The organism is Exiguobacterium sp. s57 (assembly GCF_018617685.1).
GTDB lineage: Bacteria > Bacillota > Bacilli > Exiguobacteriales > Exiguobacteriaceae > Exiguobacterium > Exiguobacterium marinum.
This window is the reverse complement of sequence record NZ_JACSKR010000001.1, coordinates 518,017-979,389: the sequence shown is the minus strand read 5'-3', so window position 1 is coordinate 979,389 and position 461,373 is coordinate 518,017. Positions and strand designations below refer to the sequence as shown.

The window sequence follows — 461,373 nt, the reverse complement described above, 5'->3', positions numbered from 1 at the left end:
CAGTATGAGCCATAAAATGACACCTCTTTTCCAAATCTTTTACTCTAATATACTATATAAAGGATATTAGGAAGCGAGATGCACTGAAATTGTAGGTGAAAATATACAAAAAGGACGAAAACCAACTAAGGTCTTCGTCCTTTATTTCTGATACACCCGGAGAGATTCGAACTCCCGACACCTGGCACCGGAAACCAGTGCTCTATCCCCTGAGCTACGGGTGCATATGTGTGACACGAATTCATTATACATTTGTTTTATTGAAAAAGCAATCCTGTTCATTTACCTTTTTTGAGCGCGAGTGGAGCGGGTTCGTTACAATAGAGAAGAGGGGGGAGAACGATGCAACGACAAGAACAAAAACAAGTGCAACAGCAACAGATGACGCAAGACCTCGTGCAACGGCTACCGGTGCTCGAGGCGGATCGTCTGGCGCTCATATTTCGTCTTGCACGGCTAGCCCGACATAACGCGAACATCCATTTCGGAAGCGGGGGTGTCGAATGGATCGAGGATGTGGCGAGCGCATTTGAAGAGAAGCTGTTCACCCAGATTCGAGAAGGGGGCGGTAGTGAGGCGGATAAAGAGCTTAGACGAAAGCTCGTCCTCTTGCTCGACCATCGGGGATTATTGCCGGACACGAATGAAGTGTTGGCGGAGCGTCTTCAAGTCGATGTCGCTCAAATCGAACAAGCGAGACAGGCGCTCTTGTTTCTTGAACCGACGGGGATCGGGGCGAGAACAGAAAGAGAGTGTCAATATCGACATGCGATCGAACATGATGACCCTCGTGTCGTCGATGTGTTCGACGCAATCGAGAATGGTGTGAGTCATCAACAGATGGCAATCGTACTTGCCGTCTCAGAGGAAGAGCTTGCCGGTCTAGAACGTATTGTGGCGACGCTTCCGAAACGTCCTAATTTATATGAAGAAACTAGTCAAATTTTTCCGGAAGTCGAGGTGAGCTATGAAGACGAAAAACTCGTCACGACATGGCTCAGCCCTGAGCTCGACTCGACACGAGTCGGCAATGATCGTGAGGCGAGATGGTGGATGACATCCCTTGCGATGCGGAATGAGACGTTGCGTGAGATTTGGGGCGTCATCGAATCACGTCAGACGGAATGGCTCAAGGGAAAACTTGTCCTCAATCCGTTGACCCGTCGGACGGTCGCGCACTTGATCGGAAAACATGAATCGACGGTCGGGCGTGCCATCCAAGGGAAATTTGCCAAGACTGAGAACGGGATTATGGAGTGGAGACACTTTTTTGTCCGGTCGACGAGTCATGGTCACTCACCGTTTATGATCAAACGTACGCTCGCTGAACTGATTCAACAAGAGACAGCACCACAAAGTGACCAAACGCTCGCACATGAGCTGGCTCGATACGGTTATCAAGTGACACGTCGGACGGTGACGAACTACCGGGAAGAACTAGGGTTCGGTAACTCGCGGGAGCGTGAGCGACAGGTATGGAAAGGGTGACTCAGATGAAATTGACATTATATAAACGTGAGAATTGCTCGCTTTGTGACGAGGCGGTCGTCATGCTCGAATGGCTTCAAGAAGACTATCCGATTGAAATCGAACAAATTGATATCACAGGGGACGAGGTACTCGAAGAAAAGTATCTCTTCGAAATCCCCGTTCTTATACACGAGGGAGAGACCATCAGTCAAGGGCGATATGATGACAACAAAGTTGAAGATTTTGTTAAGTATACGCTTACATTGAAAAAAAACGTTTGAAGGGGTTGTCAGACGGAAAAGTGATTGATAAGATGAACTCGTAGCGGTGGGACGCAAATAAAAAAGTGGGACGAAAATTGTCCACACTTAAAGTCGAGGGGGTATGAGCATGATCCAGCAACTGATTCACGTTCAGAAGCAAATTGTCCCTGACCTGCTCGATACGCTCCGACATCGTTACGATATCTTACATTACGTCCGCTTGATGCAGCCAATTGGCCGCAGGACACTCGCAACGAGTTTGGGATTGACCGAACGAGTACTCAGGCGAGAGGTTGACTTTTTGAAAGATCAAGGTCTCCTTTACGTCGCTACTCAAGGAATTTCCCTCAGTGAGACGGGACGAAACGTCTTGCGAGACTTGCATGAGATTATGGGAGAACTTCTTGGAATCTCAGAAGTGGCAAGAGAGCTTGAAGAGAAGTTAGGGGTTCGCCAAGTCGTCATCGTGCCGGGTGATTCAGATGAAACATTCTGGGTCCAACGCGATATCGGACGGGCGGCGGTCACGCAATTAAAAGCGCGGCTCGCACCGGATGATAACGTGATCGCGGTAACGGGTGGAACGACGATGGCATCGGTTGCGGCCATGATGTCGCCCGATAAAAAAGAACGCCCGATGCATTTTGTGCCGGCACGTGGAGGTCTGGGAGAAACGCTTGAACTTCAAGCAAACACCGTCTGTTCACGCATGGCGGACCGGGCCCACGCAGACTATCATCTTCTACATATTCCGGATGAAGTATCACAAGAAACGTTCGACCGGATGGTGGAGGAACCTAGCATAAAAAATGTGCTGGAAATGATTAGAGCGGCGCAAATAGTGGTACATGGAATTGGTGAGGCAGAAACGATGGCAAAACGTCGTCACGCATCGCCGGAGCATTTGCGGATGATTGAACGGCATGATGCCGTCGCCGAGGCATTCGGATATTATTTCAATGCTGAAGGTGAGATCGTCCATCGCGTCAAGACGGTTGGGATTCAACTCGAAGAGCTGGATGACATGGATACCGTCATTGCGGTTGCTGGAGGAAAGTCGAAGGCGCAGGCGATCGCCGCTTATGCGAAACACACGTCGAACATCATCCTCGTCACAGACGAAGGTGCGGCGAAAGAATTATTAACTTGTTATTAAAGAGTTGACCCCGTTGGCTCTTCAATAAATAGCTTCTACCCTAAGGAGGAAATTAACATGGCAGTAAAAGTTGGTATTAACGGATTTGGACGTATCGGTCGTTTGGCATTCCGCGAGATCATCAAAAACGAAGGAATCGAAGTTGTTGCAATCAACGACTTGACAGACACGAAGATGCTTGCACACCTTCTCAAATATGACACGACTCAAGGTCGTTTCGACGGAGAAGTTGAAGTACACGACGATCACTTCCTCGTAAACGGAGAGAAAGTTATCACGCTCGCTAACCGTAACCCTGAAGAACTTCCATGGGGAGACCTCGGTGTAGACATCGTTCTCGAATGTACTGGATTCTTCACTTCAAAAGAAAAAGCTGAGCTTCACTTGAAAGCTGGCGCGAAGAAAGTTGTTATCTCGGCTCCTGCTACAGGTGACATGAAAACTGTTGTTTACAACACAAACCACGAAATCCTTGATGGTTCTGAAACAGTCATCTCAGGTGCTTCTTGTACAACAAACTGCTTGGCACCAATGGCTAAAGTTCTTCAAGATCAGTTCGGAATCGTTGAAGGTCTCATGACTACGATTCACGCTTACACTGGTGACCAAAACACGCTTGACGCTCCACACCCTAAAGGTGACTTCCGTCGTGCACGTGCAGCTGCAGCGAACATCGTTCCTAACACAACAGGTGCTGCTAAAGCAATCGGTCTTGTAATTCCTGAACTTCAAGGAAAACTTGACGGTGCTGCACAACGTGTACCAGTTGCTACAGGTTCACTCACTGAGCTCGTAACTGTACTCGACAAGCAAGTATCTGTTGACGAAGTAAACGCAGCAATGAAAGCAGCAGCGAACGAGTCATTCGGTTACACTGAAGACCAAATCGTTTCTTCTGACGTCGTTGGTATCGCATACGGTTCACTCTTCGATGCGACTCAAACTAAAGTGATGACAGTTGGCGACAAGCAACTCGTTAAGACGGTTTCTTGGTACGACAACGAAATGTCTTACACTGCACAATTGGTTCGCACAGTTAAGCACTTCGCTAACATCGCGAAGTAAGTTCGTGAACTAAATAGAATCAAATAGGAGCGGAAACAAGAGATTGTTCTCCGCTCTATTTATGAAATAACACGCACGACATATGGAGGCGAAAGTTATGAACAAACAGTCTATTCGTGACATCGATGTAAAAGGGAAACGCGTCTTTTGCCGCGTTGACTTCAACGTTCCACTCAAAGATGGCGTCATCCAAGATGAAACTCGGATCCAAGCCGCACTTCCAACGATCAAGCACTTGCTTGACGGTGGTGCGAAACTCGTCCTTGCGAGCCACCTCGGCCGTCCAAAAGGCGAGAAGAATCCTGAGTTCTCACTTGCTCCGGTAGCAAAGCGTCTCGCTGAGCTCCTCGGAAAAGATGTACCGCTCGTCGAAGAAGCATACGGCCCTGTTGCAGAAGAAGCGGTCGCTAAACTCTCTGAAGGCGATGTCGTCGTTTTAGAGAATGTTCGTTTCTACCCAGGAGAAACGAAAAACGATCCTGAACTTGCAAAAGGATTTGCAGCACTTGCTGACGTATACGTCAACGACGCATTCGGTGCGGCTCACCGTGCGCACGCTTCAACTGAAGGGGTTGCACACCACGTGGATACAGCCGTTTCGGGTCTCTTGATGGAAAAAGAACTTGAAGTTCTCGGTAAAGCTCTTTCTAACCCGGATCGTCCGTTCACGGCGATTATCGGCGGATCGAAAGTAGCTGACAAGATTGGGGTCATCGACCACCTTCTTGACATCGTTGACACACTCATCATCGGTGGTGGACTCTCGTACACGTTCTCGAAAGCACTCGGGCACGAAGTTGGGAATTCACTCCTTGAAGAGGATAAGCTTGACCTCGCTCGTCAATTCATGAAGAAAGCAGAAGACAAAGGCGTGAAATTCTTGATGCCTGTCGACTGCGTCATCGCGAAAGAATTCGGCGAAGAAACGTATGTCGGCCCAGTCGATATCGACTCGATCCCAGCGGATCACATGGGTCTCGATATCGGACCGAAGACAGTCGAACTTTACGCGGACGCGATTCGCGAATCGAAACTTGTCGTATGGAACGGACCGATGGGCGTATTCGAACTCGATAAATACGCAAACGGAACGAAAGGTGTCGCTCAAGCACTTGCGGACAGCGATGCATACTCAATCATCGGTGGTGGCGACTCAGCCGCTGCGGCAGCCAAGTTTGGTCTTGCTGACAAGATGAGTCACATCTCAACTGGTGGCGGCGCGTCACTCGAATTCATGGAAGGCAAAAAACTTCCAGGTGTCGAGGCGTTGAACGACAAGTAATTTAGAGGAGGGTTATCGATGCGTAAACCGATTATTGCAGGTAACTGGAAAATGAACAAAACACTCTCGGAAGCTGTCGCTTTCGTAGAAGAAGTAAAAAACAACATCCCATCTACTGACAAAGTAGATGCAGCGATTGGTGCTCCGGCACTTTTCCTCGCACCGATGGTAGAAGCAGCTAAAGGGTCAAACTTAATGCTCGGTGCACAAAACATGTACGACAAAGATAGCGGTGCCTACACTGGCGAAATTAGCCCAGTGATGGTCGCTGACCTTGGTGTGACATACGTCATCCTCGGTCATTCAGAACGTCGCGAGTACTTCGGCGAATCAGATGCGTTCATCAACAGCAAAACGAAAAAAGCGTTTGAACACGGTCTTACGCCAATCGTTTGTGTCGGTGAAACACTCGAGGAGCGCGAAGGCGACAAGTTCGAAGAAGTCATCAAAACACAAGTCGAAGGCGGTCTAGCTGACCTCTCTGCTGACCAAGTCAAACAACTCGTCATTGCGTACGAGCCAGTTTGGGCAATCGGTACAGGTAAATCAGCGGACGAAGCTGACGCACAAAGCTCTTGTAAGTATGTTCGTGACGTTGTGAAAGGTCTTTACGGCGAAGACGTAGCGGCTGCAGTACGCATCCAATACGGTGGATCTGTCAAACCTGAGAACATCAAAGAGTACATGGCACAAGAAGACATCGACGGCGCACTCGTCGGCGGTGCTTCACTTGAAGCCGCTTCGTTCCTCAAATTGTTGGAGGCGATTTAAATGGCTAGACCAGTCGCACTCATCATCTTAGATGGTTTCGGGATGCGTGACGAATCGTTCGGTAACGCGGTCATGGCCGCGGACAAACCGAACTTCGACCGCTACTGGGAGCAGTATCCACATACGCTCTTAAACGCAAAAGGCGAGTACGTCGGTCTTCCAGAAGGACAGATGGGGAACTCAGAAGTCGGTCACTTGAACATCGGTGCCGGCCGGGTCGTCTATCAGTCACTCTCACGCGTCAACAACGCAATCAAAGACCGTTCGTTATTCGATCGTCAAGCGATGAACCATTTGGCAGGACATGTGAAAAAACATGACTCGAGCCTCCACATCATGGGCCTCGTGTCAGATGGCGGGATTCACTCGCACATCAACCACATGTTTGCCATCGTTGAGTTCGCAAAACTACACGGCATCGAAAAAGTGTACATTCACGCGTTCACGGACGGCCGTGACTGTGATCCGAAGTCAGGAGCTGGTTTCCTCAAAGAAACAGAAGAGAAGCTTGCTGAACTCGGTGTCGGTCAAGTCGCTAGCGTGTCTGGTCGCTACTATGCCATGGACCGCGACAACCGTTGGGAGCGCGTCGAGAAAGTATACGACGTTCTTGTAAACGGCAAAGGCGAAGTCGGCACGGACCCAGTCGAGGTTCTCAAGAAGTCTTACGAGAACGATTTGACGGATGAGTTCGTCTTACCGACCGTCATCGAAAAAGATGGCAAACCGGTTGCGACAATCCAAGACAACGATGCCATCATGTTCTTCAACTTCCGTCCGGACCGGGCGATTCAGTTGTCGAAAGTGTTCAAAGAGAAAGCCGGATTCGAAGGCTTCAAACTCTCTGAAAATCATCCTGAGAACCTTCTCCTCGTTTCGATGACGAAGTACTCGGATGTGATTGACACAGATATCGTCTTCCCACCAGAAGATTTGAAGAACACACTCGGGGAAACACTCTCTGCGCAAGGATACAAGCAACTCCGCGCCGCAGAAACAGAGAAGTACCCACACGTCACGTTCTTCTTGAACGGACAACAAGAGAAGCCGTTCGAAGGTGAGGATCGTCTCCTCGTACCTTCACCGAAAGTCGCGACGTACGATCTTCAACCAGAAATGAGCGCATATGAACTCACAGACGGTTTGCTCGAACGTATCGAGTCGGATGAGTATGATGCATACATCATCAACTTCGCGAACCCGGATATGGTCGGACACTCAGGTAAGCTTGAGCCGACGAAGAAAGCGATCGAAGTGGTCGACGAATGCCTCGGTAAAGTAGTGGACGCATTACTTGCTAAAGGTGGCGCGGCCATCATCACAGCGGACCACGGGAATGCGGACATCGTCACGAACCCAGATGGTTCACCGATGACGGCGCACACGACGGAACCTGTTCCATGTATCGTCACAAAAGAGGGAGTCGAACTGAAACCAGTTCTCGAAGGCGCACTTTGCGACCTCGCCCCAACGCTTCTCGACCTTCTCGGTGGAGAGCAGCCAGCTGAAATGACTGGTTCATCAATCGTTACAAAATAAAACAACTATTTTTCAAACGAAAAGGAGCGATTTTTCATGTCAATGATTACAGAAATTTACGCACGCGAAATTTTAGATTCACGCGGTAACCCATCAGTAGAAGTAGAAGTCTTCACAGAAGACGGCGGTTTCGGCCGTGCCCTCGTCCCATCAGGCGCATCAACAGGTGAGCACGAAGCAGTTGAGCTTCGCGATGGCGACAAGTCACGTTACCTCGGTAAAGGTGTCTTGAAAGCAGTTGCGAACGTGAACGACACGATCGCACCAGAACTCATCGGCTACGATGTATTCGACCAAAACGCACTCGATGCGAAAATGATTGAGCTTGACGGTACGAAAAACAAAGGTAAACTCGGCGCGAACGCGATCCTCGGTGTCTCAATGGCAGCAGCACACGCAGCAGCAGACGAGCTTGGCCTTCCACTTTACACATACCTCGGTGGATTCAACGCGAAGACGCTTCCGACTCCAATGATGAACATCATCAACGGTGGTTCACACGCTGACAACAACGTTGACTTCCAAGAGTTCATGATCATGCCTGTTGGCGCGCCAACGTTCCGTGAAGCGCTCCGCATGGGTGCAGAAGTATTCCACGCTCTCAAATCAGTTCTTTCTGGTATGGGTCTCAACACGGCTGTTGGTGACGAAGGTGGTTTCGCACCAAACTTGAAGTCAAACGAAGAAGCGATCACAGTTATCCTTGAAGCGATCGAAAAAGCTGGTTACAAAGCTGGAGAAGACATCTACCTCGCAATGGACGTTGCGTCTTCAGAATTCTATGACAAGTCAACTGGCAAGTACGAACTCGCTGGTGAAGGCAAAACGATGACAACTGCTGAGCTTGTAGACTTCTACGCTGAGCTCGTCGACAAGTACCCAATCATCTCAATCGAAGACGGTTGCGACGAAAACGACTGGGACGGCTTCAAATTGCTTACTGACAAAATCGGTAACAAAGTTCAGCTCGTTGGGGATGACCTCTTCGTAACGAACACTGAGAAACTTGCTGAAGGTATCGAAAAAGGAATCTCAAACTCGATCCTCATCAAAGTTAACCAAATCGGTACGCTCACAGAAACATTCGACGCAATCGAAATGGCTAAAAAAGCTGGCTACACAGCAGTGATCTCACACCGTTCTGGTGAAACAGAAGATGCGACAATCGCGGACATCGCTGTTGCGACAAACGCTGGTCAAATCAAAACTGGTTCACTCTCACGTACTGACCGTATCGCGAAGTACAACCAACTTCTCCGCATCGAAGACATGCTCGGCGATGTAGCGAAATACGACGGCATCAAGTCGTTCTATAACCTCAAAAAATAATTGATTGTTTTCAGGCTCGCTTCGTGCGGGCCTGTTTTTTTGTGTGGAATATCCGTTCAATCGACGGGCGCGAACGCTCTGTGTTGGAACTCCTCATCATCGATATCCCGTGTTGCTGTATACTGAACGTGACTGATGAAGAGTAGGGAGGGATTGGATGGACCAATCGAATGAACAAGAAGAACGATTAAGCGGGGGAAACGTATCAATCGTTCATCGAAACGGGGGCTATGTCTATCGTTCACAAAAAGAGGGAAATGAACGCATTCATCGCTTCTTGAAGCATTTGGAAGCAAAGCGACTTTCCGGAGTGCCACGCTTTGTTGGAATCGATGAATCTGGAAGAGAGGTGCTCACTTACATCGAAGGGGAAACGGCAGACTATCCTCTCAAATCATATATGTGGTCCGATGAGGCGATTCAAGACGCTGCACGACTGTTGAGACGTCTGCATGATGCGTCGATCGATTTTGAATGGTCATCGGAATGGGCGCCGATCGATCATACGCCACAACCGTTCGAGGTCATCTGTCATAACGACTTCGCCGTCTACAATACGATTTTTCACGAGGGGAAAGTTGCGGGAGTCATCGATTTTGATTTGGCCGCACCGGGAACGCGGGCTTGGGATATCGTCTATGCACTTTATACGTTCGTTCCGCTCAGTCGTCGCCATCAAGCGGGAACAGGGGAAGTTATCTATTATGATGCCAATCGAAACGATGCGATCTATAACAAGCGGGTATCCTTGTTTCTCGAAGCCTATGGTTGGGAGCAAGCGGAGGTCGACTTATTCGACATGTTGCAACGACGCATTGAAGCGCTCTGTCTCTTGATGAAACGAAAAGCTGCTGAAGGAGATGTCGCCTTCCAAAAGATGATAGACGACGGGCACTATGAGCATTATCAAGAGGAATTTCGCTTCATTCGAACGCATGGACGGAAGTGGTTCTGAAACGATGTATGCCGGGAATAAAATGAGTGTAGAATGAATGGGGAGGCATTTCTCATGAGGATGATCGGACTTCTTCTTGTCATGAGTGTGATTGGATTCGGCATTTGGTACGTTCTAAAATCGAAGCGCGTTGACGATTGGTCATGACAACATTGTCACGACCTCTATTTTGTGTCAGAACACACAAAATTTGGGTATACTCTCTACATAACGAGTAAAGGAGCCACTGCTTATGACACGAGTACGAAAAGCCATCATTCCAGCCGCCGGTCTCGGCACCCGCTTCCTTCCTGCCACGAAAGCCATGCCAAAAGAAATGTTGCCGATCGTCAATAAGCCAACAATCCAGTTCATCGTCGAGGAGGCCGTCGCCTCAGGGATTGAGGACATCATCATCGTCACAGGTAAGAATAAACGGGCGATTGAAGACCACTTCGACCGTGCGCTCGAATTGGAGCAGAACCTCGAATCGAAAGGAAAGACCCGCTTGCTCGAATCGGTCCGTCACTCCTCGAACTTGGCGAACATTCACTACATACGCCAACAGGAGCCAAAAGGTCTCGGTCACGCGATTTGGTGCGCCCGAAAGTTTATCGGGGATGAGCCGTTCGCTGTCTTACTCGGAGACGATATCATCGAATCCGACGTACCGGCTACGAAGCAATTGATTGATCAATATGAGGAGCATGAACGTTCCATCATCGGGGTACAGCGTGTCCCGTATGAAATGACGAACCGATATGGTATAATTGACCCGCTTGCCGTCGAAGGGAAGCTCATCCCGGTGCGGACGTTCGTCGAGAAGCCGCCCGTCGATGAGGCCCCGTCTAACTTCGCCATCCTCGGTCGATACATCTTGAAACCGGACGTCTTCGAGGCGCTATCGGGGCAAGAAGCGGGTGCCGGAGGCGAGATACAATTGACGGATGCGATTGCACGCTTGAATGAGGCAGAAACGGTCTTCGCTTATGAATTTGATGGTCGACGCTATGACGTCGGAGAGCCAATCGGGTTCGTCGAAACGACGATTTGCCATGCACTCAGCGATCCTGATTTAAAAGATGACGTCCACGCCTTATTGAAACGGCTCGTGGACGAACTTGATCAACAGTAAGGTGTGTTATTTTTGAAAACAATGCTCATGGTGTGCCAAAACTATTATCCGGAAATCGGCAGTGCCGGTAACCGGATGCAAAACATTACGCATTTGATGAAACAGCGCGGGTATGAAGTCGAGGTCGTTACCGCCTCCCCTTCGTACCCGAACTTTGATATGTATCAGGACGACCGTTTCTGGAACGACCGCGAGCTGAACGACCAACCGTTCATCAAACGACTCGTCACGAAGAAACGGAAACATACGTCCAATATGGTCAGCCGTCTCTTTTTATTCCTCGAACAAATGGTAAAAGGGATTGGAGCTGTCCGCCAGTTAAAATTGAAGCCTGACGTCGTGTTTGCGACGACCCCTTCTTTTTTTATGGCGTTTGTCGGAGTATATGCGAAACGAAAGTATCGCGTCCCACTGATTTTAGACGTTCGCGACCTTTGGCCGGAATCGGTAAAAGGGGTCGGGGTATTCAAACATGACTGGGTGCTCGCGCCAGCGTTTTGGCTCGAGAAGCGATTGTATCGTTCCGCAGATGAAGTGATCATCAACTCGGAAGGATTCCGCAGCTATCTTCGTCAGCGCGGTGTCCCGAATGAGATAATCCACTATATGCCGAACTCGATTCGGGAAGCGGAGCGCACGCTCGAGCGGACGATTCCACCGGACGACCGGATGGAGATTTTATACGCCGGAAATATGGGTCTTGCCCAGGACGTGTCTCTGTTGCTCGAACTTGCCGAACGGTTCCGGGACGAGCCACGGGTTCATTTCAAATTGATTGGCTACGGATATCGGAAAGAAGAGTTGAAGCAGACGATTAAAGATCGCGGCTTCCAAAACTTCTTGTTCCTCGAGGCGATGCCAAGGACGGAGGCGTTCCAGGCGATTAAAAATGCAGATGTCGCGTTCGTCAGCCTGATCGAGCAAGAAGTGTTCGATACTGTCATCCCTGGGAAACTGATCGACTATATGGCGGTCGGCAAACCGATTGTCGCAGCAGTGTCAGGCCATGCGGCGAATGTCATTGAAGCGGCGGAAGTCGGCTACGTGTCACGGAAGCGTGACATCGATGAGATCGAACGGATTCTACGGAAGCTCCTCGACCGACCAGACCTACGGGAGGCACTCGGGGCAAACGGGATTCGTTACGTCAAAGAGAATTTATGTTGGGAAGAGAATATCGACGTGCTAGATCAAGTCGTACAACAGTTAGTGATGGAGGAAAGACAATGAAGTCAGTATGTATGTTTGTATGGAACCATTTTACGAATGATGCGCGCGTCCTTCGTGAGTGCTCAGCACTTGCCGAGGCAGGTTATGAAGTCGATTTGATTGCGCTTCAAGATCCTAAAAATAAAGAGCTTTCAAAAGAAGAGATGCGTCCGGAAGGCTTCCGTGTCATCCGCGTGAAGCGACAACCCTCGATTCTCGTCAATGCGCTCAAATTCGCGAAGAAGACATACCAATGGGTGAGCGAGAAGCGGACCCGCCAGATTGGTGCTGGGCTCGTCGGTGCCGGGTTGGTCTTACTCGCGCCGTTCACGATGCTCGCGCTCGGTGCAGCCGTCGGAACGGTCTTGTTACCACAAGTACGTAAGCAAATCGTCAACGCGAGTGCGATGCTCGAGATGGTGTTCGCTTCGACGAAAAAATCGTATGACTTTTACCATGCGAATGATTTGAACACACTCCCGCAGGCACTCCTCGCTGGAAAAGTGTTCAACAAAGGCAGAATCGTCTATGATTCGCACGAAGTACAGACGGACCGTACCGGCTACGGCTACATTCAAAGTAACCTCGAAGGATGGCTCTTGCCGTTCGTCGATACGATGATGGTCGAGAACCATACACGTGCGGCACATAACGAAGAGTTGTACGGGTTCTATCCGTATGTGCTCCACAACTATCCGTTTTATCGTCCGCTCGACTTCTCGCTCCGTAAGGATTTGCATGCACTCCTCGATTTGCCGAAAGACGAGAAGATCCTCTTATACCAAGGTGGGGTTCAAGCCGGACGCGGCCTCGAACAGCTCGTGCTCGCGGCGAAAGACTTCAAAGAAGGTACGCTCGTCATGATCGGGGACGGGAAGCTCAAACCGACGATTCAACAGTTGATTGAGACGGAAGGGGTCGGCGACCGCGTCAAGATGATTGACAAAGTACCGGTCGAAGCGTTACCTTACTATACGATGAACGCCTACTTAGGCTTCCAAGTATTGAACAACGTCTGCTTCAACCATTACTCGGCCTCATCTAATAAATTGTTTGAGTATTTGATGGCTGAAGTACCGGTCGTCTCATGTGACTTCCCTGAAATCGAACGGGTCGTTGCGGGAAATGACGTCGGGGTGCTCGTCGATTCGCATGATCCACAATCGATTGCGGACGGCGTCAACCGATTGATTGAAGATCAAGCACTCTACGCGCGTGTCAAAGAGAACACGAAGACCGCGCGTGAGAAATATAACTGGGATTTGGAAAAAGAGGCACTCTTGAACGTCTACGCAAATGCAGCGGAGCGCAAGTTGCCGATTATGAAAGACGGTGCGCCAAAGCCAGTACAATCTTAAGACTGCGGCTTTTGCCGCGGTCTTTTTTATGTGGAAGGAGGACATGTATGAAACGTCAACAGCAACATCTATTGCGCCAACAAGTATGGCGCAAGCTACAAACCATCTCGGTGAAGGACATCGCCTGGATCATCGCGGGCTCATTCATTCTCTCGTTCGGGGTCAACTACTTCACCGTACCGAACGATTTCTCGGAAGGTGGCCTGCTCGGGGTCACGATCATCCTGTACTACGTGTTCGGCTGGGACCTCGGGCTCACGTCGATCATCGGGAACGGGATTCTCTTTATCATCGGCTATAAGCTGCTTGACCGCCGGACAATGGTCTATTCGGTCATCGCGGTCGTCGCGACATCGTTCTTTCTCAGTCTGACGCATAACTGGGGCAGCCCGGCTGAGGACAAACTGCTCGCGGCCGTCTATGCCGGGATCATGATCGGGGTCGGGATCGGCATGGTGCTCCGTGTCGGCGGTACGACCGGCGGGGGTGTCATCATCGCCCGTCTCATGGAGCGCTATCTCCATTTGAGCGTCGCCGTCTCGATGTTCATCATCGACGCGATCGTCGTCGCGACATCCGGCTTCTTCTTAGGGGAGCAGGTCGTCCTGTATACGCTCATCGCCATCATCATCGGCTCATGGGTCATCGACCTCGTCGCGGAAGGACTCAACATCCGCAAGGCCGTCACGATCATCAGTGACAAACATGAAGAGCTCGCCGTCGTCTTGACGGAAACGCTTGGCCGCTCGGCAACGATTATCCATGGACATGGCTACTATACGAAGCAAGATAAGAACATGTTGTATATGATCGTCGACAAACGTCAGATCGCGCCGCTCAAAAAAATCGTCCAAGTGACGGACGACCGGGCCTTCGTCGTCATCCACCAAGTGAAGGAAGTCATCGGGGAAGGATTCAGTTACCCGTCCCGATAATTTGAATGCTGGTGTTTTATTGATAACTTCTATATAATAAAAGGCGTGTAAATAGAAGGAGGAACTGACTACTATGCAAACGATCGCTACAATCAGCCTACTTGTCGTGGCTGTCTTATTGATTGTCGTCGTACTGCTCATGTCAGGTCGGTCGCAAGGTCTTGGAGCGATTGCAGGTGGCGCGGAGCAGTTGTTCGGACGCCAGAAAGCACGCGGCTTCGATGCTGTTTTGAACCGAACTGCAGCTGTACTAGGCACTTTGTTTTTCATTTTAGGATTACTAGTCGCATCATTATGATGATAAGGCTGATCGTTCTCGATTTTCACGTGAGGCGGTCAGCCTTTGTTTTTTCGATTTATTTTTGGGGAATAATGTAGATACGAGGAGATGACGTACGAAATGAAAGTAACAGCACCAAAACCGTTCTTCTTCGAGGGCGGAAAACGTGCCGTGTTGATGTTACATGGCTTCACTGGATCGAGCGCGGATGTCCGCATGCTCGGTCGCTTCCTTCAAAAAGAAGGATACACATGTATGGGACCGATCTATCGTGGTCATGCCGTCCCACCGGAAGAATTACTCCAATATGGACCGAAAGACTGGTGGGAAGACGTCTTGAACGCTTACCAGACACTCGTCGACAAAGGCCATGAGGAGATCGTCGTCTGCGGACTCTCGCTAGGTGGCGTGATGTCGCTCCGTCTCGCCGAGGAGAAAGACGTCAAGGCGGTCATCCCGATGTGCGCGCCGACGGGAATCGATGCCGAGGACCGCTTGTATAAAGGAGTCCAGGCATATGCGCGAGAATATAAGGGAAGAGAAGAAAAGTCGCCGGAACAGATCGAGCAGGAGATGGCAGAGTTCAAACCGATGCCGACGCTAAAAGACCTCCGTGCCTTCGTCCGCGACACGGCGTCGAAGCTCGAGGACATCTTCGTCCCGACACTCGTCGTCCAAGGCGCCAAAGACAACATGATCGACCCGGAATCGGCGAATCAGATTTACGAGGCGGTCAACACGTTCCAAAAAGAGTTGCTCATCTATGAGGACTCGGGACATGTGATCACGCTCGACAAAGAAAAAGAGAAACTGCACCAGGACGTGCTCGATTTTCTCGAAACGTTAGACTGGTCAGTCTAAGAAGGAGGTGTCACGTTGAATTTACGTGACCAATTACTAGAGATTTTACAGGCGAGCGAGAAACCGCTCTCTGTCGATCAACTGACCGAGCGACTACAGCTCGCGTCGACGGATGACTTCAAAGAGCTCATCCGCACATTGAATGCCCTCGAGGAAGAGGGTGCCATCGGCCGGACGCGGACGAACCGTTACGGGACGCTCGCCGTACTCGGCCAAGTCGCGGGGATCATCTCGATCCACCAGCGCGGCTTCGGCTTCTTGTCGGTCGAAGGGGAAGCGGAAGACGTGTTCTTGCCGCCCGACCAACTGAAGGACGTCTATCATGGCGATACGATCCTCGTCAAAAAGCGCGAGGACAATCGTGGCAAGACAGAAGGAATTTTATTAAAAGTATTGAAGCGCGGACTTTCCGAGTTCGTCGGGACGTACACACTCCCGAGCGGTCGACTCGACCAGTTCGCCTTCATCGAGCCGGATGACAAACGCATCAACTTCTGGCCGGTCGTCAACCCGGACAAGTCACTCGGTGCCGTCGACGGGCATAAAGTCGTCGTGCGCATCACGAAGTATCCGGACGGACGCTTCGCCGGTGCCTGTGACGTCGTCCGTATCATCGGGCATAAGAACGATCCCGGCGTCGACATCTTGTCGATCGTCTATAAGCATGGCATTCCGACGGAGTTCCCGGAGGACGTCATCGCTCAGGCGAACGCCGTACCGGACGATGCGGACGAGAAAGACTTCATCGGACGCGTCGACCTTCGTGACGAGACGATCTTCACGATTGACGGCGAAGATGCGAAAGACTTGGACGATGCCGTCCACGTCAAAAAACTCGATAACGGCAACTACGAGCTCGGTGTCCATATCGCCGACGTCTCGCATTACGTGAAAGAGGGCTCACCGCTCGACGTCGAGGCGTTCGAGCGCGGGACGAGTGTCTATCTCGTCGACCGTGTCATTCCGATGATTCCGCACCGACTCTCGAACGGGATCTGTTCCCTCAACCCGCACGTCAACCGCTTGACGCTCAGCTGCGTCATGGAGATCTCCCCGCAAAACGGGAAGGTCGTTCGCCATGACTTGTTCCCGAGTGTCATCAAGACGACGGAGCGGATGACGTATACGAATGTCCGTGAGATCATCGAGCGCGATGACGAAGAGACGTTGAAAAAGTACGAACCGTTCATCGGTGAGTTCGACCTCATGGCCGAGCTCGCGGAAGTGCTTCGGAAACGCCGTAACTCGCGCGGTGCCATCAACTTCGATTTCGCCGAGGCGAAAGTCGTCGTCAACGAGGAAGGGAAGCCGGCAGATATCGTGCTTCGTCCACGTTCGGTCGCCGAGAAGTTGATCGAGGAGTTCATGCTCGCAGCCAACGAGACGGTTGCGGAACACTTTCACAAGATGGACGTGCCGTTCATCTATCGTGTCCACGACAATCCAAAACCGGACAAGCTCGACTTCTTCTTCGACTTCGTCGCAAACTTTGGTGTTCACATCGAACGCATCAAAGGGCAGACGGTCGAACCGAAGACGCTTCAAAAGATTTTGAAGGCAATCGACGGGGAACCGGAAGAGCCGGTCATCAGCACGATCATGCTTCGCTCGATGCAACAGGCGAAATATGATGACGTCTCGCTCGGTCACTTCGGACTCGCGACAGACTTCTATACGCACTTCACGTCACCGATCCGTCGTTATCCGGACTTGATTGTCCACCGTCTCATGCGCACGTACGTCTTCAACAACGATTTGTCGGAGAAGACGATTGCGAAGTACGAGGACCGTCTCGGGGCGATCGCTGAACAGGCATCGAAACGGGAACGTCGCTCGGTCGACGCAGAGCGCGAGACACAGGCACTCAAAAAAGCCGAATACATGGAAGCCCATCTCGGTGAAGAGTTCGATGGTGTCGTCGCCGGCGTCACGAATTTCGGGATGTTCATCGAGCTTCCGAATACGATTGAAGGGCTTGTCCGTCTCCAGTCGATGGATGACTACTATCACTTCGATGAGTCACAGCTCATGCTCCTCGGGGAGCGGACGAAACGTCAGTTCCGTATCGGGGACGCCGTCCGTGTCAAAGTCGACGCCGTCAACTTAGACGAGCGGACGATCGATTTCACGGTCGTCGGCATGCCGAAACGAGAACCGTCGACGCGTCGCCAACCGACGACGATCAAAGCGAAAGGCGGTCGTCCGAAGAAGGACGAGAAAGACCGTCGTGGCGGTCGCGGTCGGGACGACAAGAAGAAGCGCGGCAAACCAGGAAGACCCGGCAAGCCGGGTAAACCAGGCGAGAAACCGAAGCGAGACGGGGAGAAGTCATCCCAAGGCCGTTCGGCACTCGACCTGAAGAATAAAGACAAGCACAAACGAAAAGGCGACGCTAAACGAGGTGCGAAGAAGCGTCGCTGACGGGGAAGGGCTCGTCCCTTCCTCCGTATCTTGTAGATAAAGGACTGAATGTGTATGGCCAAGAAGAAAGATTCGAACGCACTCGCCCAAAACCGCAAGGCGTCCTTCGATTACGCGATCGAAGATACGATTGAGGCAGGTATGGTGCTCACAGGGACGGAGATCAAGTCGGTCCGTCAATCGAAGATCAACATCGCGGATGCGTACGTCCGATTCGACGGGGGCGAGGCGACACTTCACAACTGTCATATCAGCCCGTTCGAACAAGGGAACCGCTTCAACCATGACCCACTCCGCGTCCGGAAGCTATTGTTGCATAAGAAGCAGATCAATCAGCTCATTGGAGCATCAGGGCGTGACGGCTACACGATCATCCCGCTCAAAGTGTATATCAAGAATGGGGTTGCGAAGTGCCTGCTCGGTGTCGGAAAAGGGAAGAAGAAGTACGACAAACGTGAGGACTTGAAGAAGAAAGACGCGAAGCGTGACGTCGACCGTGCGATGCGCGATCGGCAAAAATACTGACAACGAATCCTAATTGTGGTATATTAAATAGAGTACCAATTACCACCCCGGGGACGTTATGGATTCGACGGGGGTAGGTCGGTCGTATGTTGCGTGTCGAGGGGTCGGCCTCGTTAAAACGCAAACGCCTATAACTGGCAAAACTAACACACAACTCGCAGCAGCCTAAGTGCCCTGCGGATCCTGACATCCATCGCTTGTGTGGATGACTTTCAGGGTCTCAAACTAAGCAAGCTACGCTTCAACCTCGCCGTCTGAGGGCGCGAAGAAGAGATGAAACAGACTGGATGCGACAACGCCTGTTTATCGGCAGTGTCACATCGAGATTCAATAGATAAACTACACACGTAGAAGCATACGTTACGATGCCTTCGGACGCGGGTTCGACTCCCGCCGTCTCCATTTTGAAGCAGTCTGTAACGACTGCGATTCAATGATTTTCATGTAAGACCTTCTAATTTCATTGAGATTAGAAGGTCTTTGCTTTTGATTGAAGCTAGAAAGAAAGGAAGGTGAAACGCATGGGGAAATATCAATTAGACACAAGAAGCAAAGTAGCTGCGGCGAAGTACCAGGACGGCAAAAAGCCGACTGTCTCGAACAAGAAAGAACGATTGAACCAGCTTCGTGAAGCGTATTTGCAGAAGCAACAAGAGAAGAAGTGATCTGACGAAGGATTTTTGAGTGACTGCTCATTAGTCCTTTTCTTATGGATAGCGGACACCGGTCATTAGGTTTTTGATGGGAATCAAGGGATTGAGCATTGTTTTGTTGAATAGAAACCACGAGTTGTTTTTTGAAAAAACGTCAAATAAACATACATACCATAGGAGGAGTTCACATGTCTAAAAAATCGACGGAATTGATTGTGAATGGGGTCAAAAAATATGGTCCGACAGTAGGCAAACTTGCATTAAAACATAACAAAGAAATCATTGGGGCTTTAGGGTCAATCAATTTAAAGAAACGATTTAATAAGTCCGATGATCCCGATCAAAGCCCTAAAAAAGCCAAAGCCAAGAACATGCATCCGCGAAAGCAACGATACCAATACTATTTAACTGAAGTGACCCCTACGTTAGATACTCGAAATCGCGATGAGTTACTTGAATACAAATTGGAAGTAGAGCAATGCATTCGACAAACCAAAATGGAGCAAGCACAAGACATCGTCATCAAAAAACAGATTCATGAGGGGCGGATTAAAGAGTGGGAGACCATTCTCACTCACATCGTGAGTCAAATGACCATCAAGGACTATATGGAATATTTGAGGCTCTTCAACAATCCAGAGTATCAAAGTGAATATTTCGCAGGCTTTGCAACGGATGTGGAGAAATTCAAAAAACTCAATACGGTCGAACAGTATGATGCGCTCGTTCAGTATGTTCACGAAAAAACAATGATCGACATCGAACAAATTAAAAGAGAGTTTTCTGCTCCTGTTTGATGGACCGAGATCCACTTCCATAAGTCCTCATATTAATAATTTGAAAGTTAAAGGTGGCGGAGTTAATTTAACAAGTCACCTTAACCAAAAACAAGTCGAATCTCGTTAAACAAACTAACCCCTGAATGAAAGACACTTAATAATAAGTGCTCATTCAGGGGTTAGTTTGTGACTTAGGATACTTAATTCAGAATGGGTTCATTCACTTCAACCTCATCACTATCGAAAGGCAAGCTTGAAGTAGGTATGATTCCCACTTCATCCATTTCGATACTTCTAAAGTATTCGTGTGCAACCATTGTTGTCTTAAATTCAGCAGTTGGATCGATTGTTTCAACTAAAGTTTGTAATTCTTTAACCGTTGTCACAAAAAACTCTTTACGTAAGTTCACTTTATTTAAGCGCTTATCACTTAATTCTTGATGGAGTTGATATTCTAAGCCCACTGCATCATCTGAGAAAATCATTGCGTGTACATCGAATTTAAAAGGCACAGATGCGTCCCCAAGTTCATCAACTCGATCTTGTGGGTTCATTCGTCTTGTCATTCCAACTTTGAATACTTGTTTACCGAAGGAACCTAGATTTGAGATAGCATAAACATAACCAGCTTTACCATTCGCTCGTTTAAAAATTTCTTCTTTCTGCTCTACAACATTGTTTTGTTGTTGCTCAAGTTCTGAAATACGTGACTGTAATTGAGCAATTATATCTGGATTAGTTTCGCTGATTAGAAGCTCATTCGTACGTTGTAATTCTACCTCGAATTTGGCCTCTTCTGCCTCTAATTTTTTCTTTTGTGCTTCTAACTCTTTACGTTCCGCAGCTTCTTGACGCATTTGCTCTCGAATTAAACGTTGTTCTTCTTTTTCTTGTTCACGCTTAATGTAATACTGATACTCAACCTCAATCGCTTCAATGAACAACGGTTCAAGTTCTGCTAAAAATTTTGAAATAGTTGGTGAAATTGAAGCATTACCGTTTGTTGAAATAGCTAAATATTTTCGAATCAAAGCTTTTGCATTGTCAATAGCTTCTTCATGTTTTGCGTATGAAAGGGTATAAAGAATATTCTGCAATTCAGCTTGTAAGCCTATTACCATTAGTTGATAGATTGCTTGGTTTGCCTTTGTTTTGTAGCGATCTTTATACTTATCTAACAATGTTGCAATTTCTTTTTTGATTTTATTAATTTGTTTTCGTAATTCTTTTGAATTCATTGCATGATAATCTAGTTCTACCAGGCTTTTCATAATACTTTCTTCATCATAATTTGCTAATAATAGTTCTAACTCATTCGGAAGATTATCTTCGTTGAATAATTGTGGAAATAAATCGATTAAATTGCGAATACCATTGAACTCTGTTTTCAGTTTTGAAAGTTTAGTACTTTGTGATTTTATATTTTTGCTCAATTTTTCATTTTCAATTGATAACTCATCACGCTCTTCTGCAAACTTTTGAAGTTCAGCTATTTTCTTTTGATTGTTCAATATGATTTCATCAATAATTCGTTTTCCTTCCGACTCGTATTCAGCTCGTATTTGTTCTATATAGCTTGCTTTGTTTTCTTCAAAAATATTTAGAGAATTTGAGATATTTACTTGAATCTGGTTATGTTCGATTTCTAGATTATTTAGTTCCGTTTTCAAAGAAGTGATTTCTTCTTGCAAATTTTTAACTTCAGAGACCTGTAGTTTTAATTTTTCTGACTTCATATAATAGAAACGACCAAACAGTAAAATAAAACCTATAATTGAAGTCAATCCAACCGTTATAATTCCTGCCAAAATTAATGTCAGTATTGTCCACCAACTAAAATACCAAGGTGTTTTTATTTTCACTTTTTCAATCTTATCTGCGCTCATAAACCTCAACCTTTCTCTTATGTAGATACTTACTAATATTATTTTACTGAAGAAATTACAATAAAACATTATAATTAGTTAAAAATGTAAAATAATTTTGTGGAAGGATTTATTCAATTTAGATATTTTTATATTTAGATGATAGATGCTTTAGATAGATTCAATCTGACTGCTGTTTTTTATTTAGAGAAACTAGAAAGATTTTAGTGTATAAATTGATAACTTTTATAGTGATGGATGTAGAATCAGTAGAGATATACAAAATATCCTGACGCTTCATCGGGAACCGAAAGCTGATGACGAAGAACGCGTTCGGACATGGATGTCTGCGTTACAAGAGAACGACATCTTGCAGCGAGCCGAAATTCGTGTCGACTATACCGCTAAAAACGGAGAACTTCTAGATGATGGTACTGGTTTAGATTTATCGTTTTAACAATAATCCCACTCTCCAATCGGAAAGTGGGATTTGTTCAGTCAAACACTCGACTGATCCAGCGTTTGAAAAAGGGTTGGTCTGATTGTGTCACGCTATGATTGTCGAGCTCCACCTCTTCGATCGCCTCATTCGGAGACCTCAATTGAATCGTCATCTCGTCACCGAGTCCGGTCGTGACACCGCTCTCAAATTGAAGATTTCGCGTCACATAAGCGTTTGCGTATAAGAAGCCGCCTTTTTCCTCCACTTGTACATCCTGAATCGTATAGTGAAATTGCTCGACCCAATCCCGCTGACCGAGGAGAAGCCGGACGACGTCATCTTCGTGTGACAGTTTCGTTCGCTCGATATCCTCGAGAGGAGTATACGTTTCAATCGCTGTTTGCTGCGCTTCTAAGATGTCTTTGAAGTGATGTGTCGCAACTTCCGTCGTCCATGCAGCGGAACCCGTCTTCGACTCGGTCGCATAATGGAAAAGAGCAAATCCAATCAAGGAGAATAACGCCACGGCACTTACTCGTTTGAACTGTTTCATCGTCGAGCTTCCTCCATATCAATTATAGATTGAAGACGTTAAAAAGATTGTCAATGATTCTCGCTATTACTCTAGTGACTTATCGACCGGTGATTTGATCAAACCAATTCGCGACCAAGTCCGCACTGCCATCTTGGAACATAAATATGGATACTCCGACCATCACAAGCCCAACTAAAATCAACCCACCTTGCTTCGCGCGACTTGCAATCCCTCGCACGATGAGGATAATTCCCAATCCAAGCAAAAGAAAGTACCAAAATCCCATGAATATCCCTCCTTTTTCTAATTATTCTCATTTTAGTATGAATCGGTCGAGCAGGCTCTACATACTTAGACTGATTTATCTTTTAAAAAAGAAGGGTACATTACCTCTATGCGAATAATTAGGGGAGTGACCATTATGCGGAAAACAATTGTCATTGCGGGGGCGAGCGGCTATATCGGCTCGAACGTGATGGAACAGCTAAAAGAAGAATACGACATCATCGCGTTGTCGCGATCGACGAAGAATAAAGAAGATGAAGCCCATATCACGTGGCGTGCCTGTGATTTGTTCTCATATGAGGCAACAAAAGAAGCATGTGAGGGAGCGGACTACGCGATGTTCCTCGTCCACTCGATGATTCCGGACGGGGGATTGACGCAGGCGACGTTCGAAGACATGGACGCGCTCATCGCGGATAATTTCGCCCGGGCAGTGAGCGCGAAAGATATCGAACAGATCGTCTATTTGAGCGGTATCATCCCAGAAGAGTCGAAGACGTTGTCGCGTCATTTGAAGAGTCGACTCGAAGTCGAACGCATCCTCGGCGGACAAGGCGTGCCGGTGACGACGATTCGGGCGGGGCTCATCATCGGTCCAGAAGGTTCGTCGTTCCCTATTTTAGCGAAGCTCGTCAAACGATTGCCTTCGATGATCCTGCCACGCTGGACGAAGACGGAGACACATCCGATCGACATTCGGGAAGCCGTTCAGGCACTCATCTCGGTCGTCGGTGCCGAGTCGCTTTATGACCGTCATATCGACATCGGAGGCCCCGAAGTGATGACGTATCGGAAGATGATCGAGCAGACGGCCGAAGTCATAGACAAGCGTCGTGTCTTGATCGACTTCCCGTTCCCGACAATCAAACTGTCGCGGCTGTGGGTCATGGCCGTCACGGGTGAACCGAAGGCGACCGTCTATCCGCTCGTCGAGAGCATGGGGCACGCGATGGTGGCAAAAGATACCGTCGAAGGCATCGGCCAGGGAGAAATTCCATTCAAACAGGCTGTCGAACATGCGCTTGAGGAAGAAGAGAAGCAGTCCTCGGGCGAGAAGAAGAAAAAGCAACCGAAATCGTATACGGTCCGTTCGATTCAGCGGTTCGGTCTGCCGGAAGAAAAATCGGCACTTTGGATGGCGGACACGTACTTCGAATGGCTCGGTCGTTTTATGTATCCGCTCATCCAGACGACAAAAGAAGACGATGATTGGGAGATCGCGCTACTCGATCCATCGTTCGTCGCGCTTCATCTATCCCTCGAACGAGAAGCGACAGACGATATGGCGTCCTTTGCGATTGACGGGGGCAAGTTTGTCAAGTTAAGTGAAGAGGATAAGACGGGGCGTCTCGAATTCCGGCGATTACCAGAGTCGGATGAAGGACTCGTCGCCATCCATGAGTTCGTACCGGCCCTCCCGTGGTGGTTCTATACGAAGACGCAGGCGAAAGCCCATCTCGTCGTCATGTGGCTGTTCGGTCGTCATGTGAAGTTGCTGGGGAAAGACGCGGAAGATGGCGATCAAGTCGTAGAAGCTCCGACGAATTGAAGGGAGGCGCATCGAAAGGTGCGTCTTTTTCTTTTGTACATTCTGTTAACGTTTTTCTCAACCCGTTTACAAGCCCTCTTTCCAGGCGTACACTAAACTCGTTTTTGAACTGATTGGAAAGAAGGAATGTATGATGCAAGAATCACTCTCCACACGTGAGATGTGGCAAAAGGACATCTCGGCCGGAATCACGGTCGGTGTCGTCGCCATACCACTCGCCATGGCATTCGCCATCGCTTCAGGCGTCCCGCCGGTATATGGGCTCTACACGTCCATCTTCGCTGGAATCCTCGTCAGTCTGTTCGGGGGTTCGACGTTTCAAATCGCCGGGCCGACGGGAGCGTTCATCCCGATCGTCTCGGGTGTCGTCCTCGCTTACGGATATGAGGGGTTACTCGTCACGACCGTTCTTGCGGGAATCTTACTGCTCCTCATGAGCGTGCTCCGGGTCGGACGGCTCATCCGCTTTATGCCTCGTGCTGTCACGATTGGCTTCACGGCCGGGATTGCCGTCGTCATCTTCGTCGACCAACTCGATGAGTTGTTCGGGGTCACGTTTGAGAAGGCGCCGCATTTTCACGAGAACTTGCTTCGCCTCGGTCAGGCGTTGCCCGAAGCATCGATGTGGCCGATTGTCATTGCCGGGATCGGCTTCTTGACGCTTTGGCTCGTGCCGAAGCTACCGTTCCGTTTACCGCTCTTACTCATGGCGATGCTCGTCCCGACGTTCGTCAGTCTCCTCATCCCGGGTGAGGTCGCGACCATCGGAAGTGCATACGGTGGCATCCCGAGCGGAATACCGGAATTCAACTGGCTTGCGATCGACCTCGACCTGATTACGACGCTCCTCCCATCCGCGTTCGCCATCGCCTTCCTTGGCGCACTTGAGTCACTTCTTTCGGGAACGGTCGCCGACGGGATGGCGGGGACGAAGATGAAACCGGACAAGGAACTGTTCGGACAAGGCCTTGCGAACGTGATCACACCGTTCTTTGGTGGGATTCCGTCGACAGGTGCCATCGCTCGGACGGCGACAAACATTCAGGCGGGGGCGGTCAGTCGACGTGCCGGCGTCATTCACGGGATCACGGTGCTCGTTGCGGTACTCGTCCTCGCCCCATTCGCGAGTTACGTGCCGCTCGCCGCACTCGCCCCGATCTTGATGCGGGTCGCCTGGAACATGTCCGAACGCCATCACGTGATGGCGATGTTGCGTCATCGTTCCTCCGAGTCGCTCGTCTTACTTGTCACGCTACTATTGACAGTATTCGTCGACTTGGTCGTCGCCGTCGAGGTCGGCGTCATCTGTGCGCTCGCGCTCTTTGCGAAACGGATGGCCGATACGATTGATGTGCGCGAACGGACAGAACGGTACGTCACGCGAGACGGCCAAATCGTCTTCAGTGTCGAAGGTCCCCTCTTCTTCGGTGCGGTCGAGTTGTTCGAGCACGTCCTCCATCACATCCATCGGGAGCCGGACGTATTCATCTTCAACTTCCACCGCTGCCCGGTCATCGATGTGACCGCAGTCGAGGAGTTGCGTCGTGTCGTCACCGAACTGAAAGCGGCCGACCGTCACGTCATCTTCGCGCACCTGTCTCCCTCGGTCCGCGCGACGCTTGCTCACTATGGTCTGCTCGACGGAATCGAGACGTTCGAGACGACCCAGGAAGCGATCGAGGCGTCTTAACGAACGGACAAGATATCGGTGAACGGGACGCGGCGCACCTCGCCGTCGAACAGTTCGACCTCGCGCTCGGCGTAATAGATGGCATGGACATAGCCGCGCATGCTTGTCGTCAAGCCGTCCACGAACAAGGTCACTTCGACCTGATCGCCTTCACGGATGGCCCGTTCGAGCTCGGTCTGCCAGAGATAGAGGAGCTGTTCATCCAAATCGGGCAGTTCGATCTTTTGGATTTGTGCATAATAACGTTTCAGTAGGGCGACGTGCTCGGGCATGAGAAATGGGATCCATTTCAACTCACCCCGGTCACGATAGCGGGTCTTGCTCATGAGGAATCGCCTCCTTGTTTATGTCCGCCGATTAAACGTTGGCGCGTCCGGAGCGGACTGTCTTTTAGTAGGCTCGATGCCGGTCGGATCGTGCCGCGACCGAACCGGACGTTCAAGCCGTCAATCAAATCGAGGAAGTCGAGCCGTTTCGCCTTCGCCCATTCGTCTTCGAAGAACGATAACTGGACGTGGTCGCTCCGCGGCTCGAGCTTGCCGAGAGCGACCGAGACGTAACGGACGGCCTCCGTCTCTTCCCAGCCGTCTAAAAATAGCTGCACTAAGATGGGGAGAAACTCTTGCTCGTCCGCTGTGAAGCGGGGGAGCTTCTTTTGTTTACTGAAGCCACCCCGGTCGCTCGTTCGCGTATAGCGCACCCCGAGGTGGAGCGTCCCCCCGACGAGTCCCGCTTGCCGTGTCCGCATGCCGACCTCGACCGCGATCGCCTGTAAGGCGAGCCGGATTGCGGAATACGTCGTGTAGTCTTTCATGAGGGTGATGCCGTGTCCGATCGACTTCGGTCGCGTCCGTTTCGCCCCGAACAAGGAGCTCGCTGGCAGGATGGTCGGCGACTCGTCGATGCCCCAGGCGTGATGCCAAAGTTCTGCACCGATCACACCGAACTTTTCATGAAGGGATTCGAGCGGATAGCGGGTCAAATCCCCAATCGTGAAAATGCCGAGTCGCTGCAGATGGACCGCCATCTTCGTCCCGACGCCCCACATCTTCTCAATCGGGGCAGGGTGAATCAGTCGCTCGACGTCTTGGAGAAGGCACGTGGCGACACCCTTCTTTTTCGCATGCAAATCGAGGACGAGCTTGGCGAGGACGTTGTTCGGTCCGATGCCGATGGTGACGGGAATCCCTGTATAGCGAAAAATCGTCGCACGCATGAGGTGGGCGACGTGCTCGTCACTTCCGAACAGTCGCTCCGTCCCGGTCATGTCGACGAGCGTCTCGTCAATCGAATAGACGCGAATCGCCTCGGGCGGGGCGAACTGATGAAGGATGTGGATGATTTGGATGGAAACGTTCAAATAATGACTCATCCGCGCCTCGGCATAGAGGACGTCTTGCCGTTCGTGCCACGGGAGGCGGTCGATGTGGAAGCGACGTGACCCGGTCTTGATGCCGAGCTGTTTCATCTTCGGGGTCGTAGCGAGGACGAGCGCCCCGCTGTCCCGGAGGTTCGAGAGGACGACGAGCTTCGTGTGATAAGGATTTTTGTTGCGCGCGGCACACTCACAACTGGCATAGAACGAGACGCTGTCGATACAAAAGATTCGTCTGCGCATCGTCACCACTCCTTTTTACGAACAAATGTTCTGTTTTTTTCATCGTAACACGGTCTCACGTCATCTCAAATAGTGAATTGAAAATATTTTTACAAAGATTTTTTGAAAATTACCCAAAATTTATAGGTTTTCACGTGTCTAAAAACCAACTTTTAGGAAGTTTTCGTAAAAAAGTATCCGAATTGGTTCGATTTTCGTTATAATAGACGAGTATGTAAGTGATGAATTGATAGAAAGATGGAGGCTATTAGTGTGATCCAATTTGTAAAACAGTTAACGAATGATCAAAGCCGGCGTTTGAAAGCGTATGAACGACGGGTCGCGCGTATTAATGGATTAGAGACAACGATGAAAGCCCTCTCGGATGACGAGATGCGTACATATACGGAGACGCTCAAAGCACGTCTCTTGGATGGAAAGAAAGTGGATGACATCGCGGAAGAAGGGTTCGCTCTCGTCCGAGAAGCGTCGGTTCGTGTGCTCGGCATGCGTCACTATGACGTCCAGCTCATCGGTGGATTTGCCCTCCTCGAAGGGAACATCTCGGAGATGCCGACCGGGGAAGGGAAGACGCTCGTCGCCGCCTTACCGAGTTACGTCAAAGCACTCGAAGGAAAAGGCGTCCATGTCATCACGGTGAACGATTATTTGGCGAGACGTGACGCTGAACAGATCGGGAAGATTCATGACTTCCTCGGGTTGACGGTCGGCTTGAACGTACCAGACATCGAGGCGGACGAGAAGCGTTCTGCGTATCAGGCAGACATCACGTATGGGGTCGGGACGGAGTTCGGATTCGACTACTTGCGTGACAACCTTGTCCATAAGCCGGAAGAACGGGTCCAACGCCCGTTCCATTTCGCAATCGTCGATGAAGTCGACAGCATCTTGATCGATGAGGCGAAGACACCGCTCATCATCGCGCAAAAGGACCGATCGCACATTCGGTTGAAACAATTGGCGCAACAGATCATTTCCGAGTTCGGTGAGACCGATTACGAGGTCGACCTCGAGTCGAGATCTGCGACGTTCACGGAAGAAGGAATCGTCAAGATTGAAGAGCTGTTCGCCATCGACAATCTGTTCAGCGCCTCACATCAGGTGCTCTATCACTATCTCGTCCAGGCGCTCCGGGCGAACGTCTTGTTCGAGCTCGACGTCGACTATATCGTCCGTGAAGACAAGATTGAACTGATCGATTTGTTTACGGGACGCATCATGGAAGGGCGGAGCTTGTCGGAAGGGTTGCATCAGGCGCTCGAGGCGAAAGAAGGCGTCACGATCACCGAGGAGAACAAGACGACGGCGGAAATTACGATCCAGCACTATTTCCGCATGTATCCGCTCGTCGGTGGGATGACGGGGACGGCCCAGACGTCACGCCAAGAGTTTTTGAAGACGTACAACATGGACGTCGTCCAAGTGCCGACGAACCGCGAGCGTCAGCGTGTTGACCATCCGGACCGCATCTTCATGACGACCGAGCAAAAGTATGCGGCGGTCACTGAAAAAGTGGCGGAACTTCATGCGATGGGACGTCCGGTGTTGATCGGGACGACCTCGATCGCACAGTCAGAAGCGATCAGCAAGCACTTGAAGAAGAAGCGGATCGAGCATGACGTGTTGAACGCGAAGACGGTCGCACAGGAAGCGGACATCATCGCAGACGCCGGTCAATTCGGCAAAGTGACGATCGCAACGAACATGGCCGGACGCGGGACGGACATCACGCTCGACGCAAAAGCGAAGGAAGCGAGCGGTCTCTTCGTCATCGGGACGGAGCGCCACGAGTCAAAACGTGTCGACAACCAGCTCCGCGGTCGTTCGGGACGTCAAGGCGACCCGGGTGCGACCGAGTTCTTCGTCTCGCTCGAAGATGAGATCGTGAAACGCTATGCGGCGCAAAAGTTAGAACGCGTGGAGAAGAAGTTGAAGCCGAGCGCGACAGGTGAGGTCTCAACGAAAGATGCGATCGAGATCATCGAATATGCGCAGACGACGATTGAAGGACTCGGCGTCTCGATTCGGGACTACTTGTTCAAACTCGATGACGTCTTGAACGAGCAGCGGAATATCATCTATACGATTCGTAACCAGGCCGTCAACGCCGATGCGGATGCCATTACGAAAAACGTCCTCGGCATGATGCGTCTCGCCCTCGAGAACAGCATCGACATGCATGTGTCGGATGAACTCGTGCCTGAGGAATGGCCGATCGATGAGTTGAAAGAAGACTTGCGCTACTTGACGATGCAGGAGCCGACATGGGCAAATGACATCGCGGATACGCGTGAACTGAAGGATGCCTTAAACGACTGGATGGAGACAATCATCACTACGACGGCGTCACGCCTCGAACAGGACGACATCGTCCTCTTCGCGAAAGAGTCGCTTCTCCGCGCCGTCGACATGAAGTGGACGGATCATTTGACGACGATGAGCGGATTGAAAGAAGGGATCGGTCTTCGTAGCTACGGTCAGGAAGACCCGAGCCGTCAGTTCGGAAAAGAAGGACTTGAAATCTTCGAACAGACGTATATCAATATCGCACGGGATGTCACGACGGAACTATGCCAGCTCGACCGCTACTTTGCAGAGATGGCAGAGGAGGAAGTATAATGTTAGGATTTCGTAAACGTAAACAAATCGAGACAGGAAATAAAGAGGAAGGACGCCAATTGACGCTCGTCATCGACGATGCGATGGGGATTCCGAAAGAGGATGAGTACGTCTTCCGTTACCACGCGAAACGACTTCCCGCACTTCTCGACAACCAGCTCTCGATCGAGTTGTTGAATGCCGAGTCGCTCGGACATGACTTGTCAATCGTGGCGTTGTTCCGCAATACGCTTCCGAGCTCGTTCGAGATCAACGAGTTGCCGGTCCTCTTGTTGGACGCGAATAACGTCCCGATCGGACGGAAGGTACTAGGGCGTTCTGAACTGCCGAGCTTTGAAGCGTGGACGAGCAAGCCGGTCTACTTGGACTTCTTCTTGGATGAGATGTTCGGCGAGGTGGAGTCGTACGACTCGCTCCGACTCGTCTTCCAAATGAACCCGATTGACCCGCTACAACTCGTATCACCGGAAGAAGAAGCGACATTCTCGAAACGAGCATGGCAACAGCTCATGCGGACGAATATCTCGACGCCACCGGTCGGGGAGAACGAGTTCAATTTGATGCTCGTCTCGGTAGAGAAAGAAGAGACGAACGTCACGGCGACGATTCTCCTCCGCAACGGGTACGACCGCCACTTGAACGTCGAGAAACTCCCGCTTGAACTCGTAAGTGGCGAGGACGTAATCGGCTTCACGATGATTCGTCTTGAAGAGCCAGTCCATGGTAAACATGCGTACCCGGTATCGGTCACGTTTGAAGAAATTGAGGGCGATGGACCGTTCAGCGTTCGTATTAAACAATGATAGGAGAATAGACCTGATTTCTGTAAAGGAAATTAGGTCTATTTTTATACAAAAATGTAATAGGAGGGAAAGACGGCTGGTGTTATATTGAATATGGTTAGACAATTATCAGCCAAAAAAAGGGGACAATCACATGAAAACCGCATTGAAATGGTCGATCGCGACCGCGCTCGTGTTACCAACCGTTTTGCCGCTACAGGCACCGAACGTCTTGGCAGAAGTGGACGAGGATATCGTCAAGCTCCGTTTCTTAGAGACGACAGACTTACATACGAACATCACGAACTACGACTACTTCCAAGACAAGGTCGACAACACGATCGGGTTGACGAAAGTCGCGACACTCATCAATGAACATCGTACAGCCGCTGGGGAAACGAACACGTTCTTGTTCGATAACGGGGATACGATTCAGGGGACACCGTTTGGCGATTACGTCCGTGAGAGCCAAGCCGGAAAAAATGAAGTGTTTGAACATCCGATGTACAAGGCGATGGCCGCATTGAACTACGATGCCGTCACACTCGGGAACCATGAATTCAACTTTGGTCTCGACTTCCTATACAACGCGATGGAAGGGTCAAAAGGGAAACTTCGCTTCGTCAACTCGAACGTCAACGATCTAGAAGGCAACCCGATCGTCTCGAAGTTCAACGTGGATGGACAAGAGGTCCAAATCATCGAACGAACGGTTACAGACATGGATGGGGAAACACATACGATCAAAGTCGGTGTATTTGGAGTCGTCCCTCCGAAAATCATGTCATGGGATTCGGGGAACCTTCAAGGTCGTGTGACGACAGAGGATATCATCCCTTCGGCACGTGAAGCGGTACAAAAATTGAAAGACCAGGGAGCGGACGTCGTCGTCGCCCTCGCGCATTCAGGTATCGGTGAAAGTGCAGCCCTCGCAGACGAGCAACTCGACAGCGAGGAGAACGTCGGTTACGCGCTCACGAAGATTGACGGACTCGACATGGTCATGACAGGGCATCAACACGGTCGCTTCCCAGATGCGAAAGGTATGTTCGCCTCGTTCCCGAACGTCGACATGACGAAAGGGACAATCAATGGCAAACCGGTCGTCATGGCGAATAACCAAGGGAAAGACCTCGGCGTCATCGACTTCGAGCTCGAACTCGTAGATGGGAAATGGCAAATCATCGATGCATCAGCAACGCTCGACACGGTGACGGCTGATACGGCGGTCGACCCGACGATTCAAGCGTTGATTGAAGACGACCACTTGGCGACAATCGACTATATCAACCAACCGGTCGGTGAGATTCAAGACGACATCCAAAGTTACTTCGCACTCGTCCGTGATGATGCATCAGTCCAGTTCGTGACGAATGCACAGAAATGGTATGTCGAGAAAGAACTCGAGACGAACCCGGAACTTTCAGCGTATAAAGAGTTGCCACTGTTGTCAGCGGGCGCACCGTTCAAAGCCGGTGGCCGTGAATTGACGGATGCGAGCTACTACACGAACATCCCGAAAGGGCAAATCGCTTTGAAAAACGTCGCGGACCTTTATGTGTATCCGAACACGCTCGAAGTCGTCAAAGTGACAGGAAAAGATGTCATGGACTGGCTCGAGATGTCAGCGGGTGCGTTTGACCAAATCGAAGAAGATGGCGAAAACTTACTCAACCTTCAATTCCGTAGCTACAACTTCGACATTCTCGACGGCTTGACGTATGAGATTGATGTCACGGGTCCTGCGAAGTTCGATGTCGGCGGGAAGCTCGTCAACGAGAATGCGAACCGCGTGAAAAATGTCGAATATAACGGACAACCGATCAAGATGGACCAGGAGTTCTTGGTCGCGACGAACAACTATCGCGCCGGTTCTTCATCGTTCCCAGGCCTCGGTGGCGGGAAGAACATCGTCTATCGCTCAGCGTACGAGACACGTAACGTCATCTCGGACTACATTATCGAAAGTAAAGACAAGTTAGACTACAAAGCCGACGACAACTGGAAGATCGTCGCGGACGCGAAACGTTCGGTGACATTTGAAACAGCGGATGCAGGTAAGCAGTACTTGAACCTTTACGAAGGAATCGAAGCGACAGACGCGACGCGTGAAGATGCGGCAGGTCGTCTCTTCCGCACCTATACGACTGAGCTCGAAGCGGCACCCGTTGACTTGGTACTCTCGGTCGATGTGATCAAGCCGGGTGCAAAAGTCGTTACCGGGAAGACGGCTCCATCTGCGAACGTGACGTTGAAAGATGGCAAGACGGTCCTCGCGACGACGAAAGCCGATGCACAGGGCATGTACCGTTTGACGGTCAAACCGCTCAAACTCCGTCAGTCGTTGACGATTGAAAGTGAATTGAATGGCAAGACGATGACAGAAACGAAAGTCGTCGGTGCAGGATTCGTCGGAGCGCCAGCGATTTCGAAGCGCTTGACATACACGAACACAAACGTTTTGACAGGAACGACTTCACCGGGTGCTAAAATGGTATTGAAACGTGATGGGAAACGAATCGCCTATGCGACGGCTGACACAGCAGGTAAATTTGAGTTCACAAAACGAATTGGTTTCGTTGCGGCAAGCTATGAAATCGAAGCGAAAGATGTCACAGGTAAAGTAGTGGAAACTAAATCGTTTGTTCTCGAAGAACCTAAAGTGGTGACGCCGAAAAACACGAAAGGTGTGAAAATCGGTACTCGTGCATTGATTGGAAAAACGACACCGGGTGCGAAGGTCGTCTTGAAAGACGCCAAAGGTAAGCAAGTGGCGAAAGTGAAAGCGAGCTGGGCGGGAACGTATACGTTCACATTCAAAAAAGGTCTTGCGAAAGGAACGTATAAAGTCATCGCGAGTGACTATGATGGTTCTGGTGCAAAACAAGCTACATTCAAACTAAAATAAGAGTTGAACGACGTCCGATTCGGGCGTCGTTTTTTGTCGGATAAAAGTGTCTAAAATGTGAATGAAAGCCCTTACGTTATCGTTATATATTATGTATAATCAATCGTGTAATCGGTTACATGACACATGTAAACTTAAGAGCTGACGGGGATCGGCTACATACGTACGGAAAAGGGGACTGACAGATGATTACATTCTTCGTCGCACTCGCACTACTTTTGGTCGGGTATTTGGTATACGGTCGTTACGTCGAGAAGACGTTCGGCATCAAGGAGGAGCGGACGACGCCCGCCTACGCTTCCCAGGACGGCATCGACTACGTGCCGATGGGCAAGAAGCGCAACTCGATGATCCAGCTGCTCAACATCGCCGGAGTCGGACCGATCTTCGGACCGATCATGGGGGCGCTCTATGGACCGGTCGCCTTTCTTTGGATCGTGTTCGGGTCGATTTTTGCCGGAGCGGTTCATGACTATTTGACCGGGATGATTTCCCTGCGGAACAATGGGGCACACTTGCCACAACTAGCGGAAAAGTTCCTCGGACGTTCGCTTCGCCATATCGTCAACGGGTTTGCACTCTTACTTTTACTTCTTGTCGGAACGGTATTCGTCACGTCTCCGAGTAACATGATCAACAACTTGTTCGACGGGGACGCCTCGACGCTCATGTTCGTCATCTTCGCCGTATTCGCTTACTACATCTTGGCGACGCTTCTCCCGGTCGATAAGATCATCGGACGCATCTACCCGTTCTTCGGGGCATTACTTGTCATCAGTGCCATCGGGATCGCGGTCAGCTTGTTCGCCCAAGGATACAAGATTCCAGAGATGACATTGACGAACATGCATCCGGACGGCCTGCCGGTCTGGCCGCTCCTGTTCTTCACGATCTCATGTGGGGCGCTCTCCGGTTTCCATGCGACACAGTCGCCGATCATCTCGCGGACGACGATGAAAGAAAGCAACGGTCGAGAAATCTTCTACGGCATGATGATCGCTGAGGCGGTCATCGCGATGGTATGGGCCGGGGCGGCGATGGCCATCTTCGAGCCGGGCGAATTGCTCGGGCTCATCAACTCAGGGACGCCGGCGCTCGTCGTCCAGGAGGTGGCGACGCTCATGCTCGGCAGCATCGGCGGGACGCTCGCAATCCTTGGTGTCATCGTCTTGCCGATCACGTCAGGCGACACGGCGTTCCGTAGCGCTCGGATGATCATCGCCGACTACTTATCGATCGCACAGAAGAAGTTCTCGTCACGCCTCTGGATCGCGCTCCCACTCTTCGCGATCTCATACGTGCTCACGAACATGGACTTCCAGATGCTCTGGCAGTACTTCAACTGGGCGAACCAGACGACGGCGGTCATCGCGCTCTTCGTCGGGGCGATGTATCTCTATATCAAAGGACGCAACCACTACATCGCGCTCCTTCCGGGGACGTTCATGTTGTATGCGGTCTGGTTCTACATCTTGACGGCGCCGATCGGCTTCAAGCTCGATGGGGTCCTGCCGTACGTCATCTCGACACTCGGGACGCTGACGCTGCTCGTCCTGTTCCATAAGCGGGCACGCGCGATGCGGGCGGCACAGATGGAGTGTGACATTCCAGTGAAAGAAGTCGCATAATTTTAACACGGGCCAATCTGTGGTCCGTGTTTTTGATTGCTTTCAAATCGGGAACTGTCCATACTAGAGGGAACAGTTAAGGAAGGTGGGAGCATATGGAACAAAAGCAACTAAAAGAGATGCTCCATGCCGACACGCTCGGGGAAGAGATTGCGAGCGCGATCACGCACGGCTTAGGAGTCATCTTCAGCATCGTCGCCCTCGTCTTGCTCGTCATGAGTGCGACGGAAAGCGGGAGCACGTGGAACGTCACCGCGGTCAGCGTGTTCGGGGTATCGATGATTTTACTCTACCTCTTCTCGACACTCATGCACGCCATCCCGCATCCACGGGCGAAACGGGTGCTACAAGTGTTCGACCACGCGGGCATCTACTTACTCATCGCCGGAAGCTACACACCGTTCGCCCTTGTGACCCTTCACGGGACGCTCGGTTGGATTCTTTTTGGGATTGTGTGGGGTGTGGCGATTCTCGGGATCGTCTGGAAGCTATTTTCGACCGGGAAGTACATGTGGGTATCGAATGTGACATATCTCGCACTCGGCTGGATCTGTATTATCGCCATCCGCCCATTGTACGAATCACTCGGTCATCAAGGATTCATGCTTCTCCTCGCGGGAGGGATCGCCTATTCGGTCGGAATCGTGTTTTATGTGTGGCAAAAATTGCCGTTCAATCATGCGATTTGGCACTTGTTCGTGTTAGCGGGAAGTGTGCTCATCTTCCTGAGTATTCTGCTCTATGTCGCACCTTCGACAAGCCTATAAGACAGCCGTCCTACGGGGCGTCTGTCTTTTTTGAAAGCGAAGGAAGAAAGTGTTGAAAACGGTTACAAAAATACAGACGAATTGACGTTTGTGTGTCATAATAATTTCAGACATCATCATAGAGATAGATGGGTGTAAAAGTAAGGGGGACAATCAGATGGAAAAAGTGTTGCGCGATGGATTTATCTACATGTCACAAAACAAAACACTCAACAGTTTGGCAAAGAAATATGGCCTACGATTTGGTGCATCACGCTTTGTAGCAGGGGAAGACTTTAAGGCGTCTGTTCCGACGATTCGCGAACTAAACGCGAAGGGCTTGTCGGTCACAGTCGATCATCTCGGGGAATTTATTCAGACAGTCGAAGAAGCAAATACGAATCGCGATGAAATTATTCGTGCGGTTGAAATTATGGCAGAAGAGCAATTAGATGCCTATATGTCACTCAAACTGACGTCACTCGGATTCGATATATCGGACGAGTTGATCGAAGACAACATGCGTCACATTTTGACGGTCGCACAAGAAGTAGGGGTCTTTGTGGCCATCGATATGGAAGATGAGCAGCGTTGTGAGAAGACGCTCGAGTTGTTCAAAAAGCTGAAAGCGGAATTTGATGGCCTCGGGACGGTCATCCAATCGTACTTGTACCGCTCAGAAGATGATATTAATCATCTCGCGCCGCTCAAGCCGAACCTCCGCATCGTCAAAGGGGCATATAAAGAGCCAGCGACGGTCGCGTTCCCAGAAAAAGAGGACGTCGACCACAATTACTTGAAACTCGTCAAACTCCACCTGGCGAACGGAAACTACGCATCCATCGCGACACACGATGACCATATGATTGACGACGTGATCGAACACGTCAAAGAAAACAACATCCCGCTCGACCAGTTCGAGTTCCAGATGTTATACGGGATCCGCGTCGAGCGTCAACTCGAGCTCGTGCGCCAAGGATACAAAGTCCGTGTCTACGTGCCATACGGCCGTGACTGGTACGGCTACTTTATGCGCCGCCTCGCGGAACGCCCGGCGAACGTGGCGTTCGTGTTAAAAGGAATGGTGAAGAAATGAGAAAAGCACGAACGTCCGTCGAGGGTGTTCGTGCTTTTTTGATGTGTTTTCTATTATTTAATGACATCGATTCGTTCGGCCCTCGCTATAGTGGAGGTGTTGTCAGTTGTGGATTCGTCTAACCAAACGTTGACCTCTAGCGGACTGTGCACTCGTTCCATCTCGTCATTCAAATCGGACATATCTACCCAAACTTGTCCGTCGGATTGATCGTCAACTAACACCATTCTCTTCTCAACATTCACTTCTAAAATGGTCCCTTGAAAATCGACCTCGCTATAATCTTTGTCTTGAATGGAAGAACAGCCTGCGATTAAACCGAAAAGAGTGGGGCTACAAGGAGCAAACTGATTCGTCCTTTGAAGAAAATCTGATCGTGGTTCATGAATGAACTCTCCTCCTTAACCGACAGTCATTCATTTGGTGAGACAGACAAATGGTCTTCGAGTATCCGATTGATTTCATGCTGCTCATCTTCACTAATTCCCTGTTTTGCTTTTGGGATGATGATTGCCTCGTCTTCTTCATAATACAAGAAGCGATATGTCTCGTCCTCGTTCACTTTTTTGATGGATGCCCAAGGAACTTGAGTCGTTCGATGAATGTTTGAACTAACAGAATGAACTTCGACGTGAGTCTCATACAATTGAAGAGTGGTCTCTTTTGGCCATGTCTGACTCTTTTGCAAGAAACGACGATTTAGTCGCAACATATAGGGTTCGTACAGGTCATTTAAAAGTGGTGTTAGCAAAAGCGCGAACAAGAATCCGACGATGACGGCAATCAATACATGTAATGCGGTCGATTCAGGTCGATACGGGAAAAAGAGTGTCCCTAAATATCCGATGGCAATCAGAATGGCGCGCATATATTTCATCCATACTTTACGTCTTCTTTCATGTTCTTCAGTGTGATGGATCAATTCTTGTTGAAAAGATACGGCATCTTCTACTGTCATTTGATACGTGAACGTCAATTCGTTCACTCCTTTCAAACTTCTTTGTCAATCAGCATATTGATTTGATTACTTTTTGATATTTAGACGGTCTTGTAACCATCGATTGATTTCAGTTTGGTCGATTTCACTGATTCCGTGATTCCGCTTTGGGATGATAAACACTTCATTTGTTTGGAAATATAAATAGCGGTTTGTTTCATCTTCACTCATTTTTTGAATCGCTTCCCATGCCACGTGTATATGTTTGGTTACATTATGGTGGGTTGAATGAAATTCAATACCGCTTTCACTCAAGTGTAAGGTGACTTTTCTTGGCCACTTCGTATCCGTTTTTAAAATGATTCGATTTTGTCGGAGAACGATTTTTTGATAGAGTTTCGTGATGAATGGCAAAAGCAACAACCCGATGATCAAACCTCCGACAAGTGGATATAACGCATTATGTTGAGGAAATACATTAACCAATAATAAAATCCCATAAAAAATGGCGAGTATTTCTACTAAAACAGTAAAGGCGATGCGTCTTTTTTTATGAAATGTTAATTGGTGAAAGGAATTTTTTTGAAGAGCGAAAAAATCGTGTTCCGTCAAGTGATAGTGAGTGGTCAATATGTTTCCTCCATTCTATAGAAAGTGGTAATCTCTTCCTAATTAAAACATAGGTAGGATTGATAAGAAAACGAAAGGGATTAACAAAAAAGACTCAGCAATCGCCGAGTCTCACCTATTATCCATTAATCACGGTACCACCGTTGACGTGAATGACTTGACCACTGACGTATGTCGAATCATCGCTTGCGAGATAGACGTATGCTGGTGCGAGCTCGGCCGGTTGTCCCGGTCGCTGCATACCGGACGAGTCTCCGAACGATTTGACTTTCTCCGCGTCGAAAGTTGACGGAATGAGCGGCGTCCAAATCGGTCCCGGGGCGACCCCGTTGACGCGAATCTTTTTGCCCGCCAAGTTTTTGGCGAGGGAGCGGGTGAAAGCCGTGATGGCGCCTTTCGTCGACGCATAGTCGATCAGTTGGTCGTTTCCTTCATAAGCCGTGATGGAGGTCGTATTGATGATGCTCGCCCCTTCTTTTAAATAAGGGAGAGCCGCTTTCGTTAAGTAAAACATGCTGAAGATGTTCGTGCGGAACGTCTTCTCGAGTTGTTCGTCCGAGATGTCGAGGAGCGATTCCTGTGGATGCTGCTCGGCGGCGTTGTTGACGAGAATATCGATGTGTCCGAACGTTTCGAGCGTCTCTTCGACAACTTGCTGGCAGAATGAAGATTCTCCGAGATCCCCTTGAAGGAGCAGACAGGCTTGACCTAAGTCCTCGATCCGTTCTTTCGTCGCTTCCGCGTCCTCAAGTTCATTTTGGTCTTTGTAGACGATGACGGAGTTCGCGCCTTCATGGGCGAAGAAAATGGCGACCGACTTCCCAATCCCGGAATCTCCACCGGTGATGATGGCAACCTTGTCTTTTAACTTGTCACTTCCTTTATAATCTTCTCGTTCATAGATGGGGAAAGGTTCCATCTTCGAATCGATCCCTGGTTGATGCGCCTGTTCTTGGGCACTCTTTTGGAACGACTCAAAATCCTTTCGATTGCCGGTAGTATTTAGACGATTATCACGCATTCATACATTCCCCTTTCTGATATTTGACTCTTTTTGTTTATACCACACCCGTTGAAAACTAATCGTTCAATCAAAAAATGGAATGAAATTGAAAAATGAACGCTTGCGAATGAATGTTCATTCATTTATGATAGAAGAGTAAACACGATGGTGATTGCGATTTTTTTTACGCGTGAAATGAATCACTATTCATTCTCATTTTAGGGGGGAACACTATGACGAGTCACATCGAACAATCAACCGACCTCCGTTTGACGAACTCAATTCGTTTTGCGGTCGTCATCGGTTCAGGAGTAATGGGGGCGGGGATTGCGGCTCACTTGGCGAACGCGGGGATTCGTTCGCTCATGCTCGACATCGTACCACGTGAATTGACAGCCAAAGAGGAAGCGAAAGGATTGACGCTCGAGTCACCTGAAGTACGGAATCGTATCGCCTCAGAAAACCGGCAAAAGCTATTGAAACAAAATCCAGCACCACTCGCGACAGCCGACCACCTCAACTTCATCGAAGTCGGGAACTTAGAGGATGACTTGGAGCGCTTGAAAGAGGCGGACTGGATCATCGAAGTCGTCGTCGAACGTCTCGACGTGAAGCAACAGCTCTTCGAGAAGATTGCACCTTACATCCGTGAAGATGCGATCCTCAGCTCGAACACGTCAGGGATTTCAATCGAAGTGATGGCAAGTGCCCTTCCGGAAGGATTGAAATCACGCTTCCTCGGCACGCACTTCTTCAACCCACCGCGTTACTTGAAGTTGCTCGAACTCATCCCGACGGAGCAGACAGCCCGTCCGGTCATCGACTTCATGTCACGTTTCGCGGAAGACCGTCTCGGAAAAGGTGTCGTCGAAGCAAAAGACACACCAAACTTCATCGGGAACCGCATCGGGACGTACGGTCTTCTCGTCACGTTCGAAGAGATGCTCAAGCAAAACGCCTCAATCGGAGAAATGGATTCAATCACGGGTCCACTCATCGGTCGTCCGAAATCTGCGACGTTCCGCACACTCGACGTCGTCGGAATCGACACATTCGTCCACGTGGCGGGTAACGTCTATGAGACACTCGAATCAGGGGAAGAGAAGGACACCTTCGACGTTCCCGCAGAAATGAAGCAACTCGTCGAAAAAGGCTGGATTGGACAAAAGGCCGGTCAAGGCTTCTATAAGAAAGAAGGCAAGGTCATTCAGGAATTGAACCTTCAGACGTTCGAATACGAACAATTGAAAGCGGTTACAGGTCCTGAACTCGATCAAATCAAGTCACTTCCTGGCTCAAAAGCGAAATTGAAAGGTGCTATCTTGAACAAAGGTCGCATCGGACAACTGCTCTGGCCAATCACGGCGAAGACGATCGCTTACTCGGCGCGTCTCACTGGAGAAATCGCCGATACGATCGTCGCTATCGATGACGCGATGAAGTGGGGCTTCGGTTGGAAGTTTGGACCGTTCGAAATGTGGGATGCCCTCGGTGTTGAAAAATCAGTCGAGCGCATGAAAGCGGAAGGTTATGACATCCCGGCATGGATCGATGAGATGCTTGCTGCAGGTAATACGTCATTCTACAAGGGAGAGCAGTATTACGATAAAGCGTCGAAGGCGTATGTCGAGAAGACCGTCAACCCGAAAGAATTGAAACTCAAACCGCTCGCAAAATCAAACGGTATCATCTTAGAGAACGGTGGGGCACGCCTCGTCGATATCGGCGATGACGTCGTCGCACTTGAATTCACCTCACCAAACAACGCAATCGGAGTCGACATCATGCAGATGATTGAACAATCGATCGACCGTGTCGAGCAAGACTTCAAAGGGATGGTCCTCGCCAACGATGGCAAGAACTTCTGTGTCGGCGCGAACCTTGCGATGATGCTTATGGAAGCAGAAGACGAGAACTGGTTCGAACTCGATTGGATCATCAACAAGTTCCAACAAGCCGTTCAAAAGATTCGCTATTCAAGTCGCCCGGTCGTCGCCGCACCATACGGCATGACGCTAGGTGGTGGGACGGAAATCAGCTTGCCGGCAGCGCGTATGCAAGCCGCGCTTGAGACATACATGGGTCTCGTCGAAGTCGGGGTCGGACTCATCCCAGGTGGGGGCGGAAACGTCAACACGTATCGTCGTCTCCTCGAGCAGACGCCAAAATCGATGCAAAACATTGAGAAGGCTGCACAGCAGACGTTCGAGAACATCGCGATGGCGAAAGTATCGAAGTCGGCATTTGATGCGAAGACGCTCGGTTACCACCGTGCGGTCGACGGAATCTCAATGAACCGTGACCACTTAACGTTCGATGCGAAACAGACGGTCCTTGAACTGGCTGACGGGTACACGGCACCCGTTCGCGAGAAGTTACCGGTCGTCGGTCAAACGGGTAAAGCGACGCTCGAACTCGCGGCGTATGAAATGTTCTATGGTGGTTATATTTCAGAGCACGATTTGAAGATTGCGAAGAAACTCGCACACGTCATCAGCGGTGGCGATTTGGCATACGGTACGCTCGTCGACGAGCAGTACTTCCTCGACATCGAGCGTGAAGCCTTCTTGAGCCTCATCGGGGAGCCGAAGTCACAACAACGGATGCAACATATGCTCGTGAAAGGCAAACCACTACGGAACTGATAAAGGGGGACAAAACAGATGAGGGAAGCAGTCATCGTAGCCGGCGCACGGACGCCGGTCGGAAAAGCAAAGCGCGGTTCGTTCCGTAACGTTCGTTCGGACGAGCTCGCGGGATATGCCATCAAGGCAACGCTTGAGCGTTCAGGATATAAAGGCCCGATTGATGACGTCATCATGGGTTGTGCGATGCCAGAAGCGGAGCAAGGGATGAACATCGCTCGCTATGCGGCGGTCCGGGGGGGACTGTCGCACGAAGTACCAGCGATTACCATCAACCGCTACTGCTCGTCAGGCCTTCAAGCTATTGCGGATGCAGCGGCAAAAATCATGATCGGTCAAGCGACGGCAATCATCGCCGGCGGTATGGAATCGATGAGCCAAGTCCCGATGGGTGGTCACGTCATCCGTCCAAACCCACACATCATGGAGACGGCACCAGAGTACTACATGAGCATGGGTCATACGGCAGAACGTGTCGCGGCTGAATATAATATCTCGCGTGAGGACCAAGATGCATTCGCCATCAACAGTCACCAAAAAGCGGCGGCAGCCATCGCAGGTGGCAAGTTCCAAGAAGAGATTGCCCCTGTGACGGTCATCGAGCACGTACTCGGTGAAGACGGAAAAGTCGCTGAAGTGGAGAAGGTCGTGAAGCATGACGAAGGTGTCCGTGCCGACTCGACGGTTGAAGCGCTAGGCAAACTCCGTCCTGCGTTCAAAATCAAAGGTTCGGTCACAGCAGGTAACGCCTCACAAGTTTCAGACGGAGCGGCAGCTGTCCTCGTCATGGACCGTGAAGAAGCAGAACGCCAAGGGTTACAACCGATGGCGAAGTTCCTCTCGTTCGCGGTCGGCGGTGTCCGCCCGGAAGTGATGGGAATCGGTCCGATCGTCGCCATTCCAAAAGCACTCGAGATGGCTGGTGTGAAGTTAGAAGAGGTCGGATTGTTCGAGTTGAACGAAGCGTTCGCGAGTCAGTCACTCGGTGTCATCCGGGAACTCGGAATTGATCCGTCGAAAGTAAACGTGAACGGAGGCGCTATCGCCCTCGGCCACCCGCTTGGATGTACAGGAGCAAAACTTTCGGTCTCGATCTTGCATGAGATGAAACGACGCAATGAGAAGTATGGGGTTGTCACGATGTGTATCGGCGGCGGTATGGGCGCGGCTGGTGTCTTCGAATTACTTTAAGGGGGAATCGGATATGGAACGTACAGAACATGAATTGATTAAAGGCGGTAGCTTCGTCATTGACGAACTCGACGCAGCGCGTCTCTTCACTCCAGAGGATTTTTCAGATGAGCATAAGATGATCGGGGACACGACAGCAGGATTTGTTGATGACCGTGTCATGCCAGTCCTCGGACGCATCGAGAAACATGAGTTCGACCTCTCTGTCGAATTGTTGAAAGAAGCAGGAGAGCTCGGACTCCTCGGAGCAGACGTTCCAGAAGAGTACGGTGGCTACCAGCTCGATAAAATCTCATCTTCCATCATTACGGAGCGCTTCGCGAAAGCGCGTTCGTTTGCACTCAGCTACGGCGCACACGTTGGGATTGGGACGCTCCCGATCGTCTTCTTCGGATCAGAAGAGCAAAAACACAAGTACTTGCCAAAACTTGCGACAGGCGAATGGATTGCAGCTTACGCACTCACTGAGCCGGGCTCAGGATCTGACGCCCTCGGTGCGAAGTCAACAGCTGTCTTGAACGAGGCGGGCACGCACTACGTCTTGAACGGTGAGAAGCAATGGATTACAAACGCTGGTTTCGCAAACGTCTTCGTCGTCTACGCGAAAATCGATGGCGACAAGTTCAGTGCCTTCATCGTCGAGCGTGACTTCAAAGGAGTTTCAACAGGCGCAGAAGAGCAGAAGATGGGAATCAAGGGATCGTCGACACGTACGCTCATCCTTGAAGATGTTGAAGTACCAGTCGACAATCTTCTCGGTGAAGTCGGAAAAGGCCACGTCATCGCCTTCAACATCTTGAACGTCGGTCGTTACAAACTCGCAGTCGGAGCAGTCGGGTCTTCAAAACGTGCATTCGACCTCTCGGTACAATACGCGAACGAGCGCAAGCAGTTCAAGACACCGATCAGTCAATTCCCGCTTATCCAAGAAAAACTCGCAACGATGGCAGCGAATATCTATGCGATGGAAAGTTCGGTCTACCGTACAGGTGGCTTGTTCCAAGACAGCCTCGACGCACTCGGTGACGAGAATATGCGTGATGGATCGAAAGTTGCACAAGCGATCGCGGAATACGCGATTGAATGCTCACTCAACAAAGTGTTCGCTTCTGAAACATTCGACTATGTCGTCGATGAAGCGGTTCAAATCCACGGTGGATACGGATTCATGGCAGAATATGAAGTCGAGAACCTCTACCGTGACTCACGCATCAACCGAATCTTCGAAGGAACGAACGAAATCAACCGTTTAATCGTACCAGGTACGCTTCTCAAGAAAGCGATGAAAGGTGAATTGCCTCTTCTCGCAGAAGCACAAAAACTTCAAAAAGAGCTCATGAGCTACATGCCACAAGAATTGGACGGCTCACCGCTCGCACGTGAGAAGATGCTCCTTGCGAACATGAAGAAAATTCACTTGATGGTCGCTGGTACAGCGGTACAGAAGTATCAACAAGACCTTCAAAACGAACAAGAAATCTTGGCGAAGATCGCAGACATGATCAGTGCCATCTACGCGCTTGAAGCAGCCATCGCTCGTACAGACAAAGCGATCGCACGTACAGGCGAAGAGAAGAACACGCTCAAAGTCCGCTACACAGAAATTTTTGCGGAGCAAGTATTCAAACAAGTCGAACTCATGGCGAAAGAAGTGTTGTACGCAGCGGCGTCTGGTGACGAGCAGCGTATGCTTCTCTCGGCGATGAAGAAGTTCAGCCGCTACCAGCCAATCAATGTGATCGGTACGAAGCGTGAAGTCGCAGCGAGCCTCATCAAAGCGAATAAGTTTATCGTCTAATCAAATTGACAGAAAGGGTGGACCGGACGCGGTCGGCCCTTTCTTTTTTTGAGCTCTGCCACGTACAATAGAGACGAGGGGGAGAGACGATGAAAAGACGAGATGTATTACTCGACCGGATGGAGCGAATTGGACGGTCCGTTGCCGAACATGACGGCACGCTCATGTTGCTTGCATTAGGATCGATTGGACAAGAGACAGAACGGCTAGATGATTATTCCGACCTCGATTTCTTTTTGATTGTCGAGGACGGGCATAAGGCACGCTTTATTGACCGACTTGACTGGCTCGAAGTCGAACCGCTTCACTATCAGTTCCAAAATACGAAAGACGGGCATAAAATCATGTATCACGATGGTATTTATGGGGAATTTGCCGTCTTTGAAGTGCACGAACTCGCGACAATCGCTTACACGCCGGGGCGCGTCGTTTGGAGACGTGATGAGGCGCTAGATGTGTTCGCGACACCGGACCTCGCTATCGAGCGTCATGCATCCTCTTATTACTACGAAGAAGCATTGACGAATCTATATGTGGGCTTGTTACGCGAACGTCGAGGGGAGACGCTTGCCGGATTCGAGCTCATCCAAGTCGCAGCCGTTCAAAATGTCTTGAAAGCAATCGGTGAACAAGGCGACGCCTTCAACCCGACACGTCGGGTCGAGTCGAGACATCCGCAGATGATTTCTTTCCTGTTGGGCGGGGTATTAGGATATGGCAGATCAGGCGTCGCGGCGTCGGCCATCTTACGTTTTATCGAAGAGCGACATGTTGTCAACACGACGATGAAGCGAGAGATTGAGCGGTTGCTTGAGACGTGAATTGATTTCTCAGAATATGCTACATTGATGATAGAGGTGATGAACAGATGGTGACACTATACGGCTATCCACCATGCAGTACGTGCAAAAAAGCAGAAAAATGGTTGAAAGAGCAAGGCATCGATTATACATACGTCCATATCGTCGAATCGACGCCGACGAAAGAAGAACTCGCTGATTTATGGAAGCAATCGGATTTACAGCTCAAGAAATTCTTCAACACGAGCGGGCAAGTTTACCGGAATGAAGGAATTAAAGACAAGTTGCCACATTTATCAGAAGACGAACAACTCGAGTTATTAACGAGCAATGGTATGCTTTTGAAGCGACCAATCGTCACAAATGGTGAAAAAACGACCGTCGGATTTTCAGAAAAGTCCTTTACGGACGTTTGGGGCTAAGTGCTATAATACAGATGTGAGTCTAATTTATTTGAGGGGGAAGTTAGGATGAGCAAAGTACCAGCAAATTTACGTTATTCAAAAGAACATGAATGGGTAGAAGTCAACGGAACGAAAGCCCGCATCGGCATCACGGATTTCGCACAGAGCGAGCTAGGGGATATCGTGTTTGTCGAACTCCCAGAAGTCGATGGTACAATTTTGCTCGACGAGCCATTCGGTTCGGTCGAATCAGTGAAGACGGTCTCTGAGTTGTATGCGCCGGTATCAGGACGCATCACAGCAGTGAACGAGGACCTCGCGGATGCTCCAGAACTCGTCAACGAGTCACCGTTTGAAAACGCATGGATGGTCGAAGTCGAATTGACGGAAGAGTCAGACCTCGACAAACTCATGTCTGCGGAAGAATACGAAGCGATGATTCAAGGATAATCAAAAACGGCCTCTCCCGAATCGGAGAAGCCGTTTTTTTGTTTATTCGAAGTCGAGGCGGTAGTGATTGGATTTGATGAGCGTCGCCCGTTCGAAGATGCGATAGAAGAAAATCCCAAGCGCGACCGGGATGAGACCGAACAGGACGATGACGAGAAATACGTTGAATAGGGCAAACCCGCCCGGCATGAGATGAAGTGCGTTCACGGGACCGATGAGTCCGGAGACGCCGAAGCCGGCACTGATGGGCGTTCCTTCAATTTTTAAAATACCTGAGAGGGCGCCTAGAATGGCTGCATTCGCTAAAATCGGAAGCATCATCATGGGACGACGGACGAAGTTCGCCATTTGAATCTTCGGTGACCCGAGGAAGTGGGCAATCGACGTCCCGGTCGCGTTTGCCTGCCAACCTGCGATCGCAAGACCGAATCCGGCTGCAACGACACCGAGGTTCGCCGCACCGGCCGCAACCCCGGAGAGGCTAATGGCCGTCGCGATTCCGACGGTCGAAATCGGTGAGACGATGATGAGAGAGAAGGCCATCGCAATCAAGACTCCCATAAGGACCGGTTGTAGCTCGGTCATCGTCATGATGAGTAAGCCGATATACGTCGTGATTTGTGAGATGTATGTAAGTAAAAAGGCACCAATCCCGCCTGCGACGACAATGATGGTCATCGGCATGACGATGACCGTATACGTCTTCAGACGGGGAGCGAGTTTCATGACGAGAAACGTGGCGATCGCAGCGGTCACACCGGCTGTGATCACGTCCCCTATGCCGGCCATCACAAACGCACCGCCGTCAATTCGAACGGCACCACTACCGACATGGGTTGCAATCGCGATCGTTCCTGCCTCTAAAGTCGATCGTCCGAATTGCATGGCGACAGCTAGTCCGATAATAGCCGGAAGAAGTCGCATCGCAATCGACGTCGCATCCAATATGAATTGAAGAGATGGGAGATAAGGGAGCAGGGCTTTTGTTAATTCGCCGAGCAACGCGCTCGGGATGAGGGCGATCAAAATCGCCAGACTGAGACCATTCAAGACGTTCATCGTGAAATGCTTCATCGTACTTGTTGCTTGTTCCGTCATCATTCATTCACCTATCCTTCTTCTTTGCTGTTATGTACAAAAGTGCTAAAGTTAAAGCCCATATTATTCCTCTCTTCAGAAAGAGTCAAGTGAATCATTGAAAAATTCTGAAATTTCACCAAAGCACGATTTTTGAATGGGAATCCATCGACCCTTATAATGACAAGAGAGGTGAGAAGAATGATTACAGACGGATTCTTATATATATACGCCCCGATGTGTGGTACATGCGCTGTGGCGGAGAAAATGTTGACGGTCGTCGAAGCGGTCGACCCTGAAATTAAAATTGAAAAGCGGGATGCGAACTATATTCCGAAAGAGCTCGAAGCGTATCAGGTGATGAGTGTTCCTGCACTATTGAAGCTTGAAAACGGCAAGGTGCGGGATCGTCTTTACGCGTTTCACAATGTGCAACATGTCCTCTCTTTCGTAAAGTAAGAGAGGAACATTAGAATAATCTGAAAATTTTAAATAATCAGTTGACACAGAAAGTTCACGAATGGTATATTCGTTACAACATCTTACTTGAACACAAAATAGGACGCGATATTCCCGACATCAAGACGTTTTGGCGAAGCCGCTGCTACACTTTACACGAATACACGTCAGTCTTCCCTTCGATTGTCCCCCAAAAAAATCAAGCGAAGAGAGACGTTTCGTATAATCGCACGGTCCAAGCTAAGATTGAGTGGTGATTGGTGAATCTCCCCCATGTAAGGGTGGAAATCTTGAACGGGCAAAAGATTCTCATCTATGGGCTGTCCTTCCGTGACTCAAGGTGCTACGTTCTGTGTCGTCCTCGGACGGCACCTTTTTTTATTTTTTTGAAAAAAGGATTTGACAGCAGAAAAAGCTGTCGCTATGATAAAGCTAATCGAATATACAACACTCTTATCAAGAGAGGCTGAGGGACTGGCCCTATGACGCCCAGCAACCGCGGAGTAATCCGAAATGGTGCTAATTCCAGCAAGGTGAAAACCTTGAAAGATGAGAGCAATCGTTGTCCGTACGATAAAGTGCGCACGTTTGCTCAAACGTGTGCGCTTTTTTTGTTGTCAGGAGGGAAATATATTGATTCAATTACGAAACGTCGCCAAATGGTTCGATACGAAAAATGGTCGTGTCCAGGCGGTTGATGATGTATCACTAACGATTGATCACGGTGAAATTTTTGGAATAATCGGATATTCGGGGGCAGGGAAGTCAACGCTCATCCGATTGCTCAATCGTCTCGAATCACCATCAAGCGGTGAAATCGAAGTTGCCGGGAGCGAGCTGACGAAACTCAGCCCGAAAGAATTACGAGGTGTCCGTAAAAACGTCTCGATGGTCTTCCAACACTTTAACCTTCTATGGTCGCGTACGGTCGCAGAAAATATCAGTTTTCCGCTCGAGCTGATTGGGGTTCCGGCAAATGAGCGGAAACGTCGGGTTCAAGAACTCGTCGAACTCGTTGGATTGGCCGGTCGCGAGGACAGCTATCCGTCACAATTATCGGGCGGTCAAAAGCAGCGAGTCGGGATCGCACGCGCCCTCGCCACAAATCCAGAGGTGCTCCTCTGTGACGAAGCAACGAGTGCACTCGACCCGAAGACGACGGATTCGATTCTCGAGCTGCTCGTCAGCATCAATAAGAAACTCGGATTGACGATCGTCCTCATCACGCATGAGATGCACGTGATTCAAAAGATCTGTCACCGAGTCGCCGTGATGGAAGCAGGAAAAGTCGTCGAGACGGGTCAAGTCTCTGATGTGTTCCAACATCCGAAACAACCGATCACGAAAGAGTTCGTCAAACAAATCGGAGCAGTCGACGATTTGTCGCTCACGTTCGAACATTTGAAGGAACGGTACCCGAGCGGTCAAGTCGTCAAATTGAAATTCTTGAACGAGACGGCAGAGCACCCGATTTTGTCTGACGTTCTTAAAACACATGACATCGGATTCAACATCATCGGCGGGAACGTGACACAATCACAAGTCGGTGCGCTCGGTACGCTATTCATCCAACTGATTGGGGAAGCAAGTGAAATCGAACGCGCCATCGCATCGATTCGTTCGCAATCCGTAGAAGTGGAGGTGGAAAGCGATGTTTCCTAACGTAGACTGGCAAATCATGATGGAACAGACATGGGAGACGTTGTATATGACGCTCGTCGCAGGCGTCGCGACATTTTTGATCGGACTCGCTTTAGGTTTGCTTCTCTATATTACAAACGAATCGCTATTATTGAAGAATCGTCCGATTTACGTCTTTGTCAGCGCGATCGTCAACGTGTTCCGTTCGATCCCGTTCATCATTTTGATTATCTTACTCATCCCGTTCACGCTGTTCTTACTCGATACGATGCTCGGTTCGACGGCGGCGCTTCCGGCGCTCATCATCGGCGCGGCACCGTTCTATGCTCGAATGGTCGAACTTGCGCTTCGCGAAGTGGACCGAGGGGTCATCGAGGCGGCAGAGTCGATGGGAGCGACGAAATGGCAGATTATCTATAAAGTGTTAATTCCTGAAGCACTCCCGGCGCTCGTTTCCGGGATTACAGTGACCATCGTTGCAATCGTCGGCTATACGGCGATGGCCGGAGTCGTCGGAGGCGGCGGTCTCGGGAACTTGGCCTATTTGGAAGGGTTCCAGCGTTCACAAAACGACGTCACGTTCGTGGCGACGGTGCTCATCTTGTTGATCGTGTTCGTCATCCAGTTCATCGGTGACCGACTCGTCACAAAAATTGATAAACGTTCAGCTTAATCACACATACATTTGGAGGGATTCATTATGAAAACTTGGAAAACAGTACTTGGATTGACAGCTTTATCAGCATTCACGGTTCTCGCGGCTTGCGGCGGAGAAGAGGCAGACTCGGGGTCTGGCGATGAAAAAACATTGATCGTCGGTGCATCGAACGTACCGCACGCTGAGATTTTAGAGCACGTTCAAGAAGAATATGAGGCAAAAGGGTACAAGCTTGAAATCAAGAAGTTCCAAGACTACGTACTTCCGAACAAGACGCTCGCGAGCGGGGAGCTCGATGCGAACTACTTCCAACATGAGCCGTACCTCAAGTCACAAATGACTGAAAACAAAGATTACAAATTTGCCTCAGCGGGTGGCGTCCACATCGAGCCGATCGGGGTCTACTCACAAACTTACAAATCGCTCGATGAACTTCCGGAAGGGGCAGAAATCATCATGAGTTCATCGGTCGCTGACCACGGACGAATTCTTACGATGCTCCAATCAGAAGGACTCATCACACTCGCAGAAGGCAAAACAGTCGATGCGACAGTATCTGATATCGTTGACAATCCGAAAGACTTAGAGTTCAAGACGGACGTAGAAGCGACTTTACTCACAACGGCATTTAAAAATGGAGAAGGCGATGCGGTCCTTATCAATACGAACTATGCGATTGACGCAGGTCTCAACCCGCTTGAAGATGCCATCGCACTTGAAGGGGAAGATTCACCATACGTCAACTTAATCGTCACACGTGAAGGGGACGAAGAAGATGAGCGCGTCAAGGCACTCCTCGAAGTGTTGACGTCTGAAGAGACACAGCAATGGATCTTAGACGAATACAAAGGTGCGGTCGTACCGGTACAACAATAAATCAGCTCGACTCAGGGGTCATCCCCTGAGTCTTTTTTTTGTCTAGTGTTCTTTCATAAAGAGAAGTACACTACATATATGAAAGAAAAGGGGGGATTTGGATGAAGTTCAGACAGATTCATCCACTGACGTGGGGCGTCTTGTTCGGGACGTTTTTTGCACGACTGGCGACGTTTTTCGTCATGCCATTTTTTGCGATCTATTTGGCCACGCTTGGCTTTTCAGCGAGTGTGATTGGAACGATCTTTGCCGTGACGGCACTTTCGGGCCTGTTCATGAGTTTCTTTGGAGGGACGCTATCTGACCGCTATGGACGAAAACAGCTCATGCTCATCGGGATCGTGCTCAATGCCGTCACGTTCGCAGGACTTGCGCTCGCGACAGAGCTATTTTGGTTTTACATGCTATCGATTTTGATGGGGATGTCACGCTCTTTTCTAGAACCGGCTTCACGTGCACTCATCAGTGACACGACCCAGGCAGAAGAGCGAGTCATCGTCTATAACGTCCGTTACTTTATGATCAACATCGCCGCAGCCATCGGACCACTGTTAGCAGTCGTGTTGTCATTAACTGGTGTGAAGACCGCCTTTTTTGTCGTGACCGCCGTCTACATCATATACGGCATGCTCATCTCATTCTTATTCTATAAATATCCGTTTGAAGAAGGGGATGGAGTAAAGGTACGTCCGCGCCTGACGGAGACATTCCGCGTCTTACGGGACGATCGGACGTTTCGGGCGGTCATCATCGGTATGATTTTTGCAATCATCGGCTACAGTCAGTTCAATTCGACACTTCCTCAATTCATTGCGCTGAGTGATGGGTTAGAAGACGGCTCAAGATTATTTGCTTACTTATTGACGACGAACGCCATCACGGTCCTCATCGTCCAGTATCCGATTATGCGTTTCGGGATTCGTGTGTCCCCGATCAAATCGCTCTTTTTCGGCATCTCGACACTGTCGTTCGGGCTGTTGTTGATTGGATTTGCTACAGTGGAATGGGTCCTCTTTGTCGCAATGGTCATTTTCACGGTCGGTGAAGTGTTGATGTTCACGATGACGGACGTCTTAACGGATGAACTTGCGCCGGAACATTTGCGGGGAACTTATTTTGGAGCGATGGGATTGACGTCGCTCGGACAGACGATTGGGCCGATTATCGGGGGCGTGTTACTCGATACGTTTGGTCAATCTTCGCTTCCGGTATTCGGCAGTTTGGCGATATTGACAGGATGCGGTTCCTTCTTCTTCGCCGCTGCTGTACGAGAACGAAAAGCAGTTCTCGCACTCATGGAGGAGACTGCCGGCTAATGTCTTGATTTCCTACTATTAGCATTCTCAACTTTTATCATTCTATTGAGAATGAATCGTAAGGTGAGTCGCTTGAAATAAAAAATCGACTAGTCTAAGATTAGAATATATCTAATCTACGCCAAACAATTTGGCGAGAAAATACGGAAGGGGTATCCGAATGTCTAACGTACCACAAATGAAAATTGATGACCTCCGCGTCTCAATCGAAGGAAAAGAGATTGTCAAAGGTCTTAACCTAGAAATTAAAGGTGGCGAAATTCATGCCATCATGGGTCCGAACGGGACTGGTAAATCAACACTCGCATCAGCACTCATGGGCCATCCACTTTATGAGGTCACTGGGGGAAGCGTCGAATTAAACGGCGAAGATGTCCTCGAGATGGAAGTCGACGAGCGCGCACAAGCAGGGATGTTCCTTGCGATGCAGTACCCGGCTGAAATTAGCGGTGTCACAAACGCGGACTTCTTGCGTTCAGCAATCAACTCACGTCGTGAAGAAGGTCAAGAAATCTCGCTCATGAAGTTCATCCGTGAACTCGATACGAAGATGGGGCTTCTCGAAATCCCTTCTGAAATGGCACACCGTTACTTAAACGAAGGATTCTCAGGCGGTGAGAAGAAACGTAACGAAATTCTTCAAATGATGATGATTCAACCGAACATCGCCATCTTGGATGAAATCGACTCTGGACTTGATATCGATGCTCTGAAAGTTGTCGCAAAAGGTGTAAACGAAATGCGCTCAGAAGAGTTTGGTTGCTTGATCATCACGCACTACCAACGTCTCCTCAACTATATTGAGCCAGATTTTGTACACATCATGATGGACGGGAAAATCGTCTTGTCTGGTGGTAAAGAGCTCGCACAACGACTCGAGGCAGAAGGTTACGACTGGGTGAAGCAAGAACTTGGAATGACAGTAGACACAGAAGCGTAAGGAGGCTGTACGATGACCGTACAATTTGAATTGGATGCACAAGCGTTGTCGGCACGTGCAGAAGCGCTCGGCGGACCAGCATGGATGGTCAACCGTCGTAAAGAGGCAGCAGAACTTGCGCCGACACTTGCTTTGCCAAAAGTTGAAAAGATTAAGATCGATAAGTGGGACTTCACAGCGGGAGATGTCGAACTCGAAACGAAAGACGGTTTGACAGCAGATATCGAATCACTTCTCGGAGACCACCGGACAAACGTGCTCGTTGAACGCAACGGTCATATCGTCTATAACGAATTATCGATGCCAGAAGGCGTCTTGTTCATGGGAATCAAAGAAGCGATGGAGCAACATCCTGAGCTCGTTGAGAAATATTTCATGACAGAAGGCGTACGTGTCGATGAAGAGCGTCTTTCGGCGTTAAACGCTGCCCTCACAAATGGTGGTGCGTTTATCTATGTACCGAAAAACACGCAATTAAAAGATCCGCTCCAAGCGATTTTCACGATGGAACAGGCGAACGGCGCCCTCTATCACCACACAATCCTCGTCGCGGACGAAGGCAGTGAAGTGACATACATCGAAAACTTCCTTTCTGGTACGAACGAACCGCACACGGTCAACGTCGTGACGGAAGTATTCGCTGGAGAGAACGCGAAAGTCGTCTTCGGTGGTGTCGATCAGCTCGCTGAATCAGCACTCACGTTCATGAACCGTCGCGGTGTCGTCTATGCGAACGGTCGCCTCGATTGGGCGCTCGGTCATATGAACGACGGGAACTCGGTCGTTGAGACGAAGACGCACCTCGTCGGTGACAACACGTATTCGGATACAAAAGCTGTGACGATCGGTCGCGGTGCACAAAAACAAAACTTCAACATCCGTACCGACCACTTCGGGAAAGCATCTGAAGGGTTCATCATGATTCACGGTGTTCAAAAAGACGCAGCGACTGCGATTTTCAGCGGGACATCGATGATTCACCACGGTGCGTCAAAATCGAACGGTGTACAAACAGAGCGCGTCTTGATGCTCTCTGAAAAAGCACGAGGTGATGCCAACCCGATTCTTCTCATCGATGAAGATGACGTAATGGCAGGTCACGCAGCATCGGTCGGTCGTGTCGATGATGTTCAATTGTACTACTTGATGAGCCGTGGATTGTCTCGCCAAGAGGCAGAGCGTTTAATCATTCACGGATTCTTGACGCCTGTCGTCGAAGAACTCGCAATCGATTCGGTCAAAGACCGTCTCCGCGAAGTCATCGAAGGGAAAGTACGTTAAGATGTTGAACGCCTCGATTCGTGAACAGTTTCCGATTTTAGATCAGGAAATCAATGGACACCCGCTCGTTTATCTTGATAGCGCGGCGAGCTCACAAAAGCCGCTCGCTGTCATCGAGGCGATCGAGGACTATTATCGTCGCAACCATTCGAACGTGCATCGTGGCGTCCATACGCTCGGGACGCAAGCGACGGATGCATATGAAGGAGCACGCGAACGCGTCCGCTCGTTCATCCATGCGGCGGTTCCTGAAGAAATCATTTTCACTCGTGGAACGACGACGGCGATCAACTTGGTCGCGTCGAGCTACGGGGATGCGAATGTCGGTGCAGGCGACGAAATCGTCCTCACTCCGATGGAACACCATGCGAACTTAATCCCGTGGCAACAACTCGCCAAGCGAAAAGGCGCGACGCTTCGATATGTCGAACTCACGCCGGATGGACGTGTCACACTCGATGCCGTTCAAGCCGTCTTATCGGATCGTACAAAAATCGTCGCGATGAGTCACGTCTCGAACGTGCTCGGTACAATCAACCCAATCGCTGACGTCGCTCGACTCGCGCATGAGTTGGGTGCTGTCATGGTCGTCGATGCCGCACAGAGTGCACCGCATCGTAAACTTGATGTCCAAGCGCTCGATTGTGACTTCCTCGCCTTTTCTGGGCATAAGATGCTCGGACCGACTGGAATCGGTGTCTTATACGGGAAGAAACAGCTTCTCAAAAACATGGAGCCGGTCGAGTTCGGTGGCGAGATGATTGACTATGTCGATTTATATGAATCGACGTGGAAGGACATCCCGTATCGCTTCGAAGCGGGTACACCGATTATCGCCGGGGCGGTCGGACTTGCGGCAGCCATCGATTTCTTAGAAGAAATCGGTCTTGAGAATGTCGAAGCACACGAACGTGAACTCGCAACTTATGCGATCGAGCAGATGAAAACGATTGATGGGATTGAGATATACGGTCCTGAAGATCGCGTCGGCCTCGTCACGTTCAACTTGAAGGACGTGCACGCGCACGACCTCGCGACCGTTCTCGATATGCAAGGCATCGCGGTTCGTGCCGGTCACCACTGTGCACAACCACTCATGCGTCTTTTGAAGCAATCATCGACGGCACGGGCGAGCTTCTATTTGTACAATACAAAAGAAGAAGTCGACCGCTTCATCGAAGGATTACGTCAAACGAAGGAGTATTTCAATTATGAGTTTTAATAATCTCGACATGTTGTACCGCCAGGTCATCATGGATCACTATAAAAACCCAAGAAACCGTGGCGTCATCGAAGATGGCGTGACGGTGGACTTGAACAACCCGACGTGTGGGGACTCACTTCGACTTCAACTACAAGTCGAAGACGACATCGTCAAAGATGCGAAGTTTGAAGGGGAAGGCTGCTCCATCAGTCTCGCCTCGGCATCGATGATGACCCAAATCGTTAAAGGAAAAACAGTAGAAGAGGCGCTTCAACTCGCCAACATCTTCTCTGAAATGGTTCAAGGCAAAGAGTACGACACGGATACGTTTGACCTCGGTGATATCGAGGCGCTCTCAGGTGTATCGAAATTCCCGGCTCGAATCAAGTGTGCCACGCTCGCGTGGAAAGCGCTTGAAAAAGGAGTAGACGAGGACGCGTAAGGAGAAGGAGGAGACCGATATGGCAAAGAATATGCCGGAAATTGGCGATTATAAATACGGCTTCCATGATCGGGACGTTTCGATTTTCCGTTCAGGCCGCGGCTTGACGACAGAAATCGTAGAGACGATCTCGCGCATGAAAGAAGAGCCACAATGGATGCTCGACTTCCGTTTGAAGTCGTTGGATCACTTCAACAAGATGGCGATGCCGACATGGGGTGGAGACCTCTCGGCACTTGATTTTGACGAAATCACTTACTATGTCAAACCATCTGAGAAGACAGAACGCTCATGGGACGAGGTACCGGAAGAAATCAAACGTACGTTTGACAAGCTCGGTATCCCAGAAGCAGAGCAAAAATACTTGGCCGGTGTCTCGGCTCAGTATGAGTCTGAGGTTGTTTACCACAGCATGCAAGAAGACTTCGAAGAAAGAGGTGTCATCTTCAAAGATACAGACACAGCACTCAAAGAAGACGAAGAGATCTTCAAAGAGTACTTCGGGAAGTTGATCCCGCCGACGGACAACAAGTTTTCGGCCCTCAACTCAGCTGTTTGGTCGGGTGGCTCGTTCATCTACGTACCAAAAGGCGTGAAACTCGAGCAACCGCTCCAAGCCTACTTCCGTATCAACTCGGAAAACATGGGTCAGTTCGAGCGTACGCTTATCATCGTCGACGAAGGCGCATCGGTTCATTACGTCGAAGGATGTACGGCACCGGTTTACACAACGAACTCGCTTCACTCAGCGGTCGTTGAGATCTTCGTCAACAAAGACGCTTACTGCCGTTACACGACAATCCAAAACTGGGCGAACAACGTCTACAACTTGGTAACGAAGCGTGCCGTCTGTGAAGCGGGTGGATCGATGGAGTGGATTGATGGAAACATCGGATCGAAACTCACGATGAAATACCCGGCTGTCATCTTGAAAGGGGAAGGCGCACGTGGGATGACACTCTCGATCGCCCTTGCTGGTAAAGGACAGCACCAAGACGCTGGCGCGAAAATGATTCACCTCGCACCGAACACGTCGTCGTCAATCGTCTCGAAATCGATTTCGAAACAAGGCGGAAAAGTATCATACCGTGGAATCGTCCACTTCGGCCGTAAGGCGAAGGGCGCGCGCTCGAACATCGAGTGTGACACGCTCATCATGGACAACGAGTCGACGTCAGATACAATTCCGTACAACGAGATCTTGAACGACCAAGTCTCACTCGAGCACGAAGCGAAAGTCTCAAAAGTGTCAGAAGAGCAACTCTTCTACCTCATGAGCCGTGGAATCTCGGAAGAAGAAGCGACAGAAATGATCGTCATGGGCTTCATCGAGCCATTCACAAAAGAATTGCCAATGGAATATGCGGTCGAAATGAACCGTCTCATCAAGTTCGAGATGGAAGGTTCGATTGGATAAATCGTTTAAAGGACGGACTCCTTAAAAAAAGGGGTCCGTTTTTTGTTATGTCTATCCCGTATGTAGGGTATGCTAAACAAGAGAATGATTCATGGAAAGGAAGGATTTATATGTCACATATTCTGGATAAAGATCATATTGACCCAAAAGACATCACCCGTATCGCCGTCATCGGTGCCGGTTGGGTTGGGGTCAGTTTTGCCTATCAATTATCGACGGCTGCCCTTTGTGAAGAGCTCGTCTTAATCGACTCGAATCACGCCAAGGCGGAAGGGGAGGCGATGGACCTCAATCACGGCATCTCCTTCGCCCCGACACCGGTCCGGATTTGGGCAGGTGATTACTCGGATTGTAAAGACGCAGACATTGTCGTTATCACGGCAGGGGCAGCACAAAAGCCGGGTCAGACGCGGATGGACCTCGTCGACCAAAACGCCAAGGTCGTCCGCACCGTGACAGAAGACTTGATGAAGAGCGGATTCGACGGCATCTTAGTCGTCGCTACGAACCCGGTCGATGTGGTGGCGCACGTCGCCTGGAAAGCATCGGGCTTACCGAAAGAACGTGTTATCGGTTCAGGCACCGTGCTGGATACGGCACGACTCCGCTACAAACTTGGAGACTATTTCGAATTGTCATCACGGAACTGTCATGCCTACTACATGGGCGAACATGGCGATACCGGTTTTGTCGCATGGCATAACGCCCGCATCTATGGGAAGAGTATCGATGAACTGCTAGCTGAAAACGAAAAGTATCAGTTTGAACACTTGGAAGCCATCTATACAGAGGTACGAAACGCCGCCTATCAAATCATTGAGCATAAGAACGCTGCCTACTATGCGATTGGGGTCGGTTTGCTTCGCATCATTCGAGCCATCGTGCGAAATGAAAACTCTGTCGTGACGATCGGCGCCCACTTAGACGGCGAATACGGGGCGAGTGACGTGCATATCGGCGTACCGGCCTTGATTGACCGGAGCGGCATTCGCAAAATCATCGAGATTGAATTGACGGACGAAGAACAACAGAAGTTTGATGCGTCGGTACAAGCCATCAAGGCGGGAATCGAGAAGGTCGAACCCGCATCCTAAAAAATCCGACTGCGCGAGCAGTCGGATTGTTGGTTAAGAAGCCTTTTCTTCGGCGATATCTTTTTTATAATACTTCTCTGACGTAAAGAACTCGTTCGTCAATCGTTTTACTTCACTGCTTAAAAGTAGGACGGCAATCATGTTCGGGATGAGAATCATCGCGAGCATCAAGTCGAGGAAGTTCCAAATCATCTGCGCTCCACCGATCGAACCGATGACGATGGAGACGATATAGACCGCCTTCATGACCTTACCTGCCGTCAACCCGAACAAGTACTCGGCCTGACGTGAGCCGTAAAAGATGATGACGATGATCGTCGAGAGAACGAAGAAGATGAGTGAGATCGTGACGAGTAAACTTCCTGTGTAACCGAAGTATTCGCGGAAAGCGATTGTCGTCAAGGCAGCAGGGTCTTCCATCGCACCGTCAGCAGTCCAGACACCTGAAGAGAGAACGACGAATGCGGTCGTGCTACAGATGATGAGCGTGTCGATGACGATACCGATGACCGCCCAGAACCCTTGTCGTACCGGATGGTCAGTCTGTGCGGCGGCATGGGCGATTGGTGCCGTCCCAAGACCTGCTTCATTCGAATAGAGTCCGCGGGCGAAGCCCCAACGAATCGTCTCGGCGACTGCGGCCCCAGCGAATCCGCCGAACGCTGCCATTGGCTCGAACGCATAAGAGAAGATGAGCCTGAGCACGTCTGGGATTTCAGACAGGTTCATCAAGACGATCACGAGTCCGGCCCCGACATAGACGAGTGCCATACCGGGTACGACGATCTCGGTCACTTTAGCGATGCGCTTCAGTCCTCCGAAGACGATGATGCCGACGAGACAAGCGATGAGAATACCGGTGATGAGCGTATTCCCATTGAATGTTTCACGGACTGCGGAGCTAACAGCGTTTCCTTGAACCATGATACTCGGAATGAGTTCGATCATAAGCGCGAAAGCGAACCAAGTTGCGAGCCATTTCCACCGAAGTCCTTTTGCTATGTAATAGACCGGTCCTCCGACGAATTCGCCGGCATCATTTTTTTCGCGATAGTGGACGGCCAACACGCTCTCTGAGAATTTGATGGCCATGCCGATGATGGCGATGACCCACATCCAAAAGATGGCACCCGGTCCCCCGAACATAATCGCTGCAGGTACACCGATGATGTTCGCGGCCCCGACTGTTGAAGAGAGGGCTGATGTTAATGCTTGTCTCGGGCTGATGTCGCCTTCACCTTTTGGTTTTTTGAAGATGCTGCCAAACGTTTGCTTGAATATGTAGACGGGATAACGAAACTGAAAAAAGCCGAGCTTGATCGTGAGGAAGACACCGGATAAGACGAGTAACGAGATGATAGGCACGCCCCAAAGCCAGTCCGAAATCGTTGTCACGAAATTAATAAAGTCATTCATAAAACCACTCCAATTCCATTATTTTACTTAAATACTATTTCCTAAAGTAAGGACGTCTAAACATCTTTGACAAAATAAAGGAGGAAAATAGAATGAGAGTCGTCGCTAAACATTTGATTGTATCTGGACGTGTCCAAGGAGTCGGGTTTCGGTATTTTTCACAAGAGACCGCACAACAATACGGAATCAAAGGTTGGGTTCGAAATCAAAGTGATGGGACAGTCGAACTTCATGTAGAAGGACCAGAAAAAGACATTGAAGCCTTTAAAAAAGCTTTGAAAGACGGTAATCGTTTCGTCGGGGTCGAAAAGATTGAGAAGAAGGAAACAGAAAATCAAGCTTTCCGTTCGTTCGATATTAAGTATTAAGCGCTTAAGACTTCCTTGTAGATTTCAGGGGAGTTTTTTTATGAAATCCACCTTTTTAAAAATTAAACCTCTAATTTTGTAGATGGGGTGGTCAAACAGTAGGAAGTGTGTATAATGAAATAGACCAAGCGATATATTGTCAGAAAATTTAGTTATTATTTTTTTGTTAAGTCGTTCGGAATATCAAGTGTATGGAGGTAGTTGTATGAAAAAATCGACATTGTTCCCGTTAGCGTTTACGATTTTTGCTTTATTCTTTGGGGCCGGGAACTTGCTGTTCCCACCAGAACTCGGCGCCTTGGCGGGAGAGAATCTCGTACCGGCGATGATCGGGTTCGTCATTACGGGTGTCGGTTTACCGCTTCTTGCTTTGTTCGCAGTCGCTCGGGTCGGCGGTGGAACAGATCAAATTGCTCGTTATATTCCTAAACGTCTCGCACTCATCTTGACGGGATTAATGTATGTGGCCATCGGACCATTCTTCGGAATCCCGCGTACGGCCGCTGTCACGTATGAAATGGGACTCGTTCCGTTTCTCGATTCACCTTCTACTTTGACACTTGCGATGAGTTCGACCGTCTTCTTCGGGTTGACGTTCTTCTTGACGCTCCGTGCTCAAAAGTTGATTGAAGTCATCGGACGCATCATCACACCAATCCTCTTGTTCTTGCTCGCGTCGATTGGGCTCACGAACCTCATCGCACCGCTCGGAGAGCCAGGAGCTCCGGCGGCAGGATTTGAGACGTGGGTCGGTGCGCTCGGTCAAGGTTTCCAGCAAGGCTATTTGACGATGGATGTATTCGGGGCCCTCGTCTTTGGGGCAATCGTCCTCGTCACGTTGAAAGCCAATGGATTGAGTGATCAAAAAGAAGCATCATCTCTTCTTCGCTCTGCAGGTATGCTTGCCGTAACCTGTTTGATGCTCGTTTACATCTCGCTCGGATCAATCGGAGCAAACATGGCGGTCGCTGAAGGGACGACGAGTGGTGCAAGCCTTCTTCAAGCGTTTGCTGGTACGTCTTACGGACAAGTCGGAATGCTTGCTCTCGGACTAGCGGTCTTCCTTGCTTGTTTGACGACAGCGGTCGGGCTCATTTCAGAGTTCTCACGCTTTATCAGTAATCAATTTGATTCACTCAAGTATCACCATGTCGTCGTTGCGACTACATTGTTCGGTTATTTAATTTCACTCGTCGGATTGGGTACGTTGATTCAAATCGCGATCCCACTTCTCACGCTTCTCTATCCGGTCATGATCGCCCTTGTGCTCGTATCGGTGACGGAACGTCTTCAACGCAACCCTGGTGTGGCGATGAAAGTGACGATCTATACAGCCCTCGTTTTTTCAATCTTCGAAACGTGGAACGGCATCCAACCTTCTGCGGCAACAGCTTGGATCACTAGCTTGCCAATGGCGGACATTGGTCTTGCTTGGGCAGTTCCGACGATGATTGTTTACGTGATCACGCTTCTTCTTCCGAAGAGTGGAACCCAAGAATCGCTTGCACAATCACGCATCTCTTAAATTTTGCCCATCCTTTGGTCAAGGATGGGCTTTTTTCTGTCTTATTGTTTGCCCATACCCGAGCACAAACAGTAAAATGAAGAGATGAAAAGGGAGTGACATGCATTGACGACAAAACAAAAAAAACAATTGGCGATCCTCATGTTGAACATGTTTATCGCCGTCGCTGGATTCGGGATCATCATACCGATTATTCCGGACTACTTAAAGATGATCGACGAAGGGGGAACGGCCGCCGGACTCATGATTTCCGTATTTGCGGGTGCCCAACTTGTCATGTCACCGATTGCCGGAAAATGGGCAGATGTTTATGGACGTCGATTGATGATTATTTTGGGACTGATTGGATTCACGATCTCAATGGGTGTCTTTTATCTATCCGATAACTTGACGGTCCTTCTCGTGTCTCGTGCCATCGGGGGTGTCGGTGCTGCGCTATTGATTCCAGCCATTTTTGCCTATGTGGCGGATATCACGACACTGGAGCAACGAGCTCGAGGGAACAGTTATATTTCCGCGGCAATGTCGCTTGGAATCGTGGTCGGGCCAGGGATTGGTGGGTTTTTTGCCGAGTTCGGATTGAAGGCACCGTTGCTCGTTTCAGCCATTGTATCCTTTATTGCCGTCATTTCTTCGATACTTCTCCTGAAAGAACCTGACCGTGCTCCATACAAGGCGCCGACGGTAAAAGAGTCGTTGCCGACACAACTGGTCATGTCGACGCGAAAGCCTTATTTTTTCGTGTTGGTCATCAACTTAGTCATGGCGTTCGGTCTAATGGCGTATGAATCGGTGCTCGGACTATATGTCAGCGAGATGTTCGATGCGACACCACAAGAGATTGCTATCATGGTGACCGGGACAGGAATTGTTAGCGTCATCGTTCAATTATTTGCAGTAGATCGTCTCGTTGAACTCTTGGGAGAGGTCAAGGTCGTGCTCGCCTTCATCGCGCTTGCTTCCTTTGGCTTTTTGTTGTCTTTATTCGCAGGGACATACATGTTGTTCTTCGCTGTAACGCTCGTCATCTTCTTATCGACCTCGATTTTACGACCGGTGTTGAATACGCTTGTTTCGAAACTGGCAGGAAATGAGCAGGGGCTCGCGATGGGGATGAACAATGCGTATATGAGTATCGGAAACATTTTAGGGCCGACTTTGGCAGGTATTGCCTTTGATATCGATATGCGCTATCCGTTCATCATGGGTCTTGTCTTATTGTTGATCACATATACAGGGACATGGAACTGGTCGAAGCGAAAGGCAGCCGCTATTTCAGAATCGTAAAGGAGGACGCTATGATTTACATTGGTGTGACGGGTTGGGGGGACCATGATCTGTTATATACAACTCCAGAAGAACGAAAACAAAAACTTTCAACGTACGCGGGTCATTTTCCGAGCGTTGAAGTTGATTCGACATTTTATGCAATACAACCTGTGAAAAATTTCGAGAAGTGGGATGCTGAGACACCGGACCACTTCCAATTCATCGTGAAAGTTTCCAGGGAAATGAGCGGACACGACCGTGAACCAAAAGTGCCTTTGTCCGAACTGTTTGAACGCTACCGGGTCTCCGTCGAACCGCTGAAGCAAGCCGGGAAGTTGAAGGCTGTTCTCGTTCAACTACCGCCTTGGTTCGATGTCTCAAAACCGCATCTCGATTATTTACGAACAATACGTGCCGAGCTTTCCGACTATGAGATTGCCGTCGAGTTTCGAAATCCTTCTTGGTTCTCCGAAGCGTTCCGAGACCGTACGCTTCAATTTTTAGCTGAACAACGCTTCATCAACACGATTTGCGATGAGCCCCAGACGAAAGAGAGTAGCATCCCCTTCGTACCGGTCGTGACAAATCCTGACGTCGCGGTCGTTCGATTGCATGGACGAAACACATCCGGATGGCTTAAAAAGCCGGGTATGACGAGTCAAGAATGGCGGCATGTTCGTTGTCTGTATCGGTATAGCGAGGAGGAACTTCAGGAATTGGCTGTTTCACTTCGCGAGATTGACCGTGAGGCGAAAGACGTGTATGTATACTTTAACAACAACTCGGCCGGGGATGCAGCGCCGAATGCGAAGCGTCTAATTGAAATTCTTGGGCTCGAATATGAGCTTGCACCGAGACAAATCAGTTTGTTTTAGAAAGAAGGGATGGCCGTGACGATACTTACTATTTTTCACTACAATGATCTTCACTCAAAGTTCGACCAATGGCCGAAACTTGTTTCATTTTTAGAAGAACATCGCACTGACGACACGCTGTACTTTGATTTAGGAGATCATGCCGATCGCACACATCCGGCGACTGAAGTGACGCGTGGGAAGTTGAACGTTCGATTACTTGAGCGGCTCCAACCGACGGCTGTCACCATCGGGAACAACGAAGGGATTACGTTCCCTCATGATTGGCTAGCCGAGCTGTATGACGAAGCGACATTTCCTGTTTTACTTGGAAATGTGTATGAGGGTGACGGTTCACGACCGGATTGGGTCGAGGAGACGCTCGTTCTCGAGCAAGATGATTTAAAAATCGGGTTGTTTGGTGTGACTGCTCCATATGAAGAGTTGTATCCAGAGCTCGGATGGCAAATTGAGTCGCCATTGGACGCGACGAAGCGAGCGTTGAAGCAGTTGGCGCATTGTGACGTCATCATCGCGCTCAGTCACCTCGGATTTTTTGGGGATGAGCGATTAGCTGAGATGTTTCCTGAAATCGACGTCATTCTCGGTGCACACACACATCACGTCTTAGATGAAGGTGTAACGACGAACGGTGTGTTGATCGCACAGGCAGGGAAGTATGGCAAGTATGTCGGGGAAGTCACGCTGACGATTGACGGGACGAAAGTTGTGGCAAAAGAAGCACGTCTGCACGAACTAGCACATCAATCTGATAGTCCGGATACATTGAGTTTGTTGCATACGGAAAGGGCAGAGGCCGAACGACTTCTTGACATTACAATTGCTGAAACGGACGGGTACACGTCAGATTGGTTTGGACACTCCCCTCTCAGCGATTTGCTTGTAGAAGGAATGGTCGACTGGTGTGAGGCAGACGTCGGGATTATCCCTTCCGGTGTTGTGCTAGAAGGACTTGCTCCCGGGAAAGTGACGTTGAATATGTTGCACCACATTTGTCCGCATCCAATCAACCCTTGTGTTCTGACATTAGACGGCAAAACGTTGGCACGTTTTTTACATGATGTAAACGAAGAAACGTTCACGAATATGCATGTGAGAGGTCTAGGATTCAGAGGTACCGTTCTCGGAGAACCGAGCCTCTATCAAATCGAGCAACGCGATGGACAAGTTTATGTGATGGGACAGCTCTTGGATCTGAACCGGTCATACCGCGTCGCGACGGTCGATATGTTGACATTCGGTCCGCTTCTCCCATATTTGGCAGACCAACCGAAACGATATTTCATGCCTGAGTTATTGCGGGACGTATTACGGGAAACCATTGTCGCCCGTCATGAAGTGATTCGAAAAGGATAGAGCGCATCGATGGTGACATGCTATGATAACAGAGTGGAGGTGGGAGCGATGATTCGAGTGAATCGCCACGGTTATACCGTCTTAGAAGAAAAACGAGACGGCTTCGATGAAGAAGCGTTTATCGCACGATATAGTGACGTGCTTGATAAATACGACTATATAGTAGGTGATTGGGGACATGGTCAATTGCGGTTGAAAGGATTCTATGAACCGAAATCCAAATTGGCGACGTACGAGAACCGGATTGATCACGTGATGGACTACGTATACGAATATTGTAATTTTGGTTGTCCATATTTCGTTTTGAAGAAAGAAACGGAAATCAATGAAGAAGAGAGTGGACCTGTCTTTGGTGGAACGAAGCAAAAACTGAAGTTGAAGCGGAAATTCAACAAGACAGAAGAATCAAATGCGTGAAGTGCTGAGACGTCAGCACTTTTTTTATTACAATTGATTTCCAAATATTTCGTTTAGGTAAAAAGTCGTGACTTCGAGTTTTGAGGTTGGAAAAATGTGATAAATTGTCATTAAGGATAACTACGTAGTTTTGGTTTTTAGAGTGAGGTGATTGGATGCAACATGTACAAACGACCGTCGGGGATCGGGATGACGTCCATAATCGAATTCATAACTTCGGACTCGGGATATTGGCCATGCTCTTCTTTGGTTTCCATATCATGATGACCTTCTATTTTACGGCGGCAGTCATTCTGTTTGAACTCTTTCATGTGTTGATCATCCGTCGCTTTGAATACGGCCATTCGTTCTTACGAAGCCGTGTCTTTAAAGTCGCATCACATCTCATGTTATCACTCGGGGTGTTGCTATTGATCTTATCCATGTCTCAGTTCTTTTTAGGTAACGTGATGATTCGCTAGTCGGAAAGGGAAATTCCTTTCCCTTTTTTTATGATTTTTTGAAACGTACTTCAACCTTTTCACGTACACTATAGAAAGACTATGAAAAAGGATGGGTTACTATGAGATCTGAATGGAAACAACATGCACGGCAAGCATTGAAAGGGAAATGGTGGTTGATGGCCGGGTTGGCGCTCTTATTCCTCATCATCAATGGGATTCCGCAATGGTTTGCTCCCGAGATGGACGTCAATTCACCAGAACCGTTCACGTCGGCGGACCTCACGTTAAGTTTCGTGTCGAATGTCTTGCAAATCTTGATCGCACCACTTGCCATCGGTTGGTCATGGCTCGCGCTCAACGTATCACGTGGGAACGGAGCCTCTCTCTCGACGATGTTCAAGCCGTTTCAGATGCGTTATGTGAAACATGTCATTACATCGTTTGTGATGGGTGTCTTCCTCGTGTTGTGGACGTTATTGCTCGTCGTACCGGGAATCATCAAAGGATTCTCGTACTCGCTCACACCATACATTTTGCGCGACCAGCCTGAACTGTCGGCACTTGAATCCATCACAGAATCACGTCGTCTCATGGACGGTCACAAGATGGAAGCATTCATGCTCTTCTTGTCCTTCTTCGGCTGGTTCCTCGTCGGGCTCTTGACACTTGGAATCGGGTTCTTCTTCATCGGACCATACTTCTCGACAACGTATGCGACATTTTATGACTCGATTCGTGACAACCATATAACTGGTGCAGACGAGCCGGTGCATGGAACAGAACAAGGATTTTAATCAAACAAACGCCTCGCTCCATTGAGCAAGGCGTTTTTGTTTAAGCGTTGACTTCAGCTTTTTGTAAGTAGGGCTTCAATGATAAATAATGCTCGGCCACGACTTTTCGGATTGTACGTGTCTTCGAGCGCATGACGAGCGATGTCGTTTCAACGATATCATCCGTCAAGAACTTGACGCCATCGAGCAACTCACCAGACGTGACACCTGTTGCAGCAAAGATGCAGTCATCACTTTTGACGAGGTCGTCGAGCGTGAGGAGTTGGAGCGGATCTTTTAATCCCATCGAAATGACGCGGGCAGACTCTTCTTCATTCATCGGATGAAGACGGGCCTGCATGTCGCCACCGAGTGCCTTGACGGCAGCGGCCGTGATGACGCCTTCCGGGGCACCACCCGTGCTAATGAAGATATCGATCGGGTTCGTTTTGACGGCAGCCGCGATTCCGGCTGATACGTCGCCATCCTCGAACAACTTGACACGTGCCCCGACATTCATGACGGCTTGACGAAGATGTTCGTGGCGATCGCGGTCTTGCATGATCACGGTCACTTCTTCAATGCGTTTGTTGTTATACTTTGCTGCCTTTTCAATAATAGATTCGAGTGGTTCGTCGAGTGAGACTTTCCCTTTCAAATTCGGTCCGACGACGAGCTTATCCATATACATATCTGGTGCGTGGAGGAGGGCACCTTCATCCGCGACAGCGATGACGACCATCGCATCACCGAGTCCTTTCGCAACGATCGATGTCCCTTCGAGTGGGTCGACGGCGATGTCTACTTTGGGACCGAACGTGGTACCGAGTCGTTCTCCGATGTATAGCATCGGTGCTTCATCGAGTTCACCTTCTCCGATGACGACTGTCGCATCCATGTTGACCGTGCCAAGGACCTCTCGCATAGCAGAAGTTGCAGCGTCGTCGGCTTCATTTTTTTGCCCACGACCAATCCATTTCGAAGAAGCGAGTGCTGCCGCTTCTGTTGCCCGTACGATTTCTAATGCTAATTCACGTTCCATAGTGTTGTACCCTCCACGTTATATCTATTTAATGTGTTATACTTTTTGAGGCTCAAATCCGTTAATTAGTGTATCACATTTTTATAAATGATGTAAATAGGACAGATTCTTTTCTCCTGAGCGAAAAAAGATTAGTATTAACAGCAGGGGGGATCATCATGTATTTTGTGAATAGAGAGAAGATTAATCAGACACTGGAACAAATCGAGACGATGTTGGCACATACCGATCAATTGAGCGGAGATGCGTTTACGGTGGAGCTCGCGAAACAACGCATGGCCGTACTACTCATGGAAGGGATTATCGACGTAGGGAACTCGATGATTGACGGATTCATCATGAGAGACCCAGGTAGCTATGAAGACATTGTCGAGATTCTACTCGATGAACGCGTACTCGATGAAAAGACGGCACATGCGACAAAAGCACTCGTCGGATTGCGGACTTACTATGTACGTGAGTTTGTCGATGCAGATGCATCGCGGTTCGATGAGTGGCTGAAGACGTCAAAACAAGAATTTACCGCGTTCTCCGAGCAAGTTCGTCGCTACTTAGAAGTCGAACTTGGACCAGTGTCCGCATTTTTACCAGAAAGCGAGTGATTGGATGGAACCGATTAAAGGATATTTGTTTGATTTAGACGGTACGATGTATGCCGGTACGGAACCGATTCAAGCGGCAGTCGATTTCGTGAATGAATTGGAGGCGACAGGCGTTCCGTATTTGTTCGTCACGAATAACGCATCAATGACGCAACAGCAGATCGCCGATAAGTTGATTTCGATGGGAGCGAATGTGAAGGCGGAAAACGTCTTGACGAGTGCGATGGCGACGGCATTTTATATCGAGAAGATGTCTCCTGGGGCAACCGTCTATATGATTGGGGAAGATGGGCTTCGTCTCGCGCTTGAATCTCGTGGGTTTCACGTCACTGATGAACCGAAAGCGGATTATGTGGTCATTGGCCTCGATCGTCATATCACATATGAAAAATTGGCACGAGGAGCAATCGCTATCCGTTCGGGGGCTCGATTCATTTCGACGAACGGTGACATCGCCATTCCGACTGAACGTGGTTTGTTACCTGGGAACGGGTCACTCACGTCTGTTTTAACGGTGACGACAGAAAAAGAACCATTCTTTATCGGGAAGCCGGAACCCGTCATGATTGAGATTGCACTGGACATGATTGGGTTGACGAAAGAGAGTGTCGTGATGGTCGGGGACAACTATCATACGGATATTTTGTTCGGAATTGATGGTGGCATTCGCACGCTTCATGTCAATTCAGGTGTACATGGGCCGGCATTTATTCAGGAACAAGAAAAACTCCCAACCTATATGGTCGAGAGTTTAGATGAATGGAAGCACGAAAAAAAGGGATGACGAAAGTCTCCCTTTTTGCTTAGAATACTTGCTCTACTTCGACGATGCCTGGTACTTCTTCGATGAGCGCACGCTCAATACCAGCTTTTAACGTGATTGTTGAAGACGGGCAGCTGCCGCAAGCACCCATCAAACGGAGCTTGACGATGCCTTCTTCGACATCAACGAGTTCGACGTCTCCGCCGTCACGAAGCAAGAACGGACGCAATTTATCGAGCACTTCTTGGACTTGATCAAACATTTCCATGGTATCTACCCCTTTCTCGTTCTACTTTATTCTAGCAAGTTTGAGATTGTTTCTCAATCATTTACGCTGAGCGTTTCCTCATCGGGAGTGGGCAAGATTTTTGTATAATGGTTTCGAGGGGGAATGAAGATGAAAATTACAGTGTATGGGGCAGAAGTTCAATGTGCGAGTTGTGTCGGTGCACCGAGTTCGACCGAGACGTATGAGTGGTTGCAAAGTGCGCTCGGACGCAAGTATCCGGAGCAGTCCTTTTCTTTCGAGTATATTGATTTCGAACAGAGTGAGGACGAGTTTGCGCAGGCGCTCAAAGATGATGAATGGTTCTATCCGCTTGTCTTACTCGACGGGGAAGTGATTGACGAAGGGGTCGTTCAATTACGAAAAGTGTACGCGGCGATAGAAGCGACTCAAAAATAAAATATGACAGATGAGGCGGTTTCATGTGTGATGAAATCGTCTTTTTTGTCTACGAAAACACCTTATTTTTGAATGAAGGGAATAACTTCATCTTTTTGTATCCTATTTATTGTAGGAGGCGATGGCGATGTTTCGGAAAAAGAAAGACGTACAGATAAAATTGGATAAAGTGATCGAAATTGATAAAGTCAACATTGATCTTTCACCAGAATTAAATCAACAACGACAGTTGATTCAACTGACATTAGAAGACTTAGCATATTTGAGAAGCTATCGATATGAGATTCAAGAAGTATTGCCTCAACTTGTTCAACTGTTTTATAGTCACTTAGAAGAAATAGAAGAGATGAATCATATCATCAATCAACACTCATCTTCGGACCGACTCAAAGTGACATTAACTACCCATATTGGTGAAATGTTTGAAGGAATCATTGACTCAGCTTACATTGAAAAACGATATCGGATTGCGAAGCGCCATCATATGATTGGTCTTAAAGGGAAATGGTATATGGCGGCCTTCCAAAAAATATTCGATTATATTTTAGAGAAAATCGAAGCGGAATCGTTCGACTCATTTTCAAAAATGAAACTCATCTCAGCGGTGGCAAAGATTTTCAACTTTGAACAGCAAATCGTTCTAGAAATGTTTGATGAAGAAGCAGCTAAAATGAAAAATCAGATTGACTATCGTGAACAAATAAGTAAGGCAGTTCAATCGACCACAGAAGGTCTAGTTTCGATGACACAAGAGATGACGGCTAATTTTAGTTTGATGAACGGTATGGTCGGAGAGATGCGTTCTATGAGCGAAGATGCTAAGGAGACGCTCGGCGACATGCGTGAGTCATCACAGGTTGGGAAAGAGGCGCTAATGAATGAGACGAACCAGTTGACGATTATCTCAGAAGAGCTATCGAACTCCGCTCACCAAATGGGTGAACTCAATCAATTGATGTCTGAAATCTCTTCAATCACTATCGGAGTCAAACGAATCGCAGACCAAACGAATATGCTTAGTTTGAACGCGGCGATCGAGGCTGCACGTGCTGGGGAACAAGGAAAAGGTTTTCAGGTCGTTGCTTCTGAAGTGAGACAACTCGCTAATCAATCAAAAACATCAGCCGAACAAGTTGAACACTTAACAGAGCGTTTAAATCGACGAATTGAAGAAACAACTGAACGTGTGATGATCACAGAGCGAGACATGAGAGATTCGATGAATCGTATGCATCATGTAACGGATCTGTTCGTCAAAATCGCGACAGACTCGACGATGACTGATGGTAAGATGAATCATTTGTTTGATGAGATTCAAGAAGTGACAAATGCTATTCTGGAGTTGCAACACGCAACGAGACAAATTGCGACGTCGTCCGAAGATTTGTTAGTCTCAACAGAGAAGCTTTGAACTGCCCGCTATGAATCGGGAGACGGAGTTTCGATATAAAGGAAAGAGTGGCAGTCCGGCGACTGCCACTCTTTCCTGTTTATTTGATGACTTTATGTTTCCAAAGAATGCCGGACTTCAATAGACGGGCAACTTTACCGGTAAGTGATTGTTTCCCCATAAACACCCCAAAGCCAGCCTTCTTCCCGAGGGAGCCGAGCGTCCCTTTCAGTTTGATGTCTGGTAACTCCGGATAGGCAACGCCTTTCCATTTACAGAGAAGGATTTGAACGATTTGTTCTGCCTGGGCTTCCGCGAGTTGTCCGGACGGTGCGTAAGGCAAACTTGCATTGTCACCAACGATGAAGACGTCCGGCAAACCGGGAACAAAGTGGTGTTCCGTCAATTTGACACGCCCGCCCCCATCGAGCTCCCAACCTTGATTACGTACCACAGCGACCGGTTGAATCCCGGCCGTCCATACGGTCAAGTCAGACGGGAACAAGTCTTCATGGTTCCATAAGCCATCGGCATCGACGCGTGTGATGTTCGCATTGTTGACGACTTCAACGCCATGTTCTTCAAACCAAGACTGGACATACATCGAGACCCGATTCGATAAGAACGATAGCACTGATGGACCTCGGTCGAACAAACGGACCGTCAAATCAGGTCGGCTCTCACGAAGTTCGCTGGCGAGTTCGACACCGGACAGTCCTGCCCCAACGACAGAGACGACCGAGCCAGGTCGCAAGCCGTTGATTGCTTGTTGCGTTTTACGTGACTCTTCAAGTGTTTGAATGCTATACGTGAACTCCGCTGCCCCTTGAACGTTGTGATACTTGTCCTCACAACCTAATCCGATGACGAGGTCATCATACGGCACTTTTTCTCCACTTGCGAGCAGAACCATTTTGTCTTCGGTATCGATGTCCGTGACTTGTCCGTATATGTAGTCAATTTCTTCTGGAAAGTCGATACGAATATCTCGATCTGAGACCGTTCCTGCGGCTAGCGCATAATACTCTGTTTTCAATCCATGATAAGGTAAGCGGTCGACGAGCGTGACCGAGATGTCTTGTAATTGATGCCCAAGAACTCTTTCGATGACACGCATTCCCCCGTAACCGCCACCTAAGACGACTAATTTGCGCATAATAATCCCCCTTTGTTACTCTTCAACTGTATCATGTTATAATCTGCCGTAGAAGAACCATTTTCCGATAATTCACGTAAAGAAAGACGGTGACATATATGATGAATCCAATCATCGAGTTTTGTGCCTCGAATTTAGCGATGGGCTCACAAGTGGCACGTGCAAAATTGGAATCCGACCCTGATCTTGATGTGGTTGAATACGGCTGCACAGGCTACTGTGGTGTCTGTTCGCTTGATTTATTCTGCCTTGTCGACGGAGAAGTCGTGACTGGTGGGACACCGGACGAGTTGGTATCGAAGGTGTATGAAAAAATAGAAGAGATGGCATGGTAAAAAGTTTGGGGGAATGGCCTCAAACTTTTTTATTTCACCCGTTGCATTTTAAAAAGAGGGATGGTATATTCTAAGAGGTTCGAATGTAGGTTGTCTGACGTTTAACAACGGTAAAAAGAAAGCGTTTCAAACGGTAGGGCACATCTCTTTTCGGGTATGACACATATAATCGCTTTGTTTAATATGAAAGGAGCACAACATTAATGAAAATCATGAGTGTGGTTGGTATTTTGGCACTAATTGCAATCGCTTACATCTTCTCTACCAACCGTAAAGCCATCAAATGGCGTACTGTCCTTGCTGCATTTGCAGTCCAGTTCACTTTCGCTTTCCTCGTATTGTATACAGCTTGGGGGCGTGCGGCACTTGCTTGGATCTCTGGAGGAGTTCAAGCGGTATTGAATACAGCAAACGAAGGGATTAGCTTCGTCTTCGGTACAGCTGTAGGGGAAGGGAACTTTGTATTCGCTTTCCAAGTCTTGACAATCATCGTGTTCATGTCATCATTAATCGCATTGCTTTACTACCTTGGCGTCATGCAATGGGTCATCCGTATTCTTGGTACGGCACTTTCGAAAGCACTCGGGACATCACGTAAAGAGTCACTTTCAGCAACGGCGAACATCTTCGTCGGTCAAACGGAAGCACCGCTTGTCATCAAGCCTTATCTTCCAACAATGACACAGTCTGAGCTCTTCGCGGTCATGGTCGGTGGTCTTGCATCGGTTGCCGGATCTGTTCTTGCTGGTTACGCAGCGCTTGGTGTACCTCTTGAGTACTTGCTAGCAGCGAGTTTCATGGCAGCGCCAGCCGGTCTATTGTTTGCTAAAATCATCGTTCCTGAGTCTGAGGAAGCCGATGATGACATCGAAATCGTTGAAGACGAAGAGAATAAAGCAGCAAACTTTGTCGATGCGGCTGCACGAGGGGCATCTGATGGTCTCTTCCTTGCATTGAACGTTGGTGCGATGCTTCTTGCATTCGTCTCATTGATTGCACTCGTTAACTTGATCCTCGGATCAGTTGGTGGTCTTTTCGGATTTGACGGATTGTCATTACAGTTGATTCTCGGTTATGTCTTTGCGCCACTTGCTTTCGTCATCGGTGTACCGTGGGCAGATGCTGTACAATTCGGTAGCTTCCTTGGCCAAAAATTAGTCTTGAACGAATTTGTCGCATTCTCTGAATTTGCACCAATCATCGGTTCAGGTGATTTGTCAGCTCGTACAGAAGCGATGATCGCATTCGCACTTTGTGGTTTCGCAAACATCTCATCACTCGCAATCCTTCTCGGTGGTCTTGGTGGTATGGCACCAAACCGTCGTGGAGATATCGCACGCATGGGTGTTCTCGCGATTCTCGCAGGTACGCTTGCAAACTTGATGTCAGCTACTTTGGCTGGACTTCTTCTCTAATCGGTATAAGAAAAAAGCGATCACTTCGGTGGTCGCTTTTTAGTATACAGATGATTGGAGAAGTGTGATGTTCGGCCATTGGGTGCGCCAGTTTTTTTGTTTTAGTCGCTTCAAATAGATTGGATGGTTTGAAGAGTTTGCTTCAAAGAACGGTGTTGGCTTCACTTGTAGACTGAGCAAATCTTGAATCCCATATGGCGCGGCAAGGATGAGCTCGTCATTTGAATTGAGTCTCACCCCGACTGCTGTCACGGTCTCGAGGAAGTGTGCGAGTGCATCGGTCGATGAAGTGTACGGCGGGAGATGGTTCACATGATGCATTCTTGCTTGGTTTTTGACTGACCAAGGTACGCTTGGGTTCAGTTGATAGAACGTCCGCTCTAAGTTTTTTTCGATGGATTCTTCCGGATGAATCGGGTCGAAATAAATCACATCCACGTCATCCGTCTCTGTCGGTGTATCGTATCCGTGAAGATGGTCCCACACTTTCGCGCGAATATAACCCGCGCAAATCAACCAATCCGGTAGATTGAGGGTGGCGACAGTATGGAGATGCTGCATGAGTTCTGAATCTTGCTGAAAAAAATGAATCAAATTCTGTTCGTCAGTCATCATGGAGTGCCCTCCCTAAATTTCGGTTAAAAAAGCACCTAGGCAAAGCCTAGATGCTCGTATATCGATTATGCTTGAAGTTGGACGCGTTGACGTTCGATCCACGGCTTCAATTTCATGAAAAGAGGGACGAAGAGCGCGCTGATTAAGATCGCTTTAATCAAGTTGAACGGTAAAATACCGTAAAGGACAAGGTCCGTTTTCACAGCCGGGTCTGCCATGTCTGCCATTCCGAAGAAGAACGCATAGGCGGGCAAGATGACAAGATAGTTTAAAATGGCGAGGCTAAGTGCCATCGTAATTGTTCCGGCGAGTAAGCCAGAAGCGAGTGCTTTGTTCGTCTTACGTTTGTGGTAGAACCAAGCAACTGGGTACATGAAGGCCACACCTGCGAAGAAGTTTGCGACTTCTCCGACTGGTACACCGCCACCGTTAAAGACATAGTACAAGACGTTTTTCAATCCGACGACCACGACACCTGCGAGTGGGGAAAAGACGATTCCGGCAATGAGTGCGGGAATGTCACTAAAGTCCACTTTGAGGAATGGCGGTAAGAATGGGAGCGGGAAGTTGAATAGCATGAGTACGAACGAAATCGTCCCGAGCATCGCCAACGTCACCATTGTAGTCAGTCGTTTATTGCGCGTAGTTTTCATCAGAATCTCTCCTTTAGGTCGCTCCTCGATGAATGGCACCCGTCGCATATAAAAACCCGATTGCACTAGAGACAATCGGGAGAGTTTACGCGCATACGAAATAGATGTTTTCCGAGGTGGAAGAGTCCACGTCAAAGAAAACATCCGGATATCGGTCGGATGCCGCCATCTTCTCCCATCCAGACTATACTGTCGGCTTTCGAATCTCACGAAATCAGCAAGCAACGCCTTGCTCGCTCACGGGCTGAGAAGAATCAATTCTTCAATACCGCCGGTCGGGAATTTCACCCTGCCCCGAAGATGGAACGATTTAATTTTTTTTGTTACAGTTTAGTTATACAAGAAAATGCACAAAACTACAAGTCAATTGACTTGAAATGAAGATATATAAGGAGGAGTTCAAATGATTCATTTAACAGAGTCAGCCGCACTTCAAGTGCAAGAGATGATGAAACAGGCCGAACGCCCGGAAGCGCAATACTTGCGAGTAAAAGTACAAGGTGGTGGATGTACGGGACTATCTTACGGGATGGGCTTTGACGAGGAAAAAACGGACAAAGATGTTCAATTCGATCATCACGGCGTCCGCGTCATCGTCGCTGAAGCAGACCATGGAGTCGTCGACGGACTCGAGATTGACTACAAGCAGTCGATGCTCGGTGGGGGCTTCACGATTAAAAACCCGAATGCCATCGCAACATGTGGCTGCGGTTCGAGTTTCCGGACGGCGACGAATGCCGGGACACCAGGAGATTGCTAACTAGTTTAGACTATGGAACGCCATAGTCTTTTTTTTGTGCGATTCGAGCAGTTACGGAACGGCAGGGAAAGGGAATGTAGGAAAGAGAATCGTATCAAAGGGGGCTAGAGTGATGAGGAAAGTATTGATTTTTGGAGGATCACGCTATTTCGGGAAACGGCTCGCGCTGCGACTTGCTGAAGCGGGGGACGATGTGACGATTGTGACAAGGGGCCAACTGCAAGTACCAGAAGCCGAAGGGATTCGGTCCGTCAAAGGAGATCGTCAATCGGTGGCGACATTGAAAGACTTAGCACGTGAACGGTACGATCTCGTCTACGACAATATTTGTTTTACACCGTATCAGGCGAAGATTGCATCAGATGCGTTCATGGGAAAGGTCGGGAAATACGTACTGACGTCAACGATGTCGGTGTATGCACCGGGGCCTGATTTAAATGAGAGTGATTTTAATCCACTTCATTATGAATATCACTTAGACGCGGAACACGATTATGGACAAGGGAAACGAGAAGCTGAATCGTTTCTCTTCCATCGCGCCTCGTTCCCGGTGGTGACGGTACGCCTACCCATCGTTTTAGGTCCGGATGACTATACGGATCGACTCAAATTTTATGTAGATGCGATCCGAAATGAAGAACCGGTCGTTCTGCATCACCCGGAAGCGAGGATGGGATTCATCTCGAGCGCGGAAGCAGCAGGCTTTTTGGAATGGGTAGGACGTGCAAACGTCACTGGTCCATTCAATGCAGCGAGTGATGGCCTTATTTCCATAGGAGCGTTGATGGAACGAATTGGTCAACACGTCGGAAAAACCGTTCAAATTATAAAAGACGGAGAGTCTTCCCCGTATGATTCGGATGTCGACTACTATATGTCGATTGCCGAAGCGAAGAAGGCGGGCTATGTGTTCACACAACTCGATGATTGGATCGACCGAGTCATTCTCCAGACAATGCGGAAATGAAAAAAATCCTCTGTGGGCATATCCACAGAGGATTTAACATTATTTCCCGGCAAATACAGACGTCGAGTGTTGTGGATGACGAGCGGTCGGGTCCACAAGTTGCTTCACTTGGTTGATGGCAATTGGAGCTTCACCGAAACCGGTCGCGATCAATTTCACTTTTCCTTCGTATGTGGCGATATCACCGCAAGCGAAGATGCCGGCTACGGTCGTCTCCATGCGCGAGTCGACACGGATCGTGTTTTTTTCGAACTCCATTCCCCAGTTCTTGATTGGACCTAGCGATGAAACGAATCCGTAGTTACAAATCAAATCATCGATTTCAATGATTTTTGACTCGCCGTTCTTATCCGTCAATTCGACAGATTCGATGTGCGTATCACCTGACAATGACTCGATGTTGTATGGTGTGAGGACGTTAATCGTCGAAGCTTTCATCTGTTCGACCGTATGCTCGTGGGCGCGGAAGCGATCACGGCGGTGAACGATGTGTACTTCTTTCGCGATGCCTTCGAGCATGAGTGCCCAGTCAACAGCTGAGTCACCACCACCGGCAATCATGACACGACGGTCACGGAATTTTTCCATATTGTCGACGAAGTAATGAAGGTTGGCGTAATCTTCACAGCCATCGAGACCGAGTGGACGAGCGGAGAAAGCACCGTTTCCGGCTGTGATGATGATAGCTTTTGTATGATACTCTTCTTTATTTGTCGTCAAAATGAATGTCCCGTCCTCGAGACGCTCCACCGTTTCAACGGTTTCACCGAGGCGGTAATCTTGTTCGAATTGGTCAGCTTGTGCTTTCAATTGATCGATTAAGTCCTGTGCTTTCACTTTTGGAAAACCAGCAATATCATAAATATATTTTTCAGGATAGAGCGTTGACAATTGGCCCCCGAGTTGCGGTAAGCTTTCAATCAACGTCGTATCGAGTTGGCGCATGCCTGCATAAAATGCGGTGAACAGTCCGATCGGACCACCACCGATGATGATTACATCTTTTGTCGTCTTCATCGAATTCCTCCTCAAAGCGTATACAATTATTATAGAGAGTTTATTGAATTAAATCCATTCAGTACAAACATGCAACATTTTCAAAAAAAATTCAAGAAGGGGAGCTTTTTCATTGAGAATTCAAATTAAAGAGCGTACAATGAAGCAGAAGCAATTGTGAACAGACGTTGAACAAGAATAGGCTTTATTGTGAACATCTATGTGAAGAAACACACAACATGGTTGTTCGAAAAAACAAAACTTTTAAACAAGGTGGAAATGAACATGAAACGACCTAACATTGTTATTCTTGGTGCAGGATTTGGCGGACTCATTACAGCCGTCAACCTTCAAAAGACACTCGCTGCAGGGGATGCGAACATTACGCTAATCAACAAACATGATTATCACTACCAAACGACTTGGCTTCACGAACCAGCAGCTGGAACGATGAACCCAGACCAAGCGCGCGTCTACATTAATGATATCGTGAACCCATCACGTGTGAAATTTGTCAAAGGGATCGTCGATCGCGTCGATACTGCTGGAAAACAAGTGATGCTTGAAGACGGTTCGGTCGTCGAATATGACTACGTTGTCTTTGGTCTTGGTGGTGTGCCTGAGACATTCGGTATCCCAGGTCTTAAAGAACATGCGATGACTATCAGTTCATTGAATAGTGTTCGTAAAATTAAAGAACATATCGAGTACTCATTCGCTCAATATAAAACAAACGGTTCTTCTGACAATTCGTTCGTCACAATCGTTGTTGGTGGTGCTGGCTTCACAGGAATCGAATTCCTTGGTGAAATCGTCAACCGTATTCCTGAACTCTGCAAGCAATATGACGTACCACGCGAAGCGGTCCGCATTGTCAACATTGAAGCAGCACCGACGGTTCTTCCAGGATTCGACCCTGAACTCACGACATATGCGCAGAAATGGTTGGAGCGTAACGGTGTCGAGATGAAACTCGGTAACGGAATCAAAGGCGTTGAGCCAGGCATCGTCACATTCGGCCCGCTTAAAGGTGAGACGACAGAAACGATTAAGGCTAACACAATCATCTGGACAGGTGGTGTAAGCGGTAGCCCAATCATCGAAAAATCAGGATTTGAAGCAGTCCGTAATCGTGTCATGGTCGAAGCGGATAACCGTGCACCAGGTCACGATAACGTCTTTATCATCGGTGACTGCTCGGCGGTCATGGACCCGGCATCAAACCGTCCATATCCACCGACGGCGCAAATTGCGACACAACAAGCTCACAACGTTGCGAAAAACATCGCGGCACTCATCAATGGCAAATCGACATCGAAATTCACTTACGAGAGTAAAGGAACAGTTGCTTCGCTCGGACACAACGATGGTATCGGGATCGTGATGGGCAAAAAGATTTTCGGTCGCAACGCGTCATTCATGAAGAAAGTCATCGACAACAAACACTTCATCGAATTGAAAAAATACGGACTCGTCCTAAAAAAAGGGAAGTTCTAATCCTAAATGATGTATGGCTCGTTCTGAAAGTGGAACGAGCCGTTTTCTTTAGAAATCTTCACATGAAGTTCTTTGACCACATGAGTTGAAATTTTGTATAATGAAGAGCGGACAAGGGGGAACAACAGATGCATATAATTCAGGCGGTCATTGGGGCCGTTTTGTATATGACGATTTTTTTCAGTATCGGCTTCATCTTGAATATGTTACTCAAAAAAACATGGACACTTGTGTTCATTTATCCAATTTTCGTCATCATGATGATTGATAATGTCAAACTTTCAAGTTACGTGACCGAGACATCTACCGCGCTTACGAGTGTCTATCAGGGACTCGTCGGGTTGCAACTTCTCGATTTGTTCATGCTTGGCTTTGGATTGCTCGGTGCAATCTTGGCTGGTGTGACGATTCGTTTCTTACGAAAGAGCGGTTATTCAATGTTTTAATTGGCGACAGAAATGTTCGCCTTTTTTGTTTTGTCCCTACTTTTTTAGGGCATGAACCGATATACTAGATAGCGAAACGATTTTTAGTAAGGGATGCGATGCGAATGACATTACCGATGTATACGATCAAAAAAGTGTTGAATAATAGCGTTGTCATTTGTCAACATGATACGGATCCGGAAGTCATTTTGCTCGGGAAGGGGATTGGCTTTGGTAAAAAACCTGGCGACGTCGTCGACCCGGCCAGCGTCCCGGAGAAAGTGTATCAGTTGACGGACAAGGAAGAACAGTCGCAATATCAAGAACTTGTTAAACATGTCGATGAGGACTTTATTGCGTTCATGCAAGAAATTGTCGGATTTATTGAAACGAGCACGGGCAAGAAAGTGGATGAGCATATTCATATCGGCTTGACCGACCACTTATTCTTTACGATGAAGCGAATCGAGCAAGGGATGGAAGTGACGAACCCGTTTTTACTTGAAACGGAATCTCTTTACCCAAATGAGTATGCGCTCGCGGAGCGAATCGTCGATATGTTCCACGAACGATTGAATGTATTATTGCCTGATGCGGAAACTGGATTTATCGCGCTGCATATCCATTCAGCGACGACATTTAAAAACGTCCTGGAAGTCAACCGACACAACCAAATTATCGGACAAATCGTAAAGACAATTGAGAGTCGTTTGAACGTGAAAATGGACCGTTCCTCACTCGATTATAAGCGCTTACTTCGGCACTTAAGGTACGCCGTTGAGCGGGTTGCGACCGGTGAGATGGTCGAAGCCCCACAAAAAATTGAAAAGGTGTTGCGCGATGAATATCCGCTATGCTATAGTACTGCTTGGGAGCTGATGGGCATCATGGAACGCGAATTAAAGCGTCCCGTCCCACGAGGTGAAGCGACATATTTGACGATGCATCTCCAGCGCCTAACAAGTAGATAAATGATACCACGTGTCTTACGTGTTACTGATTCGATCAGGCATGAGTAAGGAGTGGAACGTTATGTGATTTCTCCATTGGGGGAGGTCTACGTTCTATCCTTATTCATGCCTTTTCTATTTTTATAAACGTGATTTATGAAAACGTTTAGATACGTCGGTTGTCTGACATCTGCATCGCTATCATTTGTTTATATGTACTTACAAAAAGGAGGAAATGTTGATGTTTAAGCAGATCTTTGGTGTTCTTCAAAAAGTCGGTAAAGCACTTATGCTTCCTGTTGCGATCTTGCCGGCTGCCGGTCTTCTTCTCGCATTCGGTAACGCAATGCAAAACCCGCAACTTACGACACGTGCCGAGTGGTTAACAAACGATGGTATCGTGAAATTCGCTCAATTGATGGAGCAAGCAGGTGGAGTCATCTTCTCGAACTTGGCACTCTTGTTCGCAGTCGGTGTCGCCATCGGTTTAGCAGGTGACGGGGTTGCCGGACTTGCAGCAATCGTTGGATTCTTGATCATGAACAAAGTCATGGGTGTTTGGCTCGAACTCACACCTGAAGTGTTAGCTCAAGGTGACCCATCGTACGCGAACGTACTCGGTATCCCGACACTTCAAACAGGGGTATTCGGAGGAATCATCATGGGTCTCATCGCCGCATGGGCCTATAACAAGTACTTCAATATCGAATTGCCACAATTCCTTGGTTTCTTCGCTGGTAAACGTTTCGTTCCAATCGTAACGGCAGTTGCAGCAGTTGTCGCTGGTTTCGTTATGCTCTTGATCTGGCCACCAGTACAAAACGGATTGAACACATTCTCGAACTTCATGTTAACTGAGAACCGCACATTCGCGGCGTTCATCTTCGGTTTGATCGAACGTTCATTGATTCCGTTCGGTCTTCACCACATCTTCTACTCACCGTTCTGGTTTGAATTCGGTTCATACACGGATGCGGCGGGTAACATCGTACGTGGTGACCAAGCGATCTTCTTCGCACAAATTCGTGACGGTGCTGAATTGACAGCAGGTACGTTCATGACTGGTAAATTCCCGTTCATGATGTTCGGTCTTCCTGCAGCAGCACTCGCAATGTACCATGAAGCACGTCCTGAGCGTAAAGCGGTTGTCGGTGGTCTCTTGGCTTCTGCTGCCCTTACATCGTTCTTGACTGGTATCACAGAACCAATCGAGTTCTCATTCTTGTTCGTAGCACCACTTCTCTTCGCAGTACACGCAGTATTCGCAGGGCTTTCGTTCATGACGATGCACCTCTTGAACGTTAAGATCGGGATGACGTTCTCAGGTGGTTTGATTGACTTCTTGCTCTTCGGTGTTCTTCCAGGTCGTACGGCTTGGTGGCTCGTCATTCCAGTCGGTCTCGTGTTCGCGGTTGTTTACTACTTCGGATTCCGTTTCGTTATCCGTAAGTTCAACCTTAAAACACCTGGTCGTGAAGATGAGGTTGTTGAACAATCAACAGCTACTGGTTCGGAACTTGCACAAGATATCCTTTTAGGTCTTGGTGGCTCACAAAACATCAAGCACCTCGATGCATGCATCACACGTCTTCGTGTCGAAGTAAAAGATAAAGAACAAGTTAACAAAGATGAGTTGAAACGTCTTGGCGCATCTGGTGTCCTTGAAGTGGGTAACAATATTCAAGCAATCTTCGGACCACGTTCGGATGCATTGAAATCAGAGATCCAAGCGGTCATCGCTTCAGGTAACGAAAAGAAAGCTAACTAATCGTTTACCGAGACCAATCCTACGGGGTTGGTCTTTTACTTTTTTATGAAACGGTTTCATCCAAAGGTCAGAGGGAAAAAGTAAGTATTCTGACAAAGGAGGGAACCATGATGTGGAAGAAAGTGTTTGGTGTCTTACAACGAGTCGGGAAAGCACTCATGCTTCCGGTTGCAATCTTACCGGCAGCCGGTCTTCTCTTGGCGTTTGGTACCGCATTCCAAAACCCGGACCTCGTTGAATTACTCCCGTTTCTGGCAAATGATTCGCTTGTCCTGATTTGGCAAGTCATGACAGATGCCGGGGACATCGTCTTCGCGAACTTAGGGTTACTGTTTGCCGTCGGGGTCGCAATCGGTCTTGCGAACGGGGACGGGGTTGCTGGCCTAGCAGCGATTGTCGGTTATCTGATTATGAACAAGGTTATTAGCACGTGGAACGGTATTACCGCGGAAATCGCCCAAGGCGACCCGCAGTACGCGTCTGTTCTGGGTATCCCGACACTCCAAATGGGGGTATTCGGGGGTATTATCGCAGGTCTTGTCGCAGCTTACGCTTACAACAAATATTTCAACATCAAGTTGCCGGATTTCTTAGGATTCTTTGCTGGGAAGCGGTTCGTTCCGATTGCGACAGCTGCATTCAGTTTGATTATCGGGATCGCGCTTGCGTATATATGGCCACCGATTGGGAATGCGATTAACAACTTCTCAAGCACGGTCATCGAGGCAAACGTTGCCTTATCAGCATTCATCTTTGGATTAGTAGAACGTTCCTTGATTCCGTTCGGTCTTCACCACATCTGGTATTCTCCGTTTTGGTTCCAATTTGGAGAATATACGAATCAGGCAGGCGATCTCGTACAAGGGGACCAACGGATCTTCTTCGCGCAACTGCGCGACGGGGTCGAGTTCACAGCCGGTACGTACATGACCGGGAAGTTTCCGTTCATGATGTTCGGCTTACCTGCTGCCTGTCTCGCCATGTTCCATACGGTTCCGAAAGAACGTCGGAAAGACGTAGAAGGACTCTACTTCTCAGCTGCCCTCACGTCATTCTTGACAGGGATCACAGAACCGGTCGAGTTCTCATTCGTCTTCGTCGCACCACTTCTCTTCGGAATTCACGCTGTCTTTGCAGGACTTTCCTTTATGACGATGCATCTACTGAACGTCAAAATTGGGATGACCTTCTCGGGCGGACTCATTGACTATCTTCTCTTTGGTGTCTTGCCGAACCGGACGGCCTGGTGGCTCGTCATTCCGGTCGGTCTCGTCTTTGCGGTCATCTATTACTTCGGATTCCGTTTCGCCATTACGAAGTTTGACCTGAAAATCCCTGGACGTGATGTTCAGACCGGCGCGAAAGGGGACAAAGCAGGCATTGGGGATGACTTGCCGTATGAAGTACTCGTCGGACTCGGAGGACCTGAAAACATCAAACACTTGGATGCTTGTATCACACGACTTCGGGTCACCGTAAACGACGTGAAACAAGTCGACAAAGACCTCCTGAAAACTCTCGGTGCTGCCGGTGTGCTTGAGGTAGGAGATAACATTCAAGCCATCTTTGGACCGAAGTCGGATACGCTCAAATCACAAATCGCAACCATCATCGAAGGTGGCGAATATAAACCGAAAGAGAAAGTGGAAAAAGCGGTCATCACGCCGGAAGCGGCCGAACAGGCAGACCATCGCTTCTTAGCTCCGATGTCGGGTGTGTTGCTCTCACTCGATGATGTGCCGGACCAAGTCTTCTCCGGTCGCATGATGGGAGAAGGGTTTGCGATTGAACCAAGCTCAGGGCAGGTCGTTTCGCCGGTGACAGGTCAAATCACGACATTCTTCCCGACGAAACATGCGATTGGCATCTTGGCTGACGATGGGCGTGAACTATTGATTCATGTCGGTCTCGATACGGTCAATCTGAAAGGGGAAGGATTCACTGCGAAAGTGGAAGAAGGTGCACGAGTTGAAGCGGGAGACGTGCTTCTCGAAGTCGATCTTGGTGCGATTCGAGATAAAGTGCCGTCACTCATCACACCGATCATTTGGACGAACGGAGACGGTAAAGTCGTTGTGGTTCCGTTCGGTGAGACCGTCGTCGCTGGTGAAGCGCTCGATTTTAGAGCCGACGACAAAGGACCAGAATAACGCATCATTCGAGCCACTCCAGAGAGAAATGGAGTGGCTTTTTTGAGTAGTTACCTCAATGTGCCTTATTCCAGAGAATGAGAGTCTCCATTATAGTAAAGGAGAATTCTCACGAAAGAAGGGGGACAGATGGAGCAAATGATTCAACTTAATCACGGACAAAAAGCGATTCCGGCCATTGGGCTCGGCGTATTCAAAGTAGAAGATGGAGGCGCGGTCATCGATGCAGTCGTCGAGGCGATTCGCCAAGGATACCGACATATCGATACGGCAGCTGTATATAGAAATGAAGAAGGAGTCGGTGTCGGCCTTCGTAAAGGGATTGAAATCGCAAATATTTCCCGGGATGATTTGTTCATCACATCGAAACTATGGAACGCCGATCAAGGGTATGACTCAGCCATCGCCGCGTATGAAGCTTCACTCGAACGTCTTGGATTAGAAAGACTTGATTTATATTTGATTCATTGGCCGGTCGAAGACAAAATGATCGAGAGCTGGCGTGCCCTTGAGACATTATATCGAGAGGGACGTGTCGGAGCAGTCGGAGTGAGTAACTTCCAGATCCACCACCTCGAGACATTGGCGGCGAACAGTGATCTCGTTCCAGCTGTGAACCAAGTCGAGCGGCATCCGTTGCTTCGTCAATCCGAATTGGCAACGTACATGAATGAACATGGAATCGTACCGGTCGCTTGGGCGCCGCTTATGCAAGGTGGATTGTTCGAAGAGCCGACTTTACTGGAAGTCGCGAAAGAAGTGGAGCGTTCTGTCGCTCAAATGATTTTACGCTGGCATCTACAGACGGGATGGGTCATCATTCCGAAATCGATTAAACCGCATCGAATCGAAGAAAACTTCAGCTTGTATGACTTTGAGCTGAGCGAAGAGCAAATGAATCGTATCGATGCGCTCGATCGACATAAGCGTGTCGGTCCGGATCCGGACGATTTTGATTTCTAAATAAGTATGTAAAAAGTCCTTCTCTCGCGCTTGAGAGAAGGACTTTTGACGTTATTTTTTGATGTCAAACTTTTCGCTAAGGAAGTTCACGACTTCTTCAGCTGTGTCCATATTGAGGACTTCGTTGACGATTGATTCTGTTTCTGTCTTCGTCAAGCGCTTCACGAGGCTACGTGCACGAAGGACGCTTGAAGCTGACATTGAGAATTCATCGAGTCCAAGACCGAGAAGGATTGGAATCGCGAGTTCTTCTCCAGCCATCTCGCCACACATTCCGACCCATTTGCCGGCTTTATGTGCTTCCGTGATGACGTTGTGGAGGAGGTTCAAGATGGCAGGGTTGAACGGTTGGTACAAGTAAGAAACTTTTTCGTTCATGCGGTCAGCCGCCATCGTGTATTGAATCAAGTCGTTCGTACCGACTGAGAAGAAGTCGACTTCTTTTGCGAATTGCTTCGCCATGACAGCCGTCGATGGGATCTCGACCATCATTCCTGTTTCATATTGACCGACTTCGATTCCTTCTTCTTTCAACTTCGCTTCTTCTTCAAGGAGAAGGGCTTTCGCTGCGCGGAACTCTTCGAGTGTCGCAATCATCGGGAACATGATGGCGAGGTTACCGTGAGCCGATGCGCGGAGAAGGGCGCGAAGTTGCGTCCGGAACAAGTCTGTTTCCTCAAGGCAAAGGCGAATCGCACGATAGCCGAGGAATGGGTTCATCTCTTTTGGTAGGTCAAGGTATGACAACTCTTTATCTCCACCGATGTCGAGTGTACGGATGACGACCTGCTTGCCTTCCATCCCTTCAATAACCGTTTTATATGCCGTGTACTGTTCTTCTTCTGTCGGGAACGTTTCAGAGTCCATATATAAGAACTCGGTACGGTAAAGCCCGATTGCGTCCGAACCGTTTTTCAAGACGCCCTCTAAGTCGTTCGGTGTTCCGATATTCGCTGCAAGCTTCACTTTATGGCCATCCGCTGTAATAGACTCTTCGTTGACGAGTTGTTTCAACTCTTCTTTGTAAGCCTCGAAGTCAGCACGTTTGCCTTCATACTCTTTGACGAGGTCTTCTGAAGGGTTGACGAACACGTCACCTTCCGTCCCGTCGATGATGACGAGGTCACCATTTTTGATTTCTTCAAGGGCCACTTTCGTCCCAACGACTGCTGGAATTTCGAGTGAACGTGACATGATGGCAGAGTGAGATGTGCGTCCACCGATGTTTGTCGCAAATCCTCTGACGTACTTACGGTTAAGTTGTGCCGTATCTGAAGGCGTCAAGTCTTCGGCGATGATGATGACTTCCTCTGAAATCGAAGCAGGTGTCACGAATGTAACCCCAAGAATATGAGCCATGACACGTTTTGTCACGTCACGAACGTCAGCTGCACGTTCGCGCATGTACTCATTATCCATCGATTCGAAAATCATGATCATCGTTTGTGCGACTTCGTCAAGCGCTTTCGCAGCGTTCATGTTTTCGCTTTCAATTTTCTCGTTCACTTGCGATACGATTTCTGGGTCCTCAACAATTAAAAGGTGAGCTGAGAAAATCTCGGCTTTGTCTGGACCAAGTTCACGAAGCGTATGTTCGCGGATTTGTTCAAGCTCAGTTTTAGACTGTGCGATTGCATCTTGGAAACGAGCCTTTTCAGCAGCGACATCTTCAATCTTGTGTGATGGGATATCGAATGAAGGTGTCTCCATGACGAATGCTTTTGCAACTGCAATCCCTGCAGATGCACCAATACCTTTAATGTGTGACATAAGCGTAGTCCCTCTTTTCAAAGAAATAGTGTACTTTCCTGTCTCGTTACTTCATACCCGAAAAGAAAAAAGAACTAACGAGAACATAGAAAGTTAAAGTAGCAACGGTCTACGACTAGGGGAAGCCTCGACCAGTCAAATTGGCCTCACTTCAGGATGAAGAGAAGCCCGATTGCGTACTTTCTTATCCTATCATAAAATAAAACAACGTCACAACGAGGAGATAGCCCATGAATTCGAAGATTTCTTGACTCTTGCGCATACTATTTCATTATTTTGGAGAAGTTCGTTATGCTTACCATATATTATAGAAGGGAAGTGGCAACATGTATCAAATTGCCCAATTAAATTGGACAGATTCATATGAGACGATGGTCGTCGGAATCGGCGCGGCTGATTCAATCGATGAAGGACTCGACACATTGTTCGGGGGACGCGTCAAAGCGCTTATCCAATCAGGAGACCTATCAACGAAAACAGGAGAAGTGACGCTATTGCCGACATTCGCTGGCGAAACGGCACGAGTCTTGTTTGTCGGACTTGGTCAGCGGAACGACATGACGACTGAGAACGTTCGGAACTGGTTTGGGAAAGTGGCGAAAGTCATAAAGGGTCGTGGGTTTAAAAACGTTGCGGTAGCACTCGAAACGTTTACAGATGGTGCGGCACGTATGTTCACAGAAGCATATGAAATGGCGACGTATGAACATCCTACATACAAATCTGAGCCGAAACAAACGGTTGAAGAGCCGACGATCACACTCCTTGGTGACGTGGATCAAAAGGACATCGATGCCGGTGTCGCCTATGGAAAAGGGGTCAACGTTGCACGCGAGTTAACGATGATGCCAGCCAATATTTTGACAGCGGAGACACTGGCAGATTACGCGATCGAGTTAGCGAAACGACATGATTTCAAATACCGCATCCTTGAAAAAGAAGAGATGGAATCCCTCGGCATGGGCGCATTGCTCGCAGTCAACCAAGGTTCGACGATTCCACCGAAATTGATTGTAATCGAGTATCGCGGTGCGGATGAAGAAGCTCCGATCGCCGTTGTCGGGAAGGGTGTCACGTTTGATACGGGCGGCTATTCAATCAAGCCGAAGGATGGCATCGTCGGGATGAAGGGGGACATGGGTGGTGCAGCTACCGTCCTCGGATTATTCGAGACCCTTGGATTGACGCGACCAAAACGTAACGTGATCGGAGTTATCGGTGCGACGGACAACATGATTTCAGGTGATGCGTTCAAACCGGATGATGTGATTACAGCGATGAACGGAAAGACGATCGAAGTATTGAACACCGATGCAGAAGGACGTCTCGTCTTAGCGGATGCTGTCACATTTGCCAAAACGTACGAACCGACGGCCATCATCGATGTGGCTACGTTGACAGGCGGTGTCCTTGTCGCACTCGGTACGGACGTGACGGGCTGTCTGACGAATGATGATACACTTTATCGCTCACTTGAAACAGCTAGCCGTGAGACGAATGAACTCGTGTGGCAGATGCCGTACTTTGATGTTTTCATCGACAAGGTGAGAAAATCGGAAGTTGCCGATTTGAACAACTCACCAGGTCGTTTCGGACATATGATTTTTGGTGGCGCGTTTGTCGGTGAGTTTGTCGGAGATACACCGTGGCTACATCTCGATATTGCGGGAACGAGCGAACGTGCGGCAGCGAATGACCTCGGTCCGAAGGGGCCGACTGGTGTCATGGTTCGGACACTCGCACGGATGATTGAATCGTGGGAGCGGTAAGAGCAGGTATATTAATCGGTTTGGCGATTCTGTGTGGCTTTTGCTACACGGTCTGGCCGAACCGTATTTGGTTAGGGAGCACAGTGTTTCTCGCCGTATTTGGCGTGTTGATGATGTTACAGGAGGTACGACATGGTAGGAGTAGGGATTGATGGTGCACGTGGCGGCTGGGTACGGATCACATACGACAGCATCTCACTTTGTTTAACGATTTCGGAGACGATAGAGGAACTACTGATTGACGGTGCCATGCATTTTGTGGATATGCCGAAAGATCTAGGGACGGTCGACCATCCAAGTCGCGAATGCGATGCGTGGATGCGGAGCCGACTCAGTCAACGAAAGTCGTCCGTCTTCACCCCGCCGATTCAAGAGGTGTTGCATGAAGCGACGTATGAGGAAGCAAACGAAAGAAAGCGGGCGTTGGTTGGCAAAGGGATTAGTAAACAAGCTTGGCATCTCGTTCCGCGTATCCGTGAGTTTCAACGCGTGGAAGCAGAGAACGTCTACGAGTCGCATCCGGAAGTCTGTTTTTCGGTCATGATGGGACAAGAGGCGGCACATCGGAAAAAGACGAGCGAGGGTCAGGAAGAGAGAATCGAGTTGCTTCGGAAGTATTCCAAAAGCTCTCCTTGGAAATGGAAGATGTCGAACGTGCAAGTGGATGATATTATCGATGCCTGCATTCTAGCAGTAGCGGCGTACGAAGCCGGGACAAGCGGTCTTTTGCTACATCCAGGTAAAACACATGAGCCCAATGTGGCTGTACCTCAAATGAAAAAAGAGCGATGAAATCAACATTTCATCGCTCTTTTGCTGTCGTCGTAGGCGGTCCAACGATGAACCGCCACATATAATGAAACACTTTGGCGTTGTATAGCGCCTTTAAGAGAACGGCAAGCACGGGTCCGACGATGAAACCTAATACACCAAATAGCTTCAAACCGACAAAAATCGAGATGAGTGCGGCCAGTGGGTTCAAGCCAATATGGGAGCCGACAATCTTCGGTTCAGCCAAGTTGCGTTGGACGATAACGACGATATACAACACAATCAACCCGATTGAAACAAACCAGTCCCCTGACACAGCGGCATAGGCTGCCCATGGAATAAGCAACGTCCCGACCCCTAAATATGGTAACAGGTCAAAGAACCCTGCAAGTAGAGCGAAGGAAAGGGGGTTGTCGATACGAAGGATGAACATGCCGACAAGTACGATTCCGAACGTGATAGAAATAAGAGTGAATTGAGCTCGTACATAGCCAAAAAGGGCGGATTTAAGATTGATCATCACTTCCTCAAATTCTTTAAAACCTTTACGCTTATTCCAACGATTGAGGGAATGAACGTAAGATGGCCAATCTTTTGTGATGAAGAACCAGGCGAGAACAATGACGACAACGAGTAGTAAGACGAGCGGGAGGGCAGCTAACATGCTCTGTAGGACACTTGCGACTCCTCGTGAGAGAACGCCGATCGCAGCAGCGAGTTGGACGCCGAGTTCCGTGATTCCGCCTTCTAAAGATGTCGTCTGCCCGGGGTTTAGCTGTTGATAGCTCTCGTACGCATCATTGACGAGCGGCGCTATTTTCTCATTGAATACCCGTTGGATGAATTCGGTGAACGTCTCGATTTGTTCAGGGAGTCTTTCTGCAGCAATTGTTGCGTAGTGAATCAATTGAATGATAACAATGGTAATGATACCGACGACGATGCTGAGCACGATGACTAAGGAAATGAGTGTACCGAGTGCGCGTGGCATATTTGTTTTTCGTTCAAAAAAATTGACGAGCGGAACGGTCATCAAGGATAAGAGAAGGGCAAATACGAAAGGATACGTATATTCAAAAAGTATGTTCAATACCCAGGTGAACATAAATAAACCAATCACAACGAGTACGAATCGAAGCAATTGCCAAAGTCTTGCCGATGACATATAAAACCCATCCTTTCCGGACAACTGAATTGAGCATAGTATATCATGTAAGCGGTAAATAAAGCAGAAAGATAGGTGAATGAACGTGAGAGAGGTTCAACAAAAAATTGATGAGATGATTCTTCATTTAGGTGGCTATTGGAGACCTTTATCCGGTCTGGCAAGATTGTTAGAAGAAGTGGGAGAAGTAGGAGGAGCATTGCGAAGAGGTGCGATGGATGAATTAAAAGAAGAGTTGCTCGATGTCCTTGTCATCTCGACGTGTCTGGCGAATCAATATGCGATTCAACTCCGACAACCGGAAGCGAACACTGAAGGAGAGACGCAAGAACAGCTTTATTTTCAAATCGTTGAAGAAGCGGGCGAAGTGGCTCGAATTTTGAACGCTTATGAAGGAGATAAAAAGCTGAAACCGAACCGGCATGGACAGTCGCTTCAACGCCATATCGAGCAATTGCAATGTGCCGTTTTATCAATCGGTACATTGAGTAACCTCCATTTGTTCGATTCACTGTTCGACCTGATTGAAGAAAAATCGAATCGTGACTTTGGTCGCTTCGATCATACACCTGACCCCATCACGGAAGCATCCGTTCGTACTTATATGAGGCACCAATCAGGTCGCTACTGGGGTGGAATTCCGGTTCAATCATTTGAACGGTTCGACCGATATATAGAACGAGAACATCATATAGAGCGTTTCTATCGAATCGCTTCAATTGAAGGATTAGATGGATTTGTGATTCATCAAAAACGAGATGGACTTATTCGAGTCGAGGATTTTCTTGTTACAGACGGGTTCATGATAACAGTAGAAGACTATGAATCGGAGCAGTTTTTAGTCATTCGGCCGATTCAATAAAAACATTTACCTTTTTATCAAAAACATTCATCTTTTTTTCAAATATTTACTTTTTTTAAAAAAGCATTATGCTAATATGTAATTGTTGTTAGTAGGAAATGCCGCAATGAGAAAGGAATATTTTGGATGAAAATGAAACTATTGAAAGTTGCCCTCATCTTAACGGTTCTATTGTTCGGGATGCAACTTCCGTCTGTCGAAGCTGCTACTTACGATGGAGAAACGACTGTCAATTTGAACATTCGTACGAAACCTAGTCTAAGTGGAACGGTAGTGAAAACCTTACCGAGAGGCACGAAAGTAGAGTATGGTACGTATAATCAATCTTGGCATAAAGTGTATGTAAACAATCGTACATATTACGCCTCGGCCCAGTACATTCGTAAACTTTCATCCACCTCAAATTCGTTGACGACCCAGTCGACAACGTCTACCGGTGTGACTACTGCGAACTTAAACATCCGCGTCACGTCCCATCGATCAGCGACGATTGTGACCACGCTTAAGAAAGGGACGGAAGTGAAGTACGCTGTTCACAATTCGTCTTGGGCAAAGGTTTATTTAAATGGTAAGACGTACTATGCCGCAAAAGCCTATATCGCACCAAAGCTCACAGAGTCGAATGTCGAACGGGTGGACGGCTATACAAATCGTGATTTGAAGTTATTCTCTGAACGAAACCAGCGTTCGAAAGTGCAGAAAGTCCTTCCGAAAAACACGGCTGTCGTCTCGAGCAAATATAACTCGAGCTGGTCGATTGTCTATTTTGGAAATGAAACGTATTACACACCGACTTGGGGAATCACACCAGGCGAATTGGATACAGGTGTGGAGAAGAAAGAGGGATATGCGAATCGTGATTTGAAATTATTCTCTGAACGAAACCAACGTTCGAAAGTTCAGAAAGTCCTTCCATTAAACACGGCTGTCGTCTCGAGCAAATATAATTCGAGCTGGTCGATCGTCTATCTTGGAAATGAAACGTATTACACACCGACTGCTTGGATCTCTACATCGAAAACGCCAACGGAACCACCGACGTCAACGGAACCGAATGACGGACTCACACAAGGGTATGCGAACCGAACGGTCAACTTGTTCGGAAAAACGCACCAGAGTTCACCTATCCAGCTCGTTCTTCCAAAGTATACGGCCGTCTCCTATAAGGCGTACAACTCGAGTTGGTCGACGGTTCATATCGGCTCGAAAGTATATTACACAGCGAGTTCGTGGTTGACGAAAGGGAAAGCCCCTGCAGCACCGGAAGCTGCACCGAAAGGGACGATATACATCAACACACCGGGCGATGTATTGAATGTGCGCTCGAAAGCAAGTCTTGATTCGAACGTGGTTGGTCAGCTCAAGCACACTACAGCTGTTTCTCACTATGGAACAGTGAACGGGTTCCATAAAATCAAATATAACGGACAAGATGCCTATATTTCTTCAGCTTTCGTTATGACAACAAAACCAAGTACATCTACTGGGACTGTGATCATTCTTGATCCTGGACATGGTGGGAAAGACCCTGGAGCACTAAATGGTTCTTTGTATGAAAAAACGATTGTTCTTGATGTCACAAAGCGTGTCGAGGCATATCTTCGTTCGAAATACGATTACAATGTGCGACTCACACGCTCAACAGATGTCTATTTGACACTTGGTGAACGCGTAGCTGCAGCTAAATCATTACGCGGTGACTTATTCGTCAGCATGCACGTCAACGCAGCGGGTTCTTCTGCCGCCAAAGGTTTAGAGACGTTCTATTCTTCACAGTCTGCGCATAGTTCTCGGAGTCGTGTACTTGCATCAAACATTCAAAGTAACTTGGCAAGTAAGATGAGCGGAATGTCTAACCGAGGGGTAAAGACGGCGAACTATTACGTGATTACGTATAATACGATGCCATCTGCACTCGTCGAATTAGGATTCATCTCTTCGCCGACAGACTTAACTTACCTTCGCAGTAATACTTCTCGTCAGCGTATGGCAGAAGGTGTGGCTGAAGGAATTGCTAAATATGTTCAAACATACTATTGACTTAACGGCCTCAGACTTTAACGTCTGGGGCTTTTTTGTTCACGCTCGGATGTTGCACTAAATCATGACGTCAAAAAACCGAACCTCCGGAAGGTTCGGTTCGCTTTTTATAGGTCATCAAAACCGTTCGCATCGGTCACTTTCGCATAAGAACGTGACTTCTGTTCGAAGAAGTCAGATTTTGTCGCATTGAGCGAGTCGTCTGAATAGGCACGGATCCATGGCATGACATCTTCGTCAAATCCTTCATACAAGTCGTTTAGGCCGATGACGCGTAAGCGCTTGTTCGCCAAGTATTTGACGTAATCACGCATTTCACTGACGTCGAGTCCGTCGAGGTCGCGGAGAACATATTCACACCATTCGATCTCGAGGTCGACCGCTTCTGCCATCGTGTCGTATACGAATTGACTGAACTGTCCGTCTGCATCAATCTTAGGATTTTCTGTCAATACGGCACGTAAGAGCTGACTGATGAAGTATGAATGTTGCATCTCGTCACGTTGGATGTAACTGATCATCGTCGATGTACCGACCATCTTTTGGTGACGAGCGAGATTATAGAAATAAGCGAAGCCTGAGTAGAAGTTGATTCCTTCTAGGATGACGGATGCGACGAGTGATTTCGCGAAGTTCTCTGCATTAGGCGTTTCACGGAAATCTTCGTATAGGTCCAAAATAAATTGGTTTCGTTTCATGACCATTTCGTCATCTTTAGCGATGTCGAAGATGCGATTTTGTTCAGCTAGTGGCACGAGACTTGATAAGACATAGCTATACGATTGGTTGTGTACGACTTCTTGTTGCGCAATGACCGCAAGCACTGCGTGAACCGAAGAGTCGGATGAGAACATCGAAGACTCGAGGATATAACGTGTCTGGACCGAGTCGAGAATCGATAACAGTCCGATGATTCGTTTGAATGCATCCTGTTCACGTTCGGTCAGCTGCGACCATTGTTGCATGTCTTTCGACATCGAGATCTCATCGGGAATCCAAAAGTTGGATAGCAACTGTTTGTAAATCGTATAGAACTGAGGATACGCGATGTCGTTCCAGTTGACGATTGAGCTCGTTTCACCACCGATGATGGCAGTTGCCCGGTTAGGATGTTTGGGCGACAATAATTTGATTTTCTGAATCGACATGATGCATTACTCCTTCTTCTACATGGTGAGCCATTCGTTCTGCCCAATGTTGGACGTTGTATGGTTGGTTACGTGGTGACTGCTCGATTTTGAGTAGTTCACCGGCAAGCGGAATTCCGTATTTCGAAAGGTGGTACGCCATCTCATCGACCGCACGACAGAAGTGAACAAACATCTTGTCACCCGTTCCGAATACCGCTGCTTGCCGAATCGGCACATTTAAATCTTTCAACACGAGACGGAACGTGTCTTTCATTTCCTCTGGTAAGACGCCATCTGCCCATGTATAAGAACCAAAATAGACGAGATCGAATGTAGCGAGGGACTGAGCTTCACGATAACCGACTCGATCGGCATCATAGCGGACGACCGAGTCGCCACGGTGATGATGTGTCGCTTCGATGAGCGTTGCCACTTCTTCCGTGTTTCCACTCATCGAGTGACAAATGATTGCGATGTTCATATGGTGGACCACCTTTCATAAAAACGGACTAACTTCGTGATAATGAGACTAGTTATGATGCACAAGACTCACATTCATCCACTTCAACGGTTGTTGAGCGCGTATAGTAAATCGATTTCATGCCGAGCGACCAGGCTTCGAGATGCATCGCGAGAAGTTCTGTCGCCTTTACATCGTTCTTGACGTACAAGTTAAAGCTGATGGCTTGGTCGATGTGGCGTTGACGCGATGCGTTCTGGCGAATGCTCCATAATTGATCGACTTCGAACGCTGATTTATAGAACCAGTTCGTCTCCGGCGTCAAATCCGGTACCGTGACGGGGATCTTATAATTTTTCTTTTCTTCCGAGTAGACTTTCTTATAAACCGGGTCAATCGATGCAGTACTACCGGCGATGATTGCAGTAGATGAGTTCGGTGCGATGGCCATCATATAGGCATTACGGACACCGTTTTGATGAACCGCTTCTGCAAGCCCGTCCCAATCGAGGTCATCGTGTGAACGATAGTTCCGACGCTTGAAGTACTCACCCGTGTGCCACTCTGAACCTTCAAAGACACCGAATGCACCTTTTTCCTTGGCAAGTTCCATCGATGCCTGAATCGTGAGATACGCAATTTTTTCATACAGTTTTTCTGCATATTGTACGGAATCGACCGACTCCCAACGGATTCCTTCGAGTGCGAGTAAGTGATGCCAACCGAATGTACCAAGACCGACCGCACGGTATTTTTGGTTCGTGATCATCGCCTGTGGAACTTCGATCGTATTCAAGTCGATCACGTTATCGAGCATACGCATTTGAATTGGGATGAGACGTTCGAGTACGTCTGCTTTCACAGCCCGGGCGAGCGCGATTGAACTCAGGTTACAGACGACGAAATCACCAGGAGTCTTCGTGATGACGATTTTTCCGTCTTGCGTGTACTCCTCTTCAATCGTCGTAGCCGACATGTTTTGCGCGATTTCGGAACAGAGGTTTGAACTATAAATCATCCCTGCATGTTTGTTTGGGTTCGCGCGGTTCACGGCGTCGCGGAAGAACATGTACGGTGTGCCTGTCTCTAGCTGTGAACGCATATAACGTTTCACAAGGTCGATGGCAGGAACCGTCACGCGAGACAATTCTGGCGTATTGACACATTCCATATATTTCTCTGTGAAGCTCCCACCGTTCTCAGTTTCGTCGAAGTAGTCCTCGAGGCTGTAGCCCATTACCGTACGAATTTCATGTGGGTCGAACAAGTGCCAATCCCCACGTTCTTCGACGGTACGCATGAAGAGATCTGGTAAGCAGACACCAGTAAACAAGTCATGTGTCCGAAGGCGTTCGTCTCCGTTATTCAATTTCGCATCGAGGAATTCGAAGATATCCTTATGCCAAATATCTAAATAGACGGCGATTGAGCCTTGGCGCATGCCGAGCTGGTCGACGGAGACAGCCGTGTTATTCAATTGTTTCATCCACGGAAGGGCACCGCTTGAGACGCCTTTGAATCCTTTAATGTCACTTCCACGTGAACGGATTTTCCCGAGATACACGCCGATGCCGCCGCCCCCTTTCGAGAGTGTCGCCACGTCTGTATTTGAATCGTAAATCCCCCGAAGTGAGTCGTCGACCGTGTCGATGAAGCAAGAGCTGAGCTGTCCGTATGATTTGCCGGCATTTGACAAGGTCGGTGTCGCTACCGTCATGTAAAGGTTTGAAAGAGCCCAGTACGCTTCTTCGACGAGTTTCAAACGAGTCGTCTCATCTTCCTTTTGCATAAGGGTCATCGCGATAACCATGAAGCGTTCCTGTGGAAGTTCATAAAGATTCTTCACGTGGTCGCGTCCGAGGTAGCGGTCCGACAACGTCCGGAGTCCGATATATGTGAAGAGACGGTCACGGGATGGATCGATTAACGATTCAAGATGATCCATATCTTCTTTAGAGTACGTATTTAAAAGTGCTGGAGTAAAGATGCGTTTTGACGTCAACGTCTCGACTAAGTGATAGAAGTTGCCATAGCGCATTGAAGCCTCGTAGCCTCGGTTGCGTGCCGCTTCGAGATAGAGACGGTTCAAATACATCTCTGTCGCAACGAACGTCCAGTCAGGTTCTTCGGCTTTCAACATGTCGAGCGCATGCATCGTCAATAAGTCATACACTACATCTTGTGTCAGCGTCTTCGTTTCGAGCGCCCGAATCGCCCGTTCTTCATAGCGCTCCACACTTAATTGAGGATACCGCGTCTGGATAGATTGAATAAGAGAGGCGACGTCAGCGAGCGTTGGGGCCGCCGGTAGCATCGTCTCGTGATGGATAGGGGATGTCAAAATCGATCACTCCTTTAATAAATGTAGACGTTATGAAAGTATAATAAGAACTTCCTAACCTGCCACAATATTGTGTTAACGACCAAAATACCTGTTAACTATATATTGACACTTTTATCTCTTTTTAATCATAAAACATCTATATTTAGTTTTGCAATGCTTGACATTCTTGGATGTATCGACCGACCTTTTGCTTTTGCTCAAAAAGGGCTTCATGAGCCGATTTGAGACAGAGAACTGAGATGAAAAAAAATTATGTAATATGATTGCTTGTTTTTTCACAAAAAACGAATCCGATTTCATCATCATCACTACATTGAACATTACGTCACTTTCGGACAGAATAGATAGTGTTTGACGTTTTGTTTAAACAATTATCCCTATTCATTCCATACTAGATATAGTGTTGTGTCAAAGTGTGACAGAGGAATCCATTTGTCAAGGCTGGTATCCTAATGAAAAGTAAGGTAGATTGATGAGGTAGGACATTGATTTCAACGAAAAGAAGGGTTTAACAAGTGCGTACAGAAGACTTATTATTGACATGGGACCCACTCGGTTATGGGACAGGTTCATACGGGCCAGAGTTCGATGAGGTGATGATGGCATTGATTGACGTCAATTCTCCTGAACAGTTAACCGAAATCATTCGGCGCACACTTCTTGACGCGTTCGATGAGTGTCCACCAGAATCAGAAATCATCGAGATGGCACAGCGACTCTTCGCATCGTCATCTTGCCAATTATAAGGAGGAATAAATATGTTACGAATTGATCCAACACCTAACCCGAATGCAATGAAAGTGACACTTCCAGAAAACGTGTTCGGTGCGAAAAGTCAGAGTGTGAAAGCAGGCGAAGCGACAGATCAACCGCTCCTCGCAAAACTTGTCGAGATTGAAGGCGTAGAAAGTGTGTTTGCATATGGTGACTTTGTGACCGTTTCGAAAGAGAACGGTGTGAGTTGGGAAGCAATCCTCCCACAAGTTGAGACGGCATATCGCGGATGAATCCGACTGTTACGATTGTCATTCCGGCTTATAAACGCGAGACGGAACTGACAGAACTGCTTGAAAGTTTAACGGTCCAAACGTTTCAACAGTTCGAAGTCTTGATTATGAATAATGAGGGGCCGCCAAAACAACATCTTTTGGCGCCTTTTTTGAATCAATTGGATGTACGTGTCATAGAAGTCGGCGAAAATCATCACGTCCGTGCCCGAAATCGTGGTGTTCTTGAAGCGAAAGGCGATGTCATCCTGTTGTTAGACGATGATGACCTCCTTATGCCGACTCATCTCGAGGACAGCTTACGCGATCTTCAACAGGCTGACCTTGTCTATACGGACGCCGAATTGTTTCGGTTTGAATGGAAGCATGGACGTCGTGTCGTGACCGAATGGGAACCTTTTGCATACGAGTTCGATCAAGAGCGGATACGTCAAGATTCAACATTTATCCCGTCTGGTACAATGTATCGAAAGTCGATTCATGACACGATTGGTCTGTTCGACGAAGACGTCTATAACTACTGGGATTGGGATTTCTTATTAAGGGTCGTGGAACAATTTAGTGTGTCGCATCCTGCCCGCGCGACAGTACTTTACGCATTCAACGGGACCGATAACTTGTCGGCAAAACAAGACGAAACGAGACGTCGTTACTTTGAGCGCTTCTGTCAAAAACATGGACTGACAGACATGGAAATGAAGAACTTCCATATTGTTCAGGAAGAACGACGTTCATATGTGAGACAGACAGAGAGAACGTTTACCGGCGTGCTACCTGGTCGGACAGAAGGGGATTAAGTATGTATTCATCAAAAGAACTAGAATTGTTAGAGTTGTTAGAAGAGAAAGGCTATCTCGAAACGAAGATGTTAGCTGATTTGTTGGCACTCGATGAAGAGACGATTGAATCGATGCTTGAGAAGTTCAAACAAGACGGAATCTTACTTGGTTTTCGGGCAATGGTCAACTGGCAAAAAATAAATCGGCATGATGTCACGGCATTCATCGATGTCAAAGTCACCCCAAAACGGGGACGAGGGTTTGATGATGTGGCCGAGCGCATTTATCGCTTCCCGGAAGTGACGGCGCTTTATTTGATGTCAGGCGCATACGACCTCCAAGTCGTCATTCGTGCGAACTCACTGCAAGACGTCGCTTCATTCGTTTCGGATAAGTTGTCACCGCTAGATTCAGTATTGTCGACGACGACTCACTTCAAATTGAAGACGTACAAGCATGACGGCATTTTGTTCACCCCACAAACTGAAGACAAGCGGTTAAACATCACACCATGAAGTCTTTATCAAATCAAGTCGTCTCGATGAAGCCATCGGGCATTCGCCGTTTCTTCGATTTGGCACAGACGATGGAAAATGTTGTCTCTCTCGGGGTGGGAGAGCCGGATTTCATCACGCCATGGAACGTGCGAGAAGCGAGCTACGCTGCTCTTGAAGAAGGATATACAGCATATAGTGCCAACGCAGGACTCATCGAATTGCGAGAAGAGATTGCTAATTATATGAAGAAGCGATTTTCAGTTGAATACAATCCGACTTCGGAAGTCATCGTTACTACAGGGGCTTCACAAGCACTCGATATTGCATTTCGTTCCCTCCTCAATCCGGGAGAGGAGGTTATCGTGGTCGAACCGGCATTCGTATCGTACGGTCCCCTCATCGAGATGGCGGGCGGAAAAGTGGTCCCGGTAGCATGCCGACCGGAAAATGGTTTTCGTCTCGATCGAGATGACGTTGAACGTGTCATCACCGAACGAACGAAAGCGATTTTACTTTGCTTCCCATCCAATCCGACAGGTGCCACGATGAATGGTGAGGAACTCGCACAAATTGCTGAACTCGCAACCAAGCATGACCTATGGGTCGTCAGTGACGAGATTTATGCAGAACTTTGTTACGATGAACCGTTCGTCAGCTTTGCGACGCTCCACGACATGAGAGACCGAACGATTGTCGTGAACGGCTTCTCGAAAGCGTTCGCGATGACAGGATGGCGCCTCGGCTTCACTTGCGCACCAGAAGTCGTGACGCGGGAGATGTTGAAAGTCCATCAATATGGCATGATGTGTGCGCCGACGCTCGTTCAATTTGGTGGTCTTGAAGCACTGCGCTCTCGCCATCAACATGTGCCGAACATGGTGAAGAGCTATCGTCAACGCCGGAACTACTTTATTCAGGCGCTGAACAAGGCAGGTTTGCCGACGCATGTACCAGGTGGTGCTTTCTATGCGTTTCCTTCGATTCGGCATACCGGATTGACGAGTGAAGAATTTGCGGAACGACTCTTGATTGAAGAGCGGGTCGCCGTTGTTCCTGGTAATGCCTTCGGAGAGAGTGGAGAAGGGTTCGTTCGAGCAAGTTATGCGACATCGCTCGAACAATTGCAAGAAGCGATTCGTCGAATCGAACGTTTCATGAAGCAATTTGAAATGAAGACTATCGAACAAGACTCTCAACGATGAGGGTCTTGTTCTGTTCTACAAGAATCGAATGTGTAAAAACAAGAGGTGAGGTGAAAATATGGAACGTTACGATTACATAGCAGTTGGGTGTGGTCCGTATAATCTTAGTCTCATGGCTCTTGCAGAAAAGACAGCACTACAAGGAATCTGTTTTGAGCAGCGGACGGAAATGATGTGGCATGAGGGTATGTTGATTGAAGGGATGACGATGCAGACACATTATTTACAAGATCTCGTCACGTTAGCGGACCCGACCCATCCGTCGAGTTTTCTGAACTATTTGAGTGATACAGGTCGTCTCCAAACATTTATCACGCAAGAACAAGGTAAGATTCCTCGAACGGAGTACAATCGTTACTTGCGCTGGGTTGTAAATCAACTGTCGACGATTCGCTTCGACCATTATGTATCTGACGTTCAAGCGGAAGAAGAGGGGTTCGTCGTGACAGTCGAATCAGATGGTCAATCAATACAAGTTCATACAAGACATCTCGTCCTAGGAACGGGTGCAGCACCATTCGTGCCAGATGGATTTGAACAAGTCATTCATACGAGCGATTATTTGACCTATCGGGACGTCCTCAGAGACCGATATCGTGTCGCGGTCGTTGGGAGTGGGCAGAGTGCGGCGGAAGTCTTCCTAGACTTGTTGCGTGACGCGACGGACGAGCAACGGGTCGACTGGATCACAGGCTCCGATCACTTTGAGTCACTGGAGGCAGGAAAGCTAGGAGACGAAATCTTTAGTGTGGATTATGTCGATTATTTTCATGGGCTGCCGTATGACGCTCGTCAAGAACTACTCGGGTCATTCGAACGTTTCCGTCATGGCGTCAACCCTGAGACGATGACCTCGATTTATGAGACCTTGTATCACCGAACGGCAGAAGGGGAAGAGACGCTAGCTGACATGATGACACAGGTCGAAGTGGAATCGATCTCTTATGATTGGTTAACACATCGTTTGAAAGGGACGCGACGATATACGGGAGAAGTGATTGAAAAAGAGTACGATCTCGTTGTCGTGGCGACAGGGTATCGACCGGTCATGCCGAGCTGGATTGAGCGATTCCCGATTGTGTGGGAAGCAGAGGGAGAATGGGCTGTCCGGGAAACGTATGAGGTGGTCATGAGCGAGTCGTTAAAGGGAAAATTGTTCACGCATACGAATATAGAACATTCGCATGGTCCGGCCGCGACGAATCTCGGGATGGCCGTCTATCGAAATGCAATGATGTTGAACGAAATGGCAGGGGAAACCGTCTATCCAATCCGTCATCAGAAGCCTTTTACGACGTTTTGAACAAAAAAAGGGCTAGGCGAGTCGCCTAGCGGAATCAGGGGGGAATACTTGAAGTCTTGCTTGATTTGTATTTACCCCGACCTTCGACTTTAAAACATTTCAACGAGGTGAAATAATCTTTTTTACTAATTTCTACACTTTATCGAAAAAAGTATGTTATAGTAAGTTGATGAATTTAGCATAGGAGTTGTTTGTAATGGCAAAATACGAAAAAGATCAAGTTTTAAAAGGTAAAGTAACAGGAATTCAACCATTCGGTGCTTTCGTAGCACTTGACGACGAGACTCAAGGTCTTGTCCACATTTCAGAAATCTCACACGACTACGTAAAAGACGTAAACGATTACGTTCAAGTTGGTCAAGAAGTTGAAGTGAAAATCCTTGAAGTGGATGAAGCTTCTAAAAAAATCAAGCTTTCAATGAAAGCGACTCAAGAAGCTCCAAAACGTGAGAAGTCTGCGAAGACAGCTCGTCGTGCACCACGTCGCAACGAAGCATCTTCTAACTTCAAGCAAGAAGAAGCTCCAGGATTCACAGTCCTCAAAGATAAACTTGAAGACTGGATCAAAAACACGAACTTCAAGAAGTAAGTATTTAAAGGTGGCCCGTTCTAAACGGGTCACCTTTTTTGTGTTTTACAGGAATCGGCGGACCGTATGACGAAACTGTAAACCGAATAGGAGGAGATCATATGAAGATTGGCATCATCGGAACGGGCGGGATTGCCACAAGCGCCCACATTCCAAATTATGTCAAAGCAGGGGTTGATGTGGTAGCCGTCATGAATCGAACACGGGCCAACGGGGACCGTGTCGCGCAGCAATTTGGCATCCCGAACGTTTATGAGACGGTCGAAGAGATGCTTTCGTGCGAACAGCTCGATGCCGTCAGCATTTGTACACCGAACGCCTTGCATAAAGACCAAGTGATTCTAGCTCTTGAAGCAGGGTGTCACGTCCTTTGTGAGAAGCCGCCAGGGATATCGGAGAACGACGCAGTTGAGATGTTAGAAGCGGCAAAACGGGCAGGCAAAACGCTCCATTATGGTTTCCATTACCGGCATCGCGCCGATACGGTTCTGTTGAAGCGGTTGATTGATGCGGGTGAACTCGGAGACATCTATGCGGCCACGGCACTTGCGCTTCGACGACGCGGGATTCCGGGATGGGGTGTGTTTACAAACAAGGAACTTCAAGGCGGGGGCGCATTGCTCGATATCGGTGTCCATATGTTGGACCTCGCGCTTTATTTGATGGATTATCCCGAGCCGAGCAAGGTCGTCGGCCACGTCGGTCAGTATTTAGGGAATCGACCGGGTGTCGGTTTGTTAGGAGAGTGGGACGCAAGTTCACTCTCGGTCGAAGATACGGCGAGGGCGATGGTCACGTTTGAAACAGGGGCATCTTTGCTGCTTGACGTCAGCTACATGGCCAATATCGAAGAGAAGGATACGATGCGTGTGGAATGTCGCGGAACGAAAGCTGGGGCCAGCTTATTTCCACTCACCCTTCATACCGAAAAATATGGAGCGCTCTTTGACGAGCAGCCTGCTTATTTGACTGAACACGATCCGTACGAACGGCAAATCCAGCTCTTCCTTGAAGCCTGTCGACAGGAGCCGAATTATCGTCAAGCGGAGGAAGCGGTCATCCTGCATCGGATCATCGACCGCATCTATCAGTAAGCACGATACTTTTCATTCCGTAAAAACAGGGTATATAGTGTAGGTGTTACATATTTCTATGAGGAGGATGACTTATGCACAACTTTGAATACAAAAACCCGACGAAGCTCATTTTTGGAACACATCAGGTCGAAAAATTAGCTGGAGAACTCGAAGCGCTCGACGCGAAGAAAGTGATGCTCGTCTATGGTGGCGGAAGCATCAAAAAGAACGGGACGTACGATGAAGTCGTGGACGAACTTGAAAAAGCCGGTATCTCATACGTAGACTTCTCAGGTGTTGAACCGAACCCTCGTATCGAGACGGTACGTCGTGCTGTGAAATTTGCCCGTGAAGAGAACGTAGATGCCTTACTCGCAGTCGGCGGAGGTTCCGTCATCGACTGTACGAAACTGATCTCAGCGGCAATCCCTTATGAAGGGGACGCGTGGGACATTGTCCTCCGTGAGCATATCCCGACAGAGGCGGTGCCATTCGGGACGGTCCTCACCCTCGCAGCGACAGGGTCAGAGATGAACTCTGGGTCGGTCATCACGAACTGGGAGACACAAGAGAAGTTCGGTTGGGGCCATCCGCTCGTATTCCCGACGTTCTCCATCCTTGATCCACGTTACACGGTGTCGGTTCCGAAAGACCAGACGATTTACGGCATCGTCGACATGATGAGCCATTGCTTCGAACAATATTTCCACCCGAACCATGCACCGGTACAGGAACGCATGACAGAAGGTGTTTTGAAAGCGGTCGTGGAGTCGGCTCCGAAACTCGTGAACGATTTAGAAAACGTCGACCTTCGTGCCATCATCTTGTTCTCGGGTACGATGGCATTGAACGGTGTGCTTCAGATGGGTGCTGCGGGAGACTGGGCATCTCATAACATCGAACATGCGGTATCGGCTGTTCACGACATCCCGCACGCAGGCGGTCTCGCCATCCTCTTCCCACGATGGATGGAACACGTATTGGATGAAGACAACGCAGCACGTTTTGCACGACTTGGTGTCGAAGTGTTCGATGTCGAGCCGGGTGAAGATGACTTGGAGACAGGGAAACGGACAATCCAAGCTGTTCGTGCATTCTTCGACCAACTCGGTGCGCCAAACTCGCTCCGTGACTACGAAATTGATGAGTCGACATTCGAGGCGATTCTCGATTCGGCAATGAAGCGTGGTGCATTCGGTCGTTTCCGTACACTTGAACGGGAAGATGTCTCAAAAATCTTAGAACTTAGTAAATAAGGCGAATTCTTGCCTATTTCGCAATAATGATTGAACGAATCCGACGTTTCCGTTTATGATGGGTCATGTATAGCTCTTTTACGAGCGATTTAAAGGAGGAAATGACATGTCAACTGTACGTTTCGATTATTCAAACGCGCTCTCATTCGTAGGGAAGCACGAAATCGACCAAATGCAAGAAACGGTAAAAACCCTTCACTCTGTGATTCACGAGCGAAGCGGAGCCGGAAGTGATTTTCTTGGGTGGGTCGATCTTCCGACCGAATACGATCAAGATGAGTTCGCACGAATCAAAGCTGCGGCGGAACGAATTCGCGAGAATTCAGACGTTCTCGTCGTCGTCGGAATCGGAGGATCTTACCTCGGTGCCCGTGCAGCGATCGAAATGCTTCAACATTCGTTCTTCAACGTATTATCAAAAGAAGAGCGCAAGGCTCCACAAGTATTCTATGCGGGCCACAATATCTCATCGACGTATATGAGAGAATTGCTTCAAGTGCTCGAAGGAAAAGACGTCTCGGTTAACGTCATCTCGAAATCAGGGACGACGACAGAACCTGCGATTGCTTTCCGTGTCCTTAAACAGTTCATGGAAGAAAAGTACGGACAAGACGGGGCGCGTGAGCGCATCTACGCAACGACAGATCGGGCTCGCGGTGCACTCAAGACCCTCGCGGACGCGGAAGGATACGAATCGTTCGTTATTCCGGATGATGTCGGTGGACGCTTCTCTGTCCTCACACCAGTCGGTCTTCTTCCGATTGCCGCTGCCGGAATCGATATCGATGCCTTGATGGAAGGGGCACGTGACGCACAAAACGCTTACAGCTCTCCTGAATTGGCAGAGAATGAAGCATATCAATATGCGGTTGTACGAAACGCCCTTTACGCAAAAGGAAAGTCGATTGAGATGCTCGTCAACTACGAACCGGCTCTTCACTACGTGTCAGAGTGGTGGAAGCAGCTTTACGGTGAATCAGAGGGGAAAGACAATAAAGGTATTTTCCCTGCGGCTGTCGATTTCTCGACGGATCTTCACTCGATGGGGCAATACATCCAAGAAGGTCGTCGCGACTTGTTCGAGACAGTCATCCGTGTAAAAGAAGTTCGTCATTCGATGAACGTTCCAGAAGACGCACAGGACTTGGATGGCTTGAACTTCCTTGCCGGTGAAACGATTCAATTTGTGAATGACAAGGCGACAGAAGGAACACTTCTCGCACACACAGACGGCGATGTACCGAACTTAGTCGTCGAATTGCCGGAGATGACCCCGTATCACCTTGGTTACTTGTTCTATTTCTTTGAGAAAGCATGCGCGATGAGCGGTTACATCCTCGGAGTAAACCCGTTCAACCAGCCAGGCGTCGAAGCTTACAAAGCAAACATGTTCGCTTTGCTCGGTAAACCGGGATATGAAGAACAAAAAGCAGAACTCGAAAAACGCTTGAATCAATAAGAAAACGAATCGGTCCGCAAGTCGGGCCGATTTTTTTGTTTGAAACTGGGTGAAGACAAGGTAAAGTGAGAGTAGACAGGGGAAAGAAAGGGATGGACTATGAAGACATTCAAGGATTACTATCATAATCAAGTTGAGCTAAGCTTCACCCATTATCCATTCTCAGACACGCCGCTCCACGTCTGGGTCGTCGCCCGTTACGAGGATAAGTGGGTATTGACGAAGCATAAACAAAGAGGACTCGAGTTTCCGGGCGGAAAAGTCGAGCCGGGCGAGCATGAGGACGCCGCCGCAATCCGAGAAGTTTATGAAGAGACCGGTGGAATCGTGCAGACACTACGTTACTTGGGACAGTATCGAGTGCTCGGTCGAGGTGATACGGTCGTCAAAAATATTTACTTTGCAGAGATTGAGCGATTTGAAGATCATCCTGCCGTCGACGAGACGGATGGGGCCGTCTTGATTGATGCATTGCCGGGTAATTTGTTACGCAATCAACGTTATAGTTTTATGATGAAAGACCGAGTCTTACCGGAGACGATGAGGGTTCTACATGAACAACAGTTGGTTTGACCGAGTTGATGTGTTACCACCGTACGCAGGTTATCGGGTGACAAGAGGGTGGTACACGACAAATGATGGAGAAGAGGTCGTAGCGTATTCAATCGAACCAAAACGACCGAATGGGCACGTGTTGATGTACTTACGGGGAGGGACGGCACGAATCGGGGACGTCCGTTTACCGCGGCTCATGCAATTCGCATCACGCGGCTTTCATGTCGTCGCTCCCGTCTATCGTGGCAACCATGGTGGGACTGGAAAAGAGGATTTTGGTGGGGATGACTTGGAAGATGTGCTCTCGCTATACGATCGCGTTCAAACGAGCGGACGACCGGTTCACGTGCTCGGCTTTTCGCGAGGGGGCATGATGGCACTATCGCTCGCATCCGAACGACCGGTCACCACGGTCACATCCTGGGCAGGCGTGACGAACCTAGAATGGACATATGAGGAACAGCGTTCGATGCGGAAGATGTTACGTCGCATGACAGGTGGGGACCCCGAATCAGCAGAATCTGCCTATGTTGATCGTTCCCCCCTCTATAAAGAATGGATTGCCCCGACGCTCATCATCCATGGTACCGACGATGAGCAGGTTCGCTTGCGTCATGCGACAGCTGTCGCTGAGAAGTTAGGGGAGCAGGCTGAATTTTGGGTGGTCCCATTCGGACACCAACTCCCATTTTGGGATAAATGGGAGACGACAGAGCAGGCGATGGACTGGATGATACAGCAAGAAAAAAACACCGACTCATGATTGAGTCGGTGTTTTGATGTAGTTAGATGACGAGCGGACCGGCTGCGATGATTGATTCACTTGCTTTCGTGAAACGCTTGAAGTTCTCTTTAAATTTCATGGCAAGTGCTTTTGCCTCCATGTCGTAACGGGTTGAATCGTTCCATGTATCTCGTGGATTGAGAACAGTACTCGGTACACCTTCGATGGCTACTGGAATCTCGACATTGAAAATGTCATGTTTCATCGTTTCGACATCACGAAGCTGTCCATTGATTGCCGCGTTGACCATCGCGCGCGTATAAGCGAGTTTCATACGTGAACCTTCACCGTATGCACCACCTGTCCAACCTGTGTTGACGAGATAGACATCGACATCATGTTTTTCAATCAATTGACCGAGCATATCCGCGTAACGCTCTGGTGCGAGCGGGAGGAACGGTGAACCGAAGCAAGTCGAAAACGTCGCTTGTGGTTCTGTGACACCGCGCTCCGTGCCGGCAAGTTTTGACGTATAGCCAGACAAGAAGTGATACATCGCTTGCTCTTTCGTCAATTTGCTGATCGGTGGCAAGACGCCGTACGCATCTGCCGTCAAGAAAACAATTGTATTCGGATGACCTGCGCGTGATGGGAGCATCGCATTGTCGATGAACTCAATCGGATATGCCGCACGCGTGTTTTCCGTTAAAGAAATGTTTTTGTAGTCTGGTGTTCGATCATCGTTTAGCACAACGTTTTCAATCAATGAACCGAATCGAATCGCATCATAAATTTGTGGTTCGTTCTCACGTGATAAATTGATTGTCTTCGCGTAGCAACCGCCTTCAATGTTAAAGATGCCGTCTGGTGACCATCCGTGTTCATCGTCACCGATCAAGTGACGCTCAAGGTCAGCCGAAAGTGTCGTCTTCCCAGTTCCCGACAACCCGAAAAAGAGAGCCGTTTCGTTCGCATCATTGACATTTGCCGAACAGTGCATCGATAACACGTTTTGTTCAGGCAACAAGAAGTTCATGACGGAGAAGATTGATTTTTTGATTTCACCACCGTATTCTGTTCCCCCGATCAGAATTGTACGTTTGGCGAATGAAACGAGAATGAACGTCTCTGAGTTTGTCCCATCGACCGCAGGGTCTGCTTTATAACTCGGTGCATAAATGACCGTAAACGGGTCGAACGCACCTTTCGTCGGCCATTCACGTAAGAAGAGTTGTTTAGCGAATAGACTGTGCCACGCATACTCTGTGATGGCACGAACGGGTAAGGTGTAGTGTTCATCCGCGCCAGCCGCAGCTTCAAGATAGTAGAGCTTATCTTTCTTCTCTAAGTGATTGAGTACTTTTTCAAGAAGTGCTGAAAACTTCTCTTCAGCGATTGGTTGGTTGACCTTCCCCCAATCGACAAGGTTGTTGCTGACTTCATCTTGTACGACGAATTTGTCTTTCGGTGACCGTCCGGTAAAAGCACCGGTGCTGACAGATAATGCCCCGTCTTTTGTCAGTACACCTTCACCATTTTGAATGGCTTCTTCTACCAGCTCTGGAACCGTCAAGTTCCGTAACATGTCGGTACCATTAATTAATTCTTCGATTTTCAGGAGCGTTGTCGCCATCCTGAATCCCACCTTTCCCCTAAATAGATGTGGATGAAATCCGCATACTTCCGCAATCAAGATTAATTAGTATGACATTTTTAATTATATGTGACACACTAATTAAAAACAAGCATTTCTTCTCTATTAAGTAAGCGCTTTCTTACAAGGATAGTTTAACACATTCTCTTATCACAAGGTGTTAAAAAAAGAAACGAAATAAAAAAATGGTTGACGATTCACAAACAGAAATGTTTAGCAAGTCTGTGAAAAAAATACGAATTCGTTCAATTCCCTTGACATAATCGGATGTCATTTATATGATGGTTTTCGTAACGGATACTCTTATTCTGAGCGGTGGAGGGAACAAGGCCCTACGAAGCCCAGCAACCGTCCGACATGAAGTCTTGTGCGGAAAAGGTGCTATCCTGAAGCGAAGCCATTAGCTTCGAACGATAAGAGGGTAAGGAAGAACGATTCAACCTTTCCCCATGTATGTCATCGGGGGAGGTTTTTTTCATTACCGTCCCAAAGCAACGCGTAAGGGGAACGAGTACCGTCCACATATCACCCTTATTATAGGAGGTTTTTTGAATGTCAAATTTGAACCGTCGACTTTTTACTTCAGAGTCGGTTACTGAAGGACATCCAGACAAAATTTGTGATCAGATTTCTGACTCGATTTTGGATGCCATTTTAGCGGAAGACCCGAATGCCCGTGTTGCGGCAGAAACGTCTGTCACAACAGGTCTTGTACTCGTAGCTGGTGAAATCACAACGTCAACTTACGTGGATATCCCGAAAGTTGTCCGTGAAACGATCCGTGAAATCGGATACACACGTGCGAAATATGGTTTCGATGCTGAAACATGTGCAGTCTTGACATCGATTGACGAACAATCGGTCGATATCGCGCAAGGTGTAGACCAAGCCCTTGAAGCTCGTGAAGGTCAAATGACTGAAGAGGAGCTTGATGCAATCGGGGCAGGAGACCAAGGTCTCATGTTCGGATACGCAACAAACGAGACACCTGAACTCATGCCCCTCCCAATCTCGTTGGCACACAAGTTGTCACGTCGTCTTGCGGAAGTACGTAAGAACGGTACGCTTGAGTACCTCCGTCCGGATGGGAAAACACAAGTAACGGTTGAGTACGATGAGAATAACAACCCTGTTCGTATCGATACAATCGTTATCTCGACGCAGCATGCAGAAGAGATTACACTCGAGCAAATTCAAGAAGACTTGAAAAAATATGTCATCGAAGCAGTCATTCCGGCTGAACTTATCGATGCTGAAACGAAATACTTCATCAACCCGACTGGTCGCTTCGTAATCGGTGGACCACAAGGGGATGCAGGTTTGACAGGACGTAAAATCATCGTCGATACGTACGGTGGATACGCTCGTCACGGCGGTGGTGCATTCTCTGGTAAAGATCCGACAAAAGTTGACCGTTCAGCGGCATACGCAGCCCGCTATGTAGCGAAAAACATCGTTGCAGCAGGACTTGCGGATAAAGCGGAAGTACAACTCGCGTATGCGATCGGGGTTGCACACCCTGTATCAATCGCTGTCGATACATTCGGCACTGGAAAATTGAGCGAAACAGAACTCGTTGAACTCGTTCGTGAGAACTTTGACCTCCGTCCGGCAGGTATTATCAAAATGCTCGACCTTCGTCGCCCGATCTACAAACAGACAGCAGCTTACGGTCACTTCGGTCGTACAGATGTGGAACTCCCTTGGGAGCAAACAGATAAAGCAGCAGTTCTTGAAGAAGGCGCGAAGCGTTTCGCGTAATCAAAAACGACCTTTCCGCGGAAAGGTCGTTTTTTTTGGTTCATGTAGTTGGTGGTGTCTGTTTATTTTCGTCTGACTCAGAATCGTTGGAAGTTGTTTCTTGTCCGAGAGCTGTATCTTTCGCTTCGACGACCTTCTCACCGATATCTTGTAAATCAGACTTGGCTTCTTGTGCCGTATCAACGATTTTATTGACATCTTCTTTAACTGTATCTACTTCTCCGACGACTTTTTCATATACGTTCTGAACGTCTGTAGATACTTCCTGAATTTTGCCGGAAGCCGTCTTCACTTGTTCAATAACCTGTGAGGCTTTACCAGCAGGGTCTTGTTTCATTTCATTGACAATGCCGCCGACCGAAGATTTTGCGCTCGAGAGGGATTGTTTCGTATGATCTCGATTCGAGGAGCTAAGTAATGCGAGGAGACCACCGACAAGTGCACCGAGTAACATGCCGGTCACGACGTTGATTTTCGGACTTCCCGCGTTCATTTGGTCAAATTGACGATTTGGGTTCTCTGTTTGTTCGACTTTCGGGTCATGCTCTAATTTTGGTTCCATGTTGTTCCACTCCTTCATTTGATTGGCATTGCTAGTTTTATACCCAAGTCGAATGCTGAGATAACGTTTTACAATGAATCGTCATGAAAAAGAAATGTAGTGCAGGATAAAAACACTATGATAGGGAATGATACAAATAGATTGGCCTAAAGGGGGAAGCGATCATGAATATGCGAGAAGCAGTTCCAGAAGATGCGGCGTTAATTCGAACGATTGCACTTGCAACGATTTCAAAGAATGATTCCAATCGGACGAGAGCGATGGAGCGCGCCTATCGACAAGAAGAGATTGTACGAGCAATCAGTTCAAGTGAAGAAGCACGAGAACAATATTTTATCGTTGGCGAGTATGAAGACCATGTCATCGGATTTTGTCATGCCATCGATCGCGGTGACATGTGGGAGATGCTTCGTCTCTATCTTCATCCCGATCACCATCGGAACGGGTACGGTGCAGATTTTTTAAGGCACCTTCAATCGAAAAAAACACAACCGGTGGAAGTGTACGTTGAAAATTCGAATGACCAGGCGATTGCTTTCCTCTTGCATCAATCATTTAAAGAAGTGAATCGAATTCAAGAAGAGGTCTACGACCAACCGATGGAACTCATTCATCTAAGATATGTCCCGAGCTAAGACTCCAGACGGATTTTGCTTAAACATCAGTTGCGGCTGATGTTTTTTTGATACAATGAATATAGTCTATAAATGAGGTGACGGCAGCATGACATATGAAGAAACACAAAAAGGGGTCATCGTCATCGTTTATCCGCTACAGTTCACATCTCGGATCAGCGAGAATTTTATTCGACGACTTCAAGACGAGTACGAAGTAATTGTCGTCCGCGACCAATCGATGGGCTTGACGGCAGAAAATCATAAACAATTGATCAAACGGGCGTTACGTGAGGCCGGCGAGTATAAATTACCGATTCATGTCGTGGCGTTCAGCCTCGGGGCGCTCTTTACGAACCGACTTCTTCAGGAGTATGATGTGCCGCTCGGGAGCCTGACTTATATCTCTCCATTGTTTGATTGGCATGCGACTCGTCAAATCGGTGGATTGAAACAAGTCGTCGCGAGTGCAGTCGATCGTTTTCGCCCAGACTTACCACTTGGAATGATGACATTCACCGGTGGCGGCGACGAATCGTCCCGATTTGGTGAAATCACATATGCCCAATATCGGGAAATCGAAGAAGAAATCGTAGAGCATCAAGAAGAAAAGAAACATTTGCCACGTCTCCCGCTCGCTTGTTTCTACGCACCTGATGATCAATTTGCAGACGTGAAGTTGACGTTGAACGTCTGCCGTAAGATTGGTGGAGATCAAGTGTATATCCGTCGATTAGAAGGATTCCCGCATTTTGGGTATGAGCGGTTGAACACCAAATTTGCAGAAACGCTCATGACGTTTTATGAATTGATTCAAGAATAAAAGAAGGCGACTCACAGGAGCCGCCTTCTTTTATTTTGAACGTTTTTCAATCGCCACGATGAATGGAGGGTGGTTGATCTGGTTGATGAAGCCGTAACGCAGTACACCCGCCTGCTTTTGGTCAAGCGACTCCACATAGCGAAGCACATCATCCCGTTCGACCTTCCCGCTCTCATGGCCGTGGTAGATGACGATGACGATGACACCACCGATAGCCATGACCTCTAATAATTGAGACAATGCGGCAATGGTCGTATTCCCTTGTGTCGTGACGGATTTGTCACTTCCTGGTAAATAACCCAAATTGAAGACGGCTGCGGTGATTGGTCGTGTCTCATTCGCGACGACCGTATGAACCGTATCGTGACTATCATGAATGACGGTCACCCGTTCATCGACACCTGCTTCCTGTATACGTGCACGGGTTGAAGCAACCGCTTCTGTTTGGATGTCAAATGCGTATACGTGTCCCGTTTCGCCTACGGCGTTCGCCAAGAACAACGTGTCGTGCCCGTTCCCGGCAGTCATATCGATAGCGACATGTCCTACTTCGAGGTGGTCATGTAGTAATTGTTTTGCAAATGGTAGTACTCTCATTAATCCCATCAATCTCATCCTTCTTTTTTCCTTGGAAGGAATCACGTCGCTCCAATTCCTCACGAATCTTGTTTAGCACCTGCATCTTGTGACGGCTCCATAATGGACCAATCAATAAGTCAGGCGGGCCGTCTCCCGTCAATCGATGGACGATCACCTCGGGTGGTATCCGTTCGAGTTGATCACAAACGAGGGAGATGTATGTGTCTTCCTCCATCAAGTCGAGCAAGCCTTTCTCGTATTGACGGGCAAGTGGTGTATGTTTCAAGACGTGGAGCAAATGGATTTTGATTCCTTGTATGTCCATTTTAGCAACTTCTCGGGCTGTGTCGAGCATCATCTCTGGTGTTTCACCGGGTAGGCCATTGATGATGTGCACGCATACGCGAATGTTGTGACGACGCAGTTTTTCAAGACCGTTCAAAAATGTTTGATAATCGTGTCCGCGATTGATTTTTTTTGCGGTCGTATCATGTACGGTCTGTAAACCGAGTTCCACCCATAAAGAAGTCCGCTCATTCAGTTCGGCTAAATAGTCGACAACGTCATCAGGCAAGCAATCTGGGCGTGTCGCAATCGAGAGACCGACGACACCTTCTTGCTGAAGCGCTGGTTCGAATAATTCGCGTAATCTTTCGACTGGCGCATAGGTATTACTGTACGCCTGAAAATAGGCGATGTAGTCGGCGTTCTTCCACTTTCGATGAAGTCGCGTTTTTACTTCTTCGAATTGAACGGGAATCGGGTCACAGGCATTACCCGCAAAATCGCCACTTCCATCATCTGAACAGAATGTACATCCGCCTTTGGAGACGCGGCCATCACGGTTCGGACATGTGAAGCCACCATCGAGCGGCACTTTAAACACCTTGTTCCCGTATTCCCGACGATATGCCTCATTCAATGTATGATAGCGGTTTTGACCAAATGGATTCATGGTTATCTCTCCTTCCTTGCTCATCCTATCACAAATGAAAAATGACAAAACTTCATAATGAGTAATTTTTCTTGACACTTCTTTGGCATTCGTTTAGGTTTGATAAGGAAATCTTGTCGATTCGGCCTTTTGTGCCGATTTTTTTAATGTGAAGAGGGATGAAAGGAGGACTTGGTGTGAACAATAAAATGCCGATCTCGGTATGGATTCTAGTCATTGCGATGGCGCTCAATACAACGGCGGCGTCTTTTTTATGGCCATTTAACACCCTGTATATTCATGATTTTTTAGGTGAGTCGATGACGCTTGCCGGAGTGGCGCTTCTTGTGAACTCCGCACTCGCAATCGTCGGTAACTACATTGGAGGGACGCTATTCGACCGAATCGGAGGAAAAGCGACGCTCGTCATCTCCGTCGGCTTGTTGCTTGCGAGTTCGCTTGGATTTTTACTGTTCCACGCCACGTTCTTCGGCTATTTGGTGTGGCTCGGTTTAATCGGGTTCTCAGGGGGACTCGTCTTTCCGACCGTTTATGCGTTTGCGGGACTCATTTGGCCAGAAGGGGGACGTCGTTCCTTCAACGCGATTTATGTCGCGCAAAATGTTGGGGTCGCCTTCGGTACAGCGATGAGCGGTCAAATCGCGCGATTGAACATCGAGTGGATTTTTTACGCAAACTTCTTCTTGTCGGTCCTATTTGTTGTGGTTCTTTTATTTGGACTTCGCTATTTGAAGAACCCGACACGTCCTGTCGTGCAATCCCAGCTAGAAGCAGCGGCCACGACGTTCTCGAGCGCGACGATGAAGTCGATGTGGTATGTCGCTATCGGTTATGCGGTGCTTTGGTTCGTCTACGTTCAGTGGCAAGGAACGATCGCGGTTCACTCGAAAGACCTCGGTGTCACAATCAGCCAATACTCACTCCTTTGGACAGTGAATGGGGCAATGATTGTTTTTGCACAACCATTACTCAATCGGGTGTTGCGACAGTTTGAGGATGATTTGAAACGTCAATTGATCATCGGGGCATCGATTTTCCTCGGTGCTTTCTTGATCGTGCCGTTCGCTGGTGGCTTCGGTATGTTCATGGTAGGGATGGTCGTCATGACAATCGGCGAAATGTTCGTTTGGCCAGCGGTTCCAACGATTGCGGCGAAACTTGCCCCGCCTGGGAAGGCAGGTCAATATCAAGGGCTCGTCAATATTGCGGCTTCCGTCGGTCGGATGATTGGCCCAACGTTATCTGGGTTTATCTACGATGTGTTCGGGATTACGGCAGTCTTTGGTATGCTGCTCCTACTCGCCACGTTTGCCCTCAGTCTATTCGTATTCATGAAAGACATTCGCGTTACTGAAAAATCAAGTTGACGTTGAATTTCAGAATGGGCTAAAATAGACTACGATGAATAGCAAGCGATGAAGAGGATTAGTAACGAACGTTCCGTTTCAAAGAGAGTCGATGGGTGGTGTGAATCGATAAGCGGATGTTGTGAACTCGCCTTGGAGCTGTTTTCCTGAAACGAGTAAGGAAAACCGGGGTTACGCCTCGTTACCGGCGTCTCAAGTGGCAGTAATGCAACATGGGTGGTACCGCGGAGAGCTTTTAAGCCTTTCGTCCCATTTTCGGGGACGGAAGGCTTTTTATTTATGCAGAGGAGGAAGAATGTTGAGCTATTTTAAACATCAAGAAATCGAGCCGAAATGGCAAAAACGCTGGGAAGAAAAAGAAGCGTTCAAAACGACAGAAGACCCGGAGAAGGATTGTTTTTACGTCCTTGATATGTTCCCCTACCCATCAGGTGCCGGCCTTCACGTCGGTCACCCGGAAGGTTATACGGCAACGGATATCATTGCCCGGATGAAACGGATGCAAGGATATAACGTCCTTCACCCAATCGGATGGGATGCATTCGGTCTTCCTGCCGAGCAATACGCACTCGATACGGGGAACGACCCACGCGAGTTCACAGCGCGTAACATCGAGACGTTCCGTCGTCAATTGAAGGATCTTGGATTCTCATATGATTGGGACCGTGAAATCAGCACGACGGATCCGAAGTATTATAAATGGACGCAGTGGATTTTTACTCAACTTTTCGAACGTGGACTCGCCTACGTCGATGAAGTCGCGGTCAACTGGTGCCCAGCGCTCGGTACGGTCCTTGCGAACGAGGAAGTCATCGATGGCTTGTCAGAGCGGGGGAACCACCCGGTCTATCGCGTGCCGATGAAGCAATGGGTGCTTCGCATCACCGAATACGCGGAGCGTTTACTTGAAGATTTGGAAGGTCTTGACTGGCCGGAGAGCGTGAAAGAGATGCAACGCAACTGGATCGGCAAATCGGTCGGTGCCGAGGTCGACTTCAAGGTCGATGGTCACGATAAGATCGTCACCGTCTTCACGACACGTCCAGATACGCTTCACGGGGCGACTTACGTGACACTCGCACCAGAGCATCCGTTCACGAAAGTGATCACGACGTCTGAACAATCGACAGCAGTCGAAGCATACATTGAAGAAGTCTCGAAGAAAACAGACCTTGAACGTACGGATCTCGCCAAAGAGAAGACGGGTGTCTTCACGGGCGCATATGCGATCAACCCGGTGAACGGCGAGAAGCTTCCGATTTGGACAGCGGACTATGTCCTCTCGACATACGGGACAGGTGCGGTCATGGCCGTCCCTGGGCACGATGAACGCGATTATGAGTTTGCGAAAACGTTCGACCTTCCAATCCGTGAAGTCGTCAAAGGTGGGAACGTGGAAGAAGCGGCTTACGTCGAAGATGGAGAGCACGTCAACTCAGGTAGCTTGAACGGACTCAATAAAGCCGATGCCATCAAGACGATCATTGAAGAACTTGAAGCTAGTGGCACAGGTCGTGCGAAGACGACATACCGTCTTCGTGACTGGTTGTTCAGCCGTCAACGTTACTGGGGCGAGCCGATTCCGGTCGTTCATATGGAAGACGGTACGATGAAGACGGTACCGGTCGAAGAGCTTCCGCTCGAACTTCCGATCATCGATGAAATCAAACCATCGGGTACGGGCGAATCACCACTTGCGAACGCAGAAGAGTGGTTGACGTACACAGACCCTGTCACTGGGGAGAAGGGTCGTCGTGAGACAAATACGATGCCACAATGGGCCGGCAGCTGCTGGTACTACATCCGTTACATCGATCCGGATAACGAGGAGATGATTGCGGACCCTGAGAAACTCAAACGTTGGCTTCCGGTCGACTTATACATCGGTGGTACGGAGCATGCCGTCCTTCACTTGCTCTATGCACGTTTCTGGCACAAAGTCCTCTTCGATATCGGCGTTGTCCCGACGAACGAACCGTTCCAAAAACTCTATAACCAAGGGATGATCCTCGGTGAGAACAACGAGAAGATGTCGAAATCTCGTGGGAATGTCGTCAACCCGGATGATATCGTGAAGTCACACGGTGCGGATACGCTTCGTCTTTACGAGATGTTCATGGGACCACTTGATGCAGCGATCGCATGGTCGACGAATGGGCTTGACGGGGCACGTCGCTTCCTCGACCGCGTATGGCGTTTGTTCGATCAAACGAACTTCGCGGACGTGGCACCGACTGCCGACTTTGAACGCACGTATCATCAGACCGTGAAAAAAGTGACGGAAGACTACGAGGCACTTCGCTTCAACACGGCCATCTCGCAATTGATGGTCTTCGTCAATGAAGCGAACAAACAAGAGACGTTGCCGAAGTCACAAATGATCGACTTCATCAAAATGCTCTCACCGGTCGCTCCTCACTTGTCTGAAGAGTTGTGGGAGAAGATGGGCATGACTGAAGCATTGACGTATGCGGCATGGCCGACTTACGATGAGTCAAAACTTGTGAGTGACACGATTGAAGTCGTCATTCAGGTGAATGGGAAACTTCGTGCGAAAATGCACGTTTCGCGTGACGCGTCGAAAGAAGCACTCGAAGCGGAAGCACTCGGTAACGAGCGTGTCCAAGAGTTCACAGAAGGCAAGACGGTTCGTAAAGTCATTGTCGTTCCAGGGAAACTCGTCAATATTGTAGTCGGGTAACATGAAGAATGTGTGACATTGTCGCACATTCTTTTCTTTTTAGTGGGGTCATTTTCTTTTATTGGCGGTTTTGATACACTAAAGGGCGATACTGAAGTAGAAGGGGACGACATGTCCATGAAACGTTCTTATGTGCTCTATACGACACTTTGTGCTGTCGTAGTCGGCGCGGTACTTTGCTATATCTTCGTCTTTTCAGATGAAGAGATTCAGCGACAGGTCGCTTCGACATTTGAAAAAATTGATATTCAAACAAGTCATCAAACGGCTTCACTCCCACCCGTAGAGGCGGCCCAAGATGATGACGATATTGACACGACCGATGCACTCGAACAGATTAACCAAATCGATGAAGTGTATTACAGTGACACGATTGGGGCCTATCTCGTCATAACCGAGCAGGCTGAATTCTTTGAAGTGAGTGGAAACGGAACACGTGTCAACTCAGTACTCCAACTTGAAAATTCAGGGAAAGCCAGCCTCGATGACTTCATCGGTATGCGAATGATCAAAGAGGATTTAGTTTATGCGGTTACTGCGAACGGGACGCTTGTCACCATTGAACGGGAAGAGGGGCGCTGGGTCGAGCGGCCACGTAAACAAATCAAAGGTCTCGTGTCGGAAGACCGGATTTTTGGTCTTGGCTATGACCGTGAATCGAATCGATTGTTCATGATGAATCGGTTGGCGGACACGCCGGACCTTGAGCTCCTCTATATTGAAGAGCGGGAGATTGAACTAGAGACGCCAGTGGATGACAAGTCACAAGAAGAGTCAACTGAAGCTGACACGAGTAATGAAAATACAGAAGATCCATCAGAAGATACAGCGACAGAGAACGTCTCGACGAATGACAACGACTCGACCGAAACGGCTGCTTCTGAAGACGCACCTGACAATGGGCGAAACGTTCAAGAAGAGGATGAGAAAAAAGAACCCGAGACCGAATGGATGCTTGATTCGCGACAAGCGTTATCCGCCGACGGCATGAGTGCTTCCATCCAACAAAAATTCGAACGGTTCGAAGGCGTCGGGCTTGTCGAGAGGCAAGGACGTATCTATGTGCTCGATTCAGAAGAACTCGTCCTCTACACGGTCAACCCGGAAGAAGGGACGATCAACGGTCAGATGGTGACACCTCGTGTGTATGACTCGACCGGTATGTTTTTACAAGACAATGAAATCTTTGCAATCGTCCACCCGGAAGTATTCGATTTGGATGCCTTCGTCTCGGTGGACTGACAATGGGGGAACTATAGATGAGTAAACGTTATTTTTTTGAAGAAGTGAAGCAATTCCACGAAACATTCGGACATCCGGGAGCGGAATCTCCGCAACCGTTGACGCTTGATCGCGCGACGAAACGGTCGGTGTGGACGGCAGAGGAAGCGGTCGTCGAGTTTTTGCATCAATCGTCGCAATCGGAAGAGGAGTTCTTACAAGCCATCGAGCAATTCCAAGTAGGATTCCAAAAGGCCGTTCAAAAATCGTTACAAGACGCACGACCGTCAGATGATGTGGAACGTCTCGTCGGTCAAGGGGATGCATTAACGGACGCGTTGTATTTTGTCATGGGAAGTTTCGTTGAACTCGGGCTTGATCCCGTCCCATTGTTTGAAATCGTCCAGCGCGCCAATATGGCGAAACTTGGACCGGACGGGAAGCCGATTTTACGCGAGTCGGACAATAAAGTCATGAAACCTGAAGGGTGGATGCCGCCGGAACCAGAGCTCGAAAAAGAAGTGCGTCGTCAACTCGCAGGGAAAGAATAATCACAAACGGCTTGAGTCCTCATTAGAAAGGGTTCAAGTCGTTTTGTTGTGATTGAAGATGTGAAAGTCCTAGCGACATCATGATATTGGAACGTATAAAAATGGTGATTAGAGTAATTTGTGGTATAATTTAACATAAGTAAATGATTGAGAGAATTGATTATTGAGATGGAGGTCATTCAACTGAAAAAGTTGTTCGGTATTCTATGTTGTAGTTTAGCACTTCTATTAACAGCATGTAGTGATGATGAAAAGTCGCTAGAATCTAAACGGTCAGAGCCTGACGTTTCAATGGAAACGATAAAAATCAATGACGAGAACGAATTGACAATCGTGCCACTTTACACCCAGTACCAGCAATATTTGAACGCATCCCTTGAATCAACCGATTCGGAGGAGAGCAAACAAAACTTCAAAAAATACGTACTCGATTACATAGGGGAAGTCGGGGAGGAAGAAAAAATCGATACATCCATTTTAAAAACTGATTTTAATCTAAAGCCGACTCCTCATAAGCAACAATTGCTGAAGCAGTTAGACAAATTAATCGAGCAGCATGACGAGATTAAAGAGATTATTACATCTACTTACGCAGATTCAAATCAAATCCTTCCTAAAGAGAAGAGTACGGTGTTTATTGCCCCGTATAATCCTGAATTCTTCTATGATATTGAACCGATGAAAGGTGTAGGCGCAGCAGCATACAAAGACGCCTTCATCTTGTTTCTCGATACAGATTTTGACAAAGATGTTCTAGCCTATTCGACGGCTCACGAGTATCATCATCTAATTCTTCGTGATCAAAACGAATACAATCTTAGTTCGATTCTTGAGTCTATCATCATCGAAGGGAAAGCGGACGCATTTGCTGATCGGATTGTCAAAGGGGTTTCTCCCCCATGGCATGTGCAATTAGATGATGCGACCATGGAACACATCGCGAGTCAAGTGAATGATTATGAAACATCCTTTATTGATTTTGTAGTAGGTAATAGTCAAAAAGACATTCCGCGTTGGAGTAACTATATTCTAGGGAAGGATGTGCTCCATGACTATTTGACGTCGCACCCAGAGCTATCGATTCCCGAATGGACATTCAAAGAAGGTCATGAAATTCTAGAAGAGTACAAGTATCGAGATGTGATGAAATTGGAAAATTAAGTTGAAAAGAATATCAAAAGGCTTGACCCTGTCTCGTTCAGGGATCAAGCCTTTTGGTTGTTTTTAAGGGGGCTCGTCACGCAACGAACTTATACCCTTATCGCTGTGTAGCCAGTTCGGCTGCGTGCGATCCGGCGCAATGACCTGTCGTGAAAGCGGCCGTGATATTGTAGCCACCCGTATATCCATGGATGTCGAGTACTTCTCCTGCGAAGAAGAGACCCGGTGCTTTCTTCGACATCATCGTCTGTGGCGCAACTTCTTTGACCGATACGCCACCACCTGTGACAAACGCCTTATCAAAGTCAAGCGTACCGATGGCATGCATCTCGAACAGTTTCAAACGCGATGCGAAGTCGATGACGGATTGCTTCTTCAACTGACTCGCGTCTTCTTCGCCAAATGTGAGCTCTTCTAGCAACAAGTCAAGTAGTCGCTCGGGGATGTAGCCTTTCCACACGTTTTTAACGGCACGCTTCGGTTGGTTCTGAACTTGATTCCATAGCTCGTGGACGAGCTCATCTCGCGACGTGTCAGGGAAGAAGTCAAGTGAAAGGAGAACGACTTGTTCTTTGCTACGCTTTCGTTCTTTGATCGTGTATTGGCTACAACGGAGAGCGATTGGACCTGAAATTCCAAAATGGGTAAAAATCATGTCGCCCTGGTGCGTCGTGATGGCCTTCCCTTTTTTACCGTGTACCGTCAGCGCGACATCACGTAACGATAGCCCTTGAAGTTGTTTCGTTCCGATGAACGAATCGTTCAATTTGATTGGCACCTCTGTCGGGAAAAGTTCGGTGATTGTATGACCGGCCTTTTGTGCCCATGGATAACCGTCCCCGGTCGAACCGGTGTGTGGGACGGACTGTCCGCCGACCGCGACGACACATGCTTTTGCTTCAAGCATCTCGCCATCCATCAATTCGACAGCGTAAAACTCATTTTCTTCATTAAAATGCAGTGTTTTGACTTCGGCTTTTTTTCGAATCTCGACACCGAGGTCTTCAATCGCCCGAAGTAACGTGTTGACGACATCCTGTGCTTTATCCGTCACAGGGAACATGCGCCCATTGTCTTCCTCTTTCAGCGGAATGCCGAATCCTGTGAACAGGTCGATGATGGATTGATTGTCGAACTGGGCGAGGGCGCTATATAAAAAGCGACCATTCCCTGGAATGAATTGAATCAATTCATCGATTGGTTTTCGGTTCGTGACGTTACAGCGTCCTCCACCTGATATGGCCAATTTTCGACCGAGCTTGGATCCTTTATCGATCAACAAGGTCGAAGCACCACTTTTCGCCGCTGCATACGTTGCCATGAGACCGCTCGGGCCTCCACCGATGACGATGACATCTTTCATAGGTAATCTCCTCATTTCTTCATCTATATGATTAGTAAAATTATCGTAACTTTATTATCCGTAACAGTAAGAGTATAATGAGAAGCGGTTGTTTTGTAAAACTGAACTCATTTGAATAGTTGATTTTATAGATGGAGGTGCCTCATGTCATCAAGCGCCAAACAAGATTCCGGAAGAGCCTCCTTCGTCAAAGGAACGCTTCTTTTATCGGCGGGAAACTTGACTTCCCGAATGCTAGGACTGTTGTACACATTCCCGTTCCAAGCGATGGTCGGGATAGCCGGAGTGACGTTATATCAAGCGGCATATACGTATTACGCAATCATGATCTCGATATCGACGGCAGGTATTCCCGTTGCTGTCTCAAAATTTATCGCCAAATATAATGCGCTAGGAGAGTACGGGACAAGTCAACGATTGTTCCGTCAAGGAATGAAGCTGATGCTTGCGACCGGTGTCGTCGCTTTTTTATTACTCTTTTTTGCGGCACCATGGTTATCCGAGCTGATGGTTCGAAATTCAGAAAACAATCAGCAGTACATTGAGTCGCTCACACTCGTGACGCGAAGCGTCAGTTTTGCGTTACTGCTCATCCCGGCAATGAGTATGGTGCGTGGTTATTTCCAGGGTCATCAAGACATGGCGCCGACGGCAATTTCACAAGTCGTTGAACAAATCGTGCGCATCTTGTTCCTACTTAGTGGAACGATGCTCGTCTTATTCGTCTTTGCAGACTCTGAATTCATTCGTCCGATTGCCAATGCTCTCGGTGGGACGCAGTCGGTCGAAACGACTGAACTGAACGGATTAAAAGTCATTGCGGTCACGATTGCGACATTCAGTGCGTTCATCGGGGCAATTGGTAGTTTTGCCGTGCTCATCATGTATTGGAAACGGCGAAAAGACATTCATCGCCAGACAGAGAATCCGGCGGGCACACCCGTCCGTTCGATGAAGTCGTTGTTGCTCGAATTGCTCAGCTACTCCATTCCAATCGTGATGGTCGGGATATCGACCCCTCTCTATCAATTGATTGATCAGCTGACGATGGTCAATACGTTACTCAGCTCAGGTGCGACGGTTTCGGAAGCGACGTCGGCTTATGGATTCTTGACCGGAAACGCGCATAAAATTGTCTTGATTCCTGTATCTGTGGCAGCGAGTGTCTCGATGGCGACGATTCCACTCGTGACCCGCTCATTCACGACAGGGGACATGCAAAAGGTGCGGAATCAAGTGAACCACATTTTCCAAGTCTCGTTCTTCGTGACGATTCCTGCTGTCATCGGTCTCGTCGCCCTTGCGGAGCCATTGTTTGGTACGTTGTTCCCGGGTGACCGTGAAGGATGGGTGTATTTGTTCCACTATGCACCGAGTGCTTTCTTCTTGGCCTATTATTCGGTCGCGGCTGCGATTTTGCAAGGAATCAATCGTCAATACTTCACCATTTTTGCTACTTCAATGGGTCTGTTGGCAAAACTTGCTCTGAACGTGCCGTTCGTCTATTGGCTTGGTGGCATCGGTGCAGGTTATGCGACGATTGCTGGATACATTGTGGCAATCGTGCTCATGGTATGGATGATTCAGCGCTCTCTTCACTTCCCGTATAAGCAATTGCTCCGTCGGACCATCTTGATGTTCTTGATGGGGGCGGCGATGTTTGCGGCTGTGTATCTGTCACTTCTTATCACCTTGAATGAAGAAGCGAGTTGGGGGAACGACATCTTTGCGACTGTCGTTGGAGTGACCATCGGGATTCTCGTATACGGTTACCTCGGTTGGCGGAGCCACCTTGCAGGAAAATTATTAGGGAAACGCTTTGAATATCGGAGGAAAAAGTAATGCGAATTGATAAGTTGTTAGCGAACATGGGATACGGTTCACGAAAAGATGTAAAGATTCTATTGAAACAAGGTGCGGTAAGAGTAGATGATGCACCTGTGAAAGATGCCAAACGGCACGTCGACCCAACATCTGAGAAAGTCACGGTGCTTGGGGAAGTGGTCGAATATCGTCCATATATCTATTTCATGATGAACAAGTCGGAAGGAGTCGTCAGCGCAACGGAAGATCGAGTCGAGACGACAGTCATCGACTTGATTGATCCGGAGTATGCCCATTATGACCTCTTCCCGGTCGGACGTCTCGATAAAGATACGACAGGGCTTCTCCTCATCACAAACGATGGTGCATTCAATCATGCGCTCATGTCACCTCGCAAGCACGTCGACAAGGTGTATATCGCTGAAGTCGATGGAGAGATGACGGCAGAGGACATCAAGACGTTTGCGAACGGCGTTGAGTTAGAGGATGGGTATACGACAAAGCCGGCTCGTCTCGAGATTCTGAGCCGGAGCGAACGTCGCTCTGTCATCCGTCTTACATTGTCTGAGGGGAAATATCACCAAGTGAAACGAATGGTCGCGGCGGTAGGCAAACATGTCGAGCGATTGGAGCGTGTTCAAATCGGCGCGCTAGAACTCGATGAATCGCTTGAACTCGGGGCATATCGTGAGTTGACGGAAGAAGAAGTTCAACTGTTTCTTCAATAATAAATAATTAAAGAGGTGAGAGAGAATCTGTCCGATGGGACGGATTCTCTTTTTCATAAAAAAGAGACCTTGATGCCAGGTCTCTTGAATCTACATATACTTTTTCAATTTGCCGTCTTGAGTGTACGTTTAGACGACGTCCACGTGCCCCGGCTAGGACTCTTCACAAGGTTATTGTACTCAAGCACGTTCAAATCACGTTGCACCGTACGGGACGTGATGCCGAACTCTTCTACTAGTTCTGAAGTGGTAACGGATTCCCTTTCATTGATGAACAAATAAATGGACTTGATGCGTGTTAACATCCGATCTGTTGAGCCTTTCATTGGATAACCTCCCAATGTGTAGAATAATGTTAAACCATACCTACAGACGACAAAATGAAATATAAAATTGTTATTTTCTAAAATTACACCTTTAGTATACCGCTCTCGTGGGAAAATGCAAGTAGAAAGAACGAACAATTTGATTGTAAATATTTGATTATGAACGTAAATGGCGAATGAATAATGTTATTTTAGATTAAAAATAAGGTTAAACACGAACGAAAAAAACTTTTCTAAATGAATGTTCGTCTTTCATACATTTGGATATACTAGTAAGGGAGAGAACATTCGCAAAAGGGGAGATGAACATGAATTGGAGACAAGAAGTCGACAATCGTAAAGATGCATTTTTGGAAGATTTAAAAGGATTATTACAAATCCCTAGTGTGCTCGATGAATCGAAAGCCGCACCGAACATGCCGTTTGGACCAGAGGTTCGAAAGGCACTCGATTACATGTTTGATATGGGTGAGCGTGACGGATTCAGAACGAAGGATGTCGGCGGTTTCGCAGGACATTTAGAGTATGGAGATGGCGAGGAAATCGTCGGGATCTTGTGTCATCTTGATGTGGTTCCTGCAGGTGAAGGATGGACGTATGGTGCATTCAATCCGACGATCACAGACGGAAAAATTGTTGCCCGTGGAAGCAATGATGATAAAGGGCCATCGATGGCCGCTTATTACGGTTTACGCATCGTCAAAGAACTCGGTTTACCGCTCTCTAAGCGAGTCCGCTTAATTGCAGGTTGTGATGAGGAAAGTGAGTGGCGCTGCGTTCGTGAATACTTCAAGCAAGAACAGATGCCAACGTACGGTTTCGCACCAGATGCTGACTTCCCGATTATCAATGCGGAGAAAGGATTGTATGACGGCGTATTGACGCAACTTCCGATTCAGCGCGTATCAGAATCTGCATATCATCTTATTTCGTTCTCAAGTGGGGAGCGGCCGAATATGGTCCCGGACTTTGCGAAAGCTGAATTGAAGACAGACGAGGTACTTGAAGAGAAATTCGAAGCTTATTTAGCGAAGTATGAAGCAGATGGGACGTGTATCTACGACCGTGGAACCTATACGTTCACGATGAAGGGGAAAGCAGCGCATGCGATGGAGCCGGATAACGGGATCAATGCCGCTTACGTCCTTGCCGGATTTTTATTGCACCTTCCGCTCGACATTCAAGGGGAGCGCTACATCGAACTCGTTCGTCATGTATTCGCAGACTCGCGCGGCATTTCTCTCGGGATTGAAGCGAGCGATGAGACGGGCGATTTGACAATCAACGGAGGCGTGTTCCGCTACAGTGAAGAAGAACGCACAGCAACGGTCAACATTCGCTATCCATATACAGCGAAATTCGAAGAACGTTTACAAAACCTTCGCGAAATCGCCTTGTCTCTTGGGTTCGAGTTGAAGACGCGACAACATATGCCACCGCATCATGTCGCAGAAGATCATCCACTCGTGAAGACATTGGCAGGCGTGTACGAGCGTCAAACGGGTGAGCATGCAAATTTGATGGCAATCGGAGGCGGAACGTACGCCCGTTCACTCGAAGCCGGGGTCGCGTTCGGAGCATTATTCCCAGGCGCTAAAGATGTGGCACATCAGGTCGATGAATATATGGAGATAGAAGATTTATTACGTGCTGCAGCCATCTACGCTGAAGCCATTTACGAGCTCGCTAAATAAGAAACAAGGAGAGCTGGCTGGTATAGTCGGCTCTCTGTCCTTAAGGAAGGAAGTTATCATTGGATTCGCAAAAAAGATTGTTTCAGTCAGTGTACGTCGCGATTTTCTTCGCACAAGGGGCGTTAATCCCTTACATGACCTTGTATTTTTCGCAAACTAAATTTGGACTGACACCGAGTCAGGTCGGAATCATCGTCGCTATCTTACCGATTCTCTCGATCGGGGTACAACCGCTTTGGGGCATGTTGACCGATCGTACAGGTCGGGTTCGGGCTTGGCTCATTCTCGCGATGGTAAGTGCCGCCCTTATTTCGTTCACCTTTTTAGTTGCGACCTCATACGTTTGGATTATCGTGCTCATGGTGATTTGGTCGGTGTTCCAATGTGCCCATATTCCACTCGTGGACATGATGACGCTCGATTATACGACGCGCTCAAAAGTCGATTATGGTGCGATTCGTCTATATGGGTCGGCCGGTTTCGCTATCGCTGTATTTGCTATGGGTCGAATTTCTGACACGACATGGGGACTAGCTAGTACGTTCGTCTTAAGTGCGATTCTTCTCCTCATCGGAAGTGTGTTCGTCCGAATGATTCCGGAGAAACGCTCGGTTCGTGACGTGACCTTGGCCCCCGTCTCATGGACGGCCGTGTGGAACAAGTATTTTGTGTTTTTCTTACTTGGTGGGATGCTCGTTTTCGGACCAATTTATGCGAACAACTATTACTTTGGGCTGTATGTGACAAGTAGTGGGGGTTCGACGACGTTAGTCGGAACATTATTCCTCGTTGCGGTGCTGTTTGAGATCCCGTTCATGAAAGTGGCTTCTCAGCTTATGGAACGTTACGGAAGTGTCAGTGTGTTGGTTGGTGCAGCCATCATCTCGGCTGTGCGGAACGGGATACTCGCTTTAGAACCACCGATTTGGGTCGTATGGCTCCTCGCCATCGCGCAAGGTCTCGTCGTCGGGCTTTTAATTCCGGTCGCGCTTCAGTTCGTTCGGACGCTCGTCGACCGGCAAGTTTCCTCGACGGCAATCGGAGTATACATGGCATTGACATCAGGACTTGCCACGGCAGGATTTAATATGTTGAGTGGTAAAATTATTGAACTCGATGACATTTTAGGAGTGTTTTGGATGTATACGATCGTTACGGCACTCGGGGCATTGATTTGGATTGGGATGTCACGTCGCGCTACGAAAGGATGATCAAGATGAGTACGCATTATTTTATTGCGATTCCCTTTGAGGCGACCGAACTAATTAATGTACAGCGTGCTATTTTGCCTTATTATTCGTATCGGCGTATTTATCGACCGGACGAATTTCATATGACGATTCAATTTTTAGGATACGTAGACGGAGAAGAACTGGATGCAGTGAAAGAAATCACACGTAGAATCTGTGAAGATACGCTACCGTTCACGTTGACGTTTCATTCCATCGATCATTTTGGTAGACCAGATCGTCCACGCGTTCTGACAATCGTGCCGGATGATTCGGAGCCCCTTCAGCGGTTGGCGCACGCACTCCGTCAGGAACTTGTCGACGTGATCCCAAGATTGGATCGAAAGGCGTTTGTCCCTCATGTGACGCTCGCAAAAAAATGGGATGCCGGGGAACGCGTTCCCTACGTATCACCCGATTTTCAAGTGACTGAATCTGTAGAAGAAGTGATTCTGTATGAAGTACAGCCGCATCATACACCTGCCTATCGGGCAATAGAAGTATTTCCGTTAAGACGGCCAGAGGAGGACATATGGCAATCCCGGTTAAAGTTTTTGACGTAATTTCAAAATATGAACGTGATGTATTAGACCAATATAATCGCTATCTGGAGTATGTGGACTCCGATACGGCACGTCTACAGCGCCTTCACGAGAACAATCGCCTAAGCCCGGTCGAAGTGCTCGAAATCGACCGACCATGGTGGAAGTTTTGGGCGAAGACAGAGCGAATCGAATTGGAGCCAAAATCGCTCTCTGAATCACAATATCAAAAGATGTTACGGGAACGACGACACATTCAAAAACTTCAATTTGCCTGTGAAGGTGTACTCGAAGCTGATTTGCCGCATTTGGCATTTACTCGAGACTTTGCCTATCGGATGATGCGCTCCGAGTGGAATGAACGACACTTCTTCTTGTATCGCCCAGTCATCGAATGGAGCGGTGCGAGCGTAGAATTAAGTCATATCATCGTTGGCCCAACGCATCTCTATGTCGTGGAATGGCTCGAAGGAGACCGAAGTATCTATCACATATCAAAAGAGAAGACATGGGTTCATCAACCGTTGAAAGGGGAAAATACTCGTGTAGTGAACCCGCTCATCGCATTGACAAGAACGGAAGAACTTGTTCGACAGATTTTACCGAACTATGCGGGGGTATTGCACAAAGTCGTCGTTGCGACAGATGGGTACTTCGATAACGTTCCAAACGTTCGATCGACACATTATGTGGGACGGAATGAGTATACAGAATGGATGAAACAAGTGAACGGGCGCGCGCCGATTGTTAAAGCGCAGCAAATTCGGGATGTCGCTACCTTATTAGAGGTGACAGCCGAGATGCCGTTTCGCCAATTTATGGATCAGTGATTGAGAGGAAGGGAAGCATATGCATCATACACCAGATCAAAAGACCGCCTCGCATGTAAGCATCGAGAGTGCGTCTTTCGTATCATTTGAGACAATACAACTTGAGATTTTGCGCGAATATGAATCCGTTCCAGTACAAATTGAGCAAAATGGACGCCCCATCGATTACTTAGTCGAGCACCAACATGTGACGGAGTCGGGGAGGGTCGAACAAATTCTTCGTCTAAATGAACCAATAGCTCTAGATATGATGTATACAGTGTTTCATCCGGGACAAAAAACGATGGTCATTATTCCTCGAGAAGTCGTTCGTTCGGAAGAATTCGAACGTCGATTTTCATATGACGGTCCTCTCGGTGTGTCGTTTGCGCCGAATGGGATAGAAGTGGTGGTGTGGTCGCCTGTCGCCCTCTCTATGTGGATTACAATCCATGACGACACAAACCATCGTGAAATGGAACGGTTTCGTATGAATCGCGGCTCCCGTGGCGAGTGGAATGGGGAAGTGCCGAAAGAATTCGAAGGAATGCTGTATCGTTTAGAAGTGAAGACACCGGTCGATACAAGGCAAGTCGTTGATCCTTATGCAAGAGCTGTCAGTTTGAACGGAGAGTATGGGGTGTTGTCGGACGTGGCCCAATTCGTCCGTGAACAAGTCGAACGTGTATCCCGTCCACCGTTATGGAAAGCGACGGATGCGGTCATTTATGAATTGCATATCCGAGATTTCACTAGCCATCCTTCATCGAAGAGTCAACTAAAAGGTCTATATGGAGGGGTTACGGAACAAGGAGTTCGGACGAAAGGGGATCATAGTGCCGGACTCGACTATCTGAAAGAACTCGGGGTGACCCATGTTCAGTTGTTACCCGTCCATGATTTTGGAAGCGTCGATGAAGCGACGCGTATGCCGTACAATTGGGGATACGACCCGATTCATTGGTTCAGTTTAGAAGGAAGTTACGCTTCGAGACCGGATGTACCGATGGGTCGTGTATTCGAGTATGCGACACTCGTCTCTGACCTCCATCAAGTGGGTCTACGTGTCGTCACAGACGTCGTGATGAATCACATATACATTCGTGAACAGTCCCCGCTAGAAGCGCTCGTTCCGTATTATTATTTTAGATACGAGCATGATGGCACAGTTGCAAATGGGACCGGCGTCGGAAATGACACGGCCTCGGAACGCTATATGATGCGACGGATGATTGTGGACTTCGTGACCTATTTCGCGACAACGTATCAAGTCGATGGATTCCGCTTTGACTTGATGGGTATTCATGATGTGGAGACGATGAATCAGGTGCGGGCAGCTCTCGATAAAATCGATCCATCCATCCTTGTTTATGGAGAAGGATGGGACTTGGCCACACCGCTCGGTCAGTCATTAAAGGCAACATCACAAAATGCCGCTCAGATGCCCCGAGTTGGACATTTTAATGACATGATTCGAGATGCGCTGAAAGGTTCGACTTTCAATGACCGGGAACGTGGATTTATTTCTGGAAATGAGTGGAGGGAGTGGGAGCTACGCGAATGTCTCACCGGTGCCGTCCATATTCCGAACGTGACGGTCGGACGCTTTCCGAGCCCGACATACTCCATCAATTATGCCGAAGCCCATGATAATTACACGATTTTTGATAAATTGAAATTGTCATGCGAAGAAATCGATGAAGCGACTCGCCTCGCCATGCAACGTTTGGCTAATGCGGTGGTCATCACGTCTCAAGGGATTCCGTTTATTCACGCTGGTCAAGAATTCGGACGTACGAAGCAAGGTGTAGAAAATAGCTATAACTCACCGGACCATATCAATCACTTTGATTGGGATTTACGTGATACGCGAGTCAACGAAATCGAGTATGTGAAGACGCTCCTGAAGCTGCGGCGACTCCATACGTGTTTCCGCTATGATTCGCGTCAAGAAGTAATCGATCACTTTACGTTTCTTCCTTCACCGCCTGGTGTCATCATTTATGAGTTGACGGCCGGTCATTCGTATGATGCGTGGCAACGGGTACGGGTATATGTAAATGGGACGTTTGAAAATCTATCATTCACGAGCGATGCAAAATGGAATGTCTATGTTCAAGGTGAAACGGCCAGTCTCGTCCCGCTCGTACGAAACCCTGAAAACATTCAAGTCAAGTCGTTGTCAATGACGATTCTCGCATGTTAAGATGTTGATTGTATCTCTTTAATTTCAAGTAAGATTTGAGCGTGATGAATATGTATTCAGATATAGTCGGTGCGCTCGGTAAAGAGTGGACAGTCGCTTCAGCCGGAGGAATTACCGGAGAAGCGTATGTAGCGACGACGCGCCAACAGAAGATTTTTGTGAAACGGAATTCTTCTCCGTTCTTGGCGATTCTTTCAGCAGAAGGAATTGTTCCAAAACTTCTTTGGACAAAACGAATGTTTAACGGGGATGTGTTAAGTGCCCAACAGTTTATTGAAGGTCGTGAACTTTCGCCAGACGATATGAAGCGACCAGATGTCGCGGCACAGCTCGGAAAGATTCATGATTCGAAAGAGCTATTATTCATGTTACAACAATTAAATCACACACCAGTGACGCCGCACTTATTGCTCCGTCAGTGTGAAGCATATGAACAAGATGAGACGGACCCGACGATTGGAGAGGCTGTACAATGGTTAAAGCACCATTTGCCAAAAGTCGATGAGCAAGAGTTCGTCGTGTGTCATTCCGACTTAAACCATAATAATTGGATTGAAGATGAGAGCGGTCTTCTCTACCTAACAGATTGGGATGATGCCATCATCGCGGACCGCGCGTTTGATTTGGCGATGGTTGTCTACAGTTATGTCGATGAAACGGAATGGGAGCGTTGGTTTTCGCATTATGGAGTATGTGTCTCGAACAAGCTTCATAATCGTATGCATTGGTATGCGATCGCCCAAACGATTTTGACGATTTATGGGGAAGAGAACGATTCTGCGCGAACAGAAGGCTTTCATGTGTTACGTGAGTTGATGGACGAGGCGTATGAGCGAATTAACTAAAAGGGATGGCTGAGCGCCACCCCTTTTTGAATGTGTTAAATGTCGTCTGGATTCATGAAGAAAGCCCAAACGAACGTTGCGATGACACCAGCGAAAAACGTGAGTGGAGCTGCGTAAAAAATTAGGAATTGATCTAATGTACTCATCTTATATAACCTCCTTGTGAAGGATGATTCACGTTCATTAAACTATGATTTCGTGTATAATCGCAAGAGGACTGCTCGTTCGAAACGTGCATCCCCCCATTAAACTTGAACATTTGATGAACGAAAGGTAGGATTTTCATGCGTTTACGACATAAGCCTTGGGCAAAAGAATATATGGAAGCCCAAGAACACGTATTTATTCAACACCCTGATCAGCTGAAAGGAAAGTGGGAAACCGAGTTCGGGAATGACCACCCTCTCTTTATTGAAGTTGGTTCAGGCAAAGGGCAATTCATTTTAGGGATGGCAAACCAACATCCGGATGTGAACTTCATCGCAATTGAATTATTTGAGAGTGTAGCCGTCTCAATCGTTCAAAAATTAGTCGAATCACCGATGCCGAACGTGAGAGTTTTGACGGTCGATGCGAAGCATCTCACCGACTATTTTGAAGCGGGCGAAGTCGATCGCGTATACTTAAACTTCTCGGATCCATGGCCAAAAACGCGCCATGCGAAACGTCGCTTAACGTATAAGACGTTTTTAGCGACATATGAGGCGATTCTTCCGAAAGCAGGAGAGATTCATTTTAAGACGGACAACCGTGGACTCTTTGAATATTCGCTTCAAAGCATGAGCCAATACGGAATGTTCTTCACAGATATTTCACTTGATTTACACGTGAGTGAACCAGAAGATAATATTCGAACAGAGTATGAAGAGCGTTTCAGTGCGCTCGGTCAACCTATCTATCGTATGGAAGCCGTCTTTCGTCCGAAAAATTGACACGCTTTTTTCTTATTTTAATAGTATTTTCTTCACACTTTTTTCTTTCTTCTTGGTACAATAAGAATGACGCTAAACTGGAATAAGAGAAGGGGGAACATGGGGATGTTGAAAAAAGCATGGGCAAGCCTGCTTGCAGTAATCTTCATTCTAACAATCGCACCAATGAATACCTCAGCGAATGAAGCGTTCTTGGACGCACTCGAAGAGGATTTGAAAGCGACGCATTACGACTATAAAGAAGGAACGGCTGAAATCATCAAAGAAGAGACACTTCGCCATTCAAATGGGAATGAAGTGATTGCGGCTGTCGTAGAACTCGATACGATTCGTGATGGCATCTTCATCACTCGTAAAACGGAGTATCATTACTTTGATGCGACAGACAACAAAATCCTTTCATCAGCAGACCTCGTAGAAGTTGAAGGAGCAGCTGAATTCGCAGATACGAACATCGACATGCTCGGTCAACAAATTGTCTACTGGTTGCCAGTATTGGTATTGCTTCTATTGATTGCGATTCCAGCACTTATTTTGTTCTTGGTCGTACCACGTTTCTATTCAACTAGTCCATATATGAATCCTGTATATGAAAAGAATGACAACCCACGTTAACACATAAAAGCACCCCGTTCTCATGAACGGGGTGCTTTTATGTTTACTGTTGTTTCAATTGTTCTACGATGTCAGACAATGACATGTCGTTTCCTGAGGAGACGGATGCGATGAAGGCGCTCTCGACAATGGGACCGTCGAAAAATGCGACTTCTTTGTCTCCTTCGTACATGTCGATTGCGAGTTCAGCATTCATCGTAGCCGAGCCGATATCACTGAGGAGAAGTGCTTCTCCTTTGACATCGTTCAGTGCTGTCAAAATGCGGTTGACGTCCGTTCCGATTGCCCCGTCTTCGAGACCTCCGGCTAAATGAATAGGGACAACCGGCGCCATCTCCTTCATGAGATCTTGAATACCTTCCGCAATTTTAGAGCTGTGTGAGACGATAATCAGTTCAACGATGTCAATCGACCTCCTTCATGATGGCGGCTAACAGGATTGAACTTGAGAGGGCGCCAGGGTCGACCGTCCCCCGTGAGTTTTCGCCAAAATATGAGGCTCTGCCTTTTGTTGCCACCATATCTTCTGTTTTTTGTACGAGTTCGTCTAATTGCTGTTTGTAGTCGTTCCCTTGCTTTACATGCTCAAGGAATGGATCCCAAACATCAACCATCGTTTTTTGACCGACCTCAGACTTTCCTCGTGCTTTAATTGAATTCGAACCTTCTTGGAGTGCTTCTATGAGCAAGTTGAAATCAGCTTCAGTCGCATCTCCGAACTTGGTAGCCATCTTCACAAAAGCGGAACCATACAGCGGTCCGGCAGCGCCACCTACTTTCGACATAAGCGTCATACCAACTTTTTTACTTATCGCTCCGAGAGAGTCATAATCTTCGTCTAGAATGGAAGAGACAGCATCGAACCCACGAGACATATTGATCCCATGATCGCCGTCACCGATAGCCCGGTCTAAATCTGTCAACGTGTCTTTTTGTTCTTCGATTCCAATCTGTGCGTCGCGTAACGCCTGCTTCATCCGTTCAATCGTCAACATAAACCAAACACCCCATTCATCAAATTTTAAATCCAAGTGCCGCAGATGGGGCATCTAAATAGGACGTCATCTCATCATCGAGCGGTAATAATGTAATCGAGAACCCATGCATCTCAAGTGACGTCATATAGTTGCCGACGTATTTTCGTTTCAAAGTATATCCAGCGGCTTCAAGTTTTTCTGCAACGAAGTGATACGTCACGTATAACTCAGATAGTGGAGTTCCGCCCATCCCGTTCACCATGACAGCGACTTCGCCAGGTTCGACTTCTTTTTTCAAATGACTGAGTAAATCATCGACGATTTGGTCGACATCGCTCGTCGGTTTACGTTCGACACCACGCTCCCCGTGAATTCCAATCCCAATCTCCATCTCTTCCTCGTTCAAGTCGAAACCGGGCTTGGCGCTAACTGGCATATAACAAGGTTCTACAGCCATTCCCATCGAACGGACATGAGAGGCTACTTTTTCAGCAATTGCTTTGACTTCTTCGAGTGATTTCCCGCTTGCTGCAGCAGCGCCCGCGATTTTATGAACGAAGACAGTCCCGGCAACGCCTCGACGATCTTCTTTATTCGAAATGGCGACATCATCCGCGACAACGACGTGGTCGACTTTGATGCCGTCCCCTTCGGCCAGTTCCGCGGCAAGTTCGAAGTTCATTACATCCCCCGAATAGTTTTTCACAATTAACAGGACGCCGTTTCCGCCATCGGCCGCTTTGATTCCTTCGAGCACCATGTCCGGAGTAGGGGATGTAAATACTTCCCCGCAAACTGCGGCATCGAGCATACCGTCCCCGACATATCCGGCGTGTGCCGGCTCGTGACCACTACCGCCACCAGAGACGAGTCCTACTTTTCCAGACTTAGCTCCACTGGCCCGACAGATGACATTGACATCGTCGACACGACCATACAATTCAGGATGGGCATGGACCATACCTTCTACCATTTGTGTTACGAGTTCACTTGCTTCACCGATTAGCTTTTTCACGCGAGATCACTCCTTTTTTAAATTGAAAACTACCATTTTCAATTTTCCACTCTTTCACTAGAACTAAACAAAAAACCGACGAATGATTCGTCGGTTTTTTTGTCATGCATATTCGAGTAAAGCGCCAGTCTCAGAGTCGACTGTGAACTCGTACGTTTTTTCTTCGTCGTTCTCAAGAACCGAGATTCCACCTTTGTAGACGTCGTATTCACGACCATCATATGTGTAAATCTCAGGTGATGCAGAAATCCATGCCCCTTGGACATGACCTTTAGCTGAGAAAGCACGTTTTGTGTACTCTAACGCGTTTTCTGCAGATAAGCTACGTTCATCTAAAGCTTTTTTCGTCATAAGTGCGGCAATGACGGCCACCCCGATTCCAATAAACCAATACCTTTTTTTCATATGACTACCTCCCCTTGAACTATGGCTATCATGTACATCGTACCAAAACCTGTACCCGAATGGAATGAAAAGCATTCGCATCCTATCAAAACTTTTGTATATAATGAGACAAGAACGGTTAGGAAAGGATGATGAAAAATGGATCAAAAGACGAGAGATTTATTTAAGACGTTAACAGAATTACCAGGTGCACCGGGGTTTGAGTCAGAAGTCCGTCAGTTCGTACGTGAACGGATCGAACCACATTCGGATGAAATTGTAACGGATGGCATCGGGTCGATTTTTGGGAAGCGTGTTGGAGACGAGACAGGCCCGAAAGTCATGGTAGCGGGTCACATGGATGAGGTTGCCTTCATGGTGACGCGCATCACTGAAAACGGAATGCTTTACATACAACCGCTCGGTGGATGGTGGAGTCAAGTGCTTATGGCACAACGGTTTGATATCATCACATCGAACGGTAAAATTCCGGGTGTCGTCGCTTCGACACCGCCTCATTTATTAGGTCCAGATGCGATGAGTAAGCCGATGGAAATCAAGCAGATGTTTATCGATATCGGGGCAGATTCAAAAGAGGAAGCAGAGTCTTGGGGAGTGCGTCCGGGTGTTCCTGCGGTGCCGACGAGCGCGTTCACACCACTTCATCACCCTAAAAAAATTATGGCGAAAGCATGGGATAACCGTTATGGTGTTGGTCTTGCTGTCGAACTATTAGAAGAAACGACAAAAGTCGATCATCCAAACATTCTGTTCTCTGGGGCCACGGTACAGGAAGAAGTGGGATTGCGTGGAGCGCAAACGGCATCTGAATTGATTCAGCCGGATGTGGCACTCGTTCTTGACGCATCACCGGCGAACGATGCATCGGGAAGCAAGACGGAGTTTGGGCAGCTCGGTGAGGGTGCCTTGATTCGAATCTTAGATCGGGTCATGGTCATGTCACCCGAAATGCGTGACTTCTTGCTCGATACTGCCTCAGACGAAAACATCAAGACACAGTATTTTGTCTCTCCAGGTGGTACCGATGCGGGTCGTGTGCACATGAGCGGTGAAGGTGTACCGACAGCCGTGATTGGTGTCGCATCACGCTATATTCATACACATGCCTCTATTCTTCATACAGATGACTACGATGCGGCGAAAGCGTTACTGAAAGCGTTGGTCAAACGACTTGACCGTTCGACGCTCGAAACGCTCCGTCCGTCTCGCTAAGTGCACGTGCCGTTCACTCAAGATTTTGAGTGAACGGTTTTTTTATACGGCTGTTCTTGCTATTTCAGGTAAAAACTTTATACTGATAGAGGTGTTTATACATTATTTTTACTTATGACAAGACACCTGTAAAAGTGTAAGGAGGATGTCCCGTGTTAAAGAAAAAAGGAATTTCACTCAGCCCGTCTCTCTATTTTGTGACGGCACTAAGTTATATGGCACTTGGTTTATTCAGTACGTTGATTATCGGTCTGATCATGAAGACGATCGGGGGTCAACTCGATGGTACTGCACTCGCAGGAGTGAGCGGCACATTTATACAAATAGGTGAGGTGGCTATGAGTCTGACAGGTCCGGCCATCGGGATTGCGATTGCGTATGCTCTTGAGGCACCACCGCTTATTCTATTTTCAGCTCTCGTCGTTGGAGCGTTCGGATATGAATTTGGACCTGCGGGTAGTTACGTTGCCACAATTCTAGCCGTCGAATCTTCAAAACTCGTTTCAAAATCAACGAAGTTGGATATTTTAGTGACGCCGTTTACGACAATTGCAGTCGGATTCTTCACCGCGACGTACATTGGGAAATATGTCGGAATGTTCATGACACAGCTCGGAAGTTGGATTGAATGGGGAACGGAGCAGCAACCGTTATTCATGGGTATCGTTGTAGCAACATTGATGGGGGTGGCCTTGACCGCCCCGATTTCAAGTGCAGCCATCGCACTGATGCTCGGTTTAAATGGCGTTGCAGCGGGTGCTGCGACAGTTGGCTGTGCCGCTCAAATGATTGGATTTGCCATCACGAGTTATCGAGATAATGGAGTTGGTGGAGCACTTGCTCAAGGGATTGGAACCTCGATGCTTCAAGTTGGGAACATCGTGAAAAACCCTTGGATTCTTCTTCCCCCAACATTAGCCGGGGCTGTACTGGCACCCATCGCGATTCTGTTATTTGAATTGGAAAGTGTAGCTGCAGGGGCAGGCATGGGAACAAGTGGACTCGTAGGTCCGCTCGTCATGCTCGAAACGATGGGGTTTAGTTGGTACACGTTGATTGTCGTTCTTGGTTTCTTAATTGTCGGACCAGCCTTGTTGAGTTACGCGATCTATGTAGTATTGCGGAGGACCGGAAGAATTCAACCGAATGATTTAAAGATTGATTATTAAAAAAGAGCATCGTTTCAACGAAACGATGCTCTTTTTTCATCCAATCCCGAACCACATTTTAACCGACTCTACCGTTTCCCGAGGGACACGAAAGCTAATAAGGAATAGCGTGAGGACAATCACGTAGATTGGAAGTAGAAAACGTTTTCGTACGATTGGCAAACGTCGGACCAGTTGTTTTAACCATTTTTCGAGAACATAAATGATGGCGAATCCGACAACGAGCCAAATTAAAATTTCCAATCTCGTTTTATCGGTGTCAATAAATAAATATCCGTATCGCAAAATGGCAAGCATTCCGAAAACACCAATCATTTGTTCAAGGGGGTGTTTCATTTCAGGATTTAATTTTGTACGCGTTAACTTCATTTGATTTCACCTGTTTCAACTAGTTTCGGTTTTGATTATAACAAACAGGAGAGCAGAATGTGCGACTTGACTTATGCTATTATAAGTGAGGAAAACACGGACAGGAGTGGTCAATTATGAAACAATTATCAACAACGACAGAATATATGGAAGCAAAAGAATCGAAAAGCATTTTCATGTTCTCAGCAAAATGGTGTGGGGATTGCCGATTCCTCGACCCATTCATGCCAGACATCGAGAAAAAATTCGAGACATGGACGTTTTATTATGTAGACCGTGACGAGTTTATGGAACTTGCGCAAGAACTTGATATTTTCGGGATCCCAAGCTTTGTTGCGTTTGAGAACGGCAAAGAAATCGATCGATATGTCGGTCGAGAACGAAAGACACCCGAACAGGTCGAAGATTTCTTGAACGGGTTAGGGTGAGGATATATGGAACGGAATGAGTTGAGACGTTATTTAGAATCAAACTTCAAAGCGGATTATCGTACTTCTTATGACCGTGAGAATGAAGTGTTGCGCGTCGAAAGAAGGTCAGATCGCTTCGGTGTGAATATTCGTCTCGCACCAATTGTGGCAAAAGCAAAAACTCGTGGAAAAGTGGCGGTCGATGAGGTAATCGAATATATCGAATCGGCGATGAAGGCAGATGATCAAATCTCACTCTCAGGAAATATGGATGTTATTTATCCAGTTATTCGTTCGAACTCGTTCGCGAAAACCACAAAAAATGGAGAGTCTCTTGTGTTCACTCCGCATACGGCAGAAACTGCTATCTTCTATGCGTTGGATCGAGGGAACGGCTATCGATTGATTGAAGAAAGGCACCTTTCGGAAGATTTGGACGCCTCATTAATTGAACGAACAGCTCGAGAGAATATTAAAAAATTGCCGACTGAGATGAAGCAAGATGAGGTCGCAGGTAATCCATTCTACTTTCTTTCTACCCGAGATGGGTACGAAGCGTCTCGTATTTTAAATGATGACTTTCTTCGGATGATGGAGCGTCGGATCGAAGGGGATATGCTCGTTGGTGTTCCGCACCAAGATGTGATGATCATAGCGGATATACGAAATGATCAAGGATATGATGCGATGCAACAACTGATGTTTGATTTCTTCACAAATGGTCGTATCCCAGTGACTGCACTTGCCTTTCACTATGAAGCAGGGCAACTTGAACCGATTTTTATTGTCGGAAAAAAGACCCCGCCATCGAACACATAATCTGATAAAATAAGTGAGATGAGTTTGAAAGAAGGGACGTATGAACGTATGCAAATGAATGTGTTTTATAACCGAGAAGGAATCGGCGATGTACTCATGGTGTTGTTAAAAGAAGGAGAACGGCACCATCAATCTGTCGAGCGGGTGAGAGATGTCGCCATTATCAAATCCGTAGACGGAGAAGTAAATGGGTATAATCTATTCGAAGCAAGTCAACATTTTGACGTCTCGGAGTGGAATGGTCCGGTTGATTTGACAGCCGAATTGGTTGAACAATTGCGTGCCGTCTTGAGCGATAATGGCATCGAGGAGGACTTCTCTTGGGCAGATGTGACTCCTAAGTTCGTCATAGGCTATATCGAAAGCGCGGAAAAGCATCCGGATGCCGACAAATTATCGGTATGCCAAGTACAAATCGATCAGGGCACTGTGCAAATCGTGTGTGGTGCACCGAATGTAGCGACAGGACAGAAAGTGGTCGTAGCGAAACCTGGTGCAGTTATGCCGACAGGGTTAATTATCCGACCATCCGCACTCCGTGGAGAGAGTTCGCACGGGATGATTTGTTCTGCCCGTGAATTAAACCTTCCGAATGCTCCACAGGAAAAAGGGATTTTAGTGTTAGATGACGAATATGAAGTAGGTACAGCATTTGAAATCGGTCGCTAAACTCGACCGATTTTTTGTTAAATATGGATTGAGCGAAAAAGCGAGGAATCAAGTATGGATGCATATGAACGTTCAATGAAACGACAAGCAGAACGAATTAAAAGAGAGCTATCGAAAGAAGGACAGACAGTATCTCATCCACCTAAGGTAGAGGTCACCGATGAACTTGTCCCCACAGACGTCCCATCGCCAATTTACGGGTACGCGCGCCCAAAGCCGAAGATAGTACTTCCAGCCGAACATTCTCCTGAGACGAGAGAGGCGATTGAGACGATTGAGACGATTATGGAATCCGAGCCATCACAATCAGCAGATTCGACCCGGGATGTAACGTGTGAGTCTAAAGTTGAGCATCATTTAAGTGAAGAACAGACCGAATCGATTTCCGAGGAAATGATTGTTGAAGAAAAATCAATACTTGGTGAAGTCTCTATAACGGATAACGGTTTTTCTTCAGTCTTTATGCAATCAACAGATTTATCCCATTCGAATAAAGAAACAATCGTGGAAGCTTTACATGATGTTGCAACACATGACAATTTAAATATCGATGGCTCTGCAGAGAAGGTCGGACCATCAATTGAACAGATTGCAGAGAGATTACAAACACCATCTGAGCAACAAGAACTACCAACGAATACAGATTTGACACCTGCAGTTCAAGTATCGTTCAAAGCTGATCAACCCCCTGTAAATGTAATGATGACGCCAAAAGATCGCATGGCCATGTATCGTAACCGACGACTTGCACAAAAAAACAATAATCTGTAATAGCATGACTTCATGAGTTTTGCTATAATGACAAAGGTTTGTCGCATTTTGACGAGCCGCAATGAATTAGGGGGGCTATTTACAGATGAACCGTTATCACTTCGTCGGAATTAAAGGAACGGGCATGAGTCCTTTAGCTCAAATTTTATTTGATATGAACAATGAAGTCCGTGGATCGGACGTTGAAAAAGCATTTTTTACTGAAGAAGCATTGAAACGAAAAGGGATTGAAATTTTGCCATTCGATCCTGAAAATATTTCTGAAGACCAAATCATCGTACAAGGAAATGCGTTCAGTGATGATCACCCAGAAATCGTCCGAGCACGCGAACTTGGCTTGACGATTTATAAGTATTATGAATTTTTAGGTGAACTCGCCGACCATTATACAAGTGTTGCGATTACAGGATCGCACGGTAAAACGTCAACAACCGGTTTACTCGCACACGTAATGCGTGGCATCGAGCCGACATCATTTTTAATCGGTGACGGAACGGGCGAAGGTGTTGCAGGTTCAAAGAATTTTGTATTCGAAGCTTGTGAATATAAGCGTCATTTCTTATACTATCGTCCAGACTATGCCATTATGACAAATATCGACTTTGATCATTCGGACTATTTTTCTGGTCTAAACGATGTCATCGATGCGTTCCAAGAAATGGCGAAGCAAGTGAAGAAAGGAATCATTGCCTGTGGTGATGACGAGAATCTTCAACAAATTCAAGCAAACGTTCCACTCGTCTATTATGGATTTGGGGATCATAACGATTTTCGTGTAGAAAATGTTGATTCGACTGAAAACGGAACAACATTTGATGTCTTCTTACGCGATGATTTTTATGGGACGTTCCGCATTCCTGGATACGGAAATCATAGTGTGCTGAATGCACTTGCAGTCATTGCGACATGTGACTATGAGAACTTATCGAAAGAGTTAGTGAAAGAGCGCCTTGAAACATTCAACGGTGTGAAACGTCGGTTTAGTGAATCGGTGTTAAATGATCAAGTGCTCGTCGATGACTATGCGCATCATCCGCGTGAAATTAGTGCGACGATTGAAGCAGCACGCAAAAAGTATGGGGAACGAGAAGTCGTGGCGATTTTCCAACCGCATACGTACACGCGCTTAAAATCATTCATGGATGATTTTGCAACGGCATTGGCTGAAGCAGATACAGTATATCTTTGTGATATTTTCGGTTCAGCACGTGAACAAGAAGGAACCGTCACAATCGAGGACCTTCAGTCACGAATCGAGGGTGCACATATTTTAAAGCGTGGCGGTACGAGCGTCTTACGTGATCATAATGAAGCAGTGCTACTATTCATGGGTGCGGGCGACATTCAAACGTATCAACGTGAATATGAAGAAGTTGTGAAACTTGAAGCATGAGATTGAGGGGGAGACGAATGTTTCTCCTTTTTTTATGTTTAGCTATTCAAAATCTCGGTAATAGTAGTATCGATTGAATTTTGCAAAGGAGATGTTTTGAATGGCTAGTCAAGGTGCACTCAATACGTTAAACAAAGAAGTGGCGAACTATGGACTGTTATTTGTGAAGCTCCATAATTATCATTGGTATATCAATGGTCCTCACTTCTTTACGTATCATGAGAAACTAGAAGAGCTCTACAACCTAGTGGCAGAGCTTTACGATGACGTAGCAGAGCGACTTCTCATGAACGACGGGGAACCGTTTGCGACGATGAAAGAGTATTTAGAACACTCAACGCTAAAAGAGGGCGATCGTCACGCTGAAACAGAACAGATGATCAAAGACATCATCAACGACTTCAAACAAATCCGTCAAGAGATGCAGGATTCGATGGAGAAATTTGAAGATGGAGATGAAGCGATTGAAGATACATTCGTTTCTCATATCGAACGACTCGAAAAAGAGATTTGGATGATGTCTGCCGCACTCGGCAAAAAAACGAAGCTGTAACATAAAAATGGTGCGCCTACGTTAGGCACACCATTTTTTTATTTTAAGTTTTCTGGATTCAGTGGAAGTAAAGCATCGATGACGAAGCGACCGTCTTTCCGAATGAGTTGATTGTCGAACCAAATTTCACCGCCGCCATAATCTGGGCGCTGGATGTTGACAAGGTCCCAGTGGACGGACGAGTTGTTGCCGTTATAGGCATCATCGTACGCTTGACCTGGGGTGAAGTGGAAGCTTCCGTCAATTTTCTCATCGAATAGAATATCTTTCATCGGGTGCTGGATGTATGGGTTCACACCGATTGCGAACTCACCGACATAACGAGCGCCTTCATCTGTGTTGAACACTTCGTTGATACGTTCTGTGTTATTGGCTGTCGCATCCACAATCTTACCATCTTTGAATGTCAGTTTCACATTTTCAAACGTGAATCCTTGATATGGAGATGGTGTGTTATAAGTAATGACCCCGTTAACCGAATCTTTTACCGGAGCCGTGAATACTTCACCGTCAGGGATGTTCATTTGGCCAGAACACTTGATGGCGGGGATGTCTTGGATTGAGAATGAAAGGTCTGTACCAGGTCCAATTAACGTGACGCGGTCTGTCTTGTTCATCAATTCGACCAATGCATCCATCGCTCGGTCCATTTTTCCGTAATCTAATGTACACACATTAAAATAAAAGTCCTCGAACGCTTCCGTCGATTTTCCTGCAAGTTGTGCCATTGATGGGGATGGATAGCGTAACACGACCCATTTTGTTCCTTTGACGCGGTCTTCCGTATGCATTTTGCCAAGTGTGGCACCGACGAGTTTTTGTTGCTCACTCGGGACGTCTGAAAGCTCGTTGATGTTATCACCGGCACGTAATCCGATGTAAGCGTCCATCGCCTGCATTTGTTTCCGTTCGATGTCGGCCATAAGTTCAAGTTGCTCACGACTGGCACCAGTATATAACTTACGTAAGATACGACTTTCTTTCAACAAGACGAACGGATGTCCTCCTGCTTCATAAGCTTTTTCGACGAGCGCCTCGACAAGCGACTCCTCCACTCCGAAATTCTCAATCAGTACCTTTTCACCCTGCTGAAGCTGGACAGAATAATTGATTAAACCGTCCGCTAATTGTGTAATTCTTGGATCTCTCACACGATCACCCCTAATTATTTTTATGAATTTCTATTTTAGTGTAATCGAAAACATAAAAACGGGTAAAGGAATAATCAGACCGAATGGCGAAAACGGTTGTAGCAAATCTTTTTAGTCATAATGGTGCTATAATGAAACAAGAAACGATTGAATAGGAGGAATGAATTGAATGGAAATCACATTAGGAGGCATTGCTGGCCTAATTGCGGCACTCGCATTTGTCGTACTCGTTATTTTCTTGGCGCGTGTTTTATCAAATGTAAACCGTACCCTTGGAAGCGTCGCCAATACGACCGAAAATTTAGAACGCCAGCTCGATGGAATCACGATGGAAGTGACGGCGCTCTTACATAAGACGAACCGTCTCGTGGATAATGTGGAAGAGAAGACTGAATTGCTCGCTCCTGTTGCCCACGCTCTTGACGAACTAGGGACATCACTGAACGAGGTAACTGAGTCAGTTCGTACCGTGTCGACTTCTGTTCACTCGGCAGCTGACGAAAATAAGGAGCAGATTGCCCAAGCCGTTCGATGGGGATCGGTTGCGGTCGAACTATTTAAAAAGAATAAACCGGAATCGTCAACTTCAAAAGAACGTCCACGACGTCGTACACGTCGTGAAAAGAAAGAAGAAACACCTGTATCACCTGATATGATTAATACAGATGATACGATTAAATAAACATCAGGGAGGAACTCACACATGATAGACCAAAAGCAACCAACAGAACAGAATCATTCAAGCGGTGGATTTTTGACGGGTGTCATTCTCGGAGGGATTGTCGGGGCTGCAGTCGCTTTATTGACTTCACCGAAAAGCGGGCGGGAAGTAAGAACGTACCTTGACGAAAAGACGTCGACATCACGCGAAAGGTTGACTGTCAAATCGAAAGAGATGCGTGAAAAAGCAGAGCCGGTCGTTGGGGAATGGATCAAAGTAGCTAGCGACAAGGCGGCACCAGTCCTTAATATCGTAAAAGATAAGGCACGTGAAGCAGCCGAACTAAAGCAACAGATGAATGAGGAAGACCTTTCGATTGAAGAGGCGATGGAAAAAGCGGATCAACTCGTCGCAGAAGCGGAATCAGAAGTGAAAGAACAGATGGACCGCGCGACCGAGGAAGAGACGACGAACACATCAGATCAGTCTGCATCAGACGATTCGCTTGAAGCGCCGGTCAGGGAGTTGCTTGACGATGAGTCAAAAGAAGAACTTGCTGACTTGAAGAAAGACCTCAAAAAAGAAGAGTGACACGTAAGGGCCGAATGCGTTCGGTCCTTTTTTGGTGATTTTGTGACGTAAAACGTTTCCTTATGACAAAGCGCACAAAGTTCGATATAATTAGGAATCTGGAAAGAACGGCTTAGGAATGAGAGGGAAAATATGAGTCCACAAGATCAGTTGAATCGATTACGTCGAGAAATGGATGAATTGAACCATGAAATGCTCGACTTGCTTAGTCGGCGTGGTGCACTTGCCGTAGAAATCGGGAAAATTAAACGTCTTCAAGGCGTTGAACGATATGATCCGGTCCGGGAACGTGAGATGCTTGATTTCATTGCTTCTTCCAACCAAGGACCGTTTGAAACGTCACGTCTCCAACATATTTTTAAAGAAGTATTCAAAGCGTCTGCTGAATTACAAGGTGAAGACCGTGACAAAACGTTACTCGTTTCTCGTAAACGTCAACCGGAAGATACGTTGGTCCATTTGAAGGACGTGACCATTGGGAACGGGCGTCCACAGTTAATTGCGGGGCCTTGTGCTGTTGAATCGTTTGAACAAGTGAATGCGGTCGCTGAGAAGCTCGCGTTGTCCGGAGTGAAGGTGATGCGGGGTGGTGCTTATAAACCTCGAACTTCACCGTACGACTTCCAAGGATTGGGTTTTGAAGGGTTGAAATTGTTGAAGACAGCGGCTGACCGACATGATTTACGAGTGATCACAGAAATTATGACACCAGGTGCGGTTGAATCAGCATTGCCCTATGTCGACATCATTCAAGTCGGCGCGCGGAACATGCAAAATTTCGATTTGCTAAAAGAAGTCGGGAAGACGGACAAACCAGTCTTGTTGAAGCGTGGATTATCCGCTACAATCGAAGAGTTCATTTACGCGGCAGAGTACATTATGTCTAGTGGAAACAGTCAGGTCATCTTGTGCGAGCGGGGCATTCGAACGTATGAGCGCGCTACTCGCAATACGTTAGACATTACAGCGGTACCGATTTTGAAACAAGAGACGCATTTACCTGTCATGGTAGATGTGACGCATTCAACAGGTCGTCGTGATTTGTTGTTGCCGGCTGCAAAAGCAGCACTTGCCATCGGGGCAGATGGTGTGATGGTAGAGGTACACCCAAATCCTGCGATTGCGTTATCGGATGCGCAACAACAATTGGACTTCGATCAATTTGATCAATTTGTGGAAGGACTGACTGTCCAGTTTCCTCAACTTGATTTGGTGAAAAAGTAAGCTTTCCAAATGGAAACGTTTTATATCGCATGAAGACAGGGTAAATGGATGACAGATACCTGTCTTCCTTTTTTAAGATGTTTTATGAAAACTTTTTGAAAATCAGGACTTGTAGGAGGAGTAATTTATGAATAGTAATAACGTAACAATTTATGATGTTGCACGAGAAGCCGGGGTGTCGATGGCCACCGTCTCACGTGTCGTCAACGGAAACCCGAATGTCAAACCAACGACACGCAAGAAGGTACAAGATGCAATCGATCGTCTCGGATATCGTCCGAATGCTGTCGCGCGTGGACTTGCGAGTAAGAAAACCACAACGGTCGGTGTCATCGTACCGGACATTTCGAATATTTTCTTTGCCGATTTGGCACGAGGGATTGAAGATGTTGCAACGATGTATAAATACAACATCATCCTTGGTAACTCGGATTCAAGTCGTGACAAGGAAATCCATTTACTGAACACGTTGTTAGGGAAGCAAGTCGACGGCATCATCTTCATGGGTGGGCGTTTGCACGAGGACCTCGTTGAAGAGTTCAAAAAATCACCGGTCCCAATTGTTCTCGCAGCGACGTTAAATCAAGGATATGACCTTCCTGCGGTCAACATCGATTATGAGCAGGCCGCATATGATGCAACCCAAATGTTAATTAACCACGGACATGATCGTGTCGGATTCATTACGGGACCGCTTGAGCAACAAATCAATGGCGAAAAGAAATTTGCCGGGTACCGTCGTGCGCTTGAAGATGAGGGTCTTCCATTCCATGAGAATGATATGATTCTTGGGAATTACACATACGCATCAGGACTTGAAGCGATGCAAAAAATGTTGCAGCGCGATGATTGCCCGAAGGCGATTTTTGCCGGGACAGACGAGATGGCTCTTGGAGTCATCCATGCGATTCAAGATGCCGGCTACTCGGTTCCGAACGACTTTGAAGTCGTTGGTCACGATAACACGCGCCTTGCGACCATGATTCGTCCGAAGTTGACGACAGTCGTACAACCGATGTATGATATCGGAGCTGTAGCGATGCGTCTCTTGACGAAAATTTTAAATGCGGAAGAGATTGAGGAGAAAAACGTCGTTCTCCCTCACCGAATCGAACGCCGTGACTCGCTTCGACAAGACTAACAAAGAGCCTCCCCAATCATCACGTGATGATTGGGGAGGCTCTTTTCATAAATAAATAGATTTGCGGTCATTCGAAATGAATGGCCAAAACGCACGTTTTGTGACTTCCCAATTTTTCTCTTCGATTTGTTGCCGTCTCGGGATATGGTCGAACGCGTAAAGTGAATCGTCCCATCGCGAGGGCAAGGGTTGACCGGCAACACCGGACCAATGTTCAATCCATTCATCAGGAAGTTCTCCAGTATATGTTGCCTCTCTCGTCAATCCGGCCCATACTTGAGCCCAGGCGCGCGGTACGGCACGATACCAGTCGTATCCGCCACCACCGAGCGCGACGAGGCGCCCATCTGTATATTCGTCTGCCATACGAGAAGCGATTTGTGGAATTTGTTCGAACGTCCGAATTGTTGATGCCAAATGCGTAAGAGGGTCAAAGGCATGAGCATCCGCGCCATTTTGGGTCAGAATGATATCCGGTTTGAACCATTCGCATGCCTCTCGTAAGACGGTCTCATAGCATTTTAAAAATGAGTCGTCTTCTGTGAATGCATCGACCGGTACGTTCCAACTATAGCCGTACCCTTTCCCGTTCCCTCGTTCCGTCACAGTTCCGGTACCTGGAAAGAGGTAGCGCCCCGTCTCATGAATGGATAACGTCATCACATCATCATCGTCATAAAAGAGCCACTGGACCCCGTCTCCATGATGCGCATCCGTATCAACATAGAGAACGCGTGACCCATATTGTTTCCTGACATGCGCAATGGCGACAGCGGCGTCGTTATAGACGCAAAACCCGGAAGCTTTACGCCGCATACCGTGATGTAATCCGCCTCCGACATGAAAGGCGCGCTCTCTTTTTCCGCTCGCCACGAGGTCGAGTGCATGAATCGTCCCTCCGACTAGACGAGCGGCCCCTTCATGAATCGTTGGGAAGATTGGTGTATCTTCCGTTCCGAGACCAAACTTATTCGCTTTCAAGGATGAAAGTTCCCCGGCTGCTGCTGTTTGAACAGCTTCAATGTAGTCTAAATCATGAACAAGTTCTAACTCTTCGACCGAAGCGATTGGGGGATTGACACACTCTGATTTTGAGAGCTTCCCAGAAGCAAGCAGAAGAGATGTTGTCAATTCAAGTCGTAATGGATTGAACGGATGATCCTCGTGAAAACGATAGGATGTTTCGTCTTCTCCGAATATGTAAATCGGTCTCATCGCGACATCTCCGGTCCGAGTACTTCATAACCTTCTCGTTTCAAGCGTTCAATAATGCGTAATGGATTCATCGTCTGGATGCGGAAAGAGACAATCCGTTTATAGGGATCACTCGTGGGGTGGACGAAAACGTTAATGATGTTGACGTTTGTCTTGGCGAGTAGTCGGGTCACTTTTTCGAGCGTGCCGGTCGTGTTCTCAACCAAGATTTCGATTTGTGAGCTCGGTTCGAGTGCACCAGTCAATTGTACGAAATAACGTAATAAATCTGTCTCGGTCAGCACTCCGACGAGTTTTCCTTGTTCGACAATCGGAAGACAAGTTAGTCGATTTTCATAAAATAAGGCAGCGGCATCTTCAAAAAAATCGAAGGGATGCGCTGTAGGAACCTCGGAGCGCATGATGCTCGATATCGGATTTTGAAAGTCAGCATTTTCACTTTCTGGATGAAATACACTCGTCGCCCCGCTCATCTCGAATTGTCCAACAATTCCGACTACTTGTCTTGCCGGATTTGTCACAATCAAATGTCTGACACGATGTTCCCGCATCAGTTTAGCGGCGTGAGCAATTGTATTAGTCGGTTGAATCGTCACGACATGTCGATTCATCATCTGTTCGATTAACATGAAATCCCCTCCTTAGTCGTACATGAATCGTCGGCGTAGCCGAAGCGAATCAAAATGATCGATTGATTCTTGTCTCACGTTCTTCCCGATTCGTGCCATTAAGCAGTTGGCAGGGTGAGAGGCGATTTCAGGGTCGTCTGTAGGGAAGAATACGAGTCCGCCATGGTTCATCATTTTCTCCATGACTTTTCGATAATCCCAAATCGAAAGTCCACTGCCCTTTAGATCCCAATGCCAATAATATTCAGTCGTTAAAATTAAGAAATCATCCATATGCGGGTCCATCATAGATACTTCAAGTAATTGCTTGCCAATCCGTTGACCACGAAAGCGTGGGCTCACCTCAATCGCACCGAGTTCAAGGATATACGGGTCGTTTCCTTCACTCCAACGCTCGTACGGGTCAGGATAGAGAAATGTCACGTAGCCGATGACGAGGTCATTTTGTCGAGCGACAATGATGCGTCCCTCTTTTAAGTCAGCAATACCGACAAGCGCTTCGTGCTGATCTTCCGGTTCGCGAAAAGCTGTTAATCCTTCATCGAGACGATACGTCTGCAACACATCAGCTGCCACCGGACCGTCAATCGTCACTTCGCCTTGTGAGGTCTGCCACAGTTTTGAGTGATATTGTTTTTCCATTGGGTCACCACCTTTTCCACCTTATATTATAGCGCTTTCATTGCGTATGAATCACCCGTTTTGATGAATTTGGAAATTCGTTGATTTGTCATAATTTTAACACTATACTGAAAGTGGTTATACCAATCTTTACAGGGGAGGCGAATCTTTAACGATGGAAAAATTGAAAGCGTTAACAGGGGAGCATCAATTAGCGTCGTATGAAGAGGCTTGTCAGTCGTTTGAATGGACACAAGCAGAAACATTATTTTCTTGGAATTTGACGGGGAAAGTCAATTTGGCATACGAAGCAATCGATCGCCATGCAGAGAGTGAATTGGCGACAAAAGTGGCATTGCTTTATTTCGATGGGGGTCGGGAAGAGCGCTACACGTATGCGGATATGAAGAGAGAGAGTAATCGTTCTGGTAATGTTCTGAAGTCGATTGGTGTGGAGAAAGGCGACCGCGTCTTTATCTTTATGCCACGTCAGCCAGAACTTTATTTTATTTTACTCGGAGCAATCAAACTCGGAGCCATCGTAGGGCCACTGTTTGAGGCATTCATGGAACAAGCGGTTCACGACCGGTTACTCGACTCGGAAGCGAAAGTGATTGTGACGACGAAAGAACTATTGCCACGTGTCCCAGTCGACCAATTGCCACATCTTGAGACGATTTTACTCGTCGGTGACGATGTTGAGGAATCGGAAAAAGCACTCGATTACCGTAAACTCGCGAACGATGCGACAACAGATTTAGAGTTGACGTGGGTCGATCGTGAGGATGGTTTAATTTTACACTATACCTCTGGTTCGACTGGGAAGCCGAAAGGTGTTCTCCACGTCCACAACGCCATGATCCAACATATGATGACAGGCAAATGGGTACTCGACCTTCAACCTGACGATGTTTACTGGTGTACAGCTGACCCGGGGTGGGTGACTGGGACGAGTTATGGGATTTTTGCACCGTTTTTGAATGGCGCGACGAACGTCATCGTCGGCGGACGCTTCAATCCAGAGTTTTGGTACTCGGTTATTGAACGATTCGGCGTGACAGTGTGGTATAGTGCACCGACAGCGTTCCGAATGCTCATGGGTGCCGGGAACGAAGCGTTTGAGAAATATGACCTGTCTTCCTTACGACACATTTTATCGGTTGGTGAGCCGTTGAACCCTGAAGTGATTCGTTGGGGTTACGAGGCGTTTGACCTTCGAATCCATGACACGTGGTGGATGACAGAAACGGGTGGGATGATGATTTGTAACTACCCGACAATGGATATCAAACCAGGGTCGATGGGGAAACCGATTCCTGGATGCGAAGCGGCCATTTTGGACGATCGTGGCAAACCGCTCCCGCCGCATCGAATGGGGAACTTGGCACTCAAGACACCTTGGCCATCGATGATGCGGAAGATTTGGAAGAACGATGCGAAGTATGAGAGCTATTTCTGGGGAGATTGGTACGTATCTGGTGACTCGGCTTACATGGATGAAGACGGATACTTCTGGTTCCAAGGACGTGTCGACGATGTCATCATGACAGCGGGAGAACGAGTAGGACCGTTTGAAGTCGAAAGCCGACTCGTCGAACATCCGGCTGTCGCTGAGGCGGGCGTCATCGGAAAACCAGATCCAATTCGAGGTGAAATCATCAAAGCGTTCATCGCGCTTCGGAAAGGCTATGAGCCGTCGGATGAGTTAAAGCAAGAAATTCAGCAATTCGTCAAAGAAGGATTGGCTGCTCACGCGGCACCACGCGAAATAGAATTCAAAGACAAGCTGCCAAAAACGCGGAGTGGTAAGATTATGCGTCGCGTCTTGAAAGCTTGGGAGTTGAATCTCGAGGCCGGTGACTTATCGACGATGGAAGACTGAAGCAAAAAAGGCCGACACGAAATGTGTCGACCTTTTTTCATTCACCATCCGAATCGGCGTTATCTTCAGCTGGTTGATCGGCTTCTTGTTGGGCCTCTTCTTCAGCTTGAGCCTCTTCCTCAGCTTTTTTCTTCGCTTCTTCTTCCGCTTTTTTCTTGGCAGAAGCATCAGCTTCAGCTTTTCGTTTAGCTTCTTCTTCGGCTTTTTTCTTCGCTGCAGCATCGTCAGCAGCTTCTTGTTTCTTCTCTTCAGCTTCTTTCTTAGCTTCCTCAGCCTTTTTCTTGGCTTCTTCTTCTTTTTTCTTCTCTTCCTCTTCTTTTTCTTTCTCTTCTACTTTCTTCTTCTCAGAGAATGAACCAGAATCTGTGAAGTCTTTTGCAGAGACGCTTGAAGGCTGCGAGAAGCGTGCGCTGACGTTTAGTGCTTTAGGGTTATCTGCATATACACGATTCATCGTTTGTGACCAAATGCGTTGTGTCCGCTGATAGTAACGCCCATATTCCCAGCTGTCTAGCATCGAGGCAAGTTGTGAATCATAACCAGACCAGACAGCGAGTGTGACGTTCGGGTTCGATCCAACTAAATAAGAATCGCGTTGAGCGTTTGTTGTACCGGTTTTACCCATCCAGTCGCCAGGGACGTTGAGTAAGGATTGTGCGTATGTCGCAGTACCTGACGTGTAAACATCACGCAACATATCGAGCACGAGATAAGAGGTACGTTCCGTGAAAATACGAGTTTTCTTCGGTTTCGCTTCGTAAATCACTTCACCTTGATATTCGATTTCTTGGATGAAATAAGGCTCCACATGCTCACCGTAGTTAGCGAGCATCGCATACGACGCTGCCAAATCGATTGGCTTTACTTCTCCTGTACCGAGGGCCATTGCTGATGCGTAACGATTTCCTTCGGATACAGGAATCCCCATATCCACTAGCTTCTGTGTATCGGCAGGTTTTTGATTACGTTCCTCATAAATTTTAACGGCCGGAACGTTCAATGAAAGCTTGAGTGCATCGCGCACTGTGACGACTCCGCGATACGTCTTCCCTTCGTTTTGAACTTGTTTTTTCGGTTGTCCCGGACCAGTGAATTGATAGTAATATTCTTCGTCAATAATTTGAGTGGCTGGCGTGATCATGCCAGCTTCGATTGCGTTTGAATAGACGAGAATTGGTTTTGCAGTCGATCCGATTTGACGTTCCGCCCAGAAAGCACGGTTCAAGTCATCCGTCTTACCGTTGATATATCGACCTCCGACGAATCCAAGTACTTTCCCAGTTTTGTTTTCAATCATAACCGAAGAGGTTTGTTCAGGAAGTGTACGGTCCTCTTCTTCGACATATTGATTCGGACCAAAGTTTCCGGCATTTTTAGCCGGTTGTTGCATCGCTTCGTGCACTTCTTTATCGAGTGTCAAACGGATGTTGAAACCACCTTGACGCAACATGTTATGCGCACGCTTGGCATAAGTGGATTGAACAGAGTCTTTTTCTTCAGAACTCAATTCATCAATTTCAATTCCATCTTGCTCCAATAAATAATCTGTCACAATCTGACGTGCTTGTAGTTCCGCTTCATCAACAACATACGGATATTTGTCACGGGGCTTCGTCTGTGTCTGCATGAAGTCTTGCGTAATGTCATAGTTGTAAGCTGCATCATACTCTTCTTGCGTAATCTTCCCGGCGACGTACATCCGGTTCAATACCGTTTTCATTCGGTTGACTGCACCCGATACGTCTTCTTTAATGACACCACCTTGATAGTAGGGTGTATAGAAGAACGGGTTTTTCGGAATCCCGGCAAGAAAGGCGGCTTGAGGGAGCGTTAACTTCTCTGCCGAAGTATTGAACACACCACGAGAAGCTGCTTCAATTCCGGAGATATTGCGTCCCATCGAGTTACGACCGAAAGAGACGACGTTCAAGTAGGCATTTAAAATTTCATCCTTATCCATCGCTTTTTCAAGTCGTAGGGCAAGTAAAATTTCTTTTGCTTTTCGTTCGAACGAAACTTCATTCGTCAACATTTGGTTTTTGATCAATTGCTGGGTGAGGGTTGAACCACCCGTACGATCTTCTGATCCGGTTGCTTCTTGTAAAATCGCGCGTAATGTTGCTTTCGGAACGACTCCGTCGTGCTCGTAGAACTCGACATCCTCTGTCGCGAGAAGCGCGTCGACGACGTAAGGGGATACTTTTTCTACCGGAATCGGGATTCGGACTTCATCGGTCGTATAGTTCCCGATGCGTTCCCCGCTCCCGAAGAAAATATTTGAGGTCGATGTGTACGTATTGATTTGTGACGTCATCGTCTTGTATGCAGGGGTAGGCATATCTTTGACAAGGGATGCGAAATATCCGACACCGATTCCAGCACCTAAAAACCCGATTAACATAACAGAAATGATGGTCAGAAGCAGAACGTTCCACGACACATCATACATAACATTTGCATAGCGACGTACTTTCAATGACGTCGGATTATTCCATAAGTCTCGAATCTTCTGCAGCATGACAGCCTCCTTAAATATGGTGTAAAACTATTTTAGACAGTAATATATTCGATTATAGCACAATTCAACCTACACCTTACCGTGAAACCGATGTCGCGTGCAAGTTTCGATATGGGAGTTGACAAGTCGAAATCGATGCTTATAAAATGAATAGCATAGTCAACAATATCATGACGCCTTGAAGAAAGCGAAGTAGTCGGTCGGCCTCTTGTCCAGAAAGCTAGTGGTTGCTGTGAACTAGCCAACGCCAAACGATGAATTACACTTTCAGAGCGTGCCATTAGGCCGGTTCGAGACCGTTATCTCTCGCTCAAAGCGGTCGCATCATATTGCGACAAGTAGGGTGGTACCGCGGAATCTCCGTCCCTTCTCAATATGAGAAGGGACGTTTTTTTATGTCAATTGAAGGAGTGGAACAAATGGAACTATTAAAAGATTTAGAGTTTAGAGGGCTTGTCAACCAAATGACAGACGAAGAAGGATTGAAGGAACAACTCAAGGGTCCGACGACGTTGTACACGGGATTTGACCCGACAGCGGATTCGCTTCATATCGGACACTTACTGCCGATTTTGACGTTAAAACGTTTCCAACAGGCAGGTCATCAGGTCATCGCGCTTGTCGGTGGGGCGACAGGTATGATTGGAGATCCGTCCGGGCGTTCAGACGAGCGTTCTCTTAACACATTGGATACGGTCAAACTCTTTTCGGATCGTATCAAAGACCAGTTAAGTCGATTCCTCCCGCTTGAAGGAGAGAATCCGATCACAATCCGTAACAACTACGAATGGACAGAAGAGATGTCGATTATCGACTTCCTTCGCGATATCGGTAAACATTTCCCGATCAGTTACATGTTAGCGAAAGATTCGGTGGACTCGCGCATGGAGAACGGGATCTCTTACACTGAATTTTCATACATGTTGCTGCAATCATACGATTTCTTGAAATTATATGAGACTGAAAAATGTCGTCTTCAAGTCGGAGGCAGTGACCAGTGGGGAAACATCACAGCAGGTCTTGAATTGATCCGTCGCTTCGGCCATTCGGAAAAAGCGTTCGGACTCACGGTGCCGCTCGTCACGAAGTCGGATGGTCAGAAATTTGGGAAGACGGCCGGCGGTGCAGTTTGGTTGGATGCTGACAAGACTTCACCGTACGAGTTCTACCAGTTTTGGATTAACGTCGACGATGCCGATGTCATCAAGTTCATCAAATACTTCACGTTCATGTCTCATGAAGAAATCGAAGCACTTGCAGCTGAAGTGACGGAAGCACCTGAGAAACGTGTGGCACAGCGACGTCTCGCAGAAGAGATGACGAAGCTCGTCCACAGTGAAGCAGGGCTTGAGCAAGCTGAACGCATCACGAGAGCATTCTTCAGTGGTGATTTGACATCACTTCAACCGGAAGACATGGAGGACGCATTCAAAGGAATGCCGCAATTTGAACTTGACGGGGAACGTAACCTTGTCGACCTCCTCGTCGAAGCGAAGATTTCACCATCGAAACGTCAGGCACGAGAAGACGTGACGAACGGGGCGATTTACTTGAACGGCGAGCGTGAACAGGCACTTGATAAAGTCATCACGCGTGCTGACACACTCGGCGAATTTACAATCATTCGTCGTGGTAAGAAAAAATACTTTGTGATTCGTCACGTATAATCATCATGTCCGTCCGTTCCTTTTTTGTTGAGGAATGGACTTTTTTAACCCTTTTTCAGCTATGGTGATTTGATAAAATGATGAGGTAGGAGGGATGATAATGGAAATAGAAGAGTTTTTCGGTGATCAGTTCCATCAATGGCGCGAACATTTTCGATACTATGAGATGGCCATCACAGAACTTGAGAGCGATCTCGGGATCATCGACTTGGATTGGCAGACGCGACTCGGGTATTCACCGATTGAACATGTGAAGACGAGGATGAAGACGTTGCCGTCCATCGTACGCAAGATGAGGCGCAAAGAATTGCCGTTAGAAATCGAGGCGCTTTGGGAACATGTGCATGATGTAGCGGGAATACGGATTGTTACGAGCTTCCGAGATGATATATATGCGATTTTACGTCATTTAGAGGCGCGGGATGATTTGGAGATTATCGAAGTCAAAGATTATATCGAGCATCCGAAGCCAAGCGGGTATCGCAGCTTACATCTCATTGTGAAGACAAAAGTCTATTTGGCCGAACGAATTATCTGGGTGCCGGCCGAGATTCAGATTCGGACGCTCGCCATGGATTTTTGGGCAGCGACGGAACATAAGCTTCAATACAAATATCAGCATGCGATACCGGAATCGTCCAAAGAAGAGCTTATTGAGGCTTCTTTTATGGCCGATGCCCTCGACACACAGATGGGACGTATTCGACAAGAAATCTTAAAGAAATAAAAAAATCCCCTTCGCGAAGAAGGGGATTAAAAGCATTAACGTGAGTAGTACTCAACGATGAGTTGCTCTTTGATTTGGTCGTTAAGTTCAGCGCGTTCTGGGAGACGTACGAATGTACCTTCGAGTTTCTCAGCGTCAAACGATACGAAGTCTTTTGTAGCTGGTGCTACTTCAAGAGCTTCAGCGATTGCTTTAACGTTTTTCGATTTTTCGCGAACTGCAATAACTTGACCAGGTTTTACGCGGTAAGACGCGATGTCTACGCGTGATCCGTCAACTGTGATATGACCGTGGTTGACGAGTTGGCGTGCTCCACGACGTGTGCGAGCGAGACCGAAACGGTAAACGAGGTTGTCAAGGCGTGATTCGAGCAAGAACATGAAGTTCTCACCGTGGATGCCTGGCATTTTACCAGCATCGTTGAAGATGCGGTTGAATTGCTTCTCGTTCACTCCGTACATGTGACGAAGTGCTTGCTTCGCTTGAAGTTGAAGACCGTATTCTGAGATTTTCTTACGACCATTTCCGTGTTGACCTGGTGCGTAAGGACGTTTTACTAATTCTTTACCCGTTTCGCTAAGCGAGATGCCTAAGCGACGCGAGAGTTTCCAAGCTGGACCTGTGTAACGAGCCATGTTTGGACTCCTCCTTGTTGTTCATGTATTTTGCACAAAAGAACAACGGTGTCAAAGACGAGTAACGCCCCTTTCAAGGTGCAAGCACCTTCACTTGATAGCGAAGCTACGAGATGCCCCTCCGACTAAGTCGAGGCCCGAAAGGTGGATACGTTTGTCAGTGACTGCTATCGTCATTTCATGCACAAAGATGAGTATACGATGAAACGTGATGCTTGTCAATCAAATATAGTGAAGTAATGTCTCACAAAAATGTTCGAGTCCTTGACGATCGATTTCGGAGAATCGATTAAATTCAGGGCTGTCGATATCGAGGACGCCGATTGTTTTACCGTCGCGCACGAGAGGGACAACGATTTCCGAGTTTGAAGCTGCATCACAAGCGATATGTCCTGGGAATTGATGGACATCGGCCACAAGCTGAGTTTTTTGTGTAGACGCTGCCGTTCCACAAACGCCTTTTCCAAATGCGATGTGCACACAGGCCGGTAGCCCTTGGAAAGGTCCTAAGATGAGACTATCCTCAGAATTTGTCACATAAAATCCAACCCAGTTGATGCGATCTAAAAATTGATTCAGTAAAGCACTCGCATTAGCTAGGTTAGCCACTTCATTTGTCTCACCTTCTAATAGTGCAGCGAGTTGCTTATTTAATAGTTCATAACCTGCAGCTAAATCACCTGAATACGATGTCGTTTGGAACATAGCAAATCCCCTCCGTCTTTCATGTTTTTAGAATTTAGCATTATGGTACACGCAAATTAGTGATTTGTCTTGCGGAAAAGTTCTGAAAAAATGAACAATCTCCATTGAAACCATTGGAAAACCTATGCAAATCATTGGTTCTATAATATGATTAAGTATATCTATTCTTATAAAATACTTCTTTTTAATATAAGGTACATAAGTCCACGAAAGCGGCTTGGAGGTTGTGACAAAGATGGATTACGGAATTTATGGATTGATCATTGGAATCATCGTCGTCGTATTAGGCGGTATGTTGGGCAGTATGCTCATTCGAAGGAACTTTTATCAAAAAATTGATGACTTGGATATGAGGAAACAAAGTGTGCTCAGTGCGAGCGTACCTGTTGAACTCCAAAAGTTCAAACAATGGCCGATGGAAGGGGAAACAAAGGAAAAGTTTGATCGTTGGCATCAGTCTTGGGATGAGCTGGTCAGTGTGCATACAGGTCAAATTGATGAAGCGTTATATGGAGCTGAAGAAGATCTTGATAAATATCGCTTTATGAAAGTGAAGACCGACTTAAATGCAACAGAGCAACTCATCGAAGAACTCGAGGCGATGGTACACGCCATGCTCGATGAGATGGATGAGTTTACAACACACCACACTTCGCTAATGGATATTGTGAAGCAAGATGAGAAAGAACTGTATCAGTTCCGCAAAACATTGAACTCTCAAAACCATGCATTCGGACCGACCTATGCTCTTGTCGAACAAGAGATTGCAACCGCTGAGGCGAAGCGAAGTGAGATGATCAACTTAAAGCAAGTCGGTCAAGTATCTGAAGCATTTGAAACCGGACAAGCACTTTCGGACAAAGTCGGACATATCCGTGAGTTGATTCGAATCATTCCTCAATTTGTACGAACGGTTCAAGTTGAGTTAAAACAACAACTTCAACAGTTGCGGGCTGGACATAAAGAAATGCAAATGGACGGATATGCGCTCGAACCGCTCGGGCTGATGGATGAAATCGACCAAGCGGAAGAACGTCGTGAGGAACTGATGACTCGAATCGAGCGATTGGAATTCGATCATTTCGAAGAGGACATGCAACAATTGAGTTCGGATATCGACCAACTATTTGAAGCATTCCGAACGGAAGTCGATGCTCGTCAATACGTGAAAAAAGAATTTGCAGCGATTCAGGAACGAGAACGTCAATCCACTGAAATCATGAACAACCTACAAACTGAAATGTCTCGACTCGTCAGTAATTATGAAATCAATGCCCGCGTCGGTGAAGAGTTTGAACAACTAGAACGTGAACTGACGGAGCTTACGGCCAACGTTCTTGACATCGAACAAGCTCTTGTCGCTCAAATGTTGCCGTTTAGCATGATTAAATCTAAAGTGCAGGAAGCGAAACGATCACTCGACCAATTCAATGCGATGCACGAACGGTTCATTGAAGACACGAATTCATTAAGAAAAGAAGAACTTGAAGTACGACACAAGTTAGAGACGTGGAAGAAAGAATTGTCTGGCCACCGACGACTCTTGGCAAAAAGTGCGATGCCGGTTGTACCAAGCGACTTGTCGAACGACTTACGTCAACTTCAAAAAGGTGTCCAGTCGTTAGATGAACAGTTCGATAAGGCGCCGTTCAATATGACATACATCGTAGGGCTCAGTCATGACGTGGAAGAAATGATGGACCATTTCCGTGACCGTGTACATGCCCTCATTCGCCAAGTGACGTATGCCGAACAGTTATTACAGTATGCGAACCGTTTCCGTCGTCGTGACAACGAAGTGCACATTGCTCTGACGCTTGCAGAAAATAAATTTTTGCATGGTGAGTACGGTACTGCCGTTGAAATCGGTGAGCGGGTGCTTGGGCGATTTGAAGAAAACGGGGCGCATGAAATTCGTCAACGTGTGGATAAAGGGTTAGAGCAACAAGAGTTACTAAAAAAATAATCGATGCATAAAGATTGACGGAAACGGGAAAAACGTAGACGTCAATCTTTTTTCAATCAAGGAGGAATCGTCAGATGGGTACGTTATGGGTCAATGGGAACATCTATACGTTAAATAAACCAGGTGAGATGATGCGAGCCATGTTTGTAGAGCATGGTCGGGTCTTGAAAATGGGAGAAGAAGGGCATCTCCGTCGTACATACGCCGGTCGGATTGAAGAGATTGTGAACTTGGAAGGGAAAAGTGTATATCCAGCCTTCACTGACTCACATATCCATCTCGTCGGCTACGGAGAAGCATTGGATCGTGTCGATGCAAGCGAAGCGACCAACCTTCGAGAATTACTTGAGACGATGAAACAACAAGGGTCTGGGGACGAATGGATTGTAGCCGAAGGGTTTGATGATCGTTTGCTTGGCGAAATGCCGACGCGAGACATGATTGATGAAGTCATCTCGGATCGTCCTGTCGTCTTGAAGCGTGTCTGTCGTCATGTGGCGGTTGTGAACTCGAAAGGACTTGAACGCCTCGGTTTGATTCATCATACGGTCATCGAAGGTGGGAAACTCGGCCGAGACGAGGAAGGAAAGTTGAACGGCGTCTTATATGATGCTGCCTTAGACCTTCTTTATAAAGAACTGAGTGGGAATCGAAAGAAAAATGCTACCTCGCTCCGTCGCGCAATCGATTCATTATTCTCGCATGGCATCGTGGGTGCTCACACCGAAGACTTATTTTATCATGGAGACCCACTTGAGACGATTCAAGCGTACGAGGATGTTTTAGAAGACCTCCCGTTTCAGGCGCATCTTCTCGTTCATGAGCAGGCGGTGGACCGTATTATTCAACAGGATGCGATGACAAAGCGAAAACGGTTTGATTTTGGGGCGATGAAGTTGTTTGTGGACGGTTCGTTCGGTGGACGCACCGCTCTTTTATCCGTTCCTTATGCGGATGATCAAAGTCAGCGCGGAATCGAAGTGCATCGACCGGACCATCTCGAAGCGCTCGTGAAAAAAGCGCGGACATATGGAATGAATGTGGCGGCACATGTGATCGGGGATGCGGCGGTCGAACAGTTTGTCGGTTTACTCGAAAAATATCCTGCTAAAAAAGGAACGAGAGATCGAATTATTCACGCTTCGCTATTAAATGATTCACTCATCAACCGCATCAAATCGCTACCCGTGTTGATTGACGCACAACCTGTATTTTTATCGGATGATTTAGATATGTTATTCGAACGGTTAGGGAATGAACGCGTTCATGATGTGTATCGGTTCAAATCATTACTAGATACGGGGGCCCTCTTATTAGGAGGAAGTGATGCTCCGATTTCATCCGTCGATGTTCGAAAGGGGTTGTTCGGTGCAGTGACGAGACAGTCGTTCAAAGGGTCGAGCACGCTAAATCCAAACGAACGCCTATCGATGTATGAAGCACTCCGTAGCTTCACTTATTCACCTCATGTTGCAACCGGTACACATGGTAGGAATGGGCTGTTGATTCAAAGTTACAATGCCAATTTCACAGTATGGGATGAGGATTTCTTTAAATTAAGCGGAGAAGACATTCTTCATAATCGTCTCGTCATGACGGTCGTCGAAGGAAAGCCGGTATACGAGGCAGAAGTCATCACATCGTAAACTATTAAAGAGGAGTCGATTCATCCAGGTCGGATGAATCGACTCCTCTTGTTTATTAGAAGAATGAACGTTGTACTTTGTGCCAGAACGAGTTGGTCCGGAGTTTGACGGTCTTGATGACTTGGTCTGAAAGCTCGATATCAATTCGGTCTGTATATTTTAAACTAAGTGCCTCGTTATCCATACCGATGATCGGATAGTCATTTCCGTCTTCGACGATACGAAGCGATAGCTTACGTGAGTCGTGGACGATGAAAGAAGAGCCAAGCGTACGGTATCGATTATTGTTGACCGATGCGATTTCACTCACTTGCATGCAAGGGATGAGTGGATCGACGACCGCACCGCTCAATGATTTGTTATAGGCAGTCGAACCGGTCGGAGTCGAGACCACCATTCCGTCCCCACGGAATGTTTCGAAATGTAAGTCGTCGATATATACCTCGATGGCGAGTGATTTGATGATACTAGATTTAATCGAAGCTTCATTTAAACAGAGAAGCGGTGTCGATTCGTTGATTGATGAAGAGAGAAGCGGATACTTCCGTACTTCGATGCCTTCTTCGATCCGTGTCGAGTTGTCTGAGAAGAGTCGGTCAACTTCATCGAGTTTATGTATATCAAAATCACAATAAAACTCGTTCAATCCGCGTCCGAATCCGACATAAATGGCATCTTGACGGAAACCGGTGTAACGAACAGCCTGCAAGAATGCGCCGTCCCCGCCGACTGCTGCGATAATGTTCGCGTCCTCAGGTTGATTCACGATGTTAAATCCGTGTTTTTCCCCAATTTCTTTTAACTTTTTCACTTCTTTAGTGAATTCGTTGACGTTACGATGGTACAAATAGACGTTGTTTCTCATCTGAGTCATCCCCTTTGTCAATGGTGTCTCCTTTATTATAACGTGTTTCTTCTGACCAATATAGGGAAAACTGAAACAGAGCCAAAAGCAGGAAGTTTGTCAAAGGCTCGAATTCATCGATATGATGAACAAGTAACTACAACAAAGGGGATGAGTTTATGCCAACATTTAAAGGGAACAACGTGACATTACAAGGGAATCCAGTGAAAGTGGGAGACGAAGCTCCTGATTTCCGTGTTTTAACGACCGCTTTAGAAGAAGTGACATTAGCAAGTTACCCGGGTAAAAAACTGATCAGCGTCATTCCTTCGATTGATACAGGCGTATGTGACGCACAAACGCGTGAATTCAATGAGAAAGCTTCTTCACTTGGCGGAACGGTCTTGACCGTGTCGAACGACTTACCATTCGCACAGCGCCGTTGGTGTTCAGCATCTGGTCTAGATAACGTGGTCACACTCTCCGACCACCGCGATCTTTCATTCGCGAAAGCGTACGGAGTCTTAATTGAAGAAATGCGTCTTCTCGCACGTTCTGTGTTCGTCGTCGATTCAAATGGAACTGTGAAGTATGTTCAATATATGGATGAAATGACAGATGAAGTCGATTTTGAAGCGGCATTACAAGCGTTCGAACAAGCGAATTGATTCGTTTGGCGAAATTGATTAAAATAGCTTACACTAGTATGTGAACCGACCGGTCCTCTTATGGGGGCCGGTTTTGTATGGAAAGGATGAACGAAAAATGGAACGTTTTGAACAACTGTATCGTGATTGGAAAACAGAAGCGAAAAAGCTCGTCAACGACTTAGATGTATTACCGATTGAGGCGCTTGTACAAGTGTTTGACCACGTCGAAATTGAAAAAGAAAAAATGGATGATGTGCGCAAAGCCATCAGCTTGCTCGTGCTTGAAGAAACGACACAACTTCCGCTGAACAATCAACCGACACCAGATGCGGTCAGTTTGTTCATAGGCTACTTGGCAACAAAGCTACTTAAGGACGAGGCGACAATCCTTGATCTTGGTAGCGGAACGGGTACACTATCGCATGCCGTCCTTTCCCAGTTGAAAGATGCGACAGCGCAAGCAGTCGAAGTCGATGAATTGTTACTCCGCCTTTCCTATTCTATAAGTAACTTATTAGGGGAGCCGGTATCGTACTTCCATCAAGACGCCCTCGCTCCTCTATTTGTCGAGCCGAGCGATCTTTCGATTGCCGACTTACCGATCGGGTATTATCCGAACGATGAAGTCGCCGCCGAATATGATATGGAGCGAGAAGAAGGTCATTCGTACTCTCATTTTCTTATGATGGAACAAGCGATTCGTCATACGAAACCGGGTGGTCATGGATTGTTTGTCATTCCGAACAATTTGTTTGAACAGGATGATGAAGGGAAATTAAAACAATGGATGGACCGCGAGGCCGTCGTCAAAGGGGTCATCCAGCTCCCGACGACGATGTTTAAAGATGAACGTTATGCGAAAAGTTTGTTGCTCCTTCAAAAAGTAGGGGAAGGCGTCACGCGTCCGAAACAAGCACTATTTGTTGAACTTCCATCGTTCACAGATGTAAGAGCAGTTGCCAATGTGGTGAAACAGATTGACGAATGGTTCAAAACAACACAAAAATAATGGACAAAATACTTGAAAAAGGTATGCAAAATCAAGTATCTTCATTATGATACAGTTATCAGTTTTAAATTGAACAGATAAATAAAAGCGTTTAAAACGAAAGTTAAGAGGTGTATGACATGACGAAAATTATGGCAGTCAATGCTGGTAGTTCATCGCTCAAGTTCCAGTTACTCGAGATGCCTTCTGAAGAGTTGCTCGCAGTCGGACTTGTTGAGCGTGTAGGGAAAGAAGATGCAATTTTTACAATCAAGTATGGTGAAGGACAGAAGTTCAACGTGGTCACGCCACTTCACACACATAAAGACGCGGTTGAATTGGCGTTGGAGAAATTAATCGAACTCGATATCATCCAATCGTTCGACGAGATTTCTGGCGTAGGTCACCGTGTGTTACACGGAAAAGAGTTGTATGCTGATTCGGTCGTCATCGACGAAGAAGTGATGAAGAATATCGAGTCTTTCACAGAGCTCGGACCACTTCACATCCCGCCGAACTTGACTGGGATTCGTGCTTTCCAAACAATCTTGCCAAATGTTTCACAAGTTGCAGTGTTCGATACGGCATTCCACCAGTCGATGCCAGAAGAGAACTTCTTGTACAGTCTTCCGTATGAATACTACACAGAACACGGTGTTCGAAAGTATGGTTTCCACGGTACTAGCCACAAGTATGTCACACAACGTGCGGCAGAACTTCTCGGCCGTCCGCTCGAAGATTTACGTTTAATCTCATGTCACTTAGGTAGCGGTGCATCAATCGCAGCCGTCGCAGGTGGTCGCTCAATCGATACAACAATGGGCTTCACACCACTAGAAGGAATTACAATGGGAACTCGTTCAGGTTCATTGGACCCTGCGCTCATTCCCTTCTTGATGCAAAAAACAGGGAAGTCTGCTGAAGATGTGTTGAATGTCATGAATAAAGAGTCCGGTGTTTATGGTCTTTCTGGTATTTCAAGTGACTTGCGTGACATCGAGCAAGCTGCTGCAGAAGGTAACCATCGTGCAGAAGTTTCATTGAAAATCTTCTCGAACCGCATTCATGGTTATATCGGACAATATGCCGCTGAAATGAATGGTGTCGACGCCATTATCTTCACAGCAGGTGTCGGTGAGAACTCTGACGTCATCCGTGAGCGTATCCTCCGTGGTCTTGAATTTATGGGAGTGTACTGGGATCCTTCACTTAACAGCGGTGCACGTGGTAAAGAATTGTTCATCAACTATCCACACTCACCAGTTAAGGTCATCATCATCCCGACAAACGAAGAATTGGTTATCGCACGGGACACGGTTCGCATCGCGAACCTCGTCGAAGAACACGCATAAAATAAATCTGCCCCACGTTACTTCAAGTAATGTGGGGATTTTTTTTAGGTCTTTTTTTCTAATTAAACGAAGCGTGAATAGGAAAAAAGATTTTTTGTATGTAACATAAGGCGTATTATTTTGATTGTTTTGTAATGTTTGAGTCATGAAAGAACCATTTATTGGATGTTAATTATATAAAAATCTCTCTTTCGTTACAGACGGTCGATTCAACGTAACAAATCGTTCGTTTTGACATCAATTTGTAATGTTCGTGTCACTCAAATGAACAGGAAGTGTAACGGCACTAACGGATATTTCATCATATAGTTATTTGGACGAAATATTCATTAGAACATAAAGTTCATCTGTCATATAAGTGATGATATCGAATCTTAAACAAATTGACGAAGAGAGGACGAAAAACGTATGTTGAAAAAAATCATGACGCTATTACTTCTCGCCATCGCCGTGTTTGCATTTGCCTTACCAACTTCACCAGTGGAAGCAGCTACAAAAAAAGTATATGTTGCAACGAAATCAGGATCGAAATTGGTATATGCAGAGGGGAAATCGAATGCACGAGTGATTGGGAAGATTAAGGCGAGTGATCGTCTTCAACGAACGGGCTCTCGAGGTGCTTGGATTCGCGTGAACTATAATGGGAAGGCCGGATGGATCTCGACAAAAAACTTACGTACGGTGAGTGCTCCAAAACCAATCAAACCAGCAAGCGTTAAAACATATACGATGAAAGCATCGGCATATACTCCGTATTGCAGGGGATGTTCTGGTAAAACGGCACTCGGTTGGAATGTCCGCACTCAAAAGCGTAACGTTATCGCAGTGGACCCTCGTGTCATTCCACTCGGTACTAAAGTTCAAGTATACGTGGGAAGTAAGTTGTTAGGCACATATACAGCGGCTGACACAGGCGGCGCGATTAAAGGGAATAAAATCGATATCTTAATGTACTCACACAGTGCTGCGATTCAATTTGGTCGCAAAACGGTTACCGTTAAGGTGCTATAATTCCACATCAAAAGGGTCTTGCGATTGCGCAAGACCCTTTTTAAAATAAATGAACAGTTATTGGCGGACGATGAGAACGTCACACTTCGCATAACGGACGATGCTCTCAGATACGCTTCCGATAAAGAATCGTTCGACCGCGTTCAAACCGGTCGCGCCACAAATAATAAGGTCAATATCATGGTTAGGCGCAATCTTTTTAGAGATAGTTACTTTAGGGGAACCATATTCTATTACGGTTTCAACTTCTTTTACACCACGTTCTTTAGCTCGATTCACATAGTCTTCAAGCAATTCTCTGGCATATGTCTCAGCACGTTCAGTGATTGTCCGATCGTATGCTTCGACAGTCGCAAACGTTCGTGTATCAATGACGTGACCGACGTACAGTTTTCCTTCGTTACGAAGCGCGACATCGATTGCTGTCTCAAATGCGCGTTCCGCCTCTTTAGAGCCGTCAACGGCAGATAAAATGTGTTTGTATACAATTGCCATGTGAATCCCAACCTTTCGCTCGAAATATACGTTCGGCTTACATATATAGTATACCACTTCTTTCAGTTTTCACGCTTTTTCGTTATGAAAATGAGTGAATTTTTTCATGATGTCGTTCACGACATGTCCAAGTTTGGAATTCGTGTGTTAGAACGGGTAAAATAAGGCGGAGGAGGTAAGGTGATGAAACATGTGATGATTACATCTGGTGCGAAAGGAATCGGTCGCGTCGTGACAGAACGTCTTATACAAGATGGTTGGTACATCAGCATCTTGCAACGAAACCCAATCGACTGGGAGCACGAACATATACATATGATCGAGGCGGGATTGACGGACCGCGAACAACTGCTCTCGGCCTATGAGGAAGCGGTCGAACGCTTTGGTGAACCGGACGCCTTGATTTTAAATGCAGGTCCATACATCTTTGAGCGCAAGCCGCTCGTTGAGTTGACGGATGAAGAGTGGGACGAAGTGCTCACCGGCAACCTATCTGCCTCATTTTGGTTGATGCGACGTGCGATTCCTTCAATGCGAACGAATCGGTTCGGACGCATCATCTCTTATGGTTTTCCGGAGAGTGGGTCGGCACCTGGTTGGATTCATCGTTCTGCGTTCGCTGCTGCAAAGACGGCGCTCGTCAGCTTGACGAAATCGGTCGCGTTAGAAGAGGCCCCGTTCGGAATTACGGCGAACATGGTCAACCCGGGAAATATCGTCGGGTCTCAAAAAGAGATGCGAATCGAGGAAGCTGAAGTGGATGAAGGAACGCCAGTAGGCCGGCACGGTACGGGAGAAGATATCGCCCGTCTGATTTCCTTCTTGTTACAAGAAGAATCGGATATGATCACTGGTGCCGTCATCGATGTGACAGGCGGGGTCAACGTCGTGCATCAGTATCGGAAGTGAGGGGTAGAAGGATGAAGATTGGGATTGTGACGGATGTTCACGGAAATCTAGAAGCGTTACAGGCGGTGCTTCACGCAATGGATGCACAACGAGTTGACGTCGTTTGGTCACTTGGTGATATGATTGCGATGGGACCGGACTCCAATGCGGTCATGGAGCGATTGCTGGATCGGGGAGCGCATATGATTTCTGGAAATCATGACGAAGCAGTCATCTCGCTTTTGGCTGGACACGGTCACCCAGACAGTTACGCCCATACGCGTCCTCATCATGAGTGGGTCGCGCGTCACCTTGATACGAACTATGTGGATGTATTGGAGTCGCTACCTCGAACGATCACTACCGAGTTAGCTGGACAAACGGCATTCGGTATCCACTATCACATCCCTAATGAGAAGTGGGAAGCCACGATCGTCGAAGAACCATTTCACGATATTCTTGAACCAACACTTGAAAATATGCAACGACTATACGGTGAATACGCTGGAGATGTCATCTTATTCGGACATCACCATCCCGTTCATTTGTTTGAAGATGATACGAAATGCTATGTCAATCCCGGTGCGCTCGGTGTTGCGCGGGATGAACTTGCTCGCTTTGCTATATTGTCAGAGGGAGAGACCGGAATCCGACTTGATTTAAAAGCAGTCCCCTACGATAAACGTACATTTTTAGAAAAGATGGAACGCCATGAGGTTCCTCAACGAGATGTCATGATGCGCTTATTCTATTAAAAGAAGTCATGTAAAAAAGTGCGATCCTTGAATGGACCGCACTTTTTTGTCATTCAATCTCTTGCAGTGTTTTGGGATAGCTCGTCAATGTGATCGGACCGCTCTCGGTCATAACGAGGTCATCTTCGATGCGGACCCCGCCGACTCCTGGTAAATAGATCCCTGGTTCGACTGTGAAAGTCATACCGACTTGGGCGGTCGTGTCATTGTTCGCTGCCATCGATGGGTGTTCATGCACTTCGATTCCGATTCCGTGGCCAATTCGATGGGTGAAGTATTCGCCATACCCGGCGGATGTAATGACTTGACGGGCTGCAATATCGATTGCACCGAGTGTCGTTCCGACATTCGCCATCTCGATTGCTGCTTCTTCAGCTTGTAGAACCGTTTCATAAAGTTCACGTTGTTTCTTACTCGCTTCGCCGAAAACGACTGTACGTGTGATATCGGAGCAATATCCTTGCCAGACGACACCGAGGTCAAACAATGCGAAATCTCCTTTTTTCAAACGGTTATTGCCTGGGACCCCATGAGGGTCAGCGCTATTCTCGCCGAACAATACGAGCGTATCGAATGACATTTCACGAACCCCTTGCTGTTTCATGGCGTACTCGATGTCGGCGATGACTTCGAGCTCAGTCACGCCTTCGCGCAGGGAGCGAATCCCAGCTTCGATTGCCATATCTGCTAGCTCGGCGGCCCGTTTCATAACGCGAACTTCATCTGGTGATTTGATCATACGTAACGCTTGAAGTTCGTTAGTCAAATCAATGATAGACAAGCCGGCAAAACCGGCGCGGAGTTGTTCGACTCGATTGAATGTCAAATGCTCCCCTTCGATACCGATTCGTTCAGGAACGATTTGGTTGTCGAGGAATAACTTGACGATTTTGTCCCATGGATTCTCATGATCCATATACGTCACGATCTCACCTGACCAGTCACTCGCTTCGACGATCCCTTTTTCAAGAGCAGGGCAGATAATGGCAGTTGTCCCGTTCTTTAAGACCAAGACGGCGATTAATCGTTCATGGGCTTCCGCATATACTCCCGAGAAATAAAATACGGACGCTTTCGATGTAATAAATGCCGCATCTAAGCCTTTTGTTGCTAGAGATTGTGCAATTTGATTGGTGCGTTGATTCAAGATGAATCCCTTCCCTTCTACCTCTTACGTTGACTTCTCGTCTATTATAGCTGTTTCGAAAACAGAAAGGAAATGTTCCAATTTTATTGGTACAGTTTGAACATGTTTGACTGATACAGTATAATGAACATAGTAGAAAATGTATTGAGAGAAGGGACTCCGCGTATGACCACAAAACATGAACAGATCATAGCACATATCGAATCACTCGATGTTGGGTCAAAAATATCGGTCCGTCAAATTGCAAAAGAATTGGCTGTGTCTGAAGGTACGGCTTACCGGGCCATCAAAGAAGCTGAGAACCTGGGCTTCGTTTCTACCATTGAACGTGTGGGGACGATTCGAATCAAGCGTAAACAAAAAGAGAATATCGAGAAACTCACATTTGCTGAAGTCGTTAATATCGTGGATGGACAAGTGTTAGGTGGACGGAACGGATTGCACAAGACGCTATCAAAATTTGTTATCGGTGCTATGAAGCTTGAGGCGATGATGCGATATATCGACATCGACTCGCTTGTCATCATCGGGAACCGAGAAAAAGCGCATGAACTTGTCTTACAATCAGGCGGGGCTGTGTTGATCACGGGTGGGTTTGATACGACGGACGAAGTGAAGCGAATGGCAGATAAGTACGACATGCCTGTGATTTCTACATCGTATGACAGTTTTACCGTCGCTACGATGATCAACCGCGCCATTTACGACCGACTGATCAAGAAAGAGATTTTACTTGTTTCGGACATTGTCATCCCACTCCATGACACGTTTTATTTGAAGGCTGATGACACTTTGAAACGTTGGCATGAATTGAACGAACGGACGAAGCATAATCGTTATCCGGTCATCGATGAACAGATGAAAGTGGTCGGTGTGATTACTGCGAAGGATGTGATTGACAAATCACATGATCATGATATCGAGAAGGTCATGACAAAAAGTCCGATTACGGTCGGGGTGCAGACTAGTGTGACCAATGCGGCGCACCAGATGGTTTGGGAAGGGATTGAGATGCTTCCTGTCGTCGATAACTATGGGCGCCTCCTTGGCATCATCAGTCGTCAGGATGTACTGAAGGCGTTGCAGCTGGCGAACCGTCAACCGCAAGTCGGCGAAACGTTCGATAATATGATCACGAATCAACTAAAGGAAGACCCTGCATCGAACGGAACCGCATTTACCGTTGAAGTCGCACCACAAATGACGAGTCATATGGGAACCGCCTCTTCCGGGGTGTTGACGACCTTGTTGGTAGAAGGGGCGACGCGTAGTCTGCGTCATATGAAAAAAGGGGACCTGGTGGTGGAGAACATCACAGTTTATTTCATGAAACCAATTCAGATTGAAAGTCAGATTCGGGTGTCTGCGAACGTCTTCGACCTTGGGCGAAAGTTCGGGAAAGTCGACGTAGAAATGACACAAGGTACACAACTTGTTGCTAAGGCACTCGTCACGGCACAATTGATTGATCGTTAACGAAAAGAGCACCTGCTACATTTTGTAGCGGTGCTCTTTTTATGAAGGTGTATTCGTAGGTTCTTCCGCGGCGTGCGGATAGATTTTTCGGTAACGTATAAATCCGACAATCGCATTACCCAAGCCAACGACCAACATGACGATACTGACAATCCAACCGACAGTCGAATTCAGTCCGAATCCACCAACCATTTGGTTCGCAGCGAATAACGCAAGGAATAAACTTAACCAGATTAAAGCTTGTGTGTTGAACAAAGCTTTACGGTTTGGCGTCTTTGTCAAAAAAGCACGGCGCTTGAAGACAAGGTACGCTCCGAGCGCGAACAAAATGAGTCCAATCATGACAAGTTGCAAGTGAAGGAACCCCTTTCTATCTCATAATCTGTTATCATCATACCATAATAGTGTGTAGGAAAGTGAGGAATCATCATGACGCAATGGCACGAAGCGGATACAATCAAATCCGAAATAGAGAAGGCAAGCACCATTTTCATTCACCGCCACGTCCGACCGGATCCTGATGCATTAGGGAGTCAGCTTGGGTTACAGCGTATTTTAAAATCGGTTCATTCGGAAAAACAAATTTATGCGGTCGGTGGTATGGTTCCTGACCTCGAGTTTTTAGGGAAGATGGAGCACGTCGAGGAAGAGATGTACCGGGACGCGCTCGTCCTCATTTTGGATACGGCAAATCAAGAGCGAATTGATGGACCTTTTGCGTTGAATGGTAAGTCGATCATCAAAATAGACCACCACCCTGATGAAGACCCATATGCGATGACACAAATTGTAGACACATCGGTCAGCTCAACGTCTGAAATGATTGTGGAGCTTGCCAATCTTTGGGGTTATCCAATCGATCAAGAAGCGGCATTTTTACTTTATGCTGGAATCGTTGGCGACACGGGACGCTTCCAGTTCCGAAATGCAACGGCGCGAACGTTTGAAATTGCTTCGTCGCTCATTGCAAAAGACATCGACACAAACAAGTTGTATCGCCAAATGTATAAGACCAACTTAGCGACTCTTCAATTACAAGGTTACGTGCTACAGCATGTCAACGTCACTGATGAAGGTGTCGGTTATGTGAAGATTGACAAGGATGTACTAAGGGCGTTTCACGCTTCCCCAGAAGCGGCGTCTCAACTCGTCAATAGTTTTTCGGGTCTTGAAGGATTGAAATGTTGGGTCATGTTCGTAGAGAACAAAGAAGAGATTCGTGTTCGGATTCGTTCTAAAGGCCCTGTCATCAACGAAGTGGCCAAACGATACCGTGGAGGTGGCCATCCGATGGCGGCTGGAGCTACGGTTGATACGTGGGAAGAGATGGATGACGTCATTGCTGCTCTGAATGAAGTAGCTGACGGATTCACGTTTGAAGAAAATGAAGAGAGCTGACCGCGGTCAGCTCTCTTCATTTGTCTCCATTTTCTTTTGGAATGAACCATGTGCCGCGGTCGGTCACGTCTTCGACGACATCGAGTTGATACTCTGTAATATACTTTCGAAGCCGGTCGATGATTTCCGGACTGTCCGCAAAAACGGTTTGGCCGTTCTGTAATTTCTCTAACTTATCGCGTGCAATCTGTCCCCGATTGATAATCATACGCTTTTACCCCCTTTTGTCGTGAGTTTTGTCTATAATTATTGTATCAGAGAAGTGATGAATTGAGTTTGACAATTCAATTAATATAGAAAGGAGGACAACGATGATTCATCTGAATGTCAGAACTGCTTATAGCTTACTACAAAGTACAATTCGACTAGAACAATACGTCTTGCAGATGACCGAGCGTGGAAGTCGTTCAGTTGCGATTGCAGATGATGCCTTTTATGGTGTCCCGACATTTTTATCCTATTGTAAACGATATGGGGTGAAACCGCTCATTGGACTGAGGACAATCCTCCGTTTAGACGGACTAGATGTTTCGGTGCTTGCATATGCGTCGAACGAAGCAGAGCTTCAGGAACAATATCGAATCATCAAAACGGGAGGAATTGAAGACCGAACGACGATGCCGCTCATTATCCTTCCTGAAAATTGGAAGGCGAATGATCCGGTTCATCGGCGTCGCCTTTATCATCAACTGCTCTCCTATGTAGATGAAGATAAGCTCTGGCTCGGACTCCCAGCACCTCAGACGACTGAGCAAGTGCAAGTGTTGAAGCAACTTCGTCTCATGCGCGAAGAGCTTGCTGTTCAATTGATTCCTGCCCCTGAAACAAGGTATATGCGACCAGAGGATATAGAAGGGTTTCGAGCCGTCTCTGCCATTCGTGAGGGGGATGTGATGTCGAATGAAGACGTGCGACAAAAAGGGTTACATGTCCGTCTTCCGAGCGAGATGAACGACTGGTTCACAACAGAAGAGTTAGCGGAACTCAATCGATTTGAATCACGTATTCAACTCGATCAACTTCCTCATGCGGAAGGGGCGATTCCAGAACTGCCTGATGCTGACCAAAACTTGAAACGACTCGTGGGTGAACGCCTGAAATCGATGGAACTCTTAAAGGAACCTTATATCGAGCGAGCAAAGTTCGAACTGGATGTCATTGCAAAGACCGGATTTTCTTCCTATTTTTTGATTGTCGAAGACATCATTCGATTCGCCCGAGAATCTGGTATTGAAGTGGGACCGGGTCGGGGATCGGCGGCAGGTTCACTCGTTAGTTTTGCCCTCCATATTACAGAAGTCGACCCGGTTCATTACGGATTGTTATTTGAACGATTTTTAAATCCTGAACGCGTGTCGATGCCAGATATTGATTTAGACTTTGAAGATGAGCGTCGAGAAGAAGTCGTATCGTACGTGTTGTCAAAATACGGGGAAACGCATGCGGCACAAATCGGGACGCTCGCGACGTTTGGAGCAAAGGCAGCGATTCGAGACGTCGCCAGAGCGCTCGGCATGACATTAGAAGAAGGACAGGCTGCAAGTAAACAAGTGAAATCGGGTGGGTTAGACGAATTGATGTCGAACCCGAAACAGATGAAATGGTTCGTTGGTAGTCAAAAGCGGCAGCAATTGTTACAAATTGCGAAGCAGTTAGAAGGTTTGCCTCGCCAATCATCGGTTCACGCGGCCGGTATCGTTCTTAGTCGCCAACCGATTGAAGAAGTGACGCCGCTCCAACCTGGAATAGAAGAGTATGTAACACAATATAATATGAAGGATTTGGAAGAGGTCGGGCTGCTGAAAATCGATTTACTCGGGTTGCGGAACTTGAGTCGCTTACGAAAGATGGAAGATTTGATTCGAGAAAGTGATGCCCTGTTCTCACTGAAAACCATTCCGTTACACGATGCCCGGACATATCGTTTGTTAGCTAGAGGAGAGACAAATGGCATCTTCCAGTTCGAGTCGACTGGGATGAAACAAGCGCTTCGGCAAGTGAAGCCAACTGAGTTTGAAGATATCGTTGTGACGATGTCACTCTATCGCCCGGGACCAATGCAGTTCATCGAAACGTATGCCAAACGAAAGCATGGTTTGCCTTACCAACAAATTCATCCAGCCGTAGAAGACGTCATGAAACCTACGTACGGGGTACTCGTTTATCAAGAACAGGTCATGAGACTACTTCGAAAGCTTGGAGGTTATTCATACGCTGAGGCGGATTTGGTCAGACGAGCGATTGCTAAAAAAGATATTGGCACGATTGAGCGAGAACGGGAACGATTTTTAAAACAGGCAGAAAAGAATAACCGGGATGTGTTGACGCAAATCTTTTCTTGGATTGAAAAGTTCGGGGGATATGGATTCAACCGATCCCACGCTGTCGCCTACAGTTTGATCAGCTACCGGTTGGCTTATGTCAAAGCACATTTCCCTCGTGTCTTTCATGTGGTGACATCGGAAAAGACGAGTGAACTCGTCAGATTGTTGCGAAAAGATCAAATTCCGGTGTATCCACCAGACGTCTTACACGGTCACGCCGAGGCGACGCTTGAAGGACCTGGCGTCCGACTCGGGTTAAAAGCAATCCAAGGCTTGACCAAACGTGATGTCGAACGTTTGATTGAGCTGAATGGGCAATTGAAAGATGTCAGAACTCTTCAAGAAGCTATGGAGTGGAAGAATAAAGACCAGTTTAAATTACGTCGTTTACTTGGTGCGGGCGCGCTCGACCGGATGTATCACGGCGACCGGACAAGTGCTTTTGAAGCAGTCGAACGTTTGCGAGAAGAGGCAGGAACGCATTTTTTGCCCGACGAACTGTCATCGCTTGGACTCAAACAGAAGAAAGTAAAAGAACCAAATTGGTCTGAAGAAGAGAGAGAAGCGCTCGGAACATGGGTGGTGCACTCTCCACTGACCGCCATTTCGAATGTTGGGATTGAACCGTCTACAATTGACAACATCATAAACGGGACGAATGGTTACCTTATCGTTTACGTAGATGACGTGCGTACATTTCTAACGAAAAAGCAGGAACGAATGGGAATCATCATGGTTGACGATGGTATGACACAAGAAGAAGTCGTCGTATTTCCACGAACATTTAGTCAATTCGGACGCTCCCTTTATGTCGGTAATATTTTATTACTTGAGGTTCATACGAATGAACGAGATGGACGAAAACAACTGATTGTCGAACGGATACGTCCGTTGCATGGGCAGGCATTGTTTGTAAGGCTTACATTAGATCGATTCCCCGAACTCGAAGATTGGATACAACGTGCTCAGGGAGATGTCCCGGTTGTCTGTCGATTCACGGATTCAAAGGAAGTGAAACAGTTGGCGTCAGCTTACTCAATCAACCCGAATGAGGAGTACGTGACTGAGGCGAAGAAAAAATTCGGCGAAGAAAATGTTGTGTTAAAACGAATCGATACGAAAATGGATGGTCCGAAAACTAGTACCAAGTCCTAAAAAGTGATATAATCGTACTAATTGGTCTGACCACTTGAGTGTGATAAGTGATTCAAAAAGGGAGTTGAACGGTCAGATGCATGAAAAATACGCATCCTCATTTCACGAAAATATTTCAAAAATACGAATGTTAATCGTTCAATCGTCTTTAGTTCCAGGTGATCGGCTTCCGTCCGAACGTGAACTCGCCGAAACACTGTCGATTAGCCGTGCTTCTGTTCGCGAAGCGTTACGAGCATTGAGCTTTTTAGGCATCGTGGAGACGAGACGTGGTGGTGGCACATTTTTATGTGAACAAGACCGACACCGTTACATTGAGATTTTATCAGAGTTCATTGTGACCAAACAGACGAAAGAGTCCGATATTATCGAGATGCTTCGCTTGTTAGAACGAATGGCGTTTTCAGAAGTTGAACCGACAATGGAACGGCTGACTCAATTAGAAGCCTTGATTGATAATGATCGATCGTTTCGTCAGCAAATCATCTTTCAATTAAAGAATGAATTGTTTATTCGAATTTGGAGCGAACTCAATCGATTTTTTGACGGACTAGACGCTGGAGATCTATATACCCTCGAGGAACGAAAACGATTTCTCGAGATGTGGCGTGGAATGGGGATGCCGGAATGAACGAGGGGGAAGCGATGACTGCTTTTTTCAAGAAACCAAAACGATACATGCCATTGCGTCAAAGAGAGCCAAAGATTGACGCACCACAGGGATTAATGACGAAATGTCCATCTTGTAAATATATGCACTATACAAAACAGTTAAATGAAAATCATAAAGTATGTGACTGTGGTTATCATTTTCCGCTTCATGCACAAGAACGGATTGATATGCTTGTCGACAAAGGGTCGTTTGAACGTTTTGCAGGACCTTCTGTCAAAACGAATCCGCTCAATTTTCCTGACTATGAAGAAAAGTTGGATAAAGACCGGGAACGGACCGGAATTGAGGAGGCAGTCATTTGTGGAAGGGCGACAATTGATGGACTACCGCTTGTCATCTGCGTAATGGATGCCAGATTCAGAATGGGGTCAATGGGGGCTTACGTGGGAGAAGCTATCGCTTCCGCTGTCCGTACAGCAACATCTCTCGGTCTACCGGTTGTCTTATTCACGGCGTCAGGCGGAGCTAGGATGCAAGAAGGAATGGTCAGCTTGATGCAAATGGCGAATACATCCATTGCATTAAAAGAACATGATGAGGCCGGGCTTCTATATATCGCGTATTTGACACATCCGACGACAGGCGGCGTCTCAGCAAGTTTCGCGATGCTCGGCGATTTGAACGTCGCAGAACCAGGAGCGCTGATCGGGTTTGCAGGACGCCGAATCATCGAACAGACGATTCGGGAAAAACTCCCGGAGAACTTCCAGACAGCAGAATTTCTACTCGAGTCGGGGCAACTAGATGCGGTTATTCATCGCGAACAGATGCGTTCGTTCTTGCTGAAAATGATTGGATTACACGATGGGGGTGTTCGTCATGTTTGACCCAATCAAAGAAGTGACTGAACAATTAAATAAACTACGTGAAACGGCCGAAACAAAAGGTATCGATCTGTCCCGTGAGATTCGCCATCTCGAGTTAAAGCTCGACCGATTAGAAAAAGATATTTATGGGAATATGAAACCGTGGGACCGCGTTCAACTGGCTCGAAACCCGAAACGACCGACAACGCTCGATTATATTCAGCATCTGTTCCCTGATTTTTTGGAACTCCATGGAGACCGACATGGGTATGACGATGCAGCGATTGTTTCGGGACTTGCGACATTTGAAGGGGTGCCGGTTACGGTCATCGGTCACCAGCGTGGTCGGAATACGAAAGAGAACATGAGGCGGAACTTTGGGATGCCACATCCGGAAGGATACCGAAAAGCATTGCGTTTCATGAAGCAAGCTGAGAAGTTCAATCGCCCGATTTTAACATTTATCGATACGAAAGGGGCTTACCCCGGAAAAGCCGCTGAAGAACGCGGGCAAAGCGAAGCAATTGCTCGAAACTTGTTTGAGATGGCGACGCTGAAAGTGCCGATCGTGTCCGTCGTCATTGGAGAAGGTGGTTCTGGAGGCGCACTTGGAATTGGCGTTTGCGATCGTTTATTGATGCTTGAGAATAGTACGTATTCGGTCATCTCGCCAGAAGGTGCAGCGGCACTTCTATGGAAAGATGCGAAGCAAGCGGAACGTGCGGCAGAAACGATGAAAATTACAGCGCAAGATTTGCTCAACTTAGGGATTGTAGATGAGGTTGTGGGAGAAGTGTATGGGGGTGCACATGTTGATGTGTCATTACAGTCATCTCTCTTAAAGACTGTATTATTACAGCATATGAATGAGTTGCTCGGTCAGTCGACTTCTCAACTGATTCAAGGGCGGGCGACCAAATATCATCAAATTGGCACAATTAGTGAGTGAAAACGGTATCAATGGCTTTGAATATGGCTTTATTCATTCATGAAGTGACTGATTTATAACATACCCTATGCATTTTTTTCACATACTTGTGTTGTAAAACAAAGGTCAGACATGGTATTTTATTTTCAGATTTCGTTAAAACACATAAGAGGTGAGTGACGTGAATTTAAAACGTATTGCGGTATTAACAAGCGGAGGAGACGCTCCTGGAATGAACGCAGCTGTCCGTGCAGTGACTCGAAAAGCGATTTTCGAAGGTCTTGAAGTATATGGTGTATATAACGGCTATCAAGGATTAATCGAAGGTGATCTAGTCGAGTTAAACCTTGGATCAGTCGGCGACATCATTCAACGTGGAGGTACGTTCCTTCGCTCTGCACGCTGTCCTGAGTTCAGAACAGAAGAAGGTCGAGCAAAAGCAGTTGAACAGTTGAAGAAATTCAACATCGATGCTCTCGTGGTCATCGGTGGAGATGGCTCTTATCGTGGAGCTCAAAAATTAACAGATCTTGGATTCCCAACAATCGGCCTTCCGGGTACAATCGATAACGATATCCCGGGAACGGATGCGACAATCGGTTTTGATACAGCGCTCAACACAGCGCTTGATGCGATTGACAAAATTCGTGACACGGCTTCATCTCATGAACGTACGTATGTCATTGAAGTGATGGGTCGCGATGCTGGTGATATCGCACTCTATTCTGGTCTTGCTGGTGGTGCAGAGTCGATTCTCGTTCCAGAACGTCCAGAAGATTTGAGCGCAATTGTGGAACGAATTAACCACGGAATTGCACGCGGTAAGAAGCACTCAATCGTCATCGTTGCTGAAGGTGCGGGAAGTGCGGAAGAAATCGGTAAATTGATTGCCGAGAAGACGAACTCAGAAACACGCGTCACGATTCTTGGACACATTCAACGTGGTGGTTCCCCAACTGCTGCTGACCGTGTACTTGCAAGTCGAATGGGCGCATACGCTGTTGAGATTTTACTTGAAGGAAAAGCGGGCCGGGTCGTCGGAATCCGTAACAACAAGATGATGGATCTTGACATCGATGAGGCGCTCGACAACAACAAGCACACGATTGATATGCAATTGATCGACCTTGTCAATCAGTTGTCGATTTAAACGATTCACCATGTAGGGAGACGGGAACCGGTCAAAGGCTCCCCGTTTTCCATATGTAAGTTGCACCATATCCCCTAGGAGGTTTTTATATTATGCGTAGAACGAAAATTGTATGTACGATTGGACCCGCTTCAGAGAAGCGTCTTCCTGAAATGATTGAAGCTGGAATGAACGTTGCCCGTCTCAACTTCTCACACGGTGACTACGAAGAGCACGGCGCACGTATCCGTGACATCCGTGAAGCTGCAAAAACGGCTGGTAAAGTGGTAACAGTCCTTCTTGATACAAAAGGTCCAGAAATCCGTACTCATACGTTTGAAGACGGAAAAGCCCTTCTCGAAAAAGGAAAAGAAGTCACAATCGTCTCAACTGAAGAAATCGTCGGAACGAAAGATCGTTTCTCTGTGACGTATGAAGGACTTTACGATGATGTAGAAATCGGTTCGCACATCATGCTCGACGACGGTCTCATCGGACTCCGTGTCGTTGAAAAGCTTGAAAACCGTGACCTCCGCTGCGTCATCGAAAACGAAGGAATCATCAAGACGAAGAAAGGTGTAAACTTGCCAAACGTCAAGGTAAACCTTCCTGCCCTTACAGATAAAGATATCGCGGACATCGAGTTCGGGATCTCACAAGATATCGACGTCATCGCAGCATCGTTCGTACGTCGTGCATCAGACGTGGTAGAAATCCGTCAACTTCTTGAAAAACATAATGCATCACACATCAAGATTTACCCGAAAATCGAGAACCAAGAAGGTGTTGACAACATCGACGAAATCTTGGCAATCTCTGACGGTTTGATGGTTGCCCGTGGTGACCTCGGAATCGAGATCCCGACGGAAGAAGTAACACCGGTTCAAAAAGAACTCATCAAGAAGTGTAACGACCTTGGTAAACCTGTTATCACAGCGACACAAATGCTCGATTCGATGCAACGTAACCCGCGTCCAACGCGTGCGGAAGCATCAGACGTAGCAAACGCAATCTTGGATGGTACAGATGCGGTCATGCTTTCTGGTGAGACAGCAGCAGGTGACTACCCAATCGAGTCAGTTCAAATGCAAGCGGCCATCGCTGAGCGTACAGAACGCATGCTCGACTACAAAAACTTGTTGAAAGATCGTCAGAAACGCAGTGAGCACACGGTGACGGATGCAATCTCACAAGCGGTTGCCCACACAGCAATCAACTTGAACGCAAAAGCAATCTTGACGCCGACACAATCAGGCTACACGGCTGCTCGTACGGCGAAGTATCGTCCTGAAGCGAACATCATTGCGGTAACTGAATCTGAGCGCGTAGCACGTCAATTGAACCTCGTATGGGGCGTATACCCAATCGTGGCTGAGACGATGCCAAACAACACGGATGAAATGTTGGTTCAAGCATCTGAAGCAGCTCGTCACGAAGGATTTGTTACTGACGGTGACCTCGTTGTCATCTCAGCCGGAATTCCTGCGGCAACAGCTGGTACGACGAACATGATGAAAGTCCACATCGTTGGTCATGCTCTTGCTGACGGACGTGGTATTGGCGAGCGCGGTGTGGTCGGTGAAGTCGTGGTCGCGAATAATGCGGATGAAGCAAACGCAAAAGCGAAAGACGGAATGATTCTCGTCGCACCATTCACAGATAAAGAAATGATGCCTGCAATCGAAAAAGCGGCTGGAATCATCACAGAAGACGGTGGATTGACGAGCCATGCAGGTATCGTTGGACCATCACTCCGTAAACCGGTCATCGTAGGTGTAGAGGCAGCAACATCTTCACTTCGTGACGGTCAAATGATTTCAATCGACCCACTTACAGGTAAAATCTACAACGCATAATTGAACGACAATCGAACCGGCCTTCTTCAAAGGTCGGTTTTTTTTCCGTTCAAAGAAAGGAAACATAATGAGTGCTTATCTTTTTTTATTGATGCTCGTATTAATCGGTGTCATTTCAAATAATCAATCGGTTATTATCGCAAGTAGTGTTTTGCTAATTATTAAAGCGATCGGTTTCGGAGATCAATTATTCCCCACACTCGCATCCAAAGGAATCAGTTGGGGCGTGACCATCATAACGATTGCTGTCCTTGTTCCGATTGCAACCGGAGACATCGGGTTTAAAGAATTGTGGAATAGTATTAAAGGGCCGGTCGGAATCGTGGCATTTGCTTCAGGAATGTTCGTCGCCATTGCAGCGGGACAAGGTGTGCAGTTGATGCGTGTCGACCCTGTCGTTACGACAGCCCTCCTCGCAGGTACGATTCTAGCGGTTGGATTCATGAAAGGGATACCGGTCGGACCGCTTGTCGGAGCTGGGATTGCAGCATTGATTTTAGGTGGATATCAAATCATTGAAAAATGGTTTTGATATTTTCTGACAACTGAAGCCGCTTACATTTCTTTTTTGCAATAAATTGTTTATACTATATAAAGGACAGGGTAAACGGAGACTGGGCGAATGAAGGGGAAAGGCCCATCCCGTATCCTTATTCCCTACAAACAGACTGTTTTTACGGTCGATCACTTTTAAACAAGACTGAGGGGGAGTTATGAATGTCAACGACAAAAGGGTTAGAAGGTATTGTGGCAGCAGCCTCAAAAGTCAGCTCAATTATTGACGGTCAATTGACTTATGGAGGATACACCATTGATGATTTAGCGGACCACGCCACATTTGAAGAAGTAGTTTTCTTATTGTGGAACGACCGCTTACCAAATGCAGAGGAATTGACAGCGCTATCAGAATCGCTTGTAAAAGAAGCGACATTACCTGAAGAGGTGATTGATACGTTAAAACGTGCACCGAAATCAGCCAATGCGATGGCGACGATTCGTACAGCACTCTCACAACTCGCTCTATATGATGAAGAATCTGAAGACATGAGTGACGAGGCGAACATGCGTAAAGCGATTCGTCTGCAAGCTCAAGTTGCGACAATCGTGACAGCTTTCGCTCGTCTTCGTAAAGGGGAACAACCGGTTGCCCCCAAACAAGGTCTTTCTTATGCGGGTAACTTCTTGTATATGCTAAACGGGGAAGAGCCGAACAAAGTAGCAGAAAAAACGATTGATAAGGCACTCATTTTACATGCAGACCATGAATTGAACGCCTCGACATTCACAGCACGCGTTTGTGTGGCGACACTATCAGACATGTACTCTGGCGTCACGGCGGCGATGGGAGCACTCAAAGGACCACTTCACGGTGGGGCAAACGAAGCAGTTATGAAAATGCTTCACGAGATTGACTCGGTTGATCGAGTTGAAGAATATGTTCGTGGTAAATTCGAGCGCAAAGAAAAAATCATGGGCTTCGGTCACCGTGTTTATAAGGACGGCGACCCGCGCGCGAAGCATTTGAAAGAAATGAGTCGCCAATTGACTGCTCAAATCGGCGAACCGAAATGGTATGAAATGTCTGAGAAAATCGATCATCTCGTCGAAACAGAAAAAGGATTGAAGCCGAATGTCGATTTCTATTCAGCTTCGACGTATTATGCGCTCGGTCTTGAAGAAGATTTATTCACACCAATCTTCGCTGTATCTCGTATGTCTGGATGGATCGCACATATCCTTGAGCAATACGCGGACAACCGTTTGATTCGTCCACGTGCGGAATATGTCGGTGAAACGAGCCGTAAATATGTTCCTGTGAACGAACGTTAATTCGGGACACATTTTAGACAAAAGTTTGGTAAACTAACAAGTGACGTAGGTCGGCGCACGCGTCGACCTACAGTAATGTACTTAGGGGGATTCATTATGTTGACACAAGGACAAAAGATTACAGTTGAAAACGGTGTATTAAACGTACCGAACGTACCGACCGTACCATTTATTATCGGTGACGGCACGGGCCCTGACATTTGGAATGCGGCTGTTCGTGTATTTGACGCTGCAGTTGAAAAAGCATACGGCGGCGACAAGAAAATCGAATGGATGGAAGTATACGCTGGTGAGAAAGCATATAACGAAAAAGGCGAATGGCTTCCGACAGAGACACTCGATCAAATCCGCGAGTACTTGATTGCGATCAAAGGACCACTCACGACACCAGTCGGTGGTGGGATTCGGTCATTGAACGTTGCGCTTCGTCAAGAACTTGACTTGTATACTTGCCTTCGTCCAGTTCGTTACTTCACAGGTGTTCCATCACCAGTAAAACGTCCTGAAGATACAGACATGGTCATCTTCCGTGAGAACACAGAAGATATTTATGCGGGAATCGAATACGCTTCAGGAAGCGATGAAGTGAAAAAGCTCATCAACTTCTTGCAAGATGAGATGAACGTCAATAAAATTCGTTTCCCAGAGACATCAGGGATTGGCATCAAGCCGGTTTCTTCTGAAGGAACAGAACGTTTAGTCCGTGCTGCAATCGAGTATGCGATTGCGAACGACCGTAAATCCGTTACACTCGTTCACAAAGGGAACATCATGAAGTTCACAGAAGGCGCATTTAAAAACTGGGGCTATGCTCTTGCTGAAGCGGAGTACGGCGACAAAGTCTTCACATGGGCACAATACGACCGCATTAAAGAAGAGTCTGGTGAAGCGGCTGCGAACGAAGCACAATCAAAAGCAGAAGCTGAAGGGAAAATCATCGTCAAAGATTCAATCGCTGATATCTTCCTTCAACAAATCTTGACACGACCACGTGAGTTCGATGTCGTTGCGACGATGAACTTGAATGGTGACTACATTTCAGATGCCCTTGCTGCACAAGTGGGTGGAATCGGGATTGCACCTGGTGCGAATATCAACTACATCACAGGACATGCAATCTTCGAAGCGACACATGGTACGGCTCCGAAATATGCAGGTCTTGATAAAGTAAACCCATCGTCAGTCATCCTTTCTGGTGAGATGATGCTCCGTCACATGAACTGGAACGAGGCGGCTGATCTCATCACCCGTTCGATGGAGAAAACAATTGCTTCGAAAGTCGTCACGTATGATTTTGCTCGTCTCATGGACGGAGCGACAGAAGTGAAGTGTTCTGAGTTCGCTGATGAATTAATCAAAAACATGTAAGTCATTCGAAAGAGTCAATTGAGGGGGAGAGCTCATGATTCGTCGTAACAAAATTTCTGTAATTGGAAGTGGCTTCACCGGTGCTACTACTGCACTGTACTTGGCTCAGCGCGAGCTAGGGAATGTCGTTCTGCTCGATATGGAAGAAAAAGTTGGACCGACGAAAGGAAAAGCGCTCGACATGCAAGAAACGGCTCCGATTCAAGGGTTTGATGCTTGGGTCACAGGGACATCAGATTACGCCGATACGGCCGATTCAGACGTGGTCGTGATTACTGCAGGGATTGCCCGCAAACCAGGGATGAGCCGGGACGACCTCGTCGCAACGAACGCAAACGTCATGCGCTCGGTTGTGAAAGAGATTGCCATCCATTCTCCAGAAGCCATTCTGATTGTTCTGACCAATCCCGTCGATGCGATGACGTATGCTGCGTTTAAAGAGTCGGGGTTCCCGAAAGAACGTGTCATCGGACAATCTGGGGTTCTGGATACGGCTCGTTTCCGTACATTTGTAGCACAAGAGTTAAACGTATCCGTCAAAGATGTGTCCGGGTTCGTTCTCGGAGGACATGGGGACGATATGGTTCCTCTTGTACGCTACTCATACGCTGGGGGAATCCCGCTCGAAAAACTCATCTCAGATGAACGAATCGAGCAAATTGTGGAGCGAACGCGCAAAGGCGGTGGCGAGATCGTCCAACTATTGGGGGATGGCTCGGCGTATTATGCGCCAGCTGCTGCTATCGTGGAGATGGTCGAAGCGATTGTGAAAGATCAGCGTCGGATTTTACCTGCCATAGCATACCTTGAAGGGGAGTACGGATTCAATGACTTGTATCTTGGTGTCCCGACGATTCTTGGTAAACATGGAATTGAGCAAGTGCTTGAGCTCGACTTGACAGATGAAGAAAAAGCAGCACTTTCGAAGTCTGCTGACTCTGTCCGCTCGGTATTAGGCGTCTTATAAGAGGAAGATGCTTCCTGCAAATATGCAGGAAGCATCTTTTTTTGCGTTTTGTATCTTGTAGGGCATGCTACACTGAAAGTGGATTTGTTTTGTTTTTGTAAAGATTTGCTTTGAGGTTGGTCGTATCAAGGTTTGATTTGTAAAATAGAGAGTGACATTTGATGGATCAAGAGGAGGAAGAAGTGTGGCTGATAAAGTAATTGTTGTCGACGATGAAGTATCAATCGCGACGTTATTAAAATTTAATTTAGAACAAGCTGGCTTTGAAGTAGAAACGGCACATGATGGAAAAACCGGGTTGGAACTGGCTGAAAAAAAGGACGCCGTGCTCATTGTGCTCGATTTGATGCTCCCAGAAATGGACGGACTTGAAGTTTGCAAGCGACTTCGACAACAAAAAGTCAATACACCGATTTTGATGCTGACGGCAAAGGACGATGAATTTGATAAAGTCCTCGGTCTTGAGCTTGGCGCAGACGATTATTTAACAAAACCGTTTAGCCCACGTGAAGTGGTCGCCCGTGTCAAAGCGATTTTACGACGTTCAGGCCCACAAGAGGCGGTTGTTGAAGAGGATGTCATCCAAATCGGTGACGTTAAAATCGTAGCTTCAAACTACGAAGTGTTCAAACAAGGAGAACGGCTCGAATTGACGCCGAAAGAGTTTGAACTGTTAGCCTATCTGGCAAAAAACAAGGGTCGTGTGCTGACACGGGATCAATTACTATCGGCCATTTGGAATTATGACTTTGTCGGTGACACGCGGATCGTCGACGTCCATATTAGTCACCTTCGTGAAAAAATTGAACCGGTGACCAAAAAACCAACCTACATTAAAACGATTCGCGGACTCGGGTATAAGATGGAGGAGCCGATTTCGGAATGAAGACGTATCGTTCTAGATTCATGACGACACTTATTCTGCTCGTCACGGGCGTCCTTCTTATGCTCGGCATCGTGCTCGGACAACTGTTCAAAGACTTCTATTTAGATTCCGAACGAGACCGATTGAAAGAGGACGCTCAGCTAGCAGCCCTTTATCTAGAAGACGGAGAACTGGATGAAATACGTGAGTATGTCGGTCAAATCGATGATGGGAGTAGTTTTGATATTTTACTCCTTAACAGCAGGATGGAAGTAATTGCAGGAACACCGTTTCGTGTCGGTACAATCGATTATCAAATTGATCCGAATTTAGTACCGGATGACGGAACATTTGGTGAGGCGGATGAAGATGCATTGATTCAATTCACGAAACCGATCGATCTCGCTACAGGTGATACCGTATACCTGACATTTATCCGTTATGTGTCTGACCTAGAAGGGGTATATGATCGGATTTGGTTGACGATTGCGCTCGCGCTCGTCTTCTCGTTCTTCATCATCTTGTTCGTCCTACAGCATTTGACGAACCAATTCATTCGACCGATTGACGAGGCGACCATCGTCTTACGAGAGTTAGCGGATGGGAATTATCGCGCTCGTGTGTATGAACTGCGAAATGATGAGGAGACTGGCAGTCTGGCAGGTTCCATTAACGTCCTTGCCCGAAGTTTAGAGTCTATCTCCCTTGGAGAATCGGTTCAACGGGCGAGACTTGAGTCGCTCATCGAATATATGGGAGCGGGGCTTCTTCTAGTTGACGAACGCGGCATCGTCACATTAGTCAACCGATCGTATCGGGAGATGTTCCAATACGATGATTTATCAATTGGACAATTTTATCATGGGATATTGCCGAGTCCTGATGTCGAATCGCTCATTGAGGATGTCTATCTGACAGAAGAGGTTAACCGTCGTCAATTGTCGATTCGAACAGGTTTCAATCAGAAAACGTATATGGTGTCCGCTGCACCGATATTCAGTGACACAGGGATGCTTCGCGGGACAACGTTACTATTCAACGACATCACAGAGCTAAAGCGGCTCGAGAAGATGCGGAAAGATTTTGTGGCGAACGTCAGTCATGAACTGAAGACACCCCTTACGTCCATTCGTGGATTTAGCGAAACGCTTCTTGACGGGGCTAAAGAAGTACCTGAACTTCGTGACCAGTTCTTAGACATCATTCAAAAAGAAGCGACGCGAATGCAGATGCTTGTCGAAGATCTCCTTGAACTTTCGAGATTGGAGCGAGATGATTTCCAAATGGAGCTGGTGTCCGTCGATTTGAATCAACTCGTCGACGAAGTATGTCTCCTACTCAGTCAAAAGGCGAACAAGAAGTCGATTCATCTAGAGACACAACACAATGGAGAAGTTGTATTGCAGGCTGATTTGAACCGAATGAAACAAGTGATCATGAATTTGGTCGCCAACGCGATCAACTATTCACCGGAAGGAAGTCGCGTTGAGATTTCTGTAGAGGCGAATCCGGATTCATACAAACTTCGAGTGCGAGACAACGGAATCGGAATTGCCGAAAAAGAAGTGAGTCGAATCTTTGAGCGCTTCTATCGTGTCGATAAGGCGAGAAGTCGCAACTCCGGTGGAACCGGGCTCGGGCTTGCCATCGTGAAGCACATCATCGATTTGCATCATGCGACCATCGATGTCGATAGCGTTGAGGGCAAAGGAACGACGTTCACCATCACGTTTCCGCGGGTTTAACGATTCCTTTATCGTTCATTCATATTTACTTTACAAAACCTTGCTATTCTATGAGTGAGACCTCTTCATCATCTCGTGACTCGATCGGTGCTCATCTCCACATGGTCGAGAATTTGGCCCTTTTCTATTCGTAGAAAAGGGCCTTTTTTTTCGAACGCATGTACCCGTATGGTATGATGGACGAAGAGAAGAATGGAGGTCGATTGAATGAATAAACTACTAATCCTGGATGGGAATTCCTTAACATATCGTGCATTTTTTGCACTGCCTCCGATGTCGGACGCGTCGGGTCGGAATACGAATGCGGTGTATGGCTTTACGATGATGTTGTTAAAATTGATGGAGGACGAACAACCTACGCATTTCGCTGTTGCGTTCGATGCGTCGAAAAAGACGTTTCGTCATGATACGTTTGCTGAGTATAAAGGTGGACGTCAAAAAACTCCTGGAGAATTACGAGAACAGTTCCCGCTCGTACGTGACGTCTGTCGCGCGTTCGGCATCTCTGTCCTTGAGCTTGAACAATATGAGGCGGATGATATCATCGGGACACTCTCGAAAGATACATCATTTGATCAAGTGACGATTGTGACGGGAGATAAAGATTTACTACAGCTCATCAATGAGCGAGTGACCGTTTATTTGACGAAGCGGGGCATCACGGATGTCGAGAAAATGAACGAGGCGGCTTTCCAAGAACGATATGAAGGTCTACAGCCGATTCAGATGATTGACTTGAAAGGATTAATGGGCGATAAGTCCGATAATATTCCCGGTATTCCAGGTGTAGGGGAGAAGACGGCGTTGAAGTTGATTTCAACGTATGGCACGGTCGAAGCCCTTTACGAACATACGGATGAGCTAAAAGGGAAACAAAAAGAAAAAGTTGAGGCGAACGAGCGAGAAGCAAAAATGTCAAAACAGTTGGCAACGATTTATACGGACGTTCCATTGAATGTGTCTGTAGACGATCTCGTCTTTAAATCGTATGACGCTTCCGTCGTGAAGCCTTTATTCATGGAACTCCAATTCAAATCGTTAATCGGAAAACTGTCGGACAGCGCTACAGAAGAAACGGTCGAAAAAGAAGCGCGGCCGACAATCGACCTTTCTGAACAAGATTTGTCTCGAGCGGTCCTGTTTCTTGAGCAACTGCACGATGATTATTTCGAAGAAGAAATTGTCGGGGTGGCGATTGCATCAGAACGTGGGGTGACGATTGGTGACGTGACTTTGTTACAAGAAGAGCCGGTCAAGGAATGGATTGAAGATGAATCTAGGGCGACGGTTTGTCTCGATTCCAAACAGACAATCATTCAGTTGAAACGTCAACAGCTATCGCTTCAAGGGTACGAGGATTTACTCGTTGCCGGATACTTACTAAATCTATCTGGTGGAACGTCACTTAGTTCGATCGCTTCTCATTTCGCCTATCATCTTGAAGAAGATGAAATGGTTTATGGGAAAGGTGCAAAAATTAAAGTTCCTGAGGAAGACGCGTTCCATTCACATCTCGCTGAGAAAGCACATGCGATTTATACGTTATTTGAACGTGTCCTCTCCGAGTTGAAGGATAATGAACAGACAGAACTGTATGAGGCACTCGAAAAACCGCTCGTGTCTGTTTTAGCAGAAATGGAATGGGCAGGCATACATGTTAATATCGAAACGCTTCAACATATGGAGGCGGACCTTCGAGAACGTCTTAGTACGCTTGAGGTGACGATTCATGAGTTGGCCGGAGAACCATTCAACATCAATTCACCAAAGCAACTAGGGGTCATCTTGTTCGAAAAAATAGCGCTTCCTCCCGTGAAAAAAACGAAGACGGGATACTCGACAGCGGCTGATGTGCTTGAAAAGTTAGCGCCGCTCCACCCGATCATCGAGAAAATCATGCATTATCGAGAACTTGGTAAATTGCAGTCGACCTATGTCGAGGGATTACAGAAAGTCGTGAAGGAAGACGGCAAGATCCACACCCGATACACACAGACGTTGACGCAAACTGGACGACTCTCATCGGTCAACCCGAATCTTCAAAACATCCCGATTCGATTAGAAGAAGGACGACGCATCCGCAAGGCGTTCACTGCAAGTGAACCAGACTGGGTACTCTATGCGGTCGATTATTCGCAAATCGAACTTCGCATCATGGCGCACATGTCGCAAGATGAAAAAATGATTGCGGCATTCTTACACGACGAGGACATCCATACATCGACGGCGGCGAACGTCTTTAAAGTCTCGAAAGAAGAAGTGACTTCGCTTATGCGTCGTCAGGCGAAAGCAGTTAACTTTGGAATCATCTATGGAATCAGTGATTATGGACTTTCGCAAAATCTTGGAATTACACGTAAAGAAGCACAAACGTTTATTGATACGTATTTCGAACAGTTCCCTGGTGTAAAGACATTCATGGATGCGGCTATTGAACGTGCTCGAGAACACGGATTTGTTGAAACGATGTTAAAACGCCGTCGAAACATACCGGATATTCACTCTCGTAATTTCAACTTGCGTGGATTTGCTGAACGTATTGCCATCAATACCCCGATTCAAGGAACGGCAGCCGATATTATCAAAAAAGCGATGATTGATGTCAATCATGCCCTCAAAACGTCGCACCTTCAGTCAAAACTATTGTTACAAGTACACGATGAATTGATTTTTGAGGGTCCTGCTGAAGAGATGGAAGCATTAGAAAAACTGGTGACCGAAGCGATGGAACATACGGTTACACTCGATGTACCATTACGCGCTGACGGTGCAGTAGGAGCCACTTGGTTCGATACGAAATAAGAGGATAGGAAGGTAGTAAGTATGCCAGAATTACCAGAGGTTGAAACAGTCTGTCGTCGACTGCGACCTGTCGTTTCAGGAAAGACGATTCAGGCTGTCGATGTGCTCGACTCTAAAATTATTCGTGGACTCGATGCAGAAGAGTGGGTTCACCACTTGGTTGGAGAGACCATTATGGATGTAGAAAGGCGAGGGAAATTCATCTTGTTTAAATTAACGAACGGGTACCTCGTCTCACATCTACGCATGGAGGGGAAATTCTTTCCGTACGAGACATTCACAGAACCGGTGAAACATACACATATCGTCATCACATTCACTGACCAATCTACCCTGCATTATAATGATGTACGTAAGTTTGGTACGATGGAGTTGCGGACAAACGAAACGATTCATACGACACCGCCACTTTCATTGCTTGCTTATGAACCGTTTGACGAGCGTGTGACCGGAGAGGCACTACATCAGCGTTTAGAGCGGATGAAGTCCCGTGCCATCAAGACCGCCCTCCTCGATCAATCGATTTTTGTTGGATTGGGTAATATTTATGTAGACGAAACGCTATTTCGTGCTGGTATTCATCCGATACGAACGGCCGCGAGTCTATCAGGTGAAGAAGTAGAGCGTGTACGGGTAGAAGCGGTCGCCGTCCTAACAGAGGCAATCGAGCGTGGGGGAAGTACGATACGTAGTTATACGAACCCCGACGGTGTGACTGGAACGTTCCAAGAGAGGCTGTATGTATACGGGCGAGCCGGTGAGCCGTGTCGTCGTTGTGGTCATGAAATTGAAAAGATGAAACTAGGCGGGCGTGGTACGCATTTTTGTCCGAACTGTCAACAACGTTAAGGGGTGGGCGAATATGTTGAAAATTGGATTAACGGGTGGGATTGCAACCGGAAAGTCCACAGTGTCTCGACTGTTTCGAGAGCGAGGGATTCCGATTATCGATGCTGATTTGATTGCGAGAAAGGTCATTGAGCCTGAGGGAAAGGCAATCGAAGGTGTAAAGGCGGCATTCCCGAAATGTTTTGATGGTGATCTATTGAATCGCCCTGCATTAGGACGTGAAATCTTTCATGATGAAACGAAGCGTCAGCAATTAAACCAACTAATGCATCCTGCGATTCGCGAAGAGATGAAAGAACAGATGCGAACATACGAGACAGCCGGTGAACCGGTCGTCATTTTTGACATTCCCCTTTTATTCGAAGGAACAATGCTTGACCTCGTCGACTATTCGGTTGTCGTCTATTGTCGCGAAGAAATTCAATTGATGCGTCTCATGGAACGGAATGGGTTGACAAAAGAAGAGGCGCTCGCACGCATCCGTTCTCAAATCCCGATTGAAGATAAAAAGCATCAGGCTGATTATCTTGTGAATAACAACGGGGCATTGGGGGAGTTACCTTCTCAAATTGACCGCTTAGTCGAACAATTTAAATCCATACAAAAAAAGGCGAATGATTGAAGGCGCTGAAAAATTTTAAATGATTCTGAACAGAGGAGCGTCGTCCCAATCAGGGATGACGCTCCTCTGTATTCCTTGCTTTTTCTCTGTTCCTGTAAGGCAAGAGCAGAGGTTTTTCAGTGCCATCGAATGATCGCCTTCTTTTTAATTCAAAGGGTCGGATTCAGGCGATCCTTTTTTCCATGTATCATAAATCGCTCGGCCGTCACTTGGGTGACCACTTGAATAATAAATTGGATAGAGAGAGAAAAAGATATAGTAGAACGAGAAATAGGCGAATTGATACGTGTAAAGAGTAGGCTCGATTTCTTGTTGAAGAATAAATCCGTTTAAAATGAGAATGCTCGCCAAGTTGAAAATTGCGCCCCCACCGTAAACGAGAGAGCGAGTAACTTTATTGCTCCACTTCAAATCTGAAAACTGACACCATGCATCATAAAAGTAGACACGATTCACTTGTAGATGCCCTATTTTGAACAATTTTTTTCCGGTCCCGATTTGCATATCGAGAGTGCCTCCGAATAATCTTGCGAAGAAATAATGTCCTAACTCGTGAACCAACGTCACAATCGGTAAAATGATGAAGAACGATATGAAAAATTTATCGATATCTCCCCAATCAAACATCACAACGCCTCCTTTCTCTTTTGCTTTACGACAAGAAATTTCCCTCATTTTCAAAAAATAAACAAAGAAAAGTGAAAAAAATGTGACGATTCATAGTGAAAACGCTTACAAGTATCCGTTATAATGAAACCGTAATGTAGAAAAAGGGGGATCTAGTATGGGGACAAAAGTGGCGATTAATGGATTTGGTCGAATTGGGAGAATGGTATTTCGGAAATTGATGATCGAGGGGCGTCATGAAGTGGTGGCGATTAACGCAAGTTATCCGGCGGAAACACTCGCGCATCTCATCAAACATGATTCTATACATGGACCATTTGAATTGACCGTTCGCGCGCATGGGGATACGCTCGAAGTCGATGGGAAACGAATTGAACTGATTTCAGAACGCGATCCGTCATGTTTGCCTTGGGCGGACCTTGAAATCGATATCGTGGTTGAAGCGACAGGGAAGTTCAACTCTGATGTCGGAGCTAGACTTCATCTGGACGCAGGGGCAAAAAAAGTGATTTTGACTGCGCCGGGTAAAGGAGATTTGCGTACGATCGTGATGGGGGTCAATGATCGTGATTATCGTCCTGAAGAAGACCATATTATTTCAAACGCATCGTGTACGACGAACTGTCTCGGACCGGTCGTGAAAGTCTTGCATTCGACGTTCGGTATTGAGACGGGACTAATCACGACCGTACACGCCTATACGAATGACCAAAACAATATTGATAACCCGCATAAAGACTTACGGCGGGCGCGTGCTTGTGGTAATTCGATTATCCCGACATCGACGGGAGCGGCGAAAGCGATTGGGCTCGTATTGCCCGAACTTCAAGGGAAATTGAACGGAATGGCGCTCCGTGTTCCGACACCTAACGTGTCACTCGTCGACCTAGTCGTGGAACTCCACCGAGATGTAACAATCGATGAAGTCAATAAAGCGTTCGAACGGGCAGCGTTCGGAGAAATGACAGGCATTTTAGGCATTTCCCAAGAACCGCTCGTGTCGATTGATTTTAACGGGGACGATCGTTCTTCGATTATCGATATGGATTCGACAATGGTCCTCGGAGGAAACCATGTTAAAGTGCTCGCTTGGTATGATAATGAGTGGGGGTATTCATGCCGTGTCGTGGACTTATTAGATATGGTGGCTAGCTATCTACAAATTGGACAACGAGAAACACACGTATAAAAAATATTACGAAGAAAAAAATATTTCTGATTTTTTTAATCAAATGTCTTGTAACGACGTCCTAAACACGTTACACTCAGTTTCGTGAACTTCAATTGGTCTGACAAACGCAACTTAAAGGGTTAGGACCTCTTAGGACTAACTTTCCCCCGTGGTTGTGGGCGATTCAGGCACAAAGTGAGTGATCATCAACTACTTTGAGACCATTGATGTAAAGGGGGATCCACTAATATGGATACTATGGGACGTCACATTATTACAGAACTTTGGGAGTGCAATCCCGACAAATTAAATGATATCGACTACATCGAGCGTTTGTTCGTCGATGCTGCTCTTCGTTCGGGCGCTGAAGTCCGCGAAGTCGCATTCCACAAATTTGCGCCGCACGGCGTGAGTGGAGTCGTCATCATTTCAGAATCACACTTAACGATTCACAGTTTCCCTGAACATGGGTACGCGTCAGTTGACGTATTCACATGTGGAGATCGAATCGATCCGGCTACGGCATCGCAGTATATCGCCGAAGGCTTGGATGCAAAAGTACGTGAAGATGTTAAACTTGAACGTGGAATGGGACCAATTCGTGTTCCTGAAGCACAAGTTGCATTAACTAAATAATTCTGAAGAACCTTTTGAGGCTGGCCGTTTAACGGTCAGCCCTTTTAAATGTTTTGTTGTCGCCTTAATTTTGATATGCTTAACGTATATAACTCAAGCGTTGAGGTGAATTATGGGACTGTTAGATAAGTTACAAACACATATTGAAACGAAAGACACTCATAAAAACGAGTCATTACAGACACGCTACTATGCGGCATCTCCGAATGCCATCATACAGTGGCTAGAAGAACTCATTCAATCAAAAGATCAGTCGGTACGTCGAATCGATACGAACCGTGGAGAACTTTCATTCATCGGAGAAGGATGGGATGGACTCGTCACAATCGTACAAGTTGACGGGGGGCGTACAGCGGTTGACTTCACACTGAATCGTGAACAGCGCCTCGGTGTAGACCTTGCACAAATTGTATCTCACTACTACGAGGCACTCTCACAGCAATTCCCGCTACGTGCTATAGGAAATAAAACTGTCGAACGATAAGGAGGCTTGAGCATGCGTTGTCCGAAATGTGATCACAATGGAACGAGAGTGCTCGATTCCCGACCGGTGCAAGACCATTATTCGATTCGACGTCGTCGTGAATGTGAAAAGTGCGGTTATCGGTTTACGACATTTGAGACAGTCGAACAGACACCTCTCATTATTGTAAAGAAAGATGGAAATCGTGAAGAGTTCAGTCGTGAAAAAGTACTCCGCGGCATCATTCGGGCGTGTGAAAAACGACCGGTTACCTTAGAGCAACTTGAAGGAGTTGTGACAAAAGTAGAACAGCAACTTCGAGCCCTCGCGCAGTCGGAGATTCCGAGTGAGCAAGTGGGGGAGCTGGTGATGAATGAACTGGCGCGTGTAGATGAAGTCGCATATGTTCGATTTGCCTCAGTTTATCGCCAATTCAAAGACATCACGGTGTTCTTTAAAGAACTTGAAGATTTAATGAAGCAAGAAAATTCGACCAACTAAAGGGCGGCCTGCTGGTCGCCCTTTTTCAAGGGAGAGAGCCATGGAGAAAGAACGTACAATTTTTGGGACAGACGAACTATTGATTATGAGTACAGGTCTTGTCGACCGTGAATCGTATCAGTCCCTCTATCACCTATATCAACCGGTTATCGGGGTGAAGGCGCTCGCGCTTTATCAGACGCTATGGAGCGAATTGAAGCCCGGTAAAATGAAATCGAACTATATGTCACACAGTGCATTGTGTGAGATGTTAGAGTACTCAATCAATGAATTGACCGATAGTTTATTCCGGCTAGAAGCAATCGGATTAGTACGTACCTACAAAACGAAAGATGCCCGATTAACTCAATACGTTTATCAGTTGCGAGTTCCGCTCGCACCGCACACGTTTTTAAATGATGGGCTGTTATCAAGCTTCCTTTTTTATAAAGTTGGAGAAGTGCGTTTTAAGCAACTGCAAGGACGTTTTACAATCGACCCATTGCCGGCCGGTATCGTCGAAGTAACGAAAGACTTCAATGAAGTGTTCGACGTCAAAGGAGTCAATCACCGGGCGTTCACTCAAAAGAATTACGAAAAACCGGATCGTGCGAAGATTGAAATTAACTATTCGTTCGATATGGGCATTGTGAAAAAACTGACGAATTTCCCAGTTGGCTTTTTTACAAAAAAATTAGATGAAACAATTACGAAACTTGCGTATGTTTCTCAACTCGATGAAGAGACGATGGCCGAGATGTTGAAAGAATATTTTGTCCACGAAGCATATCTTCCGCTCAGTGAACAAGAAAAACGGGACGGCTGTCGTCAAATGGTATTGCAGCTGAAGAAGAAACAGACCCGTCACCGAAAAGAGAAAACGGTGGAACTTGAGGAGACGAAGCTTGGGGATCTTCATGACCCAGAGGTGATGGAGTCCGCGCACCCTCATCAATACGTGTCTACTTTACGAAAGACGCCACAACTCTCTAAAAGTGATGAGCAGTTAGTCATCGAACTTGTTGATACACTCGGTCTCGCTCCGGGTGTCATCAACGCGCTCTTCTATTATTGCATTGAAGTGAAGAAGCAGACTCGTCTGAACGAGAACTACGTCCTTCGCATTGCGACAAGCTGGAAGACAGCAGGCTATACGAATGCGAAAGAAGCGTTAGAGCGTGAAGAGACACAAGATGCACTGATTGAGAAGAAACAGCAAAAACGAGAAAATGGGCAACGAACGACTGTTGGGTCACGTCGTAAGAACCAACAAGGAGACATGCCGAAGTGGCTCGAGGATGAAGCGAAACAACAACGTTCTTACGATCAGGCAAGGAAGAAGGAACTCGAATCGTCCGTCCCAGATGATGCGGAGCTTGTGAAACTATTGAATGAATTGAAAGAGAAGGGGTGAGGGGATGGAACGAATCAACCAATCGCTGTCTCAGTTGATGAATCGAAAAGAAGTGCGTGAGGCGTATGAGTCGATTCGCAAACGAACTTTAAATCACCCGGGTGTGATTGCCTTTTTAAACGCTCATCCTGAGTTAGAGGAGAAAGCGATTGAAATCGGATTCACGAAACTGAGTGAGTATGCTGAACAGATGGATGGCAAAACGTTCATCGACGAACAGGCTGTCATCCCGGGTCATCAACCTGTGCTTTATGTTGATTTAGGGCAGATCGCGATTCGTTACGAAGAAACGGTCGCCCATCGGCAAGCAAGACGACAAAAGGAGATGGACCGGAAGTTTAAGAGTTTATTTTTGCCGGAGGAAGTGCGCGAGGCGAGCTTCGAATCATTTGATTGGGCGGATGATGCACGTAAAATCGCACTTCGTGAAGCTATGCGCTTCGTAACGGGAATGAAGTCGGGACAAAAAGTGAACGGCCTCTATCTACATGGTAGCTTCGGCGTAGGAAAAACGTATCTACTCGCAGCAATCGCCAACGAGTTGAAAGTGGCGGATGTCGAGACGATTTTGGTCCACGCCCCTGGCTTTGTATCAGAAGCAAAACGGAAAATCCGCACAGACTCGTTCGATTCGTTTTTAACATCGTTTCAACATGTTCCTGTTTTGTTAATTGATGATATCGGGGCTGAGGCGATTAGTCCATGGGTACGTGATGAGCTGTTTGGGATCATTCTTCAATATCGAATGATGCATCGCTTACCGACGCTCTATAGTTCAAACTTTAGTGGAGAAGAACTTGAAACACATTTTTCAATCGATGGGTCCGCACAAAATAAAATGAAGGCGCAGCGTCTCATGCAGCGGATTTCAACGACGACGACCCAAATTGAGCTAAAGGGTGAAAATCGCCGTCGGTAAAGGGATTGTATTTATTGGTCGAGTTGACTATACTAAGAACCATATAAGTGATGCATAGAAGAGGATATGAATCATTGAGACGAGTTTTAGCGAGGGAAGGGCGGTGCAAGCTTCCTAACGACGACGATGTATTTACTCCCTCCGAGCACCGTACGGGCTAATCGTGCGGCGATTCACACTCGTTATCGTGTGTTCGAGCCAAGCATATTGCTTGGGAACGAGGGTGGTACCACGAGAATCAAAGCTCGTCCCTTTTTGAGGGATGGGCTTTTTTTATATTCTTTTTTTGAGAGGGGACAAGATGTACATGATTCAATTAGCATTTCCAGATGGCGCCGTAAAGGAGTTTGAGGCCGGCATCACAGCAGAAGACGTCGCAGGCTCAATCAGCCCGGGACTTCGTAAAAAAGCAATCGCAGCAAAGATTGACGGGAAACTCATCGATTACCGTCGCCCGATTGAACATGACGGAAAAATCGAACTCGTCATGCCAGATTCAGAAGATGGCCTCGATTTGATGCGTCACTCTTCAGCACACTTGATGGCACAGGCAATTAAGCGTCTGTATGGAGAAGACAACAATATCTATTTTGGAATCGGTCCAACAATTGAGAACGGATTCTATTACGATATCGAAATGGACCGTCGAATCAACGAGGAAGACCTTCCTGAGATTGAAAAAATGATGAAACGCATCGTCGATGAAAACTTAGAGATTACACGTGAAGTTGTCTCTCGCGATGAGGCGCTCGCTCGTTATAAAGAGCTCGGAGATCCACTTAAGATCGAATTGATTGAAGACATTCCAGCTGAGGAGACACTCACAATTTATCATCAAGGTGAATTCTTCGACCTTTGCCGAGGGCCACACGTCCCATCGACTTCGAAGTTGAAAATCTTTAAATTGATGAGCGTGGCCGGTGCATACTGGCGTGGTGACTCTGACAACAAGATGCTACAGCGTATTTATGGAACGGCTTGGGCGACGAAAGAACAACTCGCAGAACACTTGCGTCTTCTTGAAGAAGCGAAAGAGCGCGATCATCGTAAACTCGGAAAGGAACTCGACCTTTTCTTCGTCTCACAAGAAGTAGGTCAAGGTCTTCCAATGTGGCTTCCGAAAGGAGCAGCGATTCGCCGTACGGTTGAACGCTATATCGTCGATAAAGAACTTGAACTCGGATATCAACACGTGTACACACCGGTTCTCGGTTCGGTAGACTTGTATAAGACTTCTGGGCACTGGGACCACTACCAAGATGACATGTTCCCGAAAATGGAGATGGACAACGAAGAACTCGTCCTTCGTCCGATGAACTGCCCGCATCATATGACGATCTACAAACACGAGCCACGTTCGTACCGTGAACTCCCACTCCGTATCGCTGAGCTCGGGGGAATGCACCGTTATGAGATGTCTGGAGCACTCACAGGATTACAACGTGTCCGTTACATGGTCTTGAATGATGGGCATACGTTTGTCACACCAGAACAGATGAAACAGGAGTTTAAAGACATCGTTTATTTGATTCAAGAAGTATATGCTGATTTCGGTATTAAAGATTATCGTTTCCGTCTCTCGTATCGCGATCCCGCCGATAAAGAGAAGTACTTCGATAACGATGCGATTTGGGAGATGGCGCAGAGCCAATTGAAAGAGACGATGGACGAGCTTGAGCTTCCGTACTTCGAGGCAGAAGGAGAAGCGGCATTCTACGGACCGAAACTTGATGTACAAGTACGTACGGCGCTCGGGAAGGAAGAGACACTCTCGACTGTCCAACTCGACTTCTTACTTCCAGAACGTTTTGATTTAACGTACACTGGTCCGGACGGGAAAGACCACCGTCCGATCGTATTGCACCGGGGTGTCGTCTCGACGATGGAACGTTTTGTTGCATACTTGATTGAAGAATACAAAGGTGCATTCCCAACGTGGCTCGCACCGGTTCAAGTGAAATTGATTCCTGTCTCGCATGTTCACGACGAATACGTCGCTGAAGTGAAGGCAGAACTCGTCAAACGTGGTGTCCGTGTCGAAACGGATCTCCGTGACGAAAAACTCGGCTATAAGATTCGCGAAGCACAAATGAAGAAGATTCCGATGACGCTCGTTCTTGGAGACAAAGAGCGTGATGAACGTGCGGTCAACATTCGCCGCTACGGTCAGCAGGAACAAGTTTCTGCGTCACTTGATGAATTCATCGCATCGCTCACAGAAGAGATTGCGAATCGTTCACGCTAAGTGAGGGACCACCTTTCCAACTAGAAAGGTGGTTTTTTTCGGTCTATAGACGGATGTGTATTTGGTCATCTACACGTATCGTAAACATAAGGAGTGATAATTGATGAATTATATGAAGCCGGTATTGGCACTTACCATCGGGACCATCGTCTTTACGGGTGCGCTTCCGAAAGTCGGGGCGGAAGCGATCGTCAACGACACGATTGTGACGCTTGGTGAATCTTTATCTTCAGAACAAGAAAAATGGGTACTTGAGCGCATGGAAGCACCAGAAGGAATCGAACCGATTATCGCGACTGCCGCGGATGAAGAGAAATATTTAGGAGACTCCGTCCCACAGGCGCAACGTGGGGGCGGCATGTATTCTTCGGCCCGAATCAAATTGACAGATGGGACCGGCCTCGATATTCAAACGGAGAATGTGACGTGGGTCACGAAAGATATGTATGCGAACGCCCTTGTCACAGCTGGTGTAACGGATGCGGATATCTATATCACGTCGCCAATTAACGTGACGGGTACGTCCGCATTGACAGGAATCATGAAGGCGTATGACCAAACTGCGGCCGAAACGGGGATCAAATTGTCTGATGAACGAAAAGAGCTCGCGCAAGAAGAACTTGCGGTCACGTCTGAAATCGGTAAGACGGTCGGTCAAGAGGATGTGGCTGGTCTCATGAATGACATTAAGGCTGAAATCGCGAACCAAATGCCGGAGACCAATGTTGAGATTCGTGACATCGTCATTCAAGTATTGAATCAAAATAACGTTCAGCTATCTGAAGGGCAGCTCGATCAATTGACAACCCTGTTCGAGAATATGCAACAAGCAAATTTAGATTGGTCATCAATCAGTAATGGATTGAAAGATGCGGGACAAGACGTTCAGGCTTTCCTCGAGCAAGAAGAAGTAAAAGGATTCTTTGCTCGTTTGTTTGAGGCAATCAGTAACTTCTTCAAATCGCTCACGAACTAAAAGGTATTAAAAAAAGGGCGTTGCCCTTTTTTAATACCACCGTTTATGAATATAATTTTGTGCCGACTCGTGATCATCGACGATTTTCAATGTGATACGATTCATTTCTTCTAATAAGTCCGTTAATACAGCTTGCAATTTTTCGTCCTCTAAGCCGTGTGCTTGCATCGTTTTACTGACAATCTGCTGAACTTGCTCGTGATAGTCATGTTCTCGTGAGACGTCTTTTCGCCAATTCATGTAAATCCCTCCTTTGATATTTGATTATTCCCTTTGAAAAGGTATTGCGAAACGAGAGAATGACTGGTATCATCATAAAAGTGTGAGCTACCAATTATTCATGCGCGACATCTTGACATCTTTTCCTGCTAGTGCTAAGATGACATAGTGATTAAAAACAACAAAGTAGAAGCACCCGCTTTTCACCTCGTCTGAGAGTCATCAGGCAGGTCCATCAAGTTCTTGGTTCATTCGGCGTCGTGTGCCGTTTTATGACCTCAACTGATGTGTGGGTGGGAAACTGCCGACGCTTTTTTTATTGCCATGTTGTCTTGTCAATCTAAATCTCGTGCAATTGCACGATGGAGGTGCTAACCATTAGCAAAGAGCTCTTTATCAACGAAAACATTCGTGCCCGTGAAGTACGTCTCATTGGCGCAGACGGTGCACAACTCGGTGTACAATCACGTAACGATGCGTTACGTTTAGCTGAAGAAGCGGAACTAGACTTGGTCTTAGTCGCGGATAAAGCAAATCCACCGGTCGCTAAAATTATGGATTACGGGAAGTACCGTTTCGAACTCCAGAAAAAGGAGAAAGAAGCGCGTAAAAACCAAAAAGTTATCCAAATGAAAGAAGTACGTCTCAGTCCAACAATCGAGGACAACGATTTCCAAACAAAGTTGCGTAACGCACGCAAGTTCCTTGAAAAAGGAAATAAAGTGAAGGCTTCGATTCGTTTCCGCGGACGTGCCATCACACACTCGGAAATCGGGAAACGTGTTTTGGACAAAATGGCAGTGGAATGTGCCGATTTGGCAACAGTTGAACAAAAGCCGAAGATGGAAGGACGCAGCATGTTCTTAGTGCTGGCTCCGAACAAAGAAGATTAATCATCGATTCTCAGTGGGGAGGAAATACTCATGCCGAAAATGAAATCGCACCGCGGTGCTTCAAAACGTTTCAAACGTACAGCATCAGGTAAACTCAAGCGTTCACACGCTTACACTAGTCACTTGTTCGCGAACAAATCGACTAAAGCGAAACGTAAGCTCCGTAAAGGCGCTATCGTATCAGCTGGAGACTTCAAACGCATTCGCAACATGATCGCGAAGTAATACAGAAACAATTTAGGAGGGAATCCATATGCCACGCGTAAAAGGCGGTTATACGACTCGTCAACGTCGTAAAAAGCAAATTAAACTTGCCAAAGGATACTTTGGTTCGAAACACATTCTATTTAAAGTAGCAAAACAACAGGTCATGAAATCACTCATGTACGCTTACCGTGACCGTCGTCAAAAGAAACGTGATTTCCGTCGTCTTTGGATCACACGTATCAATGCGGCAGCACGTACAAACGGTCTCTCATACAGCCGTATGATGCACGGCCTCAAGCTTGCAGGAATCGACATCAACCGTAAGATGCTTGCTGAGCTTGCTGTGACAGATGCACAGGCATTCGCGTCACTCGCTGAAACAGCTAAATCAAAATTGAACGCGTAATCGTTCAATCGACAGCGCCGAGACACTCTCTCGGCGCTTTCTTTTTTCTTAAAATTTTTTTAGAATGAAGAGAAGGAGGAACGTTTATGAATCAATCGATTGTGGCAATCGTTGCAATTGCGCTCATCGTCTTGAACATATACACCTATATCCAAGCCAAACGGTATACGCACGGCAATGGCGATTTCAACGTACTATACGCTTATGCGGGAGGAGCCATTGGTGCCTTGTTCGGTCTTCATTTGACTCGCAAAAAGACTGTTCATGCCCCAAAATTGCTCCAATTACAAGTATTGATTTTAGCGGTGGGCTGGTCTTTAATGATTTTAGTACTGCTATAAGTTGAAATAGAGGAGGAACATCCGGTGAACTGGACAACATTGTTTGATCGACAGCGCGAATTAGACGAGCGGATCAAAGAACAACATGGATTAACCGGTAATCAATTCGATGAACGGTTACTGGCGCTGCTTGTCGAGCTCGGTGAACTGGCTAACGAAACACGTAGCTTTAAGTTTTGGTCGAAGAAAGGACCGTCGCCTCAAGATGTGATCTTAGAAGAATATGTGGACGGTATTCATTTCTTATTATCACTTGGACTTGCGCTTGGATATGAACGAGACGTCTTTCCTGCAGGAAGCTCATATCTTGATGCGACTGATGCTTTTTTAGATATTTATCGAAAAGTGACGAACTTTGGTCTTTCGAAAACAGAAGCCATGTACGAGACGCTGATGGCAGCTTATCTTGAACTTGGTTATACACTCGGTTTTAATGAGCAACTCATATTAATGGCGTACATGAATAAAAACGAAGTAAACCATGAGCGACAAAATCAAGGATATTAATATAAAGGAGCGGATGGGTATGAATGAATCGTTACATATGTTAAAGCGTTTGACGGATGCGACGGGAGTCCCGGGAAATGAGGGGGAAGTCCGTCAATTGATGCGTGAATACCTCGAGCCGCATGTCGAGTTGTTTGAACAGGATGGGCTCGGCAGTCTGTTTGGACAAGTGACAGGAGACGCTGAAGGTCCGCGTGTCATGATTGCGGGTCATATGGATGAAGTCGGCTTTATGGTGACGCGTGTGGAAGAAGGCGGTTTCCTTCGTTTCCAGGCGCTCGGTGGCTGGTGGAACCAAGTTCTCTTAGCACAGCGCATGAATGTCGTGACACGTGCTGGTGAAAAAATTCCAGGAGTGATCGGTGCGAAACCACCGCATGTGCTTCCGCCTGAAGCACGTAAAAAACCGGTTGAAATCAAAGATATGTTCTTAGACATCGGAGCAACGTCTAAAGACGAAGTAGCTGAATGGGGAATTCGTCCGGGTGACACAGTCGTTCCACATTGTGAATTCACAGTCATGAAAAATGAAAACTTCTTGATGGCAAAAGCATGGGATAACCGCATTGGATGCGCGATTGCCATTGAAGCTGCGAAACGGTTGAAAGAAGAATCGTTCCCGGGTGTCGTCTATACAGGGGCAACCGTACAAGAAGAAGTCGGATTACGTGGAGCCGTAACGGCGGCTAACTTGATTCAACCAGATGTAGCAATCGCAGTCGATACGGGCATTCCAAGTGATACGCCGGGAATGACTCCGGCAGAAGGACTGTCAAAGCTTGGTGACGGAGTTCAAGTCATCTTCTTTGATGCGACGACGGTTACGAACCCACGCCTTGTCGATCTCATCGTTGACGTGGCCAAAGAGCAAGACATCAAGTATCAATTGGACTTAACGCCAGGTGGCGGAACGGATGCTGGGCGATTCCACCTTTCTGGAATCGGGATGCCAGCCATCGCATTGACAGTGCCGGTCCGCTATTTACACACGAACGTGTCAATCATCCATCAAGATGATTACGAGGCAGCCGTACAACTCGTCGTCGCATTGACGAAACGTTTAGACCACGAGACGGTCCAATGGTTGAAAGAGGGATAATATGACGAAGATTACGTCTACGAAGAGCGAGACGATTAAACGATTAAAACGACTCATGACAAAAAAGGGTCGTCAAGAAACGGGTCAATTCCTTGTAGAAGGAGAACATTTAGTAGATGAGGCCATTCGTGCCGGTCGACTCGTTCAACTCATCATGGCTGAGTCGTATGCACCAAAAGGAACGTGGCGACTAGAAGATATGCCGGTTCTCGAGTTATCCGATCACGTCGCCGACCTTCTTTCAGAAACGGAGAAGACACAAGGTGTGTTTGCCGTTGTCAAGATGACACCGGTTGAACGGAAGATGAAGAAAGTACTCGTATTAGACCGAGTACAAGACCCGGGTAATCTCGGTACGATGATTCGGACGGCAGATGCTGCCGGGTTCGATACGGTGTTACTCGGGAAAGGGACGGTCGATCCGTTCAACGCTAAAGTTGTACGCGCCACACAAGGGTCCTTGTTTCACGTGAACGTGACCTCGGTCGACTTGCTTGAAAAATTGCCCGAGCTGAAAGAGGATGGATTCCACGTATATGGGACAGCCCTCTCAAAAGCGACATCGTATGAACAAGTTGCATTCGAAGACAAGGTGGCCCTAGTCATCGGGAACGAGGCGCAAGGTGTGCACAATGATGTGTTGTCACTCTGTGACACCCGTGTGCATATTCCGGTTCTCGGTGACGCAGAATCGCTCAATGCAGCGGTCGCTGCCGGTATTTTAATGTATCGCATCGCGTTACAATAATCTTGTCAGCGCGTGAAAAACGTGATAGGTTAAACACATCGATGAATAGGATATGACGTTGAAAGAACATAGTAAGCGAATGACCGATTCCGTTCAGGGAGCAATGGCCGTGACTGAGAGCCTTTGCCGGATTCGTCGCTGAATTCACTCTGGAGTCGTGTTGGAGACAACACCGGTTTGGCATCACGATATCGATGCTGTTCAAGTGGGCCATGAATTGGCCAAGTAGGGTGGTACCGCGATGATTCGTCCCTTCAGTCAACGACTGAAGGGACTTTTTTATGTAGAGGAGGAAGCAAACACATGAAAGAACAATTAGAACAGTTACAGGTGGAAGCGTTAGAAGAAATCAAACAGGCATCCACACAAAAATCATTAAATGATGTCCGTATCAAGTATTTAGGTAAAAAAGGACCGATGACTGAGGTACTTCGTGGTATGGGCAAGTTATCTGCTGAGGAACGTCCTGTCATCGGTGAGTTGGCCAATACAGTTCGCACAGCGATTCAAAGCACACTCGATGCTCGAATCGAAGAAGTGAAGGCGATTGAACTCGAAGAAAAACTAAAAGCGGAAACGCTTGACGTAACACTTCCAGGGCGTACATCGACTCCTGGACAAAGTCATCTCTTACAACAAATCATCGACGAAATGGAAGACTTGTTCGTTGGACTCGGGTATACAATCGCAGAAGGTCCTGAAGTCGAGACAGATCTTTACAATTTTGAAATGCTCAATTTACCAAAAGACCACCCGGCACGAGACATGCAAGACTCGTTCTACATCACCGAAGAGACGTTGCTCCGTACCCATACGTCACCTGTGCAGGCTCGGACGATGTTAGAGGCGAACGGGAAGCCAATTCGTATCATTTGCCCAGGCAAAGTGTATCGTCGTGATGAGGACGATGCGACGCATTCGCATCAGTTCATGCAAATCGAAGGACTCGTTGTCGATGAATCCATCTCGATGGCAGATTTAAAAGGGACGCTTGAAGTATTCGTGAAGCAGTTATTCGGTGAAGCGCGCGAGATTCGTCTCCGTCCGAGCTTCTTCCCGTTCACGGAACCATCGGTCGAAGTGGATATCTCTTGCTTCAAATGTGGTGGAAAAGGCTGTAACGTCTGTAAAGGAACCGGATGGATTGAAATTCTTGGAGGCGGGATGGTCCACCCACATGTACTAGAGATGGCCGGCTATGACTCATCAATTGTGTCAGGATTCGCATTCGGAATCGGGGTTGAGCGTATGGCGATGCTCAAACACGGTGTCGATGACATCCGCCATTTCTACACAAATGACTTACGTTTTATCGAGCAATTCTAAGGAGGAAGACAGATGTTACTTTCAAAAAAATGGTTGAATCAATATATTGATGTATCCGATTTAAGCGGAGAAGCGCTCGGTGACTTGATCACGAAGAACGGGATTGAAGTCGAAAGTGTGACGAATCGCGGAGAGGGACTTTCTGGTATCGTCGTCGGTCGTGTCCTTTCATGTGAGAAACATCCAGAAGCAGATAAATTAAATGTGACGAAAGTAGACATCGGGGAATGTGACCCTGTTCAAATCGTCTGTGGTGCACCGAACGTACGCGAAGAGCAATATGTGATCGTGGCCAAAATTGGCGCGCGCTTACCAGGACTTAAAATAAAAAAAGCCAAACTTCGTGGTGTCGAGTCACAAGGGATGATTTGTTCACTCGAGGAGCTTGGATTCGAGAAGAAACAAATTCGGGAAGACGAGCAGGACGGGATCCACACATTCCGTGAGTCTGTACAAGTCGGTGCGGATGTACTCGATTTACTAGACTTGAACGATGAGGTCATCGAACTCGGTTTGACTCCGAACCGTTCAGATTGCTTGAGCCTGTATGGAATCATTCATGAGGTTGCGGCCATCTTGGAACGTCCATACACGTTGCCGACAGCAGATGTCACATCGTCATCACCATCTGATGTGTCCATCGAACTCGCTACACCGAACTGTCCGTACTATGCAGCTCGTGAAGTGAAAGGAGTAACGATTTCAGAATCGCCACAATGGCTAAAAAACATCTTGATTGCAGAAGGTGTCCGTCCAATCAACAACATTGTCGATGCGACGAACTATGTGATGCTTGAAATCGGGCAGCCGCTTCACGCATTCGATGCGAAAAAACTCGGCAACTCGATTGTGGTCCGTCAAGCTGAAAATGGAGAAGAGATAATCACACTTGACGATGTGACACGCACGCTTGATTCATCGATGATCGTCATCACGGACGGGCAAACCCCGGTCGCAGTCGCAGGCGTCATGGGTGGTGCCAACACAGAAGTGGATGCCAAAACGACAGATATCGTCCTAGAGTCAGCATACTTTGATCCGGCATCCGTTCGTAAGACAAGCCGTACGCTCGGTCTTCGTTCAGATTCAAGTGCTCGCTTCGAAAAAGGGATAGACCCAGAACGTGTCATGCTCGCGCTTGACCGCGCTGCGCAATTGATTGTGGAACTCAGTGGAGGGACCATTCAAGATGCGGTACGTTCGGGTGAAGCAGAATCACGTGCCCGCCAAATCGAAGTGTCGATTGACTATATCAATAAGCGCTTAGGAATGTCACTCGATCGTCAGACGATTGTTCAAATCCTTGAGCGTCTCGGTCTCACGACAGAAGGGGATGACGTGTTGACGGTTCACATTCCTTCACGTCGTCCGGACTTAGAACTTCCGGCTGACATTACAGAAGAAGTGGCGCGTCTATACGGATATGATAGTCTCCCGTCGACGTTACCTGCCTCTCAATCGAAAGGCTACTTGCCAGCAATCAACGGATTGCGCAGACAGACACGTCGCTTGTTGCAAGGTGTCGGCTTATCACAAGCCATCACTTACTCGTTAACGAGTGAGGCACATGCGACACGCTTCGGAGGAGAAGCCAGTCAGCTTGTTCGTCTGGCGATGCCGATGAGTGAAGAACGCTCTGTCCTTCGTACGTCGCTCGTTCCTGGGTTGTTGGAGACGGCACGTTATAACACGGCGCGTCAACAATCGAACGTCGCACTGTACGAGACGGGACGCGTCTACACGGAGCATGGCGATACGTTACCGCGTGAAAAAGAAAGAGTGGCTGGCGTTGTCACAGGTCTTTGGATGGACCATCGTTCGCAAGGAACACGGGTCCCGGTTGACTATTTCGTCGCAAAAGGGATTGTCGATACGTTAGTCCAAACGCTTCGCCTTGATGTCACGTATGAGGCCGTATCGATGCCCGATATGCACCCAGGCCGTACGGCGAACATCTTGATGAACGGAGAGGTCATCGGATATGTTGGACAAGTACATCCAGGAACTTCGAAAGACGTCTACGGTATGAAAGAAGTGTATGTATTCGAACTCGACCTGTTAGCACTTCGCGGGGACGAAACGCTTCTTTATCAAGACGTACCACGGTATCCATCGATTTCACGAGACTTGGCACTCGTCTTACCACGTGCGATTTCGGCTGGGACAGTGGAACAAACGATCCGCCAAGCGGCTGGGTCACTCTTGATTGACCTCGTCTTGTTTGACGTTTATACAGGTGAGAATGTTGGAGAGGATGAGAAGTCGATTGCCTTCTCACTCAAGTTCCAAGACCCGTCAAGAACGTTACAAGACGAAGAAGTAACGGCAACATATGAAACGATCGTTGAGGCAGTACGTGCTGAGCACGGGGCTGAACTACGAGCATAAAAAATAAGGAGCATTGTCCATATGTGGCAACGCTCCTTATTTTATTGGATTTTGAGTGCGAGGTTGCCGAACTTCGTCCATATTAGCTCATTTTTAACGAGAGTGCTTGAATCTGATCATCGATAAAGTTCATCGACAATGTATTGAATTGATCGGGCTGATCTACGTTTACGACATGTCCAGAATCTGTGACAATCTCAACATTTGCCGTAGGCTGATGTTTTGCCGTTCGTTCGACAGCTTCGAGGAACATATAATCCTCGTCCCCCATAATATACAGAATCGGTACGTTCGTTTGTATCGATGTGAACTGATTCAATAATGGGTTGATATTTTCCGTCATCTTGAACCAACGGATAAATTCACGCTGACACAAGTTCGCTGCGTCGCGAACGAACATCATCCGTGATTTTTTATGACGTTTTTTAGGAAGTAAAATCCACGCAAATAACTTGTATAACCACATATAAGGGACGAAATTTTGGACGAGACTGCCGAGACGGATGAGCATCGTGGAGCGGACATTGAATTTGACGATCGCTCCTCCGAGGATGACTGATGCGATGCGATCCGGAAAATGTTCGAACATCGCTTGAATCACAATCGTCCCTAAAGAGAGACCGACCATGTGACCTTTCTCGATATCTAAGTGGTCCATGACTTCGATTACATCTTTTGCAACGACATCAAATGTATAGGCGTTCAAGGATTGATTAAGCGATTGTTCCTCATCATAAGAACCACCATGACCACGCAAATCGACGAGTAACACATTATATTTTTTACGGAATGGGCGAAGTTGACGATACCAATGTGACAAACTTCCACCGGCGCCGTGTATGAAGATGACCCAAGGATGGTCATCACTAATCGTATAGGTTTTATAATGCAACATGAACGCTATCCTCCAAAAATTTTAAGTTCATTTAACCGTAAAATGAGTATATCATATTTGATGCTGTACCTCTACAAGCGACGTTCGTTCAAGTTGATTGCTTTTTTTGTATTTGCAAAATGGACTTTGGCAATCTTTTGTAAATAGTCTTGACCATGACGATGGATGATTTTTGCGGCAACTTGATCGACTTTGGCGCCTGCTCCTTTTGGGAGAGTGACACCGACTTGTTGACTTAACTTGTCCATCTCTTTTAAGAAGAATGCACGAGCTAAAATCGAAGCGGCTGCGACCGATACATGAAGACCTTCAGCTTTCGTTGAAAAGTAAACATCATCGCGAACGACATCGTGTTCTGATCGCAGGTGTTGATAGTAAACGTTTTTTTCAGCAAACTGGTCGATTAAAATGGCATCAGGTTTTTGTTCGAGTTTTTCAATCAATGTATGAAGCGCAGCATTATGGGCAATTGCGGTTATCTTCCCTTGCGTCATTGTCCGTTGCATCTTGTTGTAGGTTGAATTATGAAGCGTAGCTTTCTGATAAGGAATCGTGGCGTGCAAATCTCTAGCGATGCGGACAATTTCCGGGTCAGATAACTGTTTCGAGTCTTTGACACCGAGTTCTTTGACGAGAGCGATTTGATCGCGTGAGACAAATGCTGACACGACGACGAGCGGTCCGAAATAATCTCCTTTTCCGACTTCATCGCTTCCGATGACTGACCAATCTGAAAATCCTTCAGGCAATATCGTGTTTGGTGCGGATGCTTTTTTCTTCTTGGCTGGCGTCCCCCATTTGACTGCCTCGGTCTCAGCATCTTTTCCTTGGAACATCACTTTACCCGATTGGTAAATCGTCACGACAAATCCGGGTGTCTTTGCACTGAATGTCGCATATGGTGGTGGCGTGACAGCATACTTATGATACAAATTTTTTAATTTTTCTTGTGATGCGGTTGATAGTTTAATGACTTGGTTGCCCAAAATGAGCACTTCCTTTCTTCCTGGCAAATTCATTTTACATTTTTTTATGTTTTTTTGAAACCGAAGATGAAGTTTTAACGTATATGAAAGTGATTAGAGAAAAGTGAGGTGAGGTGGACGTGTGGTGGCGCGATGACACGCATCAAGATGAGGTAGAGGAATTATACAAGCACATTCTCGAACTCGAGGCGAGGATTGCTAAATTAGTGGCTCATCAAGTGAGAGTGCGTCGGCTACTGATGCAAGATTCTTCTGACGACGTGACGGAACAAGTTATTCAAGTTCAAAAAGAAGTTGAATATTTTTTAAACATGATGCGACTTGAACGTCAAGAACTTGTCGACCTTTACAATCGACGACGTATTGAACGGTCCATCGGTCGGGCTCGGGAAGCGAACGACTTATCCACGTCACCGCTTTCAGAATGGGATGTGATTGAAGATAAGCTCGCACTAGAAGTCGAACAACTTCGGCGTGTGTTGATGATGGAACGAAGACGTCGACAGGAGGAGTGGTAATGGAAGCAATCGATCAACTGTATTGGTGGGTGTTGATCATCGCTGGTTTTGGAACCTTTATTTACATGTTGTTCTCCGATGCGTTCGATATGTTTGAGGGATGGTTTAACCCTGCGGTTATCTTATCTTTCTTGGCGCTTGGAGCAGGAATCGGACTTATTTTAAATGCTTTGGCGCATGTCTCTCCGATGATTGGACTCGCTGTCGCGTTAGTTGGATCTTTCGCATTGACAACGCTGCTTTACTTGTTCGTCCTGTTACCACTATCAAATGCTGAAGAATCAATCGGTTTGACGGATGAGGCATTAATTGGACGAGTCGGTCGACTGACTGTCCCTATTCCTGAAGGGGGATACGGCGAAGTCATGATTGAGACGGTGACTGGATCTCTTTTGAAGACAGCCCAAAGTATGGACGGGACAACGATTTCGACTGATCATCGAGTAGTCATCATTGAAGTGAAAGGCAATATTGCAATCGTCATGATATATGACGAACCTACGATTCGAGAGGAGAAATAACACATGAATACGGCTATTTTAGTCAGCATCATCGTCGGGGTCATCATCCTCGCACTCGTGTTTGTATTCGTATTGAAATATCGCACAGTCGGACCTGATGAAGCTTTGATTGTAACAGGTAGTTATTTAGGCAAAAAAAATGTACATAGTGACGCATCCGGAAATCGTGTCAAAATTATTCGCGGTGGCGGGACTTTCGTCCTTCCGGTATTCCAACAAGCAGAACCACTCAGCTTGCTCTCGAGCAAATTAGAAGTCACGACACCTGAAGTATATACAGAACAAGGTGTACCGGTCATGGCGGATGGGACAGCCATCATTAAAATCGGCGGTTCAATCAGTGAAATTGCGACAGCGGCTGAACAGTTCCTCGGTAAACCTAAAATTGAACGTGAGAACGAAGCACGAGAAGTACTTGAAGGACATTTACGTTCGATTTTAGGGTCAATGACGGTCGAAGAGATTTATAAAAATCGTGACAAGTTCTCTCAAGAAGTGCAACGCGTTGCATCACAAGATTTGGCGAAGATGGGATTAATCATCGTATCGTTTACCATCAAAGATGTTCGAGATAAGAACGGTTATTTAGAATCACTCGGGAAGCCTCGTATTGCACAAGTAAAGCGTGATGCCGATATCGCGACAGCGGAAGCGGACAAAGAGACGCGTATCAAACAGGCGGAAGCCATGAAAGATGCGAAGAAGGCAGAGCTCGAGCGCGCATCTGAAATTGCTGAGGCAGAAAAAGAAAACCAGCTCCGGATTGCGGCTTACCGTCGTGAACAAGACGTCGCCAAAGCTCGGGCCGACCAGGCGTATGAGCTTGAAGAAGCACGTGCGAAACAAGAAGTTACTGAACAACAGATGCAAGTTCAAATCATCGAGCGTCAAAAACAAATCGAGCTCGAAGAGAAGGAAATTATGCGTCGTGAGAAGCAATACGATTCAGAAGTGAAGAAAAAAGCGGATGCGGACCGTTACTCGATCGAACAATCAGCAGCTGCGGATAAAGCGCGTCAAATCGCAGGCGCCGATGCAGAAAAATATCGCATTGAAGCCCAAGCGAAAGCGGACGCTGAACGTGTTCGGTTGGCTGGTCTTGCTGAAGCCGATTCGGAACGTGCGAAAGGTGAAGCGGAAGCTGAAATTATTCGCTTGACCGGTCTTGCTGAAGCGGAAGCGAAAGAGAAAATTGCCGAAGCCTTCTCTCAATACGGACAAGCTGCAATCCTCGATATGGTCGTCAAGATGCTTCCTGACTATGCGAAGGAGATTGCTGCGCCACTTGGTAACATCGATCAAATCACAGTCGTCGATACAGGCGGTGGTCAGAATGGTGGTGCTGGGAAAGTGACAGGATATGCTACCGATCTTATGGCATCGCTACAACAAACATTAAAAGCATCATCGGGCATCGATATGAAAGACTTGCTCGAAAACTTTGCCGGAAAAGGGAACGTTGCGAAGACACCAGTATCTGAGCAAGGGTTAGTCGATTCAACAGTCGCTGCATCAAAAGAATAAACAACATGAGTCATGGACAATGTCTATGGCTCATTTTTATTCCCACAACTTTAAAAAAAAAGCATGGAGAACAAAGCCCTCTCGGTCGATATAAGAGTTGTCAGACCAATAGAGAGGGAGAATTGAATACATGAAGAAAAACATAATGTTTAGTACGATCATGGCGAGTGCACTCTGGTTATCCGGCTGTCAGTCGGTAATTGACGACCCGAATGCCACTGTAGAGGAACGTCAGTCGATGGGTGTCGTCTTATCTGATGTGGGTCTCGGGGACCAATCATTCAGTGATGCTGCGATGCGTGGTATGGGCGAGTTACGTGAAACGGGCGGTTGGTTCGTTGATTATCGTGAACTATCAGAGACAGAGACGTATCAAGTCGGGTTCGAAGAGCTGGTAAAAGAAGGACATGATGTGATCGTCGGTCTTGGCTTTGCTTGTCAAGAAGAGCTAGAAACGGTAGCGGCAGAGCATCCGAATCAACAATTTGCTCTCATCGATGGCGTGTCAGCACTTCCGAACGTCTTGAACATCACATTTGAAGAAGGTGAAGGCAGTACGCTTGCCGGCGCAGTTGCTGGTCTTGAGACAGAGTCTGAGACAATTGGTTTTATCGGTGGGATGGATATTGAACTCATTCAGAAATTTGAAGCAGGATTTGAACGTGGGGCGAAATCTGTGAACGAGGACGTTGAGATACTCGTTGATTTCTCAAATGATTTTGCTTCACCAGAACTCGGTCGTGAACTTGCCGAGAAACAGATTGAAGAAGGAGCAGACGTGCTCTATGCTGCGGCGGGGCTGACAGGTGTTGGCGTACTCGAGACAGCTGAAAAATATGGGGTTAAAGCAATCGGGGTTGATAGTGACCAATCCATGATTGCCCCCGATGCGGTCGTCACTTCGATGTTAAAGCAAGTCGATTTGGCGATTGTAGAAATCGCTGGTCGTGTTACCGAAAAACCATTTAATGACCATATCATTCTTGGGATTGAAGAAGGCGGCGTCGGTTTAGCCCCACTTCGCCGCATTCAGTGGGATGAGAAAGAAGCATCCGAGTATGAATCGGTAGAACGTCAGTTGAAGGAGGGGACACTGTAATGAGTTTGCGTAAACGATTTATCTTCTCAACCATGTTCACTGTCGTCTTGATCGTACTTATGATGACTTATGTCTTGTCGACCTTGAACCGTTTACAGACTTACAATGAACAGTATGGAAGTCAAATGATTGAATTGTCCCAGCTAGAGACGTCGCTCTTACAGGAACAGTCGCTCTGGACGTCACTCGGCGAGCAATTGAATCAATCTACACTTACACAACTTGAACGCATCCGTGTGACGAACGCGGAGACGTTTGAAGACTTGAAACAATCTTACTTGATTCCGGCATTTTCGAATCATTTAGACCGTGCAACCATGAAGTATGAGAAAGCGAACGAAGATGTCGAATCTGCCCTTGAAGGGGGCATCGCTGCCCGAATTCAGGCAGCAAAATTGGAAGGCTTATTAAATGATGTGAATACGTTGATCGCGAAGAACGGTTCATTTTATGAAGCACTTCAAGTTGAAGCAGCAGATGAGACTGAACGTCTATTGTTGATTTCTGTTCTCCTGACAATCCTTGTCATCTTAACGCTCGGGATTTATAACTTCTTCTTTGCTCGTTCGATCACTCGACCGCTCAAGCGTAACGTGAAAGTGGCGGAAGCCATCGCAGCGGGACGTCTCGTCACGTTGCCGGAGTCTACTCGCAATGATGAAATTGGACGTCTAGAGCGTGCGATGCGCGACATGACGGCGTCACTTCAAACGGTAATCGGCTCAATTCGTGTCACGTCTATGAAAGTGAATGGGATGACAGAAACAGCAGCTTCTGAAAATGAAGCGGTCGTCAGTACGACCTCGAACATTACAAACGCGGTTGATGAAATGGCACACGGTGCGCAATCCATCGCCAATGAATTGCAGGAAACGCTCAGTTCAGTTCACACGATGGCGACTTCGTTTGAGACAAGTTTGAATCAAACGAAACAGACGACTGAAGAAACGTCAGAAATGACACGTGAAGTAGCGACGGGGATTGATACATTAACCGATCAAGAACAGATCTTAGACCGTTCAAGTGAACGAAATGAAGTGCTTGTCACGCGTATGGATCACTTTGCAAGACAAACAGCAGAGATTGAAGCGATGGCGAAGCTTGTCGAAGATGTCGCGGCTCAGACGAACTTACTTGCCCTCAACGCGGCAATTGAAGCGGCCCGTGCAGGTGAAGCGGGACGAGGGTTTGCTGTTGTAGCAAGTGAAGTGAAGAAGTTGGCGGAAGAGAGTAATAAGGCGACCCGTTCGATTTTCCATGTCGTTGAGACAATCCAACAAGAAGTTGTTCGTTTGACAGAGACGGTGAATGAGTCGAAGCGTGAGCAGGAAGCGCAACTCGAAGCGTTTGGATTGACGAAAGAAGCGTTCAATCGCATCCATGAACGTACAGATCATGTCGCTTCATTTGTCCGTACGATTGAACAAGAGATGCTCACATCAAGTAACGAAGTAAACAATGTCTTACGTCGTGTCGAAGAAGTATCTGGCGTGACGGAAGAATTGGCGGCTGGTAACGAAGAAGTGGCAGCCTCGATGAAAGAGCAACAAGCGAGCTTCGATCAAATCTTTACGTTAATGCAAGAGTTAGAAGGACAAGCAGCAGCACTCGCTGACCAGGTTCAGCATTTCGAAGAAGAATAATCATCCGTATGCAGAAGGACCGAAGACCACTCATTGGTTTTCGGTTTTTTGTTGTCTCGAATGTTTCGGGGCCCTTAATTTATTGTAGTAAGAAAATGGATGATTATCTTTCAGATTGTATGAAGGTCGGGTACATAGCAGGCAGTCAAACGACTTTGTTGAGAATAGATTAATATCGAGAACGGGAAAAGTGTAGTCACTCTGGATTCGGCATACTAGATTCAATAGTCGAAACAGGGGGAGAATCGTCTTGGAAAAGTGGAAGCAGGTCATCATCGGTGTTGTCGTCGTCCTGTTTTTAGGTGTTGGTTATTTATTTTATAATAAAGAATCAGAAGAACGTGTCGTCGATGAATTCGTTGTAGAATCAGAAGAAGTGGTTCCGTCTGAGACAGTAGAGCGATTAGAAATCGTCGTCTATGTCACAGGCGCGGTCGAGTCTCCGAACGTCTATACCGTGCCAGAAGGCGCAAGAGTCGGGGATGTTCTCTCATTGGCAGTATTAACAGATGAAGCTGACCCGGAACAGTTAAACTTGGCGCAACTACTCGTGGACGGGGTGAAAATCATCGTACCGAAAAAAGGGGATGCCCCTGTTGCGCAAGAGGTACCAAGCACAGAGCTGGAACCAAATGGGGTACACGTGAATAGTGCCACGAAAGACGAGTTAATGTCGGTCCCTGGAATTGGTCCTGCTAAAGCAGACGCGATTCTGAACCACCTGAAAGAGAATGGTCCATTTAAATCATACGAGGACTTAGGTAATGTGAAAGGATTTGGAGAGAAGACATTAGAAAGTATGAAACCTTACTTATTGGTACCATGAGATGCCGTTATTTCCACTATTTGCGGTATTGATGGTGATCGGATTGACTGAAGGAGTCTACATCGTCACAATCGTCTCCGGTGTGTTATACGTTGCGTCACGAGGCGGACAACATCTGTACGCGAAACTCGGTGTTATTCTCTTCGTCCTGATTGCATGGTTGCACGCCGATACAGCGGAATGGACACCGACAGACAAAGTGGTGTTTTCGATTGAAAGTCGTAAAGAGAACGGGAAAACGACCCGATTATATGGGAACGTGGCAACTCATCAAGGTGTGTTGCGGGGGAGAGATCTCTCTATTGGTAGACCTGGTGAGACTTGTCTCGTAGAAATTGAACACGAACCGTTTCAGCCGCTACGGAACATCGGAGGATTTGACGAACAGAAATGGGCGGCAAGCGCGAACTTATCCTTTAAAGGAAAGATCAAGCGAATCGACGAGTGCCGTCCGACAGCAGGGATGGACGGTTGGATGCTGAGGTGGAAAGAAAGACGTCTCCAACAGATTGAACAACAATATCGCGGTGATGTCGCGCTATACATAGAGGCCTTATTGTTCGGTGAGAGTCGGATGCTTGATGAACAAACCTCTTTTTCATATCGAGTGACGGGTCTCCTGCATCTTCTCGTCATTTCAGGTTCACACATTGCCCTGCTGATTGTTGCCCTTCAAACAATGTTTCGACCAATCCCGATTCGACGAGAGACGAAGACGATGTTGATTCTATTGACGATTACGGCGTTCGGATGGCTGACAGGCTTCTCACCACCGGTCGCAAGAGCTGTCCTCGTGGCAGATGTGTTGCTAATCCTTTCTTTATTTGGTGTATCGGTAAGGGACCCAATCCGCCTGCTAAGTTGGTGCGCGACCGCCATGCTTGCCTTTCAACCACACCTTCTCTCAAACTTAGGGTTTCAATTAACGGTAGGCATGACTTTTTTCTTATTAGTCACGAGAAAAATCTGGACTGGGTTGTTGGAATTGTCTGTATTCGCGCAGTTGTTTGGTTTATTGGTCCTCTGGCAAGTTCAACCGATTTTATCTATCGTTGCACCGTTATTAAATATCGTGATGGCTTTTTGTATATCATGGGTAATGATACCTCTGGCTCTCGTCAGCTGGTTGGTTCCGAAGACCGCCCCGTTGTTCATGAGTGTTTTGGATGCGATAAACGGGATTTTCTCAATCCACAATGCTGGTCGACTGTGGACGCCGTTGCACGAACTCACATTCCCGTACCAAGTCGTTTTATGGGTTGGGATATGGATAAGCTTCATTATCATCGAACAAAAACGATGCATTGGATGGATAGTGGCGATTATGACGTGTGGATTAGTCGCTGGATGGTCCGACTGGTCAGAGTCTCCACGGGTGACATTTTTAGATGTCGGTCAAGGCGATGCGATTGTTGTAGAATCAGGGGAAACAATCGGTGTAATTGATGTCGGTGGAGTATTCCAAGACCCGAATGAGCAAAAGCGAACGGTATATGACCCAGGGGCAGACGTTGTAGCTCCTTATATATGGAAGCGAGGAGAGCGGTCACTCGATTTCGTCATGCTTACCCATGCAGACCATGACCACATCGGTGGTTTAGAAGGGTTATTAAAGTTCGTCCATGTTAAGGAAATATGGTTATCGAAAGAAGTGGTGAATACAGAGAAACGTGAAGAGATTCTTCGGTTAGCGGCAAACTATGGATCGTCCATCCGCTATCTCGAGGCAGGAGATCGACCAATGTCTTGGATGTGGATTGTTGCACCGGATAAACCACATGAAGACGAAAACAGTCATTCGATCAGCCTTTATATGAACGTAGGAGGCATGAAATATCTATTGACAGGTGATTTGCCGATTGAGGAAGAGGAAGCACTACCAAAACTCGACGTCGATGTATTTAAGTTAGGGCATCATGGGTCGAATACGTCTTCAGGCGACGCGTTGCTTGCACGCACCAATCCGGAATGGGTAATCGCGAGCGTCGGAGCAAAGAATCGCTATGGCCATCCACATGAGGAGACGTTACAAAGGCTCGCGGGACGACGTTTATTACGAACTGACACAAATGGGATGATCGTCTGTGAAAAAAAGATGTGTCGTGGGATCATCGAGTAGCATGTGATTAAATGTGATACACTAAAAAACGATTGCTCCCCCGGGGCAATCGTTTGAAAACTTATAGGCTTAAGAATTTGATGATGACACCGATGAAGAAAATCGTAAAGAAAAAGCCAAACGGGACGATGAAGCCGATCGCAGAGTCGATGGCGTCGTTACGTTTGCATTGAACGTCATTTTCAAACGGGTTTTCACTCGGTGGGCGAACTGAGTTAATTTGCATATTAGGTCCCTCCTTATCATACTTCCTTTATAAGTATAGCGAATCATGGGAAGATAATCTATGTTTAGATGAGAATAAATTGTGAAAGTGGTGTGTGTTTTGAATGAACCGTGGTTACATAATGGAAAACTGGCGAGCGTCTATGTTCTCCATGGCACCGAAAAATATTTGTTAGAGACGTGGGAACGTGAAATCGTGAAGGCAGCCAACCCATCCGGTGATCAATTTGATGTCATGCAATTAGATCTTCAAGAGACGTCACTCGATACGGCACTTGATGAAGCGGAGACGGTCCCTTTCTTTAGTGAATATCGCACGGTTATCGTGAAAAATGCCCAGTTCTTGACGGGTACGAAAGAGAAGCAAAAGCAAAATGTTGATCGGCTGGCGGAATATGTTGTGCAACCGGCGACCTACTCAGTTCTTGTCTTGATCATCGAGTCGGAAAAACTCGATGAACGGAAGAAAATCGTGAAGCGTCTGAAAGAACGTGCCATCGTATTAGAAGCGAAAAAGCCGAGCCAAGCTGAATTGATGCGATACGTGAACGATGCTTTGAGTCGTGAACAACAAAAAATGGAGCGCGCGACAATGGAGCGACTTTTATTTTTATGTCAGGATGACTGGGGAAAATTAGTCCGAGAATTAGAGAAGCTACAATTGTATGCAGGGCCAGGAGCCATGATTCCGATTGATATCGTGAATGATTTGGTGCCAAGAACGCTAGAGGATAACGTGTTTCAGTTATCGGAGCTTCTCGTCAAACGTCGTGCCGATGCAGCACTTCGGTTAGTACGTGACTTAGAGAAGCAAGGGCAAGAGTTGATTGGACTTCTTGGTTTGTTGGCAAGACAATATCGAAACATGTACTTGGCGAAGCAGTTGACGGAAGCGGGGTACGGAGAGAAACAGATCGCATCAAAAATCGGTGCTCACCCGTACACCATCAAACTGGCGACACAAGCGAGCCGCGGCTTTTCTGAAGCGCAACTCGCCCAAGCCTTGACCTTGATCGCAGATGCGGACGAAGCGATGAAGACGGGTCGCGGCGACAAGCAAATCGTGTTCGATACGCTTGTTTGTAAGTTGGCTTTATTGTGAGGTGAGAAGATGGGATTCAAACAAGTAGCCATTGAGGATGTGATTCCGCTTCGGCATGTTGTGCTCAGACCAGGTAAAGGGATTGAGGCTTGTTATTTTGAAGGGGATGAAGCTTCGACGACTCGACATTTTGCTTGGGTGGTCGAAGGGCATGTACAGTCTGTTGCGACTGTCATGACGTCACCGAGACAAATTGATGGCGAATCGGTGCCGCTCCAGCTTCGCGGAATGGCGACAGATCCGTGTCTGGCAGGGCAAGGCATTGGCTCTCGTTTTTTACACGCTTTGCATGAAGAGTTAGATGACACATGGTGGTGTAACGCCCGTGAAGTGGCCGTTCGTTTCTATGAGCGGAACGGTCTTGTGCGAATCGGAGAGGCGTTCGACATCCCTGGAATCGGTACACATTACGTCATGGTGTACAAAAAAACAGCCGGCTCCGGATAGGAGGCGGCTGTTTCGTGTGGTCTCTAATTAGAGAGCAGCGATACGAGCTGCGAGGCGTGATTTATCACGACCTGCTTTGTTTTTGTGGATAAGGCCTTTTGATGCAGCCTTGTCGAGCTTCTTCGTAGCGAGGACGAAAGCTTCTTGAGCAGCTTCTTTGTTTCCTTCGAGTACGAGAGCATCAACACGTTTTACTGCTGTACGCATTGCCGCTTTCTCATGTGAGTTTGCAACACGACGCTTTTCAGAAGTTTTTGCACGTTTGATTGCTGATTTGATGTTTGCCATTGTTTGTCACCTCCTGAAACAAGAAAGTGTATGTTCTTATTACTTCAAGTAATCATTCAACAGAACAAGCACAATTGTAGCAAACGGTTATACGAAAAGCAACCACTTGATGATTATTCTGAAAACTATCTGTGGTATTGTTGTAGTAGGTCGTACACATTACTTTAGGATTTTGATATAATGACACGGTATGTATGAGAAGGATAGGTGAACCCATATATGAACAAACAAGAATTAGAGAATCGTCAGAAGAAGATTCGTAACTTTTCCATCATCGCGCACATCGATCATGGAAAGTCGACACTCGCTGACCGTATTCTTGAGAAAACTGGTGCACTCACAGCTCGTGAGATGAAAGAGCAGACACTCGACGCAATGGATTTAGAGCGCGAGCGAGGTATTACGATTAAACTGAACGCCGTCAAATTGAACTATACCGCAAAAGATGGAGAAGAGTATATCCTTCATTTGATTGACACGCCAGGACACGTCGACTTCACGTATGAAGTGTCACGTTCGCTTGCGGCATGTGAAGGTGCGATTCTCGTCGTCGATGCTGCACAAGGTATTGAAGCACAAACACTTGCGAACGTTTACCTAGCACTCGATAACGACCTTGAAATCATTCCGGTCATCAATAAAATCGACTTGCCATCAGCGGATGTGGAGCGCGTTCGTCAAGAAATTGAAGATGTTATCGGACTTGACGCGAGTGATGCCGTCCCGACTTCTGCAAAAGCAGGAATCGGAATCGAAGAAATCCTTGAACAAATCGTCGAACTTGTTCCACCTCCAACGGGTGACCCGTCAGAACCGTTACAAGCATTGATCTTCGACTCATACTATGATGCCTACCGTGGTGTTGTCGCTTCGATTCGAATCGTCAACGGCTCAGTCAAAGTAGGAGATAAAGTTCAAATGATGGCGACAGGGAAAACGTTCGAAGTGACTGACCTCGGTGTGTCGACGCCTAAGCCGGTCTCGGTCAAAGAATTGAATGTCGGTGATGTTGGTACGCTCTCTGCATCCATCAAAACGGTCGGGGATGTTCGGGTCGGAGATACGATTACACTGGCGAAGAACCCGTCAACCGAACAACTTCCTGGTTACCGTAAGATGAATCCGATGGTGTACTGCGGATTGTATCCGATTGATGCAGCCAACTACAATGACCTACGTGAGGCGCTCGAAAAGCTTCAACTTTCCGATGCGGCCCTCGAGTTTGAGCCTGAGACGTCACAAGCGCTCGGATTCGGTTTCCGTTGTGGGTTCCTCGGAATGCTCCACATGGAAATCATTCAGGAACGGATTGAACGTGAATTTGGAATTGACTTGATTACGACGGCACCATCGGTTATCTATCACGTGACGACGACTTCAGACGAAGTCATCCATGTCGATAACCCATCAAAAATGCCGGAACAACAAAAAGTTGAATCGATTGAAGAACCATACGTCAAGGCAGCGGTCATGACACCGAATGACTATGTTGGTGCCATCATGGAGCTTTGTCAGAAGAAACGCGGGACGTTCATCGATATGCAATACATCGATACGACACGTGTTAAAATCACTTATGAGATTCCACTTAGTGAAATCGTTTATGACTTCTTCGATCAGTTGAAATCTAGCACGAAAGGCTATGCGTCTCTCGATTATGAATTGATCGGCTATCGTCAATCGCGTCTCGTGAAGATGGACATCTTGCTCAATAACGAAGTTGTCGATGCCCTCAGCTTCATCGTTCACCGCGACTTCGCTTATGAGCGCGGGAAGGTCATCGTTGAGAAGCTCAAGGCACTTATCCCGCGGATGCAGTTCGAAGTTCCGGTTCAAGCTGCCGTCGGTACAAAAATCGTGGCCCGTTCTACGATTAAAGCCCTTCGTAAAAACGTTTTGGCTAAATGTTACGGAGGAGATATCTCGCGTAAGCGGAAACTCCTCGAGAAGCAAAAAGAAGGTAAGAAACGCATGAAGATGGTCGGGTCGGTCGAAGTCCCACAAGAAGCGTTCATGTCTGTACTTTCCATGGACGAAGAATGATTATAGCCAGTCGCCTTGATCTCCGGATCAGGGCGTTTTTTTGTTTTAGGCAGGAAATAGCACTTCATTTAAGGAAGGTTACACCCTTAGACAGTCTATAGAGGAGGTAACACTGTGTCGACGTATACATATTCCGCGGGCCCGGGCATGCTACCAAAAGAAGTGATGCAAGAGGTGCAACAACATCTACTGACGTTTGAGCACGAAGGAATTTCGATTATTGAAACGAGTCATCGCTCCGAGTCATTTCAACAAATAGTCGACTCGCTTGAAGAGAGACTCAGAAGAGTCATGAAAATTCCTGAGAATTATGCGGTCTTATGGCTTCAAGGTGGGGCGACCCTTCAGTTTTCAATGATTCCGATGAACTTGCGGAAGCGAAATCGATTTGCCTATGTCGATACAGGCATCTGGTCTAAAAAAGCGATTAAAGATGCTCGACTCTTCGGACAGGTCGATCTCCTCTATCCACGTATAGACGAAACGGGTGAGATGTCATTTGACCTAAGTCTGGTTCAAGAGGTGGATTATCTTCATGTGACACTCAATAATACGATTGAAGGAACCCGGTTCACCGACATTCCGGAAACGAACGTCCCGCTCATCGCAGATGCGTCATCCAATATTCTCGCCGAACAGATCGACGTCGAACGTTTTGGCATCATATATGCCGGAGCCCAGAAGAATATCGGACCTGCAGGACTGACGGTCGTTATTATACGTCGAGATTTGATTCAATCCGCTGAATTACCAAGCTATCTTCATTATGCGTCACATGTCGATACGTTATTTAATACACCGTCGACGTTCAGTATGTATGTGGCCGAACGTGTGTTGAAGTGGATAGAGGACTGTGGAGGCGTTGAAGCGATGGAACGATTGAACCGTAAAAAAAGCGAGACGCTCTACACGTTCCTTGAGCAATCGAATCTGTTTTCTTCTCTTGTGTCGGGGAAGCGTCGTTCGTTGACGAACGTCCCGTTCACGACAAGTGACAGTGAAAGTGATCGGCGTTTCGAGCAATTTGCACGGGAACGTGGATTGCATGAACTGGGGGGGCATCGTTCCGTCGGTGGACTGCGCGCGAGTTTATATAACGCGATGCCAATCGAAGGTGTAGATCGCCTTGTCGAAGTCATGAAAGCTTTTGAGGAGGAGACGTATGTATCACATCAAAACATTTAACCAAATCGCTGCTGCCGGTCTGAAGCGTTTTGGGTCGAGTGAGTATGTCATCAACGCATCAGATCAAGCAGATGCCTGGGTGTTGAGAAGTCATAATGTACACGATGAAACCATTCCACCTCACTTGCTTGCCATCGCAAGGGCCGGGGCAGGTGTGAACAATCTTCCACTCGACCGACTCGCAAAACAAGGCATCGTCGCTTTTCATACACCAGGAGCGAATGCGAATGCCGTGAAGGAACTCGTCCTTGCTAGCATGGTTCTCTCAGTACGTCCCATTCTTAAGGGATTTACTTGGGTGAACGAACAAGTATCAGAGTCGCAATCTCAATTAGAGGAAGCGATGGAACGACAAAAGCGACAGTTCCTCGGAGCAGAGTTGAGAGGGAAAAAAGTAGGCATCATCGGTCTCGGAGCTATCGGTGCGTCACTTGCCAACGATCTTCTCAAACTTGGGGTCGATGTCATCGGATATGATCCCCATCTCTCGGTCGATGCCGCTTGGAATATCTCAAAACATGTAACACGTGCCAAACATTTGAGTGAGGTGCTCGGAGCGGTCGACTTGTTATCGATTCATATGCCATTGACAGAGGAGACGCGGTACAGCATTGATTTAAGTTGGTTTGAACGGATGAAACCAGGCATGACCGTCTTAAACTTTGCGCGTGGTGAGCTCGTGAAAGATGATGATCTACTAAAGGCGTTTCATCACCATGTCGGATTGTATGTGACCGACTTCCCGCGTCATGCACTCATCGGTCATCCGCAAGTGATGGCACTGCCTCATCTTGGCGCATCGACAAGGGAATCAGAAGTTAACTGTGCAATTCAAGCCGCCGAAACGCTAAAATTGTATCTTGAGACAGGGAACATTCGATCATCTGCCAATTTCCCGAACGTTGAACTTCCGTATACTGGAAAACGTCGCCTTGGGATTTTACACCGGAATGTCCCGAATATGGTCGGTCAAATCACAGGTGAGCTCGCATCACACGGAGTGAATATTGATAATATGGTCAATCGCAGCCGTGGGGAAATGGCATATACGTTAATCGATTTAGACAACTTCGAACATGAACCGTTATCGATTCATGCACTTTACGAAATCAAGGGCGTCATTCGCGTCCGAGAATTTTAAGGAGGAAACTATGGTCGTATTTAAACCGTTCAGCCCGTACATGCCAAAACATCCAGAAAATGTCGCCGCAGACCCGTATGATGTCGTATCGGTGGAAGAGGCACAAGCAATCCTTTCAAAAAACCGTGACTCATTTTTAGCTGTCGATAAGCCGGAAGCACTCCAGTCAGACCTTCCACTTGATGAATGGGGAAAACTTGCACGAGAAGAGTTAGAACGCTTGTATGAACACGAATTAACAGATCACCCAAACGGATTTTATGTGTATCGGCTGACATCAGAGCAGCATCAACAGACCGGGTTGGTCGCCACGTTTTCAGTGATGGACTACGAAGCGGGTCGAATCAAGATTCATGAACATACCCGTGAGACGAAGGAGCGGGAACGAATCGAGCATGTCCAGACGACAAAAGCACACACTGGACCAATTTTACTCAGCCATCCCTCTCATGCGAGCCTGAAACAGATTTTACATGGTGCGACAGAGGGTCCCCCGCTCTTTTCATTTACGGATGAACGTGGTGTAAAACACGAAGGCTTCATGATTCCGAACCGCGAACTTGCGCGAGTCATGATGATTGGAGCGACGATTCCGTCCGTCTATATTGCAGATGGACATCATCGTGCGAAAGCAGCGGCAGTCGTGGCGGGGATAAATAAAGACGATGCGCAAAAAAACGAGCGGTCGCATTTCTTGGGTGTGCTGTTTCCAAGCGATGAGTTAATGATTTTGCCTTATCATCGACTGTTGTCGCATATTGCCCCAGAAGAAGTAGAGCATATGCTAGAAGGACTGTCATTTTCTTACGAGGTGAAGCCCGAGGATAGCCTTGTCCTTCCAAAGGAACACGGAGTATTTGGAGCTGCATATCGAGGGAAATTTTACAGGATAACGAAACGAAAAGAGGATGCGGCTCTCGATGTCGCAATCTTACAGCGTGATATCCTCACTCCATATTTCAACGTCGCAGATATTCGTACTGATGCCAGAGTCGACTTCGTTGGGGGGAACCGATCGATAACAGAGCTGGAGCAATTGGTGAAGTCACCAGATCGCTTACTCCTTACGTGTCATGAAACGACGATGTCTCAGCTGATGCGTGTGGCTGATGACGGGGGACAGATGCCTCCAAAATCGACTTGGTTCGAACCGAAATTGAAGAGCGGTCTGTTCATTCACCGATTCGATTGATGGTGCAGGCTGGAAAGAATGAACGAAAAGCGTTATAAATGGAATGAGAAGAAAGGGGTGGCCGTATTGGCTAAAGCCGTATATCTTCACATTCCATTTTGTGAACATATTTGTTATTACTGTGATTTCAACAAGGTGTTTTTGAAAAACCAACCTGTTGAGGAATATTTAGATGCATTAGAACGAGAAATGATGTTAACACTTGAAGCGTTTCCGACAGAGCGAATCGATACGATTTTCATCGGAGGCGGGACACCGACCGCACTTAACGAAGCGCAGATGGTCCGGCTCATGGACATGGTCCGTCGACACCTGCTACCGCTCGCGTCGGATGACCTTGAATATTCGGTGGAAGCGAACCCGAATTTCGTAAGCGCGGAAAAACTTGATGCGATGAAAGCCGGGGGAGTCAATCGGCTTAGCTTCGGGGTGCAAACATTCGATGATGGTGGACTAGAACGAATCGGTCGAACACATCGGGCGGAAGATGTGTTTGAAACCGTGAACGAGGCGGCGAAACGCTTTGAGAATATCTCGATTGACCTCATGTTCGGCTTACCTGAACAGACGCTCGAGCAGATTGACCGCGATTTGACGTTAGCCCTTCAACTGCCGATTCAACATGTATCCTCTTATTCTTTGATTCTCGAGCCACATACCGTGTTTGCGATACAAGACCGAAAAGGCAAGCTCCGTTTACCGGGGGAAGACGTCGAAGTAGAGATGTATCTAAAGGTGATGGAGACGCTTGAGCGTCATGGGCTCAAGCAGTATGAGATTTCGAATTATAGTCTGCCTGATCGGGAGAGCCGTCACAACCAGGTCTATTGGCGAAACGAAGAGTACTACGGATTCGGTGCAGGCGCGCACAGCTACTTGAACGGGACGCGGCGTGCCAATATTGCCCCGATCCCTCACTATATTAAAGCAGAGGGAATCCCGGTGAAGCGGGCGAATGAGCTTGAAGAAGTGGAAAAAATGGAAGAAGAACTATTCCTTGGACTACGCATGCGCTCTGGAGTCTCGCTTCAGACGTTCGCCGAGAAATATGGTCGAACACTCGATGATGTGTTTGGTCACGTAATCGATGATTTAGTGAATAAAGCACTGATTGAGCGTACGGATTCACACATCCGTTTGACGGCGTCTGGTCTCCCGCTCGCCAATGAGGCATTCGCTGCCTTTATCGGGGAAGCGAAACTCGATCACGCCACTTCATAAAAAATGGACAAGTCCCTTATTTAAGAGGAACTTGTCCATTTTATTGTAGAATTATAAGACAAGGTCGCGATAGAGCGGTGTGAGTCGACCGAACGTATCTTCGACCAACGCAAGAAATGCATCCTCATTTTGAAGAATCGATGCATCGGCCGGTAGTTGTCGCCCGATTAAGAAATCAGCCTTTTTGACGTTTCCGAATCGTTCTAGTAATGCTTGAACGTCTTCATTTGACGTATCTTCAACGAGGAACGCCTCTTTTTTCATATGGTCTCCCGCGATATGGAAATCGGGGAAAGTTGATTTAATATCAACCTGCTGTAATCGCTTCGCAATCGCGTTTTTATTCGGCATCTCATAGATAAACGCGAGCCAGATGAACACACGATCGTCGAAGAGGCCGACTTGTAGGTGAGGATGTTTCTTGTAGCCGCGCTTGTCATGGCAGATTGCCATCCATGTATCTTTCGGTGGATTCACAGTCCTGCGCGCATGTTTTGCGACATGCAAATAAAGAGGGATACCGATATCCGCCTCAAGCTCTGGCCCGACCTCGTCATAAATCCTGTGGAAAAGCGGTTGAATATCAGAACGAATTCCTGACATCCTCGAATCGAGTCCTTCACGCTTAAATACTTCAAATTGTTTTGTTGTAAACATTTTATCACCTCATATTCTATCATAACGAAACGGTTCTTCTTTTTCAGGTTTGCAGTCCGGAAAAAAGTGAAAAAATCGGAGTGTATGAATTGACAAATAGTGAGAACATGATAATATTTGAAGTGTGATTAGCACTCGTTAAATATGAGTGCTAATAAATCGAGGTAACTTTTATCAGAGAGGAGTGATGTTGTGCTGACAGATCGCCAATTGCTCATTCTTCGAGCAATTATTGACGATTACATTCAGACGGCTCAACCAGTCGGTTCACGTACCTTGTCGAAACGAGACGACTTAACGTTTAGCTCAGCGACGATTCGGAACGATATGGCCGATTTGGAAGACATGGGGTTGATTGAAAAACCGCATACTTCTGCAGGTCGTATCCCGTCTGAAGTCGGATATCGATATTATGTGGACCATCTTGTTGAGAAGCGGATTATCGACGAGCGGGAGACTGGTCGTTTAGAAGAACGTTTAAAACAATCTTCAAAAGAGTCTGAGATTCTGATTCGCCAAGCTGCAGACCTCCTTTCTGATTTGACCAGTTACACAACGGTCGCCCTCGGTCCAAATAGCCAAATGGAGAGGTTGGCACGTGTGGACTTTATGCCATTAGATGAGCGACGAGGTGTCGTTCTCATTGTCACGGACCAAGGCCATGTCGAACATCGAACGGTCATATTTGAATCACGTGTAGCTCCTGAAGTCATCGAGGAAACGATTCGATTATTAAATGATCGTCTCGTCGGAACGTCGATTGGACAATTGAAAGTCCGAATCGGGGAAGAAGTTGCGAAATTGCAACTCGCTCAGCGACAACAATACGAAAATATGATGCAACTGATTCAATCAACCGTCGGTAGTCAAACGCCGTCCTCGCTTTATCTCGGAGGCAAAAAGAATATCTTTAACCAGCCTGAATTCCAAACCATTGACACGTTACGACCGTTTCTGGAATGGATAGATGAGCAGGAACGGCTGACCCACTGGCTCGAATCGTTGCCAAATCGCGAGATTTATGTGAGCATTGGGAGCGAGAATGGAATTGTCGCCCTTCAGAATTGCAGTGTCATCACTTCGGATTACACACTCGACGGAAAAACATTCGGAACGATTGCTATGATCGGTCCGACTCGAATGGATTATCGTCATGGGGTCCAAATGATGGGGCAAATCATCGAAGCGTTGCGACGAACGAAACTAGATGAGTGACGGAAAGGAGTTTTACTATGACAGCAGATCATCAAAACGGGCGCGAGCAAGAAGACGTGCTTGAAGAAAAATCTGTAGACCCGACACAAACAGAAGAGAACGGGTCAACTGAATCAACGGAAGACGAGGTTTTAAATGCTGAGATTGTGGAAGAAAGTTCTGAGGGGACGGACTTACAAAAAGAAATCGAAGCGTTGAAAGCGAGCGAGCTCCGAATTCGCGCCGACTTTGACAACTTCCGTCGTCGGACGAACGAAGAGAACGCCAAGCGCGTCAAATTTGCTTCACAGTCTGTCATTGAAAAATTGATTCCGCTTATTGATAACTTTGAGCGAGCGCTTCAAGTAGAGGCAACTTCAGAAGATGCGAAGCAACTTCAAGCGGGCGTTGACATGGTTCATCGTCAATTACTCGACGTCTTGAACGTTGAGCAAGTCGAAGCAATCGAGGCGGTCGGACAGCCGTTCGACCCAAACTACCATCAAGCAGTCATGCAAGAGCCTAGTGATAAGTACGAATCAGGCATCGTGACGATGGAGCTTCAAAAAGGATACACGATGCACGGTCGAGTTATTCGTCCGAGTATGGTAAAAGTTGCAGAATAACATTACTTAACGAGATGGAGGAATGAACGATGGGTAAAATTATCGGTATTGACTTAGGGACTACAAACTCATGTGTGGCAGTAATGGAAGGTGGCGAAGCGGTCGTCATCTCAAACGCAGAAGGGAACCGTACGACGCCTTCTGTTGTCGCGTTCAAAGGTGAAGAGCGCCAGGTAGGTGAGGTCGCAAAACGTCAGGCCATCACAAACCCGAACACGATCCAATCAATCAAGCGTCATATGGGGACATCACACACGGTTGACGTAGACGATAAGAAATTCACACCACAAGAAATCTCAGCAATTATCTTGCAAAAGTTGAAGAAAGATGCTGAAGACTATCTCGGTGAAACGGTAACGGAAGCAGTCATCACAGTTCCTGCATACTTCAATGATGCAGAACGCCAAGCGACAAAAGATGCAGGTAAAATCGCTGGTCTCGATGTAAAACGTATTATCAACGAACCGACAGCGGCTGCGCTCGCATACGGTTTAGACAAAGGTGAAGATCACACGATTTTGATTTATGACCTCGGTGGCGGTACGTTCGACGTGTCAATTCTTGAACTTGGTGACGGTGTATTCGAAGTTGTCGCAACAGCAGGTGACAATCGTCTCGGTGGAGATGACTTCGACCAAAAAATCATCGACTACCTCGTTGCAGAATTCAAAAAAGAGAACGGAATCGACCTCGGAAAAGATAAGATGGCGCTTCAGCGTTTGAAAGATGCGGCTGAAAAGGCGAAGAAAGACCTTTCAGGTGTCACAAGTGCGCACATCAGTCTTCCGTTCATCACAGCTGGTGAAGCAGGTCCCCTCCACTTGGAGATGACACTCACGCGTGCGAAGTTTGAAGAGTTGACGGCCGATCTTGTCGAACGCACGATGGAACCGACTCGCCGTGCTTTGAAGGACTCAGGACTCACACCATCTGATCTTGACAAGATCATTCTTGTCGGCGGTTCGACACGTATTCCTGCCGTTCAAAAAGCAATCCACGACTTTACGAAGAAAGAACCGTTCAAAGGGGTTAACCCGGATGAAGTTGTTGCACTCGGTGCAGCCATCCAAGGTGGGGTTCTTGCAGGTGACGTGAAAGATGTCGTTCTTCTTGATGTGACGCCACTCTCACTCGGTATTGAAACAATGGGCGGCGTGATGACGAAATTGATTGATCGTAACACGACAATCCCAACATCAAAATCACAAGTCTTCTCGACTGCAGCGGATAACCAACCAGCTGTTGATATCCACGTCCTTCAAGGGGAACGTCCGATGGCGCCTGATAACAAGACGCTCGGTCGCTTCCAATTGACGGACATCCCGCCGGCACCACGCGGTGTGCCGCAAGTCGAAGTTAAATTCGACATCGATGCTAACGGAATTGTTCACGTATCGGCAAAAGACCTTGGTACGAACAAAGAACAATCGATTACGATTCAATCCTCTTCAGGTATCGATGAAGCGGAAATCGAGCGCATGGTGAAAGAAGCGGAAGCGAACGCGGAAGCTGATAACCAACGTAAAGAAGAAGCTGAGCTCCGCAACGAAGCAGACCAACTCGTCTTTGCGACTGACAAGGCAATCAAAGACCTTGGCGAGCAAGTCGAAGAGGCAGATAAAGAAAAAGCGGAAGCTGCGAAAGAAAAAACGAAAACGGCTCTCGAAGGTTCAGACCTTGAGGAAATCCGGACAGCCAAAGACGAATTATCAGCTGTCGTTCAAGAGTTGACACAAAAAGTATATGCTAAAATGGCTGAACAGCAAGGTGCTGAAGGCGCAGAACCACAAACAGAAGCGAAACAGGACGATGATGTCGTGGACGCAGAGTTTGAGGATCTCGACGACCGTAAATAACCAGCCGTTGTAAAGGAGAGCGCCAAAGCAGGTTTCTGCTTTGGCTCTTTCCATGTTAAGGTAGAATCGGTAAAATCGATACGAAGTTAGTGAGGATAGGAGCGAGAAAAGTGGCGAAACGAGATTATTATGAAGTGCTAGGGCTCGACAAGTCGGCCTCAGCACAAGAAATCAAGCGGGCATACCGTAAGTTGGCCCGTCAATATCATCCAGACATCAACCAAGAGGCAGATGCTGCTGAAAAGTTCAAAGAAATCGGTGAAGCGTATGAGGTGCTTTCTGATGAACAGAAACGGGCTCAATATGACCGATTCGGTTTTGAAGGAGCTAATCAATTCGGAGGCGGTGGCGATTTCCAAGGCGGATTCGGAGATATTTTTGATATGTTCTTCGGAGGCGGCGGACGCCGTCAAGACCCAAACGCACCTCGACGAGGAGAAGACTATCAGTACGTGGTCGATCTTGATTTCATGGAGAGTGTGACCGGGAAGACTGAGACGATTGAACTCGAAATCGAAGTCGAATGTGATACGTGTATGGGAAGTGGGGCAAAACCCGGAACAAAACCAGAAACGTGTAACCGATGTGGCGGCAGTGGAGTCGAAACAGTCGAACAAAATACGGTTCTTGGTCGTATGGTCAATCAACGTCCTTGTAGTCAATGTCATGGTACAGGTAAGACGATTAAAGAAAAATGTTCGACTTGCCATGGTTCAGGTCATGTGAAGAAGAAGCAATCGGTTGAAGTTAAAATTCCTGCTGGTATCGATAACGGTCAGCAGATTCGTTTATCTGGAAAAGGCGGCCCGGGTGTGAATGGTGGACCAGCGGGAGACTTATACGTTGTTATTCGTGTAAGAGCCCACGAAATTTTTGACCGTGTCGACCAACACATTTCAATGGAAATGCCGGTCACGTTCGCCCAGGCGGCTCTCGGTGCAGAAATCGAAGTCCCGACTGTTCATGGGAACGTGAGTTTGAAAGTACCTGCGGGAACACAAACCGGTTCAAAATTCCGTTTACGTGGAAAAGGGATGCCGAGCCTACGTGGAGGCGCAAACGGCGACCAATTTGTCAGTGTCATCGTGATGACACCGAAACATATGACAGATCGTCAAAAAGAATTGCTTCGCGAATTTGAAGAAATTAGCGGTGAGTCTGGGGTAGAAGAGGAACATGGTATGTTCCAAAAAATGAAAAAGTTCTTTAGTCACTAAAAAAGGAGTGTGCAATCGATGAAATGGTCTGAAATTTGTGTCCACACGACACAACTTGCGGTAGAAGCCGTATCAAATTTACTACACGAAGTGGGGGCACAAGGTGTCGTCATCGAGGACGTCGAAGATTTTGACCGAATGATGGCCGAAGACCATTTCGGAGAGATTTGGGACGTTTCAGATCGTGAAACATATCCTACTTCTGGTGTACACGTCAAAGCATATGTGCCAGCTTCAAGTGATTTTCAAGATGTGCTTTCGAACTTGAGAAAAGAAATCGAACGACTTCGCAGTATGCTTGATATTGGTTCAGGTGAAGTCACGGTCGCTGAAATCGACGAAGAGGACTGGGCGCACTCTTGGAAACAATACTATAAGCCAGTCAAGATTTCACAACAGTTGACGATCGTCCCTCTATGGGAAGAGTATACACCGCAACCGGAAGAGAACGTGATTCTCCTCGATCCGGGAATGGCATTTGGAACTGGAACACATCCGACGACAATGCTCTGCATCCAGGCAATCGAGAACTATATCCAAGAGGGTGACCATGTCATCGATGTTGGTACAGGTTCAGGAGTATTGTCGATTGCGGCTGCTAAACTTGGAGCAACGAGTGTAAAGGCGCTCGACTTAGATTCAGTCGCAGTAGAAGCGGCTCGTCAAAATGTAGAGACGAACGGTGCCGAACAGCTCGTTCAAGTGACGACGGGAGATCTATTAAAAGGTGTAGAAGGAGAGTACGATTTGGTCGTTGCGAATATTCTCGCCGACGTCATCCTTCTCTTCATCGAAGATGCTTACGCACGTACGAAATCTGGTGGGCACTTCATCACTTCTGGAATTATCGGAGAGAAACGAGCTGAAGTAACGAACGCCTTGGTCGCTGCAGGCTTTGAGATTGAAGAGACACGCGTGATGGAAGATTGGGTCGCGATTATCGCTAAGAAGGGGTAAATCATGCAACGTTACTTTTTGACACGAGAATCATTTGCAGGTGAAACGGTGAGGCTTCCTCCAGATGTGGTTCATCATATCGGTACAGTCCTAAGGCAAGGTCCCGGATATGAGATGGTCCTTTTGGACGGTGCGGGAAATGAATATGCGTGTGTCGTGACATCGCTTGAGGGGAAATCTGGAGAAGCGAAGGTTCTATCGACACGACAGGCGACGACTGAGTTACCAATTGAGGTTACGCTCGCCTACGCGCTTCCTAAAGGTGATAAGGTCGAACTTGTCGCTCAAAAAGCGACCGAACTTGGCGTCCACCATCTTCTGTTGTTCGAATCGACCCGTTCTGTCGCCAAGTGGGACGGGAAAAAAGCTCCGAAAAAAGTGGAACGGATTCAAAAGATTATGCAAGAGGCGGCTGAACAATCATATCGTGCCGTGGTACCGACTTGCGCGTACATCTCTCCTAAAGAGCTTAATCAGAAAATCGATGGCTATGATGTCGTCATCATCGCGTATGAAGAGTCGGCAAAAGAAGGTGAACAGTCTGCGTTCGCGCAATTATTAAATCAACTGAAACCGAAACAACGCCTTCTCGTCATCACGGGACCTGAAGGTGGATTCGATGTGTCAGAAATCAAGCAATTGATTGATGCGGGAGCGACAGCCTGTGCTTTCGGTCCACGCATTCTTCGGTCTGAAACGGCGCCACTCTATGCATTGTCTGCAATCTCTTTCGCGCTTGAACTAAACAAATGACACCAAAACGGATGACCCGATTGAGGTCATCCGTTTTTTGGTGTCGCTTATTTTTTGTTGATCGTAATCACTTTCTTCGTGACGTTCCCACCAAGGTCGGTCACTTCAAATGTGAAGGTATTTGTTCCTTTTGTTGTCACAGGGAGTGTGATTGTTCCAGTTCGTGAGGAAGCTCTCATCGCATATGGTTCTTTCATGGATTGGCTCCATTGCAAGTCACCATTGACACGAAGTTTAATTTCATCAAAATTGTCAGTCACTTTGACTTTGACTTTTACAGAGTTCTGCTTAGCCGAAACGTTCTTCGGCACGTTTGTCACGGATAATTTTGCTTTCGTCGAATCGACAAAGATTGGACGGACGAAGTTTGTCATGTTTCCTGCAGTATCTTCTGCGATGAAGCGAACTTTATGGAATCCATCTTTATATGTTCGAGTCGTATTGAACGTGTATTGTTCTGATGTCGCATCATATTTGAGTGGCACTTCGACTCCGTCTACTTTAAACGAGGCGATTTCAGAGGCATCCTTGATTTGACCGATTAACGGTACAATCGATGTACCATATGGAGACAAGGCGAGTGGTGCATCGACAAAGACTCCAGGTTTGACCGCATCATTTTCTGTAGAAACATTTCGAGTGATCACATTTCCAGCATTATCCGATACACGAACAGCGAGTTGGTCTGTTGATTCGATTGGAGTATCGAGTGTGAAGGTAGCTGTATCGTCCGCTTCTTTCTCAACGACTTCACCGTTAAGAAGGAATTCAATCCCATTGATTCCCGCAAAGTCATCCGATGCTTTGACGCTTGCTACGTTATCGTCCCAACGAAGGGTGAAGCGTGGGTCTGTGTAATCCACTTTGACAGGGATGCGCAATGTTTGAGCCTGTTTCTTCATGTAATCAATGCTTGCTTCAATCTCATAGTAATATGTGCCTTTTGGCGCCATCTTTCCATTCAATTTTCCATCCCAAGCGTTATCCGCTGCGTAATAGTAATAATCGCCACTTCCACCGTCGAAGTAATTCTTTCTCAATTCGTCTTCCATCTTGAGGGTGCGAAGGACGTTCCCTTTCTCATCTACGACCCGATATTTGATGTCTTTCGCATTACGTAATAGCGAGAAGACTGGAGTCGCAGTGTCTTTCGATCCGTCTCCATCTGGTGAGATGGCAACCGCTTCACCAGCCACAGATTCATCTAGCTTTTCACCTAAGTAGTTTCCTTCTGCATCGGCCAATCCAGAGACGCCGTAGAATGCGCCTTCTCCATAAATTGTCTCGTCAAAGATCGGTGCTTTTCCCCAGTCTCCTTCGAATCCAACGAACGGAACGACGAGTGATGGATGACCGTCTGTCCCACGTGGGTCTGTCAAACGAAGGAATCCATCAACGAAATAGCCGTTCTCAAAGACGGATTTAGCAGATACGGCTCCGTCCAATGTTTCAGGGTTGAGTACTTTTGCTTTCGATACATCGATTGAGACTGTAATCTCTTTCTTCTGTTTTGCTTTCAACGTGACTTTACTCGTGTTGGCACCGTTGATTTTAATGATCGCTTGTTGAAGAGCCTGGGCTTCCATTGCATTTTGGATGACCCCGTCTTTGTTTTTGACAGCGAGATCAGTTTGCAGAGATGCTGCCACATCATACGTCAATGATTCGTTTGACATATTCTCAACGACGATTTTGAATGAGGCTTTACTCTTCGATAATTCTTTTAAAGCAACTTTTGCTTCTTTCGTCTTCTTCTCATACGCGACAGCTGGGGACGTGACGGCCGCATGAAGTTGCATGAGACCGGCTCCGGCACGACGTGGTGAGTACGGAAGAGACTGTTTCAATTCCTGGTTATATGGTCCGATATCCGTGACAGGCTTTGATGTGTTGAGTAACAAGTTCTTTGCCATCGTGACACGATTTTTTCCACTCAACTTGAAGTCGCGGTCCACACGCTCAAGAACGAGGGCTGCCCCTCCGGCAACGTGCGGTGCTGCCATTGATGTTCCACTCATCAACCCATATTGGTTGTCGTTGAACGTAGAGAAAATTTGACCGCCTGGTGCAGAAAGTTCTGGCTTGAAGTCAAGGTTTGGTGTGACACCCCATGAGGTGAAATCAGACATCGCACCGGCTGAACGGTTGTTGACACTGATCCGGTCACCGGCAAACGTCACTTGAAGTGGGCCTTCGGCTAATTTGTCTTTAAGTTCATTCCCATCCTGAATGCTGAGTGAAGCCATTGGGATTTGAGGTTGATCGAGTGCCATCGATACATAATCACCATGTGAGACAGCGCCTCGAACGATGACACCTGCTGCGCCTTGTTCCTCAGCAGTTTTTTGAATCTTCGAATAGAAGTATCCGCCGTCACGCACGGCGAGGACGAGTTTTCCTTTTACGTCTTTCCCTTCATAATTTTCCGATTGTCCGTCTCCGACATATACGATGTCATATGTACCTTCCTTGAAAGCAGGACCGTCTTGCTTCTTCCATCCGATTTTTTCATTCCCGACGCGAAATGCATCCAATTGAATTTGATCGTTCTCAAGAGACGCAACCGATGTTGACGCTTGACTGACACTTGGTGCCCCAACGACGCCCGTATCTGGGTTTGAAGCGGTCGGCAAGTCGAATCCGTGACCGAAGTATGCGGAGTTCCCTGCGGAAATCGACATGAAGATTCCGTTGTCGACGGCGCGTTGAACGGCTTGTTGCTCTGGAGAATCAGCATTCACAAATCCAGCGGTAGAACCAAGACTCATGTTGATGACGTCCGCTCCGAGCTTGATTGCATCATCAATCGCTTTAATATAAATATCACCATATGTAGATGCGTAATTTGGATCGTTACTGAATACTTTCAAACCTAAGATTTGTGCTTCTGGAGCGACACCTTTGATGCCTCCATTTTCCAAGTCACCATTCGCGGCAACCGTTCCTGAGACGTGTTGACCGTGCATCGATGCGCCTGGAGAATCATCCTTAATATCATCGTTCTCATCGTAATAGTTATAAGCGTATGGAACTTTCTCGTTCACAAAAGCTCCAGGTAAATCGAATGATGCAATTGCCTGATTGACTTCTGATTTCGTCAATTCTGCCGTTTTTGCGTCTGTGATTCGGTAGTCACGATGATCAGCGTCAATTCCTGAGTCGATGACAGCGACGACTGTCCCTTCGCCTGCAAATCCATAATCGCCCCATGTTTGCTCGGCTTGGACCATCCCGTTACTCGTGATCATATCTGGCTTCACTTCTGGACGCTCATATTCGTTGACGATGTGAACGGTCGCGACTTCAGGTAACGCTTCGACTTTAGCAATTTCACTTGTTGACAGGAACGTTGAGAAGCCGTTAAAGACAGTTGTGAACTCTTCAATCGGAGAAGCGGTCACCCCTTGTTTCTTGAGAGCAGACTTGGCCCGTTTTTGTTCGGACTCCACAGATTCTTGAGCCTTGTTTTGTTCCGATTTTGTTAATTCATTAAATTTTTTTCCTTTTTGAGCAGCTTCTGCAATCGCTGGGTCTCCTACGAGTTCAACCACGACCCTTACTTTTTTCTGCTTCTTTTCGAGCACAAGTTTTGGTTTTACGGATGCTTCTGCTGAAACAGATGATGTACCAGCTTGAATCAGTGCTGGTGATAATGCGATACATGTGGCGAGTGATGCGTTCAGATAGATTTTTTTACGTGACAACGTGTTAGCCCCCTGTGATTTGTTATTATCTGTAAAAAAAGCGATTCCTAACATTGAAGACTATCATAACGCTATTTGACATAATAGCAGTGGGTTTTTTTGTAAAATAGGGGAGTGTTTTTGCACAAATTTTAATGTTCTGACAATTACTAAAGACCTAACACATAAGACCTATATCCTTTATAGATAGAATAAAAAATCTAGCTAATGACTTGAAACGAGTAAAAAAACCTGGTAATCTAGCGTTAATGTTAAATGCCGATAATACATATCAAATTAGTAAGAATAAAGATTGGGGTGGCGCTATGAACTTACCATTCATGGACATCTTTAAAGATTGGGCAAAAGATTACGATACGGCTGTCGAAGGTCATGACGAGCAATATCATGAGGTGTTTGTTGAGTATGAACAAATGTTGGATGAAGTTGCGCTACACGTTGAAGGAACGGTGCTTGAGTTCGGTGTAGGGACGGGTAACCTGAGTAGTCGCATTCTAAAAGGACATCCGTTGATCGCGATTGAACCGTCTCCGGAGATGCGGCAGATTGCGATTGACAAATTAGGTATTGAAGTTCAGGAAGGCGATTTTCTCCGATATCCAGACTTTTCACAAGTCGATACGGTCGTGTCGTCGTATGCTTTTCATCATTTGAAGGATTCTGAAAAGGAGACGGCGATTCGTCAATATGTCGGAGAATGGGGACATCCGAAGTTCGTGTTGCTCGACACGATGTTTGAATCTCCGGCATCCCGTCAGGACATCATCGATTGGGCGAAGGCTAACAGTTACTCAGACCTAGTTGAAGACTTGAATCGTGAATACTATCCATATACGACAACGATTCGTTCTATGTTAGAAGCGAATGGTTATAACGTGATGATGACGCAAAAAAATAAGTTCGTATGGCTCGTAGTAGCCACTAAGTATCGAGGAGGAATTACACATGAAAACATATAACGTTGAAAGTTTTAACTTAGATCATACGAAAGTTCAGGCTCCGTATGTTCGTCTGGCTGGCGTGAAAGAGGGGTCAGCTGACACGATCTATAAATATGATATTCGTTTCATTCAACCGAACGAAGGCCTCATGCCAATGCGTGCGGTTCACTCACTCGAACATTTGATTGCGGAAAACAGTCGTAATCATTCAAATGATATCGTTGATGTTTCACCTATGGGATGCCAGACAGGATTCTATTGGACGATGTTGAATGACGGGGATTATGACCGAATGCTCGATTTGGTGGAAGCCACTTTACGCGATGCGATGAACGCAGAGGAATTGCCGGCACAAAACCCCGTACAATGTGGAAGCGCAAACCATCATGATTTTGAAGGAGCAAAGAAGTTAGCTTCAGATATGCTCGCAAAGCGAGACGAGTGGCATATTATCTTTAAGGACGAAGCGTAAGATGATTGTCCGTGACGTCTACGAGCTCATCGGGGATACACCGCTCATTGAACTCCATTCACTTCCCGTACCCGCAAATGTCAAAGTGTACGGAAAGCTCGAGATGATGAATCCGGGTGGAAGTGTGAAAGACCGACTCGGCATGAATTTGATTGAACGAGCAATTGAGCGCGGAGATGTCGCACCAGGTGGCACGGTGATCGAACCGACAGCCGGGAACACCGGGATTGGTCTCGCCCTTGCTTGCCAACGGTTCGGGATTCGTCTTTTTACCGTAACCCCTGAAAAGTTTAGTCAAGAGAAACAAGCGCTCATGCGACTCTTGGGGGCCACGGTCGTCAACACGCCGACAGAACTTGGGATGAAAGGCGCAATCCATCACGCGGTCGAATTGGCGAAAGAGCATGACGCCTATGTCCCGGAACAGTTCTCAAACCGGGACAACCCGGACGCATACGTTGACATTCTATCTCGTGAACTTCTAAACGACCTGCCTCGGATTGACGTGTTCATAGCCGGAGCTGGTTCGGGAGGAACGTTCACTGGTGTCGCGCAAACGCTGAAACCTCTCGGTACGAAAACTGTCGTTGTGGAGCCGGTCGGATCGGTTTTAAACGGTTGTGAACCGGGCCCTCATAAAACGGAAGGAATCGGCGTTGAGAAATGGCCACCATTTTTGGAGCGGTCTTATGTGGATGCGATCCATACGATCACGGATGAAGAAGCGTTCTACTATGTGGCACATTTGGCGAAACAGGAAGGACTGCTCATCGGTAGTTCATCAGGTGCCGCCATCGCAGCGTGTGTAAAGGAAGCAAATCAATTGACGGAAGGCACGATTGTGACAATCTTGCCGGACAGTGCAGAGCGATATTTAAGTCAAGGAATTGTCAAGGAGGCAGAACATGCGTACAAAGACAGCACTCATTCACGGCGGTAAGACGACGGATCCATTGACAGGAGCCGTCACACCACCGATTTATCAAACGAGCACATACAAGCAAGACGGGATCGGGAACTTACGAGAAGGATACGAGTATTCTCGGTCGGCAAACCCGACGCGAACAGCGCTCGAGACACTCATTGCCGACATTGAAGGCGGTGTACAAGGCTTTGCATTTGGTTCTGGGATGGCAGCCATCTCGACGGTGCTCATGCTACTAAAATCAGGAGACCACGTCATCGTCGGATCTGACGTGTATGGAGGAACATACCGTGTATTCAATCGAGTATTTCAGTCACGAGGCTTGGAAGCAACTTTTGTCGATACATCCGATGAAACAGCGGTTCGGAATGCGCTTCAAACGAACACGAAAATGATTTATGTCGAAACACCGACCAACCCGCTTCTAAATGTGACGGACATCCGCGCGATGCGCACGATTGCAGATGAGGCAGACGTCATACTCGTCGTGGATAACACGTTCATGACGCCTTATTTCCAAAATCCAATCGATCTTGGAGCAGACTATGTCCTCCACAGTGCAACGAAGTACTTGGGTGGACATAGTGACGTCGTGGCGGGACTAGTTGTCGCTCGTACGGAAGAACAAGGCGAGGCTTTGGCCTTCCTTCAAAACTCTGTTGGGGCAGTACTCGGACCACAAGACAGCTTCCTTGTTGTTCGAGGCATCAAGACGCTGGCCGTCCGGATGGAGGAAATTGAATCAAATGCTCGTGCATTGGTCGAATTTTTACAATCTAAAAAGAGCGTGTCCCGTGTGCTCCACCCAAGTGTTTCAAGTGAAGAAGCGAAACGTATACATTTATCTCAAGCGCGCGGGTTCGGTGGGATGATTGCATTCGATGTTGGTTCAGCGGAAGCGGCGGAAATGATGGTCGCGAAGACGAAATACTTTACGCTTGCTGAGAGCTTAGGTGCAGTAGAGAGCTTGATCAGTGTTCCGGCCCGCATGACACATGCGTCGATTCCGGCTGAACGTCGAGCGGAACTCGGAATCACCGATGGGCTCGTCCGTATTTCGGTCGGACTCGAAGACATTGATGACTTGATGGAAGATTTGGCGCAAGCTTTGTCGGCGATCGAGCAAGTGAAGCAATAAACAGTCAGGGCGCGTTTTCGCGTCCTTTTTTCATGAGAAAAAAGTCTTGTATCGGAAGTCTTTCATCGACTAAACTGTTTTTAACTTGAAAGAGAGCGGGTGAACGTGTGAATAAGGGAGTGTTGACGACAATCGGGGCCTACGTCATGTGGGGCGTCCTTCCGATTTATTGGAAATTTTTACAAGAAGTGCCGAGCGGTCAAATTTTGGCGCATCGAATCGTTTGGTCATTTTTATTTATCTTACTCGTCCTGAGATGGACAAATCAGTGGAAAGAGTTCGGTTACGCCCTTCGACATCGTGCTACGCGAAACGCATTCATGTTAAACGGATTCATCGTTAGCGCAAACTGGTTTGTGTACATATGGGCAGTCAATCACGGATATATTATCGAAGCGTCTCTTGGGTATTACATAAATCCACTTGTCAGTATGGTGTTAGGGGTGCTCGTATTTCGGGAATCATTAAACCGAGTCCAATGGATAGCTGTCGGGATTGCCTCGGTTGGGGTACTCGTATTAACGTTAGGATACGGCTCGTTCCCTTGGATCTCATTCGTTTTAGCGAGTACGTTCGGATTTTATGGGATGGTGAAAAAACGACGCCCCCTTGCCTCGACAGTCAGCCTAGGGATTGAAACGTTAGCAGTCGTCCCTGTGGCGCTGCTCTTCCTCGGGAATCAAGTCGTCATCGACAACATCGCTTTTGATGTGTCTCCTGTGATTTGGGTTGCGCTCCTCGGGACGGGCGTAGTCACGGCGTTACCACTTCTTTTGTTCGGGTATGGGGCACAACAGATTCCGTTCACTCTCGTCGGGTTTCTTCAATTTATCGCACCGACACTTAGCTTGATTATCGGGGTCGTCATGTACCATGAACCGTTTACGTCGTATCATATCTTTGCCTTCACCTGCATTTGGCTCGCTATTTTCTTCTTCAGTTGGAACAGTTGGGTCGTTGCACGTAAACGTCGTCAGTTAATTTGAATTTGAAAGCTGTTACATCTCAAAAAAACATGGTAATATGTTAGATGTCAGACTTATATGTCAGAGGAGGAAATGAATAATGGAATTAGCCCGTTATATCGATCACACAGCATTGAAAGCTGAAACAACAAAAGACCAGGTTACAAAACTATGTGCAGAGGCGCTCGAGTACAAATTCGCGAGTGTTTGTGTCAACCCGACTTGGGTCAAGTATGCTGCGCAAGAGCTCAAATCAGATGATGACGTCAAAGTATGCACGGTCATCGGTTTTCCGCTTGGAGCGAACACGCCTGAGGTGAAAGCGTTCGAAACAAAAGACGCGATCGCAAATGGTGCAGATGAGGTTGACATGGTCATCAACATCGCAGCACTCAAAGACGGCGACTACGATCTCGTAGAGCGTGACATCCGTGCGGTTGTTGAAGCGGCAAACGGTACACTTGTCAAAGTCATCTTTGAAACATGCATGCTTACTAAAGAAGAAATCAAGAAAGCTGCTGAACTTTCAGTTAAGGCTGGAGCAGATTTCGTGAAAACATCAACTGGTTTCTCAACTGGTGGTGCAACTGTCGAAGACATTCGCCTCATGCGCGAAACAGTTGGACCAGACCTCGGCGTAAAAGCTTCAGGTGGTGTTCGTGACTTCGAAGGTGCAAAGGCGATGATTGATGCTGGAGCTACACGAATCGGTGCATCAGCAGGTATTGCGATTGTCACTGGTGGACGTTCAGACAGCGACTATTAATAAGTGGTTGACCACACGACTTAATTTCACTATAATATGATATGACGTGTGAAACACGTTTCCTTAGTCGTGTAATTCGGAGGGAGGGAAAACTAGTGGAAACTCGTGTCCGTAAAAACGAATCGCTTGAAGACGCTCTTCGTCGTTTCAAACGCGGTGTTTCGAAAGATGGCACACTTGCCGAAGTTCGTAAACGTCGTCACTACGAAAAGCCAAGCGTAAAACGTAAATTGAAATCAGAAGCTGCGCGTAAGCGTAAGAAATTCTGATTCCAGTTTCATTTGTAGAGAGGGTGTTGGCTCATGAGTCTTCAAGAACGCTTGACGGACGACATGAAGCAAGCCATGCGCGCTAAACAAAAAGATCGTCTTACGACGATCCGAATGGTGAAAGCGTCGCTCCAAAATGAGGCTATCAAACTAGGCCGTCAAGATCTTACCGAGGAAGAGGAACTCACGGTGCTCAACCGAGAGATGAAACAGCGCAGAGACTCCCTCCGAGAATTCGAAAGCGCTGGTCGTGAAGACCTTGCTTCCAAAGTAGCAGAAGAAATTGTCGTCCTAGAAGCCTATATGCCTGAACAACTCTCAGAAGATGAAGTGACTAAGATCGTCCAAGCAGCAATTGCTCAAACGAACGCATCTGCTCCATCGGATATGGGTAAGGTGATGGGCGTCGTCATGCCGCAAGTAAAAGGCAAGGCAGACGGTGGTCTTGTGAACCGAATCGTCAAACAACAGTTGACGAATTGATGAAAAAGCAGAAACTTTTTGGGAAACCGAAAGTTTCTGCTTTTTTTGCGTATTCTGAAACCACATTCAATCTTGTTTCGTATACACTAGAGATAGGAGATAGCTTTGAATTTGGAAGGGGGTAGCAAGACGATGACATTTGGTCTCGGAGTGATTCTGACAGTCTTTTTCGTCGGAGTCGTCCTTCTTGGAATTGAAGTGTTCGTAGCAGGCTTTGGATTGTTCGGTTTGCTTGGTATTGGGGCGGTTGTTGCCAGTTTGATTATGGCTGGTGCGACAATTGGTCAGCTGTGGCTTTCGGTTGGTCTGGCGGCAGCGGTGCTCACAGGGCTTGGATTTTGGGCGTATCGCCGCTTGAGTACGAATCGTCCGCTCATTTATAAAGGGTTGATTTTAACCGATTCGACATCTACCGAAAAAGGTTATCTGTCCCATGAAGACCGAAAACAACTTCTCGGAAAGGTGGGTGTCACCTTGACCCCACTTCGCCCAGCAGGTACTGCTGAGATTGACGGAGAACGAATCGACGTCGTGACAGAAGGTAGCTATCTCGATCAGCAGACAAAAATTCAGGTATATAAAGTGGACTCAGGGCGAATTGTCGTTCGAAACTTTGTAGAACCGAAGGAGGATGTAACAGAATGACACCAGAATTACTGACGACGTTACTCATTACAGGTGGAGGATTAATTGCACTTGCCATATTCTTCACGTTCGTACCAGTTGGATTATGGATTAGTTCGTTCGCTGCAGGCGTTCATGTCTCAATCTTCACATTGATTGGGATGCGCCTTCGTCGCGTCGTTCCATCAAAGATTGTCAACCCGTTGATTAAAGCGGTCAAGGCGGGAATCGAGTTAAACACAAATCAGCTAGAGAGTCACTTCTTGGCAGGTGGTAACGTCGACCGCGTAGTGAACGCGTTGATTGCCGCACACCGTGCAAACATCGAATTATCATTTGAGCGCGCTGCAGCCATCGATTTGGCAGGTCGGAACGTACTTGAAGCCGTACAAATGTCGGTTAACCCAAAAGTCATTGAAACACCATTTATCGCAGGTGTAGCGATGGACGGGATTGAAGTGAAGGCAAAAGCACGCATTACGGTACGGGCCAACATCGACCGTCTCGTCGGTGGTGCAGGGGAAGAAACGATTATCGCCCGTGTCGGAGAAGGTGTCGTATCGACGATTGGTTCTCAAAACAATCATAAACATGTATTAGAGAATCCAGATTTGATTTCGCGTACCGTTCTTACAAAAGGATTAGATTCGGGAACAGCGTTTGAAATACTATCGATTGACATTGCAGACATCGACATCGGTAAGAATATCGGTGCGGTTTTACAAACTGATCAAGCCGAAGCGGACAAAAAGATTGCGCAAGCGAAAGCGGAAGAACGCCGTGCGATGGCGATTGCCCGCGAACAGGAAATGAAATCTTCTGTTGAAGAGATGCGCGCGAAGGTCGTCAGTGCGGAAGCGGAAGTCCCGCTCGCGATGGCCGAAGCATTGCGTCACGGAAAGCTAGGCGTCATGGATTACGTGAATTACTTGAACGTTCAAGCGGATACAGAAATGCGAAAAGCGATTGGATCACCTGTCGATTCTGAATCAGATAGCGAGTGATTGATATGGATGGACTTTGGATACTTTTGTTAGCCGCCTTCGGTATTGCCTCGGCAGTGATGAAGCGGCTTGAAAAGTCATCGTCCTCTGACGACCGTCCTCAAAGCAGTGAACTGAAACGCTACTTGGATTCGGTCGGGGACGTGATGAAAGAAATTGAATCGTCGTTTGATGACTCCGAATCAGAGAAGAAGCCTGTATCACAAAAGGTGAGACGACGAGTGGCGCAAACAGAAGAGCGACAACTTCCTCGTGAACGTCAAGTCGAGATGCCGAAAGTGAGTGCTCAGTTCGAGCAAGCGGTTAAAATTCCACCGATTCCACAGGAAATAAAACCGAGAAAAACGAAAATTTCGAAAAAACGGATGCGGGAAGCTGTCATTTGGAGTGAGGTTTTACAACCTCCAGTCTCGAAACGAAAAAAGTAACAGGAAGGCAGTGACGTGATGTTACTGCCTTTTGCATGTGGAAATTACGCGGTCTTTCTTTCACGATAGGCGTGATAGTGCTAAAGTAAAAGAGGAATATCCGATTTTATGAGGGGGCAATGCATCCATTGATTATGACTGATAAAATACCATTCGTAATGGAACAAGCGAATGAAGCGCAAGCTTTACTCGGACCAAAAGATGAAGTGTTCCAGGCGGTTGAAACAGAATTAAAAGTAGCGCTCATCCCTAGAGGTGAGGAATTGATTATCCAAGCCGATTCGAGTGAAGCGTTAGAGGTGACGAAACAAGTTATTCTTACTTTGCAAAAATTGGTAAAAAAAGGTGCGCGTCTAAATGAAAGTGACGCCATTAGTGTCATCCAACATATCCAAGTCGGAAAAGGGGATGAACTGCTCGAACATTATGAGCGGGTCGTCTTCACGACGAACAAAGGGAAACCGATTCGTGCTAAAACTGTTGGGCAAAGTCGGTATGTTCGTGCGATTGAACGACGGGACCTTGTTTTTGGAATCGGACCTGCCGGGACAGGGAAAACGTATTTGGCGGTCGTTCTAGCCGCTCGAGCGTTAAAAGAAGGCCAAGTCAAACGAATCATCCTGACACGCCCTGCCGTTGAAGCTGGTGAAAACCTAGGTTTTTTACCAGGAGACTTAAAAGAAAAAGTAGATCCATATCTTCGTCCATTATATGATGCCTTATTTGATGTATACGGGGTTGAACAGACGAACCGTCTGTTAGAACGAGGAACGATTGAAGTGGCTCCTCTCGCTTATATGCGTGGACGGACGCTAGAAGATGCGTTCGTTATCTTAGATGAGGCTCAGAATACGACAAAAGAACAAATGAAGATGTTTTTGACACGACTTGGTTTTGGATCAAAAATGGTGGTGACAGGGGATTTGACACAAGTCGATTTACCAAAAGGGAAGGCGTCGGGATTACAAGAAGCACTACACCTCTTAGAAGGCGTGGACGGGATTCATTTCGAACACTTCAGTGCCTCGGACGTAGTTCGCCATCCACTCGTCAAGAAAATTATCAATGCTTATAGTACAGATATCACATAAGCAGACAAAAGAGGTCATAAATCGTGAAAGGGGGGGCACGAATGCAACAAGCTAAAAACTGGACCGTCGCGACCATCTCGCTTATTTTCTTCCTACTATTAGGTGCCATTCTTTATTTCACAGTGCGACCATCCATCATCAGTGTGGAACCGCTAGGGATTGCCGAACAAGATATTCGGTCTCCTATCACTGTCGAGGATCGAGTGGCGACCGAACGGTTGAAGCAGGAAGTGACGAACGGTGTGGGGAGCCAGTTCTCGCTGAGACGGGAATTCGCTGATCAACAAATTGCAAAAGTCGAGCAATTGTTCGCAGCTTTTGACAAAACCGATGACGAGACGGAACTTGCAGATATTAAGAATCGTCTGAATTCTACTGAGGCAAATGGGGCTCTCGCTGATGAAGAATTAAATTCGCTTCTTGAAGCCGACAAAAATACCCGTCAAACGGTCGAGGATGTGACGGTGACCGCACTACAGCAGGTGATGGACGATCGGATTGAAACGAGTTCCGAGGCGGTTGCCGAGGCTCGGGACCGAGCGGCTGCGATTATCGATCAATCGCCGCTCTCGTTTGAATTCCGAGCCATCTCAAAAACATTAAGCGATGAACTCATCGTGCCAAACTATGTATTCGATTCCGAGGCGACCCGTCAAAAGGAACAGGAAGCCGTCGATGCGGTCGATCCAGTCATCATTCAGGAAGGGCAACTTCTCGTAAACCAAGGAGAAGTCGTTACGCGAGAGGTGTATCGAAAGCTTGAACTCTCTGGAGCGATTGATCCGAACCGTTCGCTTGCACCGTTATTTGGGTCATTCTTACTCAGTGCGTTGTTGACCGGTGGATTTTTGTTTATGCTCATCCGTTCAAAGATTAAAGATCTATTGCTGAGTCCAAAAATCTTAGTAACGGTGTATGGGCTATTACTCTTACAACTCGGCATTTTCTTTGGTGTCGGATACATCGGGGTCGACTATACGACATACGCATATATCTTGGCACCGACCGCGTTCGTCGTATTATTGTTGCGGATTCTCATCGATGAACGAGTGGCGCTAGCATCGGCATTTATAACGATGATTGCCGGGAGTATCGTTGTCACTTTTGGACAAAGTACGAATTTCATGACCTTGGTGTACGTTGCGACAGGAAGTTTCTTAGCTGTCTTTTTGGTCGAACCTAAAATTCAGCGGAAGCGTTTGTTCTTGTCAGGTGTGTTGCTCGGTCTCGTGAACATCATCATGGTGATTGCCTTGCTCTTGTTGCGGAACGTGCAAATCTCATGGGACATGGCGATGTATCTATCGGGATTTGCCGTAATTAGCGCCCTTTTATCCATTGTCTTGACGTTCGGGTTCTTACCTTTTCTAGAGCCGTGGTTTGGGGTCTTATCGTCTGGTAGACTCATCGAGTTGATGAGCCCGACGCATCCATTATTACGAAAATTATTAATGGAAGCACCGGGCACGTATCATCATAGTATGATGGTGGCGAACTTGGCGGAATCTGCCTGTGAAGCAATTGGAGCAGATGGCTTGCTCGCGAGGGTCGCAAGTTATTATCACGACCTCGGGAAGACGGAGCGACCGCTTCACTTCATTGAAAACCAGCAAGGTGGAGGAAATCCGCATGACCGGCTGACACCTGAAGAATCCGCGGATATCATCATGGCTCACCCTTACGATGGGGCCGATTTGTTGCGGCGCTATAAGTTACCGAAAGAAATTATCGATATTGCTGAACAGCATCATGGAACATCTTTATTGAAATACTTCTATGTGAAGGCGAAAGAAGATCAAGAAAAGGACGTTTCGGAGTCTCGCTTCCGCTACCCTGGTCCGAAACCTCAAACTCGTGAAGCGGCAGTCGTCATGATTGTCGACTCAATTGAGGCAGCCGTCCGTTCGCAAAAACAGCCGACACCGGAGAAAATTCGGATGCTCGTCCGCTCCATCATCCGTGATAAGTTAGCGGATGGACAATTTGAAGAATGCGAGTTAACGACAAAAGAAATTTGGCTTGTCGGAGAAAGTGCGTGTGAGACATTGACCGGTTTGTTCCATGAACGAATTGAATATCCAGAATTAAAGAAAGAGGGAGAACTACATGCAAATCATCTCGAACGATGAACATGAACTGTTAACAACATCTCAAATTGAGCTCGTTGAATCGATTTTACAACATGCCGCTCAATTAGAAGAGGTGGAAGAGCCGAGCGAATTATCGGTCACTTACTTAACAAATGCGGAAATTCATGAGGTGAACCGGGAATGGAGAGGGAAAGATGCCCCGACCGACGTCATTAGCTTTGCCTTTGATGAGATGGGCGAAGATGAGTTGGACTTCACACTCGACGAAGACGAGCCGCACCTCCTTGGTGATTTGGTCATCTCGGTAGAACGTTGCCGGGAGCAAGCCGCTGACTATGGTCATTCGTTCGAGCGAGAGCTTGGCTTCTTGGCTATCCATGGATTCCTTCATCTATTAGGTTACGATCATATGACAGCGGAGGATGAAGCGGAGATGACTGCAAGGCAAGAGGCAGTCCTCACTCACTTCGAATTGAAGCGGGGCAACGTGTGAGACCCTTCCGAGTGGCGTGCGAAGGAATTCTGCATGCCGTTCGCGCAGAACGGAATATGCGGCTTCACCTCATATCGGCCCTACTCGTATTCACCTTTGCGATATGGCTACAAACGTCGGTGCGTGAAAATTTGATTCTGCTCGGTTGGGTGGTTGCAGTCATTAGTTTAGAGCTGATGAATACATCCATCGAGCGAGCGGTCGATCTCGTCACGAAAGATGTCCATCCGCTCGCGAAGCAAGCGAAAGATGTTGCCGCAGGAGCCGTACTAGTCGCCTCTATAGGTGCTGCCGTAACGGCACTCATTATATTCGGTCCAAGGCTATGGAACGTGCTATACTAAGAGTTCTGAAATTGAGAAAGCAGGTGCACTATGTATCAAGAAGATTTTAAATCTGGATTCGTGTCGATCATTGGCCGACCGAACGTCGGAAAATCAACATTCCTCAACCACGTGATTGGTCAAAAGATTGCCATCATGTCGGATAAACCGCAAACGACACGAAATAAAGTACAAGGCGTATACACGACGGATGATTCACAAATCATATTCATCGATACTCCGGGAATCCATAAACCGAAACATCGTCTCGGTGACTTCATGATGAAAGTAGCAACGAATGCCCTTCGCGAAGTCGATGCGATTCTTTTCATGGTGAATGTGACTGAACCTCGTGGTGCCGGGGACGATTTTATCATTGAGAAGCTTAAAGGGCTCGATACACCAATCATCTTGGTTATGAACAAGATTGATTTAATTCATCCCGACGAACTACCAAAGGTGATTGAACAGTATACGAATGAACTGGATTTTGCAGCGTACGTCCCGATTTCGGCGCTACAAGGCAATAACGTCGAACCGCTCTTAGGTGAAATCAAAAAGTTATTGCCGGAAGGACCGATGTATTATCCTGCCGATCAAGTGACCGACCATCCGGAGCGTTTTATTATCTCTGAGATGATTCGTGAGAAAGTGTTGCATAAGACACGCGATGAAGTGCCACACTCAATCGCTGTGGCCATCGAATCGATTAAGAAACGTGAAAACTCCGAGATGATCGACGTCGAAGCCGTGATCATGGTGGAACGGGATTCTCAAAAAGGGATCATTATCGGGAAAAAAGGGACGATGCTTCGCGAAATCGGAACAGATGCCCGCCACGATATCGAGGCTCTTCTCGGTACGAAAGTGTATTTGAACCTTTGGGTCAAAGTTCAGAAAGACTGGCGTAACAAGATGGGTCAGCTACGTGACCTCGGTTTCCGCGACGACGAGTATTAAGCCATGTTACAAAAAGTCACGGGAGTCGTCATTCGTACCGTCAATTATGGTGAATCGAATAAAGTCGTGACATTGTTTACAGAAGAACTCGGCAAAGTTGCGATTATGGCACGAGGCGCAAAGAAACCGGGCAGCCGATTTCACGCTTCGAGTCAGCCGTTCGTAGAAGGTATATATATTTTTCCGTCTAGCCGGGGACTGGCTCAGTTAAAATCGTCCGATGTCGTCACCTCCTACCCGGAGATTCGAAAAGATGTTGTGCGGATGTCGTACGCGATGTATTGGTTAGAGCTTGTCGACCGCTCTGTGGAAGATCGGGTGCAGAATCGTCCACTGTTTCGAATTTTACAAGATGCTCTCCAAGCGTTGAATGCGGGGATGGATGCAGACGTAATCACCCATCATATTGAATTACGCATTTTACATCTGTTAGGTGTTTCCCCTGTATTAACGGGTTGTGTGCGATGCGGGGACGTAACGGACCCGATGTACTTCTCTGTTGCATCTGGTGGCTTTTTATGTGCAAGGCATCAAGAAGAAGGAACGATTCGGCTGTCGGAACGACTGGCGAAACTTCTCTATTTGATGAGTAAGCACAATCTATCAGAATTTCGAAACGTACCGCTATCAGACGAGTCAAGAATTCTTTTACGTCAGCTATTTGATGCATATATGGAATCGTATAGTGGGTTGCGATTGAAGACAAAGCGTGTACTCGACCAAATGATTCGACTTCATCTGAATGAGGATTGACTTTTTATAGTGAATTCGATACGATGAGTTACGATTAGACAAATGAAATAGCGTGCGCGATGAAGGAAAAAAGTAACTCTTCCTGTCATGAGTTAAGCGAGTTCGGGATAGTGTGAGCCGAACGTCATGAGAAGGGTGAACGGCGATTCCAGAGCGCCCACATCTTTAAGAGTGGCCCCGATGTTGGGGCAAGTAGGGTGGAACCGCGGGAATCAATCCCGTCCCTATGTGCTAGGCACATAGGGGCGTTTTTTGTCGTTTCAATACTATTGGAGGTGTCATTTATGAAGCATATGACTATGCAAGAAATCATTCTCACGCTACAAAACTTTTGGGCATCAAAAGGTTGTTTGACGATGCAAGCGTACGATGTTGAAAAAGGGGCAGGAACGCTGAACCCAATGACTACGTTAAGAACTCTAGGTCCAGAACCTTGGAACGTTTGTTACACAGAACCATCACGCCGTCCGGCTGATGGACGTTATGGTGAGAACCCTAACCGTCTGTATCAACACCATCAGTTCCAGGTGATCATGAAACCTTCTCCAAGCAACATTCAAGAACTTTACTTAGAAAGTCTCGAGTTGATTGGAATCAATCCGCTTGAGCACGACATTCGTTTCGTTGAAGATAATTGGGAAAACCCGACATTCGGAGCAGCTGGTCTCGGTTGGGAAGTCTGGCTAAACGGGATGGAAATCACGCAATTCACGTATTTCCAACAAGTCGGTGGAATCGAGTGTGACCCGATTGCCGTAGAAATCACGTACGGACTCGAACGTCTCGCCTCTTACATTCAAGAAGTGGAGAGTGTATTCGATCTCGTATGGACAGACGGCTTCAAATACGGTGATATTTTCTACCAACCTGAATTCGAACACTCGAAATATACGTTTGAATTATCGGATGTCGACATGCTGTTCACGTTATTCGACACATATGAGAAAGAAGCGAAACGTGCTCTTGAAGAGAATCTCGTCTTCCCTGCGTACGATTACATTCTGAAATGTTCGCACACATTCAATTTGTTGGATGCAAAAGGCGCCATTTCGGTGACGGAACGTACCGGATTCATTCAACGCGTACGTAACATGTCACGTACATGTGCTGCTAAATTTATTGAAGAACGGGAACGCCTTGGTTTCCCACTTTTGAAACAAGAGAAAGCAGGTGACTTGAATGCGTGACCTTTTACTAGAGATTGGATTAGAAGAGCTACCGGCTCAATACGTCTTGCGTTCAGAGAAACAATTGGCAGAACGTGTTGATGCGTTTTTAAAAGAAGCTCGTGTTGAATTTGGGTCGATTGAGGTTTATTCTACACCGCGTCGCTTGTCCGTCATCGTTCGTGATGTAGCCGAAACGCAACAGGATTTGAAAGAAACACTCCGTGGACCTGCTAAGAAGATTGCTCAGGACGCGGAAGGAAACTGGTCAAAAGCGGCGCAAGGATTTGCTCGCGGTCGTGGATTGACAGTCGAGGACCTGTACTTCGCAGAAGAAAAAGGGGTCGAGTATGTCTTCGCAGAACGTCATGAAGAAGGTCAGGAAACAAGCTCATTGTTAAACGGTCTCGAAGACGTCGTTCGTAGCCTGACGTTCCCAAAAAACATGAAGTGGGGAACGAGTAGTTTACGCTACATGCGTCCGATTCGTTGGTTGATTGCTCTATTTGGTAAGGACATCATCGATTTTACAATCGAAGGCGTGAAAACCGGCAACGTGACGCGTGGTCATCGCTTCCTCAGTAAAGGAGACGTTGTCGTCGAATCACCAGCAGCTTATGTAGAGACATTGGAGTCTGCGTTTGTCATGGCAAACTACGAGACTCGTAAAGCTGAAATCGAACGTCAAATTAAGGAACTTGCCACAAAACAAGGATGGACAGTTCCGCTTGATGCTGACTTACTCGAAGAGGTCACAAACTTAGTCGAATGGCCGACTGCCCTCTTCGGAGAATTTGAGGAGGCGTATCTCGACCTCCCTGAGGAAGTACTCATCACAACGATGAAAGAGCATCAACGTTACTTCCCAGTTTATATCGACGAAACGTTGAAAAACTACTTTGTCACGGTCCGAAATGGAAATGCAGAGCACCTAGAAAACGTGGCGCGCGGGAATGAAAAAGTCATCCGTGCTCGTCTTGCAGATGCCGTCTTCTTCTATGAGGAGGACAAAAAGACAAAGATTGATGACCAACTCGCTCGTCTCGATCGCATCGTATTCCATGAAAAATTGGGGACGACTGGAGCGAAAGCACGTCGCGTGACTGAAATTGCGCAGATGCTCGCACCTTTATTTGACGCAGATATCGAAAAAGTCAGCCGTGCCGGTGCGATTCATAAGTTTGACCTCGTCAGTCAGATGGTATACGAGTTCACTGAGCTTCAAGGAATCATGGGTGAGAAGTACGCGCTTCAGCAAGGTGAGGATCAGGAAGTGGCGGCAGCTGTTCGTGAGCATTATATGCCACGCTTCGCAGGAGATCAGTCCCCGGAGACGGCAACAGGTGCTGTACTTGCTCTAGCGGACAAGCTTGATTCGATTGTAGCATTCTTCGGAATCGGCATGATTCCAAGTGGTTCGCAAGACCCGTTCGCCCTACGCCGTCAAGCTCAAGGTGTCGTTCAAATTCTTGGAGATTGGAAAATTGATCTCTCACTCGACAAGCTGCTTTCAAAAATTGTCGAATTACAGCTGAAGGCAGGACTCTTCGAAGCCGATAAAGAACAAGTCAAGGATCAGCTGGTGGACTTCTTCAAACTCCGGTTGAAATACCGTCTACAAGAACAGAAGGTCCGCTACGATGTGATTGACGCGGTATTGACGACGACATTGACGATCAATCGCCTTGATGCTCGTGCACAAGCAATTCAACACTTCGTATCGACGAATGCAAAATCTTTGATTGAGCAATTGTCGCGCGTCGTCAACATTTCGAAAAAAGGTGAGCCAGGAGATGTCGTCCCTTCATTGTTTGAAAATGATGAAGAGATTGCCTTACATGAAGCGATTGAACGAATAGCTCCTGAAACGAACAACGCTGTTCAGGCGGGAGATTATCAAAAAGCGTTAGAGCTCCTTCAAATGCTTGAATCACCAATTATGATGTACTTTGAACATACAATGGTCATGAGTGAGGACGAGGCAGTACGCCAAAACCGTCTCCATGAAATGAACCGACTTGCTACGACGATTAAGAGTGTCGCAGACTTCAACGCGCTCGTACTCTAAACAAACTAGAGGGGGTTGGCTATGCAACTGAATGAACGCCAACAAAAGATTGCTGAGATTGTGAAGGAGAACGGACCGATTACAGGGGAACAAATTGCGCAAGAATTGTCATTGACGCGCGCAACCCTGCGACCCGACCTCGCCATCTTGACGATGACAGGAATACTTGAAGCAAGACCTCGTGTCGGCTACACGTTCGTCGGCAAACGAAACTCGTCAATGCTCCGAGAAAAGCTAGATTCCTTGACTGTAGGGGACTTCATGTCGTCTGCAAAAGTCGTTCGGGATGAAATGACAGTATATGATGCAATTGTCACACTATTTTTGGAAGATGTTGGGTCCTTGTTCGTAGTTGGACGTGATCGAGAGTTGGTCGGTGTATTATCTCGTAAAGACCTTCTCCGTGCTGCGATTGGAAATCAGGATTTGGACCAATTACCGGTCAACGTCATCATGACGCGTATGCCGAATATTACAGTATGTGAGAAGGGTGAAACGTTAATTCGGGCAGGTATGAAATTGATTGAAAAACAAATTGATGCCATGCCTGTCGTTGAAGAGAAGGATGGAAAATTGATTGTTCTCGGTCGAATGACGAAAACTAACATGACGAAGGTGCTCATTGCGTTAGCGAACGATGAGTCAATCTGAGGAGGAAACCGATTTGACTATGAAACAACTCGTGTTCGTTGTAAGTGACTCGGTCGGAGAAACATGTGAACTCGTCGTCCGAGCAGCGAGTATCCAATTTCACGAGAATGCAATTGAGACACTTCGCATCCCGTTCGTTGAAGATGAACAGACAATCATCGATGTGGTCACACAAGCGAGAGCTCAACAGGCGATTATCGCGTATACGCTCGTCAATGAGGAACACAGGGCTCTTCTCATGAGACTCGGAAAAGAGCATCAAGTAAAGACGGTCGACTTGCTCGGTGATTTACTCGACGTATTATCAGGACAATTGAAAGAAGCCCCGCGAGAGAAACCGGGGCTCATCTATCGATTAGATGACGACTACTTCCGAAAAATCGAAGCGATGGAATTTGCCGTCAAGTATGATGACGGTCGGGATCCACGCGGGCTGAAAAAAGCCGATATCGTGCTTGTCGGGGTTTCCCGGACGTCAAAGACACCGTTATCTCAATATTTAGCACTCAAACGATATAAAGTCGCAAACGTGCCTCTCGTCCCGGAATCACGACCACCTGAGGAATTGTTTGATTTACCTGCAGAACGATGTATCGGATTGATCATCTCGCCAGAAAAGTTGATTTCAATTCGAATGGAACGCCTAAAGTCACTCGGGTTGAAGCCGGAAGCGGATTATGCACAACTCGAGCGAATCAATCGTGAGCTCGAGTATGCACGCGGGATTTATGAACGAGTCGGTTGTGAAGTCATCGACGTGACAAACAAGGCTGTCGAAGAGACTGCGGGAATCATTCTGCGTCACCTCGAACAATCTAAAGACGTCTGAAGTAAATAAGTGTTTCAATTAGTATTCGTTGCTTCGAGAGGGTATAATAGAGTATTGACAGTACAGTGAAACGGAACGTGATGAGCGTTCCGTTTCGTTGCGAGATTGGAAACAGGGAGTGGTCAAGATGCCACGGATACCAGATGAAGTTATCGCAGAAGTGAAACAGGCAACCGATATCGTGGAGTTGATTGGCGAACGTGTCGAATTAAAGAAACAGGGACATCGATTGGTCGGATTATGTCCCTTCCATTCCGAGAACTCTCCGTCCTTCTCCGTTTCGCCCGAAAAAGGGATGTATCACTGCTTCGGTTGTGGTGCCGGAGGAAATGTATTTACATTTGTGATGGAGACCGAAGGGTTATCCTTTCCCGAAACGGTCGAGCGCCTAGCAACGCGCGCGAGCATTTCAGTAGACGGCATCCAAGGTGACGAAGAATTGACACGTGAACAAGTATGGCGCAAACAGATGCGGGATGCGCATCGACTCGTTGCTGACTTGTATCATGAAGTATTGATGAAAACGGAAGCTGGCGAAGTGGGATTGTCATATTTGCGAAATCGCGAGTTAAACGAAGAGACGATTGCGCAATATAAGATTGGTTTTGCCCCAGACCAACGACGCTTTACTGTCGAGTTGTTGGAGCGACGAGGGTTCGATTTAGAAGTGATGGTTGAAGCAGGTTTGATTTCGAAGTCTAAATCCGGTGAATATTTTGACCGATTTGAAGGACGGGTCGTCTTTCCGATTGCGGATCGAGACGGCACCATCGTGGGCTTCAGTGGCCGTGCGATTGATGATCGACAGCCAAAGTACGTGAATACGGCTGAAACACCGTTATTCAATAAAAGTGAACTGTTATTCGGTTTCTCCCAGGCGAGGGCATTGATGCGAAAGAAAAAACGTGTCTTCCTCGTCGAAGGAAACGTTGACGTTTTGCAAGTGGCACAAGCGGGGACAAAAGAAGTCGTGGCATCACTCGGTACCGCATTTTCTCCACAACATGCAAGAGCCCTGTCTCGTATCGTGGAAGAAGTGGTCATCTGTTATGATGGGGACCACGCGGGACAAGAAGCGACTCAAAAAGTCATTCGCCTATTAGAAACGTCTCCACTTGATGTACAAGTTTTGCCGCTACCAGAAAAGACCGATCCGGACGATTATATCCGTCAACATGGGGCAACTCACTGGCAACAATTTGTCGAAACTGAACAATTGAGTGTTCTTGATTTTATGAATCGGATGCTCAGGCGAGGGAAAAACTTGAGTCGAGAAGGAGAACGGATTCGCTTTATTGAATCTATGCTTGAAGAGATTGGTAAGACGAATGATTCGATTCGAAGAGATATGTATGTGAAAAAGCTGTCGGATGAGTTTGAAATTCCGCTAGAGACGCTTCGTTCGAGAATTCCTCATCCGACGTCAAGCGAATCAAATCCAACTCGCACAGTTGACGCTGTGGAACCGATACGAAAACGTTCGAGTAAAACAGGTGAGCCTCGTTGGATGAAAGCTGAAAAGAACTTGTTGCGCGCGATGTTGACGGGACCGGAGCAGGTTCGTTTCGTGCGTGACCGCTTAGGGCTTCGTTATCAAGATGAAACCCATCGTATGCTTGGCTCTGCATTGTATGAAGTTGTATCCGAAACGATGACACAAGATGAATTTGATCAAGTTACGCTTCCTTTTATGGAGCGTTATTGTGATCAACGCCCCGATTATGCGATGCGCTTTGCGGAAATTCGACTGATGGCTGGACCGGATGAACTGTCTGAAGAGGTTTTAGACGAATACATTCGGGTCATAAACAGTTATGAGGAGCAACGTCAAATCGAGCGTGCAAAAAGGGAAATCGCTCAAGACGCCGAAAGTATAGTAGACCAGGCGTCCAAGCTACAAGAATTGATTGCCCGTAGTCGTCGTCTTCGAGAACGATGATCGTGGATGAAGTTTGGAAGGAGTTGAACTGCTAGATGGCAGAGAAGAAGAAAGAGGATTTATTTAACGCCATAGAAGAGCTTGAAAAGTTAGGAAAGAAAAAGGGCGTCGTCTCAATGCAAGCGATTCAAGATCGCCTCAGTCATTTTGAGGTTGATTCGGATTTCATCGATAACTTCATCGAAGATTTAGAAGCGAAAGATATCCGCGTCACAGAAGATGCAGCTGACGCAGAAGAAACCCCTGCGAAAAAAGAGGATGAGGAAGTTGATTTAAACGATTTGTCAGTACCACCTGGGATTAAAATCAACGATCCGGTTCGCATGTATCTGAAAGAAATCGGTCGTGTCGATCTTCTCAGCGCGAAAGATGAGACAGAGCTTGCTAAGCGAATCGAACAAGGAGACGAAGAGGCGAAGAAACGTCTCGCAGAAGCAAACTTACGCCTTGTCGTATCGATTGCGAAACGTTACGTCGGTCGTGGGATGCTCTTCCTTGATTTGATTCAAGAAGGAAACATGGGACTCATTAAAGCAGTCGAAAAGTTCGACTATATGAAAGGGTTCAAGTTCTCGACGTACGCAACGTGGTGGATTCGTCAAGCCATTACCCGTGCGATTGCTGACCAAGCCCGGACGATCCGTATTCCGGTACACATGGTCGAGACGATCAACAAGTTGATTCGTGTTCAACGTCAATTGCTTCAAGATCTCGGTCGTGAACCAGCTCCGGAAGAAATCGCCAAAGAGATGGAGCTCACACCTGAAAAAGTTCGTGAGATTTTAAAAATTGCTCAAGAACCAGTTTCACTTGAAACACCGATTGGGGAAGAGGACGATTCACATCTCGGGGACTTCATTGAAGACCAGGACGCGATGGCACCACAAGATGCGGCTGCATATGAATTGTTGAAAGAGCAATTAGAGGATGTCCTCGATACGTTGACGGACCGGGAAGAAAATGTCCTTCGCCTTCGTTTCGGGTTAGATGATGGTCGCACACGTACACTTGAAGAAGTCGGAAAAGTATTCGGCGTCACACGTGAGCGGATTCGTCAAATCGAAGCGAAAGCTCTTCGTAAATTACGTCACCCGAGTCGTTCCAAACGCTTGAAAGACTTCCTCGATTAATTTCATATTTGTATAAAGTGTGAAGTTTTAGAAGAAAGGAAGGAAAATGAGTGATTTTCCTTCCTTCTTTATTATTTTTTGAGTAAAATAGTGTTGGATAGAAATTTGGAATGAACATGAGGGGGAACTACAATGCGTAATCCATTGTTACCGTTTGCGGCAATCGCAATCGTCGCAATTATTGCCATGGTATCATTATCGTATTTTGGTGTGAATCAGGCGCAACAAGCGGCTGAAGGTCCAGCAGTCACTGAAATGAACCCAGAAGAGTTATACGCAGCGAAGGGTTGCACAGGTTGCCACGGCGGAAACCTTGAAGGTGGCGTAGGTCCAGCGCTTACTGGAGTAGGTGATCGCCTTTCGCCAGAAGAAATCGCAAACATCATCGTCAATGGACAAGGATCGATGCCAGCAGGTCTTGCATCGGCTGAAGAAGCAGAAGTGCTTGCGAACTGGTTGATTGAACAATAAGAGGTTGCGCACTCCATAATGGGGTGCGTTTTTTGTTGTCGAAGTGCGGAGAATTCGATACGCTAAGGAAGAAGTAGAACAAAGGAGTTGTCTTGAATGCAAGAACGTATCATCTTAGACCGCCGCTTGAAGCAGGTTGTCGATTATATCCCTAAAGGAAGTGTGCTCGCCGATATCGGGTCGGATCATGCATACGTACCATGTTATGCCCTTCAACAAGGAATCATTTCAAAAGGAATCGCAGGAGAAGTGAATGTAGGTCCGATGGAGGCTGCAAGAGCACAAGTGGACCTGATTGAATCCCTTGATGCAATCGATGTGCGACTTGGTGATGGTCTCGCAGTATTGAAAGAGGATGAGGCAACTTGTATCTCGATTTGCGGGATGGGAGGGAGTTTGATTCGTTCCATCCTTGAAGCAGGTAAAGAGAAATTGGGTGCGGTCGAACGTCTCATTCTTCAACCTAACGTCGACGGGCAGCACGTTCGAAGCTGGTTGCTTGAGAATGGCTATGTCCTCGTCGAAGAGGCGATTGTGGAAGAGAACGATAAGGTATATGAGATTCTTGTGGGCGAAAAAGGGATAGAAACGATTTACAGTGAAGAAGTGAATGAACGGAATTGGCAATTGTTATTCGGTCCGTTTCTCATTCAGGAACGACCAGAACCATTCAAGCTCAAATGGAGTCGAGAAGCAGATAAGTTGGAGTACGTTCTCGGTCAAATGGCAGACGGGATTCAGTCAGAGGCACTGATTCAAAAACAAGTCGAATTTAAGAAAATGCGTGACAAGATGAGAGAGGTGAGTCAGTAATGGCGAATGGCAATCAAGTGATTCAATTATTTGAAGAGTTTGCACCGAAACATCTGGCAGTCGAAGGTGATAAAATTGGTTTGCAAATCGGTACGCTAAATAAAGAGGTTAAGCGGGTTATGGTGACACTCGATGTTCTCGAATCGGTCGTTGACGAAGCGATTGAGAACGAAATCGATTTGATTATTGCGCACCACCCCCCGATTTTTAGCCCGTTATCTCAAGTTAATGATCGCTCCACGGCAGGAAAAATTACGATGAAGTGCATTCAGCATAACATTGCGGTCTACGTCGCACATACGAACTTAGACGTGTGTGTCGGTGGTGTCAATGACTGGATGAGTGAAGCAATCGGGTTGCGTGACACGAAAGTGCTCGTTCCGACGTATGAAGAGCCGGTCTATAAACTATCTGTATTCGTGCCAGAAACACACGCCCAGGACGTCTCCCGTGCCCTAGGAAAGGCAGGGGCAGGACATATCGGAGACTATGCGGATTGTCAGTTTCAGGTTTCGGGGACAGGACAATTTACTCCGCTTGATGAAACGACCCCGTTCATTGGGCGTCCGCATGAAACCGAGCAAGTGAATGAGATGAAAATTGAAACAGTCGTTCGCGAAAGTCAGAAAAAGCGTGTCTTGAAAGCGATGAAAGATGCACATCCTTATGAAGAAGTCGCGTATGACTTGGTCCGTGATGAGATTGACGGACATGTGTATGGTCTAGGACGAATCGGACGACTCGAACGAGCGCTGACACTCGAAAAGTTCGCTGATCATGTAAAGGCAAGCTTTGGCGTAGAAGGCGTGCGAGTCGTTGGTGATTTAGAGCGGTCAATTGAAAAAGTAGCCGTATTAGGTGGGGATGGGAATAAATATGTATCAGCAGCTCATTTTAAAGGAGCGGATGCATATGTGACAGGTGACTTATACTTCCATGTGGCCCATGATGCGATGGCTTTAGGGCTTGCGGTTGTAGATCCAGGTCATCATGTCGAGAGTGTCATGAAACGAGGAGTCGTCGATATGCTTAGCGAGAAATTTTTGAAGGCAAAAATTGATGTCGACTTGATGATTTCCGAAGTAAACACGAACCCGTTTAAGTTTAGATAACCTAAAATCCCCCATCCTCATATAAGAGAATGGGGGATTCCTTCACTTCCGTAATGCTTTAACTTTTGGTAAGATACTTCGAAGCTCGAGATATGGCGTTTTATCGTGCGTGCTCAAATCTTCAGGTTCGTACTGTGACAAGAAGTCGATCACTTTTTTAGTAATTGGAGTAGGTGTAGAGGCACCGGACGTCACGGCAACGGTCTCCACACCTTCGAGCCAATCCATATCCAGTTCGCTCAAGTCACCGATGCGATACGCATTCGTACCGGCGATTTCTTTTGATACTTGTGCCAAGCGATTCGAGTTATTTGATTTAGGATCTCCGACGACAATTAGTAAATCGCAGTCACCAGCCTGTTCAGCAACGGCTTCCTGACGTACTTGTGTCGCGTTACAAATTTCGTTATGCACTTCAATATGCGGATAACGTGCCTGGATTTTTTCAATCAATGTGGAAACGTCCCATTGACTCATCGTCGTCTGGTTTGTCACAAGAATTTTTCGTTCAAACAATCGACTCGGTAACTGATCGATTTCATGTTCGTATTGAATCAAGTGAACATGGTCAGGTGCAACCCCGATTGCGCCTTCCGGTTCTGGATGTCCATGTTTTCCGATGTAAATGACATCATATCCTTCTGCTGTTTTTTCACGAATCAAATCGTGTGTGACAAGTACGTCTGGACACGAGGCATCAACAATCGTCAACCCTTTCTCGATGGCCCGTTTGCGAACGAGTGGTGAAATTCCGTGTGCCGTGAAGACGACTGTACCACAATCAATTGTTTCGAGTGCCTGCATCCGATCATCACCATCGACCGTTTTGACACCGAGATCCTCAAATGCCTGTGTGACGTGACGATTATGAACAATCATTCCAAGTATATGAATCGGGCGTGGCAAATCTGGATTTGCGACCGCCTCATTTGCAAGTTTCATGGCATCGACGACACCATAGCAATATCCGCGTGGACTAATTTTTTTAACTTTCATATGAAGACGAAGGCTCCTTTCGAAGTGCTTTCATACGTATTAGTCTAACATTGTTTCGAAAATACGAAAAGATTTGCGTGTATTCATGCTATAATTTTTAGGTTAGAAAGGAGGGACGCCGTGAATCGCATGAAACAATTGCATGAGCTTAGAAAATCTTACTTTTTCCAAATCACGTTCATTATTATCATTATTTTAGCACTTGTCATTTCATCGCTTGCCTTTTCTGCTGATCGCGTCACGGTGTCTCGAGCAGAAGAACTTGCAAAAGAACAATTTGATTATGCGATTGATGACAGTATTGAAAATATTGAGTCCCGAATCGGAAAATTGTATGAAGATTTAGTTTACCTTGGCGCTTATGTAGGAAACGAACCATGGATTGAAGAACGAATCCGAACAGGTTATTTGAATCAACGGACGAGTTTTACATCAATCTTTTATTATGATGCTAGGCAAGATTCGTTTAAATGGTACTCCGAACGGCAGGTCTCTTCATCTATTATTAAACGCGATCCTAAATTCATGGAAGTGTTGACTGCTAGTGGAAGAGAATTATATATGAGTGACCCCATCATGATCAGTGGAGATATGGGTACTTTCTTATATGTTCCTGTCATCGAAGACAATCGACCGGTCGGAATCTTTGGCGGGAGTATCAGTGTCTTGAACTCTGATTTGTATCGTCGTTCGTTAGAGTCTGCTAATGATGATATGATCTTATACTTGTTAGACAATCAAGGCGAAGTATTGACTACCTCATTCAATCTGGTCACAGATGCGGAGCGTCGTGTTTCGCGTGAAGTCATTGACGAAACGTTAGGACGAAACACGCGGACCATTCTAAGTACGGATGAAGACACGTTGATGTATGAACCAGATGCCCGTGTCAGTGGATGGAGCATGCTCGCAAAACATCAGAATGATTCGGTGTACGAGACAGTGTATGATACGCGTTGGCAATACTTGATGATTGCACTCGTCACATTTTTCTTGAGTATTCTCGTTGGGTTGTTACTCTCCCGTACATTGACAAACCCCCTTGTCGAGCTGGTCAATCGCATCAAAAAGCAACAATCCCTCGGAACGATCTCATTGGAACGAACTGGTTCAAAAGAAGTAGAAACGTTACTCGACACATATAACGATTATGCGCAGCGGATGGAAACATCTCGACGTGAACAGTTGAGCCAGCAACAGCTAATCTTACATCAAGAAAAATTAGCTTCACTTGGTCAACTGGCCGCGGGGATTGCGCATGAAATTCGAAACCCTTTGACCCCAGTGCACATCACGTTACAAATGGTACGAGAAGGACAGGGTAGCAAGGATATGGTCGACGTTGCCATTAAGGAGTTAGAACGGGCAAACAGTTTAATTTCGACGATGTTGACGCTCGCTAAGCCAGATCAGGCGGGGAAGTATGAAGAATGGATTAATATGATAGACTTTACGAAGCGTCTCGAATTTTTAATGGATGCTGAATGTTATAAGCGCCCGACTAAATGGGAATTACTTGTACCGAACGACATGCCACCATTTTATGCGTCATTTGATATGCTCGTTCAAATCATTTATAACCTATTCAAAAACGCTGTTGATGCCGTGGAAACGGAGGGTGCAGAGGGAAGTGTGGTTGTCACGATTCTCTTTACGGAACAGGAGTATCGTTTCTTAATTGAAGACAATGGGATTGGCATGAGTGAGGAACAACTTAAGATGTTCGGTTCGGCTTTCCATACAACGAAAGAGAGTGGGAACGGTCTTGGCATTTACATGATTCAAGAGTACTTGAAAAGTGTGAACGGTATGATGGAGATTGATAGTTCGTTTGGCAAGGGGACGGCGATTTTAATCAAAATCCCAAGGAGACGACCATCATGAAGGGATTTAAACATTATTGGCTCTGGTTGCCGATTATTTGGGCGATGACTATTCTTCTCATTACATCGATACAGTTACCGGAGAAAAAAATAAGGGAAAAAGAAGTTGGGTTCGTGTTTGTCAGTGATAAGCATGAACATGCGAACAAATTATTAGACTCATTTGTGCATACGGCCAATCAAAAAGGGTTTACTCCGATTCCGACGACGAGTGAGGACTCACGTGTCCTTGAAAAAGAAAAGCTAGATTCTTTGATTGACCGAGGTGTCGAGGCAATCTTTTTAACGACGCTAGATGATACGTTTATTCAACCTTCATTAGAACGCGCCAAACGTGAAAACATTCCAATTATTGCAATTGATCGTATGATTGATCATTCGAGTGTCTTGACATCGGTCGTATCTGACAATGTCGATATCGGACGAATGGCAGCAGAACAGATTGCTGCGAAGTATAGTGATCTCGAACGACCGATTCGCGTGGTAGAGGTAAGGGGAACCCCGAAAGTCCGCTCCACGATGGACCGCAGCCTCGGGATTCGCGAATATGAGAAGGCAAATGCCGATCATTTTCAAATCATCGCATCGATCACTGGGAATTACGATACGTTTCAAGCAGAAATTGAGATGTCTCGTTGGCTAGAAGAAGATATCCCTTTTGATGCCGTCTTTTCGCACAATGACGATAATACGTTCGGTGTCGTCCGAGCTTTAGAAAGTCACGGTTTGACGGACAAGACCATCGTATCGGTGGACGGCATCTCAGATATCTATCCCCTCATTCAAAATGGGAAAGTCAATGCGACTGTCGTGCAGTCACCGAATGAGATGATGGAAGTCGGATTCAAAGCGCTCGAACTACATTTAAATGGAAAGAAAATTGCCAAACACTATTATTCAGCAAGTTATTTATACGAGGGTGTGGCAAAAGATTGATTGACAAATCATTTGATTCCGCTATGCTAGGAAAAGTGGAAAGAAACAGGAGGTGTATCGATTGAACAGCTTCCAACAGTTCAAATTGCTACCGTTTATGATTGATGCCTTAACAGAAAAGCGCATCACGAAACCGACCGATATACAAGCACGGATTATTCCGGCTGCATTAAATGGTCGAGATATTATTGGAAAATCACAGACAGGAACGGGTAAAACACTTGCGTTCTTGTTACCGATCGTCGAAGCGATCAACCCAGAAGAAGCATCAGTTCAAGCTATCGTAGTCGCCCCGACACGTGAACTCGCTTGGCAGATTCATGAAGAATTGAAATCGATTCTTATTAAAAATCCGGATTACATCAAATCAAGTTTGATTGTCGGAGGAACAGACCGCGAACGTCAAATCGATAAGATGAAAAATCCACCACAACTCATCGTCGGGACGCCTGGACGAATCCTTGACTTAATGAAAGTGCAGGCTTTGTTCTCGCACAAAGTTACGCATTTTGTCGTCGATGAAGCCGACCAAATGCTCGATATGGGGTTCTTACCGGAAGTTGACCGCATCGCGCAGTCACTCCCGGAAAAACTTCAAACGATGGTCTTCTCAGCGACAATCCCTGAGAAACTTGAGCCGTTCTTGAAGAAATATTTGCACGATCCGCGCTTTGCTGAAGCAAGCCCTGAAGATCGTGTCGCACCAAAAATCAAACACCATGTCATTCCGGTCCGTCACCGTGACCGCAAAGACTTGACTGTTGAAATTGCAAAAGCAATTAATCCTTTTGTTTGTCTTGTATTCACAAATACGAAACAAGAAGCGGATGAATTGGAAACATCGTTCCGTGAAGCAGGATTAAATGTAGGTACGTTACATGGAGACATGCAAGCCCGTCGCCGTAAACAAGCCATCAAAGATATTAATGATGCCAAGTATCAATATGTTATTGCGACTGATTTGGCGGCTCGCGGAATTGATATTTCAGGAGTTTCTCACGTCATCAACCACGGCATCCCGAAAGATCTTGATTTCTACACGCACCGTGTCGGTCGTACTGGTCGTGCGGGCGCATCAGGTGAGGCATATACGCTATACGAGGACCATGAAAATGGGCCGATCAATCGTCTCGAAGAGCGTGGGTTCGAATTCACACACGTCGATTTGCGTAACGGTTCGATTCAACCGATTAAAACACGTCGTCGTCGCCAAACAGACCGGAAAATGAAAGTTTCGCATACGGCACATAGCCGTATGGCTGGTGAAATTAAAAAGGCGAAGAAAAAAGTGAAGCCTGGCTATAAGAAGAAATTTAAGTATAAGTTAAAAGAGACCGCATCACGCGAGCATATGCAACAACAGCGCACGGATCGTCGGGCTGCACGCAAAAAAAACAAACGTTAATCATTTGAAGAATCGACTTCTTGGAGTCGGTTCTTCTTTTTGTGTAAACTAAAGAAAGAAGCATACGAAGGGAAGATGATGATGTTAAAAATAGGTTCACACGTTTCGGTATCAGGTAAAAAGATGTTACTTGCAGGTAGTGAAGAGGCCGTGTCGTACGGGGCGAATACGATGATGGTGTATACAGGCGCCCCCCAAAATACACGACGTAAACCGATTGAAGATTTGAACATCGAGGCGGCCCTGAAGCATATGTCGGCACACGACATCGAGGAGATTGTCGTACATGCCCCGTATATCATCAATCTCGGAAATACGACAAAGCCAGAGACGTTCGAGTTGGCCGTTTCCTTTTTGACACAGGAATTAAAACGGGCTGAAGCACTACAAGCAGCTCGCCACGTTGTCCTCCACCCTGGGGCACATGTCGGCGCAGGAGAAGAAGTCGGTCTCGCCCGAATCATTGAAGGACTAAATGAGGTACTGACGGGTGACGAACAAGTGAAAATCGCGCTTGAGACGATGGCAGGTAAAGGGAGCGAACTCGGAAAGACGTTTGAAGAGCTTGCGACTATCATCGACGGCGTAACACATAATGATCGTCTGTCCGTTTGCTTTGATACGTGTCACGTTCATGACGCTGGGTATGATTTAGTCGGTGATTTAGACGGTGTAATCGAAGAATTCGATCGCATCGTTGGAATCGATCGTCTCGGCGTACTTCATGTGAATGATTCGAAGAACGTTCGCGGTGCGAAAAAAGACCGTCATGAAAACATCGGATATGGCGAGATTGGATTTGATACATTAAATCGTATTGTTCATCATGAGGCATTCGCGCATCTACCAAAAATTTTAGAGACACCATATATCCCAATCAGTGAAAAAACGAAAATTGCTCCATACAAACAAGAAATTGAGATGTTCCGTGCGAATCAATTTGATTCTGAATGGCGTGATCAGTTCACGCTAGCTCATCAATAAGTGATGAACGTCCTTCAGGTCGACCCGAATCGATACGACGTCTGGAACGCATTCCCGGCTTATTTCCTTGAGCAAAGTCCGGTTTATGTAAAAGGGAAGGTAACGACTCCGACAGCGTTTATCGAAGTGATTGGACATGGGATTGTGGCGGAAGCGGAGATTTTGTTAGAAGAAAAGATTATGCGACCGGATGATCCATATTGGCTCGGTGGTGGGGTAGAAGGCTTGGCAACGTATAGCTTGGTGGATTTGCTACAACTTCACTTTCATCATCCGCTATTAAAGGTTGGCATGTATCAGGTGGATGAACCGTACGAGTCGATGCGAAAAAAGTGGGATGACGGCTATCATGTACCGTCGTCTAAATGGACGAAAGAGACTTATGAAGCGCATATATTTCGAGAAAAGCTATTCGCACCGTTGTCTCAATCGACCATGTGCTCGATTTGTCAAACTGACCTCGCAGTGCGTTACGGGAGTGATGCGACAAAATTGATGGAGTATCACCTTTCAGATGAGCATGGTATATGGATATGTCCAACCTGTCATAAAGCAATCCATACACTGTACTAAAAAAGATGTCCCTTTTTGAGGGACATCTTTTTTTAGAATGGCCAGTTTGCCATAGCGAATTGATAGACTTTCATTCCAAGGAAGACCCCGAAGATGCCGACAACTCCTGGTAATACCGGTGGTGCCGGAAGTGGCAGTTTGAGTGCTGTAAAAATAGCACCGCAAATCAAACCAGCGAGTAATGATAGTAAAATTTCTTGCATGTATAATTCCTCCGTCTCTTTTATTGAAAGCGCTTTATAATGACGTAACCGAATTCATTATACAATGACTTTCTTCTTTTGAGAAGTCTAACATCAGTCATCTGTCATTTTCTCATTTTCAGATCGCAGACGGAGGACTTCACGTTCGGCCCAATTTGAAGGTTCCCGCTCAAAGACGCTTGGAATGTTATTCCAACGACCACCTGTATATTGATGAATGATGATTTGTGACTGGATCTCTTCTTTTTTGGCCTCTCCTTTCACATATACATATCGTCCGTCAGAACGCTGTCTTCTTGCCTTAACGTTATCAACGAGTTGAAGAGCCATCATGTCTTTGATATACGTCTTGTGCGATGTATTCAGGATAGGGAAGAGAATCTCAATCCGCTTCTTCATATTACGGGTCATCCAGTCAGCTGAAGAACAGTACAAGTCTTCTTTGCCATTTTGATAGAAATAAAAGATTCGTGAGTGTTCGAGATAGCGATCGATAATGGAAATGACTCGAATGTTTTCAGAGACACCTTTGATTCCTGGCCGCAAGCAACAAATTCCACGTATAATCAAATCGATTTTTACTCCTGCAGAGGAAGCATCATATAGTTTAGTGATGATAGCTCGATCTGTTATCGAATTCATCTTGGCGACAATTCGTCCATTGCCGTACTTCTCATGTAATTTAATCTCTTCTTCAATCTTATTGAGGAAAAAATCTTTCATATCATCGGGAGATGTCTCAAATTGATGCCAGGACGGTCTTTCTCCATAACCGGACAACCAGTTGAAAAAGTTTGTGGCATCCTCAGCGAGTTCCTCATTTGTCGTGAGGAGCCCAACATCGGTATACAATTTTGCTGTAGAGTCATTATAGTTACCTGTTCCGAGGTGGACGAAGCGCTGCAATACTCCTCCTTCTAAGATTCGAACGACGAGTGTGATTTTGGAATGCGTTTTGAGTTCTTTATAACCGTAAATCACGTGAGCCCCGGCTTTTTCAAGTTGCTTCGCCCATTGAATATTTTTCTCTTCATCGAAGCGCGCCTTCAATTCAACGAGAACGGTCACTTGCTTCCCGCTTTCTGCAGCATCGGTCAACGCTTTGATGATTGGGGAGTCCCCTGAGACTCGGTATAGTGTCTGTTTGATGGCTAACACATTCGGGTCTTTTGCAGCTTGAGCGATAAATCGGACGATTGGATCAAACGAGTGATACGGATGATGAAGCAGATAATCCTGTTTGGCGATGCTTTGGAATAAATCTTTTCCGGATTCTAGACCTTCGGGGATAAAGGGAATCAATGTCTCATTGATCATATCATCGTATTCCATCCCGATTTGGCTGTATATACCGAATAAAAAGGTCAGGTCGATTGGACCATCGACGATGAAAATGTCACGGTCGTGTAAATCGAGGACATCTTGTAGCATGAACAACAATTCTTTTCGTAATGAACGTTGTTGCACTTCGAGTCGGATGCCAACCCCATAACGTCGTTTTTTCAGTTCTTTTTCGATTTGTTTCAAGACGTCGCGACTGTCTTCCTCATGGAACGGCATATCAGCATTACGGGTAATTCGGAATGGCATCGTTGATTCGACGACGAATCCTTTGAAGAGCGAGTCGATAAATTGAATGATTAAATCTTCTAGTAAAACCAAATCTGTATGTTCCTCATCATCGGTAGGCAGTTCCAAATAACGAGGAAGAACAGATGGAACTTGAACGAGGGCGAGTCGTTTCTTTCCTTCGCTGTTTGAAGCGATTTCGACGGCGATATTCAACGATTTTGATAAAAGCATTGGAAACGGCCGATAGGCATCAATTGCAATCGGAGTGAGGACCGGAAAAACATGTGTGCGAAAATACTCTTTCACAAAGTCCTGCTGTGTCTTGTTCAAATGTTTCGTGCGTAAAAAGCGGACATTCTGGTTAGATAGCTGTTTCGTGATTTTTTTATAGGTCGCATATTGGGTCTCGACGAGTTCCTGTGCTCGCATCGAAATCGACTTAATTTGTTGTTTCGGAGTAAGTCCCGTCTTATCTTCTGGACGGTTAAACCCGGCGAGTACCTCATCCTTTAATCCACCGACACGCACCATATAAAATTCGTCAAGATTTGAGCTGAAGATCGCTAAAAATTTTAAACGCTCCATTAGCGGATTTCGCTCGTCCATCGCCTCTTCTAGAACACGTTCATTGAAATCGAGCCAGCTGAGTTCACGGTTGTTGAAATGGTCATACGTATAGTCGGACATGTTTATTCCTCCTCACTTATAACGATCTCAATCGATTGGTCGATTGCGCGTTCTAAATGCTTTTTATGTCGTGTACTTCGTTGCAACTCAAAACGAGCAGACCCATTCGTATCAAGAGAGAGTATAAGTCCGTCTTTTGACCTAGAAACATGTAGTTCGGTGACGATTTGGCGTTCGGTCAAATCGAAGGCATCGACGAGCTTTACAATGGAACCGAGCAATTCAAGACTCTTTAACAACTTTTGATCAAACCACTTCGGAAATGCTTCGATATGTTGCTCTAATACTCGTTTTGATTTAAATGATGTGACGAGAGCAAGGGCGAGACGGTCCTCGTTGTTTAGCCCTTTAAAATCGTTTGTAGTGATTAAATGGAACGTGTGGTCGCTCTTGTTGTTATGATCGATATACTCTCCGACATAAGCGAGGCGACAGGCCCCTTCAAGAAGCCCTGGTTCGAACGGTTTCGGTTTAATCACTTTTTCTTCAATCAATCCGGTATACAATTGACGGGCCAAGCGAATCAAGTGTTGATGGCGGGTGGGGTTCACATCATATTGTTTTTCAAAATGTCGGAAGCTCTCTTCTTTGACGTCGGCGAAACGGACTTTGTCGTGCTCATGTAAATAGTTTTCATAGAAGAGGCCTTCACGAAGCCCATTGTTACTCATCGTAAATTCAGGAACTTTCAAATATTTTGCTAGTTCTCCGATTGCTGTGACAGCAGGTGCGATGATGTCGACGCGGTCTTTAGAGAGTCCGTCCAAGCGTCCGAGTTGCTTACTCGACATTCCGACGAGCTCGTCTACAACTTCCTCAAGTTGATCAGCAGAGATTGTATATTGATGAATTCCTTCAAGTGGAAAGTGAGATAGGGTCTGTTCAACACGAACTAAGTTTCGAGCTGTCCCACCAACACCGACAAGTGGGGCGCCATGAGGTTCCAACCATTCAATTTCTTTGAATGCTTTCTTCAAGTATGAAATCAATGCCTTACGTTCGTCTTTCGTCATTGTATCGTCTTTCATAAACTCTTTTGTCAATGTGACGGCACCGAACGGGAAGCTGTGATAAAAGACGAGCTCTCGGTTCTGAAAATAGGTGACTTCCATTGATCCCCCGCCAATATCGACCGAGTAGCCATCTTCAACATAGGTCGAATTGACAATGGCTGAGTATCCGTAATACGCTTCTTCATAATCACTTAACAAACGGATGGTCATGTCAGTAGATAGCTTTACTTGTTGTAAAATTTCATCCGAATTATTAGCGTTCCGAATGGCAGCCGTCGCCACAGGGACTACATCGGTAACGGTGTGATAATCGTTTAATTCCTTAAAATGACGTAATGTATCGATGAGCGCAGCGATTCCTTCATCTGTCATTTCATTCGAATCATTAATATGACTGGATAAACGAGCGACCTCTTTCACGTTCAAACGCTCAAAGTATTGTCCTTCCTCGTTGACTTCAAAAATGACGTTCCGGATCGAGTTGGACCCGATATCAATGACTGCAAGTTTCTTTTCCATAAAACCATCCCCTTCATACTAATAGTGTAATCGACAAGCTTTTGAACGAACATATGATTTACGTGAATTTTAACATTTCGCTGAGGGGGAAACCGGTCTTGCTTGAAGACATGTCTAATATTTTGTATAATACAAACGCCTAGGAAGTAGAAATGATTACGATTTATCAAATGAGAGAAGGGATTAGATGACAAAATCCGTCGTCAAATTAAACGATGTGTCTTATTTCTATGATGGGACACCGGCCTTACAACACGTATCGATTGATATTCGACAAGGGGACTTTGTCGCAATCGTTGGAGAAAACGGTTCTGGGAAGTCGACCTTGATTCGAACCATTCTTGGTTTACTAAACCCACAACAAGGGTCTGTCGAACTTTTTGGCAAGCCAATCTCGCAGTTTAAAGACAAGTCTCGTATCAGTTACGTTTCCCAAAAAGCGGCCTCGTTTAACTCGGGATTCCCGGTTACGGTGGAAGAGGTCGTAGCAATGGGAAGATATGGTCGCCTTGGTTTATTCAAACGTCTCAAAATAGAAGATCAAGCAGCGATTCAAAATGCTCTTGAAACGGTAAATATGTGGCAGTTTCGCCATCGTAAAATTGGAGAATTATCAGGTGGGCAACAACAACGGGTCTTCATCGCACGGGCGATGGTTAACCAGCCCGATCTATTGATTCTCGATGAACCGACCGTTGGTGTCGACCAAAAGCATCTACAGGATTTTTATGAAGTATTGCATATGCTCAGAGAACATACGACGTGTACATTCGTACTCGTCACACACGATTTGAACGTTGTGACGGACCTCGTCACGAAAGTCGTCCATCTTGATCATGGAAAATTGGCGTGCAATTGTGGTTTAAGGGAATATAGTGAGCTCGGTGAACTGGCATCATCCATCAAACCATATCCTGTCAAAGTTCTCATTCACGAGGGTACAAGATGATTGCAGATCTCTGGACATATAGTTTTTTACGTTATGCGTTCATCGCGGCACTTGTCATCGGCTTCACTGCTCCTTTAATTGGTTCATTTGTTGTGGTCAGACGAATGAGCTTGATTGCCGATGCACTGTCACACATAACCCTTGCCGGTATTTCATTTAGCTTATTTCTTGGACAATATATTGCCTTGTTTGCTGGGCTAAACCCGCTTTATATGGGTACGTTAATTTCGGTGCTAGCGGCACTTGGGCTCAATTGGTTGCGCGGGAAATATATTCACTTTCAAGAACTGTCTATTCCAATTATGATGTCTGCAGGGATGGGACTCAGTGCAATCTTCATATCGCTCTCTAGAGGCTTCTCTATTGATTTATCATCACTCTTATTCGGATCGATTTCTGCAGTGAGCCAGTCTGATATATCATTGATTGTTGGTGTAGCAGTTGTGACCCTAGTTGTCATTATCATCTTTTATAAGCAACTGTTGTTCTTGTCATTTGATGAAGAGCAAGCAAAAGTCTCTGGACTGCCAAGTACGATGCTCCACACGCTGTTCATGTTCATCGTTGCGCTTGTCATTGCTGTGAGCATGCGAATTGTCGGTACGCTCCTCGTCTCTAGCTTGATTACCCTACCGGTCGCAGCTGCGTTACGTTTCACCTCAAGCTTCAAACAGACGATTTTTTGGTCCGTCATCTTTGGAGAGGTCGCGACAATCGGTGGACTTGTCCTCGCCTATGACCTCGATGTCGCACCAGGTGGGGTAATCGTGTTGATTGCTGTCAGCATTCTTGCCATCGTTATGTTACTTGAAAAAGTGATGAGTTTCAGGAAAAAGGAGGTATATCATGAATGAGACAGAAAGACTGGACCGACTTCGTTCGTCCTCTTTAAAAGTCACACCGAAACGTCTGGAAATGTATGCCTATCTCTCTGAAGAAGACCGCTATATCAGTGCGAAGGAAGTGCTTGAATATATGCGGGATAAGCATCCGACGATGAGTTTTGATACAGTCTATCGGAATCTCAAATCGTTTGCTGAAGAAGGTTTACTCGAAGCGACAGAGCTAGACGGGGAAAAGTCGTTCCGTGTCACGTGTAGTGCGAACCACCACCATCATCATTTGATTTGTCGAAATTGTGGGAAGACGAAGCTACTCGATTTGTGTCCAATGAGATTCGTAGAAACGCTCGATCCTGAATTTGAAGTGGTCGACCATAAGTTTGAGATATATGGGTATTGTAAAGAATGTAAGCAAAAGGGATTGAATTGATTCAATTCCTTTTTTGTATCGAAAGGGGGGCTTCAAATGATTTATACAGCTGCAGAAATCAAACAGATTGATCAAACCGCTACTCAAAACGGGATGCCTGAGTCGGTATTGATGGAACGGGCGGCCTCGGCAATCGTGCCTAAACTTCCAATCGAATCGCATTCAACCATATTGGTGGTGTGTGGTACCGGAAACAATGGAGGGGATGGCTGGGTCGTCGCAAGAGAGCTCGCCGTAAAAGGACATGAGGTGAGTGTATGGTTACCACTTGGTGATAGTAAATCAGAGGCAGCTTCGACACACGCGGCATATGCGTCTTCGCTCGTTCGTGTGATTGAACAACCTGTAGCAACGGATATTGTCATCGATGCTCTTTTCGGAGTCGGACTGTCTGGTCCCGTGACTGGAAAAGCAAGAGACGTGATTGAATGGGTGAATCAACAAATGGCAACCGTCTTATCGATTGACCTTCCTTCAGGAATACCGAGTGACTATGCACGTGAGTTTGATGGTCTGGCGATTCAGGCAACACGCACATATTGTTTGCACGGATACAAACGTACTGCGTTTTTAAATCGTACGTCGACATATTACGGACAGATTGAACGAATTGATATTGGATTACCGCATACATCGGATTGGAGGGTGTTGACCGAATCCGATTTCAATCGGTCATTATTGGAGCGGGACCGATTTAGTCATAAAACAGACTATGGGCACGGTATACTTATCGGTGGAAGTCGTCATTTGTTAGGCGCACCATTTTTAGGAGGTCGTGCTGCGATTCGTTCGGGGATTGGTTTATTAAATCTCTCCATCCCACGAGAAGCAAGCCCGTTCATTTCAACATTGCCTGAAGCGATGTACAATCAACATTCGGATGTTCTAGAGCAATCATATGATGCGATTGCAATTGGTCCCGGTATGGTGGAAGGTGAGGGGATGGATACCATCTGGCAACAAGTGAAGCACCAGTCTTGTCCCATTATTGTCGATGCGGGTGCGCTCTCGACGAGACGTTTAGAAACACGAGGTCCGCTCATCTTAACGCCTCATCCTGGCGAATTTTCCAGACTGACCAATCAATCGGTTGAAGAAATCGAAGGGGACCGTTTCGCTGTGGCCAGCGAGTTCGCGAAACAACATCGAGTTCATTTGATTTTAAAAGGCACGTATACCCTCATCGTCACACCTGATGGGAAAGGTGCCGTCAATACCGTAGAAGCGTCTGCTTTAGCGAAAGGTGGGAGTGGAGACATATTGACGGGAATCTTACTTGCGCTCTGGTCAAGAAAAGGTGAGCTTCAATCTCCTAGTGAGCAAGCTGTATTGTGGCATGCGCTCGCCGCCAAATTGATTAGTCGAACGATACACCCCGCAAGTGTACTAGCAAGCGATGTGATCGAAGAGCTCGGACGAATTTAAAAAGGCAATCCCGATTGCGTCGGGATTGCCTTTTAACGTTGCTGTAGAACGATTTGTTTCTCTATTTGTGCGACATGATGGTGCGCCTCGCGCCATGTCGAAATACGGGTCACGCCCTCTGGTAACGTCTTACGATTATAAGGTGCATCGAATAGGAGTACCGGGATTGATGTTTCTTCATGAATCGAGATTGCATTCTCATATCGATCTTCCATAAACAGTTCGAGTGACAAGTCTTTGACGACATTGATTTTATCATGGGAACCGGTCATGACCAACGAATCGAGCGGAAGGCGATGCTGTTTGATCCATTCTTCCGTAACCGGTCGCACGGCCTCACTTCTGGCAGTGACGTAATGCAGATGATGTTGTCGCTTTAGCTCCCATAACACATTAAGCACATCGGAGTGCGGAAGGGAACGGCGGTAAATCGCTTCCTCATGCCCCTCTTCAATCATAAACTTCCAAAATTCATGTTGCTCCATCGTTGTATACGTATGCAACTCGTACTCGGTCGCACGATGATAATCAATCGAATAACCGAGTGATTCATTCATATATAGGAAACAACTTTTAGGATCTGTAACGGTTCCGTCCAAATCAATGCCGATTCGCATCTCATCACTCCTCCTCATATGCCCTCTATTCTATCAAAAACCCGTACGGTTGCAACCGTACGGGAATGAGATTTGTTAATTTGATTGATTTGCGAGTTCCTGTTCTTCGCGCTCACGTTCAGCCATTTTTTCAGCGGCGATGGCATCGATTTCTTTTTTCAATTCTTCGACCATCGTCGCTTCAGGCACTTTACGGATAATCTTTCCGTGACGGAAGAGGAGACCTTCGTTACGTGCGCCAGCGATTCCGATATCGGCTTCACGAGCCTCACCCGGACCGTTTACCGCACATCCGAGAACGGCAACTTTAATATTGACGTTAATATTTTGAATGTAATCTTCTACTTCTTTTGCAATCGAAATCAAATCGATTTCAATTCGCCCACACGTTGGGCAAGAAATTAGAGTCGCGGCATTCGCTGCAAGCCCGAACGACTTGAGTACTTCTTTTGCAACTTTTACCTCTTCTACTGGATCATCTGATAGCGAGACCCGAACAGTTGAGCCGATACCGAGTGAGAGGATGGCGCCGAGTCCGGCCGCTGATTTGAGTGAGCCAGAGAAGAGCGGGCCAGACTCTGTGATTCCGACATGGAGTGGATAGTCGAATGTCTTCGCAGCGAGCGTGTACGCTTCGAGTGCGAGATTCACGTCAGACGCTTTGAGCGAGATGATCGTGTTGTAGAATCCAAGGTCCTCGAGAATCTTGACGTGGTGCATGGCACTTTCAACCATTCCTTGGGCAGTCGGATAACCATACTTTTCAAGGAATTGTTTTTCTAATGAGCCGGCGTTGACACCAATCCGAATTGGAATCCCTTTTGCTTTTGCTGCGTTTACGACAGCTTCTACTTTCTCACGGCGACCAATGTTACCCGGGTTGATGCGAATTTTATCGACGCCACTTTCAATCGCTTTTAAGGCAAGCTTGTAATCGAAGTGAATATCGACGACGAGCGGGATGTTGATGCGGCTCTTGATTTCAGCTAATGCGTCAGCTGCACGTTCGTCTGGACATGCCACGCGAACGACTTGGCAACCAGCTTCTTCAAGACGTTTGATTTCGGCGACTGTCGCCTCGACGTCATGTGTTTTCGTTGTGGTCATAGATTGGATAATGACTTCGTTAGATCCCCCGATAATCAAGTTACCGACACGAATTGGACGTGTTAATGAACGATGCAAAATTTCTGACATATACGTAATCTCCTTCTTTTGGAAAGAATCCAATCGATTTAAGATGATAAGGTTTCTTCATTATCATAACGAAAAGAATGTGAAAAAGCATCTAGGATGCGTAACGGATGTGTGCTCTTTACAAACTATAACGTTATCTTAACATCTACTTCATAATTTTCCACCGTCTCAAGACCGATATATAGGCGAGATTATAAAAAGAGGTGGCACACGTGAAGTGGAATTTCAAACGACATCTAATCAAAAAAGTCAGAAATGAAACCAAGAAAAATAAACGTCTAAAAATGGCACACCGTCTTCAATGGACACTGATGCCAATCGTCCTTCTTATCTTCATCCTCACATTTAGTTGGTTCGCACTAAAATCTGAACAACTGTTGTCAGCGGAGATTGAGCAACGTCTCCTGCGAGAAGTCACGGTTATGCGAGAATCAATTAAGACCTCATACAGTGCCTATGTCGCTAACGAGAAACAATTGAATCGTTCACTGAAGTCTACCTATATGCAACAAGCATCGATCTTATCGGGAGATGAGATGGATGCGGCTCAATTTTTAGTGAATGAGCAGTCGGTCGTGCAATTGACAGGGAAGAAAGGAATAACGGCAGACAGTTCTATAGAAGATATCTTTGAGAATTCTAAATCGGAAGTGATAGAAACAGAGCGATTATTAATTGCTTCCGTACCGATTCCTGAACTGAAAGCAGATTACGTTCTTGTCGTCACGAAAGAATCTGTTCTCGGTTCGATGAGTGAGTTACGGAGGCATATCGTTTACATCTTATTGATTGCGATGATTGGGATGACCTTTATGTTTACACGGTTCATTCACCGTGAAGTAAAGTCATTAAGTGTTCTAGCCAATTCGTTACGTCGCGCTGTCGAGTCGCGCCGATTCGACTATGTAATGCTTGGAGCAAAGTCAAAGGAAATACATATGTTAGAAACGGAATTCAATGCGTTCATTCATCTGTGGAATCAATCGATGACAATGATGGGGAAAACTGCAATAGCATTTAATAAGAGCTTGCCAGTCTTCAAACAAGAGCTATTGAACAGTCACCATCAAGTGGAACAGTTTAGAGAAGTCGCAGCCACTGTAGAGTCTACGAGTCACTCTTATCAATGTGTGACAAGCGGGTCTTCATCTAAAATGAGAGAAGTGACACAACAAATTGAAATGCTCGAACAACAAATTACAAGTGTGGATGAACGAGGGAATCGATTAAAATCAATTTTACATGAAGAGCTTGAAACATTCTCTGCAGTGAAAGAAGTCAGTGCCTATGTCGAGCGTCAAGTTGAGTCCATTCAGCAAAAGCTTATGGAAAGTGAAGTGAACTCTTCAAAGGCAGATGAAGCGCTAAAGAGTATCCTCTCCGTCTCGACAGCGACAAAAATGCTGTCATTAAACGCATCAATCGAGGCGGCACGAGCTGGAGAACACGGCAAAGGATTTGCTGTCGTTGCGAATGAAGTGGGCAACTTGGCCAAAATGACAAATGAGGCCACGCTTCTAGCGGTCAGTGCCATTGAAGCGCTGAACATAGAACGAACAGACTTGCTATCTGAAGTCAATGACTTCATTGGGGAGATTCACCTTCTAAAAGGTGCCGTCGATCGTGTCGAGGCTGGTATCGAGACGATTGATCACGAGATTAAAGTTCAGCTAGACGAGTTTCAGGAGATTACTGTTCATACCTCTAGTACAGGGGAGCGGCTCGTTCAATTGATGGAATCGAATGAGAAGTTACGAGAAATCAGTTCATTGCTTGAGCGGAAATTGAGTGATTTAAATGAAGGGGTAGATCGTTGGTCGAATGTTCAACGCTCACTACAAGATGCTGGCACGAACTTAGGAGACCAAAGTGAGGCACTGAATCAAACACTTGAGGAATTGTCACCGACATAAACAACGTCGAGCGTTCAAGAGGACGCCCGACGTTGTTTTTTTTGTGGCACTTTCGTCAGAGGATAGATAACATACCCTAATCCAATAATCAAACCAATAACTATGAAATTTGAATTGATATGATACAACGTGACTAACAGAACAGTCGGCACAAGAGTCATCGACACGGCATATGGCCAAGATTGACGATAGGGCAACATATTTTTTGAATAGATTTTCGTAAACAATTGGACGAATAAAGCAATGATGGATACCCAAATCAAATAGAAAAAGAAGATTGCGAAGCCGTGTAAAAATAGCCACATCGGAATAAAAAAGTCAGGACGAATTACTAAAAAATCTAACGTAGTGATGACAAGCGTCAGAATAAAAGCTGCGCCCATATAAGCATGTAGTGGCGCAAGACGAAGTCGTAACACTTGTTTTGAAGGGACTAGACTTGAGCGGAGAAACGTGAAAATCGTGGATAACATATAAAAACTCCAATCTGTTATATTACAAAGACTCATAAATAGACAATTTTGGTACAGCGTTTTAATAAAACTTTTACATAAAACGTGTTTACATGAAGATGCCGATGAAGGCATAATGAGTAGGGCATTAAAAACCAAGCAAATCCAACCAATTCTTAATTAAAAGGAGTACAAAAATCGTGGAATACAATTTGCAAGAAATGTTATTCATGTTTTTTGGAGGTCTAGGGATCTTCCTCTTCGGGATCAAATCGATGGGAGACGGACTCCAAAAGTCTGCAGGGAATCGCCTGCGAGACATCCTTGATAAGTATACAACGAATCCTTTCCTCGGTGTACTCGCCGGGATTATCGTTACAGTATTGATTCAATCTTCTTCAGGTACTACCGTTATTACGGTCGGGCTGGTCAGTGCTGGCTTCATGACGCTTCGTCAAGCAATTGGAGTCATCATGGGTGCAAACATCGGTACAACGGTCACGGCATTCATTATCGGATTCGATGTCGGTGAATATTCGCTTCCGATGATTGCAATCGGTGCAGTCCTGCTCTTCTTCTTTAAGAAAGAACGTTTTCAACACCTTGGACAAGTCATCTTTGGTCTTGGGGCACTTTTCTACGGTCTTGAGTTGATGGGAGACGGGATGCGTCCACTTCGTTCAAGTGAGTATTTCATCGACTTGACACAATCTATGAGTGACAATCCGTTCCTCGGAGTCATCGTCGGTACAGTATTTACTGTCATTGTACAATCATCTTCCGCAACAATTGGTATCTTACAAGAGCTATATGCTGGAGGGTCAATCGACTTAGACGCTGCACTTCCAGTATTGTTCGGTGATAACATCGGAACAACAATCACAGCGATTCTCGCATCAATCGGTGCATCGGTTGCCGCACGACGTGCAGCAGCAGCGCACGTCATCTTCAACTTGATTGGTACGACAATCTTCATGATTTTGTTAATTCCTTTTACAAATTATATCTATTGGATTACAGACTTCTTAGCAATTGAAGACAAGATGCAAATTGCATTCGCACACGGTACGTTCAACTTTGCCAATACGTTCATTCAGTTCTGGTTCATTGGTTCGATTGCTTGGCTCGTGACGAAAATGGTTCCTGGCGAAGATTCAATCGTTGACACGAAAGCGCAACACTTAGATCCAATCTTCATTCAACAGTCACCATCGATTGCCGTAGAACAAGCAAAATATGAAGTCATCCGCATGGGAGATTTCGCAAAACTTGGTCTTGATGAAGCGCGTAACTATTTGACTACAGGCGACAAAAAACACTCTGAAAAATCAGCTCATATCGAAGAAGCGTTAAATTCGTTAAATGCCAAAATTACTGATTATCTCGTGAAATTGGCCGCAGTTGATTTGACAGAACAAGAATCACAAGAGCACAAGACACTCATGCATGCAATCAACGACATCGAACGCATTGGTGATCATGTTGAAAACATCATTGAGTTAATCGACTATAAGACAGCTACGAAAGTCACACTGTCGGCTGATGCTCAAAAAGAATTGACTGAAATGTATGACCTCACACGTGAAACGTTAGAGAAATCACTTCAAACGTTGGCGAGCAGTGATATGGTCGAGGCACGTAAAGTCATTGAAATGGAAGCGAAGCTTGATATGCTCGAGCGTCAATTCCGTAAAAACCACGTCGTCCGCTTGAACAAAGGGACTTGTGATGGACAAGCAGGTATGTTCTTCGTTGATATGCTCTCAAACCTTGAGCGAATCGGTGACCATGCGATGAATATCACAGAAATCACACTAGAAGATGCAAACGAAGTAACCGTATAAGAACTGGGCACTCCAAATGAATTTTTGGAGTGCTTTTTTCTGTTCGGTAAGGAATTTCCCTTGACACTCTAAAATATATTCAGTATATTATTACTGTATAACAACATGGCGGTGTAGCTCAGCTGGCTAGAGCGTACGGTTCATACCCGTGAGGTCGTGGGTTCGACTCCCTCCGCCGCTATTTATAAGGACCCTTAGCTCAGCTGGTTAGAGCAGACGGCTCATAACCGTCCGGTCGTAGGTTCAAGTCCTACAGGGTCCATTTTCCGACAACTTTCATTTTGTGAAAGTTGTTTTTTTGTTTTCAATCTAATGATCGTGGGTAAATACTCGTTAGCATTTTGTTTTTTGAAAAATATGAAATGAGGCGAACAAAATGGAACGAAATCACACCATGATGCAGTTTTTTGAATGGCATGTTGAGGCAGACCAAAAACATTGGAAGCGATTAAAACAGAGAGCAGAAGTCTTAAATAAAGCTGGAATCACGGCCCTTTGGTTACCACCTGTTACGAAGGGACAAAGTGGTGAGGACACTGGTTATGGTGTTTATGACTTGTACGATTTAGGAGAATTTAATCAAAAAGGGTCAATCGCCACGAAATATGGAACGAAACAAGAACTACTCGAAGCAACAGCGTATTGTCAACAAGAGTTAGGTATGCAAATTTATATGGATGTGGTCATGAACCATAAAGCAGGCGCGGATGCAACCGAGAACTTTGAAGTATTAGAAGTCGATCCGAACGACCGAACAAAAGTATTGTCAGATGAGCCGTTTGAAATTGAAGGTTGGACGAAGTTTGATTATGAAGCTCGAGACGGGAAATATTCGAATTTCAAATGGGACTACACTCATTTTAACGGAACTGATTATGATGCGGCGACTGACCGTTCTGGTATTTACTTCATCGTTGGAGAGAATAAGCGGTGGAATGATAACGTTGATGACGAATTCGGTGTTTATGATTACCTCATGTTCGCAAATATCGATTATCACCACCCAGATGTGCGTGAGGAAGTGTTGAACTGGGGTAAATGGTTCATCGAGGAAACAAAATGTGACGGATTCCGTTTGGACGCAATTAAGCATATCAACTATGATTTTGTGAAAGAGTTCAGCCAAACGATGCGAGAAGAGAAGGGGGATGAATTCTATTTAGTCGGGGAGTTTTGGAAATCAGACCTCGATGCGTGTCGAGCATTCCTTGATAACATCGATTATCACGTCGACTTGTTCGATGTTCCCCTTCATTACAATTTGCATCGCGCATCGCAAGAAGGGGCTTCATTTGATATGCGAACGATTTTTGATGACACACTCGTTCAGTCACACCCCCTTCATGCGGTGACATTCGTGGATAATCACGATTCCCAGCCTGAGGAGGCGCTTGAATCGTGGGTAGAAGAATGGTTTAAACAAATCGCTTATGGTCTCGTCTTGCTTCGTAAAGATGGGTATCCTTGTGTCTTCTATGGAGATTACTACGGTATTGACGGACCACACCCGACTGATGGCATGAAACTTGCGATTGACACGCTCCTATATGCTCGTCGTGAAAAAGCTTACGGCGACCAGGATGATTACTTCGATGAGTCGAATGTCATTGGATGGGTTCGCCATGGGGCAGAAGAGATTGAACGTTCAGGATGCGCCGTTCTCATTTCAAATTCCGATGAGGCTGAAAAGAGAATGTTCGTTGGTGAAGAGCGCTCTGGAGAAACATGGGTCGATTTGACGAATACCTTAGAGGACAAAATTGAGATTGATGATGAAGGATTTGGGGTATTTAAAGTGGCGGCGGGGTCTATTTCTGTCTGGGCGTTACCGGAAGAAGATGTCGAGTGAAGCATTAGAATTGAGTAGACCGTCACATATCTGTTACATTTAAGACGAACGTTGTTCAAAACACTTTTAAGGGGGATTTTAGTAATGGCTAAATTTGAATTACCAAAACTTGATTACGCATATGATGCACTCGAACCACACATTGATGCTCGCACGATGGAAATCCACCACACAAAACATCACAACACTTACGTCACAAACGTAAACAATGCACTCGAAGGGAAAGATGTAGAGTACTCTTCACTCGAAGACTTACTCCAAAAAATCGATTCACTTCCTGCTGACATTCAAACTGCTGTCCGTAACAACGGTGGCGGTCATTGGAACCATTCATTCTTCTGGAAGCTCTTGAAGAAAAATGAGAATGGTACGCCGTCTGGAGACCTGGCTTCTGCAATCGACGAGTCGTTCGGTAGCTTTGACGCATTCAAAGACGAGTTCACAAAAGCTGCAACAACTCGCTTCGGTTCAGGCTGGGCATGGCTCGTCGTGAAAAACGGGAAACTTGAAGTGACGTCTACACCTAACCAAGACTCACCGATCATGGAAGGCGTCTCGCCAATTCTTGGCCTTGACGTTTGGGAACACGCTTACTACTTGAACTATCAAAACCGTCGTCCTGACTACATCAATGCATTCTTCCATGTCATCGACTGGGATTATGTCGCGAAATTGTACGCTGACGCAAAATAAGTTGTTCTTACCTGGGACTCTTACATGAGTCCCGGGTTTTTTTGTGCTTTTCATTATTTTGTAAACAAATTATGATATAGTGAAAATCGGACAAAATGACAGATTATACTGTTCTCTATAATATAGAAGGAATTGATTGTGGAAGGAGTTAACGGGCTTGGCTAAAAATCGTGTGAAAGTGCTGAAGAAACGGCGAAACCACTTACCGTTACGCTTGAATTTACTATTTTTTATCGTCTTCATTCTATTTGCAACTCTTATTTTTCGGTTAGGGGTCGTTCAAATCGTGAACGGGGAATTGATTGCTCGAGAAGTACAGAAAACGGAGTCGAGTAAAATCAAGTATGAGGTACCGCGAGGAAAGATTTACGACCGTAACGGTCAAGTGCTTGCGGATACGATTTCGAATTACTCGGTCATGTATCGCCGCTCGCAAGTGACGAAAACGGATGAACGGTTAGATGTTGCAAAAAAATTGGCAGAGATTGTCGATATTCCGAAAGAAGATCGTAAAATGACCGAGCGTGACCGCAAAGACTACTGGATTGCAACGAATCCGGAGTTAGCGCAAGAGCGCACTCAATCTTTGTTGGAGGCGTTATCGGAAGAGGAACGGGCGGCATTGTCTAACCAAGACGTGGATCGCCTTTTGCTTGACTCGATCACAGAAGAAGAAATCACGTTTGATGATGCGACAGAAGAAATCATCGCCATCAAGCACAATATGGAAAGCGGCTATGCATTAGACCCACAGGTCATCAAAATCGGAGCAAGTCCGAAAGAGATGGCGGTCATCGAAGAAAATCTAGAATTATTGCCTGGTGTAAGTGTCGAACCGTACTATCAGCGGGACTATCCATTCGACGAGACGTTTAAAAGTTTCTTAGGAAGTTATCGTCAAATCCCGGCAGAACAACGTGCGTCTTATCAGGCGAAGGGGTACGGTTTGAATGACCGGGTTGGGACATCTTACTTGGAACAACAATATGAAGACGTCCTTCGTGGAACGCCAGCATACGATGTGTTCACGACTTACAAAGGGGAACCAGTCGGGGAACCGACACGAGTCAGCGGAAACCCAGGCAAAGATATCGTGTTATCAACGGACATCGAATTCCAAAAAGAAATCGACGAGATTTTGAAGAAGGCTATTCGAGCAGGACGTTCTGGAAGTCCTCACTTTGATCGGGCTTTTGCTGTTGTCATGAATCCTCAAACGGGGGAGCTTCTTGCATTGTCAGGACAGGAACTTGATTTAGAGACGAACGAATTTAAGGACGTTTCGACCGGAACGGTGCTGCGTGCCAGCCAAATTGGGTCAACTATTAAAGGGGCGACAGTCGCCTATGGATTTGAAGAAGGTGTCGTCAAACCAGGTGAATATATTTATGATGCTCCGATTCGAATCGGGTCGTCCGTCAAAGCCTCATATCGGAACATGGGGAACATCAACGACTTAGATGCACTCGCAATGTCATCGAACATCTATATGTTCCAAATAGCATTACGTTTGGCTGACTATTACTCGACAGGTCAAATCGTCGGAGAAAATGTCACACAAGCATTTGAAACGATGGAACATTATTATAAACAGTTTGGCCTCGGAGTCGAGACTGGAATTGACTTACCGTTTGAATCTACCGGATTCCGTAGCATCCCGGACCGTGTCACACTTCTTATGGATATGTCGATCGGGCAGTATATTTCCTACACGCCGATTCAATTGGCACAGTATACGTCCGCTCTAGCAAATGGTGGTTATCGTGTACAACCGCACTTGCTTAAAGAAATCATTGAGCCTGGTTCGCTTGATGAAAATAACAAGCAAGTCGTCAGCACGTTCCAACCAAATGCGTTAAATAAAGTCGATATTCAAGATGAGTACATTCAGCGAGTTCGCGAAGGATTTCGTCAAGGTGTTGAATCTTCATCAGGTTCATCTCGTATCTTGCAGCAGACAGGTATGACGGCTGCAGGTAAAACAGGTACAGCCCAGGCCATCGCTGAAGGTGAAGACGGTCAGGCGAAACGAAACGCCAGCGGGGAGCCGATTAAGACGCTGAACTCCAACCATGTTGGTTGGGCACCGTTTGATGACCCAGAAATTGCTTGGGCCATCATCATGCCTGGACTTGAGGCAGAGGGAATCAACACGCGTGTCGCTCATGACATCATGAAAGCTTACTTTGATTTAGAAGATGTGAATGCAATGCTTCAATGAAAGGGGTCACTTCGGTGACTTCTTTTTTTGTCTTTACAATTCTTTTACGTTCCGTTTATTTCTCGTTAATAGAAGTTCATTAGGATATTAATTGTAGGACATAACAACAGATCCACAACAAAAATCAAAGCAAACTCAAGGAGGACGTCACAAATGTCTTGGATGAAAAAATCAGCTGTACTCGCTTCAATCACTTCGGTCGCACTCGTAGGTGCTGCCTGTGGGAATAATGAAGAAGGTGGAGCTGCTGAAGGCGATGCGCTCTCAGGAAAAGTCGTCATGGACGGATCGTCAACTGTATTCCCAATCATGGAAGCAGTCGCAGAAGAATATTCAGCCGAACAACCGGAAGTTGAAGTGACGGTCGGTGTCTCTGGTACAGGTGGGGGCTTCAAACGTTTCGTGACGGGAGAGACAGACTTCTCAAACGCATCACGTGAAATCAAAGATGAAGAAGCAGCTGAAGCTGAGAAAAATGGTGTGGAATTCACACAACTTTCAGTCGCGCTTGATGGTCTATCACTCGTTGTAAACCCGGCAAACGACTGGGCACAAGATATCACGATTGAAGAATTGAAAAAAATGTGGACAGACACAAGCGTGAAAACGTGGAAAGATGTTCGCTCTGACTGGCCAGATGAAGAGATTTCATTCTTCGCACCAGGTAAGGATTCAGGTACGTATGATTTCTTCGACGAAAAAGTTCTTGATGAAGTCGATATTCGCCAAGACGCACAATTGTCGGAAGATGACAACGTACTCGTAACGGGTGTCGCAGGGACGGAAGGTGCAATCGGATTCTTCGGATTCGCTTACTACCTTGAAAACCAAGATACACTCCGTGCATTGAAAGTTGAAGGTGTAGAACCGACACACGATACAATCAACGATTTGTCATACCCGCTCTCACGTGAAATCTTCACTTACGTCAACAACGCATCATTGAAAGATAAAGAGCAAGTGGCTGATTTCGCACGCTTCATGAACGAAAACGCTGCTGATCTATCTGAAGAAGTTGGTTACGTGAAAATGGAGCAAGAACGTTACGATGAAAACATGAAAATGATTGATGAGATTGCTGGTGAATGATATTGACAGATGGCAGAAGGTGAGAGCTACTCTCGCCTTCTCGCCATGCTTTCTAGTATGAAGAGGTAGGGAGCGATACACGAGATGAACGAACAAAACAAAGAGCTCTCGATTCGAGAGATGATACAACAAAATAAACAAAAGAAATTCAGTACGACGAACGTGTTTGATAAAATCATGCCGTTCTTATTATTCTTGAGCGCATTCGTATCAGTCGTCACGACAATCGGTATAGCGTTCACGCTTGGTTTTGAACTGTTCAAGTTCTTTGAACGAGTGCCTGTCGCTGAATTTTTAGGGACGACAGAGTGGTACCCGCTTAGTGCAGATCAGCGCTTCGGGGTATGGGCACTTGTGATGGGGACACTCCAAATTACTGTAATTGCGATGCTTGTTGCGGTCCCGCTCGGATTGGCGTCAGCGATTTATTTAAGTGAGTACGCCTCAGAGCGAGCACGCCGGGTGTTAAAGCCGATATTAGAAGTGTTGGCCGGTGTACCGACCATCGTCTTCGGCTTCTTCGCCTTATCATTCATCACACCAATTTTGCAATCACTTATTCCAGGACTTCAAATTTACAACGCTCTAAGCCCGGGGATTGTAGTCGGAATCATGATTATTCCGATGATTGCTTCCATCTCTGAAGATGCGATGAGTGCTGTTCCGAAGAAAATTCGAGATGGTGCGCTCGGTTTAGGTGCGACACGTCTTGAAGTGGCGACGAAAGTCGTCATGCCTGCAGCGACGTCAGGAATCATTGCCTCGATCGTTCTTGGAATGAGTCGTGCGATTGGTGAGACGATGATTGTGACCATTGCTGGTGGTTCGCAGCCAAACTTTGAGTTCAATCCGCTCAATGCGATTCAAACGATGACAGCTTACATCGTTCAAATCGCTAAAGGTGATGCAGGGTACGGCACAATTGAATATTACAGTATCTATGCGGTCGGTGCGTTGTTGTTCGTCTTCACTCTCTTGATGAACTTGCTCGCAAACTGGGTGACGCGCCGCTTCAGAGAGGAGTATTAAAATGGCTTTACCGAATAGTGAGTTCAAGAATAAAAAGAACCTGATGAATCGTGAAACAGTGTCTGAGCGAATCAAGCGCCGTTTACAATTGAATGAAGTGTTTAAATATGTTTTCTTGGCAGGGCTAGTCTTTGCGTTAGTCGTTCTGTCGACTTTGATTTATGACATCGTTTCGAAAGGGGCAGGGTGGGTCGACCTCGACTTCTTACGTAACTTCCCGTCACGTCGTCCCGAACAGGCTGGGCTATACCCCGCATTGATTGGCTCATTATGGTTGATGTTTCTCATCGTACCGATGGTGTTTGTCATCGGCGTCGGTGCGGCAATCTACCTAGAAGAGTACGCACCAAAAAATCGTATGACTTCATTTATTGAAGTCAATATCTCAAATCTGGCTGGAGTACCTTCAATCGTCTTCGGATTGCTCGGTTTGACGATTTTCGTCCGCGTCATGGAATTGGGTAACTCTGTTATCGCTGGTGCCCTTACCCTAGGTCTCATGAGTTTGCCAATCGTCATCGTGGCATCACAGGAAGCGCTTCGATCAGTCAAAATGGAGTTACGCCACGCTTCTTTAGCACTTGGAGCATCAAAATGGCAGACGACGTTCAATGTCGTCTTACCGTCAGCGATTCCTGGGATTATCACGGGAATCATCTTGGCCGTGTCTCGTGCAATCGGTGAGACGGCACCATTGATCATGGTCGGTGCTGCCACGTTTATTTCAACAACACCTAGTGGCATTTTCTCTGACTTCACAGCGTTACCGATTCAGATTTATAACTGGACGAGCCGACCGCAAGCGGAATTCCAAAACTTGGCCGCAGCTGGAATCATCGTACTGATGACAATGCTCATTGCGATGAACTCGGTTGCAATTTATATCCGAAACAAATATACGAATCGACATTGAGTCGTTTTTGCAGATGAATGAGGAGGAAGCTCGAGATGATGAAACAACAAGAGCTCAATAAAGGAGATCAAAACGTGAACACAACTACGACAGAACCGACAATGACTGAGATGAAAAAAGATAGCGCTTATGTCGTCAACAATTTGAACTTGTGGTACGGAGAAGACCAAGCATTGATTGACGTCAACCTCGACATTAAACAGAATGAAGTTACGGCAATCATCGGACCGTCTGGATGTGGGAAATCGACATTCATTAAAACGTTGAACCGTATGGTCGAGCTCGTCCCGTCGGTTCGAACAAATGGTGAGATTCTGTATCACGGGAAAAACATTTTTGACCGCGGCTACAGAGTGGAAGATTTGCGTACATCTGTCGGGATGGTGTTTCAACAACCGAACCCGTTCCCAAAATCCGTTTATGACAACGTGGCATATGGTCCACGTACGCACGGAATCAAAAATAAGAAAGTGCTAGATGAAATTGTCGAACGTTCGCTTCGCGGTGCTGCCATTTGGGATGAAGTAAAAGACCGTTTGAATGAGAATGCGTACGGTCTTTCTGGTGGACAACAGCAACGTCTCTGTATTGCTCGTACGTTGGCGATTGAGCCTGACGTTATTTTGATGGACGAGCCAACGTCAGCCCTTGATCCGATCTCTACGTTAAAAGTAGAAGAGTTAGTCCAGGAGTTAAAAGAGCAATATTCCATCATTATCGTGACGCATAACATGCAACAAGCTGCCCGTGTTTCAGATAAAACGGCATTCTTCTTGAATGGAGAAGTTGTCGAGTTCGATATAACAGATAAGATTTTCTCGAATCCATCTGACAAACGGACGGAAGACTATATTTCTGGCCGTTTCGGTTAAGGAGGAGACTAGATTGATGGCACAAAATCGTACATTTTTTGATATAAAGTTAACAGAGTTAGAAGATAAAGTAGTTCATTTGGCGAATTTGACGATGCGCCAAACGGCAACGGCAATCGAAGTGTTAGAAAAACATGATCTTGAATTGGCAAAAACCGTAATCGACAATGATAACGAACTAGACGATTTAGAGTTAGCAATCAACGACGAAGCGATTCTGTTGATTGCAAAGCAACAACCAGTTGCAACTGACTTACGCCGTCTAATTGTAACGATGAAGTCAGCCACTGATTTGGAGCGGATTGCGGATTATGCGACGAATATTGCTAAAGCAGTGACACGGATCGAGCATGTTCCATATGTACATGACATCCAACCGCTTAAGCAGATGGCTGAACAGTTGATCGACATGCTTGAACTTGCGACTCGTGCATATCGGAAGGGTGAAGTGAGTCGTGTTCGTGAACTCAATGAAATGGACCGTGTGATTGACGAAATCAATTTGACGGTGATCAAACAATACATCGGTTCTCTTCCGGCTATGACGGTCGGTACGAATGATGTGTATGAATTCTCGAACATCGCTCGATACCTCGAACGCATGGGCGATCATGTGACAAACTTCGGAGAGCATTTGATTTTCCTTGAAAAAGGGAAACATTATGATTTGAACCAATAAGATTAGTGGTAAAGAACAACAAGACTGTTGTTCTTTATTTTTTTTGGGCAGGAAAAGCAATCCAGAAAGCGAATAATAGTCTACATGGATTTTTACATGAAGGGAGCCTAACAGAGATGGAAGAGAAAATCGTATCCTTGAAACAACAAGGTTTTACGTTAAAACAGATTGCGGCAGAACTAGACGTCCCCATTGGCAAAGTCCAATACGCATGGCGAAAATGGAGAAATCAGCACCAAGAATCGGAGGACGTTATCCCTGTGAAACAAAAAAGCGACAAGAAAAAAGAAAAGACGTCCGTAACGGCATCACACAAACAAGTAGCATCAGCGAAAGAATCGGTTGATGTGAAGGCTTCACCACTCCTTGAGAAAGGTCCTGAAGGATACTGGCAGTTACCAGACCGATATAATGTAGACTTTTTACATGCGATCGTCCAGTCTCCGAACTCAGTATATGTGTGCTGGGAAGTATCTGATTTGGTGAAAAAAACGTTAGAGCTTCAGTTCATGAGACGATGGGAAGAATTGCCGAAAGCGTTCCGTATATTAGATGTGACGTTGCTTGATTACGCTAGCGGGCACACGAACCGGTCCTACACGTTTGACCTCCCTGAGATGACGAATAGTTGGTTCGTTCGTCCTCTCGATCCAAATACGACATATGTGTTCGAATTTGGAATCCGCACGATGGAAGGGGAATTTTTACCGATTGCGGCATCGACACCGCTTGATACGCCACGGGCAGAACCAGCCGGTGTTGGACGATTCGCAGAACCAGTAAGGCGTTGGCAATACGGAGAAGTTGATTCTCCAGAGTTATTGGATACATTACCAAAATATGCGGCATACCGTTTCGTACGTTAAGGAGGACTCTATACATGAAACCAGGATACTTTTCACTCGTCCTTCATGCTCATTTACCGTACGTTAGGCATGAAGAAAAACACCGTTTAGAGGAAAGATGGGTGTACGAGGCCATATCAGAAACTTATATCCCGATCCTTTGGCAAGTCGATCGATTGAAGCGTCCGTTACATTGGACAGTTAGTATTTCACCGCCTGTGGTAGAAATGCTTGCTGACCCGCTCATTCAAGACCGCTACGCCGAGCATTTGGATGAAATGCTTGATTTGATTGCTTTAGAGCTCTCAGAAGGAAGAACGGATGCAGAGACGGCAACGCTTCAGTTTTATAAACAACGTTATCAAGACTTGAAAAACACGTTCCTTCATTGGAATAAAAACTTGAATGAGGCGTTCCGTACATATCGTGAGGCGGGCTATATTGATATGGTCACGTGTACAGCGACTCATGGATTCAACCCGCATCTGTTTACGGAGCAGGCTGCCCGAGCGGAAATCCGGACTGGCCTTAATTGTTTCGAACGTCATTATGGGTTCCGCCCTACAGGTATTTGGTTGCCGGAGTGTGCCTATACACCAGGAGTAGACCGGATTCTATATGAAGAAGGGGTGCGGTACACGTTCGTCGATGAGCATGCCTTATTAGAGGCTGATCCGACTCCTGACAAAGGGATTGGCGCGCCTGTTTATTCTCCGCATGGGGTCGCATTGTTCCCACGAGATCAAATCATCTCGGGCAAAATTTGGAGTTCGATGATTGGATACCCGGGTCATCCGGACTATCGTGAATTTTATCGTGATTTGGCCTATGATCGAGATTGGGACTATATTCAATCATTCATGCACCCTGAAGGCATTCGGTTTGATACGGGATTAAAAATGCATCGAATCACGGGCGACACGGATCAAAAAGATTTTTATGTCCGCGACTGGGCGGAACATCAAATTGAGAATCATGCGATGGATTTTGCGAAAACACTCGAATCACATCTTGAAGCCCATGGTGCTCAAACGTTCCCGCCATTTTTAGTGACAGCACCGTTCGATGCGGAGTTGTTCGGTCATTGGTGGTTCGAAGGACCGGAATTTCTAGGGAAAGTGGCAGAGCGCCTTGTGGAATTTGGGATTGAGACCATCACTCCGGCGATGTTCCTCGAACGTCACTTCAAAGATTTACAGACGGTTCACGTCTCGATGAATACGTGGGGGCGCAAAGGATACGGTGAAGTGTGGATCAATGAACGAAATGAATGGATGCTTCGCCACCTTCATATGATGGAGATGCAACTCGTAAAAGATGTGGCTGATTATCGCGGAAAATCTGATTTAACAAATCGTGCATTGAAACAATTGATTCGCCATTATGTGTTGGCTGTGTCGAGTGACTGGGCATTTATTTTAGATGGACAAACGACGGCACAGTACGCTGCTGAACGCTTCCGAGAACATACACGATTGTTTGCCGAACTTGAAACGGCGCTCTATCAGGATGAGCTCTCGGATCAATTGCTAAATGAACACTTCGCGGCCTACCCGTTCCTTCAAGACGATGATATCGACATCGACTCATTCTTGTCACCCCATGATTATTACGTGACGACAGAGCGTGAACAAGAGAAGCCGGCAATCCTGCTGCTTACTCCCGAATATCACGGTCATATCGTCGGAGGACTTGGAAAGCGGGTCGTTGATGAGGTCGAAGCGAGAGCGAACGAAGGTGAAATCGTCTACGTGTTGACACCATACCACGATGAGTTACCAGCGTATGAGCGGCATGGGAACATACATGTGTATCGAGTGAGCCCGACTAGTACATTTTTAGAACATGTCATGAATCAGGTGGCCACGCAAAATATTGCGTATGTCAAACTAGTTCATGAATTGGCGAAACAGATCTCTTTCAAAGTGGTTCATCACTTTGATTGGATGACGATTCCTGCGGCAAGAGAACTTGCGCAATCCCTTTCGCTTCCGTTATACTCAACTATGTTGTCCTTCGAAGCGACACGCAATCCACACGGGCATGGTGGTTTATTCGATGCGATTCATCGCATTGAGAACAGTGTGTTCCCTGAAGCGGAGTGCGTTTATGTCGGTGAAGAGATTTCAATCCATGACTTGAAGCAATGGTACAAGGTGAGTGAGAATGTCAATACTTGCCTGCCTCTTGAATCTTCTCCGTATGGACAGAAACCAATGAAAAAGAACGTGAAATAACCTTGCTTTTTCAAAAGAAACTTGGTAGGATAATTGAGTATGCTTAGACTGTAAAGCAAAAGCACTTGATACAACATCATTGAGATGGGAGTGAAAGAAATGCGCGTTAAAATTACATTAGCTTGCACAGAAACAGGCGATCGCACGTACATCACGAAGAAAAACAAACGTAACAACCCTGAGCGCCTCGAGTTGCGCAAATACAACCCACGTCTCCGTCGTCACACGCTTTACCGCGAAGTGAAATAATGAGAGACCGGCCGTCACATATGTGGCGGCTTTTTTTATAAGGAGGGACGAGTTGTGGAAGAAAAAGCAACATTAAGACGCATCGTGCATCAATCCATCAAGCAAATGACGAATCGGCAACTCGTCGATCGAGCGATACACCAACGACTGTTTTCATCCTATATATGGAAAGAAAGTCAGACAATCGCAGTGACATCTTCACTTCCGCTTGAAATTGATACTTCTCCAATCATTCACGAGGCATTTGAAGCAGGAAAAACGGTTTGTGTCCCGAAAGTAACGAGGCAAGGACTTACATTTCACATCATTCATTCGGTCGATGATCTCGAGGCGGGAGTCATGAATATTTTAGAGCCGACGACTCTACCGACGACGAGGCCAATCGACCTCTGTGTTGTGCCAGGAAGGGTATTTGATCGGGCGGGATATCGAATTGGCTGGGGTGGAGGATATTATGACCGTTTTCTAAAAACATATAAAGGAACAACAATTGCTTTGGCTTACACGAATCAGCTTGTAAGTCATGTGCCGACTGAACCACATGATCTGCCTGTTGAATGGATCGTGACAGAAAAGGAGATGATCCAATGTTCGCCATATTTGTTGTAACTTGTATCGTCGCCTATCTCGGTTATCGGTTGCAGTCATTAACGTTTTTAGGAGCCATCTTGACAGTGCTGACAGGGACGTTGATTGGACTATCGTTTGGGTGGTTTGGGCTATATTTGCTAGGTGTGTTTTTCTCGACCTCGTCGCTCGCCTCGAAATATCGTTCACGCGATAAAGAAGGAGTGGATGATATCATCGAAAAAACAGGCGCTCGCGACGCCATACAGGTATTGGCCAACGGTGGAGTCGGTATTCTTTGTGCACTCGGGTATCTGCTCACAGAAAATTTTGTCTACGTTTATATGTACATTGTGTCTATTGCCGCGGCGACAAGCGATACGTGGGGGTCGGAGTTTGGTGTGCTCTCAAAAAATAAGCCGCGATTCATGTTCACGTTTAAGCGAGTCGAACCGGGGACAAGCGGTGCAGTTTCCACATTCGGCACATTCATGTCGATTATAGGGGCTTTCGTAATCGTGATCTCTTCTATCTTATTTGTCCAAATGGATGTGGCACTGCTCCTCATGTTATGGGGGATCGGGCTAAGCGGTAGCGTCATCGACACGTTACTTGGAGCGACTCTGCAACGCAAGTTTCGTTGTACTGTCTGTGGCAAATTGACTGAAAAAAAAGTTCATCACCAGGTCTCGACGACATACGTGTCTGGATGGCGCCTGCTCGGTAACGATGCGGTCAATTTCATCTCTATATTCGGAGCGACTTTGATTTGTTTTTTTGTGCTCGGATGAGGGTAGTACAGGAAATGAAGATGTTCCATTTGAATGTGAATATTGTCACAATATCGCCAAAGTGAAAACGGTTTCTATTGTAGTTAGGGTTTGTGAATGATGTTACAATCATGTTGTAACAGAGATAACAAAAACATGAAACAGATTGTTCGAAGGGTGGAGAATCAATATGGAAACATTAAATCATGCTAAAGTAACACGTGTCGCACTCGTGGGTGCAGGTGCGGTAGGTGCGAGCTTCGCTTATCAATTAACAACAGCAAGTCTATGTGAAGAACTCGTCATTATTGATATCAATAAAGCAAAAGCAGAAGGGGAAGCGATGGACTTGAACCATGGCGTCTCATTTGCTTCATCACCAATGCGTGTTTGGGCAGGGGATTACACGGATTGTGGGGTAGCTGATATTGTCGTCATCACTGCCGGTGCGCCACAACGTCCAGGTGAAACACGTCTTGACCTCGTTGAAAAAAATGCGAAGATTATGAAATCTATGATTTCAGAGATTATGGATTCTGGTTTTGATGGAATCATTATTATTGCCTCAAACCCGGTTGACATCATGACACATCTCGCATGGAAATATTCGGGTCTTCCGAAACATCGAGTCTTTGGTTCAGGTACAGTACTAGATACATCTCGCTTACGCTATATGCTTGGCGACTACTTTAATGTAGATCCGCGCAACTGCCACGCCTACATCATGGGCGAACATGGAGATACAGAATTCGCTGCTTGGAGCAACGCCCGCATTTACGGAAAATCGGTCGAGCAATTGCTTGAAGAGCATGACGAATATAACTGGCAAGATCTCGAAGATATTTATGTGAACGTTCGTGACGCGGCATATCATATCATTGAGCGTAAAGGTGCGACATACTACGCGATTGGTCTCGGATTACTTCGTTTGGTCAAAGCCGTCCTTCGTAACGAAAACACATTGTTGACAGTCGGTGCTCATCTCGACGGGGAATATGGCCTACATGATATCCATATCGGTGTACCAGCCATCATCAATCGTCAAGGAGTGCGGGAAGTCGTTGAGATCGAATTGTCAGAAGAAGAGCATCAAAAAATGCAACACTCTGCGAACGTGCTCATGAAAACAATGGAACCTGTCTTGTAACCTCTATATAGTGATGACCCGTAACCATCTGGTTACGGGTATTTGTGCATCCAGAACAAGTCCCGATTTTGTCGTGAGGTGCTCAGTGATTTACAATAGAATGGAGAGAATACTTGAGAGAGGAGGGAGTTCCATTGGCTACGACTTGTTTTTGGGAAGATATCTATCGGGCGGTTGAAAGCGGCGGGCGAATTGAAGGGATATTAGAGCCTTCACGCGCGGTCATTTTGTTCGACACGAAAGCGGGAGATAGCTATGACCTGTACATTCAGTCCGAAAAAGCATGGGCAAATCATGTCGGGACCGATATTCATGCTATCCTAAACGCATTTCGCCTATCTCGGATCGGACGGAAGCGATTGACGATTCATTTGTATGGCGAACGTCTCGTAGATGAGGAGAGGATTGATTCACTAACATTTCCAATCCCGGCAAAAGTAACAATATCTCGATCTATCTGCACGCCCACTATGGAAGAAGAACGGTTTCGAATGCTTGCTGTCTCCCTTGACCGCGAAAAAAAGTCTGAGTTAAAAAAGCGGTTCTCATTCGGTAAACCGCAAGTAGTATACGGTCTAATGTTTATCACATTTTTAGTCATGTGGTTAGCTGAATCTGTCGGCTCAACTCTTGACCCGAATACGTTGATCGCATTCGGTGCAAAAGTGAATCCACTCATTGAGCAGGGAGAATGGTGGCGCTTGATCACACCGATGTTTCTGCATATCGGATGGTTCCACTTTTCGATCAATATGTTTGCCCTTTGGTCACTCGGTCCACTCGTCGAACGAATGTATGGTTCGATTCGGTTCCTGATTATCTATGTGATTGGTGGGGTTTTGGCGACGACAGCATCATATGCATTCAGTGAATCAATTTCTGCGGGTGCCTCGGGTGCGTTATTTGGGCTTGTCGGTGCTTTACTTTATTTTGGACTACGAGATCGTTCTCTCTTTATGAAGACGCTCGGACCTCCGCTCTTTATTATGTTAGGATTAAATGTGGGACTAGCGTTTGTTTTAGGGGCAAGTTTGGATCATTTTGCGCACGCTGGTGGACTAGTTGGTGGATTTGTCGTCTCTGGAGTCGTAGGATTACCAGATGAAGATAATCGCGCACAACGAATTATATTTTCCGTGCTCACGATCATTTTATTTGGTCTACTATACGGGTACGGATCTTGGTGAGGAGAGATTTCAATGATTGATACACTAAAAACATTAGTAAACATTCCGAGTCCGTCTGGGATGACGGAAGAGGCCATTCGATTCGCAGAGCGAGAATTACAAGCACTCAATGTCAGCACGTCTCGGCTACATAAAGGGGCATTACTTGCAACATTTCCTGGGCGTTCAAAAGAGGCGCGGCTCTTGACGGCGCACGTTGATACGTTAGGTGCGATGGTTAAAGATATCTTGCCGAGTGGACGCTTGCGTTTGACGCAAGTTGGAGGATACGCTTGGACAGCGATTGAAGGTGAGAATTGTCTCATTCATCGAGAAGAAGGCGATGCGATTGAGGGAACGATCCTCATCCATCAGTCGAGTGTACATGTTTATAAGGACACGAACTCAGCTGAACGTTCTGCTTCGAATATTGAAGTTCGATTGGATGAAAAGGTGCATTCGCGGGAAGACGTGACAGCACTCGGAGTCGAAGTAGGTGACTTTGTCTCGTTTGACCCCCGCTTCAAGGTGACGTCTTCAGGATACGTGAAATCACGCCATTTGGATGATAAAGCATCTGTCGCCATTTTATTGGATCTCGCAAAAGACCTGGTCCGTTATGACTTACCGCACACCGTACACTTCTTGATTTCCAATTATGAAGAAGTCGGGTTTGGAGGCAACGCGGGCATCCCGGAAGACGTCGTAGAATACATTGCCGTTGATATGGGTGCGCTTGGGGATGGACAACATTCAGATGAGTATACTGTCTCGATTTGTGCCAAAGACTCTTCGGGACCATACGATATCGAACTTCGAAGAACATTTACGTCTCTCTGTAAAAAACATGAAATCGCTTATAAAGTAGATATTTATCCGTACTACGGCTCAGATGCGTCCGCTGCTATTCGTGCAGGCTATGATGTGAAACATGCATTGATTGGCCCAGGGATCGAATCAAGTCATAGTTATGAACGGACACACACGTCATCAATGGAAGCGACACGTGATTTGTTGTATCGTTATGTATTGACAACGATGGAGGAAGAAGCATGAAAAATTTTTATGATGTCCAACAGTTTTTAAAATCGTTCGGGACCATTATTTATATTGGGGAGCGGGATGCTGAAATCTCACTCATGATGATGGAACTAGACGAAATGTATGAAGGGGGCATCATCGAACAACGCGTTTATGATACGGCCAAAATCATTTTGACTCACGAATTGAAAAATTCAATAGATTGACAGAAATCCCCTTAGTGCAAAGGGTTGCACTAAGGGGATAATAGTGTACACTAGTCAATGAAAGCGATTTAGTTGAGATGAGGAGTGAACGGTATGAAATGGTTATTAGGTATCGACATCGGTGGTACAACGGTGAAGATGGCTGTTTTAGACATGAACGGCATCATTTCTGATAAGTGGGAAGTCAAAACGGATATTCGGGAGAATGGTGTACATATTCCAAAGGACATCGCAACGTCTTTTGAAACATATCTTGAGACATCCGGGAAGAAAAAAGAGGATTTCGCGGGTGCGGGGATTGGAGCGCCTGGATTCATTAACTTCTCGGAAGGAGTTGTCGAATACTCGCCGAACATCGGGTGGAAAGATTTCGCCCTTGTCAGTGAGTTCGAACAAGCGGTTGGACTTCCGGCTGTTCTCGAAAACGATGCAAACGCAGCAGCCCTCGGTGAAATGTGGAAAGGTGCCGGTGAAGGTGCATCTGAACTATTGGCAATCACGCTCGGAACGGGTGTCGGTGGTGGCGTAATCACAAATGGAAATATTGTTCACGGAACAGCGGGCATGGCTGGAGAAATCGGACATATTACAGTGGAGCGAGATGAAAATAAGGCTGTTAAGTGTGGTTGTGGTCGTCTTGGATGTATTGAAACGATTGCCTCTGCGACCGGTATTTCACGTTTAGCCCTACAGAAGCGAAAAAATCAAGACACCACGTTGAATGAATTGAAAGACGTAACAGCGCGTGACGTGTTTGAGGCATATAAAGCCGGTGACTCGATTGCGACAGAAGTAATCGATGAGATGACCGAATATCTCGGATTGACTATCTCAAATATCGCAAACACACTCAACCCGAAAATGATTGTCATCGGTGGTGGCGTTTCTAAAGCGGGTCACGCGTTACTCGAACCACTTGATGCTCAATTCAAACGTTTCGCGCTCGAACGCGTATACGAGTCGACGTCGTTTAAAATTGCAGAACTTGAAAATGATGCCGGTGTGATCGGATGTGCTTGGCTAGCACGGAAACACTTCCTTCCAACACGCGTATAACACGAGCACGTCTGCACTTTGCAGGCGTGTTTTATTATGGAAAAGGGTATGGTAAATTGTAAAATTTGTAACGCCACAGTTGATTTTTTATTAAAAAAGGAGTAAGATTTGAACTTGATACTGGATCTGTACTATTCAATCCGAATTGTACAATATGTAAACAAATATAAAAAATAATGGCTAAATAAACCCATGCCGAAAACTGAAAAGAGGAGGAGACCGTCAGATGAATTCATCTCAACGCTTCTCGAAGCTATCAACGAGACTGAACGACACGGTCCGCGCTTCGTTTCAAGAATATCGTCTATTTTGGATTTTTACGTTATTGCTTTGGACGAAGACGTATATCGTCTATCAATTTTTCTTCAACATTCCGATCGAAAACACTGCACAAGCTTTTATCTTACTGATTAGCCCAATCAGTTCGACACTATTCTTGTTTGCCTTCCACTTCTTTTTTAAAGGGAACAAACAAAAATGGGTGCTTTACACGCTTTACGCAATTGCATCGTTTATCTTGTTTGCAGATGCCGTGTATTATCGGGAATTCACGGACTACTTGACGATGCCTGTCATTATGCAACCGTCGAACATGGAAACGTTATCGACTTCGTTCACTTCACTTCTTGAATGGAAAGATTTAATCGTTCTTGGTGATGTGTTCGTCTTACCATTCATCTTATGGCGGATGAACATGAAAGAGAACGCTGCCTCACACCGACGTGCGCTCGTCACATTCGTTGTAGCTGTGTCAGTATTCTTGTTCAACCTTTCGCTCGCAGAAACAGAACGTCCTGAATTGTTGACTCGTTCATTTGACCGTGAACTACTCGTGAAAAACATCGGTACTTTCAACTTCCATGTATACGATGCGATGCTCCAAACGAAAACATCGGCTCAAAAAGCGATGGCTGATGAATCAGAGCTTGCGACGATTGAACAGTTCACACGTCAAAATTATGCTGCACCGAATCCAGATTTGTTCGGTAAGTATAAAGGGAAGAATGTCATTGTCGTTTCGTTCGAATCGGCACAGAACTTCACACATAACATGAAGGCGCCAAACGGAGAGTATATCACCCCAAACTTAAACAAACTGATTGAGGAGTCTCACTACTGGCCGAACTATTACCACACAGTTGGTCAAGGGAAGACTTCGGACGCTGAGTTTGCACTCGATAACTCGCTATACGGTCTTCCACGTGGTGCCGTATACTTTACAAATGCCGATAATGAATACCAAGCACTTTCTGAGATGATCAAAGAAGATAATTATTATTCAGCTGTGTTCCACGCGAACAATAAATCGTTCTGGAACCGTGATCAAATGTATAAAAACGTCGGGGTCGATCAGTTCTTTGATGAGAAGAGTTATGACCTTGGGAATCCAGAAAATATGACAGAATGGGGTCTTTTGGATGATAGTTTCTTCGAGCAATCTATTCCAATGCTCCAAGAACTACCAGAGCCGTATTATGCGAAGTTCATTACATTAACGAACCACTTCCCATATACGATGCCAAGTGAAGACTATGAGCTCGTTCCAAAGTTTGAAACAAGTTCGACAACATTGAATAATTTCCCGCAAGCACTTGCGTACCAAGATTATGCACTCGGTCTCTTTATTGAACAATTAAAAGAGAACGATATGTGGGATGACACGATTTTTGTCGTCTATGGTGATCATTATGGAATCTCAACAAACCACAATAGTGCAATGGCAGAGTTGCTTGGAAAAGAAGAATTAACACCTTTCGATGTTGCGAAATTACAACAAGTACCATTCGCTATTCATTTACCGGATCAGAAGAATGGTGAAGTGCATGAAACAATCGGAAGTCATGTTGACATGAAACCGACAATCTTGCATTTACTTGGAATCGATACGTCGGACACAATCGGTTTCGGGAATGATTTATTCTCAGAAAACCGAAACAGTCGTGCAATCTTCCGTGATGGTACGGTCGTGACGGATGAATATGTCTGGACACAATCGACATGTTATAATGCTACATCTGGTGAAGTTGTAGAAGACACGTCACTATGTGGTCCGATCACAGAGGAAGCGGAAAAGATATTACAGATGAACGATGATTTAATCTATTCTGACTTACTCCGTTTTAAAGAGCAGACGAAAGAATAAGCGATTAGTTGATGAAGAACCGAATCACTTTATGTGATTTGGTTCTTTTTTTGTAGAGGACAGTGTTTCTATCCTTTTCTTAAAAATGAATCAGATGAGTCAATCGAAAACTGTACATCAGGTTGATTTTTGACACAAAAAAAGCGACCGAAGTCGCTTGCTGATTTCTTGCTGCAAATCATTAACCTGGAATTCCGCCGTAAATCAATGTGGCGATCCCAAAGAATCCGAATACGAGTACAGTTAAAGCTGCAAATACGAGCGGAAAGAATTGGCGTTTTTGGAATGAACGAAGCATTCCCCATACAGCCACAATGGCGACGATGACGGAAATCCATCCGAACGGTTCATACAAATGCATGACGAGTTCCCCCTTTAATTATACGTCATGAAATTCATAAAAATTTCACTGAAATATCATTATTATTTTATCCGATTATTGGGGCGCTGTCGAGCAAAGGTTGACATCGATACAATTTTGCCACAATATTGTTTTGAACAAGAAGGGGATGAATCAAATGCAAATTAAGAAGATTACGTCTGGCTTAGCACAAGAGAATGGATATGTTCTTGAAAAAGACGGAACTGTCATTGTAATCGATCCAGGAACAGATGATCCAAGGTATTTTGAAGTGATCGAACATTTCGGTAAACCTTCTGCGATTTTATTAACTCATGCGCATTTTGATCATATCGGTGGAATTGATGCACTTCGTGAGCACTATCAAATACCCGTATACGTGCACCGTTTTGAAACAAGTTGGTTGACGGATGGAGAAAAGAATGGGGCGGCCGCATTCAATCTACCAGTTCCGGCAATGAAACCGGCAGAAAAGACATACGAAGGCGATATGCTGGTCGTTGGGAGCATCGCATTCCGGCTCTATCATACGCCGGGTCACTCCCCGGGAAGTGTTGTCTTGTACATGAAGGATGAAGAAGTTGCATTTTGTGGTGATTTGATATTTAAACAGTCTGTTGGACGAACCGACTTGTTCGGGGGGGATCAAAAGGCGTTAATGGGATCAATCGATCGGATGAAGCAATTGCTCCCTGATTCGACAGTTCTCTACTCTGGACATGGTCCTCGGACAACGTTAGAAGATGAGAAGCGGACAAACCCGTTCTTCAAACAGTAAAAAAAGATTGTCTCCGGTGAGACAATCTTTTTTTACATTTGGAAGTTGCTCCAATACGTAAAGACAACGAAGAAAATTGTCAAATACGCCCCAAAGACATATACATACGTTTTTTCAGTTAACTTTAAGTAACCTAGAGCGACAAAGAAAATCGTTTGTGCTAAGAAGACAAGTCCCATAACGATAAAGTCACCAGTATGTTCACTACTACTTTGGTCGCCGCCAAGTGCGCCTACGAAAGCAAGTGCCGCCACTAGCCCAGTCCAAAAGCCTAGGACACGAAACATTCTTGCCATGTTAATCCCCCCATGCGTGCATTATTCCATTCTCATTCACTATTTTACCAACACATTCGAAAAAATGCTATGGAAACGTGAGAATTGCGCAAAATAATCGTGAAAAATATGTGAAATCATTCTGATAAAAAAAGTTGTACAAATTTTTAATAAAGTTGTACAAAACATATACAAAGTGGGTATATAAGTGTATAATCAACTTATACAAACTGAACGAAGTAAAAAGTTGAATGAGGGAGGATTATAAAAATGTCATCAGAACTAATGTTTTATACGTATCCAAGCTGTACTTCTTGTAGAAAAACGAAAGCGTTTTTACAGGATCAAGAGCTTCAAGTGAGTGAACGTCATATTTTCAGAGATGCACCGACTGTTGATGAGTTGTTACAATTACTTGCAATTAGTGAAGAAGGTGTTGATTCCCTCTTAGCGACGAGAAGTCAAGCCTTCAAGCAACTCGACGTTGATGTAGAAGATTTGAAGTTAAGCGAACTACTCAAATTGATGAGCGAAAATCCGAAATTGTTGAAACGTCCGATTCTAACGGATGGAAAAGAAGTGATTGTCGGATATGACAAGGTTTCAATCGAAACATATGCGCGTCGCCATAATACGGTTTCGGTTCAAGTTTCTTAAGACAAGCCCACTTTCGACATAGTGGGTTTTTTTTTATGCTTGAACCGAGGTGAACGAGATGAAAGAATTCATTGAAGAACTGATGGTCGCAGCCCGGCAAGCCGGTGCGACCGATCTTCATTTTTTACCGGATGCTCATCGGGTGAAGGTTCAAGTCCGATCAGCCATGAGATTAGTCGAATTTCAGTCAATGGACTTAGGTCAATACAATCGACTCACGTGGCATATGCGCTATTGGTGTTCATTACCTGAAACGAATCAACGGCTTCCTCAGTCAGGCGTATACGAATTAAATCAAGAAGTAATTCGTGTGACTTTTCTTCCTTCATTTGAGCAAACGTTGATGTCATGGAGGATTCCACATCAGACGTTCAATCTCCCTCAATTATTGCAATCACAAGATGTGGAACGTTTACAAAAAATGACTGCTTCACGAGAACGAAACGGACTTTTATTTATTGGTGGCTCTACAGGAGCGGGTAAGACGACAGTGATGTATGCATTGTTAAATTATTTAAAAAAAGAACGGATTGTTACCATTGAAAACCCTCCTGAACAAATGGTCGACGGGGTGATTCAATTGGAAGTGAATACTAAAGCAGGACTAAGCCATCGACAATTATTGAAAGAAACATTGAGGGCGGATCCGGACATTATCGTGATTGGGGAAGTACGAACCGTTGAAGAGTTGACTGTCGCATACGATGCGGCACTAAGTGGACATTTGACGATCACCACCTTTCATACAGCATCCATTCAAGATGGAGAGAGAAGAATTGAGCAATTACTTGGGAAGACTTCCATCCAGAGACATTGGTGTGTGCTGACCCGGAATCAGGGGGTGACTTGTGAATGGGCAACTCATCAATGAATCCTCCGATTCAATTGATTCACCGCTTTCTGCGATTGCAATCCCGAGGTGTGTCACTGAAAGTGACGATGGAAACACTCGAATACCATGAAAAAGGAGCGAAAAAAGACAAGGTTCGGGATATGAGGGCGTTACTTGAAACAGGTACGAATTTGGCTGAAGTGTTCTCGGTAATCATCACTAATCCGCAAATGCGAGAGATTTTGAACACGGCAGAGCGAAGTGGTCGGTTTATTGATGGGTTACATCAAGTCGTCTTAGTGTTGGAGATGCGTCAACGACTGAAAGAAGAATTAAAAAGATTGATTCGCTATCCATTGATCATTTTTTTTATTCTCCTTTCTCTAGGGATGATTTACGCGCTATATATTTTTCCGAAACTGATGGGAATGGTCGATGTCTCGTTGCAAAATGGTGTAGCTTCGATTCTATTGTCACGGTGGTTCTTCCCAACACTATTTTGTGTAGTTTTAACGTCTGGGGCACTAATGTTCGGAATGTATCGACGAGGGATTGAGCTTCCCTTTTACACATGGAACCATGGAAAGACGCTGTATTTGACGTATGTATTTGTTAGTGAGTTATCACTACTCCAAAATACTGAAATGAACATCAGGCAGATCATCAGTCGTCTAGCAGATGAAGATGGGGAGATGGCTAAGATGGCTAAACGAATCCATTGTCGCATGTCAGATGGAGAAGGTCTTGAAGCCGCCGTGAAATGTGAGCCGTTTATTGATTATGAGGTCGTCGGTCTGTTAGGGGTAGGAGCGATGAGTGGTGAACTTGGTGAACTCATGTCGCTTCACCGAGAACTTGTATTCGAAGAAATGGAACTGTACAGTCGTAGTTTGATTGAAAAAGTGGAGCCGATATTGTATGGCGTAATTAGTATGATGATTGCAGTTTTATTTTATACATTGTATTTACCGGTCAAGCTCATCATGGCTCAATTATGAAGGGGGAAAAGGAAATGAAGGAAGAACATGGATTCACACTAGTTGAGATGGCGGCTGTCCTTTTGATTATATCGGTTCTGCTCTTATTACTCGTCCCATCCCTAACAGAAGGGAAATCGCGGGCAGACCAAGTTAGTTGTGAAGGCAGTGTACGTATCGTCGAGTCAGAAATCAACTTATACTATGCCGAGCATAAATCTTACCCTGCAACATTAGAAGTGATAAAACGCGACTCCTCAACAGACCCACTCGTATACAGCTGTCAATCGTCAGAGTATACATATTCACCTCTTGATGGTTCTCTCATAAAGCGATGAAAGGATATACACTCGTCGAAATAACATGGGTCCTTGTTATATTATCGTTTCTCCTACTAATCAGTATCCCGGTAGCAAAACCGTTTGAGCGACTAGAGCTCTATGATTTCACAGATTCCTTAGTTGCCAATATTCAAGAAGCGGGGCAGTACCCCTATATTTCTGAAAATGGGAGTTGTGTTCCGAAGTTGATTTGGATATCCCAACAGCAAACCTATCTGATCGTGTGTGGTCTGACGTTAATTAGAGAGGTAGACGTACCATCGGGAATAACTCTATATCTCCCGACGTATAATACTTTGACATTTTCACAAGCAACGGCTTCCTATGCAGGGCAATGGAAGTTTGTAAGTGGAAAGACGTCTGTGACGCTCAAATTTCGAATCGGAACGTATGAGCCGGAGGTGATTATTCGTGAGGAGGAATGAAGCGGGTTTTTCTTTATGGGAATTGAGTGTAAGTCTAGCAGTGATAATGGGATGGGTCTTCATTTTGACATCATTTGTCGTGCAGGGGAACGAGCGGATCGACCGAATGAGTGAAACGTTGTTCACCTATGAACGTTTACAAGGAGAGGTGCTACTTGAAGCTGCTGAACCGTCTGGTCGCGAGCAAGTGTGTGAAAAAGGATTCTGTTTGCCGACGTTGTGAACAAGGATTTACTATGATTGAGATGACGGCAGTATTGCTGATTCTTCCGATATTTATCTTATTGTTAGCGGAATTGATGCTGCTTGGTCAAAAGCTTTACGAACAGCCTAAATGGAATCATCATACGACACCGCAACTGATTGTACGACGTTTGATAAACAGTGAAAATTGCCGTGTAGACGCCGGTCGCTTACGAGGAGAATTTGTTAAGTCGGATGATGAGGTATGGCCATGGACGATTAAACAGTTGAATGGGAATTTGGTCATGGTTGGAGACGGAGGGGGGAACTTGCTATTTTTAAGAGGAATCGATCAGTATCATGTCGAATCGATTGGAAAAGGATTTCGAATTTCATGGACCGATTCGTCGTTCAAAAGAGAGCGGCACGTGATGTGTATGAACGAGGATTCTTCCTCATTGTCACCTTGACAATCGTTGTATGGCTACTTGGGGCCGCGTTATTTTGGTATACTGATATTGAACGAACGACGAGACGAATCTCAGATGAGATATTGGCCATACGTTTTGAATCCCACTTGTTGTTGGCAAAAGAACGTTGTGGCAATCAACCAGTAACACTCACTAAACCGACGGGGACGGTGACATGTCGTCCGATTGCACCGAATCGAACGGAAGTGGAGATGGTATTGATATCCGGTGAACGGCATAAAGAGGTGATGGCTTATGAATGACAAACCGTTTTACATTGTAGGGTTTATGGGTACAGGTAAGTCTACCTTGCTTTCTTTTTTCAAAGAATCTGGTGAAGTGGCGGACCTTGATTCGGTAATCGAAGCCATGACTGGGATGGACATCGCTACATATTTTGACCGATATGGTGAGAAGGCGTTTCGTGATGTCGAAACAGAGGCACTGCAACGAGTGGATGCTGATTACGTTTTGACAGGTGGCGGAGTAGTTGAACGTCCTGAAAACATAAGTTGGATGCGCGAACGTGGCACGATGATTCATTTGAATCTGCCGTTTGAAGACTGCTGGGAACGCATCAAGGATTCTAATCGACCACTCGTGAAAAAAGGACAAGTAGAAGTTCAATCATTATATAAACGACGTGACGCGTTGTATCGGGAAGCGGACGAGTCGGTCGATGCGTCACGTACACCTCAAGACATCGCTGAACACATTATCCGTTTGAAGGAGGGAAAGGCATGATTTGGATCAATCTCGCAATTATTGTACTGTCATTAATCGGTCTTGGCATCTATGGTTATCTCTTGTTCAAAAAGCAGATGAAGTCAGAAATCGGTCGGTTGAATCGATTGACGGAACGGTTTAACATTCGAGCAGACGTGATTGGACAGCAAGTCAATGAGATTAAAGGACATGTGGATGCGGTCAACCGATCTATTACTCAAATAAAGGACTTCGGAGTTAAGGCAAAAGACGAATCAATCGAGTTGAAGCAGGCGGCGGTTGGGCTGACGCATGAAATCAAACGAACGGCGGGAATCGAACGCTCTGACGTTTCCACCGAGACAAAAATATGAAATAATGAGGATGAAAACGTTTTCGTTTTTCATCCTTTTTCTTTTTCTCTTTTTTAACTATGCAGAAAGATTAAAAATTGTTAAAGTGAAATGGAAAGCGAAAGATTTCAAACAAAATATCATTTATGTTCGGGATTGGGGGATATTATGGAAAGGGTTACTTTGAAACGTACGCCTTTATTTGAATTGATTGAACCGAAGGCGAAGATGGTTGATTTTGCGGGATTCGAAATGCCGATTTTGTTCTCTTCGATTAAGGAAGAACATCTGGCTGTGCGTCAAAACGTGGGGATGTTTGATGTATCTCACATGGGAGAGATTCGGATTGAGGGACCAGACGCACTTGAACAAGTACAGAACCTCGTGACGAATGACGTCTCGAAAATTAAAGTTGGTCAAGCTCAGTACAACCTTCTGTGCCTTGAAGATGGTGGAGTGGTGGATGATTTGCTTGTCTATCGCTTAGATGAGGACGCCTATTGGCTCGTCGTCAACGCCTCGAATATCGAAAAAGATGAAGCGCATATTCGCAGGTACGTCAATGGTGACGTGACTGTGACAAATGAGTCTGACGGGTACGGTCAAATTGCCATCCAAGGACCGAACGCAGAAACAATTCTTCAAAAAATCACAAATGTAAAACTCAAGGAAATCGGGTTCTTCAAGTTTATAAACGGTGATGTGGCAGGCGTCCCGTCTGTTATCTCACGTAGTGGATATACAGGGGAGGATGGTTTCGAAATCTATGCTCGGGCTGAAGGAATCTCTGCCGTTTGGGAAGCTCTTGAATCAGAAGGCGTGATCCCTTGTGGACTAGGTTCACGAGATACACTTCGTTTTGAGGCGTGCTTACCGCTCTATGGACATGAGCTAGATGAGTCGGTTACACCGTTTGAGGCGAATCTCAACTTTGCTGTTAAGTTAGACACGGATTTTATCGGGAAAGATGCGCTTGTCTCTCAAAAAGAGAACATTCCGACTCGATTAGTAGGCTTGAGATTACTCGGTCGAGGGATCGCTCGTCAAGGAGCGCAAGTCGAAGTCGATGGGGATGTGGTAGGTGTCGTCACGACCGGTACGATGCCTCCGACGGTCAATGAATCGATTGCGTGGGCACGAGTCGATGCACGCTATAAAGATGAAGAACGATTCGTGATTGATATTCGTGGCAAGAAGATTGAAGCGGAACGTGTACCGACACCTTTCTATAAACGGACGAAATGAAACAGGGGGATTCAGAATGAATAGAATGGAATTTCGTTATTTACCGATGACTGAACAAGACGAGCGAGACATGTTGCAGACAATCGGAGTCGATTCAATTGAGACACTACTTGCGGATATCCCAGAATCGCTTCGTGAAAAAGCATCACTTGCGGCAATCGGCTCACCACTTCCCGAGGTTGATCTCGTACGTCATATGACGAAATTGGCTGACAAAAACAAGCATACGAAATCATACCCGAGCTTCCTTGGAGCAGGGATGTATGATCACCTTTCGCCGACCGTAATGAACCATATGCTTTTGCGTTCTGAATTCTATACAGCATATACACCATATCAACCTGAGATTTCACAAGGTGAACTGCAAGCAATGTTTGAGTTTCAGACGATGATCTGTGAATTGACAGGTATGGATGTCGCAAACTCATCGATGTATGATGGAATCACTGCGCTTGCCGAGGCTACGTATTTAGCTAGTGCTCAAACGAAGAAAAAACGTGTCGTCGTTTCAGGAGCAGTTCATCCTGAAGCCAAAGATGTTATTCGCACGTACGCTGATGGGCCTGGTCTTTCAGTCGAATACACAGACGTAGTGAATGGTGTAACGGATCTATCTGATTTCGATTTGACGGATGCGTCATGTCTCGTCGTGCAATACCCAAACTTCTACGGTCGAATTGAAGACTTAGAGAAATTAGCGGAACAGGCACACGAGGCAGGTGCCCTCTTCGTTGTATCGAGTAACCCGCTCGCACTTGGCATTTTAGAATCACCAGGTGCACTCGGTGCGGATATTACAGTCGGAGATGCACAACCATTCGGTATTCCGCAAAGTTTTGGTGGTCCGTCATGTGGTTACTTCGCGGTGAAAAAGTCGTTGATGCGTAAACTACCAGGACGACTCGTCGGTCAAACCGTCGACGAGGACGGGAAACGCGGTTTCGTCTTGACGCTTCAGGCGCGTGAACAGCACATCCGTCGTGACAAAGCGACGTCTAACATCTGTTCGAACCAAGCACTTAATGCATTGGCTGCATCGATTACGATGTCTGCTTTAGGAAAGTATGGAATTCGTGACATGGCCGTTCGTAACATTCAAACCGCTCATTATATGAAAGAAACGTTGAAGTCGGCAGGGTATTCAATCATTGATGAAGGTCCAATGTTCAATGAGTTTGTTGTTGATTTCGCACATGACGCAGATAAAGTATCTCGTCAGTTACTCAATCATGGGATAATCGGTGGTCTACCGCTTGGGACGTACGAAGCGGAACGTCAGACACAAATGTTGGTTTGCGCGACGGAATTACGTACAAAAGAAGAGATTGATCAGTTTGTCGAAGTGGTTAGGGGGATGAAATGATGCAACACGAACAAACGCTAATTTTTGAAGTGTCACGTGAAGGACGGACAGGATATAACTTGCCGACACCAACTGTCCCTGAGGTTGACCTCGAGACACTGTTACCGGCTACGATGATTCGAAAAGAGGCAGCGGAACTTCCGGAAGTATCTGAACTCGATGTTGTCCGCCATTATACCTCTCTGTCTACTCGAAACCATGGTGTGGATTCAGGATTTTATCCGCTCGGTTCGTGTACGATGAAATATAATCCAAAAGTGAATGAAGACATGGCCCGCCTTTCTGGGTTTGCGCATATTCATCCTTTGCAACCGGCGGAAACGATTCAAGGTGCACTTGAACTCATGGTGGACTTACAGGAGCAACTCGCTGAAATCACAGGTATGGACGAGGTCACGTTGCAACCCGCAGCTGGAGCGCATGGTGAATGGACGGGTCTCATGTTGATTAAAGCATTCCACGAGCGCAACGGGGATACGGCTCGTACGAAAGTTCTCGTCCCAGATTCTGCCCATGGAACGAATCCGGCCTCTGCAGTAGTTGCTGGATTCGAGACAGTGACGGTCAAATCGGACAATCGTGGACTCGTTGATTTGGATGATTTAAAAGCGAAGGTCGGAGCGGATACAGCGGCGCTCATGCTTACGAATCCGAACACACTTGGACTATTTGAAGCAGACATCCTTGAGATTTCAAAAGTGGTCCATGAAGCTGGTGGAAAATTGTATTATGACGGCGCGAACTCGAACGCAATCCTAGGTATCGCGCGTCCGGGAGACATGGGCTTTGACGTCGTCCACTTAAACTTGCATAAGACGTTCACAGGTCCACACGGTGGAGGTGGACCAGGTTCAGGTCCTGTCGGTGTCAAACGCGATTTGATTCCATTCTTGCCGACCCCGATCGTAACTAAGACGGAAAATGGATATGGTCTAGATTACGACCGTCCACACTCGATCGGTCGAATCAAACCGTTCTATGGGAACTTTGGAATCAATGTCCGGGCTTACAGCTATATCAAGACGATGGGTGCCGAAGGGTTGACGCGTGTTTCGCGAGAAGCTGTACTCAACGCCAACTATATGTTCGCTCGATTAAAAGATGCGTTTGACGTACCGTACGATACGTATTGCAAACACGAGTTCGTTTTGTCAGGTAAACGACAAAAAGCACTCGGAGTTCGTACGCTCGATATCGCAAAACGTCTTCTTGATTTCGGCTATCACCCACCAACCATCTATTTCCCGTTGAATGTCGAAGAGTGTATCATGGTGGAACCGACTGAAACCGAATCAAAAGAGACACTCGATGCTTTCTGTGATGCGATGCTTCAAATTGCAAAAGAAGCGGAAGAAAATCCGGAAATCGTTCAGACGGCTCCGCATACGACGGTCGTCAAACGTATGGATGAGACGCTCGCTGCTCGGAAACCGATTTTAAAATACGAACGTCGCGAAGCATCGTCAGTTAAATAAAAATGAGCGGGTCGACTCAGTCGTCCCGCTCATTTTTATGCTTTTTTAATTTTGCCTTTCCAGTTTTTGAATCCACCTTCGAGCATGTAGATGTTGTTGTATCCGTTCTTCATGAGAAGCTTGGCTGCTTGGTTAGACCGTGAGCTTCCTTGACAATAAATAAGGATCGGTTGATCTTTACGCAATTCTTTCATACGCATTTTCATTTGTCCGACCGGGATGTTTCGTGCGCCGACGATATGACCAGCTTTATATTCTTTCGGTTCACGTACGTCGATCAATTGTCCTTTACGGAGTGAAGCGCGGAATTCTTCTTGTTTCATTTTTTTCAACCCGCGAGCTGGCATGAAGCGCCATACGATGTAGGCGATCAAGGCAACCCATAGGAGGATGACGAGGATTGTTTCGAGTCCCATAGATGTTCTTCCCTTCTCTTTCAAAGTTACCATCTCTCATTATAATGAATTTGAGGTCATGAGACAATGATTGACTCAATCAATCAGTGCTTTCCCTTTCGATTTCATTCTAGTTAGGATAAAATAAAAAGTGGAAACCGGAACATTAGGGGAGGTCGTGCCCATGCCGACACCGAGTATGGAAGATTATTTAGAACGTATTTACTTATTGATGTCAGAAAAAGGATATGCGCGAGTATCTGACATTGCCGAACATTTAGGAGTACATCCCTCCTCTGTCACGAAAATGGTTCAAAAGTTGGATCGTGAAGAGTATCTCGTATACGAAAAATATCGTGGACTTATGCTTACGAAAAAAGGTCAAAAAGTAGGGAAGCGATTGGTCGAGCGTCATGCGATGCTCGAGTCTTTTTTACGTCTCATCGGAGTGGATGAGGCAGACGTCTATGAAGATGTTGAAGGAATCGAACACCACCTCAGTTCAAATACACTCGATTGCATGACTCAGTTTGTGGAATTCTTTGAGGATAAACCGGAGCTCATGAATCAATTTAAAGAGTTTCGTGAACAAGAGCGGGCTGCGGAAGAATAATTTGAAAAAACGCCAATTTTAATCGATTGGCGTTTTTTTATCGCTTCGTTTCTTCAAAACACGAACGAATTATTGTTAGTTGCGAATGAATGTATATATTTTGGTTAGGAATATGTTAAGATAAATCGTGGATTGAATATTGAGGGGGTGGCGGCGAACATTCGCCGATATTATGGAGATTCAAATTAAAGGGAAGTTATTTGACGAACAACAAATTCGAGACCGGGTAAAAGAATTGGCAGAAGAAATTGAGAAAGATGCCAATGGGACACCGATTGTCATCGTTGCCGTGTTGAAAGGGTCGATGGTCTTTGCTGCCGATTTGATGCGCTACATGAAAGGCAGTGTGCAACTCGATACAGTCGCAACATCTTCATACGGGAAAAAGACCGTTTCGAGTGGCAGTGTACAACTTCGGAAAGATCTTGATTTAGATGTCGAAGGAAAGTATGTCGTCATCATCGAAGATATCATCGATACGGGGCAGACGTTGAAATTTCTGTGCAAACATATGGAACTCCATCAACCGAAACAGTTGAAAATCTGTACGCTTCTCGATAAACCGGCTCGCCGTCTCGTGCAATTAGACGCAGACTATGTTGGCTTTGAGATTCCGGATGAATTTGTCATCGGTTATGGCATCGATTATGCGGAGCAGTATCGCAACTTACCTTATATCGGGTATGTAGAAACAACCTAAAAAGGAGCGCCGCGGCGCTCCTTTTACATGTTCGCTTTCTTTTTCTTCTTGCCTTTCTTCCCTTCGATTACCGTCAAATGTGGAGGATTGCTTCGATGTACGTTCGGGCGTTTCGACAACTTTGTAACGTTCGAACCTGGTTTTTTGCTTTTTTTGATTTTTGCAGATGCGGAAGGTTTGACTTGAGGGCCGCGGTTTCCTTGCATCCGTTTCTTAGAGGCTTGTGCGGTTTTACGGTAACGCATATCCTCTGGAGACATACGTCGACCGATGAAGAAACGATAGATCACATAAAAGACTAACCCGAATATTCCGATGAACAACAACTGTCTAAACAAGCGACCTGGATCGGTGGCGAGCATATGTCCGACCCCGATGAAGCCAAGGATAAACACGATGGTTGCTGCGGTCGAACCAATTCTTTGTCTGATCATGGTGCTTCCTCCTCTTATCCCTCTCTCTGAACGACCGATTCTCCTAACTCTTTTCGTTCCCACGTTTCGAATGCTTCAATCGCAACTTGAATCTGTTCATCATTTGGTTCCCGGGTCGTCAATAACTGAAGCGAAAGACCTGGTTTTCCGAGGAATGACAAAAAGCGATGATCGCGGAAGCGATTGGTGAATTGAAGGACTTCAAACGAGATTCCGATGACGACTGGCAAGAGTGCGATTCGGCTGACGAGTCGCAGCCAAAGCGGATCGATTGGCACAATCATATACACGCCAATCCCCACGAAGACAGTGAACAAAATAAAGCTTGATCCACAGCGATAATGAAGACGTGAGCTTTGACGAACATGTTCGACTGTGACCTGTCGTCCGGACTCATAACAGTTGATGACCTTATGCTCAGCCCCATGATATTGAAAGACACGTTTGATGAGTGGCGTCAATGAAATCAAGTAGAGGTAACTAAGCAACAATACTAATTTTATTCCCCCTTCAAGGAGGTTTTGAATCACGTGTCCAGAAAATATCGGTACGTCTTGAAACATTGCGGCGAGCAGTGCTGGTGTCACGTTAAAAATCAATTTGCCGAAGACGTATGAAATGACGCCGATGATGGCGACGAAGGCAATCATCCAAATGCTCTGCTTTTGTTCATCGTTCGGGCTCGAGTCTTCACTTGGATCAACGTCATACCGATCACTCGCAAAATTCATATGGGCAGACCCATTCTTTAACGACTCGTAGAGCGCGACGATTCCTCTTAGAAACGGTACTTTTTTTAAGGATTGAACCCATGGGACGAGGATGCGTGCTTGCTCGAACGTTTCGATGGACCCATCCTTTCGTCGAATGGCAGATGCGCTCTCGGAACGGCCTTGAAACATGACCCCTTCCACAAGTGCCTGTCCCCCGACAGGGATAGTTTGTTTAGAATTCATTCACTTTCCTCGATTCTTACAGTGTTGTACTTGAATTATACCGTGATTTATCAAAAAAACGAAAGGGCAGAAGGCTCGATTCACGTTCTTTCGATAAATTTGTTACAATAGATAAGACTTGACGAACGAGGGGGAAGAAGATTGCGGATTTTAGTATTGAATGGGCCGAATTTAAATTTGTTAGGTCGCCGTGAACCAGACGTGTATGGGAACGTGTCGTTAAAAGGCTTAGCTGCCGAATTAATGCTCGTCGCACCGGAGGGCGTCGAACTCACGTTCAAACAATCGAATCACGAGGGAGAGTTGATTGACGCCCTTCACGACGCCTACGATTTCGAAGGTGTTGTATTAAATGCGGGAGCCTACACGCATACGTCAATCGCGATTCGAGATGCCATCTCCGCTATCGCTGCCCCGGTCGTTGAAGTACATATCTCGAACGTGCATGCCCGTGAGGTGTTTCGTCACGAGTCAAAACTCGCAGGCGTTTGCTTAGGAGTAATCACCGGATTTGGGCTCACTAGCTATACGTTAGCATTGCATGCACTAATCGAACATTGGAGGAATCGACATGATTGAACGCGTAAACAAACTGCAAGCACAGTTAGAAGCAAACGAGATTGACGCATTGCTCGTCACAAAACGTGAAAACATTCGCTACTTATCTGGTTTCACCGGATCGAGTGGCGTTATCGTCATCACGTCGAAAACCGCAAGCTTTATCACGGATTTCCGTTATACGGAACAAGCGAACGATCAAGTAAAAGGATACGACATCGTTGAATTGGATACATCGCTTATTAAATCGGTCGCTGACGTTGTATCACGTGACTCGATCACACGTCTTGGAATCGAGCAAGACGCAATGACGATTGGTCAGTATCGGACATATGAAAAAGAAGTAGATGCACATCTCATCGAGACGGCAGGAATCGTAGAAAAACTGCGCTTGATTAAGGATGAATCAGAGATTAAGATTATGAAGGAAGCTGCGGCAATCGCTGATGCAGCTTATGCCCATATCCAGACGTTCATCCGTCCTGGTCGTACTGAAAGAGAAGTTGCGAACGAACTCGAGATGTTTATGCGTTCAAAAGGCGCTGACTCGTCATCATTTGATATGATTGTCGCTTCAGGACTCCGTTCGGCACTTCCGCACGGAGTCGCAAGCGATAAAGTCATCGAATCAGGTGAACTTGTCACACTTGATTTTGGAGCATACTATAAAGGGTACTGCTCTGATATCACGCGTACACTCGCGGTCGGAGAAATCTCAGATGAGTTGCATCAAATTTACGATACGGTTCTTCGCGCTCAACTCGCTGGTGTAGAAGGTACTCGTGCCGGTATCACAGGCATTGAAGCTGACGCGTTGACACGAGACATCATTAAAGAAGCTGGATACGGTGAATACTTCGGTCACTCGACGGGCCATGGTCTCGGCATGGAAGTGCACGAGGCACCAGGGTTATCATTCCGTTCTGAAACGGTGCTAGAACCTGGGATGGTCGTCACAATCGAACCGGGTATTTACATTAACGGTGTCGGCGGTTGCCGAATTGAAGACGATGTCGTCATTACGGAAGACGGATGCTACCGTCTAACGCAGTCGCCAAAAGAGTTAATTACGATTGAGGCGTGAGTCTCGTCTGAATTTAGGAGGAAATTAACATGGTATCAGTTAACGATTTAAAAACAGGATTGACAGTCAAAACGTCTGACGGTTCGATTTGGCAAGTCATCGAATTCCAACATGTAAAACCGGGAAAAGGTGCGGCGTTCGTACGTACGAAGATGCGCAACTTGCGTAACGGTGCGATTCAGGAAACAACGTTCCGTGGTGGAGAAAAAATCGAACGAGCGCATATCGAACGTAAACGTATGCAATATCTCTATCCAATGGGTGACACGTATGTATTCATGGACAACGAATCATACGAGCAACTTGAATTGACAAGCGAACAAGTTAAAGCGGCTCTTCCTTACATGCTTGAAAACATGGAAGTTAGCATCGCAGACTATGAGGGTGAGATTCTTGGAATCGAACTTCCTACAAGTGTTGTCTTGACAATTGTCGAAGCGGACCCGGGCGTTAAAGGGGACACGGCATCAAACGTGAAGAAAAATGCGACAGTGGAAACAGGACATGTGATTCAAGTACCACTTTTCATCGAACCAGGTGAAAAAGTAACGGTTGATACACGTACTGGAGATTTCATGGGTCGTTACAACGGTTAATCAAAGAGAGTGTTCATTCGAATGAATGAACGCTCTTTTTTCTCGTTGCATTCATTGGTCTGACCAGTTATAGTGAAGGAGAGATTAGTACCAGGTATAAACAGGGGGTAAGAAAGATGCAAATCGATCAAATAAAAGAGCTTATTCAATTATTGGACCAATCATCAGTCCATGAAATGGAGCTTGAAACATCTGATTTCAAACTGTCATTAAAGAAAGAAGCGCAACAAACAGCGAGCGCGCCTATCATGCAGACACAAGCATTCGCACCGCCTGCGCCTGCTCCTCAAGTAAATGAACAAACAGAAGAACCGACTCAAGAAAAGGCGTCTTATCGTACTATCACCTCGCCGATGGTTGGAACGTTCTATTCACGTCCGGCCCCGGATAAAGAAGCGTTCGTGAACGTCGGCGACCGTGTCGAGTCAGGACAAATCGTTTGTATTCTAGAGGCGATGAAACTGTTTAACGATGTCGAAGCGGAAATCAGTGGCGAAATCGTAGAGGTGTTAGTCGCCGATGGCGATCTCGTCGAATTCGGTCAACCGCTCTTCAGCGTGAAGTGAGGTCGTTATGAAATTATTAATTGCTAACCGCGGGGAAATCGCGGTTCGAATCATACGTGCTGCAAAAGAATTGAATATCCCGACGGTCGCCGTCTTTTCTGAGGCGGATCGTGAAGCGTTACATGTTCATTTGGCTGACGAGGCTTATTGCATCGGTCCGAATCCATCGAAGGACTCCTATTTGAATATCCCAAATATTTTATCAGTCGCCTGCGCCGTGGATGCGACGATGGTACATCCCGGTTACGGTTTTTTGGCTGAAAATGCCGAGTTCGCTGAGATGTGCGAGGCGTGTGGAATTCAATTTGTCGGCCCAAGCAGCTATGCGATTCGCAAAATGGGAATCAAGGATGAGGCCAAACGAACGATGATCGAGTCAGGGGTTCCTGTCGTTCCAGGTTCAAGTGGTGTCGTCACAGACGAAGAAGCGATGGAACTCGCGCGTGAGATGGGCTATCCGGTCATTATCAAAGCGACGGCAGGTGGAGGGGGACGCGGTATTCGTGTTGCCCGTGACGAAGAAGAACTGACTCAAGGGTTGATTGCGACACGTAAAGAAGCGAAGCAGGCTTTCGGTAACGGAGACGTTTATCTCGAGAAGTTCATCGAGTCGTTCCGTCATGTTGAAGTGCAAGTCCTTGCCGACCAATTCGGTAACGTCATCCACTTAGGTGAACGCGACTGTACGATTCAACGACGTATGCAAAAACTAGTCGAAGAGGCACCATCACCTGCGATTGATGAAACTACCCGGCAAATGATGGGAGATGCGGCCGTCAAAGCGGCAAAAGCCATTCAGTATTCAGGAGCGGGAACAATCGAGTTCATCTATGTCCCTGAATCGAACGAGTTCTACTTCATGGAGATGAACACACGGATTCAAGTCGAGCACCCGGTCACGGAGATGATTACAGGATTCGACCTCGTCCAAGCGCAACTAGAAGTGGCGCTCGGACATCCGTTAGCCATCTCCCAAGAAGACATCACCTTCTCAGGACATTCAATCGAATGCCGAATCAATGCAGAAGATCCATTTATGGACTTCCGTCCGATGGCAGGGAAGATTGACCAATACATCGTCCCGGGAGGCATGGGTGTCCGTGTCGATAGCGGGCTATACGCTGGTGCGATGATTCCGCCATTCTACGACTCGATGGTAGCTAAATTAATTGTTCATGCGCCAACACGTGACGAGGCAATTTTGAAGATGTTGCGTGCATTGGATGAGTTCACGGTTTCAGGGGTCAAAACGACGATTCCGTTCCATCAGCAAGTCATGGCCCATGAACAATTCCGAATCGGTACATTTGATACGAAATTTGTCGAAAAAGAAATGTCATTGGCGAAATAACAACAACCAGGAAGCCCGAACATTATTTCGGCTTCCTGGTTTTTTGTACTGAATTTATGAGTGCTTTATGCTAAACTATCACAATGAAAGCATGTAAAAGGAGAGTAACTGAATGAAACGTCATGAAGCACGAGAGAAAGCGATTCAAACGCTTTTTCAAATCGAAGTATCAAAATTAGAGGTAGATGAAGCAATCGAATTCGCATTGGATGGAGAAGAATCTGATCCGTTTTACGAACAACTCGTCACAGGGACGCTAGAACATATTGAAGATATCGACGTATTGCTCGTTGAGAACTTAAAAAACTGGCGCTTAGATCGCCTCGGTAACGTCGAGCGTACGATTCTACGAATGGCAACGTATGAATTGTTATATGTCGAAACGATTCCAGAGAACGTCACAATTAACGAAGCGGTCGAACTCGCGAAATCGTTCGCGGATGAAGAGGCCGGTAAACTTGTGAATGGCGTACTCGGCAATATCATTAAAGAAGACTAAAAAATAGAGATAAGACACCAGACCAACTACAGAAAAACCTAAAGACAACGGGGGATGAGAGAGATGGCAGTAGTGATCGACGGGAAACAAGTGGCAGCATCATATCGAGCAACGTTAAAAGAGCGTGTAACGGAACTTCGTGCACGCGGCATCGTACCGAAATTGAAAGTAGTGTTGATTGGGGATGACCCAGCAAGTCATAGCTATGTACGCGGGAAGGAACGGGCGGCAGAGGAAATCGGAATCGATTCTCAAGTGCTCCGTTTTGATGAAACAATTAGCGAAACAGAATTGCTCGACTTGATTGACTTGATGAATGAGGATGAGGAAGTCCATGGTATTCTCGTGCAGCTCCCTTTACCGAAACACATCGACGAGTCGCGAGTCATCATGCGCATCTCTCCTAAAAAGGATGTAGACGGATTCCATCCCGAGAACGTCGGGAAGATGATGCTCGGTCTAGACACATTGCTTCCATGTACGCCTCACGGCATCTTACATCTCGCGAAGACACAAATCGAGATTTCCGGAAAACACGTTGTCGTCGTCGGTCGCAGTCAAATCGTCGGCAAACCGGTCGGGATGTTGTTCTTGAATGAATCTGCTACGGTCACATATTGTCACTCAAAAACGGCTGATCTCGGTGCGATGACGCGACAGGCCGATATTTTGATTGTCGCGGTAGGGCGCGCAAGTCTCGTCACTGCAGATATGGTCAAACCAGGGGCAGTCGTCATCGATGTCGGTGTCAACCGGGTGGAAGGTCGCCTCGTCGGGGACGTGGATTACACGGCCGTGAAAGAAAAGGCGAGTGCGATCACGCCTGTTCCAGGTGGTGTCGGTCCGATGACCATTACGATGCTCATGCATAATACGATCGAGGTTGCATCACGTGGCTAACCCCCTTCCGGTTTCAGAGGTCGTTCGGTATGTGAAGCGACAACTCGATGATGATATATTGCTTCGACAAGTCGCAGTCATCGGTGAAATCTCAAATTTTAAACGATATTCCTCGGGTCATTGTTATTTCACGTTGAAGGATGACGCATCTCGTATGAAAGCCGTCATGTTTTCTCGTGATGCCAAACAACTTCAATTTGAACCGAAAGACGGGATGAAAGTTATCGCTGTCTCGAGAGTGACAATGTATGAGGCGACGGGTGATGTTCAGCTGTATGTCGAATTGATGCGTCAAGATGGCGTTGGTCTGTTGTTTGAGCGGTATGAGGCGAGAAAGCGTGAACTCGAGGAAAAGGGTTGGTTCGATTCGGAAAGAAAGCAAGCACTACCCACATTTCCAGAACGAATCGGGATTGTGACGTCTCCTAAAGGTGCTGCACTCCACGATATCGCGACAACCCTTCGACGTCGTGCGCCTCACGTGGCCATTACGTTCGCCCCGGTTGCCGTGCAAGGTGAGATGGCAGCCCCGCAAGTTGCATCTGCCATTCAATGGATGAATGAGCGCACTGATTGTGATGTACTGATTGTCGGACGAGGTGGCGGTTCCATCGAAGAACTGTGGGCATTTAATGAGGATGTTGTGGTGGAGGTGATTTATTCGTCCACCATTCCGATCATTTCTGCTGTCGGTCATGAAACGGACTATACACTTTCCGACTTTGTCGCAGATGTAAGAGCAGCTACTCCAACGGCTGCAGCAGAACTCGCTACAGCAATGATTGATGCGCAACGTAAAGATGTGGAGCGCCTTCACGTGCATTTGCACAAATCGGTTTCGAACCAACTCGATGATCTGCGGAGCAGAGTCAATCGAATGGTCAACAGCTATGGGTTAAGATCGCCGCGTTATACCATTTCACAAAAACGTGAACGATTCGCGCAATCTGAAATCCGACTCGAACAAGGGATGAGACGTCATCTAACCCAAGCCACGCATCAACTTCATCAAGTCTCACAACAGCTTGATTTGAAACGGTTTTCAAAAACGTTGACACAGCAGGGTGAAGAGGTCAATCAAATGACCGCTCGACTCCGTCGTACAAAACCGTTAGAACAGTCAAAACAACAGTTTGCCCAACAGGTGGGACGACTGCATTCGGTCAGCCCGCTTGCTGTCTTATCACGTGGCTATGCGTTCATTGAGCAAGACGGTGCATATGTGCAAAATGTGAAACAATTACGCGATGGAGACATCTCGATTCGTTTTCGGGACGGTCATGCAGTCGCTGAAGTGAAGGAGAGGGTTGTCGGTGACAAAAAAAGAACAGACGTTTGAAGCCGCGCTAGAGCGACTCGAACAGATCGTCGCTCAGCTCGAAACCGGTGATGTGCCGCTAGAGGAAGCCATGACGCTCTATGAAGAAGGTGTCCGCTTGTCTGCTTTGTGTCAGACAAAACTCTCGGCAGCCGAGAAAAAGATGGACGAAATCTTGGAACTCGATGGTACCCTTCGTGAAAAAGGAGGCCCCTCATGAACCGTACCGATGATTTGAAGAAGTGGAAGTTGGCTGTTGAAGAAACGATGCAGGAACTTATCGAATCAAGTGACATGCCGACTAGACTCCGTGATGCGATGTCGTATTCATTAGAGGCGGGAGGGAAGCGAATCCGTCCTGCGCTCGTTTATGCAGTTCTTGAAACGTATGGCATTGCAATCGAGCGCGGGCGGGAAGTCGCTTCGACACTCGAGATGGTTCATACATACTCACTCATTCATGACGACTTGCCAGCAATGGATGATGACGACCTTCGGCGCGGCCGTCTGACGAACCATCGTCAGTTTGATGAGGCGACTGCCATTTTGGCGGGGGACGCGCTATTAACCGATGCGTTTCGCATCCTTTCGGAAGCGAACCTCCCTGCGGAAGCAATCGTCGAGATTATTCGCGCTTTCGGACTTGCCGCCGGAAGTGCTGGCATGGTCGGTGGACAATTAGATGATATGCTCGCTGAAAAGCGGGATGATGTCACGCTTCAGGAACTTCAGTCGATTCATGAACGGAAGACGGGAGCACTGCTCGTCTATGCACTTGAAGCAGGTAGTGTTCTTGCAGGTGTGTCTAAAGAAGACCGGCTTCAACTCAAACAGTTCGGCCGCCATCTAGGTATTGCCTTTCAGATTCAAGATGATATTTTAGATGTCATCGGGGACGAACAGGCAATCGGGAAACGCGTCGGCTCGGATGAAGAGAATGAAAAAACGACTTATCCGAAATTACTCGGACTAGATGGGGCGAAGCGTGCACTTGATGCAGAGGTAGATGCTGCGACCTTTGCAATCCAATCACTTTCGGTTCAAGCACCGTTACTTGTTGACCTGTTGACGTTTGTAGTGAAACGAAATTATTGACCTCGGTGACACGATGAGCACATCGTGTCACCTTTGTTTTGGGGAATGTGTGGCATCTACCGTCACATTCTTGTAAAATGTAAGGTACGAATCAGTAAAATGTGAGGAGAAAGGATGGTCATTATGGACTTGACATCCATTCAAGACCCGTCATTCCTGAAAAGGTTGTCTGTAACCGAACTCGAATCACTCGGTTCTGACATTAGACGGTTCTTGATTGAAAAATTGGCAGTGACGGGAGGGCATTTGGCGCCAAACTTAGGTGTTGTAGAGTTGACGCTTGCCTTGCACCGTGTATTTGACAGTCCGAAAGACCAACTTGTATGGGACGTCGGTCATCAGGCGTACGTTCATAAAATTTTGACAGGGCGTACAGATCAGTTTGATACCCTGCGACAGTATAATGGATTATGCGGTTTCCCGAAACGTTGTGAGAGCGAACATGACGTTTGGGAAACAGGCCATAGTTCGACATCACTTTCGGCAGCGATGGGGATTGCAATCGCAAACGAGTTGAAAGGTCGCGCAAACGATCGTGCCATTGCCATCATCGGGGATGGTGCGCTGACTGGGGGAATGGCGCTTGAAGCGCTGAATCACATTGGTGCCGAAAAGCAAAATGTCATCGTCATCCTGAACGACAATGAGATGTCGATTGCACCGAACGTCGGTGCCATGCACAACATGCTCGGACGTATTCGTGCATCACGAAAATTGAAGCATGCACGTGAAGAAATGGAATCCATCATTAAACACATTCCTCTCGTTGGCAACTCGCTTGAACGAAGTGGGGAACGGGTGAAAGATTTATTGAAGTCTGCACTTATTCCGGGCACTTTCTTTGAAGAACTCGGGTTTACTTACTTCGGCCCGACAGACGGACACGATTTGAAAGATTTGCTCGAGACGCTCGAGTATGCGAAGAAGATCGACGGTCCGGTTCTCGTTCATGTCATCACGAAAAAAGGCAGAGGTTACCGTCCGGCAGAACTAGATGGTATCGGAACGTGGCACGGGCTTGGGCCATATAAGATTGAGTCTGGTGAAGTCATCAAAGGGAAGCCGAAAGGACCAAGTTATTCGAAAGTAGTCGCTGAAACGATTACGAAAGTTGCGGAGTCTGATGAACGGGTCACGTTAATCACGCCGGCAATGAGCGTCGGATCAAAACTTGACTGCTTCACGAAAAAATTCCCGGAACGCATGTTTGATGTCGGGATCGCTGAGCAGCACGCGGTCACGCTCGCTGGTGGACAAGCGACACAAGGATTAAAACCCGTCGTCTCGATTTATTCGACGTTCTTCCAACGTGCGTATGACCAACTCGTCCATGACATTTGTCGTCAAAACCTGAACGTCGTGTTCACGATTGACCGGTCCGGACTCGTAGGGGCGGATGGAGAGACGCACCAAGGTGTGTTTGACATCGCCTTTATGCGTCATGTCCCAAACATTCGCATCTTGATGGCGAAAGACGAAGAAGAGTTGCAACGACTCGTTTATTCTGCTCTTCGTTACGATGGCGGGCCGATTGCGATTCGGTTCCCACGTGGTGAAGGAATCGGTGTTCCGATGAGTGACACGCTTCAGGAGATTTCACTTGATGATTGGGAAGTCGAGGCGGAAGGAACGGATGTCGCGATTTTGACGTTCGGTCCACAAGTTCAAGACGCTCTTGAAGTACGGTCTTTGTTAGAAGGCACGCTCAGCGTTCGGGTCATCAACTGCCGTACGATTAAACCGCTCGATGAGGCCATGCTTGCTTCATTATATGCAGAAGGTATCCCGCTCGTGACACTCGAAGAAGCGGCACTTGCCGGTGGTTTTGGAAGTAGTGTGTTAGAGCATGCGAATGAAGCTGGAACTTTCCCGCGGATTCAACGTCTCGGTATTCCGGATCGCTATATCGAACATGGAGGGGTCAACCAACTCTTAGAAGAGATTGGACTTCGACCTACCCAAATGGCGGAATCGATTGAACGATTCGTCATGGAAACAAATCGACAGAATGTGTGAGGGATTATGGAAAAAAGAACGAAAACTAGATTAGATGTATTGCTCGTCGAACGTGGACTCGCTGAAACACGAGAAAAGGCGAAGCGGTCTGTCATGGCCGGTCTCGTCTATAGTGGGACCGAACGCCTAGACAAGGCGGGCGATAAAGTGTTTGATGATATCCCTCTCGAAGTGAAGGGACAAGCCCTACCGTATGTCGGCCGGGGGGGCTTGAAGCTCGAGAAAGCGCTCGAAGTATTCCCGCTTGACGTAAACGGACGTGTCGGAATCGACATCGGGTCTTCAACGGGAGGGTTTACTGACTGTGCGCTTCAAAACGGTGCGAGCCAAATGTATGCGGTCGATGTCGGGTACAACCAGCTTGCCTGGAAACTTCGGAGCGATGATCGCGTTGTCGTCATGGAACGGATGAATTTTCGTCATGCGACGGCCGATCAATTCCCGATCAAACCAGACTTTGCGACGATTGATGTCTCGTTCATCTCACTACGCCTTATGGTGCCGCCGCTCAAAACTATTTTAAAGCAGGACGGCGTCGTTATGGCACTCGTTAAACCTCAATTTGAAGCCGGTAAAGCCGACGTCGGGAAAAAAGGGATTGTACGAGACCGTGACGTACATGAGCGTGTGGCGAGCGATATGGTTCGCTATCTTGCATCGGAAGGGTTCTTCGTCGAAGGATTGGATTACTCCCCAATCACGGGTGGAGACGGAAATATTGAATTCCTTTTATTCGCCCGTTATACGGGGGTAGGTGGAGTCGAACCATCCCTACGAGTCGAAGACGTGGTGGATGCGGCACATACCAAACTAAAGGGATAAGCAATGGCTACAGACAGATTTGTCTGTAGCTTTTTCTTATCGATGAAGAAGAGATGGGGAATGGTGGAAATACCCACTGGAATGCTAGACCTTTTTTCGACAATACTTTAGAATGATAATGTGTATGTGAAACGAAAAATGAGGTGTCAGCGCTTATGAACAAAGGACAGCGATTGATTAAAATTCGAGACATCGTGACGAATCGTGAAATCGAAACGCAAGATGAACTGGTAGATGAACTACGTCGCTCCGGATATCCGGTCACACAGGCAACTGTGTCTCGGGATATTAAGGAGTTACATTTAGTCAAAGTGCCGTTAAACGACGGACGATACAAATACAGCTTGCCTGCGGATCAGCGCTTTAACCCATACGGTAAAATGAAGCGAATCCTTAGCGACAGCTTCGTCTCGGTCGATTCTGCTCAAAATTTGGTCGTCATGAAAGTGCTTCCGGGAAATGCTGATGCAATCGGCGTCTTAATCGACCATTTGTCATGGGATGAATTGATTGGGACAGTTTGTGGCGACGATACGATTTTAATGATTGCGCGCGATGAAGATAAAGCGAAGCAGATTATCGATCGATTAATCGGAATGTTATGAGGTGAAAGTACGTATGTTAGCAGAACTATCAATCAAACAGTTTGCGATTATCGACGAGTTAAACATTACGTTTAATCGAGGTATGACCGTTCTCACGGGTGAAACGGGTGCCGGTAAATCAATTTTGTTAGATGCGATTGGGTTGCTTGTTGGAGGACGAGGCTCGAGTGAGTTTGTTCGCTACGGTCAGGACAAGGCCGAAATCGAAGGGTTGTTCATGATTGAACCAAATCATCCCGTCATTGAAGCGGCCAATCAATATGGAATTGATGTTGAGGACGGGACTGTCATACTACGTCGAGACTTACATAGTAGTGGAAAAAGTGTTTGTCGGGTGAACGGGAAAATGATGACGCTCTCGACGTTGCGTGAATTCGGGCGACTTCTCGTCGATATTCATGGGCAACATGAGCATCAACATCTGATGGAAGCGGAATTTCACTTAGGAATTCTCGATCACTTTGCCGAGAAGGAAGTGGGCCCTCTATTAGAGGAATATCAAGCAGCATATGCAGCTTGGAAAAAAATCGCCGATGAACTGAAGCGCCTCAGCCAAAGTGAGCAAGAACTCGCGCAGCGGATGGATTTGTTGTCGTTCCAAACAAAAGAGATCGAGGCGGCAGAATTAAAGCCGGGTGAAGAACAGGCGCTGACGGAAGAGCGTGATGAATTAGCCAACTTTGAGCGCATCCATCAACATATCCGTCTTTCTTATGAGGCGGTTGCCGAGGACTCGAACGGACTTGACCAAATTGGCGTTGCGATGCGTGAAATGGGCGAGGCATCACAGCTTTCCACCTCTCTTGCTTCTGTATCCGAGACAATCTCCAACGCATACTATCTGCTAGAAGACGCGAAATTTCAATTGCGCGATCAATTAGATTCGCTAGAGTTTGATCCGATTCGATTGGATGAGATCGAGTCGAGATTAGCCCTTTTCCAGCAGCTAAAACGAAAGTATGGAACAACAATCGAAGAAGTCATCGCATATGGGGAACGAGTTTCCGAGGAACTTAAATCGATGACGAATCGAGAAGAACATTTGCAGACGTTGTCAGATGAGCTTGTTCGATTAGAGAAGGCTGCAAAAGAGACTGGAATAATACTATCTACAGCCCGCAAAGTTGCAGCAAAGTCGCTGGAGCAGGCGATACATCGTGAATTAAAAGAACTGTACATGGGAAAAACAGCATTTGAAGTTCGTTTTCGCTCAACGTCTCTAAAACAAGACGGATTAGATGATGTAGAGTTTTACATGATGACAAATGTCGGTGAACCGTTTAAACCGCTTGCGAAAGTCGCTTCAGGCGGTGAGCTTTCCCGCGTCATGCTCGCACTCAAGTCCATCTTTTCAAGAACCGTCGGAGTGGCCTCGATTATTTTTGATGAAGTCGATACAGGTGTATCCGGCCGTGTCGCCCAAGCGATGGGGGAGAAGATTTTCCGTCTATCTGTCGGGTCACAGGTGCTGTGTATCACTCACTTGGCACAAGTCGCCGCGATGGCAGATCAACACCTTTACATTACGAAAACAGAAACGGATGACCGAACGAAAACGAATGTCGACTCTCTCAATCATGAGAGTCGAATCGACGAATTGGGTCGAATGATTGCTGGAGCTCAAATGACGAACTTGACGAAACAACACGTTGAAGAGTTACTTGAGATGTCACAGCAAGTAAAACAGAAGTTCATCAAAGGAGTGTCATAAGTGATTACATTATGTATTGCGGACGACAATCGAGAAATCGTCGATTTGTTGAGCCGACAACTAGAATCTGAGCCTGATCTTCGTGTCGTGGGAACGGCGCACGATGGTGAAACGTGCTTGGATGTCGTCAAGACACACCAACCGGATGTACTCTTACTCGATATTATCATGCCGCATTTGGATGGAATTGGAGTATTGCAACGTCTTAATGAAGAGTTCGGTGACGAGAAGCCGGAAGTGATCATGCTCAGTGCGTTCGGGAAAGATGAAGTGACGAAACAAGCGGTTCAACTCGGTGCCTCTTATTTTCTCGTCAAGCCATTCAATATCCAACAGTTGTTAACGAAGATTCGAGAATTGTCGGATGGGACGAATCGGGAGTTTGAAGGGATGACACCCGAAGAGATCGAGATTTCACTCTTACTGCAACAAATGGGCATTTCTCCACGAATCAAAGGATTCAAGTACATCCGTCAAGCGGTCATCTATGTGAGGGAGCGTCAAGACTTGCTCGGTCTAATCACGAAAGAGTTATATCCAATGGTTGCGAAAGAACATGAGACGACTTCGTCGCGTGTGGAGCGGGCTATGCGCCACGCGATTAAGACGGCCTGGGGTAACGGGATGCAGGACCATGAAATGTTTGAAGGACGACCGGAGCGTGAGCGAAGCCCGAAAAACTCGGAGTTCATCTCTTACTTCGTCACGTATTTATCGTTTAAGAACAATTAAAAAAATCGATTTGGACTGAGTCATGATCTGGCTTAGTCCTTTTTTATTCAGTTTAAGAAAGAAAGCGCTTGCAAAATATGCGCTCTTTGTTATAATAAAGGTGTACCAAGTTACTTGGACAAGCGTCAGATGAACGCTTTTCAAACTTGTTCCGGAGCATGTTTGAAGAAATATAATCATCTCGGTTCGCTATCCGATTATAGCTCAGAGGTGGGAACGACACCTCAAGTCGTTAATGTCCCGACGTGAGGTCGCGACAGTCGCTCATTTGCGAGACGATTCTATTATCAGCTCGAAGCTAGGGGTTGGTATAGGGAAAACGAATCGTTCAGTTAACCAAAAGGAGTGTTGTCAACCGTTGAACAGTTTATGGCAAGCGCTCGACTTCACAATGGATGGTTGGACATGATCCGATAATCAAAAAGTTAGTAACTCGAATGGAAGCGTTCCGTTCACGCAAGACGGCAGTTACTAAAATTCTTTCATACTTCTTCATTAAGAAGACGTTGGATATCATGTCAAAGCAAGCAAAGTAGTTAGAAAGGAGATCATCCGTAGTGATCACAATTCAATACGAATAAAAGGTTCCGCACTTGAAATGAAGTCAAGTTAGGGAACCTTTTTTTTGTGTACTTATGAGTCGAATCGTTGAACTTTTCCTGATTTCTTGTCGCGGTTAAAAATATAGCCAGCTACAAATCCGATCCCACCCATGGCGAGCAGAAGTCCAAAGGTCCCCTGCAACATAGAGGCGGCAGCGAGTGAATCAATCCATGTGAAGGGTGTGCTCGTCTTCAAAAAGAAGCTGTCGCGGAGCAATTTGATTCCGTAGACACCTAGTAGTCCGGGGATGATTAAGATTAGAAGTGCGATGAAACGCATGCAATCTCCTCCTTTACCATACATTATTTTAACAGAAATCATTTCGCTCGACACTGTCTATTTTTAGGCGACTTGCGAATCAACATAGGATTCAGTAGCATGAAGAAGAGAAGAGAGATGATGGGGGAATAAGTATGAATAAACGATTGATGATTGTCGGGGCCGGAAAAGGCGGGTCAGAGGTCCTTCATATGTTGATGGATTCACCACTTGCGACTATTGTGGCAGTCGTTGACTCTGATGTATCGGCTGAAGGAATCGCTCTTGCGAAAAGTTACGGCATCGCTGTGACAGACGATTGGACAAAATATGCTGAAGCTAAGCTAGACTTTGTCATCGAAACAACCGGACAGCATCAAACGTTCGAAGAGTTGAAAGACCATTTTAAAGAGGCGGTCGTGTTACCAGGAGAGTTTATTCGTATCGTTGTCGAGCGGTTGAAGCAGAATCAACAAATGCTTGAAGCAATCATTGAATGTACGAGTGAAGCCATTTCGGTAGCCGACCATCATGGGAACACGATATTGATCAACCCATCATACACTCGTTTGACGGGATTTAAAAAAGAAGACGTTGTCGATAAGCCGGCAACGGCTGATATCGGAATGCAAGAAAGTGTCCATTTGAAAGTATTGTCTACCGGGCAAGGCGTCAGGGACATCAGAATGCAAATCGGTGCGACTCGACGGGACATTCTCGTGAACGCGGAACCAATCATCGTGGAAGGTAAATTACGCGGCTCGGTCGGGGTCATCCGAGATGTGTCTCAAATCCGTGCGCTTCGAGATGAATTACAGGAAGCGAAAACACGCATTCGGAATCTAGAGGCGAAGTATCAGTTTGCCGATATCATCGCGACGAGTGATGCGATGCGATTTGTCATTGAGCAGGCAAAACTTGCTGCGGTGACCCCTGTGACAGTATTGATTCGTGGAGAATCGGGAACTGGGAAAGAATTGTTCGCCCATGCCATTCACGGGGAGTCCCCCCGGAAATATAAGAAGTTCATTCGGGTCAACTGTGCCGCCATCTCGCCAACGCTTCTTGAGAGTGAGTTGTTCGGCTATGAGGATGGCGCGTTCAGCGGTGCCAAACGAGGCGGGAAAACGGGTTATTTCGAGGAAGCGGACGGTGGTTCGCTCTTTTTAGACGAAATTGGTGAATTGCCGCTCGATGTCCAAGTGAAACTGTTACGTGTCCTACAGGAAAATGAAATCGTGCGAGTTGGAGGGACAACGGCGATCCCAATCGATGTCCGCATCATTGCCGCAACGAATGCCGATCTTGAGCAAAAAGTGGGGGATGGGTCCTTCCGTGAAGATTTGTATTACCGGATCAATCGTATGCCAATCCACATACCACCTTTACGTGAACGGTTGAATGAACTCGAAGCGCTGTGTGACCGAATCGTACGGAAGTTGAATCAGGAATATGGTCGTAGTGTACGTGGGGTAGACGAAGATGCGTTGATTCTACTGAAAAGTCAGCATTGGAAAGGGAACGTCCGAGAACTTGAGAACGTGATTGGGCGGGCGATGATTTACATGGCGAGCACCGACCAGTGGATCGCGCCTCACCACTTACAATTATCAAATCGGTCTACAAGTCAAAAAGTAGTTGAGTCCGGGACATTCCATGAGGCCGTAGCGAAATATGAGCGAGATTTGATTGAACGGACGATTGAAGAAGCCGGTGGGAACAAATCAGAAGCAGCCCGCCGATTAAAGATTTCGATTCGGACATTATATAACAAATTAGACACCACGCAATAATCTGCATGAACATTTATGCATGGTAAGCATTAATCTGCATGGTGCCCCGCATTATAAAGCGCTTACATTTTTGGAATTAAACTTGCTTATGATATAGTGTAGAGGTCAAGGGGGGACAATGATGAATTTTGAACGGATGCTGACGAACGCGAAACAACTAGAAGGTTGTACCGTGTCCATTGCGGGTGCAGCGGACGAAGAAGTTATTCGGGCCGTAAAACTTGCTACGGATCATGGCTTGTCTCGTTTCATTTTGTTCGGCGAAGCTAGAGAAATCCGGAAGTTATGTGAGCAGCATGAGATCGATGAGTCAAACGTCGATATTTTACATGCGAAAGGTGATGTAGAGATTGCACGCCGCGCCGCGCTAGCCGTGAAAAACAAAGAAGCGGATGTACTCATGAAAGGAATGGTGTCGACATCTACTTTCATGAAAGCTGTCCTCAATCGAGAGGCTGGTCTTCGGACGAAACGAACGCTCAGTCATGTGGCTTTATTCCAAATTCCGAATCGAGAAAAGCTGATCGGTGTGACTGATGCTGCGATTCATATTGCGCCGACGCTTGAAGAAAAAGTTGAAATCATCCACAATGCTGTCGAGGCGATGCATGACATTGGTTACGCATCACCAAAAGTTGCAGCAATCGGAGCGGTCGAAGTTGTCAATCCACAGATGAATGCGACACTCGATGCCGCGTTACTCAGTCAAATGAATCGTAGGGGTCAAATCAAAGGCTGTATCGTAGACGGACCACTCGCACTCGATAATGCGGTCGATATGATTGCGGCCAAGCAAAAAGGAATCAACAGTGAAGTAGCCGGTCAAGCTGACTTATTAGTCGTACCATACATAGAGGTCGGCAACGTCCTTTATAAATCAATCATGTATTTTGCAGAGGCGAGCGTAGCGGCGATTGTCGTCGGCGCATCAGCCCCTGTCGTGTTGACGAGTCGTGCCGATACTGCAGAAGCGAAACTATATTCACTCGCATTCGCTTTGTTACATGCCAAAAATTAATCATATTTAACAGGAGGAATTAACCATGATGGAAACAAACACAGAACCACGCTTCCGTATTTTTGATGTTTTACAATCTGAGGACTATGAACAAATCGTATTTTGTCAGGACCAAACTTCAGGACTAAAAGCAATCATCGCGATTCACGATACGACACTCGGTCCAGCGCTCGGTGGACTTCGCATGTGGAACTATGAATCAGAACAAGAAGCACTCACAGACGTCTTGCGCCTTGCAAAAGGAATGACGTATAAAAATGCGGCAGCCGGTCTCAACCTTGGGGGCGGAAAAGCTGTCATCATCGGAAATGCGAAGACGGATAAGTCAGAAGCGCTCTTCCGTGCGTTCGGTCGTTACGTACAATCACTTAGCGGGCGTTACATCACGGCTGAAGATGTCAACACGACAGTTTCAGATATGGATTTCATTCATATGGAGACAGACTACGTAACAGGCGTTAGCCCAGCATTCGGCTCGAGTGGTAACCCTTCACCTGTAACAGCATACGGTGTGTATCGTGGGATGAAAGCGGCTGCTAAATGGAAGTTTGGCACCGACTCGCTCGCCGGGAAGACGGTTGCTGTACAAGGTGTCGGAAACGTCGCCTATAATTTATGCCGCCACCTCCACGAAGAAGGTGCGCATTTGATCGTGACAGATATTAACGAGGAAGCACTCAAACGTGCGGAAACTGACTTTGGTGCGACTGTCGTCAAGCCGGATGAAATTTACTCTGTCGAATGTGACATTTTTGCCCCATGTGCACTCGGTGCGGTCATCAACGATCAAACGATTCCACAGTTAAAAGCTCAAATCGTCGCAGGTGCTGCGAACAACCAATTGGCAGAAGATCGTCACGGTGATGTGCTCGACGAGAACGGTATCCTCTATTCACCAGATTTCGTCATCAACGCTGGAGGTGTCATCAACGTCGCCGACGAACTCGAAGGATACAACCGAGAACGCGCGATGAAAAAAGTCGAACTCATTTATGACAACATGATGCGCGTCTTTCAAATCGCAGAACGTGACGGTGTACCGACACACGTCGCGGCCGATAAGATGGCTGAAGAACGTATTCAGATGATGTCGCGTTCACGCAGTCAATTCCTAAAAGTCGAAAAAAGCATTCTAGGGAGACGCTAAGATGACGAAACGGCTAATTCTTGCAATCAACCCAGGGTCGACCTCGACGAAAGTTGGATTGTTTGATGGGAAGGAAGAAGTGATGACTCGCACGGTTCGTCATGAGATTGACGTGACCGGCCTCACTCTTCCGGAGCAATTGCCTCATCGTGAGCAAGAAGTACGTGCCTTGTTAGAAGAGACTGGCATCGCGGTCAACGATTTGACCGCGGTCGTCGGTCGTGGTGGCTTACTTGCGCCAATGACATCGGGAACATATACCGTCAATGAACTCATGCGTGAGGATTTGACGAGCGGTCGTTTCGGTATGCACGCATCCAACCTTGGTGGATTGATTGCTTCTAAAATTGGTGAGCACGAAGGAGTCCCGAGTTTCATTGTCGATCCAGTCGTCGTCGATGAGATGCATGAGTTGGCCCGTAAGACGGGTATATCAGAGATTGATCGTCGGAGTATTTTCCATGCTCTTAACCAAAAGGCCGTTGCGAAGCGATTCGCATCTGAAAATGGAAGCGATTACAACGAGCTGAATCTCATTGTTGCGCATCTCGGTGGCGGAATCACTGTCGGTGCACATGCGGCCGGCCGCGTCATTGATGTGAACAATGGACTGGACGGGGACGGTCCGCTTGCACCAGAGCGTGCCGGTTCAATTCCTGTTGGACAGGTAGTAGAACTATGTTATAGTACCAGGTATAAAGAATCGGAAATGAAGAAGAAAATTGTTGGTCAGGGCGGACTGTTCGCTCACCTCGGAACATACGATGCGATTGAGATTGAACAACGCTTAGAAACAGGTGACGATGAGGCGAGACTTTTGTATGAGACGATGGCTTATCGCGTCGCTCAAGAGATTTCTAAACATGGGGCGACATTATGTGGTCGTGTAGATGCCATCTTACTGACGGGCGGGATCGCATATTCCGACTGGCTGACTGACAAGATTAAGGAGCGTGTCACTTATCTCGCGCCGGTACACATTTATCCGGGTGAAGATGAACTAAAAGCGTTGGCTGAAGGTGCGCTTCGCATCATCGAGAAGGAAGAGACCGCACGAGTTTATGAGGGGGATACACATGGCACAAGAATTTGATGTTGTCGTCATCGGTGGAGGACCAGGAGGATATGTGGCCGCGATTAAAGCGGCCCAGGCAGGAAAATCTGTCGCAATCGTCGAGGCGAAGAAGTTAGGCGGAACCTGCTTACATAGAGGATGCATCCCGACGAAGGCGCTCTTAAAAGCGGCACACGTTTATCAAACGGCGAAACAGAGTGCGACGTATGGTGTGGAAACGGGAGACGTGACGTTCAACATGGAACGGGCCCAAACGTATAAGCGCGATCTCGTCGCTGGCCTAGAAAAGGGAATCGAGCATTTGATGAAACAAGGAAAGATCGAAGTGTTTCGGGGGAAAGCCTCCATTCTTGGACCAAGTATCTTCTCACCACAACCAGGGACCGTATCGGTTGAAGATGAAAGCGGTGAGTCGGAACTCATCTTGCCGAACCAATTGATTATCGCCACAGGATCGATTCCACGTGAGCTTCCTGGGTTACCGTTCGATCACGAGCGTATTTTAAACTCAGACGACTTGCTCAATTTCGAGACACTACCTGAATCGATTGCGATTGTCGGTGGCGGTGTGATCGGAGTCGAATGGGCATCGATGCTCGTCGATTTGGATGTGAATGTGACGTTGATTGAAGTAGGCGATCGTTTACTCCCGCTCGAGGACAAGGCGGTCTCCCGTGAAGTGGAGCGGTTATTGAAGAAGCGCGGTGTTCGTGTGAAGAAAAGTGTGACAGTCGATGCGGAACGGACATTGATTCATGAAGATGCGGTGGAACTTGCTGTTGGGGAAGACATGTTGAACGTTGACTGTGTCCTCGTCTCAGTGGGTCGTGTCGCTAATACAGAAGACCTGGGGCTACAAAATACGTCCATCGTCGTCGAGAGCGGGATCATTCAAGTCGATAGCCAGTATCGGACGAAAGAACGTCATATCTTCGCAATCGGTGACTGTATCGGGAAGCTACAACTCGCCCACGTCGCTTCAGCAGAAGGAGTGAAGGCCGTCGAGACGATTCTTGGTCTTGAGCCGACACCACTCGATTATATGCTCATCCCACGCTGTGTATACAGTGTCCCTGAAGTCGCCTCGGTCGGTCTGACAGAAGAAGCAGCAAAAGATGCGGGACATGACGTGAAGACAGGGACGTATCGCTTCAACGGCCTCGGGAAAGCGCGCATTGAAGGGCAAGCCGACGGATTCGTCAAACTCGTTTCGGACAAAGAGACAGATGACCTGCTCGGTGTCCATATCGTCGGACCGAAAGCGACTGAACTCATCACTGAAGGCGGGCTCGCACTCGTCTTGAACGCGACCGCTTGGGAGATGGGGCAACTCGTTCACCCACACCCTGCACTAAGTGAGGCTTTCCAGGAAGCGGCGCTCGCCGTCGATGGATTACCGATTCACGCCTAAGGAGGAACAAGGATGGAACAGATGACTGTAAACTCATATGAAGAGCTCGGCTTAACAAAACAAGATTTATTGGCGATGTACGAAACGATGGTGCGTGCGCGTAAAATTGATGAACGGATGTGGAAGTTGAACCGCGCCGGGAAAATCCCGTTCGTCGTTTCGTGTCAAGGTCAAGAGGCAGCGCAGGTCGGGGCGGCGTTCGCACTCGAAAAAGGAATCGACTATGTCCTCCCTTACTATCGTGATGTGGCGGTCGTCCTACACTTCGGTCAAACTTCAAGAGACTTGATGCTGTCGGCGTTCGCGAAAGCGGAAGATCCGAACTCGGGCGGTCGTCAGATGCCTGGACACTTCGGCTCGAAAGAGCATCGCATCGTGACGGGTTCATCTCCGGTTACGACACAAGTCCCTCATGCTGTCGGAATCGCACTCGCAGCGAAGATGAAAAAAGAAGAGCTCGTCACGTTTGTCTCGTTCGGTGAAGGGTCTTCCAACCAAGGAGATTTCCACGAAGGTGCAAACTTTGCCGGTGTCCACAAACTTCCGGTCATCTTATTCTGTGAGAACAACAAATATGCGATCTCGGTACCACTCACGAAGCAGTTGGCATGTGAAAGAGTATCTGACCGGGCGAAAGGTTACGGGATGCCAGGCGTGACAGTCGACGGGACCGACCCGATTGCCGTTTATGCGGTCGTGAAAGAAGCGCGTGAACGTGCTCTGCGCGGAGAGGGACCGACACTCATCGAAGCAGAAGTGGAACGCCTCGTACCTCACTCATCAGATGACGATGACAAAGCCTACCGCTCAGCGGAAGAATTGGCTGGATTGAAAGAACGGGACGGCATAAAACTATTCCGTCAGCGCCTCATTAACGAGGAGGTCGCTACGTCTGATGTGCTCTCGGAAATTGACGAGAAGATTGATTTAGAAGTGAACGAAGCGACGACGTATGCGGATAAGGCACCGTACGCTGCGCCTGAATCTGCAATGGATTACGTTTACGAGGAGGAAAAATGATGAAAACGTTTATCGAAGCGATCAACGAAGCGATTCATGAGGAAATGGAGCGCGACGAAAACGTCTTCGTCGTCGGAGAAGACGTCGGCGTTCGCGGCGGGGTATTCCGTGCCACACAAGGGTTGATTGAGAAGTACGGGGAAGGTCGTGTCATCGATGCACCGCTCGCCGAGAGTGCGATTGCTGGTGTCGGTGTCGGAGCTGCGATGTATGGGATGCGACCGATCGCAGAAATGCAATTCGCAGACTTCATCATGCCAGCAGTGAACCAAATCGTATCGGAAGCTGCGAAAATTCGTTACCGCTCGAATAACGATTGGACATGTCCGATGGTCATCCGTGCGCCTTTTGGTGGAGGAATCCACGGGGCCCTCTATCATTCGCAATCGGTCGAGGCGATGTTTAGTTCGACGCCAGGCCTTAAAGTCGTCATTCCATCAGACCCGGTCGATGCGAAAGGATTATTGAAAGAGGCGATTCGTTCAAACGACCCGGTGCTCTTCTTTGAACATAAGCGTGCCTATCGTCTTTTGAAGGCAGACTTGCCGACGGACGAATATACGGTCGAAATCGGTAAGGCGGCAGTCAAACGTGAAGGCGATGACATCACAATCATCACATACGGTCTCTGTGTACACATGGCACAAGAGGCAGCGAAAACGCTCGAAGAGGAAGGGATTAGCACGCACATCCTCGATCTTCGTACTGTCTACCCACTCGACCAAGAAGCCATCATTGAGTCGGTCAAGAAGACTGGTAAAGTGCTACTCGTGACAGAGGACAATAAAGAAGGAAGCATCATTGGAGAAGTCGCGGCGATTATTGCAGAGAAAGCGCTTTTCGAACTCGATGCACCGATTGAACGCTTAGCGGGCCCTGATGTTCCAGCTATGCCGTATGCACCACCGATGGAAAAATTCTTTATCGTATCCCCAGAAAAAATTGCCGAGCGGGCACGTCAGCTCGCGGCGTTTTAAGGAGGCTTCTCCATGGAACAAACGATTACAATGCCCCAACTCGGGGAGAGTGTGACAGAAGGAACGATTACGACTTATCTCGTCAAACCGGGCGACCGTGTGGAAGAATACGAGCCACTCGCTGAGGTCATGACGGATAAAGTCACTGCTGAAATTCCGGCGACCAGTGCGGGAACCATCAAAGAATTCCTCATTCCAGAAGGGGAGACGGTCAGTGTCGGGACACCGGTACTGACGATGGAAGTAGAAAGTGCCGAGGAATCAGCGGTTGAGACGAAGACCGAACCGATCGCAGAAACGACTCCTGCAGAACCCGTGGCGAAGCAAGCGGTCGCTGTCGCTCCGAAAAAACAAAGTGGCAACGGGCGTTTCTCTCCTGCAGTCATCCGACTCGCCAATGAGAACAACATCGATTTGAGTGAATTGAGTGGGAGCGGTCTAGGTGGCCGTATCACGCGTAAAGATATTCTTCGTTATCTCTCGGATGGCCGCCCGTCGACTTCTGATCAGGCGACGCAGGCACCCGTTCAAGAGACGATGGTACAAACGAAGATGGATGTTCCGACTGAGGCACCACGTCCTGTCGTCGAGCCGTCGCAACCGGTCGCATCGACATCCACTTCTTCTGGACGCTATGAATCCATTCCGACAGCAGGTGTACGTCAAGCGATTGCGAACAATATGGTCCGCTCAAAACACGAGGCCCCGCACGCATGGCTCATGATTGAAGTCGACGTGACGAATCTCGTCGACGCCCGGGCAAAACTGAAAGACGAGTTCATGAAACGGGAAGGTGTCAAATTGACATTCATGCCGTTCTTCATGAAAGCGGCGATCGAGGCATTGAAGAAATATCCGATGATGAACTCAGAGTGGGCGGGCGATCATATCAAAGTTCACCAAGACATCCATCTTTCTGTGGCTGTCGCGGCAAACGACGCCCTTTATGTACCGGTCATTCGTCAAGCGGATGAGAAGAACATCAAAGGACTTGCTGTTGCACTTCAAGACGTGGCGTCACGTGCGCGTGAGAACCGTTTGAAGGCAGAAGAGATGCGTGGCGGGACGTTCACGATCAATAACACAGGTGCGTTCGGTTCGATTCAGTCGGCACCGATTTTGAATTACCCACAAGCTGCCATCCTATCGGTCGAATCGATCGTGAAACGTCCGGTCTGGATGAACGGGATGTTCGCGGCACGCGACATGGTCAACCTTTGCATGTCGGTCGACCATCGTGTCCTCGATGGTCTCGTCGCAGGTCAGTTCTTGCAAGCAATCAAACAATCACTCGAGTCCATCGACCCGAACACGTATACGTTGTATTAATTGATGAAAAATGGAGGCGCTCCCGAGTTGGGGCACCTCCATTTTTATGCGTTATAGCCGAAGAATAGCGTGAAGACAAAGCTTACGGCTGAGATAAGTAAGAGAAGGATCGTTAAGGACATGCCCATTGTGACGATTCCTTTAGACAGTCGGTGTTTGGATTTGTAGAGTGCGTACGCAAACACGAGACTGAATATGACGAACGTCGCGAATAGTGTGAGCGGGATTGCACGGTCTTGGAGTAACTGGAGTATATCCAAAGTTAAATCATCCTTTCTAATCATGCACCTTCTCAAATCGCCGTTGATGGACACGGTACATAAATCTGGTAATCAGAACGAATATGAGAAGGAACACCCAATATACGAAGATATAGTTTATTGCAAACGCAGGAATCCCATCATGTCTGGCTGAGGAAATCCAAAGAAGAACGAGTGAGGCCGGGAAATGGAGGAAGAGTACAAGATAAGGTACGAACTTCAGGAATGATAAGGCATTTGTAGACGGATTACGCATTAAACCCATCGCAATCAAACCGATCAACACCTCGAGCCCACCAAGCGTGAAATAGGCGAGTGAATCAGTGAAACTAGTCTCTAGAATGGGTAAGGCAAGTGGCGCAAGGCCGAAACTCCCGATCATTATTAAAGCGAACAAGATGTAGTCACCTCCTGAAAATTTGACTCCTTATAATAATTGTAAGATATTGGATGTAAAAACTCAACGTCCCACTAAAAAAACACGCCATTCCTATGAATGACGTGTCGGCTAGTTCCTTAAATCGATTGTTCGATCATCGTTTCGATGTCACGACGAACTTTAGCTAATGATAAACGTGCGACGTCGTAGCGCACACGATGAGTCGATTCGTCTGAACCCGTCAAGTCGGCAAAGAGACTTCCGAGATCGTGGACACTGCGGTCGACTTGAATGAGAAGTTCAATCGTGTCCTCGTCTTGTAAAATCACAATTTCTACTTCATCTAGCTGGCGACCGAAACGCGAACCGTTCGCTGAATACTCGAGTTCTTGTGCAATCGGAAGGCGACCGGACCGGTGGCGTGCCGGAAGCATCTCTGTATCGGCTTTCTTCAGGCGGAAACCGAGCTCGTCCATCGCATCTAAAATGACTTGTTGGGCGGCGTTCGGTTGCACGGTGATCGCATCTTCATCTTTCGGGTCTACGGCTTGGGCGATATCTAGCCCGGTCTCAATCCATGATTTCGATTGGCTGACAGAAAGAGGTGTGTTGAACGGGACGTTGACTGTGAATTGGATTTCTTTCACTTCCCCTGGTCCAATCATAAACGGCGCCTCATTCAATAAAATCTTTTCAATCGTAAACGTCGAGTGTGTGATTTTGTCGTTCACTTCATGTTTATATAACGTGTTGAAAAACAGATAGATACTATCAACCGATTGTTCGACAGAACCGCCTTCGATATGGACGACCCCGTTCAGTTCCCCGCCGGGCGTACAGTGGCTTTCATTCAGGCGCGTATCAACTTTTGCGGCACCGATTCCGATTGAAGATAAAATCTTTTTAAACATATGTGTGTCCTCCTTTGACGTAACGCCGTCTTCGTGTAATAGTATGTACGGACAGGTGAAACGATATGTTTCAAAATTTCTTAAAAAGGATTGAATCCATTGGAATATACAGCATTATTAGAACGTCTCGAAGACGTTATTGAATCAAATCATCTCGTGTCGGCGACCATCAGTCAACCCCGCCAAAAATCAAGTGATTTAAGACGGGTCAAATTGAAACCGGTCCTGATTCGGAATGCATATCATATCCAGTTCGAGTATCAGTATGAGCGTGTGATGAATCATAAAAATTTGACACCAGACGAGGCTGTATCGGAAATGATCGAGCTCCTTGAAACGTTCAGACAAGGTCAGTTTCAATTAAAAGAATCCGATCTTCAGTTCCAGTTATCGAAAAAGTTCAAAGTGACATTGAAAGAGAAACATACGGCTCAAAAAGAAGTTCAATTGAGCCATAATCGGGAAAAGCAGTACGTGCTGCCACTTGACGAACCGGTCCCATTCTTGATTCGCCTAGGCATTCAATCTACAGACGGGAAAGTGAAACGACAAAAGTACGACAAATTCAAACAAATCAACCGCTTCCTCGAGTTCATCGAGGATTCACTCAAACATTTACCTACGGATCGCACTGTCCGTATTCTCGATTTCGGTTCGGGCAAATCGTATTTGACGTTCGCTCTCTATCATTTCTTACATGAGATGAAAGGGTATGACGTCCACATCACGGGACTCGATTTGAAGAAAGAAGTCATCGAAGAGTGTGCATCCATCGCGAAGGATCTCGGCTATGAACGGCTGGAGTTTTTAGTCGGGGACATTAATGAATATGAAGGGGAGACGGCCGTCGATATGGTCGTGACGCTCCATGCATGTGATGTGGCGACAGACATGGCGTTAGCACGTGCTGTACGTTGGGGCGCAAACGTCATCTTAAGCGTCCCGTGTTGCCAAAAAGAATTGAATCGTCAAATTCAAGCACCGAACTTGGACGTGATGCTACAACATGGACTGATCAAGGAACGTTTCGCCTCCCTCGCGACAGATTCGATTCGGGCAGAACTGCTTGGACTTGTCGGGTATGATGCACAACTGCTCGAATTTATCGATCTCGAACACACACCAAAAAATATTATGATTCGTGCCTATTTGACGAACCGCGTGGCAACCGCTGAGACGAAAGCGCGTTATCTCGCCTTCAAGCAAATGATACATGCCGATCCGTTCTTAGAACGAGAATTGAGCGATAGACTTGTCCTCGAGGTGGAACAAGACGTAAAATAGGAGAGTATAGACGAATGTCGAAAGGGGAAACAACATGGATTTTCAATTATATTTTCAAGATGTAGTCGAACAAGCGCGTAACGAAGTACGTGCTGCAGGATACACAGAGCTCACGACACCGGAAGAGGTGGACGGGGCACTCAAAAAAGAAGGGAAGACACTCGTCCTCGTCAACTCGGTATGTGGCTGTGCAGGCGGCATCGCTCGTCCGGCCGCTGCGTACGTGAACAAGATGGAAGGTGTAAAACCTGACCACTTCGTTACTGTGTTTGCCGGTCAAGACCGTGAAGCGACTGACCGTGCACGGGAGTATTTTGAAGGATATGCACCGTCTTCACCGTCAATTGCTCTTCTTGAAGATGGAAACATCGTGACGATGGTAGAACGCAGTGAAATCGAGTCAGCTACTGCTGAAGAACTCGTCGATCAGTTGCAAACATTGTTTGACATCTATTTCTCATAATCACACATCGGCGCAAAGGCCCTGCCTTTGCGTTTTTGTAAAAAGGGGCAATGCATATGGAACCAGTCATCAAAATCATGACGGAGGCAGAATATATGATTGCCCTGTCACGCGGTGAAATCAATGAACCATCACTTCAATCCGAAGGGACAATCAAATGTTGTACACCGCAGCAAATAGGAAAAGTGGTAAAACAATCTTTTTTTGGAGAGTCGGTCGTGCTCGTCTCGCTCCACGTTAACCGACTAGGACAGCTGTTACATTATGAACTAGATGAAGACGGGGAGCGCTATCCGCACGTGTATAGTGCCATCCCTATGTCTTCTGTTAAACAGGTTCAACCATACGGGTCTCGCGACAATGGAACGGTCACATATTTCGCTTTCGAGCGGATGTGACCTTCTTTTTTTTAGATAAAATGCATGAATATACTTTACAATTAATAATTATGTGTATATAGTGGTTGAAGATACAAGTCGGACAACTGATGTGTCATTGAACAGTTGAGCTGCAATGACACATATGTCATAATTTTGTTAAAGTTCTGATAATTGTCATTCAACTACGAAAGGAAGATGGAGATGAAAAAAGGTTTTCTAGCATTATGTTTAGCAGGACTAGCCGCGTTTTCGGTCGCATGTGGGACAGACGAGAACGAAGGAGGATCGTCATCGACCGATGGGGAAGATGACAAAGTCATTGTCATGGGAACGAGTGCCGATTACTTCCCATATGAGTTCGTCGATACGGCGAATGGCGACGACATCGTTGGATTTGATATCGATATCGCCAAAAAAGTGGCGGAAAACATGGGATATGAATTGAAAATTGAAGATATGGATTTTGGTAGTTTACTTGGAGCACTCAATGCAGGGCGTGTCGATTTCGTCATGGCTGGGATGACACCGACTGAAGAGCGTAAAGAGAATGCTGATTTCTCGGATATTTATTTCACTGCGGTGAACTTAATCTTATCGAAAGATGACTCACTTCAATCTCTTGAAGACTTGAAAGGCAAAAAGATTGGTGTCCAACTCGGTTCGATTCAAGAAGGAATCGCACAAGACCAGATTCAAGACGCAGAAATCGTATCGTTGAACAAGATTCCTGAGATTATTCAAGAAATCAAGACGGGACGTATTGACGCGATGGTCATTGAAGACACGGTCGCGAAGAAATACCTCGATCAAGACAGTGAGTTGACAACATTTGAAATCGTGGACGAGGAAGAAGCAGGTTCTGCTGCTGCCTTCCGTAAAGACGATGAGCTCCGTGATCAATTCAATGAAGAGTTGAAGAAGATGATCGACAATGGAGACATTGACGAGTTAGCACAAAAATGGTTTGAAGAAGAGGCTGCACCAGCCGAATAATGAATCGTACGGGGCTGACTGAAGAGAAATCGGTCAGCCTTTTTTAGGAGGAACTTACAATGGATTTTAGTCGGATTTATGATTCTATCCCTTACATACTCGAAGGGATTCCAGTCATGTTCCAAGTCGTCATCGTCTCGGCATTGATCGGGATCACGCTTGGGATTGTTGTTGCTACGTTGAAGATTGTGCCGAACCGCTTGATTAACTTCCTCGGTCATGCTTATACGGCCGTGTTTCGTGGAACACCGCTCATCTTACAACTCGCCATCATCCACTTCGGATTGCCGCAACTGACCGGCTATATCACGACACCTTATCAGTCGGCGGTTATCGCCTTCTCACTGAACTCGGGGGCGTATATTTCAGAAATCATCCGTGCCGGTATCCAAGCAGTCGACAAAGGTCAATGGGAAGCATCGGATGCCCTCGGTGTCCCTTATGTGAAACAATTACGTTCCATCATCTTGCCGCAGGCATTCAAGAATATCTTGCCTGCTTTAGTGAACGAGATGATCACGTTGACGAAAGAGTCTGCCCTCGTCTCGACGGTCGGAGTGCTTGACATCATGCGCCGCGCACAAATCGTCGGTGGGCAGAAGGCAATCTACTTCGAACCGCTTCTATTTGCCGGTGTGATATACTTTACAATAGTGATGATCTTGACGTATCTTGGACAACGTCTTGAAAAACGGTTAAGAAAGAGTGATGGAAGATGATCGAGGTAAAAGACCTATACAAACAATTTGGTGACTTAGAAGTATTGAAAGGAATCACGACGACGATCGAACGTGGTGAAGTGGTCGCTGTCATCGGACCGTCCGGGTCTGGTAAATCGACATTTCTACGTTGCTTGAACATGCTTGAGATTCCAACGAGCGGGACGGTCAGTGTCGACGGGTTCGAGCTAACGAAAAAAGGTGCGAACGTCGCCAAGGCTCGTCAAAATATCGGGATGGTGTTTCAACAATTCAACCTGTTCCCACATATGAGCGTATTGGATAATTTGACGTATGCGCCGGTCAATGTGTTGAAGGTGAGTAAAGCTGAAGCACTCGAACGTGCGAAAAAATTACTTGAACGCGTCGGACTTTCTGAGAAAATCGATGCCTATCCGAGTCAACTTTCAGGTGGACAAAAACAACGTGTCGCGATTGCTCGTGCCTTGGCGATGGAACCGAACGTCATGTTGTTCGATGAACCGACGTCAGCACTTGACCCGGAAATGGTTAACGAAGTACTCGATGTCATGAAAGGCTTGGTTGAGACGGGAATGACGATGGTCGTCGTCACACACGAAATGGGCTTCGCCCGTGAAGTGGCGGACCGCGTGCTCTTCCTCGACGAAGGGATCCTCATGGAAGAAGGCAAGCCGGCTGACCTGTTGTTAAACCCGCAAACAGACCGGGCAAAACGCTTCTTGGAGAAAGTGTTGTAATCTGATCTCACGAGGGAAGGATGAATGCACATGAAAATCACGTATTATGGACATGCGACAGTAGGATTTGAGGTAGATGGTGTGAACGTGTTGATTGACCCATTCTTGACGAGTAATCCTCATACCGAAGTAGACCCTTCTACACTGCGGCCCGATTATTTGTTGCTCACGCATGCTCATTTTGATCATATCGAAGATGTCGAATTGATTGCGAAAGAGACGGGTGCGACGATTGTGGCGACGCATGAGCTTGCGAGCTACTATGAGAAGAAAGGGTATTCTGTACACGGTATGAATATCGGCGGCGGACACGATTTCCCGTTCGGCCGCGTCACGATGACGCAAGCCTTCCACAGTTCAAGTTTGGATATGGGAGACACGCCGGTCTACATGGGGATGCCAGCTGGATTCATCATCGAAACGAATGGGTTGACGCTTTATCACGCAGGAGACACGAGTCTCTTCTCAGATATGAAGATGTATGGTGAACGTTTTGAAATCGATGTCGCCTTCCTTCCGATCGGGGACAATTTCACAATGGGACCTATAGACGCATTAGATGCGGCACAGTGGCTACAAGCGAAACGTGTCGTCCCGATCCACTTTGATACGTTTCCGCCGATTAAACAGGATGCTCAGGCGTTTTGTGACCAACTGCACCGTCGCGGTCTCTTGATTGAACCGAATACGACCATCGAGATTTAATCATGAATGTGATTCAGGAGACGAAGCAGTTCATCGAAACGATTCATGCAAATGACTCTTCAGGTCATGACGTCGCTCACGTTGAGCGTGTCGTTCGATTGGTGGAGCGTTTAATGGAGAATGAACCGGTCAATCGGACGGTTCTTCTCCTGGCGGCATATCTACACGACGTGGAAGACCATAAGCTCGGTCGTCCGAAGGGTCTCGTCAAACAGCACCTGTCCTCAATTGACATCACTGACGAGCAAGTGAATTTGGTGATGGCGGTGATTGATGAGGTTTCTTTCTCAAAAGGAAAGACGCCGACGACTCGGGAAAGCGAAATTTTGCAAGACGCCGACCGTCTTGATGCGATTGGTGCTATCGGAATTGCGAGGACATTCCAATATGCAGGTTCTCTCGGTACGCCGCTTGATTTGGCAGAGACGAGTGCCGTTCAACATTTTCAAGATAAGTTGTTGAAATTGGCGGGAAATATGCATACGGAAAAAGCTAAACGCTTGGCGATGTCACGCCATACTTTCATGCAACGCTTTTTAAAGCAGTTTCATGAAGAATGGGACGGGATCGATACATGAAAAGGACGACCGAGTATATTCGGTCGTCCTTTTGCTTAGAACGGATGCTTGTTCAACCAATGACCACCGTCAAGAGAGATGCAATCCCCGTTTAAATAGCGCATCTCGTCTGATGCCATCCAGTAAGCCAGGTCCGCGATTTCTTCCGGTGTTCCAAACCGTCCGAGTGGGACGTTACGGCGAATGCGCTCCACTTCTTTCACGTGGGAGACGAGTTTTTCGGCACCGCCTGTCCGTTCAATCGGTCCAGGACTGATCGCGTTGACGCGCGCGCCGAACTGATAGCCCCATTCGACTGCGAGCGTTCGTGTCAAGTTCAAGACCCCCGCTTTCGCTGCAGCACTCGGTGCGACACCGGGGCCGGCCTGCCACGCATACGAGGCGACCATGTTGATGATTGACCCGCCACGGAGTTCTTCTGCTTCCCAATGTTTCCCGAGAACATGGGTGCAGTTGAACGTCCCGTTCAAGACGATATCGATCACGCTCGCCCAACCGTTTGGAGACAAATCGAGTGTCGGGCAGACGAAATTGCCGGCAGCGTTGTTAACGAGCGCGTGGACTGGACCGTATGCGGACACGATGTCAGCGAGTGCTTGCGCGCATCCTTCATAATCACGAACGTCATGTTGCACACTCATCGCCTGACCCGCGTCGATGGCGTTCAGGTCGTTCATCGCATCTTTCAGTCGCTCCTCGTTTCGACCGCTGATGGCCACGCTCCACCCTTCTTGTTTAAATTTCAATGCCATGGCTTTCCCCATACCGGACGATCCCCCGGTAATCCAAATCGTTTTCATCCTGTTTCCCCCTCAAAAATGAATGGTCGTTCATTTTACATATTCGTCTAATGATGTAAAACTCCTTCAATAAAGTGTCATTCGATGTTGAAACATTCTTTTAACTCGAGACGTATACACAAGATGTAACGATTGATATTCAAAACCATGACGTGTATCTACAATAGGAGATGATGGAATATGAAGCGCATTACAGGATTGACCCTATTCATTCTTATCATTGTCGGAATATTTGTACTCATCGATCGGTCTGATTCAAAGAAAATATCTGAACAGATCGAAAATAAGATGTTCACCCAAACGGAGACGAAGGTTTATCCTGAGTCGACGGTCGAAGAACTGAAGGAGATGCTTGCTGCGTTTCAAAACGATGTGGCTCCTCGAATCAATAACGATTTCGAACGAAAGTTGGCAGAACGGATGTACGTGGAGATGAAGATGTTTGATGAAACCATCGATGTGAAGCAACTTCTAATCCGCGCTAAAGACCAAGCTGATTTTGAACGTGCATGGTTGGACCATGCGAAAAGTGACTATGGCATCGTAGTAACGGGTGACGAAGTCGATGAATGGATTGAAAAAGGACCGGATGCGACGGTAGTCGAGTCACAAAGACGATATGCCGAGGCAAAAGAGATGAGCGTGTATGAGCTCAATCATGATTATTATCGCGATCAATACGTCAAATGGGTCGTATGGGAAGATTTGATTCCGCTCGTCACAGAACGGTACGAAGCGTCAAGTGAGCAAGTGCTCGACAACAATCGACTCATCGAATTGTACGAGCAAGAGGTGGAAAACACGTTATAATCGAACGAAGCGTCAAGTAGCCCGACTCATATGAGCCGGGCTACTATTCATTGGATTTGCTTCAACTGTTTCAAACCGAGCTCACGATCAATCGTATACATCGTACCGGCGACCTTCTCGCCCCAGTATGGGTCCGAAGCATAGAAGATGTTGATGCCTTCCTGTTTGTTACCGGGGTAATCTCCGCGAGCGTATGGACCTTTGACATATTTAGTCGCAAACAGTTCTGCAGCAGCCTGAACGCTTGCATCGATAGTTTTAAACATTGTGGCATTCTCACTCGGGTTGTCGTCCGTCGCCCGGAATCCAAATAGGTTTCGCTTTTCCCGTGCGATGTCGGACGTTCCAAATCTTGATTCATGCCCGGCAACCGCAAGTAAGAACAGAGCATTGATTCCGTACGTATCCTCTGCCCGTTTAAAGGCCTTTCCTTCCCCTGCGAGCGGAGAATCGATGGACCGTAAATATTGATCAAACTCTTTCGTGGTATACGGAGAGGACGAACGAATCGATGCAAATTGATAAGGAGAGTCGAAGACGTCTTGGACGCGTTCCGTATAGTAGCGATCATCCGAGCGCTTTTTCGTTGGTCCGACGAGGAACGTTCCAGCGAGATTGGCATTTGCTTCGACCGTATGGTAGACATCACCATCCCGGATTTCATAATATCCACGTCTTTCCACGACTGCTTCAGGGAATAACGCCATATGATCCGGTTTGACATAGACGTCAGCTCCTGAGATGCGAACTTTTAAATGACCGTTTCCTCGTTCGATTAACTGAAGTCGTGTGCCGCCGGCGACATATGATTGTCGCTTTTTGAACGCCTCATCTTCATATAAATTTGTGATCGCATCACTTGGGGTGACGACGATCCCGGTACCCGTGAAATCGAGGACTTCACCGGAAGGAGAGAACAGGGTGCGGTTCTTACCAGAAGTCATATATCGTTTCGCTTCAGCGAGAGATTCGAATGACCGCGTGACGCGATCGCCATTCGTCATGGTCTCGACGGTATACATGTCTTCATCTCCGGATTGAATCCATAAAAATGCGGCGACTGCGATACTTAGTGTCGCGACCATCGGCCATATTGTACGTTTTCTCTTTCGTTTCAATTAGATCACTTCCAAACTTTTGAATTGCCAAACGAGTTAATTTAGTCAACAATTTGATGAAGAAGGGGGAAATGAATATGAAAATTGGAACGCGGACGTTGAAGACCGCGGTCGCAGCGGGTATCGCGATGCTCATTTCCGAGACGATCCATCTTGATTATTTTGTATTCGCAGCCATTATTGCCATCTTGAGTATTCAAGAAACACGAAAAAAATCGATTCGAGCCTCCTATGAGCGCGTCATGGCGAGTCTCCTCGCTATCGGAATGGGCGCGGCGATGTTCGCATTACTTGGTTATTCGCCAGTGACACTTACTCTTTATTTTGTCATCTTCATTCCGCTCGTACAACAATTGAAACTGCAGGACGGATTGATCACGAGTGTCGTCATCTTGACGCATCTTTATACCGAAGCACAATTTTCAGTAGAGCTGTTCATTAACGAGCTTTTACTGATCGTCATCGGTGTCGGTGTCGGGCTCGTCGTCAACATGTATATGCCGACGCTTGACCGGGAAATCGAGCGCATCAAAGATAGTATCGACCGCTCGCTCGCGGTACTGTTTTACGATGTGGCGGCTTGTATCGAGACCGGTGTGTATAACAATCATTCGATGATGCTCATCAAGACGCGAGATTATCTGAAGGAAGGGAAGGACTTATCCCTTCGCCGTATGGGTAACTCGATTGGGAAGCGTAACGAAGACATGGATTATCTATACTTCCGGATGCGTGAGCGACAATATGATATTTTGAAGCGTGTCGCCGATAACGCAAGAGAGATCACGATGGTCGTCAATGAAGCGAAACCAGTTGCGACGTTTTTGCGTCGGGTCGGAGACCACGTGAACGAACAGGCGGACGCCTCGGTCTTCCTGCAAGAACTTGAAGAGATGATTGAGCACTATCGAAAAAACGTACCTCTCCCCACGACTCGTGAGGAATTTGAGGTACGCTCATCCTTATTGAATATTTTATCTGATGTGAAAAGTTACTTGATCTTAAAAGAGCGATATATCCTGCTCTTAAAAGAACATGGTCATGCTCGAGAGAAACGTGCTGATCAAAAAGATTGAGACGATGACGACGACGCCGATTTGAATGATGCGTTGTCGTTTTTTCTGTTTTTTCTTCATGGCTTGCCTCCATAAACGTGTTTGCCATCATTGTACAGAATGGAAAAGATTCGTGCAATCTAAGGGAGTTTGTTATAATGGTCAAGAAATGTTTGGATGGAGGGATGTTGTTTATGGTAAACGAGACACGTGTGCTCGACACTTTCTTAGGGTTGGTCGGCATCGATTCAGAAACGAAGGAAGAAGCGGTCATCTGTGAACACTTGAAAGGTGTCTTCACTGAGCTTGGTTGCGACGTCTATGAGGATGACGCATCAACGAAGACGGCGCACTCTGGTAACAACTTGATCATCACGTTGCCTGCAACGAAAGAAAATATCGATCCGATTTACTTCACGGCTCACATGGACACTGTGACACCAGGTAAAGGAATCAAGACGAGTATTAAAGATGGGTATGTCGTCACAGATGGCACGACCATTCTCGGAGCAGATGATAAGACGGGACTCACGGCAATGATTGAACTCGTTCGTGTGTTGAAAGAAAAACAGATTCCACATGGCCAAATCCAATTCGTGATTACGGTCGGAGAAGAATCAGGTCTCGTCGGTGCGAAAGTGTTGGACTTGTCGAAGATCGATGCGAAGTTCGGCTTTGCGCTTGACTCGGATGGACCGGTCGGTGACATCATCGTTGCGGCACCGACACAAGCGAAAGTAAACGCGAAGATTTACGGAAAAACGGCTCATGCGGGTGTCGCGCCAGAGAAAGGCATCTCGGCGATTCAAATCGCAGCTAAAGCCATCGCGAAGATGCCTCTCGGCCGAATCGATGAAGAGACGACTGCGAATATCGGACGCTTCGAAGGCGGACGCGCGACAAACATCGTGTGTGACTACGTCGAAGTACTCGCAGAGGCACGCTCGCTCATCCACGAGAAGATGGAGAAGCAGGCAGAAACGATGAAGCAGGCCTACATTGAAGTCGCTGAGTCGTTTGGTGCTCGTGCTGAGGTCGACATCCACATCATGTATCCTGGATTCAAGTTTGAAGAAGGCGACGAGGTCGTTGAAGTCGCGAAACGCGCGGCTCAAGCAATCGGACGCCCGACACGTATCTTACATTCAGGTGGCGGATCGGATGCCAACGTGATTGCGGGTGGCGGAATCCCAACGGTCAACTTAGCGGTCGGCTATGAAGAGATTCATACGACGAACGAACGGATGCCGCTCGAAGAGTTGTACAAACTTATCGAATATGTCGTGACAATCGTCGAAGAAGTCGCATCAACCGAGCAATAAAAAAAGAGCCGACTATTCGTCGGCTCTTCGTATGTGTTCGTACTCGTTATGCTGCGAACTCCAATGATTCTAAAATCAATTCGTCTGTGCAATGAAGTTCGATCGCTATGTCGTGAATGCGGATAGAGGTGCCTTGTTCTTTTTGGTGCAAGCGATTCATCAAAGCTGCACGTTCTAGAATCGTTTCATAGATCGATTCGGTTTGTTCTGCCTTGGTCATCACAAATCACATCCTTTTCAGCGATTACTTTATTATAGCATGGAACGGCTTGGAGAAAGGACTAAAATATTTATGAAGTTACAGTTTTTAGGAACTGGTTCAGGGATGCCATCGAAACAGCGCAATGTGTCGGGACTCGCGATCGACCTTCCAAAAGTCACCTGGTTGATTGACTGTGGTGAAGGGACACAACATCAAATGCTCTATACGAAGACCAAACCGAGGAAAGTGACGGCGGTATGGGTGACCCATCTCCACGGAGACCATGTTTTCGGCTTACCTGGATTCTTATCGACCCGCTCTGCCCTAGATGGAACGGACGCTGTGACTGTTTATGGGCCGAAAGGATTGAAAAAATGGCTTGAAGCGACATTTCGTATCACGGGTTCTCATCTCGGTTATGAGTTGAACGTTGTCGAGTTCACGGATGGAGATACATTCGAACAAGACGGTCATCTCGTCACTGTGAGAAAATTAGAGCATCGTTTCCCATCTTACGGTTTTCGCATCAACGGTCCAGAAAAACGTGGAACGTTACGCGTTGACAAGGTGAGGGAGCTTGGAATCCCGAGTGGACCCATCTATAAAACAATCAAAGAAGAAGAACGGTTTGAATATGAAGGAAAATGGTATGATTCTAAAGAATATGTCACTGAACCGATTCCGGGTAAAGTCGTTGCAATTCTCGGTGATACGACCCCTTGTGAGAACGCTCGAATCTTAGCAGAAGGTGCGGACCTTCTCGTTCATGAGGCGACATTTATGGGAAATGAACAGCCGCTCGCACGCAAATATGGGCACTCGACGACACGTGAAGCGACAGCGCTCGCGAAAGCGTGTTCCGTCGGCAAGCTGATCGTCACGCACATCTCCGCTCGCTACGTCGGACGAGAAGAAGAGTTTGAACGAGAAGTCGTATCGGATTTTCCGTCGAGTTTAGTGGCGACCGACTTTTTAGAATATACAGTGGGGGATTGATGTGACCATTCAACTCTATGTATGGGCCGCGTTTTTAGCAATCAGCATTCTGTTAGGGATTCGATTGAATCAATTAAAAGAGCCGGAAGCTAATTTCTTTCCGAAGTTCTTGTTTTATTCTTTGCTTGGAATCGTCTCCTTTCCAATCGGCGGTTTTCACATCCCGATCGGATTCTTATTGTCTTTTTTATTCTTTCCAAAGCAGAACAGCCGCTATAAATGGTATGGGGCGCTATTAGGCTTCTTCTTCTTTATCGTCTTACTCTTTGTCCCGTTGTTTGATCAATCGGGATTCCGAGCCGAATCCCAACAGATTGGTGCCGTCTCCGTCGCGGACGAATCATTTGACGACATGACAGAGAAATTATTGCAGCGAATCAACAGTGATTCGATTAAATTAGACCGGGGCAAGCTACAAATTGACCGGGTAGGAAACGTCAAGTCCATTGAATACTTACTGATGGTGGAGAGAGCCGAGTCGTTCCAACAGATTCGTGTGACATACGAGTCTGGACAACTCGCCTATGAGCAGGTTGATGAACTACGAAAAGAATCTGGACAGGCGTTCTTTGAAAAACTCGTTGAATTTGACCATATGTTGTCGACTTTACGAGAGCCGTCATGGGAGGAATACACTGATGTTGTAGCTGCACCAATCTTACAACTCTCTTATGATGGATTGTACGATATGTACACGTTCGAAAACGAGTCGATGCTCATGCTCAATCGGGACGATGAGCTCGTCAAGTTCTGGCTACAGCGGGAACCAGTCCTTGCCAACAGCATTCAACTCGTTGGACTGACACAAGAAGGGCGTAGTTCTGGGGAACGTTATGCGATTCTATATAATTATTCGATACATCAACGAGAGGATTTGACAGAATGATAAAACCATATATAAGCATTTCTCTATTAACGACTGCACTCCTTGTCGGATGTGGCGGTGAAGAAGCTCAACGTGAGGCATGTGATGTAAGTCCGACCATCTCAGTATACAATGCAGCGACCGAAGAGACGATCTATCAAGAAAAAAGCGTCTGCCTTGAAGAAGACGCGACTGTGCTCGATGCGTTGAAGGCGACTGGGCTTGACCTCGAAGTGACAGGAAACGGTGACATGTCATACGTGACGGCAATCGAGGGAATCGAAGAAAAATCAGAAGGACAATCGTCAGGATGGGTATTTGCTTTTAACGGTGCTCCGGGAGATGAAGGTGCCGGTGCGAAAGAAGTAGAATCGACCGATGTCATTCAGTGGCGGTTCGAAGAAGATGCGATTGCTTTCTTCGAATGAGGCAGATTGGGAGCGGAGACATCCTGTCACGCTCTTTTTCTTTCTCCTTAGCCACCTATACGTGCTGACGAATGTCGATGACATCACTGTTTTTGTCATCGCGCTTGTCATTCTGCTTATTCTCGAACGCCGTTTTCCTTGGGCGATGTTAGGGGTATTGATTGCTTTCGGATTGGTCTCGGTACTGCCTGGATTATTCGGATGGGACATTTCACTCTCGTACATATGGCGTCAACTAGTGAGCTTGGCCGCCTTTTTACTAGGCATGTTGTGGATCGCTCGCATTATTCGTCTGGAGCGCCTGCTTCCACTGTTAACGAATTGGCCTAGATCATCGTCGCTATTGTATGGGGCGTGGGCACTCATCCCATCGATGGAACAAGCAGTGCGCCAATCGATTAGGAGTCATCCGAAAAAATTATGGCGAGAAGGGATACGGATTGGAATCGAGAGTCAGCAACAGGAGCCGAGATTTGCCTCTGAACCGATGCGTCACTTTCGAGTAGAGGATGCTCTTCAGATTATCTTGATTGTAATGACTTGCTGGGTAGCGCTCCAGTGGACAATTATATTTTGGCTCATTTATCCGTACGTTACGAAAGGAGGTTTGCGTGATGCAATGGCTCTCTACCGCTGACGGGACGTTCGAAGAATATGTCGAACGCTACCGACCACGCGTCATCGAGATGAACCAACCGTTCTCAGGGAAAGTCGGGCATTTATTATCGAGTGGGGACCCGTTTCGAGGGGCAGAGCTTGCTACACTGTTACAAATCGATGCACTCTATCCGAAGCGGTTCGACACATGTTCGAGTGGTGAACAACAGATCGTTCGTGTTGCCTTTGCACTAGTGGACCGACCAGAATCAATCGTTCTCATCGAACCGTTTCGGCATCTTGATCAATTTCGTAAAGAACACCTTGAGCTGTTGCTCCGGCGTATCTCCGGGCTCGGTGTTCAAATCGGCTATACGGAAAGGGCGCGTGAGCAGTCAGGCGACGTGACGTTCACATTCACCGAATCGAATAGAGCACCAATAATCGATGCGCAAGATGTATCTTATCGGCATCCGCTTCAAGCGGTGTATGCAATCGATGATGTGACCATCCAGTTGAATAAGCCAGGACTCACGGTCTGTATCGGGACGAACGGGAGCGGGAAGTCGACCTTGCTCGAATTGTTGGCCCGAAGCAGACGACCGCTCAAGGGACGGGTGAAGCGAGGCGAACGAGCCGTCTATCTTTCTGCCGAACCAGAATACGGTCCAAGCCAGAAGGAAGAAAGACGACGGGTCGCGCAACTGCAAGGCGTGCTTCATGATCCGTCGAGCGTCCTTTTGCTCGATGAACCGACTGTAGATTTAACGGGGCAGGAACGTGAAGCATTCGTTGAAGCAGTACGACAGAAGGCTGAGACGGCAAGGGTCGTTTGTGCGACACACGACATGGAACTGATTGACCGATCGACAGATGTCATTTACCTTGCGAGCGGTCGGATCGTCTTTCATGGGACACGTTCACTCTTCCAAGAACGGAGTACGTTATGGTCACTTACATCCTCGCCATCTTGATTGCGATTGTCGTCTTGTATCGATTCGAGAAATCCTCGATTCCGATTCAACCACTTGTCCAACTTTTAGCGCTCGCGGTGATTGGTCGTTGGCTCTTTATGACAATCCCGAACGTTCAACCGACGACGGCGATTTTGATGTTGACCGCTCTACTCGTCAGCTTGAACGGTGCAGCCATCCTCGCACTCTTCGTGCCGATCTTGTCAGGACTCTTGCTTGGGATTGGACCGTTCGTCCTTTATCAATTTTTAGGGTGGCTCCTTGTCGTATTGCTCGTCAGCCTGTTTCGACCGCTTTTATTAAAGTCGCCCGTACTCTTCCTCGTACTAGGATTTCTATCTGGTTTTTTATACGGATGGACGACGAACGTCGCGTTTATCGAAGTGATTGGTGCAGACTTTTTGAAATTACTTTTGCTTAGTTTCCCATTTGATTTCGTCCACGGCATTTCTAACGTCGTCTTCCTCCTATTGATTCGTCCGTTATTTGAGCGCATATTCCTTCGTCAACTCGGGTAAATATACAATATTCCTATCATATTGAGTGAGGTGAACGACGGATGGATGCTTATGTCAATGTCACGGAAGTCGGTATGTTTCTACTCGTAGGGTTATTGTTTATCGTGTTAAACCTTGTTCTTTTAGCGAAGCGTTACACGAGAGCCCGTTTTGCAATGCTGAGTATTCTGGCAACAAGCGTGTGGCCGGCACTCATGATTGTTCTTTCGGTAAATCAATTGAATGTGATGGATCAACTCACTTCGGGAGAATGGACGTTAAACGCTGTGATCGCGTGGGCGGTCGTCCTCTCGACTGCGCTCATGACGATGATTCCAGCAGGAGTCTTTCTTCATCGGCTTGTGACTGTGTCTCGATTGCATTCTGAATTATAAAAGGAGCGACCTACGCGGGTCGCTCCTTTTTCATGTCGTCGATTCAGCGGCTTTACCGTCTGTTGGCTTTTGAACACGATGTAATACTTCGAGACTGAGAGCCCGTGGCATCAACTTAGCCAAACCGACCAATAGCTGGTTCGAGAGGCCAGGTACAATCACCCGTTTGTTGTTCATGACACCTTTATATCCGAAAAAGGCGACGAGGTGAGATGGCATTTTTGAGAATGACAATTCACTTCCGGCGCGATCGAAGAAGTTCGTGTCAGTCGGACCAGGGCAGAGGACACTGACGTGAACACCGCTTCCTTTCACTTCGGCATGGATCGCCTCGGTGAAGGAAAGGACGTATGCCTTCGTCGCGTAATAGACGGCCATATACGGTCCTGGTTGGAACGCGGCGACGGAGGCGACATTTAATACATGACCGTGGTCACGCTCGAGCATGCCAGGTAGATAGGCTTTCGTCAGTTCGGTCAACGTGTTGACGTTCAATCGGACCTCGTCCGCCTCCGTCTCGGCATCGAGGTCGGCGAATGCACCGGATGTACCAAAACCGGCATTGTTGATTAAAAAGTCGACGGAAAGTCCCGCCTCGGCGATCATACTAGTCAATCGGGCTGCGGCGTCATGCTTTGCCAAATCAAGCGCGAAGACATGGACGTTGATGCGATATCTCGTCTCCAGTACTTTTTTCAATTCGTGTAAGCGCGGCTCGTTTCGAGATACGAGGATACAGTCGTACCCATCTCGTGCGGCGAGTACGGCCAAGTCTAAACCGATGCCCATCGAGGCACCGGTGATTAAAGCTGTCTTTGACAACATGATCCACTCCTTTGATGAAAAGTCATACATTGTTACTGAATTCTTCACGAGTTGTTAAAATCCTGCCTCGTTTACACATTGAAACGTATGCTAAAGTATAGCAAGAAAATGTGATTAGACTCACAAAGTAAGGAGAAAAACAATCATGATGATTCAGCTCGTCACTACGGCACAAAGCGTCGATCAAGCAGAAGCGTTAATTAAAGCGGGCGCTGACCGACTGTATATCGGGAATTCACGGTTCGGGTTACGACAAAAAGGAGAGTGGACTATCGATGCTGTGAGGGAAGTCACACAACTTGCCCATCGATACGGGAAAGAAGTGACGGTGGCCGTCAATAATTTGATGCATAACGACCAGATTGATGAGTTGCCCGAATATTTACAGGAACTGAGGGCGATCGGAGTCGATGATGTGACGGCTGGAGACCCTGGAGCGATCCGTCTGATTCGACAAGCGAAGATTCCTTATTGGTACGATGCCCAAACGCTCGTCACGTCCGCCAAACAAATTCAGTTTTGGGGCAAACGGGAGGCAATCGGAGCGGTCGTCGCACGCGAAGTGACGCTCGAGGAACTCGCTCTCATCCAGCAACAAATCGGACTGCCGGTAGAAGTACAGGTGTATGGTCCGACTTGTATCCATCACTCCAAGCGTCCGCTCGTGACGAACTATTTCAACGAACTCGGTCGCCCTTCTGAAGAGGCGAAACAACGCGAGTTTTACATGAGCGAGCCTGCTGATGCATCTAGCCGGTACCCGATTTATGAAGACGAGAACGGGACGCATATTTTCTCTGAAGATCTGACACTCATGGGGCAGCTGCCAACGCTAGTCAAACACGGGCTTCATACGTGGAAACTTGACGGATGGCATGCGGGCGACCAGTTTGTCGAAATCGTTAAATTGTTTACGTTCGTCCGTGCGAATCTATTGAACGGTCGATTTGACCGTGTTGAGATGGAAGCTCGTCTCAACGACCTGCAACCGGAAGGATTCCGTCTCGGAACGGGATTGTTGCTACGCAAGCCAGAAGAGATCAAGTGAGGGATAAACATGAAACGACGTCCAGAATTATTAGCGCCAGCAGGTAACTTAGAAAAATTGAAGATGGCGATTCACTACGGGGCCGACGCGGTCTATATCGGCGGACAGCAATTTGGTCTGCGTTCACGTGCCGGTAACTTTAGTTATGAGGAGATGCGAGAAGGTGTGGCGTTCGCCCATGCTCGCAATGCGAAAGTATACGTCGCCGCGAACATGGTGACGCATGAAGGTGATATCGAAGGGGCAGGTGAATTCTTTCAGACACTGCGTGATATCGGAATTGACGCGGTCATCGTCTCCGATCCGGCGATGATCGAGACGTGTCTCACGGAAGCTGAAGGACTGCCGGTCCATCTGTCGACTCAAGCCTCGGCGACCAACTACGAGACACTTCGTTTTTGGAAGGACGAGGGCCTTGAACGGGTCGTCTTGGCTCGTGAAGTATCGATGGATGAAATCGTGAAAATGAAACAGGAAGTCGATGTCGAGATTGAGACGTTCGTCCATGGAGCGATGTGCATTTCTTATTCCGGTCGCTGTACGTTGTCTAACCACATGACACTACGTGATGCCAATCGTGGAGGCTGCGCCCAATCATGCCGCTGGAAATATGGATTCTTCGAAGAGGGTGAACTGTTGACAGAAGAGATGGAAGCGCGCGACGAAGAACCGTTCACAATGAGTTCGGTCGACTTATCGATGGTGCGGCATATCCCTGACCTCGTGGACGCGGGAGTCGACAGTTTGAAAGTCGAGGGGCGGATGAAGTCGATTCATTACGTCGCGACCGTATGTAACGTCTATCGTCAAGTGATTGACGCGTACTGTGAGGACCCGGAGAATTTTGTCTTCGACCCGGCATGGGAAGAAGAGATTTGGAAAGCGGCCCAACGTGAACTGGCGAGCGGATTCTATTACGGCATTCCAACCGAAAAAGAGCAGTTGTTCGGGAAACCGCGTTCGATTCCGCAGTATGCCTTTGCCGCACGGGTCATCTCATACGACCCGACGAGCGGGATGGCGACACTAGAGCAACGAAACCATTTCTCGGTCGGGGAAGAGGTCGAATTTTTTGGGCCCGGATTTAAACGCTTCTCGCAAGTCATCGAGTCGATTGAAAATGTGGACGGACAGCCGCTCGAGTCAGCTAATCAAGCGATGATGACGATTCGCGTGAAAGTAGATGAACCGGTCGCGACCGATTTTATTATGCGCAAGCGAAAAAGCGTACCCGCACGCGTAGTCGTCTGACACATCCTTCGAGCCAACATAGTCGCCCGGACCGTCCAATCCTGCTACCCTAAGAGGTAGAGACGGAGGGATGGAAGGATGAACCAAAACACAGAGCAATTACGGACTGAGCCCATCGGCCGACTCCTCTTCAAATTATCGCTTCCGGCGATGATTGGGATGCTCGTGACGGCGCTCTATAACATCATTGATACGATTTTTGTCGCCCGTGGGATCGGCGCGTCAGCCGTCGCCGCCATCGGGATTGCGTTTCCGATTCAGATGATCTTGATGGCCGTGTCCAGTGCGGTCGGGCTCGGCGGGGCGTCCATCAGTTCGAGGAAGCTCGGGCGCGGGGACGATGCCGGTGCGGCTGTCACGTTTTTAAACGTGCTCGTCCTCGTCGGTCTGTTTGCGGCGTTCGCGGTCAGTTCTGCCTTCTTTATGCTAGATGAGATATTAATGGTGTTCGGGGCGACATCCGAAATCATGGAACTTAGCCGACAATACTTATCGGTCGTATTGATCAGTTCACCCTTCTTTATGTTCACGCTTGCTTCAAGTGCGATGGTACGTGCTGAAGGACAGGCGCCGTATCAAATGAAGGTCATGTTGACGACCGTCCTCGTCAATCTCGTGACGACCCCTCTTTTTATCTTCACCTTTGGGTGGGGAATGTACGGGGCAGCCATTTCGACGGCACTCGCACAAGTCGTCGGTTCCATATTGATGCTTCGCTTCTTTTTTGCCCGTAAACCAAAAACGGAACTGCGCTTCAAATGGCGACAGTTCCGGATTCGGTTTGATGAGATCAAGGAAATCATGGCAATCGGTTCGTCCTCGTTCATCATGATGGTATCCCAATCGATTCTGTTCGTCGGCGTCAACGTGATGCTTGGGACGTACGGTGGGACGGATGAGTTGGCGACTTTCGCCATCATCAATAAGTTCATGGCGCTCGTCGGTATGCCGATCATGGGTATTGTCCAAGGGATGCAACCGATCGTCGGGTACAACTATGGAGCCGCCCAGTTTGATCGCATGCGTGAGACGATTTGGACGGCGATGCGTGCCGGAATTGCAATCGCCGTGGTCATTTGGCTCGTCTTGCAGTTGTTCCCGCATACGCTCATGGGATGGTTCTCGACGGATGATGCGCTCATTGCCGGAGGGGTGACCGCGATTCATATCCTGTTCGCGGTCTCCTTCTTACCGAGCGTGCAGATGCTCGTCAACGGGATTTATCAGTCGCTCGGAAAGGCGCGAGTCGCCATGTTCCTATCGCTTTCCCGTCAGACGCTCTATACGATTCCGCTCGTCTTCATCCTACCATCGTTTCTCGGGGTGTTCGGCGTCTGGCTCGCATTCCCGATTGCCGATGCGATGACGTTTTTGACGGCGGTCGCTCTGGCGTTTTGGGACCGTAAGCTGTTGTTCCGTCCTTCAGAAGAGGATGCAGAAGATCGTCCGGGGGACCCGAAAGCTACGAATCTATAATCAGACGTCCGCTCGAGTCGAGCGGGCGTCTTCTTTTAGGAACAGATAGATCCCTGCGAGGAGGATGATGGCACCGGTCCACTGCAACGGACCGAGCCGTTCTCCGAAAAAGGCGTACCCGAACAGCATTCCCCATAGTGCCTCACCGAGAATCGTGATGCTGACGACTGTCGCACTGACCCGTGCGAGCGCATAATTGAACAGATTGTGCCCGAGGATCGTCGGAAAGAATGCGAGTGCGAGGAAGTACCACCAGTTGACCGATTCGAATTCCGTGAACGACGTGTCGCGTACGAGCAACATGAAACAAAGAACGACCGTCGCGACGAGGTAGACGCTAAATGAATACGTGTTCGTCTTCATCTCGGTACGGACGTGTTGTCCGACGAGCCAATATCCGGCGATGAGGAGAGCGGCGAGCAAGGCGAGCATGTCCCCAAAGAGCGCTTCACGACCGAGTTGAACATCCCCTGCGGCGACGAGCATACCCCCGAGGACAGCGACGAGTGCGTAAGTGAGTCCTTGTTTGGTCGGATTTTTTTTGAAGATGACGGCATTTCCAATCAAGACAAAGATTGGGCTCGATGTGACGAAAAGAGTCGAACTGGCGACTGTCGTATAATCGAGCGATAAAAACCAGAGCCAAAAGTGAAACGCGAGAAGCGTCCCGCTAAGGAGTAAGGCATATCGAGTCATGAGACGTGTTCCGATGAGTGATTTGAAGTCAACGAACGGCAATAGCATCAGACATGTGATCAGCATGCGGTAAAAGGCGGCCGTCTCGGCAGGAGCGGACGTCCATTTGACGAATAGGACGCTCGTCGACAAGAAAAAGACAGCGGCGAACAAAATGAGATAAGACATGGCGACACTCCTTCACTTATGTATTTCTTAGTCTAATGATAGCGGAAAATAGTATATACGGGAATTTCATATTTCGTATACATGAGAGAAGAATGAAAATGGGATTGTTAGCTTAACGTATAAAGATGACGAGAATGCCGAAATCATTCAATCTGCTCTCGGTCAGGCAACGATATACTATAATGAAAATGATTTAGTGAAGAAAATCATTACACCGCGCAATGAAGAGTTCCAGTTCTCCTATACCACGTCGGAGTTAATCAAAAAAATCAGGGGACCGAGACTGACTCATGAGATGAATTATGGTCCGAATGAGAAGATGACCCAGATCCAGACGAATAAGAAGGACACGGAGACGGTCATTTTCTCTGAAACGTATGAATATAACAAAGATGAGCAAATCATCAAGGCGACGAACAATGATTCAACATATACCTATACGAAGGAAGGGTTCTTGCAATCTGTCACTCGAGGGAGCGACACGATAGGCTATACGTATGACTTGAGCGGGAATATGCTGAAATCAGAAGACCAGTCCGGCAAATTGATTTCTGAAAATAAGTACCTACAAGGAAACCGTATCGATACTTCAATTCAGTACGATAAAGAGACGAACACTTATCGCCACATCAGCTATGATTTTAGAGAGAATGGGTCATTAGCAAAAGAAACGATTCGTAAACCGTCAAGCACATCGAGTAGCGCGAAACAGACTGCGTTCGATGTGGTGAAAGAATATCACTATTCTTCGTTCAACCTGTTGATGAGCATCACAACGAAGCAAGGAAGTAAAGTCACCGAACGCATCGAGTATACGTACGACAGCGAGGACAATCGTTCTTCGAAGAAAGTGACGAACGCTGAAGGCGACCGTTTTGAGTTCTACTATTACGATTCAAACGGGGATCTCGTCTCTGTATCGCGCAAAACGGGAGACGATTTGCTTGAGAACACGATGAATTTCTATCGAGATGCAAGTGGTAAGCTCCTTAACTTTGAGTATAAAGGGACGACTTTCGACTACGTCTTCAACCAACGTGGTGACGTTGTTGCAATCACGAACGAGATTCAGGAAGTGATTGCCCGCTACAGTTATGACGAGTGGGGGAATTTGATTGCGCTTGAGGGTCTGACGCCTCTCGGTCAAGAGGTGGCAGAAGAAAACCCGTATCGCTATGTCGGTCATTACGGCGTTCAGTCATTTCTAGAAACGGTCGTGGCTGTAAAGCGATACGTAGGTCTCGAAGGACGATGTGAGTCCGCTAGAGGCTTAGAGCTCACGCAAGTTGTACATCTCCACTTTCAGGGTACCTCAAAAGACTTGAATGAGTCGTAGCCGAGACAACGTCCGACCCGGGACATGTTGTAGGTCAGTCTCGCGTCTTCGATCCGTTCGAATCCTCTCTCGATATGTCCATCTATGACTTGATATAGTAAAATATATTGAAGACGCAATCGAATCAGGTACGTCTTGACTCGAATTAAGAGGCGAAGTAAGGAGTTCTTATTATGAGACTAATCATCGCGGAAAAGCCATCACAAGCACAAAAACTGGCCGCTCCCTATCCATCTAAAAAGCGAAAAGAGGAGATCGAAATCTCTCCGTGCTCCCGTTTTCCTGAAGGGGCGATCGTCGTATGGGCGGTCGGTCACCTTTGTGAGCTCCAGGAACCGTCACACTATCGACCGGAGTGGAAGTCATGGAAATATGATGCGCTCCCGATCGTACCCGAGCGGTTCGACTACCGTATCTCAAAAGGCAAATCAAAGCCTTTTTATGCAATCAAAAAATGGTTGCACGATCGCTCCATCACAGACGTCATCATCGCCTCGGATGCCGAACGGGAAGGGGAGGCGATTGTCCGTCTGATTTTAAGGCTCGCGGGAAACAAAAAACCGCTCGCTCGGCTATGGATTTCAAGCTTGACGGAACAAGCGGTCGACCGTGGGTTCTCGGAACTACTGCCGGGTGAGCAGACGGTCCCGTATTACCATGAGGCGATGAGCCGCGCCTGTGCCGATTGGCTCGTCGGGATGAATGCCTCACGCGCTTATACGACCTTATTGAAGACGATCGGAATCGAAGATGTCTTCTCGCTCGGTCGTGTGCAGACACCGACACTTGCCCTAATCGTCAATCGCGAACGGGAAATCAAACAGTTCGTACCGGAACCGTACTTCGAAGTCGAGGCGACGTTACTTAAAGGTCGAAGCACGTTCAAGGCGAAGTACACCATCGGAAAGACGACGAAACTGAAGACGCGCGATGAGGCAGATGCGGTCGTCAGGCGCGCTTCCGGCACCGCTACAGTCCAAGCGATTGACAAAGAAGAAAAAATCGAACAACCTCCATTTTGGTTCAGTCTATCCGGATTGCAGGCAGAAGCGGGGAAACGATTCGGTTTCGGGGCGAAAAAAACGCTCGATATCGCGCAAAAGTTATATACAAAAGGATGGATCAGCTACCCGCGGACCGATTCTGGATTCGTCACACCGGACGAAGCGACTCTGTTCCCTCAAACGAAGGCGAGGCTGTTAAAGTCCGATGCATACGGCGGACTCCGAGAGTTGTTGACCGAGGACCCGTCCAAAAATCGTCGTTACGTCAACGCAAAAAAAGTGAGTGACCACTATGCGATCATCCCGACGGAAGCATGTGGCGATGTCAATCGGCTCGCTGGGGATGAGGCAAAACTGTATGATCTCATCATTCGGCGTTTCCTCGCGGCGTTCGCACCTGCTGCGATGCTTGAAAAGACGACGGTCGACCTGTTAGATGGAAAGGATCTCTATCGGGCGAAAGGGACCGTCGTCGTACGTCCAGGCTATCGGGATGTCGTCGAGATGAAATCCAAAGACGTCGAGCTCCCTTTACTGACTGTCGGGGAAGTGTTGAAGGAGAAGACTGTCGATGTGCTGTCGAAACAGACGGAACCGCCCAAACGCTATACAGAAGGGGCACTCATCATGGCGATGAAAGTCGCCGGGAAACAGCTTGATGATGAGGTGTTGATTCACATCATGAAAGAAGTAGAGGGTCTCGGGACCGAGGCGACACGCGCCAATATCATTGACGGGTTGAAAAAGCGCGGATATGTCCAGCTTCAGAAAAAAGAGCTCGTCCCGACAGACAAGGGTCGTCTTTTAATCGATGTACTCGGAGACAGCATTTTGGCCTCGCCCGTCATGACTGCGAAATGGGAGAAGCGACTCCATGAGATCGGACAGGCGTCCGCATCTGCCGCAGAATTTATCGAACAAGCCAAAAAAATGTCGATCCATCTCGTCGAAGAAGCGAAATCGCGCGTTGAGGCAGCGAATCCTGAAGGATATACGATTGAAGCGAAGCGATATGGGAAGAAAGGGGCGGGACGGCCGAAAGCGTCGTTCGGAGTCTGTCCGAGCTGTGGCAAAGGACTTGTCGAACATCCTAAATTCATCGGCTGTAGCGGATATCGTGAAGGCTGTCGTTTCACCGTCTCTAAGCAGGTGCTCGGCGTCGGACTCGTCAAGGATGAGTTGAGACAGATGATCAACGGGGGTCAATCGAACGTCCATACGTTTAAAAAAGGCGAGAAAACGTTTAACGCTTCGTTATATTTAGAAAAAGGTGAGCTCCGATTCGAGTTCAAATAAAAGAAGGGTCCTAGTGAACACCCCATAAAAGTCGGACATGTCAATCCAACTTTCATGGGGGGAGTTCAACGTGGTCCTTCTGACTGATCTGTCTTTTCTTGTGTTTTTTCGGACTCGATTCGACGATTGATTTCGTCATAGTCGAGGACGATATCATCTTTATTGTCTTTATACGCGTACCCTTTTTGGATGACGACGATGGACGCGATAAGGACGAGTAAAATAATCAAGCCGCTGACGGCGAATATCCAGGCCATAAGAATCCCCCACTTTCTAACTTAAGTATGCCAAATGGTGGGCCGGTTCATCAACTGGAATGAATAGACGGTTGTGTCGTGTGACATCGAAAAGATATGGTACAATACGATATAGATTACTACTTAGAGAAGGAAGGGATAGTTATGGCGATTTTGATTGTGGACGACGAACCGGTCAATACGCTCGTACTCGAGCAACTGCTTCACCAACACGACTATGAGACGATTTCGGTCTCAAGTGGGGAAGAAGCGCTCGATTTACTGATGGCACCACAAGCCGCATCGCTGTATGATCTCGTCCTATTGGATGTCGAGATGCCCGGGATTTCAGGGATTGAGACGTGTAAACGGATTCGACAGATGGCAGAATATGAAGAGTTGCCGGTCATCATGGTCTCCGGACGTACAGATGAGAAGCAAATTGCTGAAGGACTTGACGCAGGAGCATCTGACTATACGACCAAACCGATTAAAGTGACGGAGCTCCTGGCCCGAATTCGCTCTGCGCTTCGCTATAAGGCAGCGGTCGACGAGCGGAAGATTTATGAGGCCCGTCTCCAGTATGATTTGGACCTTGCCCAAAAGATTCAACAAAGTGCGCTCACTCCTCCCATCAGTAACGAAGAGATTGATGTTCGCGCCCTTTATTTGCCATCAAAAAAATTGGCAGGGGACATGTACGCCTGGTTCCAGGTCGCCCCGGACCGTTACGGGGTCATTATCTTTGACGTCATGGGACACGGGGTCTCATCGGCACTCATCACGATGGGAATCCGGTCGATTCTTCCGGGTCTTGTCGGAAACGTGCAATATCCGGTAGACGTCATGACCGAGTTGAACCGTCAGATGACATTCCTGTTCTCGGGTGACGATATGCATAGCTACTTTACGGCGGTCTATTGCTACATCGATACGACGAAGCGTCGAATCGAATATGTGAATGCGGGTCATCCGCCGGTCATCGTGACGTCTGAAGCGGGGAATTGCCGACTTGAGACGACAGGGGTGCCGGTCGGCATGTTCGATGAACCGAACTATGAGTCGAAAGAGATTGACATCACACGAGATATGAAGCTACATATGTATACAGATGGGCTTATGGAATGTTACAGCAAAGATATCGATGACGGGATTCGATGGCTTGAAAAAGATGTCGCCACATACGGGCTTGACTATAGTCGTCACGTTGCCGAACAACTCGTACCTAAAATTGAAATCGATGACGACCTGTGTCTCGTCACCGTCAAAATCACATGACAAGAGCCTGACGCACCGTGCGTCAGGCTCTTGTTCGTTAGAAATATCGTTTTCGCCAAAGGATATAAAAGGCGAGACCGGAAAATCCAATCATCATCGCAATCGCCATGATGAATCCGAACGGATCCCCTTCCCATGGGACTTGGACGTTCATCCCAAAGATCCCGGAAATCATCGTCGGGATGCTGAGGACGATCGTGATCGATGCCAAAAACTTCATGACGAAGTTGACGTTGTTTGAGATGATCGACCCGAACGCCTCCATCTTGATGCTGATGATGTCATTATAAATCGATGCCATTTCCATCGCCTGCCGATGCTCGACGAAGACGTCCTCTAATAGCTCCTCGTCCTCTTCATGTTTCTCCAAACTCGGCGTCTTGACGATTCGGTCAAGGACACTGTCGTTCGCTTTCAAGGAAGTCATGAAGTAGACGAGCGACTTTTGTAGGTTCATCAATTGAAAAATCTCTTGGTTTCGCATCGAACGCTGCAACTCTTGCTCGAGCTCATCCATTCTTCGGTCGATTTGGCGCAAGAAGCGCAAATACGTCATACTCACCCGGTGTAAAATCTGAAAGACGAAACGGCTCCGATAGTTCGTTCGGAACAACCGTGCCTTCCCGTTAGCGAATAGATTCAAGACATCAAGGTCACGTGAGCAGACGGTGATGAAATGTCTTCCGGTCACGATGATACCAAGAGGGATCGTATTATAGGCACGACCTGTGTCATCTTCTTCTACATATGGAACGTCGATGATCATTAGAAGCCCTTCATCATCTTTTTCAAAACGCGGTTTTTCTTCGATATCAAGTGGGTCATAAACAAAGTCTTCTGGAATGCCGGACGCCTCGATGACTTGATCGGCCTCATCTTTTGTCGGATTCACGAGTTGAATCCAGCTCCCTTTATCAAAGTCTTCGATTTCATCCACATGGCCCGATGCGTCAGTACGGTAAATCGTCAGCATGCATCTTCCTCCTACCTTAACTCAATCTTATTATAGGTAGCCAAAACTTAGAGTGCAATCCAAAGCAGGAGTTTTTTTGTTTTCTCTCGAAAACGTGTTACAGTGAGAGGGAATGATTGGATGATCGTTTATTGAGGAGGGGTTATATTGACAAGAATGCCCGAGAACGCTCTGTTCAATGAAGATAAGTTAACGGAGCTCCACCAAATCGCAAATGGAAACATGGATTTTTTAAATAAAATTGCAACCACATATATTCAGCAGTTCGAGACGAAATATCCCGAACTAAAAGCAGCTGTCGAATTGAAGGATTATGAGCGGATCGAACAGCTCGCCCACCTACTAAAAGGGGCCTCGTATTCGGTCGGCTTAGAACAGACTGCCCTTCTTTTCCACGATCTTGAAGTCGCAGGCGAGAACGCCCATCTGGACGGAGCAGACGAGACGTTGGCGACAATTGAGTCGCACAGTAAGCGCTTTTTAGCCGAATGGACCAACCACTTCGAACAGTTGACGTAAAAAAAGTTTGCACCCAGTTTGGGAGCAAACTTTTTTTATTAGCCTACAAATTCGTCAAGTGTCGCAATCAGGAGACCGATCTCTGGTTTCGTAATTTGGGCGTTCGCTCCGACCGCTTCACCTTTATGTTTCAAGTCGTCCGAGATGAGTGACGAGAAGATGATAATCGGAAGTGTTGCGTAGCGCTCCATCTCGCGAAGACGCTTCGTTAAATGGAGTCCGTCCATCTGTGGCATCTCAATATCCGTGATGAGAAGATCACATTCGACACCATCCTGTTCAAATGCATCAAGCGCCTCTTTACCGTTATTAAAGACGGTCGTGTTGAAGTAGCCTGCATCATCTAACGTATCGAGAATAAGTGTCCGAAGCATCTCCGAATCCTCGGCAATCCAAATGTTTTTGTTCGAACGTTCACGAGCACCGAGACGTTTCACTGACTCACGCGCCATGATGTCTTTACGAGAAAGTTCTAACGCGATGCGCTCATAGTCAAGTAAGATAATCATCTGATCACCTGTTTTGACGACACCGTTCGTGATACCTTGGACACCGCGGGCGAGATCTGAAGGCGTGTCAATCTGTTCCCATGAGATGCGTTTAATCTCGGTCACTTGGTCGACTCGAAGAACCGATTTCTCACCGTTGAACTCGCAGACAATCAAGCGGTCGTCACTGCCGACTTCACGCGGATGACTGATGACCATGGGAAGGTCGATGACGGTCATGACTTCTCCACGTAACTCGATGAGACCCATAATGGCCTCCGGTGTACCTGGGAGCGGAGTCAGTGGGAGCATCGTAATGATTTCGCGTACTTTCATGACATTGATGCCAAATAAGAATGGGCCAGCTTGGAAAATCACGATCTCAAGTTCGTTCGTTCCTGCTTCAAGTAAAATATTATGATCATTGTTCAATGGTAGTCCCTCCTATTTCACGTACTCTCTTCTTTACTATCGGTTTCGAATCATTAAATCTACAGTAAAAATATGTCGAACTCACGTCAGAATTCACAAAAAGTTTCATAGTAACCGTTTACATCTCATAAACTGAATCGTTATAGTTGTCCAACGCAAAAAAATCTGCATACAATGGGGTTGGCAACGAGATATTACAGCTTACTCAGGAGGCAGATAGAGATGATGAGTATGAACACGTATCCTTATTTATTGAATGGTCAATGGCAGGAATCTTCAAGTCAGGAAACGATTGAACTCGTTTCACCATATAAAGACGAAGTCGTAGGTCGCGTTCAAGCGATGTCACGTGACGAAGTAGACGAAGCCATCCATGGCGCCAAACGCGCACAACAGGAATGGGCTGCGCTTCCGGTCAACAAGCGCGCTGAACTGTTGTATGCATGGGCAGAAAAACTCGAAGAACGCGTTGATGAGATCGGTCAAATCATCATGCAGGAAGTCGGGAAAAACTTGAACGACGCGAAGAAAGAAGTCGTTCGTACAGCTGAAATCATTCGTTACACGGCAGAAGAAGGAATTCGCTTCAACGGTGGATTCATGCAAGGGGATTCATTCCCTGGTGGCTCGAAAAACAAGATGGCCATCATCAAGAAAGAGGCACTCGGTGTCGTTCTCGCGATTTCACCGTTCAACTATCCGGTGAACTTAGCGGCTGCGAAGATTGCACCTGCGCTCGTCACAGGAAATGCGGTCGTCTTCAAACCAGCGACTCAAGGTGCAATCAGTGGAATCAAGATGGTCGAGGCATTACATGATGCAGGTCTTCCGAAAGGTCTCTTGAACCTTGTGACAGGACGTGGTTCGGTCATTGGAGATTACTTGACTTCACACCCTGGTATCGACATGATCACGTTCACAGGTGGGACAGGTACGGGTCAACACTTGTCGCAACAAGCGTCGATGGTACCGGTCGTGCTCGAACTTGGTGGGAAAGACCCAGCCCTCGTCTTAGAGGATGCGGATTTGACGTTGGCTGCAGAGCAAATCATCAGTGGTGCGTTCTCATACTCGGGTCAACGTTGTACAGCAATCAAGCGCGTCTTCGTGCTCGAAGACCAAGCAGATGAGCTCGTTGGCATGTTGAAAGAACGTGTCGAGAAACTCTCAGTCGGCTCACCGGAAGACAACAGTTTCATCGTGCCGTTGGTCGACGAAAAATCAGCGGATTATGTCCAAGGTTTGATTGACGATGCGGTCAACAAAAACGCAACCGTCATAAACGGCAATGAACGTGTCGGAAACTTGATTCACCCGACGCTACTTGACAACGTGACGACAGACATGCGCGTCGCATGGGAGGAACCGTTCGGACCAGTCCTTCCAGTGATTCGTGTGAAATCGCTCGACGAGATGGTCGCGCTCACGAATGAATCAGAGTTTGGTCTCCAAGCGAGCGTATTCACACAAAACGTGAATAGCGCCTTCACAGTCGCTGACAAGTTAGAAGTCGGTACGGTTCAAGTGAATGGACGTACGGAACGTGGTCCAGACCACTTCCCGTTCATCGGAGTTAAACAATCAGGGCTCGGCGTTCAAGGAATCGGCCGTAGTCTCGAGACGATGACGCGAGATAAAGTGACGGTCATCAACTTATAAGAATCATTTTTGTGAGGGGGAGATGTCCCCCTCTTTTTTTGTTTGATTGAAAACGCATCTTTCAGACGGGTATAATAAAGAAAGAATGGATGAAAAGGTGGTGATGACGTGGCGAACTGGATTTCAAGTCAACTGGCAAGACTCGATATTCCGACACCGTTCGAAGTAGGGAACGTGAACGTCTATATCGTTGAACATATGAACCGATTTTTCATGGTCGACTGTGGACCGGATACAGAAGAAGCATGGACCGCGTTGAATCTGCAACTTGAAGAGCTTGAACTCTCGTTGTCTGACATCGACTTTTTATTTTTGACACATCATCATGCCGATCATGCGGGGCAGGCTTGGCGTCTTCGTGACGCATCGATCCCGGTATACGGACACGAAAAGCTTGTTCGATACTTAGAACAAACTCCGAATTTTTTGAAACGCGGCAACCATTTTTTACATGAATTGGCCGTCTCGTTCGGGGCACCGGCTCCACTTGTGGAAAAGTTACCGGATTACCGTGAAGCGCTTCGTTGGATCGGACCGACGACCGTCACGACGACGTTCAATGACGGTCAGGATATCACACCAGACGGAGCGTGGCAGACGATTCATTTGCCGGGTCATGCGAGTGATCAACTTGGATTGATTGGACCTGGGGGTGTCTTGATTGCGGGTGATCATTTGATTGACAAAGTTGAACCAAATCCTCTTATCGAGCAACCGTATGAAGATGAAGGTTTCGCCTCACCCGTCATTCTCTATATCGACTCGCTCAAAAAATTGCGGGGTGTCGATTTGAAACTTGTCGTCAGTGGACACGGTGAACCAATTCACCACCCGAACGATTTAATTGAGAGCCGGATTCGTCAACGGTATGAGCGTAGCGAACAATTGCTCGCCGAATGGGAGGATGGGCTCAGTGTCTTCGATTGGTCGATGAAATTATATGGAAGAAAAATGCGACGCGGGATGCCGCTCGTCTTCAGTGAGGTGTTTGCGCGACTCAGTTTACTTGAGGAGCGTGGCGATATCGAGAGACGCCGGGATGACCAAAAATGGATTTATACAAAGAAAGAAGCGATGTCATGAAACGGGTAGTCATTACAGGTGCGTCAAGCGGACTCGGTGCCGCAATGGCGCATTCTTTTTATGAAAAAGGATATAGCGTGTTATTGATTGGAAGAAATGAAGAACGTTTGAAAACAATTGCGACCACGTGTGAGGGAGAATGGATGCGCGCGGACGTCACGAAGGCGGATGCTCTTGTCGATGATGTGATCGAGCGATTTGGGAAGTTTGACATTTGGGTCAATAATGCAGGAATGGCTGAATTTGATTTCGTGACCGATCAATCGACCGATGTGATGGAAGAGACGATGCATGTGAATGCGGTCGCCCCGATGTTGTTGTCGAGAAACGCTGCCAGAGTGTTAGGACGTGGAGGTGTCATCATCAACATTTGTTCGCAAGCAGCGAAAGTTCCAACTCCAAAATCAGCCGTGTACGCAGGATCGAAAGCGGCACTTCTTCAGTTCTCAAACGCCCTTCGACTCGAGTTGAAGCCGTATGGCGTCCATGTCATGACTGTCAATCCGGGACCGATTGCCACGCCGTTCTTTGATCGGGCCGACAAGAGTGGTACATATGCCCAAAGCGTTAAGGGAATCATGCTCAATCCGAAACGATTAGCCGACGCGATTGTCAAAGGGAGTTTTACGCGCAAACGCGAAATCAATGCACCGTGGTGGATGAATATCGGTGCGAATGTGTATGCAATCTGCCCAAATATGTTCGAAATGCTCGCAAAACGGGGATTTGAGAAAAAGTAAAAAAGGGGGAGAACGATGAAGAAATGGAGAGTATTGCTCGCAACGTTTATGCTCACTTTCGTTGCAGCATGTGGGAATGAAGAGGCGGTTGAGTTTTCGGACTCATTCGAAGCTGCGGCTGAGTCAGCGAACGGGTCGACCGTCAACTTATATATGTGGGGTGGGGACGAGGGAATTAACAGCTATATTGATGACTACGTGGCACCCCGGCTTGAGGAATCTTACGATGTCGAATTAAATCGTGTCGCTATGGATACGGCTGAATACGTACGTCAGCTATCGCTCGACAAAAAAGCGGACAGACAAGTCGGAACAATCGACGTCGTCTGGATTAACGGCGATAATTTCCGAAATGCGAAAGAAGCAGGACTTCTTCGGGATGGACTGATGGAGCGTGTCCCAAATGCCACGTTATTAAATGAAACGGCTCAACAATCAGATGCCGGTACACCGACAGATGACTTGGAACTCGCTTGGGGAAATGTACAGTTTATCTTGCATTACGATGCAGCGAAAGTAGACAATCCTCCAGAATCGTTTGAGGAATTACGTCGCTGGACCGAAGACAACCCAGGTCGTTTCACGTATCCTGAAGTCACAGATTTCACCGGTAATGCATTTATTCGTCATCTTTTATTTGAACGCTACGGTGCTGAATTAGAAGAGAATGTGACCATTGAAGAGTCGTTCTGGGATGATTTGAAAGCGTGGTCCCCGAATTTATGGAAAGAAGGACAGACGTATCCGAAGACGCTTGAACAACTCGATCAACTCTATGCATCCGGGGAAGTTTGGATGACGATGGGCTTCAATGAACGTCGAGCAGAAGCGGAAGTGATGGAAGGCATTTTCCCGAAAGAGACACGTGCCCTCGTCCTCGATCACTCGATCGCGTCGACACACTTCTTAGCGATACCGTTCAATGCGCCGAACCCGGACGGAGCGATCGTCCTCATTCAAGAACTGCTATCACCGGAAGCCCAACTCGTGAAACAAGGGCCTGACTATTGGGGAGACGGGACATCGCTTGACTTGACCAAATTGGATGAAGCGGACCAACAAGCATTCGAAGCACTTGGAGATGGCAAGACGTATCCGGACACAGAGCAGTTACAGGAACGTTCCATTCCAGACTATGGACCGGACGTGATTGATGCCGTACGTGAGGAATGGTCACGTGTTGCGAAGTAGTGTCGCATTGACGATTGTCCTATCACTTTTATCACTCGTATCCATCGTCTTTTTGGGAATGGAAGCGGTTGGTACAGATTGGGCATCGCTTCTGACGGATGAGACGTGGCGGGACAGTCTGTTCATGACGCTATACGTCGTCAGTGTATCGACCATCCTGTCGCTCATCATCGGGACATGGCTTGCGAGGACCGCCGTGAATCAGAAGTGGCGCATCACGTCGTCGGTCATCCGAATCCCGATGTTCGTCCCTCATATTGCCGCTGCCTATTTGATCTTATTATTATTCAGTGGACCGTTCGGCAGTGGCTGGATCGAGGCGAATGAAAGAGACTATGTGACGGTCATCCTGACATACATATGGAAGGAGACCCCGTTTGTCTTTTTGATGATGCTCGGTACGTATGAACAATTGAATCGGGGATATTTAGAGACGGCGAAGACGCTCCAACTCTCCCCAGTCGAACAATTCAAGCATGCAGAATTACCATTTTTGATTAAACCATTGCTTGATGCTACTTGGATTTTGATTGCGTTCGTCTCGTTCGCGTATGAAGTCCCTGCATTACTCGGAGTGACCTATCCAAAACTACTTGGAGTCCTCGCTTATGAACGACTGTCGACTGGACTTTATTTAGAGGCGACAGAACCTTATGCGGTCGCCCTCATGTGGACATGTTTTGTCGGAACCGGTGTATTCCTGTCTTACTTATTGACCGCGTCCGTACGACGACGTATTGAACGCGGGGTGAAACGATGATTCGTCAGCTTATCATCATCTGTTTCATCTTGATTCCGTTCATCACCCTATTCCAAGCGGTACCGACAGCTGAAATCGGGAACGATATGACGATGCTAAATACGATCGGGTTGACGGTCATCTTATCCGCGGTCAACGTGTGGTTATCAATGGCATTCGCCTGGTGGCTTCTTTGGACAGAATCGAGATGGCGTCACGTTCTAGAGTGGCTCGTTTTTTTACCACTGTTCATCCCAATGCTTGCGATGCTGTTCGGTCTTTACTTGATCTTGGCGGAAGCGGGTTTGGTTGGGACGTATATCGGTGTCGTGATTGCCTTACTTGTCGTGACGTTACCGTATTCAATCCGTCTCGCTTATAACGGGATGGCGGTCATCGGTCGTCCACTCTTAGAACAGGCACGGCTTTTGACGGTAAAGCGTCGTCTCGTTTATGTACTATTTCCGCTTTTCTCACAAACGATGCGAACCATCGTATTATTTACGACGGTCATTCTGCTCAGTCAATTCGCGTTAGTCCAATTGATTGGTGCAGGATTGATTCCGACGGTGACGACTGAACTGTATCAATCTTATGCGGGGAATAACCGAAACCTCGCGCTCTCGAACACTTGGATGCTCATCATTATCCCTGTTCTCCTCTATTTCCTGCTCTCAGGATTGAGTCAGTGGACGGTGCGCTTCCTGAAAGGACGTCTTCAATGAGTTTGAAAGTACAAGCATTACGTAAACGGTATGGAACGAGACAAGTGTTAGATGGTATTGATTTTGAAGTCACTCCCCATGACATCCACGCCATCGTTGGAGTCAGCGGCTCTGGGAAGTCAACCATTCTACGAATCATTGCAGGACTTGATACGAGTGATGAAGGAGAAGTGTTCTGGAATCATCGTTCTTTGTTAAAGGTTCCTGCACACAAGCGGCGTGTGACGATGTTGTCCCAGTCCACTTTATTGTTTCCGCATTTGACAGTAGGCGAGAATGTCACGCTCGCGACCCGTTCACGCTCTCGAGAACAGGCAGAACGGTGGTTGAACGTTGTCCGTCTCGGTGACCGTTACGATGCGGAAGTTCACGAATTGTCAGGTGGTGAGCAACAACGCGTCAGTCTCGCACGTGCGCTGGCTGCTGAGCCGGAAGTCCTTTTATTGGACGAACCGTTCACGAACCTCGATCCAAACCTGAAGTTCGACCTGCAACGGTTCATTCGTGATTTGGTCAAGGAGCTCGACCTCACAGCGGTTTTGGTCACACATGACCGTGAAGAGGCGATGCTGATGGCTGACCGAGTGACGCTACTTGAGTCAGGTAAAGTGACATCAACAGGGACGGCGAAAGAGTTGTACGAAAGCGCGCCAGGGTTTGGTGACTTTCTCATGATTGATGGGGAATTGCGGCCACTGTCCGACGTCATGGTGTCAGAAGCGGTCGGTGAGCCCGTACGATTGATGAAAAAAATCTATCGGTTCGGTCAAAGTTTTGGTGAATATCATTTCGAGGATGGACATTCGGTCATGTTACCGACGCACGAATCATTCCAAGTCGGGACGATGTACCGAATTAAACGAAAGGAGGGATAACATGCTCGATACTTATGGAAGTCGATACGTCAAACCGGTCATTGAACGAGGAGCAGATCGATTGCTCAAGTGGAATTTCACACCGAACGAGGTAACAATTCTAGGGGGAATTATTGGAATTTCAACAGGCATCTTTATCTACAACGATATGCACTGGACAGCCGTGATTCTACTATGGATTTCCGGACTATTTGACGTCTTAGACGGAACGATGGCTAGAAAGTCGAAAACGAGTGGGTTTGGGACAGTGCTTGATCTTGTGCTCGATCGATTCGTCGAGTTGTCTGTAGTGATTGCGCTTGCACTTCGTTATCCGGAATATATGCCGATCTTTCTCATTCTGATCGCTTCTTTTGTGATCGCAATGACGCTATTCCTCGCAGTAGGAGCGAGTAGTTCGAGGCGGTCGGAAAAGACGTTTTATTACCAACCTGGAATCATTGAACGGACGGAATGTTTCATCCTATTTACCTTGATGATTCTCTTCCCGAACTGGGTCGGTGGGATTGCCCTCATTTTTCTCCTACTCGAAGTGATGACGATTACACAACGATTCATTGAGGCGCGGAGGATTTTGCGATGAAACCGACATTGGTATTGGCCGGGCTCGGTCATGGTCAGCTTGAAATTCTCGATCGGATTGAGGAGATTCGTGAACATTATGAAGTTCTCTTCATTGGAAAATGTCAGACGGTGTACACAGGAGCGTTTCCACAAGTGATCGCCGGACTCATGAATTCCGCAACGGTCCGACTGCCTCAACTTGAACCGGCCGCAGAACGGATCCTCGCGATCGATCCTCATTTAAAGACCGTTCAAACGGAAAAGGGGCCGTTTCATTACGACCGACTTGTGCTGGCAACTGGTGCAGTGAGCCGAGGAATCGGGACCCCGCTTAAACCGATGTCACAAGCTTTACTTGACCGCATCGATTCGAGTTCACAAGTAACCATCGTCGGCGGCGGAAAAGCGGGCGTTGAATTGGCATTTACTTGCGTCCGGACGAAAAAAGTCACGCTGTATGCGAAGCGAGTCTTACCCGACGTGTCGATCCGCCGACAGAAACAGATGGAACGCTTATTGGTGAGGTCTGGCGTAGTGGTCATAAAACAGAGGAAAAACGATGAGTCCTCTGAAGGACTTGTGCTTGACGCAACAGGGGTCGTTCCAGTGAACTGGTGGGCTGAATCGGGCCTCGCAAACCCGGATCAGTTTATTGAGACGGATGAGTACCTTCGCCATTATCAGTTTCCTAACATATATGTGACGGGAGACATGGCCTCCGCTCTAAACGGTGGGGTCGATGCTGTCCGATCTGGTCGATACGTTGCGGAACGATTGCTCGATGAAACGACGCGACCGTTTCGGAAACGTCAATCGATGAACATTTTATTGACGACAACGGGACACGCACTGTTGACGTTCGGACGTTTCAGTTGGCATGGACGACTTCCATATTATTTGAAGCGATTCATCGACTCGCGGTATGTACGTCATTACAATTGAAAAACTCCTGCAGCCGAATGGTCTGCAGGAATCAGTTCATGCTTGAATCGTATCGAGGAATGAACGGATTTGCATCTCCGTCTTGGCGTTTGCCGAGTGGAGGTGTTCTTGTTTTGCCCCGTCTTTATAGTAGAGAAGTGAAGGGATGCCGCGAACTTCTTGTGCATCAGATAAATCTGGGAGTTCGTCGCGGTCGACGACATGCCAGTTGAACTGTGGATAGTCTTTGACGAGCTCGTCGACATACATGTCCAGGCGTTTGCAGTCCGGGCACCATGATGTGGTGAAGACCACCATTCCATGATCTTTTGTAGCTTCGTCAAATTGTTGTGATGAATGAATCGGTTGCATAGACAACTCTCCTTTCTTCTATCTATTTTGTCGGGTTTTAAACAAGTCGTCAACAGATTGGCATTCTCGAATCCGTGAGAGAATGTGATACACTTATAAAAATAGCATGATAAGGAAAAGGTGATGGATATGGCGTTACGTCACGCATTGCTCGGGTTATTGACCCATCAGCCTGCGACCGGGTATGCCCTGAACGCGACGTTCAAGGCGCAGATGATTCATTTTTGGAACGCACATCATACACAGATTTATCGGGAACTGTTGAAGATGGAAGACGACGCGCTCGTCTCGGCGGAGCACATTTCACAGCAAGAGTTACCGGATAAAAAAATATACTCCATCACGGATCAAGGACGAGAAGAGTTGATCAATTGGCTGCGTCAACCGACGTCTTTCCAGCCGAAAATGAAGGATGAGAATTTGTTACGAGTCAGTTTGCTTCAATTGTTGCCAGTCGAGGAAGCGGTCCGGTATATCGAAGAAACGAAAGCTCATCACGAACAAGTCGCGCAACAGATCCGGATGTTTCAGGAGGAACATCAATCAGACGAAGATACGCTCGGCTACTTATTGACGAGTGAATATGCCATTCGAATGATGGAAAACTATGCCGGATGGGCAGACTGGGCAATCGAACAGATAAAAGCACGCAGTGAAAAACACGTGACCTGAATGAATCAGGTCACGTGTTTTGTATAAGGATGAATCGGTAAACGGGCGAGTAATCGGCCAAGTACGTCCTCATCAATTTCAGTCTCGAATGCACGGATCGTCTGTTGCAACTGTTCGACTGAAGATGCGCCAGGTAAGACGACGTCGCAAAACCGCTTTGCGGCTCCGAGTGCATATGCCTGAATCGGTTTAGGCATCATGGCAAGCTCGCTTGCAAGGTCCTCTTTTCGCCATGCCTCGAAACCTTTGTCACCAAGGCGTGCCTCCCATTCATCCGTTAGGAGTCCTTTGGCAAGAACACCTCGGCCAACGATGGGAATCGATACGTCAAGCGTCTCTGGTCGGCGATCGAGTAGAGAATACGGTGTCATGAGCACATCGAGTGCACCGGAAGCGACCCATCGTTTGATGACGTTCGGCCGAATCGAGGAGAGGCCGATTTGGCGGATCACACCGTCTCGCTTTTGTTTTTGTGCCCATTCAATCGTGGTGTCGAGGTCATCCTCGAGCGTACCACCGTGAATATAGTACAAATCGAGATAATCTGTACGCAATCGCTCAAGCGACCCATGGAGTGCTACGTCTAAGTAGGATGGATTTGGATTCCAGCGCATCCCCTCCTCAGTCAGCTCATTCCCACCTTTACTCGTCAAAAAGAGGTGCTTTCGTTCGTGACCTAACGTTTCGCCAATAACGCGTTCGACATCTTGTCGTGCATAGACATCTGCTGTGTCGATATGGCGAATCCCTGATTGAATGGCCGTCTCGAGGATTCGCTTCGCCTCGTTCTCACCATGTTTTAAAATCGTCATCGTCCCGAGCCCGAGTTCGCTCATCTAGATTCCTCCTTGTTCGAAATGTAGGTTTGACTCATAATCAGAGTATATCGAAAAGTGAGGAGTAATCATATGGAAGAAACAACGATTGAGCGGGAAGTCATCTATCAAGGCAAAATCTTCGACGTAGAAAAACATGTCGTCTCCCTTCCGAATGGAAACACATCTGTGCGAGAACTCGTCTATCATAACGGGGCTGTCGCCGTCCTCGTCGTCGATGAATCAGAAAAAATCGTCATGGTGGAACAATATCGAAAGGCGTTCGAATCGATGTCACTCGAAATTCCTGCCGGTAAATTGGAAAAAGGAGAGGAACCTCTAGCGAGTGCCAAGCGAGAATTAGAAGAAGAGACGGGTTATACCGCCGAGTCGCTTGAAAAAATCTTTTCGTTCTACGGGGCACCGGGATTTTGTAGTGAACGAGTTGACGTGTTTGTCGCAAAAGGACTATCTGCGGGTGAGATGAACTTGGACGAAGATGAATTTTTAAATGTGAAACGATACACCTTTGACGAAGCTGTCGATTTGCTTGACCGAGGCATCATTACCGACGCGAAGACAATCATGGCGATTCAATGGTGGCAATTGTCCAGATTGAAATAATTCTAATCTGTAATTTTATATGGTAAACTTACATAGTAATGATTTTAAATTGAAAATTGCCTAAAACTTCGGTATGCTTTGAGTAGTGAACTATGTAAAGAGGGGGCGCCTTATGGAAACGCGAATTGAACGGATTAAACAGCAATTGAGCGCCAAAGGATATAAACTGACACCACAGCGTGAATCGACGGTACGCATCTTACTCGAGAATGAGAGCGACCATTTGAGTGCGGAGAACGTGTTCATGCTCGTCAAGAGCATCGCGCCAGAGATCGGACTTGCTACTGTGTATCGGACACTTGAGTTGTTAACTGAGCTTGGTGTCGTCGATAAAGTCAACTTCGGTGACGGGGTCGCGCGTTTTGACCTGAGACCGGAAGGGGCGAACCATTCGCACCATCATCTCGTCTGTGTCGAATGCGGATCGGTTGAAGAAATCATGGAAGACTTGCTTGTCGACGTTGAGAAGAAAGTCGAGAGCAAATATGAATTTCTTATTAAAGACCATCGCTTGACGTTTCATGGCATTTGTAAAGTATGCCAAGCAAAAGGCGTCACGCTTGAAGGTCATAAAGCAGTCATCAACGGTTAACCTTACATGCAAACCATCCTTGAATGAGGATGGTTTTTTATTGTCATCATAAGAAAAAATAGTCACTGTTATTTTGTCACAAAAAAGTGATTAAAAAATGAGGTCAGACATCTTCACAACGGTTTACATAAGTGATATGCTGTAAGCGTATTCAGGTGAAACGAGGAAGGAGGAGGGTATGATGCGTTCGCATATCGAGTCATTTCTTCAATATATGACTGTTGAAAAGCGGATGTCCGCAAACACGAGACAGGCGTATGCGAGCGATTTAACGCAATACGCATCGACTTTGACCCAACTTGGGGTGGAAGATTGGAATGAAGTGACGCGTTCGCATATCGTCAAACATATCGAAGAATTGTCTCAAGCCGGACGTGCTTCCTCGTCTTTGAGACGGGCTGTCAGTTCAATCCGCATGTTCCATCATCATTTAAAGATGACCGGGATCACGACGACCGATCCGTCCCTCTATCTAGAGACGCCAAAAGCAGAGAAACAACTTCCGGATACTTGGTCACAAGCGGAAGTCGAACGTCTATTGGATAGTGTCCCGACATCCGACCCGCTCTCGTTACGAGACCGGGCGATGCTTGAACTCTTGTATGGGACCGGGATGCGGGTCAGTGAACTTTTAGGTCTTGATTTGGATGATTTACAGTTCGAATTGGGGTATCTACAATGTGAAGGGAAAGGCGAGCGCGCACGAATCATTCCGGTTTCTTCGGTCGCCCAAGGGTTTGTCGAGCGCTATATTCAACAAGCTCGTAACGGACTCGGCGGTAGAGAGACAGAGGCGCTCTTTTTAAATGGCAGAGGAGGCCGGCTCAGTCGTCAAGGATTTTGGAAGATAATCAAACGACGTGCCAAACTTGCTGGAATTGACAAAGAGATCACACCTCATGTACTCCGTCATTCCTTTGCGACACACCTGCTCGAGAATGGAGCGGACTTACGTGCCATTCAACAGATGCTCGGTCATGCGGACCTGGCGACGACACAAGTGTATACACACGTCAACAAGTCGCGCTTGCATGATGTGTATCGCAAGCATCACCCTCGTGCCTAGACATCGAAAAGGAGGAATTTTTTGTGAAGAAGTTTAAACGTATTTTCTTAGTAGTCATGGACTCGGTCGGCATCGGTGAAGCACCGGATGCTGAACAGTTTGGTGACAAAGGGGCCGACACGCTCGGACATATTGCACGTGAGCATAACGGATTGAATATGCCGAATATGGGTAAACTCGGACTCTCAAACATCAAACCGATTCAAGGAATCGATGTATCTGATGCACCAAGTGCATATGGTCGTATGGAAGAAATTTCAGCTGGTAAAGATACGATGACGGGTCACTGGGAGATCATGGGCCTTCATATCGAGACACCGTTCCGTGTCTTTGAAAAGTTCCCGGACGATTTGATTCATCGCCTAGAAGAGTTCAGTGGCCGTAAAGTAATCGGGAATAAACCGGCATCAGGTACAGAGATTCTTGACGAGCTCGGTGAAGAGCACGTCAATACGGGAGCTCTGATCGTTTATACATCTGCAGACTCGGTCCTTCAAATCGCTGCACATGAAGACATCGTGCCAATTGATGAGTTGTATCGAATCTGTGAATACGCGCGTGAAATCACGCGTGAAGACCCGTACATGCTTGGCCGCATCATCGCCCGTCCGTTCATCGGGACGCCTGGAGCGTGGGTCCGTACGGCAAATCGTCATGACTATGCACTCAAACCTTTCGGGAAGACGGTCATGAACACACTTGAAGAGGATGGTAAAGACGTCATCGCCCTCGGGAAGATCAGTGACATTTATGATGGGGAAGGCGTAACGAAGGCCATTCGTACGAAATCGAACATGGACGGAATGGACAAATTGGTCGATTCGCTCGAAGAAGACTTCGAAGGACTTTGCTTCTTGAACTTGGTCGACTTTGACGCCTTGTTCGGTCATCGTCGTGACCCAGAAGGCTATGCGGTCGCACTTGAAGAATATGATGCTCGACTTCCTGAAGTGATGGAGCGTCTTCGTGAAGATGACTTACTCATCATCACAGCGGACCACGGGAATGACCCGGTTCATGCTGGGACAGACCACACGCGTGAATACGTGCCGCTCATCGTTCACCATAACGGGGCGAAATCAGCGGACTTGGGCATTCGTGGTACGTTCGCAGACATTGGCGCGACCGTTGCTGAAAACTTTGACGTCGCGGCACCATCAAACGGAAAGAGTTTCTTAAACGAAATTTGAGGAGGCAATATTCATGGTAAATTGGAATGAAACAAAAGCGTATTTGCAAGAGCGTATGGGCGATACACCAGAAATCGGACTCATTCTCGGGTCGGGGCTTGGAGTCCTCGCGGACGAAATCGAGAACCCGGTCGCCATTCCATATGAGGAAATCCCGCACTTCCCAGTATCGACTGTCGAAGGACATGCAGGACAACTCGTGTTCGGAGAGCTTGAAGGAAAGCGCGTCGTCGCGATGCAAGGGCGATTCCACTTCTATGAAGGATACTCGATGGAACAGGTGACGTTCCCGGTCCGTGTCCTCAAATTGATCGGAGTCGAAACACTCATCGTCACGAACGCAGCAGGTGCATGTAACGAAACGTTCAACCCAGGTGACTTGATGATTATCACAGATCACATCAACTTCTTTGGGACGAGCCCGCTCATCGGGAAGAACGCGAGCGAATTCGGGACACGCTTCCCGGATATGTCAGAAGCGTATGATAAGGAACTTGTGAAATTGACGGAACGCGTGGCATCAGACCTTGGGCTCTCTGTACAAAAAGGTGTTTATTTCGGTAATACGGGTCCAACATACGAAACGCCAGCGGAAGTCAAAATGGCACGTCATCTCGGTGGAGACGTCGTCGGAATGTCGACGGTCCCGGAAGTGATCGTCGCGCGTCACTCGGATATGCGAGTCCTCGGGATTTCATGTGTTTCGAACATGGCTGCGGGAATTTTAGATCAACCACTCAATCATGAAGAAGTCATCGAGACAACAGAACGTGTTCGTCAAGACTTCCTGTCACTCGTTCGTGGCACGATTAAAAACATGTAAGTAACTTTATTTTAGGAGGACGACAGTTATGCGTATGGTCGATTTGATTTTGAAAAAACGTAACGGTGGAGAATTAAACGAAGAGGAGATTCGCTTTGTGGTCGAAGGATTCACGAACGAGTCGATTCCTGACTATCAAATGTCTGCATTGTCAATGGCCATCTACTTCAATGGGATGACTGAAAATGAGACGGCTGCTTTGACGATGGAAATGGTCAAGTCAGGGGACACGATTGACCTTTCGAATATCGAAGGGAAGAAAGTCGACAAACACTCAACAGGCGGAGTCGGGGATAAAATCAGCTTGATTGTGGCACCACTCGTCGCATCAATCGGTATCCCGGTCGCGAAGATGAGCGGTCGTGGACTCGGCCACACTGGCGGAACGATTGATAAGCTCGAATCATTCCCGGGGTTTGACGTTGAATTGACAGAAAAACAATTCACGAAACAAGTGAACGACATCAAGATGTCAATCATCGGTCAGACTGGAAACTTGACGCCAGCGGACAAGCGTCTCTATGCGCTTCGTGATGTAACGGCTACAGTCGAGTCGATTCCACTCATTGCAAGCTCAATTATGTCGAAGAAAATCGCAGCGGGTGCAGACAGTATCGTCCTTGATGTCAAGACAGGTTCTGGTGCATTCATGAAGTCGTTTGATGATGCGAAAGCACTCGCAGAAGAGATGGTCGCGATTGGGAAGAACGTAGGCCGTAAGACGGTCGCTGTCATCACGGATATGGACCAACCACTCGGGTTTGAAATCGGCAATGCGAACGAAGTGAAAGAAGCGATTGAAGTTCTGTCTGGTAAAGAAGTTGAAGACTTGAAAACAATCGCTCTCACAATTGCAGGACATATGGCAGTACTCGGTGATTTCTATCCAACTTTCGAAGAAGCGTATGCTGACCTCGAGAAACGGATTGCGGACGGTCATGCCCTCGAGGTGTTCCGCAAATTTATCGAAGCCCAAGGTGGAGACGCGTCACTCGTCGATGACGTGACCAAATTGCCACAAGCTTCGTACGAGGCGACATTCGTTGCGAAAGAGGCTGGATACGTCGAGTCAATCATCGCAGACGAAGTGGGTGTCGCGGCGATGCTCCTCGGTGCAGGACGCGCGACGAAAGAAGATAAAATCGACTTTGCGGCAGGCATCACGCTTGAGAAGAAAGTCGGTGATCGTGTCGAGGCAGGAGACGTAATTGCAGTACTTCGCTCGAACATCGAAGACATGTCTTCAGCTGTCGAACGTTTAGACCATGCGTATACGATTGGTGCGACGAAACCAGAAGCCCGTCCACTCGTTCACGCTGTCATCCAATAAGACAGAACGTCTGTTTCCACAAAAAAAGTGGAGACAGACGTGTTTTTTTGATAAGATGGGTAATGTGAATGAAGAATAGCAGGATACATATACGAAAAGGGGTTGCTTGACACATGAAAAAAGGTTCAATGAAACTTGAAAATGGCGAAATGATTGAATTTGATTTATTCCACAATGAAGCACCGATCACGGTTGAAAACTTCGAAAAACTTGCGAACAGCGGCTTTTATAACGGATTGACGTTCCACCGTGTCATCCCTGGGTTCGTCAGCCAAGGCGGTTGCCCACAAGGGACAGGAATGGGCGGCGCTGGCTACACGATTCCATGCGAGACATCGACATCGTTCCCTCACAAACACGAAGCAGGGTCACTGTCGATGGCACACGCAGGACGTGACACAGGATCTTCACAATTCTTCATCGTCCATGAGCCACAGCCACACTTGGATGGGGTTCACACCGTATTCGGTAAAGTGACATCTGGACTTGAGCACGCAGTCAAGCTTCGTCAAGGAACGAAGATGGCTGAAGTGAAAGTTTGGGACGAGAATTGATTTTTGCCTGAAGGTTATGGCACAATGAACCATGTCTCTCACGTGTTCACGTCGTGAAACTTGAATGACTAAAGGTGGTGAACCCAGCGATGCTGGTAAAATATAAACGTTCTCATGAAAAGACGGCGATGGGTCTACTCGCATTCTCTTGTAGTGACAAATCTCCGCTCAGCTTGCTTGAACTCGTCCGATTGTACGACGAGGAGGAGTCGAAGTTCCTCTACTTGTGGAAAGTCGGTGAAGACTTCGTTGGTATCATTGGTATGGAGCAAAAAGGCACGACGATGGTCATCGACCATATCGCCTTGTCGCCATCATTCCGTGGCGAGAAACGTTCTTACGAGCTTCTAGACGAGGTAAGAAACGTCCTTCCACTTGATTTGACGTTAACCGGTACAGGCAAGACGGGCGATTTATTGGACAAATGGAATCAATTGGTCGTCTGATGACAAAAAACCCCCGCAATCACATCCGTGACTGCGGGGGTTTTACACGTCGTTATGAGTTGATCGAAGCAATCTGGAGAGCTGATTGATTGAGTTCGAGCTTTTGAAAAAACACAACGTATGATTTGTTAAAGGCTCAGGATCATCCTCGCGCGCGTTGCCGTTCTAAAAGCGCTAACTCCCGTTCCGTGATGACGTCACTGCGGTCACGATGAAGATGCTTGTGCACGAGCTCCTCGAACGACAGCTCCGTCGTCGGGAACGACGGTTTCAGTGCTTCGACCGTCTCACGAACTTCTTGTTGCAAGGGAAGTGTCGTTATTAACGGCCATTCATCAAGCTGTGAGATGAATGCTTCGACATCTAGACCGAGCTTATTCAAATAGGGAGAAGCGACGTCGACTTTTTGACGTAAGAGACGCAAGCTCTTTTTCGCACCGATGAGATTATCGCGCCGAAGATGATAGTGAATGACAGCGTATTGAATGAGTGCCGCATAGCCGTGATGTTGTCGTCCACCTTCCTGCCATGCTTCTTCTAATACCTCATGACATTCGAAATAATCGGCATGACATTCAAAAAGCAACGTATAATGAATAAAAGGGGTCATGAATCAATTTTCTCCTTTCGTGTCCACGGTGTTATAAAACATGTTATACTAAAGCGCAAAAATGTAAAATGGCAGGTGTCTCTATGGAAGCCTATAACGTTAAAATTGATACGTTCGAAGGTCCACTCGACCTGTTGCTCCATTTGATCGGAAAAATGGAGATTGATATCGTCGACATTTCCGTGGCAGAAGTCACTGACCAGTATGTCGGCTATATTCGCACGATGCAAAAATTTGAACTCGACGTGGCCAGTGAATATTTGGTCATGGCGGCAACGTTGCTCCAATTGAAGAGTAAGCAGTTGCTACCGCCCGTTCCGGTCGAGGATGACGAGGATGTTCCAGATTTCAGTGATGAACCGACGCGTGAAGGACTCATACGTCAATTGATTGAATACAAAGCTTATAAAGAAGCAGTCGTTTTTATGCGCGAACAAGAAGAAAACCGTCTTGAACTGTATACGCGACCAGGTGAAGATTTGACGACGTACATGTCAGACGAGGTGTCGAAGTATGACGGCCCCCTCAACTTTTCGGATCTTCTCCACGCCTATTCAAAGATGATTGAACGTAAACGTTGGAAAGAGCGACGCAAAAAGACGATCAAACGTGAAGAGCGAACTCTTGAAGAACAGATGACACGACTTCATGACCACGTGTCCTCGACGCGACAAACATCGTTTTTTGCCTTCTTTGTAGAACGACCGAACATCTCGGATCTCGTGGTGACGTTTATGGCGCTCCTTGAGTTGATTAAGCTCAGGGTCGTCGAGACGAAACAACTTGACCAAGACATTCAAATTTCGTTCATCGAATCATCAAAGAAAGGGGATGAAGCGGTTGTTGTCTTATGAAACGATTATCGAAGGATTGCTATTCGTCGTCGGTGATGAGGGAATGGAAGTGCGTGCTCTCGCCGAGACACTCGATATCTCAGAAGCCGCGGCACGCGAACAGCTCAGTAAGCTAGAGATCTCATTCAACAAATCGAATCGACCGTTTCAACTAATGGAGTCGGCAGGAGTCTACAAGCTCGTGACCATTCCTGACGTTGCTCCCTACATTCAAAAGTATGTCGGGACGATGGCTGAGCAGGCGCTCTCGCGTGCGGCGATGGAGACTTTGGTCATCATCGCTTACAAACAGCCGGTCACACGGGCAGATATCGAAGAAATTCGTGGTGTCAAAGTGGAGCGTGTCATTCATACGCTACTGTCGAAAGGGTTAATTGAATCGGCAGGACGTGCAAAAACGATCGGCCGTGCCAAGTTATATCGCACGACTGAGCACTTCCTCGATCACTTCGGATTTAATTCACTCGAGGAATTACCACCATTAACATTTGAAGATGAACTGACGGACGAAGGAGATTTGTTCTTCGGTCAGGAATCATCGAAGCAAGAAGAGAGATTGGAGAAGGATTAATGATATGGAACGTTTACAAAAAGTAATCGCACAAGCGGGGATCGCCTCACGCCGGAAAGCAGAAGAAATGATTTTAGATGGTCGCGTCCGCGTCAATGGGAAAGTTGTCCGGGAACTCGGGACAAAAGTTGGACCGAAAACGGAGATTGAGGTCGATGGTGTCAAAATCGAACAAGAAGAACATGTCTATTACTTACTATACAAACCGAGCGGCTATGTATCGACGGTAGAAGATGACAAAGGGCGCAAAGTCATCACAGACCTCGTACCACCAGGGGCACGTGTTTTCCCTGTCGGACGTCTTGACTACAATACGACAGGTCTCATCATCTTGACGAACGATGGAGAGTTCTCAAACATGATGACGCACCCGAAATATAAAATCCAAAAGCGCTATGTGGCGAAAGTGAAGAATGTCCCGTCATACTTGGCCATTAAACAACTTGAGTCAGGCGTGGAGCTCGATGATGGCTTTAAGACAGGAAGCGCGAAAGTGAAGATGAAGTCTGTGGACCAGAAGAAGAACACGGCGATTCTTGAAATCGTCATCTCAGAAGGGCATAATCGTCAAATTCGTCGCATGGTCGAGGCAGTCGGTTCCGAGGTCATTAAACTCAAACGTGAACAGTTCGGTTTCTTGACACTGGACGGTCTCAACACAGGTGACTGGCGTGAGCTCTCACACAAAGAAATCAGTAAGCTTCGTGAACTCGCGAACCCGACTGTTCCGCCGAAACCACGAGGCAAAAAGAAGAAAAAATAACAATAAAAAATCGTCCTGAAATGGGATGATTTTTTTGATTGTGTAAATTGTGTGACAAAAAAATGAAAAAAGTCTGTTAATGTGCGTTTTTAATGTTTTTTCAGTACAATAGCAACTGAAGGATGGTGTGAAAACGATGACAAAAGATCAAAACAAAGACGACCGGATGGAACAAGCGGTCGCAAAAAAGAAAAAGAGGTCATTTTGGCGATTGATGATCATGACGGTCGTTCTCTTTGCGGGAGCCATCACCGTCATGCAACTGTTCGATCAGGCCGGTAACGACGGACGCATCGAGGCGGGAGACGAGGCACCGAACTTCAAACTCGTCACACTCGACGGCTCGACCCTTTACGAGCGAAATAACTACGAAGGAAAGGGTATGTTGTTGAATTTCTGGGGCACATTCTGTGAACCATGCAAGAAAGAGATGCCTGTCGTTCAAGAGAATTATGCGACACTTCAGGATATGGGCGTCGATTTTTGGGCTGTGAACGTGGGCGAAACGCCACTTCGCGTCGACAACTTCATCAACGACCTCGGTGTAGGTCTCGATTATCCGATTTTGATGGATACGAAGAGTGAAGTCGAGGGAGCCTATGGCATTTATAATTTACCCGTCACATTCGTCATCGATGGTGAAGGGAATGTAATTGAAAAGTATGAAGGTGAACTCTCGAAAGAAAAATTGATGGAGCTAGCCGAGAAGTCATTGTAAGCGAACGGGGGACGCACTGATGCTAGATATGAAATATGAAGGCGCCGATTTACGATCGAAACGTCGTCCGAAATCGATCATTGACCGCGTGTGGAATTTTTTTGCATCGGTCAAAGTGGGGTTGTGGTTGATTGGTTTGATTATTGTCGGTTCGGCAATCGGAACAATCTTTCCTCAAGAAATGTATATTCCGCAACAGTTACCTGCTGAACAATACTATGCGCAGGAATACGGGACACCGGGATCCATTTATCATGCGCTCGGATTCCATAATTTATATACGTCATGGTGGTATATCAGCTTAATCGTCATGCTGACACTCTCGCTCATCGTTGTGTCGATTGACCGTGGTATCCCACTTTATAAGGCGCTCAAGAAACAACCGGTCAGACGGACAGAACGCTTCATGAAAGGTCAACGTCTCTTCGGTCAAGGTAAAGGGACAGAAGCTCAAATCGACGAAGTCACAACTTTACTCAAAAAGAAACGATATACCGTCAAACGTGACGGCGATGCCCTGTTAGCGGAGAAACACCGCTTCGGTCGTTGGGGTCCGTATGTCAACCATGTCGGACTTGTCATCTTCTTCCTCGGGGCGATGCTCCGAGTATTCCCTGCTTTTCATACAGACACACTTGAGTGGGTGCGTGAAGGAGATACGGTCTCACTAGAAGCGACTGATGGGGAGTATTATTTACGGAACGATCAGTTCATTCTTGAGATGTACGACCCGGAGAACAATGAGGAGGATGCGAAGTTCGCAGCCGCCATTGAAAAAGCGGGGGCCGTTCCGAAAAACTATGAGACAGAACTGACGTTATTCAAAAAAACGGGAACGAACGAGGACGGATCGCCGCAACTCGAACAAGTCGATGTCGGTTCGACGAAAGTCAACCACCCGTTTAAATTTGATCAATTTGAAGTGTATCAGGAACAATATTCGAGCCGTCCGGAATTCTTATCGATGTCGTTCATGTTGGCAGATAAAGAAACCGGCGACGAATATGGTCCGTTCAAAGTCGATTTGGAGAATCCAGAGAAATCCTATGAGATTGATGGGGTCACTGTCACCTTGAAAGATTTGTATCCGGACTTTGAAGTGAAAGATGGGCAACCGAACACGAAATCACCTCGTGCTCTGAACCCTGCCTTCTTCTTCAATATCGAATCACCTGAAGGAGAGACGGAATCAAACTTGGTCGGTATTCGTCTCAACGTCGCCGATGAAGAGAACCGTTATGATGTCCAGTTTGCAGGTACAGAAATGGCGAGCACGAGCGGACTCCGTGTGAAGAGTGATTCCACGTATCCAATCTTAATTGTCGGTGCCACCATCTTCATGATTGGGATTGTGATGGGCATGTACTGGCCGCATCGACGCTTATGGGTTCGCCGTCACGAAGACAGCGTGCTCGTTGCAGGCTTTACGAACAAAAACCCGTCTTCGCTCCGCCGGGAAGTTTCGCCGTTATTAGAACAGACGGGCTTACCGATGTGGGAGGACCAGGCGAGATTCACATCGGAATCGGAGAATGAGTCAACAGATGAAAGAGGGGAATCTTGATGGAATGGATTGAATGGAGCAGCCGGATGCTGTTTATCGCGTTCTTCCTTTATGCAATCTCAACGGTGCTCTTTACGATCGCCGTGAGTGGAATGCGTAAAGATCGGAACGTCAACCGAGTCGCCTATGGGAAATATGCATTCAGTTTGGCGGTGATCGGCTTTGTTGCTCAATTGACGTATTTCTTTATGCGTTGGGCAGGTGTCGGTTATGCGCCGGTATCAAACCTGTATGAATATACGACATTCTTTGGGATGATGATGGTGCTAGGGTTCCTTGTCGTATACGGTATTTATAGAAATGATGTACTTGGATTGTTCGCGATGCCGGTGGCGTTACTCGTCATCGCCTTCGCCTCGATGTTCTCGAGCGAGGTCGCACCGCTAATCCCTGCACTCAACAGTGTTTGGCTGAAAATCCACGTTACGACGGCCGCACTCGGTCAAGGCATTTTGGCGATCAGCTTTGCATCGGGTCTTATTTTCTTGTTAAATGAGACGTCGATGAAAGAACAGTCAAAATCGCGGACGTGGCTTGAAGTGACAATGTTCGTCCTCATGTGTACGCTTGGCTTCATCATCGTATCGATGCTCTTTAAGGGAATTGGTGCCGGTGGGGTCGTCGAATTTACGAATGACCGTGGTCAAGTAGAAACGTATGAATATTTCATGCCAATCTTGTTCGCCCCAGAAGGAGCACAACTGTTGTCTGGCGCAAGCGGATTGTCGCTTGAACTTCCAAACTGGATCAACACACTCAAGTTGAACACACTTCTTTGGTCGGTCATCGGCGGTGTCGTGATTTATGCGTTGCTTCGCTTCGTCATTTTGCGGAAACGTGTCGCAGAAGCGCTTCAACCGCTTGCGAAAAAAGTCGACCTCGACCTTGCTGATGAAATCAGTTATCGCTCGGTTGCGATTGGATTACCTGTCTTCATTCTCGGCGGCCTCATCTTCGCGATGATTTGGGCACAGATCGCCTGGAACCGTTTTTGGGGCTGGGACCCTAAAGAAGTGTGGGCCCTCATTACGATGCTCATTTATATATATTACTTGCATATGCGTATTCAGCGCGGCTGGACAGGAACGAAAGCAGCATGGTTATGTGTCGGTGGATTTGCCATCATCATGTTCAACCTCGTCTTCGTCAACTTGGTCATTGCGGGCCTACATTCGTATGCTTGACTTAAAAGAAGTCACGATTGTGACTTCTTTTTCATTTGGTCCATCAAATCATCGTTGTGAAGCGAAATAATAGAGTGGTATAGTTATGGCAGAGAGTAGAATGTTCACAAATGTGCAACATTCTCTACAACTCGTAATGGGTCTTAGGAGGGTTTCAGGAATGGCTGAGAAAACGAAAATTTTAGTAGTCGACGACGAAGAAAGAATTCGCCGACTTTTGAAGATGTACTTAGAACGCGAACAATATGTGATTGAAGAGGCAGTCAATGGCGAAGAGGCACTCGCACTCGCCCTTGAAAACGAATACGATGTCATCTTGCTCGATTTGATGATGCCGAAGATGGATGGTGTTGAAGTGTGTACAGAGCTTCGAAAAACAAAAGCGACACCCGTCATTATGCTCACGGCGAAAGGTGAAGAAATCGATCGTGTTCAAGGATTTGAGGTCGGAGCGGACGATTACATCGTCAAACCGTTTAGCCCACGTGAAGTTGTGCTTCGCGTCAAGGCGCTCCTTCGTCGTTCAGGCTCAACAAAATTCATGCAGACGAGCGAAAAGTCAAAAGATTTGATCGTCTTTCCACACCTGACAATCGATAACGATGCTCACCGCGTCACGGTAGATGGGGAAGAGATCGCACTCACACCGAAAGAGTACGAATTATTATTCTTCCTCGCAAAACAGGTGGACAAAGTCTTTTCGCGTGAACAGTTATTGAAAGAAGTATGGAACTACGAATTTTTCGGAGACCTTCGGACCGTCGATACACATGTGAAACGTCTTCGTGAGAAATTGAATCGGGTCTCTCCAGACGCCGCTCATATGATCACGACTGTATGGGGTGTCGGGTACAAGTTCGAAGCTGCCAGTGAATGATGATTCGTCGAAATAGTATCGTCACGAAACTGTGGCTGACGATTCTCGTTTTGGTCAGCGTGATCTTATTCATTGTCTCGGTATTGATGCTTGAATTTTTTAATTCCTTTCACATCGACCAAGAACGAGGGCATCTCGCCAAACTCGGAGGTCAGGTTCAATCGGTATTGTTGAATGAAGGGGATACGTCACAGACGATTGATCAAATCATCGAAGTTTATGGTGCGAATTATATTCTCGAAAACGGTTCGGTTCGATCCAACTTTGGCAATCAAGTGGAGGGTTTGATGGTTGAACTTGAGCGACAAGATTGGGAAACGTACCAGGCGGTCGGGGAAACGGCCATCGGGAACTTCTCATCGTTTAACGATCAAGCGGCCCTTGCTTACCGAACGACATTCTCGTTATCAAACGGTCAATATACGCTGTACTTACTAGAACCCCTTGATGCAATCTCGAGTGCGAATGCGGGTGCGCGGACCATCATCTTGTGGACCGTCGCCTCGGCAATCATCGTCACGACCGTGTTTGCGTTCTTCTTATCGACACGGATCACGGCGCCTCTTCGAGAAATGCGGGACGCGGTCAACAAGACAGGTGAAGGGCAATTCGATTTACGTCTCGAGACGAAGACGCGAGATGAGATCGGTGAACTCGCCGCTTCCTTCAATGCGATGAGTAGCCAGTTGGCGAAGTATGTCGATGCCCTTGACCGCGAACGATTGCAACTTGCATCGATTCTACGTTCGATGGCGGACGGTGTCATTACGCTCGACCGTCATGCGAACATTATTGTCACGAATCCGCAAGCGAGTCCGCTGCTTCAAGACGGGCAGCCCCATGAAGTCGTGCTCTCTCTTTATGAGGAAGTGATGGATGGGACATCTGAAAAGACGATTGAAGTGAAACAGGATGACCGCTACTACACTTTGACGGTCACACCGCTCGTCGGTGAGGATGATTTTGAAGGGGCCGTCGTCGTCATTCGGGACACGTCTGAGAGTCATCGACTCGATAAGATGCGGACCGATTTTGTGGCGAATGTCAGTCATGAACTCAGGACACCGCTCGTGACGCTTCAAGGGTATTCAGAGGCGATTATCGACGGCATGACAGAGAGTGACGAGGCAACGAAGGAGTTCGCCTCAATCATCTACGACGAATCACTACGCTTGGCCCGACTCGTCAACGATTTGCTGGATTTGGCACGCATCGAATCGGGTAAAGAGACGATGCAGTTCAGCTCGTTCGATATCGGGGAGTTCTTGCCGCGCGTCATGCGGAAGTTTAACCAAATGGCGTCTGAGAAGGAAATTCAATTACAGACAGACGTACCGCATCGACTCATCGAAGCGGACGGCGACCGACTCGAACAAGTGTTCACGAACTTGATCGGCAACGCCATCGCCCATACCGACTCCGGAGAGATTCGAATCGAGGCGACCGAAATGTCCGACGGGATACAGATTCAATTGACCGATACGGGTCACGGGATTCCGAAAGAAGACTTACCGTTCGTGTTCGAGCGATTCTACAAAGCCGATAAGGCGCGGACGAGTGGTTCGAAAACAGGGACCGGGATTGGTCTTGCCATTGTGAAGAATGTGGTCGACGCCCATCATGGGACGGTCAACGTATCGAGTACAGCTGGTGTCGGTACGACATTTGAGATTTACTTACCATTTGAACAACCACACATCTCGTAATGGTGACTCGTTTGAGTCACCATTTGTGGCATTTTAAGGGGGGAGTCGTATGAAAAGATATACACGAACTGGCGACACGGGTGAAACTTCTTTAATCGGTAGCCGTGTCGACAAACATCATCCTCAAATCGAAGCGATGGGTCATCTAGATGAGTTGAATAGTCACATTGGTTTGGCGATTGCCCATCAAGAGGACGAGTCACTTCGTGGACAGCTGACGAAGGTTCAACACGACCTATTCGATCTCGGGTCGGAACTGATGTACACTGGAGAACCTCCAAAAAAGGTCGATCTGTCAATCGTGACGGAGCTTGAAAGCTGGATAGATGAGTGGGAGACGTCATGCCCGGAGCTCATACGTTTCATCCTTCCGGGTGGCAGTGTTGCCGCAGCGAGCCTGCATGTGGCCCGTTCTGTCTGCCGACGGGTCGAGCGTGACTTGACCGCACTCGGTGTCGCCGACCGGCAACTTCCGTACTTTAATCGCTTGAGTGATTATTTATTCACGGTTGCACGTTACGCGAATGTCGTGGCAGGCATACCGGACCAAGAATATGCACGCGGCGCTGCCGTGTTCCAACCAAAACGAAAAAAGGAGTGATCGGCTGATGAAAGGAATCGAGCAGTTCGAGCATCAATTGCACTACTCGGTCTATCCGACCAAAAAATTTAAGACGACGACTTGTCTCGTCTCATTCGCTGCACCACTTTCTACAGATACGGTAGCAGATCGAGCCCTACTTCCATTCATCATGGAAAAATCGACGGAGACCTATCCTTCGATTGAGTTATTTCACACACCGCTAGAAGATTTGTATGACACAAACTTGTATGCAGGCGCTTCAAAAATTGGAAAAGAGCATGTCATCCAATTCCAACTTGAAGTCGTCAACGACAACCTTGTCGGGGAAAACGTCCTGAGCCAAGCAATCAAATTGCTTGAAGACGTACTGCTTCGTCCAAACGCCTATGACGGTGCATTCCAACCGCTCATTGTGGAGCAAGAGCGCCGTCTACAACGCCAGCGCATCGAATCGGTCTATGATGACAAGATGCGATTCGCCCAACAGCGTCTACAAGAGATGCTCGGAGGAGAACTCGCAATCCCGTCACTCGGTACGCTTGAACAACTCGACCATGTCACGCCAAAATCGTTGTACGATGCCTATCAATCGATGATTCAAGACGACCGTGTCGACATTTATGTCGTCGGGGATGTCAGTCGTGAACAAGTCGAACAGGCCTTTAACCCATTGGAATCTCTTGGGACACGTCAACCACGCCTGTTACCTGAAGCGAGTCGAGGTGAGTTTAAGCGGTTAGAGGAGCATCAAGACATCAAACAAAGCAAGCTTCATCTCGCCTATGCGCTCGATGTCGACCCACGTACAAAAGACGCGATACGTATGCAAATTGTAAACGGGTTATTCGGTGGATTTCCTCATTCGAAACTGTTTATGAACGTCCGTGAAAAAGAAAGTTTGGCATATTATGCTGCTTCACAATATAGTTCACTCAGCCGAAAGTTATTCGTATACGCAGGAATTGATGCGACGAATCAGAAGAAGACTGAACAGATCATCGAAGAGCAATTGAAGGCTTTACAAGCGGGCGAGTTTGAAGATGAAACGCTACAACAGACGAAAGAACTCTTGTTCCACCAACGTCGTCAACTCGGAGATAGTCCGCGTCAGTTGATTGCTTGGATGAGCGGAGCGGACGTTCGTCCATTCTCGCTAGACGAAGAGATTGCGATTATCGAAAACACGACACGCGATCATGTCATCGCCCTTGCGAATGAGATAGAGCTTGAAGCTGTCTATTGTTTGAAAGGAGGAGAAGCATGAAACTAGACTTTCCAAACGTCGGAGAGACATTACATCACCACGTGCTCGACAATGGCCTCTCCGTTTACTTGTTGAAAAAGACTGGATATGAAAAAACATTCGCGACGTTCACGACCAAATATGGATCGATTGACCGACGCTTTAAACTAGAAGACTGGATCGAGGTTCCCGATGGTATTGCGCATTTCTTAGAACATAAGATGTTCGAAAAAGAAGATGGCGACGTCTTCCAACAGTTCGGACGTCAAGGCGCTTCGGCGAACGCTTTCACCTCTTTCACACGGACGGCGTACTTGTTCGGTGCGACGTCGAACATTCAGAAAAATGTTCAAACGTTGCTCGACTTCGTTCAAACTCCATATTTCACGGAAGAATCGGTTGAGAAAGAGAAGGGCATCATCGGTCAAGAGATCCAAATGTATCAAGACAATCCGGGATGGCGTCTTTATTTCGGTTTGATTGAAGCAATGTATGAGACACATCCCGTTAAAATCGATATTGCGGGCACTATCGAATCGATTTCGAAGATCACTGCAGAAGATTTATACGTTTGTCATCAAGCGTTCTACCATCCGAGCAATATGACGTTGTTCGTCGTTGGAAACATTGAACCGGATGAGATGCTCGAATTGATTCGAAACAATCAGTCGACCAAATCATTCGATGCACCGAAGCTGAGTGCCCGTGAAACGGTTGAAGAGCCGATCGCGGTTCGTTTGTCGGAACGAGTCATCGAGATGGATGTCTCTGTCCCGAAAGTGATGATTGGCTATAAAGATGCCCCGCAAGCTGGCGAAGCGGGTCTGAAGCAAGAGTTGACGGTAGAATTGCTTATGCATGCACTGTTTGATACGACAGCCCCTCTCTATACTGAACTGTATGCTGAAGGACTGATTGACGATGCCTTCTCGTTTGACTATACGTCAGAAGAAACATTCGCCTTTGCTGCGTTGTCGATGGAGACGTCGGAAGTCGATGCGTTTGTCGGTCGTGTGACGGAGGCACTGGAACGTCCACTTCAACTCAATCAGGAAACGCTTGACCGTAAGAAACGCATGATGCAAGGACAATTTTTAAAAGCACTGAATTCACCGGAATTCATCGCCAATCAGTTTTCTCGTTATGCGCTCAATGACGGAAACTTGTTCGAGATTCCGAATTTGATTGATGACATCACATTAGATGAACTATACGAAGCGTACGAGCGGTTGTTCCGTCAAGAGCAACGGACCGTATGCATCGTCAAAAAGCCATGAAGACGTTGATTGTTGGAGCGAGCGGTGCCATCGGACGTGCCGTCTCGCTCGCTTTTCGTGAAGATGAATTGATTTTGCATGCGAACGAGGGTCACGAAAGACTACGTCATTTGATTGATGAAGAAAATCTTTCGGCAGAACTTTTCCCTTGTGACCTAACAGACCGAGGTGCCGTTGAATCGTGGGTACAAGAAATGCCGAACGTCGACCGAATCGTCTACGTGGCCGGACACGCTCTTCATGGTCTCGTCGTCGACCAAGCAATCGATGAGCTCGACCGTCTCTATGAAATTCATGTCCGTGCGATGATTCGATTGGTCCAGTCCGTTGTAGCTAAGAAGCCGTATGATCATCAACTCGATATTGTCATTGTCTCAAGCATCTGGGGTGAGGTCGGTGCGGCCGCCGAGGTATTTTACTCCACAGTCAAGGCAGCACAGCTCGGCTTCGTCAAAGCGTTTGCCAGAGAAGTGGGACCGTTCAATGTTCGAATCAATGCGGTGACACCAGGGTGGATTGATACGCCAATGAATGATACGGTAGAAGAGTCGAAGGAATCCGTGATGAACGACATTCCACTTGGACGACTCGGGAATACTGAAGATGTTGCTAAAACCATTCGTTTTTTATGCTCAACGGACGCCTCCTATATGACAGGAACGGTGTTACGCATCGACGGTGGCTGGCAATGATCTCGTCACTGTACATAAACGAGTTCTTTTCAATTCTTCTAAAATAATTTAAAATAGGCTAGGTAGTGAACTCGCTCGAAAGGATGGTTGGGGATGGAACATAAATTCGAAGAGTGGTATCTCGAGTATGAACTGTGTCAAAATCGACCGGGTATCCTCGGAGATATCGCGTCTCTCATGGGAATGCTTCAAATATCCATCGTCACCATCAATGGAGTCGATCTACAGCGCCGTGGGATGTTGTTAAAAACCCCGGCTGCTGATCATGTCCATCGGCTCGAACATATTTTGAAGCGAATGGAAGCTATCGCTGTCATCAAGTTACGGCGTCCCAAATTAAGGGATCGAATAGCGATTCGACATGGTCGATACATCGACCATGACAGCGATGACAAAAAGACGTTTCGTTTCGTCCGAGAAGACTTAGGGATTCTCGTCGATTTTGTCGCGGAGTTGATGAAAGAAGAGCGTCACCTGTTAATTGGCGTACGTGGCAATCCACGCGTTGGGAAGACAGAGTCAATCGTCGCGGCGAGTGTGTGTGCAAACAAACGATGGCTGTTTTTGTCATCAACACTGATGAAACAGACCGTTCGAACCTCATTATTTGAAGAAGAACGGGAAGGCGATCACGTATACATAATTGATGGAGCCGTCTCCACTCGTACAATGGATGAACGACATCGACAGCTCATCCGTGAAGTCATGCGATTGCCTGCAGTGAAAGTTATTGAACATCCTGACTTATATGTCCGAAACACCGATTGCGTGTATGAAGACTTTGATTATATTATTGAATTGAGAAACAACCCGGATGAAACGATCATCATCCCACAAGAAACACATCGTGAGTCAGAATGGTTTGAATAATAATGTGAATGGAAGGTGTGGACCCCTGTGACAGAACTAGGGACTTTTTTGAAACAAAAGCGTGAGGAGAGCGGATTGACGCTCGACCAAATCCAACAGACGACGAAGATCCAAAAGCGCTATATCATCGCGATCGAGGAAGGTGATTACAAAAATCTCCCTGGCTCTTTCTATGCACGGGCGTTCATTAAAACGTATGCGGAGTCACTCGGTCTAGATGTAGATGAACTGTACGGAACATATGCAAAAGACTTACCAAAAATCGAGGCACAGCCGACCGCTCAGTTATCTCGGAAGAAAACGTATTCCAAGGCTTCGGAGTCTACGAGCCGGGTTTCAAGGTGGGTTCCAAAAGTACTGCTTGTCCTCACTGTCTTTTTGCTCATCACTGCGGTTTATTTTGCGGTGAGAAGCATCGACTTCGGTGGGCAGGATGCGAGTCCTACTGAACCGCCAAGTTCTAGCGTTACGGTCGACCAAAACGAGGATGTTCCGGCAGATGAGCCTGTCGAGGAAGAACCGTCTGAAGAGAATCCGGCTGAGGAAGAACCGCCTGCAGAATCCGGTCCGGTTACGGTGACAGAATCGAACGGTGCGGATATCACATATGAACTTATGACGAGTGAAAAATTATCAACTGAGATTTATGTAAAAGAGTCCCCGGCCTCATATGTTGGCGTACGTGATACATCACTTGAAGGAGCATTCCTAGCGCCTGAATATCCAAATCAATCGAAACAAAACCCGATTGTCATTGAAGACGCTGAAACGGACACGCTACGTATTCGAATCGGGCTCATCGCAGGTGTTGAGAAAATCGTCGTCAACGGTCGCGAGCTCGAGCTTCAAGAGTCTCCGGTCACACAAAATATTTTTGTAAAGAGAGTTGACACTGAATAAGTCGACTCTCCTTCTAAGAGGAGGCGTTCTACATGAACCTACCTAACCGATTGACGATGTTACGCGTGGTACTCATTCCCGTATTCGTCGTCTTACTCGCTATTGATTTTGATTGGGGCAACATCGCCTTTTTAGGTGCTGACATCCCACTTCACCAATTTATTGCTGGTGTGATTTTTACGATTGCGGCCATTACGGACTGGCTGGATGGTCACTTGGCCCGCAAACACAATTTGGTCACGAACTTTGGTAAGTTTATGGACCCGCTCGCAGACAAACTTCTCGTTACGGCGGCACTCGTGCTCCTCGTCGAGATGGACCTCGTTGCGGCTTGGGTCGTCGTCGTGATTCTTTCACGCGAATTCGCTGTCACTGGCCTTCGCCTTGTCGCTGCTGACGAAGGGATTGTCGTCGCGGCCGGAAAATCTGGGAAGGCGAAGACGTGGGTGCAACTATTTGCCATCATCTTCTTGCTATTCGGTAATCCGATTTTCAGCTATGTCGGAATCCCATTTGGCGAATGGGCGATGTGGTTGGCACTCGCGCTGACGATTTATTCAGGTGCTGAGTACTTCGCACAAAACTACAAGATAATTGTGAAGTCGATGTAAGTCGACAGAGACGAGTTGGTTGATCTAGCTCGTCTTTTTTTTGAAGTCGAGGAGGAATTAAGATGAAACGAGCCGAAATCATTGCGGTAGGAAGCGAGTTGCTCTTAGGAGAAATCATCAATACGAATGCCAGTTACATATCAGAACAACTGTCGAAGTACGGCGTGCCGGTCTTGTATCATCAAGTTGTCGGGGACAACGCGGCACGAATGCGAGAGACTTTTGAGATCGCCCGTCGTCGTTCTGACTTGGTCATCGTCACAGGTGGGCTAGGTCCAACAGCGGATGACGTCACGAAAGAGGTCCTTTCTGAACTGCTCGAACGTCCGATCGTACGGGATGAGGAAGCGTTTGAGACGATTCAACGATTCCTTCGCTCGCGTAATCGCCCGATGAATGAGGGGGATGCACGCCAAGCCGATGTGTTGAGCGGAGCAGACGTGCTACAAAATCCAGTAGGGCTTGCTCCGGGTATGTGGATTCCTGGTGATACGACATGGATGCTACTCCCAGGTGTACCGCGTGAGATGCGAGCGCTCGTCGATGAGACGTTTCCGAAAAAGTTTTCAGGTGCGACGCTCGTCTCGGAATCGCTACGATTTTATGAGATTGGTGAATCCGCCCTCGACGATGCAGTGAAAGACTTGTTGAACGGTGCAAATCCAACCGTCGCGCCATATGCCGAGACTGGAGAGGCAAGACTCCGAGTCAGCGCTCGTGCAGTCGATGAGATGACGGCGAGAGCGATGATTCAAGAAGTGAAGTCTAAAATTTTAGAACGGGTCGGTTCATATTATTTTGGATCGGATGAAGAAACGATTGCCTCGCATCTTGTTCAATTGCTGACTCGCATGAATCGAACGCTCGCTGTTGCCGAGTCATTGACCGGTGGTGAGGTCCAGTCGATGATCACATCGACACCGGGTTCGTCAGCTGTTTTTTTAGGAGGGATGGTGACGTATTCGGATGAGCTAAAAAATAGGTATTTGGGGGTCGCCCTTGATACAATTGAACAGCACTCAGTCGTCTCAAAAGAAGTTGCCTATGAGATGGTCGTGGGGTTGGCTCATGAATCGAAAGCCGATTATGCCCTTTCATTCACAGGTGAAGCTGGACCGACATCAAATTCGGGTCGTCCGGTCGGAACGGTCTATATCGGCGTGAAAACGCCAGGGGGAACCGAGGTCATCGAGCGAACGTATCCACATCAGGAACGTAATATGATTCGTATGAGAGCTGCAAAAGACGGGTTGTGGGCCCTCATCCAGCGAATTGAAAAAGGCGAATAAATGTTCGTAAAAAACTTGTGTATCGCCAACTGTTCACGTATAATGAAAGTATCAATTAAAGGAGGCTCATTTATCTATGAGTGATCGTAAACAAGCGTTAGAAATGGCATTGCGCCAGATTGAAAAACAATTCGGTAAAGGCTCGATTATGCGCCTTGGTGAAAATACAGACCAACAAGTGTCGGTCATCCCTTCAGGGTCAATCGCTCTCGATGTCGCGCTCGGAGCAGGTGGATATCCACGTGGTCGTGTCATTGAAGTATACGGACCAGAATCTTCAGGTAAGACGACTGTCGCCCTTCATGCGATTGCGGAAGTTCAAAAACGCGGAGGTCAAGCTGCATTCGTCGATGCCGAGCACGCGCTCGATCCGAAGTATGCTAAAAACCTTGGTGTCAACATCGATGAGTTGCTTCTCTCTCAACCGGATACAGGGGAGCAGGCGCTTGAGATCGCTGAAGCGCTCGTTCGCTCTGGTGCGGTTGATATCCTTGTTGTCGACTCGGTTGCGGCACTCGTACCAAAAGCCGAAATCGAAGGGGAAATGGGAGATTCACACGTTGGTCTTCAAGCCCGCTTGATGTCTCAGGCACTTCGTAAGCTGTCTGGTGCGACGAACAAGTCGAAGACGATTGTGATCTTCATCAACCAAATCCGTGAGAAGATCGGTATCATGTTCGGTAACCCGGAAACGACTCCAGGTGGTCGCGCCTTGAAGTTCTACTCTTCGGTGCGTCTTGAAGTTCGTCGTGCAGAAACACTCAAACAAGGTCAAGATATGGTCGGGAACCGTACGAAGATCAAGATTGTTAAAAACAAGATTGCGCCACCATTCAAAACGGCAGAAGTCGATATCATGTATGGAGAAGGAATCTCACGTGAAGGGGAACTCATCGACATCGGTGCAGACCTCGATATCGTTCAAAAGAGTGGAGCTTGGTATTCATTCAATGAGGAACGTCTCGGTCAAGGCCGTGAGAACGCGAAGCAGTACATGAAAGAAAACCCAGCAATCGCTGCCGAAGTGGAACGACAAATTCGCGACCACTACGGCTTGAACGGAGAAAAAACGGTCACAGTCGAAGGAGAAGACGACGAAGTTATTTCACTTCTCGATGACGAATAAGCAGATTGTCTCACTTGGAATCATCCGAGTGAGATTTTTTTAGTATAATTTTTAGACAATTGGTAGTTCTATCCTGTCCGTGCATTGCATTCTCACTCTTAAATAAGTACAATAAAGTTATGCGTGGGCTTGCCCGTGCTACTCACTTATTAAAAAAATAAAATAACCTTGCGAAAGGGAGGTGAACATGATGGAATGGCTATACTGGCTTATTCTGATCCTCCTTTTGCCGATAGCTTTTGTTGCAGGTTTTTTTGTGCGTAAATCGATCGCCGAAGCGAAGATTCAAGGTGCCGAGACGGAAGCGACTAAGATTGTGGAGCAAGCCAAACAACAATCGGAAGCGATGCAAAAAGAAGCACGGCTTGAAGTAAAAGAAGAGATGATTCAACTTCGTAATGAGACGGAACAGGAATTACGTGAACGTCGCGAAGACCAGAAAGTGAAAGAGAATCGCCTCGTTCAAAAAGAAGAGCTTCTCGACCGCAAAGCAGACATGCTCGAGCGGAAAGAAGACTCACTTGATGAACAGGAACGAGGACTCGAAAAGCGCAAGCGTGAAGCAGAAATGCTTGAAAGCAAAGTGGAGGACTTATACGCAGAGGCACGCCAAGAACTTGTACGCGTGGCATCCCTCTCGAAAGATGAAGCACGTACCATCATCATGGACGAAGCGAAGCAGGAAGCGCTTCATGATGCTGCTCTCCTTCAAAAAGAAATCGAGCAAAAAGCAAAACAAGAAGCGGATAAAAAAGCGAAACACCTCTTATCTCTCACGATGCAACGATACGCTGCTGAACATGTCGCTGAGACGACGGTATCCGTTGTTAACTTACCGAGTGATGAGATGAAAGGTCGCATCATCGGGCGTGAGGGTCGTAACATCCGGACGCTCGAGACGTTGACTGGGATTGACCTCATCATTGATGACACACCAGAAGCCGTCATTTTGTCAGGTTTCGACCCGGTTCGCCGTGAAATCGCCAAAATGACGCTTGAAAAACTCGTTCAAGACGGTCGGATTCACCCGGCTCGAATTGAAGAGATGGTCGAGAAATCGCGTCGGGAAGTGGATGAGCGCATTCGTGAGTACGGAGAAGAAGCAACGTTCGAAGCCGGGATTCATGGACTCCATCCAGACCTCGTCAAAACACTCGGTCGCATGCGCTATCGTACGAGTTATGGTCAGAACGTCTTGTCTCACTCGGTCGAGGTGGCACACCTTGCCGGGATGATGGCAGCCGAACTCGGGGAAGATGTCACGCTCGCGAAGCGGGCAGGGCTCTTACACGATATCGGTAAAGCGATCGACCACGAAGTCGAAGGTAGTCACGTCGAGATCGGTGTGGAACTTGCGACGAAGTACAAAGAACATCCGGTCGTCATCAACTCGATTGCTTCCCACCACGGAGACGTCGAGGCGACATCGACGATTGCGGTACTTGTGGCAGCGGCCGACGCCTTGTCAGCAGCTCGCCCAGGAGCTCGCCAAGAGACACTTGAAAGCTACATTCGCCGTCTCGAACGACTCGAGTCAATCTGTGAGTCGTTTGAAGGTGTCGAAAAATCGTATGCGATTCAAGCGGGACGTGAAGTCCGAATCATCGTTCGTCCTGATGTCGTCGACGATGTCGTCGCCGGCAAGATGGCACGCGATATTTGTAAGCGAATCGAGGATGAACTCGATTATCCTGGACAAATTAAAGTGACGGTCATTCGTGAAACACGTTCCGTCGATTATGCGAAGTAAACGAAGCGGAGAATTTCTCCGCTTTTTCTGTTTGAGGGAGGATTTTATATGAAAATTTTATTTATCGGTGACGTGGTCGGTAAACCAGGTCGAGATATTTTAAGCAATCAGATTGGTCGGTTGAAAGATAAATACAACCCGACGTTCATGCTCGTCAACGGGGAGAATGCGGCGAACGGACGCGGTCTCACGAAAAAGATTTATCAACAGTTTTTGGAGCTCGGCTTTCATGGGGTGACGATGGGGAACCACACGTGGGACAACCGCGACATCTTTGATTGGATCGACGATGCCGACCGGATCGTTCGTCCGGCCAACTATCCGGATGGGACACCGGGTGTCGGGATGATGAAGCTAAAGCAGAATGGGAAGAAATTGGCCGTCATCAACGTCATGGGAAATGTCTTCTTGCCATCTCTTGACTGCCCGTTCCGGACTGTCAACCGTCTCATTGAAGAAGTGCGTGACGAGGTCGATGCGATCTTCGTCGATGTCCACGCCGAGGCGACAAGTGAAAAGATTGCGATGGGGTATCATCTCGATGGACGCGCTCAAGCCGTAGTAGGAACTCATACGCACGTGCAGACAGCGGACGAGCGTGTCCTACCGAACGGAACGGCCTACATTACAGACGTCGGCATGACCGGTCCACTAGACGGGGTGCTCGGGATGGATGCATCGGTCGTCTTAAAAAAATTTATGACACAACTCCCAGTTCGGTTTGAAGTTGCCGAGGGACGGGAACAACTTAATGGAGTTTTCATTACAATCGATGATCAGACGAAACGAGCGACAAAAATCGAACGAATACACCTAGATGATCAGACCGTCTGGTTTGATTGAACAACCTACCCGAGGGGGAAACAAGAATGGACGTACTCAAAGTTTCGGCAAAATCGAACCCTAACTCCGTTGCGGGTGCTTTAGCGGGTGTGCTACGTGAAAAAGGAACGTGTGAGATACAGGCGGTTGGGGCAGGTGCGCTGAATCAATCCGTCAAAGCCGTCGCAATCGCCCGAGGCTTTGTCGCGCCAAGCGGTCTCGATTTGATTTGCATTCCAGCCTTTACGGATATTATGATAGACGGTGAGGAACGTACTGCCATCAAGCTCATCATCGAGCCACGATGAGCAGTAGGGACATAGGTCCTATTCTTGTATAGAGGAGCCATCGGCGCGGATGGCTCCTCTTTTTTATAAAAATCGGACGTTCCATCTTCTCAGTTTCGTCATTTTATGACAAGATGATAAAGAACGTATCGTTCGATCATAAGAGACAAGAGGGGGACGTTTTCAATGGAACAACTCGTGTCAACCACAGAGAAGGAAACAACGACACCAGTAATGAAAGCGATTCAAAAACACACGGCCGGTTTTGGGGCAAAACTGGTCGACGTACCAGTTCCGACACCAGGGCCTGGAGAAGTGCTCATTCAAGTAAAAGCGACATCGATTTGCGGGACCGATGTCCACATCTATGAGTGGGATGAGTGGTCACAGAGTCGCGTCAAACCACCGTACGTATTTGGTCATGAATTTTCGGGAGAAGTCGTGGCGCTCGGGGAAGGGACGAAGCGTATCCAGATCGGACAAACCGTGTCTGCAGAGACGCATATCGTCTGTCATCAGTGTAAACAATGTTTGCGCGGACAGTATCACATCTGTAAGAACACAAAAATCATCGGCGTGGACACGCAAGGCTGCTTCGCAGAATACGTCGTCATGCCTGAAGAGAACCTATGGGTGAATCCGGAATCGATGCCGGTAAAACTCGCCTCGATTCAAGAACCACTCGGCAATGCGGTCCATACGGTGTTAGCGAGTGACGTGTCTGCCAAGTCGGTCGCCATCGTCGGTTGTGGGCCGATCGGACTCATGGCGGTCGGCGTCGCCAAAGCAGCAGGCGCAAGCCGAGTATACGCGGTCGACGTCAATCCGTATCGCTTAAAACTCGCTGAAGAGATGGGGGCGGATGTCGTCATCAACAGTTTAGAAGAGAATCCGCTCGAATTGATCGAGCGTGAGACAAACGGAGACGGGATTGATGTCGTCTGCGAGATGAGCGGACACCCGATTGCGATCGATCAGGCGTTCAAGATGGTCACGGCAGGTGGAGACGTCAACGTCTTGTCACTCCCGGCTCGTCCGGTCGCCATCGACCTCACGCGGGACGTCGTCTTTAAAGGGGTCCGTGTCCAAGGGATCACAGGACGAAAAATGTATGAGACGTGGAGCCAAGTCTCGACGATGCTTGCGACGGGTCAGTTGAACGTCGAACCGATCATCACGCACGTCTTTAAGCTCGAGGAGTTCGAGAAAGGGTTCGAACTCATGCGGGCAGGGAAATGTGGAAAGGTCGTCTTAATACCTTAAAGGGGGAAACAACATGGCATTTGAACATATTACAGAAGCAATCAATGAGATGAAAGAAGAGGGGACGTTCCGTAAGCTCGTCCCACTCGAATCGGCACAAGGGAATGAAGTGACAATCGATGGGAAATCACTCGTCCAGTTGTCCTCGAACAACTACCTCGGACTCGCGAACCATCCGCGATTAAAACAAGCGGCGATTGAAGCGGTCGAGCAATATGGGGCAGGAACGGGATCGGTCCGGACGATTGCCGGGACGTTCGAGATGCACGAAGCGTTTGAGCGTGAGCTCGCCGAGTTCAAACATACGGAGGCCTCACTCGTCTTCCAATCAGGGTTTGCGACGAACCTCGGGGTGTTGTCTGCACTGCTCGGACCGGAGGATGTCGTCATTAGTGACGCCCTCAACCATGCGTCCATCATTGATGGGATTCGTCTCACGAAAGCGGCGCGTCGTATTTATAAGCACGTCGACCTTGAAGACTTGGAGAAGGCGTTGAAAGAGACACAAGATTATCGCACGCGTCTCGTCGTGACGGACGGTGTATTTTCGATGGATGGGAACATCGCACCGCTCCCAGCCATCGTCGAACTCGCAGAGAAGTATGACGCTGCGGTCATGGTCGATGATGCGCACGCATCAGGTGTCCTTGGGAAAAATGGTCGTGGGACGGTCAATCACTTCGGTCTGGACGGTCGTGTCGCGCTACAGGTCGGGACGCTCTCAAAAGCAATCGGTGTCTTAGGTGGCTATGTCGCCTGTTCACAAGACGTACGCGATTACTTGATTCACAAAGGTCGCCCGTTCCTCTTCTCGACATCACATCCACCGGCAGTCGTGGCGGCGAACCGTGAAGCGATTCGTGTCATGAAAGAGGAAGAAGAGTTGTTCGACAAGCTATGGGCGAACACGGAGTTCTTCAAGAACGGTCTACGTGACCTCGGTTTCGATATCGGCCATGCGACGACACCGATCACACCGGTCATGCTCGGCGAAGAGACGCTTGCGCATACATTCTCAGACAAGTTGAAGGAACATGGTGTATTCGCACAGAGTATCGCTTTCCCGACGGTCGAGCGCGGGAAAGCTCGTATCCGGACCATCGTCACAGCGGAGCATACGCGAGACGACCTCGAACGAGCACTCGAAGCGTTCAAAACGGTCGCGCAAGAGTTAAATGTGACATTACACGCATAAACGAGGACTGCAGACGATTGTCTGCAGTTTTTTTTATGGAATCTTAAAACAAGAAAAATACCTAAACAAACTAATGATATTTCAATTACCGTATTGTGATTAAATGATTATAATGAAAAAAGAAGCAAGGCGAAATGCCTTGCTTAAATCATGAGTATCCCTCTAAATCCTCGAGCGGCATAATAAGAATCTGCACCATTGTGATAGACGAAGGTGTGGTCATAGCGACGGTCGCAGAACAGGGCGCCGCCTTTTTGACGAATGGTGTCCGGTGTGTGAATCCAACTCGACGTCTTCAAATCGAATGCACCGAGCGTTTGTAAGTGTCGATATGTTTCTTCGTCGAGAAGGGTTATGCCAATCTGTTCAGATAAGGCGACCGCGCTTCCGACAGGCTTATTCTTTTTACGTGCCTCAAGCGCTGGTTCGTCATAACAGAGACTTCGGCGACCACTCGGACTCTCGACTGAACAGTCGCAAAAAGCGAGATCTCCGTTAGGTAGACGAATCACGTCGGGTTCTCCGCCGGTCTCTTCCATCAAAGCGAGTGAGGTCAACTTATCCTGATCAATTTGAATTCGTTCAAATACGTCCGACCAGACGACGTCAGGATGACGTTCTACGTTTTCAATGAAACGAGACTCGAGGGTATTAAGTAATTCGAGGGTTTCTTCCTGTGAAAGCTTCGACATGACAAATCACTCCGATCATTTGTTTCTTTTAGTATACGATATGAATCGCTCCATTTTATCTTATCCATTGTGAGAAAGGGGAATCTGCCAGTTGAAAAATCATTTAAATAAGGCGCCCTCAATTTAAGAAGGCGCCTGTTGTTTATGCAGAGGATACGGTCAAGATGGACTGTTCAGTCAATCGTCCGATCCAGATCAACGGAAGGGTCACGAATGCTCCGAGAAGGTAAACCGAATCAATTGGTAGCCCGTCCGCAAGAAGACCGAACAATAAGCTTCCCACACTGAATGCGAGGGCATATCCTGTCTGTTGCACACTATATACATAAGGAAGCTGTGTAGCCGGAATCTGATCTTGAATGACGGTGTTCGTCTGGATGATGCGGATTTGTGTCGCTACGCCTTGAATCACTAGCGCCAAAATTGCAAACGCAAGATGCGCGGTCATGCCAAACAAGAGGGCGGCGACAATGGATAGGATGGCAGTCGACGGTAGCGAGGGCGCTCGTCGAGACCGATAAAGATAGGCACTCGTCGCAATCATACTAATCAAAAATGATGCGTTGAGAGTTCCCCACCAGCCCGTATCGACTTGTAGATGTTGCTCGAGATAGACGAGAAGCAACGCTGAAATCCAGAGCGTGCTAACAAAGGATTCATACGTGACAAACCAGGTCACACGACGAGCGAATACTGAGGTCTTTACATAAATAAGACTTTCAAATAAGGAAATCGATTCATCCGTTTCGTCATCGATCACGTCTTCCGTAAGCGATTGATAGAAGTAAATCGTCACAATCGTCGAAAGGCTGAAGAGAACGAGTGAAACGATTAACGCAATGGCGCTCGATGTGAGAGAGACGAGCATTGTCCCGAGCGGCCACATCGCAAGTTGGATGAACTGATTGGAACCTTGAACGAGGCTGTTCGCTTGTTGACGATTCGTCGTCAATCTAGGGATAAATGACGCTTGAATCGGACGCGCGAACCCATCGAGAAATGCAATGAACACGACGAGTCCGAGAACAAGAATCGAATCCGTGAAGAGAACGAGAACAAGGGTGACCGTCTTCATCAGTTGTGACAGGACGAGCGTTTTCCCGAGCGAGAAGTGACTGAGGATGCGGGCGAAAAAGAGTCCGCTGAGCGTCATACCGGCAGTCACGGCAATCGGAAAGCTGGCCGCCATGAGAGCGGACCCGGTTTGTTGATACAACAAGGCAATGAGCGCGACGATGTATAGGACATCGCCAATGTTTGCGAGCCACTGGCTAACAAGCAATGTGTAAAACGATTTCATCACAAATCTCCTCCGAATCTATTCAATTGGGTGGGTTGGACGAAACGTTATTACACATTTTCACCTCTTCATAAAATGATATAAAAATAATTATACAAAATTTGATGAATTCTGTAAACTTATCATATGGGTGAAATTGTCATAACAGGAGGATGGAATGATTCGACCCGCTTTGATACTACTGGGTAAGAAGCAATTGCGTGGGTTACTTTACGAAAGTGAATTGAAAAAATAATGAATGATGAGGATGGAACCAGATGCTTGAATATAAACTAAATGACGATATCACACTGAGAATGTTCAATACAGACGATGCGAACGAGCTATTTAAGCTGACGATTGCATCGAAGCCTTATTTGCGAGAGTGGCTTGGCTGGCTCGACTATATTGAGACGGTGGAAGACTCGAAGCAGAACATAGAGGGACGAATCAAAGGGTTGATTGAAACGGGCGGGCGCCCAAAATCGTTCGCTTTGATGTATAAAGGTGAACTTGCTGGAACAATTGGATTTAACGAAATTGATCGCGGAATCCAATGTGGCACGATCGGATACTGGCTCGGACAAGAGTTTCAAGGTAAGGGAATCATGAGTCAAGCGCTCGAGACCATCTTCGAATATGGGTTCCGAGACCTTAAACTAAATAAGATTGAAATTCGAGTCGCGACAGGGAATGTGAAGAGTCGGGCACTTCCGGAACGATTCGGCTTTAAAGAAGAAGGGGTCATTCGAGATGCGGAATGGCTATATGACCGTTACGTCGATCATGTCATTTATGGGTTGCTGCGACATGAATATTTGCAGCTAAACCATCATTCTAAAACTTATGATGAGGCTGGAAATCGTATGTAAACAACGACGAGAAAGATACGTATTTAAAAAAGGGGACTACTGAATGACAATCATATACTTTGTCAGACATGCACATTCTACTTATACGGCAGACGAATTCGCCAGACCGTTATCCGAGAGAGGAATGCATGATGTTTCTGAAATCACAAATCTTCTAATCGATGAAGGGATTGATATCGTGACTTCGAGTCCTTACAAACGAGCCGTTCAAACCGTCCAAGGCATCGCGGATTATCTTGGACAGGACATTGTAGTGATGGATGATTTGAGAGAGCGAACCTTGACTTCAGCACCGGCTAAAGACTTTACAAGCGCGATCGAAACTGTTTGGCAAAATCCTACGTTCACATGGGAAGGTGGAGAATCGAACGTTCAGGCTCAATCTAGAGGAATAGAGGCTCTAAAATCACTGCTCCGTACATACGAAGGGAAAAAAGTGGTGCTCGGTACACATGGAAATATCATGGTTCTCATGTTGAATTATTTTGATGATCAATATGGATATGAGTTTTGGAAAGAACTCGATATGCCGGATCTCTACAAGGCGACTTTTAAAAACGACACATTGATGAGTGTCGATAAGTTATATAAACCTCAAGGTTAGAAATCTATAGACTACTGATAACTGGTAAGACTAAGATACGTATAACTATATGAAAATGCGTTGAAGAGAAAAGTAAATCGAGTTCGTTTTTATACAGAGAACCTTGTAAGCTGAGAAAAGGTAAAAGACACTCGATTGAAAATGGTCTCTGAGCTTCGTCCTGAACGTGTGGATTCACAAGTAAGAGGCGACGGGATTTGTCATCCGTTATCCATGTCACGGTTATTCGTGTATAGCATGATACACAGTACTTGTAGAGGCATCTGATGTGAGTCAGATTGCGAATTAAGGTGGTACCGCGAGATTTTTTCTATCATTCTTGTAAAAACTAAAGAAAAATTAAATATGCATGCCATTATAATTTTAAATGACATTAAATTACGAAAGGACATTCTCCAATTCATAAGAGAATGTCCTTTCTGTCATTCAATAATCGGTTTGGATGATAATCGCTAATGATTTTTTTAAAATTTCCACATCACAATCCGATAAATGTTCGAAAACTTTTTCGTTCAGCTCAATCGTGGCAGCTTCGATTCCACTTTTCATTTCTTCAGCTTTTTGAGTAGGTACAACCAATACGTTTCTACGATTATCAGGATCAATCGAACGCTCGATCAGTCCTGATTTTTGCATTTTATCAAGTATTCCTGAAATCGTAGGAGCTTCAAGATACAACTTTTCTCCAATCTGTTTCGGGGAAAGCTGTCCGTCTCTCCACAAACAGTTTAATACACCATATTGAGCTGGAGTCACTTCATACTCTTCTAGTAGCTTGCTGAAATATTTAAAAACCTTATTCTGGCTAGCGCTTAGTAAAAAGTTAATACAATCTTTCAATTCCATATCGTTCTCCCCTTATCTTGACACTGTTCATCATAGCATGTTAAGTTTCGAGGTGAAACAGTTTTGGTGCAAAACAATTTTATATGCGAATTCTGAGGAGCCATCAAAATTCAACTCCAATGGTTAAAATCAATGCAAAATGAGGAGGTCAACAAAAGATGAATAATGAAAAAGAATTTTCAAATTGTTATGTAAAAGTTGAAAATCACGTAGCCTATCTGTTCGTCAATAATCCACCGGCAAATGTGATCAGTTCAGAGACGGTTAGCGGATTGTCAGATTGCGTTGATTATGTCGCGGAAGAACCAAACATAAAGGCAGTCGTGATTACAGGGGAAGGGAAATTCTTCGTTGCGGGTGCTGATATCAAAGAATTTGTATCTGCGTTCGATAGTGAAGAAAAAGGAAAATCTCTATCTGTAGAAGCACAATCTGTCTTAAATAAAATCGAACAATTAAACAAACCTGTCATTGCTGCGATTAATGGGGCTTGCTTAGGTGGAGGTTTGGAGCTTGCGATGAGTTGTCATATACGGATTGCTGCAGATGAAGCCAAGCTTGGGCAACCTGAACTGAACTTAGGATTAATACCGGGCTTTGGAGGTACGCAACGTTTGGCACGACTTACGAATAAGTCGAAGGCTCTTGAAATGATTTTGACTAGTAAAATCATTGGTGGGAAAGAAGCGGAATCAATTGGATTAGTAAACAAATCGGTGCCTCTTGCTGAATTAATGGATGAAGCGAAACAACTTGCCGAAACTATTGCTCTTAAAAAGAGTCGATCATCGATTGCGGCAACGATGGAGGCGGTAAATAAAGGTTTGGAAACAACATTAGACGAAGGTCTCGCAATTGAAGCGGACCTTTGGGCGAAGTTGTTTACAACGGAAGATATGAAAGAAGGAGTCAATGCTTTTATCGAAAAGCGTGAGGCGGAATTCCAAGATAAATAATGATTGGATCATTTCAACCTGTTCTCAGTAAGTGTACTTTGCGTTTAAGTCATAGCAACTTATACAATCATCAAGGCGGTGATCGATGATGGATATTCAAAAAAGTGTCGTCACAGAAGTTCAAAATGGAATTGGGTGGATCAAGCTGAATCGCCCCCGTGCGTTAAACTCCTTAAACGTTGACATGGTAGATACGATGAATGAACAGCTAAAAAAATGGAAGCTAGATGACAGTGTATCATTCGTATGTATTTACGGAGAAGGCGAAAAGGGTCTGTGCGCAGGTGGAGATATGCGCGCCTTATATGATTTAAAAGAAGATGATATAGAAGCATACGCCAAACAATTCTTTTCGATTGAGTACGAATTGGACTATGAGATTCATCATTATCCAAAACCAGTCGTCGTATTCATGAACGGTATAGTCATGGGTGGTGGCGTCGGACTATCAATAGGTGCCTCACACAGGATTGTAACTGAATCGTCCAAATGGGCAATGCCAGAAATGAACATCGGTTTTTTCCCTGATGTCGGGGCAAGTTATTTTTTAAATCAGATGCCTGGTTCAGTAGGAAGATATCTTGCTTTAACCGCGACCGTTATCCATGCACAAGATGCGCTCTATATCGGAGCGGCTGACCATTTCATTGAGAGCAAGGATTGGCCCAAATTAAAAGAAGGCATGATGGAAAAACGTTGGACGCCTGATTCAGTTGAAACGGACCTCAATCAGCTATTGGATTCGTTCCGGAGACCTGTTTCTCTTCCTTCGTCAATATCATCCGTACAAGACAAAATCGATCAGTACTTTCGGTTTGAAACAATTGAAGAGATTATTTCATCGCTTAAACAAGGTGCGAGAACAGGCGATGAGTGGGCAGAGAAAACGATAGAGACACTCCGATCTATGTCACCCACGTCATTGAAAGTGACCCTTCGTCAAATGCAGAAAGGGAAAGAGCAATCTCTTCAAGCGTGTTTTGATATGGAACAAAACCTCGCGTTGCATTTTATGAAATGTCATGATTTCTATGAAGGGGTTCGTTCAGTTCTTGTTGATAAAGATCGTACTCCGAAATGGAATCCTTCTACACTTAGCGAAGTGACAGAACGGCAAGTTGATTCTTTTTTTGAAACGGTATAGCGATGGATTGTTTACGTTTAATAACAGTACTAGACCCGCCCTTTACGAGAGGGCGGGTCTTTCGTCTGAATCGAATAATTCGGTTCCGAACTCCTCATACGCCTGCTCGTACCGGCGAAGGGAAGACTCTTTATGCATACACGTGATGTTCATCCGCTCGATTGGCGTCATGTCGGTCGCATATGTCTTTAACACGTGGGCGTTCCTGAGCATCGACGGGGTGACGGAACGTGCGAATCCGCTCCGTTCATTTAATTGACGCATCATCTTCGTGATCATGACGATCGTCAATTGCTTCGGTTGATTTTTCGCGTACACCCAGCGGAACGTCATCCGTGCGAAATCGAATGAAACGAAGACGGGGTCTTCTGAATACCAGCGTGGTCTTACTGGCGTCGGGATATCGGCCAAGTAGTTCATGAGTAACGATTGGTCTTCTTGGGACAGCTTCAACGTGAACTGGTTGCCGAGCCGGTCATACACATCAAAGGTCTGGTCGGCCAAATGTAAGTCGCTCATTCGCAAACGAATGATGTGATGGACACGTAATCCATATTTATAGAAGAGTGTCACAATCAGTTCGTTCCGATTGATAAGATAGGGATGAGCTTGGAGCTGATTCTCACTCAATCCTCTCGTCGATCGAATCGTTTGAACGAGCCGGTCGAATTCAGACTCGAGTGCGATTTGATCGATTGTCAGCGTATGCGCCGGCTGTGAATAGGCAAGCATCTTTTTCCGAAGCGGATTTAAAAAGTGGGTCAGGCTATTGATGACCGTGACGATGCGGGCGACGGTCGCCTGTTGATAGTGCTTCTCTTCGATTAAGAAGTCGTTCACGAACGTCTTCCACGATTCGATTGGGACGTCTAGCCAGTCCGTCGGTTCGTTTAGTTCGACATTGTGGTCGTGAAAGTATTTATGCACGTCAATCAAGTCGTAGCGATATCGTTTGAGCGTCGAGGGTTGACGACCGCTTGCACCGAGATGATACAAGTAAGTTTCGATAAACTCGGGAAGCGGATAGTCTTTTCTACGTTTCGTCATGGTCAAGCCTCCTTCTTCCTTTATCCTACCACAAACGGACGTTCTCTATGCGCTGATTCGTGGTAAGATGAAAGGTGAGACTTTATGGAATGAGGGATTACATGATTGAACGTGAAAAAGTTGTTATCGTCGGCTGTCAGTTACCGAATGTCGATGATTGGACATATGAACAGTCGATGGGCGAGCTCGTCGAACTCGTGGACACGGCGCAAGGTGACGTCGTTGCCCGGCTCGACCAAAAACGCCAACAAATCGACCGTCGTACCTTTATCGGGAAAGGGAAAATAGAAGAACTTGCGATGCTCGTTGAGCAGTTCGAGCCGGACCTGTTGATTTTCAACGCCGAGTTGACGCCTGCGCAGTCGAAGAACATTCGCATCGCCCTGAACGACCCGGACGAGATGAAGCTGATCGACCGTACGCAACTCATCTTAGACATCTTTGCAAGTCGTGCCCAGTCACGTGAAGGGAAGCTACAAGTCGAACTCGCGCAGATGAACTATTTGCTTCCCCGTCTAATCGGACAAGGGACACAGCTCTCACGGCTCGGTGGAGGGATCGGGACACGTGGTCCTGGTGAGACGAAGCTTGAGTCGGATCGTCGCCATATCAAGCGTCGCATCGATGAGATCACAAAACAACTCGAAGGAACAGTCGCGCACCGTGATCGTTACCGAGAACGCCGGAAAGAAAATCGTGTGTTCCAAGTCGCTCTTGTCGGGTATACGAACGCTGGGAAGTCGACAATCTTCAACCGGTTGACGGATGCGGACACGTATGAGCAGGATGAATTGTTCGCGACGCTAGACCCGTTGACGCGTGAGCTCGAACTCCCGCGTGGTGGGAAAGTGCTCATCACGGATACGGTCGGATTTATTCGCGACCTACCGACTAAGCTTGTCGCTGCGTTCCGTTCGACATTAGAAGAGGTGGTCGGTGCCGACCTGATTCTCCATGTGATTGACGCATCGAATCCACATTACTTGAACCAGATCGATACGACCAATGCGGTACTTGAAGAACTCGGTGCGAGTGAGGTGCCCCAACTCGAGGTGTATAATAAAAAAGACCGTCTCACGACAGACTTTGTCGGCGGACCGTTGTTAATCTCGGCAATCGCACCAGAAGATATCGAGACTTTGACAGGTGCGCTCGAGGATAAGATTGCGGACATTTTGACAAAAGTTCATGTCATCCTACCGGTGACGGCTTTTGAACATTATCATCCAGCCAAAGAGGTGATGTATCGTCTTCAAGAAAACTTCTTAGAGGATGGCTCTGTCGAATTGGTCGGTTATATGAGAGAAGACACGCGTCTATACGCGACGCTAAAACAATTTGAGGTGTAAGTATGTGGCAAGAAAAGATTGAACATTATGATACGCTCGCGCCGTTCGTGAAAAAAGCGGAGGCGCGGGTCAAACCATTTTTTGAGAAGATTGACGAGACGGCCGAATACAACCAGTATCGCGTCCTTGAATCTTTTAAGAAACACAAGGTGTCTGATTTCCACTTCAATCCGACGACGGGGTACGGGTATGATGATATCGGTCGAGACACGCTCGAGTCGATTTATGCGGATGTGTTCGGAGCCGAGCTCGCGCTATGTCGACCACAGATTATCTCTGGTACCCACGCGATTGGGATTGCCTTGTTCGGTGTCCTTCTACCAGGTGATGAACTGCTCTATATCACAGGGAAGCCGTATGACACGCTCGAGGAGATTGTCGGCATCCGAGGCGATGGTCGCGGCTCGTTGAAAGAGCTCGGTGTCTTGTATGACACAGTGGAATTAAAAGAAAATCGTGAAATCGATATCGATTGCGTCATCGAACGGATTCGTCCTGAAACGAAACTTGTCGGGATTCAGCGTTCGAAAGGATACGCGAACCGTCGCAGTATCCCAGTCGAAGAGATCAAAGTTGCCATCGAACGCATCAAAGCGGCGCATCCGCATGTGTATGTGTTCGTTGACAACTGTTACGGTGAATTCGTCGAGACGATGGAGCCGACGCATGTCGGGGCAGATTTGATGGCCGGCTCCCTCATTAAAAACCCGGGCGGTGGATTGGCGAAGACGGGTGGATATATCGCCGGTACGAAAGAGTTGATTGAACGCTGTTCGTTCCGGATGACAACCCCAGGAATCGGAAGTGAAGCCGGTCCATCGCTCTACTCGCTTCAAGAGATGTATCAAGGCTTCTATATGGCTCCTCATACGGTTGCGCAAGCGCTGAAAGGAGCACACTTGACGGCCAGTCTCTTGTCACTAGTGGGGTTTGAGACCGACCCGCACTATACGACTGAACGAACGGATTTGATTCAGTCGGTGACGTTCCGTGACCGTGACAAGATGATCGCGTTTTGTCAAAGCATCCAAATGGCATCTCCTGTAAATGCACATGCATTACCTGTGCCGGCCTATATGCCGGGTTATGAAGATGATGTCATCATGGCGGCGGGGACATTCATTCAAGGCTCGTCCATCGAACTTTCGGCTGATGGACCACTTCGAGCACCATACACAGCGTACGTCCAAGGTGGTCTGACGTATGCTCACGTAAAGGTCGCTTTGATGTTGGCGTTGAGCCAATTACACGGCAAGGGCTTAGTAGCATTCGACGAGCAAAATCAGTCAACGCATTTGTAACTGTTCTGTCATGTTAACTTTGTTAACATCTATTGACAGGATTGTTGTCATGTATTATTCTCACATTGTGAGACAGAAAAGGAGGGGTAAGGATGGCCGATCAATTTCGTCGCTCCAACCCGTTGTTTCCGATTGGAATCGTCCAAGATTTGACGCAGCTGACTGGTAGGCAGATTCGGTATTATGAAGAACAGGGTCTGGTTTCTCCTAGTCGGACAGAATCGAAACGACGACTTTATTCCTTTAATGATGTCGAACGTCTACTCGCAATCAAGGATTACATTGACCAAGGTTTTAACTTGGCAGCGATTCGCCATATGTTAGAGCAAGAAGGTGGAAAAGGAGCAGAAACGTCCGCTCCGGCTACACCGGTTGATGAAACTCCGAAGATTTCAGAAAAAGAGTTACATCATTTGTTGAAAACACAGCTTCAAGAAGCCGGTCGCTTCAATAAGACGTCGCTCATTCAAGGCGAGCTTTCTCGTTTTTATCGATAACGCCGCACACATCAACCATTACGCAATGTGAGAGGGGACATTTTACCATGGCCAGAAAAACGTTCACAAAAGAAGACATTAAACGCATCGCACAAGAGGAAGACGTACGCTTTATTCGTCTTCAATTCACGGACATCCTCGGAACAATCAAAAACGTCGAGGTGCCGATCAGCCAATTGGACAAAGCACTTGATAACAAAATGATGTTCGATGGATCGTCAATCGAAGGATTCGTCCGCATCGAGGAATCAGACATGTACTTGTATCCAGACCTCAACACATGGGTTGTCTTCCCGTGGACAAATGGCAGCGGAAAAGTCGCTCGCTTAATTTGTGATATTTATAACCCAGACGGGACACCGTTCAGCGGTGACCCACGCGGTACACTCAAACGTAACCTTGAAAAGATGCAAAAGCTTGGCTTCTCAGCGTTCAACGTTGGACCAGAGCCAGAGTTCTTCTTGTTCAAGAAAGACGCTTCAGGTCGTCCGACACTTGAGCTCAACGACCAAGGTGGATACTTCGACTTGGCACCAGTTGACCTTGGTGAGAACTGCCGTAAAGAAATCGTCATCGAACTTGAGAACATGGGCTTCGAAATCGAAGCGTCACACCATGAAGTCGCACCAGGACAACACGAAATCGACTTCAAATACGCCGATGCTGTCACAACGGCAGATAACATCCAAACGTTCAAACTCGTCGTCAAGACGATCGCTGCGAAGTATGGTCTTCACGCGACATTCATGCCTAAGCCACTCTTTGGTGTGAACGGTTCAGGAATGCACGCGAACATGTCACTCTTCAAAGGCGACACGAACGTCTTCTACGATCCGAACGGCGACATGGAACTTTCTGACACAGCTCGCGCGTTCACAGCTGGTATCTTGGAGCACGCTCGTGCCTTCACTGCAGTTTGTAACCCGACTGTGAACTCATACAAGCGTCTCGTACCAGGCTACGAAGCACCTTGCTACGTTGCATGGAGCGCACGCAACCGTTCACCGCTCGTACGTGTGCCAGCAGCACGTGGTCTCTCGACTCGTATCGAAGTACGTTCGGTTGACCCGGCAGCGAACCCGTATCTCGCACTTGCTGCGCTCTTAGCTTCAGGTCTTGACGGAATCGAAAAAGATTTGAATGCACCAAAACCAATCGACAGCAACATCTACGTGATGGACAAACCTGAGCGTGTAGCGAACGGAATCGACGATCTTCCGGCGACACTCTTTGACGCACTCGAAGTCCTTCGTGCAGACAAGGTCGTCATGGAATCGCTCGGTGAACACATTGGTGAACATTTCCTCGAGTTAAAAGAAATCGAGTGGGATATGTTCCGTATGCAAGTAACAGAGTGGGAACGAGATCAGTACTTGACGCTCTACTAATAGAAGAAATATGCAAAAGAGCAATGAATGACTTTCCTCAGAAGTGTCGTTCATTGCTCTTTTTTGTTGAGTTTCAGATGAAGCAGAAATGTAAAAGGATCACCTCCACGAGCGTGGAAGTGATCCTTTGTTAGTTAAAACGCTTTTTTTAAAAACGTTGATGTGTAGTCGAGTGTCGTATGGAGTGTCGTCGCGAAGACGAGTCCTAGAAAGAAAGACATGCCATGAACGTCCACCCATGAGCGAATTTCCGTTTCGTATGCCGTGAATGGTAAGAGAAGCACCAATGGGAAACCGATATATACAATCCGAATCACATCGCTCAAACCAGGAAAATGCGATAGTAGAGAGCGATGCGGCATAAGTTTCACATATGGGAGCCAAATCAATTTGAGTGGTCCCCATCGATAATACGCATCTGATTTTAAATCGAGGTCCGGGGAGAGCCAGAGCGTTCCAATAATCGCACCGATTATGAATGCGAGCGGGACGTCTAAATCAATAAAAGGCGTGGCAACCGCAAGTGCGCCGGTTGCCACGAGATTCGTACGGGTATGGGTCTTACCGCTAGCCATTAATGAATTGTCCGGTATACGCCGATAACTTTCCCTAAAATTGAGACGTTGTCAAAATACATCGCTTCTAACTCGTCGTTTTCCGGTTGAAGACGGACTTTTGAAGCTTCCTTATAAATACGCTTCACAGTCGCCTCGCCCTCTTCTGTCATGGCGACGACAATCTCTCCATTGTCGGCAGTGCTCTGTTGGCGGACGAGCACACGGTCTCCGTCCAAAATCCCTGCATTGATCATTGAATCTCCAGAAACGGACAGCATATAGACGTTATCTGAACCAACGATATGTGCCGGAAGAGGGAAGTGCTCTTCCACGTTTTCGATGGCGGTGATCGGTGTCCCCGCGGTGACTTTCCCGATGACCGGAACGTACATGACGGACTCTTGCTCCTCCATTGTGGATGCATCTTCACTCAGAATTTCAATTGCACGGGGCTTCGTCTTATCCCGACGAATCAAACCGCGTTTCTCTAGGCGATCTAGATGACCATGTACGGTCGAACTAGAGGCAAGACCGACTGCTTCTCCAATCTCACGAACAGAGGGTGGATAGCCTTTTGCCCGAACTTCGTCTTTGATGAAATCAAGAATTTGTTGTTGTCGCGCTGACATTTTTTTCATTATGTTCACCTCGATATAATCGAATAAACTGCAATCGCATCCTATTCTTTATGTATTTAGTGTAACACAAGAACACATGAGCGTACAAACATTCGTTCGTTATTTTCCCTTGACCGAACACGAGTTCTTGTTTTATGATAAGAACAGATAAACGAACAAACGTTCTAACGAACATACATTCTTATACAGGAGGTAAGGGAATCATGAAAGATACACTCAACGGAATCATTTTAGTCGGAATGCTCTTAGTCGGGATGTTCGCCTTTTATTTAGCTGGGGAGGTGCGTGGGGGAACGACACCAGTTGAACCGATCATGACATCGGAACGTACGATTGAAGAAGAGGTCGCCTATGTCGAGGCAGAGTCGATTGAAGCGCAAATCATGGCAGAGCGAGAAGAACATAATGAACGAAAAACAAAATGGTATGCCGCTGAGTGATCGTTCAGCATTGCGAACCGTTCTCAAACTGTGTATCGTAAGGAATGAATGCGATGAAAGGGAGTGATGCGATGCGAGTCGTCATCTATTGTCGGGTATCGACGAACAAGTCTACCCAAGAGACATCACTCAGTCGGCAAGTCGAAGAATTACAAGAACTAGCTTCGCGTTTAGGGGCCGACATTATAGATGTCATCACAGAACAAGAGAGCGGTTATGAAGTTAATCGACAGGGGCTGCTCAATTTACTTGACCACGTATCGACATCTCAGTTGGATGCCGTGCTCGTCACCGATGACAGTCGTTTAGGACGAGGAAATGCCAAAATTGCGATACTACACACATTAATGAAGCATGATGTGCGATTGTTGACGATGCAGTCGACTTCGGATTACGTTGTTTCTGATGCTGAGAAGATGGTGTTAGAGATTGTTAGTGTCGTCGAAGAGTATCAACGGAAAATTCATAACGCGAAGATTTCCCGCGGAATGCGTCGTGCGGTCGCCAACGGTTTCAATCCACAACGTAATATTGAGAACAATGATCAAGGTGGCCGACATCGGATTGAAGTTCCGATTGAAGAGATTATTCAATTGCGCGAGCGGGGGTTGACGTTTGCCGAGATTGCGGCGACACTTCGCGGATTCGGATACGAAGTATCAAAAGCGACGGTCAACCGACGCTATCTCGAACACCGGTCAGTTGCTGAAACTTGATTCTTCCTCTCTGATTTTGTAAAGTAGAAGAACAAATTCACGAGAGAGGGGGCGAGTCATATGTTAGCACCCGGACAATTGGAGCGAATCAATTTCCTCGCCAACAAAGCGAAGACAGAAGGACTATCTCAAGAAGAGATGAACGAACAACAAGACTTGCGTCAAGAATATTTGAAGGCGTTCCGTCAATCTTTCAAGTCTCAAATGATGGGCATGAAAGTCGTTGACCCAGAAGGAAACGACGTCACGCCAGAGAAATTGAAAGAAGAACAAAAACGCCATCGTGGTGAGTGATGCTGAATGCACATCCTATTTCGCATAGGATGTGCATTTTTGTTATACACGAACAATCATCAGACGAACGGATTGCGTTCTTTTTCATGCAATTGAAGGAAACGATTTCATATAATGTGTTATACTAATTAATTAGTTGTGACACACGAATGAGTATGATAGAATATGACGGGTAGAAAACCTTCTTAACACAGAGAGGATGAAATTAGTGGAAACAACTACTAAAGAATTATTAGCGATTAACTCGATTCGGACGCTCTCAATCGATGCGGTCCAAAAAGCAAACTCTGGTCACCCAGGAATGCCGATGGGGGCTGCACCGATGGCGTTTACACTTTGGACAGACAAAATGCGTCACAACCCGAAAAACCCGAACTGGTTCAACCGCGACCGTTTCGTGCTTTCTGCGGGTCATGGATCGATGCTCTTGTACTCGCTCCTTCACTTGTCTGGATATGATTTGTCAATGGACGACCTTAAATCATTCCGTCAAATGGACTCGAAGACACCAGGTCACCCAGAGTATCGTCACACGGCTGGGGTAGATGCGACAACGGGACCACTTGGACAAGGGATCGCGATGGCTGTCGGGATGGCCATGGCAGAAAAGCACTTAGAAGCGACTTACAACCGCGACAAGTTCAACGTCGTTGACCACTACACATTTGGAATTTGCGGAGACGGGGACTTAATGGAAGGTGTCTCGGCGGAAGCGGCATCACTCGCTGGTCACTTGAAACTTGGTAAACTCGTTGTCCTTTACGATTCAAACGACATCTCACTCGATGGTGACCTTCACAAGTCATTCTCTGAGAGCGTTGAAGACCGTTTCAACGCCTATGGATGGCAAGTCATTCGTGTCGAAGATGGAACAGATATCGATTCAATCGCAAAAGCAATTGATGCAGCGAAAGCTGAGACGTCGAAACCGACATTGATTGAAGTCAAGACGGTGATCGGATTCGGTTCACCGAACAAGTCAGGGAAGTCGGCTTCGCACGGGGCACCACTTGGAGATGCTGAAATCGAATTGACGAAACAGTTCTACAAATGGGAAGGCGAGTCGTTCTACGTTCCAAACGAAGTATACGACTTGTTCAATGAGAAAGTGGTCGAGCCCGGCGCGAAGTACGAGTCAGACTGGAACGAGCTCGTTGAAGCATACAAAGCGGCCTATCCAGAGCTTGGTGCACAGTTCGAACTTGCGATGAACAATGAGCTTCCTGAAGGTTGGGACAGCGAGTTGCCGACATTTGAAATCGGTTCGAAAAAAGCAACACGTCAAACGAGTGGCGAAGTGTTGAACGCAATCGCGAAAGCAGTACCGACACTCTTCGGTGGATCGGCTGACCTTGCAGGTTCAAACAACTCGATGATCAAAGGTGCAGTGGACTTCGATGAAGACCCGGCCGGTCGTAACATCTGGTTCGGTGTACGTGAATTTGCGATGGCGGCAGCTGTAAACGGTATGGCGCTTCACGGTGGAGTACTTCCATACGGTGCGACATTCTTCGTCTTCTCGGATTACCTTCGCCCTGCAGTTCGTCTTGCTGCGCTCATGGGACTCCCATCGACGTTCATCTTGACACACGACTCAATCGCAGTTGGTGAAGATGGTCCAACACACGAGCCGGTCGAACATTTGATGAGCTTCCGCGCGATGCCAAACCTTTCTGTTCTTCGTCCGGCAGATGGTAAAGAAACGATTGCTGCTTGGAAACAAGCTGTGACATCGAAGACAGCACCATCGCTTCTCGTCTTGACTCGTCAAGCATTGCCTGAACTCGAAGGCACATCGATTGAAACCGCAGCAAAAGGCGCATACGTCGTTGCGGGTGAATCGAAAGATGCAGACGTTCTCTTACTTGGTACAGGTTCAGAAGTACATGTCCTCGTTGAAGCACGTGAACAGCTCGCATCTGTTGGTGTGAACGCAGCAGTTGTCTCGATGCCGTCATGGGAACTCTTCGAAGCACAATCTGCTGAGTATAAAGAATCTGTCCTTCCGTCTTCAATCACAAAGCGTGTGTCACTTGAAGCGGGTGCGACACTTGGTTGGTACAAGTATGTCGGATTTGGTGGGAAAGTACTCGGAATCGATAAGTTCGGAGCTTCAGCGCCTGGAGATCTCCTCATGAAAGAATACGGCATGTCAGTCGACAACGTCGTCGATGCAGTAAAATCACTTTAATCTTAAATTGATTATTTATGACGGCCATTCATTTGGCCGTCACTTTTTTTCTAGACGACTAGCGAAGTTGTTCGATTTAGTGTATAGTAAAAAACGATGTTTCATATGGTAGAGGAGGTAAAGCCTTGAGTACATTATTTTGGATTCTTCTTGTCGTGGCAGCACTCATCGGGGGTATCGCGATTGGATTCTTCATCGCGCGTAAATACATGATGAACTACCTTGAACAAAACCCGCCAATCAATGAAGATATGATTCGTACGTTGATGATGCAGATGGGTCAAAAGCCATCACAGAAGAAAGTCAACCAAGTGATGCGCGCCATGAACGTGCAGATGAAAGATGAAAAGAAGTCATAATGAGTCGTGAAAGCACTTCGGTCCTCGAAGTGCTTTTTTTGTCTCCTCATTTTGTTAGACAATCGAACAAACTTTCGCTACGATTAAGAAATAATCTTCATATAAAGATAGAAGGGGGCGTTTCTCATTCGTGTATTTAAACAATTATCTTGGTTTTTGCGTCTCGAGTGGAAGACGTATACAATCGGTATCGTCTTACTCATATTCGTGGCAGGGTTAGAGTTGATTCCTCCACGCATCATCGGACGAGTCGTCGATGAAATCAACAGTGATTCACTCGCATCGAACACGCTTTGGATGTTACTCGGAGGACTAGCTGCGGTCGGGATTGGGAATTATGTTGCCCGCTTCTTTTGGCGCTATTTCATCTTTGGTGCTTCGATTCGTCTAGGTAGAAAGCTTCGCAGTCAATTGTATCGGCACTTTACGGACCTCGACCAGCGATTCTACAAAAAATCACGTGTCGGTGACTTAATGGCACATGCGACAAATGATGTACAGGCCGTATCGATGACGGCCGGAGCGGGGATTTTGACGCTTGTTGATAGCGTGACGCTCGGAACGTTCGTGATCATCACGATGATTACGACAATCAGTTGGAAACTGACGCTCGTCGCCTTACTGCCACTCCCAATCATGGTCGCTTTGACGACACGATATGGAAAGATGTTACATAGCCGATTCGGGGTCGCTCAAGCGGCATTTTCAGAATTGAATGACAAAGTGCAGGAAAGTGTCAGTGGGGTTCGTGTCTTAAAGTCGGCCGGGGAAGTCGAGCGGGATGTGGATTCATTTGAAAACTTATCGAGTGAGGTCATGGCGAAAAACGTCCGTGTCGCTAAAATCGATGCCTTATATGATCCGACAATCTTCGGAATTGTCGGCCTTTCCTATATCCTTTCTGTCGGATACGGGGCAGTCCTAATCGAGCAGGGCGAATTGACAATTGGACAGATTGTCAGCTTCACTGCCTATTTGGCACTCTTGACGTGGCCGATGTTAGCATTCGGTTGGCTGTTTAACATTGTGGAACGGGGACGTGCCTCATACGACCGCATCGAGCGAATGCTTGCCGTCAAGCCTGAGATTCAAGACGATCGTATGGCTGCGACGACTCTGGCGCACTCAGAGGTGGAAGTTGCCGTTCGAAAGTTCGCTTATGATGAGACTATCGTACTCGATGACGTTCATTTCCGAATCGAGCGTGGGAAAACGATTGGGATCGTCGGAAGGACGGGGGCAGGCAAGACGACAATTGTACGCTTGTTGACCCGTGAGTATGATGTGAAAGATGGCAAAATCAAAATCGGTGGAATCAATATCCGCCAAGTGAAAAAGTCACTTCTCATGGATAAAATTGCAGTCGTGCCGCAAGACCACTTCTTATTCTCTGATTCTATCGCAAACAATATCGCATTCGGAAGACCCGATGCCAGCATGGAGGAAATCATCGAAGCGGCTAAGGTCGCAGAGGTACATGAAGATATCGTCCGCCTCCCTGAAGGGTACGCGACGCTCGTCGGTGAGCGCGGTGTGACATTATCAGGAGGACAGAAGCAGCGTATTTCCATTGCGCGGGCGCTCATGACAGAGGCTGATGTGTTGATTTTAGATGATGCGCTATCTGCCGTTGATGCGAAAACCGAAGAATCGATTATCGAGCATTTTCGTGTCGGCAATCCGGAACAGGCACGAGTCATCGTCGCACATCGACTTTCCGCAGTCGAACATGCCGATGAGATTCTCGTCATCGAAGACGGTAAAATTGTACAACGTGGACGGCATGAGTTACTCCTTCAAGAGATAGGCTGGTATCGAGAAACATATGACCGTCAACAGCTTGAGGCGATCGTAGAAGGGGGTGGGCACGATGAAGCATGATATTCAAGAATGGCAAGTCATCAAACGATTGCTGAGTTACGCGAAACGGTACGGTAAACCTCTCGGTATCGCCTTCGTTTTTCTATTGATTGCGACAGGTGCCAAGTTGGCCGGTCCATTTCTCATTAAAGTGTTCATCGATGAGTTTGTCACGCCAGGTGTCTATCCGACGAACTGGGTGATTGCCCTCTTCACTGTTTATATGATTCTGCACTTGTCAGCTATTCTGTTTGACTATCTGCAGTCCATCTCCTTCCAAAAGATTGCATTGAAGATTGTCCAGAACATTCGAATGGATATTTTTCGTCACGTCATGGGGATGCGTCTCGCTTATTTTGATCGTACCCCAGCCGGTGTCCTCGTATCCCGCATCACGAATGATACCGAGGCCGTAAAAGAGCTATACGTCGGTGTCATGAGTACGTTCGTTCAGTCGGCTGTCCAATTGATTGGGACGTATATATTCCTATACATACTAGAGCCGCAACTTGCGACGATGGGACTTGTCCTACTGCCACTCTTTTGGCTCATCATCTGGGCGTATCGTCGTTTCTCGACGAAGTATTTTGCTCAAGTTCGAGACCTGTTGTCTCAACTCAATGCCCAGTTGAACGAATCCATCAATGGAATGAGAATCATTCAACAATTCCGCCAAGAAGAACGACTCATCCGTCAGTTTGAAGAAACGAATGAGGCGCACCAAGAGGCACGATATCGGAACTTAAAGCTCGATAGTATGTTACTCCGTCCAATTATTGAGTTGTTGCTCGCATTCTCCATCATTGGACTTCTCGGGTATTATGGAGTCCTCTCGATGACTGAGCAAGTTCAAGTCGGGGTCGTCTACGCGTTCATCAGTTATATCGAGCGTATTTTCCGACCGGTGCTTGACATCATGCAACGACTGAGCGAGTTTCAACAAGCTGTCGTATCTGCGGACCGCGTCTTTAAAATTTTAGATACAAATGAGCCATCTCCAGGAAAACAGTTGCCAGGAGAAGCTCGTGTTTCGGAAGGGGAGGTGCGATTCGAGGATGTGACGTTCAGTTATGACGGTGAAGTCGATGTGTTGAAACATATCTCGTTCGTCGCCAAGCCAGGAGAAACGGTCGCGCTCGTCGGTCATACCGGTAGCGGGAAAAGTTCGATCATTAACTTATTGACACGTTTTTACCCATATGGATCTGGCAAAATCACGATTGATGGACAGCCACTCGAACAATTTGAAGAACAAGAACTTCGTCAGCAAGTTGGACTGGTACTTCAAGACCCGTTCTTGTTTACGGGAACGATTGAAGAAAATTTAAAACTGTTCAATCCGAACATCGATTCAGAACGGACGCGTGAGGCCGCTGAATTTGTTCAGGCACATACGTTCATCGAGAAGTTGGATGCCGGATATGGACATAACGTCGGGGAGCGTGGGGCTACCTTCTCGAGTGGAGAACGGCAATTGCTTGCATTTGCACGCACGGTCGCGCGAAATCCAAAAATACTCATTCTCGATGAGGCGACGAGTTCAATCGATACCGAGACGGAAGAACGTGTTCAAATTGCACTCGATCGGATGCGCCGTGGTCGTACGACAATTGCGATTGCCCATCGCCTGTCGACGATTCAAGATGCCGATTTGATATTGGTTTTGCATCGAGGGGAAATCGTGGAGAGGGGAAATCATCAAGAGTTGTTGAAACAGGATGGTCTTTATAAAAAAATGTATGAACTTCAGTCTGGTCAACGTCTGATGTCTTGAATTGGAAAGGATACCTACCTAGGTGTCCTTTTTCCATGGAAAAAAGCTCGCCACCCAAGGTGACGAGCCAATAAAATTAAGTATTGAGCTGTTCTTTTTTATATTTTGATAGGACGTGATGAGTAATCAGCGAGTCAAGTTCTTGACTGACCAAAATGACTTCTGGCGAGCTCCAAGAGTGCTCTGACGCGATTTCATACAGTTCATCACGTTTTTGTTCAATGGCTTGGTGTAGTGTATCTGCTGCGGTGACTGCCACGTTCGTTCCCCCATCATGTAAGTTAGAATTTTGTGAACTAGAATATCCAAATCTTAGCACCTTCGTTTACAGATGACAAGTTTCATTTCCATTTCAAAAATTACAAAATGATATTGAGATGCGAAGGAAAAGATGCGAGCAATTTAAATAGGTTTTCGCTATAATGGTCGTGAAAGGTGGAAATCGTCATGGAAGTCACATTATGGCTCGCATTTGGGGCGGGCGTCTTATCGTTTTTATCACCATGTACGCTCCCGTTGTATCCGGTTTTTCTATCGTATATTACCGGGGTTTCCGTATCTGAATTAAAAAATGAAGGATTGAAACAGCGTACAGCTTGGTTCCACACATTTTCGTTCTTATTCGGCTTTTCGATTGTCTTTCTCGTACTTGGATTATCGACATCGTTGATTGCAGACGTCTTCATCCAGTATAAAGATAGTCTTCGGATGTTCGGAGCCATCTTGATTTTCGTATTCGGCGTTTTTTTGGCGGGCCTTTGGCAACCGCAATTTATGATGCGCGAAAAGAAAATGGATATCGGCGAACGAAAGAGTGGGTATTTTGGAACCGTATTAATCGGAATTGGGTTTGCAGCTGGTTGGACGCCTTGTACGGGTCCGATTTTAGCGGGCGTGATTGCACTTGCCGCAACGAATCCGAGCCAAGGTCTCGGCTACATGTTGGCGTATGTCATCGGTTTCGCGATTCCATTTTTAGTGATGGTCGCTTTCGTAGGCAAAATTAAGTACTTAGCACGAAACAGCGCGAAAGTTGCAAAAGTTGGAGGCTATTTGATGATGGCGTTCGGCGTACTATTATATTTTGACGGAATGAATCGATTCGCGGCCTGGATGAGCGAACTTGTCGGATTCACCGGATTTTAAGGGGTTGATCGAGATGTCAATGTTATGGGGATCGACTCTTATTGCATTATTGATGGGGATCGTGGCAAGCTTCGTTCGTGTGAAAGCATCGGCGAAACCGACGAATGCAAAAAAAATCTTGATTCCACCGCTTGCGATGACAACAGGGATGATTCAGTTTTTGATTCCTGCGTTTCGCTTGTCATGGATTGAAGTACTTGAAGCGCTAGCGGTCGGACTGATCTTTAGCCTGTTCTTAATCAAAACATCAAACTTTGAAAAACGGGATGGGGAAGTGTATCTGTCCCGCTCGAAAGCATTTTTTATCGTGGTTTTTGCACTACTTGCGATTCGCACGGCGATGAAAGTTTGGGTCGGGCATGAAGTCGATATTTTCTCCACTGGAGGATTGTTCTATTTAATTGCGTGGGGGATGATTGTTCCGTGGCGAATTGCGATGTATCAGAAGTATAAACGAATCGCAATCACATGAAAATGGAGTGGCTCAAAGCCGCTCCATTTTTGTTTACCTCTCTTTTAGGATGGCGACTTCTGTCTCCGTATCGATTCTTATATTTGTTAAGTTTTGTTGCATCCTCTATTGATGATGTGTTCAAAAAAGTCATGAGTGGATGAGGAAGCGGCTGAGAAGACGAGTCCGGCAACGATAGTTACGAGCGTTCTCAATGCTGTCTGGAAATTGAACGATGGGCTTAGGTCATATAATTCGGGAGAAAAGTTACTACTTCCAAATAGTCAAATCGCCCAATTTAATAAACAAAAAACTCTAGCCGAATTGGATAGAGTCTACTGCTGAAAATAATGTTCGTAAGGTGTCCAGTCAATTTTTTCTTCGGCCAGTGCTTTCTTTAGAAACTTGTGATCGCGTTTTGGCGTTGCAGCGATATATCCTTTTACAACGAGTTCGGTCGTCATCTTTTTAGCCCGGGATTCAAGTGCGAACTGCCCAATCTTCCCGGCGATTTTTCGGATGGCGACGTCGCGGAACAACTCGGGAACCGGTGAGACGAGCCGGTCTAGTAGCGTCCGAGTTTCCGGGGTCCATAGGTGAAGCGTTCTCTCTATATAATCATCTTCAATATCAAGTAGGGAACGTCCATCTTCTTTCGGCATTCGTTTTAAAAACTTGCGGAACATGAAGTACCCGCCAATCGTCATGAGACCAATCATGACGAATCCCCAGAATATAATGAAATACATCATCAAGTTTTCTGGCATCGTCTTTCCCCCGTTCTATTCATTCACTTACTTTCATCGTAAGTATACAAAAAAGAATCAAATTGCAAAAGGCGCACGTCCTGTTAGGATAGACGAACTGAATCGATTTCGTTAGAATAGAGAGCGTTGCTACGAGAATAAGCATGATCTGAGTCGAGAAAGGAAGGGTCTATAGTATATGAGCCAATTGAAACAGGAAGTTGAGAGACGTCGAATATTCGGCATCATCTCTCACCCGGATGCGGGGAAGACGACATTAACAGAAAAGTTACTTTTGCACGGTGGTGCGATTCGTGAGGCGGGTACGGTCAAAGCACGAAAAAATTCAAAACACGCCAAATCTGACTGGATGGAAATCGAGAAACAACGTGGAATTTCGGTTACATCGTCCGTCATGCAATTCATTTATCAAGATAAAGTCGTGTCGATTATGGATACACCTGGACACAATGACTTCGGTGAGGATACATACCGCGTGTTGACATCGGTCGACAGCGCGGTCATGGTCATCGATGCAGCGAAAGGTATTGAGGCACAGACGAAAAAACTATTCCAAGTTTGTCGTATGCGTGGGATTCCGATTTTTACATTTATGAACAAGTTGGACCGTCAGGCAAAAGATCCGCTTGAATTGATGGAGGAACTTGAAGAAGTGCTCGGCATGCCTTCTGTTGCCATCACATGGCCGATCGGGAGTGGGATGCAGTTCGAAGGTGTGTATGATCGAATGAAAAATGAAGTTCATTTGTTCCGTGGTGAGAAGTCGACGCTTCAACTGGGCGAGGATGGGGTGAACGACCCGGTGCTCGCTGATCATCTATCAGAAGAGAACTTGACAAATCTTCGCGACGAGATCGACCTTCTCGACGGAGCCGGGAACGAGATTGATGTGAATGAGATTCAAAGTGGTAAATTGACCCCAGTATTCTTCGGGACAGCACTTGTCGACTTTGGCGTGACTGCATTCTTGAATCATTATTTAAAGATGTCGCCAGCTCCAGAGGCACGTAAGTCGAACGTTGGTCCAATCAATCCGACGTCAGAAGACTTCAGTGGATTCGTCTTTAAAATTCAAGCGAACATGAACCCGGCACACCGCGACCGGATCGCATTCGTCCGCATCTGTTCAGGTGTATTTGAGCGTGGAATGGACGTGACGCTCACACGGACTGGAAAGAAAATTAAATTGAGCCAGTCGACACAGTTGATGGCGAACGACCGTGAGACGGTCGATCAGGCATTTGCCGGTGATGTCATCGGGATCTATGACTCGGGGACGTATCAAATCGGGGATACGATTACGACATCGAAACAAAAGATTGCGTTCGAAGCGTTGCCGACTTTCCCGCCTGAATTATTCATGCGCGTATCGCCGGTCAACTCACTCAAGTCAAAACACTTCCACAAAGGTGTGGAGCAGCTCGCACAAGAAGGGGCAATCCAAGTCTATCGTAACGAGTACAACGAGATTTATCTCGGTGCTGTCGGACAACTTCAATTCGAAGTGTTCGAATATCGCTTAAACAACGAGTACGGCGTAGATATCCGAATGGAGCCGGTGTCATACAGTGTTGCACGTTGGGTGAAAGACAAGGAATTGAAAGCACTGAAACCGTTCCAAGACTCACGGAATATGCTCGTCACTGACCGTTGGGAACGTCCGGTCTTCCTATTCGCGAACGAGTTCACGTTTGAGCGTTTTGCAGAACGTCATGCCGATGACTTGACTCTCGTCGAGGCACTTGACGTCAATGAAGAGATTGGTACAGAAGAATAAGTTGTAAACACCTCGTTTTTGAGGTGTTTTTTTGTGTTTAACTCCTAACGAATAACGTAATAAGTTTTACTTATGACTAATTTGTGACGGAATGTATTTTACGTCACGCTATACTTGTATTATGATAAATATGTGAAAAGTAAGCGATTACGCATTGTCGTGTGGTCGGCGCTTTCAAAAAGGGGGAAATTGCAATGGAACAAACGAATGTTTTAGACGCCTTCTCATCTCGAACTAAATTCGAGGTGAACGGGCAATCGTATGATTTTTATCGATTGAAAAAGTTAGAAGAAGAGGGATTAACGGACATCAGCCGTCTTCCTTATTCGATTCGTGTTCTGCTCGAATCAGTACTCCGTCAACAAGACGGTCGTGCCATCACGAAAGAACATGTCGAGAACTTGGCAAAATGGGGTACTGCCGACGTCTCGAAAGATATTGACGTACCGTTCAAACCGGCACGTGTCGTACTTCAAGACTTCACTGGTGTTCCGACGGTTGTAGACCTCGCCTCACTTCGCAAAGCGATGGCAGACCTTGGCGGGGACCCAAACAAAATCAACCCAGAAATTCCTGTCGACCTCGTCGTTGACCATTCTGTTCAAGTAGATGCGTACGGCTTTGCTGGTGCGTTGATGAAAAACATGGATATCGAGTTCGAACGTAACGAAGAACGTTACAAGTTCTTACGTTGGGCACAGACAGCATTCGATAACTATCGTGCCGTTCCACCAGCTACAGGAATCGTTCACCAAGTAAACTTGGAGTACTTGGCGTCAGTCGTGCTTGAGAAGAGCGATACGGAAGGTACAGTAGCTTACCCAGATTCACTCGTTGGAACTGACTCTCATACAACGATGATCAACGGTCTCGGTGTTCTCGGATGGGGTGTTGGAGGAATTGAAGCAGAAGCGAGCATGCTCGGTCAACCTTCATACTTCCCAGTACCAGACGTCGTCGGTGTCAAAATCATCGGTGAAGTCAACCCAGGTGTGACGGCAACCGATGTTGCGCTCGTCGTGACAGAGATGCTTCGTCATGAAAAAGTTGTCGGGAAATTTGTTGAATTCTTCGGTCCATCACTTCACACGATGCCACTTTCAGACCGTGCAACAATTGCAAACATGGCACCTGAATACGGTGCAACATGTGGGTTCTTCCCAGTGGATACGGAAACACTGAACTACATGCGTACGACAGGCCGTTCTGAAGAGTTGATCACACTCGTTGAAGAATATTCAAAAGCGAACGACCTCTTCTATACGCCAGATCAAGCGGATCCAACGTTCACGAAAGTGTTGACGCTCGACTTGTCAAAAGTTGAACCTTCACTTGCGGGTCCGAAACGTCCACAAGACCGAATCAACCTTTCAGACGTTCATACATCCTTCATCGATAGCTTGAGCGCTCCTGCAGGAAATAGCGGGTTCGGTCTCGACCGTTCAGAACTCGACAAAAAGGCGACGGTTAACTACGAAGACGGCGCAGTCGACATGAGCACGGGAGATGTTGCAATCGCTGCGATCACAAGTTGTACGAACACGTCAAACCCATACGTCATGGTTGGTGCCGGACTCGTGGCGAAGAAGGCTGTCGAGCGTGGATTGACTGTTCCGAAGTATGTGAAGACGTCACTCGCACCAGGCTCGAAGGTCGTCACAGACTATCTCGACAAAGCTGGCTTGACTTCTTACTTGGACGAGCTTGGCTTCAATACAGTCGGATACGGCTGTACAACATGTATCGGAAACTCCGGGCCACTCGACCGTGAAGTGGAAGAGGCGATCACAGACAACGATTTGCTCGTCTCATCAGTCCTCTCAGGGAACCGTAACTTCGAAGGACGCGTTCACCCACTTGTGAAAGCGAACTTCTTGGCATCGCCACCGCTCGTCGTCGCCTATGCTCTTGCGGGAACTGTTAACTTTGACGTCATGAATGATTCATTCGGTACGGATAAAGATGGAAATGAAGTCTACTTCAAAGACATTTGGCCATCGAACGATGAAATCAAGATGGTCGTTCAAGACGTTGTTTCCCCTGAAGCGTTCCGTAAAGAATACGAAACCGTCTTTACTGGAAACGAACGTTGGAACGCGCTAGAAGTGCCAGAAGGAAACTTGTATGATTTCTCTGATGAGTCGACATACATTCAAAACCCACCGTTCTTTGAACAACTCGAACCGGAAGCGGGTGAGGTGCACGCGTTGAATGGTTTACGCGTTATCGGGAAGTTCGCTGATTCGGTCACGACGGACCATATCTCACCAGCAGGGTCGTTCTCGAAGACGACACCAGCAGGTCAATATCTCCTTTCAAAAGGAGTGGAGCCAATCGATTTCAACTCGTACGGTTCGCGACGTGGTAACCACGAAGTGATGATGCGCGGTACGTTCGCGAATATCCGAATCCGTAACCAAGTCGCTCCGGGTACAGAAGGTGGATTCACGACTTACTGGCCAACTGGAGAAATCATGCCGATGTACGATGCGGCGATGAAGTATAAAGAGCAAGGGACTGGTCTCATCGTTCTTGCTGGAAACGACTACGGAATGGGGTCGTCCCGTGACTGGGCAGCAAAAGGAACGAACCTTCTTGGAATTCGTGCGGTGGTCGCGCAAAGTTTCGAGCGGATTCACCGTTCAAACCTTGTCATGATGGGTGTACTTCCACTTCAGTTCTTAGATGGGGAATCTTCAGAATCACTCGGTTTGACTGGTGAGGAAGCGATTGATATCCAAGTCGATGAGTCTGTTCGTCCGCGTGACATCTTAAACGCTAAAGCAACACACGAGAACGGAACGGTGACAGAATTCAAAGTCATCGCTCGTTTCGACTCGGAAGTTGAAATCGACTACTATCGTCACGGTGGAATCTTACAGATGGTTCTCCGTAACAAATTGAAATAAGCTGCACACCTTCCTTTGAAAAAAGGAAGGTTTTTTTCATGAATATGCGATTTTATGGTGAAAGTTTTAATGGAATCGGGAACAGGAAAAGAGGGAGGGGTATGCACATGGATCGAGATGAAAAAGTTGGAAAAAGTTGGTGGAAGCGGCTGATGCAACAAAAAGAAGTGGAGCCTGATCGGGAGATTGATATCACGCTCTCTGAATTGCGGCAAGCGATTCACGAATATGAACAAGCGTTGCCAAAAGGGGTAAATCGCACCGTCCTGTTGGATGACACGCAAGAAATCGATACGAAGCGATTGAAACATCATTTATCCGGAATTCCGAAACAACGCTTTTATATGTCAAAAGAAACATTTCATATCGTGCCTGAAGAAGAACGAGACGTCATATACGAGATGGATCAGGTGCAACGTGCCCTCGATCTGTATATGGATCAAGAAAAAAAACTACCGCTACGAAAATTTCAAGATTCATTACAACTAGATTTATCGCGATTAAGAGAAGGTGGTTATTTAAAAACGTTACCAAAACGACCGTACTACGTGGTGGACGAAACATTGATTGTCTCACTAGAACCTAAAGAGTCTACCTCTTGACAAGACACCTATATGTTTTGCGGTAAATGACACATTTAATGACAGATGGGGTTGTTACTTGTTTAAAAAGTATGTTAGGGTGGAAAACGTATATGAAAATAGAAAATTAAATAGGAGTGATTTTTATGGAACGGAAAAGCCGTGTGACGACCGTGTTCGTCGTATCTGCAATCATAACAGGCTTATTCACAATCTGGGGACTCTTCCCCGAGAGTGCCATTGGAAATGCGAGTCTACTCAATGTAACGAGCACACTTCAAGGCTGGCTCTCAAACGGGATGGGTTGGTTCTATCTTTTGAGTGCGACAGGATTCCTGCTCGTTGCCATCTTTTTAATCTTTTCACGGTATGGCTCGATTCGTCTTGGGAAAGACTCGGACCGTCCCGAGTTTAGTTATTTGTCGTGGTTCGCGATGCTGTTTAGTGCCGGAATGGGGATTGGCCTCATCTTCTGGGGAGCAGCAGAGCCGTTACTTCATTTCCACTCACCACCATTCTCATCATTGACGCCTGAAGGAGACGCAAGGATAGCAATGCGTTATGCCTTTTTCCACTGGGGATTCCACCCATGGGCGATTTATGCGATGATTGCACTCGCCATCGCCTACTCGACATTTAGAAAAGGACGTCCGGCGACGATTGGGGAAACGATCGGTTCGCTCGTCCACAATCGTTATGAAAAACCTGTGAAACAGACAGTCGATATCCTTGCAGTCATTGCGACGGCGTTCGGGGTAGCGACATCACTTGGTTTTGGTGCTCAACAGATTGCCGGGGGCCTTCATTACCTCATCCCTGGGGTACCGAACGCCTTCGTGACACAGTTGATCATCATCGCCGTCGTAACGGTTCTTTATATGATCAGCGCCTCAACAGGTCTCGACAAAGGAATTCGGATTTTAAGTAACACAAACATCTTCCTCGCCATCGTCTTACTCGTTGCAACGATGTTTGCTGGACCGACGGCGTTCATTTTCGACTTGTTTACGCAAACTGTCGGTACTTATTTGCAACAACTACCGGGTATGAGTTTCCGTACCGCCGCGTTTGAGCCGATTGAACGAGAATGGATCAACGGTTGGACAATCTTCTATTGGGCATGGTGGATCTCTTGGTCACCATTCGTCGGAACATTCATTGCGCGTGTTTCGAAAGGACGTACGATTCGTGAATTCATCATCGGAATCTTACTTGTCCCGACATCGTTTGGGCTCATCTGGTTCTCTGTCTTTGGTGGTTCAGCGATTTGGGCTGACTTGTTCGGTGGATACAACTTGATTGGTCAAGTAAACGAAATCGGTACAGAAATCGGACTTTTCGCACTGTTTGACACGTTCGGTGGATTTGGAACGGTACTGAGTATTGTCGCTGTCTTCTTGATTTCGACATTCTTTATCACATCTGCGGACTCTGCAACTTATGTATTAGGAATGCTCACATCGAATGGTAAGCTCGTTCCTCCAATGCGTATTAAAATGACGTGGGGTATCATTCAATCTTCAATCGCGGCCGTACTGCTTTATTCAGGAGGCCTTGCCGCCTTACAAGCTGTAGCGATTCTTGCGGCATTCCCATTCGTTTTCGTACTCATCTTTATGATCGTCGCCTTGTTCAAAGATTTGGCCGATGAACCAGATGAGCGAGACAAATGGCTCGAAATGCAAAAGAAAGACGAAGATAAGTTAGGTTAAACCAGTTAGGGTCTCTATGGAGGCCCTTTTTTAGTTAAAAATATTTTGCTTGTCTTCTTCGCTAGTGTAGGATAGTAAGTGAAGAAACGAGGAGGATAGGCTATGAAACAACAGATGAAAAAACGGTTGAGCTGGGTGATATTGGCCGGCATCCTCATTGTCGGGGCGTTACTCGCTTATAATTTTTACGTTCTCTTTAATTTAAATGGTGAAGAGAAAGAACAGGTCGAACCTTTTTACTCAAATGTCGTGATCGGATACCAAGAGCGTAAACTTCCGAAAGAAGGAGAAAAACTCGAAGAACGGGAATATCTTGTCACATATGACGATGACGGACATTTTGTCTCTGAAGTCGTTACAGGTCCGAATGTCGGTGCAAAAGCAGAATGGGACGGAGAGACGTACTTGGAGTTTAACCCGGATGGGGAAGAAGTTCTACGCCAAGAAACGAATTCAGGAGCAGTTGCGCCACACCCGTTCTTGTCACGTGCCACGAACGAACAGATTCGTAAATGGCTTGATGATGGTACTCTTGGTTCAAGTGAAGGAGAGACGAATTTAGTTGGACGTACTGCACAAGCTTACGTGAAGTCCGAAACAGCTGAAGCGGTTCCGAAAGAATGGATTGAAAATTATCCATCGATTTTCAGTGAGGAAGAAAATAAAGAAACAGTCACATATTATGTCGATGCGAACGAACGAATTTTGCTCGCGGCAGAATCGCGGAATAACGGGAAGTTATTCCATTCGATTCGGATGACATCTTTTGAATCAAGATAATCCGATGGGGAGCAGACATGATGTCGGCTCCCTTGTCGTCTGAAAGGGAGAACAGGATGAAACAAATTCAAGTAGAACAAGTTCAAACGGATTTGGCGAACTGGGAAGCGGGCGAAAAAATCAATGAAGCAGCATTGTTATCCTATGCACATTGGTCTCGAGCGACTCAGCATCAAGAAGAATTGATTCGTTCGTTGACCTTACTCGCAACGAATCGGCTCGAACAAAGGGAGTCGATGGACCCGTTACTAAACCGTTGGGTAAAAGAGTTGGAGTCGATGAATGCGTTACCCAATGAGTTGCGTCTATTTCAATTGAATGAGCTGTTGCGCCGTTCGAAGCAGGCACTTCAAATCGATTGGCCGACACTACGGGAAGCAGATTATGCATCGATGAAGGTACAAATTTTGACGGAGTACGAGTCTAAAACATCAGCACTACTCGACCAACTCGACCAACTCCATGATGAAGTGGAGACTGCAAAATCGGATTTGCGTGATTCCGAATGGCGAGGTCAGCTCGAGAAATTGTTTGAGGCAATTATCGAGGCAATGCAAGAAGTCGCATCTCTCGAAGATGATACGGCGTCCTTGCTTGCATCGATGCAAGGGAACTATTTCAGTCGGGAAGCGTTTCGTCGGTTCGGGGAACGTGTGGGATTCGTTAAGGAGCGACTGGACACAATTTGCAATCTGTTACCGGAACGTCAGAGCGAGACTCGGTCGAGTGCAATTGAATCACTCGAGGAGATGATTGGACTCGAGAACATTAAAGAGCGGGTGAAGGCGTGGTATCGCTTCCTTCTCTTCCAAAAAGAACGAGAGAAAGCAGGCTTCTCCTCCAAGCATCAACCTTCCCTCCACCTCGTTTTCACAGGAAACCCAGGAACCGGCAAGACGACACTTGCAAGGCTTATGGCAGAAATCTATTTCGAGCTCGGTTTGCTCGGTCGTCCAGATCTCGTTGAGGCGGATCGCTCGAGCCTTGTCGGAGCATATGTCGGCCAAACAGAGGAACAAGTGATGAATAAGGTGAAGGAGGCAGAAGGTGGCGTCTTGTTCATTGATGAGGCGTATGCGTTAAAGCGTCAAGATGCGAGTGGAAGCGATTATGGACAAGCAGCCATCGATACACTTGTCGCAGCAATGACGAGTGGTGAATATGCCGGGAAGTTTGTCGTCATCCTTGCCGGTTATCCAGAGGAGATGCGCCATTTCTTACTCGCGAACCCGGGCTTGCGTTCAAGATTCCCTGAATCGAATCATTATGAGTTACCGAACTATCGTGACGAAGAACTGGTCGCCATCGGAGAAAAAGTGGCGCAAGAGAACAATTACGTATTGACCGAAGATGCAAAACGTGCGCTACTCTCTCGAATTGACCGGGAACGAGTCGATTTGACATTCGGGAACGCCAGAACCGTCCATAACATTTTACTTGATGCGATGTTTAGAAAAGGATCACGGTTTGGAGCAGATGCCCCTCTAGACGAAATGGCCCTATTGACGGAAGAAGACTTCGAACAGCCGATGGATGAATCGTCTCCGACTTCTTTAGATGACCTTGTCGGTATGGAGGAAGCGAAAACGCAGTTGGCAGAGATTGAAGCGCTCGTAAAGATTCAGAAGAAACGAAAGGCGCTCGGTTTGAAGGCTGCACCCGTCCAACTCCATATGACGCTTGCAGGAAATAGTGGAACTGGGAAGACGACCTTTGCGTACTTGTATGCACAGATGTTGAAACGCACAGGATACTTGAAGCGGGGACATGTTAATGTCGTCAGTCGAGCCGACTTGGTCAGTGGCTATGTAGGACAGACAGCTCAAAAAACAAAAGAAGCAATCCGTGACGCACTTGGTGGCGTATTACTCATTGACGAAGCGTATAGCTTGAATGGGGGAGTGAACGACTACGGTCGGGAGGCGATTGATACGCTTGTTGATGAGATGCCTAAACATGGTGAGAACCTTGTCGTCGTCCTTGCGGGATATGAAGGGCCGATGCGCAGGTTGATCGAATCGAATCCAGGGCTGAGCAGTCGGATGAAACGCACGATCCATTTCGCTGACTATTCACAAAGTCAATTGGTGGAGATTGCCATAAATTATGCGAATCAGTTCGGATACGTGATAGACGATGAAGCGGTTGAAGCATTGGCGACTCGATTGGGAGAAATTAAGCACGCGAATGCACGAACTGCTCTTTCCGTCATTGATGAGTCGATTGCGCGTCAATCGTATCGTATCGTTTCGAATGAAGAGGAAGAAGCGTCTCTTCAACAGTTATTAGTAGTAGATATTAAGAGTAAGTTATAATATACTGGCGGTAGGAAAGAAGGATGATTCAATGCATACGATTCAAATTCCAGTAAGATATCAAGAAACGGACATGATGGGAATCGTCTATCATGCCAACTATTTGGTTTATTTAGAGATTGCGCGTACTGAATTGTTACGACAACTTGGGGTCGAATACAAAGATATGGAAGAGGCGGGATTTGTTTCACCCGTGACGAACGTTACTGTCGATTATAAACGGAGCGTGACATTCGGTGATACGGTCCATGTCCGCGTATGGGTTGATCAGTATTCGAAAGTCAGAACGATTTATGGGTATGAGTTGACGAACCAACAAGGCGAACTTGTCGGTAAGGCAACGACTACACATGTGGTCGTCAAACGAGGTGATTTTAAACCGATTCGCCTCGATCGTGAATTTCCAAAATGGCATGAGATGTACATGAGCGTCATGAATCCTGTCTAAGAATCTTCTGTCTTCGTACCGTCAGTGTGGTATCATATCTTGACGGTACTTTTTGATATTTAGAAAGGGGAAGATCGCATGCGTTATCCATCATTCCTGATGGCTTGCGGCGCCTTGACGTTTACATTGGTCGGTTGTACGACAAACGAGCAAGTTGAACCGAAAGAACCAACGACACAGTCACCAACAATAGATGAATCACAGACAGCACCAAACTCAGATCGTGAAGACGATGTGGATACGGAGTCACCTACTGATAAAGAGTCGACAGATGATAAACCAGAAGTCGACGGACAGCCAACTGAACCGGCTCCATCTACAGAGACGGAACCAACGATACCTGCCCAACCGATTGAGATAGATGGTGTGGCAAACTTGGAATTAGATGAATTAATTCTTGTGAATAAACAGATTGCATTACCGGCAAATTATCAGCCCGCCGATTTAGTTGAAGCGAATATTGATTTTGTTGATTCGACGGTCGGTGAGCGCCGGATGTTGCGTAAAGAGGCAGCAGTGGCGATTGAACGTTTGATGAAAGATGCGAAAACGGAAGGGATTGACTTAAAGGGGACAAGCGCATTTCGTTCTTACGCCTATCAAGTGAATCTATTCAATGCTTACGTCGAACGCGATGGAAAAGAACAAGCCATGAAGTATTCCGCTCCTCCAGGTCATTCTGAGCATCAGACTGGCCTTGCAATCGATGTATCGAGTGCATCTGTGAACTATCAACTCACTCAAAACCTTGGCGAAACGGTTGAAGGGAAATGGTTAGCGGACCACGCCCATGAATATGGCTTTATCATCCGCTATCAACGAGCGTTTGAGGAAGAAACAGGGTATATGTACGAGCCGTGGCACTTACGCTTTATCGGTATGGAACATGCCAAACAAGTGCATACTTTAAATAAACCATACGATCGTTATATTCAGGAATTTATGAAGTAAGGGGAATTGCGATGCCATATATGATAGAAATCATGATTATACTTTTAAGCTATTTACTCGGGGCGATCCCGTTCGCACTCATCATTGGCAAGATTGGCTACCGAGTAGATGTACGTGAACACGGAAGTGGCAACTTAGGGACGACAAATACGTTTCGAGTCCTTGGAAAGAAAGCCGGTATCCTTGTTTTGCTCGGAGACATGGGGAAAGGGTTCGCAGCGGCGCTGTTACCACTTTTATTTGGTAGTGAGATGAGTTTGCTCCTAGCTGGGATTCCTGCGGTCATTGGGCACTCTTATCCGATTTTTGCGAAATTCAAAGGTGGTAAATCAGTCGCAACGAGTGGTGGAGTTCTCCTAGCGGCATTCCCGTGGTTCTTCTTTGTCGTTGTCGGTACGTTTATTGTGACACTTCTCATCTCTCGAATGGTGTCCCTCTCTTCCATGGCTGCGGCGGCGGTCGGACTCGTGACGGCAACGACGTATAGCTTATTGACGAAAGATTGGTTACCGTTAATCGTTATCGTGCCACTGGCATTATTTATCATCATCAAACATCGTACCAATTGGCAACGTATACGAGCGGGGAAAGAACCGAAAGTTCCACTCTTTCAAAAAAAGCCTAAGTCTTGATTCATACAGGCGCGTCTATTGAGGACGTGCCTTTTATTGTGTATTGTTGTTGATTTACATAAAAAAGAAACAAAATCATGTTGGATTTGCTCGTTCTTTACTTTCACTTTACGTTAAATTTACATCCGTTCGTTACACTAGAAAAGGAATGATTTTAGTGGAGGAGGCAGGGATGTGTCTTTAATCGGTGAAGAGCGTAAACAAAAAATTGTCGAATGGGTTGAACGGGAAGGCAAAGTGAAAACGAGTGAGTTGATTGAACGTTTGAACGTTTCTGGGGAATCGATTCGACGTTATTTAGAAGAGCTAGAGAAAGAGCATCGGATTAAACGCGTATATGGGGGCGCGGTCCTTCATCAAAGTATGTCCTTTCAGCCCATTGTCATTGCAAACATGGATGGAATTCGCCGCATCGCCTATACAGCATTTCAGTTAATTCCAGATGATACATTATTATATATCGGGCACGGAGTCGCGGCCGAACAAGTGGCATCCCGGTTGCGTGGACGCAATGTGACAGTCGTTACCCCATCTTTGACGGTGGCGAAAGCGCTATTTGAACAGCGAGCAAAAGGTGTGCTCGGTGGCGAGATTCAGTTATTAGGTGGTACAATCGACCCGAAACATCTCGTGACGACCGGTGAACAAGTTCTCGCACAACTCCAAACGTATATGTTTGACCTTGCGGTTATGTCTGTCGAAGGGGTTGATGCATCGCTCGGTTTGACTTGTGATGCCTTCGGACTCACTAGTATCACCCAAGCAGTGATGTCTCAGAGTCGCGAGACGTACTTATTGACAGATCATACTCAATTAAACCAACAAAAACGGTATCGGGTTTGTGATTTTTCAAAGGTGACGGCCATCATCTCTGATTTTCCGGAGCCACAAGAATTTAAAGGCGTCTTAGCCGAACATGGTGTGGACTGGAAGTTCGCGCCTTAAAAGGAGAGATTACATGAAAATAGAAGTGATTGTCACGACACTATCAGAAGCCATTCAGGCAGAGCATCTTGGGGCAGACCGACTCGAACTCATTGCTGATATGGGAAATGGGGGGATCACCCCTAGCTTTGGAACGATTCGAAATGTTGTCGAACACGTATCGATTCCCGTACATGTCATGATTCGACCTCATACACGTTCGTTTCATTATAACGAAGACGATGTTGAAACGATGCTTGCAGATATCGGTCTATGCCGCGAACTCGGAGTGGATGGGATTGTGTTCGGTGCATTGACAAAGGACGGAGCGATTGATGAGCGAATCTTAGGTGAGGTTATCAAACATAAAGGGGAGATGACGCTCACCTTCCATCGGGCTTTCGATGCATCTCGTGATGTGTTTGAATCAATCGAGGTACTGAATGAATATCCCGAAGTGGACATTTTGTTGACATCCGGTGGTGCAAATACTGCAATCGAAGGAATTGAAGTGTTGAATCGGCTTAAAGAACAGGCGGGAATGACGATATTGCCTGGTTCCGGCATTACGTTGAAGACAATGCCTTCTCTACAAGAGCGACTCGTTGTAGATATGGTACATATCGGGAACGGCGTGCGAACAGATGGACAGTTCGATGAATCGAAATTCAAACAACTACGAGGATAACACGATGGCAGAAAACAGTCGAAAGACTGTTTTTTTGCTATAATGAAAGAAAATGATAAGTGTAGGTGAAGTCATGCAATCTTCTGTTTACAAACAATACGCTCTTCGAATGCTCTCTGGGAAATGGAGTGTGTCTTTACTCGTTGTGTTGACCGTCATGGTCATTCAGGCGATGATTACGACACGTCTCGACCTCTCGACGAACAATCCCGAAGCCCTCATGAGCTCGGTTGCACTCCTGTACGGGGCGACGGTCTTGCTTGCGCCGATAGAGCTCGGAAAGAACTGGGTCTTTCTTCAGGTAGCCAAAGATGAAAAGCCAAGTTTTGGTCTATTGATTGAATCGTTCGGTTCGGTCAAAGAGTACGGGCGAGCCGTGTCGTACTATGCCGTATTCTATCTGGGACTCAATGTGCTGATGTTGTTCCTCATCGTGCCGGGAGTCTGGTTTTATTTGACGTATCGTATCGTCCCATTCATCCTACGGGACGAACCGAATCTATCTGCATTTCAGGCGATGCGAAAGAGTCGTCAGATCATGAAAGGACATAAACGGACGATGCTGAAGTTGTTCGCAAGCTTCATCGGGTGGTATGCGCTCGTTCTTCTCACAGGAGGACTAGCATATATCTTCGTCACTCCGTATCTACAGACGGCTATTTCTGGCCTTTATTTAGAGATGAAAGCATCCTATCAAGCAAAACAACCGGTCGGGTAATCCGACCGGTTGTTTACGTTCAATGCTGATCTGTCTTTTTAGGATTGGGGGCATCTTCAAAATCATGTTTTTCCTCTTCCGAAGCATCCGCATGCCACTTCTTCGCTTGTTCAGTGGCAATTGGTATTGCTTTAGTTTCAGAATAGCCTTGCGCGAGCAATGCATTCGCGATATCAATGGCTTTCTTTTTTACGAGTGGGTCGAAGTTTTTCAGTGATTCTGGATAATCTTTCATGTTCCATGGCACGAAAATCGCCTCCTTCACTCCTACTAATTCCACAAATGCTTGGTTTCAAACTTCTTGATGGATGTAGTAATCGATGAGCGCTTGGGTACCGTTCTCTCCGTAACCATTCTCCTCGAGGATATTATAGAGTCGGTGGGCAAGCTCGAGTCCCGGCAATTTCAAGTGAAGATCATTTGCACTCTCGATGGCGAGGGTCATATCTTTGATAAAGTGTTTAATAAAGAAACCAGGAGCGTAATCTTCAACAATCATGCGGGGAACAAGATTCTCGAGCGTCCAGCTTCCGGCTGCTCCTCCACGGATCGTACGGATGAGTGCTTCTGGGTCAAGACCTGCCTGCTTACTGAACGCCAGCATTTCTGCGTTCCCCATCATGATTCCAGCGATGGCAATTTGGTTGGCGAGTTTAGCGTATTGACCGCTTCCGGCATATCCCATCCGTTCGATTGCTTGCCCCATCGCTTCAAATAATGGCTTTGCTTTGTTGAAGGCGAACTCACCACCGCCGACTAGAATGGAAAGTGTTCCATTTTTGGCCCCGACGTCCCCGCCTGTGACCGGCGCATCGAGAGGGAGAAGACCCCGGTCGATGGCAGTTTCTGCGATTCGTTCAGCGAGCTTTGGCGACGAAGTTGTCATGTCAATCAATATTGTACCCGGTTCGGCTGAGTCGAGAATATTCCCATCTCCAAAATAGATGGACTCGACATCTGACGGATAACCGACGATTGTGATGACGGCATCGGCGCCTTCGCAGACGTCTTGTATCGATTCGCACCATGTCACACCCTCGTCGAGGAGATCTACCGCTCTTTCTTTCGTACGTGTATAGGCCTGCACGTCAAATCCATGTTTCATCAAATTTCGTACCATCGATTGTCCCATGACACCTAGTCCGATAAAACCAATTGTCTTCACGTTGATTGTCCCCCTAGTAATTGTTGTGAAACGAGTCGCTTATAAAGTTCGTTCTCATTTAAGAGTTGTTCGTGTTGCCCGATTCCGCTAATACGACCGTCTTCTAAGACGACGATTTGGTCAGCGTGTCTGACTGTTGATAGACGATGGGCAATTACAAGTGTAGTTCGTCCGACCATGAGGCGGTCGAGGGCTTCTTGAACGACACGCTCAGATTCTGAATCAAGACTTGATGTTGCTTCATCGAGCAATAGAATTTGCGGATTACGTAACAACGCCCGCGCAATCGCGAGACGTTGTCGTTGCCCACCAGACAATCGAATACCTCGCTCTCCAATTTCTGTATCGAGCTGTTTAGGCATCGCCTCAATAAATGACCACGCATTCGCCATCTCGCACGCCTCTCTGATTTCTTCATCGCTTACATTCTGTTTAAGTCCATAAATAATGTTTGTTCTTACGGAACCGGAAAGGACAGGAGAGTCTTGTGCGACATAACCAATGATTTGACGCCACATATCACGTCCGTATGACTGAATCTCGCGTTTTCCATATCGTATCGTACCTCCTGTAGGTAAATAGAATTGTTCAACGAGGGAAAAGAGAGTCGTTTTTCCGGCACCGCTGCGTCCCACGATGGCGGTCGTCGCTCCAGGCGAAACGTGAAGGGTCAATCCTTGAATCACCGGTTCCGTACCATAGTGGAATGCTACATTTTCAAATGAAAGTTCGGCTTGCTCGATCAGTTCTTCACGCGCGCTATACGGTTCAGGACTGACATCAAGCAATTCAGCGATTCGTTCAGTAGCACCACGCGCCTTTTGGAGTCTCGTCAGAAATTCACTCATTGTGATAAGTGGCGTGATGATTTGGAACAAGTACAACATAAACGCGAGCAGTTCGCCTGTCGATAATGCTCCGGTCGATACACGATAAGCGCCGAAACCAAGAATGGTAATCAACATCCCGGTCAATGTGACATTAAGGAGCGGGATAAGAATCGCTTGAATGCGCCCTTCCTTTACTCCATAGTCGAACAGTGTTTCGATTTTGGCTCTACCAGTTTGCACTTCAGTCTGTTCCGTTGCCTGTGATTTCACGAGTCGGATTTCACCGAGCAATTCGGCAAAGAATCCGGAAAGATTTCCAAGTTCTTGTTGTGTCTCTTTCGCAATGATTCGAAGTTTACGACCGAGCGGAATGACGATGATTAGTGTAGTTGGCACTGAGAACAGGATGACGAGTGTCATTTGCCAATCAAGTGTGAACAGTATGGCGACAGCACCGACGACCGAGACGAGAGAGGTCAATAGGCGCACGCTTTGCTCGGATAATAGCTGCTGAAGCGTTGTCGTATCATTGTTTAATCGGGAAACGAGTTCACCCGACTTGGTTCCATCGTAGAAAGGAACGGGCAATTTAACAAGATGGGTCCACAATGTCGTCCGCAAATTGGCGACAACACGTTGACCGACAATATGTAGCCAGTAAATCGAAACAGCGCTCGTGATGACTTGAATGAAAAAAGCGATGATGAAGTACGCAATCCACTCGGGCGTCAACAGGTCGCTACTCCAACGGTCGACCACGCGTTGCAGAATAAGTGGAATGGCCAGTGATGCAGCTGCTTGAAGGAGCGAAATAAGAATGGCACCGACAAACAATCCTTTCGGAGGATTCGCAATTTTAAAGAGTTGAAAAAAAGTTTGCCATGTAGATGATTTCATTTTTGGAACATCCTCCTCTCCTCTTACTTTCGCTGTTTCAAAAACGGGTGTCAAGACGTCGAATCGAACGATTGAGTCATGCTAGAATAAGAAGAAGAGGTGATAGGTGATGAAATGGATTCACACGGCCGATTGGCATCTAGGAAAGATTGTCCACGGCCGTCATATGACACAAGATCAACGGAATATATTATTCCATTCGTTTTTGAACATCGTTGACGAGGAACAACCGAATGCAATCATCATCGCAGGTGATTTATATGACCGTGCCGTCCCACCGGTCGAAGCTGTCGATCTACTTGATGAAATGTGGCGGGAGCTCGTATTGAAGCGGGAAATTCCGGTTGTCGCTATCGCGGGAAACCACGATTCGGTAGAACGTCTTGAGTATAGTTCTAAGCTGTTGAGACAGGTGGGACTTCATATCGTCGGTAAACTAAATCCAGATGAAGGTCCTCTTGAAGTCGCCGGGGTTCCGTTTTATCCAATCCCGTTCCTCGAACCGGCTCGAGTGCGTCACATTCTTGGCATCGATACGATTCGTACGCATCATGACGCATTACAGGCAGTCATTGAAGCGTACGGAGTAATCGACAAAAGGGCGGTGTCGGTCGGGCACAGCTTTGTGGCAGGTGGACTTGAGACGGATTCGGAACGACAATTATCGGTCGGTACCGCCGGTCAAGTCGCGAAAAGCTTGTATGAACCTTTTTCATATACAGCTCTAGGTCATCTACATAATCGTGATGCGATTCAGGCGGAAGGAATCGCTTACAGTGGTTCCTTAATGAAATATTCATTCTCTGAGGTCAACCATGAAAAATCAGTCGATGTCTTGGAATGGGACGGGCAATGGAAGCGGCGACGCCGGACGTTGACACCAGAGCGAGATATGCGACAACTCACTGGAACACTGAATGAACTCCTTTCGCCATCTTTTTATCAAAAGCAACAAACGGATGACTACCTTAAAATTGTTTTAACTGACGATAAAGCGCTATTTGACCCAATGGCAAAACTGCGCACTGTATATCCAAATATTTTACATCTCGAATTGGAGCTGTTACGACGTCAGGAACAGACGTCCACGTTTGAACGAGAAGCACTTGAACGGCAATCGGTTGAAGAAGTCTATTTGCAGTTCTTTGAAGCTGTACATGACCAGGGTGCTTCCGATGCCGTGAAACAAATGATTGAAGAAGGTGATGTCACATGAGACCGGTTGAGTTGAAGATTCAAGCATTCGGTCCGTATGCGGAACGCGAAGAAATTGACTTTACACAGTTAGTTGGTCGCTCGATGTTTGTAGTGAGCGGTCGGACGGGTGCTGGGAAGACAACAATTTTTGATGCGATGACATTCGCGCTCTATGGTCGGGCGAGCGGAGCACTTCGAAACGCGAGTGACTTTAGAAGCCAATATGCACAACCTGAAATGAGGACAGAGGTGGACTTTTCATTTACGATTCGTGGTGACCGCTATCGAATCGTACGACAACCTCAGCAACCCCACCCGAAAAACAAGACACCAATCCCACATGAAGCGGTGCTGTACGAGTGGGAAAATGGATGGAAACCGTTGGCGACAAAAGTAAATGAAGTTCAAGAACAAATCGAATCGATTTTACAACTATCGTATGAACAATTCAGTCAAATCTTATTGCTTCCTCAAAATCAATTTAGACAATTACTTGATTCGAACTCAAACGAGAAGCAACAAATTTTACAATCGATCTTCAAAACAGAGGCGTTTCGTGCCTTTCAAGAGAAATGGGCAGAGCGATATAGCGTTTACCGAAAACAAGTCGAATGGTCGGTCGAACGGACACGACTAAAGTTATTGGAACTCGAAGACGATTCGATTGAAGAAGTTTCGACGAAATCGATTGATGAGATTGAGCGATGGCAAAGCGAACGGGAAGAAAGATTGATTGAAACATGTGATGCTGCTAGTAGCACAAAACAGATTCATGCAAAAACGCTCAATCAAGTTCGGAACGAGTTCGAAGAGGCAAAAACACTCATCAATCTGTTCGTGGAGCAAGAACAGACAAAGCAGGCACTTGAAGCTTTTTTAAGTGGAGAATCGCTTCGAAACGAGCGACGGGAACTGCTACAGAACTTAGAAACCGCAGCGAGCATTCGGCCAGTCTTTGAACGTTTATTGGAAATGGAGCAGCAAGTTCAACGGCTGACCATGGGAGAGCAAAATTCCTCGACGAAACTTGAAAAGTTGAAAGCCACTCAATCGACTTTAATCGAACAGCGATCAGCGATTGAAGCGGACAAACAAGAAGTCATCACCCATCAAGAGCGACTTCGGGTAATTGATGAGATGATGCCCCGAATCAAAGAACGTACGTCTTATATGACGCTTCGAGATCGATTGGCGCAACGGGCGCATGGTCTGGCTGACTTTTCAAAAGAAGCTCGACTGCAAGAGCTTCAAGAGCAAGAACAACAATTAGTTGAGGGACTGAAGACCGAGCCTACCGAACGCGCGGTTGATGTTGAACGGCATGTGGACCGATTGATGCAATTGGTATCACTTGAAACAAAGGTGGAAGGGTTATCGAAGCAACTCGCCGAGTGTGAACGAACGGGTAAAGACATTCAGCGACAGTATGCGACCCAGCAGGACGTGGTGTCCACTTATAAACATCAGGAACGACTGATGTTAGCAAGACAACTTAGCGAATCGCTCGCAGATGGAGAACCGTGCCCGGTATGTGGTTCCCGTCATCATGAAACCCCACAGCACGAGGAGACATCTGTAAACGTTGCTGAGCAGAATGAAGCTTTAACGCGTCTCGAAGAACTGTCTACACGTTTGATTGAGGCGAGAGCGGACTATCGTTCGCTCCATCAACAACTCGAAACAGTTCAAAGAGAATTTGACGAAGTGTCTAAAGGCGTAAGATTGGATAAATCGTTAACGGAAGAAGTCAAGAAATGGAGTGTTCATGCTGAGACGTTGCAACGTGATGAACGAATGCGTCAAGAGCATGAACGGACGTTACGTCAATTAACAGTCGAAATCAGACAGCTTGAGCAAGAGCGGCGTAATCAATTTGAGGAGCGTCAACGTGTCCTCTCCGAACTTGAAATGACCCAACAAAAGCTTCACGCTTTAGGTCAAGCAGAAGAAACAACGCTTGAAGCGTTACAATCAGAACGCATTGATCGACAAAATCGTTTAACGGGACTCATGAAAAAAGTAGAAACGTATGAGCATGAGTTCGAAACTGGGAAAAAAGCAATGTGGAAAGAGGAAGAACGACTTTCTGTGACGCGTGAACAACTGAACGAGGCGAATAAACAGTATGGTGTGCAACAAGCGCTTTGGTTCAAACAATTAGATGCGACACATCTGACTCGTGAACGCTACGAAGAGCTCGCCAATCAAATCGATCAACGTACGATAATTCGTGAAGAACTGCAACGTGAAGAGGAAGAAGGGGTTCGACTTCGACACT

458 protein-coding genes, 3 tRNA genes, 1 other RNA gene, 2 pseudogenes, 3 riboswitches and 3 other annotated features (2 of these 470 cut by a window edge) are annotated in these 461,373 nt (G+C 47.1%); of the genes and pseudogenes, 370 read left to right on the top strand and 94 right to left on the bottom strand.

Annotation, left to right across the window (positions count from 1 at the left end; genetic code table 11):
* Positions 1-13: the start of a DEAD/DEAH box helicase gene (locus tag KNO98_RS04985; protein WP_214699454.1), read on the bottom strand. The gene continues 1,883 nt to the left of window position 1, outside the view; 13 of the gene's 1,896 nt are visible here — the first part of the coding sequence; it begins with the start codon at positions 11-13; its stop codon lies beyond the left edge, outside the window.
* 138 nt (positions 14-151) lie between these two features.
* A tRNA-Arg gene (locus KNO98_RS04980) sits at positions 152-224 on the bottom strand.
* 118 nt (positions 225-342) lie between these two features.
* Here KNO98_RS04980 and KNO98_RS04975 point away from each other — a divergent pair.
* The 20 genes from KNO98_RS04975 (at position 343) to KNO98_RS04880 (ending at position 19,983) form a co-directional block, all read left to right on the top strand.
* Positions 343-1,488: an RNA polymerase factor sigma-54 gene (locus tag KNO98_RS04975; protein ID WP_214699447.1), complete on the top strand. Its 1,146-nt coding sequence runs from the start codon at positions 343-345 to the stop codon at positions 1,486-1,488.
* Between the two features lie 5 nt (positions 1,489-1,493).
* Positions 1,494-1,751: a glutaredoxin family protein gene (locus KNO98_RS04970; RefSeq protein WP_214699445.1), complete on the top strand. Its 258-nt coding sequence runs from the start codon at positions 1,494-1,496 to the stop codon at positions 1,749-1,751.
* 112 nt (positions 1,752-1,863) lie between these two features.
* On the top strand, positions 1,864-2,889 hold the full coding sequence (locus KNO98_RS04965) for a sugar-binding transcriptional regulator (RefSeq protein WP_026825441.1): 1,026 nt from the start codon (positions 1,864-1,866) through the stop codon (positions 2,887-2,889).
* A 57-nt stretch (positions 2,890-2,946) separates the two neighbouring features.
* Complete coding sequence (gene gap, locus KNO98_RS04960) at positions 2,947-3,954, top strand: type I glyceraldehyde-3-phosphate dehydrogenase (RefSeq protein WP_026825442.1); 1,008 nt, start codon at positions 2,947-2,949, stop codon at positions 3,952-3,954.
* A 97-nt stretch (positions 3,955-4,051) separates the two neighbouring features.
* Positions 4,052-5,236, top strand: a complete 1,185-nt coding sequence (locus KNO98_RS04955; protein WP_026825443.1) for a phosphoglycerate kinase — start codon at positions 4,052-4,054, stop codon at positions 5,234-5,236.
* Between the two features lie 18 nt (positions 5,237-5,254).
* Entirely contained in the window at positions 5,255-6,007 is a 753-nt protein-coding gene (tpiA, locus tag KNO98_RS04950) for a triose-phosphate isomerase (protein WP_026825444.1), read from the top strand.
* The gene (gpmI, locus tag KNO98_RS04945) at positions 6,008-7,546 is read left to right on the top strand and encodes a 2,3-bisphosphoglycerate-independent phosphoglycerate mutase (protein ID WP_026825445.1); all 1,539 of its coding nucleotides are present in this window, start codon (positions 6,008-6,010) and stop codon (positions 7,544-7,546) included.
* A gap of 36 nt (positions 7,547-7,582) precedes the next feature.
* Positions 7,583-8,875 carry a phosphopyruvate hydratase gene (eno, locus tag KNO98_RS04940; protein WP_214699443.1) on the top strand — a complete coding sequence of 431 codons (1,293 nt, stop codon included), beginning with the start codon at positions 7,583-7,585 and terminating at the stop codon, positions 8,873-8,875.
* Positions 8,876-9,032: 157 nt separating this feature from the next.
* Positions 9,033-9,830, top strand: a complete 798-nt coding sequence (locus KNO98_RS04935; RefSeq protein ID WP_214699442.1) for an aminoglycoside phosphotransferase family protein — start codon at positions 9,033-9,035, stop codon at positions 9,828-9,830.
* A gap of 232 nt (positions 9,831-10,062) precedes the next feature.
* Positions 10,063-10,944: a UTP--glucose-1-phosphate uridylyltransferase GalU gene (galU, locus tag KNO98_RS04930; RefSeq protein WP_026825448.1), complete on the top strand. Its 882-nt coding sequence runs from the start codon at positions 10,063-10,065 to the stop codon at positions 10,942-10,944.
* Positions 10,945-10,965: 21 nt separating this feature from the next.
* Positions 10,966-12,174 carry a glycosyltransferase family 4 protein gene (locus KNO98_RS04925; protein ID WP_251129975.1) on the top strand — a complete coding sequence of 403 codons (1,209 nt, stop codon included), beginning with the start codon at positions 10,966-10,968 and terminating at the stop codon, positions 12,172-12,174.
* Entirely contained in the window at positions 12,171-13,511 is a 1,341-nt protein-coding gene (locus KNO98_RS04920) for a glycosyltransferase (protein ID WP_214699437.1), read from the top strand. The genes KNO98_RS04925 and KNO98_RS04920 overlap by 4 nt, the downstream gene beginning before the upstream one ends.
* Positions 13,512-13,558: 47 nt before the next feature.
* A complete protein-coding gene (locus KNO98_RS04915) occupies positions 13,559-14,446 on the top strand; it encodes a YitT family protein (protein ID WP_051545959.1) in 888 nt (295 codons plus the stop codon).
* Between the two features lie 73 nt (positions 14,447-14,519).
* Positions 14,520-14,744: a preprotein translocase subunit SecG gene (secG, locus tag KNO98_RS04910; RefSeq protein WP_012726902.1), complete on the top strand. Its 225-nt coding sequence runs from the start codon at positions 14,520-14,522 to the stop codon at positions 14,742-14,744.
* A gap of 90 nt (positions 14,745-14,834) precedes the next feature.
* Positions 14,835-15,587, top strand: a complete 753-nt coding sequence (locus tag KNO98_RS04905; RefSeq protein ID WP_371742748.1) for an alpha/beta hydrolase — start codon at positions 14,835-14,837, stop codon at positions 15,585-15,587.
* Between the two features lie 15 nt (positions 15,588-15,602).
* Positions 15,603-18,008 (top strand): ribonuclease R, encoded by a 2,406-nt coding sequence (gene rnr / locus KNO98_RS04900; protein ID WP_214699435.1) that lies wholly within the window; start codon positions 15,603-15,605, stop codon positions 18,006-18,008.
* Positions 18,009-18,062: 54 nt separating this feature from the next.
* On the top strand, positions 18,063-18,533 hold the full coding sequence (gene smpB, locus KNO98_RS04895) for an SsrA-binding protein SmpB (protein WP_026825453.1): 471 nt from the start codon (positions 18,063-18,065) through the stop codon (positions 18,531-18,533).
* A gap of 49 nt (positions 18,534-18,582) precedes the next feature.
* Positions 18,583-18,938: a transfer-messenger RNA gene (gene ssrA / locus KNO98_RS04890) on the top strand.
* Positions 18,939-19,054: 116 nt separating this feature from the next.
* Positions 19,055-19,198, top strand: coding sequence for a hypothetical protein (locus tag KNO98_RS04885; protein ID WP_012726898.1), 144 nt, complete (start codon positions 19,055-19,057; stop codon positions 19,196-19,198).
* Positions 19,199-19,374: 176 nt separating this feature from the next.
* Positions 19,375-19,983, top strand: a complete 609-nt coding sequence (locus KNO98_RS04880; protein WP_214699433.1) for a hypothetical protein — start codon at positions 19,375-19,377, stop codon at positions 19,981-19,983.
* A gap of 182 nt (positions 19,984-20,165) precedes the next feature.
* Here the strand turns inward: KNO98_RS04880 and KNO98_RS04875 are convergent, their stop codons facing one another.
* The 3 genes from KNO98_RS04875 to KNO98_RS04865 all read right to left on the bottom strand — a co-directional run bounded on the left by KNO98_RS04875 (position 20,166) and on the right by KNO98_RS04865 (position 23,093).
* Positions 20,166-21,851, bottom strand: a complete 1,686-nt coding sequence (locus KNO98_RS04875) for a GIY-YIG nuclease family protein (RefSeq protein WP_214699431.1) — start codon at positions 21,849-21,851, stop codon at positions 20,166-20,168.
* A 473-nt stretch (positions 21,852-22,324) separates the two neighbouring features.
* A complete protein-coding gene (locus tag KNO98_RS04870; RefSeq protein WP_214699428.1) occupies positions 22,325-22,825 on the bottom strand; it encodes a hypothetical protein in 501 nt (166 codons plus the stop codon).
* Positions 22,826-22,904: 79 nt separating this feature from the next.
* Positions 22,905-23,093 (bottom strand): hypothetical protein, encoded by a 189-nt coding sequence (locus tag KNO98_RS04865; protein ID WP_214699425.1) that lies wholly within the window; start codon positions 23,091-23,093, stop codon positions 22,905-22,907.
* 135 nt (positions 23,094-23,228) lie between these two features.
* On the opposite strand from KNO98_RS04865, the gene KNO98_RS04860 reads away from it, so the two are divergent.
* Entirely contained in the window at positions 23,229-24,641 is a 1,413-nt protein-coding gene (locus KNO98_RS04860; RefSeq protein WP_214699422.1) for an NAD-dependent epimerase/dehydratase family protein, read from the top strand.
* 133 nt (positions 24,642-24,774) lie between these two features.
* A complete protein-coding gene (locus KNO98_RS04855) occupies positions 24,775-26,331 on the top strand; it encodes a SulP family inorganic anion transporter (RefSeq protein ID WP_251129575.1) in 1,557 nt (518 codons plus the stop codon).
* Here the strand turns inward: KNO98_RS04855 and KNO98_RS04850 are convergent.
* Together KNO98_RS04850 and KNO98_RS04845 are read right to left on the bottom strand one after the other, a co-directional pair.
* Positions 26,328-26,657, bottom strand: coding sequence for a YolD-like family protein (locus tag KNO98_RS04850; RefSeq protein ID WP_026825463.1), 330 nt, complete (start codon positions 26,655-26,657; stop codon positions 26,328-26,330). The two genes, KNO98_RS04855 and KNO98_RS04850, sit on opposite strands and share 4 nt — an antisense overlap.
* Positions 26,654-27,949 (bottom strand): Y-family DNA polymerase, encoded by a 1,296-nt coding sequence (locus KNO98_RS04845; RefSeq protein ID WP_214699418.1) that lies wholly within the window; start codon positions 27,947-27,949, stop codon positions 26,654-26,656. Before KNO98_RS04845 ends, KNO98_RS04850 begins: the two co-directional genes overlap by 4 nt.
* Positions 27,950-28,201: 252 nt before the next feature.
* Here KNO98_RS04845 and secA2 point away from each other — a divergent pair, with 252 nt between their 5' ends.
* From secA2 to KNO98_RS04815, 6 genes are all read left to right on the top strand, one after another.
* Positions 28,202-30,568, top strand: coding sequence for an accessory Sec system translocase SecA2 (gene secA2, locus KNO98_RS04840; RefSeq protein WP_214699416.1), 2,367 nt, complete (start codon positions 28,202-28,204; stop codon positions 30,566-30,568).
* Entirely contained in the window at positions 30,568-31,371 is an 804-nt protein-coding gene (locus tag KNO98_RS04835) for an SLAP domain-containing protein (protein WP_214699409.1), read from the top strand. The genes secA2 and KNO98_RS04835 overlap by 1 nt, the downstream gene beginning before the upstream one ends.
* A gap of 133 nt (positions 31,372-31,504) precedes the next feature.
* Entirely contained in the window at positions 31,505-34,258 is a 2,754-nt protein-coding gene (locus tag KNO98_RS04830; protein ID WP_214699407.1) for a bifunctional 2',3'-cyclic-nucleotide 2'-phosphodiesterase/3'-nucleotidase, read from the top strand.
* Between the two features lie 185 nt (positions 34,259-34,443).
* Positions 34,444-35,886, top strand: a complete 1,443-nt coding sequence (locus KNO98_RS04825) for a carbon starvation CstA family protein (RefSeq protein WP_214699404.1) — start codon at positions 34,444-34,446, stop codon at positions 35,884-35,886.
* A gap of 95 nt (positions 35,887-35,981) precedes the next feature.
* Positions 35,982-36,653: a PAQR family membrane homeostasis protein TrhA gene (gene trhA, locus KNO98_RS04820; RefSeq protein WP_026825468.1), complete on the top strand. Its 672-nt coding sequence runs from the start codon at positions 35,982-35,984 to the stop codon at positions 36,651-36,653.
* A gap of 157 nt (positions 36,654-36,810) precedes the next feature.
* Positions 36,811-37,728 (top strand): proline dehydrogenase family protein, encoded by a 918-nt coding sequence (locus KNO98_RS04815; protein ID WP_026825469.1) that lies wholly within the window; start codon positions 36,811-36,813, stop codon positions 37,726-37,728.
* 53 nt (positions 37,729-37,781) lie between these two features.
* On the opposite strand, the gene KNO98_RS04810 is transcribed toward KNO98_RS04815, so the two are convergent.
* From KNO98_RS04810 to KNO98_RS04795, 4 genes are all read right to left on the bottom strand, one after another.
* Positions 37,782-37,955 (bottom strand): hypothetical protein, encoded by a 174-nt coding sequence (locus tag KNO98_RS04810; RefSeq protein WP_214699402.1) that lies wholly within the window; start codon positions 37,953-37,955, stop codon positions 37,782-37,784.
* Positions 37,956-38,140: 185 nt separating this feature from the next.
* Positions 38,141-38,713: a YcxB family protein gene (locus KNO98_RS04805; protein ID WP_214699401.1), complete on the bottom strand. Its 573-nt coding sequence runs from the start codon at positions 38,711-38,713 to the stop codon at positions 38,141-38,143.
* Between the two features lie 39 nt (positions 38,714-38,752).
* Entirely contained in the window at positions 38,753-39,151 is a 399-nt protein-coding gene (locus KNO98_RS04800; protein WP_214699399.1) for a YcxB family protein, read from the bottom strand.
* A 262-nt stretch (positions 39,152-39,413) separates the two neighbouring features.
* The gene (locus tag KNO98_RS04795; RefSeq protein ID WP_214699396.1) at positions 39,414-40,316 is read right to left on the bottom strand and encodes an SDR family oxidoreductase; all 903 of its coding nucleotides are present in this window, start codon (positions 40,314-40,316) and stop codon (positions 39,414-39,416) included.
* Between the two features lie 215 nt (positions 40,317-40,531).
* Between KNO98_RS04795 and KNO98_RS04790 the strand changes: the two genes are divergently transcribed.
* From KNO98_RS04790 to gcvH, 6 genes are all read left to right on the top strand, one after another.
* Positions 40,532-42,943, top strand: a complete 2,412-nt coding sequence (locus KNO98_RS04790) for a 3-hydroxyacyl-CoA dehydrogenase/enoyl-CoA hydratase family protein (RefSeq protein WP_214699393.1) — start codon at positions 40,532-40,534, stop codon at positions 42,941-42,943.
* A gap of 18 nt (positions 42,944-42,961) precedes the next feature.
* Positions 42,962-44,134, top strand: coding sequence for an acetyl-CoA C-acetyltransferase (locus KNO98_RS04785; protein ID WP_214699386.1), 1,173 nt, complete (start codon positions 42,962-42,964; stop codon positions 44,132-44,134).
* A 13-nt stretch (positions 44,135-44,147) separates the two neighbouring features.
* Positions 44,148-45,932 carry an acyl-CoA dehydrogenase family protein gene (locus KNO98_RS04780; protein ID WP_026825475.1) on the top strand — a complete coding sequence of 595 codons (1,785 nt, stop codon included), beginning with the start codon at positions 44,148-44,150 and terminating at the stop codon, positions 45,930-45,932.
* An 89-nt stretch (positions 45,933-46,021) separates the two neighbouring features.
* Complete coding sequence (locus tag KNO98_RS04775; RefSeq protein WP_214699384.1) at positions 46,022-46,753, top strand: hypothetical protein; 732 nt, start codon at positions 46,022-46,024, stop codon at positions 46,751-46,753.
* 47 nt (positions 46,754-46,800) lie between these two features.
* A complete protein-coding gene (locus KNO98_RS04770) occupies positions 46,801-47,154 on the top strand; it encodes an arsenate reductase family protein (RefSeq protein WP_214699375.1) in 354 nt (117 codons plus the stop codon).
* Positions 47,155-47,202: 48 nt separating this feature from the next.
* Entirely contained in the window at positions 47,203-47,586 is a 384-nt protein-coding gene (gcvH, locus tag KNO98_RS04765) for a glycine cleavage system protein GcvH (RefSeq protein WP_214699373.1), read from the top strand.
* A gap of 42 nt (positions 47,587-47,628) precedes the next feature.
* On the opposite strand, the gene KNO98_RS04760 is transcribed toward gcvH, so the two are convergent.
* Positions 47,629-48,684, bottom strand: a complete 1,056-nt coding sequence (locus tag KNO98_RS04760; protein ID WP_251129419.1) for a PTS sugar transporter subunit IIC — start codon at positions 48,682-48,684, stop codon at positions 47,629-47,631.
* A gap of 180 nt (positions 48,685-48,864) precedes the next feature.
* Between KNO98_RS04760 and KNO98_RS04755 the strand changes: the two genes are divergently transcribed.
* The 11 genes from KNO98_RS04755 to KNO98_RS04705 all read left to right on the top strand — a co-directional run bounded on the left by KNO98_RS04755 (position 48,865) and on the right by KNO98_RS04705 (position 59,991).
* Positions 48,865-49,122, top strand: a complete 258-nt coding sequence (locus tag KNO98_RS04755) for a thioredoxin family protein (RefSeq protein ID WP_214699368.1) — start codon at positions 48,865-48,867, stop codon at positions 49,120-49,122.
* A gap of 450 nt (positions 49,123-49,572) precedes the next feature.
* A riboswitch (SAM riboswitch) is annotated at positions 49,573-49,678 on the top strand.
* Positions 49,679-49,755: 77 nt separating this feature from the next.
* On the top strand, positions 49,756-50,784 hold the full coding sequence (locus KNO98_RS04750) for a methionine ABC transporter ATP-binding protein (RefSeq protein WP_214699365.1): 1,029 nt from the start codon (positions 49,756-49,758) through the stop codon (positions 50,782-50,784).
* The gene (locus tag KNO98_RS04745; RefSeq protein WP_214699359.1) at positions 50,774-51,436 is read left to right on the top strand and encodes a methionine ABC transporter permease; all 663 of its coding nucleotides are present in this window, start codon (positions 50,774-50,776) and stop codon (positions 51,434-51,436) included. Before KNO98_RS04750 ends, KNO98_RS04745 begins: the two co-directional genes overlap by 11 nt.
* 27 nt (positions 51,437-51,463) lie before the next feature.
* Positions 51,464-52,297, top strand: a complete 834-nt coding sequence (locus tag KNO98_RS04740) for a MetQ/NlpA family ABC transporter substrate-binding protein (protein WP_214699356.1) — start codon at positions 51,464-51,466, stop codon at positions 52,295-52,297.
* A 101-nt stretch (positions 52,298-52,398) separates the two neighbouring features.
* Positions 52,399-53,613 carry an MDR family MFS transporter gene (locus tag KNO98_RS04735; protein WP_214699354.1) on the top strand — a complete coding sequence of 405 codons (1,215 nt, stop codon included), beginning with the start codon at positions 52,399-52,401 and terminating at the stop codon, positions 53,611-53,613.
* A gap of 178 nt (positions 53,614-53,791) precedes the next feature.
* On the top strand, positions 53,792-54,553 hold the full coding sequence (gene sufC / locus KNO98_RS04730) for a Fe-S cluster assembly ATPase SufC (RefSeq protein WP_214699955.1): 762 nt from the start codon (positions 53,792-53,794) through the stop codon (positions 54,551-54,553).
* Between the two features lie 12 nt (positions 54,554-54,565).
* Positions 54,566-55,834, top strand: coding sequence for a Fe-S cluster assembly protein SufD (gene sufD / locus KNO98_RS04725; RefSeq protein ID WP_026825485.1), 1,269 nt, complete (start codon positions 54,566-54,568; stop codon positions 55,832-55,834).
* A gap of 1 nt (position 55,835) precedes the next feature.
* Positions 55,836-57,056, top strand: a complete 1,221-nt coding sequence (locus tag KNO98_RS04720; protein ID WP_214699347.1) for a cysteine desulfurase — start codon at positions 55,836-55,838, stop codon at positions 57,054-57,056.
* Positions 57,046-57,480 carry a Fe-S cluster assembly sulfur transfer protein SufU gene (gene sufU / locus KNO98_RS04715; RefSeq protein WP_026825487.1) on the top strand — a complete coding sequence of 145 codons (435 nt, stop codon included), beginning with the start codon at positions 57,046-57,048 and terminating at the stop codon, positions 57,478-57,480. Before KNO98_RS04720 ends, sufU begins: the two co-directional genes overlap by 11 nt.
* 19 nt (positions 57,481-57,499) lie before the next feature.
* Complete coding sequence (gene sufB, locus KNO98_RS04710; RefSeq protein WP_026825488.1) at positions 57,500-58,897, top strand: Fe-S cluster assembly protein SufB; 1,398 nt, start codon at positions 57,500-57,502, stop codon at positions 58,895-58,897.
* 110 nt (positions 58,898-59,007) lie between these two features.
* The gene (locus tag KNO98_RS04705; RefSeq protein ID WP_214699345.1) at positions 59,008-59,991 is read left to right on the top strand and encodes an L-lactate dehydrogenase; all 984 of its coding nucleotides are present in this window, start codon (positions 59,008-59,010) and stop codon (positions 59,989-59,991) included.
* A gap of 33 nt (positions 59,992-60,024) precedes the next feature.
* Here the strand turns inward: KNO98_RS04705 and KNO98_RS04700 are convergent, their stop codons facing one another.
* A complete protein-coding gene (locus KNO98_RS04700; protein WP_214699343.1) occupies positions 60,025-61,407 on the bottom strand; it encodes an alanine/glycine:cation symporter family protein in 1,383 nt (460 codons plus the stop codon).
* 92 nt (positions 61,408-61,499) lie between these two features.
* Here KNO98_RS04700 and KNO98_RS04695 point away from each other — a divergent pair, with 92 nt between their 5' ends.
* From KNO98_RS04695 to KNO98_RS04660, 8 genes are all read left to right on the top strand, one after another.
* Positions 61,500-61,775 carry an acylphosphatase gene (locus KNO98_RS04695; protein ID WP_214699341.1) on the top strand — a complete coding sequence of 92 codons (276 nt, stop codon included), beginning with the start codon at positions 61,500-61,502 and terminating at the stop codon, positions 61,773-61,775.
* Between the two features lie 205 nt (positions 61,776-61,980).
* A complete protein-coding gene (gene brnQ, locus KNO98_RS04690; protein WP_214699339.1) occupies positions 61,981-63,300 on the top strand; it encodes a branched-chain amino acid transport system II carrier protein in 1,320 nt (439 codons plus the stop codon).
* 105 nt (positions 63,301-63,405) lie between these two features.
* The gene (locus KNO98_RS04685; protein ID WP_214699337.1) at positions 63,406-64,587 is read left to right on the top strand and encodes an MFS transporter; all 1,182 of its coding nucleotides are present in this window, start codon (positions 63,406-63,408) and stop codon (positions 64,585-64,587) included.
* A gap of 11 nt (positions 64,588-64,598) precedes the next feature.
* Positions 64,599-65,444 (top strand): DUF72 domain-containing protein, encoded by an 846-nt coding sequence (locus tag KNO98_RS04680; RefSeq protein WP_214699335.1) that lies wholly within the window; start codon positions 64,599-64,601, stop codon positions 65,442-65,444.
* A gap of 9 nt (positions 65,445-65,453) precedes the next feature.
* Complete coding sequence (locus KNO98_RS04675; RefSeq protein WP_026825495.1) at positions 65,454-66,800, top strand: bifunctional metallophosphatase/5'-nucleotidase; 1,347 nt, start codon at positions 65,454-65,456, stop codon at positions 66,798-66,800.
* A 48-nt stretch (positions 66,801-66,848) separates the two neighbouring features.
* Entirely contained in the window at positions 66,849-67,217 is a 369-nt protein-coding gene (locus KNO98_RS04670) for a YutD family protein (protein ID WP_026825496.1), read from the top strand.
* 155 nt (positions 67,218-67,372) lie between these two features.
* On the top strand, positions 67,373-67,678 hold the full coding sequence (locus KNO98_RS04665; RefSeq protein ID WP_214699333.1) for a hypothetical protein: 306 nt from the start codon (positions 67,373-67,375) through the stop codon (positions 67,676-67,678).
* 101 nt (positions 67,679-67,779) lie between these two features.
* Complete coding sequence (locus tag KNO98_RS04660; RefSeq protein WP_214699331.1) at positions 67,780-68,454, top strand: DUF975 family protein; 675 nt, start codon at positions 67,780-67,782, stop codon at positions 68,452-68,454.
* Positions 68,455-68,494: 40 nt separating this feature from the next.
* On the opposite strand, the gene glpX is transcribed toward KNO98_RS04660, so the two are convergent.
* Positions 68,495-69,475: a class II fructose-bisphosphatase gene (gene glpX / locus KNO98_RS04655; protein WP_026825499.1), complete on the bottom strand. Its 981-nt coding sequence runs from the start codon at positions 69,473-69,475 to the stop codon at positions 68,495-68,497.
* Positions 69,476-69,633: 158 nt separating this feature from the next.
* Between glpX and KNO98_RS04650 the strand changes: the two genes are divergently transcribed.
* Together KNO98_RS04650 and KNO98_RS04645 are read left to right on the top strand one after the other, a co-directional pair.
* Positions 69,634-70,077, top strand: coding sequence for a DUF86 domain-containing protein (locus KNO98_RS04650; protein ID WP_026825500.1), 444 nt, complete (start codon positions 69,634-69,636; stop codon positions 70,075-70,077).
* 4 nt (positions 70,078-70,081) lie between these two features.
* Positions 70,082-70,861: a TIGR01457 family HAD-type hydrolase gene (locus KNO98_RS04645; protein ID WP_026825501.1), complete on the top strand. Its 780-nt coding sequence runs from the start codon at positions 70,082-70,084 to the stop codon at positions 70,859-70,861.
* 19 nt (positions 70,862-70,880) lie between these two features.
* Here KNO98_RS04645 and KNO98_RS04640 read toward each other — a convergent pair whose 3' ends face one another.
* Positions 70,881-71,108 (bottom strand): NifU family protein, encoded by a 228-nt coding sequence (locus tag KNO98_RS04640; protein WP_012726833.1) that lies wholly within the window; start codon positions 71,106-71,108, stop codon positions 70,881-70,883.
* A gap of 129 nt (positions 71,109-71,237) precedes the next feature.
* Here KNO98_RS04640 and KNO98_RS04635 point away from each other — a divergent pair, with 129 nt between their 5' ends.
* The gene (locus tag KNO98_RS04635; protein WP_214699329.1) at positions 71,238-71,525 is read left to right on the top strand and encodes a YuzD family protein; all 288 of its coding nucleotides are present in this window, start codon (positions 71,238-71,240) and stop codon (positions 71,523-71,525) included.
* Positions 71,526-71,652: 127 nt separating this feature from the next.
* Positions 71,653-72,936 (top strand): globin-coupled sensor protein, encoded by a 1,284-nt coding sequence (locus KNO98_RS04630; RefSeq protein ID WP_214699327.1) that lies wholly within the window; start codon positions 71,653-71,655, stop codon positions 72,934-72,936.
* 79 nt (positions 72,937-73,015) lie between these two features.
* Here the strand turns inward: KNO98_RS04630 and KNO98_RS04625 are convergent, their stop codons facing one another.
* Positions 73,016-74,071, bottom strand: coding sequence for an NAD(P)/FAD-dependent oxidoreductase (locus KNO98_RS04625; RefSeq protein ID WP_214699325.1), 1,056 nt, complete (start codon positions 74,069-74,071; stop codon positions 73,016-73,018).
* 101 nt (positions 74,072-74,172) lie between these two features.
* Here KNO98_RS04625 and KNO98_RS04620 point away from each other — a divergent pair, with 101 nt between their 5' ends.
* Positions 74,173-74,406: a YuzB family protein gene (locus KNO98_RS04620; protein WP_483297374.1), complete on the top strand. Its 234-nt coding sequence runs from the start codon at positions 74,173-74,175 to the stop codon at positions 74,404-74,406.
* 203 nt (positions 74,407-74,609) lie between these two features.
* Positions 74,610-75,821: a NupC/NupG family nucleoside CNT transporter gene (locus KNO98_RS04615; RefSeq protein ID WP_026825506.1), complete on the top strand. Its 1,212-nt coding sequence runs from the start codon at positions 74,610-74,612 to the stop codon at positions 75,819-75,821.
* 39 nt (positions 75,822-75,860) lie between these two features.
* Here the strand turns inward: KNO98_RS04615 and KNO98_RS04610 are convergent, their stop codons facing one another.
* Positions 75,861-76,433, bottom strand: coding sequence for a nucleotidyltransferase family protein (locus tag KNO98_RS04610; protein ID WP_214699953.1), 573 nt, complete (start codon positions 76,431-76,433; stop codon positions 75,861-75,863).
* A 68-nt stretch (positions 76,434-76,501) separates the two neighbouring features.
* Positions 76,502-77,089, bottom strand: a complete 588-nt coding sequence (locus KNO98_RS04605) for an ECF transporter S component (RefSeq protein ID WP_026825508.1) — start codon at positions 77,087-77,089, stop codon at positions 76,502-76,504.
* A gap of 163 nt (positions 77,090-77,252) precedes the next feature.
* Positions 77,253-77,395, bottom strand: a riboswitch (FMN riboswitch).
* 97 nt (positions 77,396-77,492) lie between these two features.
* Between KNO98_RS04605 and KNO98_RS04600 the strand changes: the two genes are divergently transcribed.
* Complete coding sequence (locus KNO98_RS04600; RefSeq protein ID WP_026825509.1) at positions 77,493-77,849, top strand: HesB/IscA family protein; 357 nt, start codon at positions 77,493-77,495, stop codon at positions 77,847-77,849.
* Between the two features lie 112 nt (positions 77,850-77,961).
* Positions 77,962-78,816: a Rossmann-fold NAD(P)-binding domain-containing protein gene (locus KNO98_RS04595; RefSeq protein WP_214699320.1), complete on the top strand. Its 855-nt coding sequence runs from the start codon at positions 77,962-77,964 to the stop codon at positions 78,814-78,816.
* A 39-nt stretch (positions 78,817-78,855) separates the two neighbouring features.
* Here the strand turns inward: KNO98_RS04595 and KNO98_RS04590 are convergent, their stop codons facing one another.
* Positions 78,856-79,833, bottom strand: a complete 978-nt coding sequence (locus KNO98_RS04590; protein ID WP_214699318.1) for an NAD(P)/FAD-dependent oxidoreductase — start codon at positions 79,831-79,833, stop codon at positions 78,856-78,858.
* A 264-nt stretch (positions 79,834-80,097) separates the two neighbouring features.
* Between KNO98_RS04590 and KNO98_RS04585 the strand changes: the two genes are divergently transcribed.
* The 6 genes and pseudogenes from KNO98_RS04585 (at position 80,098) to KNO98_RS04560 (ending at position 87,565) form a co-directional block, all read left to right on the top strand.
* Complete coding sequence (locus KNO98_RS04585; protein WP_214699311.1) at positions 80,098-81,309, top strand: NAD(P)/FAD-dependent oxidoreductase; 1,212 nt, start codon at positions 80,098-80,100, stop codon at positions 81,307-81,309.
* A gap of 128 nt (positions 81,310-81,437) precedes the next feature.
* The gene (locus KNO98_RS04580) at positions 81,438-81,755 is read left to right on the top strand and encodes a YuiB family protein (protein WP_026825513.1); all 318 of its coding nucleotides are present in this window, start codon (positions 81,438-81,440) and stop codon (positions 81,753-81,755) included.
* Between the two features lie 104 nt (positions 81,756-81,859).
* Positions 81,860-82,705 carry a glucose PTS transporter transcription antiterminator GlcT gene (gene glcT, locus KNO98_RS04575; protein ID WP_026825514.1) on the top strand — a complete coding sequence of 282 codons (846 nt, stop codon included), beginning with the start codon at positions 81,860-81,862 and terminating at the stop codon, positions 82,703-82,705.
* Positions 82,706-82,925: 220 nt separating this feature from the next.
* A pseudogene (gene ptsG / locus KNO98_RS04570) lies at positions 82,926-84,425 on the top strand (glucose-specific PTS transporter subunit IIBC); the annotation flags it as partial.
* 137 nt (positions 84,426-84,562) lie between these two features.
* Positions 84,563-86,602, top strand: coding sequence for a glucose-specific PTS transporter subunit IIBC (gene ptsG / locus KNO98_RS04565; RefSeq protein ID WP_214699309.1), 2,040 nt, complete (start codon positions 84,563-84,565; stop codon positions 86,600-86,602).
* A gap of 129 nt (positions 86,603-86,731) precedes the next feature.
* Positions 86,732-87,565 (top strand): aldo/keto reductase, encoded by an 834-nt coding sequence (locus KNO98_RS04560; protein WP_214699307.1) that lies wholly within the window; start codon positions 86,732-86,734, stop codon positions 87,563-87,565.
* A 51-nt stretch (positions 87,566-87,616) separates the two neighbouring features.
* On the opposite strand, the gene ptsP is transcribed toward KNO98_RS04560, so the two are convergent.
* Positions 87,617-89,335 carry a phosphoenolpyruvate--protein phosphotransferase gene (gene ptsP, locus KNO98_RS04555; protein ID WP_026825517.1) on the bottom strand — a complete coding sequence of 573 codons (1,719 nt, stop codon included), beginning with the start codon at positions 89,333-89,335 and terminating at the stop codon, positions 87,617-87,619.
* Between the two features lie 326 nt (positions 89,336-89,661).
* Between ptsP and KNO98_RS04550 the strand changes: the two genes are divergently transcribed.
* Both KNO98_RS04550 and KNO98_RS04545 read left to right on the top strand, forming a co-directional pair.
* Positions 89,662-91,104, top strand: a complete 1,443-nt coding sequence (locus KNO98_RS04550) for a leucyl aminopeptidase (RefSeq protein ID WP_214699305.1) — start codon at positions 89,662-89,664, stop codon at positions 91,102-91,104.
* A 132-nt stretch (positions 91,105-91,236) separates the two neighbouring features.
* Positions 91,237-91,896 carry a DUF429 domain-containing protein gene (locus KNO98_RS04545; RefSeq protein ID WP_214699303.1) on the top strand — a complete coding sequence of 220 codons (660 nt, stop codon included), beginning with the start codon at positions 91,237-91,239 and terminating at the stop codon, positions 91,894-91,896.
* Positions 91,897-91,906: 10 nt separating this feature from the next.
* Here KNO98_RS04545 and ytvI read toward each other — a convergent pair whose 3' ends face one another.
* Positions 91,907-93,040: a sporulation integral membrane protein YtvI gene (ytvI, locus tag KNO98_RS04540; protein WP_214699301.1), complete on the bottom strand. Its 1,134-nt coding sequence runs from the start codon at positions 93,038-93,040 to the stop codon at positions 91,907-91,909.
* Between the two features lie 79 nt (positions 93,041-93,119).
* Between ytvI and KNO98_RS04535 the strand changes: the two genes are divergently transcribed.
* Both KNO98_RS04535 and KNO98_RS04530 read left to right on the top strand, forming a co-directional pair.
* The gene (locus KNO98_RS04535) at positions 93,120-93,902 is read left to right on the top strand and encodes a MazG nucleotide pyrophosphohydrolase domain-containing protein (protein ID WP_214699299.1); all 783 of its coding nucleotides are present in this window, start codon (positions 93,120-93,122) and stop codon (positions 93,900-93,902) included.
* A gap of 126 nt (positions 93,903-94,028) precedes the next feature.
* Entirely contained in the window at positions 94,029-95,942 is a 1,914-nt protein-coding gene (locus tag KNO98_RS04530) for an N-acetylmuramoyl-L-alanine amidase family protein (RefSeq protein ID WP_214699293.1), read from the top strand.
* 107 nt (positions 95,943-96,049) lie between these two features.
* Here the strand turns inward: KNO98_RS04530 and KNO98_RS04525 are convergent, their stop codons facing one another.
* Genes KNO98_RS04525 through KNO98_RS04515 form a run of 3 tightly spaced genes read right to left on the bottom strand, consistent with a single transcriptional unit; the run spans position 96,050 to position 99,873 of the window.
* Positions 96,050-97,090 (bottom strand): ribonucleotide-diphosphate reductase subunit beta, encoded by a 1,041-nt coding sequence (locus tag KNO98_RS04525; protein ID WP_026825523.1) that lies wholly within the window; start codon positions 97,088-97,090, stop codon positions 96,050-96,052.
* Positions 97,047-97,553 carry a flavodoxin domain-containing protein gene (locus KNO98_RS04520; protein ID WP_214699287.1) on the bottom strand — a complete coding sequence of 169 codons (507 nt, stop codon included), beginning with the start codon at positions 97,551-97,553 and terminating at the stop codon, positions 97,047-97,049. The genes KNO98_RS04525 and KNO98_RS04520 overlap by 44 nt, the downstream gene beginning before the upstream one ends.
* 52 nt (positions 97,554-97,605) lie before the next feature.
* Positions 97,606-99,873: a ribonucleoside-diphosphate reductase subunit alpha gene (locus KNO98_RS04515; RefSeq protein ID WP_256442691.1), complete on the bottom strand. Its 2,268-nt coding sequence runs from the start codon at positions 99,871-99,873 to the stop codon at positions 97,606-97,608.
* A 518-nt stretch (positions 99,874-100,391) separates the two neighbouring features.
* Between KNO98_RS04515 and KNO98_RS04510 the strand changes: the two genes are divergently transcribed.
* From KNO98_RS04510 to KNO98_RS04455, 12 genes are all read left to right on the top strand, one after another.
* Complete coding sequence (locus KNO98_RS04510) at positions 100,392-100,622, top strand: DUF1871 family protein (protein ID WP_026825526.1); 231 nt, start codon at positions 100,392-100,394, stop codon at positions 100,620-100,622.
* Between the two features lie 12 nt (positions 100,623-100,634).
* Entirely contained in the window at positions 100,635-100,883 is a 249-nt protein-coding gene (locus KNO98_RS04505; RefSeq protein ID WP_026825527.1) for a NifU N-terminal domain-containing protein, read from the top strand.
* A complete protein-coding gene (locus tag KNO98_RS04500; protein WP_026825528.1) occupies positions 100,880-101,680 on the top strand; it encodes a glycosyltransferase family 2 protein in 801 nt (266 codons plus the stop codon). The genes KNO98_RS04505 and KNO98_RS04500 overlap by 4 nt, the downstream gene beginning before the upstream one ends.
* A 2-nt stretch (positions 101,681-101,682) precedes the next feature.
* Positions 101,683-102,177 carry an Lrp/AsnC family transcriptional regulator gene (locus KNO98_RS04495; RefSeq protein WP_012726802.1) on the top strand — a complete coding sequence of 165 codons (495 nt, stop codon included), beginning with the start codon at positions 101,683-101,685 and terminating at the stop codon, positions 102,175-102,177.
* Positions 102,174-103,361: an aminotransferase gene (locus tag KNO98_RS04490; protein ID WP_214699285.1), complete on the top strand. Its 1,188-nt coding sequence runs from the start codon at positions 102,174-102,176 to the stop codon at positions 103,359-103,361. Before KNO98_RS04495 ends, KNO98_RS04490 begins: the two co-directional genes overlap by 4 nt.
* 58 nt (positions 103,362-103,419) lie before the next feature.
* Positions 103,420-104,664, top strand: coding sequence for a lysine N(6)-hydroxylase/L-ornithine N(5)-oxygenase family protein (locus KNO98_RS04485; RefSeq protein ID WP_214699283.1), 1,245 nt, complete (start codon positions 103,420-103,422; stop codon positions 104,662-104,664).
* Positions 104,665-104,860: 196 nt separating this feature from the next.
* On the top strand, positions 104,861-105,253 hold the full coding sequence (gene yugI, locus KNO98_RS04480; RefSeq protein ID WP_026825531.1) for a S1 domain-containing post-transcriptional regulator GSP13: 393 nt from the start codon (positions 104,861-104,863) through the stop codon (positions 105,251-105,253).
* 101 nt (positions 105,254-105,354) lie between these two features.
* Entirely contained in the window at positions 105,355-106,347 is a 993-nt protein-coding gene (locus tag KNO98_RS04475) for a Gfo/Idh/MocA family protein (RefSeq protein WP_214699281.1), read from the top strand.
* 74 nt (positions 106,348-106,421) lie between these two features.
* Positions 106,422-107,585, top strand: a complete 1,164-nt coding sequence (locus tag KNO98_RS04470; protein WP_214699280.1) for an iron-containing alcohol dehydrogenase — start codon at positions 106,422-106,424, stop codon at positions 107,583-107,585.
* Between the two features lie 106 nt (positions 107,586-107,691).
* Positions 107,692-109,044: a glucose-6-phosphate isomerase gene (locus KNO98_RS04465; RefSeq protein ID WP_214699278.1), complete on the top strand. Its 1,353-nt coding sequence runs from the start codon at positions 107,692-107,694 to the stop codon at positions 109,042-109,044.
* A gap of 99 nt (positions 109,045-109,143) precedes the next feature.
* Positions 109,144-109,617 carry an RNA deprotection pyrophosphohydrolase gene (gene ytkD / locus KNO98_RS04460; protein WP_026825535.1) on the top strand — a complete coding sequence of 158 codons (474 nt, stop codon included), beginning with the start codon at positions 109,144-109,146 and terminating at the stop codon, positions 109,615-109,617.
* Positions 109,598-110,362, top strand: coding sequence for an alpha/beta hydrolase family protein (locus KNO98_RS04455; RefSeq protein ID WP_026825536.1), 765 nt, complete (start codon positions 109,598-109,600; stop codon positions 110,360-110,362). The genes ytkD and KNO98_RS04455 overlap by 20 nt, the downstream gene beginning before the upstream one ends.
* A 22-nt stretch (positions 110,363-110,384) precedes the next feature.
* On the opposite strand, the gene pckA is transcribed toward KNO98_RS04455, so the two are convergent.
* Positions 110,385-111,956 (bottom strand): phosphoenolpyruvate carboxykinase (ATP), encoded by a 1,572-nt coding sequence (gene pckA / locus KNO98_RS04450; protein WP_214699276.1) that lies wholly within the window; start codon positions 111,954-111,956, stop codon positions 110,385-110,387.
* Positions 111,957-112,277: 321 nt separating this feature from the next.
* A riboswitch (SAM riboswitch) is annotated at positions 112,278-112,397 on the top strand.
* Positions 112,398-112,529: 132 nt separating this feature from the next.
* Here pckA and metK point away from each other — a divergent pair.
* Positions 112,530-113,738, top strand: coding sequence for a methionine adenosyltransferase (gene metK / locus KNO98_RS04445; RefSeq protein ID WP_026825538.1), 1,209 nt, complete (start codon positions 112,530-112,532; stop codon positions 113,736-113,738).
* A 40-nt stretch (positions 113,739-113,778) separates the two neighbouring features.
* On the opposite strand, the gene KNO98_RS04440 is transcribed toward metK, so the two are convergent.
* Positions 113,779-114,300 (bottom strand): hypothetical protein, encoded by a 522-nt coding sequence (locus tag KNO98_RS04440; protein WP_026825539.1) that lies wholly within the window; start codon positions 114,298-114,300, stop codon positions 113,779-113,781.
* A gap of 164 nt (positions 114,301-114,464) precedes the next feature.
* Between KNO98_RS04440 and KNO98_RS04435 the strand changes: the two genes are divergently transcribed.
* Entirely contained in the window at positions 114,465-114,935 is a 471-nt protein-coding gene (locus KNO98_RS04435) for a GNAT family N-acetyltransferase (protein ID WP_214699274.1), read from the top strand.
* An 88-nt stretch (positions 114,936-115,023) separates the two neighbouring features.
* Entirely contained in the window at positions 115,024-115,737 is a 714-nt protein-coding gene (locus tag KNO98_RS04430; protein ID WP_214699272.1) for an alpha/beta hydrolase, read from the top strand.
* A gap of 30 nt (positions 115,738-115,767) precedes the next feature.
* Here the strand turns inward: KNO98_RS04430 and mnmM are convergent, their stop codons facing one another.
* Positions 115,768-116,343: a tRNA 5-(aminomethyl)-2-thiouridylate-methyltransferase MnmM gene (gene mnmM, locus KNO98_RS04425; RefSeq protein WP_026825542.1), complete on the bottom strand. Its 576-nt coding sequence runs from the start codon at positions 116,341-116,343 to the stop codon at positions 115,768-115,770.
* Positions 116,297-117,271 carry a tRNA modification radical SAM protein MnmL/YtqA gene (gene mnmL, locus KNO98_RS04420; protein WP_214699270.1) on the bottom strand — a complete coding sequence of 325 codons (975 nt, stop codon included), beginning with the start codon at positions 117,269-117,271 and terminating at the stop codon, positions 116,297-116,299. Before mnmL ends, mnmM begins: the two co-directional genes overlap by 47 nt.
* A 176-nt stretch (positions 117,272-117,447) precedes the next feature.
* Here mnmL and KNO98_RS04415 point away from each other — a divergent pair, with 176 nt between their 5' ends.
* The 5 genes from KNO98_RS04415 (at position 117,448) to KNO98_RS04395 (ending at position 124,272) form a co-directional block, all read left to right on the top strand.
* Positions 117,448-118,638, top strand: a complete 1,191-nt coding sequence (locus KNO98_RS04415; protein ID WP_371742744.1) for an MDR family MFS transporter — start codon at positions 117,448-117,450, stop codon at positions 118,636-118,638.
* Positions 118,639-118,677: 39 nt separating this feature from the next.
* Positions 118,678-118,893 (top strand) — a binding site (T-box leader).
* Positions 118,894-118,933: 40 nt separating this feature from the next.
* Positions 118,934-121,339: a leucine--tRNA ligase gene (gene leuS / locus KNO98_RS04410; protein ID WP_214699266.1), complete on the top strand. Its 2,406-nt coding sequence runs from the start codon at positions 118,934-118,936 to the stop codon at positions 121,337-121,339.
* 117 nt (positions 121,340-121,456) lie between these two features.
* Positions 121,457-122,581: a hypothetical protein gene (locus KNO98_RS04405; protein WP_251129420.1), complete on the top strand. Its 1,125-nt coding sequence runs from the start codon at positions 121,457-121,459 to the stop codon at positions 122,579-122,581.
* A 17-nt stretch (positions 122,582-122,598) separates the two neighbouring features.
* The gene (locus KNO98_RS04400; protein WP_214699263.1) at positions 122,599-123,111 is read left to right on the top strand and encodes a pyrophosphohydrolase domain-containing protein; all 513 of its coding nucleotides are present in this window, start codon (positions 122,599-122,601) and stop codon (positions 123,109-123,111) included.
* 147 nt (positions 123,112-123,258) lie between these two features.
* On the top strand, positions 123,259-124,272 hold the full coding sequence (locus tag KNO98_RS04395) for a DUF2268 domain-containing putative Zn-dependent protease (protein WP_251129421.1): 1,014 nt from the start codon (positions 123,259-123,261) through the stop codon (positions 124,270-124,272).
* Between the two features lie 97 nt (positions 124,273-124,369).
* On the opposite strand, the gene KNO98_RS04390 is transcribed toward KNO98_RS04395, so the two are convergent.
* Positions 124,370-125,635, bottom strand: coding sequence for a BaiN/RdsA family NAD(P)/FAD-dependent oxidoreductase (locus tag KNO98_RS04390; protein ID WP_214699261.1), 1,266 nt, complete (start codon positions 125,633-125,635; stop codon positions 124,370-124,372).
* 144 nt (positions 125,636-125,779) lie between these two features.
* On the opposite strand from KNO98_RS04390, the gene KNO98_RS04385 reads away from it, so the two are divergent.
* Positions 125,780-127,477 carry a putative polysaccharide biosynthesis protein gene (locus KNO98_RS04385; RefSeq protein ID WP_214699259.1) on the top strand — a complete coding sequence of 566 codons (1,698 nt, stop codon included), beginning with the start codon at positions 125,780-125,782 and terminating at the stop codon, positions 127,475-127,477.
* Positions 127,477-128,187, top strand: a complete 711-nt coding sequence (locus tag KNO98_RS04380) for a pseudouridine synthase (protein ID WP_214699257.1) — start codon at positions 127,477-127,479, stop codon at positions 128,185-128,187. Before KNO98_RS04385 ends, KNO98_RS04380 begins: the two co-directional genes overlap by 1 nt.
* A gap of 104 nt (positions 128,188-128,291) precedes the next feature.
* On the opposite strand, the gene KNO98_RS04375 is transcribed toward KNO98_RS04380, so the two are convergent.
* Complete coding sequence (locus KNO98_RS04375) at positions 128,292-128,513, bottom strand: DeoR family transcriptional regulator (RefSeq protein WP_026825552.1); 222 nt, start codon at positions 128,511-128,513, stop codon at positions 128,292-128,294.
* A gap of 308 nt (positions 128,514-128,821) precedes the next feature.
* Between KNO98_RS04375 and pepV the strand changes: the two genes are divergently transcribed.
* The 6 genes from pepV to KNO98_RS04345 are packed head-to-tail and all read left to right on the top strand — an operon-like array spanning position 128,822 to position 135,838.
* On the top strand, positions 128,822-130,207 hold the full coding sequence (pepV, locus tag KNO98_RS04370) for a dipeptidase PepV (protein WP_214699255.1): 1,386 nt from the start codon (positions 128,822-128,824) through the stop codon (positions 130,205-130,207).
* A gap of 59 nt (positions 130,208-130,266) precedes the next feature.
* A complete protein-coding gene (locus KNO98_RS04365) occupies positions 130,267-131,418 on the top strand; it encodes an MFS transporter (RefSeq protein WP_214699253.1) in 1,152 nt (383 codons plus the stop codon).
* 5 nt (positions 131,419-131,423) lie between these two features.
* Positions 131,424-131,999 carry an RNA 2',3'-cyclic phosphodiesterase gene (thpR, locus tag KNO98_RS04360; RefSeq protein WP_214699251.1) on the top strand — a complete coding sequence of 192 codons (576 nt, stop codon included), beginning with the start codon at positions 131,424-131,426 and terminating at the stop codon, positions 131,997-131,999.
* Positions 131,969-132,808 (top strand): NERD domain-containing protein, encoded by an 840-nt coding sequence (locus KNO98_RS04355; protein ID WP_214699249.1) that lies wholly within the window; start codon positions 131,969-131,971, stop codon positions 132,806-132,808. The genes thpR and KNO98_RS04355 overlap by 31 nt, the downstream gene beginning before the upstream one ends.
* A gap of 19 nt (positions 132,809-132,827) precedes the next feature.
* Complete coding sequence (pulA, locus tag KNO98_RS04350; protein WP_214699247.1) at positions 132,828-134,993, top strand: type I pullulanase; 2,166 nt, start codon at positions 132,828-132,830, stop codon at positions 134,991-134,993.
* A gap of 44 nt (positions 134,994-135,037) precedes the next feature.
* Positions 135,038-135,838: a phosphotransferase family protein gene (locus KNO98_RS04345; RefSeq protein WP_235181831.1), complete on the top strand. Its 801-nt coding sequence runs from the start codon at positions 135,038-135,040 to the stop codon at positions 135,836-135,838.
* 35 nt (positions 135,839-135,873) lie between these two features.
* Here the strand turns inward: KNO98_RS04345 and KNO98_RS14875 are convergent, their stop codons facing one another.
* Entirely contained in the window at positions 135,874-135,984 is a 111-nt protein-coding gene (locus KNO98_RS14875; RefSeq protein WP_407636718.1) for a cytochrome bd oxidase small subunit CydS, read from the bottom strand.
* A 138-nt stretch (positions 135,985-136,122) separates the two neighbouring features.
* Between KNO98_RS14875 and trmB the strand changes: the two genes are divergently transcribed.
* Both trmB and KNO98_RS04335 read left to right on the top strand, forming a co-directional pair.
* Positions 136,123-136,770 carry a tRNA (guanosine(46)-N7)-methyltransferase TrmB gene (gene trmB, locus KNO98_RS04340; protein WP_214699245.1) on the top strand — a complete coding sequence of 216 codons (648 nt, stop codon included), beginning with the start codon at positions 136,123-136,125 and terminating at the stop codon, positions 136,768-136,770.
* Positions 136,771-136,875: 105 nt separating this feature from the next.
* Positions 136,876-137,385, top strand: a complete 510-nt coding sequence (locus tag KNO98_RS04335; RefSeq protein WP_235181832.1) for a hypothetical protein — start codon at positions 136,876-136,878, stop codon at positions 137,383-137,385.
* 43 nt (positions 137,386-137,428) lie between these two features.
* Here KNO98_RS04335 and dhaM read toward each other — a convergent pair whose 3' ends face one another.
* The 4 genes from dhaM to KNO98_RS04315 form a co-directional block, all read right to left on the bottom strand.
* On the bottom strand, positions 137,429-137,773 hold the full coding sequence (dhaM, locus tag KNO98_RS04330) for a dihydroxyacetone kinase phosphoryl donor subunit DhaM (RefSeq protein WP_353047730.1): 345 nt from the start codon (positions 137,771-137,773) through the stop codon (positions 137,429-137,431).
* A 16-nt stretch (positions 137,774-137,789) separates the two neighbouring features.
* Entirely contained in the window at positions 137,790-138,380 is a 591-nt protein-coding gene (gene dhaL, locus KNO98_RS04325) for a dihydroxyacetone kinase subunit DhaL (RefSeq protein WP_214699240.1), read from the bottom strand.
* A gap of 19 nt (positions 138,381-138,399) precedes the next feature.
* Positions 138,400-139,377 carry a dihydroxyacetone kinase subunit DhaK gene (dhaK, locus tag KNO98_RS04320; protein ID WP_026825563.1) on the bottom strand — a complete coding sequence of 326 codons (978 nt, stop codon included), beginning with the start codon at positions 139,375-139,377 and terminating at the stop codon, positions 138,400-138,402.
* Between the two features lie 102 nt (positions 139,378-139,479).
* The gene (locus KNO98_RS04315) at positions 139,480-139,782 is read right to left on the bottom strand and encodes a PepSY domain-containing protein (RefSeq protein ID WP_012726763.1); all 303 of its coding nucleotides are present in this window, start codon (positions 139,780-139,782) and stop codon (positions 139,480-139,482) included.
* 138 nt (positions 139,783-139,920) lie between these two features.
* Here KNO98_RS04315 and KNO98_RS04310 point away from each other — a divergent pair, with 138 nt between their 5' ends.
* Together KNO98_RS04310 and KNO98_RS04305 are read left to right on the top strand one after the other, a co-directional pair.
* The gene (locus KNO98_RS04310) at positions 139,921-140,994 is read left to right on the top strand and encodes a M42 family metallopeptidase (RefSeq protein WP_214699234.1); all 1,074 of its coding nucleotides are present in this window, start codon (positions 139,921-139,923) and stop codon (positions 140,992-140,994) included.
* 152 nt (positions 140,995-141,146) lie between these two features.
* On the top strand, positions 141,147-142,163 hold the full coding sequence (locus tag KNO98_RS04305; protein ID WP_214699232.1) for a PTS sugar transporter subunit IIC: 1,017 nt from the start codon (positions 141,147-141,149) through the stop codon (positions 142,161-142,163).
* Between the two features lie 36 nt (positions 142,164-142,199).
* Here the strand turns inward: KNO98_RS04305 and KNO98_RS04300 are convergent, their stop codons facing one another.
* Entirely contained in the window at positions 142,200-142,532 is a 333-nt protein-coding gene (locus tag KNO98_RS04300; RefSeq protein WP_214699229.1) for a hypothetical protein, read from the bottom strand.
* Between the two features lie 116 nt (positions 142,533-142,648).
* Between KNO98_RS04300 and KNO98_RS04295 the strand changes: the two genes are divergently transcribed.
* From KNO98_RS04295 to KNO98_RS04270, 6 genes are all read left to right on the top strand, one after another.
* A complete protein-coding gene (locus KNO98_RS04295) occupies positions 142,649-142,960 on the top strand; it encodes a thioredoxin family protein (protein ID WP_026825567.1) in 312 nt (103 codons plus the stop codon).
* Between the two features lie 6 nt (positions 142,961-142,966).
* Positions 142,967-143,761 (top strand): DUF1444 family protein, encoded by a 795-nt coding sequence (locus KNO98_RS04290; RefSeq protein WP_214699227.1) that lies wholly within the window; start codon positions 142,967-142,969, stop codon positions 143,759-143,761.
* A 54-nt stretch (positions 143,762-143,815) separates the two neighbouring features.
* Positions 143,816-144,430 (top strand): YtpR family tRNA-binding protein, encoded by a 615-nt coding sequence (gene ytpR, locus KNO98_RS04285; RefSeq protein ID WP_214699945.1) that lies wholly within the window; start codon positions 143,816-143,818, stop codon positions 144,428-144,430.
* Between the two features lie 54 nt (positions 144,431-144,484).
* Positions 144,485-145,201, top strand: coding sequence for a hypothetical protein (locus KNO98_RS04280; RefSeq protein ID WP_214699226.1), 717 nt, complete (start codon positions 144,485-144,487; stop codon positions 145,199-145,201).
* A gap of 85 nt (positions 145,202-145,286) precedes the next feature.
* A complete protein-coding gene (murC, locus tag KNO98_RS04275; RefSeq protein WP_214699224.1) occupies positions 145,287-146,594 on the top strand; it encodes a UDP-N-acetylmuramate--L-alanine ligase in 1,308 nt (435 codons plus the stop codon).
* A 100-nt stretch (positions 146,595-146,694) separates the two neighbouring features.
* Complete coding sequence (locus KNO98_RS04270) at positions 146,695-147,147, top strand: Dps family protein (protein WP_026825572.1); 453 nt, start codon at positions 146,695-146,697, stop codon at positions 147,145-147,147.
* 38 nt (positions 147,148-147,185) lie between these two features.
* Here the strand turns inward: KNO98_RS04270 and KNO98_RS04265 are convergent, their stop codons facing one another.
* Entirely contained in the window at positions 147,186-148,298 is a 1,113-nt protein-coding gene (locus KNO98_RS04265) for an aminopeptidase (protein ID WP_214699222.1), read from the bottom strand.
* A 169-nt stretch (positions 148,299-148,467) separates the two neighbouring features.
* On the opposite strand from KNO98_RS04265, the gene KNO98_RS04260 reads away from it, so the two are divergent.
* From KNO98_RS04260 to ccpA, 4 genes are all read left to right on the top strand, one after another.
* On the top strand, positions 148,468-148,980 hold the full coding sequence (locus KNO98_RS04260) for a DUF948 domain-containing protein (protein ID WP_026825574.1): 513 nt from the start codon (positions 148,468-148,470) through the stop codon (positions 148,978-148,980).
* A 21-nt stretch (positions 148,981-149,001) separates the two neighbouring features.
* Positions 149,002-149,550, top strand: a complete 549-nt coding sequence (locus KNO98_RS04255) for a YtxH domain-containing protein (protein ID WP_214699220.1) — start codon at positions 149,002-149,004, stop codon at positions 149,548-149,550.
* A gap of 132 nt (positions 149,551-149,682) precedes the next feature.
* Positions 149,683-150,774: a bifunctional 3-deoxy-7-phosphoheptulonate synthase/chorismate mutase gene (locus tag KNO98_RS04250; RefSeq protein ID WP_214699218.1), complete on the top strand. Its 1,092-nt coding sequence runs from the start codon at positions 149,683-149,685 to the stop codon at positions 150,772-150,774.
* A gap of 127 nt (positions 150,775-150,901) precedes the next feature.
* Entirely contained in the window at positions 150,902-151,915 is a 1,014-nt protein-coding gene (ccpA, locus tag KNO98_RS04245; protein ID WP_026825577.1) for a catabolite control protein A, read from the top strand.
* A gap of 45 nt (positions 151,916-151,960) precedes the next feature.
* Here the strand turns inward: ccpA and KNO98_RS04240 are convergent, their stop codons facing one another.
* The 3 genes from KNO98_RS04240 to KNO98_RS04230 are packed head-to-tail and all read right to left on the bottom strand — an operon-like array spanning position 151,961 to position 154,401.
* The gene (locus tag KNO98_RS04240; RefSeq protein WP_214699217.1) at positions 151,961-153,130 is read right to left on the bottom strand and encodes an acetoin utilization protein AcuC; all 1,170 of its coding nucleotides are present in this window, start codon (positions 153,128-153,130) and stop codon (positions 151,961-151,963) included.
* A complete protein-coding gene (locus KNO98_RS04235) occupies positions 153,127-153,759 on the bottom strand; it encodes an acetoin utilization AcuB family protein (RefSeq protein ID WP_214699215.1) in 633 nt (210 codons plus the stop codon). Before KNO98_RS04235 ends, KNO98_RS04240 begins: the two co-directional genes overlap by 4 nt.
* A gap of 12 nt (positions 153,760-153,771) precedes the next feature.
* A complete protein-coding gene (locus tag KNO98_RS04230) occupies positions 153,772-154,401 on the bottom strand; it encodes a GNAT family N-acetyltransferase (protein WP_026825580.1) in 630 nt (209 codons plus the stop codon).
* Between the two features lie 154 nt (positions 154,402-154,555).
* Between KNO98_RS04230 and acsA the strand changes: the two genes are divergently transcribed.
* Complete coding sequence (gene acsA, locus KNO98_RS04225) at positions 154,556-156,262, top strand: acetate--CoA ligase (RefSeq protein WP_214699213.1); 1,707 nt, start codon at positions 154,556-154,558, stop codon at positions 156,260-156,262.
* A 37-nt stretch (positions 156,263-156,299) separates the two neighbouring features.
* Here acsA and KNO98_RS04220 read toward each other — a convergent pair whose 3' ends face one another.
* Positions 156,300-158,780, bottom strand: a complete 2,481-nt coding sequence (locus KNO98_RS04220; RefSeq protein ID WP_214699207.1) for a transglycosylase domain-containing protein — start codon at positions 158,778-158,780, stop codon at positions 156,300-156,302.
* Between the two features lie 169 nt (positions 158,781-158,949).
* Positions 158,950-159,151, top strand: a binding site (T-box leader).
* A gap of 48 nt (positions 159,152-159,199) precedes the next feature.
* Between KNO98_RS04220 and tyrS the strand changes: the two genes are divergently transcribed.
* Positions 159,200-160,447: a tyrosine--tRNA ligase gene (gene tyrS / locus KNO98_RS04215; protein ID WP_026825583.1), complete on the top strand. Its 1,248-nt coding sequence runs from the start codon at positions 159,200-159,202 to the stop codon at positions 160,445-160,447.
* 100 nt (positions 160,448-160,547) lie between these two features.
* Positions 160,548-161,174 carry a GTP pyrophosphokinase gene (locus KNO98_RS04210; protein WP_026825584.1) on the top strand — a complete coding sequence of 209 codons (627 nt, stop codon included), beginning with the start codon at positions 160,548-160,550 and terminating at the stop codon, positions 161,172-161,174.
* A gap of 35 nt (positions 161,175-161,209) precedes the next feature.
* Here the strand turns inward: KNO98_RS04210 and rpsD are convergent, their stop codons facing one another.
* The gene (rpsD, locus tag KNO98_RS04205) at positions 161,210-161,809 is read right to left on the bottom strand and encodes a 30S ribosomal protein S4 (RefSeq protein ID WP_026825585.1); all 600 of its coding nucleotides are present in this window, start codon (positions 161,807-161,809) and stop codon (positions 161,210-161,212) included.
* Between the two features lie 222 nt (positions 161,810-162,031).
* A complete protein-coding gene (locus KNO98_RS04200; RefSeq protein WP_214699205.1) occupies positions 162,032-162,514 on the bottom strand; it encodes a GAF domain-containing protein in 483 nt (160 codons plus the stop codon).
* A 235-nt stretch (positions 162,515-162,749) separates the two neighbouring features.
* On the opposite strand from KNO98_RS04200, the gene ezrA reads away from it, so the two are divergent.
* Complete coding sequence (gene ezrA, locus KNO98_RS04195; protein WP_214699203.1) at positions 162,750-164,480, top strand: septation ring formation regulator EzrA; 1,731 nt, start codon at positions 162,750-162,752, stop codon at positions 164,478-164,480.
* A 74-nt stretch (positions 164,481-164,554) separates the two neighbouring features.
* The gene (locus KNO98_RS04190) at positions 164,555-166,126 is read left to right on the top strand and encodes an amidohydrolase (RefSeq protein WP_214699197.1); all 1,572 of its coding nucleotides are present in this window, start codon (positions 164,555-164,557) and stop codon (positions 166,124-166,126) included.
* A 55-nt stretch (positions 166,127-166,181) separates the two neighbouring features.
* Here KNO98_RS04190 and KNO98_RS04185 read toward each other — a convergent pair whose 3' ends face one another.
* On the bottom strand, positions 166,182-167,000 hold the full coding sequence (locus tag KNO98_RS04185) for an NAD kinase (RefSeq protein ID WP_026825589.1): 819 nt from the start codon (positions 166,998-167,000) through the stop codon (positions 166,182-166,184).
* 149 nt (positions 167,001-167,149) lie between these two features.
* Here KNO98_RS04185 and tpx point away from each other — a divergent pair, with 149 nt between their 5' ends.
* The 4 genes from tpx to KNO98_RS14800 all read left to right on the top strand — a co-directional run bounded on the left by tpx (position 167,150) and on the right by KNO98_RS14800 (position 170,971).
* Entirely contained in the window at positions 167,150-167,638 is a 489-nt protein-coding gene (gene tpx, locus KNO98_RS04180) for a thiol peroxidase (RefSeq protein WP_026825590.1), read from the top strand.
* A 97-nt stretch (positions 167,639-167,735) separates the two neighbouring features.
* Complete coding sequence (locus KNO98_RS04175) at positions 167,736-168,629, top strand: class I SAM-dependent methyltransferase (protein ID WP_214699195.1); 894 nt, start codon at positions 167,736-167,738, stop codon at positions 168,627-168,629.
* 119 nt (positions 168,630-168,748) lie between these two features.
* Positions 168,749-169,960, top strand: coding sequence for an acetate kinase (locus tag KNO98_RS04170; protein WP_214699193.1), 1,212 nt, complete (start codon positions 168,749-168,751; stop codon positions 169,958-169,960).
* 408 nt (positions 169,961-170,368) lie between these two features.
* Positions 170,369-170,971 carry a 3D domain-containing protein gene (locus KNO98_RS14800; protein ID WP_214699187.1) on the top strand — a complete coding sequence of 201 codons (603 nt, stop codon included), beginning with the start codon at positions 170,369-170,371 and terminating at the stop codon, positions 170,969-170,971.
* A 57-nt stretch (positions 170,972-171,028) separates the two neighbouring features.
* Here KNO98_RS14800 and KNO98_RS04160 read toward each other — a convergent pair whose 3' ends face one another.
* Positions 171,029-171,466 carry a universal stress protein gene (locus KNO98_RS04160; protein ID WP_214699181.1) on the bottom strand — a complete coding sequence of 146 codons (438 nt, stop codon included), beginning with the start codon at positions 171,464-171,466 and terminating at the stop codon, positions 171,029-171,031.
* Positions 171,467-171,649: 183 nt separating this feature from the next.
* On the opposite strand from KNO98_RS04160, the gene KNO98_RS04155 reads away from it, so the two are divergent.
* Both KNO98_RS04155 and KNO98_RS04150 read left to right on the top strand, forming a co-directional pair.
* Positions 171,650-172,375: an SDR family oxidoreductase gene (locus KNO98_RS04155; RefSeq protein ID WP_214699179.1), complete on the top strand. Its 726-nt coding sequence runs from the start codon at positions 171,650-171,652 to the stop codon at positions 172,373-172,375.
* A gap of 11 nt (positions 172,376-172,386) precedes the next feature.
* Positions 172,387-173,109, top strand: coding sequence for a metallophosphoesterase family protein (locus tag KNO98_RS04150; protein ID WP_026825596.1), 723 nt, complete (start codon positions 172,387-172,389; stop codon positions 173,107-173,109).
* A 49-nt stretch (positions 173,110-173,158) separates the two neighbouring features.
* Here KNO98_RS04150 and KNO98_RS04145 read toward each other — a convergent pair whose 3' ends face one another.
* On the bottom strand, positions 173,159-174,256 hold the full coding sequence (locus tag KNO98_RS04145; protein WP_214699177.1) for a M24 family metallopeptidase: 1,098 nt from the start codon (positions 174,254-174,256) through the stop codon (positions 173,159-173,161).
* Between the two features lie 165 nt (positions 174,257-174,421).
* Between KNO98_RS04145 and KNO98_RS04140 the strand changes: the two genes are divergently transcribed.
* The gene (locus tag KNO98_RS04140) at positions 174,422-175,732 is read left to right on the top strand and encodes a DRTGG domain-containing protein (protein WP_214699176.1); all 1,311 of its coding nucleotides are present in this window, start codon (positions 174,422-174,424) and stop codon (positions 175,730-175,732) included.
* Positions 175,733-175,771: 39 nt separating this feature from the next.
* Here KNO98_RS04140 and KNO98_RS04135 read toward each other — a convergent pair whose 3' ends face one another.
* Positions 175,772-176,086, bottom strand: coding sequence for a YtpI family protein (locus KNO98_RS04135; RefSeq protein ID WP_034770953.1), 315 nt, complete (start codon positions 176,084-176,086; stop codon positions 175,772-175,774).
* A gap of 75 nt (positions 176,087-176,161) precedes the next feature.
* On the opposite strand from KNO98_RS04135, the gene KNO98_RS04130 reads away from it, so the two are divergent.
* On the top strand, positions 176,162-177,130 hold the full coding sequence (locus tag KNO98_RS04130; RefSeq protein ID WP_214699169.1) for a DHH family phosphoesterase: 969 nt from the start codon (positions 176,162-176,164) through the stop codon (positions 177,128-177,130).
* Positions 177,131-177,146: 16 nt separating this feature from the next.
* On the opposite strand, the gene KNO98_RS04125 is transcribed toward KNO98_RS04130, so the two are convergent.
* Positions 177,147-177,338, bottom strand: a complete 192-nt coding sequence (locus KNO98_RS04125) for a YtzJ family protein (protein WP_026825601.1) — start codon at positions 177,336-177,338, stop codon at positions 177,147-177,149.
* Positions 177,339-177,441: 103 nt separating this feature from the next.
* On the opposite strand from KNO98_RS04125, the gene dnaE reads away from it, so the two are divergent.
* The 15 genes from dnaE to coaE all read left to right on the top strand — a co-directional run bounded on the left by dnaE (position 177,442) and on the right by coaE (position 197,049).
* Entirely contained in the window at positions 177,442-180,609 is a 3,168-nt protein-coding gene (dnaE, locus tag KNO98_RS04120) for a DNA polymerase III subunit alpha (RefSeq protein ID WP_214699164.1), read from the top strand.
* Between the two features lie 76 nt (positions 180,610-180,685).
* Positions 180,686-181,240 carry a FadR/GntR family transcriptional regulator gene (locus tag KNO98_RS04115; protein ID WP_214699158.1) on the top strand — a complete coding sequence of 185 codons (555 nt, stop codon included), beginning with the start codon at positions 180,686-180,688 and terminating at the stop codon, positions 181,238-181,240.
* Positions 181,241-181,254: 14 nt separating this feature from the next.
* Positions 181,255-182,109, top strand: a complete 855-nt coding sequence (gene accD, locus KNO98_RS04110) for an acetyl-CoA carboxylase, carboxyltransferase subunit beta (RefSeq protein WP_214699943.1) — start codon at positions 181,255-181,257, stop codon at positions 182,107-182,109.
* Entirely contained in the window at positions 182,102-183,037 is a 936-nt protein-coding gene (locus KNO98_RS04105; protein WP_214699156.1) for an acetyl-CoA carboxylase carboxyltransferase subunit alpha, read from the top strand. Before accD ends, KNO98_RS04105 begins: the two co-directional genes overlap by 8 nt.
* Before the next feature lie 160 nt (positions 183,038-183,197).
* A complete protein-coding gene (gene pfkA / locus KNO98_RS04100) occupies positions 183,198-184,166 on the top strand; it encodes a 6-phosphofructokinase (protein ID WP_026825605.1) in 969 nt (322 codons plus the stop codon).
* 92 nt (positions 184,167-184,258) lie between these two features.
* Positions 184,259-186,001 (top strand): pyruvate kinase, encoded by a 1,743-nt coding sequence (gene pyk, locus KNO98_RS04095; RefSeq protein ID WP_026825606.1) that lies wholly within the window; start codon positions 184,259-184,261, stop codon positions 185,999-186,001.
* A gap of 67 nt (positions 186,002-186,068) precedes the next feature.
* Positions 186,069-186,533 (top strand): DUF441 domain-containing protein, encoded by a 465-nt coding sequence (locus KNO98_RS04090; RefSeq protein WP_026825607.1) that lies wholly within the window; start codon positions 186,069-186,071, stop codon positions 186,531-186,533.
* Positions 186,534-186,718: 185 nt separating this feature from the next.
* The gene (gene citZ, locus KNO98_RS04085) at positions 186,719-187,831 is read left to right on the top strand and encodes a citrate synthase (RefSeq protein ID WP_214699151.1); all 1,113 of its coding nucleotides are present in this window, start codon (positions 186,719-186,721) and stop codon (positions 187,829-187,831) included.
* A gap of 99 nt (positions 187,832-187,930) precedes the next feature.
* Positions 187,931-189,199 (top strand): NADP-dependent isocitrate dehydrogenase, encoded by a 1,269-nt coding sequence (gene icd / locus KNO98_RS04080; RefSeq protein WP_026825609.1) that lies wholly within the window; start codon positions 187,931-187,933, stop codon positions 189,197-189,199.
* Between the two features lie 34 nt (positions 189,200-189,233).
* Positions 189,234-190,166, top strand: a complete 933-nt coding sequence (mdh, locus tag KNO98_RS04075; protein WP_214699146.1) for a malate dehydrogenase — start codon at positions 189,234-189,236, stop codon at positions 190,164-190,166.
* A gap of 184 nt (positions 190,167-190,350) precedes the next feature.
* On the top strand, positions 190,351-191,052 hold the full coding sequence (locus KNO98_RS04070; RefSeq protein ID WP_026825611.1) for a response regulator transcription factor: 702 nt from the start codon (positions 190,351-190,353) through the stop codon (positions 191,050-191,052).
* A complete protein-coding gene (pnpS, locus tag KNO98_RS04065) occupies positions 191,049-192,776 on the top strand; it encodes a two-component system histidine kinase PnpS (protein WP_026825612.1) in 1,728 nt (575 codons plus the stop codon). The genes KNO98_RS04070 and pnpS overlap by 4 nt, the downstream gene beginning before the upstream one ends.
* A 207-nt stretch (positions 192,777-192,983) precedes the next feature.
* Positions 192,984-195,578 carry a DNA polymerase I gene (gene polA, locus KNO98_RS04060; protein WP_214699144.1) on the top strand — a complete coding sequence of 865 codons (2,595 nt, stop codon included), beginning with the start codon at positions 192,984-192,986 and terminating at the stop codon, positions 195,576-195,578.
* 21 nt (positions 195,579-195,599) lie between these two features.
* Entirely contained in the window at positions 195,600-196,427 is an 828-nt protein-coding gene (gene mutM / locus KNO98_RS04055) for a DNA-formamidopyrimidine glycosylase (protein WP_214699142.1), read from the top strand.
* Between the two features lie 13 nt (positions 196,428-196,440).
* Positions 196,441-197,049 (top strand): dephospho-CoA kinase, encoded by a 609-nt coding sequence (gene coaE / locus KNO98_RS04050; RefSeq protein ID WP_214699140.1) that lies wholly within the window; start codon positions 196,441-196,443, stop codon positions 197,047-197,049.
* 144 nt (positions 197,050-197,193) lie between these two features.
* Here the strand turns inward: coaE and KNO98_RS04045 are convergent, their stop codons facing one another.
* The gene (locus tag KNO98_RS04045) at positions 197,194-197,676 is read right to left on the bottom strand and encodes a site-2 protease family protein (RefSeq protein WP_214699138.1); all 483 of its coding nucleotides are present in this window, start codon (positions 197,674-197,676) and stop codon (positions 197,194-197,196) included.
* 157 nt (positions 197,677-197,833) lie between these two features.
* Between KNO98_RS04045 and KNO98_RS04040 the strand changes: the two genes are divergently transcribed.
* The 8 genes from KNO98_RS04040 (at position 197,834) to KNO98_RS04005 (ending at position 205,980) form a co-directional block, all read left to right on the top strand.
* Positions 197,834-198,865 (top strand): glyceraldehyde-3-phosphate dehydrogenase, encoded by a 1,032-nt coding sequence (locus tag KNO98_RS04040; RefSeq protein ID WP_214699136.1) that lies wholly within the window; start codon positions 197,834-197,836, stop codon positions 198,863-198,865.
* A gap of 231 nt (positions 198,866-199,096) precedes the next feature.
* Positions 199,097-199,483, top strand: coding sequence for an adenosylmethionine decarboxylase (gene speD, locus KNO98_RS04035; protein WP_026825618.1), 387 nt, complete (start codon positions 199,097-199,099; stop codon positions 199,481-199,483).
* Between the two features lie 112 nt (positions 199,484-199,595).
* Positions 199,596-199,967, top strand: coding sequence for a hypothetical protein (locus KNO98_RS04030; protein ID WP_214699130.1), 372 nt, complete (start codon positions 199,596-199,598; stop codon positions 199,965-199,967).
* A gap of 12 nt (positions 199,968-199,979) precedes the next feature.
* Positions 199,980-200,447: a transcriptional regulator NrdR gene (nrdR, locus tag KNO98_RS04025; RefSeq protein WP_012726705.1), complete on the top strand. Its 468-nt coding sequence runs from the start codon at positions 199,980-199,982 to the stop codon at positions 200,445-200,447.
* Between the two features lie 40 nt (positions 200,448-200,487).
* Positions 200,488-201,840, top strand: coding sequence for a DnaD domain protein (locus KNO98_RS04020; protein ID WP_026825620.1), 1,353 nt, complete (start codon positions 200,488-200,490; stop codon positions 201,838-201,840).
* A gap of 4 nt (positions 201,841-201,844) precedes the next feature.
* Positions 201,845-202,759 carry a primosomal protein DnaI gene (gene dnaI, locus KNO98_RS04015; RefSeq protein ID WP_214699128.1) on the top strand — a complete coding sequence of 305 codons (915 nt, stop codon included), beginning with the start codon at positions 201,845-201,847 and terminating at the stop codon, positions 202,757-202,759.
* Positions 202,760-203,060: 301 nt separating this feature from the next.
* Entirely contained in the window at positions 203,061-205,004 is a 1,944-nt protein-coding gene (gene thrS / locus KNO98_RS04010; RefSeq protein WP_214699122.1) for a threonine--tRNA ligase, read from the top strand.
* A 103-nt stretch (positions 205,005-205,107) separates the two neighbouring features.
* On the top strand, positions 205,108-205,980 hold the full coding sequence (locus KNO98_RS04005; protein WP_214699121.1) for a DUF1002 domain-containing protein: 873 nt from the start codon (positions 205,108-205,110) through the stop codon (positions 205,978-205,980).
* Between the two features lie 30 nt (positions 205,981-206,010).
* On the opposite strand, the gene KNO98_RS04000 is transcribed toward KNO98_RS04005, so the two are convergent.
* Positions 206,011-206,220, bottom strand: coding sequence for a hypothetical protein (locus tag KNO98_RS04000; RefSeq protein ID WP_026825624.1), 210 nt, complete (start codon positions 206,218-206,220; stop codon positions 206,011-206,013).
* 341 nt (positions 206,221-206,561) lie between these two features.
* On the opposite strand from KNO98_RS04000, the gene infC reads away from it, so the two are divergent.
* From infC to pheT, 9 genes are all read left to right on the top strand, one after another.
* Positions 206,562-207,092: a translation initiation factor IF-3 gene (gene infC, locus KNO98_RS03995; RefSeq protein WP_034770961.1), complete on the top strand. Its 531-nt coding sequence runs from the start codon at positions 206,562-206,564 to the stop codon at positions 207,090-207,092.
* A 30-nt stretch (positions 207,093-207,122) separates the two neighbouring features.
* Positions 207,123-207,317, top strand: a complete 195-nt coding sequence (gene rpmI / locus KNO98_RS03990; RefSeq protein ID WP_012726697.1) for a 50S ribosomal protein L35 — start codon at positions 207,123-207,125, stop codon at positions 207,315-207,317.
* 28 nt (positions 207,318-207,345) lie between these two features.
* The gene (gene rplT / locus KNO98_RS03985; protein ID WP_012726696.1) at positions 207,346-207,705 is read left to right on the top strand and encodes a 50S ribosomal protein L20; all 360 of its coding nucleotides are present in this window, start codon (positions 207,346-207,348) and stop codon (positions 207,703-207,705) included.
* Between the two features lie 86 nt (positions 207,706-207,791).
* A complete protein-coding gene (locus KNO98_RS03980; protein ID WP_214699119.1) occupies positions 207,792-208,046 on the top strand; it encodes a hypothetical protein in 255 nt (84 codons plus the stop codon).
* Between the two features lie 24 nt (positions 208,047-208,070).
* Complete coding sequence (locus tag KNO98_RS03975; protein ID WP_214699117.1) at positions 208,071-208,553, top strand: dUTP diphosphatase; 483 nt, start codon at positions 208,071-208,073, stop codon at positions 208,551-208,553.
* Positions 208,554-208,572: 19 nt separating this feature from the next.
* Complete coding sequence (locus KNO98_RS03970; RefSeq protein ID WP_214699115.1) at positions 208,573-209,652, top strand: M42 family metallopeptidase; 1,080 nt, start codon at positions 208,573-208,575, stop codon at positions 209,650-209,652.
* A 1-nt stretch (position 209,653) separates the two neighbouring features.
* Complete coding sequence (locus KNO98_RS03965) at positions 209,654-210,400, top strand: TrmH family RNA methyltransferase (RefSeq protein WP_026825629.1); 747 nt, start codon at positions 209,654-209,656, stop codon at positions 210,398-210,400.
* Between the two features lie 303 nt (positions 210,401-210,703).
* Entirely contained in the window at positions 210,704-211,726 is a 1,023-nt protein-coding gene (pheS, locus tag KNO98_RS03960; protein WP_026825630.1) for a phenylalanine--tRNA ligase subunit alpha, read from the top strand.
* A 12-nt stretch (positions 211,727-211,738) separates the two neighbouring features.
* Positions 211,739-214,114 (top strand): phenylalanine--tRNA ligase subunit beta, encoded by a 2,376-nt coding sequence (pheT, locus tag KNO98_RS03955; RefSeq protein ID WP_214699113.1) that lies wholly within the window; start codon positions 211,739-211,741, stop codon positions 214,112-214,114.
* 82 nt (positions 214,115-214,196) lie between these two features.
* On the opposite strand, the gene KNO98_RS03950 is transcribed toward pheT, so the two are convergent.
* Together KNO98_RS03950 and rnhC are read right to left on the bottom strand one after the other, a co-directional pair.
* Positions 214,197-215,009, bottom strand: a complete 813-nt coding sequence (locus KNO98_RS03950; protein ID WP_214699111.1) for an alpha/beta fold hydrolase — start codon at positions 215,007-215,009, stop codon at positions 214,197-214,199.
* A gap of 71 nt (positions 215,010-215,080) precedes the next feature.
* Positions 215,081-215,995, bottom strand: a complete 915-nt coding sequence (rnhC, locus tag KNO98_RS03945) for a ribonuclease HIII (protein WP_251129422.1) — start codon at positions 215,993-215,995, stop codon at positions 215,081-215,083.
* Between the two features lie 119 nt (positions 215,996-216,114).
* Here rnhC and KNO98_RS03940 point away from each other — a divergent pair, with 119 nt between their 5' ends.
* From KNO98_RS03940 to KNO98_RS03910, 7 genes are all read left to right on the top strand, one after another.
* Positions 216,115-216,513, top strand: a complete 399-nt coding sequence (locus tag KNO98_RS03940; protein WP_214699098.1) for a hypothetical protein — start codon at positions 216,115-216,117, stop codon at positions 216,511-216,513.
* Positions 216,513-217,034 (top strand): NfeD family protein, encoded by a 522-nt coding sequence (locus KNO98_RS03935; protein WP_026825635.1) that lies wholly within the window; start codon positions 216,513-216,515, stop codon positions 217,032-217,034. The genes KNO98_RS03940 and KNO98_RS03935 overlap by 1 nt, the downstream gene beginning before the upstream one ends.
* A gap of 3 nt (positions 217,035-217,037) precedes the next feature.
* Entirely contained in the window at positions 217,038-218,558 is a 1,521-nt protein-coding gene (locus tag KNO98_RS03930; protein WP_026825636.1) for a flotillin lipid rafts scaffold protein FloT, read from the top strand.
* 130 nt (positions 218,559-218,688) lie between these two features.
* Entirely contained in the window at positions 218,689-219,657 is a 969-nt protein-coding gene (locus tag KNO98_RS03925) for a BMP family lipoprotein (RefSeq protein WP_214699096.1), read from the top strand.
* Entirely contained in the window at positions 219,657-221,300 is a 1,644-nt protein-coding gene (locus tag KNO98_RS03920; RefSeq protein WP_214699095.1) for a methyl-accepting chemotaxis protein, read from the top strand. The genes KNO98_RS03925 and KNO98_RS03920 overlap by 1 nt, the downstream gene beginning before the upstream one ends.
* A gap of 250 nt (positions 221,301-221,550) precedes the next feature.
* The gene (locus tag KNO98_RS03915) at positions 221,551-222,126 is read left to right on the top strand and encodes a helix-hairpin-helix domain-containing protein (RefSeq protein WP_214699093.1); all 576 of its coding nucleotides are present in this window, start codon (positions 221,551-221,553) and stop codon (positions 222,124-222,126) included.
* Between the two features lies 1 nt (position 222,127).
* The gene (locus tag KNO98_RS03910; RefSeq protein ID WP_214699091.1) at positions 222,128-224,245 is read left to right on the top strand and encodes a DNA internalization-related competence protein ComEC/Rec2; all 2,118 of its coding nucleotides are present in this window, start codon (positions 222,128-222,130) and stop codon (positions 224,243-224,245) included.
* A 61-nt stretch (positions 224,246-224,306) separates the two neighbouring features.
* On the opposite strand, the gene KNO98_RS03905 is transcribed toward KNO98_RS03910, so the two are convergent.
* Positions 224,307-224,471 (bottom strand): YqzM family protein, encoded by a 165-nt coding sequence (locus tag KNO98_RS03905; RefSeq protein WP_012726678.1) that lies wholly within the window; start codon positions 224,469-224,471, stop codon positions 224,307-224,309.
* Between the two features lie 90 nt (positions 224,472-224,561).
* Between KNO98_RS03905 and holA the strand changes: the two genes are divergently transcribed.
* Complete coding sequence (gene holA / locus KNO98_RS03900) at positions 224,562-225,572, top strand: DNA polymerase III subunit delta (protein ID WP_235181874.1); 1,011 nt, start codon at positions 224,562-224,564, stop codon at positions 225,570-225,572.
* A 9-nt stretch (positions 225,573-225,581) separates the two neighbouring features.
* Entirely contained in the window at positions 225,582-226,019 is a 438-nt protein-coding gene (locus KNO98_RS03895) for a GNAT family N-acetyltransferase (protein ID WP_214699089.1), read from the top strand.
* Between the two features lie 27 nt (positions 226,020-226,046).
* Here KNO98_RS03895 and rpsT read toward each other — a convergent pair whose 3' ends face one another.
* The gene (gene rpsT / locus KNO98_RS03890; RefSeq protein ID WP_026825643.1) at positions 226,047-226,307 is read right to left on the bottom strand and encodes a 30S ribosomal protein S20; all 261 of its coding nucleotides are present in this window, start codon (positions 226,305-226,307) and stop codon (positions 226,047-226,049) included.
* Positions 226,308-226,526: 219 nt separating this feature from the next.
* Between rpsT and lepA the strand changes: the two genes are divergently transcribed.
* From lepA to hemW, 5 genes are all read left to right on the top strand, one after another.
* Positions 226,527-228,350 (top strand): translation elongation factor 4, encoded by a 1,824-nt coding sequence (gene lepA / locus KNO98_RS03885; protein ID WP_214699088.1) that lies wholly within the window; start codon positions 226,527-226,529, stop codon positions 228,348-228,350.
* 147 nt (positions 228,351-228,497) lie between these two features.
* Positions 228,498-229,535, top strand: coding sequence for a 3-phosphoserine/phosphohydroxythreonine transaminase (gene serC, locus KNO98_RS03880; RefSeq protein WP_251129453.1), 1,038 nt, complete (start codon positions 228,498-228,500; stop codon positions 229,533-229,535).
* Positions 229,513-230,676, top strand: a complete 1,164-nt coding sequence (locus KNO98_RS03875) for a phosphoglycerate dehydrogenase (protein ID WP_214699080.1) — start codon at positions 229,513-229,515, stop codon at positions 230,674-230,676. Before serC ends, KNO98_RS03875 begins: the two co-directional genes overlap by 23 nt.
* A 10-nt stretch (positions 230,677-230,686) precedes the next feature.
* Positions 230,687-231,868 (top strand): DUF1015 domain-containing protein, encoded by a 1,182-nt coding sequence (locus KNO98_RS03870; RefSeq protein WP_214699078.1) that lies wholly within the window; start codon positions 230,687-230,689, stop codon positions 231,866-231,868.
* Between the two features lie 18 nt (positions 231,869-231,886).
* Positions 231,887-233,089, top strand: a complete 1,203-nt coding sequence (hemW, locus tag KNO98_RS03865; RefSeq protein WP_051545966.1) for a radical SAM family heme chaperone HemW — start codon at positions 231,887-231,889, stop codon at positions 233,087-233,089.
* 51 nt (positions 233,090-233,140) lie between these two features.
* Here hemW and KNO98_RS03860 read toward each other — a convergent pair whose 3' ends face one another.
* Positions 233,141-233,746, bottom strand: a complete 606-nt coding sequence (locus KNO98_RS03860; RefSeq protein WP_214699076.1) for a DUF1054 domain-containing protein — start codon at positions 233,744-233,746, stop codon at positions 233,141-233,143.
* 192 nt (positions 233,747-233,938) lie between these two features.
* Between KNO98_RS03860 and hrcA the strand changes: the two genes are divergently transcribed.
* The 6 genes from hrcA (at position 233,939) to KNO98_RS03830 (ending at position 240,349) form a co-directional block, all read left to right on the top strand.
* The gene (hrcA, locus tag KNO98_RS03855; RefSeq protein WP_214699074.1) at positions 233,939-234,961 is read left to right on the top strand and encodes a heat-inducible transcriptional repressor HrcA; all 1,023 of its coding nucleotides are present in this window, start codon (positions 233,939-233,941) and stop codon (positions 234,959-234,961) included.
* A 17-nt stretch (positions 234,962-234,978) separates the two neighbouring features.
* Positions 234,979-235,566: a nucleotide exchange factor GrpE gene (grpE, locus tag KNO98_RS03850; protein ID WP_026825651.1), complete on the top strand. Its 588-nt coding sequence runs from the start codon at positions 234,979-234,981 to the stop codon at positions 235,564-235,566.
* Between the two features lie 29 nt (positions 235,567-235,595).
* Complete coding sequence (gene dnaK / locus KNO98_RS03845) at positions 235,596-237,422, top strand: molecular chaperone DnaK (protein WP_026825652.1); 1,827 nt, start codon at positions 235,596-235,598, stop codon at positions 237,420-237,422.
* A gap of 110 nt (positions 237,423-237,532) precedes the next feature.
* Positions 237,533-238,639 (top strand): molecular chaperone DnaJ, encoded by a 1,107-nt coding sequence (gene dnaJ / locus KNO98_RS03840; RefSeq protein ID WP_026825653.1) that lies wholly within the window; start codon positions 237,533-237,535, stop codon positions 238,637-238,639.
* 18 nt (positions 238,640-238,657) lie between these two features.
* Positions 238,658-239,596 carry a 50S ribosomal protein L11 methyltransferase gene (prmA, locus tag KNO98_RS03835; protein WP_026825654.1) on the top strand — a complete coding sequence of 313 codons (939 nt, stop codon included), beginning with the start codon at positions 238,658-238,660 and terminating at the stop codon, positions 239,594-239,596.
* A gap of 3 nt (positions 239,597-239,599) precedes the next feature.
* The gene (locus tag KNO98_RS03830) at positions 239,600-240,349 is read left to right on the top strand and encodes a 16S rRNA (uracil(1498)-N(3))-methyltransferase (RefSeq protein WP_214699073.1); all 750 of its coding nucleotides are present in this window, start codon (positions 239,600-239,602) and stop codon (positions 240,347-240,349) included.
* Positions 240,350-240,396: 47 nt separating this feature from the next.
* On the opposite strand, the gene KNO98_RS03825 is transcribed toward KNO98_RS03830, so the two are convergent.
* Positions 240,397-244,053: a S8 family serine peptidase gene (locus KNO98_RS03825; protein ID WP_214699071.1), complete on the bottom strand. Its 3,657-nt coding sequence runs from the start codon at positions 244,051-244,053 to the stop codon at positions 240,397-240,399.
* 305 nt (positions 244,054-244,358) lie between these two features.
* On the opposite strand from KNO98_RS03825, the gene KNO98_RS03820 reads away from it, so the two are divergent.
* The 26 genes from KNO98_RS03820 to KNO98_RS03695 all read left to right on the top strand — a co-directional run bounded on the left by KNO98_RS03820 (position 244,359) and on the right by KNO98_RS03695 (position 267,957).
* On the top strand, positions 244,359-245,012 hold the full coding sequence (locus tag KNO98_RS03820; RefSeq protein ID WP_214699069.1) for a class I SAM-dependent methyltransferase: 654 nt from the start codon (positions 244,359-244,361) through the stop codon (positions 245,010-245,012).
* Positions 244,999-245,466 carry an S-ribosylhomocysteine lyase gene (locus KNO98_RS03815; protein ID WP_026825658.1) on the top strand — a complete coding sequence of 156 codons (468 nt, stop codon included), beginning with the start codon at positions 244,999-245,001 and terminating at the stop codon, positions 245,464-245,466. The genes KNO98_RS03820 and KNO98_RS03815 overlap by 14 nt, the downstream gene beginning before the upstream one ends.
* A gap of 1 nt (position 245,467) precedes the next feature.
* Positions 245,468-246,406, top strand: a complete 939-nt coding sequence (locus KNO98_RS03810) for a PLP-dependent cysteine synthase family protein (protein WP_214699062.1) — start codon at positions 245,468-245,470, stop codon at positions 246,404-246,406.
* Positions 246,372-247,529, top strand: coding sequence for a bifunctional cystathionine gamma-lyase/homocysteine desulfhydrase (locus tag KNO98_RS03805; protein ID WP_214699060.1), 1,158 nt, complete (start codon positions 246,372-246,374; stop codon positions 247,527-247,529). Before KNO98_RS03810 ends, KNO98_RS03805 begins: the two co-directional genes overlap by 35 nt.
* 107 nt (positions 247,530-247,636) lie before the next feature.
* Positions 247,637-248,515: an EamA family transporter RarD gene (gene rarD / locus KNO98_RS03800; RefSeq protein ID WP_214699058.1), complete on the top strand. Its 879-nt coding sequence runs from the start codon at positions 247,637-247,639 to the stop codon at positions 248,513-248,515.
* Positions 248,516-248,594: 79 nt separating this feature from the next.
* Complete coding sequence (gene deoC, locus KNO98_RS03795; RefSeq protein ID WP_026825662.1) at positions 248,595-249,260, top strand: deoxyribose-phosphate aldolase; 666 nt, start codon at positions 248,595-248,597, stop codon at positions 249,258-249,260.
* A gap of 74 nt (positions 249,261-249,334) precedes the next feature.
* Complete coding sequence (gene rpsU, locus KNO98_RS03790) at positions 249,335-249,529, top strand: 30S ribosomal protein S21 (protein WP_029334745.1); 195 nt, start codon at positions 249,335-249,337, stop codon at positions 249,527-249,529.
* A 33-nt stretch (positions 249,530-249,562) separates the two neighbouring features.
* Positions 249,563-250,012 carry a GatB/YqeY domain-containing protein gene (locus KNO98_RS03785; protein WP_026825663.1) on the top strand — a complete coding sequence of 150 codons (450 nt, stop codon included), beginning with the start codon at positions 249,563-249,565 and terminating at the stop codon, positions 250,010-250,012.
* Between the two features lie 132 nt (positions 250,013-250,144).
* Entirely contained in the window at positions 250,145-250,657 is a 513-nt protein-coding gene (locus KNO98_RS03780) for an NfeD family protein (RefSeq protein WP_034770967.1), read from the top strand.
* The gene (gene floA / locus KNO98_RS03775; protein WP_026825665.1) at positions 250,654-251,640 is read left to right on the top strand and encodes a flotillin-like protein FloA; all 987 of its coding nucleotides are present in this window, start codon (positions 250,654-250,656) and stop codon (positions 251,638-251,640) included. The genes KNO98_RS03780 and floA overlap by 4 nt, the downstream gene beginning before the upstream one ends.
* Before the next feature lie 5 nt (positions 251,641-251,645).
* Positions 251,646-252,068 carry a hypothetical protein gene (locus tag KNO98_RS03770; RefSeq protein ID WP_214699057.1) on the top strand — a complete coding sequence of 141 codons (423 nt, stop codon included), beginning with the start codon at positions 251,646-251,648 and terminating at the stop codon, positions 252,066-252,068.
* A gap of 119 nt (positions 252,069-252,187) precedes the next feature.
* On the top strand, positions 252,188-253,159 hold the full coding sequence (locus KNO98_RS03765; RefSeq protein WP_026825667.1) for a PhoH family protein: 972 nt from the start codon (positions 252,188-252,190) through the stop codon (positions 253,157-253,159).
* 41 nt (positions 253,160-253,200) lie between these two features.
* A complete protein-coding gene (locus tag KNO98_RS03760; RefSeq protein WP_214699055.1) occupies positions 253,201-255,288 on the top strand; it encodes an HD family phosphohydrolase in 2,088 nt (695 codons plus the stop codon).
* The gene (ybeY, locus tag KNO98_RS03755) at positions 255,266-255,742 is read left to right on the top strand and encodes an rRNA maturation RNase YbeY (protein ID WP_214699053.1); all 477 of its coding nucleotides are present in this window, start codon (positions 255,266-255,268) and stop codon (positions 255,740-255,742) included. Before KNO98_RS03760 ends, ybeY begins: the two co-directional genes overlap by 23 nt.
* Complete coding sequence (locus tag KNO98_RS03750) at positions 255,739-256,086, top strand: diacylglycerol kinase family protein (protein ID WP_084483583.1); 348 nt, start codon at positions 255,739-255,741, stop codon at positions 256,084-256,086. The genes ybeY and KNO98_RS03750 overlap by 4 nt, the downstream gene beginning before the upstream one ends.
* Positions 256,087-256,116: 30 nt before the next feature.
* Positions 256,117-257,025 carry a GTPase Era gene (gene era, locus KNO98_RS03745; protein WP_026825671.1) on the top strand — a complete coding sequence of 303 codons (909 nt, stop codon included), beginning with the start codon at positions 256,117-256,119 and terminating at the stop codon, positions 257,023-257,025.
* A gap of 3 nt (positions 257,026-257,028) precedes the next feature.
* Entirely contained in the window at positions 257,029-257,778 is a 750-nt protein-coding gene (gene recO / locus KNO98_RS03740) for a DNA repair protein RecO (protein WP_026825672.1), read from the top strand.
* 293 nt (positions 257,779-258,071) lie between these two features.
* Entirely contained in the window at positions 258,072-258,965 is an 894-nt protein-coding gene (glyQ, locus tag KNO98_RS03735) for a glycine--tRNA ligase subunit alpha (RefSeq protein ID WP_200868294.1), read from the top strand.
* The gene (glyS, locus tag KNO98_RS03730) at positions 258,958-261,012 is read left to right on the top strand and encodes a glycine--tRNA ligase subunit beta (RefSeq protein WP_214699049.1); all 2,055 of its coding nucleotides are present in this window, start codon (positions 258,958-258,960) and stop codon (positions 261,010-261,012) included. Before glyQ ends, glyS begins: the two co-directional genes overlap by 8 nt.
* A 21-nt stretch (positions 261,013-261,033) precedes the next feature.
* A complete protein-coding gene (gene ccpN, locus KNO98_RS03725; protein ID WP_026825675.1) occupies positions 261,034-261,663 on the top strand; it encodes a transcriptional regulator CcpN in 630 nt (209 codons plus the stop codon).
* 19 nt (positions 261,664-261,682) lie between these two features.
* Positions 261,683-262,492, top strand: coding sequence for a pyruvate, water dikinase regulatory protein (locus KNO98_RS03720; RefSeq protein ID WP_034770974.1), 810 nt, complete (start codon positions 261,683-261,685; stop codon positions 262,490-262,492).
* A gap of 127 nt (positions 262,493-262,619) precedes the next feature.
* On the top strand, positions 262,620-264,431 hold the full coding sequence (dnaG, locus tag KNO98_RS03715; protein ID WP_214699045.1) for a DNA primase: 1,812 nt from the start codon (positions 262,620-262,622) through the stop codon (positions 264,429-264,431).
* Positions 264,432-264,466: 35 nt separating this feature from the next.
* Positions 264,467-265,561: an RNA polymerase sigma factor RpoD gene (gene rpoD, locus KNO98_RS03710; protein WP_026825678.1), complete on the top strand. Its 1,095-nt coding sequence runs from the start codon at positions 264,467-264,469 to the stop codon at positions 265,559-265,561.
* A gap of 132 nt (positions 265,562-265,693) precedes the next feature.
* Entirely contained in the window at positions 265,694-266,032 is a 339-nt protein-coding gene (cccA, locus tag KNO98_RS03705) for a cytochrome c550 (protein WP_026825679.1), read from the top strand.
* Between the two features lie 96 nt (positions 266,033-266,128).
* Positions 266,129-266,845 carry a tRNA (adenine(22)-N(1))-methyltransferase gene (locus tag KNO98_RS03700; RefSeq protein ID WP_026825680.1) on the top strand — a complete coding sequence of 239 codons (717 nt, stop codon included), beginning with the start codon at positions 266,129-266,131 and terminating at the stop codon, positions 266,843-266,845.
* Positions 266,845-267,957, top strand: coding sequence for a Nif3-like dinuclear metal center hexameric protein (locus tag KNO98_RS03695; RefSeq protein WP_214699043.1), 1,113 nt, complete (start codon positions 266,845-266,847; stop codon positions 267,955-267,957). The genes KNO98_RS03700 and KNO98_RS03695 overlap by 1 nt, the downstream gene beginning before the upstream one ends.
* A 42-nt stretch (positions 267,958-267,999) precedes the next feature.
* Here the strand turns inward: KNO98_RS03695 and KNO98_RS03690 are convergent, their stop codons facing one another.
* Positions 268,000-268,953: a 4-hydroxy-3-methylbut-2-enyl diphosphate reductase gene (locus KNO98_RS03690; RefSeq protein WP_026825682.1), complete on the bottom strand. Its 954-nt coding sequence runs from the start codon at positions 268,951-268,953 to the stop codon at positions 268,000-268,002.
* Positions 268,954-269,082: 129 nt separating this feature from the next.
* Between KNO98_RS03690 and KNO98_RS03685 the strand changes: the two genes are divergently transcribed.
* The 5 genes from KNO98_RS03685 (at position 269,083) to KNO98_RS03665 (ending at position 274,734) form a co-directional block, all read left to right on the top strand.
* Positions 269,083-270,837, top strand: coding sequence for a sensor histidine kinase (locus tag KNO98_RS03685; protein ID WP_251129456.1), 1,755 nt, complete (start codon positions 269,083-269,085; stop codon positions 270,835-270,837).
* Positions 270,834-271,772, top strand: a complete 939-nt coding sequence (locus tag KNO98_RS03680) for a sugar ABC transporter substrate-binding protein (protein ID WP_214699035.1) — start codon at positions 270,834-270,836, stop codon at positions 271,770-271,772. The genes KNO98_RS03685 and KNO98_RS03680 overlap by 4 nt, the downstream gene beginning before the upstream one ends.
* A 61-nt stretch (positions 271,773-271,833) precedes the next feature.
* Positions 271,834-273,177, top strand: a complete 1,344-nt coding sequence (locus KNO98_RS03675; RefSeq protein ID WP_034770978.1) for a DEAD/DEAH box helicase — start codon at positions 271,834-271,836, stop codon at positions 273,175-273,177.
* 81 nt (positions 273,178-273,258) lie between these two features.
* Positions 273,259-274,161 carry a deoxyribonuclease IV gene (locus tag KNO98_RS03670; protein ID WP_026825686.1) on the top strand — a complete coding sequence of 301 codons (903 nt, stop codon included), beginning with the start codon at positions 273,259-273,261 and terminating at the stop codon, positions 274,159-274,161.
* A 3-nt stretch (positions 274,162-274,164) separates the two neighbouring features.
* On the top strand, positions 274,165-274,734 hold the full coding sequence (locus KNO98_RS03665; RefSeq protein WP_214699033.1) for a hypothetical protein: 570 nt from the start codon (positions 274,165-274,167) through the stop codon (positions 274,732-274,734).
* 32 nt (positions 274,735-274,766) lie between these two features.
* Here KNO98_RS03665 and KNO98_RS03660 read toward each other — a convergent pair whose 3' ends face one another.
* From KNO98_RS03660 to KNO98_RS03650, 3 genes are all read right to left on the bottom strand, one after another.
* The gene (locus KNO98_RS03660) at positions 274,767-274,937 is read right to left on the bottom strand and encodes a DUF1427 family protein (protein ID WP_034770979.1); all 171 of its coding nucleotides are present in this window, start codon (positions 274,935-274,937) and stop codon (positions 274,767-274,769) included.
* Between the two features lie 93 nt (positions 274,938-275,030).
* Positions 275,031-277,196 (bottom strand): RNA degradosome polyphosphate kinase, encoded by a 2,166-nt coding sequence (locus tag KNO98_RS03655; protein ID WP_214699031.1) that lies wholly within the window; start codon positions 277,194-277,196, stop codon positions 275,031-275,033.
* A gap of 2 nt (positions 277,197-277,198) precedes the next feature.
* Complete coding sequence (locus tag KNO98_RS03650; protein ID WP_214699029.1) at positions 277,199-278,728, bottom strand: Ppx/GppA family phosphatase; 1,530 nt, start codon at positions 278,726-278,728, stop codon at positions 277,199-277,201.
* Positions 278,729-278,915: 187 nt separating this feature from the next.
* On the opposite strand from KNO98_RS03650, the gene KNO98_RS03645 reads away from it, so the two are divergent.
* Genes KNO98_RS03645 through KNO98_RS03630 form a run of 4 tightly spaced genes read left to right on the top strand, consistent with a single transcriptional unit; the run spans position 278,916 to position 282,374 of the window.
* The gene (locus tag KNO98_RS03645; protein ID WP_026825690.1) at positions 278,916-279,677 is read left to right on the top strand and encodes a metal ABC transporter ATP-binding protein; all 762 of its coding nucleotides are present in this window, start codon (positions 278,916-278,918) and stop codon (positions 279,675-279,677) included.
* Positions 279,674-280,531: a metal ABC transporter permease gene (locus tag KNO98_RS03640; protein ID WP_214699027.1), complete on the top strand. Its 858-nt coding sequence runs from the start codon at positions 279,674-279,676 to the stop codon at positions 280,529-280,531. Before KNO98_RS03645 ends, KNO98_RS03640 begins: the two co-directional genes overlap by 4 nt.
* Entirely contained in the window at positions 280,524-280,949 is a 426-nt protein-coding gene (locus tag KNO98_RS03635; protein WP_026825692.1) for a Fur family transcriptional regulator, read from the top strand. Before KNO98_RS03640 ends, KNO98_RS03635 begins: the two co-directional genes overlap by 8 nt.
* Before the next feature lie 36 nt (positions 280,950-280,985).
* Complete coding sequence (locus KNO98_RS03630) at positions 280,986-282,374, top strand: NAD(P)H-hydrate dehydratase (protein WP_214699025.1); 1,389 nt, start codon at positions 280,986-280,988, stop codon at positions 282,372-282,374.
* Positions 282,375-282,406: 32 nt separating this feature from the next.
* Here the strand turns inward: KNO98_RS03630 and KNO98_RS03625 are convergent, their stop codons facing one another.
* Positions 282,407-282,991, bottom strand: coding sequence for a hypothetical protein (locus KNO98_RS03625; RefSeq protein WP_026825694.1), 585 nt, complete (start codon positions 282,989-282,991; stop codon positions 282,407-282,409).
* Between the two features lie 75 nt (positions 282,992-283,066).
* A complete protein-coding gene (ispG, locus tag KNO98_RS03620; RefSeq protein ID WP_026825695.1) occupies positions 283,067-284,188 on the bottom strand; it encodes a flavodoxin-dependent (E)-4-hydroxy-3-methylbut-2-enyl-diphosphate synthase in 1,122 nt (373 codons plus the stop codon).
* A 212-nt stretch (positions 284,189-284,400) separates the two neighbouring features.
* Here ispG and KNO98_RS03615 point away from each other — a divergent pair, with 212 nt between their 5' ends.
* Positions 284,401-286,101 (top strand): methyl-accepting chemotaxis protein, encoded by a 1,701-nt coding sequence (locus KNO98_RS03615; protein WP_214699023.1) that lies wholly within the window; start codon positions 284,401-284,403, stop codon positions 286,099-286,101.
* Positions 286,102-286,115: 14 nt separating this feature from the next.
* Here KNO98_RS03615 and KNO98_RS03610 read toward each other — a convergent pair whose 3' ends face one another.
* Positions 286,116-286,574: a hypothetical protein gene (locus tag KNO98_RS03610; RefSeq protein WP_026825697.1), complete on the bottom strand. Its 459-nt coding sequence runs from the start codon at positions 286,572-286,574 to the stop codon at positions 286,116-286,118.
* 179 nt (positions 286,575-286,753) lie between these two features.
* Between KNO98_RS03610 and KNO98_RS03605 the strand changes: the two genes are divergently transcribed.
* The 22 genes from KNO98_RS03605 (at position 286,754) to KNO98_RS03500 (ending at position 309,169) form a co-directional block, all read left to right on the top strand.
* A complete protein-coding gene (locus KNO98_RS03605; protein WP_026825698.1) occupies positions 286,754-288,397 on the top strand; it encodes a Na/Pi cotransporter family protein in 1,644 nt (547 codons plus the stop codon).
* Between the two features lie 107 nt (positions 288,398-288,504).
* Positions 288,505-288,578: transfer RNA gene (locus KNO98_RS03600), tRNA-Met, on the top strand.
* A 7-nt stretch (positions 288,579-288,585) separates the two neighbouring features.
* Positions 288,586-288,659: transfer RNA gene (locus tag KNO98_RS03595), tRNA-Ile, on the top strand.
* 114 nt (positions 288,660-288,773) lie between these two features.
* Positions 288,774-290,246 (top strand): alpha-amylase, encoded by a 1,473-nt coding sequence (locus KNO98_RS03590; RefSeq protein WP_214699021.1) that lies wholly within the window; start codon positions 288,774-288,776, stop codon positions 290,244-290,246.
* 84 nt (positions 290,247-290,330) lie between these two features.
* Positions 290,331-290,939 carry a superoxide dismutase gene (locus tag KNO98_RS03585; RefSeq protein ID WP_026825700.1) on the top strand — a complete coding sequence of 203 codons (609 nt, stop codon included), beginning with the start codon at positions 290,331-290,333 and terminating at the stop codon, positions 290,937-290,939.
* A 157-nt stretch (positions 290,940-291,096) separates the two neighbouring features.
* Complete coding sequence (locus KNO98_RS03580) at positions 291,097-293,160, top strand: peptidoglycan D,D-transpeptidase FtsI family protein (protein WP_214699013.1); 2,064 nt, start codon at positions 291,097-291,099, stop codon at positions 293,158-293,160.
* A gap of 153 nt (positions 293,161-293,313) precedes the next feature.
* Complete coding sequence (locus tag KNO98_RS03575; protein WP_034770981.1) at positions 293,314-294,249, top strand: PstS family phosphate ABC transporter substrate-binding protein; 936 nt, start codon at positions 293,314-293,316, stop codon at positions 294,247-294,249.
* Positions 294,250-294,333: 84 nt separating this feature from the next.
* Positions 294,334-295,278 (top strand): phosphate ABC transporter permease subunit PstC, encoded by a 945-nt coding sequence (gene pstC / locus KNO98_RS03570; RefSeq protein WP_214699012.1) that lies wholly within the window; start codon positions 294,334-294,336, stop codon positions 295,276-295,278.
* A 1-nt stretch (position 295,279) separates the two neighbouring features.
* On the top strand, positions 295,280-296,191 hold the full coding sequence (gene pstA, locus KNO98_RS03565) for a phosphate ABC transporter permease PstA (protein ID WP_214699010.1): 912 nt from the start codon (positions 295,280-295,282) through the stop codon (positions 296,189-296,191).
* A gap of 101 nt (positions 296,192-296,292) precedes the next feature.
* Complete coding sequence (gene pstB / locus KNO98_RS03560) at positions 296,293-297,063, top strand: phosphate ABC transporter ATP-binding protein PstB (protein ID WP_235181876.1); 771 nt, start codon at positions 296,293-296,295, stop codon at positions 297,061-297,063.
* 16 nt (positions 297,064-297,079) lie between these two features.
* Entirely contained in the window at positions 297,080-297,742 is a 663-nt protein-coding gene (phoU, locus tag KNO98_RS03555) for a phosphate signaling complex protein PhoU (RefSeq protein ID WP_034770988.1), read from the top strand.
* A 116-nt stretch (positions 297,743-297,858) separates the two neighbouring features.
* A complete protein-coding gene (locus KNO98_RS03550; RefSeq protein WP_214699008.1) occupies positions 297,859-298,608 on the top strand; it encodes a DUF4912 domain-containing protein in 750 nt (249 codons plus the stop codon).
* A 14-nt stretch (positions 298,609-298,622) separates the two neighbouring features.
* A complete protein-coding gene (locus KNO98_RS03545) occupies positions 298,623-300,824 on the top strand; it encodes a 1,4-alpha-glucan branching protein domain-containing protein (protein ID WP_214699006.1) in 2,202 nt (733 codons plus the stop codon).
* Positions 300,825-300,908: 84 nt separating this feature from the next.
* On the top strand, positions 300,909-301,073 hold the full coding sequence (gene rpmG, locus KNO98_RS03540; protein ID WP_255313299.1) for a 50S ribosomal protein L33: 165 nt from the start codon (positions 300,909-300,911) through the stop codon (positions 301,071-301,073).
* A gap of 54 nt (positions 301,074-301,127) precedes the next feature.
* The gene (locus tag KNO98_RS03535) at positions 301,128-301,682 is read left to right on the top strand and encodes a 5-formyltetrahydrofolate cyclo-ligase (protein WP_026825709.1); all 555 of its coding nucleotides are present in this window, start codon (positions 301,128-301,130) and stop codon (positions 301,680-301,682) included.
* The gene (locus KNO98_RS03530; RefSeq protein ID WP_214699004.1) at positions 301,661-302,431 is read left to right on the top strand and encodes a DUF92 domain-containing protein; all 771 of its coding nucleotides are present in this window, start codon (positions 301,661-301,663) and stop codon (positions 302,429-302,431) included. Before KNO98_RS03535 ends, KNO98_RS03530 begins: the two co-directional genes overlap by 22 nt.
* A gap of 169 nt (positions 302,432-302,600) precedes the next feature.
* Positions 302,601-303,557, top strand: coding sequence for an L-lactate dehydrogenase (locus tag KNO98_RS03525; protein ID WP_026825711.1), 957 nt, complete (start codon positions 302,601-302,603; stop codon positions 303,555-303,557).
* Between the two features lie 134 nt (positions 303,558-303,691).
* Positions 303,692-304,744 carry a rhomboid family intramembrane serine protease gene (locus KNO98_RS03520; RefSeq protein ID WP_214699002.1) on the top strand — a complete coding sequence of 351 codons (1,053 nt, stop codon included), beginning with the start codon at positions 303,692-303,694 and terminating at the stop codon, positions 304,742-304,744.
* A 12-nt stretch (positions 304,745-304,756) separates the two neighbouring features.
* Positions 304,757-305,779, top strand: coding sequence for a M42 family metallopeptidase (locus KNO98_RS03515; protein ID WP_214699000.1), 1,023 nt, complete (start codon positions 304,757-304,759; stop codon positions 305,777-305,779).
* On the top strand, positions 305,776-305,970 hold the full coding sequence (locus KNO98_RS03510; protein WP_026825714.1) for a YqgQ family protein: 195 nt from the start codon (positions 305,776-305,778) through the stop codon (positions 305,968-305,970). Before KNO98_RS03515 ends, KNO98_RS03510 begins: the two co-directional genes overlap by 4 nt.
* 93 nt (positions 305,971-306,063) lie before the next feature.
* A complete protein-coding gene (locus tag KNO98_RS03505) occupies positions 306,064-307,026 on the top strand; it encodes an ROK family glucokinase (RefSeq protein ID WP_026825715.1) in 963 nt (320 codons plus the stop codon).
* Between the two features lie 226 nt (positions 307,027-307,252).
* Positions 307,253-309,169 (top strand): LTA synthase family protein, encoded by a 1,917-nt coding sequence (locus KNO98_RS03500; protein WP_026825716.1) that lies wholly within the window; start codon positions 307,253-307,255, stop codon positions 309,167-309,169.
* Positions 309,170-309,350: 181 nt separating this feature from the next.
* On the opposite strand, the gene KNO98_RS03495 is transcribed toward KNO98_RS03500, so the two are convergent.
* On the bottom strand, positions 309,351-309,530 hold the full coding sequence (locus tag KNO98_RS03495) for a DUF2759 domain-containing protein (RefSeq protein ID WP_026825717.1): 180 nt from the start codon (positions 309,528-309,530) through the stop codon (positions 309,351-309,353).
* A 157-nt stretch (positions 309,531-309,687) separates the two neighbouring features.
* On the opposite strand from KNO98_RS03495, the gene KNO98_RS03490 reads away from it, so the two are divergent.
* Complete coding sequence (locus tag KNO98_RS03490; protein ID WP_214698993.1) at positions 309,688-310,308, top strand: MBL fold metallo-hydrolase; 621 nt, start codon at positions 309,688-309,690, stop codon at positions 310,306-310,308.
* A gap of 32 nt (positions 310,309-310,340) precedes the next feature.
* Here KNO98_RS03490 and KNO98_RS03485 read toward each other — a convergent pair whose 3' ends face one another.
* On the bottom strand, positions 310,341-310,604 hold the full coding sequence (locus KNO98_RS03485; protein WP_012726597.1) for a DUF2626 domain-containing protein: 264 nt from the start codon (positions 310,602-310,604) through the stop codon (positions 310,341-310,343).
* Positions 310,605-310,853: 249 nt separating this feature from the next.
* Here KNO98_RS03485 and KNO98_RS03480 point away from each other — a divergent pair, with 249 nt between their 5' ends.
* From KNO98_RS03480 to gcvPB, 12 genes are all read left to right on the top strand, one after another.
* The gene (locus tag KNO98_RS03480; protein ID WP_034770992.1) at positions 310,854-311,240 is read left to right on the top strand and encodes a Spx/MgsR family RNA polymerase-binding regulatory protein; all 387 of its coding nucleotides are present in this window, start codon (positions 310,854-310,856) and stop codon (positions 311,238-311,240) included.
* A gap of 58 nt (positions 311,241-311,298) precedes the next feature.
* Positions 311,299-312,111: an ATPase, T2SS/T4P/T4SS family gene (locus KNO98_RS03475; RefSeq protein WP_214698991.1), complete on the top strand. Its 813-nt coding sequence runs from the start codon at positions 311,299-311,301 to the stop codon at positions 312,109-312,111.
* Complete coding sequence (locus tag KNO98_RS03470) at positions 312,093-313,070, top strand: type II secretion system F family protein (protein ID WP_214698989.1); 978 nt, start codon at positions 312,093-312,095, stop codon at positions 313,068-313,070. Before KNO98_RS03475 ends, KNO98_RS03470 begins: the two co-directional genes overlap by 19 nt.
* A 14-nt stretch (positions 313,071-313,084) precedes the next feature.
* Positions 313,085-313,387 carry a prepilin-type N-terminal cleavage/methylation domain-containing protein gene (locus KNO98_RS03465; protein ID WP_034770995.1) on the top strand — a complete coding sequence of 101 codons (303 nt, stop codon included), beginning with the start codon at positions 313,085-313,087 and terminating at the stop codon, positions 313,385-313,387.
* Between the two features lie 492 nt (positions 313,388-313,879).
* The gene (locus KNO98_RS03460; protein ID WP_251125032.1) at positions 313,880-314,038 is read left to right on the top strand and encodes a hypothetical protein; all 159 of its coding nucleotides are present in this window, start codon (positions 313,880-313,882) and stop codon (positions 314,036-314,038) included.
* The gene (locus KNO98_RS03455; protein ID WP_353047729.1) at positions 314,007-314,468 is read left to right on the top strand and encodes a prepilin-type N-terminal cleavage/methylation domain-containing protein; all 462 of its coding nucleotides are present in this window, start codon (positions 314,007-314,009) and stop codon (positions 314,466-314,468) included. Before KNO98_RS03460 ends, KNO98_RS03455 begins: the two co-directional genes overlap by 32 nt.
* Positions 314,393-314,731: a hypothetical protein gene (locus tag KNO98_RS03450; RefSeq protein ID WP_214698981.1), complete on the top strand. Its 339-nt coding sequence runs from the start codon at positions 314,393-314,395 to the stop codon at positions 314,729-314,731. Before KNO98_RS03455 ends, KNO98_RS03450 begins: the two co-directional genes overlap by 76 nt.
* Complete coding sequence (locus KNO98_RS03445; protein WP_214698979.1) at positions 314,724-315,212, top strand: shikimate kinase; 489 nt, start codon at positions 314,724-314,726, stop codon at positions 315,210-315,212. Before KNO98_RS03450 ends, KNO98_RS03445 begins: the two co-directional genes overlap by 8 nt.
* Positions 315,209-315,547: a hypothetical protein gene (locus KNO98_RS03440; protein WP_214698977.1), complete on the top strand. Its 339-nt coding sequence runs from the start codon at positions 315,209-315,211 to the stop codon at positions 315,545-315,547. Before KNO98_RS03445 ends, KNO98_RS03440 begins: the two co-directional genes overlap by 4 nt.
* Positions 315,548-315,694: 147 nt before the next feature.
* Positions 315,695-316,771: a glycine cleavage system aminomethyltransferase GcvT gene (gcvT, locus tag KNO98_RS03435; RefSeq protein ID WP_214698975.1), complete on the top strand. Its 1,077-nt coding sequence runs from the start codon at positions 315,695-315,697 to the stop codon at positions 316,769-316,771.
* A gap of 25 nt (positions 316,772-316,796) precedes the next feature.
* On the top strand, positions 316,797-318,134 hold the full coding sequence (gene gcvPA, locus KNO98_RS03430; RefSeq protein WP_214699941.1) for an aminomethyl-transferring glycine dehydrogenase subunit GcvPA: 1,338 nt from the start codon (positions 316,797-316,799) through the stop codon (positions 318,132-318,134).
* Positions 318,134-319,609, top strand: coding sequence for an aminomethyl-transferring glycine dehydrogenase subunit GcvPB (gcvPB, locus tag KNO98_RS03425; protein WP_371742741.1), 1,476 nt, complete (start codon positions 318,134-318,136; stop codon positions 319,607-319,609). The genes gcvPA and gcvPB overlap by 1 nt, the downstream gene beginning before the upstream one ends.
* 35 nt (positions 319,610-319,644) lie before the next feature.
* Here the strand turns inward: gcvPB and KNO98_RS03420 are convergent, their stop codons facing one another.
* Positions 319,645-320,025, bottom strand: coding sequence for a rhodanese-like domain-containing protein (locus tag KNO98_RS03420; protein WP_026825731.1), 381 nt, complete (start codon positions 320,023-320,025; stop codon positions 319,645-319,647).
* Between the two features lie 163 nt (positions 320,026-320,188).
* On the opposite strand from KNO98_RS03420, the gene mntR reads away from it, so the two are divergent.
* The gene (mntR, locus tag KNO98_RS03415) at positions 320,189-320,617 is read left to right on the top strand and encodes a transcriptional regulator MntR (RefSeq protein ID WP_026825732.1); all 429 of its coding nucleotides are present in this window, start codon (positions 320,189-320,191) and stop codon (positions 320,615-320,617) included.
* A 172-nt stretch (positions 320,618-320,789) separates the two neighbouring features.
* Complete coding sequence (gene hpt / locus KNO98_RS03410; protein WP_026825733.1) at positions 320,790-321,317, top strand: hypoxanthine phosphoribosyltransferase; 528 nt, start codon at positions 320,790-320,792, stop codon at positions 321,315-321,317.
* Positions 321,318-321,340: 23 nt separating this feature from the next.
* On the opposite strand, the gene KNO98_RS03405 is transcribed toward hpt, so the two are convergent.
* A complete protein-coding gene (locus KNO98_RS03405) occupies positions 321,341-321,751 on the bottom strand; it encodes an SA1362 family protein (RefSeq protein ID WP_026825734.1) in 411 nt (136 codons plus the stop codon).
* A gap of 14 nt (positions 321,752-321,765) precedes the next feature.
* Positions 321,766-322,707 (bottom strand): DUF1385 domain-containing protein, encoded by a 942-nt coding sequence (locus tag KNO98_RS03400; protein ID WP_026825735.1) that lies wholly within the window; start codon positions 322,705-322,707, stop codon positions 321,766-321,768.
* A 141-nt stretch (positions 322,708-322,848) separates the two neighbouring features.
* On the opposite strand from KNO98_RS03400, the gene aroQ reads away from it, so the two are divergent.
* The 15 genes from aroQ to spo0A all read left to right on the top strand — a co-directional run bounded on the left by aroQ (position 322,849) and on the right by spo0A (position 336,560).
* Complete coding sequence (gene aroQ, locus KNO98_RS03395; protein WP_214698972.1) at positions 322,849-323,286, top strand: type II 3-dehydroquinate dehydratase; 438 nt, start codon at positions 322,849-322,851, stop codon at positions 323,284-323,286.
* The gene (locus KNO98_RS03390) at positions 323,282-324,349 is read left to right on the top strand and encodes a M24 family metallopeptidase (protein ID WP_026825737.1); all 1,068 of its coding nucleotides are present in this window, start codon (positions 323,282-323,284) and stop codon (positions 324,347-324,349) included. Before aroQ ends, KNO98_RS03390 begins: the two co-directional genes overlap by 5 nt.
* A gap of 29 nt (positions 324,350-324,378) precedes the next feature.
* Positions 324,379-324,945 (top strand): elongation factor P, encoded by a 567-nt coding sequence (gene efp / locus KNO98_RS03385; protein ID WP_026825738.1) that lies wholly within the window; start codon positions 324,379-324,381, stop codon positions 324,943-324,945.
* Between the two features lie 116 nt (positions 324,946-325,061).
* On the top strand, positions 325,062-325,511 hold the full coding sequence (accB, locus tag KNO98_RS03380; RefSeq protein WP_214698970.1) for an acetyl-CoA carboxylase biotin carboxyl carrier protein: 450 nt from the start codon (positions 325,062-325,064) through the stop codon (positions 325,509-325,511).
* Positions 325,512-325,518: 7 nt separating this feature from the next.
* On the top strand, positions 325,519-326,862 hold the full coding sequence (gene accC / locus KNO98_RS03375; RefSeq protein ID WP_214698968.1) for an acetyl-CoA carboxylase biotin carboxylase subunit: 1,344 nt from the start codon (positions 325,519-325,521) through the stop codon (positions 326,860-326,862).
* Positions 326,863-326,974: 112 nt separating this feature from the next.
* The gene (gene nusB, locus KNO98_RS03370; RefSeq protein WP_026825741.1) at positions 326,975-327,361 is read left to right on the top strand and encodes a transcription antitermination factor NusB; all 387 of its coding nucleotides are present in this window, start codon (positions 326,975-326,977) and stop codon (positions 327,359-327,361) included.
* Between the two features lie 63 nt (positions 327,362-327,424).
* A complete protein-coding gene (gene folD, locus KNO98_RS03365) occupies positions 327,425-328,261 on the top strand; it encodes a bifunctional methylenetetrahydrofolate dehydrogenase/methenyltetrahydrofolate cyclohydrolase FolD (protein ID WP_214698966.1) in 837 nt (278 codons plus the stop codon).
* On the top strand, positions 328,254-329,600 hold the full coding sequence (xseA, locus tag KNO98_RS03360; RefSeq protein WP_214698965.1) for an exodeoxyribonuclease VII large subunit: 1,347 nt from the start codon (positions 328,254-328,256) through the stop codon (positions 329,598-329,600). The genes folD and xseA overlap by 8 nt, the downstream gene beginning before the upstream one ends.
* Complete coding sequence (xseB, locus tag KNO98_RS03355; RefSeq protein WP_026825744.1) at positions 329,575-329,799, top strand: exodeoxyribonuclease VII small subunit; 225 nt, start codon at positions 329,575-329,577, stop codon at positions 329,797-329,799. Before xseA ends, xseB begins: the two co-directional genes overlap by 26 nt.
* On the top strand, positions 329,796-330,674 hold the full coding sequence (locus tag KNO98_RS03350; protein WP_214698963.1) for a polyprenyl synthetase family protein: 879 nt from the start codon (positions 329,796-329,798) through the stop codon (positions 330,672-330,674). The genes xseB and KNO98_RS03350 overlap by 4 nt, the downstream gene beginning before the upstream one ends.
* Positions 330,675-330,797: 123 nt before the next feature.
* Entirely contained in the window at positions 330,798-332,690 is a 1,893-nt protein-coding gene (dxs, locus tag KNO98_RS03345) for a 1-deoxy-D-xylulose-5-phosphate synthase (protein ID WP_214698961.1), read from the top strand.
* Positions 332,691-332,696: 6 nt separating this feature from the next.
* Complete coding sequence (locus KNO98_RS03340) at positions 332,697-333,512, top strand: TlyA family RNA methyltransferase (protein ID WP_214698959.1); 816 nt, start codon at positions 332,697-332,699, stop codon at positions 333,510-333,512.
* 155 nt (positions 333,513-333,667) lie between these two features.
* Entirely contained in the window at positions 333,668-334,117 is a 450-nt protein-coding gene (gene ahrC / locus KNO98_RS03335; RefSeq protein WP_026825748.1) for a transcriptional regulator AhrC/ArgR, read from the top strand.
* Between the two features lie 13 nt (positions 334,118-334,130).
* A complete protein-coding gene (recN, locus tag KNO98_RS03330) occupies positions 334,131-335,828 on the top strand; it encodes a DNA repair protein RecN (RefSeq protein ID WP_214698957.1) in 1,698 nt (565 codons plus the stop codon).
* Positions 335,829-336,560, top strand: a complete 732-nt coding sequence (gene spo0A / locus KNO98_RS03325) for a sporulation transcription factor Spo0A (RefSeq protein WP_026825750.1) — start codon at positions 335,829-335,831, stop codon at positions 336,558-336,560. It begins immediately after the preceding gene.
* Between the two features lie 633 nt (positions 336,561-337,193).
* On the opposite strand, the gene KNO98_RS03320 is transcribed toward spo0A, so the two are convergent.
* Positions 337,194-337,442, bottom strand: coding sequence for a DUF2627 family protein (locus tag KNO98_RS03320; protein WP_026825751.1), 249 nt, complete (start codon positions 337,440-337,442; stop codon positions 337,194-337,196).
* A 134-nt stretch (positions 337,443-337,576) separates the two neighbouring features.
* Between KNO98_RS03320 and KNO98_RS03315 the strand changes: the two genes are divergently transcribed.
* From KNO98_RS03315 to KNO98_RS03280, 8 genes are all read left to right on the top strand, one after another.
* Positions 337,577-339,214 (top strand): sigma-54-dependent Fis family transcriptional regulator, encoded by a 1,638-nt coding sequence (locus KNO98_RS03315; protein ID WP_026825752.1) that lies wholly within the window; start codon positions 337,577-337,579, stop codon positions 339,212-339,214.
* A 121-nt stretch (positions 339,215-339,335) separates the two neighbouring features.
* Positions 339,336-340,232: a phosphate butyryltransferase gene (yqiS, locus tag KNO98_RS03310; protein ID WP_214698955.1), complete on the top strand. Its 897-nt coding sequence runs from the start codon at positions 339,336-339,338 to the stop codon at positions 340,230-340,232.
* A 25-nt stretch (positions 340,233-340,257) separates the two neighbouring features.
* The gene (locus KNO98_RS03305) at positions 340,258-341,379 is read left to right on the top strand and encodes a Glu/Leu/Phe/Val family dehydrogenase (RefSeq protein ID WP_214698953.1); all 1,122 of its coding nucleotides are present in this window, start codon (positions 340,258-340,260) and stop codon (positions 341,377-341,379) included.
* A gap of 1 nt (position 341,380) precedes the next feature.
* Positions 341,381-342,472, top strand: a complete 1,092-nt coding sequence (buk, locus tag KNO98_RS03300) for a butyrate kinase (RefSeq protein ID WP_214698951.1) — start codon at positions 341,381-341,383, stop codon at positions 342,470-342,472.
* Positions 342,456-343,865: a dihydrolipoyl dehydrogenase gene (gene lpdA / locus KNO98_RS03295; RefSeq protein ID WP_214698949.1), complete on the top strand. Its 1,410-nt coding sequence runs from the start codon at positions 342,456-342,458 to the stop codon at positions 343,863-343,865. Before buk ends, lpdA begins: the two co-directional genes overlap by 17 nt.
* A gap of 12 nt (positions 343,866-343,877) precedes the next feature.
* Positions 343,878-344,885: a thiamine pyrophosphate-dependent dehydrogenase E1 component subunit alpha gene (locus KNO98_RS03290; protein WP_371742740.1), complete on the top strand. Its 1,008-nt coding sequence runs from the start codon at positions 343,878-343,880 to the stop codon at positions 344,883-344,885.
* Complete coding sequence (locus KNO98_RS03285; RefSeq protein ID WP_214698947.1) at positions 344,885-345,862, top strand: alpha-ketoacid dehydrogenase subunit beta; 978 nt, start codon at positions 344,885-344,887, stop codon at positions 345,860-345,862. Before KNO98_RS03290 ends, KNO98_RS03285 begins: the two co-directional genes overlap by 1 nt.
* A gap of 12 nt (positions 345,863-345,874) precedes the next feature.
* Positions 345,875-347,191, top strand: a complete 1,317-nt coding sequence (locus tag KNO98_RS03280) for a dihydrolipoamide acetyltransferase family protein (protein WP_214698945.1) — start codon at positions 345,875-345,877, stop codon at positions 347,189-347,191.
* A gap of 44 nt (positions 347,192-347,235) precedes the next feature.
* Here the strand turns inward: KNO98_RS03280 and KNO98_RS03275 are convergent, their stop codons facing one another.
* The 3 genes from KNO98_RS03275 to KNO98_RS03265 form a co-directional block, all read right to left on the bottom strand.
* Positions 347,236-347,451: a hypothetical protein gene (locus tag KNO98_RS03275; RefSeq protein WP_026825760.1), complete on the bottom strand. Its 216-nt coding sequence runs from the start codon at positions 347,449-347,451 to the stop codon at positions 347,236-347,238.
* A gap of 16 nt (positions 347,452-347,467) precedes the next feature.
* Positions 347,468-347,848, bottom strand: a complete 381-nt coding sequence (locus KNO98_RS03270) for a hypothetical protein (RefSeq protein ID WP_214698943.1) — start codon at positions 347,846-347,848, stop codon at positions 347,468-347,470.
* Positions 347,849-347,967: 119 nt separating this feature from the next.
* Positions 347,968-348,741: a sporulation protein gene (locus KNO98_RS03265; RefSeq protein WP_214698942.1), complete on the bottom strand. Its 774-nt coding sequence runs from the start codon at positions 348,739-348,741 to the stop codon at positions 347,968-347,970.
* A gap of 99 nt (positions 348,742-348,840) precedes the next feature.
* Here KNO98_RS03265 and KNO98_RS03260 point away from each other — a divergent pair, with 99 nt between their 5' ends.
* The 8 genes from KNO98_RS03260 (at position 348,841) to KNO98_RS03225 (ending at position 354,582) form a co-directional block, all read left to right on the top strand.
* Positions 348,841-350,025 carry a class I SAM-dependent methyltransferase gene (locus KNO98_RS03260; RefSeq protein ID WP_214698936.1) on the top strand — a complete coding sequence of 395 codons (1,185 nt, stop codon included), beginning with the start codon at positions 348,841-348,843 and terminating at the stop codon, positions 350,023-350,025.
* A gap of 34 nt (positions 350,026-350,059) precedes the next feature.
* Positions 350,060-350,488 carry a BrxA/BrxB family bacilliredoxin gene (locus tag KNO98_RS03255; RefSeq protein ID WP_026825764.1) on the top strand — a complete coding sequence of 143 codons (429 nt, stop codon included), beginning with the start codon at positions 350,060-350,062 and terminating at the stop codon, positions 350,486-350,488.
* A gap of 56 nt (positions 350,489-350,544) precedes the next feature.
* Complete coding sequence (locus tag KNO98_RS03250) at positions 350,545-350,886, top strand: DUF952 domain-containing protein (RefSeq protein ID WP_026825765.1); 342 nt, start codon at positions 350,545-350,547, stop codon at positions 350,884-350,886.
* A 183-nt stretch (positions 350,887-351,069) separates the two neighbouring features.
* On the top strand, positions 351,070-351,861 hold the full coding sequence (locus KNO98_RS03245) for a transporter substrate-binding domain-containing protein (protein WP_026825766.1): 792 nt from the start codon (positions 351,070-351,072) through the stop codon (positions 351,859-351,861).
* Between the two features lie 59 nt (positions 351,862-351,920).
* Positions 351,921-352,580: an amino acid ABC transporter permease gene (locus KNO98_RS03240; protein ID WP_026825767.1), complete on the top strand. Its 660-nt coding sequence runs from the start codon at positions 351,921-351,923 to the stop codon at positions 352,578-352,580.
* A complete protein-coding gene (locus tag KNO98_RS03235; RefSeq protein ID WP_026825768.1) occupies positions 352,577-353,299 on the top strand; it encodes an amino acid ABC transporter ATP-binding protein in 723 nt (240 codons plus the stop codon). Before KNO98_RS03240 ends, KNO98_RS03235 begins: the two co-directional genes overlap by 4 nt.
* Positions 353,300-353,329: 30 nt before the next feature.
* Positions 353,330-354,004, top strand: a complete 675-nt coding sequence (locus KNO98_RS03230) for a metal-dependent hydrolase (protein WP_026825769.1) — start codon at positions 353,330-353,332, stop codon at positions 354,002-354,004.
* Between the two features lie 2 nt (positions 354,005-354,006).
* On the top strand, positions 354,007-354,582 hold the full coding sequence (locus tag KNO98_RS03225; RefSeq protein ID WP_214698934.1) for an HD domain-containing protein: 576 nt from the start codon (positions 354,007-354,009) through the stop codon (positions 354,580-354,582).
* Positions 354,583-354,617: 35 nt separating this feature from the next.
* Here KNO98_RS03225 and fadH read toward each other — a convergent pair whose 3' ends face one another.
* Positions 354,618-355,382 carry a 2,4-dienoyl-CoA reductase gene (gene fadH, locus KNO98_RS03220; protein ID WP_026825771.1) on the bottom strand — a complete coding sequence of 255 codons (765 nt, stop codon included), beginning with the start codon at positions 355,380-355,382 and terminating at the stop codon, positions 354,618-354,620.
* 180 nt (positions 355,383-355,562) lie between these two features.
* On the opposite strand from fadH, the gene KNO98_RS03215 reads away from it, so the two are divergent.
* On the top strand, positions 355,563-356,192 hold the full coding sequence (locus KNO98_RS03215) for a hypothetical protein (RefSeq protein ID WP_214698932.1): 630 nt from the start codon (positions 355,563-355,565) through the stop codon (positions 356,190-356,192).
* Between the two features lie 47 nt (positions 356,193-356,239).
* On the opposite strand, the gene KNO98_RS03210 is transcribed toward KNO98_RS03215, so the two are convergent.
* Positions 356,240-357,310, bottom strand: a complete 1,071-nt coding sequence (locus KNO98_RS03210; RefSeq protein WP_251129948.1) for an N-acetylglucosaminidase — start codon at positions 357,308-357,310, stop codon at positions 356,240-356,242.
* A 77-nt stretch (positions 357,311-357,387) separates the two neighbouring features.
* On the opposite strand from KNO98_RS03210, the gene KNO98_RS03205 reads away from it, so the two are divergent.
* Complete coding sequence (locus KNO98_RS03205) at positions 357,388-358,386, top strand: aromatic acid exporter family protein (protein WP_214698926.1); 999 nt, start codon at positions 357,388-357,390, stop codon at positions 358,384-358,386.
* Positions 358,387-358,559: 173 nt separating this feature from the next.
* A complete protein-coding gene (locus tag KNO98_RS03200) occupies positions 358,560-359,687 on the top strand; it encodes a M20/M25/M40 family metallo-hydrolase (RefSeq protein WP_026825775.1) in 1,128 nt (375 codons plus the stop codon).
* Between the two features lie 46 nt (positions 359,688-359,733).
* Here KNO98_RS03200 and KNO98_RS03195 read toward each other — a convergent pair whose 3' ends face one another.
* Complete coding sequence (locus tag KNO98_RS03195) at positions 359,734-359,907, bottom strand: hypothetical protein (protein ID WP_214698924.1); 174 nt, start codon at positions 359,905-359,907, stop codon at positions 359,734-359,736.
* A gap of 72 nt (positions 359,908-359,979) precedes the next feature.
* Between KNO98_RS03195 and rnz the strand changes: the two genes are divergently transcribed.
* Genes rnz through KNO98_RS03160 form a run of 7 tightly spaced genes read left to right on the top strand, consistent with a single transcriptional unit; the run spans position 359,980 to position 364,641 of the window.
* Complete coding sequence (rnz, locus tag KNO98_RS03190; protein ID WP_214698917.1) at positions 359,980-360,885, top strand: ribonuclease Z; 906 nt, start codon at positions 359,980-359,982, stop codon at positions 360,883-360,885.
* A 1-nt stretch (position 360,886) separates the two neighbouring features.
* Positions 360,887-361,771 carry a hypothetical protein gene (locus KNO98_RS03185; RefSeq protein WP_214698916.1) on the top strand — a complete coding sequence of 295 codons (885 nt, stop codon included), beginning with the start codon at positions 360,887-360,889 and terminating at the stop codon, positions 361,769-361,771.
* Positions 361,768-362,178 (top strand): DUF4430 domain-containing protein, encoded by a 411-nt coding sequence (locus KNO98_RS03180; RefSeq protein ID WP_214698914.1) that lies wholly within the window; start codon positions 361,768-361,770, stop codon positions 362,176-362,178. The genes KNO98_RS03185 and KNO98_RS03180 overlap by 4 nt, the downstream gene beginning before the upstream one ends.
* Complete coding sequence (locus KNO98_RS03175; protein WP_251129946.1) at positions 362,129-362,815, top strand: hypothetical protein; 687 nt, start codon at positions 362,129-362,131, stop codon at positions 362,813-362,815. The genes KNO98_RS03180 and KNO98_RS03175 overlap by 50 nt, the downstream gene beginning before the upstream one ends.
* Positions 362,793-363,749 (top strand): ATP-binding cassette domain-containing protein, encoded by a 957-nt coding sequence (locus KNO98_RS03170; RefSeq protein ID WP_214698912.1) that lies wholly within the window; start codon positions 362,793-362,795, stop codon positions 363,747-363,749. Before KNO98_RS03175 ends, KNO98_RS03170 begins: the two co-directional genes overlap by 23 nt.
* Positions 363,722-364,267: a hypothetical protein gene (locus KNO98_RS03165; protein ID WP_214698906.1), complete on the top strand. Its 546-nt coding sequence runs from the start codon at positions 363,722-363,724 to the stop codon at positions 364,265-364,267. Before KNO98_RS03170 ends, KNO98_RS03165 begins: the two co-directional genes overlap by 28 nt.
* A gap of 41 nt (positions 364,268-364,308) precedes the next feature.
* Positions 364,309-364,641: a hypothetical protein gene (locus KNO98_RS03160; protein WP_026825782.1), complete on the top strand. Its 333-nt coding sequence runs from the start codon at positions 364,309-364,311 to the stop codon at positions 364,639-364,641.
* Positions 364,642-364,671: 30 nt separating this feature from the next.
* Here the strand turns inward: KNO98_RS03160 and KNO98_RS03155 are convergent, their stop codons facing one another.
* A complete protein-coding gene (locus KNO98_RS03155) occupies positions 364,672-365,466 on the bottom strand; it encodes an SDR family NAD(P)-dependent oxidoreductase (protein ID WP_214698904.1) in 795 nt (264 codons plus the stop codon).
* A gap of 145 nt (positions 365,467-365,611) precedes the next feature.
* Between KNO98_RS03155 and KNO98_RS03150 the strand changes: the two genes are divergently transcribed.
* From KNO98_RS03150 to KNO98_RS03140, 3 genes are all read left to right on the top strand, one after another.
* Positions 365,612-366,514 (top strand): peptidase U32 family protein, encoded by a 903-nt coding sequence (locus KNO98_RS03150; protein ID WP_214698902.1) that lies wholly within the window; start codon positions 365,612-365,614, stop codon positions 366,512-366,514.
* Between the two features lie 9 nt (positions 366,515-366,523).
* Entirely contained in the window at positions 366,524-367,765 is a 1,242-nt protein-coding gene (locus KNO98_RS03145) for a peptidase U32 family protein (protein ID WP_214698900.1), read from the top strand.
* A gap of 78 nt (positions 367,766-367,843) precedes the next feature.
* Positions 367,844-369,241: an MATE family efflux transporter gene (locus KNO98_RS03140; RefSeq protein ID WP_214698898.1), complete on the top strand. Its 1,398-nt coding sequence runs from the start codon at positions 367,844-367,846 to the stop codon at positions 369,239-369,241.
* Here KNO98_RS03140 and KNO98_RS03135 read toward each other — a convergent pair whose 3' ends face one another.
* Positions 369,242-370,105 (bottom strand): DMT family transporter, encoded by an 864-nt coding sequence (locus KNO98_RS03135; protein ID WP_214698896.1) that lies wholly within the window; start codon positions 370,103-370,105, stop codon positions 369,242-369,244.
* Between the two features lie 196 nt (positions 370,106-370,301).
* On the opposite strand from KNO98_RS03135, the gene KNO98_RS03130 reads away from it, so the two are divergent.
* Together KNO98_RS03130 and KNO98_RS03125 are read left to right on the top strand one after the other, a co-directional pair.
* Positions 370,302-371,441, top strand: a complete 1,140-nt coding sequence (locus tag KNO98_RS03130) for an RHS repeat domain-containing protein (RefSeq protein ID WP_214698894.1) — start codon at positions 370,302-370,304, stop codon at positions 371,439-371,441.
* A 173-nt stretch (positions 371,442-371,614) separates the two neighbouring features.
* Complete coding sequence (locus KNO98_RS03125; RefSeq protein WP_214698892.1) at positions 371,615-373,741, top strand: DNA topoisomerase III; 2,127 nt, start codon at positions 371,615-371,617, stop codon at positions 373,739-373,741.
* Positions 373,742-373,806: 65 nt separating this feature from the next.
* Here KNO98_RS03125 and ytzI read toward each other — a convergent pair whose 3' ends face one another.
* Positions 373,807-373,998, bottom strand: coding sequence for a YtzI protein (gene ytzI, locus KNO98_RS03120; protein WP_026825791.1), 192 nt, complete (start codon positions 373,996-373,998; stop codon positions 373,807-373,809).
* A gap of 144 nt (positions 373,999-374,142) precedes the next feature.
* Here ytzI and KNO98_RS03115 point away from each other — a divergent pair, with 144 nt between their 5' ends.
* Complete coding sequence (locus KNO98_RS03115; protein ID WP_214698891.1) at positions 374,143-375,255, top strand: PP2C family protein-serine/threonine phosphatase; 1,113 nt, start codon at positions 374,143-374,145, stop codon at positions 375,253-375,255.
* Positions 375,256-375,292: 37 nt separating this feature from the next.
* Here KNO98_RS03115 and KNO98_RS03110 read toward each other — a convergent pair whose 3' ends face one another.
* A complete protein-coding gene (locus tag KNO98_RS03110; protein WP_026825793.1) occupies positions 375,293-376,228 on the bottom strand; it encodes a magnesium transporter CorA family protein in 936 nt (311 codons plus the stop codon).
* Between the two features lie 156 nt (positions 376,229-376,384).
* On the opposite strand from KNO98_RS03110, the gene KNO98_RS03105 reads away from it, so the two are divergent.
* Positions 376,385-376,747 carry an Hpt domain-containing protein gene (locus tag KNO98_RS03105; protein WP_214699935.1) on the top strand — a complete coding sequence of 121 codons (363 nt, stop codon included), beginning with the start codon at positions 376,385-376,387 and terminating at the stop codon, positions 376,745-376,747.
* Between the two features lie 38 nt (positions 376,748-376,785).
* Here KNO98_RS03105 and KNO98_RS03100 read toward each other — a convergent pair whose 3' ends face one another.
* Positions 376,786-377,667: a chemotaxis protein CheV gene (locus tag KNO98_RS03100; protein WP_026825795.1), complete on the bottom strand. Its 882-nt coding sequence runs from the start codon at positions 377,665-377,667 to the stop codon at positions 376,786-376,788.
* 222 nt (positions 377,668-377,889) lie between these two features.
* Here KNO98_RS03100 and KNO98_RS03095 point away from each other — a divergent pair, with 222 nt between their 5' ends.
* The 9 genes from KNO98_RS03095 (at position 377,890) to KNO98_RS03055 (ending at position 386,185) form a co-directional block, all read left to right on the top strand.
* Positions 377,890-379,326, top strand: a complete 1,437-nt coding sequence (locus tag KNO98_RS03095) for an NADP-dependent glyceraldehyde-3-phosphate dehydrogenase (protein WP_026825796.1) — start codon at positions 377,890-377,892, stop codon at positions 379,324-379,326.
* A 108-nt stretch (positions 379,327-379,434) separates the two neighbouring features.
* Entirely contained in the window at positions 379,435-380,409 is a 975-nt protein-coding gene (locus KNO98_RS03090; protein WP_214698889.1) for an MBL fold metallo-hydrolase, read from the top strand.
* On the top strand, positions 380,406-381,149 hold the full coding sequence (locus KNO98_RS03085; RefSeq protein ID WP_214698887.1) for an SDR family NAD(P)-dependent oxidoreductase: 744 nt from the start codon (positions 380,406-380,408) through the stop codon (positions 381,147-381,149). The genes KNO98_RS03090 and KNO98_RS03085 overlap by 4 nt, the downstream gene beginning before the upstream one ends.
* Positions 381,150-381,164: 15 nt before the next feature.
* Positions 381,165-382,340 (top strand): ABC transporter substrate-binding protein, encoded by a 1,176-nt coding sequence (locus KNO98_RS03080; protein ID WP_214698885.1) that lies wholly within the window; start codon positions 381,165-381,167, stop codon positions 382,338-382,340.
* A complete protein-coding gene (locus tag KNO98_RS03075; RefSeq protein ID WP_214698883.1) occupies positions 382,327-383,100 on the top strand; it encodes an ABC transporter permease in 774 nt (257 codons plus the stop codon). Before KNO98_RS03080 ends, KNO98_RS03075 begins: the two co-directional genes overlap by 14 nt.
* Entirely contained in the window at positions 383,097-383,804 is a 708-nt protein-coding gene (locus KNO98_RS03070) for an ABC transporter permease subunit (protein WP_214698881.1), read from the top strand. Before KNO98_RS03075 ends, KNO98_RS03070 begins: the two co-directional genes overlap by 4 nt.
* Entirely contained in the window at positions 383,801-384,679 is an 879-nt protein-coding gene (locus KNO98_RS03065; protein WP_214698875.1) for an ABC transporter ATP-binding protein, read from the top strand. The genes KNO98_RS03070 and KNO98_RS03065 overlap by 4 nt, the downstream gene beginning before the upstream one ends.
* A 1-nt stretch (position 384,680) precedes the next feature.
* Positions 384,681-385,262, top strand: coding sequence for a CDP-alcohol phosphatidyltransferase family protein (locus tag KNO98_RS03060; protein WP_026825803.1), 582 nt, complete (start codon positions 384,681-384,683; stop codon positions 385,260-385,262).
* Positions 385,259-386,185, top strand: coding sequence for an NAD(P)/FAD-dependent oxidoreductase (locus KNO98_RS03055; RefSeq protein WP_214698873.1), 927 nt, complete (start codon positions 385,259-385,261; stop codon positions 386,183-386,185). The genes KNO98_RS03060 and KNO98_RS03055 overlap by 4 nt, the downstream gene beginning before the upstream one ends.
* Before the next feature lie 36 nt (positions 386,186-386,221).
* Here KNO98_RS03055 and KNO98_RS03050 read toward each other — a convergent pair whose 3' ends face one another.
* Positions 386,222-386,536: a thioredoxin family protein gene (locus KNO98_RS03050; RefSeq protein ID WP_026825806.1), complete on the bottom strand. Its 315-nt coding sequence runs from the start codon at positions 386,534-386,536 to the stop codon at positions 386,222-386,224.
* Positions 386,537-386,665: 129 nt separating this feature from the next.
* Between KNO98_RS03050 and KNO98_RS03045 the strand changes: the two genes are divergently transcribed.
* The gene (locus KNO98_RS03045) at positions 386,666-387,208 is read left to right on the top strand and encodes a PadR family transcriptional regulator (protein WP_026825807.1); all 543 of its coding nucleotides are present in this window, start codon (positions 386,666-386,668) and stop codon (positions 387,206-387,208) included.
* Positions 387,209-387,213: 5 nt separating this feature from the next.
* Here KNO98_RS03045 and KNO98_RS03040 read toward each other — a convergent pair whose 3' ends face one another.
* Positions 387,214-388,044, bottom strand: a complete 831-nt coding sequence (locus KNO98_RS03040; RefSeq protein ID WP_214698871.1) for an aldo/keto reductase — start codon at positions 388,042-388,044, stop codon at positions 387,214-387,216.
* 72 nt (positions 388,045-388,116) lie between these two features.
* On the opposite strand from KNO98_RS03040, the gene KNO98_RS03035 reads away from it, so the two are divergent.
* The 8 genes from KNO98_RS03035 to KNO98_RS03000 all read left to right on the top strand — a co-directional run bounded on the left by KNO98_RS03035 (position 388,117) and on the right by KNO98_RS03000 (position 394,648).
* A complete protein-coding gene (locus KNO98_RS03035) occupies positions 388,117-388,647 on the top strand; it encodes an NUDIX hydrolase (protein ID WP_026825809.1) in 531 nt (176 codons plus the stop codon).
* A 112-nt stretch (positions 388,648-388,759) separates the two neighbouring features.
* Positions 388,760-389,239 carry a ferric iron uptake transcriptional regulator gene (gene fur / locus KNO98_RS03030; RefSeq protein ID WP_012726507.1) on the top strand — a complete coding sequence of 160 codons (480 nt, stop codon included), beginning with the start codon at positions 388,760-388,762 and terminating at the stop codon, positions 389,237-389,239.
* Between the two features lie 181 nt (positions 389,240-389,420).
* Positions 389,421-390,305: a site-specific tyrosine recombinase XerD gene (xerD, locus tag KNO98_RS03025; protein WP_026825810.1), complete on the top strand. Its 885-nt coding sequence runs from the start codon at positions 389,421-389,423 to the stop codon at positions 390,303-390,305.
* A 23-nt stretch (positions 390,306-390,328) separates the two neighbouring features.
* Positions 390,329-391,495 (top strand): phosphopentomutase, encoded by a 1,167-nt coding sequence (deoB, locus tag KNO98_RS03020; RefSeq protein ID WP_026825811.1) that lies wholly within the window; start codon positions 390,329-390,331, stop codon positions 391,493-391,495.
* A 13-nt stretch (positions 391,496-391,508) separates the two neighbouring features.
* Positions 391,509-392,318 (top strand): purine-nucleoside phosphorylase, encoded by an 810-nt coding sequence (locus KNO98_RS03015; RefSeq protein WP_026825812.1) that lies wholly within the window; start codon positions 391,509-391,511, stop codon positions 392,316-392,318.
* A gap of 28 nt (positions 392,319-392,346) precedes the next feature.
* A complete protein-coding gene (locus KNO98_RS03010) occupies positions 392,347-393,648 on the top strand; it encodes a pyrimidine-nucleoside phosphorylase (protein ID WP_214698869.1) in 1,302 nt (433 codons plus the stop codon).
* Positions 393,649-393,761: 113 nt separating this feature from the next.
* Positions 393,762-394,202, top strand: coding sequence for a peptidylprolyl isomerase (locus KNO98_RS03005; protein WP_026825814.1), 441 nt, complete (start codon positions 393,762-393,764; stop codon positions 394,200-394,202).
* 89 nt (positions 394,203-394,291) lie between these two features.
* Complete coding sequence (locus tag KNO98_RS03000; RefSeq protein WP_026825815.1) at positions 394,292-394,648, top strand: GCN5 family acetyltransferase; 357 nt, start codon at positions 394,292-394,294, stop codon at positions 394,646-394,648.
* 142 nt (positions 394,649-394,790) lie between these two features.
* Here KNO98_RS03000 and KNO98_RS02995 read toward each other — a convergent pair whose 3' ends face one another.
* On the bottom strand, positions 394,791-395,258 hold the full coding sequence (locus KNO98_RS02995; RefSeq protein WP_214698867.1) for a DUF309 domain-containing protein: 468 nt from the start codon (positions 395,256-395,258) through the stop codon (positions 394,791-394,793).
* 83 nt (positions 395,259-395,341) lie between these two features.
* On the opposite strand from KNO98_RS02995, the gene KNO98_RS02990 reads away from it, so the two are divergent.
* The 22 genes from KNO98_RS02990 (at position 395,342) to KNO98_RS02885 (ending at position 417,403) form a co-directional block, all read left to right on the top strand.
* A complete protein-coding gene (locus KNO98_RS02990) occupies positions 395,342-396,112 on the top strand; it encodes a segregation and condensation protein A (protein WP_214698865.1) in 771 nt (256 codons plus the stop codon).
* Positions 396,090-396,683 carry an SMC-Scp complex subunit ScpB gene (gene scpB, locus KNO98_RS02985; RefSeq protein ID WP_026825818.1) on the top strand — a complete coding sequence of 198 codons (594 nt, stop codon included), beginning with the start codon at positions 396,090-396,092 and terminating at the stop codon, positions 396,681-396,683. The genes KNO98_RS02990 and scpB overlap by 23 nt, the downstream gene beginning before the upstream one ends.
* Positions 396,684-396,687: 4 nt before the next feature.
* Positions 396,688-397,446: a pseudouridine synthase gene (locus KNO98_RS02980; protein ID WP_214698862.1), complete on the top strand. Its 759-nt coding sequence runs from the start codon at positions 396,688-396,690 to the stop codon at positions 397,444-397,446.
* Between the two features lie 136 nt (positions 397,447-397,582).
* Entirely contained in the window at positions 397,583-398,164 is a 582-nt protein-coding gene (locus tag KNO98_RS02975) for a redoxin domain-containing protein (protein WP_051545970.1), read from the top strand.
* 19 nt (positions 398,165-398,183) lie between these two features.
* On the top strand, positions 398,184-399,728 hold the full coding sequence (gene resB / locus KNO98_RS02970; RefSeq protein WP_214698860.1) for a cytochrome c biogenesis protein ResB: 1,545 nt from the start codon (positions 398,184-398,186) through the stop codon (positions 399,726-399,728).
* Positions 399,728-400,912 carry a c-type cytochrome biogenesis protein CcsB gene (gene ccsB, locus KNO98_RS02965; RefSeq protein ID WP_026825820.1) on the top strand — a complete coding sequence of 395 codons (1,185 nt, stop codon included), beginning with the start codon at positions 399,728-399,730 and terminating at the stop codon, positions 400,910-400,912. Before resB ends, ccsB begins: the two co-directional genes overlap by 1 nt.
* Positions 400,913-401,072: 160 nt before the next feature.
* A complete protein-coding gene (locus tag KNO98_RS02960; RefSeq protein WP_026825821.1) occupies positions 401,073-401,789 on the top strand; it encodes a response regulator transcription factor in 717 nt (238 codons plus the stop codon).
* A complete protein-coding gene (locus KNO98_RS02955; protein ID WP_214698858.1) occupies positions 401,786-403,495 on the top strand; it encodes a sensor histidine kinase in 1,710 nt (569 codons plus the stop codon). Before KNO98_RS02960 ends, KNO98_RS02955 begins: the two co-directional genes overlap by 4 nt.
* A 49-nt stretch (positions 403,496-403,544) precedes the next feature.
* Positions 403,545-404,096 carry a cob(I)yrinic acid a,c-diamide adenosyltransferase gene (locus KNO98_RS02950; RefSeq protein ID WP_214698856.1) on the top strand — a complete coding sequence of 184 codons (552 nt, stop codon included), beginning with the start codon at positions 403,545-403,547 and terminating at the stop codon, positions 404,094-404,096.
* Positions 404,097-404,103: 7 nt separating this feature from the next.
* A complete protein-coding gene (yfmF, locus tag KNO98_RS02945) occupies positions 404,104-405,342 on the top strand; it encodes an EF-P 5-aminopentanol modification-associated protein YfmF (RefSeq protein ID WP_214698854.1) in 1,239 nt (412 codons plus the stop codon).
* On the top strand, positions 405,339-406,598 hold the full coding sequence (yfmH, locus tag KNO98_RS02940; protein WP_026825825.1) for an EF-P 5-aminopentanol modification-associated protein YfmH: 1,260 nt from the start codon (positions 405,339-405,341) through the stop codon (positions 406,596-406,598). Before yfmF ends, yfmH begins: the two co-directional genes overlap by 4 nt.
* The gene (ymfI, locus tag KNO98_RS02935) at positions 406,577-407,290 is read left to right on the top strand and encodes an elongation factor P 5-aminopentanone reductase (protein ID WP_235181838.1); all 714 of its coding nucleotides are present in this window, start codon (positions 406,577-406,579) and stop codon (positions 407,288-407,290) included. Before yfmH ends, ymfI begins: the two co-directional genes overlap by 22 nt.
* A 93-nt stretch (positions 407,291-407,383) precedes the next feature.
* Positions 407,384-408,160, top strand: coding sequence for a YmfK family protein (locus KNO98_RS02930; RefSeq protein WP_214698852.1), 777 nt, complete (start codon positions 407,384-407,386; stop codon positions 408,158-408,160).
* 27 nt (positions 408,161-408,187) lie between these two features.
* Positions 408,188-409,060: a helix-turn-helix domain-containing protein gene (locus tag KNO98_RS02925; RefSeq protein ID WP_214698850.1), complete on the top strand. Its 873-nt coding sequence runs from the start codon at positions 408,188-408,190 to the stop codon at positions 409,058-409,060.
* A 32-nt stretch (positions 409,061-409,092) separates the two neighbouring features.
* Positions 409,093-409,671, top strand: a complete 579-nt coding sequence (pgsA, locus tag KNO98_RS02920; protein WP_026825828.1) for a CDP-diacylglycerol--glycerol-3-phosphate 3-phosphatidyltransferase — start codon at positions 409,093-409,095, stop codon at positions 409,669-409,671.
* Between the two features lie 62 nt (positions 409,672-409,733).
* Positions 409,734-410,960, top strand: a complete 1,227-nt coding sequence (locus KNO98_RS02915) for a competence/damage-inducible protein A (RefSeq protein ID WP_214698848.1) — start codon at positions 409,734-409,736, stop codon at positions 410,958-410,960.
* 76 nt (positions 410,961-411,036) lie between these two features.
* Positions 411,037-412,086, top strand: coding sequence for a recombinase RecA (recA, locus tag KNO98_RS02910; protein WP_026825830.1), 1,050 nt, complete (start codon positions 411,037-411,039; stop codon positions 412,084-412,086).
* A 187-nt stretch (positions 412,087-412,273) separates the two neighbouring features.
* Positions 412,274-413,836: a ribonuclease Y gene (gene rny / locus KNO98_RS02905; protein WP_026825831.1), complete on the top strand. Its 1,563-nt coding sequence runs from the start codon at positions 412,274-412,276 to the stop codon at positions 413,834-413,836.
* A gap of 48 nt (positions 413,837-413,884) precedes the next feature.
* Positions 413,885-414,679: a TIGR00282 family metallophosphoesterase gene (locus tag KNO98_RS02900; RefSeq protein WP_214698846.1), complete on the top strand. Its 795-nt coding sequence runs from the start codon at positions 413,885-413,887 to the stop codon at positions 414,677-414,679.
* Positions 414,680-414,705: 26 nt separating this feature from the next.
* On the top strand, positions 414,706-414,966 hold the full coding sequence (locus tag KNO98_RS02895) for a stage V sporulation protein S (RefSeq protein ID WP_026825833.1): 261 nt from the start codon (positions 414,706-414,708) through the stop codon (positions 414,964-414,966).
* A 165-nt stretch (positions 414,967-415,131) separates the two neighbouring features.
* Positions 415,132-416,208: an L-threonine 3-dehydrogenase gene (tdh, locus tag KNO98_RS02890; protein WP_026825834.1), complete on the top strand. Its 1,077-nt coding sequence runs from the start codon at positions 415,132-415,134 to the stop codon at positions 416,206-416,208.
* Between the two features lie 13 nt (positions 416,209-416,221).
* A complete protein-coding gene (locus KNO98_RS02885; protein WP_214698844.1) occupies positions 416,222-417,403 on the top strand; it encodes a glycine C-acetyltransferase in 1,182 nt (393 codons plus the stop codon).
* Positions 417,404-417,546: 143 nt separating this feature from the next.
* Here KNO98_RS02885 and KNO98_RS02880 read toward each other — a convergent pair whose 3' ends face one another.
* Together KNO98_RS02880 and KNO98_RS02875 are read right to left on the bottom strand one after the other, a co-directional pair.
* A complete protein-coding gene (locus tag KNO98_RS02880) occupies positions 417,547-418,095 on the bottom strand; it encodes a DUF4256 domain-containing protein (RefSeq protein ID WP_214698842.1) in 549 nt (182 codons plus the stop codon).
* Between the two features lie 142 nt (positions 418,096-418,237).
* Entirely contained in the window at positions 418,238-419,395 is a 1,158-nt protein-coding gene (locus KNO98_RS02875; protein ID WP_214698840.1) for an MFS transporter, read from the bottom strand.
* Positions 419,396-419,652: 257 nt separating this feature from the next.
* Here KNO98_RS02875 and KNO98_RS02870 point away from each other — a divergent pair, with 257 nt between their 5' ends.
* Both KNO98_RS02870 and KNO98_RS02865 read left to right on the top strand, forming a co-directional pair.
* Positions 419,653-420,246, top strand: a complete 594-nt coding sequence (locus KNO98_RS02870; RefSeq protein ID WP_214698838.1) for a GNAT family N-acetyltransferase — start codon at positions 419,653-419,655, stop codon at positions 420,244-420,246.
* Between the two features lie 43 nt (positions 420,247-420,289).
* The gene (locus tag KNO98_RS02865; protein WP_214698836.1) at positions 420,290-420,850 is read left to right on the top strand and encodes a histidine phosphatase family protein; all 561 of its coding nucleotides are present in this window, start codon (positions 420,290-420,292) and stop codon (positions 420,848-420,850) included.
* Positions 420,851-420,901: 51 nt separating this feature from the next.
* Positions 420,902-421,174, top strand: a binding site (T-box leader).
* A gap of 102 nt (positions 421,175-421,276) precedes the next feature.
* Here the strand turns inward: KNO98_RS02865 and KNO98_RS02860 are convergent.
* A complete protein-coding gene (locus KNO98_RS02860) occupies positions 421,277-421,696 on the bottom strand; it encodes a MarR family winged helix-turn-helix transcriptional regulator (RefSeq protein WP_026825840.1) in 420 nt (139 codons plus the stop codon).
* Between the two features lie 158 nt (positions 421,697-421,854).
* Between KNO98_RS02860 and KNO98_RS02855 the strand changes: the two genes are divergently transcribed.
* Both KNO98_RS02855 and KNO98_RS02850 read left to right on the top strand, forming a co-directional pair.
* Positions 421,855-422,652 carry an enoyl-CoA hydratase gene (locus tag KNO98_RS02855; RefSeq protein ID WP_214698834.1) on the top strand — a complete coding sequence of 266 codons (798 nt, stop codon included), beginning with the start codon at positions 421,855-421,857 and terminating at the stop codon, positions 422,650-422,652.
* An 88-nt stretch (positions 422,653-422,740) separates the two neighbouring features.
* Positions 422,741-423,796 carry an enoyl-CoA hydratase/isomerase family protein gene (locus tag KNO98_RS02850; protein ID WP_214698832.1) on the top strand — a complete coding sequence of 352 codons (1,056 nt, stop codon included), beginning with the start codon at positions 422,741-422,743 and terminating at the stop codon, positions 423,794-423,796.
* Between the two features lie 42 nt (positions 423,797-423,838).
* Here the strand turns inward: KNO98_RS02850 and KNO98_RS02845 are convergent, their stop codons facing one another.
* Entirely contained in the window at positions 423,839-424,843 is a 1,005-nt protein-coding gene (locus tag KNO98_RS02845; RefSeq protein ID WP_214698830.1) for a tyrosine-type recombinase/integrase, read from the bottom strand.
* Between the two features lie 101 nt (positions 424,844-424,944).
* On the opposite strand from KNO98_RS02845, the gene hflX reads away from it, so the two are divergent.
* From hflX to glnA, 4 genes are all read left to right on the top strand, one after another.
* Complete coding sequence (hflX, locus tag KNO98_RS02840; RefSeq protein ID WP_026825844.1) at positions 424,945-426,192, top strand: GTPase HflX; 1,248 nt, start codon at positions 424,945-424,947, stop codon at positions 426,190-426,192.
* A gap of 2 nt (positions 426,193-426,194) precedes the next feature.
* Positions 426,195-427,493, top strand: a complete 1,299-nt coding sequence (locus KNO98_RS02835; protein WP_026825845.1) for a methionine gamma-lyase family protein — start codon at positions 426,195-426,197, stop codon at positions 427,491-427,493.
* A 92-nt stretch (positions 427,494-427,585) separates the two neighbouring features.
* Positions 427,586-427,990, top strand: coding sequence for a MerR family transcriptional regulator (locus KNO98_RS02830; RefSeq protein WP_026825846.1), 405 nt, complete (start codon positions 427,586-427,588; stop codon positions 427,988-427,990).
* 47 nt (positions 427,991-428,037) lie between these two features.
* Positions 428,038-429,378: a type I glutamate--ammonia ligase gene (gene glnA / locus KNO98_RS02825; protein ID WP_026825847.1), complete on the top strand. Its 1,341-nt coding sequence runs from the start codon at positions 428,038-428,040 to the stop codon at positions 429,376-429,378.
* Positions 429,379-429,512: 134 nt separating this feature from the next.
* Here the strand turns inward: glnA and KNO98_RS02820 are convergent, their stop codons facing one another.
* Positions 429,513-429,953: a metal-binding protein gene (locus KNO98_RS02820; protein WP_026825848.1), complete on the bottom strand. Its 441-nt coding sequence runs from the start codon at positions 429,951-429,953 to the stop codon at positions 429,513-429,515.
* Positions 429,953-430,573, bottom strand: a complete 621-nt coding sequence (lexA, locus tag KNO98_RS02815) for a transcriptional repressor LexA (RefSeq protein ID WP_214698828.1) — start codon at positions 430,571-430,573, stop codon at positions 429,953-429,955. The genes KNO98_RS02820 and lexA overlap by 1 nt, the downstream gene beginning before the upstream one ends.
* A 203-nt stretch (positions 430,574-430,776) precedes the next feature.
* Between lexA and KNO98_RS02810 the strand changes: the two genes are divergently transcribed.
* From KNO98_RS02810 to KNO98_RS02780, 7 genes are all read left to right on the top strand, one after another.
* Positions 430,777-431,013, top strand: coding sequence for a hypothetical protein (locus KNO98_RS02810; protein ID WP_026825850.1), 237 nt, complete (start codon positions 430,777-430,779; stop codon positions 431,011-431,013).
* A gap of 71 nt (positions 431,014-431,084) precedes the next feature.
* The gene (locus tag KNO98_RS02805) at positions 431,085-431,729 is read left to right on the top strand and encodes a YneB family resolvase-like protein (protein WP_214699933.1); all 645 of its coding nucleotides are present in this window, start codon (positions 431,085-431,087) and stop codon (positions 431,727-431,729) included.
* Between the two features lie 60 nt (positions 431,730-431,789).
* A complete protein-coding gene (locus KNO98_RS02800) occupies positions 431,790-432,023 on the top strand; it encodes a DUF896 domain-containing protein (protein WP_026825852.1) in 234 nt (77 codons plus the stop codon).
* Between the two features lie 199 nt (positions 432,024-432,222).
* Positions 432,223-434,214, top strand: a complete 1,992-nt coding sequence (gene tkt / locus KNO98_RS02795; RefSeq protein WP_214698826.1) for a transketolase — start codon at positions 432,223-432,225, stop codon at positions 434,212-434,214.
* 125 nt (positions 434,215-434,339) lie between these two features.
* Positions 434,340-434,573 carry a YneF family protein gene (locus KNO98_RS02790; protein WP_026825854.1) on the top strand — a complete coding sequence of 78 codons (234 nt, stop codon included), beginning with the start codon at positions 434,340-434,342 and terminating at the stop codon, positions 434,571-434,573.
* 126 nt (positions 434,574-434,699) lie between these two features.
* Positions 434,700-436,454, top strand: a complete 1,755-nt coding sequence (locus KNO98_RS02785; RefSeq protein ID WP_214699932.1) for an ABC transporter transmembrane domain-containing protein — start codon at positions 434,700-434,702, stop codon at positions 436,452-436,454.
* Entirely contained in the window at positions 436,444-438,207 is a 1,764-nt protein-coding gene (locus KNO98_RS02780; RefSeq protein ID WP_214698824.1) for an ABC transporter ATP-binding protein, read from the top strand. The genes KNO98_RS02785 and KNO98_RS02780 overlap by 11 nt, the downstream gene beginning before the upstream one ends.
* Before the next feature lie 76 nt (positions 438,208-438,283).
* Here KNO98_RS02780 and KNO98_RS02775 read toward each other — a convergent pair whose 3' ends face one another.
* Positions 438,284-438,466, bottom strand: a complete 183-nt coding sequence (locus KNO98_RS02775; protein WP_214698822.1) for an aspartyl-phosphate phosphatase Spo0E family protein — start codon at positions 438,464-438,466, stop codon at positions 438,284-438,286.
* A 188-nt stretch (positions 438,467-438,654) separates the two neighbouring features.
* On the opposite strand from KNO98_RS02775, the gene KNO98_RS02770 reads away from it, so the two are divergent.
* Complete coding sequence (locus KNO98_RS02770) at positions 438,655-439,353, top strand: cytochrome c biogenesis CcdA family protein (RefSeq protein ID WP_012726450.1); 699 nt, start codon at positions 438,655-438,657, stop codon at positions 439,351-439,353.
* Between the two features lie 19 nt (positions 439,354-439,372).
* Entirely contained in the window at positions 439,373-439,825 is a 453-nt protein-coding gene (locus KNO98_RS02765; RefSeq protein WP_026825860.1) for a CcdC family protein, read from the top strand.
* Positions 439,826-440,139: 314 nt separating this feature from the next.
* Here KNO98_RS02765 and KNO98_RS02760 read toward each other — a convergent pair whose 3' ends face one another.
* On the bottom strand, positions 440,140-440,571 hold the full coding sequence (locus KNO98_RS02760; RefSeq protein WP_026825861.1) for a DUF2621 domain-containing protein: 432 nt from the start codon (positions 440,569-440,571) through the stop codon (positions 440,140-440,142).
* Positions 440,572-440,749: 178 nt separating this feature from the next.
* Here KNO98_RS02760 and KNO98_RS02755 point away from each other — a divergent pair, with 178 nt between their 5' ends.
* From KNO98_RS02755 to KNO98_RS02700, 12 genes are all read left to right on the top strand, one after another.
* Entirely contained in the window at positions 440,750-442,348 is a 1,599-nt protein-coding gene (locus tag KNO98_RS02755; RefSeq protein WP_026825862.1) for a peptide chain release factor 3, read from the top strand.
* Positions 442,349-442,542: 194 nt separating this feature from the next.
* Positions 442,543-445,257: an aconitate hydratase AcnA gene (gene acnA, locus KNO98_RS02750; protein WP_214698820.1), complete on the top strand. Its 2,715-nt coding sequence runs from the start codon at positions 442,543-442,545 to the stop codon at positions 445,255-445,257.
* A gap of 107 nt (positions 445,258-445,364) precedes the next feature.
* Complete coding sequence (locus KNO98_RS02745; protein ID WP_251129429.1) at positions 445,365-445,859, top strand: DUF3939 domain-containing protein; 495 nt, start codon at positions 445,365-445,367, stop codon at positions 445,857-445,859.
* A 125-nt stretch (positions 445,860-445,984) separates the two neighbouring features.
* Positions 445,985-447,550 (top strand): BCCT family transporter, encoded by a 1,566-nt coding sequence (locus KNO98_RS02740; protein WP_214698818.1) that lies wholly within the window; start codon positions 445,985-445,987, stop codon positions 447,548-447,550.
* Positions 447,551-447,652: 102 nt separating this feature from the next.
* The gene (locus KNO98_RS02735; protein ID WP_214698815.1) at positions 447,653-448,330 is read left to right on the top strand and encodes a hypothetical protein; all 678 of its coding nucleotides are present in this window, start codon (positions 447,653-447,655) and stop codon (positions 448,328-448,330) included.
* A gap of 56 nt (positions 448,331-448,386) precedes the next feature.
* Positions 448,387-450,645 carry an AAA family ATPase gene (locus KNO98_RS02730; RefSeq protein ID WP_214698813.1) on the top strand — a complete coding sequence of 753 codons (2,259 nt, stop codon included), beginning with the start codon at positions 448,387-448,389 and terminating at the stop codon, positions 450,643-450,645.
* A 31-nt stretch (positions 450,646-450,676) separates the two neighbouring features.
* Positions 450,677-451,093 carry an acyl-CoA thioesterase gene (locus KNO98_RS02725; RefSeq protein WP_026825868.1) on the top strand — a complete coding sequence of 139 codons (417 nt, stop codon included), beginning with the start codon at positions 450,677-450,679 and terminating at the stop codon, positions 451,091-451,093.
* 78 nt (positions 451,094-451,171) lie between these two features.
* A complete protein-coding gene (locus KNO98_RS02720) occupies positions 451,172-452,044 on the top strand; it encodes a M15 family metallopeptidase (RefSeq protein WP_214698811.1) in 873 nt (290 codons plus the stop codon).
* A gap of 23 nt (positions 452,045-452,067) precedes the next feature.
* A complete protein-coding gene (gene plsY / locus KNO98_RS02715; RefSeq protein WP_214699930.1) occupies positions 452,068-452,676 on the top strand; it encodes a glycerol-3-phosphate 1-O-acyltransferase PlsY in 609 nt (202 codons plus the stop codon).
* Between the two features lie 174 nt (positions 452,677-452,850).
* Positions 452,851-453,621 carry a DeoR/GlpR family DNA-binding transcription regulator gene (locus KNO98_RS02710; RefSeq protein WP_214698809.1) on the top strand — a complete coding sequence of 257 codons (771 nt, stop codon included), beginning with the start codon at positions 452,851-452,853 and terminating at the stop codon, positions 453,619-453,621.
* A 13-nt stretch (positions 453,622-453,634) separates the two neighbouring features.
* Positions 453,635-454,288 (top strand): copper homeostasis protein CutC, encoded by a 654-nt coding sequence (locus KNO98_RS02705; RefSeq protein WP_214698807.1) that lies wholly within the window; start codon positions 453,635-453,637, stop codon positions 454,286-454,288.
* A 73-nt stretch (positions 454,289-454,361) separates the two neighbouring features.
* On the top strand, positions 454,362-455,006 hold the full coding sequence (locus tag KNO98_RS02700) for a DUF975 family protein (RefSeq protein WP_214698805.1): 645 nt from the start codon (positions 454,362-454,364) through the stop codon (positions 455,004-455,006).
* Positions 455,007-455,076: 70 nt separating this feature from the next.
* Here the strand turns inward: KNO98_RS02700 and KNO98_RS02695 are convergent.
* The 3 genes and pseudogenes from KNO98_RS02695 to KNO98_RS02685 all read right to left on the bottom strand — a co-directional run.
* Positions 455,077-455,253: pseudogene (locus KNO98_RS02695) on the bottom strand (DUF2188 domain-containing protein); the annotation flags it as partial.
* A gap of 45 nt (positions 455,254-455,298) precedes the next feature.
* Positions 455,299-456,171 carry an NAD(P)-dependent oxidoreductase gene (locus KNO98_RS02690; RefSeq protein WP_026825873.1) on the bottom strand — a complete coding sequence of 291 codons (873 nt, stop codon included), beginning with the start codon at positions 456,169-456,171 and terminating at the stop codon, positions 455,299-455,301.
* Positions 456,168-457,898, bottom strand: coding sequence for an ABC transporter ATP-binding protein (locus KNO98_RS02685; RefSeq protein ID WP_214698803.1), 1,731 nt, complete (start codon positions 457,896-457,898; stop codon positions 456,168-456,170). Before KNO98_RS02685 ends, KNO98_RS02690 begins: the two co-directional genes overlap by 4 nt.
* 109 nt (positions 457,899-458,007) lie before the next feature.
* On the opposite strand from KNO98_RS02685, the gene KNO98_RS02680 reads away from it, so the two are divergent.
* Together KNO98_RS02680 and KNO98_RS02675 are read left to right on the top strand one after the other, a co-directional pair.
* Complete coding sequence (locus KNO98_RS02680; RefSeq protein ID WP_214698800.1) at positions 458,008-459,114, top strand: exonuclease SbcCD subunit D; 1,107 nt, start codon at positions 458,008-458,010, stop codon at positions 459,112-459,114.
* Positions 459,111-461,373 carry the 5' portion of an AAA family ATPase gene (locus tag KNO98_RS02675; protein ID WP_214698798.1) on the top strand. Its footprint extends 746 nt past the window's final position, so only the first 2,263 of its 3,009 coding nucleotides appear in the window; its start codon is at positions 459,111-459,113; its stop codon lies off the right edge, out of view. The genes KNO98_RS02680 and KNO98_RS02675 overlap by 4 nt, the downstream gene beginning before the upstream one ends.

Bases quoted from the DNA above. Each gene is read 5' to 3' on its own strand.
- KNO98_RS04975 (WP_214699447.1), top strand. From the start codon at position 343: ATGCAACGACAAGAACAAAAACAAGTGCAACAGCAACAGATGACGCAA.
- KNO98_RS04970 (WP_214699445.1), top strand. From the start codon at position 1,494: ATGAAATTGACATTATATAAACGTGAGAATTGCTCGCTTTGTGACGAG.
- gap (WP_026825442.1), top strand. From the start codon at position 2,947: ATGGCAGTAAAAGTTGGTATTAACGGATTTGGACGTATCGGTCGTTTG.
- KNO98_RS04955 (WP_026825443.1), top strand. From the start codon at position 4,052: ATGAACAAACAGTCTATTCGTGACATCGATGTAAAAGGGAAACGCGTC.
- tpiA (WP_026825444.1), top strand. From the start codon at position 5,255: ATGCGTAAACCGATTATTGCAGGTAACTGGAAAATGAACAAAACACTC.
- gpmI (WP_026825445.1), top strand. From the start codon at position 6,008: ATGGCTAGACCAGTCGCACTCATCATCTTAGATGGTTTCGGGATGCGT.
- eno (WP_214699443.1), top strand. From the start codon at position 7,583: ATGTCAATGATTACAGAAATTTACGCACGCGAAATTTTAGATTCACGC.
- KNO98_RS04935 (WP_214699442.1), top strand. From the start codon at position 9,033: ATGGACCAATCGAATGAACAAGAAGAACGATTAAGCGGGGGAAACGTA.
- galU (WP_026825448.1), top strand. From the start codon at position 10,063: ATGACACGAGTACGAAAAGCCATCATTCCAGCCGCCGGTCTCGGCACC.
- KNO98_RS04925 (WP_251129975.1), top strand. From the start codon at position 10,966: ATGCTCATGGTGTGCCAAAACTATTATCCGGAAATCGGCAGTGCCGGT.
- KNO98_RS04920 (WP_214699437.1), top strand. From the start codon at position 12,171: ATGAAGTCAGTATGTATGTTTGTATGGAACCATTTTACGAATGATGCG.
- KNO98_RS04915 (WP_051545959.1), top strand. From the start codon at position 13,559: ATGAAACGTCAACAGCAACATCTATTGCGCCAACAAGTATGGCGCAAG.
- secG (WP_012726902.1), top strand. From the start codon at position 14,520: ATGCAAACGATCGCTACAATCAGCCTACTTGTCGTGGCTGTCTTATTG.
- KNO98_RS04905 (WP_371742748.1), top strand. From the start codon at position 14,835: ATGACGTACGAAATGAAAGTAACAGCACCAAAACCGTTCTTCTTCGAG.
- smpB (WP_026825453.1), top strand. From the start codon at position 18,063: ATGGCCAAGAAGAAAGATTCGAACGCACTCGCCCAAAACCGCAAGGCG.
- KNO98_RS04885 (WP_012726898.1), top strand. From the start codon at position 19,055: ATGGGGAAATATCAATTAGACACAAGAAGCAAAGTAGCTGCGGCGAAG.
- KNO98_RS04880 (WP_214699433.1), top strand. From the start codon at position 19,375: ATGTCTAAAAAATCGACGGAATTGATTGTGAATGGGGTCAAAAAATAT.
- KNO98_RS04875 (WP_214699431.1), bottom strand. From the start codon at position 21,851: ATGAGCGCAGATAAGATTGAAAAAGTGAAAATAAAAACACCTTGGTAT.
- KNO98_RS04870 (WP_214699428.1), bottom strand. From the start codon at position 22,825: ATGAAACAGTTCAAACGAGTAAGTGCCGTGGCGTTATTCTCCTTGATT.
- KNO98_RS04865 (WP_214699425.1), bottom strand. From the start codon at position 23,093: ATGGGATTTTGGTACTTTCTTTTGCTTGGATTGGGAATTATCCTCATC.
- KNO98_RS04860 (WP_214699422.1), top strand. From the start codon at position 23,229: ATGCGGAAAACAATTGTCATTGCGGGGGCGAGCGGCTATATCGGCTCG.
- KNO98_RS04855 (WP_251129575.1), top strand. From the start codon at position 24,775: ATGCAAGAATCACTCTCCACACGTGAGATGTGGCAAAAGGACATCTCG.
- KNO98_RS04850 (WP_026825463.1), bottom strand. From the start codon at position 26,657: ATGAGCAAGACCCGCTATCGTGACCGGGGTGAGTTGAAATGGATCCCA.
- KNO98_RS04845 (WP_214699418.1), bottom strand. From the start codon at position 27,949: ATGCGCAGACGAATCTTTTGTATCGACAGCGTCTCGTTCTATGCCAGT.
- KNO98_RS04835 (WP_214699409.1), top strand. From the start codon at position 30,568: ATGTTAGGATTTCGTAAACGTAAACAAATCGAGACAGGAAATAAAGAG.
- KNO98_RS04830 (WP_214699407.1), top strand. From the start codon at position 31,505: ATGAAAACCGCATTGAAATGGTCGATCGCGACCGCGCTCGTGTTACCA.
- KNO98_RS04825 (WP_214699404.1), top strand. From the start codon at position 34,444: ATGATTACATTCTTCGTCGCACTCGCACTACTTTTGGTCGGGTATTTG.
- trhA (WP_026825468.1), top strand. From the start codon at position 35,982: ATGGAACAAAAGCAACTAAAAGAGATGCTCCATGCCGACACGCTCGGG.
- KNO98_RS04815 (WP_026825469.1), top strand. From the start codon at position 36,811: ATGGAAAAAGTGTTGCGCGATGGATTTATCTACATGTCACAAAACAAA.
- KNO98_RS04810 (WP_214699402.1), bottom strand. From the start codon at position 37,955: ATGGTGTTAGTTGACGATCAATCCGACGGACAAGTTTGGGTAGATATG.
- KNO98_RS04795 (WP_214699396.1), bottom strand. From the start codon at position 40,316: ATGCGTGATAATCGTCTAAATACTACCGGCAATCGAAAGGATTTTGAG.
- KNO98_RS04790 (WP_214699393.1), top strand. From the start codon at position 40,532: ATGACGAGTCACATCGAACAATCAACCGACCTCCGTTTGACGAACTCA.
- KNO98_RS04785 (WP_214699386.1), top strand. From the start codon at position 42,962: ATGAGGGAAGCAGTCATCGTAGCCGGCGCACGGACGCCGGTCGGAAAA.
- KNO98_RS04780 (WP_026825475.1), top strand. From the start codon at position 44,148: ATGGAACGTACAGAACATGAATTGATTAAAGGCGGTAGCTTCGTCATT.
- KNO98_RS04775 (WP_214699384.1), top strand. From the start codon at position 46,022: ATGAAAAGACGAGATGTATTACTCGACCGGATGGAGCGAATTGGACGG.
- KNO98_RS04770 (WP_214699375.1), top strand. From the start codon at position 46,801: ATGGTGACACTATACGGCTATCCACCATGCAGTACGTGCAAAAAAGCA.
- gcvH (WP_214699373.1), top strand. From the start codon at position 47,203: ATGAGCAAAGTACCAGCAAATTTACGTTATTCAAAAGAACATGAATGG.
- KNO98_RS04760 (WP_251129419.1), bottom strand. From the start codon at position 48,684: ATGACGGAACAAGCAACAAGTACGATGAAGCATTTCACGATGAACGTC.
- KNO98_RS04755 (WP_214699368.1), top strand. From the start codon at position 48,865: ATGATTACAGACGGATTCTTATATATATACGCCCCGATGTGTGGTACA.
- KNO98_RS04745 (WP_214699359.1), top strand. From the start codon at position 50,774: ATGTTTCCTAACGTAGACTGGCAAATCATGATGGAACAGACATGGGAG.
- KNO98_RS04740 (WP_214699356.1), top strand. From the start codon at position 51,464: ATGAAAACTTGGAAAACAGTACTTGGATTGACAGCTTTATCAGCATTC.
- KNO98_RS04735 (WP_214699354.1), top strand. From the start codon at position 52,399: ATGAAGTTCAGACAGATTCATCCACTGACGTGGGGCGTCTTGTTCGGG.
- sufC (WP_214699955.1), top strand. From the start codon at position 53,792: ATGAAAATTGATGACCTCCGCGTCTCAATCGAAGGAAAAGAGATTGTC.
- sufD (WP_026825485.1), top strand. From the start codon at position 54,566: ATGACCGTACAATTTGAATTGGATGCACAAGCGTTGTCGGCACGTGCA.
- KNO98_RS04720 (WP_214699347.1), top strand. From the start codon at position 55,836: ATGTTGAACGCCTCGATTCGTGAACAGTTTCCGATTTTAGATCAGGAA.
- sufU (WP_026825487.1), top strand. From the start codon at position 57,046: ATGAGTTTTAATAATCTCGACATGTTGTACCGCCAGGTCATCATGGAT.
- sufB (WP_026825488.1), top strand. From the start codon at position 57,500: ATGGCAAAGAATATGCCGGAAATTGGCGATTATAAATACGGCTTCCAT.
- KNO98_RS04705 (WP_214699345.1), top strand. From the start codon at position 59,008: ATGTCACATATTCTGGATAAAGATCATATTGACCCAAAAGACATCACC.
- KNO98_RS04700 (WP_214699343.1), bottom strand. From the start codon at position 61,407: ATGAATGACTTTATTAATTTCGTGACAACGATTTCGGACTGGCTTTGG.
- KNO98_RS04695 (WP_214699341.1), top strand. From the start codon at position 61,500: ATGAGAGTCGTCGCTAAACATTTGATTGTATCTGGACGTGTCCAAGGA.
- brnQ (WP_214699339.1), top strand. From the start codon at position 61,981: ATGAAAAAATCGACATTGTTCCCGTTAGCGTTTACGATTTTTGCTTTA.
- KNO98_RS04680 (WP_214699335.1), top strand. From the start codon at position 64,599: ATGATTTACATTGGTGTGACGGGTTGGGGGGACCATGATCTGTTATAT.
- KNO98_RS04675 (WP_026825495.1), top strand. From the start codon at position 65,454: ATGGCCGTGACGATACTTACTATTTTTCACTACAATGATCTTCACTCA.
- KNO98_RS04670 (WP_026825496.1), top strand. From the start codon at position 66,849: ATGATTCGAGTGAATCGCCACGGTTATACCGTCTTAGAAGAAAAACGA.
- KNO98_RS04665 (WP_214699333.1), top strand. From the start codon at position 67,373: ATGCAACATGTACAAACGACCGTCGGGGATCGGGATGACGTCCATAAT.
- KNO98_RS04660 (WP_214699331.1), top strand. From the start codon at position 67,780: ATGAGATCTGAATGGAAACAACATGCACGGCAAGCATTGAAAGGGAAA.
- glpX (WP_026825499.1), bottom strand. From the start codon at position 69,475: ATGGAACGTGAATTAGCATTAGAAATCGTACGGGCAACAGAAGCGGCA.
- KNO98_RS04650 (WP_026825500.1), top strand. From the start codon at position 69,634: ATGTATTTTGTGAATAGAGAGAAGATTAATCAGACACTGGAACAAATC.
- KNO98_RS04645 (WP_026825501.1), top strand. From the start codon at position 70,082: ATGGAACCGATTAAAGGATATTTGTTTGATTTAGACGGTACGATGTAT.
- KNO98_RS04640 (WP_012726833.1), bottom strand. From the start codon at position 71,108: ATGGAAATGTTTGATCAAGTCCAAGAAGTGCTCGATAAATTGCGTCCG.
- KNO98_RS04635 (WP_214699329.1), top strand. From the start codon at position 71,238: ATGAAAATTACAGTGTATGGGGCAGAAGTTCAATGTGCGAGTTGTGTC.
- KNO98_RS04630 (WP_214699327.1), top strand. From the start codon at position 71,653: ATGTTTCGGAAAAAGAAAGACGTACAGATAAAATTGGATAAAGTGATC.
- KNO98_RS04625 (WP_214699325.1), bottom strand. From the start codon at position 74,071: ATGCGCAAATTAGTCGTCTTAGGTGGCGGTTACGGGGGAATGCGTGTC.
- KNO98_RS04620 (WP_483297374.1), top strand. From the start codon at position 74,173: ATGAATCCAATCATCGAGTTTTGTGCCTCGAATTTAGCGATGGGCTCA.
- KNO98_RS04615 (WP_026825506.1), top strand. From the start codon at position 74,610: ATGAAAATCATGAGTGTGGTTGGTATTTTGGCACTAATTGCAATCGCT.
- KNO98_RS04610 (WP_214699953.1), bottom strand. From the start codon at position 76,433: ATGACTGACGAACAGAATTTGATTCATTTTTTTCAGCAAGATTCAGAA.
- KNO98_RS04605 (WP_026825508.1), bottom strand. From the start codon at position 77,089: ATGAAAACTACGCGCAATAAACGACTGACTACAATGGTGACGTTGGCG.
- KNO98_RS04600 (WP_026825509.1), top strand. From the start codon at position 77,493: ATGATTCATTTAACAGAGTCAGCCGCACTTCAAGTGCAAGAGATGATG.
- KNO98_RS04595 (WP_214699320.1), top strand. From the start codon at position 77,962: ATGAGGAAAGTATTGATTTTTGGAGGATCACGCTATTTCGGGAAACGG.
- KNO98_RS04590 (WP_214699318.1), bottom strand. From the start codon at position 79,833: ATGAAGACGACAAAAGATGTAATCATCATCGGTGGTGGTCCGATCGGA.
- KNO98_RS04585 (WP_214699311.1), top strand. From the start codon at position 80,098: ATGAAACGACCTAACATTGTTATTCTTGGTGCAGGATTTGGCGGACTC.
- KNO98_RS04580 (WP_026825513.1), top strand. From the start codon at position 81,438: ATGCATATAATTCAGGCGGTCATTGGGGCCGTTTTGTATATGACGATT.
- glcT (WP_026825514.1), top strand. From the start codon at position 81,860: ATGACATTACCGATGTATACGATCAAAAAAGTGTTGAATAATAGCGTT.
- ptsG (WP_214699309.1), top strand. From the start codon at position 84,563: ATGTGGAAGAAAGTGTTTGGTGTCTTACAACGAGTCGGGAAAGCACTC.
- KNO98_RS04560 (WP_214699307.1), top strand. From the start codon at position 86,732: ATGGAGCAAATGATTCAACTTAATCACGGACAAAAAGCGATTCCGGCC.
- ptsP (WP_026825517.1), bottom strand. From the start codon at position 89,335: ATGTCACACATTAAAGGTATTGGTGCATCTGCAGGGATTGCAGTTGCA.
- KNO98_RS04550 (WP_214699305.1), top strand. From the start codon at position 89,662: ATGTATCAAATTGCCCAATTAAATTGGACAGATTCATATGAGACGATG.
- KNO98_RS04545 (WP_214699303.1), top strand. From the start codon at position 91,237: ATGGTAGGAGTAGGGATTGATGGTGCACGTGGCGGCTGGGTACGGATC.
- ytvI (WP_214699301.1), bottom strand. From the start codon at position 93,040: ATGTCATCGGCAAGACTTTGGCAATTGCTTCGATTCGTACTCGTTGTG.
- KNO98_RS04535 (WP_214699299.1), top strand. From the start codon at position 93,120: ATGAACGTGAGAGAGGTTCAACAAAAAATTGATGAGATGATTCTTCAT.
- KNO98_RS04530 (WP_214699293.1), top strand. From the start codon at position 94,029: ATGAAAATGAAACTATTGAAAGTTGCCCTCATCTTAACGGTTCTATTG.
- KNO98_RS04525 (WP_026825523.1), bottom strand. From the start codon at position 97,090: ATGTCGATTCAGAAAATCAAATTATTGTCGCCCAAACATCCTAACCGG.
- KNO98_RS04520 (WP_214699287.1), bottom strand. From the start codon at position 97,553: ATGAACATCGCAATCATTTGTCACTCGATGAGTGGAAACACGGAAGAA.
- KNO98_RS04505 (WP_026825527.1), top strand. From the start codon at position 100,635: ATGTTACGAATTGATCCAACACCTAACCCGAATGCAATGAAAGTGACA.
- KNO98_RS04500 (WP_026825528.1), top strand. From the start codon at position 100,880: ATGAATCCGACTGTTACGATTGTCATTCCGGCTTATAAACGCGAGACG.
- KNO98_RS04495 (WP_012726802.1), top strand. From the start codon at position 101,683: ATGTATTCATCAAAAGAACTAGAATTGTTAGAGTTGTTAGAAGAGAAA.
- KNO98_RS04490 (WP_214699285.1), top strand. From the start codon at position 102,174: ATGAAGTCTTTATCAAATCAAGTCGTCTCGATGAAGCCATCGGGCATT.
- KNO98_RS04485 (WP_214699283.1), top strand. From the start codon at position 103,420: ATGGAACGTTACGATTACATAGCAGTTGGGTGTGGTCCGTATAATCTT.
- yugI (WP_026825531.1), top strand. From the start codon at position 104,861: ATGGCAAAATACGAAAAAGATCAAGTTTTAAAAGGTAAAGTAACAGGA.
- KNO98_RS04475 (WP_214699281.1), top strand. From the start codon at position 105,355: ATGAAGATTGGCATCATCGGAACGGGCGGGATTGCCACAAGCGCCCAC.
- KNO98_RS04470 (WP_214699280.1), top strand. From the start codon at position 106,422: ATGCACAACTTTGAATACAAAAACCCGACGAAGCTCATTTTTGGAACA.
- KNO98_RS04465 (WP_214699278.1), top strand. From the start codon at position 107,692: ATGTCAACTGTACGTTTCGATTATTCAAACGCGCTCTCATTCGTAGGG.
- ytkD (WP_026825535.1), top strand. From the start codon at position 109,144: ATGAAGACATTCAAGGATTACTATCATAATCAAGTTGAGCTAAGCTTC.
- KNO98_RS04455 (WP_026825536.1), top strand. From the start codon at position 109,598: ATGAACAACAGTTGGTTTGACCGAGTTGATGTGTTACCACCGTACGCA.
- pckA (WP_214699276.1), bottom strand. From the start codon at position 111,956: ATGGCGACAACGCTCCTGAAAATCGAAGAATTAATTAATGGTACCGAC.
- metK (WP_026825538.1), top strand. From the start codon at position 112,530: ATGTCAAATTTGAACCGTCGACTTTTTACTTCAGAGTCGGTTACTGAA.
- KNO98_RS04440 (WP_026825539.1), bottom strand. From the start codon at position 114,300: ATGGAACCAAAATTAGAGCATGACCCGAAAGTCGAACAAACAGAGAAC.
- KNO98_RS04435 (WP_214699274.1), top strand. From the start codon at position 114,465: ATGAATATGCGAGAAGCAGTTCCAGAAGATGCGGCGTTAATTCGAACG.
- KNO98_RS04430 (WP_214699272.1), top strand. From the start codon at position 115,024: ATGACATATGAAGAAACACAAAAAGGGGTCATCGTCATCGTTTATCCG.
- mnmM (WP_026825542.1), bottom strand. From the start codon at position 116,343: ATGGGATTAATGAGAGTACTACCATTTGCAAAACAATTACTACATGAC.
- mnmL (WP_214699270.1), bottom strand. From the start codon at position 117,271: ATGAATCCATTTGGTCAAAACCGCTATCATACATTGAATGAGGCATAT.
- leuS (WP_214699266.1), top strand. From the start codon at position 118,934: ATGTTGAGCTATTTTAAACATCAAGAAATCGAGCCGAAATGGCAAAAA.
- KNO98_RS04405 (WP_251129420.1), top strand. From the start codon at position 121,457: ATGAAACGTTCTTATGTGCTCTATACGACACTTTGTGCTGTCGTAGTC.
- KNO98_RS04400 (WP_214699263.1), top strand. From the start codon at position 122,599: ATGAGTAAACGTTATTTTTTTGAAGAAGTGAAGCAATTCCACGAAACA.
- KNO98_RS04390 (WP_214699261.1), bottom strand. From the start codon at position 125,635: ATGAAAGATGTCATCGTCATCGGTGGAGGCCCGAGCGGTCTCATGGCA.
- KNO98_RS04385 (WP_214699259.1), top strand. From the start codon at position 125,780: ATGTCATCAAGCGCCAAACAAGATTCCGGAAGAGCCTCCTTCGTCAAA.
- KNO98_RS04380 (WP_214699257.1), top strand. From the start codon at position 127,477: ATGCGAATTGATAAGTTGTTAGCGAACATGGGATACGGTTCACGAAAA.
- KNO98_RS04375 (WP_026825552.1), bottom strand. From the start codon at position 128,513: ATGAAAGGCTCAACAGATCGGATGTTAACACGCATCAAGTCCATTTAT.
- pepV (WP_214699255.1), top strand. From the start codon at position 128,822: ATGAATTGGAGACAAGAAGTCGACAATCGTAAAGATGCATTTTTGGAA.
- thpR (WP_214699251.1), top strand. From the start codon at position 131,424: ATGAGTACGCATTATTTTATTGCGATTCCCTTTGAGGCGACCGAACTA.
- KNO98_RS04355 (WP_214699249.1), top strand. From the start codon at position 131,969: ATGGCAATCCCGGTTAAAGTTTTTGACGTAATTTCAAAATATGAACGT.
- pulA (WP_214699247.1), top strand. From the start codon at position 132,828: ATGCATCATACACCAGATCAAAAGACCGCCTCGCATGTAAGCATCGAG.
- KNO98_RS04345 (WP_235181831.1), top strand. From the start codon at position 135,038: ATGAATATGTATTCAGATATAGTCGGTGCGCTCGGTAAAGAGTGGACA.
- KNO98_RS14875 (WP_407636718.1), bottom strand. From the start codon at position 135,984: ATGAGTACATTAGATCAATTCCTAATTTTTTACGCAGCTCCACTCACG.
- trmB (WP_214699245.1), top strand. From the start codon at position 136,123: ATGCGTTTACGACATAAGCCTTGGGCAAAAGAATATATGGAAGCCCAA.
- KNO98_RS04335 (WP_235181832.1), top strand. From the start codon at position 136,876: ATGTTGAAAAAAGCATGGGCAAGCCTGCTTGCAGTAATCTTCATTCTA.
- dhaL (WP_214699240.1), bottom strand. From the start codon at position 138,380: ATGTTGACGATTGAACGGATGAAGCAGGCGTTACGCGACGCACAGATT.
- KNO98_RS04315 (WP_012726763.1), bottom strand. From the start codon at position 139,782: ATGAAAAAAAGGTATTGGTTTATTGGAATCGGGGTGGCCGTCATTGCC.
- KNO98_RS04310 (WP_214699234.1), top strand. From the start codon at position 139,921: ATGGATCAAAAGACGAGAGATTTATTTAAGACGTTAACAGAATTACCA.
- KNO98_RS04300 (WP_214699229.1), bottom strand. From the start codon at position 142,532: ATGAAGTTAACGCGTACAAAATTAAATCCTGAAATGAAACACCCCCTT.
- KNO98_RS04295 (WP_026825567.1), top strand. From the start codon at position 142,649: ATGAAACAATTATCAACAACGACAGAATATATGGAAGCAAAAGAATCG.
- KNO98_RS04290 (WP_214699227.1), top strand. From the start codon at position 142,967: ATGGAACGGAATGAGTTGAGACGTTATTTAGAATCAAACTTCAAAGCG.
- ytpR (WP_214699945.1), top strand. From the start codon at position 143,816: ATGAATGTGTTTTATAACCGAGAAGGAATCGGCGATGTACTCATGGTG.
- KNO98_RS04280 (WP_214699226.1), top strand. From the start codon at position 144,485: ATGGATGCATATGAACGTTCAATGAAACGACAAGCAGAACGAATTAAA.
- murC (WP_214699224.1), top strand. From the start codon at position 145,287: ATGAACCGTTATCACTTCGTCGGAATTAAAGGAACGGGCATGAGTCCT.
- KNO98_RS04270 (WP_026825572.1), top strand. From the start codon at position 146,695: ATGGCTAGTCAAGGTGCACTCAATACGTTAAACAAAGAAGTGGCGAAC.
- KNO98_RS04260 (WP_026825574.1), top strand. From the start codon at position 148,468: ATGGAAATCACATTAGGAGGCATTGCTGGCCTAATTGCGGCACTCGCA.
- KNO98_RS04255 (WP_214699220.1), top strand. From the start codon at position 149,002: ATGATAGACCAAAAGCAACCAACAGAACAGAATCATTCAAGCGGTGGA.
- KNO98_RS04250 (WP_214699218.1), top strand. From the start codon at position 149,683: ATGAGTCCACAAGATCAGTTGAATCGATTACGTCGAGAAATGGATGAA.
- ccpA (WP_026825577.1), top strand. From the start codon at position 150,902: ATGAATAGTAATAACGTAACAATTTATGATGTTGCACGAGAAGCCGGG.
- KNO98_RS04240 (WP_214699217.1), bottom strand. From the start codon at position 153,130: ATGAGACCGATTTACATATTCGGAGAAGACGAAACATCCTATCGTTTT.
- KNO98_RS04235 (WP_214699215.1), bottom strand. From the start codon at position 153,759: ATGTTAATCGAACAGATGATGAATCGACATGTCGTGACGATTCAACCG.
- KNO98_RS04230 (WP_026825580.1), bottom strand. From the start codon at position 154,401: ATGGAAAAACAATATCACTCAAAACTGTGGCAGACCTCACAAGGCGAA.
- acsA (WP_214699213.1), top strand. From the start codon at position 154,556: ATGGAAAAATTGAAAGCGTTAACAGGGGAGCATCAATTAGCGTCGTAT.
- KNO98_RS04220 (WP_214699207.1), bottom strand. From the start codon at position 158,780: ATGCTGCAGAAGATTCGAGACTTATGGAATAATCCGACGTCATTGAAA.
- tyrS (WP_026825583.1), top strand. From the start codon at position 159,200: ATGGAACTATTAAAAGATTTAGAGTTTAGAGGGCTTGTCAACCAAATG.
- KNO98_RS04210 (WP_026825584.1), top strand. From the start codon at position 160,548: ATGGAAATAGAAGAGTTTTTCGGTGATCAGTTCCATCAATGGCGCGAA.
- rpsD (WP_026825585.1), bottom strand. From the start codon at position 161,809: ATGGCTCGTTACACAGGTCCAGCTTGGAAACTCTCGCGTCGCTTAGGC.
- KNO98_RS04200 (WP_214699205.1), bottom strand. From the start codon at position 162,514: ATGTTCCAAACGACATCGTATTCAGGTGATTTAGCTGCAGGTTATGAA.
- ezrA (WP_214699203.1), top strand. From the start codon at position 162,750: ATGGATTACGGAATTTATGGATTGATCATTGGAATCATCGTCGTCGTA.
- KNO98_RS04190 (WP_214699197.1), top strand. From the start codon at position 164,555: ATGGGTACGTTATGGGTCAATGGGAACATCTATACGTTAAATAAACCA.
- KNO98_RS04185 (WP_026825589.1), bottom strand. From the start codon at position 167,000: ATGACTCAGATGAGAAACAACGTCTATTTGTACCATCGTAACGTCAAC.
- tpx (WP_026825590.1), top strand. From the start codon at position 167,150: ATGCCAACATTTAAAGGGAACAACGTGACATTACAAGGGAATCCAGTG.
- KNO98_RS04175 (WP_214699195.1), top strand. From the start codon at position 167,736: ATGGAACGTTTTGAACAACTGTATCGTGATTGGAAAACAGAAGCGAAA.
- KNO98_RS04170 (WP_214699193.1), top strand. From the start codon at position 168,749: ATGACGAAAATTATGGCAGTCAATGCTGGTAGTTCATCGCTCAAGTTC.
- KNO98_RS14800 (WP_214699187.1), top strand. From the start codon at position 170,369: ATGTTGAAAAAAATCATGACGCTATTACTTCTCGCCATCGCCGTGTTT.
- KNO98_RS04160 (WP_214699181.1), bottom strand. From the start codon at position 171,466: ATGGCAATTGTATACAAACACATTTTATCTGCCGTTGACGGCTCTAAA.
- KNO98_RS04155 (WP_214699179.1), top strand. From the start codon at position 171,650: ATGAAACATGTGATGATTACATCTGGTGCGAAAGGAATCGGTCGCGTC.
- KNO98_RS04150 (WP_026825596.1), top strand. From the start codon at position 172,387: ATGAAGATTGGGATTGTGACGGATGTTCACGGAAATCTAGAAGCGTTA.
- KNO98_RS04140 (WP_214699176.1), top strand. From the start codon at position 174,422: ATGACCACAAAACATGAACAGATCATAGCACATATCGAATCACTCGAT.
- KNO98_RS04130 (WP_214699169.1), top strand. From the start codon at position 176,162: ATGACGCAATGGCACGAAGCGGATACAATCAAATCCGAAATAGAGAAG.
- KNO98_RS04125 (WP_026825601.1), bottom strand. From the start codon at position 177,338: ATGATTATCAATCGGGGACAGATTGCACGCGATAAGTTAGAGAAATTA.
- dnaE (WP_214699164.1), top strand. From the start codon at position 177,442: ATGATTCATCTGAATGTCAGAACTGCTTATAGCTTACTACAAAGTACA.
- KNO98_RS04115 (WP_214699158.1), top strand. From the start codon at position 180,686: ATGCATGAAAAATACGCATCCTCATTTCACGAAAATATTTCAAAAATA.
- accD (WP_214699943.1), top strand. From the start codon at position 181,255: ATGACTGCTTTTTTCAAGAAACCAAAACGATACATGCCATTGCGTCAA.
- KNO98_RS04105 (WP_214699156.1), top strand. From the start codon at position 182,102: ATGTTTGACCCAATCAAAGAAGTGACTGAACAATTAAATAAACTACGT.
- pyk (WP_026825606.1), top strand. From the start codon at position 184,259: ATGCGTAGAACGAAAATTGTATGTACGATTGGACCCGCTTCAGAGAAG.
- KNO98_RS04090 (WP_026825607.1), top strand. From the start codon at position 186,069: ATGAGTGCTTATCTTTTTTTATTGATGCTCGTATTAATCGGTGTCATT.
- citZ (WP_214699151.1), top strand. From the start codon at position 186,719: ATGTCAACGACAAAAGGGTTAGAAGGTATTGTGGCAGCAGCCTCAAAA.
- mdh (WP_214699146.1), top strand. From the start codon at position 189,234: ATGATTCGTCGTAACAAAATTTCTGTAATTGGAAGTGGCTTCACCGGT.
- pnpS (WP_026825612.1), top strand. From the start codon at position 191,049: ATGAAGACGTATCGTTCTAGATTCATGACGACACTTATTCTGCTCGTC.
- polA (WP_214699144.1), top strand. From the start codon at position 192,984: ATGAATAAACTACTAATCCTGGATGGGAATTCCTTAACATATCGTGCA.
- mutM (WP_214699142.1), top strand. From the start codon at position 195,600: ATGCCAGAATTACCAGAGGTTGAAACAGTCTGTCGTCGACTGCGACCT.
- coaE (WP_214699140.1), top strand. From the start codon at position 196,441: ATGTTGAAAATTGGATTAACGGGTGGGATTGCAACCGGAAAGTCCACA.
- KNO98_RS04045 (WP_214699138.1), bottom strand. From the start codon at position 197,676: ATGTTTGATTGGGGAGATATCGATAAATTTTTCATATCGTTCTTCATC.
- KNO98_RS04040 (WP_214699136.1), top strand. From the start codon at position 197,834: ATGGGGACAAAAGTGGCGATTAATGGATTTGGTCGAATTGGGAGAATG.
- speD (WP_026825618.1), top strand. From the start codon at position 199,097: ATGGATACTATGGGACGTCACATTATTACAGAACTTTGGGAGTGCAAT.
- KNO98_RS04030 (WP_214699130.1), top strand. From the start codon at position 199,596: ATGGGACTGTTAGATAAGTTACAAACACATATTGAAACGAAAGACACT.
- nrdR (WP_012726705.1), top strand. From the start codon at position 199,980: ATGCGTTGTCCGAAATGTGATCACAATGGAACGAGAGTGCTCGATTCC.
- KNO98_RS04020 (WP_026825620.1), top strand. From the start codon at position 200,488: ATGGAGAAAGAACGTACAATTTTTGGGACAGACGAACTATTGATTATG.
- dnaI (WP_214699128.1), top strand. From the start codon at position 201,845: ATGGAACGAATCAACCAATCGCTGTCTCAGTTGATGAATCGAAAAGAA.
- thrS (WP_214699122.1), top strand. From the start codon at position 203,061: ATGTACATGATTCAATTAGCATTTCCAGATGGCGCCGTAAAGGAGTTT.
- KNO98_RS04005 (WP_214699121.1), top strand. From the start codon at position 205,108: ATGAATTATATGAAGCCGGTATTGGCACTTACCATCGGGACCATCGTC.
- KNO98_RS04000 (WP_026825624.1), bottom strand. From the start codon at position 206,220: ATGAATTGGCGAAAAGACGTCTCACGAGAACATGACTATCACGAGCAA.
- infC (WP_034770961.1), top strand. From the start codon at position 206,562: ATGGAGGTGCTAACCATTAGCAAAGAGCTCTTTATCAACGAAAACATT.
- rpmI (WP_012726697.1), top strand. From the start codon at position 207,123: ATGCCGAAAATGAAATCGCACCGCGGTGCTTCAAAACGTTTCAAACGT.
- rplT (WP_012726696.1), top strand. From the start codon at position 207,346: ATGCCACGCGTAAAAGGCGGTTATACGACTCGTCAACGTCGTAAAAAG.
- KNO98_RS03980 (WP_214699119.1), top strand. From the start codon at position 207,792: ATGAATCAATCGATTGTGGCAATCGTTGCAATTGCGCTCATCGTCTTG.
- KNO98_RS03970 (WP_214699115.1), top strand. From the start codon at position 208,573: ATGAATGAATCGTTACATATGTTAAAGCGTTTGACGGATGCGACGGGA.
- KNO98_RS03965 (WP_026825629.1), top strand. From the start codon at position 209,654: ATGACGAAGATTACGTCTACGAAGAGCGAGACGATTAAACGATTAAAA.
- pheS (WP_026825630.1), top strand. From the start codon at position 210,704: ATGAAAGAACAATTAGAACAGTTACAGGTGGAAGCGTTAGAAGAAATC.
- pheT (WP_214699113.1), top strand. From the start codon at position 211,739: ATGTTACTTTCAAAAAAATGGTTGAATCAATATATTGATGTATCCGAT.
- KNO98_RS03950 (WP_214699111.1), bottom strand. From the start codon at position 215,009: ATGTTGCATTATAAAACCTATACGATTAGTGATGACCATCCTTGGGTC.
- KNO98_RS03935 (WP_026825635.1), top strand. From the start codon at position 216,513: ATGGAAGCAATCGATCAACTGTATTGGTGGGTGTTGATCATCGCTGGT.
- KNO98_RS03930 (WP_026825636.1), top strand. From the start codon at position 217,038: ATGAATACGGCTATTTTAGTCAGCATCATCGTCGGGGTCATCATCCTC.
- KNO98_RS03925 (WP_214699096.1), top strand. From the start codon at position 218,689: ATGAAGAAAAACATAATGTTTAGTACGATCATGGCGAGTGCACTCTGG.
- KNO98_RS03920 (WP_214699095.1), top strand. From the start codon at position 219,657: ATGAGTTTGCGTAAACGATTTATCTTCTCAACCATGTTCACTGTCGTC.
- KNO98_RS03910 (WP_214699091.1), top strand. From the start codon at position 222,128: ATGCCGTTATTTCCACTATTTGCGGTATTGATGGTGATCGGATTGACT.
- KNO98_RS03905 (WP_012726678.1), bottom strand. From the start codon at position 224,471: ATGCAAATTAACTCAGTTCGCCCACCGAGTGAAAACCCGTTTGAAAAT.
- KNO98_RS03895 (WP_214699089.1), top strand. From the start codon at position 225,582: ATGGGATTCAAACAAGTAGCCATTGAGGATGTGATTCCGCTTCGGCAT.
- rpsT (WP_026825643.1), bottom strand. From the start codon at position 226,307: ATGGCAAACATCAAATCAGCAATCAAACGTGCAAAAACTTCTGAAAAG.
- lepA (WP_214699088.1), top strand. From the start codon at position 226,527: ATGAACAAACAAGAATTAGAGAATCGTCAGAAGAAGATTCGTAACTTT.
- serC (WP_251129453.1), top strand. From the start codon at position 228,498: ATGCTACCAAAAGAAGTGATGCAAGAGGTGCAACAACATCTACTGACG.
- KNO98_RS03875 (WP_214699080.1), top strand. From the start codon at position 229,513: ATGTATCACATCAAAACATTTAACCAAATCGCTGCTGCCGGTCTGAAG.
- KNO98_RS03870 (WP_214699078.1), top strand. From the start codon at position 230,687: ATGGTCGTATTTAAACCGTTCAGCCCGTACATGCCAAAACATCCAGAA.
- hemW (WP_051545966.1), top strand. From the start codon at position 231,887: ATGAACGAAAAGCGTTATAAATGGAATGAGAAGAAAGGGGTGGCCGTA.
- KNO98_RS03860 (WP_214699076.1), bottom strand. From the start codon at position 233,746: ATGTTTACAACAAAACAATTTGAAGTATTTAAGCGTGAAGGACTCGAT.
- grpE (WP_026825651.1), top strand. From the start codon at position 234,979: ATGACAGCAGATCATCAAAACGGGCGCGAGCAAGAAGACGTGCTTGAA.
- dnaK (WP_026825652.1), top strand. From the start codon at position 235,596: ATGGGTAAAATTATCGGTATTGACTTAGGGACTACAAACTCATGTGTG.
- prmA (WP_026825654.1), top strand. From the start codon at position 238,658: ATGAAATGGTCTGAAATTTGTGTCCACACGACACAACTTGCGGTAGAA.
- KNO98_RS03830 (WP_214699073.1), top strand. From the start codon at position 239,600: ATGCAACGTTACTTTTTGACACGAGAATCATTTGCAGGTGAAACGGTG.
- KNO98_RS03820 (WP_214699069.1), top strand. From the start codon at position 244,359: ATGAACTTACCATTCATGGACATCTTTAAAGATTGGGCAAAAGATTAC.
- KNO98_RS03815 (WP_026825658.1), top strand. From the start codon at position 244,999: ATGAAAACATATAACGTTGAAAGTTTTAACTTAGATCATACGAAAGTT.
- KNO98_RS03810 (WP_214699062.1), top strand. From the start codon at position 245,468: ATGATTGTCCGTGACGTCTACGAGCTCATCGGGGATACACCGCTCATT.
- KNO98_RS03805 (WP_214699060.1), top strand. From the start codon at position 246,372: ATGCGTACAAAGACAGCACTCATTCACGGCGGTAAGACGACGGATCCA.
- deoC (WP_026825662.1), top strand. From the start codon at position 248,595: ATGGAATTAGCCCGTTATATCGATCACACAGCATTGAAAGCTGAAACA.
- KNO98_RS03785 (WP_026825663.1), top strand. From the start codon at position 249,563: ATGAGTCTTCAAGAACGCTTGACGGACGACATGAAGCAAGCCATGCGC.
- KNO98_RS03780 (WP_034770967.1), top strand. From the start codon at position 250,145: ATGACATTTGGTCTCGGAGTGATTCTGACAGTCTTTTTCGTCGGAGTC.
- floA (WP_026825665.1), top strand. From the start codon at position 250,654: ATGACACCAGAATTACTGACGACGTTACTCATTACAGGTGGAGGATTA.
- KNO98_RS03770 (WP_214699057.1), top strand. From the start codon at position 251,646: ATGGATGGACTTTGGATACTTTTGTTAGCCGCCTTCGGTATTGCCTCG.
- KNO98_RS03765 (WP_026825667.1), top strand. From the start codon at position 252,188: ATGCATCCATTGATTATGACTGATAAAATACCATTCGTAATGGAACAA.
- KNO98_RS03760 (WP_214699055.1), top strand. From the start codon at position 253,201: ATGCAACAAGCTAAAAACTGGACCGTCGCGACCATCTCGCTTATTTTC.
- ybeY (WP_214699053.1), top strand. From the start codon at position 255,266: ATGCAAATCATCTCGAACGATGAACATGAACTGTTAACAACATCTCAA.
- era (WP_026825671.1), top strand. From the start codon at position 256,117: ATGTATCAAGAAGATTTTAAATCTGGATTCGTGTCGATCATTGGCCGA.
- recO (WP_026825672.1), top strand. From the start codon at position 257,029: ATGTTACAAAAAGTCACGGGAGTCGTCATTCGTACCGTCAATTATGGT.
- glyQ (WP_200868294.1), top strand. From the start codon at position 258,072: ATGACTATGCAAGAAATCATTCTCACGCTACAAAACTTTTGGGCATCA.
- glyS (WP_214699049.1), top strand. From the start codon at position 258,958: ATGCGTGACCTTTTACTAGAGATTGGATTAGAAGAGCTACCGGCTCAA.
- ccpN (WP_026825675.1), top strand. From the start codon at position 261,034: ATGCAACTGAATGAACGCCAACAAAAGATTGCTGAGATTGTGAAGGAG.
- KNO98_RS03720 (WP_034770974.1), top strand. From the start codon at position 261,683: ATGAAACAACTCGTGTTCGTTGTAAGTGACTCGGTCGGAGAAACATGT.
- dnaG (WP_214699045.1), top strand. From the start codon at position 262,620: ATGCCACGGATACCAGATGAAGTTATCGCAGAAGTGAAACAGGCAACC.
- rpoD (WP_026825678.1), top strand. From the start codon at position 264,467: ATGGCAGAGAAGAAGAAAGAGGATTTATTTAACGCCATAGAAGAGCTT.
- cccA (WP_026825679.1), top strand. From the start codon at position 265,694: ATGCGTAATCCATTGTTACCGTTTGCGGCAATCGCAATCGTCGCAATT.
- KNO98_RS03700 (WP_026825680.1), top strand. From the start codon at position 266,129: ATGCAAGAACGTATCATCTTAGACCGCCGCTTGAAGCAGGTTGTCGAT.
- KNO98_RS03695 (WP_214699043.1), top strand. From the start codon at position 266,845: ATGGCGAATGGCAATCAAGTGATTCAATTATTTGAAGAGTTTGCACCG.
- KNO98_RS03690 (WP_026825682.1), bottom strand. From the start codon at position 268,953: ATGAAAGTTAAAAAAATTAGTCCACGCGGATATTGCTATGGTGTCGTC.
- KNO98_RS03685 (WP_251129456.1), top strand. From the start codon at position 269,083: ATGAAACAATTGCATGAGCTTAGAAAATCTTACTTTTTCCAAATCACG.
- KNO98_RS03680 (WP_214699035.1), top strand. From the start codon at position 270,834: ATGAAGGGATTTAAACATTATTGGCTCTGGTTGCCGATTATTTGGGCG.
- KNO98_RS03670 (WP_026825686.1), top strand. From the start codon at position 273,259: ATGTTAAAAATAGGTTCACACGTTTCGGTATCAGGTAAAAAGATGTTA.
- KNO98_RS03665 (WP_214699033.1), top strand. From the start codon at position 274,165: ATGAACGTCCTTCAGGTCGACCCGAATCGATACGACGTCTGGAACGCA.
- KNO98_RS03660 (WP_034770979.1), bottom strand. From the start codon at position 274,937: ATGCAAGAAATTTTACTATCATTACTCGCTGGTTTGATTTGCGGTGCT.
- KNO98_RS03655 (WP_214699031.1), bottom strand. From the start codon at position 277,196: ATGTCCGACTATACGTATGACCATTTCAACAACCGTGAACTCAGCTGG.
- KNO98_RS03650 (WP_214699029.1), bottom strand. From the start codon at position 278,728: ATGGAAAAGAAACTTGCAGTCATTGATATCGGGTCCAACTCGATCCGG.
- KNO98_RS03645 (WP_026825690.1), top strand. From the start codon at position 278,916: ATGACAAAATCCGTCGTCAAATTAAACGATGTGTCTTATTTCTATGAT.
- KNO98_RS03640 (WP_214699027.1), top strand. From the start codon at position 279,674: ATGATTGCAGATCTCTGGACATATAGTTTTTTACGTTATGCGTTCATC.
- KNO98_RS03635 (WP_026825692.1), top strand. From the start codon at position 280,524: ATGAATGAGACAGAAAGACTGGACCGACTTCGTTCGTCCTCTTTAAAA.
- KNO98_RS03630 (WP_214699025.1), top strand. From the start codon at position 280,986: ATGATTTATACAGCTGCAGAAATCAAACAGATTGATCAAACCGCTACT.
- KNO98_RS03625 (WP_026825694.1), bottom strand. From the start codon at position 282,991: ATGCGAATCGGCATTGATTTGGACGGAACCGTTACAGATCCTAAAAGT.
- ispG (WP_026825695.1), bottom strand. From the start codon at position 284,188: ATGTCAGAAATTTTGCATCGTTCATTAACACGTCCAATTCGTGTCGGT.
- KNO98_RS03610 (WP_026825697.1), bottom strand. From the start codon at position 286,574: ATGTTATCCACGATTTTCACGTTTCTCCGCTCAAGTCTAGTCCCTTCA.
- KNO98_RS03590 (WP_214699021.1), top strand. From the start codon at position 288,774: ATGGAACGAAATCACACCATGATGCAGTTTTTTGAATGGCATGTTGAG.
- KNO98_RS03585 (WP_026825700.1), top strand. From the start codon at position 290,331: ATGGCTAAATTTGAATTACCAAAACTTGATTACGCATATGATGCACTC.
- KNO98_RS03575 (WP_034770981.1), top strand. From the start codon at position 293,314: ATGTCTTGGATGAAAAAATCAGCTGTACTCGCTTCAATCACTTCGGTC.
- pstC (WP_214699012.1), top strand. From the start codon at position 294,334: ATGAACGAACAAAACAAAGAGCTCTCGATTCGAGAGATGATACAACAA.
- pstA (WP_214699010.1), top strand. From the start codon at position 295,280: ATGGCTTTACCGAATAGTGAGTTCAAGAATAAAAAGAACCTGATGAAT.
- pstB (WP_235181876.1), top strand. From the start codon at position 296,293: ATGACTGAGATGAAAAAAGATAGCGCTTATGTCGTCAACAATTTGAAC.
- phoU (WP_034770988.1), top strand. From the start codon at position 297,080: ATGGCACAAAATCGTACATTTTTTGATATAAAGTTAACAGAGTTAGAA.
- KNO98_RS03550 (WP_214699008.1), top strand. From the start codon at position 297,859: ATGGAAGAGAAAATCGTATCCTTGAAACAACAAGGTTTTACGTTAAAA.
- KNO98_RS03545 (WP_214699006.1), top strand. From the start codon at position 298,623: ATGAAACCAGGATACTTTTCACTCGTCCTTCATGCTCATTTACCGTAC.
- rpmG (WP_255313299.1), top strand. From the start codon at position 300,909: ATGGGAGTGAAAGAAATGCGCGTTAAAATTACATTAGCTTGCACAGAA.
- KNO98_RS03530 (WP_214699004.1), top strand. From the start codon at position 301,661: ATGTTCGCCATATTTGTTGTAACTTGTATCGTCGCCTATCTCGGTTAT.
- KNO98_RS03525 (WP_026825711.1), top strand. From the start codon at position 302,601: ATGGAAACATTAAATCATGCTAAAGTAACACGTGTCGCACTCGTGGGT.
- KNO98_RS03515 (WP_214699000.1), top strand. From the start codon at position 304,757: ATGATTGATACACTAAAAACATTAGTAAACATTCCGAGTCCGTCTGGG.
- KNO98_RS03510 (WP_026825714.1), top strand. From the start codon at position 305,776: ATGAAAAATTTTTATGATGTCCAACAGTTTTTAAAATCGTTCGGGACC.
- KNO98_RS03505 (WP_026825715.1), top strand. From the start codon at position 306,064: ATGAAATGGTTATTAGGTATCGACATCGGTGGTACAACGGTGAAGATG.
- KNO98_RS03500 (WP_026825716.1), top strand. From the start codon at position 307,253: ATGAATTCATCTCAACGCTTCTCGAAGCTATCAACGAGACTGAACGAC.
- KNO98_RS03495 (WP_026825717.1), bottom strand. From the start codon at position 309,530: ATGCATTTGTATGAACCGTTCGGATGGATTTCCGTCATCGTCGCCATT.
- KNO98_RS03490 (WP_214698993.1), top strand. From the start codon at position 309,688: ATGCAAATTAAGAAGATTACGTCTGGCTTAGCACAAGAGAATGGATAT.
- KNO98_RS03485 (WP_012726597.1), bottom strand. From the start codon at position 310,604: ATGGCAAGAATGTTTCGTGTCCTAGGCTTTTGGACTGGGCTAGTGGCG.
- KNO98_RS03480 (WP_034770992.1), top strand. From the start codon at position 310,854: ATGTCATCAGAACTAATGTTTTATACGTATCCAAGCTGTACTTCTTGT.
- KNO98_RS03475 (WP_214698991.1), top strand. From the start codon at position 311,299: ATGAAAGAATTCATTGAAGAACTGATGGTCGCAGCCCGGCAAGCCGGT.
- KNO98_RS03470 (WP_214698989.1), top strand. From the start codon at position 312,093: ATGGGCAACTCATCAATGAATCCTCCGATTCAATTGATTCACCGCTTT.
- KNO98_RS03465 (WP_034770995.1), top strand. From the start codon at position 313,085: ATGAAGGAAGAACATGGATTCACACTAGTTGAGATGGCGGCTGTCCTT.
- KNO98_RS03450 (WP_214698981.1), top strand. From the start codon at position 314,393: ATGGACCGATTCGTCGTTCAAAAGAGAGCGGCACGTGATGTGTATGAA.
- KNO98_RS03445 (WP_214698979.1), top strand. From the start codon at position 314,724: ATGAATGACAAACCGTTTTACATTGTAGGGTTTATGGGTACAGGTAAG.
- KNO98_RS03440 (WP_214698977.1), top strand. From the start codon at position 315,209: ATGATTTGGATCAATCTCGCAATTATTGTACTGTCATTAATCGGTCTT.
- gcvT (WP_214698975.1), top strand. From the start codon at position 315,695: ATGGAAAGGGTTACTTTGAAACGTACGCCTTTATTTGAATTGATTGAA.
- gcvPA (WP_214699941.1), top strand. From the start codon at position 316,797: ATGGAATTTCGTTATTTACCGATGACTGAACAAGACGAGCGAGACATG.
- gcvPB (WP_371742741.1), top strand. From the start codon at position 318,134: ATGCAACACGAACAAACGCTAATTTTTGAAGTGTCACGTGAAGGACGG.
- KNO98_RS03420 (WP_026825731.1), bottom strand. From the start codon at position 320,025: ATGGGACTCGAAACAATCCTCGTCATCCTCCTATGGGTTGCCTTGATC.
- mntR (WP_026825732.1), top strand. From the start codon at position 320,189: ATGCCGACACCGAGTATGGAAGATTATTTAGAACGTATTTACTTATTG.
- hpt (WP_026825733.1), top strand. From the start codon at position 320,790: ATGGAGATTCAAATTAAAGGGAAGTTATTTGACGAACAACAAATTCGA.
- KNO98_RS03405 (WP_026825734.1), bottom strand. From the start codon at position 321,751: ATGATCAGACAAAGAATTGGTTCGACCGCAGCAACCATCGTGTTTATC.
- KNO98_RS03400 (WP_026825735.1), bottom strand. From the start codon at position 322,707: ATGAATTCTAAACAAACTATCCCTGTCGGGGGACAGGCACTTGTGGAA.
- efp (WP_026825738.1), top strand. From the start codon at position 324,379: ATGGTATCAGTTAACGATTTAAAAACAGGATTGACAGTCAAAACGTCT.
- accB (WP_214698970.1), top strand. From the start codon at position 325,062: ATGCAAATCGATCAAATAAAAGAGCTTATTCAATTATTGGACCAATCA.
- accC (WP_214698968.1), top strand. From the start codon at position 325,519: ATGAAATTATTAATTGCTAACCGCGGGGAAATCGCGGTTCGAATCATA.
- nusB (WP_026825741.1), top strand. From the start codon at position 326,975: ATGAAACGTCATGAAGCACGAGAGAAAGCGATTCAAACGCTTTTTCAA.
- folD (WP_214698966.1), top strand. From the start codon at position 327,425: ATGGCAGTAGTGATCGACGGGAAACAAGTGGCAGCATCATATCGAGCA.
- KNO98_RS03350 (WP_214698963.1), top strand. From the start codon at position 329,796: ATGAACCGTACCGATGATTTGAAGAAGTGGAAGTTGGCTGTTGAAGAA.
- dxs (WP_214698961.1), top strand. From the start codon at position 330,798: ATGGACTTGACATCCATTCAAGACCCGTCATTCCTGAAAAGGTTGTCT.
- KNO98_RS03340 (WP_214698959.1), top strand. From the start codon at position 332,697: ATGGAAAAAAGAACGAAAACTAGATTAGATGTATTGCTCGTCGAACGT.
- ahrC (WP_026825748.1), top strand. From the start codon at position 333,668: ATGAACAAAGGACAGCGATTGATTAAAATTCGAGACATCGTGACGAAT.
- recN (WP_214698957.1), top strand. From the start codon at position 334,131: ATGTTAGCAGAACTATCAATCAAACAGTTTGCGATTATCGACGAGTTA.
- KNO98_RS03320 (WP_026825751.1), bottom strand. From the start codon at position 337,442: ATGCGTTTCATCGCACTTCTAATCTTAATCATCCCCGGACTACTAGGT.
- KNO98_RS03315 (WP_026825752.1), top strand. From the start codon at position 337,577: ATGAATAAACGATTGATGATTGTCGGGGCCGGAAAAGGCGGGTCAGAG.
- yqiS (WP_214698955.1), top strand. From the start codon at position 339,336: ATGAATTTTGAACGGATGCTGACGAACGCGAAACAACTAGAAGGTTGT.
- KNO98_RS03305 (WP_214698953.1), top strand. From the start codon at position 340,258: ATGATGGAAACAAACACAGAACCACGCTTCCGTATTTTTGATGTTTTA.
- buk (WP_214698951.1), top strand. From the start codon at position 341,381: ATGACGAAACGGCTAATTCTTGCAATCAACCCAGGGTCGACCTCGACG.
- lpdA (WP_214698949.1), top strand. From the start codon at position 342,456: ATGGCACAAGAATTTGATGTTGTCGTCATCGGTGGAGGACCAGGAGGA.
- KNO98_RS03290 (WP_371742740.1), top strand. From the start codon at position 343,878: ATGGAACAGATGACTGTAAACTCATATGAAGAGCTCGGCTTAACAAAA.
- KNO98_RS03285 (WP_214698947.1), top strand. From the start codon at position 344,885: ATGAAAACGTTTATCGAAGCGATCAACGAAGCGATTCATGAGGAAATG.
- KNO98_RS03280 (WP_214698945.1), top strand. From the start codon at position 345,875: ATGGAACAAACGATTACAATGCCCCAACTCGGGGAGAGTGTGACAGAA.
- KNO98_RS03265 (WP_214698942.1), bottom strand. From the start codon at position 348,741: ATGTTTAAAAAGATTTTATCTTCAATCGGAATCGGTGCCGCAAAAGTT.
- KNO98_RS03255 (WP_026825764.1), top strand. From the start codon at position 350,060: ATGGATTTTCAATTATATTTTCAAGATGTAGTCGAACAAGCGCGTAAC.
- KNO98_RS03250 (WP_026825765.1), top strand. From the start codon at position 350,545: ATGGAACCAGTCATCAAAATCATGACGGAGGCAGAATATATGATTGCC.
- KNO98_RS03245 (WP_026825766.1), top strand. From the start codon at position 351,070: ATGAAAAAAGGTTTTCTAGCATTATGTTTAGCAGGACTAGCCGCGTTT.
- KNO98_RS03240 (WP_026825767.1), top strand. From the start codon at position 351,921: ATGGATTTTAGTCGGATTTATGATTCTATCCCTTACATACTCGAAGGG.
- KNO98_RS03235 (WP_026825768.1), top strand. From the start codon at position 352,577: ATGATCGAGGTAAAAGACCTATACAAACAATTTGGTGACTTAGAAGTA.
- KNO98_RS03230 (WP_026825769.1), top strand. From the start codon at position 353,330: ATGAAAATCACGTATTATGGACATGCGACAGTAGGATTTGAGGTAGAT.
- KNO98_RS03225 (WP_214698934.1), top strand. From the start codon at position 354,007: ATGAATGTGATTCAGGAGACGAAGCAGTTCATCGAAACGATTCATGCA.
- fadH (WP_026825771.1), bottom strand. From the start codon at position 355,382: ATGAAAACGATTTGGATTACCGGGGGATCGTCCGGTATGGGGAAAGCC.
- KNO98_RS03215 (WP_214698932.1), top strand. From the start codon at position 355,563: ATGAAGCGCATTACAGGATTGACCCTATTCATTCTTATCATTGTCGGA.
- KNO98_RS03205 (WP_214698926.1), top strand. From the start codon at position 357,388: ATGAAAATTGGAACGCGGACGTTGAAGACCGCGGTCGCAGCGGGTATC.
- KNO98_RS03200 (WP_026825775.1), top strand. From the start codon at position 358,560: ATGGTAAACGAGACACGTGTGCTCGACACTTTCTTAGGGTTGGTCGGC.
- KNO98_RS03195 (WP_214698924.1), bottom strand. From the start codon at position 359,907: ATGACCAAGGCAGAACAAACCGAATCGATCTATGAAACGATTCTAGAA.
- rnz (WP_214698917.1), top strand. From the start codon at position 359,980: ATGAAGTTACAGTTTTTAGGAACTGGTTCAGGGATGCCATCGAAACAG.
- KNO98_RS03180 (WP_214698914.1), top strand. From the start codon at position 361,768: ATGATAAAACCATATATAAGCATTTCTCTATTAACGACTGCACTCCTT.
- KNO98_RS03175 (WP_251129946.1), top strand. From the start codon at position 362,129: ATGTCATTCAGTGGCGGTTCGAAGAAGATGCGATTGCTTTCTTCGAAT.
- KNO98_RS03170 (WP_214698912.1), top strand. From the start codon at position 362,793: ATGCAATGGCTCTCTACCGCTGACGGGACGTTCGAAGAATATGTCGAA.
- KNO98_RS03165 (WP_214698906.1), top strand. From the start codon at position 363,722: ATGGTCACTTACATCCTCGCCATCTTGATTGCGATTGTCGTCTTGTAT.
- KNO98_RS03160 (WP_026825782.1), top strand. From the start codon at position 364,309: ATGGATGCTTATGTCAATGTCACGGAAGTCGGTATGTTTCTACTCGTA.
- KNO98_RS03155 (WP_214698904.1), bottom strand. From the start codon at position 365,466: ATGTTGTCAAAGACAGCTTTAATCACCGGTGCCTCGATGGGCATCGGT.
- KNO98_RS03150 (WP_214698902.1), top strand. From the start codon at position 365,612: ATGATGATTCAGCTCGTCACTACGGCACAAAGCGTCGATCAAGCAGAA.
- KNO98_RS03145 (WP_214698900.1), top strand. From the start codon at position 366,524: ATGAAACGACGTCCAGAATTATTAGCGCCAGCAGGTAACTTAGAAAAA.
- KNO98_RS03140 (WP_214698898.1), top strand. From the start codon at position 367,844: ATGAACCAAAACACAGAGCAATTACGGACTGAGCCCATCGGCCGACTC.
- KNO98_RS03135 (WP_214698896.1), bottom strand. From the start codon at position 370,105: ATGTCTTATCTCATTTTGTTCGCCGCTGTCTTTTTCTTGTCGACGAGC.
- KNO98_RS03125 (WP_214698892.1), top strand. From the start codon at position 371,615: ATGAGACTAATCATCGCGGAAAAGCCATCACAAGCACAAAAACTGGCC.
- ytzI (WP_026825791.1), bottom strand. From the start codon at position 373,998: ATGGCCTGGATATTCGCCGTCAGCGGCTTGATTATTTTACTCGTCCTT.
- KNO98_RS03115 (WP_214698891.1), top strand. From the start codon at position 374,143: ATGGCGATTTTGATTGTGGACGACGAACCGGTCAATACGCTCGTACTC.
- KNO98_RS03110 (WP_026825793.1), bottom strand. From the start codon at position 376,228: ATGCTGACGATTTACCGTACTGACGCATCGGGCCATGTGGATGAAATC.
- KNO98_RS03105 (WP_214699935.1), top strand. From the start codon at position 376,385: ATGCCCGAGAACGCTCTGTTCAATGAAGATAAGTTAACGGAGCTCCAC.
- KNO98_RS03095 (WP_026825796.1), top strand. From the start codon at position 377,890: ATGATGAGTATGAACACGTATCCTTATTTATTGAATGGTCAATGGCAG.
- KNO98_RS03085 (WP_214698887.1), top strand. From the start codon at position 380,406: ATGAAACGGGTAGTCATTACAGGTGCGTCAAGCGGACTCGGTGCCGCA.
- KNO98_RS03080 (WP_214698885.1), top strand. From the start codon at position 381,165: ATGAAGAAATGGAGAGTATTGCTCGCAACGTTTATGCTCACTTTCGTT.
- KNO98_RS03070 (WP_214698881.1), top strand. From the start codon at position 383,097: ATGATTCGTCAGCTTATCATCATCTGTTTCATCTTGATTCCGTTCATC.
- KNO98_RS03065 (WP_214698875.1), top strand. From the start codon at position 383,801: ATGAGTTTGAAAGTACAAGCATTACGTAAACGGTATGGAACGAGACAA.
- KNO98_RS03060 (WP_026825803.1), top strand. From the start codon at position 384,681: ATGCTCGATACTTATGGAAGTCGATACGTCAAACCGGTCATTGAACGA.
- KNO98_RS03055 (WP_214698873.1), top strand. From the start codon at position 385,259: ATGAAACCGACATTGGTATTGGCCGGGCTCGGTCATGGTCAGCTTGAA.
- KNO98_RS03050 (WP_026825806.1), bottom strand. From the start codon at position 386,536: ATGCAACCGATTCATTCATCACAACAATTTGACGAAGCTACAAAAGAT.
- KNO98_RS03045 (WP_026825807.1), top strand. From the start codon at position 386,666: ATGGCGTTACGTCACGCATTGCTCGGGTTATTGACCCATCAGCCTGCG.
- KNO98_RS03040 (WP_214698871.1), bottom strand. From the start codon at position 388,044: ATGAGCGAACTCGGGCTCGGGACGATGACGATTTTAAAACATGGTGAG.
- KNO98_RS03035 (WP_026825809.1), top strand. From the start codon at position 388,117: ATGGAAGAAACAACGATTGAGCGGGAAGTCATCTATCAAGGCAAAATC.
- fur (WP_012726507.1), top strand. From the start codon at position 388,760: ATGGAAACGCGAATTGAACGGATTAAACAGCAATTGAGCGCCAAAGGA.
- xerD (WP_026825810.1), top strand. From the start codon at position 389,421: ATGCGTTCGCATATCGAGTCATTTCTTCAATATATGACTGTTGAAAAG.
- KNO98_RS03015 (WP_026825812.1), top strand. From the start codon at position 391,509: ATGGTAAATTGGAATGAAACAAAAGCGTATTTGCAAGAGCGTATGGGC.
- KNO98_RS03010 (WP_214698869.1), top strand. From the start codon at position 392,347: ATGCGTATGGTCGATTTGATTTTGAAAAAACGTAACGGTGGAGAATTA.
- KNO98_RS03005 (WP_026825814.1), top strand. From the start codon at position 393,762: ATGAAAAAAGGTTCAATGAAACTTGAAAATGGCGAAATGATTGAATTT.
- KNO98_RS03000 (WP_026825815.1), top strand. From the start codon at position 394,292: ATGCTGGTAAAATATAAACGTTCTCATGAAAAGACGGCGATGGGTCTA.
- KNO98_RS02995 (WP_214698867.1), bottom strand. From the start codon at position 395,258: ATGACCCCTTTTATTCATTATACGTTGCTTTTTGAATGTCATGCCGAT.
- KNO98_RS02990 (WP_214698865.1), top strand. From the start codon at position 395,342: ATGGAAGCCTATAACGTTAAAATTGATACGTTCGAAGGTCCACTCGAC.
- scpB (WP_026825818.1), top strand. From the start codon at position 396,090: ATGAAGCGGTTGTTGTCTTATGAAACGATTATCGAAGGATTGCTATTC.
- KNO98_RS02980 (WP_214698862.1), top strand. From the start codon at position 396,688: ATGGAACGTTTACAAAAAGTAATCGCACAAGCGGGGATCGCCTCACGC.
- KNO98_RS02975 (WP_051545970.1), top strand. From the start codon at position 397,583: ATGACAAAAGATCAAAACAAAGACGACCGGATGGAACAAGCGGTCGCA.
- resB (WP_214698860.1), top strand. From the start codon at position 398,184: ATGCTAGATATGAAATATGAAGGCGCCGATTTACGATCGAAACGTCGT.
- ccsB (WP_026825820.1), top strand. From the start codon at position 399,728: ATGGAATGGATTGAATGGAGCAGCCGGATGCTGTTTATCGCGTTCTTC.
- KNO98_RS02960 (WP_026825821.1), top strand. From the start codon at position 401,073: ATGGCTGAGAAAACGAAAATTTTAGTAGTCGACGACGAAGAAAGAATT.
- KNO98_RS02955 (WP_214698858.1), top strand. From the start codon at position 401,786: ATGATGATTCGTCGAAATAGTATCGTCACGAAACTGTGGCTGACGATT.
- KNO98_RS02950 (WP_214698856.1), top strand. From the start codon at position 403,545: ATGAAAAGATATACACGAACTGGCGACACGGGTGAAACTTCTTTAATC.
- yfmF (WP_214698854.1), top strand. From the start codon at position 404,104: ATGAAAGGAATCGAGCAGTTCGAGCATCAATTGCACTACTCGGTCTAT.
- yfmH (WP_026825825.1), top strand. From the start codon at position 405,339: ATGAAACTAGACTTTCCAAACGTCGGAGAGACATTACATCACCACGTG.
- ymfI (WP_235181838.1), top strand. From the start codon at position 406,577: ATGCATCGTCAAAAAGCCATGAAGACGTTGATTGTTGGAGCGAGCGGT.
- KNO98_RS02930 (WP_214698852.1), top strand. From the start codon at position 407,384: ATGGAACATAAATTCGAAGAGTGGTATCTCGAGTATGAACTGTGTCAA.
- pgsA (WP_026825828.1), top strand. From the start codon at position 409,093: ATGAACCTACCTAACCGATTGACGATGTTACGCGTGGTACTCATTCCC.
- KNO98_RS02915 (WP_214698848.1), top strand. From the start codon at position 409,734: ATGAAACGAGCCGAAATCATTGCGGTAGGAAGCGAGTTGCTCTTAGGA.
- recA (WP_026825830.1), top strand. From the start codon at position 411,037: ATGAGTGATCGTAAACAAGCGTTAGAAATGGCATTGCGCCAGATTGAA.
- rny (WP_026825831.1), top strand. From the start codon at position 412,274: ATGATGGAATGGCTATACTGGCTTATTCTGATCCTCCTTTTGCCGATA.
- KNO98_RS02900 (WP_214698846.1), top strand. From the start codon at position 413,885: ATGAAAATTTTATTTATCGGTGACGTGGTCGGTAAACCAGGTCGAGAT.
- KNO98_RS02895 (WP_026825833.1), top strand. From the start codon at position 414,706: ATGGACGTACTCAAAGTTTCGGCAAAATCGAACCCTAACTCCGTTGCG.
- tdh (WP_026825834.1), top strand. From the start codon at position 415,132: ATGGAACAACTCGTGTCAACCACAGAGAAGGAAACAACGACACCAGTA.
- KNO98_RS02885 (WP_214698844.1), top strand. From the start codon at position 416,222: ATGGCATTTGAACATATTACAGAAGCAATCAATGAGATGAAAGAAGAG.
- KNO98_RS02880 (WP_214698842.1), bottom strand. From the start codon at position 418,095: ATGTCGAAGCTTTCACAGGAAGAAACCCTCGAATTACTTAATACCCTC.
- KNO98_RS02875 (WP_214698840.1), bottom strand. From the start codon at position 419,395: ATGAAATCGTTTTACACATTGCTTGTTAGCCAGTGGCTCGCAAACATT.
- KNO98_RS02870 (WP_214698838.1), top strand. From the start codon at position 419,653: ATGCTTGAATATAAACTAAATGACGATATCACACTGAGAATGTTCAAT.
- KNO98_RS02865 (WP_214698836.1), top strand. From the start codon at position 420,290: ATGACAATCATATACTTTGTCAGACATGCACATTCTACTTATACGGCA.
- KNO98_RS02860 (WP_026825840.1), bottom strand. From the start codon at position 421,696: ATGGAATTGAAAGATTGTATTAACTTTTTACTAAGCGCTAGCCAGAAT.
- KNO98_RS02855 (WP_214698834.1), top strand. From the start codon at position 421,855: ATGAATAATGAAAAAGAATTTTCAAATTGTTATGTAAAAGTTGAAAAT.
- KNO98_RS02850 (WP_214698832.1), top strand. From the start codon at position 422,741: ATGGATATTCAAAAAAGTGTCGTCACAGAAGTTCAAAATGGAATTGGG.
- KNO98_RS02845 (WP_214698830.1), bottom strand. From the start codon at position 424,843: ATGACGAAACGTAGAAAAGACTATCCGCTTCCCGAGTTTATCGAAACT.
- hflX (WP_026825844.1), top strand. From the start codon at position 424,945: ATGATTGAACGTGAAAAAGTTGTTATCGTCGGCTGTCAGTTACCGAAT.
- KNO98_RS02835 (WP_026825845.1), top strand. From the start codon at position 426,195: ATGTGGCAAGAAAAGATTGAACATTATGATACGCTCGCGCCGTTCGTG.
- KNO98_RS02830 (WP_026825846.1), top strand. From the start codon at position 427,586: ATGGCCGATCAATTTCGTCGCTCCAACCCGTTGTTTCCGATTGGAATC.
- glnA (WP_026825847.1), top strand. From the start codon at position 428,038: ATGGCCAGAAAAACGTTCACAAAAGAAGACATTAAACGCATCGCACAA.
- KNO98_RS02820 (WP_026825848.1), bottom strand. From the start codon at position 429,953: ATGGCTAGCGGTAAGACCCATACCCGTACGAATCTCGTGGCAACCGGC.
- lexA (WP_214698828.1), bottom strand. From the start codon at position 430,573: ATGAAAAAAATGTCAGCGCGACAACAACAAATTCTTGATTTCATCAAA.
- KNO98_RS02810 (WP_026825850.1), top strand. From the start codon at position 430,777: ATGAAAGATACACTCAACGGAATCATTTTAGTCGGAATGCTCTTAGTC.
- KNO98_RS02805 (WP_214699933.1), top strand. From the start codon at position 431,085: ATGCGAGTCGTCATCTATTGTCGGGTATCGACGAACAAGTCTACCCAA.
- KNO98_RS02800 (WP_026825852.1), top strand. From the start codon at position 431,790: ATGTTAGCACCCGGACAATTGGAGCGAATCAATTTCCTCGCCAACAAA.
- tkt (WP_214698826.1), top strand. From the start codon at position 432,223: ATGAAATTAGTGGAAACAACTACTAAAGAATTATTAGCGATTAACTCG.
- KNO98_RS02780 (WP_214698824.1), top strand. From the start codon at position 436,444: ATGAAGCATGATATTCAAGAATGGCAAGTCATCAAACGATTGCTGAGT.
- KNO98_RS02770 (WP_012726450.1), top strand. From the start codon at position 438,655: ATGGAAGTCACATTATGGCTCGCATTTGGGGCGGGCGTCTTATCGTTT.
- KNO98_RS02765 (WP_026825860.1), top strand. From the start codon at position 439,373: ATGTTATGGGGATCGACTCTTATTGCATTATTGATGGGGATCGTGGCA.
- KNO98_RS02760 (WP_026825861.1), bottom strand. From the start codon at position 440,571: ATGCCAGAAAACTTGATGATGTATTTCATTATATTCTGGGGATTCGTC.
- KNO98_RS02755 (WP_026825862.1), top strand. From the start codon at position 440,750: ATGAGCCAATTGAAACAGGAAGTTGAGAGACGTCGAATATTCGGCATC.
- acnA (WP_214698820.1), top strand. From the start codon at position 442,543: ATGGAACAAACGAATGTTTTAGACGCCTTCTCATCTCGAACTAAATTC.
- KNO98_RS02745 (WP_251129429.1), top strand. From the start codon at position 445,365: ATGGATCGAGATGAAAAAGTTGGAAAAAGTTGGTGGAAGCGGCTGATG.
- KNO98_RS02740 (WP_214698818.1), top strand. From the start codon at position 445,985: ATGGAACGGAAAAGCCGTGTGACGACCGTGTTCGTCGTATCTGCAATC.
- KNO98_RS02735 (WP_214698815.1), top strand. From the start codon at position 447,653: ATGAAACAACAGATGAAAAAACGGTTGAGCTGGGTGATATTGGCCGGC.
- KNO98_RS02730 (WP_214698813.1), top strand. From the start codon at position 448,387: ATGAAACAAATTCAAGTAGAACAAGTTCAAACGGATTTGGCGAACTGG.
- KNO98_RS02725 (WP_026825868.1), top strand. From the start codon at position 450,677: ATGCATACGATTCAAATTCCAGTAAGATATCAAGAAACGGACATGATG.
- KNO98_RS02720 (WP_214698811.1), top strand. From the start codon at position 451,172: ATGCGTTATCCATCATTCCTGATGGCTTGCGGCGCCTTGACGTTTACA.
- KNO98_RS02705 (WP_214698807.1), top strand. From the start codon at position 453,635: ATGAAAATAGAAGTGATTGTCACGACACTATCAGAAGCCATTCAGGCA.
- KNO98_RS02700 (WP_214698805.1), top strand. From the start codon at position 454,362: ATGCAATCTTCTGTTTACAAACAATACGCTCTTCGAATGCTCTCTGGG.
- KNO98_RS02685 (WP_214698803.1), bottom strand. From the start codon at position 457,898: ATGAAATCATCTACATGGCAAACTTTTTTTCAACTCTTTAAAATTGCG.
- KNO98_RS02680 (WP_214698800.1), top strand. From the start codon at position 458,008: ATGAAATGGATTCACACGGCCGATTGGCATCTAGGAAAGATTGTCCAC.